Raw genomic sequence first — 461,373 nt, forward strand, 5'->3', positions numbered from 1 at the left:
GCAACTGTTCGGCGGCCTCGGCTATATGCGCGAATCCGAGGTCGAGCGGCAATACCGCGATATCCGCATTCTCGGCATCGGCGGTGGCACAACGGAAATCCTGACCGGACTGGCGGCGAAACGATTGGGGTACCAGTCTTGACGACATTACGCACCACACTCGATACCGCATCGCCGGAGTACGCGGCCGCGGCCGAGGCCATGAGCAACAAACTCGCCGAGGTAGAGGCAGAATTCGCCAAGGCCATCGCGGGCGGTGGCCCGGACAAGCTGGCCCGGCATCGCAAGCGCGGCAAGCTGACCGCGCGCGAGCGCATCGAACTGCTCATCGACGAGGATTCGCCATTCCTGGAACTGTGCCCACTTGCCGCGTGGGGCAGCGACTTCCACGTCGGGGCGAGCGTGGTGTGCGGTATCGGCATTGTCGAGGGCGTCGAATGCATGATCGTCGCGCCGGATCCCACGGTGCGCGGCGGCACCTCGAATCCGTGGACGCTGCGCAAGAACCTGCGCATGAACGACATCGTCATGCAGAACCGTCTGCCGGTGATCGGACTCGTCGAATCCGGCGGCGCGGATCTGCCGACGCAGAAGGAAGTCTTCGTACCCGGCGGACGGATGTTCCGCGACCTCACCAGGGCATCGGCGGCCGGAATCCCCACCATCGCTTTGGTTTTCGGCAATTCGACCGCAGGCGGTGCCTACATCCCCGGCATGTCCGACTACACGGTGATGATCAAGGAGCGCTCCAAGGTATTCCTCGGCGGACCGCCACTGGTCAAGATGGCCACCGGTGAGGAATCCGATGACGAATCGCTCGGCGGCGCGGATATGCACGCGCGCGTCTCGGGTCTGGCCGATTATCTGGCGGTCGACGAGCAGGACGCAATCCGCATCGGCCGCTCGATTATCAAGCGCCTGAACTGGAAGAAGCAGGGGCCGGCACCGCGCGCCGAGGTGATCGAGCCGCGGTACGACCAGGAGGATCTGCTCGGCATCGTCCCGTCCGATCTGAAGATTCCGTTCGATCCGCGCGAGGTGATCGCCCGCGTCGTCGACGGCTCCGATTTCGACGAATTCAAACCGCTCTACGGCAGCAGCCTGGTCACCGGATGGGCGGAGCTGCACGGCTATCCGGTCGGCATTCTGGCCAATGCGCGCGGCGTGCTGTTCTCGGAGGAGTCGCAAAAGGCGACCCAGTTCATCCAGCTGGCCAACCAGTCGAATACGCCACTGCTGTTCCTGCACAACACCACCGGCTACATGGTCGGCAAGGAGTTCGAGCAGAAAGGCATCATCAAGCACGGCGCGATGATGATCAACGCGGTCTCGAATTCGAAGGTGCCGCATATTTCGCTGCTGATGGGCGCGTCCTACGGTGCGGGCCATTACGGCATGTGCGGTCGCGCATACGATCCACGGTTCGTCTTCGCCTGGCCCAGTGCGAAATCCGCCGTCATGGGCGGCGCGCAGTTGGCCGGTGTGATCTCGATCGTGGGCCGGGCGGCCGCCGAGTCCAAGGGCATTCCGTTCGACGAGGAGGCCGATGCCGGGATGCGCGCGATGGTGGAGGCGCAGATCGAGGCCGAATCGCTGCCGATGTTCATGTCGGGGCGGCTGTACGACGACGGTGTGATCGACCCCCGTGATACCCGTACGGTATTGGGAATGGCGTTGTCGGCCATTCACAATGCCCCAGTCAAGGGCGCCGATGGCTTCGGCGTCTTCCGGATGTGAGGGCCATGTCTTTCACGAATGTTCTGGTGGCCAACCGCGGTGAGATCGCCCGCCGGGTGTTCGCCACCTGTCGCCGCATGGGTATCGGCACGGTCGCGGTCTACTCCGATGCGGATGCCGCGGCACCGCATGTCGCCGAAGCCGATGCGGCGGTGCGTCTTCCGGGCAATACCCCGGCCGAGACCTACCTGCGCGGCGAACTGATAATCGAGGCGGCCTTGGCCACCGGTGCCGACGCCATCCATCCCGGTTACGGATTCCTTTCCGAGAATGCGGAATTCGCACAGGCTGTGCTGGCGGCCGGACTGGTGTGGATCGGCCCGCCGGTCGAGGCCATCGAGCAGATGGGCTCGAAGGTCGCTGCCAAGAAGATGATGGACGCGGCCGGCGTCCCGGTACTCGCCGAACTCGATCCCGACGAGGTCACCGCGGCGCAGCTGCCGGTGCTGATCAAGGCCTCCGCCGGTGGTGGCGGACGCGGCATGCGAGTGGTGCGCGAACTCGCCGATCTGGAACCGCAGATCGCCGCCGCGCGCCGGGAAGCCGAATCGGCATTCGGTGATCCGACGGTGTTCTGCGAGCGGTACCTGGAGACCGGCAGACATATCGAGGTCCAGGTCATGGCCGATACCCACGGCACCATCTGGGCCGTCGGCGAACGCGAATGCTCCATTCAGCGCCGCCATCAGAAGGTGGTCGAGGAGGCGCCGTCGCCGCTGGTCGAGCGGATCGACGCCATGCGCGCGTCAGGCTCGGAGGCGGTAGCCGAGCGTGACCACGCAGGGCCCGCGCCCGTGGCCGATGGATCGAGCATGCGCGAGCGACTGTTCGAGGCCGCCAGGCTGGCGGCCGGTGCGATCGGCTACACCGGTGCCGGGACCGTGGAATTCCTCGCCGACGAGGCGGGCGACTTCTTCTTCCTGGAGATGAATACCCGCCTGCAGGTAGAACATCCAGTCACCGAATGCACCACCGGACTGGATCTGGTGCGGACTCAGCTGGAGGTCGCGGCGGGCGGCGAGTTGGCTGCCGCGCCGCCGCCGCTGCGTGGGCACTCGATCGAGGTGCGACTGTATGCCGAGGATCCCGCGCACGAGTGGCAGCCGCAGAGCGGGACGGTGCATCGTCTCGGTATCCCTTCGGTGGCAACCGAATTCGATGTTCTCGATCGACCGGGCGTGCGTCTGGATACCGGTGTGGTGGACGGTTCGGTAGTCGGTGTGCACTACGACCCGATGCTCGCGAAGGTCATCTCCTACGCCGAGACGCGCGGCGATGCGGCACGGTTGCTGGCAACGGCCCTGCAGCGGGCCAAGATTCACGGTCTGGTGACCAACCGCGATCTACTGGTGCGGGTGCTGCGGCATCCGGCATTCCTGGCCGGAGACACCGATACCGCATTCTTCGAAACGCACGGATTGGATTCGCTGTCCGCACCTTTGGCAACCGAAGCCGATGAGGCACTGTCCATCGTCGCCGCCGCGCTCGCGGATGCCGCGGCGAACCGGAAGGCGGCCAGGGTCGGCGGCGGGCTGCCCGCGGGTTGGCGGAATCTGTCGTCGCAGTCACAGCACAAGTCGTACGAAAGCCGCACCAGCGGAACACATGACGTCGGTTACCGCTTCACCCGAACCGGTGTCGCGGTGGACGGTCACGATGGACTCGAATTGGTGCAGGCGGAGCCCGAGCGTGTCGTACTCGCGGTTCCGGGCGAACGCGGCCCGGTGCGTAGACAATTCGACATCGCCCACTACGGCGAACTGGTCTGCGTGGATTCCCCCCTCGGGCCGGTATCGGTACGCAGACTGCCGCGCTTCAGCGACCCAGCCGATCAGGTCGCGCACGGTTCACTGCTCGCACCCATGCCGGGCAGCGTGATTCGCATCGGTGCCGAGGTCGGCAGTGCCGTCGAACAGGGCCAGCCGATTCTGTGGCTGGAGGCCATGAAGATGGAGCACACCATCTCCGCGCCCGCCGCCGGCGTGCTCAGCGCCCTCAATGTCACCGTCGGCCAGCAGGTCGATGTCGGCGCCGTGCTCGCCGTCGTCGATCCCACCGAATCCCAGGAGAACTGATGAGTTTTATCGAAACCGAAGAGCAGAAGGCGCTACGGGCCGCGGTCGCCGGGCTCGCCGCGAAGTACAGCTTCCGCGATTACGTGCTGCCCAAGGCGCGCAAGAACGAACCGCTCACCGAATTATGGGATGAGGCAGGCAAACTCGGGTTCCTCGGCGTGAATCTGCCGGAGGAGTACGGCGGCGGTGGCGCGGGCATGTACGAGCTCGCGCTGGTCATGGAGGAGCTGTCCGCACAGGGCGCGGGCCTGCTGCTCATGGTGGTCTCACCGGCCATCTGCGGCACCATCATCACCAAATACGGCACCGACGAGCAGAAACAGCAGTGGTTGCCCGGACTCGCCGACGGCAGCGCCAAGATGGTCTTCGGCATAACCGAACCCGACGCGGGCTCGAACTCGCACCAGATCACCACCACCGCGCGTCGCGACGGCGACGACTGGATCCTCAACGGCCGCAAGATCTTCATTTCCGGCGTGGACCAAGCCGAGGCCGTGCTCATCGTGTCGCGCACCGAGGACCACAAGACCGGCAAGCTCAAGCCCGCGCTGTTCATCGTGCCCACCGATGCCCCCGGCTTCGTCAAGACGCCGCAGGAAATGGACATCATCGAGCCGGACCACCAGTTCACACTGTTCCTCGATGACGTGCGCCTGCCGTCGGATGCCTTGGTGGGCAAGGAAGATGCCGCGCTCATGCAGCTGTTCGCGGGCCTCAACCCGGAGCGCATCATGGGCGCGGCCATGGCCGTCGGCATGGGCCGGTACGCCATCGATCGTGCCGTCGAATACGCCAAGGAACGCACGGTGTGGAAGACGCCGATCGGTGCGCACCAGGGCATTTCGCATCCGCTCGCCGCGGTGAAGGTCGAGGTGGAGTTGGCTCGGCTGATGATGCAGAAGGCCGCGACGCTCTACGACGCGGGCGATGAGATGGGTGCGGCCGAGGCCGCGAACATGGCGAAATACGCTGCGGCCGAAGCCAGTATCAAGGCGCTCGATCAGGCCATCCAGACGCACGGTGGCGCGGGCCTCACCAAGGAATACGGCCTCGCCGCTATGCTCGCTGCGGCCCGCATCGGCCGCATCGCCCCGGTCAGCCGGGAGATGGTCCTGAATTTCGTCGCCCAATACTCGCTGGGCCTGCCGAAGTCCTACTGACACCCCCTCTTCGTCGCCCGATGCCTGGTCGACGAGGGATCGGGTCCGATGCCGCTACCGGAGGGACGATGACCGAGACATCGACCGCACCATATGTGCGTTACGAGGTCAGCAATGGATTCGCCACGCTGACCCTGGATTCGCCGCACAACCGCAACGCGCTGTCGTCGCGGTTGGTCGCCGAGTTGCTGCAGGGCCTCGACGATGCCGCGGCGGATCCCGCCGTCCGCGGCATCGTGCTCGCGCACACCGGCAATACCTTCTGCGCGGGCGCGGACCTCACCGAGGCCAGCAATGCCGATCCGGCGGTGGCCGCCGATGAGCGCACCCGGGTGATGATCGGCGTACTGCGCAGACTCGTCGAAACGCCGAAGCCGATCGTTGCGCACATCGACGGCAATGTGCGCGCGGGCGGTATGGGCATCGTCGCGGCCTGTGACATCGTCGTCGCCGGTCCCGGCAGCAGTTTCGCACTCACCGAGGTGCGAATCGGGTTGGCGCCGTTCATGATTTCGCTGACCCTGTTGCCCCGGCTCAGCCCGCGCGCCGCCAGTCGCTACTACCTCACCGGCGAGAAGTTCGGCGCGGATATCGCCGAGCAGATCGGGCTGGTCACCATCACCGCCGACGATCCGGCGGCCGCAGTGACTCGGCTGTGCGCGGAGCTGCGCAAGGGGTCCCCGCAGGGGCTCGCCGAGGCCAAACGATTGGTCAACGCGGGCATCCTGGCGGAGTTCGACAGCTCCGCCGAGGAGCTGGCGAGACGTTCCGCGAGCTTCTTCGGCACCCCGGAGGTGCGGGAGGGCATGCTGGCCTTCTTGCAGCGCCGCCCACCGACCTGGGCAGAATAGCGCCGTGACAACGCCGACGACCAGAACCGCAAGCCTGTTCGGAGTGAACAGATGGTGACACCTCACGAACCCAAACAGGACCGCAGCCGGGCCACCCGGCAGCGCCTGCTCGCGGCGACCATCGACTGCCTGGCCGAAATGGGATGGGCGGCGGCAACGGTCTCGGTCGTCGCGGAACGGGCAGGGGTGTCGCGGGGCGCTGCCCAGCATCACTTCCCGACCAGGGAAGACCTGATCACCGCCGCACTCGAGTACATGTTCTACACCCGCACCCAGCAGTCCAAGGACGAGGCGCTGGCAGTGGTCGCGCCGGTCGGCGGGGTCGAGCGCACCGAGGCGGTGGTGGCCGGTTTGGTCGACTCCTACACCAGCCCACTGTTCAAAGCGGCGCTGCAGGTGTGGACGCATGCGGCGGCCGATCCCGCGCTGCGAGAGCGAATTGTGCCGCTGGAAGCCAAATTCGGACGCATATCGCATCATCGGGCGGTAGCGGCGCTTGGTGTGGACGACGGCGATCCGGTCGCCCATCACCTCGTTCAGGCCACGCTCGACATGGCACGCGGACTCGGTCTGGCTGATGTCCTGACCGATGACTCGGCGCGCCGCAAGCAGATCGTCTCGCAATGGGCGGCCACGCTGCACGCCGCACTGCACGCGCCTAGGCCGTGAGCCGCTAGTCCTCATTCGAATCCTTCGCCGGCGACACGTGCCGGAACCAGGCGGCCGTCTCGTTCGCGGTGAGCACCCGCTCCAGCGTCAGGTCGCCGACCATATCGGGGAAGAAGCGGCCCGCGGGCCAGATGCGTGGGTACGGCGGCGGATCCAGGACCAGCAGGCGGGTGCCGTCGACGGCCGGGATATCGGACGGTGTGCCCTCGTTCCAGATCCAGCTGCCGTCCGGCGCGGCGAGGTTGAACGATCCGGTGGTCTCCACCATGCCGGGCATATCGCGGCACATGGCGACCGCCTCCGCCGCCGGGGCTTCACCGGGAATGTGTCCGCCGCCGATCAGGGCGTCGGCGAGCAGCGTGTGCAGTTGGAAATTGTCGCCGATGCCGGTCATGCGCATGGCGTAGCCGGTGCCGGTCTCGCGGTGCAGCACGATGACCGGCTCGTCGTCAAGCACGATCAGCGCGTAGCCGAGGCATTTGTCCCACCGGTCGGAGATTTCGCCGAGTGCGTCGTGCCGCTCCCGGATGATCTCGCGGCCGGAGTGTCCGAACTTCTGTCGAACTTCCCTGTGCTGCAACATGGCCAGACCCGCACGGCTCCAGAGGTCCAGCGTCCACCACGCCAGCGTCTGGTGGAATCCGAAGATTTCGAACAGGTCCGGGTCCAGCTCGAACTGTTCGGGGTCGGGTACGTCGACGCCATCGGCCGCCGCCGTCCACTTTTCGGCGAATTCCTTTGCGCCACCGAGTGTTATCGCGAGATTCGCCAGCACGCCGGGTGCGCAAGCCACGGGATCCGCACCACCCTCGACGCACGCGCCGATGAGGACCGCGATATTCGCTCGCGGTCCCGTCGGCACATCGGGTAGCAGCTCGGCGAGCCGCTTCCCGCCCTGCGCAAGCTCTTCCGGAGTCGCTGATTGGTAGCAGCGATGCAGTTCCGAGTGAGCTTGTTGCTGAGCCTGCGAGTCCTGCGCGTGCACCGCGCTCTCGAAATCGAATACGGCGTCGATGAATCGATCGGTGGTCGAGCTCATACCCGCACGCTAACAGCTTGCCACTAAAGGGAATTCGCTGTCAGCAGAGCCCTGCCTGCTGCATGTGGCCCTCGTCGACCGCGTAGGAGGTGGAACCGATGAGGACGCCGAGGAGCCCACCGATGACCAGTCCCGGAATAGCGCCGACGAAGAAAAGGGGCAGGCCCGCGATGCCGCCGATGGTGGCGCCGACCAGACCGCCGACCAGTGTCCTGACCTCGATGGTGTCGCCGGGTGCCAGGCACTGCCCGATGAGGTCGGCCTGCGGGGTCGGTTCGGCTGCCGCGGCGATCGGCGCGGTCGCGACCGGTGCGGTCGGCTGGGGCGCTTCACCCGGTGCGGCCGATGCGGTCGAGGCGAAGCCGACGGTGAGCGCGATGGCGACGAGTGCGCCGATGACGGTTAGGACGAATCTCGAAATGCTTCTCACGTTTTTCCTGATGGTCGGAGTTGGCGCAACTGGATCATCATTCCCGGAGTTCGCGGCGTGCGAAAGGGTTTCGAATGAATGCCGCATTAAGAGGATTTCGAGGAAGCAGGTAAAGAAATCTCGAGGAACAGTCCGAAACGGCATGTCACACTCGTGCGTCCTGCGTCGTCCTCACTGTGAAAGCGGAACAGCGCAGCGAAAACAGGAGCGGGAAACATGTCGAATACCAAGAAGATCGCGGTTGCCGGAGCGACCGGACGGCTCGGCCGCCATGTCGTGGACGTGCTGAACGAGCAGGGGCACGAGGTCGTCGCATTCTCCCGGGCGAACGGGGTGGATATCGAGACCGGCGTCGGGCTCGTGGAAGCGCTCGACGGTGTGGATGTCGTCATCGATGCGTCCAGCACGCCGTCCGCGGACCAGACCGTCGCGACCGAATTCTTCCGGGCCGCGGCGCGCAACCTGCACGAGGCGGGGCGCAAGGCCGGTGTCGAGCGGTTGGTCGTGGTGTCCATCATCGGCATAGACGGATCGCTCGCCGGATACAACGCCGCGAAGCTGGCGCATGAGGCCGCGCTGCTGGAAGGGCCGCTGCCGGTGCAGATTCTGCGGGCCGCGCAGTTCCACGAGTTGGTCGAGGTGATGATGCAGTGGGGGTCCCAGGGCGAGGTCGCCTACCTGCCGAAGATGCGCACCCAGTTGGTCGCCGCACGTGCGGTGGCCGAGGCGCTGGTGGAATTGGCGGTGCATCCCGCGCCGGAGTCGCTCGACGGGCCGTTCCCCGAGATCGCGGGTCCGCAGCCGGAGACCATGGCGGGTGCGGCCGGCCTGCTCGCGGCGAAGCTCGGTGCGCCCGCACAGGTGATCGAGTCGAGTGATGCGGCGTACCCGGATCGTGAGCAGTTCGAAAACGGTGGGCTGCTGCCGGGTGCGCACGCGAAGTTGGCGGGTCCGACGTTCGCCGAGTGGCTCGAAGCCGCGTACGCCTGACCCACAACGTAATTCGCCCGGTGCACACGCACCGGGCGAATTACGTTGCGTGCCAACCCGCACTGGTTGTCGGGATCCGCACCCGATGCGGGTTCCCCAAGGGGATGCGGATCCCACCAGTGTGGATCAGCGGGCGGCGGTCAGATCGTAGAGGGTGATGCCATCGACTTCGGTCGCGGTGAAGTGCTCTTCCACCCACTTGCTGATCTCACTGCTGGTGCCGGAGCGGCCGAAACCGAAACCGCCGTCCTCGCCGCCGCGATTGCCACTGCCGATGAAGTAGTGGATCTTTCCGTCGGCGACATACTGCTTGAACTGATCCAAGGTCGGCGACGGATCGCTGCCGTTGAAGCCGCCGACCGGCATGACCGGCAGTTCGGTGGCCAGCTGGAATCCGGCGGCACTGTTGGAGCCGGTGGCCGCGGCGACCCAGGTGTAGTCGGAGCCATTGTTTTCCAGCAGTGCGATGACTTTCTCGCTCGGCCTGCTCGCGCCGAGCAGACCGCCGGCGGGGCCGCCCATCATCGGATTGCCCGCGGCCTCGTTGCCGCCTGGCATGTTGGCTTCTCGCCCCGGAGCGCCACTCGTATTGCGGCCGTCAGTGTTTCGTCCATCTGGCATTCCGCCGCCGGGACGGCCCGGGCCACCGAAGCCGCCGGGACCACCGAAGCCACCCGGCCCGCCGAAGCCGCCCTCTTCGCCGGAAAGATGCCCGAACATCCCGAACATCCCGACGTTCGGTCCCGCCGACGGGATCCCGCCCTCGTGTCCGGTCGAAATGGTCTGGGCGGAATACGCGACGGGCCCGGCGAATCCGGTGAATGCGGCGGCCAATGCCGCGACCAGCGCCACCTTCCGCGGTGCGGGCAGCAGTACCGCGATGGTCGCGAGCACACCGACCACCAGCACCGCCCACCGCAACCACGGCACGAAGCTCGAGCTGCGCGACAACAACATCCACGACGTCGCGGTGGTCAGGCCGACCGCGAGCCCCGCGAACAACCGGACCCACAGCCGGTGCCGATCCCGCCACAGCTGAACCGCGCCGATACCGACCAATGCGGCGACCGCCGGAGCCAGCGCCACCGTGTAGTACTGGTGGAAGATGCCCGCCATGAAGCTGAAGGTCAACCCGGTCACCAGCAGCCAACCGCCCCACAGGATCAGCGCCGCGCGCCGTCCATCGGTGCGAGCAGCCTTGCCGCGCAACAGGATTCCCGCTAGCAGCGCGACCAATGCGGCGGGGATGAGCCAGGCGATCTGACCGCCCTGCGCCGGTTCGAACATCCGGGTGATGCCGGTGCTGCCCCACATGCCGCCACCACCACCACCGCCACCGCGCGGCATATCGCCACCGCCGGGGGTGACGCTGCCGTGTTCATTGCCGTTCAAGCGACCGAGACCGTTGTAGCCGAGTGTGAGCTCGACGATCGAATTGTTTTGCGACCCACCGATCCACGGTCGCGAAGATGCGGGCCACAGTTCGACCGTGAGCAGCCACCAGCCGGCCGCGACGATCATCGACAAACCCGCCGCGAGCAGCTGCAGGATCCGCTTGCCGAGTTTGGGCGGACCGGCGAACAGATAGGTCAGCGCCAGTGTCGGCACTACCAGCAGCACTTGCAATTGCTTGGTGAGGAACCCGAATCCGATGCAGACACCGGTGAGTACCAGCCAGCGGGTGCGCCCGTCCTCGACCGCCCTGGTCATCGCCCAGGCCGCCGCGATCATCAGGAATACCAGCAGCGCATCCGGGTTGTTGAACCGGAACATCAGTGCGGCGACGGGGGTCACCGCGAGCGCCAGTCCGGCGATGAGCCCGGCTGCCGAGCCGAAGGGCCTGCGCACCGTCGCCCACACCAGTGCCACCGAGGCGACGCCGAGCAGCACCTCCGGAACCAGAATGGTCCAGGAATTCAGTCCGAATGCCCGCACCGACAGTTCCATGAGCCACAGCGAGGCCGGTGGTTTGTCGACGGTGATCGAGTTGGCCGCATCCGAGGAGCCGAAGAAGAAGGCCTTCCAGGACTCCGAACCCGCCTGTACCGCGGCGGAATAGAAGGAATTCGCCCACCCGCTGGCACTGAGGTTGCACAGGTAGGCGATTCCGGTGCCGAGCAGCAGTACCGCCAATGCCGGGTATTCCCAACCGATCTTGCGCTCGGGGCGCGATTGCGACGGCACCGCGGTCGACGGCGGCGTGAGCGTAGCTGTCACTGTTGTCCGCCCTCGGTGACCAGCGCCGTGCGGGTGGCGGTCGGGTTACGGAAGACCCAGCGCAGGCCGACGAATCGGATCAGCGTGGCAATGAGATTGGCGACCACGAGTACGAACAATTCCAGATGAACGGCGGCGTCGGGTGCCCAACGGTGCAGGGCGAACAACGAACCGCTGGTGACCAATAAGCCGAAGCCGAAGATCAGCAGACCTTGGAATTGGTGTGACACAACGCCATTCGATCCACGCACCCCGAAGGTGAAGGCGCGGTTGGCGGCGGTATTGCCGACCGCGGTGATCAGCAGCGCGACGAAGTTCGCCACCTGCGCACCGGTCATGGGCTGCAACACCAGGTACAGCAGCATATAGGCGAGGGTGGAGATGACCCCGACTATCGCGAACCGCACCACCTGCCCGACCATCCCCAACGGCACACCGGGAACCAGTGGTTCACGGCCGACGGAGCGACGCAGCTCGTCCAATGGCAGCGCACCGGTCGTCAGCCCGCGCAGCAGTCGCCACACGCCGAGCAGGTCTTTGCGCGCGGTATCGATGATGTCGACCCGGCTGTCCGGATCGTCGATCCAGTCGACCGGCACCTCGTGAATGCGCAGCCCGGCCCGCTCGGCGAGCACCAAGAGCTCGGTGTCGAAGAACCATTCACCGTCCTGCACCAGCGGCAGCAGCCGCCGCGCCACATCGGTGCGCATCGCCTTGAACCCGCACTGCGCATCCGAAAAGCGCGCCTGCAGTGAGGCTTTCAGAATCAGGTTGTAGCAGCGCGAGATGATTTCGCGCTTGGGTCCGCGCACAACTCGCGACGCCGCGTCGAGCCGGGTGCCGATGGCCAGATCGGAGTGGCCCGAGATCAGCGGCGCGACCAGGGGCAGCAGCGCATTGAGGTCGGTGGACAGATCCACGTCCATGTAGGCGACCACCTGGGCGTCGGAGTGCTCCCACACCGCGCGCAGCGCGCGGCCACGGCCCTTGGCGTCGAGGTGCACGACGCGCACGTCATCGAGTTCATCGGCGAGCAACTGCGCGACCTGCATGGTGTCGTCGGTGCTCGCATTGTCGGCTACGGTGATCCGCGCCGGGAACGGGAACCCGTCGCGCAAGTAGGCGTGCAGCCGCCGCACGCAGACACCCAGGTCGGCCTCTTCGTTGTAGACGGGGATCACGACGTCCAGCACGGGCGTGATCACCGTTTCGGTCATTTCCGCCCGGTGCGCGGCGGTCGTCGATTCGGTCATGGTGACTACCTTCGCGAACCGCGCTGGACCCTAGCTGGGCTCTACCTGTGAGGTTCCTGGGGACCGCGGCTACCGCACTCGCCGAATCCGCAACACGGTATCGGTACGCAGCCCCACCTGCCCCTCCGGCCACGTGACTTCCCGCTCGACCGCATCCTTGGTCTCCACGTTCCAGTCCGGCCCGAGAGCCAGCCCGTCGAGCACCTCATCCATCGTCGGAAAGTGCACATCATGCCGATCCTCGACAAACGACGGCCATCCCGCATGCCCCGCGATCAACAAGACACCGCCGACGCCCACCGCCTCGGCGGCCCGCCGCAGAACCTTCGTCCGCTCCTGGTCCTGCGCCACCGGCGAATGAAAGAACTGCGCCGAAACCAGATCGAACTCTCCTTCCGGAAACGATTGCGCCAGATCATGTTCCGCGAACGTAATGCGCTCCCCGACGCCTGCCTCGTCAGCATGGGCAGCCGCACGCCGCAGCGCTGTCGGGGACACATCGACCGCGGTCACGCGCCACCCACGCCCCGCGAGCCAAACAGCGTCCGCACCCTCACCGCATCCGAGGTCCAATGCGCTCCCCGGCTCTAGCTCCACGGCCTCGCGCACCAACAGCGGATTGGGATTCCCGGTCCACACCTGATCCCGATCCTGATAGAACCCCTCCCAGAACTCCTGGGTGTTGCCAGAAGCGGTGCTCTCGGTCATGCGTCGTTCTCCCATCGAAGTCGCGTATCTCGGTCCATCGACCCTGTTCGCATGATGTACGCAGGGTCCGCGACAGCGCCAACTTTGTTGCCGTTTCGGCAACCGCGTCTACCTAGGTCGGGTGCAGGTATTGGTACGGTCGGATTTGTGATGCGCAGTGGGCGGGGAGTGGATGCGGGGACGCCCAGGCGGGTAGATGCTCGGACCGAGCGGTGGCGGGAGCATCGGGTGAAGGTTCGGGCGGAATTCGTCGATGCGGCGTTTCGGGCGCTGGACAAGTCCGGACCCGAGGTGAGCATGGGCGATATCGCCAAGGAGGCCGGGGCGGCCAAGCCCAAACTCTATCGGCACTTCGAGGACAAGACCGATCTGTACAACGCGATCGTCGATCGGGTTCGCGACATGCTGTGGGAGCGAATCGTTTCCAGCGCCGATCTGACGAATGATTCCGCGCGGGAGTTGATTCGGCGTGGCGCAGCCGAGTATGTGCTCGTGATTTCCGAGCACCCCAATGTTTTCCGGTTCATGCTGCACAGCCACTTCACGCAGCGGGCCGATGAATCCGAGCGGGCGCTGCAGTCGGCTCGGCAATCGGCCAAGCGGGCCGCGGATCTGTTCACCGGACTGCTCGCCGACAAATCCGTCGAAGTGTCCAGCGTCGAACTCGTCAACTATTCGGTATTCGGTGCGGTGGCCTCGGCCACCGACTGGTGGCTCGGTGCGAACCGGCTACAGGCACACACCATGCCGATCGAAAAGTTCGTCGCCTACCTGGCCGAGATCATCTCCGCACTGGCCGAGGCCAATGCGCGACTGAACGGCATCCGCATGGACGCGGACCAACCGCTGCACCTCGCGTTCTCCAGCGACTGACTTGTACGCACCGACCGCGAGCGCGCCATTAGCGGTCGGCTCCCGCATCCACTTCGAACCCCATCGTTCTCGTCAACCGCATCATCGAGGCCAACGGTGTCTGCGATGCCCACAGTATGACCCCACCCACCGACAAGTTTCCGAACCCACTGGCAGCACCGAAGTCCATGACCGGTGACGGCGGCACACCTGGTGCAGCGGTGCGCCGGGGGTCAGGAGGCGGATAGCCGCCATAACGGGGAAACGGGGCCGTGACCTGCGCCGAGGTCGTAGGAGGCGGCCAGGCAACGGTAGGTCCAGTCCTTGGCGAATTCGACGGCATCGGGGACCGAGTAACCATTGGCGAGTGCGCATGCGATGGCCGCGGCCAAGGTGTCGCCGCCGCCGTGGTCGTTGCCGGTGGTGATCCGCGGCGCGGTGAACTCGAGGAAGCGATCGCCGTCGAAGAGCAGGTCGGTGCTCACCGTCGAGGACCGCAGATGGCCGCCCTTGACGATGGCCCATTGCGCTCCGAGCTTGTGCAGCGCCTCCGCCGCCTTCCGCGCCGAGGCATCGTCGATGACCTCGATCCCGGTGATCAGCCGCACCTCGTCGAGATTCGGCGTCACCACCGTGGCCAGCGGAATCAGCGTGTGCCGCACCGCGTCCAGGGCCTCATCGTGCAACAGCGGATCGCCGTGCATGGATGCCGCGACCGGATCGACCACCAGTGGCGTCCGATCCCGTCCGATCCCGACTTCCTGACATACCGCCGCGACCGACTCGATGATCGCGGTCGAGGCCAGCATTCCGGTCTTGGCCGCTCCGACCCCGATATCCCCGACGACCGCGCGCACCTGATCGGCCACGACCTGCGGCGGAATCTCGTGGAACCCGCTCACCCCGACCGAGTTCTGCACCGTCACCGCGGCCACCGCCACGCATGCGTGCACCCCGCACAGGGCCATGGTCCGGGAATCGGCCTGAATACCCGCGCCGCCGCCGGAATCGGTCCCGGCGATAGTGAGGACGCGAACTGGGGTCTGCCCGTCGGGCACGAGCGGCAGGAATTTCACATCCCAGACCCTACTCAGCGTCGGCCCGACCATTCCGATCTGCCCGATCGCATACCTGTGCAGTGCAGCGACCCCCGCGTTGGATCGTATGAATGTCGCTCACCTTCCACTGGTTTCTGCCGACCAATGGCGACAGCCGCAATGCCGTCGGCGGTGGTCACGGTGCGAACGCAACGAACTGGCGCGCGGCGGTGCGCCGCTGCACGCGAACTCTATTGCCGTTGTTGTCGGTTGCTGTCTTTCTCATCGTCTGGCAACTCGTCGCGGTAGCTGGGATCTGGAACGAAACCTTTGTGCCGCATCCGATTACGGTGTGGCGCGCCGCCATCGATATCTCGACGACCCACGACGGCGTCCGCGGCTATCAGGGATATCTGCTGTGGGAGCACCTGTACATGACGCTGCGCCGGGTACTCGCGGGCGTCGTGGTCGGTGTCATTTTCGGTGTCGCACTTGGCGTGGCCATGGGCACCATCGGCTGGCTGCGCAGCATCCTCGAGCCGTGGCTCACCTTCCTGCGGACCCTGCCGCCACTGGCCTATTTCTTCCTACTGGTGATCTGGCTCGGCATCGACGAGGCACCGAAGGTGACGCTGCTCGCTCTAGCGGCACTGCCTGCGGCGGCGATCGCCACCACGACGGCGGTGGCGGCCGCGCCGATCGGATTGGTCGAGGCCGCGCGAGCGCTGGGAGCCACTCGTGCACAAGTGATTCGAGATGTGGTGTTTCCGGCCGCACTGCCCGAAACCTTCACGGGTGTGCGGCTCGCGGTCGGCATGGCGTATTCGTCGGTCGTCGCCGCGGAACTGTTCAACGGCCTGCCCGGCATCGGGGGCGTGGTGAAGGACGCGAGCAATTACAACAACACCCCCGTCGTGCTGGTCGGCATTGCCGCGATCGGCATTTCGGGATTGGTCATCGATGGCCTGCTGCGCGCGGTGGAACGCCGTGCGGTGCCCTGGAGAGGAAAGATATGAGTTCCCAATCGTTTTCCAGACGCGTCCTGCGCGCGGTGGCCGCGGCCGTCACCGGTGCGGTCGCCTTCGCCGGATGCGCCGTCGACCACTCCGGCGCCGATGACAGCAAGCCGACCATTCGCATTGCCTACCAGAGTTTTCCGAGCGGCGACCTGGTCGTGAAGAACAACCGGTGGCTGGAGAACGAACTGCCCGGGTACAACATCAAGTGGACCAAATTCGACTCCGGCGCCGATGTGAATACCGCCTTCATCGCCAAACAGGTCGACTTCGGCGCACTGGGTTCCAGCCCGGTCGCCCGCGGTCTGTCCGCGCCGCTGAACATTCCGTACCAGGTCGCCTTCGTGCTCGATGTGGCGGGCGATAACGAAGCGCTGGTGGCGCGCAATGGAACCGGCATCGAATCGATCGCCGATCTGAAGGGCAAGCGCATCGGCACGGCCTTCGCCTCAACCGCGCATTACAGCCTGCTGGCCGCGCTGGATCGAAACGGGTTGAGCGCCAACGATGTCAGGCTCGTCGACCTGCAACCGCAGGCATCGCTGGCCGCCTGGGAGCGCGGCGATATCGACGCCGTGTACACCTGGCTACCCACGCTGGACCAGCTGCGCAAGAGCGGCAAAACGCTGATCACCAGCCGAGAACTCGCGACCGCGGGCAAACCGACCCTCGATCTCGGCGTGGTCGCCAAGGAGTTCGCCCAAGCCCATCCCGATGTGGTCGATACCTGGCGCAAGGTGCAGGCGCGGGCACTGGACACGATCAAGAACCGGCCCGATGAGGCGGCGAAGGCGGTATCGGCCGAAATCGGTCTCAGCACCCAGGAGGCCGCGCAACAGTTGGGGCAGGGCGTATTCCTGACCAAGGAACAACTCACCTCCAAGGAGTGGCTGGGCACCGAGGGCGCGGTCGGCGATATCGCGGTGAGTCTGCAGAGCGCGGCCGAATTCCTGTTGGCGCAGAAGCAGATTCCGGCCGCGCCGTCGCTGGCGGCGATTCGCGACGGCATCTATGTCAAGGGATTGCCCAGTGTCCTCGGCAGCTGAAGAACTTGTCGAAGTACTGCCGATTGCTCAGGGCGGCATACGAATTCGCAACCTATCGCACCGCTACGGCGATGGCGCGCAAGCGGTCACCGCGGTCGGACCGATCGATCTCGAAGTGCCGCCGGGCGAATTCCTCGTCCTGGTAGGCGCTTCCGGATGTGGCAAGAGCACCCTGTTGCGCCTGATCGCAGGATTCGAAACCGCGACCGAGGGCATTATCGAGGTCTCCGGCGCGATACCGGTACCCGGCCGATCCGGCGGGATGGTCTTCCAACAGCCGCGCCTGTTTCCATGGAAGACCGTCGGCGGCAATATCGATCTAGCGCTGAAATACGCAGGCGTGCGGCGTGATCAGCGCGCGGAGCACAGGGAAGATCTACTGCATCGCGTCGGCCTGGACGGCACCGCAGGCCGACGGATCTGGGAAATTTCCGGCGGGCAACAGCAGCGCGTCGCCATCGCCCGCGCACTCGCGGCCGAGAACTCGCTGCTGCTGCTCGATGAACCATTCGCCGCACTCGATGCCCTCACCAGGGAACGCCTGCAAGACGACCTGCGCCGCGTCGGCCAGGGGCGCACCGCGGTCTTCGTCACCCACAGCGCCGATGAGGCGGCATTCCTCGGTTCGCGGGTCGTGGTGCTCACCAAACGACCGGGCCGGATCGCCCTCGACCTTCCGGTCGACCTGCCGCGCACCGGTGTCGACGCGGACGAACTGCGCGCTTCCCCGGAGTTCGCCGCACTGCGGCGCGAGATCGGCCTGGCGGTGAAATCCGCAGCCGCCTGAACGCGTTTAAATGAAAACCATTATCGTTAAGGTGTGACTTCATCGACCCCTGACCTGCTGCCCGTCACCGTGCTCTCCGGCTTCCTCGGCGCGGGCAAGACGACCCTGCTCAACCACATCCTGGCCAATCGCGACGGTCGCCGCGTCGCGGTCATCGTCAACGACATGAGCGAGGTCAATATCGATGCCGCGCTCGTCGCCGGGCAGGGACACCTGGACCGCACCGAGGAGAAGCTGGTCGAACTGACCAATGGCTGCATCTGCTGCACGCTGCGCGAGGATCTGATCGAGGCGGTCGGCAGGCTCGCCCGCGCGGGTCGCTTCGATCAGCTTGTCATCGAATCCACCGGCATCTCCGAGCCGATGCCGGTCGCCGCGACCTTCGACTGGGAATTCGAGGACGGCTTCAAACTCGGCGATATCGCCCGCCTGGACACCATGGTCACCGTGGTGGACGCATCTACCTTCCTCGCTGAAATCGCCCGCGGGCAGGGGCTCGCCGAGCGCAATCTCGAAGCGGGAGACGGCGATACGCGCACCATCGCCGACTTGCTTGTCGATCAGGTCGAATTCGCCGATGTCCTGCTGATCAACAAGACCGACCTGGTCAGCGCCAATGCCGCCGGAACCGTGGAAGCCACTGTGCGACGGCTCAATCCACGTGCCCATGTGCTTTGCACCGAGAAGGGCGCGGTGGATCTCGCGGAGGTCCTCGCGACCGGCCGCTACAACCCCGTCGTCGCCGCGGAATCCGATGGCTGGGCCGAGGAACTGGCGGGCGGCCACACCCCGGAAACCGAGGAATACGGCATCCGCAGCCTCACCTACACCGCCGACCGCCCCTTCCACCCCGACCGCCTCGCCGACGCCCTCACGCAACTCCGAGGCATGTTGCGCAGCAAGGGTTTCTGCTGGCTCGCCAGCCGCCCCGACCTCGCCGCAATCTGGTCCCAAGCCGGTCCCAACCTCACCTTCGAACCCGCCGCCTGGTGGTCCGCCCTCGAAGTCCCCGCCGGCCAGGAAATCGTCTTCATCGGCATAAAACTCGACACCACCCACGTCCGCGCCCTCCTCGACGCCGCCCTCCTCACCGACGACGAACTCAGCGCAGGCCCCACCACATGGACCACCTACCCCGACCCCTTCCCCACCTGGGGCACTCTCCACCAGCACTGACCTGGACGACCGATCACCATGCATCCACGCAGGCAAACGTCGAGAGCGCCCCTCCGCCACGGCATTCTCGGTCACTAGTTGGAGATGGCGGGGGCCTGGTGGGTGTAGGTGGGGTCGGTGAGTTGGGTGAGCATGAAGGCGGCTATGTCGGCGCGGGCGATTTTGAGGGAGAGGCCCTTGGCGTCGGCGGGGAAGCCCTGGCGGTAGGCGTCGGTGCGGGGGCCGTCGGTGAAGGCGCTCGGGCGGACGATGGTCCAGTCGAGGTTGCTTGCCCGGACGTATTCTTCCTGCTTGACGTGGTCAGCGTAGGCCTCGCGCAGCAGCATCCCGAACATCACGTACTTCCAGAGGAAGTTCAGGTTGCCGCGGCTGTCGCCGACACCCAGGGTGGTCTGGCAGATCAACCGCTTGACGCCGGTCCGGTCCATCGCCTCGAGCACCGCTCGGGTGCCTTCGGCCCGGATGACTCCCTTGCGGCCCGCACCCAGCGAGATCAGCACCGCATCCTGCCCGGCAACGGCCCGCTCCACCGAATTCGTGTCGAGCACATCGCCCTCCACGATGTGCAACCGCTCGTGCCGCTGCCCGACACCGGCCGCATCGCGCGTGAACGCGGTGACCTCGTGCCCCTGCTCGAGCGCCTGCTCGACGACCAGCCGACCGACGGTGCTGGTGGCTCCGAAAACTGCGATACGCATGATGTTCTCCTGTGTTGAATTGCGGGTGCTCCCGGGCCCTACGTGGTCACGCAGGCTGTCGCCTCCGGGCCTGACGCTCGCACCGCGGGGTTGAAAACTGTTGAGCTGTTGGTGAATCCAGTACATCAGCGGAGAACGAGACGAACCATGGCCGTGCGTCTCGAAGACATACGAGAGGGTCTCGGCCGGGAAAACGCGCAACGGCCCGCGTCCGGAAAACGGATGCGGGCCGTTGCGCTGTGTGCGCTCAGCCGAGCTTGGCGAAGAACTGCCGGATATCGGCGACGATCACCTGCGGTGCCTCATGCGCGGCGTAGTGTCCTGCCGCATCGTTCGGGCCACCTTGGACGGAGCCGACGTCGTACGAATTCCAGCTGACGATGTTGCTGTGATCGCGCTCGGCGAACCGGCGAATCGACTGGAAATCACCCTTGAACATCGCCAATCCGGTCGGCACCGTGGTCGGTCCACTCGGCTGCTGCGCGGTGTGCGCGTTCTCGTAGTAGAACCGCAGCGACGACCCGGCCGTTCCGGTCAGCCAGTAGATGGCCACGTTGCCGATCACGAACTCCTCGTCGAGGCTTTCGCCGAACAGTTGCGCATTCCAGCCGAGCAATCCGACCGGCGAATCGGCCAGCGCGAACGCGAGCGTCTGCGGCTGCTGGCTGTGCAGGGCGTTGAAGGCCATCTTGTTCTCGTGGAACCACTGCAGGTGCTGCAGCGCCGCCATATCCTCCTCGGACAGCCCCTCGAACTCCGATGGATCACCGGACGGGAACGAAAACAGCTGCGTCACATGCACTCCGACGACATGATCGGAATCCAGCCGTCCGATCTCCGGTGAGACCATCGAGCCACCGTCGTTGCCGATGGCGCCGTAGCGGGCGTAGCCCAGTCGGCCCATCAGCTCCGCCCAGGCCGCGGCGGTGCGGAGGGTGCCCCATCCGGTGCTGCGGGTCGGCCCGGAGAATCCGAATCCCGGCAGCGACGGGATGACCAGGTGGAAGGCGGGATCATCGGCCGAGTCCGGCTCGGTCAGCGGCGCGATGACATCGAGGTATTCGAGCACCGAACCCGGCCAGCCGTGGGTCAGGATCACCGGCAGCGCATCCGGCCGGGAGGACCTGATGTGCATGAAGTGGATATCTTCGCCGTCGATCTCGGTGGTGAACTGCGGGTAGGAGTTCAGCTTCGCCTCCAGCGCGCGCCAGTCGAAGCGTTCCAGCCAGTACTCGGCGAGATCCCGCACCCGCTCGTTCGGTACGCCGTAGGCATCGCCGACGCCGGGCAATTCGTTCGGGTAGAGGGCCCGGGACAGCCGGTCGGCCAGGTCGTCGAGCTTTGCCTGCGGGACGTCGATGCGGAAGGGGGTGATGGCGGTCATCTCTACTCCTTTTGAAACGGAATGCTTCGTTCTGTTTCAGACACTATCAGAACGGATCATTCCGTTTCAAGTGCTAATCTGAACCCATGCCGAAGACATCCGATGCCCCAGCTCAGAAGGGTCTGCCCGGCCGCAAGGCACAGGCCGCCCGCAACGACGGGCTCATCCTCGAGGCGGCCCGCGCGGTCTTCCTCGCCGACGCCAACGCCCCCATCGCCGCCGTCGCCGAGCGAGCCGGAGTGGGCATCAGCGCCCTCTACCGCCGCTACCCGAGCAAAGACGTGCTGTTGCGCACCCTCTGCCACGAGGGCTTACGCCGCTACAACGCCGAAGCCGATGCCGCACTGGAGGATTCGGACGGGTGGCGCGGTCTGGTGGGATTTCTGGAACGCGTGGTCGACGCGGATGTGCACTCGTTGACCGTGCATTTGGCGGGCACCTTCACCCCGGACGAGTCGATGCTGCCGGACGTCACGCATTCGGGTGAGGTCACCGAGGAACTGGTCCGGCGCGCGCACGCCTCCGGTCGGCTGCGCGCGGATGCCAATGCCAACGACCTCGGTCTCGTCCTGGAAGCATGTGCGGCCGTTGCCATGCCGGACCAGGTCCGAACCGCTGAACTGCGCAGACGCGTGCTCGCCATGCTGGTCGCGGGGCTCTCGGGAAAAGGTGAACTGCCCGGTCCGCCGCCGGAGGCGGGTGAATTCGCGTGGCGGTGGGAACCGCGCAGTCAGCGATGATTTCGGCCGCGACGCGACGTCTGCACCGTCAGGCATATCCATGTCCACAGCAGCGGAGGGAATCGCCATGTCAGCGATCCGGACGGCAATGGCTGGACGGTGCAGCAGATTTCGACACGCTCCTAGCTCGCTCTGGTGCTCCCGTGATCTCGTGACCGGGTCATCAAACGTGCCTGTTACCGCTGGGCCAGGGTGCACCGGGCCGGGCGAGGGGTTGGATCGCGCGGCCGTCGACCCATGCGGTCCAGCCGTTGTCGCAGGCGATATGCGCCCAGTCCCCGGCGCGGCCGAGGATCTGGAGTTCGACGCCGGGATCGATGCTGGTGATGGGGCCGAGGCTCGGATCGGGCGCGGCCCATGCGTCCATTCCGCCCTCGGGTACCAGGTGGGTCGGGTACCAAAGGGCGGCAAGGGGTTCGATGGCGCGGCCGTCGACCCATGCGGTCCAGCCGTTGTTGCAGGCGATATGCGCCCAGTCACCGGAGCGATCGAGGATCTGGAGTTCGACGCGCGGTTCGATGCGGGCGACGGGCGGCCGGGTCGAGTCGGGAGTGCCCCATGCGGGCATGCCGTTGGCGGGCACCTGGTGGGTCGGATGAAATGCCGGAGTGCGGCCGCGCTCGACCGCGGGCACCGCTTCCGTGGGTGCGCCAGACGCGTCGAATGCCGGTATGCCACCGGCGAACGGCTTGACCACGGCGGGATCCAGCACATCGCGCACCAGCCGGAGCGCGACTTCGGTTGTGGTCTCCAATAATTCGGCACGTGGATTGCGCGCCGCAAGCTGGCGCCAGCATGCGAACCGGGTCGAGAACGTCGAACGGAACACCGTGAAATGGGCGAGCGCGTCCTGTTTCGTTGTCGCACCGTTCATTACGGCAATGCTCCCGGTCGTCAACAGTTGACCGAATGACCGTGCCACCGCTGTCCCGGCATCGGTGAATCGGTAGCTGCCGAGCGCCTCGAGTCGAACAAGGCTCAGCGACGCCAGCCGCGCCAGTCCCTCCGTCATCCGGCCGGCCGCCGCCGCGAGTGAGACCGGTGTGGCGCCCTGGGCGGCGGACAAGGCCCAACGAGTGTCGCCCGCGGCCAGCCCCTTGGCGAGTTGCTCCTCCAGCTCGAGCGCTCGCAGCTCGAGCGGTCCGGCCGCCACGTTTCGCCGCAGGACCCCGGCCAGGCGGGCCTCTTGTGCCGCATCGGCGGCGGCGAGCAGTGCGGCGAATGCGATGAGATCGAGGTCGATCGGGGGTGATGCGAATCCGGGGCCGTAGGCAGTGAGATCGAGCAGTTGGTCGACCAGCATGGTGGCCTGGTCGAGCGTCGGCACGACGGTGAAATCGAAGCCGTCCTCGCCGGTCTCGGCCTGCATGACGAAGGTGCCTTCTTCGTCTCCGCGCAGTAGCAGCGCCGCTGTCCGGTTGTCCTGCCCGACGTGGTTGGCGGTGACGGCGGTGGTGTGGGCGGGATCGGCGGCGATCCGCAGTGCTGCGGTCGCCGGTCCGGTGAGTCGGTCGTCCGCTTCGAGCAGTCCGGTGTCCCGCAGCGCCGCCGCCGGGTCGGACGGCGGGGTCGTCAGCGGCAGCGCGGAGCGTGGTCCCGGCTTCAGCCCGGCGATGGACATGGCCGCGGCGAGTTGGTCCGGGTCCAGTCGGAAACGCATCAACATCGTCGACTCCTTCCCGCATCCGGATCGGCCGCGCGAAGGCGGCTCGGTGGGCGTCTCGGGTCGACCGAATCACTTTTATGTTTTCACATGCGGCGATTGCTCAGCAACAGGCCGAGCGGCGGTCTCGACCTGCGAAGTTCGGACAGATCGCGACATCGAGGCGGTCTGCCGGTTAACCCGATCCGACGGCGTGCACCAAGCGTCCGCGCGGCCTCGATCTTCGACCGCGCAGATTGCAGCCGAGCTAGCGCGGGCCGAGGAACAGGGTTTGGGTGCTGCGGCCGAGCGGGCCCTTCTCGTCGAAGAGCGCGGACTCGGCCAAGCCGATGCCGTGTGGTTGCGGATAGGTGGCGGCGTCCAGGCAGACCCATTCGCCGACCGGCTGTCGGTGCAGCGTGACTGTGAGATCGGTATTGATGAACAGGTATCGGTTCCAATCCAGCACCCGGCTGACGCCGTTGCCCGAATCCGCCGCGGCGAGTGTGCGTTCCAGCGGACTCGGCGTGGTACCGGCGACGATCGGATACTTCAGCCGGATCCAGCAGATCGCCGGGCCGGGATCGGCGAAAGATCCCGACACGAAGCGGTAGTCGATGCCGGTGTGGAAACCGATGGGCTGGGTCGACGGAAAGTGGGACGACACCGCCTGATCCGGTCCGGTCCGGGCGCCGGTCGGCAGGAACTGTTCGGGCAGTTCGAGCTCCGGCTCGGCGAGTTTGAATCGCCAGGCGTTCGCCCGCATGACGGGTCCGCGATCGGTGGACAGTGTCGCTTCGATCAACTCCACACTGCGTCCGGGCCGTGCCACCCGCGTCTGCACCGTAAGCGGCTCCAAGGGAACCGGGCCGAGGATTTCCACCGCGACCCGGCCGACCTGGAATCCGGCCCGCGGCTCACAGCGTTCGATCGCGTGCCCGAGCAGCGCGGATGGTGGTCCGGCGTGCTGGGCGTCGGGTGACCACGGACCGCGAGTCAGTTCGGTCGAGACGAACCGGCTCGGGTTCGCCGGATCTGGGGTGTAGAAGGCGTCGGCCACGTCGTTGTCCCGTTCCGCTGGATTGTTCGTACGGTTAACGATTCTGCTACGACGCTACCCCGCGGCAACGAGCAGCCACCGCTACGCCCGGCCGAAAGCCAGGGCGACATTGTGGCCGCCGAAGCCGAACGAATTGTTGAGCGCGAAGTCGATGCGCTGCTCGCGGGGCGCGCCCGCCACGATATCGAGGTCGATCTCCAGGTCCCGATTGTCGAGATTCAATGTGGGCGGGACGATTTGGTCGCGCAGCGTCAGCATGGTGAGGATGGATTCGAGCGCACCGACCGCGCCGATCGAATGGCCGAGTGCGGATTTGGGCGCGTAGACCGATGCCTCCGGCGTCACCGCGGTGATGGCATTGGCTTCCGACGCATCTCCGATCGATGTCGAGGTGGCGTGCGCGTTGACGTGCTGAATATCCGAAACCTTCAGTCCGGCAGTGCATATCGCCTTGCGCATGGCGCGCGCCGCACCGATGCCCGCCGGCTCGGACGCGACGATGTGATAGGCGTCCGAGGTGATCCCCGCGCCCAAAACCCGGCCGTGAATCCGCGCACCGCGCGCCCGCGCATGCCGCTCGGACTCCAGCACCAGCAGTGCACCCGCTTCGCCGAAGACGAACCCGTCGCGATCCCGGTCGAATGGTCGCGATGCCCGCTCCGGTTCGTCATTGCGCGTGCTCATCGCCCGCATCATGGCGAAACTCGCGATCGGCACCGCATCGATATGCCCCTCGACGCCACCGGCCACCACCACATCCGCCTCGCCGGTGGTGATCAGCCGCCAGGCATGCGCGATCGCCTCCGAACCGGAAGAACAAGCTGAGACGGGCGCGAAAACGCCTGCCTTGGCACCGATTTCGAGACCGACCGTCGCGGCCGGGCCATTCGGCATGACCATCGGCACCGACATCGGCGAAACCTTCCGGTAGCCACCGTCGCGCATCGAATCGACGGCATTGATCAGCGCGTCGCCGCCGCCGAGCCCGGTGCCGATGACGACCGCGAGCCGCTCACCCTCGACCTCGGGTGCGCCCGCATTGCGCCAGACCTTGCGGCCCAGCACCAGGGCCATCTGCTCGACATAGGAGTGGCGGCGCTGTTCGACGCGGGTGAGCTGATCGCCCGGCTGTGACTTCAACTTGCCGCCGATGCGGACCGGCAGATCGTATTCGGCCACGAAATCGTCGGCGAGCATGCCGATACCGCTGTGCCCGGCGAGCAGTCCGGACCAGGTCTCGTCGATGTCATCGGCGATCGATGTGGTCGCGGCGACCGCGGTGACCACGACGGCCGGGCGAGTTTCTGAAGCGATTGTTACAGTCACGATGTCATGAATACCTGTACCAATCGCTACAGTCAACCCATGGCCCGTCCACTCGACCATGCGAAACGCGCCGACCTGCTGGCCGGCGTCGTCGAATACATCGCCGCCCACGGCCTCGGTGACCTGTCGCTGCGCCCGCTCGCCGCCGAACTCGGCACCAGCTCGCGCATGCTGATCCACTACTTCAACACGAAGGAAGAACTGCTGGTGCAGGCGCTGACTACGCAGCGCCCGGATATCGCCGCGGTCTTCGCGGGGGTCTCCGATGCGGCATCGCTGCGCGAGCGGCTCGGTCAATTCTGTGCGGTGAATATCGCGGGGGAGGCCACGACGAGTGTGCGGGTGCTGCTGCAGGTGCTGGGGGCGGCCTGTGCGCCGGGTAGTCCCTACGGCGAATACGCGAATGCCGCGATCGCGACCTTCATCGGGACGCTCGCGGATGCGCTGCGTCGGATCGAATCCATCGACGATCCGGAAGCCGTTGCCACGCTGTTGGTTTCGGGGCTGCGCGGCATCATTCAGGATCGGTTGATAACCGGTGACGTGGAGCGCACCGACCGGGCGGCGCGCAGGTTGATCGACCAAGCCATCCGCTAGGCATATTTCGGTGCAGCCGGCTTTTGAAGACCGTGTTTGATGAAACCCTGGTGCATCGGGCAAGCGAAAACCTGTGTCGGCCGCACCTGCAAGGTGCGGCCGACACAGGTTTCGATGAGACGCGTCAGGCGAGGGCGATCGCGGCGCAGAGCGCGGCGATGGCGATGAACTGCAGGGCCACCCGGCCGTTGATCACGCTGTTCCACTTGTCTTGCAGCGCACGGGCATTCGTCGGAATGACGCCGGAGTGCGCCGCGGCGGTCTGCTGGGTGTTCACCGGCTTCGCGACGCGAACGTAGATGCCGAGCCAGGTCACCAGCGCCACGACGGCGATACCCGCTGCGATCGCCGCTGCCGCGTGGCCGCCGATCGCCGCGAGAGCCGTTGCCGCAACGGCCGTTACCACACCGCTGATCCCGACGATCGGCATCCGGCGGTCGCCGTAGTAGTGCCCCCAGCCCGCCGAGATGGTCACGGTCCGGTCGTCCAGCTTGTCGTACACCGACCGCGTGATCAGTGCGAAGCAGGCATCGGTGCCGTAGACGACGGCGTTCGCGAGGACCGAGACGATGGCGACGACCTGGATGAGTGTGGTGCTCATGAGCTCTTCCGTTCTGTGCTTGTAGCGTTGATAGAGAATCTAGCAACGCTAGAACTCTTAGTCAACCGATACCGGGATTCCGCATGCCGTCGCATCGATCGGCCCGGTTGTCGTCAGCTACCGACCCCAGCCGTTTTCGAGCAGGTCGAACAACTCGTGGAACGCGCTCGCCGGATCTTCCCGAGTACCCGCGACTTTGGCGGCTTCCAGTGCGAAGTGGGCGAGTCCCGCGGCCGCGAGATCACCCGCCGGTGCGCCGGTCGCTTCGCCGATCGCCGCCGCCAATGCGGATTCGTGCCGCAGCAGCATCTGGTGTGCGTACTCACGCAACGCGGGCGTCGAGTCGACGAGGCGATGAAAGGCCACGATTCCGGGATCCGTGCCATCGGCGTGTTCCTGATCGGGTCGGTGCTGGCGGGCGCGTCCTGGTCGATGCCCGCGCTGATCGGATTCCGCGCACTGCAGGGCCTCGGCGCGGGTGGTATCGCGGTCACCGCATTCGCCGTCATCGGCGCGCTGGTCCCGCCGCGCGAACGCGGAAAGTATCAGGGCATGACCGCGACCACGATGGCCGTCGGCACCATCGGCGGACCGCTGCTCAGCGGCGTGATCATGTTCGGATCGGTGCTGTATTTGCCGCTGTTCCAGCAGACGGTGCAGGGCGCCTCGGCCGCGAACTCAGGACTGCTCCTGCTGCCGATGATGTTGCCGCTGCTGGTGGTCTCCCAGATTGTCGGGAAGCGGATGACCGCGACCGGCAAGTACAAGATCTTCTTCATTCTCGGCGGGCTTTTCCTGACCGCGGGCGCAGTCCTGCTCTCTACCATTGACGTCGAAACAGGCCGTCTGACAACGGGTTTCGCCATGGCGCTGCTGGGCGCCGGACTCGGCTTCGCCATGCAGCTGTCCACCGCCGTCGCACAGAACAGCGTGGAAATGGCGAATATCGGCGCGGCCTCCGGTGCGGTAACACTGTTTCGCACACTCGGCTTCCTGATCGCCTGGTTCATCGAAGAAGTTCCGTTGCGCGGCAAGGCTCCCGAGCCGGTTGCCATCGAAAAGCCCGAAAGAGCCGCTGCCTGATGCGGTACGGCGCCTGCTCAGGAGCGCAGGCGCCACGCCGCGACCTCGGTTCGATTCTGAAATCCCAACTTGGCCAGGATGCTACGGACATGCGTCTCCACCGTGCGCTCGGAAAGTACGAGCCGAGTGGCGATTTCGCGGTTGGCCAGGCCATCCGCGACCAGGTCCGCGACCTCGGTTTCGCGGGCGGTCAGCGGGTTCGCGTTGCGGCCCGCCCGGTCGATCTCGGCGAGCAGCGCATCGGCGGCCCGCAGCCGGTGCGTCATATCGAGTCGCCGAAATTCCTGTGCCGCTTCGGTTATAGCCGACCGAGCGGCGCGCAGATCCCGGGGCGTGCCCCGGGTGCGTAGCGCGTCGGCCAGCCCGAGGCGGCTCAGCGCCAGAAAAGGGCGCGCGCCGATCCGGCTGTCCATCGCGATCGCACGCTGATAGTGCTCGATCGCGGCGTCGACCCGTCCGGCGGTGAGCGCGAGGTCCGCGATCGGGCGGGCGATCGAACCGGAGCACAGCACAGCGCCGCCGTCGGCGAGGTAGTAGCCGTCGTCGGGTCCGAACGCCTGGTAGGTGCGTTCGGCGGTTTCCCTGTCGCGTAACAGCACCGCGGTGAAACCGAGGTTGTAGAGCAGCCCGAGCCAATGCGGACCGATCTGGAAGGTGCCTGGCAATTCCCGGAACTCCTGGAACAGCGCGCGTGCCTCGTCCAGATCGCCGGCCAGGGCGCGTGTCATCGGGAGGAAGATCCGGATCAACGGTATCTGCGGCGCGTGGCGCATCGCCGCCGATCGCTCGGCGGCTTCGGTTTCGGACACATATCCCTGCACCATGTTCATCAGCCCGCGGAATGCGTGGTGCAAACCGAGCAGCGACTCGTCGCCCATCCTGGTGGCGAGTTCGAATGCGGCGTTATTGCTTTCGTCGGCCGTGGCAAAGTCTCCGGTCAGTGCTGCGCGGGTTGCATCGAGTCGATGCAGATGCCAGCGGGCGATCGGCAAGCGTCCCCGCTCGGCGACCTGCTCCAGCTCTATGATCGCTCGGTCGACCAGGCCGAGCTCGCCGAGTTGGAATGCGGCCGACGCCTGCCATAGATAGCCCCACAGCCGGGCCAGCGGCTGACGCGCCCGGTCGCCGATTTCGATAGCGCGTTCGACGAGGTCCATCCGCTCGGCGAGGAACTGCGGCGCCGAAAGGGCGAGGTGGCGGGCGTGGATGGCATCGAGCAGCGTGTCGGGGTCGCTGCTGCGTTCGGCGGTCGCCATGGCCGTCGCGGAAAGCTCTCTGGCGCGGTCGCATTCGCCGATCTGCGCGGCCGCCATGGCACGATGCGCGGTGAGACGGGCGATCGACGCGCCGTCGGTGTCGGCCGATAAGCCGCGTAATGCGCTGCGGCACAGTTGATCCACTGTGGCGATTACTCTCGGGGTACCGATACCGTGCACCACCAGCGCGGCCGCCGCCACGAGGTCGGGGCGGGTTGCCTGCTCGGCGATCGCCCCGGCCCGTGCGCAATGGTCGATGCTGTCGTCGATGCGACCGGCCTCGAATTCGCTGCGCGCGAGTTCGATCAACAACTCCGCCCGCAGCGGGCCGGGTGCGCTCGGTCCGATCGCCTCGATCGTCCATTCGTGGAAGCGGATCGCCGCGTCGTAGGCGGTCCTCGCGCGGGCGGATTCGGCGGCAATGCGAGCCCAGTGTGCGCAGTCGGCGTCGGTGCCGTGGCCGCTCGCCCTGCGCAGGTGGGTCGCGATCGGTCCGGCCGCCGAAGGATCGCCGTCGGCGCGGGTGGCGAGCAACTCGGCGGCGCCGCGGTGCAATGACATTCGCTCCGAGGGCGACAATTCGGCGTAGATCGCATCGCGGATCAGCGCGTGCACGAATGCGACTGCGCCGTTGTCGGGGCGCCGGACCACACCGGCGGTCACTGCCGTATCGAGCGCCGTTTCGACATCGGCGCCCGTGAGCTGTTCGAGTAATTCCGGTTCGATCCGCTCGCCGAGCACGCTCGCGGCCCGCAGCACCGTCCGGGTCACCGTGTCGAGTCGATCCACCTGCGCCAATGCCAGCCGTCGAAAACCCGGACGGGACAATGGATCCGGATCGGACTCACCGGACGATTCGACGACGAGTCGAACGTAGAGCGGGTTGCCGCCGGTGCGTTCGTGTAGTCGGTCGGCGGCCGCGGTATCCAGGGTGGGCGCGGCGTGGCGCAACCAGTACCTGACCTCCTCGACCGATAGCCCGGTCAGCGGCATCGTCTGGGTGTGCGGCATCCGTACCAGGTCCGGTAATTGTTCGAGATAGGGCCCGTCGGCGGTGTCGCGTGCGGTGGCGACCAGGAGCAACCGCTGGTGCGGGAGTTCGGCGGCGATGTGCCGCAGCAGCAGTAGTGAGGTCCGGTCGGCCCAGTGCAGATCCTCCAGCACCACCGCGAGTCCGGCCGGGGCCGCCGCCGCTTCGAGCGCGTCGGCGAAGACGGTGAACATCCGAAACCGTTGCGAGGCCGAATCCTCCCACCGCAAGGCGTCGCCACCCGCCAGTGCTTCGGCCAACTCCGGAAGGTCGCGGCTGAGCCGATGCCACGGCCACAGCGGCGGCATCCCTGCATCGTCGACAGCGAAGCCACGGCCGACGCGCAGCCCGCACTCGGCGGCCAGCGCCGCGGTGTGCTCGGCCAGTCGGGTCTTGCCGATTCCGGCCGGTCCGTCGATCAGGACCAACCGCCCCGGTCCCGCGGCGGCCGCGAGCACAGCGGCCCGCAGGCGGGCGAGCTCGCGATGACGACCGATCAGCGGGTCCTGCATAGGCAGCAGTATCCACGCGCTCGGCGGGCCGCGCGCGAGGTTCAGTACCGCGCATACGTGGTGACACTGATTCGCACTGCTGCCGTCGCACCGAAGCTGATTACATCATTTCCGCGGATCAGGAGCATTTCCGATGTATGCACAACTCGTCTATTTCGATGGACCACGCGGCACCGACAAATTGGTCGCGGCGGACTTCGCGTACCGGCACCGCATCGAACCGGCGCTCGCCGGTGTCCCCGGACTGCTCACCACCTACGAGCTGCGCCGCCACGACGGGTCCGGGATGATCGTGGTGTTCGCCGAATCCGAGGATGTGCTGCTCGACGCACAGCGCGCGATCCTCGCCACCGAACTGCTGCCTGGCGAGGATATGGCACTGCTGCCCGGCCCCGACCGGGTGGAGACCTATCCGGTGATCGCCCATCGCGGCTCCGCCGACATCTACGCGGATCGGGGCTAGCCATGACGTGGACACTGCTCGTCGAGCCACAGCTGCGACGTGGCCAACGACACTGGGTGGTCGCCCCGGCGCACAGCCGCGCCGAATTCACCGTCGCCAACTTCGGCCGCACCGTCTACGGCCGGGCGCCGATCCGGGACGGTCGGTTGACTACCGGGCCCGTCGGGACGCCCGAAACCGTCACCGGCACGGTCGATCTGGGTGCGATCGACACCGCGCATGCCCGGCGCGACCGGGATCTGCGTGCGCGCCGCCTGCTCGATCTGGACCGATATCCGCTGATGACCTTCACCGCCGATCGCATCGCGGATCTGGCTGGTGAATGGCGAGTCGCCGGGACGGCGCGGGTGCGCGGACGACCGCTCGAACTCATCTGCACCGTAACCAGATTCGTCCTCGGTCCCAATGACACCGTCCGGCTGCTCGCCCATGCCGTGCTGGACCGACGGGAAATCGGTATCCGGGCACCGGAGTTGATGATCGGGCGGTATATCGCGATCGAACTGAATGTGCTTTTGCGCCCGGAAGCCGAGTCGGACTGACGATCTCCGGCGCGGACCGACGAGGGGTCAGTCCGCGAGCTGATCAAAGGCACCGCGGCGGGCCCCTATGCGAACTGGGATGTCGACGACCAAGCGGTACTCGTGCTCTTCGATCGCGGCGCGATGTCCGAAGTCGTCGGCACCACCGATCTGCCCGTCACCGCCGCACCCGCGCAAGATGCGTGATGTTCGTCTGCCGAGTGCCCGACGTCGACACGGGCCTCGACCTCTGCCTGCGCAACGGTGCGACCCTGGCAGCCGCCGCGACCGAACTGGGGTCCGAACCTGCGCACAGCCCACTTGCGCGACCCAGCGGGTACCCTGATCGAGCTCCAGTCCTACTGACGGGCGATGAATTCCGTCCGCCAGCACCGTCGGCACTAATACAGGCACACCGATCGGGAGGACCACCATGCAGAAAATCGTCACGAACCTCTGGTACGACACCCAGGCCGAGGAGGCCGCCGAGTTCTACTGTTCGTTGTTCGAGGATTCGAAGATCACCAATGTCGTGCCCTACTCCGAGGTGGGTCCGCGCGAAGCCGGGCTGACGATGCTCGTCGATTTCGAACTCAACGGACAGAAGTTCACCGCCATCAACGGCGGCGGCGATTACCACTACACCCACGCCATGTCGCTGCTGGTGAATTGCGACAGCCAGGACGAGGTGGACCGACTCTGGACGGCACTGCTCGCCGACGGCGGCCAGCCGATCGAATGTGGTTGGCTCAACGATAAATACGGTATTCCGTGGCAGGTCTGGCCCGTCGAAGCCGACACCCTGTTGACGAGTACCAACCGCGCGGCCGCGAACCGCGCCATGCAGGCGATGCTCGGTATGCAGAAGATCGACCTGCAAGGCATGCGGGACGCCTACGAGGGCAAGATCAGCTGATCTGCCAGGAGCCGACCTCGCGGTATCCGGAGTTGTAGATCGCGGAGCTGTCACCCTCGGTGATCTGGTAGTGCTTCATATTGCCGCCCCAATAGCGCAGGATCCGACCGAGCTCATCGGCGAGATCGGCCGGCGCCGCCACGCCTTCGGGCAGGACATCCAGATCTACCTCCAGGATGAATTTCACCCTGAGGAATGTACCGGCGCCCGGTCGGGCCTCGGGCGCTTCGCTGTATGTTCCTCCGATCGCCCGGCGGGGCGCGGACGTGGAAAGGTATCGTCGGGCGGGAAAATTTCACACACCAACGGGGGCTCGCACCAGCGGGCTGAGAGGACGGCTAGCCCAATTCGGGCGTTCAGGGCCGTCGACCGTATGAACCTGACCGGGTAATGCCGGCGTAGGGAGGATATTCATGGGTACACCTGTAGATTCCGTGACCACCGGTCCGATCGAAGGCAGCGTCAAGCACTACCAGCAGGTCGATGACCTGCGCATTCCGGTGCGTCGGATCAATCTGACCAATGGCGAGCACTTCGACGTCTACGACACCTCGGGCCCGTACACCGATGAAACGGCGTCCATCGATCTCGAGGCCGGGCTACCCGAGCTGCGCGATAGCTGGACCAAGCCCGAGGTCGACGGTCCGCCGACCCAGCTGGCCTGGGCGCGGCAGGGCATCGTCACCCCCGAGATGCGCTTCATCGCCGCGCGCGAGGGCGTCACGCCGGAACTGGTGCGCGACGAGGTCGCCGCCGGTCGCGCGGTCATCCCGGCCAACCACAGGCATCCGGAGCTGGAGCCGACCATTATCGGCAAGAAGTTCCTGGTGAAGATCAATGCCAATATCGGCAATTCGGCCGTGTCCTCCTCTATCGCGGAGGAGGTGGAGAAGATGGTGTGGGCCACCCGCTGGGGCGCGGACACCATCATGGATCTGTCCACCGGCAAGAACATTCACGAGACGCGCGAATGGATCATGCGCAACTCGCCCGTCCCGGTCGGCACCGTGCCGATCTATCAGGCGCTGGAGAAGGTGAACGGCGATCCGACCGCACTCACCTGGGAGATCTACCGCGACACCGTGATCGAGCAGTGCGAGCAGGGCGTCGACTATATGACCGTGCACGCCGGTGTGCTGCTGCGCTATGTGCCGCTGACCGCCAAGCGGGTCACCGGCATCGTCTCGCGCGGCGGATCCATCATGGCCGCATGGTGTCTGGCGCATCATCAGGAGTCGTTCCTGTACACCAACTTCGCCGAACTCTGCGAGATCCTGGCGCGCTACGACGTGACCTTCTCCCTCGGCGACGGTCTGCGCCCCGGCTCCATCGCCGATGCCAATGACGAGGCCCAGTTCGCCGAGCTGCGCACCCTCGGTGAGCTGACCAAGATCGCGAAATCGCATGGCGTGCAGGTCATGATCGAGGGCCCGGGGCACGTGCCGATGCACAAGATCGTGGAGAACGTGCGGCTGGAGGAGGAGCTGTGCGAGGAGGCGCCGTTCTACACCCTCGGCCCGCTCGCCACCGATATCGCACCCGCCTACGACCACATCACCTCGGCCATCGGCGCGGCCATCATCGCCCAGGCGGGCACCGCGATGCTCTGCTATGTCACTCCCAAGGAGCACCTCGGCCTGCCCAACCGCGACGACGTGAAGGTCGGCGTGATCACCTACAAGATCGCCGCGCATGCCGCTGACCTCGCCAAAGGCCATCCGCACGCCCAGGACCGGGATAACGAGCTGTCCAAGGCGCGGTTCGAATTCCGCTGGCGCGACCAGTTCGCCCTCTCCCTCGATCCGGATACCGCCCGCGAGTACCACGACGAAACCCTCCCCGCCGAACCCGCCAAGACCGCTCACTTCTGCTCCATGTGCGGACCGAAGTTCTGCTCCATGCGCATTTCCGCCGACGTGCGGGAATACGCCGCGCGCCAGGGGCTTTCGGATACCGAAGCGCTGCAAGCCGGTATGGCGGAGAAGTCTGCCGAGTTCGCCGACCACGGGGCACAGGTGTATTTGCCGGTCGTGTCGTAAAAATGGCGATAGCCCCGGACCAACGAGTGGCCCGGGGCTTCTCTCTGGAAGGTACACGAAGAATCCGCCGCTCAGGAGTGGATTCGCACAATTAATGCCGAGAGGTTGCGTCATCGGCGTTCGCGTGGGCCGATCGGGAAACCGAGGGCGCCGAAGGTGGCGCTCGAGTTACCAACAAGAGGTCTTTCTGAAACTGCTCCGACTATGGTCGAGGTATGACCCGGCAGCAAATCCGCCGCGCGGCCCGATCCGACTCCGGCGCGGCGCCGCATCCGTGGTCTCGATGCCGAGCAGCGCAGCGCGCAACGGCGCAGCCAACTGCTCGTCGCGGACTGGCTGCACCATCATGACGACGGCGGCGCGCCCGATATGGTCGATACCCTCATCGAGGATCTGCAGCGGTTCATCGCCGTCGTCGATGCGGGTGTTCGAACTGCCGCGCGTTGAACCTCATTCGCGCGCATGCCAGATGCGCCCGCGGACCTCGCCGAGGCCGACGCGCCGCGAATTCGCACCCCGGGCCGATGCCGTGATGACTACCTCGTCGCCGTCCTCCAGGAAGGTCCGGTGCAGCCCGTTCACTGTGACGGGTTCGGCTCCGCCCCAGGACAATTCGATGAACGAACCGCGCTGGTCCGGTTCCGATCCGGAGATGGTGCCGGATGCGTAGAGGTCGCCGGTGCGCGTGGCAGCGCCGTTCGCGGTGAGATGCGCCAGCATCTGCGCCGGCGACCAGTACATCCGGGAATACGGTGGATGCGAGACGGTTTGGCCGTTCCAGTGCACGGCCAGGTCGATATCGAGGCCCCACCGCTGGCTACCGCGCAGATAGGGCAGTGGTTCGGGTTCTTGCTTCGGCAGTCGAATGCGCGCGCTTTCCAAGGCGGCCAGCGGCGTTATCCACGCCGAGAGCGAGGTCGCGAAGGACTTGCCGAGGAACGGTCCGAGCGGCTGATACTCCCAGGCCTGGATATCGCGCGCGGACCAATCGTTCACCAGCGCGACACCGAAGACGTGCTCGGCGAACTGGTCGATATCGATCGGTGTGCCCAGTTCGGATCCGACTCCGACGACGAATCCGAGCTCCGCTTCTATATCGAGACGTTGCGAAGGCCCGAAATCCGGTGTACCGGAGGTGGTTCGGAGTTGGCCGTGCGGCCGCACGACCTCGGTCCCCGAGACGATGACGGTGCCCGCGCGCCCGTGATATCCGACCGGCAGATGCCGCCAATTGGGCAGCAGCGGTTCGGCATCGGGGCGCAACAGCCTGCCGAGGTTGGTCGCGTGATCGATGCTGGCGTAGAAATCGACATAGTCACCGATCTCTACTGGCAGTTTGGTACGCACATCGTGCAGTAGATGTACTGCCTCCCTCGGGAGTTCGTCAGCGATCAGCTCGTGGATCCGCTCGCGCACCTCGCGCCACCGACGTGGCCCCGCCGCCATGAAGGCATTCAGACTCGGCTCGGCGAACACCGGATCCTCCAGTGCCGCAGCCAGATCGATGACTTGCTCGCCGAGTCGCACACCCACTCGGAAGTCGCGGCCCTGCGGTGCGAAGACGCCGTAGGGAAGATTGTTCGGACCGAAGAGGGTGTTGTCGGGCACCTCGATGCGGGTCTTCATGCTGGTCCACGGCGCTGATTCGCGTGCGGGCGCTGATTCGGTTGCCGGACTGCGTCGGACTGCGGTCCGCGACCGGACCAGGTCCACGCATATCCGGGATCCTCGCACGCCAGCGCGCCTTCGCCGAGTTCGAGCGGTCGGAAAGTATCGACCATGACCGCGAGTTCATCGAAGAAGTCGATGCCGATACTGCGCTCATACGCGCCCGGCTGCGGACCGTGCGCGTAACCGCCGGGATGTACCGATACCGAACCCTGCCCGATGCCGGAACCCCTGCGCGCCTCGTAGTTTCCGCCGCAGTAGAACATGATCTCGTCACTGTCGACATTGGAGTGGTAGTACGGCACCGGAATCGATAGCGGGTGGTAGTCGACCTTGCGCGGTACGAAATTGCACACCACGAAATTGATTCCCTCGAATGCCTGATGGGCGGGCGGCGGCTGGTGCACCCGGCCGGTGAGCGGTTCGAAATCGGCGATATCGAAGGTGAGCGGGTAAAGGCAGCCGTCCCAGCCGACCACATCGAACGGGTGCGTCGCGTAGATCATCCGCGTGCCGACCACCTGACCGCCGGGTCGATGTTTCACCAGCACCTCGATATCGGTTCCGGTGGCGACCAGCGGTTCCCCAGGCCCGTGCAGATCCCGCTCGCAGTACGGCGAATGCTCGAGCAGCTGACCGAATTTCGAGAGATAGCGCTTCGGCGGGGTGATGTGGCTGGATGCTTCGATCACATACGCGCGCAGCGGTTCCGGGCCGCTCGGTAGCCAGCGGTGCGTGGTCGCGCGCGGAATCAGCACCTGGTCGCCCTGCCGGGCCGGGATGGTACCGAAGACCGTTTCGACAACGGCCGCACCGGATTCCACATACACCAGCTCGTCGCCGATCGCATTGCGGTACAGCGGTGAGGCACCCTTGGCCACGACATACGAGATCCGCACATCCGCATTGCCGAGTAGCAGTCGACGGCCGGTAACCGGATCGGCTCCGGCCGGGGTATCGCCGGGGAAGAGTTCGTGCAGGCGCAGATGGCGATGGCGCAGTGGATGATTCGGGGTGAGGGTCTGGTCCGGCAGCTCCCATATCGTCGAATCGACAATGGCGGGCGGCAGGCCGCGGTGATACAGCAGCGAGGAATCGCCGGAGAAGCCCTCTTCGCCCATCAGCTCTTCGTAATAAAGCCGTCCCTGGTCGTCTCGATGCTGGGTGTGCCGCTTCGCCGGCACCGCTCCCACCTGCCGATAGAACGCCATGACCGCACCTCCGGCTGTACCGCTGGATTTACTTCCATCGTAGTGCTGGAACGCCCGGTCCGGTGGACATTTTGTCGGTCCTCTGCCGTCTTCTGCGGCATTTCGCCTAGCGATGGGGTGAAGTGCTGAACAATTGTCAGGCGTGACGCAATGCGCGGTACACGGCCGCCCCGACAAAGGCGCCGAGGCGCTGCGGATCCCATCCGCCCTCGCCCGCAAGCAGCGTGCGCACCGCGCCCTCACCGGCGGACACCCACAGCTCGACCAGCACCGGCAACTTGCGCTCGGCGTCCTCGGTGCCCCACGCGCGCAGCGTCGGTCGCAGCAGTGTGGTGCAGCGCTCGATGGCGAGCTTGCGCCCGCGCCCGAACGAATCCGCAACGGCCGGATCGGGATTGCCGTACAGCAGCCGCCACGCATCCGGTCGTTCGGCCGCCTTCTCCAGCAGTGCGCGGAAACCGTCCACGAAAACGGTCTCGCCCGCGTCGACATCGCGGGGCGGCAGCACCTCGAGCACGCCGCCGACCAGGAAGCTCTCCTCGCGCTGGATGAGCGCCTCGATCAACTCGACGCGATCCGGGAAGCAGGCGTAGACCACCGGTCGGGTCACATTCATCCGATCGGCGATCGCGGCCATGGTGACCGCCGCGATGCCGTGCTCGACGGCGATCGCCAGGGCGGTGTCGAGCACTTGGGGCCGACGCCGCTCCGGGCCCAAATGCTGTGCCCGCTGTCGTGGCCGCACCGCCGTCTCGCTACCGCCGCTACCCATGGGCACCAAGATTTCAGTCGGTGAATTCGGCGATCACCGGGGCGTGGTCGCTGGGGCTCTTGCCTTTTCGTTCCTCGCGGTCGACCATCGCGTCCTTGGTGCGGGCGGCGAGGGCGGGGGAGGCGAGGATGAAATCGATGCGCATGCCTTCTTTTCGGGGGAAGCGCAGTTGGGTGTAGTCCCAGTAGGTGTAGACGCCGGGGCCGGGGGCGTAGGGACGCATGACGTCGGCGAAGCCGGTTTCGACGATGGCGTCGAAGGCGTCGCGTTCGGGTTGGGAGGTGTGGGTTTTGTCGGCGAAGAATTCGACGGACCAGACGTCGTCGTCGGTCGGGGCGATATTCCAGTCGCCGACCAGGGCGATCTGCGCCTCCGGATTCTCGGCGAGCCACTGGGCGCCGTTGGCGCGCAGGGCGGCAAGCCATTCCAGTTTGTAGGTGTAGTGCGGGTCGTGCAGGGTGCGGCCGTTGGGGACGTACAGGCTCCACACTCGCACTCCGCCGCAGCTCGCACCGAGTGCGCGCGATTCTACGATCGGGGCGCTGATCAGCGATTCGGCCGCATCCTTGTCGAAACCGGGCTGGTCCGGGAATGCGGCTTCCACATCGTCGAGGCCGATGCGAGAGGCGATGGCGACACCGTTCCACTGGTTCAACCCGATATGGGCGACCTCATAGCCGAGTTCGTCGAAGCGCTCGAACGGGAACTGGTCGTCGCGGCATTTGGTTTCCTGCATCGCGAGCACATCGATGTCCTGGCGGTCGAGGAAGTCCGCGACCCGGTCGAGGCGGGAGCGGATCGAATTGACGTTCCAGGTCGCGAGACGCACGGATGCCTTCCTTCGCAATGGGCTATAGGTCTGTTGTACCGCAGGACCGCAGGTTCAGCGAGAGCCGTCCGGCACGGCATAGCGGTAGGCGTGGTGCTCGAGGAAGCCCAATTCGTGATACATCGCTATGGCCCCGGTATTTTCGGCCTCGACCTGGAGATAGGCGTGGGTGGCGCCGCGGTCGGCGCCCCAGCGGATCAGCTCCGCGCAGATCAGCGAACCCAATCCGTGCCTGCGGTGTTCGGCCGCCACCGCGACGCAGGTCAGGCCGATCCAGCGGCGGCCGTCCGGTGCGATGGTGAGCGCGCCGCGGCCGATCGCGATGGGCTGCGGCAATCCGAGCGAGGCGAAACCCACTTCGCCGTCGTGCACGGCCTTGAGTACCTGCACCACCGGCGGCGTCGAAACAGACTGTGTCGCAGGATCTTCGCCGCTGTAGCGGTGCATCGACAACCAGGCGTCATCGGGTGCGGGCACGATGCGCACCATCCGCGGCCCCTGCGGCAGTACGAAATTCTCGATATCGATCGCCAGCAGCTGGGTTTCCCGCCAACTGCGCCAGCCCGGTGGCAGCGCAGCCAGCCGATCCGGCAGCGCGAGCTGCACCGGCAGCCCGTGCGCGGTGTACCACTCGCCGATCCGCTGCAGCGTATCCGCGCCCAGCGCCGCCGGACCGTCCGAGCTGCCGAGCGGCACAGCGGAATTGGCGCGGTTGGTATAGCCGTTTCCGGCCCGCAGCAGCCAGCCGTCGATCCAACCCTGTTCGATACCTGGCCAGCCGTAGGCCGCCGCGGCCTCCAGCGCCCGAATCTCCCTGGTGCGAATCGGCCTCGGCCCCAACGCTTTCATCGCGACCACGCGATCCACCGCGACCGCGACGACCTGCCCGTCCGCGGCCCGCACGGTAGGCGGATCCAGCGAAACCAGTTCGCCGATCACATCTGTGAGTGGTTGTGGATAACCCGCAGGCAAGCGGTACCGCAGCACCACGCGCCGACCCAACTGGATATCGGGCAATGGCGAATCACCCGCAGGATCAGTCATCGTGTCCGAACGGGTCGGGCACGGTGCCCGGAATCCAGCTGAGTCCCGGTGTGCCCCAACCGTTGCGCTTGATCGCCTTCTTGGCCGCACGGGCGTTGCGGCCGATCAGCACGTCCACATAGAGGAATCCGTCGAGATGTCCGACCTCGTGCTGCAGCATGCGGGCGAAGAAACCCTTGCCCTCGATCTCGACCGGTTCCCCGTGCTCATCGGTTCCGGTGACGCGGGCCCATTCGGCGCGACCGGTGGGGAACTGCTCGCCGGGCACCGACAGGCAGCCCTCGTCATTGTCATCGGGATCCGGCATGGTCTCCGGAATCTCGGAGGTCTCCAGCACCGGATTGATCACCGCGCCCTTGCGCCGCACGGCCGAGCCGTTGGGACCGACATCGGGGCAGTCGTAGACGAACAGCCGCAGCGGCACGCCGACCTGGTTCGCGGCCAGTCCGACGCCGTTGGCGGCATCGAGCGTCTCGTACATATTCGCGATCAGCTCGGCCAGTTCCTCCGGCGTCTGAGTGACCTGCTCGGTCGGATTGTGCAGAACCGGGTCACCGACGATCACGATGGGGAGGATTGCCATGGGGGCAATTATTGCCGATCGGCTCGCACGGGTCGCAGCCGCCGCGATCGCGGGTGGTCGCGACTCGCTACCGACCGGTAGCGAACACGCCGCGACAGTGCTGGGGCAATCCCGCGGCCCGTGGTTGAATGATCCGCGACGTACAAGCATCATTTTCCTCTGGTGGTCACTCGGCGAGGGAGCAAGATGGACGGCGCAGCGGCTCGGAATCTTTCCGGGATCCAGGACGGCCCTTCCGCGAGCGAAGATGTCACGGCAGCCCAGCAGGTCGATGGTGACGGTGCCGGTCTCAGTCGTCGCGAACACGACATCCTGGCCTTCGAACGGCAATGGTGGAAATACGCCGGGGCTAAAGAAGAGGCCATTCGTGAACTGTTCGGCATGTCGCCGACCAGGTACTACCAGGTACTCAATGCGGTAGTGGATCGGCCGGAGGCGCTTGCGGCCGATCCCATGCTGGTGAAGCGGTTGCGTCGACTGCGAGCGAGCAGGCAGAAGGCGCGGGCCGCTCGGAGGCTCGGCTTCCAGGTATGACGCGCCACCGTAAAAGCGGACCCTGCGCAGAGACCACAGGGGCCGGTTTGCGGATAGGGTCATTAGCGTGAGCGAGCGTCAGCGAGTGAACCGTCAACACAGCGCGCCGTGGCGCACGGCGGAGCCGAGCGCCAGCGAGGCGCAGCCGTGAGCGAGCGTCAGCGAGTGAACCAAAGACGCAGCGCGCCCTGGCGCACGGCGGAGCCGAGCGCCAGCGAGGCGCAGCCGTGAGCGAGCGTCAGCGAGTGAACCAAAGACACAGCGCGCCCTGGCGCACGGCGGAGCCGAGCGCCAGCGAGGCGCAGCCGTGAGCTACCCGAATCCCACCTCCGGCGGGCCGCCGTTGCGCGCGCTGGCGATGGTGTTGATCGCGCTGGCCATCGTTTTCGCGGGGCTCGGCGCGATGTCCTTATCGAGTTCGGATTCCGATACCTCGGGGGCGGGTGATCCCTCGAGCACAACGAGTCGGGCCGCCGCCACCACGGCGGTCGCGACGACCAACGCGCCGGTGCAGACCACGAGTGCGGCACTGACAAGTTCGGCGCCGGCCACCACGAAGCCGTCGACCACGACGACGTCGCCGACGACGACCACGGCGAATCGTGCTGTCCCGGTACATGTTCTGAACAACAGCACCATTGTCGGACTGGCCTCGCGCACCGCGGGCGAGCTCACCGCCAACGGCTGGACGGTCGCCGAAGTCGGCAACTATCCCGGCCCTAATCTCACGAATACGACTGTGTACTACGGCAATAACCCCGGCGAGAAAGAAGCCGCACTGGCCATAGCCGATGAACTGGGCGCGACCGCGGAGCCGCGCTCCGGAGGGTCGGGTTCGGGCGTGACGGTAGTTGTCACGGGCAACTGACCAGTCCGGGGGCTCGCGACACGGCCCGGTCACGGGTGCGACACGGCGGGCGTGGCATCATCTTGTCCGGTAACGAACGTGTCCACCCAGCTTTACTCGTAAACTCGGTACTCGTAAAGGAGTTCCCCCGATGGCCCCGTCCACAACTCGTCGCCCGTCCTGGCGCACTGTGACCCCGGTGCTCGCTGTCGCGGTCTTCGGCCTTGCCGCCTGCTCGAACAGCCAGGAGTCGAGCGACGTCCAGGGAACTACGCCGCCGGTGTGGACCGGTGCGTCCGCCCCGCAGGCCGGCGAATCCGGCACCGAGACCGGCGCCCCGAATGCCAACACCGGGGTGAAGGTCGACCTCAAGGACCCCGCGGGTTCCTCGGTCGCCGTTGCGAACATCACCAAGGACGGCAACCACCTCCAGGTCAGCGTCGAGGCGCACGGCCTGCGTCCCGGTTTCCACGGCCTGCACATCCACCAGGTCGGCAAGTGCGAGCCCAACTCGGTCGCGCCGACCGGCGGACCCGCGGGTGACTTCCTGTCGGCCGGCGGCCACCTGCAGGTCGGCAGCGCCAACGCCCATCCGGCCAGCGGCGACCTGACCTCGCTCGAGGTCCGTGCCGACGGTTCGGCCAAACTGGTCACCACCACCGATGCGGTGACGCTGGACGACATCAAGGGCAAGGCCCTGATGATCCACGCCGATGCCGATAACTTCGGCAATATCCCCAACCGTTATGTCCGCGCCGACGGCGTTGCCGGCCCGGACGACACCACACTGGCGACGGGCGACGCTGGCGGTCGCATCGCCTGCGGTGTAATCCAGTAGCAAGGTCACCGATATGGCCGGGACAGCAATCGCGCGGGTTCCCTTCCCCGGGTCGCCCCGGCCGACCATCGGTATCGAATGGGAGATCGCGCTCGTCGACAAGGTGACCCGCGATCTGTCGAATACCGCTGCGGCCGTATTCGATTCGCTCGGTGACCTGCACGCCTACGACGGAACCCCGCAGGTCACCAAGGAATTACTGCGCAATACGGTCGAGCTCGTCACCGGTGTGCACAACACCGTGGGCGAGGCGGTCGACGATCTACGCGGCACCATGGATACCGTGCGCCGTGCCGCCGATCCGCTCGGCGTCGATCTGTTCTGCGCGGGCACCCATCCGTTCGCCCAGTGGTCGGCCCAACAATTGACGCGCTCAGCGCATTACGACGAGCTGATCGATCGCACCCAGTGGTGGGGCCGCCAGATGATGATCTGGGGCGTCCATGTGCATGTCGGAGTTTCGCACGGCGAGAAGGTTTTTCCGATCCTCAACTCGCTGCTGCTGTCGTATCCGCATCTGCTGTCGCTGTCCGCGTCCTCGCCGATGTGGGCGGGTTCGGACACCGGTTATGCGAGCAACCGGACGTTGATGTTCCAGCAACTGCCCACCGCAGGTCTGCCGTTCCAATTCGAAAACTGGACCCAGTTCGAGCATTTCGTGCACGACGAGATGAAGACCGGGGTCTTCGAACAGCTCGGCGGCATGCACTGGGATATCCGGCCAGCACCGAAATGGGGCACCATCGAGGTGCGCGTCTGCGATGGGATCTCGACCCGCGCGGAGCTGGCGGCCATGGCCGCGCTCATCCACTGCCTGATCGTCGATCTCGACCAGCGCCTCGACAATGGCGAGACGCTGCCGACCATCCCGCCGTGGCATGTCCAGGAGAACAAATGGCGCGCGGCGCGCTACGGCCTCGACGCGATCGTCATCGTGGACGACGACAGCAATGAGCGGTTGGTCACCGATGATCTGATGGATCTGCTGCAGCGGTTGGAGCCGACCGCCAAGCGGCTCGGTTGTGCGGACGAACTCGCACTGGTGGCGGAGATCCCACAGCGCGGCGCGTCGTATCAGCGGCAGCGCAAAGTGGCCGCGAGCACCCAGGGCGATCTGGTCGCGGTGGTCGACGCCCTGGTCAAGGAGTTGGACCAGTAGTTCTGCCTGGTCGAAAGGTCGGCTGACGTTCAGCTGGTCAGGGGGATGGCGTTCATCCGCCGTTTACTATGGTCGACGTGCTTGTCGAAGATCCGAGTCAAAAGGCTGGCAGCCTCACCGAGTGGGTGCGCGTGCCGCGCTCGCGGATCTGGACGGCGGCCGCGATCGCGGCGGTGCCGGTGCTGCTCATCGCCCTACAGGTGGGTTCGATCGGGCACGATTTCGAGGGGCCGCTCGGCAGTCTGTGGCACGACTACGTGGGCACACCCAAGTCCATGTCGGTGCCGTGGGCCGGACTCGTTCTGGCCCTGGTCGGAATCTCCAAGCGCCGCAGGATGATCGCGGTCGGCATCGCGGCGGGTATCGACGTGGTATGGGCGAGTATTCGACTGCTCAGCGGCGAGTCGTTCGCCATCGGCAATGGGCCGACGCTCGTGCTCACCGGTCTGGCGCTGGTCGCCGGATTCCGCTGGAGCGGAGCCGAGCGACGCAATGCGCTGCACGCCGCCGCGCTGGGTGCGTTGCTGGTGCTGGCCACCAAGGTCGGTGATGTGTGGCTGCACATTACGGTCGTCAGCCGGCCGCAGGTCTACGACGTCTATGTGGCGCTGGCCGACCATGCGCTCGGCGATCCGTCCTGGGTGATGGGCCGCGTGGTGGACGCGCTCGGGCCGGTGGTCTACGCGGTGCTGCACTGGGTCTATATCGAACTGCCGGTGGCGGCGATCGTCGTCGCGGTGTGGCAGCTGCGCCGGGTGGTATCGAGTGGGGTGTGGCCGACCCACTACCTGGTGCGAACCTTCCTGGTGCTCGGACTGATCGGTCCGGTCGGCTATGTGATCTTCCCGGTGGTCGGCCCGATGTTCGGCTATGGCGCCGACGGCCACGGCATGCAGGTGGGCAACTTCTGGCCCGATTTCGTCCCGCCGATCGATCGCAATCCGACGCCGCTGTCCTTCGACTCCTTCACGCCACGCAACTGCATGCCCTCCATGCACACCGCTTGGGCGCTGTCGGTCTTCGTGCACACCCGCCGGGATACGGACGGCTCGCAGGCTCCGCTGTGGCTGCGCTGCCTCGGCGCGTTCTGGTTGGCCGCCACACTGACCGCGACGCTGGGCTTCGGCTACCACTACGGCGTCGATCTGGTCGCCGGTGCGGTGCTGTGCCTGACCGTCGAATCGGCGTTGCGCGATCCCGAGCGTGGCTGGGGTTGGTTCCGGGTGCGCCTGGTGCTGTTCGGTGTGGTGATCCTCGGCGCGCTGTTGCTCTCGTTCCGCTATCTGGCGGTTTCGATGGCCGAATATCCGGTGCTGGCCGGGACAGTCGTGCTCGCGTTGCTGGCCGCGATGGCCGCGGCATTCCATGCGACGTGGTTTGCCGGGGCTCCGGTGGTCGAGGCAAAAGAGGTTCCGGTCGGCGCTGCTCGATAGCTCTGAGCGCTATCTCGCTTACAACGTGTCGTCCCGCAGTTCGTTCACCCGCAACAGACCGTCACGGTAGCGCTGCTCGCGATACGCCGTCCGCCCGATCAGATGCGCGATGACCGGCGCGGTGAGCAGCGTGAACAACCCGACCAGCGCCAGCAGCCAGATATTGCCGTGCCCGCGCAACTGGATCGCCACACCTTCCAGAACCAGGATCAGGCCGACGACCTGGGGTTTCGTGGCGGCGTGCATGCGCGAGAGAGTGTCCGGAAAGCGCACGATGGCGATCGATGCGGTCAGCGCCAGTGCCGCGCCGCTCAGGATGAAGACGCCGGCGGCCAAGTGCCACAGATTCATACATCATCCCGAACGCGGAATCGGGATACCGCCGCGGAGCCGAGGAAGCCGACCAGCGCCAGCGCGACGATCGCGGGAACGACCGTGGTGTCGTCGCTGTAGGCGGCCCAGACCGCCAGGCCGGAGGCCGCGATGGCCATCAGCGAATCGATGCCCACAACGCGGTCCAGGGTGCTCGGACCGGCCAGGATGCGGTAACTGACGATCACCGCGGCGGCCATCAGCATGATGCCCGCCACAATCGCGACAACATTCACGACTCCACCTCCGGAGTTGTTCGGGCCGAACGCCATTCGGTGGGGCGTTCGAACGACGAGATGAGCAGCCGCTCCACCCGCCGGGTGATCCGGTAGAACGTATCGACCGCCTTTTCGCTGCTTACGTCCAGGACGTGCACATAGAAGACACAGCGTTGACGGTCGATCTCCAGCACCATGGTGCCCGGAATCAGATTGAGCACATCGGCGCACAGCACCAGCACCAGATCGGATCGCACACTCAGCTTCACCCGCAGCACACCGGAGACCGGCGGCGGCGCCGGACGGATCGCGAACCAGGCCACCTGCAGACTGGATTCCAGTGCGTAATACGAACTGACGACGATCAGTTCGATCAGCGACAGCGGATGTAGGCGTCCGGATACCGGCACGCGCGGCAGCGGCAAGGTCAACATGATCAACGCACCGACAATGAGACCGGCCAGCAGATTGCCCACACTGAGATCGCCCCAGAGCGTCAACCACACCGCCGTCAGCCATAGCAGCACGCCTATGCGCACGATCGTCGATCGATTCGGGACAAGGCGACGGGCGCTACTCACCGGCTCGTTCCCTTCGCCTCGGCATGCGAAGTGCCGAGCACCGCGCCGACATACACCGCCGGATTGCTCAGATCGTCGGCGGCGCGGTCCGCGATGCGCAGAATCGGACCGGCGAATACGGTCAGGCACAGACCGACCACCACCAGTGCCGCCGTCGAGCCGACCATCAGCAGCGGCATGCGTCCCGGATCGGTGCGCTCGTCATAGCGCACATCGGTCGAATCCTCCACCAGCGTCGGCGGTTTCGCCGCGGTGAGATGCCCCTCCGGCGCCTCGACGCGCGGTCGCCAGAACGCCTTGCTCCACACCCGTGCCATGGCATACAGCGTCAGCAGGCTGGTCAGCACCGACCCCGCGACCAGCACCCAGGCCAGTACGCTGCCAGCCGCCGCACCTGCCTGCAGTAATGCCACCTTGCCGATGAATCCCGAGAACGGCGGTATACCACCGAGATTCAAGGCGGGCACCAGGAAGAGGATCGCCAGCAGCGGACTTGCCGCGGCCAGACCGCCCAGTCGTCGCAGCGATACCGATCCCGCCTGCCGCTCGATCAGTCCGACCACCAGGAATAGCGCCGTCTGCACCAGAATGTGGTGCGCCACATAGAACACCGCGCCGGAAAGGCCTGCGGCGGTGGAGAGTCCGATGCCGAATACCATGTAGCCGATGTGACTCACCAGGGTGAACGACAGCAGGCGCCGGATATCGCTCTGCGCGATGGCGCCGAAGATGCCGACCAGCATGGTGAGCAGGCCGCAGACCAGCAGCACATCGTCGAATCCGCCGTTCGGGAACAGCAGAGAGTGCGTCCGGATGATCGCGTACACACCGACCTTCGTCAGCAGGCCCGCGAAAACGGCGGTCACCGGTGCTGGTGCGGTCGGGTAGGAGTCGGGCAGCCAGTTCGAGAGCGGGAAGACCGCCGCCTTGATACCGAAGGAAACCAATAGCACCGCGTAGACGGCCATTCGAATGCCGTTGGGCACCTGGCCCATTCGCACCGCCAGCTGGGCCAGGTTCAGTGTTCCGGTGGCGGCGTAGGCCAGCGCGATGCCGGTCAGGAAGATGAGCGACGACACCATCGAGACCATCACATACGCGATGCCGGCGCGGATCCGGTCCGCGGTCGCGCCGACGGTGAGCAGCACGAACGATGCGGCGAGCAGGATTTCGAAGCCGACGAACAGGTTGAACAGATCACCGGCCAGGAATGCGGCCGAGACACCCGCGGTGAGTACGAGATACGTCGGTCGATAGATCGAGGTCGGCTGTCGCTCGTCACCGTCGCGGATGTTCTGGCCTGCACCGTAGACCGAGACCGCGAGCAGCACGATCGCGGAGACGAGCAGCATGGCCGCGGATAGTCGATCGACCACCAGCGTGATGCCGATCGGCGTGCCCCAGCCGCCGACCTGCAACGCGGTGGTCCCGTCGCGATCGACCAGATACAGCAGCACACCGCAGATGCCCAGCACGACCGACAGCACGAAAATCATGACGAAGCGCTGGATGCGCGGCCGCCGCCCGAACACCAGCGTGCCCGCCGCCCCGAGCAGGGGCACCAGGACCGGGAGCGGCGCGAGCGTGGTCAGCGGACTCAATGCTCAGGATCCTCTGCCTGGCGCCGGGCCGCGACCTCGGCGTCCTCCGGGTCGTTCTGCACGGTGTCGGTGGTGGTGAGGATGTAGGAGCGGTAGGCGAGGGCGAGCACGAAGGCCGCCAGACCCATGGTGATCACGATCGCGGTCAGCACCATGGCCTGGGCCAGCGGATCGGCCATATCCTCGCCCTCACCACGGATCGGTGGCCGACCGTCTCGTCCGCCTGCGGTCAGGATCAGCAGATTCACCGCATTGCCGAACAGGATCATGCCGAGCAGCATTTTCGAGACCGCGCGTTCGAGGATCAGATAGACACCGCACGCGACGAGAATCCCGATCAGGATCAGCAGGGTCAGATTCGCACTCACTGGAAACGTCCTTGCGCAGAGGCGGATTCGTCCTCGTCGGTGGCCAGTTCACTGTCCAGGCGCGCGCCGAGGCTGCGCAACACGTCCAGGACCAGTCCGACCACGATGAGATAGACGCCGAGATCGAAGAACAATGCGGTGACCACCTTGACGTGCCCGATCACCGGCAGCGTCACCTCCACGATCGCCGACGACAGCGGCGGCGCGCCGAGCAACAGTGAGGTGCTCGCGGTTCCCGCGGCCAGCGCAAGCCCGCCGCCGAGTAGATGACCCGCATCGACGGGCAGTGCCTCGCCGAGTTCGTAGCGGCCGCCCGCGAGATAGCGCAGCGTCAGTGCTAGTCCGGCGGTCAGTCCGCCCGCGAAACCGCCGCCCGGCGCGTTGTGGCCGGAGAAGAAGAAATACACCGACAGCACCATGACGGTGGGGAAGACCAGTCGGGTGGTGACCTGCAGGACCATCGATCGTTCGCGACGATCCACCAGCCGCCCCGCGGGCAACCAGCTGATCAGGTCCGGATCGTAGTCCGGGGAGTCCGCCGCGCGCGGCGCGCTGCCGAAACGTCTGCTGCGGAACACCAGCGATGCCACACCGGTCGCGGCCACGACGAGCACCGAGATCTCGCCGAGGGTATCCCAGGCCCGGATATCGACGAGCAGAACATTGACGGCGTTCTTACCGCCGCCGAATGTGTATGCGGCATCGGGGATCAGGCGCCAGATGGGTTCGGTGGAGCGGGCCGCGACCGCGAAGGCGGCCAGCACCGCGACCGACGCACCGACCAGTGCCGACAGGATCGCCCGACGCACTTTGAATGCGGCCGTGCGGCTTTCGTCGATTTCGGCCGGGAAGGCCCGCAGCACCAGTACGAAGATCACCAAAGTCAGCGTCTCGACCAGGAATTGGGTCAGCGCCAGATCGGGCGCACCGTGCAGCGCGAAGATCACACCGCAGCCATAACCGGTGACGCCGACGACGAGCACGGCGGCCAACCGATTGCGCAGCACCGTCGCGGCCAGCGCCATGACGGCCATGATCGCGCCGATGGCGACCTGGAACGGCGAATCCCACAGGCGTAGCCGAACTCCGGTGCGCGTGCCGAGCGCGAGCAGCACCGCCGGCAGCAGGATCAAGGTCACCAGGATCGCCGCCTGACTCAGCGGCAGCGAACCACGCTGCACCGCACCGGTCATCCGCAGCGACAGCCGGTCCATGGCGCGCAGGGTGGCGTCGTAGGCGCGGTCGGCATTGCCGAGCATGGTCGCGGATTCGCCGATGCGACCACGCAGCCGGAACACCACGATGCCCGCGCAGATGATCAGGATTGTCAGTGCCAGTGCAACATTGAAGCCGTGCCAGAGTGTGAGATGCGAATCGAGCACGCCGGGAAGGGTTTTCGCGTAGGGATTCAGCAGTTCGTCCATCCATGGCGCGCAGAGTCCCGCTGCCAGGCTCGCAACCGCGAGCAAGGCGGGCGCAGCTGTGAACTGCGCGCCCGGCGCATGCCAGTGACCAGTTTCCGAATAACCCGGCTCCGCAAGGCGCACGTCCCCGTGCAGATCTCCACTGTCGGGCTCACGGGACGGCAACTCCCTATCCGCAAAAGCTCCCCAAATGAACCGAATGCTGTAGCCGACGGTCAGCATGGATCCCAGCACCACCCCGACCGCCAACGCGACCCTGGCCGGTTCGGCAAACACATCCGCATCCAACACCGCGGCCAGTGCACTTTCCTTGCCCACGAATCCGAGCAGCGGCGCAATCCCGGCCATACTGAGCGCCGCCAACACCGCAACCCCGCACAGCACCGGCGCACGCCGCCCGAGCCCCGACAACTCCCGCAGATCCCGCGTACCGGCCCCGTGATCGATGATCCCGACCACCATGAACAAACACGCCTTGAACAGCGCATGCGCCACGATCAAGGCCGCACCGGCCAGCGCGGCATCCGGCGTCCCCAGCCCGACCAGCATGATCAGGAACCCCAACTGGCTCACCGTCCCGAAGGCGAGCACCAGCTTCAGATCCGGCACCTGCAATGACCGCAACCCCGCGAGCACCATCGACGCCACGCCGAGGGTGAGGATCAGCGGATGCCAGGCCGGGCTTTCCGCGAATGCCGGGGCCAACCGCGCCACCAGATAGACGCCCGCCTTCACCATGGCCGCCGCATGCAGATACGCGCTCACCGGTGTCGGCGCCGCCATCGCACCCGGCAGCCAGAAGTGCAACGGCACGATCGCCGATTTGCTCAATGCCCCGACCAGCAGCAGCACCACCGCGACATCCACCGCGATGCCGGAAGGCGGTCCAGCGAGCAGATCCGACAGCAGATAACTGCCGCTCACTTGACCGAGGATGACGATCCCGACCAGCATCGCCAGCCCGCCCGCCCCGGTCACCAAGAGCGCCTGGATCGCGGCCCGCCTGCTCACCGCCTGTTCGGCATGGTGGCCGACCAACAGGAACGACAACACCGTCGTCATTTCCCAGAAGACGAAGAGCAGCAACATATTATCGCTGCTGACCAGGCCGAACATGGCCCCGGCGAAGGCGACCAACTGGGCCGCGAACACCTGCAACCGCGGTTCGTCGTCCTCGAAATATCGTGCGCAATAGGCCAGAATCACCGCGCCGATGCCGAGCACCAGCGCGGACATGATGGCGGCCAGCGAATCGAAGCGCAGCTCGATATTCATCTCGATGCTCGGCGCCCAACTGATCCGAACCCGCTGTGTCCTATCCCAATTCGCGATTACCCAGCCGAGACAGCCGAACGGTACGAGCGCGAGTACGTAGAAACCGTTGCGCCCCAATGCCCGCACGCACAACGGTGCCGCGAGTGCGGCTGTCACGAGCGCGAGCAGGATTCCGAGCAAACTGCACTCCGTCGGGTAGTTGCGGCGGGGTGATACCGAATGATCCTACTTGGAGCCTGGGGGTTTCGTCGGCCGAGCGAATATGGCGTATGCCATCTCCTGCGGGGTGGGCTATATGTCCGCTAACGTTTCGTCGTCGACGGATCGCCCCGGCCTCGGTCGGCTGCGCGGCCGGAATCGGCGCAGCACGAACAACCCGAGAGCCGAACCGAGGGCGATCGCGAGCGCGGTCCGGCCGGCCAGCGCTTGATGATCGGCGCCTCCGTTCAGCGGCCATTCGGCGCTGTCGCGCGGCAGGGCCGTGATGATCGACGGCAGATACAGCGCGGAAATGGCGAGCACCCCGCTCGGTGCGTAGCGGGGACGCGCGGTGCCACAGCAGTAGCCGGCCGTGAGTGCCAGGACCGCGCTGCCCGCCGCGGTCACATAGCGATGGGCGTCGGCGGATTTCACCAAGGCGAATACCGCGAGTCCGGTGATCAGCAGGATGGCGATGAAGGTCGAGGGCAGGCGGACCCCGATCAGCAGTCCGACGGCGGTGGCCGCGATCAGCGCGGCGACGCTCCACCCGGGTCGCGGATTGCCGCCGATCGCCTCGGCGGCGGCCACCAGACTCACCGCCAGATACACCCCGGCGCCGTCGCGCCCGGGTAGCAGCATGGCCGCGGCGGTGGCGGCGATGATCGTCGCGGCCACCGCCATCCCGATTTCGACCGCATGGCTGACGTTCGGCGCATGTTGATACTGCCGCGCCAGCCATTCGGTAATGGCCAGGATGACCAGTGCCAGCACCATCGAGGCCAGGATCGGCGTGACCGGAAGCTCGACGGCGATCCGCGGCGGCTTCGATCTCTCGGGCTGGGACCGATTGCGCAGCGTACTGATGATCAGCAGGACCACCGCGACGCTGACGAGCCAACGTGGCGGTGTCTCGAGCACCGCGTATGGATTGTTGTCGGTGATCTCCAGCAGTTCCGCGAGATCACCGAAGACGAAGAACCCGGCGGCGCCGATCGCGAAGCCGGCCGCGGGACCCGGTCGGCGCAGCACCGCCGCGCCCAGTGCGCCGAGCAGCACACCGGCCAGAATCGAATCCAGATAGTTCTGGGTGGTCAGCAGGTCGGCCGAGGAAACATGGCGTCCGGCGAAGTGATTGATGTCCATGGCGATGGCGCCGAACAGTGCTGCCGCCCATGCCACCAGCGGCTTGTGAAAGGTGATCACCAGCACCGCGACGGCCACCGCGACGATCACCCCGATCGCGGCGCCGCGCGGGACGCTGTTGTTCAGGCTGGCCAACCGATACGGCGAAGTGTCGGCGCTCCAACTGAAGGTGATCGGCAGGAACATTGCGACGCCCGCGACCGCGGCCCCGAAGAAGGCCGTGATCGTGTCGATCGCATTGCCGATCTTGCGCACCTGCTCGAACTTACCCGCGCTCGACGCGGGAACCGGTGATTGCGCCCATATTGCCCGAATATGTCGGATATGCCTAAAGCGCAGGAAGGCGGCAATTACCAGGAGATTGCGCCGATCGTCTATCGACGGTTGTCCGCGTACCGGCGCAACGACTCGACCTGCTCGGTATCGAGCGACGGACGCACCACCGCCCTGGCCGCCGCGACATCCCCGGCGGTGACATCGGCGGCGTTCACATCCCGGCGCATCGCGGCCAATGCGGCTTCGCGCAGCAGCGCACTGCAATCGGCCGCGGAATAGCCGTCCAGATCGGCGGCGAGTGCGGCCAGGTCGACATCGGCGGCCAGCGGCACCGATTTCCCGGCCCGCAGGATCTCCAGTCGGGCATCGCCATCCGGCGGCGGCACGAAGATCAGCCGTTCCAATCGGCCGGGGCGCAGCAGTGCTGGATCGATCAGTTCCGGTCGGTTCGTCGCGCCGAGCACCACCACATCACGCAGCGGTTCCACACCGTCGAGTTCGGTGAGCAGTGCCGCGACCACGCGGTCACCGACGCCGGAGTCGCTGTTGCGACCGCGCCGCGGCGCGAGTGCGTCCACCTCGTCCAGGAAGATCAGCGATGGCGCGGAATCGCGTGCGCGCTGGAACAATTCGCGCACCGCACGCTCGGAAGCGCCGACCCATTTGTCCATCAACTCGGCGCCCTTGACCGCGTGCACGCTGAGCTGACCGGTCCCCGCCAGTGCACGGATCAGGAAGGTCTTACCGCAGCCCGGCGGGCCGTAGAGCAGTACGCCGCGCGGCGGATGAATACCGAGGCGGGCGAACGAATCCGGGTGGCGCAGTGGCCAGAGCACGGTTTCGGTGAGCGCCTCTTTGGTTTCGACCATGTCCCCGACGTCGTCCAGGCTTAGGCTGCCGATCGCGAGTTCCTCGGTCCCGGAACGTGATAGCGGCCGGATCACCTCGGTCGCGCCGAGCAGGTCGGGTTGGGTCAGCTCCGGTTCCGACTGTTGTTTGCTGGCCCGCGAGGCCGCGCGCAGTGCCGCCTCCCGGCACAGCGCGGCCAGATCGGAGACCACGAATCCGGGTGTGCGCGAGGCGATTTCGTCCAGCTTCAGATCCTTGGTCGGTACCTTGCGCAACAGCTGCTCGAGCAGTGCCTTGCGTACGGCCGCGGTCGGCAGCGCGAGTGCGAGTTCACGATCGCAGAGATCGGGTGCGCGCAGCCGCGGATCGGCACCGGCCGGATGCGCGGTGGTAGCCAGCAGTGCCACGCAGGGCTCGGCGATCGCCGCGCGCAACTGGTCCAGGATCAGCGTGGAGACCGGTTCGGCGGGTGCGGGCAGCAGTGCGTCGATATCGGTGACGAGCAGGATTCCGCCCCGCCCGGAACCGATTTCGGCGACCGCGGCCGCGACCTCGCGCAACCGTGCACCGCTTTCGGCAGCGCCGACCGTCGGACCATCCAGTTCGACAATGCGTCGTGGCGCTGCCACCGCACGCGCCAGCGTGGCCTTGCCGACCCCCGCCGGGCCGGTGATCAATACCCCGAGATGCGGTGTGGCGCCCAGGGCCTTCAGCAGTTCCGGTTCATCGAGCGCGAGGCTGAGCCACTCCTGGAGTTTCGCCGCCTGCCCATGCGCACCGGCCAGGTCCTCGATCGGAATGACCGACTCGCCAACGGTCGCGGTCCAACCCGCACCCGCCCCACTGGTCGCGGCCAGCGCCGCGGCCTCGGTGACCCCACGCGCGGCCTCACCCGCCGGGACCGGCAGCCCGGCCGCCGCCCGATCGGCGGAATCCCGGGCCGCCACCGCACTCGCGCCCCAGACCACCGCGGTATTCGGCTGCACACTCACCGGAGCACGGCCGGGATCGGTCGCGGTGACGGTCAGCAGCTCGGTGGTCCACGCGATGCCGAAGGTGCGCGAAAGTGCTTGGGTGGCAGCCGAAGAACTGATATCCGGACCGAGGTCGCGGGGCAGTAGCGATACCGCGTCGCCGACCGTGACCACCTTGCCGAGTAGCGCCTGCCGCAGCGTCGCCGCCGGAATGGTCCTGGTGGCATGCACCGAACCGCTCACCGAGATCTGCTTGGCCCCGTACACCGTCGCGGGCGAGACAACCACATTCGCGTCCTCACGCAGTCCCGCGTTGGACAGCGTGACGTCGTCGAGCAGCGCGACCCCGGCCGGTGTGCCTGACGGGGCCACCCCGACCACCGCGGCGGTGCGCCGTGCCCCGATCAGCGCGATACCGTCCCATTCCCGCAGGCCGAGCGCGGTCAGCGCCTCCGGATGTAACCGGACCACCCCGCGCCTGGCATCCGCGGCGGAGGGATTCAGTCGAGCGGTGAGCGCGAGTTCTGCCACCGTGTCATTCTGCCCGCGTCCGGCTCCGGTTGGTCGGCGGTCCGTCGGATAGATCCGAGATTATGCGGAAAATCGTCGATGACGAGTGCCCGATCCGCTAATGCGCCCTGAATCCGAAATTGTGAATGTACTCACGGAACCGAAAACGTCCGCGAAACGTCGTCGATATTGCCGATCGGCCGTGCAGTTGCGGTAGTGCGCTCTGACCAGTCATTTCGCCCCGGAGACTGGTACATCTGTCCGGGTTGAGCTCATTGGACTCGGCTAATCACGCCGCTCCACCGCGGATCGACCGGTATCTACGGCTCGCTTGCGATATGACGGGCGACCGTTGCCGAGTTAGCACCTCGGCTCGAGCAAATGTGAAACGTCACTCGCGTTGCCTGACCGCATCTCAAATCGAGTCGCGGAACTGTTGACAGCTAAACTTCGGCAATTGTCACGATTTCATGATTTACGAACCCCGATGTGCGACAACGAATTCCGCGCGCTAACGTTCTGGTCCCGCCCCTTGTTCGGGCGGGACAACAAAGTGGAGGGAATTCAAGAAATGAAGTTCGGAAAGATCACTACCGCTGTCTTCATGGCCGTCACCGCGGTGGGGATTACCGCGGCTACCGCCAATGGGCAGCCCGCCGTGGCGACCGACCAGCCGGCGGCAGTGACGCGGGGGGACGTGACTTCTGGTGTTGTACACGGAATCAACTACCACACGACGGTTTCCCCAACTGATAAGACCATCACCTGGGCGGTTGACAGCGGCCGGTTCGAGCTCGCCTCGGACGGTGCCGCGGTGCTGCTGAAGTCCGACGACGGCGCGACCGTGGACCAGGTGCCGCTGCACTCCGAGGTCGCGGGCCTCCCGATCGCGGTGAGCCAGCAGATCAGCGCGGACGGCCACACCGTCGCGCTGGCTTCGACGATGACCCCGGCGGACACCGCGAAGCTGAACGACATTGCCGGACTGAAGGACATCAGCTCCTACGACCGGCTGATGGAGCAGGTCAACAAGAACCTGCCGGGCATCGTCATCGGTGCCGTCATCGGGGCTTTCATCCCGTTCCTGTGGATCATCAGCATCCCGGCCGGTGCGCTGATCGGCGGATACGTCATGGGCGGCCAGGAGTTCCTCGACGCCGTGATCGCGTTCGCCACCGGTCAGCCCTGATCGTCGCGCCATAAGTAGAACGCGCGTACACAGCGCCTGCCCGCTGTGTACGCGCGTTCTGTCTGGGTGCCGTCGGTGCCGCGACCGAGCCGGCCCTACTTGTCCTTTGCGACGATTCCGGCGGCCACCGCGACCGGGGTATCGGCGTAGGTGGGGGCCAGGCAGACGAGTTTGGCGGTGCCGAGTGCGACGTTCGGGCTGCCCTCGAACTCACTGCCCGGATTCTCCGCGATCGCCTTCTCGATCAACTCCTTCTCCTCGGTGCTGTCCAACTTCTTGAACTCACCGCAGGTGGTGCTCGACGCGGGGCCGAGCGAGGGGTAGCTCGCCGTGGTCTTGGTGGTGGTGGTCGGTGCGGCGGCGGCCGTGGTCGGCGCCGCACCGGTCGCGGACGTGGTGCCAGCGGGCGTACTGGTGCCCGTCGCGCCCTGGCGCAGACCGTTCGCGTCGGAGCTGGAATCGTCCGAACTGCCACATCCGGCCAGCGCGACGGCCACCGCCCCGGTGGCTAGGACGATGGCGGTAACTCGCTTGATCACGTGCGTTCCCCGGTGACTCGCGGCGCCGGAGTCTCCGGCGCGTCCGGAGCAGGGTACCGGGTGGGAGCGTCGTCAGTGGATGCGACTCTGCCAATCGGCGGGCACCCGGCCGCGCGGTCCCGGGGCGGGCTGGTCCACCGGATGATGTGTCGGCGGTGCCAGTTCCGGTCCGCCGCTGTACATCTCGTCGGAGCGGAAGTCGAAGAACCAATCCTCGCCCGGCTCATAGCTCTGGATGAACGGATGTCCGGTGTCCTTGGCGTGTTTGGAGGCGTGCTGCTGCGGCGAGGTGTCACAGCAGCCGATATGGCCGCACTGCGCACAGCGCCGCAGGTGCACCCACCAGCCCTGGGCCGCTTCACATTCCATACAGCCCGGACCGCTCGGCGCGACCGCGGGATCGATACCCTCCAACTCCTGCGTCATCACTGACCTCCTGTATCGGCTTCGGAACTGTCGCCGGAGTCCGGCATTTCTTCGGGACGGTTCAGCGGAAGCCAGACCGTGAATCGGGTATTGCCCGGCTCGGAATCGAGCTGGATATCGCCGTGGTGCTTGTTCACCACGATCCGGAACGAGATGTCCAGGCCGAGACCGGTTCCCTCGCCCACCGGCTTGGTGGTGAAGAACGGTTCGAAGATACGGCTGCGCACGTCGGCCGGAACGCCGGGGCCGGTATCGCCGATCTCGATCACGGCGCAGTCGTTTTCGTGCCTGGTGCCGATGGTGAGCGTGCCCTCGCCGTTCATCGCGTACACCGCGTTATCGATCAGGTTGGTCCACACCTGATTCAATTCCGCCGCGTAGCAGGGCACTTCGGGCAGTGTCCGGTCGTACTCCTTGACCACCTTGACGCCGTCGCCGATCTTGCGACTCAGCATCACCAGCGTGCTGTCGAGCAGTTCGTGGATGTCGACCACCTGGAACGGCGCCCGGTCCATCTGCGAATACTGTTTGGCCGCGCCGATCAGGGTGGAGATGCGCGTGGTCGAATCGGCGATCTCGTTCATCAGCAGTTCGGTCTCGATGGTGTAGTTCAGCCAGCGGATCGCGCCCTGGAAGACCTGTTCGGGGCAGTCCTCCAGGGTGGCCGAAACCCGTTCCAGCCAGTCCACATCGAAGCCGGCCTGCACGAAATTCGGGGCCAGATTCCAGCTGTCCCCGATGCCGTGATCCTCCAGCCATTCGCTGAGGATGTCTTCGCGCTCGGAGGCTTCCAGCGTCGTCAGCTCCGGGGCCTTGGCGACCTGGGCCGCGGCCTCCTCCTGCAGGCGCACCAGCGCCTCCAGGGATGCGGTGTCGAATTTGCCCTGCGCCATCATGGCCAACTTGTGCCGCATGCCCGCGATCCGGTCGCGCAGGCCCGAGGTGGCGCGCACCGCGGCGGCGGCCGGGTTGTTCAGCTCATGGGTCAGTCCCGCCGACAGCGAGCCCAGGGCGAGCAGTCGCTCGCGCTGGTTGATCCGCTCGATGTTGTTGCGATTACCGAAGAACGCGCCCTCGAGCAGGTGTACGGCCATCGGGAACCAGTCGTGCATCATTCGCGCGAAGGTGCCCGCATCCAGGACGAAGAACCGCGACCGACGGGTCACATTCATCGAGCCGGTGTAGGTCTGGTCCACCTTGTCGCCGAGGTAGGCGGTCCATGCCCCCGCGTACGCGCCGCGATAGTCGGTGCGCGACATCTCGATCTCGGTGCCGCCGGAGAGCTTGGTGAGCTGCACCTCGCCCTCGATCATCACGTAGAAGCAGGTGGCGGGATCGCCCTCGCGGAAGACCAACCCCGGTTCGATGATCTCGATGCGGCCATCGGCGCACAGCAGATTCAGCTGTTCGTCGGTGAGCTTCTCGAAGAGAAAGAGGCTGCGCAGCTCCGCCGGATCGCAGACCAGATGACTGCTGCGATCCGCTGTCTCCTTCGAATTCATGGTCCAGCCTCCTATCACGCCAGGTACCGATGCACGAGCATGACCGCCATCGCACCCTCGCCGACCGCCGAGGCGACCCGCTTCGCCGAATCGGCGTGCACGTCACCCGCGACGAAAACGCCGGGGACGCTGGTCTCCAGGTGATGCGGCGGTCTGGGTAGCTCCCAGCCCGCGGGTCTGGTTCCCTCGACGAGCAGATCGGGACCGGCCAGCACATAGCCCGCCTCGTCCCGCTTGACCACGCCGTCGAGCCAGTCGGTCTGTGGTGCGGCACCGATGAACAGGAACAACCGTTCGGCCTCGGCTTTTTCTTCCGCGCCGGTCCGGTTGTTGCGCACCACGATCTGCTGCAGGTGATCGTCGCCGTCGGCGGCGATCACTTCGGTATCGGTATGCACGCGGATATTCGGTATCTGCGCGATCTGCTGGATCAGGTAGTGCGACATGGACTTCTCCAGCGAATCCGCGCGGACCACCAGATGCACCGTGCGCGCGTTGCGGGACAGGAATACCGCCGCCTGCCCCGCCGAATTCGCCCCGCCCACGATGTAGACATCGTGGTCGGCGCATTCGGAGGCCTCGGTCATGGCCGAGCCGTAGTAGACACCGCGCCCGGTGAAATCGTCCACACCCGGTGCGGGATGACGCCGGTAGTCCACACCCGTCGCGATGATCACCGTGTGGGCGCACAGCCGCCCGCCGTCGGCGAACCGCACGGTGCGCGCGGATCCGTTCACCTCGAGTCCGACCACCTCGCGTGTGGTGATCACCTCGGCGCCGAACTTCGCGGCCTGCCGCCGCGCCCGATCGGCCAGCTGCGCACCGGACAGCCCGTCCGGGAAGCCCAAATAGTTCTCGATGCGCGAACTCTGGCCGGCCTGGCCGCCGGTCGCGGTGCGCTCGACGAGCACCGTGCGCAGTCCCTCGGAGGCGCCGTACACCGCCGCGCCGAGTCCGGCGGGTCCGCCGCCGACCACGATGAGGTCGTAGAAGTCACCGGTCGGATTGGTGTTCAGCCCGACACTTTCGGCGAGTTCGCCATCGCTCGGTTGCACCAGCGCCTGCCCACCCGGGGTGATCACCACCGGACAGATATTGGGATCGGCGCCCGCCGCTTCCAGCAGCCGTGCGCCTTCCGGTTCCTCGGCAAGGTACCAGCGGTAGGGCAGTTGGTTGCGGGCCAGGAATTCGCGCACCTCCGACGACCGCGGGGACCAGCGGTTGCCGACGACCTTTGTCTCGGTGACGGGTTTGTGATCGTTGCTGCGCCAGGCCTCGATCAGTCCGTCCAACACCGGATACAGCTTCTCCTCCGGCGGATCCCACGGCTTGAGCAGATAGTGGTCGAGGTCGACGACATTGATCGCGTCGATCGCGGCGCTGGTATCGGCGTAGGCGGTCAGCAGCACGCGACGGGCATATGGGTGCAGGTCCATGGCCTGCTCCAGGAATTCGATGCCGTCCATGCCCGGCATCCGATAATCGGCGATCAGGACCGCGACCGGTTGGCCGCGCAGTTTCATCTCACGCAGTGCGTCGAGTGCGTCCGCGCCCGACTCCGCGCGCAGAATCCGGTACTCGGCCCCATAGCGGCGGCGCAGGTCGCGAACGACCGCGCGGGAGACTCCCGGATCGTCGTCGACGCTGAGGATGGCCGGTTTCGTAGCAGCGGGTGCAGTCACCTATCGAGTATGGAACGGTCGTCAAACGCGATGCTCGCGCACCAAGTCGAGTTCGGTGGGCGTGAGCAGGCGCTCCAGTTGTTCGTCGGGAACTGCCGGGCGTGCGATACGCGGCGCGAAGATGTCTCGAGTGGCAGGCGTCTCGGGTGTGATGGTGGGAAGCAGCGGGACCTGGTCCCCGTGCCGATGATGTAAGAGCGAGCGCAGTTTCACGGCCGATCACCTCACGCTTGACGGAAAAGCTTGTGGCAGTGTCTGATGCTTCGTCTATCCGCCATTGTGCGCGCGCCATTACACGGCCGGGTAAACAAATCGCGAAAAAGTGACACATTTGTCTTCCAACAGCCGCCGACTAGGCTGTTGCCAAATCGTCAGGTCGTGCTAGACGGATGTCCGTCGCACAGTTCTCCGGAGGCAGCGTTGCCGAAAAATATCGAAGCCACGATCGAGATCGCCGCGCCGCCGGAACAGGTCTGGGCCGTCGTCGCCGATCTCAAGCGGATGCCGGAGTTCAGCCCGCAGTGCGTCCGGATGCTCGCGCTCGGCACGCCGAAGGCGGGCACCTGGACGATCAACCTCAATACCGACGGCAAGAAATACTGGCCGACCACCGCGCGCATCGTGCGCTATGAGCCCAACCAGGCCTTCGCATTTCGGATCAACGAGAATCGCAGCATCTGGAGCTACACGCTGGAGCCGACCGCCACCGGCACGCGGCTGATCGAACGCCGCGATGTGCCCAACGGCACCAGCTGGTTCTCCCGCAGGGCCATCGATGCGGCGCTCGGCGGCGAAGCGCCGTTCGAGGAACTGCTCGAGCAAGGGATGAACGAAACGCTCGGCAAGATCAAGTCCGCGGTCGAGGCAACCGCTGGAACCGGGCACCCCCGGTGACCTTCAAGGTGAAGGTCACCGGGCTGGGCTGAGTTACTGCCAGTTGGGCAGCGTCACGACCTGCGCGGCGTAGGAGAGACCGGCGCCGAAGGCGATCAGCAGCGCGGTATCGCCCGGCTTCGACTCACCCTTGCGCAGCAACGCCTCCATGGCGAGCGGAATCGAAGCGGCCGAGGTATTCCCGGTCTCCTCGATATCGTTGGCCAGCGCGCAGTGCTCGGGCAGCTTCAGCACCCGGGCCATGATCTCGATGATCCGGCCGTTGGCCTGGTGCGGGATCATCGCGTCCAGGTCGTCGGTGGATAGGCCCGCACGATCGATGGCGTCGCGGCAGACCTTCTCCAATGAATGTGCGGCCCAGCGGAATACCGCCGTACCCTCCATGGCGAGGTAGGGCCGCACCGCGTCCAGGCCCTTCTCCTCGATTTCGGCGAAGTATTCCATCCAATCCTTGTCCTGGCGGATCGCATGGTGCTGAGTGCCGTCCGAACCCCAGACCGTGGGGCCGATGCCCTGTTCTTCCGACGGACCGACCACCACCGCGCCCGCGCCGTCGGCGAAAAGGAAGGCGGTCGCGCGGTCCTTCGGATTGACGGTGTTGGTCAGTTTCTCCACGCCGATCACCAGCACATGGCTGGCGGTTCCGGCGCGCACCAGATCCGAGGCCAGCGCGAGCGCGTGACAGAAGCCCGCGCATCCGGCCGAAATATCGAACGCCGCCGTGCCGTTCATGCCCAGCTCGGTCGCGATCTGCGGCGCGGCCGCCGGAGTCAGCAAGAGGTGAGTGGAGGTGGCGACGATGACGCAGTCGACCTGCTCGACCTCGATTCCCGCGGATTCGAGCGCGCCGCGAGAGGCCGCGACGCTCATGCTCTGAATCGTCTCCTCCTTCGAGGCGAAGCGCCGCGTTTTGATTCCGGAACGGGTGCGGATCCACTCGTCGCTCGAGTCGATGGGTCCGGCGACCTCTTCGTTGGTGACGATTCGAGCGGGGCGGTAAACGCCGAGCCCGAGGATCGCCGTGTGCTCAGCCCCTGTGGTCTGGGTGATTTGAGCAGCCATAATGCGTCTCCTATGTACCTGCGGCGGCGCCGCCGGGTTGTTACCCCGAAAGCATCGAAATGAGTCCCTCATCGGCCGGCCGCCTACGTCACCGTAGACATGAGGCCCCCTCATATTAGCCCGTGTCGCGCGTGTTGGGCGTGCGTATTCTCACATTTGGCGGGTATACCTCCGAAGCACGCCCTGTGGTGCGGCGCGCTGCCCCAACTAGTGATTCGAGGACACCATGCTCGGACTCGGGATTATCGGGTGGATCATCATCGGCGGTCTCGCCGGCTGGATCGCCAGCAAGATTATGAAGACGGATGCGCAACAAGGCATCCTCCTCAACATCGTGGTCGGCGTGGTCGGCGGCCTGCTAGGCGGATTCCTCCTCAAATTGCTCGGCGTCGATGTCGAAGGCGGCGGACTCTGGTTCAGCTTCTTCACCTGCCTCGGCGGCGCGGTGATTCTGCTGTTCCTGGTGCGGCTGTTCACCGGCCGTAAAGCCATGAGCTGACCCGGGTGCCACAGGCTCCGTTCCCGTAAGGTGTGAACGCTTGCGCCGGACCTATCGTTGAAGGGCGCAAACCGTCTGCATCGAGCACGAAAGAGGAGCCTGTGGCACGCCGTCCCACCCTGCCCGGCACGCCCGAAACGACCGGAGTCGGCCATGTCGTCGATCTGGTCCGGGCCGCGATCCCCCCGCTGCATCCCGCCGGGCTGCCGTTCGTCGCGGCGCCGCTCGCGGTGGCGGTCATCGGGGGTAAGCGCAAGTGGGTGCGCCGCACGGGTCTGCTGGCCGCCGCGGCCTGCGCGACCTTCTTCCGGCATCCGAACCGGGTGCCGCCGAACCGGGCGGGCGTGGTCGTAGCCCCGGCCGACGGCGAGATCGCTCTGGTCGACACCGCGACGCCGCCCGCCGAACTGGGTCTCGGCGATGCGCCGCTGCCGCGCGTGAGCATCTTCCTTTCGGTGCTCGACGTCCATGTGCAGCGCACTCCCATCTCCGGCACCGTGCGCACCGTGCTGCACCAGTCCGGTCAGTTCCGTTCGGCGGATCTGCCCGAGGCCAGTGCGGTGAACGAGCGCAACAGCATGGTCATCGACACCGCCGGTGGCGCGCAGCTCGTGGTCGTGCAGATCGCGGGTCTGCTGGCGCGGCGCATCGTCTGCGACGCGCAGGCCGGTGACAAACTGACCATCGGCGATACCTACGGCCTGATCCGTTTCGGGTCCCGGGTCGACACGTACTTCCCGGCGGGTACCGAATTACTCGTCGAACCCGGACAGCGCACGATCGGGGGCGAGACCGTGCTGGCCGTACTTTCCACCGACTCATGATGGAGCAGGCCCTGCCCACACCGCAGCGAAGGCGCCGGACCATCCGGCTGTTGCCGAGCATCGTGACAATCATGGCGCTGTGCGCCGGACTGTCCGCGGTGAAGTTCGCCCTGGACGACAGGCTCGACATTTCCTTGGCGATGGTCGGCGCCGCGGCTGTACTGGACACCCTCGACGGTCGGCTGGCCCGGATGCTCGATGCCACCACCAAGATGGGCGCCGAACTCGATTCGCTCTCCGATGCCATCTCTTTCGGTGTCGCGCCCGGTCTGGTGATCTACATCGCGCTGCTGGACAGCAACAGCGCGGGCTGGATCATCGCGCTGGTTTTCGCGGTGAGCCTTGTGCTGCGCCTGGCCAGGTTCAACACCCTGCTCGACGACGACACTCGACCGCAGTGGGCGCGCGAGTATTTCGTCGGCGTCCCCGCACCGGCGGCGGCGCTGATCGCGCTGGTGCCGATCGGGCTGTACGTGCAGTTCGGTGACGGCTGGTGGGTCGGCTACTACGAGGTCGCGGCCTGGACCTTGTTCGCGGCGGCGCTGGCGGTGAGCACGATTCCGACGCTGGCCATGAAGTCGGTATCGGTGGCGCCGCAGGCGGCCGCCGGCCTGCTGGTGCTGACTGCGCTCGCGGCGGCACTGCTGGTCACCTATCCGATCGTGCTGCTGCTGGTGCTGGTCGCGCTGTACCTCGGGCATATACCGTTCGCCTGGCATTCGCAGCGCTGGGTGGCCGCGCGTCCGGAAACCTGGCAGCACAAGCCATCCGAACGCCGGGCCCAGCGGCGGGCGCAGCGGCGACGACCCGCACTGCGGCGTCCGGCGATCCGCGGGGCGAGCCGCCTGCGGCTGCGCAGTCCGGGGAAAGAGCGTCGGGCGGACGATCTGCACCGGTGAGCTGTTGGGGCTTGCCTGGTATTCCTTAAGGAATCGCCTAGGTCGCGCGGGAATGCTGCGGCTATGAGCAGCGTTGCGGCACTTGGTGGTTTGGGCTTTTGGGGATTCGATCTTGGTCGGGTTCTCGGTGGTGGCCGGACCATCGGGTCGGCCACCGAACTGTCGAAGGCCGGATGGATCCCGACCGGTACCGTCATCTTCGGCGGCCGAGCACGGAAGAAGGTGGCGGTGGAACGGGATGGATTGCGCGAATTCCAGGCGCATCGCCCGCGCCTGTTCGCGCTCGCCTATCGGATGCTCGGCTCCGCGACCGAGGCCGAGGACGCGGTGCAGGAGACCTATCTGCGCTGGGATGGCACCGACCGCGGCACGATTCGCTCGGCCGAGGCCTGGCTGAGCACCGCGGTCGTGAATCTCTGCCGCACCTGGCTGGTTTCGGCCCGGGCCCGCCGCGAGACCTATGTCGGACCGTGGCTGCCCGAGCCGGTGCCGACCGCGTGCGGCGAACTCGGCCCCTTGGAGACGGTGGAGGAGCGCGAGCTGGTGTCGCTGGCGCTGCTGACGGCATTGGAACGGTTGAGCCCGATCGAGCGGGCGGTTTTCGTGCTGCGCGAGGCATTCGGATACGCCCACCGGGAGATCGCGGACATGCTCGCGGTATCCGAGGCCAATTCGCAGCAGATCTTCCGCCGGGCCGGTATCCGGGTGCGCGAGGGGCGGCCGCGCTTCGATGTTCCAGCCGATCAGGCCCGCGAGCTTATCGAGCGCTTCCTCGAGGCGGCACGGATCGGGGATATCGAGGCATTGGAGCGGATGCTCGCGGCCGATGTCGTCTCGACCGCGGACGGTGGCGGTCAGGTCACCGCGGCTCGTCGCCCGATCGTCGGGGCTGCCGCGGTCGCGCGGTACGTGGCCGGACTGTTCCGGTGGGAGGTGCCGGGGATGGTGATGGCGCTGGAGGAGATCAACGGCGCGCTCGCGGTCGTCGTGTGGTCGGCGGGGGAACCCGCGCTGGTCGTCGGCGTGGACACCCTCGACGATGCGGTGACGGCGCTGCGCTTGATCGTCAATCCGGAGAAGCTGTCCTATATCGGGCGGGAGTGATGCGGGTCATCACGGCCGGGGTGGCACGTCCCTGAATATCGTCAACTAGTGGTTGACGATGCGAGATCGTCAACCTATGGTTGACGCATGACAATCAACGTACGACTCGACGATCTGATCGAGGGCATCAAGAAGGCACGTCCGGACAATGTGCTCGACCAACTCTCCGACGCGGTGGTCACGGCCGGGCATTTCGGCGAAGTGGCCGATCATCTGATCGGGCACTTCGTGGATCAGGCCCGCCGCTCCGGCGCATCGTGGACCGAGATCGGCGCCAGCATGGGTGTCACCAAACAGGCCGCGCAGAAGCGGTTCGTGCCCAAGGGGCCAGGTGATCCGGCGGCCATGGATCCCAATGCGGGCTTCGCGAAGTTCACCCCGCGCGCGCGCAAGATGGTGGTTGCCTCGCAGGAGGCGGCTCGCACCTCCAGCAATCTGGAGATCTCCATCGGACATCTGGTGCTGGCCCTGTTGTCCCAACCGGAAGGCCTCGGCGCCAGGGAGGTCATCGCGCAAGGGGTGCAACTCGACGCGGTCCGGGATGCGGCAAACGACGCCATTGCCCGACAGCCGGCCGATCCGGCGAAGGTGCCTGCGCTCATTCCGTTCGGCGCCGAGGCCAAGAAGGTGCTCGAGCTGACCTTCCGTGAGGCACTCCGCTTGGGACACAACTACATCGGCACCGAACATGTCCTGCTCGCCCTGCTCGAACAGGAGAACGGTTCCGGAATCCTGTCCGATCTCGGCGTCGACAAGGCGAAGGCCGAAGCCGATCTGTCCGAATTGCTGTCGGTGATCGCCGCCGAGAAGTCATGAACGCCCAGGCCGCGTTCATCGCCGGACGACGTCGAATTGCCTGGATAGTCATCGGCATTCGATCTGCGCACGCGGCCAGGGCACGGCAGCGCAGGGCCGTCCGATCGCGGGGTATGTCGGTGCGCTCACGGATCCCGCTCGAATACCGTGAGCCCGTCGCGGCCTGACGGCGGCGGCTCAGTTCTCCGGGACGTTGCGGGCGAGTTCGTCCAACCAGGCGGCGGCGGAGGCGTCGCTCGGCGCACGCCAGTCGCCGCGCGGTGAAAGTGAGCCACCCGAACCGACTTTCGGTGCATTGGGCAGGGTGGAGCGTTTGAACTGGCTGGTCTGGATGAAGCGGCGCAGGAATTCGGCGAGCCAGTGTTTGATGATCGTCATGTCGTAGGTGTTGCGCTGGTCGGCCGGAATGAGGTCCGGCCAGCTGCCGCGGTCGCGCTCGGACCAGGCGTGCCGGGCCAGGTAGGCGACCCGGCTCGGGCGGTAACCGAAGCGCAGCATGTAGTACAGGTGGAAGTCCTGCAGTTCGTAGGGGCCGACGGTGGCCTCGGAGCTCTGGCTCGGCGCGGTGGAATCGTGGCTGGGCACCAACTCCGGCGAGATCTCGGTCTGCAGGATCGATGACAGTACCCGGCCCGCCTCGGGGCCGAACTGATCGGTGTCGACCGCCCAGGCGATCAGATATTTGATCAGTGTTTTGGGGACCGAGGCGTTCACGCTGTAGTGCGCCATATGGTCGCCGACGCCGAAAGTGCACCAGCCCAAGGCGAGTTCGCTCAGATCGCCGGTGCCGACCACGAGTGCGTTGTGCTGGTTGGCAAGTCGGAACAGATGTGAGGTGCGCTCGCCCGCCTGCACATTCTCGTAGGTGATGTCGTACTGCGAAATACCTTCGGCGGCAGGGTGGTTCAGGTCGCGGAGCATCTGGGTGGCGGACGGGCGGATATCGATCTCCTGCGCGGTCACGCCGAGCGCGTCCATCAGCGCGTGCGCGTCGGTGCGGGTTCGGGTGCTGGTCGCGAAGCCGGGCATGGTGTAGGCCAGCACATTCGCGCGCGGCAGTCCGAGCCGGTCCATGGTTTTGGCCGCGACGATCAGTGCCTGGGTGGAGTCCAATCCACCGGATACGCCGATGACCAAGCGCTGACTGCCGGTCGCGCGCAACCGGGTGCTCAGGCCCTCGACCTGGATGTGATGCACCTCTGCGCACCGTTCGTTGCGCGCGGCCGGATCGCTGGGAACGTAAGGGAAGCGCTGGATTTCGCGCTCGAGGGTGATGGCACTCGTCGGCACCGGCAACTCGACCTCGATACGCCGCAGCCGCACCAGCCGGTCGCGGTGATCGTGCACATTGTCGGCGAAACTGGTGGTGCGAATGCGATCCGCGGCCAGCCGCTGCAGATCGAGATCTGCGGTGATCAACTGGGGATGGTCGCAGAACCGCTCGCCCTCGGCGAGTAGATCCCCGTTCTCGCAAACCAGCGCCTGTCCGTCCCAGGCCATATCGGTGGTCGATTCACCGTGTCCCGCAGCCGAATACAGATAGGCGGCCAGATAGCGCGCGGAATGCGAGGTGCACAGCGCGCGCCGGTAGTCGGCCTTGCCGATGACGATATTGCTCGCCGACAGATTGACCAGCACCGTCGCACCGGCCAGCGCGGCATATCCACTGGGCGGCAACGGAACCCAGCCGTCTTCGCAGATTTCCAGGTGGAATACGAAGCCGTCGAGATTGGTCGCGGTGAACAGCAGATCGGATCCGAACGGCACCCGCTGACCCGCGATCGTGATGTGGTCGTCCAGGGTCTCGCGTGCCGCCGCGAACTGGCGCTTCTCATAGAACTCGCGATAGTTCGGCAGATAGCTCTTGGGTGCGGCGCCGAGCACCGTGCCGCGGGAGACCGCGATGCCGCAGTTGAACAGTCGCCCCTGCGTCCGCACCGGGGCTCCGATCACCAGCACCGTATCGATGTCCGCGCTCGCCACGACGACCTGCTCGATTGCCGCGGCCACCGCGTCGTCGAGCGCATCCTGGTGGAAGAGATCGTCGGCGGTGTAGCTGGAGAGTCCGAGTTCGGGAAAGACCGTCAGCACCGCGCCGTCGGCGGCCGCCTGCCGGGCGAGCTCGAGCGTCTGCTCGACATTGAACGCGGGATCGACGACCCGGATCCGCGGCACCGCGACCGCCACCCGCGCGAACCCGTGCCGATAGAGCGAATCGAACGGCAATGCGGGCACGGGCGTCCCCCTTCGGGATCGTTGATCTTCCTCCATGGCGAAATCTACGCCCGCCCGGTCAGGCCCCCGCCCCAGCGCGGCCATTTCGCCTTGGCCTTCGGTTCCTCCATGAGCGGTCCGCGCTCGATATCGGTGACCAACAGTGGCAGCCGCGGCGCGAGTTCGTCGAGCACCGCCAGCGTGTGCCCGCCCTGGGCGGCCCGGTACTCCGGCATGGTCAGGCCGACGATCTGCAGGAACTGCATCCGCCCGTGCGGTGTGTCGATGGCGCCGAGCTCCGGGTCGACGGTGAAGGCGACGGCGTGGATATCCGAATCCGGATGATCCGCGGCGATCGGGCCGTTCGACTTGATGGTGTGGCCCGGTTCGAACCAATTCCCGGATTGGAACACGTAGCGGGCCAGATTCTGCAGGAAGTTCGCGGGCCAGACCGGCGGTTTCTCGTCGGCCGGGGTGCGCAGCAGGCGGAAGGTGAATTCGAATCCCCAGCCCGATTCGTCCGGGTTATCCCATTCCTTCTCGTACAGCTCGGTCATGCCGTAGCTGATGTAGTGCCAGTGTGGGACCGGTTCGGTGCGTGGATAGGCGCTGACGCCGTCCAGCGGATCGGGCCCGCCGAGCGACCAGGGGACCCCCGTCCCCCAATGGCTGGGTGCGGTGTCGTGGTACAGCTGCTCCAATGCGGCGTCGATAGCGTTCCAGCCCGGACTTTCACTCACCTGGACACCATAAGGTCGGCGCCGATCATGCGCCGCGCTGTGCTGGATTGGCGGCGTTCGCGGGGCCCTCCATGGTCACGCTGCGCTACCGCCTCCGGGCCCGTCGCTCACGCCGCGTAAGCGGATCGTAAGCCATTGGCGGACAGCGATTCGCTGCTCACACGACCAGGGTCGGCGCCGCGGCTCCCGGACTGGTCGGCCTGTCGGGAAAGGGCTGATCCAGCGCACCGGTAAGCTATAGCAATGGCGGATGGCATGGATTCCGACCTAGTTGCGGGGGAGCGACGCGCTGATCTCGAGCGTGCGCTGACCTATGTCTCCACCGAATCGCAGCCCGACGGCAGCTACATCATCAACGGCGATCTGCCGCCCGATGTCGCGCCACCGTTCATTCGGGCGATCATGCGGGTGGAGGCGGAGTTGCTGCTGAACGACGCGGAACTCGTAACGGTCGATGAGGGTGAACCACGCACGCCCGAGGAGCGCCGGGCCGATGCTTTCGTCGCATTGATACTCCGGGTGGACGACCGCAGCTCCGCCTGAGTCGACGCTGAGCAGCGCGGCGGACCTTGCACTCGATACCCCTGAGTGCTAAAAAGGGCTTGGCACTCTCGACGTGTGAGTGCCAGGTCGGGACGGTGAGACCGGGTCACATCGACACCCTCGGTCGTCCGTCGCGGGCACCGAACCTGGCCAGCGTAAATGGGGCGATCCAACCTGCGATCGACCTGTGTGTCAGCCATATACATGTGGAGGATCTCAACGCAATGGCCAAGACAATTGCGTACGACGAAGAGGCCCGTCGCGGCCTCGAGCGGGGTCTGAACGCCCTCGCCGACGCGGTCAAGGTGACGCTGGGCCCCAAGGGTCGCAACGTTGTCCTGGAGAAGAAGTGGGGCGCCCCCACGATCACCAACGATGGTGTTTCCATCGCCAAGGAGATCGACCTGGAGGACCCGTACGAGAAGATCGGCGCCGAGCTGGTCAAGGAAGTCGCCAAGAAGACCGACGACGTCGCGGGCGACGGCACCACCACCGCCACCGTGCTCGCCCAGGCGCTCGTACGTGAGGGCCTGCGCAACGTTGCGGCCGGCGCCAACCCGCTGGGTCTGAAGCGCGGCATCGAGAAGGCCGTCGAGGCCGTCACCACCAAGCTCCTCGCGACCGCCAAGGAGGTCGAGACCAAGGAGCAGATCGCCGCCACCGCCGGTATCTCGGCCGGCGACGCGTCCATCGGTGAGCTGATCGCCGAGGCCATGGACAAGGTCGGCAAGGAAGGCGTCATCACTGTCGAGGAGAGCAACACCTTCGGGCTCCAGCTGGAGCTCACCGAGGGTATGCGCTTCGACAAGGGCTACATCTCCGGTTACTTCGTGACCGACCCGGAGCGTCAGGAAGCGGTCCTCGAGGATCCGTACATCCTGCTCGTCGGTTCCAAGGTTTCCACCGTCAAGGACCTGCTGCCGCTGCTGGAGAAGGTCATCCAGGCCGGCAAGCCGCTGCTGATCATCGCCGAGGACGTCGAGGGCGAGGCCCTGTCGACCCTGGTCGTGAACAAGATCCGCGGCACCTTCAAGTCCGTTGCCGTCAAGGCGCCGGGCTTCGGTGACCGTCGCAAGGCGCAGCTCGCCGATATCGCCATCCTGACCGGTGGCGAGGTCATCAGCGAAGAGGTCGGCCTCTCCCTGGAGACCGCGGGCATCGAGCTGCTCGGCCAGGCCCGCAAGGTCGTCATCACCAAGGACGAGACCACCATCGTCGAGGGCGCGGGTGACGCGGAGGCCATCAAGGGCCGCGTCGCGCAGATCCGCACCGAGATCGAGAACTCGGACTCGGACTACGACCGGGAGAAGCTGCAGGAGCGTCTGGCCAAGCTGGCCGGCGGTGTCGCGGTGATCAAGGCCGGCGCCGCGACCGAGGTCGAGCTCAAGGAGCGCAAGCACCGCATCGAGGATGCCGTGCGCAACGCCAAGGCCGCCGTGGAGGAGGGCATCGTCGCCGGTGGTGGCGTGGCCCTGCTGCAGTCGGCTCCGGCGCTGGACGACCTGAAGGTCACCGGTGACGAGGCGACCGGTGCGAACATCGTGCGCGTCGCGCTGTCGGCTCCGCTGAAGCAGATCGCCTTCAACGCGGGCCTCGAGCCCGGCGTTGTCGCCGAGAAGGTCTCGAACCTGCCGGCGGGCCACGGCCTGAACGCCGACTCGGGCGAGTACCAGGACCTCCTGGCCGCCGGTGTCGCCGACCCGGTCAAGGTCACCCGTTCGGCCCTGCAGAACGCGGCCTCCATCGCGGCCCTGTTCCTCACCACCGAGGCCGTCGTCGCCGACAAGCCGGAGAAGGCCGCCGCTCCCGCCGGCGACCCGACCGGTGGCATGGGTGGCATGGACTTCTGAGTCCCGCCTCTCTGCAACACATCTAGACCCGAAGGCCGGTCCACCAATGGTGGACCGGCCTTCGGTCTTTGGTTGGCCGATCAGAACGATGAATGGAATCGCGATAGCCGAACGGATCCAGGCTTATTGGTTCGGTGGAAGCGGTTGGGGCGGGGGTTAATTCGAGGCGGCGCTCAGGTCTGGGGTGGAGCTTTTAGAGGTGCCCTTGGCCGCTGGGGTGGGGCGTTCGATTTGTTGTTCGGCGGCTGTCTCGGGCGCGTTGTCGACTGTCGGATCGGCGTCGATTACCGGCGTGGGTGGCTTGGGTTCGACTACCGGCGTGGGTGGATCGGGTTCGGCGGCCGGTGTGCCGGTCGACAGTTCGGGATCCGCGAGCTCGGTTGCGGCCGATTCGGCGGCGAACTCCGCGGCGGCGGCCAGGCGCAGGCGTTCGGCGAGTTCGTTGAAGATGTAGAAGTTGGGGATCTGGCCTACGGGGGTGAGGGAGACCCAGTTGCCGTCGACCTTCATGCGGACCAATCCGCTTCGGGCGTCGATCAATTGGATCTGCTCCCAGGCGTAGGCCCGGCTGTGGAAATAGAGCGCGGCCAGGTCGAGGGCGATTTCACCGAAATGGACGGTCGCGCCGTCATCGATGGCGGCAACGGCGCGGGGGAGCTGGGCCAGGGTGACGGCCGACTGGATGGCCCTGCCCCACTCACGCGCGTCCCCGAACAGGGTGTCGTCGAATGCGGCCTCGGCGCCGTCGGGGCCCGACATCCGCAGCGAGTACTCGGTGTGAGCGGAATTCTGGAATGGGATGACCTGCTGGCGCACTTCGGCACTGTCCCAGCGGAACCCGGCCACCTGCTCACCGGAGCGGTACACGGTCATGCCGACATCGAAAAGATCCAGCCGCGCGGCGCGGTGCCGCCGATTGCGCCGTCCGCGGAAGAATGCCAGCGATGCGGGCACCAGGCCGAGCAGACCGACCGCGAGCGCACCGGGATAGGCCCCGACCGTCGCACAGATAACTCCCACGGCCGTGAACCCGCCCGCGACGATCCCGCAGCCACGCATGAACGTATCGCTCGCAGGCGCCGGTAGAAAGGTCTGTCGGTGCGTGCCGAGCTTCTGATATTCGGCCATCAAGTGGATCAGCTGCGACAGTGGAACCTTTTGTGGCCCGCCGGTTCCGACATCGCCATGGCTCGGAGTGGTCAATTGTCCCTCCATGAGGCGGTTTTCCTCCGCGGCGAAGCGTATGACACTCGCCCGAAGGTCGCCACCCCAGCCGCGTGCCCGGTCAGTCGGCCGAGCTTACGTCATCGCGGCGGCATACCTGCAATGGATGCGGGCGTTTCGTCGTGATTTAGATCAAGTTGTCATATGGCGAATAGGCCGATGGCCGGTCCGCTGAACGAACCGGCCGTGCGGCGGGATCAGATTCCGTCGACTGTCAGGACAGCGAACGGCATGGTCGGGGTGCCAGGCCCCATCGGCCCGCCCTTGTCGAATTGGGAAGAGACGACCAGCGTTCGACCATTGCTGTGTATCAATGTGGTGGGAATGCGCAGGGAGTCGTCGGTGAGCGTGCGTTCCAGCTCTACGGTCGCGCCGTCATCGCTGATCTTCCAACGGGTAATGGTGTTGCTCGCATTCTGGGCCGCCCACAGCGTGCTGCCGTGCAGTTCAAGTCCGTCACCGTGTTTCAGATCGGGGCCGCGCATGGTCACCTTGCGAATTTCCGGTGAATTCGCCGCGGTCGCAACGCGATACAGCTCGCCGGAGTTCATATCGACGATCAGCAGATAGCGACCGGAATCATCGGACACGATGCCGTTCAAGGTAAACGCGTCCGGCGCATGCGGGCCGATAATGGTGCTCAGGTCGAATTCTGCTGTCAGATCCGCCTTTCCGCCGTGCGCCGCGGTGACCTGCGCCGGGGTGACTCGGTAGACGACCGGTCGCAGGCTGTCGGTCAGATATGCGCTGCCGTCCGGCGTAATGGCCAGATCATTGACCAGGCTCGGTTCGGTACCGGTGATATCGAAGCGGGCGACCAGCGCACGGCTGCCGGTGTCGTACACCGCCACTCCGGCGGTCGAGTCGATTACCCAAAGTCGTCCTGCCGCATCGACTTTCAAGCCATTGGCGGTTTTGCGGCCGTCGGTCCCCTCGGGCAGGAAGATTTCGGCCCGGGCGGCGCCGGGAGTCGCGCGGTAGACGGCGCCATTGGCGTATGAGCCGACATAGGTGTCCCCGGTGCGCGGGTCGACGGCGATGCCCTCCGGGTAGACGTGATCACCGGGCAGTTCGTAGGCGGTGCTGATGTGGGTCGCCGGTTGGCTCACGGCTTCCGTCGCGGTGCCGCACGCCGTGACGGCGGTGCAGGCAATGGCGGTGGCGATGGTCGAGATGGTGCGGAACATGCTCGTGGCTCCTGATAGTCGAACATCTGGATGCATTCACATCTTAGAATGTGCACGAATTTATATTAGAACTCTAATCAACGTCAAGAGTCTAATCAGTAGACGGGCAGTTACCATGCGGATATGACGTCCATGCACTCCTCCGAGCGCCTCGGCTCGTATATCAAGCGCGCCGAACAGGCCCTGAACTCGGCGAAGAGCGGGGCACTCAAACCGGCGGGCCTCACCGTTCCCCAGTACGGGGCCCTGCTGTTCCTCATCGAAAATCCGGGCATCAACGCCGCCGCGCTGGCCCGGCTGTGCGGGGTGACCCCGCCGACCATGAATACGATCTTGACCAATCTCCAGGACCGTGGGCTCATCGAGCGCACCCCGCACGCCTGGCACAAGAACGTCCTGGAGACCCGTCTCACCGAAGCGGGGGCGGCGCTCGCGCAGGCGGCGGACGTGAATGCCGTCCGCGTGGAACGCGCACTTGCCGACGAATTCACCGAGGCCGAACATGCCGCGCTGCGCGAACTGCTCACTCGCTGCGCCGACCTGCTCGACTCCATCCGCCCCGAATCCGCGCCGAAGAAATAGCTCCCGATCGGATCGACCCGGGAGCTATTGGGGTACAGGCGGCCGCGGTAGATGGCCGAGCCATCGAGTCCGAGCGCGACCGCCTGCTGTTCAAACGCCCCAAAAGTATTGGCTTTACCGGCGATCCCGTAACAGGTGCACTTGGGGTGGGCAGAAGCCTTGAACGTCACTCGGGGTGGGGACAATGAATGGATTCATGATTGTGATCGTGATCGGCATCGCGCTGTTGTTCGGCGCGCTCGTGATCATCAATCTCGGGAACCGCGACAGTCGGAGGCGCCGCAACCGTCGCAGTGGAAGTCGATGGGCCGCAGGCGGCGGTGGCGACGCAGGCGGCGGTTGCGGTGGCGGCTCCAGTTGCGGTGGCGGTTCGAGCTGCGGCGGAGGCGGCGGTGGTGGTTGCGGTGGCGGTAGCTGATTCAGTCCGGCAATAGACTCTGAAATGCGCTGTCCACCAACATCCTTCGCTGTGCCTCGGTACTCGGGAGTGTGTCGGGGGAGACGCGGGCCAGTTGGTTGAAGCCGTGGTAAATGCTCACGGCGACAACCGCTCTGGTCCGCGCCTGCTCGGCGTTCAGCCCCAATTCGCGCAGCAATTCCGCGACGTATTCGATGCGCCGGTCCGCGACTCTGCGCAGCGTCGCGGCGACCGACGGCTGGTCCGCCGAGGCCAATAGCGCCAGTTCGATGCGTCCGGTGGCCGCGTAATCGATGACCTGGGCGAAGAGTCGATGCAACCGCTCGGCCGGATCGGTCTCGATGGCGATCTCGGCGATCACATCGTCGGTGCTGCGCTGCTCCCAGCGCGCCAGTGCCGCCTCGACGAGGGCAGCACGGTCCTTGAAATGCCAGTAGAAGCTGCCCTTGGTGGTGCCGAGCCGCTTGGCGATGGGCTCGACGGCGACCGCCGCCAGACCGCCCTCCGCCAGCGCGTCCAGTGCGGCCTGTGCCCAATCGTCGGCGCTGAGCCGCGTCTTCGCGGTCGCATCCCCTTGTGCCATTCCCGTACGCTACCGTATGGTCATCCATACGCTCCCGTACGGGTAATCGGAGGAATACGATGCCTCGTTATCGACGAGTCGAAATTTCCGAACGAGCCACGTTGGCGCGTTCGGTGGAGGCCGATTGGGATTACATCGATTCCTACGCGATAACGTTGCCACCCGGCGCACCTATCGATCCTCGGAAATGGACCCGAAAGATATTCTTCGGCAACCCTTTTCCTGATCGCGAATGCGATGAACACGAGCATGTGACCGCCGATGCGATGGCGGTGCTCGACTTTGTCGTCTCGGTTCTCGTAGACGACGGCACGGTCACCATCACTTCACTGGTAAAGTATCGAAATCACTGGGGCCGAAGATATTTCGCCGTCGTGCGCCCATTCCATCGTCGGCTCGTACCGTGGATGCTCGAGCGCGCCGCCCGCAGTTTCGCCCGCTGACGCGCCGTTTCGAACGGATGCGGGCACGACTCCGGTCCGCGGTCGTAGGCTGAACCCATGTCTGGCGACATACGCGGTGTGCTCTACGACATCGACGGCGTGCTGGTGACCTCCTGGCACGAGATCGACGGTGCGGTCGCCGCCGTGCGCCGCGTGCTCGAAAGTGGTTTGCGCCGAAGGTTTCTCACTAATACCACCTCCCGCACCTGCGATGATATCGCCGAGCGACTGCGCGACGCCGGGTTCGATGTCGATGCCGCGGAGATCGTCACCGCTGCCCGGCTCACCGGCGAATATGTGGGCCGCCGCTACCCGGATGCGGCAGTGTGGGTGCTCAATCACGGCGACATCGCGGCCGACCTCGCCGAGTTGACGCTCGACGACGAAGATCCGGATGTCATCGTAATCGGCGGCGCCGGTGCGGAATTCACACATGATGCGCTGAGCCGGGTGGCCGAGCTGATGCTGGACGGCATTCCGGTCGTCGCGATGCACAGCGGCCTGACCTGGGCCACCGATACCGGGTTCCGCATCGACGCGGGCGCGTATCTGCCGGGTCTGGAGGCGGCGGGCAATGCCGAGATCGCGGTGGTCGGCAAGCCCGCGGCGGCCGGATTCCGCACCTGCGCGGACCTTATGGACCTCGAGCCGGCCGAGGTGTTGATGATCGGTGACGATCTGCACTCCGATGTGCTCGCTGCCCAAGATGCCGGTATGACCGGAGTTCTGGTGCGCACCGGCAAATTCCGGCCCGCCGTTCTGGCGGCGGCTTCGGCCGCACCGGATCACGTCATCGATTCCGTCGCGGAACTGCCCGCGTTGTTGAAAGGTCTGTCGAAAGAATTATTCTAAAAAAGTCCTGCAAAACAATTTCGGCGTGCCGAACCTCTCGGTATCCTCCGTTGCGGCAAACAGTCAGTGACGCTCGCTGTGGCAGCGGTTAGATCGGAGAGCGGCATCCGGTGAGCGCAATAGCAACCGAGCGGCCAACTTTCGGCTAACACCCGTTTCGCCGAAGGTTGAGACGAACGGCCCGATCGATGACGAGGGGATCGGGCCCTTCGGTATTGTCTGCCCCAATGTCACAGGATGCGAATACGGGACGAATGTATGCCGGGCAACCCGTAGAGGACCGGCAACGTCAGCGGCGTGCGCGTTTTCTGGAATCGGGCCTGACGGTCTTTGCGCGCGATGGCTACGCCAATAGTTCGGTCGGCGCTATCTGTAAGGACGCCGGACTCTCCTCGAGGCAGTTCTATGAGGAGTTCACCGGCCGCGAATCCCTGCTACTCGAGCTCTACGAGCAGATCGATAGGGAATCGCGCGATGCGGTGACCGCCGCCCTCGAGAAGAAATCCGATGCGACCGCGCTGGAGATCATCGACGCCTCGGTGCGCGCCTACGTCGAATCCATCGGCTCCGATCCGCGCAAGGCGCGGGTGGCGCTGGTCGAGGTCGTCGGCGCCGGGCCGAAGGTGGAGAAGTTCCGGCTGGAGTTGCGTCGCGTCTGGGGTTCGCTTCTCGCCGGTGCCGCGGAGGATGCCGCCTTGCACGGCGAAATCCCAACGGGCGATTACGAGATGCGGGTGCTGGCCATCATCGGCGCGGTCAACTACGTGGTGGATTCCTGGAGCGGTTCGGACCCGCGCCCGCCACTGGACGACGTGATCCGGGTGCTCAGCCGAGTGATCATGGGTGCGGTCGGCGCGTAGCGCGGCGGCCGTCGGTTAGCGTTCGCTCTATGGAGACGGTTCCCATCCAGATGCCGGACGGCACCACCGTGCCGGTGCGGCTGTTCCCGGCAACCGGTGCGCATCGGCATCCAGTGCGCCCGGATGCGCCGCGTCCGGTGGTGGTGATGGTGCCCGGACTCGGTGTCCCGGCCGGGTACTACGAACTGTTCGCCCAGGAGCTGGCCGCGCGCGGCTTCGATGCCGCGATCGGTGAGTTGCGCGGCACGGGTGACAGTCGCCCGCGCCCGAGCGCCGCGAGCACCTTCGGCTACCACGAACTGGCATCGGTCGATTTCCCGGCGATCTTCTCGGTGGTGCGTGACCGGTTTCCGGACAGCACCCCGTATCTGCTCGGCCACAGCATGGGCGGCCAGCTCGCGGTGCTGTACGCGTCGCGGATCCGCGGCCGGCTGGGTGGGCTGATCCTGATCGCCTCGGGCACCCCGTATCACCGTGGATTCCGGGGTATTTCGGGTCCTGGCATGCTGGCAGGCACCGCAGTCATGTCGCTGACGGCCAATCTGGCCGGCTTCTGGCCCGGTGACCGCATCTCGCTCGGCGGCTTCGGACGGCAGTCGAAGGTGCTCATGTCGGACTGGGCCCGGTTGGCCCGCACCGGCCGCTTCGTGCCCGTCGATGCGGATATCGACTACGAGGAGCGGATCGCCAGACTGAAGTTGCCGGTGCTGTCCATCACCATGACCGGCGACGATCTCACGCCGAGCAGTTCGGCCGCACATCTGCTGGCCAAGATGCCCGAGGCCGAAGTGAGTACCTGGGTACAACCGGAACCGTTGGGGCACAACGGCTGGATCCGTCGGTACGGCAGCACGGTCGATCAAATCGAGAAATGGCTGCGGGACCGTTGATCGGACGGGCGCGTCCCGAGGCCGTCGTCGAGGTGGGGACCGAGTCGTGGCCTGTGGTCGCATCGGTTGCGGAAGGTGATGAGCGGCGATCAGCGTGCGCTGTGGCTCGTTGGATCAAGTGCCGCCCCGGCCGAAGGCGCTAAGTGTGGTCGGCGATTTCGCCGAGGTGCCTGCTGAAGCCGTCGAGCATTGCGGTGAGGCCGATTTCGAAGTGGTCGGTGTCGGCGGTGGCGTCGGCGGCTGCGGCGAGGGTGTTGTAGTCGGGGGTGTTCGGAGCGGGCTTGCGGCTGCGCTGTGCCGCGACGGCGGCCACCGTTCGGCTCAGGATGTGCCCGACCACGTACTCGCGTAGGCAGCGGGCGAACTGTAAGGCCACGGCGGGTGTAAAGCCAACGCCCTGTAGGCGTTCCAGCATCCAGTTTCCAGTCTCTATCGCTGCGGTGTTTCGGACCGGTCGGGTGGCGAAGATCGGCACCGCATTCGGATGTCGCCGCAGGGTGGACCGCAGTCGATGCGCATAAGCGCGCATCAGCTCCGGCCAATCCTGCTGCCACGGCAGGGTTTCCATATCCAGTTCGTCGAACATCGCCTCGGCGATGCCGTCGAACAGGTCCTGCTGGTCGGTGAAATGCCGATAGGCCGCCATCGGGTCCGCGCCGAGTGCGGTACCCAATTTCCGCATGGTGAAGCCGTCGAGGCCCGTCGTATCGATGACGGTCAATGCCGTCGCGGCAATGTAGTCGCGATTCAATGCGATTCGGGTGGGCGGCTTCGGCTTGCTCATGCGCTCATCTTGTCGAACAGCTCGACCAGCCGGGCGACGAACTGCTCCGGCTGCAACTGGTAGGGCACATGTCCGCCAGGGAATTCCACACAGTCGCGGCCCAGTTCGTCGGCCAGTGCGTGTGCGGCGACGTAGTACGGCTTGCCGACGCTCTCGTGTCCGATCGCCAGCTGCCACGGCACATCGACCTTCCGGAGGGCGGCCAGGTCCGGGTGGTAGTCGAAGCAGAAGACGGGCAGTTCCCGGCGCAGCAGCAGGTCGGCATTGTTCAGTTGGCGGGTCATGGTCGACGGCTGAGTTCGGGTGATCCGGCGCAGTGCGGCCCCGATCGCGAGCGATGCGCGACTTGCGCAGGCCATCAGGGCTTGTCCCGCGTTCGATCGAAGGATCCGTGGCACATTCGGCATGGTCATAACACCGAAGGCCGCGAACGCGCGCATCGGACTCTTCGCAGCGGCGAGTGCGCCTATGTCGGCGATCTCTTGCCGCGCAGGGCTTTCGACGGGCAGCAGTTGGACCAGCGGCGGTTCGTGCACGACCGCACCGATGAGCCGATCTGCGTGTGCGGCAAGCAGTTCGAGCGTGATGATGGCGGCACCGCTGCTGCCGAAGACGTGTGTGCGCTCGATCGCATAGGCGTCGAGGACCGCGATGACATCCGCCGCCTGCGTCGCGACATCGATCGCGGCGTGCGAATCCGTGAGCGGGCTGCGCGAATTGCCGCGCCGATCGAAGGTGATGACGCGGAAGCGGTCGGCCAGCAGTGGCACGACAGCCTCGTACATTCCGGCATCACCGCCGCCACCGGAAATGAGGACCAGGGGCGGCCCGGTTCCGGCCGATTCGGTGTGCAGTCGTGCGCCCGAGGTTTCGACGATTCGTATGGCGGCTTCAGCCACGGCAACTCCTTGTCTACAACGTAGACTGAGTCTACATCGTAGACACCTGCCGCAAGAAAACGCCCGGTGCATCCTGGGCAGGGGCACCGGGCCGTTTCGGACGTGCTTACGCTTCCATCAGCATCTGTGTGAAGAACTCATAGATGAGTCCGGCCTGGAATGCCGACTGCTTGTTATCGGCCGCGCCGCCGTGACCACCCTCGATGTTCTCGTGGTACCAGATGGTGTGGCCTTGTTCCTCCAACAGCGCCGCCATCTTGCGGGCATGGCCCGGGTGGACCCGGTCGTCGCGGGTGGAGGTGGTCAGCAGGATCGGCGGGTAGGCCGCGTCGGCGCGGACGTTCTGGTAGGGCGAGTACTTGCTGATGTACTCCCACTCCTCGGGCTTGTCCGGATCGCCGTATTCGGCCACCCACGACGCGCCGGCCAGCAGCAGGTGATACCGCTGCATATCGAGCAACGGGACCTGGCAGACGATGGCGCCGAACAGTTCCGGATAGCGGGTCAGCATGACACCCATGAGCAGGCCGCCGTTGCTGCCGCCGACCGCACCCAGTTGTTCATGCGTGGTGATGCCGCGAGCCACCAGATCCTTGGCGATCGAGGAGAAGTCCTCATAGACCTTGTGCCGGTTGGCCTTCTGCACCGAGGTGTGCCACTGCGGGCCGTACTCGCCGCCGCCGCGGATATTGGTCATCACCCAGGTGCCGCCGCGTTCCAGCCAGCCCATGCCGGAGGCGCCGCTGTAGGCGGGGGTGCGGGATACCTCGAAGCCGCCGTAGCCGGACATCACCGTCGGGCCGGGGGTGTCCTTGCGGTCGCGGTGGCGGATCACGAAGTACGGCACCATGGTTCCGTCATCGGAACGCGCGAAGAACTGCTCGGTCTCGATGCCATCGGCGTCGAAGAAGCCGGGTTCCTGTTTGAGTTGTTCGGTCCGGCCGCCGACCGCGCTGGCGAGCAAGGTGGCAGGAGTGGTGAATCCGCTTGTGGTCAGCATGAATTCGTCGCCGCCTTCGAGCGGGTCGAGATTCATCACGCTGGTGGTCGCCATCGGCGGGGTGTCGGCGAGCGGCTCGCGGTGCCAGCCGTCCGGACCGGGGGTGAGGACGTAGAGCTTGGTCTGCACATCCTCGAGGGTGATCAGCAGCAGATGGTTCTCGGTCCAGCCGTAGCCGTGCAGTGAAGTGTGCTCGTCCGGGGTGAAGATCACCTCGAATTCCCGTGCGCCGGAGAGGAATTTCTCGAAGTCCATGGCCAGCAGTGCACCGGCCGGGTAGGTCTTGCCACCGATTTCCCACGGCGACTTCAGTCGGACCAGGAACCAATCCTTGTACCAGGACTCGCTGGCGTCGGTCGGTACATCGAGATGCCGCAGACTGCCGTCGCTTTCGAGCAGATACACCTCTTCGTTGAAGAAGTCGGTGGCGCGGCCGACGAAATGCCGTTCATAGCCCGGTGTGCGGTCGTAGCCTGCCGAGACCGCGACATCGCCCGCCTCGCCCTCGAATACCGTTTCTGCCTCGGTGAGCGGGGTGCCGCGCCCCCAGCGCTTGGCGATTCGCGGATAGCCGGAATCGGTGAGCGAACCGGGCCCGAAATCGGTGCCGACGTACACCGAGTCGATATCGATCCAGCGGATCTCGGATTTCGCCTCGGGCAGGAAGTAACCGCCGTCGGCCGGATCGATGAATTCCCTTGTTTCGATATCGAATTCGCGCACGACCTTGGCATCCGCGCCGCCACGGGACAGGCTGATGAGCGCGCGCGACTGTTCCGGCCGCAGCACCGCGGCGCCGCCCCACACCCAGTTCTCGCCCTCGTCGGTGCCGAGTGCGTCCAGGTCGATCAGCACGTCCCAGTCCGGCGCTTCCTTGGCGTATTCGGCGAAGGTGGTGCGCCGCCAGAGACCGCGCGGATGTTCGGCATCGCGCCAGAAGTTGTAGAGCCACTGGCCACGCCGGCCCGGGTAGGCGATCTTGGTGTCGGTGTCGAGCATGTCCAGGATGCGGCGCTCGAGCTCGGTGAACCGATCGGAGCTGGCGAAACGCTCGACAACCACCTCGTTGTGTGCGCGGGCGAAGTCGAGGGCCCGCTCATCGGTTACTTCTTCGAGCCACAGGTAGGGATCGGTCACAGTTTGCTCAACGCCCGTCATGTCCACATTGTTGCCGAGAGGCTTTAGAGGTGAGATATCACTCGATGAATCGGGCAATTCGGGCGGCCTGTTACCGGTTGCTCGACATCGGTTCGGGTAGTGACATACGTACCGGTCGGATCAGTAGGATCGCTGCTCCGATACCGAACCGAGGTGGAAGGTGGCCGGTTTGCCACAGTTTCTCTGGGAGCAGCACTGCTGCCTGCCATTACTGCATTCCGCTCGGATCGCCGACCTGGCGCGGTATCCGCTGGGGTCGTATTTATCGGTGAACGTCGGGTATTCACACCAGTCGACCGAGGATTCGCTCGCGCTGCTGCACAAGTTCCGCCGGGATGCGCTGGCCGACGGTCGGTTCCGGCTGGTCGAGCGGCTAGCCGATATCGATGCCGCCGATACCATTTCGCTGGCCTTCGACCTGGAGGATTCGGGGCCGCTCGGCGGTGATCCGGACAACCTCGAGATGTTCTACGAACTGGGCGTTCGCTCAATGCTGCCGACGTACAACCATGCCAACGCGGCGGGTTGTGGCTGCCTTGATACCGATGACACCGGACTCACCGCCTACGGCCGAGATCTGGTCCGCAAACAGAACGAGGTCGGCGTATTCGTCGACGGTTCGCACTGCTCCCGTCGCACCGGACTGGACCTGGCCGAATGCACCGAATTTCCGATGATCTACAGCCATTCCAATTTCGCCGCGCTGTGGGCGCATCCGCGCAATATCACCGATGAACAGGCGCTGGCCTGTGCCCGGACCGGTGGCGTTATCGGTATCAATGGAGTGGGGATCTTCCTGGGCCAGAATGCGATCGATGGCCGGGCCGAGCGGGTCGCGGCAATGGCCGCGCATATCGAATACGGTGCGGAACTCGTCGGGATCGAACATATCGGCATCGGATCCGACTACTCCTTCGATGCCGAGGATTTCAACGACATGCTCACGCAGGATCCGGGGGCGTTTTCCGACGCGTATACCAAGTGGGGGCCGCTGCAGTGGGTACCGCCGGAGGATCTATTGGGGCTCGAGGAGTTGCCCGGGCTGGACGCGGCACTCGCCGATCGCGGATTCGGCTCGGCCGACCGGGCGGCGGTGTTCGGTGGCAACTTCGCCCGGGTCGCACGGCAGGTCTGGCGCGACTAGCGCGGTGCCTTCACCCGATCCCGTACCAGCGCCTCGGTCGTTCGCGGCAGGCTCAGTGCGATCCGGCGCACGTCATCGGAGGTCACCACCGGAGGAGATTATCGTCGGCCGAGCCGAATCGGCCATGGTCGTCGTCTTGTAAATAATGTTCATCCGACCGACGATTCGGCCTGGTGCGCGCACCAATCGATGCCTCTCCAGCTCAAGAGCTGATGACTATTAATGCTGCTCGCGAGCCGAGGGGTTTAGTTCACCGCTGCCTGGTGCCGCAGCTGCCAGTCGAGGTATCGCCGCACTGCACTGCTGCCGGGTCGCAAGAAAGTCGCGGCGTCGTGTGGCGCGCGTCTCATAGTTGCAGGGGGACGGTGGGTGAAGTTTGCTCGACAGAGTTAGGCTCGACGGCGTGACTTCCCATTACGACGTTGTCGTTCTCGGTGCCGGTCCTGGCGGTTATGTCGCCGCCATCCGCGCGGCACAACTTGGCCTCCGTACCGCGATCGTCGAGCAGAAGTATTGGGGTGGTGTCTGCCTCAACGTGGGCTGCATCCCTTCCAAGGCGCTGCTGCGCAACGCGGAACTCGCGCATATCTTCACCAAGGAAGCCAAGACCTTCGGCATCTCCGGCGATGTGAGCTTCGACTTCGGCGTCGCGTTCGACCGCAGCCGTAAGGTCGCCGACGGCCGGGTCAAGGGCGTCCACTTCCTGATGAAGAAGAACAAGATCGACGAGTTCGACGGTAAGGGCACCTTCACCGACGCGAACACCCTCTCGGTCGCCCTGTCCAGCGGCGGCACCGAGACGATCACCTTCTCGAACGCGATCATCGCGACTGGCACCGTCACCAAGCTGCTGCCGGGCACCTCGCTCAGCGCCAATGTGGTGACCTACGAGGAGCAGATCCTCACCCGCGACCTGCCCGGCTCGATCCTCATCGTCGGCGCGGGCGCGATCGGCATGGAGTTCGGCTACGTCCTGAAGAACTACGGCGTCGACGTGCGCATCGTGGAGTTCCTGGACCGTGCGCTGCCGAACGAGGACGCCGACGTCTCCAAGGAGATCACCAAGCAGTACAAGAAGCTCGGCATCACCATCACCACCGGTGCGGCCGTGCAGTCGATCGACGACGACGGCTCCAAGGTCACCGTCTCGATCAAGGACAACAAGACCGGCAACCTGGAGACGGTCACCGTCGACAAGGTGCTGCAGGCCGTGGGCTTCGCGCCCCGGGTCGAGGGCTACGGCCTGGAGAACACCGGTGTCGCGGTCGAGCGCGGCGCCATCGTCATCGACGACAACATGCGCACCAATGTGGCGCACATCTACTCCATCGGTGACGTGACCGGGAAGCTGCAGCTGGCCCACGTCGCGGAGGCCCAGGGCGTCGTCGCCGCGGAGACCATTGCCGGAGCGCCGACGGTCACCCTCGGCGACTACCGGATGATGCCGCGCGCCACCTTCTGCCAGCCGCAGGTCGCCAGCTTCGGCCTCACCGAGCAGCAGGCCCGCGACGAGGGCTACGACGTGAAGGTCGCCACCTTCCCGTTCACCGCCAACGGCAAGGCGCACGGCCTCGGCGATCCGACCGGTTTCGTCAAGCTGGTCGCCGACGCCAAGTACGGTGAACTGCTCGGCGGCCACCTCATCGGTCCGGACGTCTCCGAACTGCTGCCGGAGCTGACCCTGGCCCAGAAGTGGGACCTGACCGTCAACGAGCTGACCCGCAACGTGCACACGCACCCGACGTTGAGCGAAGCCCTGCAGGAAGCGTTCCACGGCCTCGCGGGCCACATGATCAACTTCTGATCCGTGTCGAAGACGGTGGTGGTCGGGACGAAAGGTCCGGGCGCCACCGTTTTTCATTGGAGCTGAACAATGCGACGCAAATGGTTGATCGGTAGTGCGCTGGTGCTCGTGGTGACGTTGGCGCTGGCGGTCGGCGGCTACTACCTGATCAACTCGCGCACCTTCCAACTGGCGGGGCGATTGGTGAACCGGGTCGATACGACCGACAAAGTTGTCGCGTTGACGCTCGACGACGGGCCGACGGACAAAGCACCGGAAGTGCTGAAAGTTCTTGCCGAAGCCGGGATTCCGGCCACCTTCTATCTGATGGGCCGGGATCTGGCCGCGCATCCCGAATACGGCAGAGCCATTGCGCAGGCGGGTCACGAAATCGGCAATCACACCTACAGCCATCGCCGCATGGTCCTCGTCTCCGGCGATACCGTCCGCGACGAGATCGAACGAACCGACGCGGAAATCGCGAAAACCGGTTACCAGGGTCCGGTCACCTTCCGCCCGCCTTACGGCAAGAAGCTCTGGGCGCTGCCGAAGTATCTCTCCGACCACGACCGCACGACGATCACCTGGGATGTGGAACCCGACTCGGGCAAGCAGGCCGATACCGACGCCATCGTCGCCGAAACCGTCTCCAAGGTGCGGCCCGGCTCCATCGTCCTACTGCATGTCATGGGCCAGTGGCACGAATCCCGCGCCGCCATTCCGCGCATAGTCGGCGAACTCCGTTCCGCCGGTTACCAATTCGTCACGGTGTCGGAGCTTCTGAAGCACTGACAATGGTCAGAGCATGCCGTAGGCGTGGGTGGGTGTAAGGCGAACGAGGGCGCGACGGTCGGTGACCATGGCCTTGCGGTATTCGTCCCAGTCGGGGTGCTCGCCCGAGCCGGCTCGGTAGTAGCCGACCAGTTCGTCGACAGTGGCGTCGTTGGGATCGGCGGCGACTGGCGTGAGATCGACCGTGCCCTCGATGACGGCGTAGGCGAAGAAGTCGTCGCGGGTGACGTGGATGGCGGCCCACGGATCGCGCACCAGATTGTGGTACTTGGCCCGGTCGGCGGTGATGGAGATGCGGATGATCCCGTCGTCACCGACCACATGCAGCACGTTGGACAGCTGTGGGCGACCATTGCGCCGGATCGTCGTGAGCACGGACCGCTTCGTGGTCCGCGCGAAATCGACAGCCGAGGAAATTTCCATACCCACACCAACCCACTACAGCGCCCCGACCTTCCCCCTGGTCAGTTGATCACCATGTAATGGTTGCGGGATCGGCCGAGAGACCTCCACCACCGGTACATGGTGATCAACTGACCAGAGTGCCCGTCGACGGGCGCGCATCGGTCGAGCGATGGTGATCTGCGCGGTGGAGGTCAGTCGCGGTGGTAGGCGGCTTGGGCTTCGTGGACGCGGGGCATGTTGGTTTCGAGGATCTGGATGAGGGCTTCCAGGCGTTCGGCGACCAGGGCGCCGAGTTCGGTGAGGGTGTATTCGACTCGCGGGGGGATGGTTTCCTGTACCTCGCGATGGACCATGCCGTCGCGCTCCAGGGCCTGCAGGGTCTGCGAGAGCATGCGCTCGCTGACACCGTCGACGCGGCGGCGCAGGGCGCTGAACCGGTACGGCCCCTCGCGCAGCGCGACCAGGGCGAGGGTGCCCCAGCGGCTGGCCACATTCTGGAGCACCGGTCGTGACGTGCAGTTCCGGGCGAATACGTCGGCTTCCAGCGTCGGATCGTCGGTATCCACCAACGCCTTGCGCTGAGTGGTCATGGAATCGATAGTACCCAACTTGACCAAAGTGTCTGCGGAATGCATAGTGCTTACTAATAGTTAGTACTGGATGAAACGTACAGACCATGGAGGTAAGTCATGACCGTCGCGGTAACCGGAGCCGGTGGGCAGTTGGGCCGTCTCGTCGTCGAGGCGCTGTTGCGCGAGGGGACCACGCCGGTGGTCGCGATCGTGCGTGATCCGCAGAAGGTCGCCGATCTGGCCGAGCGGGGTGTCGATGTCCGGCAGGCCTCCTATGACGACGCCGAAGCGCTCGACCGCGCCTTGGCCAGTGTCGACCGGGTGCTGCTGGTCTCCGGAAACGAATTCGGTGCGCGAGTCGCCCAGCACACCAACGTAATTCGGGCTGCCGAGCGTGCGGGCGTGAAACTGCTCGCCTACACCAGCATTCCGCGCGCCACCGAGAACCCGCTCATCCTTGCCCAGGAGCACCGGGGCACCGAGGAGGTGCTCGCGGAATCGACTGTCCCGCACACGCTTCTGCGCAACGGCTGGTACTGGGAGAACTACTTCGGTGCACTCGGGCACACGGTCGAGTCCGGCGTGCTGCGCGGCGCCGCGGGTGCGGGTCGCGTCGCCGGCGCAGCGCGCGCCGACTACGCCGAGGCGGCCGCCAAGGTGCTGACCACCGACGGTCACGCGGGTCGGATCTACGAACTCGGCGGCGATGAGCGCCTCACCTATGCCGAACTCGCCCAGGTGATTTCGCAGGCATCCGGCAAGCCCGTGCGCTACGAGAACCTGTCCAAGGAGGACTACAGCGCGGCGCTCGAGCAGGCCGGCCTGCCCGGCAACTACGCCGCTGTGCTCGCGGATGCGGACGCCGGAGTCGGTGACGGCATCCTCGATGTGGACTCCGGCGACCTCCAGAAACTGCTCGGCCGCCCCTCCACCCCCGCTGTCGAAGTCTTCCGCGCCGCCCTCGCCTGAGGTATCCAAGGGCGAGTTCACCGGGTTGCACGCCGCCGTCGCAGCATAGCGATGCGCGTGCAAACCCGGTGTGCATCAAATGGATTGGCTGACCAAGACGTCGAGGTCCTACGCCGCAACCTCGACTCCCATCAGACCCACTGCACCAATTGCAGGACAATGCCGTTCGGATCAGCCGTCTGGAAGTAGCGCTCACCCCAGGGTTCGGTCTCGATCGGGGTGACGATCGGCACGCCCTCGCCCTGGAGCCGTTCGTACTCGGCATCGATGTCGTCCACGACAAACGCGACAAGTAGTCCCTCGCCCGCACTCCCCGATTTGTCTTTCGGCTTGAAGCTGTCGAGACCGGTGCGCAGGTAGCACAGGGTGAAACCGGCATCGGGGCGGGCGACCGAGACGAAACCGTCGGCCGACATCTGCTCGGTGAAGCCGAGGTGGTCGATGGCGAACTTTGCCGAGGCCTGCGGATCGGCGACATTGAGCGAGATGGCGGAAGCGGTGATTTTCACAAGGTCCTCCTCGGGAGCCGGACTTAAATACTATACAAAGTACGGTGTACTTTGTATAGAAATTCCCGAGTGGCCGCACTGTTATGTGGGTCACGCCGATACGATCAGCTTTCGCGCGGGGGATCTCGCGAACACGAGGAGGCGGCATGGTCGAGCAGTCACGGGACCGCAGCGGCGCGGGCGATCCCGTGCGCACCTTGGAGCTGCTGTGGCGCGTGCCCGCCGCATCGGTGCGCGGACCGAAGCAGCGCAGCAGTGTGGATGCCGTGGTCGCGGCGGCGATCGAAATCGCGGATGCGGATGGGATCGGCGCGCTCACCATGCGAGCTGTCGCCACCAAGCTGGGCTTGACCCCGATGGCCACCTACACCTACGTGCCGGGCAAGGCGGAACTCGTCGACCTCATGATCGACGCGGTCTATCGGGAGATGTCGCGTGCCGACCTGACCGATCTGCCCTGGCGCGATCGTGTCACGACGATCGCCGCCGAGAATCGAGCCATGCTGGTCCGCCACCCGTGGGTCGCCTATCTGCCGACCACGCGGCCACCGCTCGGCCCGGGCGTCGCCGCCAAATATGAGCACGAACTGCGCGCCTTCGACGGCCTTGGTCTAGGCGACCTCGAGATGGACGCCGCCGTCACTTACGTCCTCGGCTTCGTCACGTCGGTGGCGCGCATCGCCATCGACACCGAACGCGCCGGTGCCGAGAGTGCCATGTCCGACCGGCAATGGTGGGAACGTGCCGCCCCGCTACTGGCTCAATTCTTCGATGCCGAGCGCTATCCGCTGGCCGCCCGCGTCGGCTCGGTCGCGGGGCAGGCGCACGACTCCGCCTACAGTGCCGACCACGCCTACGAATTCGGTCTGGTGCGAGTCCTGGACGGCCTGGCCCAGCTCATCGAAAACCGCTGAGCCGCAGGGCTTACTGATCACCGGTCTCGTTGTGGGGTTTCGGATGCCGCGCGGTGTCCGCACCGCTGGGAAGCAGGAAGCTGGTGATCACGATGGACAGAAGAATGAATCCCGCCACGATCAACACGAGGCTGACAGTCATGACGGCCCCTTTCTCTATCGAGCCGACAGCAAATGGTCAGCTAGCTTGATGGAGGGGTTTCCGATCCTGGTGCCGTCACACTATGGCGTGCGACACACGTCGGTATGTGTCTCGAAAGCTGTGGTTACTACGTGACGACGGGATGAAAATCGTCACTCTGTGCGTGTCGTGTTTCAGTTTAGGGGCTGTCGAGGGTGATCGCTCTGGAATTGCTAAATCGAGAATGGGCGGCATTGGCGAGGGCGAACTGTGCGCCAACGTCGCGGTCGGTCAGACGCCGTCGCGCTGGATCCGCAGCGCGGTGATGGTCGCGGCCAGCCCCTCGTACTGATTGATGAGCAGCACGATTTCGATCAGGCTGCGCTCGTCGTAGTGCTCGGCAAGTGCGGACCAGGTGGTGTCGTCGATATCGCGGGTTTCGACCAACTTGTCGACGGCGGTGACCAGCGCGCGATGTTTGTCCGACCATCCATCGGCAGCGGGGCCGGTGCGAACCCGGTCCAGGATCTCCGGCGTGACGCCCGCTCGCCGGCCCAGTCGAATGTGATGGTCCATTTCGTAGGCGCAGTCGCGCAGCTGTGCGACGCGCAGGATGACCAGCTCGGATTCGTGCCTGGGCAGCCGGCCGCCCGGCATCAATCGCCCGGAGAAGTGCAGCCAGCCGCGAAACAGTCCCTTGGTGCGGCCGAGTGTGCTGAACAGATGTGCGTCGTCCGTCCCCGCCGCGCGGGAAAGTATCTGCCAGACAACCCAATTGATCGGTCCCAGCTCGCGGAGCCGACCGGGTGAAATGCGTGGTTGCAATGCCGAAACCATGCTCATGCCTCCTTGTCCGCCGCCGGTGGCGGGGTCCGTCCCGCGGGACCGAATCCGAGCGTACCGGTGGTCTTCGCGGCGACGGCAGGTCATCATCAGTACCGGCGCGGTAGACGGTGGGACGCCGGGTCGAACCGGATGAGGGCAGGGAATACGCGATGCTGGTGAAGATCGAGACCGGAGCTGATCTCTCCGGGGCCGAACAGGAATTCGTGGAATGCCTGCGGTCGTATCCGACGACCGGTGTCGCATTGGTCGGCTTGGAGGTCGGCGATCACGGATCTCGTCGGGTCGATGCGATCATTCTGACCCCGCGCGGCATTACCGTGACCGATATCAAGGGCTTCCGACGCCGCCAGAGCGGGATCCTGAGCATTCCGGGTGACGGTCCGTGGACGATCAGCGCGGAGCCCGCCGATCTGGACGAGGAGATCTCCGGCAATCCCGTCGATCAGCTGGAACACAGTATGCATGCGGTGAAGACCCGGCTGGAGCGGGCGCTGATCGATCCGGGCCACATCTGCGGCGCCGTCGTGCTCGTGCCGTTCCGCGGGGTCGCGGTGCGGCCTGCTCGAACCAACTTGCGCCCCGGCATGGATATCCTCGTCTCGAATGCTCGCGACGCGACCGAACTCCGTATCTACCTGGAGGGTTTCTCCGCCGGACCGCGCAGTTGGACCGCGGATCGGGTCGCCGCGGCCTGTGCTGCGCTCGGCGTCACCGAAAAGCCTTCCCGCGCCGAGCTGCTCGCGGACGGCTTCGACGAGGTACAGCCCAAAGCGCCGTCGCCGTCGGCGCGCGAGCTGCGCAGGCACGTCATCCCCGCGCCGCTGCCGCCGAGCAGGCGGCAGACGGCGGCGGGGTGGGTTGTCTTCGCGGTTGCCCTGGTCGGAATGGTGATGGTCCTCATCGTGATCGCCAGCTCGCTCGCGCACGATTCGGCAAATCCGGCCCACGACCCGGAGACCTCGACGACGAGCGTGACGCCCTCGCCGCCGCCGTACCGTCCGACCGAGTGCTGGCCCCTCCAGACCGACTGCTGATTCAGAACGCGGCTTCGTCCAGCTCCATGATGTCGTTATCGATCGCGGCGATAATGTTGTTCACCGCGGTCAATTCGGGCAGTGCGTTCTTCGCGAAGAAGCTTGCGACAGCGACCTTTCCGGAATAGAACGCCCTATCCTTCTCCGGAGCTTCGGCGGCCAGTGCGGCGGCCGCGATCTCGGCCTGCACCAGCAGTCGCCAAGCGATGAGCAGATCGCCGACCGCGAGCAGGAAGCGCACCGAGCCGAGCCCGACCTTGTACAGCTCCTTCGGATCCTGTTGGGAGGCCATCAGATAGCCGGTCAGCGTGGCGGCCATCGCCTGCACATCGGCGACCGCGGTGGCCAGCAGCGCCCGCTCGGTCTCGAAGCGACTGGTCTTCGCGTCCAAGAACGCGGCGATCTGCCCGTTGACGTGCGCGAACGCCACACCCTTGTCCCGAATGATCTTGCGGAAGAAGAAGTCCTGCGCCTGGATGGCGGTGGTGCCCTCGTAGAGCGAGTCGATCTTCGCGTCGCGGATGTACTGCTCGATCGGGTAATCCTGCAGATAGCCCGAACCGCCCAGTGTCTGTAGCGATTCGGTCAGGTACTGGTAGGCCCGCTCGGAACCGACACCCTTGACGATCGGCAGCAGCAGATCGTCTACCCGGTGTGCCAACTCGGCGTCCGCCCCCGAAATCAGTTGTGCTACATCGGCATTCTGATGGGCCGCGGTGTAAAGGTATACCGCGCGCAGACCTTCGGCGTAGGCCTTCTGCATCGCCAGCGAACGCCGCACATCCGGGTGGTGGGTAGTGGTGACGCGTGGAGCGGCCTTGTCGGCCATCTGCGTCAGATCCGCGCCCTGCACGCGTTGTTTGGCGTAGTCGAGCGCATTGAGGTAACCGGTCGACAGCGTGCCGGTGGACTTGATGCCGACCACCATGCGAGCGTTCTCGATCACCTGGAACATCTGCGCGATGCCGTTGTGCACCTCGCCGACCAGCCAGCCCTTGGCGGGCACCTCGGTCGCGCCGAAGGTCAGTTCGCAAGTGGGCGAGGACTTCAGGCCCATCTTGTGCTCGACACCGGTCACGTAGACGCCATTGCGGTCGCCCAGCTCCAGCGTCTCGTGGTCGAACAGGAATTTCGGCACGTAGAACAGCGAGAGGCCCTTGGTGCCGGGACCGGCACCCTCCGGACGAGCCAGCACCAGGTGGAAGACGTTCTCGGCGGTCTCACCGACGTCACCGCCGGAGATGAAGCGCTTGACGCCCTCGATATGCCAGGAGCCGTCCTCCTGCCGGATCGCCTTGGTGCGTCCCGCGCCGACATCGGAACCGGCATCGGGCTCGGTCAGCACCATGGTGCCCGCCCAGCCGCGGTCGTAACCCTTTGTGGCCCACTGCTTCTGCTGCTCGGTGCCGACATTGAACAGCACCGAGGACATCACCGGACCCATATTGAAGAAGCTCGCGGCCGGGTTGGCGCAGGTGAGCATCTCGTTGATCGACCAGATGACCGCGGCGGGCGCGGGCGTGCCGCCCATGCCCTCCGGCATGCCGAGCCGACTCCAGTCGGCCTCGTGCACGGCCTGGACGGTCTTGCGCAGCGGTTCGGGCACCGAAATCGAGAAGGTGGCCGGATCGTAGACCACCGGATCGCGGTCGGCCGCGGCGAAGGATTCCGCCACCGGCCCCTCGGCCAGCCGCTTCACCTCGGCCAGGATCTCCCGCACGGTTTCCGAATCAAGATCGCCATAGGCACCCGTATCAAGGAGCTTGTCCAGTTCCAACACCTCGAACAGGTTGAACTCGATATCCCGAACGTTCGCCTTGTAGTGACCCACCGGTCCTCCTCGGACTCACGCCTCCACGACCGGGCAGCCGCGGAATCGGCGTTTTGACGTTGTACAAAAAGAGCCTGCCGTACCGCTGTCTTGCTACGCAACCGTAGGCAGCGGGGGTCCTCACAGCGCTTTGCCGAGCGATTTCCGCAAACGTTCACACGGCCGAAACGTGCGCAACGGACTCGTCACCGAGAGATATTCCGGCGCAACAACTCCTGTCTAACGTTCGCACCACGAATACAGCCGTTGTATACAACTCGGTCTACAGCCGTGACCGGGGCAAAGGCGGGTGTATTCGGCGCGGCGCACGCAGCGCCGCCGAACACCTGATGAGGAGAGAAGGGGCCGCCCCCATGCCAGAATCCCGTGACATCGATCGATCGCGTTCCCGCCGCGTTACCAAGGTGCTGGTCGCGCCGACGGCCGTCGCACTCGCCGGTCTCCTGCTAACCGGCTGCGGCGCCAAGGATGACGCCTCGAGCAGCGGCTCCAACGCCTCGTCCTGCGTCGATACCTCCAAGGACTCGATCAAGATCGGCTCACTGCACTCGCTGTCGGGCACCATGGCGATCTCCGAAGTCACCGTGGCCAATTCGACCAAGCTGGCCGTCGACCAGATCAATGCCGCGGGCGGCGTGCTCGGCAAGAAGCTCGATCTGGTACTCGAGGACGGCGCCTCGGATCCGAAGACCTTCGCGGAAAAGGCCGAGAAGCTGGTCAGCTCCGACTGTGTCGCAGCGGTATTCGGCGGCTGGACCTCGTCGAGCCGCAAGGCCATGAAGCCGAAATTCGAGAGCCTGAATTCGCTGCTCTACTACCCGGTCCAATACGAGGGCCTGGAGGACAGCAAGAACATCTTCTACACCGGTGCGACCACCAACCAGCAGATCCTGCCGGCGCTGGATTATCTGAAGCAGAAGGGCATCAAGTCCCTGTATCTGGTCGGCTCGGACTACGTCTTCCCGCAGACCGCCAACCGGGAAATCAAGGCCTACGCGGCGGCGAACGGCATCGAGATCAAGGGTGAGGACTACACCCCGCTCGGTTCCACCGACTTTTCCACGATTGTGAACAAGGTCCGAAATGCCAAGGCGGGTGCGGTATTCAACACCCTCAATGGCGACTCGAATGTGGCCTTCTTCCGCGAGTACACCAATGCCGGCCTGAAAGCCGCTGATATGCCGGTGGTTTCGGTATCCATCGCCGAGGAAGAGGTCGCCGGTATCGGCGCGCAGAATATCGCCGGACAGTTGACCGCGTGGAATTACTACCAGACGGTCGACACTCCTGTTAACAAGAAGTTTGTCGCGGACTACAAGGCCGCATTCGGTGCCGACAAGCCGACTTCGGACCCGATGGAGGCCGCCTACGCCTCGGTCTTCCTGTGGAAGAACACCGTGGAAAAGGCGAAGTCGTTCAAGGTGGCCGATATTCAGGCCGCGGCCGACGGCGTGACTTTCGAGGCCCCGGAGGGCCTGGTCACCATCGACGGCTCCAACCACCACATCACCAAGACCGCCCGCATCGGCGAAATCCGCCCGGACGGACTGATCTACACGGTGTGGGACTCGGGCAAGCCCGTGACGCCGGACCCGTACCTGACGTCCTACGAGTGGGCCAAGGGCCTCAAGTAGTCGACTAGCGCCGGATGCGGGCTCTGTGAGGGGGAGCCCGCATCCGGCCGACCGTTAGGAATCCAAATATGGACGTGTTGATCGGCCAGCTCTTCACCGGGCTGAGTCTGGGATCCATTCTTCTGCTTGCGGCGCTGGGCCTTTCGCTGACGTTCGGTCAGATGGGCGTGATCAACATGGCGCACGGCGAATTCATCATGGCCGGCTGTTACACGACTTATGTTGTGCAGAAGGTCATCTCGTCGGCCGGGGTGTCACTGGTCGTTTCATTGCTCGTCGGTTTCCTGGTCGGCGGACTGCTCGGTGCGGCCCTGGAAATGGGTCTGATCCGGTGGATGTACGACCGGCCGCTGGACACCCTGCTCGTCACCTTCGGCGTCGGACTCGTGCTGCAACAGGCCGCGCGTGACATCTTCGGCGCTCCCGCCAAGAACGTGCTCGCACCCGATTGGCTCAGCGGCGGTGTCACCATTCTCGATGCGGTGGTGCCGAAGACGCGCATCTTCATCCTCGTGCTCGCGGTCGTCGCGGTGACCGTGCTGGCCCTTGTGCTCAAGACGACTCCGCTCGGTCGGCGCATCCGCGCGGTCGTGCAGAACCGGGGTCTGGCCGAGACCAGCGGCGTCTCCAGCCGCGTCACCGATATCAGCACCTTCTTCATCGGTTCCGGCCTGGCCGGGGTCGCGGGCGTCGCACTGACGCTGATCGGTTCGACCAGCCCCACCATCGGGCAGAGCTATCTGATCGACGCCTTCCTGGTCGTCGTGATCGGCGGGCTCGGGCAGATCAAGGGCACCGTGATCGCGGCCTTCGCGCTGGGCCTGCTGAATTCGTATATCGAGTACTCGACGACGGCCTCGATCGCGAAGGTGATCGTCTTCGTCATCATCGTCATTTTCCTGCAGGTTCGTCCGCAGGGGCTATTCACCGTTCGGACGAGGAGTCTGGCATGACCACACTCGGACAACGTTGGCGCGCACATCCCTCCATGACCGCGTGGGGCGGCTTCGTCGTCGCCGCGATCCTGCTTTTCGCGGTCGCGCCCGCTGTGCTCAGCGACTTCCGGCTCAATCTGCTCGCCAAATTCCTGTGCTTCGCGATCGTGGCGGCGGGCATCGGATTGGCCTGGGGCCGTGGCGGAATGCTCACGCTCGGCCAAGGGGTGTTCTTCGGTATCGGCGCCTACATCATGGCGATGCATCTGCAGATGGCCGATGCGGCCCGGCTGCACAACGACGTACCGGAGTTCATGGAGATCGCCGGAATTCGCGAGTTGCCCTCGTTCTGGCAGCCTTTCGCATCGGGGCCGGTCGCCCTGATCGGAATCCTGGTCCTGCCTGCGCTGATCGCGGCGGCACTCGGTTACGGCGTATTCAAGCGCCGGGTCAAGGGCACGTATTTCGCGATCCTGAGTCAGGCCCTGGCCGCGGCGCTCGCGATTCTGCTGACCGGACAGCAGAAGATCGGCGGATTCACCGGACTATCGGACTTCCGCGCCTTCTTCGGCTTCAAGCTCTCGGATCCGGTGAACCGGCAGATGCTGTTCTTCATCGCCGCGGCCACCCTGCTGCTGGTGGTCGCCGCGGTGCGCCAGCTCATGCACAGCCGCTACGGCGAATTGCTTGTCGCCGTGCGTGATCAGGAAGAACGCGTGCGCTTCCTCGGTTACGATCCGGCCAATATCAAGATCGTGGCCTATGTCGTCGCGGCATTCTTCGCGGGCATCGCGGGTGCGCTGTTCACCCCGATCGTCGGCATCATCTCGCCCGCCGATATCGGTGTCGTGCCGTCCATCGCATTCATCATCGGTGTGGCGATCGGCGGACGGACCACACTGCTGGGGCCGGTACTCGGCGCGATCGGCGTCGCGTGGGCGCAGACGGCGCTCTCGGAGGAGTTCCCGTCCAGCTGGACCTATCTGCAGGGTGTGCTGTTCATTGTGGTCGTCGGGTTCATTCCGGCGGGCCTGGCGGGGGCGTGGCCGATGTTGAAGGGATTGCTGGACAGTAAGTTTCGTAGGGGCGCCGTTGATGCTCCGGTGGTGGTCGATGAACCGCTGCCCGAAGTCGTGACCGAGGAGAAGGTGGAATCCCGATGAACGCGCACGACCCGAAGCTGGGCGGCAATGCGGGCATGTCCAGTGAGTACCTCGAAATCCGCGGACTTTCGGTGAGTTTCGATGGATTCAAGGCCGTCTCCGATGTGGATCTCACTGTGCTGCAAGGTGATCTGAGATTCTTGATCGGGCCGAATGGGGCGGGAAAGACCACACTCATCGATGCGATCACCGGCCTGGTGCCCGCCACCGGATCAGCGCAGAAGTCCGGTGTCGAATTCCTCGGGAAGAAGGTGCACCAGATCGCTCGGCTCGGCATCGGCCGAACCTTCCAGACGGCAAGCGTTTTCGAACAACTCAGCGTGTTGCAAAACCTCGATATCGCGGCGGGTGCGGGTCGTTCGGCGCTGACACTGTTGCGCCGCCGCAAGTCGGTATTGCCGAGTATCGAAGAGGCACTGGAGATCACCGGTCTCGGTGAATTGCGCGATAAGCCCGCCGGAGTGCTGGCGCACGGGCAGAAGCAGTGGCTCGAGATCGGCATGCTGCTGGTGCAGAACGCCTCGGTGCTGCTGCTCGACGAACCGGTCGCGGGTATGAGCGCCGAGGAGCGCGAGGAGACCGGAAATCTGTTGCGGCGCATCGGCGGTGAACGCATTGTCGTGGTGGTCGAGCACGACATGGATTTCATGCGGTCCTTCGCGACCTCGGTGACGGTGCTGGCCGCAGGCAAGGTACTCAGTGAGGGCACCGTCGAACAGGTGCAGGCCGATCCGAAGGTGCAGGAGGTCTACCTCGGCACCGCCGCGGCCATCGGCACCGAACTCGAAGACGCGCAGACCGCGCAGGAGCTGACCGCGAAGGAGTCCGCCGATGCTTGAGCTCATCGACATCCATTCCGGATACGGCCGGACCGAGGTGATCCACGGCGTCTCGATCACCGTTCCCGACGACAGCGTGGTGGCGATCATGGGGCACAACGGCGCGGGCAAGACCACGCTGCTGCGCACGGCCGTCGGCCTGATCGGTACCAAATCCGGACAGATCAACTTCAACGGTGCGGCGATCACCAAGATGTCGCCGTCGCGTCGGGTCAAACGTGGAATCGCGTACGTACCGCAGGGGCAACAGAGCTTCCCACAGCTGAGCACCGCCGAGAATCTGCAGGTCGTCGCCGACGGCCGCAAGCGCGGTAAGGCCTTGATCGACGAATCGCTGGACCTGTTTCCGGCGCTGCGGGAACTATTGAATCGCAAGGCGGGCCTGCTGTCCGGCGGCCAGCGCCAGCAACTGGCGATCGCCAGGGCGCTGATCACCGAGCCGAAGCTGCTCATTCTCGATGAGCCGACGGAGGGCATCCAGCCGTCGGTGGTTGCCGAAATCGAGCGCACCATCATCGATTTGACCGGTCGCGGCGGACTCAGCGTGCTGCTGGTGGAACAGCACATCGGCTTCGCACTGCAAGCGGCGCAACGCTATTACGTGCTGCAGTCCGGACGTGTGACGTCCGCCGGTGAGGGCGGAGCGGGCGCGGAGACCTCGGTTCGCTCGGCGATGGCGATCTGAGCTGGCCGCCATGACGCGCAGGGGGCGGGTTTCGCTCAGCGAGCAGGTTTACGAATCGCTGCGGCGGGACCTGGCCACGGGGACGATCGTGCCTACCGAACGGCTCGGCGAGGAACGCCTGGCCGAGACGTACGGGGTTTCGCGCACCCCCGTGCGGGAAGCGCTTGCCCGGCTGCAGGCCGACGGATTGGTGGAGCGGCATGCTGACGGGCTGTATCCCTATCGACCGCGGTTGGAGGAGCTGGACAATCTGTTCGAATTGCGGATCGTATTGGAGACCAGGGGAATTCAGCGTGTCATCGGCATCGTCGGGGAACCCGCACCGGCACACGAGTTGTCCCTGGTGCGTGCGGAACTCGATATCTGGCGCGGATTTCGCGACGATCCGCCCGAACCGGGCCCCGCGCTGGTCGCCGCGGACGAGCACTTCCACACGACTCTGCTTGCCGCGGCGGGCAATACAGCGCTGGCGGACGCGCTCACCGGTGTGTATGTCCGGGTCCGCCCGGTCCGGACCCTGGACCTGCCGACGCCGGAGCGGATCGCCACCATGACCGCCGAGCACATCGCTATCGCCGAACAACTGCTCGATGGCGATCCCGCTGCCGCGCTGCGCACGCTCACCGCGCATATCGGTAGCTCGCGCACCCACGTACTCGCGCGCGCCCAGCAGGCGATCGAGTTCACGAAACTCTCACGCGCCGTCCGGGATTGACTCGCCAAGAGGTGTTTCACGAGCGCTCACTCGGCGAGTAGCTTCAGCACGACGGGGCGGGACAGGGTGCCCGACACCTGGCGGGCGAGTTGGTTGGCGCTGGTGCCTTCGGTGTGCGCGTCGCGCAGAGCAGTGGCGAGTTCGTCGCGGGCAGCGTCGGCGGCGGCCTGGGCCTCGCGTAGACGTTGCGCGGCGCGGCCTACGGGATCGGTCGGGGCGTCTGCGGCGGTGCCGTCGACCGGGCTGGCCGATTCGGTGGTCAACGCATTGACCGGCTCGCGGTGTGGGATCGATTTACCCGTTCGCAGCGCCGCCCTGGCGAACTCCATCATGAATTCGCGGGTCGCCTGCTGGTTCTCGGCATCCGCGCCGAGCAGCAGGCGAGTGGTCTGCGGGACGGCGAGGCTCCAGTTGGACAGGCCGCACAGGGCGAGCAGCAGTCGGCCCGCGTGGCTGGCGTCGACGTCGAACTGCTCCTTGGCGCGGTCGAATTTCCGCAGATAGTGCTGGGCGCGCCAGCCGTCGATATCGTGCGCGTCGGTGCCGCGATGCAGGCCCTCCCAGAGCAAAAGCCGTAGCAGTTGCGGATTTTCGCGGTGGTAGTCGAACAGCTTGCCCACGTACTCGCCGGGTTCGGTCTCGGCCAGGGGCTGGACCACATCCATGAATTCGCGCATGGTGTCGATCAGGATGACGTCGAAGAGCTTGTCCTTGCTGCCGAACAGGCCGTAGATGCGCTCCTTGTTCACCCCGGCCGCCTCCGCGATCCGGTCGACCCGCGCGCCGGCCAGACCGTATTCGGCGAATTCGTCGCGCGCGGCGCGCAGCAGCGCCTGCTTGGTCGCGTCGCTCCGTTTCATCGTGACCGTCATGACCGCGACTTTACCATCTCATTAAACCAACTATTTGGTTGACAACTGCTCGGCCATGCGCCTAATTTCGTTCACATGGCAACGCCGACTCTTCAGCTTCCGGCCGGTATCCCGGCTCCGGCACGCACTCGCAGCGCGTCACCACGCGCGCACACCGCGCGTACCCTCCCTGTTTTCGTCCTGTCCGCACTGCTGGCCACCGGCCAGATGTACATCCCGATCCCCCTGTTCACGGCCATGAAGGCCGACTGGAATGTGGGCGCGGGCGTGATGACCTGGATCATCAGCGCCTTCGCCTTCGGCTATGCGGGTGGCTTCGTGCTGTTCGGCCCGCTGTCGGATCGCTACGGCCACCGCCGGGTACTGGTCACCGGCATGATCGCCGCTGCGGTGGTCACACTGTTGACCGGTCTATCGTTCAGTGCGCCGATCGCGGTCGGCCTGCGCGTCGCACAGGGACTTGTCGTCGGCTCGATTCCGCCCGCGATCATGGCCTATATCGCCACCCGCATCGCACCGGCGCATCGGGCGGTGGTGACCATGTCGGTCGCCACCTCCTTCCTGGCCGCGACCGTGCTGGCGCAGATCGCCTCGCAGGCCGTCGTCGCCTCGTTCCCGTGGCGCACCATGTTCATCGGCTCGGCCGTGGTCTTCGTGGCGCTCGCATTCGTGCTGCGTGCGGTCATGCTCGACGATGCTCCCACCGGGCGCGACAAGCCCCTTGTGCACAGTTACGCCGCGATCCCCGCGGTGCTGCGCATCAAGGCGCTGCTGCCGATGCTGGCAGCGGGCGCGCTGGCCATGGCGGTGATGGTCGGGGTGTACACCGGCATCGAGATCACCGGTCTGGTCAAGGGTTCCGGTGAACTGCTCGCCCTGCGTGCGGGCGCGTTGCCGGTGATGTTCGCACTGCCGGTGCTGGCAATCCCGCTCTCGCGCCTGACCAAGCCGGGCCAGATGGTGCTGGGCGTGCTGGTCGCCGCGACCGCCATGGTGATCGCCACCTTCGAGGGCACCCACCTAGCGGTGCTGACCATCCTGCTCGCCGTGCTGGTCGGCGGGCTCGGCGTCATCGCGCCCGCGGTTCTGCAGACCGCGGGGGAGTTGGGTGGTGCGGCGCGTGCCGCCGCATCCTCGGTCGCCATGTTCAGCTTCTACGTCGGTGCCACCGCCGGTCCGCTGGTGGCCGCGGCCGCTGCGCCGCACGGTTTTTCGGTACTGGCGTGGACCCTGGCCATCCTGCTGGTCGCGGCGCTCGGCCTGACCCTGTTCGGGGTGCGGATGCAGCGTTCGACGCTACCGGCTCAGGGGATGGCAGCCGGCGGGGTGGGTAAGCACAGCTGAATGAGTTAGGGCCGACATCGGAAAATCGCCGATGTCGGCCCTTGCGCGTCACTTGAGGACGTACGGGGATACCGAGCTTCGATGTTCGCTGATGTCGAGCACCTTGCCCAGTGGCGGAAACGCGCGCTGCGGGCAATTGGCACGTTCACAGACCCGGCAGCCCGCACCGATCGGCGTGGCCTTGGCCACGTCGAGATCGATGCCGTCGGCGTAGACGACGCGCCCCGCATGCCGCAGCTCGCAACCCAGACCGATCGCAAAGGTCTTGCTGGCCTGGCCGTATCGGGTCGCGCGGCGTTCGACGGTGCGGGCCACCCACAGGTATTTGCGACCGTCGGGCATCTGGGCGATCTGCGTCATGATCTTGCCCGGATAGGCGAAGGTTTCGTAGACATTCCACAGCGGGCAGGTGCCGCCGCTGGAGGAGAAGTGGAAACCGGTGGCGGACTGGCGTTTCGACATGTTTCCCGCGCGGTCCACGCGCACGAAGGAGAACGGAACGCCGCGCAGCTTGGGCCGCTGCAGGGTGGAGAGGCGATGGCAGATCGTCTCGTAACTCTGGGTGAAGAAGGCCGAGAGCCGCTCGATGTCGTAGCGGAAATCCTCGGCGACCTCGTGAAAGTGCGTGTAGGGCAAGACGGTTGCCGCGGCGAAGTAGTTCGCCAGTCCGAGCATGGCCAGCTTGCGGGTGTCCTCGGAGGCGAAATTGCCCTCCTCGACCAGCTTTTCGAGCAGGTCGCCACATTCGAAGTAGGCGAGTTCGGCGGCGAGTTTGAAGGTGCGCTGACCACCGGACAGATGCGGCGCGATCTCCAGCCGCTGGGTCTGCGGATCATAGCGGTGCAACACACCTTCGCCGAGATCGATGCGCTCGATAATGTGCACGTCGTGTGCGCGCAGCAGGCGGGCGATCTCGCTGTTCACATCGCCGCCGTGGAAGCGGATGCGGGCGGTGAGTTCCTCTGCGGCGGTATCCAATTCGTGGATGTAGTTCTGCCGCTGATAGAAGAAGTCGCGCACTTCCTCATGCGGTTTGCTGATCGCCGCGCTACCGGATCCGTCGGCGAAGCGGTCCTCGGTGGCGGCGGCCAGCTGCGCGGAGGTGTTGCGGTACCGGTTGTGCATATTGACCAGTGCGCGCGCCATGCTCGGATGCGCGGAGACCATATCCGCTATCTCTTGGGTATCGGCCTCGATACCGAGCTCCTGGTCCATCACGACCTCTTGGAGTTCGGCGATGAGCCGGGTGTCGTCCTGGGAGGAGAAAAACGTCGCGTCGACGCCGAAGACTTCACTGATGCGCAGCAATACCGGTACGGTGAGCGGGCGCACATCGTGTTCGATCTGGTTGAGGTAACTCGCCGAGATCTCCAGCTTCTGGGCGAGTGAGACCTGGCTCAGCCCGCGTTCGGTCCGCAGCTGACGAAGCCGCGCCCCGACGTAAGTCTTGGCCATATGTCCAGTTTATGAGCGGATTCGCAAACCTGCCAATGGGTAATTAGCAACAGAGCTGAGCGATATGTCACAGGGGCGGGTTACCGTCGAGTGATGCTGTTCTCGGATGTCGTGCAGGCCTCGGAGACCGTCCGTGCGACCCGGTCCCGGAAGACGAAGATAGCGACCCTGGCCGCGCTGTTGTCCGAGGCTGCCCCGGATGAGCTGGAGCCGGTGGTCGCCTGGGTCTCCGGTGAACTACGGCAGGGGCGCATCGGCACCGGCTGGCGTACGCTGACGGCACTCGAATGCGAGCCGAGTGAGCTGGCGACGCTGACGGTTTCGTCGGTCGACGGCACGCTGAGCGAATTGGCCACCGCCTCCGGCCCCGGCTCGACCAACCGGCGCAAGGAATTGCTACGCGGATTGTGGACCGCAGCTACCGCCGACCAGCAGGCCTTCCTGATGCGTCTGCTCGGCGGCGAGTTGCGCCAGGGCGCGCTCACCGCGATCGTCGCCGAGGCGGTCGCGGTGGCAGCGGAGGTGCCGATCGAACTGGTCCGGCGGGCGTACATGCTCTCCGGGCAGTTACCGGTCACGGCCGTCGCCGCACTGACCGGTGGGGCCGAGGCGCTGGGCGAGTTCCGGCTCGAGGTCGGCCGCCCGATCCAACCCATGCTCGCCTCGCCCGGTGCCACGCTGGACGAGGCGATGGCCGAATTCGGCGACGAGGTGAGTGTCGAACACAAGCTGGACGGCGCGCGCATCCAGGTGCACCGGCAGGGTTCGCGGGTGTGGGTGTTCACGAGGACACTGCGCGATATCACGGCCGGTGTGCCGGAACTGGTCGATCTGGTCGCCCAGCTCGACTGTAGGAGCGTGGTGCTGGACGGAGAAACGTTGGCGCTCAACGATTCCGGACGGCCGCGTCCGTTCCAGGAGACGATGAGCCGCTTCGCCGAGGTCAGCTCGACCAGGGAATTACTGCTGCACCCGTACTTCTTCGACTGCTTGCACCTCGACGGTGCGGATCTGCTCGACGCGCCGCTGCACGAGCGCCGCGCGGCGCTGACCAAAGTCGCGGCCGCACACAGTATCCCGGCCCTGATCCGACCCGATGCCGAGGCCGCCGCGGAGTACTTCGACGGCGCGCTGGCCGCCGGGCACGAAGGCGTCATGGTCAAGTCGTTGACCGCGCCGTACGCCGCGGGCCGCCGCGGCCGGTCCTGGCAGAAGATCAAGCCGACGCACACACTGGACCTACTGGTGCTCGGCGCGGAATGGGGTTACGGTCGTCGCACCGGTTATCTGTCGAATCTGCACCTCGGCGCGCGCGATTCGGTGACCGGTGATCCAGTGATGGTCGGCAAGACCTTCAAGGGCCTCACCGATGCGCTGTTGCAGTGGCAGACCGCCGAATTCCCGCGGCATGAGCGTGCCCGCGACGAATACACCGTCTACCTCTGGCCCGAACTCGTGGTCGAGATCGCCCTCGACGGCGTTCAGGTGAGTCCGCGCTATCCGGGGGGTGTCGCCCTGCGCTTCGCCCGCGTTGTGCGGTATCGACCCGATAAGTCCGCCGCCGATGCCGACACCATCGAAACGGTCCGCGCGCTGCTGCCGTGATCCGGCGGTCCGTGCTGCCACGCCCGCACCGGGATCCGCGGGCGAGCGTCCGAATCGTTATGCGGGCCGGCGTCCGGGCTATGCGGTGATCGTCGCCGACATCGGGGGTTCGGCCGCCAATTCCTGGATCGATCAACGCTTCGCCGGTGCGCCCGAACCGGTCGGCTGCTCGAAGGTCAGCAGATAGCGCGAAGGTCCACGTTAGCCGATCGAAAATGCGTCCCGACAGGCGGCAACCGCATGGCGATCCCGATCATGAGTGCCGCACACTGGAGGGGTGAGCGCGGAGCTATTGGTACTGCTGATCGTCATCGTCACGGCACTCGCGTTCGATTTCACCAACGGCTTCCACGACACCGCCAATGCCATGGCGACCTCGATCGCCACCGGCGCACTGCGGCCACGGGTCGCGGTCGCGGTATCCGCGGTACTGAATCTGCTCGGCGCCTTCCTGTCGGTCGCGGTCGCCGCGACGGTGGCCAAGGGCATCGTCCGGCTCGACGCCGCGCAGGGCGAGGCGCTGCTCGTCATCGTTTTCGCGGGTCTGGTCGGCGGCATTCTCTGGAATCTGCTCACCTGGCTGTTCGGCCTGCCGTCGAGTTCCTCGCACGCACTGTTCGGCGGGCTGATCGGCGCCACCATCGCCGCACTCGGCTGGGGCGGGGTGATCTGGGCGCAGGGCGCGGACGGCGTGCTGACCAAGATCGTGCTGCCCGCCGTGCTCGCGCCCATCGTGGCCGCACTGGTCTCCGCCATCGGCACCTGGGGCATCTACCGGATCACCGGGAAAGCCGATCCCGACAAGGTGAACGAGGGTTTCCGCTGGGGACAGATCGGTTCGGCATCGCTGGTCTCGCTGGCGCACGGCACCAATGACGCGCAGAAGACCATGGGCGTCATCTTCCTGGCATTGGTCGCGCACGGCACGTTGACCAAGAACGACGAAATGCCGCTGTGGGTGATGGCGGCCTGTGCCGTCGCCATCGCGGCGGGCACCTACCTCGGCGGTTGGCGGATCATCCGCACCCTCGGCAAGGGACTGGTCGAGATCGACTCGCCGCAGGGTCTGGCCGCTGAATCCGCTTCCGCCGCCATCATCCTCACCTCGGCCCATTTCGGGCTACCGCTCTCGACCACGCAGACCGCGACCGGATCCATCCTCGGCACCGGACTCGGCAAGGGCGCGGAGGTGCGCTGGGGTGTGATGGGCCGGATGACGGTCGCCTGGTTGTCGACGCTGCCGCTGGCGGGTCTGGCCGGTGCGATCTGCTGGGCCATCGCGCATGTCATCGGCGGGTTGCCCGGTGTGCTGGTGGTATTCGCACTGCTGATCGCGCTGTCGTTGGTGATGTATCTGCGGTCGCGGCGGGATCCGGTGGACACCAGCAATGTCAACGAGTGGCCCGGCGACACGCCGAACTCCGGTACCGAGGTTGCGAACGACACCACGCCGGTCGTCGAGGACGGAGGACATGATGTGTCCGCCGGATCGCCTGCCACGGAATCCACTAATCGTTCAGCCCAGGTCTGAGGAGACACATCGTGCACACACTCGTCACGAACCTGGACGCGCTGTGGAAGGTGACCGTCGCGGGTCTGCTGCTCGGCGCAGGCCTGCCGATCGTCTTCGCCGTCGGGGTCCGGCTCTGGTCGGTCGCCGATACGGTATCCGCGGAAGGTACTGCCGCCCAACATAATTACCCGGCACTGGCCGGTGCCTGCGCCTGCTTCGCGCTGATCCTCGCCGCGATACTTACCGGAATTCTTTACACCGCTAGGGCATTCCTGGCGGCTGGATTCGGTATCCATCTGTTCGGAGCGTGAGAAGGGTGACCCGTGACTGATCCAGCGAAATCCGCACAGGTCCGGCCGAATCTGCTCGGCCGGGTCATCGGCTGGCTGCGCGCCGGCTATCCACAGGGGATTCCGCGGTCGGACTACGTCGCCCTGTTCGCGGTGCTGCACCGCCACCTGACCGATTACGAGGTGGTGGTGATCGCCGAGGAGTTGGTGGACTCCAATCCGGACAGCGAGATCAGCCACGCCGATATCGAAGGGGCGATCGCGCGGATGGCCAAGGAGCAGCCGGACGCGCACGATATCGCCAGGGTCGCTTCACATCTGGCGGCGGGCGGCTGGCCGCTGGCGACCCCACTGACCGATACCGAATCTTCCGATCCGACAGCTTGTTAGCGCCGACTGATCGGTTCCCAGACGATTCACAGCTGGATTGCCAGCATTCTCGAGGTGATCGGAGCAGGATGATCAATGTCGGCGAACGAAGCGGCTCCTCGTAGCACAGGAGCCTTACCCCACGGCTTCCAACTCGCTCGACCCCGGCGGTTCACTGCTCGGACCGTCTTCCCGCCGACCGGCGGCGCCCACCCCTCGCTCGCGCCGCCGGTCCGCGACTCCCTCGTCGGGCAGCTCCACAGTGTGCAGCCGGAGCGGAATCAGCCAGACGATCGCGGCGACCAGTGCGATGGTGGCGAGCAGGGTGTACGAATCGCCGAGTAGGAATTGCCATACCGTCCAACGGAATTCCCGGCCATCGGTCTGCGGTACCTGCCAGATCAGCCCCTGCGGCAGCAGTGGCAGATCCGGATCCCATGCGCCGACCTGGTCGGACCGCAGTGGCCAGGCGAAGACGAACAGGTAGATGAGCCCGGGTACGGCGATACGGACGGCGAGTGGCCGATGGCGCAGCACGTGGATCAGCCACAGCAGTGCCGGTGTGATCCACACCCAGTAGTGGGTCCAGGAAATCGGCGAGACCAGCAGCATTACCGTGGCCGCGAGCAGCGCGCCCAGCAATTGGTCACCGCGCAGGTGGGCGATGCGCGCGGCCGCCATTCCGGCGAGTCCGAGCAGTCCGGCGCAGACGAACGAGGACGTGGTGTCGCCCCAGGTCGTCCATTCCAGGCGGCCGAACATGCCGTTGATCGACTGATTCTGCACATAGGCGAAGCCGATTCGGTTCTGCGAGGTCGTGGTCGTCGTCCAGAACTGCAGTGCCTGGGTCGGCCGGTACCAGAAGCCGATCGCGACCGTGGCGCCGAAGGTCGCCGCGGCCGTCGCGGCGGCCCGGAATTGGCGGGTGATGAGCAGATAGACGATGAAGACCGCGGGGGTCAGCTTCAGTCCGGTCGCGATGCCGATGAGGATGCCCCGATATCGGCTCTCCTTGGGCATGGCGAGATCGGCCAGGACCATGGCCATCAGGATCGCGCTGAGCTGACCGAACCGGAACGCCTGCTGGACGGGCTCCAACCAGATCGCCGCGCCGGTGACGGCGATGCTCAATGCCAGCAAACCCGTTCCGCGGCGCATTTGCTGGAGTGTGGCCGCGCTCCAGACGCTCACGAACAGCGACGCCATGGTGAGCACCGTGACGCCGGTCCCGATGTAGTTGATCGGGAATCGCGAGAGTTCGGCACAGATCCACGCGGCGAAAACGGGATAGAGGAAGGGCAGGCCCATCGGTCCGCGGCCGTCGTACAGCAGCGCGGGATGAGTCGCCGCGGCCGTACCGCCCCACATATAGACCTGTAGATCGATTTGGTGCCAGTACATCTGCCAGTTGGGCCGCACGAACAGCAGCCAGGCGCCGATGGACAGGGAGGCGAATACTATTGCGGCACTGAGCGTTAACTTGTGCGAGACCTCGAGCTGCGTCTCCGCACCGGCAGCGCGCTGTTCTCCTGTTTGCAGGATGACAGCCATGGAGTTGTTATTCCTTCATCAGGTGATACAGCTCTAGCGGACAGCAAATCCTTAGCTAAACTAAAGGCAATTCATCGTATCATCGCTGCCCAACGACGGCTGCCCATACTTTCCCCGGGGTGGTGAGATCTACCCCGCGAGCACCCGCAGCAGATGTTCGACCTCGGACCGGATCGCATCGCGAGCGGGATTCAGGTACTTGCGCGGGTCGGCAATGGTGGGGCTGTCCGCGAGCACGGCCCGAATCGCTTCGGTGGCAACGACATTCAGTCGAGTGGCGATATTGACTTTGGTCATGCCGTGCTGGACGGCGGCTCGCAGACCGGCATCGGGAACACCGGAGGAGCCGTGCAGTACAAGGGGGACGGGGACTTTCGCGGCCAGCCGAGCAATCAGGTCGTTATCGAGTTCGGCCGTGCGGGTTTGCATGGCGTGCGAGGAGCCGACGGCCACGGCGAGGGCGTCCACACCGGTTGCCGCGACGAATTCGACGGCCTCATCCGGATCGGTGCGGATACCGGGGGCGTGCGCACCGTCCTTACCGCCCACTTCGCCGAGTTCGGCCTCTACGAAGACGTCGCGGTCGTGACACCAGCGAGCGATATCGGCAGTGGCAGTGACGTTCTCGGCGTAGTCGAGCGTCGAGCCGTCGTACATGACCGAGCCGATACCGAGGTCGACCGCGGTGCGAATGAGTTCGAACGAAGTGGCATGGTCCAGGTGCACGGCGATATCGGCGCTACTGTCGGCGGCAATGCTCGAGCATGCCAGCGCGATCGGGGCGAGATTGCCGTGGTAGCGCACCGTATTCTCCGAAAGTTGGAGCAGCACCGGCAGTTTCGCCGCCTCGGCAGCCGCGGCGATGGCCTCGGCGTGTTCGATGGTGATCACATTGAAGGCGCCGAGACCGCCCGGACGGGCGGCCGCGATCAGGTCCGCGACTGGTCTCGAGGTCATGGGGAGGTCTCCTGCGGGGTGGCTAGTCGTTCGACGATCACCGTCGGCGCGATCTGGGTGCGCAGGCGGCGGTCGATTTCACCGGCCACCGGGATGACGACCGCGGCGGCCGAGGTGGCGACGGCGTCTACCAGAATGGCGGGCCAGTCGGGGGTGTCCTTCGCATCCGACAGGGCAGCTATCACCGCTGCTGTCGCGGAATCGCCCGCGCCGGTGGGGTTTCCGGCGAGTGGTTCGGGCAGGGCCGCCGACCACGCGCCCTCGGCGGTGACCACGACCATGCCCTCGGCGCCGCGGGTGGCGATGACGGCGCGCACGCCGCGTTCGATGAGCGGCAGTGCGGCCGTGGCGACTTCGCCTGGGGTCACCGGGACTCGTCCGGTGAGACGTTCCAGCTCTTCGGTATTCGGCATCAGCACGATGCCGGGGATCTGCGCCGCAAGGCGCAGTGACTCGCCGTCGACATCGCAGACGGTCGGGACACCGGCGGCGATGGCGGTGCGCGCGATTTCGGCGGGTAGGCTGTGGGCGATGCCACCCGGCAGTGATCCCGAGATGACCAGGCCGTTGATATCGGGCAGCATGCCCGAAACGCGGACCGAGAGCTGTTCGGCGGCATGTGGATTCGACACCCGTGCACCGGGCTCCCACAGTGCGGTCGCGGTACCGTCGCCCGATTCGCTGATCACCACCGTGCGTCGGACCCAGGGCAGTGCGTGCACGAAGTCGACCGGCATCTCCAGCTCGGCGGCGGCCGCGAAGGCGTGGTCGGAGAATCCCGTCGCCCTGGCATATTTTCCGAGCTGATTGAGCACCCGCGTCACATTGATGCCCTTGCCGCCGATGCGCTGCTCGACCGAACGGACCCGATGGGCCTGGCCGCGCTCGAAATGCTCTACCCGGTAGGTCATGTCGTAGGCGGGATTCATTGTCACAGTGAGGATCACGTCAACAACTGTCCACGTCTGAGCACCCGGCGCAACTGTAGGTTGTCATCGACTATCAGCAGGTCGGCGAAAAAGTCGGCCCTGATGTCGCCCACATCGGCCAGTCCCGCCGTCGCGGCCGGTACCGAAGTGGCGGCGATCACAGCCTCGCGCAACGGCACACCGCAATCCTGGACCGCCCAGTCGAGGCAGCGCAGGAGGTGGGCGGTGCCGCCCGCGATGGATCCATTGGCTATTCGGGCCACGCCATCGGCGACGTGCACGACTTGCGGACCGAGCTGATATTCGCCGTCGGGCATGCCCGCCGCCTGCATCGCGTCGGTGATCAGCGCGACCTGTCCGGGTGCGGTCGCGAAAACTAAAGCGCCGAAACCGGAGTCGACGTGTACCCCGTCGCCGATCAGCTCGACGACAACCCGGCGCTGCGCCGCGGCGACGAGTGCGGCGGCCACCGGACCGGGCGTGCGGTGATGCAGTGGCGGCATGCCATTCGCCAAGTGGGTGACCAGAGCGCCGAATCCATCAGGTCGCAGCGCCCGCCGGAAGCGGGCGAAGTCGGTATCGCTGTGGCCGAGCGACACCACCACATCGTTTTCGGAAAGGCGTTGGGCGACCTTGTCGAATCCCGGCAGCTCCGGCGCGAGCGTCATGACGCGCAGATGTCCGCCAGCGGCGGCGAGCAGGCGTTCGGTCAGCTCGAGATCGGGATCGCGCAGAAATCGGGGATCCTGTGCGCCACAGCGGGCAGCGGCCAGAAACGGTCCCTCGGCATGGATTCCGCCGATGGTGCCGTCCGCTGCCATCGCGCGCAGCGTCGCGACCTGCGCGACCATATCGGTCGCGGCGCCGGTGACAACGCTGGCCAGCACGGTGGTGGAGCCGTGCGTGTGGTGGAATTCGGCGGCCGCCCGCGCCTCGGCACCGTCGACGGTGTCGAACCGGTGGCCGAATCCGCCGTGGTTGTGAATATCGACGAGGCCGGGCAGTACCGTGCCGGAAAATGGCGGCACGGTCGAATCCGGATGTGCGGCAACCCAGTCCGCGAGGGAGCAGATCGCATGGATTCGGTCCGCGCGTACGGAGACGACGCCGTCGTCGAATGTGCATGTCGCCGATACGATCCGTCCGCGAATCTCGAGACTCATGCGGCCACCCTCGCGCGGGATGATCGGACCAGCACTGCCCGCACTCGGATTACACTCGCCGCGACGCGAGTCACGTGAGCGCTCCCTGTCTGGCGAACAGTGCCGCACCCATGAGCCCCGCGCGAACACCGAACTCGCCGAGCACAACCCGCGGTGCGGGCACCACGCGCAGGCGTTCGGCGATGGTGTGGTGCAGGGGTTCGGTCAGCGCGGGTCCGGCCCCGGCCAGGCCGCCGCCGAGAATGATCAGTTCGGGACAGGCCGCATGGATGAGGCCGAGCAGTCCGTCGGCAAGCGCGCTGATCGCTTCGGCGACCACGGCTTTGGCATCGGGATCGGTATCCAGTATCGCGAAAACATCAGCTGCGCTTGCTGTTTCGTGACCCGTTCGCTTCGCGTACGCGCGGGCGATGGCTGCGCCGGACGCCACGGTCTCCACGCAGCCGATATTGCCGCAGGGACAGCGCAATCCGTCGGCGTGCCGCACCGGGATGTGTCCGTATTCGCCGGTCTGCCCGTACCCGCTGCGCATCAGACGGCCACCGACGGAAAGGGTGCCGCTGATGCCGGTGCCCAGGATGACCACGCAGACGTCATCGTGGCCGCGCCCGGCGCCGAAACGCCATTCGGCCCAGCCCGCCACCGCGACATCGTGCTCGATCAGCACCGGCATACCCCAGCGCTCGGTGAATCGATCGCCGATGTGCACATCGCGCCAACCGACATTGCTGCTGAATACCGCGATCGAACGGACCGGATCGACAATGCCCGGCAGCAGTACCGCCGCGCGCGCGACGCGATCGCGCTGGTCATCGGTCAACTCCGCCAGCAACTGATCGCCGAGTGCCCCCATGGTGTCGAAGGCCGCCTCGCCCTGCGGCGTGGCTACCACCCCCGAGGCGAGCACGGTGCCCGCGGCATCGGTGACCTCACCTTTCATCGTGGTGCCGCCGACATCTAGGCCGAGCACCAGCAGATCATCGGTCAACGCCGTGACCGGCTGCTGTCGCGCAACCGGCCCCGGCGCTGCCGCGGCGTCCGGCACCGCCGAGGTCGCCACGTCCGTGCGGTCCGCGAGATCGTCGCGGTGCACGGTGGCCGGGGGCTTTTCCGTTCCCATATCCGCACAGTAGTTCCTGGTAGCGACCGCTCACCGATCCAGAACGACGGAACGGTTGAGGTTGCGCGGATGATCCGGGTCGAGGCCTTGGTCGGCGGCGCGCAGCACACACAGCTGGTGCACCCGCACCAGATCGGCCATCGGATCGATATCGCGATGTTCGAAGTGCGCTCCGGTGACGGCCACGTCCTGCGCGAAATTGGGGACCAGCGGTCCGAACGCCCAGACGGCGCGGCCGGGGGTGGAGATGCTGATCGGTCCGTGCCGGTATTCGGTCTGCAGATACGACTCGGTCCAGGACTGGCAGGATTCGCGCAGCTTGAGCCCCGCCTCCTCGGCGATCGCGGCCGCGAAACCCATCCCGACGAAGCTGATCTGCTCGGCACGACGCACGTCGGCCAGTGCTGTGGCTGGATCCTCGGCGAGTACGGCCCTGGCCTGCTCGATGGCCGTACGCAGATCCTCGCCGAGATGCCAGCGCAGCATCGCCAGCGCGGTGGTGGCGAAACGAGTCTGTACCACCGACTGCTCGTCGACCTCGTCGATCAGGATCGGATCGCCCAGGTCGAGCACCGGGGTGCCCGGACTGCTGCAGATGACGGTGCGCGGAATGCGCGCAGGTATCGCCCGCATGGCATCGACCACCTCGGTGGTGGTGCCGGAGCGGCAGATGACGAGGTAGCGGTCGTAATCGCGATCGCCGCGGACTTCGCTTGCGGGCCAGGCGTCGGTAATGCCCTGCCCCGAACTCTCGCGCAATGACGCGATGGCACGGGACATGAACAGCGAAGTGCCGCAACCGATGACGGCGACGCGCTCGCCCGGTTGGGGCAGGACGGCGCGGTACTCGGCGGCGGTGGTCTCGGCGCGAACCCAGTCGTCCGGCTGGGTGGCGACTTCGGCGGCCAGATGAGTCACGGGGGTGGGGTCAGCGGAGATCGGCACAACAACAGGATCACTCTCGGTGATCGTTCATGTCAAATTTACGAGCAAATCAGTCACATGTGATCACAGTTCGGTCTAGCCTCTATCCGTAGCGACTGCTTGCAGGTCGCTCGAAACGATCTGTACAAGCGATTCGTTCGCTCCATCATCGGCGCTGCAGTAGCGCCCGGAGTGAAAATTTGAAAGGTTCTGCTCGTGAAAAGACCTCTCCACGGCGTCCTCGCGGGGATAGCGATGGTCACCGGCCTCGCACTCGCCGTCTCGTCATGTGGTTTCGGCTCCAAGGATTCGGCCGACTCCGATACGACGATCAACTTCCTGGCTCCCGCCTACAGCGACGGTGCCAATGGCACGAAGGCGCTGTGGGACCGCATCATCGACGACTTCCAGAAGCAGAACCCCGACTACAAGGTCAACCTGCAGATGGAGTCCTGGGAGTCGATCAACGATGTGGTGAAGACCAAACTGCAGTCCAAGTCCACCACCCCGGATCTGCTGAATATCGACGCCTACGCCAGCTTCGCCGGTGACGGCATGCTCTATCCGGTATCCGAGGTCGTCTCCCCGAATGTGCTGTCGGATGTGCAGCCCGGTTTCGCCAAGAACGCGTCGCTGAACGGCACGCAGTACGCGATGCCGCTGTTCGCCTCCACGCGCACCCTGTTCTACAACACCGACCTGTTCGCGAAGGCCGGGGTGAGCACTCCGCCCAAGACCTGGGCCGAGCTGACCGATGCCGCCAAGAAGATCCAGGCGCTCGGCGGCGGTGTTTCCGGCTACGGTCTCCCGCTGGGCAGTGAGGAATCGCAGGCCGAGACGTCGCTGTGGACCTTCGGTGCCGGCGGCAACTGGTCCGATGGCGACAAGATCACCGTGGATACCCCACAGAACCTGGAGGGGGTCAAGGCCATGCGGGAGATCTTCGACGCCGGTGTCACCCAGCCGAATCCGGGTGCGACCAACCGCAAGGACGTCATCAACTCCTTCATCCAGGGCAAGGTCGGGATGATCGAGGGGCTGCCGCCCACCATCGCCCAGATCGCCGATAAGAATCCGGGTCTGAAGTACGCCACCGCGCCCACGCCGACCAAGGACGGTGCGCCCGTCACGCTGGGCGTGGCCGATCACCTGATGGCATTCAAGAAGGACGGCAAGAAGGCCGAGACGATCAAGAAGTTCCTCGACTTCTTCTACTCGGCGAATGTGTACTCGAACTTCGTCAAGAACGAGCACTTCATCCCGATCACGACCAGTGCCACCGCGGTGCTCGCCGACGACCCGGTGACCAAGGCCTTCGCGGCGACCCTGCCGGTGGCCAAGTTCTACCCGAGCAATAACCCGAAATGGGCTGCGGTGCAGGGCGCCATGCATCAGCAGATGGGCACCATCGCCCAGGGTGCGGACCCGGCACAAGTGTTGCAGCGGATTCAGGAAGCAGCGAAATAGCGTGTGGCGCCCAGCGGCCCGAGCGACGGGCCCGAAGGAGGTAGCGAAGCGTGACCACGAAGGGCCCCGGGAGGGCCGCGAATTGAGCAGAGCAACCCGGGTGCTTTCAGGAAAGAACTCGACACTGCGGGCCGTCCCCTGGATCGGGCCGACTCTGGTGCTGATCGCGGCGATTGTCGCGTTCCCGGTTGGCTACATGGTCTGGACCAGCACCCGGGACCTGAGCGCCTACGGACAGGATCGCGGCCCCGCCGGACTGGCCAACTACCGAAACCTGTTCGATATCAGCGAATTGGGATCGGTATTGGCACATACCGTGGTCTGGGTGGTCAGCGTCGTGCTGATCACCCTGGTGCTCTCGGCGGGGCTGGCGCAGTTTCTCAACAAGGATTTCCCGGGACGCACCGCGGTGCGGATGGCGATTCTGGTCCCGTGGGCGGCCTCGGTCGTGATGACGACGACCATCTTCTATTACATGCTCGACCCCGATGTCGGTATCGCCAACCGGTTCCTGGTCGATATCGGACTGCTGGACCGGGGCTACGGCTTCACCAAACAGCCGACGCCCGCCTTCCTGGTGGCGATCGGCGTCGCGGTCTTCGTCTCGATCCCGTTCACCACCTACACGATCCTGGCCGGGCTGCAATCGATTCCGGCCGAGATCGATGAGGCGGGCCGGGTCGACGGCGCCAATGCATGGCAGCGCTATCGGCATCTCACGCTGCCGCAATTGCGTCCGGCGATCGCGGTGGCCACCATCATCAACATCATCAATGTGTTCAACTCGCTGCCCATTCTGCAGGTGATCACCGGCGGTATCGCGGGCTTCGGTGCGGATACGACGACGACGTTGACCTTCAAGCTGATTCGGCAGAACCAGCAGCTCGACACCGCCGCCGCCATGAGCGTGCTCAACTTCGCGCTGATCGTGGTCATCATCGCGATCTATGTGAAGGTCATCAAGCCGACCCAGCAGGTGGACGCATGACGACACAGGCCGACATCCACATCGAGGGTGTGGACATCCCGCCGGACGAAACGGTTGACGAGGCCCCGACCGGCCGAACTCGGCGGCGGCGGTGGGAACTCACCGCGGTCGGGGTGGTGCTTGCTGTCATCTTCCTGACCCCGTTCGTGGTGATGGTGCTCGGCTCGCTGAAGAGTCGCGCCGAAATCCTGCGCATCCCGCCGACGTATCTGCCCGAGACCTGGCATCCGGACAACTACTCCACCATGTGGGACACCCCTGAGACGCCGCTGCCGTACAACCTGGTGAGCACGATAGTCATCTCGGTCTGTGCCACCTTGCTGGTGCTCGTCGTGGCCATCCCGGCCGCGTATTACACGGCACGGCACAAGTTTCCGGGACGCGCGATATTCCTCGCGCTGGTGCTGGTCACCCAGATGTTGCAGCCGACGGTATTGGTGACCGGCCTGATCCGGCAGTTCTTCACTCTCGGCATCAATGACACCTGGCTGGCCATGATCCTGGTGAACGCCGCGTTCAACCTCTCGTTCGCGGTGTGGATCCTGCACAGCTTCTTCGCCGCCATTCCGGTGGAGATCGAGGAGGCCGCGCAGCTCGACGGTCTGAGTCGCTGGCAGATCCTGGTCCGGGTGAGCCTGCCGCTGGTCTGGCCGGGCATCGTCACCGCGACGATTTTCGTGGTGGTGGCCTGCTGGAACGAATTCGCGGCGAGCCTGGTTGTGCTGACCACGCCGGAGAACCAGCCGCTGTCGGTGGCGCTGACCAAATTCGTCGGGCAATACGACACGGCGTGGCAGTACGTCTTCGCGATCTCCACGGTGGGCATCGTTCCGGTGGTCATCCTGTTCGCGTTCATCGAGAAGCGCCTGGTCGCGGGGCTTACCGCGGGCAGCGTGAAGTGATCGTCCGACGGCGGGTGGTCTTGTGCCCCCGCCGTTTTCGACGATGAATGCGCAGGCCGCCGGATGTCGGTGCGCCGGGGTAGGCGCTTGGCGAGGCGGTAGCATCGAATCCGTGGCACGGCAGGATGACGAACGCAAGGAGGGCCGCAATTACGGCGGGTTGTCCAAGGAGCAGCGGGTAGCTCAGCGGCAGGCGCGACTCATCGATGCGGCGCTGGAATTATTCGGCACCCAAGGCTACGCGGCCACCTCGATCGAACGGCTGTGTGCCGTCGCGAATGTTTCCACCCGCAGCTTCTACGAGGATATGGGCAGCCGCGAGGCCTTGCTGATCGCGCTGGTCAATCGGATCACCTCGCATGCGGTCGAACGGTCGCTGGAAAGTATGTCGAAGACCGCGGGCCAACCGCTTTCGACGCGGGTCGTCGACAGTTTTCGTGCCTACCTCGAGGTGACCTGCGCCGATCATCGGTCGGCGCGGGTGTGTTACGTCGAAGTGGTCGGCGTCAGTTCGGCGGTGGAGGATTGGCGCAGGCAACAGCGCCGCCTGCTCTCATCACTGCTGATCAGTGAGGCGGAGCGAGCCGTCGAACGCGGCGAGACCAAGGCGCGCCGGTTCGATCTGTTCGCGCTCGCGGTGATCGGCGCGGTGAATTCGCTGGCCCAGGAGCTGGTGCGAACCACTCATCCCGATACCGAGGTGTCACTCGATGAAATATGCGAGGAGATCGCCTATTTCGTGAATTCCGGGCTTGCGTTGAATTGACGGCGGGATTTGGCTTGTGCTTCAAGCGGCGCACCGGACCCGATCGCGGATGGCCGTGACAGCGGGAAGGACCCGAGTTGCGGTATTACGCAGTGCGATTCCGGTCTTCGTCGCCGGAATGAGCATCGATGCCGCGGTAGCCACCCCATTGAGTTTGGGATCGACCAGCACCCGGTGCCGGGTCTCGTAGCGCTGGAACGCTGCCTCGTGGTCCTCGGGCGTGGCCGCCAGTTCCTCCGCCAACGTGTGCGCACCGGCGATCGCGAGGGTGGAGCCGTCACCGAACAGTGAGACGCAGGATGCGGCGTCGCCGAGCAGGGCGACGCGTCCGTCCGACCAGCGCGGCAGCTCGCCCTTGCTGACCGAGTCGAAGAACAGGTCATCGGTGTCGCGGACGCGGTCCAGCAATTCGGGGACCCGCCAGCCCTGATCGGTGAAGGCCTCGATGACCAGGCGCTTGTGCAGTTCGGTATCGCGGTGGTCGAAACCGGGTACGCCCTTGTGCCGGAACATGAATGCCGCGAGGGCGCGGCCCTTCGTCGGGTGCACCGACAGTGCTCGTCCCGGTGTGTTGTAGATGAGAACTTCGCGGTCGCTGCCGAATGGTGCATCGAGCCGGATGGTGGCGATGTAGATGCCCATATGCCGGACGAATTCGGATTCGTCGCCGAAGGTCAGGCGGCGCACCACCGAATGCAGGCCGTCCGCGCCGATTACGAAGTCGAAGCGGCGGGGTCGGGCGTGTTCGAAGGTGACGTCGACACCGTCGGCTTGCTGGGTCAGGCCGGTAATGGTGTCACCCCAGAGGAATTCGGCATTGTCGCGGCTGGCGTCGAGCAGGATCGCGGCGAGATCGGCTCGCGGGACTTCGACTTCACGGTCGCCGGCCGATCCCTGGAAGGCCTGCAGATCGACCCGGGCGACGCGCCGGCCGCTCGCATTGACGAAATTCATCTGGGACACGGTGGAATTCGCGGCACGCAGTTGCGGCATGATGCCCATGCGTTCGGCCACATCGATGGCGGGTCCCTTTACGTCGACCGGATTTCCGCTGGAGCGTTGGCCCGTCGCCCGCTCGACCACCGTGACCTGGAAGCCACGGTCGGCCAGCCAGTACGCCAGGGTCGAGCCGCCGATGCCCGCGCCCGAGATCAGAACCGTCGTGTTCATGACAACACCTTACGACTAAGTGGACGAATTTCGTCCGGTTAAACGGAGCGTACAGTAAGTGGAAGGATTTCGTCCACTTAAACTGGAGGTGCGGGTGACGACCGGTCTGAAGAGGGCGGATGCCAGGAACAATCGGGATCAGATCATTGCCGCGACGCTGGTGACCTTCCGTGAGCAAGGCGTCGATGTGCCGATGAAGGAGATCGCGGATCGGGCGGGTGTGGGTGTCGGCACGCTGTATCGGCACTTCCCGGATCGGGATGCATTGATCGCCGAGACGGCCCAGTCCTACCTCGCGGATCTGGCCCAGTTGGCGGCGACCGCGTTGGCGCAGGAGGGCGCGGCGTGGCCTGCGCTTTCGCGGTTTCTGCACGAGTGCGCGCAGCGCCGGGTCGGGGCGCTGGCCTCGGCGATCGAGCCGAATCTGCATGCCGAGATTCAGGCCGATCCGCGGTTGCACGAGGTGCGGGGGCGCATTGTCGAGTCGGTCTCGCGGATGACCAGGGAGGCGCAGGCCGCCGGTGCCATGCGCGCCGATATCGAGCCCGGCGAGGTGGCCGGACTGATGACCCTGCAGATCTACACCCGGGCCGGTGAGTCGTATCCGGAGGCGGTTCGCCGGGTGGTCGATCTCGTGCTCGATGGGCTGCGGGCGCGGTGATAAAGGTGTCCGGCTCGGCAATACGGCGGCCGAATCTCTACCGTCGGCACGTGCCTGTGGTCAGATTGTTGGCGTGCATGGAAAAACGGCAGGTCGTCCGGGTGGGCGGGAAGATATGAAATGACCGGACCGACGGACCGGCCGCAGCGATGGAACCGACTGCTGGAACTGCTCGCCGAAACCGGGCGCCTCTCGGTAGAAGAAGCCGCCGAACGCCTCGGAGTTTCCCCGGCGACGGTGCGCCGCGACTTCACCGCACTCGCCGAACAGCAGTTGGCGACCAGGACGCACGGCGGTGTGGTCGCGACTTCGGTCGCCTACGACCTGCCCGCGCGCTACCGGCAGGGTGCCGACGAGGCGAAGCAGCGGATCGCGGAACATGCCGCGGGACTTATCGAACCGAATGCGGTAGTCGGAATGAACGGTGGCACAACCACGACCGCCGTGGCGCGAGCATTGGCCGGGCGGGCAGATTTGGCGAATGCTGCTGGCGACCAACTGACCATCGTCACCAACGCGCTCAATATCGCGGGCGAGATGGTGCTGCGACCGCATATGCGCACGATCGTGCTCGGCGGGGTGGCGCGGCGGGAATCCTATGAGCTGCACGGGCCGCTGGCCGAGCGGGCATTGGCCGAATTGCGTTTGGATGCACTGATTCTCGGCGTGAACGCGATTTCCGCCGAGGGGGGCGCGCAATGTCGGCACATCGACGAAGCGGGGGTGACCACCGAGATGGTGCGGCGGTCCGGGCATGTGATAGCTGTCGCTACAGCGGACAAGTTGGAGCGCTCGGCATTGGCTCGGATCTGCGGGATCGAGCAGGTCGATGTGCTGGTGACGGATTCGGATGCGGATCCGGGTGCGGTGGCGACGATTCGGGCTGCGGGGGTTCGGGTGGACGTGGTCTAGGGCGGTTCGCCAGCAGGTCGAGCTCTCGATGCTGACGGCGCCGCGGTGGCCAAGGCGCCGCCCGCAGGAAGTCAGTGCCAGCACGCCGTGTCCGAACCACCTCGAAAACGGTTCAGAGGGTGGTCGGTAGGCCGAAGCCGGGGAAGAGGGTGGCATCCAGGAAGACCGTGATTCGGTCGATGGCCGCATCGCGGAGGGTGAGTAGGTGGATGGAATGTGCTTGGTAGGTGTCGGTTTCGTCGCGGCGGTAGTAGGCGATCGCGGGTTGGGTGTTGGCGGAGGTCGGGATTGCCCGCCACTCGCCGGGTGTGGAACCGCATTTGTCGGTGAAGAATTCGAGGACGTGGGCGCGCCCGGCGAACCAGAGCAGGGCGGGCGGCATTTCGAGGACGACATCGTCGCGCAGGAGCTTGGCGAATGAAGCCATGTCGGCATTGCCGAAGGTGGTTACGTATCGGTCGATCATCGCGCGTTCGTCCGGGCTCAACGATTCCGATATGCGGTCGAGCATGGGGGCGTCCTTCTCCAATTGGGCGTGGGCACGTTGCAGTGCGCTGTTGACCGCGGCGGTAGTGGTTTCGAGCAGGTCGGCGACTTCGGCCGCGGACCAGGCGAGTACGTCGCGCAGGATCAAGACCGCGCGCTGCCTGGCGGGTAGGAATTGCAGGGCCGCGATGAATGCGAGCCGGATACCGCTGCGGGCCGCGATCACGGTTGCCGGATCGTCGGCGGCGGTGCCGAGCAGGGCATCGGGAATCGGTTCCAGCCAAGGGATTTCGGGATGACGCTCCGGTTTGGTGACCACGGTATCGCTGGGCCCGCCGAGACCGGTGGGCAGCGCCCGCCTGCCGCGCTGTTCGAGCGCGGTCAGGCAGGCGTTGGTGGCGATCCGATACAGCCAGGTGCGTAGCGAGGCCCGCGCTTCGTCATAGCGGTCGGCCGAGCGCCATGCTCGCAGCATCGTCTCCTGCACCAGATCCTCGGCGTCATGGATCGACCCGAGCATCCGATAGCAGTGCGCGAGCAGTTCGGGCCGGTAGGGCGCGGTGCGCGCCGCGAAATCCGTACTGACCGTCATGGGTGCACAACCTACCGAGGAATCTGTGGCGCTGGTCATGCCTGCACCTCGGTGCGGTCCTCGCGAGCTGCCGAATAGGAGGTCATCGCGCCGCTCGGCGTGCCCGCATGGGCGGAGGCCGACCCGTCCCTCGGTGGTCCCGCAGGGGCCGCCGAAACCGGCTCAGTGGTGTTCGGTGCGGGAACGGGCGCACCGGCCGGAATCAGCAGGCCGATCGCGGCGCCGAGGAGCGCGAGCAAAGCGGCGGTGCCGATGGCGGCCGCGAAACCGTCGCTGAAGTCCCGCGTGCCGGTGAAGCCGCCAACCGCCGCGAAAACAGCTGCGGGGACCGCGATTCCGAAGGCGCCACCGAGTTGGCGCAGGGTGTTGTAGGTGCCCGACGCGGCGCCGACGGCGGGCATCGGAACCGCGCGCAGTACCGCACTCTGCGCGGCGGGAATCGCCATCGACACACCGACGCCGGAGATGACGAAGGGCGCGATCATCGCGATGTACGGCAGGTCCGGTCCGGCGGTGCGGGCGATCCACCCGTAGCCGACGGCCTGCATGAGCAAGCCGGTGACAACCAGCGGACGTTCACCGAACCGGTTGACCTGCTTGCCCGCGATCGGCGCCACCAGGAACAGGGTGATCGTCCACGGCGCCAGGCGCAGTCCGGCACCGAGTGGGCCTTGCTGCTGCACGATCTGCAGGAACTGGGCGAAGAAGAACGCACCACTGAAAATCGAGGCGGCCAGCAGGAATCCGACCGCATTGCCCGCGGAGAAGGCGCGCGAGGCGAAGAAGCGCATGGGAATCAGCGGCGCGGTGGTGCGCAGCTCCCAGCGTACGAATCCGATCAGTGCCACCGCGCCTGCCAGGAAAGCGAGCACGACTTCGGCGCCGGCCCAACCGGATTCATTGCCCCGAATCAGACCCCAGACGATGCCGAAGGCGGCGACGCTCACCAACGCGATCCCGAGAAAGTCCAATCTGCGTGCCTCGCCCACACTTTCGGCCAGCCGCGTGCGCACCAGCGGGATCAGTACCGCCCCGATCGGCAGGTTCAACCAGAAGATCCACTGCCAGGCCAGGCCCTGCACTACCGCACCCCCGACGAGCGGTCCGCCGAGGGTGGCCAATCCGGTTGCCGCCGCGAATAATCCGAGCGCCTTGGTCCGCTGTTCCGGCTGGAACGCCGCCGAGAGCAAGGCCACCGCCACGGGCATGATGGCGGCGGCACCGATGCCCTGCGCTGTCCGCGCGGCGATCAACAGACCCAGAGTCGGTGCCAGCGCACATCCGGCGGACGCCGCGCTGAACAGTGCCAGCCCGCCGACGAGCACCCGTCTGCGGCCGTACCGGTCACCGAGCGCCGCGCCCGCCATCAACAGCACCGCGAAACTCAGGTTGTAGGCATTGATCGTCCATTCCAGCTCGCCGATCGATGCGTGCAGATCGAGCTGGATCGCATGCATCGCGGTCGTGACGACCAGTGCGTCGAGCACGATCATCAAACCCGCGAGCGATGTCAGCGCCAGTACCCAGCGCTGTCCCGTGGTCATCTTCATTGCATTCCTCCGATGGGTTTGCGGGTACATACCGGCGGCGCAGCGCCGATTCATCGGAGGTCGCGAAAAAAGTCGCTACGGATGCGAAGGCGCGAGATCGGCGACCACAGGAGCCGATTTGCGCAGGGTGCGCACCCATACGGCGAAGCCCCACGCGACGAACCCCGCATAGATCAGATACAGCGTCGCGGACGGGTAATAGCCCGCCTCGAGCAGCAAAGGCACGCCGACGAGATCGACGGCGATCCAGATCAGCCAGAATTCGGCGAGCCCGCGCGCCATGCCATAGGTCGCCAGCACCGATCCGGTGAAGATCCACGCTTCCGCCCACGGCCCGTAGGAGCCGATCAACGCGAACAATCGGGCGAATGCGGCCGTGCCGACCAACATCGCCGCCACCAGTACCAGCCGTTCGCGCCCGCTGGCCCAGCGCGGCGCGACGCCGCGATGTTCGAGTCCGGTTTCGGCGCGCGCATGCCGATACCAACTCCACCAGCCGTACACGCTGACCGCGATGAACATCAGCTGACGGCCGGCCTGTCCGGCCATATTCAAATGCTGTGGCGTGTTGAAGATTCCGCCGACGAAAACGGTGAACAGCAGCGCATTGCCCGCGATCCCGATCGGCCACGCCCAAACCCGTCGCCGCATACCGCCGACCGCGGAGGCCAGACCGAAACCATTGCCGATGATCTCGCGCCAGAGGATCTCCGAGCCCGCGATATGCAGCTTGGCGTCGAGCAGCGCGAAAAGTGGGTTCACCCCCGCTGTAACCCGGGCGGGGCGATATCTCATCCCAACCTGCGGGTTCGACGCACGCGGATCGAAAGTCGCGTAACGATTGCGCAATCTGGAGTGGCGATTCGCAATATCGGCGCAACGACCTGCTCCTAGTGTTTTGGTCATGATGGCGAGCGGTACCGAGGAGCCCACCGGCGGGACGGGCATCCACATCAGCGGTTTGACGAAGACATTCCGGGTCGGCCGGAAGACGGTGCAGGCGCTCGACGAAGTGGAGCTGCATACCGAACAGGGCGCGTTCCTGTCCCTGCTCGGACCATCCGGCTGCGGCAAATCGACGGTGCTGCGCATCCTGGCCGGACTGGAGACACCGACCGCGGGCAAGACGCTCATCGACGGTGAGACCCCCGCCCAACTGCGCAGCCGCCATGAACTCGGCATCGCCTTCCAGGATTCGGCGCTGCTGCCGTGGCGTTCGGTGGAATCCAATATCAAACTGCCCTTACAGGTCGCGGGCATCTCGCCGGACCCGGGACTGATCGCGGATCTGGTGCGGCTGGTCGGCCTGGAAGGCTTCGAGAAGGCCAAACCGGCGCAGCTGTCCGGCGGGATGCGCCAACGTGTTTCGATCGCGCGCGCACTGGTCGTGAAGCCGACCGTGCTGCTGCTCGACGAGCCGTTCGGTGCTCTCGACGATATGACCAGGCAGCGGCTGAATCTGGAACTGCTGCGGATCTGGACCGAGAAGCCCGCGACCACCCTGATGGTCACGCACGGTATCGCCGAGGCGGTCTTCCTCTCCGATGTCGTCGCGGTGATGAGTCCGCGGCCGGGCCGGGTGCTGGAACTGGTGAAGATCGATCTGCCGCGCCCGCGCACGCCCGAGATGATGCGCACGCCCGAATTCCACAAGTTGCACGATTACCTATCGGAGCTGCTCTTCGGGAAGTCCGGCAAGGGCGGTGTCGCATGAGGGATCACCACGGCACCGGATCGATGTTGTGCAGCCGACACCGTCGAGGGGGCGCGGTATGAAACGGATCGGCGGACTGGTCGGCGTCCTCGGGCTGGTCGCGGTGTGGTGGCTGCTGGCCGCGCTGGAGGTCGCGGGCGGCACGATTCCGAGTCCGTGGACCGTCCTGCACACCATGTACACCGACGGCTGGGATTTGTACGGCCCCAACTTCCGGATCACCGCGCTCGGCGCGCTGAAAGGCTTCATCTGGGGCAATGCGCTGGCCATCGGCCTGGCGATGCTGATCGTGCTGATCCCGTGGATCGAACCGCTGGCCACCCAGCTCGCCATCCTCAGTTACTGCATCCCGCTGCTCGCGCTGGGGCCGATCATCCTGGTTGTTTTCGGCGGCCGCACCCCGACGGTCTTCCTCGCCGCGATGTACTGCTTCTTCACCACCATGGTCGGCACGGTCACCGGACTTCGCTCGGCCGACGTCACCAGCCTCGACCTGATCCGCGCCTACGGCGGCGGTCGCTGGCAGCAGCTCTACCGCGTGCAGGCGATCGCAGCGCTGCCGAATCTGTTCGCGGCGTTGAAGATAGCCGCGCCGTCGGCCGTGCTCGGTGCGATCATCGGCGAGTACCTCGGCGGGGTGGACAGCGGCATCGGTGTCGCACTGACTGCTGCGCAGACCGCATACAACGTGCCACGCACGTGGGGGATGGCGCTGGCGGCAGCCGCACTCGCTGGGCTCGGCTACGCGATTGTCGCGCTGATCGCCCGACTGGTCACCCCATGGACCGCGCAGGAGGCGCGATGACTGACGAACTCGGGCCGGTGGACAACGTGACTGCCCCCGCACCGCCCGCCGTGGAGAGCACACGGCCCCAGCGCGGTGCCGCCGCCGGGACGCTCGCTGTGCTGACCAGGATCGGCCGCTTCCTGTTCCCTCTGGTCACCGCACTCCTGCTGATGCTGGTGATCTGGTACGTCTTCCTGAAGGCCTTCCCCCAGGTCGGCCCGCGAGTAGGCAAAACGCCCAGTGATATCTGGAAGTACCTGTTCAACTCCTCCGGTGCGCACACCGCACGTCAGGCGATCTTCGACGACCTGCAGATCACCCTGCGCGACGCCGCGATCGGCTTCGGCGTCGGCATGCTGGCAGCGCTCGTCGTCGCGGCGCTGTTCGTCTCGTTCGCGGTGGTCGAGCAGACGTTCATGCCGGTGGCCATGCTGTTGCGGTCGGTGCCCCTGGTGGCGCTGACCCCGATCATCGTGCTGGTCTTCGGGCGCGGACTGGCCGGTGTGACGGTGCTCGCGGCGATCGTGGTGTTCTTCCCGGCGCTGGTGATGATCATGGCCGGATTGCGCAATACACCGCGGCAGGCGATGGATCTGGTTGCCGCCTACGGCGGCTCCCGCTGGACCGGACTGCGCATGGTCGCCGTGCCCGCAGCCCTGCCGTCGGTCTTCGCGGCGGCGCGAATCTCGGTGCCCGGCGCGCTGATCGGCGCATTGCTCGGTGAATGGTTGGGTAGCGGAACGGGATTGGGCGCCAGTCTGATTCGCGCCATCCCGACCTTTCAATACAGCAAGCTGTGGGCTTCGATCGTGATCGTGACCATCGTCTCGGTGCTGCTGTACGCGATTGTCGGCGTCATCGAAAATCTGGTGCTGGCCCGCTTCGGCCCCGAGGCGGGGCGCCGCTGACCGGTCAGTTTCTCGTAAAATCAATGCTCGGAACGCCAAAGTAAAGAAATTGAAACGGAATCCCCCTAGATTCGGCCCATGAACCCCGTACAACGCTCTTCGTTCGGGCCGAACCTGAACCGGCGATCCCTGCTTCGTTACTCCGCGCTGGCCGGCGCCGCATTGGGCGGTGCGAGCCTGCTTGCCGCATGTGGCGATGATTCGAAAGACTCTTCGGGCGGGTCGGTGGCGGACGGATCCAAGTACGGTTCCGTCGCGATCCAGCTCTCCTGGCTGAAGAACATCGAATTCGCGGGCGAATATTTCGCCGACGCCAAGGGCTACTACAAAGAGGCCGGATTCGGTTCGGTGAATCTGATCGCCGGTGGCGCGGCCAGCACCTCGGTCGAGGCGGGCCTGGACACCGGCAAGGTCTGGCTCGGCACCTCGGCCCCGCAGACCACCGCGCCCGCGATCCTGGAGGGCCTACCCGCCAAGATCGTCGCGACCACCTATCAGAAGAACCCGTTCTGCATCGTCAGCTCCGCCGCCAAGCCCATCAAGACCCCGCAGGATATGAAGGGTCGCAAGATCGGCGTCCAGGACACCAATCAGCTGATCTTCAACGCGCTGCTGAACGCCAATGGCATGAAGCCGAGCGATGTGACCATCGTGCCCGCGCAATACGATCCGACTCCGCTGGCCAACGGTGAGGTCGACGGTTGGGTCAGCTATGTGACCAATGAGCCGATCACGCTGACCGCCAAGGGATTCCAGAATACGAATTTCCTCTTCGCCGATTACAACCTGCCGCTGGTGGCCGAGACCCTGACGGTCAAGCAGTCCACCATCGATAAGGAACGCGACAAGCTGAAGGCATTTCTGATCGCCGAGATCAAGGGCTGGAAGGACGCGGTCGCGAATCCGGCCGAATCGGCGCGACTCGCGGTGGAGGTATACGGCAAGGATCAGAAACTCGATCTGAACGAACAGACCCAGGAGGCGACCGCGCAGAACGGCCTGGTCGTGTCCGCGGATTCGACCGCCAATGGTTTGCTGACTATGACCGATCAGTTGATCGAGCAGAATATCGCCGCGTTGCGCAATGCCAAGATCGATATCAAGGCCGACCAGCTGTTCGACCTCTCGGTGCTGCGCGAGGTGTACGCGGAGAATCCGGGCCTGAAGTAGCGCTAGAGCGCCACCGGGGCGCTGGCCGGGAATTCCTTGAATTGCGGTTCGGCGTCCCGGTTTTCGGCGATCCGCCGCTCGGTTCCGGTCCGGGCGACAAGCAGTTCGGCGGCGATCGAAACGGCGACTTCGGCGGCGGTGCGTGCCCCGATGTCGAGACCGGCGGGGGAGTGCAGGCGGGCGAGTGTCGCGTTGTCGAAGCCGCCCGCTTGTAGGTCTTCGATGCGTCTCAGGTGTGCGGACCAGGAGCCGTTTGCGGCGAGGTAACCCAGTTCGGGTAGTCGCAGTGCCACGGTGAGCAGCGGGATTTCGAACGTCGGATCGTGTCCGAGGACGACAATCGCCGTGCTGCTATCGATTTCGCCCGCCGCCGACAGGGTGTTCAGGTATCGATGCGGCCAGTCGACGACCACCTCGGCACCCGGGAAGGCATCGGGTGTTGCGAAGGTGTCGCGGGAATCGCAGATTGTGACGCGGTAGCCGAGCAGTTTGGCCTGGACGGCCAGCGCTGCGGCAAAAGCGTTGGCGCCGAAGATGATCAGCCGCGGTGGCGGCGGGAACGAGGCGACGAATACATCGGATTCGGGCAGCGCGACCAGTTCCGTCGCATGACGCTGCGGGGTGATCAGATGCTGTCCGATCAGATCCGGATCCGGATTCCACACCACGGTGAACAGGGTAACCCTGCGGTGTGCGGCGATTTCCGCGGCTATGGAGGGGAATTCCGGGAAGTCCCGGCGCGAGAACGGCTCGACGAAAACATCGACCATGCCGCCGGAGTCCAATCCGGGCTCGCCCGGCGGGACGCCGAAGCGGTGCAGTCCGCGTCGACCGCTGCGCGCGGCGTCGGCGGCCGCCTCGATCACGGTCGTCTCGACGCTCCCGCCGAGGAGCGAACCATAGACCGCGCCATTGGCATCTACCAGGATCGATGTCCCTACCGGCAGCGGTCCGGAACCAACAGTTCGCACGATGGTGGCCAGTCCACCTGTCCGGCCCGAATGCCACACCCGCAATAGGTCGTCGACGATGTCCCGCATCTGTTCAGCTCCGCTCACGCGTGCGGCGTGGCCGGGAAGTCACGATCATCGCCTGTCGCCAAATCGTCGCACGTGACGCACACCATATCGTTATTACCGGCTAAATAGGTGCGCCCGCCGGAATCTCTAACAGCTGCTTGATACACCGAGGTCCAGTGCTTATGAGACATGACAACGGGATGGCCGGGTGTGGCGTGGAACACGGCCCGTGCCAGGCCGGTGGGTGCGGCGATGGCCGCGGCGACCACCCGGGCGACCACATCGGCCCCGACATCGGGGGTATCCACCGGCATGATCGCGACGTACTCCGCGGGGGTGTGCGCGGCGGCTCGCAAACCCGTCCGCAGCGAGGCTCCGAGTCCGGTCGCCCAGTCCGCCGCCCACACATGATCGACACCCTCGGGTAGGTCGACCGCTTCCGGTGCAGGTCCGGTCGCGCCGAGCACCACGATCACCGGATCGCAGCCGCCGTCGCGCAGTGCCGCCACCGCCGACCGCAGCCAGGCGCCGCCCTCGGCCAATGCCTTGGGCATCCCGTAGCGCGTGCCGGCGCCCGCGGCCAAGACGATGCCCGCGCAGACCGGCTCGGGTGATGCAGCCATGAAAAGACGGTAGCCCGGCCGCGTAGCCGATGGGTTAAGGAAAAGTGCTTCGACGTCGACAGTCAGACGCCGACGACACGCCGGAGGTGATCTATCTCGTTCGACTGGCGACCGGGTCGGTCGTATTCGATGCTGGTCCGATGACACCCGACGGGTTGGGCCTCGCGGAATTCAACGCATTGCCCGAAGCGGAGGCGAATGCGGCCTTGCTCGAGTGTTGCGCCGCGCCGGAATGGGCTCGTGCGCTGGTCGCGGGGCGGCCGTACGCGAATATCGATGCCGTATTCGATACGGCCGATGCGGTGCTGGCCGAATTGTCCGAGGCGCAGATCGATCGCGCACTCGACGGACATCCGCGCATCGGCGCACGGCCCGATACCGCGGCATCGGCGCGCGAGCAGGCCGGGGTTGCCTGGGCCGAGGATGCGGTGCGGGCGGGGCTGGCCCAGGGCAATCTGGCCTATGAGGCGAGGTTCGGCCATATCTATCTGGTGTGCGCGACCGGCAAGTCCGGGCACGAGCTGCTGGAATTGCTCAACGCCCGGCTCGGAAATGATCCGGATACCGAAAGGCGCGTTGTGCGAACGGAATTGGCGAAGATCAATCGGATTCGGTTGACACGGCTGTTGGCCGGTGATGCCGGATGAGCGAGCGAACAGTCAGCACAGCCACCTCCGTGGTCATGACGGAGCCGAGCGCCGGCGAGGCACAGTCATGAGCACGCTCAGCACACATGTGCTCGATGCCGTCGCGGGTGCGCCCGCGGCCGGTATCGCGGTGGCGCTCTATCGGGACACCGAGGTGCTCGGATCCGGAGCCACCGATGACGACGGCCGGATCGCCTCGCTCGGTGCCGCATTGCCACCCGGCACATATCGGCTGGTATTCGATACCGGCGCCTACTTCGCCGAGCGCGGGGTCGAATCGTTCTATCCGGAGGTTGCCATCACGTTCGTCGTCATCGAGGAGCGGCACTATCACGTCCCATTGCTGTTGTCGCCCTTCGCCTTTTCCACCTACCGAGGGAGCTGAGCCATTCATGGAGCTGACCGGGCCGATCGTGCTGACCGACAACCGGTACGGAAAGGCGGAGAACCGCATCGTCCGGATCTACCGGGACCAGCCGCGTCACGAAATCCGCGATGTGAACGTATCCACGGTGCTGCGCGGCGATTTCGCCGATGCCTATGTCGCCGGTGACCAGTCCAAGGTGCTGCCCACCGATACCCAGAAGCAGACCGCCTACGCGTATGCGAAAAAGCCTGGGCTGCAACCGATCGAAGACTATGCGCTGACGCTCGCCGCGCATTTCGTAGACGACATCGCGCCGGTGGACAGTGCGCGCGTCGAGGTCGAGGAGTATGCCTGGCAGCGGGTCACCGTCGACGGTAGCGAGCACGATCACACCTGGGTGCGGCAGGGTTCGCAGGTGCGGACCGCGTCGGTCACGGTGTCGGGCAAGGACGACCGGCAGCAGGCCTGGGTCATCGGCGGGGTAAAGGATCTGGTGATCCTCAAGTCGACCGGCTCGGAGTTCGCCGACTTCCTCACCGACGATTTCACCGTCCTCGCACCGACGCACGACCGGATGCTCGCGACCTCCCTCGTCGCGCAGTGGCGTTTCGCCGCCACGACCGGCGTGGACTGGGATGCGGTGTACGCGGGCGTCCGGCAGCGGATGGTCGAGGTCTTCGCGACGCTGCATTCGAAGGCTATGCAGCAGACGCTCTTCGAAATGGGCAAGGCCGCACTCGAGGCCTTTCCGGTGCTCGCCGAAATCCGGCTGGCCGCGCCGAATAAGCATCATTTCGACTACGACCTCGGTCGGTTCGGCATCGAGAACCACGGCGAGGTCTTTCACGCCGACGACCGGCCCTACGGACTCATCCATGCCACTGTGCAGCGGGAAGATGCCCCGGCGGCCGGGCCCGCATGGCTACCGTAGGCATATGACGACAACGACGGTCATCGACGGGTGCGCCGTGGCGACCGTCGATCCGAACGGCACCGAATACCGCCGCGGGTATGTGACGGTGCGGGGCAATCGGATCACCGCGGTCGGTGCGGGTGATGCGCCCGATCTCGGCGCGGACGCGCACCGCATCGATGGCCGTGGCTGCCTGCTCACGCCTGGACTGGTGAACACCCATCACCATCTCTATCAGTGGGTCACCAGGGGGCTGGCCGCGGACAGCACGCTGTTCGAATGGCTCACCACGCTCTACCCGATCTGGGCGGGCATCGATGAAGACGCGGTTCGCGTCGCCGCGACCGGTGCGCTCGCCGCGCTGGCCCGGACCGGTTGCAGCACGTCCACCGACCATCACTACCTATTCCCGCGCGTGGGTGGCGACCTGCTCGGCGCGGAAATCACCGCCGCCGCCGCCGTGGGGTTGCGATTCCATCCGACGCGCGGCTCGATGGATCTCGGGCAGAGTTCGGGTGGGCTGCCGCCTGACGAGGTGGTGGAGTCCCTCGACGCCATTCTCACCGCGAGCGCGGATGCCGTTGCGCGCTGGCATGATCGGTCATTCGACTCGATGCTGCGGATCGCGCTCGCGCCGTGCTCGCCGTTCTCGGTGACCACCGAGTTGCTGCGCGAATCCGCCGTGCTGGCACGCGATCTCGGCGTACGCCTGCATACCCATCTGGCCGAGACGATCGATGAAGCCGAGTTCTGTGCGGATAAATTCGGCTGCACGCCCGCCCAATACATGGAGCGCCTCGGCTGGCTCGGCTCGGATGTCTGGTACGCCCATGGCATCCACCTGGACGACGCTGCCATCGGCACAATGGCGGAAACCGGCACCGGAGTCGCGCATTGCCCAACCTCGAATGCGCGGATCGGGGCGGGTACGGCGCGCACGGCCGATCTGATCGCGGCGGGTGTGCCGGTAGGACTCGGCGTGGACGGTGCCGCAAGCAATGAATCCAGTTCGATGATCGAGGAGCCGCGCAATGCGCTGCTCTACGCAAGGGCCAAGGGTGGGCCGCGCGCGATCAGCACTCGAAAAGCTCTGGAGCTGGCCACTATCGGCGGTGCGCGGGTGCTGGGGCGGGCCGCCGAAATCGGGTCGATCGAACCGGGCAAACTCGCCGATCTCGCTTTGTGGCGGCTCGATACGCCCGCCCACGCGGGCATTGCCGACCCGGTGACCGCATTGATTCTCGGCTCGGCCCCGCCGCTGGCGGCGTTGATCGTCAACGGGCGCACGGTCGTCCGCGATGGCGAGGTGCGCACTGTCGACGAGGAGAAGATCGGCGGCGAGGTCGCGCGGGCACAGGCGGCGCTCGTCGCGAAGGCAGGCTGAGGTCTGCGGTTGGCGCAGCGCTCGAACCTGCAGCAGCGCCCCGAGCGAGGTCGCGGTGTCTCGATCCGCGGCCGCCGTCCTCCCCTCGATGACGGCGGCCGCGGCGGCCGCGGGTCCGGCGCAGAACCCGCAGCGCCAGTTGGCCTTCAGGCAAGGGCGGTGGCGTGTTCGATCTCGTGCTCCGGATCCGATTCCAGCCGCGCTCGCAGCGCGAGCAGGCACATCACCTCGTGCAGCGTGAGACCCAGTTCGGCCGCATGCAATTCGGCGATCGCTTGGTCGAACCGACCGGACGGATCCAACTGATCCATCAGAATCATTTCCGCCACAACCATTCCCGCCAGTGCCTGCGCCCGCGTCAGTCGGCGCTCGCTCGGCAGATACGACAGCAGCCATTTGCCGCGGCCGGCCTCGGGCAGATCGATCCGGAAGGCCGCCTCGTGCGCCACATCGCTGGTGATGAGCCATTCCGTGGTCGTAATCGGCATCGCGCGAACCCCTTTCATCCGCTGCGACTTGTCACATTGTTCAGTTGCTGCCCTCTACGGTGTCAGTTCGCCTCGGCGTGGCGCGATCCCAGTGGCAAAGGTGATTTCTTCACTCCGACCGACGCACTTGACCAGCGGAAATACGGCTGATACCAAGGAATTAATCACAGTCGGCGTTTCGGTTCTCCGGTGGCGCGCAGTACTGTCGGTCGGGCGCATCGGATGCGGGGAGGGTGGGGCGATGGATCGAGCAGGTCGCCAGGCCCGCCGACGTCCCGGAGGCAATGTCAGTGCCGAGGATCGCCGACGCCTGCGCGAGCGCCTCGCCGATCTCGGATTGACCGATCAGCAATTGCTGGAACCCCTTGCCGCCGAACTGCGTCAGCGCGGGTACCGACCGCGCGCCGCCTGGCGCTACGCCAACGAATTGACCCAGGGCGTGGTCGCCGAGCGGTACAACGAGCTCACCGACAGCGCCACCGCGGCCATGAAGGCCAGCCGGATCTCCGAATACGAGGCGTGGCCGTTCAGTCGTGACGGTGTCGCTCTCGATGAGGAACCGGAGCGTCCGTCCGGTTTACGGCCGACGGTCCGCGTCCTGAAGAATCTCGCCACCATCTACGGCACCACCTGGGACCAACTCGTCGATATCGCCGACCTGGCCCATATGCCCGAACACGAACGGCTGGAGTACCACGAAGCGGTGGCCCGGCGTGCAATCGGCCGAGTGCCGGTGCCCGCCGGTGGTGACCTGCCCGCCGAGGTACCGCACTTCACCGGCCGCGACGGCCCGAAGGCCCAATTGCGTGACCGCGTAACCGAACACCTGCGCAGCGGCGCGGTCGCGGTACATGTGATCGTCGGGCTGACCGGCATCGGCAAGACCGCTTTGGCGCGCTACGCCGTCGCTGCCTTCGGCCGGCATTACCCGGACGGCACGATCTGGGTCGACCTGCACGGCTACACCCTCGGCCGCGATCCGCGCGAACCCATCGACGTACTCGAGCAGCTCCTGCTGCAGGTCGGGGTCGCCCGCGAAACCATCGAAATGGACCTGGCCGGGCGGGCGAACCGCTGGCGCACCACCATGAGCGATCGCCGCATGCTCATCGTCTTCGACAATGTCCTGGACACCGCGCAGGTGAAAGACCTACTGCCACAGGCCCCCGGCTGTTTCGTCCTGATCACCAGCCGCAGCAACCTCACCGGCCTGGCCGGTGCCACACCGCTGCGGTTGGAGGTGATGGGGTGGGAGGAGGCCGAGGAACTGCTCGTCAAACTTGGCAATCTGCGCACCGGCTACGACAAGCGCGCGGTACGCCTGATCCTGGAGACGGCGGGCCGACTTCCGTTGGCCATCAGGCTGATCGGCGGCCAGATCGCTCACCACGGTGAAGAGATGCTCGCCGACAGCGCGGCCGATATCGCCAGTTTGACCGCGCGGATCAAGGAGGCGTCGGTGGATCGTCGCGCGACCGACTCGGCGGCCGAACACCTCTTCGATCAATTCGCCGCCGAAGACGAGTCGCTGCGTGCCGCCTTCGAGCTGTCCTACGAGCGCCTGCAAGATCCGAAACATCAACGGGCGGTTCGCCTGCTGGGCTGGTTTCCGGGACCTGAGATCACCGCCGAGGCCATGGCGACGATGGCCTCGGTACCGCTCGGTGACGGAATGATGATGGTGCGCAGGCTATTCGAGGCCGGTTTCCTCGACCCGTCTTCCGGTGGTCGCGGTGGTCACCGCTACCGAATGCACGACCTCACCCGATGGTGTGCCCGTATGCACGCCGAACGCGAGGACTCACCCGCCGAGCACGCCGCCGTCATCGATCGTCTCGTCGGCGAAAGCCTCGCCGTCGCACGTCAGGCCAGCACCCACCAGATCTTCGATCCCGCAGGCAGCGAACACCTCTGGAACCCCTCCGATAACGCGATCCGAGCGCGCGAATGGCTGACTCGCGAACGCGAGATGCTGCAGGGCTGCGTGCAGGCCGCCGAACCGACAAGAGACGCAGCCGAATTGGCCCGGCGCCTGGCCTCGCACCTCTCCGGCACCGGCCACTGGTCCCTGGCCCACCGCCTCTTCGGCCGCGCCCTGGACATCGCGGGCCGAGTCGACGATCGCCGCGCCGAATCCTGGGCCCTGGTCGGCCGCGGTCGCGTCGACCGCCTCATGGGCCACCACGCGGCGGCGGGGGCGGCGTTCGAGCAGGCCAGGGCCATCGCACTGGAATTGGCGGATCAGAATACCGAGGCTGCCATCCTCTGTGAGCTCGGCCAAACCGCAAGGAGCACCGGCGATCATGCGGAGGCACGGGATTACTTCGGACAGGCGCTGAAAATGGCCAGGTCTATCGCCAATCAGCCGACCGAATGCGACGCTCTACAGGGGCTGGCGCATGTGGCCTGGGTGGCTTCGGACTATCGGACCGGTCGCAGCTACTCGGAGGAAGCGCTCGCCATCGCGGGCGATATCGGCGACCCCATCCGGGTGGCTACCGCGCAATGGGGTCTGGCCGAGGTCATCCGGCGACTGGGCGAACAGGCCGAGGCCAAGCACCTCTACAGCGAGGCTCTGCGCATCGCGCAGCAGATGAACCACCGGAGGTTGGCGGGCGACGCGCTACGGGGGCTCGGTCACATCGAAAGGCTGGTCGGGGAGCAGGAAACGGCCCGCGAGTACTTCGACGACGCAATGGCGATCGCCCAGCGCATCCACGACAGGTACGGCGAGGGATGGACGCTGTGGGGTCTCGGCAATATCGCGCGCAAGACCGGCGACTACGAGAAGGCTCGCAGCATGTTCCAGCAGGCATACGACATCGCGGTCGAGATCGACGATCGGTTCAGCCAGGTGGATACGCTGCGCGGACTCGGGCATATCGAGCGGCACTTCGGCGAATACCGTGGCGCACAAAGGTATTACGAGGAATCCCAGCTGATCGCCGAACGGATCGGTGATCCGCTGGGGCGCGCCGATGCGCTGCGCGGCCTGGCCACGGTCGCGGTCAAGACCGGGCAAGCCGAGCTGGCCGAACAACTGCTTTCCCAGGCACTCGAACTCTACGCGAGCACCGGTGTGCGGCACGGTGAACAGATCACCTCCGAAATTCGGATGCGCAGCGACTGATCCGCGTCATGCGCAGCGCCTGATCGCAAGCGCGGCGAGTGTGCGGGCGCAAGCGGACATTTCGCTGATCAGCACGTGATGTTCGGTGTCCGGCGTGGTTCCGCGCGGTCCGAATAGACAGCATTCGATGCCCGCCCGGCTGAGGTGGGTGGTGTCGTTGCCGCAGTACGAATACGGGAGCGCGAGCCCGGTCTCCTCGACGTGGAAATCCGAGACCAGGGGGAGTAATTCGGCGATGTCGCGTACGACGGCGCAGTCGGGGGACATGTCCATCGGCGGCATATCCGTCCCGCTGACCCGGAACTGCGGGTCGACCGGAGGTTCCAGGTGGACCGTGGCCGTCGGAAACCGTGGGCGCAGGCGGTCGAGTGCGGCGTCGATGGCCGCGTGCACGTCCTCGGGCTCATACGGCGGTGGGTAGCGCAGGTCTATGAGGGCGGTCGCCTTGTCGGCGCAGTAGGAGATGCCCGAAAGATCATGTCCCTCACCACGTCCCGCCAGCAGGCTCGCGACCTGCATGCGCGGCAGTGGTGGAAAGTCTTGGTTGCGCAGTCCGATGTCGGCCGTGTCGAGCAGGTCGAGAACCTGCCGCAGCACCGCAATGGCGTCGACACCTTCGTCCGGCCTGCTGGTGTGGGCGCTGCGGCCGCGAACAACCAAGGCGAACTTGTGGACGCCCGCCGTCCTGGTGATGACGCGACGGACCGAATATGGCTCGGGCACCACGGCCGCCGCCGCTGTGAGCCCGGACCGCAATGCGTGCTTCGTGCCGACCCCGCCCTGAAGTTCGCCGACCACGAACTCCAACAGCAAACCCTGCCGGAGCGGGATTCCGCTGCGGTGCACGGCGATTGCCGCGCCGATCATGGCGGCGAGACCGCTTTTCATATTGTGTAGGCCGGCCCCGAACAGTTGGTCGCCGATTCGTCGCGCGGTGAACGGATCGTCCGGGTGATCGCGGCCCAGCGGATCCATATCCAGGTGTCCGTTCAGCATGAGCGCCGATGTTGCATGCAATGGGCCCAGCAGGCCGATCGTCTGGAATCGACCTGGCTGCACCTCCTGTCCGAAGGTATGAATACCGTTGTCGGCGAGGGTTTTCTGGACCCGGACCGCCAACGGCGTCTCCTGTCCGGTGAAGGATGCGACGGCGGTCAGCTCGGAGGCGATGGCCACGAGCTCGTCCTCCGGGAGCAGTCGGTCCAGGGCGCCGATCATCTTCTCGATCGAGTCAGTCACACCTTCTGAATCCGAGCAGCAGGACATTTCGATACGCCCGCACGAAAGGGATCCTGCGCCGGATCTCGTCGGTGAAGTGCTGGACACGCTCATCGTCGAAGACGTAGGAGTCCAGCGGCCGCCTCAGCTGGAATGACGCCAGCTCGACCTCCGGTTCGGCGCCGTCGTAAATGGACGAGATACCAGTGCCCTTCGCCAGGTTTCGGCGCTCGATCAAATGTGCGGATCCGGCGATCAGCCCGTCGCGGTGCTTACCCTCCGGTGCCGGCTCACCCGGTGCGGTGATGGCCATGTAGTGGGCGTCTACTAGCACCTCGGGGGTGTGCCGCGCCGACAGGACACCGGCCGCCACCAGCGAGCGGGCGACGACGGCCGCGATCTTCCTGGTCGGCTCGGTCGCCGGATGCCGCGGCTCGATCTGCTTGAACCTGCGTTCGATGCCGCCGGCCAGCGGATTGACGTCGACCGACTGCATATACGGCGGCGGTTCATCGATGGGGGTGAAATGCATATCGGCTACCGAAAGCCCGTAGCAGCCATAAGCCCGCTGTCGATAGGTCTTGCCGGACGGTAGCCATTTATCCAGTTCGGTCGAATCATGGAACGTGCGCTGCAGCACCGACCGTTCGTCGGCGGACAGCCCGAAATCTGCGGCGGCGAGGCGCCAGAAGGCGGCCCCGTTCGGGGTGCGGGATGCGAAGGAGTCGAGATCGGCGTTGACCTCGGGCACCATGTGCTGGTTAATGGCCGGAACCTTCCGACTGAGGGTGTAGTCAGCAATGCGAAAGATGACACGACCACGGCGACCGAAGCGCTGAGCCGCGCGGCTCGAACTTAGTGCCAAATACCGACATATCAAGCACTGCGGTGATCAATCACACCCGTGTCGTCAGCCCGACACAGGACACGAGCGTCTCGTGGGCACTCACAGGGTCAGCCATTGCTCGATGAGGTCGAGCGACGCTGCCGAGTGCAGCGGTTCGCCGTCCTCGGCGTCCAGCAGGATCCAGGCGTATGGCGGCCAGGGGTCGCGTATCAGTTGGTAGCCTGCCCGTGTGGCACGCTCCGTGAGCAGGTGTACTCGTGCGGATTCTGGATCGTGAGTCACCGAGTACCTTTCGTTGCGGGTTTGTCAGAATTTCTGCCTGTCATCCGGCGTGAGACTTTTCGTCCTTTCAGCCCGCTGTTCGCCGGAATCTATTGGGCGAATGGAGGTCCCGGCTGAATCCACGCCAGGGTGCCGCGGTCGTGGCCGTGTCGAGGTGATCAGAGTTGTCCGCGTACTCGAACGAGGAGAACTCTCGTTGGAGCCGTCATATCGTGCCCTGTGAATGTTCTTGGGTTGTAAAGAATTCCGCCCAATACTCGTGGCGTATCGCATCCCACAGTGGCGACAAGTCCGGGAACTTTTCACGCAGCCGAGCCAGATCCGGCGCGGTGGTGGGCGAGCCGGCCGAAATAAGTGGATTGGGTTCAGATTGGTTGTGTACCAATATGATGCGAATGCAATGGTGGTCGATCAGCCATTCCGATACCCAGCCGTCGACCTCTGTGCGGTGCTTGCTCATCCGCACCCACTAGCGGAGGGGTGGTTGTAGCCGCCCTGGGTGATGTCCGCGCGGGGGATCGGTTGCGCCAGCTCGGAGAGCTTGTCCAAGACCTCGCGCAGTGTCTGTACCGTCGGTCCGCTCCGGGTGAGTGGCTCACTGTCCAACGGCGGGAACGCGATTCCCCGTGCGGCGGCACGTTCCCGCGGCGTCGCCGTCTGCGGAACGAGTCGGCCCGCGTCGATCAGGGTGTAGTACGCCGCTGCCTTCCACACGCAGCGGGCGACTCGGCAGGCGAGGTGCGCGCGCAGTAGTTCGTGCGCCAGCTCGACATCGGCGCACCCGCACACTTGCGGTGGCGTCACGATCATGTCCATACCCCGCGGGCCCTGGCCGCCGCGCCCGTATCGAGTGGTGCCGGTCCGTATACGTGACCGCCCACGAATTCGGTAGCCTTCGGCAGGTCTGGTCCGTGTGTAATGTGTTCTGCCACTTGGTGTTTCATCATAGTTGTGACGTTCGTGGCGTGCGCTTCGGTAGTCCGCGTGCCGGTCGGCGGACACCGAAAAGCCGACCTCGTCGTTGTCGTCCGGGACATGGGTGTGAACCTCACTGGTGTGACGGTCGGTTGAAGCGCGGCACTCGGCGGTGTCAGACCCGCATCGCCCTCGAGCATCGGTTGGCGGGTCTCGCGAACGATGCGGTTTGCTCCCTGCTATCACCGTGTGCCGCGCAGAGACAACGACATCAGCAACTCTGACCAGGCACAACGGAGACTTGGAAATTCATCGGAGGTTTTTCGTTGTGCCAGCGACGTTTCCGCGAACTATGGCAAACTGGTTCCGCTCCCTGCTGTCCGACATTCCGTCCAACGAGGGGTAACCAGAGATGGCCGAGGAAGACAGCACCCTGCCCCGGCGACAGCTGGGGCGCATGTTGCGCCAGCATCGCGAAGCGGTGGGGATGACAATGGCGCAGTCAGCGAGGCTGGTGGAGATCGGGACGACCACCTTGCACCGGCTGGAGAAGGGCACGGCCGACAAGATTCGTGTCCGCATCGTCCAGCATCTGTGCGAGATCTACGAGCGCAGTGCGGAAGAGATCGCTGCGCTGAAACATCTGGCCGAGCAAGCGGCCGTGGAGAATTGGTACGAGGAGTACAGCGATGTGCTGCCTGGCAACTTCGACAACTACGTCGAGTTGGAAGGTGCAGCGCGGCACATGGTTTCGTACCAGGAGCTTATTCCGGGGCTATTGCAAACAGGCCACTATGCACGGACGATGATTCGCAACTTCTTCCGTGATCAGAGCGACAACGACGTCCAACGCGCCGTCGAAGTCCGAATGAAACGACAGGCGATCATCAGGAGGAGGGTCGAACCGGTCACGTTGGATGTCGTACTGCACGAATCCGCGTTGCGACGGGTAGTCGGCAACCCGAAGGTAATGAGTGATCAACTGCGTCATCTGGCCGAAGCCAGCACATGGCCGAACGTGGAGATGCGGATATTGCCCTTCGCCGCCGGGATGCCGATGGGCCTGTTACCCGGCCCGTTCGTGATTATGGATTTCGGAATCGATAGCAAGGGCAGGCCGGTAGAACCGACGGTGGTCTACGTCGAAGGCCTGGTCACCGCGAATGTCTACCTTCAGAAACAGGTTGACGTCGAACGCTATTGTGCGGTGTCGGTGGCTTTGCATGATGCCGCGCTGAACCCCGTGGAAAGCAGGGCGCTGGTGAGGAAGTTAGCAAAGGAGTATCAACAGTGGACATGAAGCTTGCCGGTGCTGCGTGGTTCAAGAGTAGCTACAGTCAGGGTGCCTCGGAATGTGTGGAAGTCGCCTGGCTGAGCGGCGTCGGCGTCGGCGTTCGCGACTCCAAGAACCCGACCGGTCCGGCGCTGGTCTTCGCTCCGGCCGAGTGGGATGCCTTCATGGCAGGCGTGCAAGACGGTGAGTTCGGTCGGCCGACGGTCTAGCGGTTCCTTTATCCGACCACGGGCAACGGCCTCAGTCTGACGCGTATTGAACTGGGGCCGTGTCCCTTTCATAGTTCGATCAAACCATCGCCGAAGCGCTGGCTGAGGAAGAGCAAAGGGGTATCAACGGTGGACGTGAGCCTTACCGGTCCTGCGTGGTTCAAGAGTAGCTACAGCCAGGCCGGCTCGGAATGTGTGGAAGTCGCCTGGCTGAGCGACGGCGGCGTCGGCGTTCGCGACTCGAAGAACCCGACCGGCCCGGCGCTGATCTTCGCTCCGGCCGAGTGGGATGCCTTCATGGCAGGCGTGCAAGACAGTGAGTTCGGTCGGCCGACCGCGTAGCGGCCCCCCGGCGCGACCAGGGGCGACGGCTTCAGTCTGACGTGTATTGGACTGGGGCCGTTTCCCTTTCAGGTTTCACTGGACAACATCGCCGCAGAGCACTGCTGAGGAAGACGGCAAAGGAGTATCAACAGTGGGCAGCAAACGAACCGGTGCTGCGTGATTCAAGAGCAGCTACAGCCAGGCCAGCTCGGAATGCGTGGAAGTCGCCTGGCTGACCAGCGGCGGCGGCGTTCGCGACTCCACGAACTGACCGGTCCAGCGCTGGTCTTCGCTTCGGCCGAGTGGGATGCCTTTATAGCAGGCGTGCAAGACGGTGAGTTCACCCGACGGCGTAGCGGCTCCCCGATGCGACCACGGGCAACGGCTTCAGTCTGACGTGTATTCGACTGGGGCCGTTGCTGTTTCCTAATCGGCTTTCTACATTGGCTTTCTACGCGCTGTGCCGCGGCCACCGTTGATCCAGTAGTTGCCCGCGGCATGCCAACCCTCTCCCATCCGTGCATGATCACGCGATATCCGACGCGCGATGCCGTCTGGACAGCCGCGCGATGCCGTCTGGACAGCGCTGTGCCGTGCGAATCGTTTCACCGGACGACAGCATCCCTAGCACTGCTGAGGCGCACGGGCGCCCCGGCAGGCTGCCGTTGCTATCCGCCGGGGGGTAGACGCGGCGGTGCCGGTGTCCGGCTGGGATCGAGATCGCAACCATTGCCGGTGTTGTTCGCGTTCGCGGCGTCTGCGGGCTTCGCGTTCGCGTTCGTTGCGGGTGTGGATGCGTGTCAGCACGGCGGCGAGCAGTTCGTTGGCGTGATGGCGATGGTTGATCGTCGGGGTGCCGGTGGGGTCGATGTGCTCGGGCGCAATCCAGGCGGTGCGGCCCGGAAACGCCGAATCCCTGCCCTCGGCAACGGTTTTCCAGCCGCCCGGGCCATCGTGCACGAGTGCATGACACGCGTCGCAGGCCAGCACCAGATTATCGATGTCCGTGCGTCCACCCTTGCCGTAGTCCAGGATGTGGTGGACCGCGCAGAGGCTGGCCGGTGCGTCGCAGCCCGGGCGTGAGCAGCCGCGCAGGGCGGCGATCAGCGCCAGCCGTTGCGCCCGCGACCCGAGTCGTTTCATCCGGCCGAGATGCAGTGGCAAGCCCGCATGATCGAATACCGCCAGATACGGTTGCGACCGCTCGGCCAGGGCGAGCGCGTCCCGGATCGGCACCACTCCACCGGTGGCGGTGGTCGCCACACCCGACATCTGCTCCAGGTCGTCGAGTTTCATCGTCAGGATCGTCGTTACCGGCAGGCCACGATGGCTGCCCAGATCCTCGGCGACGAGCCCGGACCGCAGCACGGCGGTGAGCGCATCGTGGTTGCGCTGCGCGGCGCTGCGGTGATCGCGCCGCGCCGCATCGGCCAGCGCGGTGGAATCCACGGCGTCGATGTCTATGGCGGGGCTGTCGGGGTCTTCGGGATTGCATACGCCAGGGCGGGCATATTTGGCCAGCATCGGATCCAGCAATGCTCGCAGCACCGGATCGATCTCCCCGCGGATCGGTGACATCCCGTCCGGCCGTTGCCGGCCGACTGTGATTCCGCGCATGCGAGCTCGATCGTGGTTATCGGTGAGTCGGCCGTCGGGGTCCAGATGGGCCAGGATTCGGTCGCCGATCTTGCCGATATCGTCCGGCGACCCCGACCGGGCGAACTCGGCCAGGATCTGCTCGGCCGCCTCCCGATCTTCGGTGGACGCCCCGCGTGGCACGCGGTTCATCACATGAGCGATACCCCGCACATGGTCGGCGGAAATCTCACCGCGCGCCAAAGCGCCTGCGGTGCAGGGTAACTGCGGCTGCAACTGTTCTCCGCCCATATCGCGGGATGCGCCGACCCACTGTGCCGCATGCACCCGACTTCCGGCATCGGCGCTCGACAACCGCAGTGTCTGCATCAGGAACCGCTTCAGTGTCTTCGACCCGGTGTGCGCGGGGATCGAGCGTTCATCGGCCTCGACCAGCAGCCGGTGCTGCAGTGCGGTGAGCTTGCGTGCGCATCGCTCCACATCCCGCATCAGATCGAGCACATCATTGTCCGCCAACTCGGCCAACGGCCGCTCGAGCAGTTCGGAGACCGCAGCGAGCAGCGGGCCGGCTGCTCGCTCCTCGGTGTCCCCACTGTTCGAAAGCATGTTCGAATTCTATCGCGGAAAGATCGCCAGTAACACCCCTGGAAACCATCTGATCTACACGTCTTCACACTGGACGATCGACTGAATAGTCTAGTGCCGCAATGTAATTCGGTCGATTGACCAGGACTCGGTTGTGATCGGAGCCATAGCCGAGCGCGAGAGCCGGACGGGCCGATCGACCCGTCTTCGAGGCCGCGCACGTCCTGGCTGCTGAGGCCGAGGTCCCTGCTACGCAGCCGCTGTCGGTTGCCGAGTGCTCATTGTGGACGCTCCGGCCCCGGTAGAACTGCTGGCCGACGCGTTGCAGGACAAACCGGCGCGGGTGGAGTGGGCGCTGCACGAAATGGCCGCGGAACTGTCCGCGCGGGCCAGTGGCATCGATCTGCGTTTCGTGGGTGACGGGTTCTCGGCCGCGCGCTGGCGTTCGACGCCGATGTGGACGGAGATCAGCTTGCGTATTCGCTAGGGGCGAGGTTGCGGCAGCAGGCGGCAAGACCCTGGCCGGCAGGTCGAATCGGCGATCGTTCAGCAGCACACGGCGCTGACGGCAGAACCGGCCGACCGCGTTGTGGTGTTGGTCGCCGATCCAGTGCTGCTCGACGATTTCCTGTTCACACGCACAATGGAGATCGCTGTGCACTCCGACGATCTGGCGGTTCGTGTCCACATCCTGACGCTGTCGTTCCCGCCTCAGGTTTTCGAGCCCGTACTCGACCTGTTGTCGCAACTCGCGGTGGTCCGCCATGTCCGATTGACAGTCCTGCGGGCACTGAGCCGCGCTCGACGGTCCGGCAGGTTGTCGCGGATCAAGGCAAATGGCCTGATCAGACGGTATTGCTGAATACTGGAACACAGATGTCTCGGACTGCGCGGTTCAGCGGGCGTGGGTGCTCGATTCGGCGAGTAACGACCGCGCAACCTGGGGCGGTTGCCGCGCAACATCGCGGCAACCCACGGCTTCTACTGTGGCGGCAGCGGTAGTGGAGCGAGGTGTGGCGTGGATCTGGACACGATTCGGGATGTGATTGTGGCGCGGGAGCGGGCTGACCTGGCTGTTGTGGGCGGGAGCTGTGGGGTGCTCGCCGGGGGGACGTTCTTGTTCTCCGAGCCGCAGGAGGAATTGGATCGACTCGTCGATATCAGCGCGCTCGGGTGGCCTGCGTTGACCGAGACGCGCGAGGGGTTGGAGATCGCGGCCACCTGCACGTTGGCGGAGTTGTCGGGGGCCGGGGCAGGGCGGGAGTTGGGGGTGGAGATGATGCGGGCGGACTGGCCGGGGACGGCGTTGTTCGCGCAGTCGTGTCGGGCGTTGCTGGCATCGCACAAGATATGGCGGACGGCGACGGTGGGCGGGAATGTGTGCCTGTCGTTGCCCGCCGGGGCGGTATCGGGGGCGTTGGTGGCGTTGGACGGCGTCGCGCTGGTGTGGTCACCGGATGGTTCCGATCGGCGGATTCCCTTGCGGGAGTTCGTGCTCGGGCCGGGACGTAATGTGCTCGCCTCAGGTGAAGTGTTGCGATCGATCGACGTTCCGGTTCGAAGTCTGCACGCGCGCACTGCGTTTCGGAAGATCGCGCTTGCTCCACTAGGCCGTTCCGGTGCGGTTGTGATGGGCCGCCGCGAGGTGGACGGCCGCTGCGCGCTGACCATAACCGCGGCGACGACTCGGCCGATAGTGCTGGATTTCGATGGGACGCCCGGTGCTGCCGAGGTCCGGGGTGCGGTAGCGGCCATCGACCCGACGCTCTGGTTCGACGATCCGCACGGAGCGCCGGACTGGCGTCGCCATGTCGCCGGGGTGCTCGCCGGTGCGGTTGCGACCGAGCTACGCACCGAAGTCGGTGATGGACAATGAGATTCGAGGTCGACGGGAAGTCGGTACAGGCCGAACCGCGTCCGGGCCAATGCCTGCGTACCTTACTGCGCGAAAACGGCTGTTTCGCGGTGAAGAAAGGTTGCGATGCGGGCGATTGCGGTGCGTGCACCGTGCAACTCGACGGAATCCCCGTGCACTCGTGCATCATTCCCGCCTACCGCGCGGCCGACCGCACCATAACCACCGCCTCGGGCCTCGGCACCCCTGAGGAACCGCACCCGGTCCAGCAACGTTTCGTCGACTCCGCCGCTTTCCAGTGCGGCTTCTGCACCGCGGGCATGGCGGTCACCGCCGCAGGGCTCGGCTGCGGTGGCCCGAACGCCCCGGATCCCGCTGCGCTACCGGAACTCATGAAGGGAAACCTCTGCCGCTGCACCGGATATCGCGCGATCGCCGATGCGCTGGGTACGCCTCCTGACATTGGTGCGACTGTTGGGCCTGACCAGGCGAAGGACCCTGTCCACAGTTCTGAAGGTGGCACAGGGATCAACGCCGCGGCGGAGGTCCGTCCGGGCCATTGCGCCCATGGACACGCCGGCACCGACGTCGGTGCGCCCGCCGGACCACGAATCGTCACCGGCACAGAGCCGTTCACCTTCGATGTCCGTCCGCGGGATGCGGCCACTGATGTGGATGCCGCCACAGCGCCGCCCACGAGCCCACTGCATATCGCCGTCTTACCGAGCCCACACCCGCACGCGCGAATCGTGGCCATCGACACCTCCGCCGCCGAAAACCTGCCGGGCGTACATGCGGTGCTCACGTACGCCGACGCTCCCGATATCGCCTTTTCCACTGCGCGCCACGAACTTCGAGTCGACGACCCAGATGACACCTACGTGCTGGATCGCACGGTGCGATTCGTCGGACAGCGGGTCGCCGCCGTAGTGGCGGAGAGCCTGGATATCGCTCGCGCGGGTTGCCGAGCGATACAGGTCGAGTACGAAATCCTGCCCGCGGTATTCGATCCGGCCGAGGCATCGCTGCCGGAAGCTCCGAAACTGCATGCTGATAAGCCGGATTCGGCTCGCATCGCCGATGCCGAACGCAACCTGATCGCTGAGATCAAGGGCGAGGTAGGCGACGTTCAGGCGGGCCTCGCCGCGGCGGCGCACGTGGTCAGTGGTGTCTGGCATTCGCCCCGCGGCCAGCACGTACATCTGGAAACCCACGGCGGTATCGGCTGGTTGGACGCCGAGGGCAGGCTGGTCGTCCGCTGCAGCACGCAGGTCCCGTTCCTGGTGCGCGACGAACTGTGCCAGATCTTCGGCCTACCGCGTGACCGGGTGCGGGTATTCGCCAAGCGCGTCGGCGGCGGATTCGGCGCCAAACAGGAAATGCTGGCCGAAGATCTGATAGCACTGGCCGTATTGAGAACCGGTCGACCCGTGCAATACGAATTCACCCGCTCCGACGAATTCACCAGCGCCACTTGCCGTCATCCGATGCGAGTCGCGGTCACCGCGGGCGCGAATGCCGACGGCATACTGACCGCACTGTCGATCGACGTGCTCGCAGATGCCGGGGCCTACGGCAATCACAGTGTGGGCGTGCTGTTCCACGGCGTCGGCGAATCCATCGAGGTCTACCGCTGCGCCAATAAGCGCGTCGAGGCCAAGACGGTCTACACCAACAACGTTCCCTCGGGGGCATTCCGCGGCTACGGTCTCGGACAGATCATCTTCGGCGTCGAGTCGGCATTGGATGAACTGGCCCGCGCACTCGATATCGACCCATTCGAACTCCGCCGCCGCAATGTCATCGTCCCCGGCGACGCATTCGTCGGCGCGGAAGTCAGCGACAGCGATCTGGACTTCGGCAGCTACGGCCTCGATCAATGTCTCGACCTTGCCGAACGAGCCTTATTGCGCGGCAACGGGATTCGCCCACCGGGTCCGGACTGGCGGGTGGGCACCGGTATGGCGCTGGCCATGATCGCGACCATCCCGCCGCGCGGCCACCGCTCCGAAGCGACTGTCACCCTGCTGCCCGGCGGTCGCTACGAACTCCGCGTCGGCACAGTCGAATTCGGCAATGGCACCACAACCGTGCACGCTCAACTCGCGGCTACGGCACTGAACACCGACGTGCGCCGCATCGTGATCCGCCAGTCGGACACCGACGTCGTCGGCTACGACACCGGCGCCTTCGGGTCCACCGGCATCACCGTCGCGGGCAAGGCCTCCTACGCCGCGGCAGTGGCACTGCGTGAGCACATCCTGGTCCGGGCCGCCAAGTTGACCGGTCGCGCCGAAGCTGAGTGCGTGCTGGTGGCCGATGGCGTCCGCTGCGGCGATCGGCTGATCGACGCCACCGAACTCCTGGCCGACGGCGAGTTGTCCGGACACGGCGAACACGCGGGCAGCCCGCGCTCGGTGAGCTTCAATGTGCAGGCATTCCGGATCGCCGTGCAGCCCGACACCGGGTTGGTGCGCATCCTGCAATCGGTCCAAGCCGCCGACGCGGGCACGGTGCTCAACCCGGCGCAGTGCCGCGGTCAGGTGGTCGGCGGTGTCGCGCAGGCCATCGGCACCGCGCTCTACGAGGACATGCGCTCCGCGCAAGGCGAGGTAACCACGAGGACGCTGCGGCACTATCACATCCCGCAGTTCGCCGATCTGCCGCACACCGAGGTCTACTTCGCCGAAACCGCCGATGACCTGGGCCCACTGGGCGCCAAGTCGATGAGCGAATCCCCGTACAACCCGGTTGCCCCCGCCCTGGCGAACGCCATCCGCGATGCTGTCGGGGTACGACAGACCGGTTTGCCGATGACGGCGGACCGGATCTGGCGCGCCCTTCAGGAAGGAGACCAGGGGTGAGTTCACGACAGCTACCCGAGAATGTCCGCGCTCGCATCGACGCGATGCTCGACACGGTCGACGCCGAGTTGCGGACCCGGTACCCGGGCCCCGACGGTCGGGTCCAGCCGATCCACACCGCCTACGTCCCGGCCGACCGGGCCACTGCCGCGACCCCCGCCGAGTGGGGTGCGGCCGCGATCGAGCTGCTCGATCGCCAGCACGACCTGCTCACCGGAATCGACGGCACCGACGCGCTGCCCGCCGTGCGCGGCCGACTCGAGCAGCGGCCGATCCAGGATCTGCGTATCGACTTCGAAGACGGTTACGGCTTCCGTGCGGACGCCGAGGAGGACGAGGCCGCCACCAATGCGGGGACGGCACTCGCCGAGTGGACGAAGCAACCTGGTGGCCCGACCAGTCTCGGCATTCGGATGAAGGGTCTGGCGGGCACCGAACGCATTCGCGCCCTGCGCACCCTCGAGTTGGTCTTGGACGCCGCGGGCGGTGTGCCCGCGGGATTCGTCTTCACGGTCCCGAAGATCCGTGCGGCGGAACAGGCTTCAGCGTTGGTCGCCCTGTGTGACGGGCTCGAGCGCGGCTCCGGACTCGCTGCGGGCACCCTGCGGTTCGAACTGCAGATCGAGAGCCCGCAGGCGATTATCGCCGCCGACGGCAGCGCCCCGATCGCCAAGATGCTCAGTATGTCCGAAGGCCGTTGCAGTGCTTTGCATTTCGGCACCTACGACTACACTGCCGCGTGCGGTATCGCCGCGCCCGATCAGGCGCTCGACCATCCGGCGGCGGACTACGCGAAGTCGGTCATGCAGGTGGCCGCCGCCCAAACCGGGGTGTGGATCTGTGACGGCTCCACCCAGATCGTGCCGGACCGCGATCCGGAATCGGCACTGCGCAACCATCATCGGCTCGTCGGCCGGGCGCTGCGCCTCGGCTACTACCAGGGCTGGGATATGCATCCGGGCCACTTGATCACCCGCTGGCTGGCCACCTACGAATTCTTCCGCCGCGCCATCGACGTCGCGGTTCCCCGTCTGGTCGCCTACCTCGGCCGGCGCTCCGGCGGCGTCATGGACGAGCCCGCCACCGCGGAAGCCTTGGCGGCCACCGTTTTACGCGGTGTGAACTGCGGCGCACGCACCGTCGATGAACTGCGTGCGCTCGGGCCGGAACTGACTCCCGAGGTGCTGCGGGCGCTCGTTGCGCGCGAGCCGATTCCACAGGAGACGCTGTGAACGACGACGCAGGAGGCGCGTTGAACGCGGATTTCACGCTGCTGCCCGATCTCGCGGTGCGGCCGCTCGGCGGATCGGTCATCTGGGCCGATGACGAATTCTTCGCGGAGAAGGAGAATTTGATCAACCCGGGTCCGTCGGAATACCGCCCGTCGACCTTCGGACACAAGGGTCAGATCTATGACGGCTGGGAAACCCGCAGGCACCGCGGCCGCCCCGGTGACGACTCGGCCATCGTGCGCTTGGGCGTGCCCGGGGTGATCCGCGGCATCGTGGTGGATACCGCCTGGTTCAAGGGCAACTATCCGCCCGCGGTTTCGGTTTCCGCACTCGAGATCGACGGTTATCCGCCCGCGGAAACCATCGCCGAGCGCGACGATTGGGTGGCGCTGATCGACCGCGCCCCGGTAACCGGCGACAGCCGCAATCCGTTCGCGATCGAGAACGAAAACCGTTGGACCCATGTGAAACTCACCATGCACCCCGACGGGGGCGTCGCCCGGCTGCGCGTACACGGCGAGGGCAGGCCCGATCCGGAGCTGCTCGGTCTCGGCCCGCTGGACCTGGCCGCGCTGGAAAACGGCGCCCTGGTCCTCGACTGCTCCAACCGTTTCTACAGTTCGCCGAACCAGCTGCTCTACCCCGGCCTGGCACGAAAAATGGGCGACGGTTGGGAAACCGCCCGCCGCCGCGACGACAGCAACGACTGGGTGCGCATCCGGCTGGCCGGACCCGGCCTCATCCGCCTCGCCGAGATCGATACCTCGTACTTCCTCGGCAATAGCCCTGGCTCGGCCCGGCTCACCGGCCGCACCACCGACGGCACCGAACTCGAACTGCTCCCGCGCACCGAACTGCTACCCGACACCAGGCATCGCTTCGCGGTCGCGCCGATGGCGGCCTCGGTCGAGGAGGTCCGCCTGGATATCTACCCCGACGGCGGACTCGCGCGACTGCGCCTCTACGGCGAACTCGGGGGTTGAGCGGCATGGGCGAACGAGATTTCGTCGGCTACGGTGCGACGCCGCCGGATCCGCAGTGGCCCGACGGCGCGAAGATCGCGGTCCAGTTCGTCCTCAATTACGAAGAGGGCGCGGAGCACAATGTGCTCGACGGCGATCCGCATTCGGAGACGTTTCTCTCGGAAATGACTCCCGCGCAAGCCTTTCCGAACCGTCACATGAGTATGGAATCGCTTTACGAATACGGCTCCCGCGCCGGACTGTGGCGGGTGCTGCGTGCCTTCGAACGCCGCGCCCTGCCGCTGACCATCTTCGCCGTCGCCCGCGCCATGCAGCGAAATCCGGAGGCGGTGGCCGCCTTTCGGGAACTCGGCCACGAAATCGCCAGCCACGGCTTGCGCTGGCAGTCTTACCAGCTCACCGACCGTGACACCGAGCGCGAACATATGGCAGAGGCTGTGCGCATCCTCACCGAACTCACCGGCGCGGCCCCGCTCGGCTGGTACACCGGCCGCGATTCCCCGCACACCAGGGAACTGGTGGTAGAACACGGCGGATTCGTCTACGACTCCGACTCCTACGCCGACGATCTCCCGTACTGGGTCACCGTGCACGGCCGCAACCATCTGGTCGTCCCGTACACCCTCGACACCAACGACATGCGCTTCGCTTCAGCCGCGGGTTTCCCCAGCGGCGAACAATTCTTCGCCCACCTGCGCGACGCCTTCGACGTGCTCTATCGCGAAGGTGCGGAGGGCAGTCCGAAGATGCTGTCGATCGGCCTGCACTGCCGTCTGGTCGGTCGCCCGGCCCGCCTCGCCGCGCTGGAACGCTTCCTCGACCACGTCCAGTCGCATGCCGACGTGTGGATCGCGCGCCGCATCGATATCGCCGAGCACTGGCGTCGGCTGCATCCGGCGGTCTAGGGGACGGCAGCTGGCGTGGTGGGTGAGTCAGCCGAACAGATTCCGCACGAACGGCAGCGAATCCGGCAGCGACGCATTGACGGTCCCGCTGTGATCCTCCGGATACGTGTGCAGCGTGACCGGCTGCCGATTCGCCTCGAGCACCGCGGCGTACCGCAGTGTCTCCGGCGTCACCACATCGGTGTCGCGCAGCCCCTGCCCCAGGAACAGCGGCCTGTCGTAACCGGATTCGGGCAGGCCGAGGTATGCGGTCAGCAGCCCGTGCAGGTCCGGGATCTCGAGCAGCGGACGTGCGAACAGGTCACCGATCACCACGCCGTCGGCCGCGAGCGCATCGCTGAGCGGGGTGATGCAGGCCTCGCGAGCGCGGGCGAGCCAGTCGCGGCCGGACTCGGTCAGATACGAATCGATATTCAGCGCCGGATAGGTCGTGCGCAGGCCGTTGAGGATGTAGAGCACGTACGCCGACGAGTGCGGCGACAATTTCACCGGCGGCACATGCGGACCGAGCGGCAACAGAATGTCCTGGATATACGCCGGTATGCCGGTGCCGACCGCGCCGCGGTAGTCGAGTTCGGGTCCGCCGAATTCGGAGGCGTAGCGCGCCGTGTAGACGGCAGCACCGGCACCCTGTGACTGACCGACGACCACCCACTTCTTCGCCAGCGACGAGTACTGCCTGGTGGCGGCCCGTACCGCATCGACGACATTGTGGGCGACCACGACGCCATTGAGATACGGATGTTCGCCCGGCGTGCCGAGCCCGGCGTAATCCGCCGTCACGATGGCATAGCCCTGCCGCAGCCACGTCTCCAGATACGCCCAGTCCCGCTCGACCGCGCTCGGCCCGGCGATGCTGTAGGCGCAGTCGTCGCCGAGTCCGACCGTGCCGTGCGCCCACGCGATCACCGGCCAACCATCCTCGGGTGCGTTTCCGGGCGGGAAGTAGACCGCGGCGCCTGCCACCGTCGGCACATCGTTCGCGGTGGTCGTCTCGTACAGGATGCGGCTGGAATTCGCCGAACCGGGCGGTGTCGCCACCGCGGCCAGCGGCGCGACGGATTCCACCGCTCCCGGATCGGCGCTCGCCGCAGGCTGTTGCAGGCCTAGACCACATACAACGGCAACGGCGAACCACAGTTTCCGCATAACGGCTCCTCTCGGACGCGGAACATCTGTCCGCGATGAACGCGGTCTGCCAATCGAACCATCGGCGCCCATTTCGAGGTGTCGGACGCCACACGGACGCTTGTGAAGGTGCTCACAACCCGGAATGCCGGGCGCGTGGGATGGCAGCCCGTCGGTCGATCTCAAACAGTACAAGCGTTACGCTAAAACCGCATGTCAGCGCTACCGGTGGGTAGGTTTCATGCGTGCAATTCGCAGGCAAATTTCGCAAGGTTAGCAAAGACCAGTGGAAACCTAGCTCGGATTCACACTTGCAACAGGTAGACGGCTATTTCCTGGTGTGCCATCGTGTGGAAGTACACCCCATGGGCCTAGCAAGCCTGCAAATTGCCGCCACAGCAGTTCGAGTGATGCTCGACCGTGGGGCACCGAAACGAAGAAGTGGAGTCAGAGATGTCGAACGCCGGCACCCCGAAGACCGCTGCGGAGATCCAGCAGGATTGGGACACCAACCCGCGCTGGAAGGGCGTCACCCGCAACTACACCGCCGAGCAGGTGTCGAAGCTGCAGGGCACCGTCGTCGAAGAGGCCACCCTCGCCCGTCGTGGCTCGGAGATCCTCTGGGATCTCGTCAACAACGAGGACTACATCAACTCCCTCGGTGCTCTCACCGGTAACCAGGCGGTCCAGCAGGTCCGCGCCGGCCTGAAGGCCATCTACCTGTCCGGTTGGCAGGTCGCCGGTGACGCGAACCTGTCCGGCCACACCTACCCGGACCAGTCGCTCTACCCGGCCAACTCGGTTCCGTCCGTGGTCCGCCGCATCAACAACGCGCTGCTGCGCGCCGACGAGATCGCCAAGGTCGAGGGTGACACCTCGGTCCAGAACTGGCTGGCCCCGATCGTCGCCGACGCCGAGGCCGGCTTCGGTGGCGCGCTGAACGCCTACGAACTGCAGAAGGCCATGATCGCCGCCGGCGCCGCCGGTGTGCACTGGGAGGACCAGCTGGCCTCCGAGAAGAAGTGTGGCCACCTGGGCGGCAAGGTGCTGATCCCGACCCAGCAGCACATCCGCACCCTGACCTCCGCGCGTCTGGCCGCCGACGTCGCCGACGTGCCCTCGGTGATCATCGCCCGCACCGACGCCGAGGCCGCCACCCTGATCACCTCGGACGTGGACGAGCGCGACCGTGAGTTCCTGGACGGCTCCCGCACCGCCGAGGGCTTCTTCGGTGTGAAGAACGGCATCGAGCCCTGCATCGCGCGTGCCAAGGCCTACGCCCCCTACGCCGACCTGATCTGGATGGAGACCGGCGTGCCGGACCTCGAGGTCGCGCGCAAGTTCGCCGAGGCCGTCCGCGGTGAGTTCCCGGACCAGCTGCTGGCCTACAACTGCTCGCCGTCCTTCAACTGGAAGGCGCACCTGGACGACGCGACCATCGCGAAGTTCCAGCGTGAGCTCGGCGCAATGGGCTTCAAGTTCCAGTTCATCACCCTGGCCGGCTTCCACTCGCTCAACTACGGCATGTTCGACCTGGCCTACGGCTACGCCCGCGAGGGCATGACCGCCTTCGTCGACCTGCAGGAGCGCGAGTTCAAGGCCGCCGCCGAGCGTGGCTTCACCGCCATCAAGCACCAGCGTGAGGTCGGTGCCGGCTACTTCGACACCATCGCCACCACCGTGGACCCGAACACCTCGACGGCGGCCCTGAAGGGTTCCACCGAAGAGGGGCAATTTCACTGAGATGAAGTGAACGATGGCCATCGCTCGGTCCGAGTCGGTCGAACACCGGGGTGTACCAGCGTTCGACGCTGAACCGACCACCACGGAGCGAGTCTTACGAGCGACGTTCGCGGCCCGTCTCGCGTCCGAGTCGTCGAAGCGCATGCGCCGTAGGCGCGAGTCTCGACGGCTCGGACGCGAGACACCATGGGGCCGCGAACACGCCGCGCGGAGCGCGGCCATCCAACACCGCCCTCCCGGCTGAACAGCCCCAGCCGGGAGGGCATCCCTATACCTTGGACGATCGAGGGAACCGCTCACATCCGAGCGTCCTTCGCCACCAGACACCCGACAGCCAGACAAAACCAGCAGGAGCGGGACGTGAGCAGCGAGAAGATTCAGCGCGTCGGCATCATCGGTGCCGGCCAGATGGGTGCCGGCATCGCGGAGGTGTGTGCGCGGGCGCATATCGACGTGCTCGTCTACGAACAGACCCGGGAGCTAGCCGCCGCAGGTCGCGCCCGCATCCTGCGCTCGCTCGACCGCGGCGTCAGCAGCGGCAAGATCACCGAGCGCGAGCGCGAACAGGCCGCATGGCGGCTGCGGTTCACCTCCGACCTCGGCGACTTCGCCGACCGCCAGCTGGTGGTCGAGGCGGTGCTCGAGGACGAGAAGGTCAAGACCGCCATCTTCGCCGAACTCGACAAGGTGGTCACCGATCCGGACGCCGTGCTGGCCTCCAACACCTCTTCCATCCCGATCATGAAGATCGCCGTCGCCACCGCCAACCCGGAGCGCGTGGTCGGCATGCACTTCTTCAACCCGGTGCCGGTGCTGCCGCTGGTCGAGCTGGTCACCACGCTCAAGACCAGCGAGGCGGTGTCCGCGCGGGCCGAGGCCTTCGCCGGCGATGTGCTCGGCAAGCAGGTCGTGCGCTCGGCCGACCGCTCCGGCTTCGTAGTGAACGCGCTGCTGGTGCCGTACCTGCTCTCGGCCATCCGGATGGTCGAATCCGGCTTCGCCACCAAGGACGACGTCGACAAGGCGATGGTGCTCGGCTGTGCCCACCCGATGGGTCCGCTGGCGCTCACCGACCTGGTCGGCCTCGACACCGTGAAGTCCATCGCCGACTCCATGTACCAGGAGTTCAAGGAGCCGCTGTACTCGGCGCCTCCGCTGCTGATGCGCATGGTCGAGGCCGGTCTGCTCGGCAAGAAGACCGGCGCGGGCTTCTACCAGTACAAGGTCTGATCTGTGTTTGATTTGCCGCGCCTTCGGCACGGTCGCTCGTAAGACTCGCTCCGTGGTGGTTGCTCAGGTGTCAACGGTCACCTGACCGCCGGAGTCTTACCCTGCCGATGCTCTTAGCGGCATAGGCTGCAGAAAGGTCGGGCCGTGATCAGCGGCTCGGCTGCAATACCGGGAGCGCAGCGCTGTTGCGGGGTCTGGGTCGAGGACATCGCGCAGGTGATCGAAAGGGATACCCCGCTCATGGTCAACGTTCAGGACGGTTACGGGTCGAGCATTCTCGGCTACCCGAGGATCGGGCCGCACCGGGAACTCAAGCGGGCCCTCGAGGGCTATTGGCGTGGTGGGGTCTCCCGCGACGAGCTGCTCGCGGTCGGGCGCGATATCCAGGAGCGGCAGTACAACGGGCTGGCCGCCACCGGTCTGACCCAGGTGCCCGGCAATACCTTCTCCTTCTACGACCACATTCTCGACAATGCGCTGCTTTTCGGTGCGGTGCCCGCGCGGTTCAAGCCCTACCAGGATGAGCTGCACCCGCTCGACTTCTACTTCCTGATGGCGCGCGGTCGTCCGGATCTGCCGCCGCTGGAGCTGGTGCGGTTCTTCGGTACGAATTACCACTACCGTCAGCCCGAACTCGACGAGAACACCGAATTCTCGCTGCACCCCGAGGCATTGCTCGACGAATGGGATCGCGCCAAGGCCGGTGATATCGAGCTGCGTCCGGTGGTGGTGGGTCCGGTGTCGCTGCTGCTGCTGTCCAAGGCGGGCCATATCCCCGGTGAGGGAGGCGGTTTCGACACCCTCGGCCTGTTGGACAAGCTGCTGCCGGTGTACGAGGAGTTGTTCGAGATCCTCGCCAAGCGCGGGTCCACCTGTGTGCAGCTCGACGAGCCGTGCTTCACCAGTGAGCGCACTCCGGCAGAGCTGGCCGCGTTCGAGCGTGCCTACCAACGACTTTCGACCTCGGCGCTGCGGCCGCGCCTGCTGGTCACCGGGCAGTACGGCGATTTCGGCGAGGCACTGCGCATTCTGGCCGAAACCAATGTCGAGGCCATCGGATTGGATCTGGCCTCCTACCGGATTCAGCCGGAAGAGCTCGCGGAGATTCCCGGCATTCGGCGTAAGCGTCTGTACGCGGGCGTGATCAGCGGTCTCAATGTGTGGCGCGCGGACCGCTACGTGACGCTGGAATACCTGAACGAGCTGGCCGAGGTGTGTCCCGATCTCGTGGTGTCCACCGGTACGACACTGCTGCACGTGCCCTATGACGTGCTCGCCGAATACGAGATCGAGGGCAATGTCGCCGACCGTCTCGCGTTCGCGCGGCAGAAGGTCGGCGAGGTGGTTTCGCTCGCCAAGGCGCTCACCGAGGGGCCCTCGGACAAGTGGCGCAAGCGGCCGACCGAGGTGCACTTCAAGCAGAAACACGCGGTGCGGCAACGGGTTTACGCGATCACTCCCGATATGCGCTCGCGCGAACCGTACGAGGTGCGCCGCGCAGCCCAGCAGCGCAAGCTGAATCTGCCGCCGGTGCCCGCGACCACGCTGGGTTCCTTCCCACAGACGAACAGGATTCGCCAGGCCCGCTACGACCTCGGCCAGGGCAAACTGTCCTACGACGAATACCGCAAGAAGATCGAGGCCGAGATCGAGGCCACGATCCGCCTGCAGGAGGACATCGGCCTCGATGTGCTCGTGCACGGTGAGCACGAGCGCAACGACATGATCCAGTACTTCGCCGAGCTGCTCGACGGATTCGCGACCACTCACTTCGGCTGGGTCCAGGTGTACGGATCCCGTTGTGTGCGACCGCCGATCATCTACGGTGACGTTTCGCGGCCCGCGCCGATGTCGGTCGAGTGGATCAGCTATGCCCAGTCGCTGACCGATAAGCCGGTCAAGGGCATGGTCACCGGTCCGGTCACCATGATCGCGCGTTCGTTCGTGCGCCAGGATCAACCGCTGTTCGAGACCGCTGATCAGGTCGCGCTGGCCATTCGCGATGAGGTCGTGGATCTGGAACGGGCCGGGATCTCGATCATCCAGGTCGACGAGCCCGCCATTCGCGAGTTGCTACCCATGCGTCCGCAGGGGCGCGCCGAATATCTGCGGTGGGCGGTCGGGGCATTCCGGCTGGCCACCTCCGGCGTCAAGCCGGAGACCCAGATCCACACGCATATCGGCTATTCCGGTCGCACCGAGGTGGTCGACGCGATCGAGGAGCTCGATGCCGATGTCACCGCGATCGTGGCGACCCGCTCGATCGAATGGGTGTTGAAGGCGCTCAAGGAGGACTCCGCATCGGGTCACGGCCTGAGTCACGGCGTCGGTCCCGGTGTCTACGAGAGCCGTTCGGCGCGGATCCCGGATATCGATGAGCTCGACGAATTGCTCACCGCCGCAGCCGAAGCCATCAGTCCCGAACGCCTCTGGGCGAATCCGGACGGTGGACTCAAGACCCGGCACTACTGGCAGCTGGAGCCCTCGCTGCGCAATATGGTCGCGGCCGCGCGCCGCGTTCGTCGGCGGACAACGCCGACGGAGTAATACCGAAGACGAAGGCCGCCGCCATGTCTCGGACGTGGCGGCGGTCTTTTGCGGCTCGGGTGATGGATGCCATATCGAATCAGTACAGTACGTACCGTATCGTTGAGATATGGCTGAGCAGACATGGCCCGAGTCGTTGCCGGTGGCCCAGGTTCGAATTGCCAGGCCCACCGATCGGTTGGTAGAGGTCGTGCGGTTCTACGTCGAGGGGTTGGGACTGCGCGAGCTCTACCGATTCGAAAATCACGCGGGCTACGACGGCGTGATGCTCGGATTGCCGGGAACCGGATATCACCTGGAGTTCACCACCCACGTGGACGGCAGCCCCGGCGCTGCGCCGAGCGCGGAAAACCTGCTGGTGCTCTACTTTTCGACCGAAACCCAGATGTACGACGTGGCACAGCGTCTCGGTGAATTCGGGGTGGAGCCGGTGCAGGCGGAGAATCCGTATTGGGCGGCCAACGGCGGCTTGACCTTTCCGGATCCGGACGGTTGGCGCGTCGTCCTGATGCCGCGTCCGGTGTTCTGATGCCGGGACGCACACGCGAAGACCGCATCGATACCGCTGTGCTCGCCGCGGCGCGAGAGCTGTTGGACGAGAACGGTTATGCCGAGTTGTCCATTGGCCAGGTAGCGGCCAGAGCGGGCGTGCACCGGCCGGCGATCTACCGCCGCTGGGCCGCCAAACGCCACCTCGTTGTCGATGTCGTCGCCGACCTGCTGGGTTTGCAACCAACGCCGAACACCGGCGACCTGCGTGCCGACCTGACCATCGCCATGCGCAATCTTGTTGCCGCACTACGTGATACCTCGCTGAAGCACGTACTACCCGCCCTGGTGGCCGATCTCGCCAACGACCCGGATCTACGCGCCCACTTCCAGGCGACGGTATTCGAACCACGCAGGCGAACCACCGTGAGTGCTCTGGAATCGGCCATCCATCGAGGCGATATCGACCCTGGTATCGATATCGATTTCGTCCTCGACGCGGTCGCCGCCCCGATCTACTACCGCGCCCTGTTCGGTCATCTACCGCTCACCGAATCCTTTGCCGACCAGTCGGTCGATGCCGTCCTGCGCGCAATCTCGCGCTGACCGACCGGCTCCGCGCCGGAATCGTCGGCCGACTCCCGGTGTTGTTCCGATCGACCGGGCACTCGTGCAACAGCCGGGCACCCGGCGTGCAGTGTGCCCGCGAACAGACAGGGCGCCCTGGCGCCACCTCCGTCAGGACACCGGAATCGGAGTCGATGCCATGCCCTCTAGAGAAGTATCCGGCGAGCGTAACGCCCTTCGGCTCGGTATCGCACCGCATCGGTTGTGGCCGGACAGCGCATTCGAACTCGATGATGTAATCGAAACCGCGCGTACCGCAGAGCAATTGGGCTTCGACCACATCATCGCCGGCAGTCATGTGCTTGCTGGTGACCTGGGTGTCACGCATGAACCGCTGATCATGCTGTCGGCCATCGCGGGTGCGACCTCGCGCATCGGTATCGCGACCAGCGTGCTGATCCTGCCGCTGTACAACCCGGTCGTACTTGCCCATCAGACCGCGACGCTCGACCGGCTGTCGCGTGGGCGGTTCACGCTCGGCGTCGGAACAGGCTGGGACCGTGCCGAATTCGATGCGGTCGGGGCGCCGTTCGGGGACCGCGGCAAGCGCGCCGACGAGCATCTGGAAGTGCTGACATCGTTGTGGCGCGGTGAGTCCGAGCTGCGGATCGGTATCGCGCCGCGCACGGCCGGTGGACCACCGGTGTGGGTCGGCGGGCAGAGCGATGCCGCGCTGCGCAGAGCCGTGCGATTCGGCAGCGCATGGCACGGTTCGGTCGCCGATCCCGCCGAACTGCGCCACATCCGCACGCGGCTCACCGAACTCGCCGAAGCATCCGGCATCGAGCGGCAACCGCGACTGACCTCGGTGGCCTTCGTGGTACCACCCGGGTTCACTGCCATCAGCCGCGATCCAGGTCGGCTGCTCGGTGGCGGGCAGCCGACGGCCGCAAGCATTGTCGGCGAACTGGGAGCCCTACACGAAGCCGGGCTTCATGCCTGCTCGATCTGGCTGCCGGTACCTGGTCCCGCATTCGCCGACGCCATGGCCTGGGTGGCCCAAGAGGTGCTGCCGGAGCTTGGTTAGTCGCTGAGCACAGCCACGACGAGCATGAATGTCGCGCCGGTGACGGTGCAGGCGAGGGTCAGGCGGGACGGGTGTTCGGCGTGGGCCTCGGGGAGGATGTCGGCGGTGGCCAGGTAGAGCAGGAAACCGGCGAAGTAGCCGAGGTAGAGGCCGATGGTTCCGGCGGGCACTCGGACGAGGGTGCCGATTACCGCACCGATCACCGGGGCGATGGCATCCAGGGCGAGCAGGGTCAATGCCCGTCTGTGGGCGGAGCCGTACAGCGTGGTGATGGTGAAAGTGTTGAAGCCGTCGGCGAAGTCGTGACAGATGACGGCGATGGCGACGGCGATGCCGACGGTCGCTCCGGCTTGGAAACCCAGTCCGATGCCGAGACCGTCGAGGGTGCTGTGGAAGATCAGCCCGGCCGCCGCGACCAATCCGACGGATTCGAAACCGTGCTTGTGCGAACCGAATTCACCTTCATGGCCGGTGTGGATGGCGACGGCGCGCTCGATGACGTGGATGGTGAGAAAGCCGGCCACGGTTGCGATGAGTGCCGCCGGGACACCGAGCACGCTGTCACCCGACTGTTCCAATGCCTCCGGCAGCAGGTCGAAGAACACCACACCCAACATGACGCCCGCCGCCAGCCCCAGCACCAGATGTTTGCGGTCGCCGATCCGCACCGCCACCAGCCCGCCGATCAGCGTCGAGCACATCGATACCAGCGCAAGCAGAATCGCCATCGATCCAGCATCTGTCACCCGACGCCGCCGCGAAGCGATATCAGCGCAGTAAGTTCGCTGCCTGTTCGCGATGCTGCCGGTCCACGGCACAGGCGGCGGCCGCCATAGCGCGCCGAGCGCGATACGTCATGCGGCAGCGGGGCGGGACCCGCCCGGAAGCACCCCCGTGGCGGCTATGTCCCGCCGTCAGCCGGTAGCAGGGTGGCGAGAGTGCGCAGACCTGCGGTGATGTCGGTGGCGGTCGGGGCGTGTTCCGGATCGACCAGGTGTTGAATCAGCAGCCCGCCGATCATGGTTTGCAGGAGGGCGCCGAGTCGAGCGTCCTGCGCGGCCGGGCCGAAGAAGCCGGATAGTTCGGTGCGCGCCCGTTCCTGGGCGGAGCCCAGTTCGGCACGCAGTTCGGGGGAGTGCAATGCCTGGGCCAGACTTTCGCCATTGGCGGTCCAGAGGGCGTGATCCTCGGTGAACGAGGTGATCAGCTGCTGTAAAAAGTCTTGCAGTCGCGCGGCTGGATCCGCGGCGTCGCGGGCGGGGAGTGAATCCAGAATCTGCTGGACCGCATCCGCGCTCGATTCCATCATCGCCTGGTTGAGCAGCTTGTCGCGGGTGCCGAAGTGGTAGTTGATGGCGGCGAGATTGGTGCCGGAGGCGGCCACGATATCCCGCACGGTTGTGCGTGCGTATCCGCGTTCGGCCAGACACTGCTTGGCCGCGGCGAGCAGATCTTCTCGGGTTCCCACCGTCGCACCCTATCAGCGCGGAATACAACTGTTTGTGACAAGCGTTTCAAACATTAGTTTGTGACAAGCGTTTGAAACATATGTATGTTGAGGGATGTAGCCTGATCCGCCACACGGAAGTACGAGACGACCAATGACCGACCAGCGACCGCTTTCTCCCTTCGAACTCATCTATTTCGGCTCCGAAACCCATCTCGGCAGCGTGCCGACCGGCGGTATGCCGCTGTTCATCGGATCCACCGTGCACGGCCTGCTGGATGTCGAGATCCTGCGTCGGGTACTCGACGAACTGGCGGCCGAGCATCCGCTGCTGCGCAGCAAGCCGGTGGCTGACGCCGACGGCACGCTGTACTTCCGCCGGGACGACGCCTACCGGCCGCGCCTCGAAATCGCCGATGGCGGTGAAGTCGAATACCTGAACCTGGTCAACGGCCCGCGGGATTGGCGTGACGGCCTGTTCCGCGCGCATCTGCTCCGCGACGGTGACCGCGATCAGATCGTCCTGGTCATCCATCACGGAATCGCCGATGGCAGATCCGCTTTCGCACTTCTCGCGCAGATGTGGCAGCGCTACACCGCACATGCGACGGGAACCGCGCTACCACAGTCGGATTCCGCTCGGGAATTGCCGGAGGCCGTCGATATCCGACTCGCCGCGGTCGTCTCGGATGCGGAGATCGCCGGGTGGCTCGACCAGGTCCGCGCCGTGGCCGCAACGATGGGTCCGGATTCGGCTCCGCGCACCTTACCGATCGACGGAATCGGCGACGATCCACTTGGCCGGTTCGCTGTCCACCGCATCGAATTGGATACCAAGGAAACCCAGCAGTTGGTCGACGCCGCTCGCGCGCACGGGCTTTCGCTCAACAGCCTGCTCAGCGGCGCCGCACTCGTCGCATTCCGCTCCCAACTCGAACCCGCGACGGGAATGCTCCCGGTATTCTGCGGTCACGCGGTGGACGTGCGATCCGAGCTGAACCTACCCGCGTACACGATGCTGAATTGCGCTTCCGGCGCAGGCACCTTCGCGCTCGTCGCCGAGAACGCGGGCCCGATCGAGATCGCACACGAGGTGGCCGAGGGCATGGCGGCCGCATCCAAGCAGCGGGAAGCGCCCATATTCCTACTCGCATCGCAGCGCGTCCAGGACGAGGCGACCGCCGCGATCCTCGCGGCATCGCCGACCGTGGCTCTGTCCAATATCGGTCGCCTGCAGCCACATTCGATCCCGGACGGTATCCGCCACATCCGCGACGACATCTACGCCATGGGCCCCGGCATGCCGCCCAAGCTCACCGTCTTCACCATCGGCGGACGCCTGACCATCCAGGTCGAGCACGACACCGCCCTGCACAGCCGCGCCCAGCTCGGCAAGGTCAGCTCGGCACTGATCGATGCACTACAGCGGATCGGATGATCACTCCGGTCGCCGACCACTGCCGCTGAGGCGAATGGTCAACTGACGCGTCCACTTTCGGTGCTTCTTCGGCGGCCGCTCGGGCTTTTCGGTATCGCTGTCCGCCTCGACCTCATAGCGACGGATGTAGGCGCCCGCGAACGCCTGCACCGTCGCGGTCACCGGAATCGCCAGCAGCGCTCCGGTCGGCCCGAGTATCGCCGCACCCGCTATGACCGCGCCGAATGCCACGGCCGGATGCATATCCAGCGTGGTCGCGGTGATTCTCGGTTGCAGGACATAGTTTTCGAACTGCTGGTACACCACGATGAAGCCCAGAACCCACAGCGCGGTGGACGGGCCGTGCACCAGCGCGACGAGCACCGGCAGCGCTCCGGCGAGATAGGTACCGACGGTCGGAATGAACTGCGAGACAACGCCGACCCAGAGCGCGAGGGCGAATGCGGACGGCACATCGAGGATGCGCAGTGCGACATAGTGCGCGATCGTCGAGCACAGTGCGAGCAGTCCGCGCGAATAGATATAGCCGCCGGTCTTGTCGACGGCGATATCCCAGGCGCGCAATACATGTCGCTGCCGGTGCGGCGGCAGCAGCGAGCAGACCGCATTGCGGAAGCGCGGTCCGTCGGCGGCGAAGTAGTAGGTGAACAACAGCACACCGAGGGACTGGAAGATCGCGCCGATCGCGGCGGTGCCGACACCCCAGGCGTTCCCCGCGAGCCCGACCAGATAGCGGTCGATGGTGGAACTCCACTCACCGAGATACTTGCGCAGATCGTTGCCGGACAGATTCGTCTTGAAGGTGCGATTGACCCAGTCGACGGCCTGATCCGCGTTTTCGGGCGCATTCTTGACCAGGGTGGTGACCTGATCGACCAGCAGCGCGCCGAGCGTCCACACGAATGCGACGGTGCCGACGGCCAGCACCAGGAACACCACCCCGGTCGCCAGCCCGCGCCGGACACCGCGCGCGGCAAGCCGATTCACCGCGGGCTCGATGGCGAAGGCCAGGAACAGCGAAACCAGCAGCACCAGCAGGAAACCCTGCAGTTTCTGCAGAACCCAGAAGCCGCATACCAACCCGGCCACCGTCGCCGCCGCGAGCAGGAACGCGCGCAACAGCCATGGCGGCGGCCCCGCTGTCACATCGGCGGTAACCACCGCCGTTTCGGCGGGCGGGGATTGCTCTTCATCCGCAGACACATCGCCAAGCTAGCGAACCGGCGATGAATCGGCGCAGCGACACGGACTAGATCGTTGCGGCGTCGATCACGAACCGGTACCGCACATCACTGGCGACGACCCGGTCGTAGGCGCCATCGATCTCGTCGGCCGAGATCAGCTCGATCTCCGCGCCGATCCCGTGTGCGGCGCAGAAGTTCAGCATCTCCTGGGTCTGTGCGATACCGCCGATATTCGAGCCGGCCAGCGCCCGTCGATATCCGGTCAGGGTGAAAGGCTTGACGCTCAACGGGTTCTCGGGCAGGCCGAGGATCACCAGGGTGCCGTCCAGCTTCAACAGGCGCAGGTAATCGTTGATCGGCAGGTCGGCCGAGACCGTATTGAGGATGAGATCGAAGCGGTTGCGCAGCTCGCGGAAGGTTTGCTTATCGCCGGTCGCGTAATAGTGGTGCGCGCCGAAGCGTTTGCCGTCGTCCTGCTTGCCGAGCGAATGGCTCAGCACGGTGACCTCGGCCCCCATCGCCGCGGCGATCTTCACCCCGACGTGCCCGAGTCCACCCATGCCGATGATCGCGACTTTCTTACCCGGCCCAGCATTCCAGTGCCGCAGCGGGGAGAACAGCGTGATGCCCGCGCACAGCAGCGGCGCCGCCACATCGAGTCCGATGCCCTCCGGAATCGACAGCACGAAGTTCTCGGTCACCACGATTCGGGTCGAATAGCCGCCCATCGTGTACCCACCCGGCTGGATGGACGAGTCCACCTCGGCGTTGTAGGTCATGGTGGCCCGGTTGTCGCAGTACTGCTCCTCATTGGCCAGGCAGGGGCCGCAGACGCCGCAGGAATCGACCATGCAGCCGACGCCGACCCGATCGCCGACCCGATGCTTGGTCACCTCCGGACCGACCGCGGCGACAATGCCCGCGATCTCGTGGCCAGGGACGCACGGGTATTTGGCGCCGCCCCATTCGTCGCGGGCGGTGTGGATATCGGAGTGGCAGATGCCCGCGTATTTGACATCTATCAGCACATCCCGCGGTCCGAGCTCGCGTCGCTCGATCGTGAGCTTCTCGAATTGCCCATCGGGCGCGGACATCGCATACGCAGCAGCAACGCTCATGCCTACATGCCTACCGCCGCGGCGGAGGTTTGCCAAACGCATCGCCGAATAACGATCTCCGGCCACAATGGAATTGGTCAAAGGCCCAGCCGGAGGCGGGAGAGCGGCATGGACGACGAGCGGTACCGCGCGCCCGAGCGGCAGCGAGCCGGTGGCGGGCGTGCGTTGACGCTGTTCGCGACCTTCCTGCTCGCGGTGGCCGCATTCTTCGGTTTCCGCGGTGAACTGCCCGACTGGTCGTCGTCCTCGGGTGCGGACAACTCCCCGCCCGCCCTGCTCGAACCGCTGCCGCCGCTGGACCCGGTGGCGGTCGCACATGCCGTCGAACCGGCGCTGGTGAATATCAGCACGTCCGCGCGGCCGTTCGGAGTCGGCGCGGCCGGAACCGGGATCGTGCTGACCACCGACGGACAGGTGCTGACCAGCCATCACGTGGTCAAGGGGTCCGAAACCGTGACGGTCACCGATGTCGGCAACGGCATCGTCTACGACGCGACGGTGCTCGGTTACGACGCCGGTGCGGATATCGCGCTGCTGGAACTCACCGGTGCCACCGATCTGACGATCGCACGCATCGGCCGCTCCGCGGAGCTGCGCGTGCACGAGGATGTGCTCGCCATCGGCAATGCGGGCGGCGCGGGCGGCACACCGACCTCGATCCAGGGCAATATCACCGATCTGAACAGCACGATCGTCGCGCTCAATGCCTCCGATCTGACCCGCAAATCGCTGACCGGGATGGTGGAGATCGCGGCGCCGGTCACCGCGGGACAGTCCGGCGGTGCGCTCGCCGATCCCGGTGGCACGGTGGTCGGCGTGATCACCGCCGCGTCCGGGGAGACCTCACGCGAGGTCGGGCGCACCCCGAACGGCTATGCGGTGCCGATCGACACCGCGATGCGGGTGGTGGGCCAGATCCGTTCCGGCACGCCCACCGAAACTGTGCACATCGGGCCGACCGCGACGCTCGGCGTATTGATCTCCGACGCGAAACCGAGCGGGGCGAAGATCGATGTGGCGCTGTACGGATTTCCGGCCTACGCCGCCGGGCTCGTCGAGGGCGATGTCATCACCTCGATCGACGGCCGTGACATCACCACCGCGAAGGCGCTGCGGGCCGCGATCAATGTGCACAAGCCGGATGACACCGTTCAGCTGGATGTCCTCGGCGCAGGCGGAGCACAGCGCACGATCACCGTGGTGCTCGCGCTGGGCACACCGAACTAGACCAGCGACAGCCAGTAATCCTGGAACTTCAGGAAGATCAGCAGCAGCACCACGGCGTAGAACACCGCGACGAACGTCCATCGCCACTCGACGACGATCCGCATCGGCCCGCGCGCGCCACCCCACACCTGCTCGGTGGCCACCGCGAGCAGCGGCGTGATGATCGCCCACACCACCATGCAGTACGGGCACAGCGCGCCGATCCGGTACAGGCTCTGGAAGATCAGCCAGCAGATGAAGACCGTGCCGAGCACGGTCCCCGCCCACAGCCCGACCCAGATCCAGCGCGGAAAGCGCACATTGGCGACCGCGAGCACCGCGAGAGTGACGACCACCGAGAAGCCGACGATGCCGATGATCGGATTGGGAAATCCGAATTTGGCGGCCTGTTCGGTGGTCATCACGCTGCCGCAGGACAGAATCGGGTTGATGCTGCACGAGGGCCGGTAGTTCGGATCGGTGAACAGCTTGAACCGCTCGATGGTGAGCGTGACCGAGGCGAGCCACCCGGCCAGCCCGCCGATCAGCAACACCCAGGCGGCCCTGGCAGAGGTGTTGTTCACTTGGCCGCGGCTGCCGCGATGACCGCTGCCATCGCGTCGGGCTTGAACTGACCGTTCGACAAGGCGAGGTCCTGGCTGTTCACCTGGGTGCCATTGACGAAGACCGTCGGTGTGGATTGGACTCCGCTGTTCAGCACATCCTTGGTCTTGGCGCCGATGTATTTGTTGTAGCTGTTGTCCTTGATGCACTGCCCGACCGAATCGGGAAGGCCTGCGCCCTTCGCGATGGTGATCAGCTGGTCATCGGTCAGACCCGCACTGCCCTCGGCGGGCTGCTGCTCGTACATGGTGGCCAACCAGCCGAGATACTTCGACGGATCCGCCTCGGCGACGCAATACGCCGCATTGGCCGCCCGCGAGGAGTACTTCGTGGTCGAGGCCTTGTCCAGGAACGAGATGATGTTGTATTCGACGATGGCTGTGCCATTGTCGACGGCGTCCTTGATGACTTGGGCGTTGGCGGCCTCGAAGGCCTTGCAGGCCGGGCACTGCAGGTCGGCGACGACCCGGACGGTCACCTTCGCATCCGGCTTGCCGATGCGGACCGCACCGTTATCGGTGATGGTCGCGGTGGCGCCATTGGGCAGCTGGCTCACGGCGGCGGCGATGGACGGGGTGGCGCCCAGATCGTTCTTGCTCGCGTTCTTCACCGCGATACCGATGCCGATCGCCGCGATGAGCCCGATCAGCACGACGGCCACACCCACCTGGATCAGGATCTTGCGGTTGCGGTCGGCGCGCTCCGCCGCCGCGAGCGGATTCGTTTTACCACCCGGTTTATTGCTCACCGTGCGTTCACCACGCCTTTCGCTTGCCTGCCGGTTACCTGCCGCCACGATGGTAGATCCGGAACTCCCCCGGGGCGTGGACGGGCACGGCCACATCATCCGTGGTCAACCTGAGAAGAACCTTGGTCAGGCTTCGGCGAGGCGGCGCTGCTGCTCCGCGATACCGAACAAGGCCGGTGGCCAGTCGAGTTCCAGCCCGTCGAGTGCGTCGATCAGCAGCTCGGTGACCGCGAGGCGGGCGAACCACTTGTGGTCGGCCGGGAGCACATGCCATGGGGCGTAGTCGGTCGACGTTCGGTCCAGCATGACCTGGTAGGCCTCTTGATAGGCGGGCCAGTAGCCGCGCTCGTCGATATCGGCGGGATTGAACTTCCAGTATTTATCCGGCCGGTCCAGCCGTTCCCGCAGCCGCTTCTTCTGCACGTCGAGGGAGACGAACATGGCGACCTTCACCAGCGTGGTGCCCTGGTCGACCAGCTCCCGCTCGAAGGCGTTGATCTCGCCGTAGCGCGGTTCCCAGACCTCGGGCGGCACCAGATTGTGCACCCGTACGACCAATACGTCCTCGTAGTGCGAGCGGTCGAAGACGCCGAGTTGGCCGGCGCGCGGCAGCGCCTTGCGGATGCGCCACAGGTAGTGGTGGCTCTTCTCCTCCTCGGTCGGAACACCGAAGGAGGCGTGGTCGACGCCGGACGGATCCACCGAACCGATGACGTGGCGGACGATGCCGCCCTTGCCTGCGGTATCCATCCCCTGCAGCACCAGCAGCACGCTGCGGGTATCGCCGGAACGGCCATTGGCGTAGAGCTTCTCCTGCAGATCCGAGAGCACGCCGGCGCGTTCGATGAGCAGCTTCTGGGCCTGTTTCTTGTCACCTTTGAATCCGGGCGTGCCGGAGGCGTCGAGATCAGCGATGCGCAAACCATCGGCCCGCAGGGCCTCGATGGGCGGCAGAGACCATTTCTTCGCCATCGGTAAATCTTATGGCTGGATCTGTGGCGGCGTGGCCGCGTGGCCGCGACGTGGCGATTGTCAACTGCCCGGCGATGTGTCAGCGGATCTGGGCGAGCCGAAGTAATTGGTCGGCGAAATCCTCGTCGGTGACCGGGGTCAGGGTCAGCTCGTGCGAGGTGGTGAGCAGATAGCGTCCGTCACCGGTGAAATCGAGCCAGCTGCGGTGCCGGGTGGGCGGCGACATCGGGTTTTCCGGTTCCACGGTCACGGTGATGAAGCCGCGCCCGTCCACCGGTTTTCGCAGGATCTGGCGGAACCGGGCGGCGCGGCGATGGCCGTTGGTCGCGCTGTCGCCTTCGTCGGAGTTCAGGACCGCGTCCTGCGGCTCCCGCATGGGCGCGAGCTTGCCCGGCTCGGCCGATCCGATGATCTCCACCAGATGTTTGCCGAGGCTGCGGACGTGGCACATGCGCACCGTCACCTTGTCGATATCGGCGATCAGAATGCCCGCGTGGTTGTGCACCACCGCGGCGAAAACGAGGATCCTTTTGGCGCCCGACTCACCGGAGACGGTGATGGTGGTGGCATCGGAGCGGGCGCACAGCATGAGCGCGGCGGCCAGATCGGCATCGGCCTGGCGGGCGAAGCGCTGGGGTAGTCGCAGTGCGGTGTATTCGGATTCGGTGCGGACCGTGGCGGCCGGTGCCAGATTGACCGGGTAGGGGCGGCGGTCCAGGCTCGTTTCGTTCTCCCAGACATGCGTGAATTCGTCCGGGGTGAATACCCATTTCACCGTGTGCCCCCGCTGCCGGCATTCGGCCGCGCGATCTGTGGGCCGTCGGGCGGCGGCGTGAATCGAGGGACACGGTCGCCGGATGCGGGCATGATCGGGGTATAGACATAGGTCATCGTGTCCTGGACATCGGCCTGCGCCGTAGCAGCGGCCATGTCGTGGTCCATCCTGCGTTGTCCGCCGTGGATCGCTTCGGCGGCCGGATCTTCCAGAGCACGATACTGCGGCGGCGGCGGAATCGCCGCTCGGATGGCCTGTGCCGCATCGGAATTGAGCTCCATCAGGCGCTGCACCGCGCGACAGACATCATGCGCCTCGGTACCGGCGCTGACGAATTCGCGGGTGGCGCGCAGCGCGGCATCGGCGGAACGACCCGACCAGTGCGCGAATTCGCGATTCGTCGCATCGGAGAAGGCCTGGAATGCCTCGGCGACCACGGTGGCATCGGCGCGCCAGGCATCGGCGACCCGGCCGAGAGCCGCGGCATCGATGACCTCGTGCACCAGATCCCAGATCTCCTGGTGCGTATAGGCGCCGAACAGTTCGCGCTCGGGTGCGTACGGGGGATCGATTCCGCCGCTTGCCGATCCGACGGCGGCGGCGACAGCGCGCTGCTGGACCCGGATGGCGTCGGCGGCGGCCCTGGTGACGGAATCGGCCATGGGTCAGTGGCTTCCGTCGCTCTGTTCGCCGCGCGGCGACTCCAGGTAATCGGTGATCAGTTGCAGCGCGGCACGATTCGCGGCCTCGGCATCCTCGAAACGCTTTCCCGCGGCCAGATAGGCGGCCTTGTACAGCAGGGCCGTTTCCTGGAATGCGGTGACGGTGTCGAGGAATTGAGTGCCCTTGTCGCCGAAGCCTTTTGCCAGGCCGTGGCCCGTCGGTAGGTCGGGGAAACCGGATACCTCGGTGACGAGATGTCCGGTGGCCGTTGCCTTTTGTAGATCCTCGACGAGCTTGTCGCATGCGGCGGCGAGGTTTTCGGCGACGTCCTCGGCCAACTCGAAGGGTTCTCCGCCGCTGGTTCCGGTGGCGGCGGCATACAACTGCCTGGCCATCCGCTGACCGGTATCCGGTACCGCCATCTGGGTCGCCCCCTCACGTTCGGTCCACCCACCGCTTGCGGGCACTTTACCGTTCGGTACCGACCGGTGTAACCCGCTTGTGCTCGTCCCTCGACGCCGCACCCATGTGATGTGGCGCACGACAAAGTGGCTCCCTAGAGCGGGCGGGTTGCGCTGATGTATTGCAGGAGGCGGTGGACCTGTTGATCAATATCGATCAGGCCCGCTTCGGCGAAGAGCTTCGGGAAGGTCTCGTCGTCGAAGACGCGCAGTCCGCTCCAGCCGCCGACGATCCGGCTCGCCCGGCCGAACGGGTTGTCGGCGCGGTGACTGGTGGTGATGGCGATGCGGCCGCCGGGGGCGAGGACGCGGATCATTTCGCGGGTCGCCGCGATCGGGTCGGGGATCAGATATAGCGCGCCGAAGCAGCAGACGGCGTCGAAGGTGCCGTCCGCGAAGGGCAGGGTGCGCGCGTCGCCACGGAGGTAACCGACGCGCGGACCCGCGTTATCGGTGACGGCTCGGGCCAGCATCGGCTCGGAGTAGTCCAGACCGATGGCGAAGCCGTCGCCGTCGAGGGCATTGCTCAGATGGCGAGTGAAGTTGCCTGGACCGCAAGCGATATCGAGCACCTTCTTGGACCCGTCGAGACGCAGTGTGGTGACGGCGTCGCGACGGTCGGCGGCTGTGCTGCGGCCGCTGGCCAGATAGAACAGCGCAGGCCGCCAGGCCTTTTCGTAGATCGCGGCGAGGGCGGGTGCGTTCATGGTGCGTCGAGCGAGATTCACCGCACCGCCCTCGGGTCCGCAGGCGGCAATTTCATCCGAGCTCCTCGGTTGGTCTCCGAACTACGTGCGTTCGACCTCGATGGTCATGCCCGCAGCACGCAGGCGATCGGTGAGTGCGTCGCCCATCGCGGCCGCAGGGGTGAGGATGCCGGCCAATTCGGGCTGCTTCGCACCGTCGAATGCCAGGCACAGTCCGGCCTGTCCGAGCATGACGGCGGTGGCCTGGTAGCCGGGATCGCCGGTGCCGGAGAAGGTCGCCACGTATTTCGCGCCCGAGGAGGTGCGCGCGTAGGTCTTCATGGTGAACCAGCCACTGGTGCGCGCCTGTTCGCTCGGCCCGGTGCCGGGCTTGGGCACGATCCGGTCGAGCAGCTTGCGCCCCACCGCGACTCGCGACAGCACCGCACCGGCCGCCATCGTCGCCGCGATGCCGCCCGCCATACCGGCGGCCACCAGCGGCGCCGCGGCCGACTTGCCCGCGTTCATCACCTCGCGGTAGCGGAAGTTCTTGCCGTAGACCCAGCCGAGCAGGCCGTTGGTGCGGCGCACGATCTTGGTGTTGTGCGCGGCCATGACGAAGGTACCGACCCATCCGTCCAGGCTGGGGTCGATGCTGCTGGCCCGCTGCAGTGCCTGATCGGTCTGCCGGCCGACATTCGGTTCCATCGACTTGTCCGGACTGAGCGAATACGGGTGGCTCATCACCGAACCCTTGGCCGGATCGGCCGCGATGGCCTCCATCATGGCCCGGCCCGAGTCGATGGTGCCACCGCTCACCCCGCCCTTCAGCGATGCGATCAGGGTGGTGTCCTCGAGCTCGCCGGTGTTGTCCGCGACGGTGCGCTTGTACAGCTGGTACACGCTCAGATCCGACGGAATCGAGTCGTAGCCGCAGGAATTCACGATCTTCGCGCCGGTCTGCGCCGCCTGCTCATGGTAGCGGTCGATCGCGTCCCGGATGAACAGCGGCTCACCGGTCAGGTCGGCGTAGTGGGTCCCGGCCTTCGCGCACGCGGCCACCAGCGGGATGCCGTAGCGCAGGTAGGGGCCGACGGTGGTCACCACAACCGTGGTCCGCGCCGCGAGTGCGTCGAGTGCGGCCTGGTCGGTCGAATCGGCAACTACCAGACCCCAATTCGCGGCGTCGGGGCCGAGTGCGTCACGGACCGTTGTCAATTTGTCGAGCGAGCGTCCCGCCAGTGCGATGCGCGCCGCGGCGGGCGCCGCGCCGAGCAGATACTCCGCGGTGAGCTTGCCGACGAAACCCGTCGCGCCGAACAGCACTAGGTCGAATTCTCGGTTGTCTGCCATGATCTTCCGTTCGATAGCTGCTGTGGTGAATTACTTGGTACCGGAACCGCGTGTGGTCGGCTTCTTCGCTCGCGCCCGCGGTTTCTTGGTCGGCATCGGCTTGCGCTCGATCAACCACTCCCGATGCGCCTTACCCAAATCGGTGACCGGCGCCTCGTCGTAGAGCCATTCGCGGGAAATCTTGTGCCAGTTCGCGGTGCATTCGAGCTGACCGAGCATGCCGAAGGTGAGGAAGTCGGCACGCCGCGAAAACAGGTGCTCCGGCGGCAGATTCTGCTGTTTCATCCCGGCGAATTCACTGGCGCGCGGATCCACCGCGAGCAGAAACGCACCGCTGGCCAGTTCCGGGGTAATGGTCAGCTCTTCGTCGAGCAGACACCATTCCGAGGCCGCGAGCACGTATTCCAGGCATTCCTCGGCGCCGATCTCATCGGGCGAGTCGATCACGCCGCGCTCGATCATCAACTGCCGCAGGTCTTCTGCCCGATCCTCGGCCGCCGCGCGCAGGCAGATCGTCTCGAACCGCACATGTTCGGGATCCATCCGATTGAACAGGCCGAAATCGAGGAAGCCGATCCGGCCGTCGTTGGCCAGCAACACATTTCCCGGATGTGGGTCACCGCAGAATTCGTTGAAACTGAACAGCGAACCGACATAGAAGCGGTAGATGATCTCGCCGATCCGATTGCGCTCGGCCGCGGGCAACTGCCGGATCTCCTCGAATCCCTTGCCCGCCACATATTCACTGACCAGCACCCGCGTCGTACTGAGTTCGGGCAGTGAACGCGGCACCATGATGAACGGGTGTCCGGCGTAGAGCTCGGCGATCTGGAGCTGGGTAGCGGCCTCGGCGTGATAGTCGAGTTCGCTCTCCATATTCAGCCGCAGCTCGTCGAGTACGGCGGGCGTGACCCAAGGCATCGCCGATTGCAGCACGCGCCGGAACATGGCCAGATTCTTGAGATCCGCGCGCACCGCCGCATCGATGCCCGGGTACTGCACCTTCACCGCGACCTGACGTCCGTCGTGCAACCGCCCGAGATACACCTGCCCGATCGAGGCCGCGGCAATGGGCTCGGGCTGGAATTCGGCGAATACCGCGTCCAGCGGCTGCCCGAAGTCCTCCTCGATCACCTGCCGCATCGACTCGAACGACACCGTCGGCGCGGCATTGCGCAGCACGGCGAGTCGTTTCTGGAAGCGTTCGCGATGGCTCTCGGGCACCAGATCGAGATCGAGCACCGACATCATCTGGCCGAGCTTCATCGCCACGCCCTTCATGGTCCCGAGGACCGTGACCACCTGCTCGGTGGTGCGGATCATGGACTCCTCGGCCATCTTCGCGCGCACGGCTGCCGACCGACCCCGCATGGATAGGCGTGTGCGCTGGGTTCGGATTACCGAACTGGCTGCCACCGCTCCCAGCTTGGTGCCACGAGCAAGCCGAGAAGTCGGCACTTGCTTCGCCATCGAGGTACCTCCATTGGTGCCAGCGGTCGGCGCGACGGGCGCGCAGGCGGTAGCTTGCGTAGCCACGTAGCGCCCAGCGCGGACCGCCATGAGGCAGAGCGCGCGGGGCGGCGACGTGGGACACCCGCGTACCGCTCGGCTTCAGAGTAGCCAACCGTGCGGCAATGTCGAGACCGCCGTCACTATTTCAGCTAGCGCCCCAGCTAGCGGCCTGTTAGCGCGCGAAGTCGGGCGATTGATCAGTTGGCGATCACGAGCTAGCGCTCAGGCGCCGGCTTGCGGCGGGTCCGGCAGGATGTGCGGCTGGGCGTTGAAGATCGCCCGGGAGCCGCCCGCGCGCGCCATGCCCTCGATGGCGCTCCAGGCCATCATGGTCAGGTAGTCGATGACTTCCTCGCGCGACATCGCCTTGTCCGTGGTCCACCAGTGCGTCGCCAGCTGGATGCCGCCGACGAGCACATACGACCACAGTTGTGCGCCCTCGATCTCGAAGCCGTACTCGGCGCTGCGATCGACGATGACCGTGGTGACGACGTCGGCGAACAGCTTCTCGAATTCGGCGAGCGAGGACTGATCGGTCGAGCCGTTGCCCATGATGAACCGGTAGACCTCGGGATCCTCGTCGACCGTGCCGACGTAGGCGGCCAGGGCCGAACGCACCAGGTGGTACTCGTCCGCGTCGAGGCTGATCGCCTCGTACACCCGCGGCATCAGCGTGGTCTCGATGAACCGCTGCATGGTCGCGTGGACCAGGTCGTTCTTATCCGAGAAGTAGCGGTAGAGCACGGTTTTGGAGACGCCGATCTCGGCAGCGATCTCGTCCATGCCCGCATTGCTGCCCCGCGTGCGAATAGCCGCGAGGGTGCCATCGACCAGCTCTTCGCGGCGGTCGATCTTGTGCTGCCGCCATCGGCGCTTGCGTCCGTCCGTCCGGCCGGTGCGCACCGCCGCCGGTCGTTCGGCAAGCTCGCCGACATCGACAAGGTCATCGGTGGACAGCGTCAGCTCCCTCGTTTGTATGGGTTCGTGGACCACCAGCTTAGGTCCAGGCAACGACCGACATGCGCGTTTGGGTGTTGGTTGCGACAGGTTGCACATAATCGGGCCATTCGGCGTCGGTTCCGTGTCGCTTGCGATCGGCCCGGAGGTCGGTCGGCAACACACAGCAGAATGGGTGTCATGGAGAAAGCTCCCGGCAACACGGCGGCGCGAGCGACGGGCCCGGAGGCGGTAGCGGAGCGTAACCACGAAGGGCCCCGCGAACGCCGCCGATCCAATACAGCGGTGCTGGATGCGCCCACGTCCGCACCACCGACCAGTTTCGCGGCCTTCGTCGACGAGGCGGGCAAGCGCCGCGATCTGTTCAAGATGAAGGCCCTGGCCACCGGGTTGTTGGCGTTCGCGACAGCGGTCTATCTGTTCTGCCGCTGGTTGGAATCGCGCGGTGCGGGTGATGATTGGGTCGGTTACCTGCGGGCCGCGTCCGAGGCGGGCATGGTCGGCGCACTCGCCGACTGGTTCGCCGTGACCGCGCTGTTCCGCCATCCGCTCGGCCTGCCGATCCCGCATACCGCGATCATCAGGAAGAAGAAGGATCAGCTCGGCGCCAGTCTCGGCGCCTTCGTCGGATCGAATTTCCTTGCCCCGGACGTGGTCTCGGCGAAAGTGAATTCGGCGCAGGTCTCCTGGCGGGTGGGGCGCTGGATGGCCGATCCCGGACATGCGGGCCGGGTGGCCCAGGAGAGTTCGATCATTCTGCGCGCGGTGGTCGGGGTGCTGCGGGACGAGGATGTCGAGCAGGTCATCGACAACACCATCGTCAAGCGGATCGCCGAACCGCTGTGGGGTCCGCCGATCGGGCGGGTGCTTGCCGAACTGCTCGCCGACAATCGGCAGTTGCCGCTGCTCGACATGCTTGCCGAGCGTGCGCACCAGTGGGCGCTCGGTTCGCAGGAAACGATCGACCGGATCGTTTTGCGGGATGCGCCGCAATGGGCTCCGAAATTCGTAAACATTCTGCTTTCGGAAAGGATCTATCGGGAACTCGTCGAGTTCACCTGGAAGGTGCGGTCGAATCCGGAACACGAGGTGCGGCTCGCGGCGAATCGGTTCCTCGAGGAATTCGCCTATGACCTGCAGCACGACGACGCCATGATCAAAAAGGCCGAGCGGATCAAGGCGCAGATCATGGGTCGCGAGGAGATCACCGGCATGGCCGAGGCGACCTGGCGCGCGGCCAAGCGGCTGATCCTGGAATCGGCCGACGATCCGAACTCCACGCTGCGGCGCAAGGTCGCCGAGAATGTGCAGCAGCTCGGGGAGCGGCTGCGCGACGACGCCGAGATGCGCGCCAAAGTCGACGATTGGATCGATCGCGGCGCGCGGTATCTGGTGGAAAACTATGCGGGGGAGATCACCACTCTGGTCACCGACACGGTTGCCAGGTGGGATGCCGAGGAAGCTAGCAAGAAGATCGAATTGCAGGTTGGGCGTGATCTGCAATTCATTCGCATCAATGGCACGGTCGTAGGATCGCTGGCAGGGCTGGTGATCTACACGATTTCGCATTTGATGTTCGGCGGCTGAGCGCCGCGGCGTGAGCTCGGGCCCGGCGGCGGCAGCCTGCATGGCGGGTCGTGAGTGCCGCGAATCGGACAGAGCGCGCTGCGCCGGAGGGGTGCTTACAGCGTGCTTGCAATAGCTAGCACCCTGCTTTAGAATTGGAAACGTACAACCGCCAGAAGGTGAGTGATGGCAGACCAGCCCGAAGGTTCCGCCGAGTACACCGACGATTCGCAGGAGCGATCCAGCGGCGTCGGCGAAAAGGCGGCGCGTGTGGCCAACGCGGCACACGACATCGGAGGTTTCATCAGGGCACAGCGAGAAGCTGCGCAAGTCTCGTTGCGTCAGCTCGCCACCCTGGCGGGAGTGAGCAATCCGTATCTCAGTCAGATCGAGCGCGGATTGCGTAATCCGTCCGCCGAAGTACTCGCGCAGATCGCCAAAGCACTGCGCGTCTCTTCGGAGGTGTTGTACGTACGGGCTGGCTATCTCGAGCAGCGGCCGCACAGTCCGGTCCGGGATGCCCTGCTTGCCGATACGTCGATCAGCGAACGGCAGAAGCAGGTGCTGCTGGACATTTATGAATCGTTTCGCCGGGAAAACGGAGGAAGCGAACCAGGGGGGAACGAGTGGGACAGCGACGTTCCGAGCACATCACCAACTCCGCCACGCCAGGAGAACGAAGAATGACCGAAAACGCAACCACCAAGCCACTGTTCGCAACCGTCGGTGCCGGTGACGCCGTGTACGCCGCGGTTGTCGATGCGGTCACCCAGGTGCGTGAGCGTGCCGCCTCCACCGATGTAAGCGGTCGCGTGGAAGAGGCCCGCGAGCGCTTCGCCAACGTGCCCGCCGATGTCCGGGCCCAGTTCGAGACGCTGCGCGAGCGGTTGTCCGGCCTGCCCTCGGAGCTGCCGGAGGATCTCGCCGAGCTGCGCGAGAAGTTCACCTCGGAGGAGCTGAAGGCGCTCGCCGAGAAGTACTACACCCAGGTCCTGGACCTGTACGCGGATCTGGCCGTGCGCGGCGAGGAGACCGTCGAGCGGCTGCGCGCCAACCACCTCGTCGAGGATCAGATCGAGCGCGTCGAGACGCTGTACAAGGATGCGGCCAGCCGCGCCGAGGATGCGCTCGCCAAGGTCAACGAGCTGATCGGCCGCCCGGCCAAGGAAGAGGCCGAGGTCGAGCCGGTCGTCGAGGCCGAGGTCCTCGAGGTGACCACCGAGACCGAGCCCGCCGCAGAGGGCGTCGCCCCGAAGAAGGCTCCGGCCAAGAAGGCGCCCGCCGCCAAGAAGGCTCCGGCCAAGAAGGCGGCCCCCAAGAAGGCCTGAGTCCCTTCCCTTCTCCACGCTGACGACCCCGCACACCCACGTGTGCGGGGTCGTTGCTTCTATGATGGGCTGGTGGACACAGCGCACGGATTGGCCAGCTGGATCTTGTACGGGCTGCGGCTCTTGGCGCTCGGCGCGACAATTTTCGCGCTCATCCACGCCATCCGCCAGCGCCCGGACGCCTTCACCGCGGTCGACAAGCTGACCAAACCGATCTGGATCGCCATCCTCGGCGCGGCCCTGCTGTTCCTGTTGCTCTCGCTGAGCGTCACGAGTCTGCTTGCGCTGGTGTCGATTATCGCGACCGGCGTGTACCTCGCCGATGTGCGGCCGAAGGTGGATGAGATTCAGCGCGGGCCGCGCTGGTAGTGACTACTCGCCGGAACGAATGATCTCTTCGATATTGCGCTCGGCCAGCGCACTGATCGTCAACGACGGGTTCACTGTTCCGGTGCTGCCGGGCACAGCCGCCCCGTCCATCACGTACAGGCCTCGATAGCCACGCACCCGACCGTAGGGGTCCGTCGCGCGTCCGATCACTGCGCCGCCCAACGGATGTGAGGTGAACGAGGCATCCGCCTCCAAGGCTGGTTGGGCGTTGGACGGGCAGTTGCAGGTCGCCTTGTTGTTGACTTCCCGCGCGTGCGCCAGGTATCCGGCGGCGCCGTCGGGTGGCCACTGCAGGTGCACGCTCCCGTCGGTCGGGTTGTAGACGAACCGGCCGCGGGTGTCGTCGAGGACTATGCCCAACGACGCGACAATGCCGACGTCGAAGGGCGTGGTCCCGGGGACGAACCAGTTTTCCAGCGATACGGGTGCGCCCGTCTCGTCCAGAATCCGGCTCGCAGACGGCGTGCCCTGGGTCCCTATCTCGACCGAGCTGGCAGGCCGCGCCAATGCGACATCGCCGTTGCCGCCCCAGCCTTCGCCGATGTGCTCGTTCAGATTCGGCAGCGCGCCCGTCGCCCGCGCGCGCACCAGCAGTTCGGAGGTGCCGACCGAGCCCGCGGCAAGGAACAGCTTGTCGCAGGTCAGGGTGCGGATGCGGAGCACCTCGCCGGTAGGCGCGAGTTTGGTCACGGCGACGGTATAGCGACCAGACTCCTCGCCGATGGCGTCGACGCGATGGCCGGGATAGATCTGGGCACGGCCGGTGTCCTCGGCATAACGCAGGTAGTTCTGGTTCAGGTCGAACTTCGCGCCGTTGGAATTGCCGAGGTTCGAACAGCCGACCGTGGCCGACGGCGTCGATCGTCCGGTCAGCTCGTCGCGGATGACATCCCAATTCCAACTGCCGTCGATGCGCTGCGGTGTATAGCCGGCCGCACGGAACTGTTCGTCCCAGCCCCGTGCGTGGGTGAACGCGAAGGAGTCGTAGATGTCGTTCGGTATCGGGCTCAGCCGCAACGTATTTCGGACCCTGGGGTAGAAGACGTCGTGCATCTCGCGGTAGTCGACCACCCCCTGGAAGACGTGGTCGAAGAACCGCTGCTCCGGCTCGATCATCACTCCGGTGAACACCACCGAGCCACCGCCCACACACGCACCGCGCCATACGTCCATGCCCGGGTAGCTGGAAACGTCGAGAACCCCGCCGAACGGATCGATCTGCACGGTGAGCCTGTTCGCGCCGGTAAAGGTCGTGCGATGCCAGAAGCCGCGGCCATCCGGAATCGTGTCGTTGGCGAAGATATTGCGCCACGGATCGTTCGGCCAGCGTGACCCTCGGTCGAGCACCGCGACCTGGGTCCCGGCCTGCGCCAGACGTAGCGCGGTGATCGCCCCCCCGAATCCGGATCCGATGACGACGGCGGGCAGATGATCGGCCGGATCCGGCAGTGGCGCGAAGATCTCCGGCACCAGCGTGCGGTACACCGGTGATTTCGGGCTCGGGCTGTAATCGTCTGCCCACGCCGCAAAAGTGGTTCCACTCGCGAGACCCAGCATCGTCGCCAGGCCAGCGCCCGTGACGAAACTGCGCCTGTCCATGGTGCCTCTCACCTGATCCGAAGGTCGCTCCATCAGCGCCGACAGCGACGCTGCGCCCATAGCGGCTATCTATCATATGGAAAGGGGGAGTGGGAGGTGACGAGATCTTGATACGCGTATGGATCCGGTGGCTGATGATGCATGGCCTGCCACGGTTCTACATGCTCTGGGCGGCGCGTCGGGGCGACCCCCTTGGGCAGATCGCGGTCGGTGCGGATCGTTTGCTCGGCTCGTCGCAGTACGTCGAGGAGATCCGGCGGCGGGGCCGGATACCCAGGATGTCGGGTTTGCGCGTGACCGCGGACTACGAACTGTGCCGACTCATCCTGCGCGACCGTCGCTTCAGCCAGGTCAGGCCCGATCATCCGGCCTTGCCCAAGCCGATCCGCTGGGTGATGACCAAAACGGATCCGGGGCTGCCCAACCTCGCGGAGCCGCCCTCGATGCTGGTGACCGATCCGCCGGACCACACCCGCTACCGTCGCCTGGTCGGGCAGGCATTCACCCCGAGGGCGATCGCCAAACTGCGTGAGCGGGTTGTCGAAGTGACCGATGACCTGCTCGAACGCCTGGAATCGAAGCCGCGGCCGGATCTGATCGTCGACTTTTGCGCCCAGTTGCCGGTCGCGATCATCGCCGAGATTCTCGGGTTGCCCGCGCACATGCATTCGACCCTGCTGAAGTGGGGAGATTCCGGTGCGCCGCTGCTCGAGCGCGGCCTGAGCTGGAGCACTTACCGCCACGCCATCGAAGATCTGGCCGAGGTTCAGCGGTACTTCGACCAACACCTCGACGGGCTCACCGCCGCACCGGCCGACGACGTGCTCAGCATGCTGGTGACAGGTGGCGAGCTCTCCCGTCGCGAGCAGATGGCCAATGCGGCGCTGCTGCTGGACGCTGGATTCTTGACGACGGTGAATATGCTCGGCAACGGAATCGCCCTGCTGACAAGCCATCCGGACCAGCTGGAACTGCTGGCGGCACAGCCGGAGCTGTGGCCACGTGCGGTCGAGGAAGTCTTGCGCTACGACGGTCCGGTGCGGATGACGGGCCGAGTCACGAACTGCGAGGTCGACCTCGCCGATCAGCGCGTCGAAACCGGTTCTCTGGTCCTGCTGTCGTTGGCGGGCGCCAACTACGACCCGGCCGTCTTCCCTGATCCCGAACGATTCGATGTGACCAGGGCCAATGCCGCGGATCACCTCGCGTTCGGCAGCGGGGTGCACGGCTGTCTGGGAGCCACGCTGGCTCGATTGGAAGGCTCCATCGCACTGCGAGCCCTGTTCGAGCGCTACCCGGATCTGTCCTTGGACGGTCCACCGATCCCACATCCCCTGCGCAATCTGCACGCCTACCGCTCCATGCCCGTCAAGCTGCGCGCCTGAGCCGGGCGCGGCTGCGGTTGGGGATGGCGGGGCGTATCGAGTGCTCGCTGCATGCGTGCGCTGGTAGCCATCGACGTGACGGGCCTGCGTGCCTGTTGCTGGATTTTCGGTCGACTTGGTGCGATCCGGTTGGTGACAGGATGTGCGATTCGGCGGCCGTCTGTCAGCATTCACAGCGGTGGTCTGTGCTGTTGACAGCTGGTTTCGACCCTCTGTCGACCGGCTGGTTCGCGCTTGCTTTGGGATCGTTCACAAACGGGGCTGGGGAGAAGTTGGGATAACTTTTGGGCTGCTTGCTCTAGCTAGCACGGCGGTTTGCGATTAGTGTATCGGAGAGTTACACAAAGGAGTGTCCGATGCGTGCAATGCCGCCTGCACTGGTGGACGTCCCCGGTCGGGTCCGGGGGTTGCTTCACACACACCGCGCCAATCTGCGGTCGCGTACCTATGCGACTGCGGCGCTGAATCCGCCGACCGCGCCCCATGCGGTCGTTCCGGTCGTCACCCGTGATGGCGCGCGTTTGCGCGTACACGTCTACGGACCGGCCGCTGCGCAGACGATCGTGCTGGTACACGGCTGGACCTGCGCCATCGAATACTGGAATGCGCAGATCAACGAATTCGCCGATCGGTACCGCGTCGTCGTCTACGACGTGCGGGGTCACGGCGAGAGCGAACTCGGCTCCAGCCATCTGACCACCGATCTGCTCGCCGACGATCTGGACACGGTGCTCGACGCCACACTGCGCCCGGGCGAGCGCGCGGTTGTGGTCGGCCACAGTCTCGGCGGCATGACCCTGCAGGCCTGGGCCGGACGCTATCCGGATCGCGTCGCGAAGCAGGCATGTGCAGTACTGCTGACCAACACCGCGCCGAGTCGACTGATTGCCGAGACGACTCTCCTGCCGTTGTTCAATGCACCACTCCCGTTGCTCAACCGGCGAATTCGGCTGCCGCACAAGATAGGCCGTCTAGGCCTCGGCTCCCCGCTGGTCTTCCCGCCGATCGCCCCGGTCAAGTGGGCCTTCACCCGGCAGATCATGAGCCTGCGCTCCACCGGCGACGTGGTCGACTACAGCCTCGCCGTCGTCCGCTCCTGCCCGGCCCGCGTCCGTGCGAAATTCGGAATCCTGCTCGCCGAACTGGATCTCGGTGAATCGGCCCGAAACCTCGTCGTGCCGACCACAATCCTGGCCGGTGCGTTCGACGATATGACGCCGCCGGTGCACGCCGAGCGGATCGCCGAAATGCTCAGGGAGACCGGCAGTCTGGTCAAATACGAGGTGCTCCCGCAGGGGCATCTGGGAAATACCGAGATGCACGAGCGGTTCAACGAGGAACTGGAGCTGGTCCTCGATTCGGTGCGTCAGCCCGCCGAGGCAGCAGGGTAGGCCTCCTAGGAAAAGACCACGGTGCGGCGGCCGTGGACCAGGACGCGGCCCTCGAGGTGCCAGCGGAGGCCGCGCGCCAGGACCACGCGTTCGATGTCGCGGCCTTGGCGGACCATATCCCGGACCTCGTCGGCGTGGTCGATGCGGATGACGTCCTGTTCGATGATCGGGCCCGCGTCGAGTTCGGCGGTGACGTAGTGGCAGGTCGCGCCGATCAGCTTGACGCCGCGGGCGAAGGCCTGGTGGTAGGGCCGAGCGCCGACGAACGATGGCAGGAAGCTGTGGTGGATATTGATCGCCTTGCCCGCCCAGTGCTCGCAGAGTTCGGCGGGGAGCACCTGCATGAAGCGGGCCAGGACGACGGCGTGCGGGTCGTGGGCATCGACCAGGGCGCGCACCTCCTCGAAGGCCGGCCCGCGTTCGGCCGGATCCTTCGGGAACGGCACGTGGTGGAATTTCACGCCGTGCGCCTCGGTCATCCCGGCGAGGTCCGGGTGGTTGCCGATCACCGCTTCGATGGTGGCGGGCAGTTCACCGCTCGCGGCGCGTCCGAGCAGGTCGTGCAGGCAGTGGCCGTCCTTGCTGACCAGTAGTACGGCCCGGCGACGTTCACCGGAGTCGAGCAGCTGCCACTCGGTCTCCGGGCCGAAGTCGGCCGCGACCCCGGCGAACCGGTCGCGCAGTTCCGCGATACCGAACGGCACCGTCGACGCCTTGATCGCCTGACGGGTGAAGAACCAGCCGATATCCGGGTCGGAGTGGTAGCCCGCCTCCACGATGGACCCCCCGAACTCGGCGATGAAGGAGGTGATCCTGGCAATGATGCCCGGACGGTCCGGGCACCCGAGGGTGAGCACGAAGCGTCGGTCGTCCAGGACAGGTGGAGCGGAATTCATGGGCTAATCCTCCCAGGTCGACTGTGCGCACCTGCGGCACCCCGCTCCGGGCAAGTGTTGAGCGAAGGTCGCGGGAAAGCCGACAATGGAAATGTGACGCGGGTGAAGTTCGTACGACAGCTCGATGGGCTGACGTACGAATTCGTCCGCGACGGCTGGGCCTACGGCTACCCGTCCTACAAGCGCATCGATCACGACCTCTGGTGCCGCCGCCTCCCGGACTTCGGCTGGTCGATCTGCACCGATTCCGGCGAAGTCCTGAGCCGCCCCTTCGACGACCCAGGCCAAGGCCCCCTCCCACCCGAAGGTGCCTGGGTCTCCCGCAAACACGAACGCTCCTACGTCTACCACCTCCACCACCACCCCTGACCCGCCGAGAATGCATTCCTGGAGCGCCACTCTCGATGTTCGTCTCCACCAGTACATGGTGATCTTGAAATCGGCCGCCCTGGCGGCATTGGAAGTGCTATCCGCCCGTGTGGATCCCCGACTTCCGTTCGGCTCCTGGCGGCCTGGAACTTCGATCCCGACTGGATCTACAGGTCGTAAAATGGCTCCGCGTAACGGAATTCGCCGGTGATCTGGGAGTCGTACGCCGACAGTGCCCGCACCTGGAAGTGGGAAACCCAGGCCGGTTCATCGGGTGTGATGCCGAGGCGGGCGGCGGGGGTGAAGCCGAATTGGGGGTAGTAGTCGATGCTTCCGGCCAAGCCGATCAGGGGTTCGTCGAGGGCGTCGGCGGCGCCGATGGCGGCGTGCATCAAGGCCGCGCCGACACCATTGCCCTGATGTTCGGCCAGCACGCCGATCGGGCCGAGAGCGAGCGCCGGGAACGGACCGACACCCGCGCGGGTGAGGCAGACGTGGCCGATGACGGTGTCGTATTCGACGGCGACCATCGAGAGCGTGGGGATCCAGCCGGAGTCGCTGCGCAGCCGGGCGACGAGGTCGACCTCGGGTGGGTCCGCGGCGCTATCGCCGGTGAATTCGGCCGTCTCCCGGTCGTTATCGGTATTCGCGTACTGCGGTCCGAAGGCACTGCGGTGGACGGCCGCGATCGCGGCGGCATCGTCGGCGCGTTCGCGACGGATCAGCACAGTGTCGTCTCCTCCTGAACGAATGGGGCCATCCGCAACTGCGCAACAGTCGGCCGTGCAGCCGCAAAGCGATGTCCGTAGCTCCACCGACAGTATCGAGTGTGCGCGATGTGTCGCCAGGCGCGCAATGGAATTCGCCACCGGTATGCCAGACTCTCACCCTGTGGCAAATTCCGCGTCGCTGACCAGGGCCGAAGTGGCCGCCATGATCGATCACACGCTGCTGGCGCCGGAGGCGACGGCCGCGGAGGTGAACGCTTTGGTCACGGAGGCAGGCGAACTCGGCGTGTACGCGATCTGCGTATCGCCGTCCATGTTGCCGATTCGAGCGTCCGGCGTGGTGGTCGCGGCGGTCGCCGGATTCCCTTCCGGGAAGCACCATTCGCTCGTCAAGGGGGCCGAGGCGCGTCTCGCGGTCGAACAGGGCGCGGCCGAGGTCGATATGGTGATCGATGTCGGAGCCGCGCGCGCAGGCGATTACGGCGCGGTGCTGTCCGACATCGTGACGGTGCGCGAGGCGATGGGGGATCGCGCGGTGCTCAAGGTGATCATCGAATCGGCGGTGCTTTCCGATGCTGCGATCGTCGAGGTCTGCCGCGCCGCCCAACGTGCCGGTGCCGATTTCGTGAAGACCTCCACGGGATTTCACCCCTCCGGTGGTGCCAGCGTGCACGCGGTCCAGCTCATGGCCGAGACCGTCGGCGGGCGGCTCGGTGTGAAGGCCAGCGGCGGCATCCGCACCGCCGAGGCCGCCGCCGAACTGATCGCGGCGGGCGCGACCCGTCTCGGACTCTCGAAATCCCGTGTGGTGCTGGAGGGATTCCCCGCCTGATCCCGAGCCCGACAATCAGGGTTGTGGATTCGACAGCGTTCAGCAGCTGACGCTGCCGCTGCTGTCCTGCGCGGCGGGCAGTTCGGTCCGCCCACCGGCGAGCTTCACCGCGACGCCGTTATCGGTGACCTTGACCTCGGTGGCCTTCAGACCGAGCGGGTAGCTCTGCAGACTCTGCGTGAACACCTCGACGATGCCCGACACCAGATCGGTCGGTATCCCCATCCCGAGCAGCGCCGCCGACTTCGTCTCGACCTGCACGGTGCCGTCCTTGATCTCCGGCTTCACCTGCAACTGCGCGAGGCCGCCCAGCACATCCAGGGTCAGCATCCCGGTCGACGCGGACGACGACACGCCGCTGACCAGGCCGCCGAGCGTTTCCCGGATGCCGTCGTTGCCCCAGGTGACATCGGCCGACGAGCTGCCGACGGTGCTGCCGCTGCCGCTGTTGCTGACCTCGACATCGTTGAATCTGGCGTGCACCACCATGCCGACGGCCGGACCGAATTTGGAATCGTCGCTGTTCACCTTCACCTGATCGACCTTCCCGTCGATCCAGGTGATCAGCATGGGCTTGGCTCCGAAGCTCACATCGATCTTCGAACCCATATCCTTCTCGAATTGGGTGCTGATGCACCGTGAAACCTGGTATCGCGCGTATGCCTCCCCGCCGACCAGCACGGTAGCGAGCAGAATCGCTACCACAACGAGGGTGATCACCAGGGCGCGCCGGTTGACCGTCAGGGTGGATGGGCTCTTCGTACTCATGCGCTCGATTCTTCCCCACGTTTCTGTGCTCGCTCTGAGGGCGCGGTGAGGGGTTCGATTGTGACATGTGACACAGAGTTCGAGCGTAGCCTGGTCGACATGGCTGGCGATGCGGCGGGCCGCGCACTCGATTCCGCCGAGCACGGGTGGCGTGTGCTGCGGCGATTGGCCGGGCGCCATGCCGGGTTCTTTACTACCAGGCAGGTGCTGCGCGCCGGATGTGAGGCCCGCGTTCGCGCCGGTCTCGGCGATGGCTCGGTGACGCGGGCCGGGGTCGGACTATTGCGGCTGGCCGATTGGCCCACCGGCCCGCTCGACGAATACGCCATGTGGGCGGCCTGGTTCGACGGGGCCGCCGCGGTATCGCATCAGAGTGCTGCGGAGTTGCACGGGCTCGGTCGACTACGGCCGCGCTTCCTGCATATGTCGGTCGGTGCGGGACGGCCGCCGGTCACCCCGCGATTGGTGGTGCTGCGCCGCCCGCTGATTCCGGCCGATCTCGAACCCGCGGGCGGATTTCTGGTGACCACGCCCGTGCGCACGGTGCTCGATCTGGCCGAGGCCGCTATCGGGCAATCCGCATTGGACGAGGTGGTCTGCGACGCGGTCGCCATCCACCGCTGCGGTGCCGATGAAATCCGTTCCGCGAGTGTGCGACTGCCCCCGCGCGCGGCGGCTCGCGTGCGCCGGGCCCTCATCGCCGCGTGATCGGCGCGGTGAAGTCGCGAATGATCCCATTCGGCTATCAATTCGATCGATCTCCGGTTTTGCCCGGCGCGCAATCATGGCATGGTGACTGACCATGGGGACGGTAGGTCAGGGCAGTTGGGATCTCGTCTTTCCGTCCGGAGCGCCCGAGCGCATCGGCGATATGTTCGCCACCGCAGTGGTCGCCGACGCGGTCCGCAGATATGACGCCGACCTGGCGCAACAGGTCGAAACCTGCCGGGACTGGCACTGCGACTACCGCGGCGTCTTCCGCGGCCTGACCGCCCTGGCCGCGAGCTCGCCCGAGGTGTCGGTGGGGATCGCGACCGACGGGTTGCGGGCAGCACGCCAGCTGCTGCGTTTCGTGACCGGGCACACGATCGCGCCGCTGCACAGCGTCGACGTCGATGCGATCACCACACCCGGCGGACTCGAGACCGGCCGGATCGACGGAACCGCGAAACCCGCGCCCCGACTCGAAATTCCGTTCCGCGGAACGCTATTGGCCGAGGAGGCGCTGTGGCAGCAGCTCACCGACTGGCGACGCCGTGGCATTATCGAGCCCGCCTTCGCGGCGGCGGTGGAGCGGGTGATCGATCATCCGGAGTGGTTGTCGCTGCCCGGTTTCCGGGTGATCGTCACCGGGGCGGCGACCGAACTCGCCCCGCTGCGGCCGCTACTGCGATGGGGTGCCGACGTTCTCGCGATAGACCTGCCAGGACCGCAGCGGTGGCGCGAGATTTCGGATATCGCGCAGGCCGGGGCAGGTCGGCTGGGCTATCCCGTCACGGTCGGACCCGGTGCGGATATCACCAGGCAGTTCCCGGCATTGGTGCACTGGATTCGCGCGCAGTTCGACCACGACGCCCGCCCGGTATTCGGCCTGTACGCGAGTGGTCCCGGACCGCAAGGGGTTCGACTGGCCGCCGCGCTGGATGTACTCGTCGAGGATCTGCTCGAGCACCGCGAGGACGCGGCCATCGCATTCCTCGGTTCGCCGACCGACTGCTATGCCGTGCCCGAGGACGTCATCGCGGACGCCCACGCCCGCCTGCGCGAGTGCGGTGTCGGCCCGCACGTGTTGCGCGTGCTCACCGCATCGGCCATGTACCGGCCCAGCTACCGGACCACGAATCCGGACCACCTCGGCGCGACCTGGGGCGTCGCCGATGCACTGCTGCCAGCCCAAGGCCCGAATCACGCACTGGCCCAACGCCTCCTGCGCTGGCGCACCGTTCTCGCGCACACTGCGGGCCGCACGGTGTCATGCGCCGTCGCACCACCCGCGAGGACGCAATCCCTGCGCACCCAACGCTCTCTCGCCGCCTCCTACCGTGGCGCCCGCCGCTTCGGCATCGAGGTCTTCGACCCCGCCACCGCCCGAACCCTCCTGGCGGCCAAGCTCGTCGCCGACCTCTTCGCCCCGACCGAAACACCGGGCGACACCAACCCCGAGGGCATATTCGTCGCAGGCGCGGCCCACGGCGGCCTCTGGCGCCAGCCCTTCGAGCCGACCTCTATCCTCCCGATCGCGGCGCTGACCGGCTACATCCGCGCGCTCCTCGGCCGCCCCTGACAACCCCAGAATCGTGTAGGCGCCTGATCTTGATCTAAGGGGTTGTGTTGGGTGCGACGGTGAGCCAGGGGACCGAGAGGACGCAGTCGCGCATGCGGCGGCGGTAAGTGCGCACCGGAAAACCCTCCTGGCGCAAGTACTCCGCGGCCGTGCGCCAGCGGACTCGAGGGCCGAAGGGGGCGAGCGGGGCGGCACGGGCCCATGCGCGATCGGCGGCCGCCAAGAGCGCGTGGATCGGCTCGCCGGGAATGTTGCGGTGGATCAACACCTTCGGCAGGCGCTCGGCGATATCGGACGGACGCTCGACCGTGAACGGATCCCAGGCCAGGGTGAGTGAGCGCGGACCGGATCGATCCAGCAGCACCCAGGCGCAGCGTCTGCCCAGCTCATCGCAGGTTCCGTCGACGAGTAAACCGTCCGGATCCATCCCGGACAGGATGGTGGCCCACGCATCGGGAACGGCGGTTTCCGGATATTGCCGCAGCACATTGAACGCGCGCACCAGCGCCGGTCGCAGCCCGGCCAATTCGAATCCGCCGCGCGCGAAGATCACGCCGTCGCGGCCGGGCACCACCCGTTCCGGATCGATCTCCAGCCCGACCACCCGCACATCCGCGCGGACCCTGCGCAGCCGGACCGCCAACTCCAGCGTGGTCCACGGACTCGCCCCATAACCGAGATCGACGACCAGCGGATCGGCCGCACTGCGCAGTCGAGCGGTGACCAGTTCGTCGTGGATCAGCCAGCGGTCGCTGCGTCGTAATCGGTTGACACCGGTGGTGCCCCTGGTGATGGTGCCGACCGGTCTCAGCGGGTCGGGTTTTGCTCTTCCAGCCACTTCACTGTCTGCTCGGCCTCGCCGCGGAACAGGTCGACCAGGTTGACCAGCATCAGCTGTTCGAGTCGCGGGCCGACCATCGGGATGAATACCTTGGCCTCGGAGGAGAACCGCATGGTGCAGCCGGTATCGGTGGGGAACAGGCGAATGGTGCCGCCGAGGCTGCCCGGCCCGGCCGGAATCGAGGCCGAGAACTTGCCGACGGACTCGTTCTCGTCGAACGGTCCCCAGCTCTCCTTGCGGGTGATGACCATGTCCTTGCGCATGACCGCCTGCGCGATCTCCGGCAGCATGTCGCGCGGCAGGATGTGATTGAGCACGACATCGATACCGGAATCGCTGACATCGAGGCTGACGACCTCACTGCCCGGCGCTAATTTCGACATCTCCGCGCACCGGTCGTCCCAGTACTCCCGGGTCGACAGCGCCGCGTACAGCTCCTTGGTGGTGTGCAGCGGGAAGCGGGCGGAATAGTCCAGTCGGCGGGCCATGAGGGGTTACGTTACCGGGACCGGCTGCCGCCGCATCGCTCGGCGGTAGGTCTGGGGATTCACACAATCGTCACACCCACGCCACGCGGAATCCGCACATCGTCCGGACAGAACCGCGGTATGAACAGCTCAGCGCTGGGCGAGCCAGTTGTTCGTGAACTCTTCCTCGTTCGCCAACAGTTCGGTCAACCGCTCCGCGATCGCGGCCTCGATCTTCCCGCCGAACAGCGGAATCTTCACCTCGATGGTGCCCTTGGTCTCGGCCACCGCACCGGAGCCGTCGGCGGTGAGCTCGATGGTCCCGTTGACCTCGGCGGGCGCACCCTCGACCCGCGCGGTGAAGGTGGCCGAATCGCCGGTCCAGCTCTCGGTGCGCGGGATGACCAGATCGCCGGGCCGCACCGCGGTGATCGCGGCAGGCAGCAGCTCGGCGCCGATGACCTGCACCATCTCGACCTTCACCTGGTCGCCGTTGACGGTGACCGAATCCAGCCGGGCATTATCGCCACCCACCTCGGCGATACGGTCCTTCCAGTACTGCTCATCGGCGAAGGCCGCGCGTACGGCGGCAACCGGATGCGAGTAGCGAGCCGTGTACGCCAGGGGTGTAGCCATGGTCGAACACGCTACCGTCTGGGGCGTGCGAACTTCACGGGTGGTGTCGGCGGACCAGCTGCGCGAGCTGCTGGTCGATAGCGGCGCGCGGCTGCGCGAATCGGTGCGGCTGGCCGAGCTGACCACATTGCGGGTCGGCGGTCCGGCCACTGTCGCGGAATGTGCGACGACCGAAGCGCTGGTCGCGACAGTCCGGACGCTGGACACCGCCGGCATTCCACTACTGCTGCTCGCAGGTGGATCCAACCTGCTCATCGGCGACGACGGCTTCGACGGTGTCGTGGTCCTGGTGCGCAACGAGACCGTCGAGATCGGCGCGCACGGTGTGGTCGCCGAGGCGGGTGCGAACTGGGACGCGGTGGTCGCGGCCACGATCGAGGCCGGTCTCGGCGGGCTGGAATGCCTTTCGGGCATTCCCGGATCGGCCGGTGCGACGCCGGTACAGAATGTCGGGGCATACGGCGTGGAGGTCGAAAGCCTGCTGCGCGGGGTGCGCCTGCTGGATCGCGCGAGCGGCGAGATCCGCTGGGTCGAACCGGCCGAGCTCGGCTTCGGCTACCGCACCAGTGCACTCAAGCATCGCGATACCGCCGTGGTGCTAGCGGTGGACTTCGCACTCAATTCCGACGGCGCGAGCGCACCACTGCGCTACGGCGAACTCGCGAACGCACTCGGCGCGGGCAACGGCGACTCCCGGCCCGCCGATCAGGTCCGGGCGGCGGTGCTGAAGTTGCGCGCGGGTAAGGGCATGGTGCTCGACACCGCCGATAACGACACCTGGAGTGCTGGCTCGTTTTTCACCAATCCGGTGGTTCCGCTGCACCGCGTCGAGGCGGTGAAGGCTGCGATCATCGCCTATGTGGGCGACGTCACGATCCCGACTTATCCGGCCCCCGACGGCGTCAAATTCTCCGCGGGCTGGCTCATCGAGCGGGCGGGCTTCGCCAAGGGATTTCCGGGCCATGACGCCCCGGCGCGGCTGTCCACGAAACATACGCTGGCCTTGACCAACCGTGGCAGCGCGACCGCCGCCGACCTGGTCGCACTGGCCCGCACCGTCCGCGACGGTGTCGCCGAGCGATTCGGTATCCGGCTGGAGCCGGAGCCAGTACCCATCGGAGTCGCTCTCTAAACGGTGAAACGGACACCACACTCTTCGCAGGCCGGTCGGACGGTTTTCGCCGCGTAAATTCGATGAAGTGAGCCATCGTCCAGTCATCCACAGACCGGCCGCCGCCGTCTCCGCCGTGCTGCTCGTGGTAGTCGCGCTGGTGGCCGGATGCACATCCGACAAAGGCGGAAACAGCAACTCCGCCAAAGACAACACCCCCGTCGCGAAGGTCACGCTGACACCGGGCGCCGACGCCAAGAACGTCAATCCGACCGCACCGATCTCGGTCACCGTCACCGACGGCACCATCGATCAGATCGCGCTGACCAACGCCAACGGCAAGCAGGTCGCCGGCGAACTCGCCGCGGACAGGCACAGCTACCAGACCACCGAACCGCTCGGCTACGACGCCAAATACACCTGGTCCGGCACCGTGGTCGGCACCGACCACAAGCCGGTCCCGATCGACGGCGCCTTCACCACGCTGGCACCGAAGAACACTTTCCCCGCGACGCTCAATATCGCCGATAACCAGGAAGTCGGCATAGCCGCCCCGATCATCTTGCAGTTCAAGGGATCTGTGCAGAACAAGGCCGCGGTGGAGAAGGCGCTCACCATCACCACCAATCCGCCGACCGAGGGCGCGTGGGCCTGGTTCCCGGACGACAACGGCGGCTCGCGCGTGCACTGGCGGCCGAAGGATTACTGGGCGCCCGGCACCACCGTGCACGTCGTGGCCAAGCTCTACGGCCTGGATCTCGGCGGCGGAAACTATGGATATTCCGATCTCACTTCGGATTTCCGCATCGGCCGCAGCCAGATCGTCAAGGCCAGCGCACCGAGCCATCGCATGCAGGTCGTGCGCGACGGACAGGTTGTCGTCGATATCCCGGTCAGCTACGGCGAGGGCAATGAGGCGCGCAATGTCACCCGCTCCGGGGTGCACGTCGTCACCGAGAAGTACGAAGACTTCATGATGTCGAATCCGCCGTTCTACACCAATGTTCGCGAACGCTGGGCCGTACGCATCTCGAACAATGGCGAATTCATCCACGCCAATCCGGAATCCCTTTCGGCACAGGGGTCTTCGAATGTCACCAACGGCTGCATCAACCTGTCGCCGAGTGACGCGCAGGCCTACTTCCCGACCGCGCTCTACGGCGATCCGGTCGAGGTGACCGGCACCTCGATCGCGCTGTCGGCCGCCGACGGCGATCTCTACGACTGGACCATCGACTGGAATACCTGGACCGGGTTGTCGGCATTGCAGGGCGAACCCAAGAATCCGGTGTCTGCGACACCGGTGCCGCCGCTGCCCGCCGGCGGTCGCTGAGCTAGGCAAACCCGGCGCGACATGCGACGATCGGTCAGGTGACCAGCAGACCAGCCACGGAGGAAAACCTGCGCGAGCTCGCGCGCCTGCGTCGGGTCCGCGACCGGATCGACCGGGAGTACGCGCAGCCGCTCGACGTCGAGCGGCTGGCCCGCGACGAGCACATATCGGCCGGTCACCTGAGCCGCCAGTTCAAGCTCGCCTACGGCGAGTCGCCGTACTCCTATCTGATGACGCGGCGCATCGAGCGCGCGATGTCGCTGTTGCGGCGTGGCGATCTCAGCGTGACCGAGGTCTGTTTCGCGGTCGGCTGCCAGTCGCTGGGCACCTTCAGCACACGGTTCACCGAGCTGGTCGGAATACCGCCGAGCGCCTACCGGGAGCAGGCCGAGCACACCACGGTGGATCTGCCGACGCTCGTCGTGAAACGGGTGACGAGACCGATCAGGAATCGAGAAGCGCCGGTCAACTAGGGGCAACTAGCGTGAACGCCATGGACATCATCATTCAAGCGAGCTTCCTCCCACAGGACGACCCGGAGGCCGCTCTGGCCTTCTACCGCGACGCCCTCGGCTTCGAGCTGCGCAAAGACGTCGGATTCAACGGGATGCGCTGGCTCACCGTCGGCCCGGTCGACCAGCCGGGCACATCCATCGTCCTGCACCCGCCGGCCGCCGACCCCGGCATCACCGACGACGAGCGCCGCACCATCGCCGAGATGATGGCCAAGGGCACCTACGCCAGCATCCTGTTGGCTACCAAGGATGTCGACGCCACCTTCGAGAAGGTGCAGGCCACCAATGCCGAGGTCGTCCAGGAGCCCACCGATCAGCCATACGGGGTTCGCGACTGTGCCTTCCGCGATCCCGCCGGAAACATGGTCCGTATCCAGCAGTTGAGCTGAGTCTTCTGACAATCGCCGCGCTCGACGCCGGTGGCAGCCACAAGCCACCGGTATCGACCCCCATGGCGAGCGAATTTGCCACAACAGAAGTACCGAACGCACTGCTCGAAGCTGATTAGATCGAGCCAGTCGACTCCGACGGAGACCGCGTATGCGGCCCGCGCAACCAGATGGAGAACCGATCAGTTATGGCCGAGAAGACGGACACGCAAGCTCACGCTGCCGACAGCCACGATCTGATCCGCGTGCTCGGCGCACGCGTGAACAACCTCAAAGACATCAGCATCGAGATCCCGAAGCGCCGATTGACGGTGTTCACCGGTGTTTCCGGCTCGGGCAAGAGTTCGCTGGTATTCGACACCATCGCCGCGGAGTCGCAGCGGCTGATCAACGAGACCTACAGCACCTTCGTGCAGGGCTTCATGCCCACGCTGGCGCGTCCCGAGGTCGACGTGCTCGACGGGCTGACCACCGCGATCATCGTCGACCAGCAGCGCATGGGCGCCGACCCGCGCTCCACGGTCGGCACCGCCACCGACGCGAGTGCCATGTTGCGCATCCTGTTCAGCCGACTCGGCAAGCCGCATATCGGCTCGCCGCAGGCTTTCTCCTTCAATGTCGCCTCGATCAGCGGCGCGGGTGCGGTCGCGATCGAGCGCGCCGGGAAGACAGTGAAGGAGCGCCGCAGCTTCAGCATCACCGGCGGCATGTGTCCGCGCTGTGAGGGGAGGGGGTCGGTCAACGATATCGATCTGACCCAGCTGTACGACGACACCAAATCGCTGAACGAGGGTGCGCTCACCATCCCCGGCTACAGCATGGACGGTTGGTTCGGCCGCATCTTCACCGGCTGCGGCTTCTTCGATCCGGACAAGCCGATCAAGAAGTACAACAAGCGCGAACTCAACGATCTGCTTTACAAAGAGCCGACCAAGATCAAGGTCGATGGCATCAACCTGACCTACGAGGGCCTGATCCCGCGGATCCGCAAGTCGATGCTTTCCAAGGACGTCGACGCGCTGCAGCCGCATATCCGCGCCTTCGTGGAGCGGGCGGTCACCTTCCAGATCTGCCCCGAATGCGACGGCACCCGGCTCAGCGAACTGGCGCGCTCGTCGAAGATCAAGGGCATCAGCATCGCCGACGCCTGCGCCATGCAGATCAGCGATCTGGCCGAATGGGTCAGCGGGCTGAAGGAGCCGTCGGTGGCGCCGCTGCTGACCTCGCTGCGGCACACCCTCGACTCGTTCGTGGAAATCGGACTCGGCTACCTGTCGCTGGAACGGCCCGCGGGCACGCTGTCGGGTGGTGAGGCGCAGCGCGTCAAGATGATCCGCCACCTCGGCTCCTCGCTCACCGACGTCACCTACGTATTCGACGAGCCCACCGCGGGGCTGCACCCGCATGACATCCAGCGGATGAACGAACTGCTGCTGCGGCTGCGGGACAAGGGCAATACGGTGCTCGTCGTCGAGCACAAGCCGGAGACGATCGTCATCGCCGACCACGTCGTCGACCTGGGTCCCGGCGCGGGTACCGGCGGCGGCACCGTCTGCTTCGAGGGCAGCGTCGATGGGCTGCGCGGCAGTGGCACCATTACCGGCCGCCACTTCGACGACCGCGCGGCGCTGAAGAAGACGGTCCGAAAGTCGAACGGCGCGTTGGAGATTCGCGGTGCATCGACCAACAACCTGCGGGATGTCGATGTAGACATTCCGCTCGGTGTGCTCGCGGTCATCACCGGCGTCGCGGGTTCGGGCAAGAGCTCGCTGGTGCACGGCTCCATTCCGGCCGGTGCGGCTCAGCTCGACGGCCGCTCCGCGGATGTGGTGTCGGTCGATCAGGGCGCGATCCGCGGCTCCCGCCGAAGCAACCCGGCGACCTACACCGGACTGCTCGACCCGATCCGCAAGGCATTCGCGAAGGAAAACGGCGTCAAGCCAGCGCTTTTCAGCGCCAATTCCGAGGGCGCATGCCCCAATTGCAATGGCGCGGGCGTCATCTACACCGACCTGGCGGTCATGGCCGGGGTCGCCACCACCTGTGAGGAATGCGAGGGCAAACGGTTCCAGGCCGCAGTGCTCGAGTACCACCTCGGCGGCCGCGATATCAGCGAGGTACTCGCGATGTCGGTGACCGAGGCGCAGGAGTTCTTCAGCGACGGCGCGGCGCGCACACCGACCGCGGAGAAGATCCTGGACCGGCTCGCCGATGTCGGGCTCGGCTACCTCACCCTCGGTCAGCCGCTCACCACGCTGTCCGGCGGCGAGCGGCAGCGGCTCAAGCTGGCCACCCATATGGCGGACAAGGGCGGCGTCTACGTCCTCGACGAGCCGACGACGGGCCTGCATCTCGCCGATGTCGAACAGCTGCTCGGCCTGCTCGACCGGCTGGTCGACTCGGGTAAGTCGGTCATCGTCATCGAGCATCACCAGGCGGTAATGGCCCATGCCGACTGGATCATCGACCTCGGTCCCGGCGCGGGCCACGACGGCGGCAAGATCGTCTTCGAGGGCACGCCCGCCGACCTGGTCGCCGAGCGCGCCACCCTGACCGGCGAACACCTGGCGGCATACGTCGGCGCCTGAATGAAAACGCCCCCGCTCGGGAGAATCGTGCGGGGGCGAAACATATTCGGCGCGTGGCGATTACCGCGCGTTCTCCTTGACGAGCGAACCGTCCTCACCGAACGATTCGGTGTCGACGACCGCATCCTTGTGCTGCTTGGCGAGCAGATCGCGAATTTCGATGAGCAATTCGATCTCGGACGGCTCGGCCACCTTGGCGGTGCCGAAGCGGTTCTTCAGTGTCTTCATCGGCACCATCAGCACGAAGTACAGCACCGCCGCGATCAGCGCGAAGTCGAGGAGCGCGGTGATGATCGGCCCGATAGCGATGAAGGTGGCCGGCTTACCCGAGACCAGCTGAACGCCGAGTCCCAGCTCATTGGTCTTACCCAATACCGCGAGCAGCGGATTGATGATTCCCTTTGTCACCGCCGTCACCACCGAGGTGAACGCGGTACCCATGACCACCGCGACGGCGAGATCGATGACGTTCCCGCGCATCAGGAAATCTTTGAAACCCTTGAGCATGAGCCGAGCTACTCCAATCTGGTCAAAATGCGTTTCGAACACCCGATGCTATAGCTCGCCCACGCCGGAGCGAACTCGCAGCAATCGGGAAACGCTCGTTCAGATGAGTATCGCCGATTCCGTCAGCCGCGGCGAGCGAAGCGTCCCGGACCGGCCTGGTCACGGGGCTTGACGATGATCTGGTCCAGATTCACATGGGACGGTCGCGACGCCACGAACCCGATGATCTCCGCGATGTCCTGCGCGACCAGCGGATCAATGCCCTCGTACACCTTGGCGGCACGCTCCTCGTCTCCGGCGAATCGCACCAGCGAGAACTCGGTTTCCACTGCGCCGGGCGCGATTTCGGTGAGCCGCACCGGCTGGCCGAGCAGTTCGCCGCGCAATGTGCGGTGCAGTACGGCCTGTGCGTGCTTGGCCGAGGTGTAGCCGGAGCCGTTGTCGTAGGCCTCGAAGGCGGCGACCGAGGTGATGGTGACGATGAGCCCGTCGCCCGAGGCGATCAGCTTCGGCAGCAACGCCTTGGTCACCCGCAGCGTGCCGAGCACATTGGTTTCCCACATCCAGCGCCAGTCGTCCAGATCCGCCTCGGCCACCGGTGCCAGACCCTTCGCGCCGCCCGCATTGTTGACGAGCACATCGGCGTTCGCGATCGCTTCGGTGAACGCGCCAACGGAATCGTCCGAGGTCACATCGAGTTCGAGTGCGGTGCCACCGATTTCGTCGGCGAGGCGCCGCAGCCGTTCGAGCCTGCGCGCACCGACGACCACGTGATAGCCCTGTTTGGCGAGTTCCCGGGCGGTGGCCTCGCCGATTCCCGAGCTGGCTCCGGTGACGACGGCAGTGCGAATGCTCATGATCCCGATCCTAGGATCCCGCACCGGACCGGCCGCCGTTAGCCTCGGTGGCATGGCTATTCGGGAAGCGGTCAGTGCGGACGGGACGAGCATCGTCTATCGGGTCGGCGGCCCGGTCGACGGCAGGCCGCTGGTGCTGGTACACGGTTGGTCGGCCAATTTGCAGTGCTGGGGCGCGGCCGCGGACGAGTTGGCCGAGCGTTTCCGGGTGCTCGCCGTCGACCTGCGCGGCCACGGCTACTCCGGCGCCCCGGAAACCGGCTACGACGATCCGAAGAACTGGGCCGCCGATATCGCCGCGGTGCTCGCCGCCGAGGGCATCCGATCCGATGCGGTGCTGCTCGGCTGGTCCTACGGCGGCATCGTGATCAGCGACTATCTGACCGCCTACGGCACCGGCGCGGTCGCGGGCGTCATCTACTCGGGTTCGATGGCCAATATCGGTCGCGCACCCGGTGCGGAGACCGGTTCGGCCATGCAGGAGGCCATTCCCGGTGTGTTCGAGGAGAGTGCGGGTAGGGCGTTGCGCGCGTTCGGCGCCTTCGGCAATGCCAATACCGGACCCGGTCCGGACAAAGGCGTCGATGCGCAGCGCATCTTCGGTGCGAGCCTCGGCACACCGCCCCGGGTGCGCAAGGCGCTGTTCTACCGGACCGTCGACAACACCGAAACGCTACGTGCCCTGGACATTCCGGTGCTGGTCCTGCACGGAACCAAGGATCCGGTCGTGCCGATCGAGAACGGGCGGTACATCCTCGACGCGGTGCCCGACGGCCGCGGTTCGTTCTGGGAGGACGCGCAGCACGGGCTGTTCATCGAGGATCGGGCCCGCTTCGTCGCCGAGGTGAGTGCGTTCGTCGACGGTCTGAATTAGCCGTCCGAAATTCGCTGGCGCCGCACGCTCGGCTCGAGCAGACTTGTCGTGTCCCGGTGCCGAGATCAGCGGCGGGCAGATATTTGCACCGCGCGTGAGAACCCTCACGAAACTGCTGTGACGACTGTCACTCGGCCCGGTTACGGCGTCTGGGTTGGGCAATTCAACGTGCACTATGGATGGTGTGAGTCAACGCCCGGACCTACGGCCGAATCGGATCGCCGTGTTATCGGTGCACACCTCACCACTTGCTCAACCGGGTACCGGCGATGCAGGCGGCATGAACGTGTATATCCTGCAAACCGCCATTCAGCTGGCCCGACGCGGCACCGAGGTAGAGATTTTCACCCGGGCCACCTCCTCGAACGTCCCGCCGGTCCAGGAGGCCGCCCCGGGGGTTCTGGTGCGCAATGTGGTGGCGGGCCCGTTCGAGGGGCTGGACAAGCACGACCTGCCGACCCAGCTGTGCCCGTTCACGGCCGAGGTGCTGCGCCAAGAGGCCAGACATCAGCCCGGACACTACGACCTCGTCCATTCGCACTACTGGCTGTCCGGTCAGGTCGGCTGGCTGGCGCGCGACCGCTGGCGGGTGCCGCTGGTGCACACCGCGCACACCTTGGCGGCGGTGAAGAACGCGGCGCTGGCCGAGGGCGACTGCCCCGAACCCGCGACCCGCGAGATCGGCGAGAAGCAGGTGATCGCCGAGGCCGATCGCATGGTCGCAAATACCGCGGAGGAGGCGCGCCAGCTCATCGAGCTGTACGGCGCCGATCCCGAGCGCATCGATGTGGTGCCGCCCGGCGCGGATCTGACTCGCTACTGTCCCGGTGAAAAGGCCGCGGCCCGAGCCGCATTGGGCCTGGCCACCGACGAGCGGATGGTCGCGTTCATCGGCCGCATCCAACCGCTCAAGGCCCCGGATGTGCTGGTCCGCGCGGCCGCCGAGCTGCTGCACCGCGACCCGGCGCGCAAGCTGCGGGTGCTCATCGTCGGCGGCCCGTCCGGCACCGGACTGGAGCGTCCCGATTCACTGATCGAACTCGCGGCCGCGCTCGGCATCGCCGAGCACGTCACCTTCCTGCCACCGCAGCCGCCGGATCGCCTGGTCCAGGTGTATCGCGCCGCCGACCTGGTCGCGGTGCCCAGCTACAACGAATCCTTCGGTCTGGTCGCCATCGAGGCGCAGGCCAGTGGCACCCCGGTACTCGCGGCCGATGTCGGCGGACTCGGCACCGCCGTGCGTCACGGTGAGACCGGCCTGCTCGTCCCCGGGCATCGGACTCCGGACTGGGCCGATGCCCTCGGCCATCTGCTCGACGACGGCGAGCGACTACGTCGGATGGGTTTGCGCGCGGTCGAGCACGCCGGGCATTTCTCCTGGGAGCACACCGCGGACGGACTGCTCGCCAGCTATTCGGCGGCGCTGGCCGATTTCCGTGCGGTGCGCGCCGGTCTCGGTGCGGGCCGCCGCAAGGTCTTCGAGGCCGCGCGGGCCGAGCTGCCGGAGGAACGCACTAGCCTCACCGGTGAACGCAGTGCTGTTCTCCTCGGCGAGATCAGTCAGGCCAGATCGCGGGCGCTGTGGCGGCGCCGGACGGGAGCGCACCGATGAGCACGCCAGCTGCGACCGCACAGCTGATCGACGAAACGCTGCGCGAGCGCGAAATCGAGTACACCCATCCCAGCCAGGAGACGTTCGTCGTCATCCTGCCCGGTGAGCGCAAACTCAAGACCACCGTGATGCTCACCGTCGGCAAGCACGGACTGCGGATCGAATCGTTCGTCTGCCGCAAGCCCGACGAGAACTTCGAGGGCGTCTACAAATTCCTGCTGCGTCGCAACCGCCGCCTCTACGGTGTGGCCTACACCCTGGACCGTGTCGGCGATATCTATCTGGTCGGCCGCATGGCCACCCATGCTGTCACCTCCGATGAACTGGATCGGATCTTCGGCCAGATCCTCGAGGCCGTCGACGCCGACTTCAATGTCCTGCTGGAACTCGGCTTCGCCGAATCCATTCGCCGGGAATGGAAGTGGCGGGTATCGCGCGGCGAATCCTTGCAGAACCTGCGTGCCTTCGAGCATCTGGTCGAGGCCGCAGACCAGCCCTGAGCCGGTCCTGAGCCAGAGCACACCTCCGATAGCGGGGCGGACAAGGGGTGTTGGACGAAGGCTGGAGTACGGGCGCTCGAAGTAGGCGACAATCGCGCTGTGGGAATGGGGCCGCGAGGTACAGGAAGGCAGCCCGGCGATGATGGTTCTTGCTCTGGATATCGGTGCGACGAAATTCGCCGCCGGGGTGGTCTACGGGGGCCGGAAGGTTCGCGATGTGCGGCGGGTCGATGTGCCGCGGGAATCGGTGTGGGCGGCGTGCCGCGACCTGCTGCTGGAGGTGGCCGGTGACGCGACGGTCTCGGCGATCGGGATCGGTTCGGCCGGACCGGTCGATGTGCGCACCGGTGTCACCAGTCCGCTGAACATTCCGGAATGGAAGCCAGGCTTTCCGGTCGTGGCCGAGGTGCAGCGGCTGTTTCCTTCCGCCGCAGTGCGATTCGCCATCGATGGTGCCTGCCTTGCCCTGGCCGAACATCACGTCGGCGCGCTGCGTGGCATTCCGAACGGCCTGGCCATGACGGTCTCCTCGGGCATCGGCGGCGGCATCATCGCCGACGGTCGGGTGGTGCTCGGGCGCACCGGCAATGCCGGACACGTCGGCCATATCGTGGTGCCGGGTTGGGATGTCCCGTGTGAATGCGGCGGCGTCGGCTGCGTCGAGGCGATCGCCAGCGGTATGTCATCGGTGCGCTGGGCGCGCGAACAGGGGTGGCGCGGCGAGACCGGCGCCGGGCTGGCGAAGGCCGCGCACACCGGCAACGAGATCGCACTCGCCGCGCTGCATCGGGCCGGAACCGCCCTCGGCACGGCCATTGCCTCCGCGGCCTCGACGCTCGATATCGATCGGGTGGTGATCGGCGGCGGCTTCGCGCAGTCGGGCGAACCCCTGTGGGAACCGCTGCGCGCGGCACTGACCCGGCACGCGGGTTTGGACTTCCTGCACGAGCTGCAGGTGGTGCCGTCGCGAATCACCAATGGCGCCACCCTGGTTGGCGCGGGTGTGCTCGCCGCCGGCCACGATACGGCCGATGCCATCTCCTGAGCAGTGGGAACGGATGCGAGCCCGGTTCGCGCACATGCCAGAATGGCCTGCATGACGTACACCCTCGTGTTGCTGCGCCACGGCGAGAGCGAATGGAATGCCATGAACCTTTTCACCGGTTGGGTGGATGTGCACCTGACCGACAAGGGCATCGCCGAGGGCAAGCGCGCCGGGGAACTGTTGGCCGAACACGGGATTCTGCCCGATATCGTCTACACCTCCGTGCTGCGGCGCGCGATCAGCACCGCGAACATCGCGCTGGACGCCGCCGACCGGCACTGGATCCCGGTCGTGCGCGACTGGCGCCTGAACGAGCGCCATTATGGCGATCTGCAGGGTAAGAACAAGGCGCAGGTCCGCGACCAGTACGGCGACGATCAGTTCATGCTGTGGCGGCGCAGCTACGACACGCCGCCGCCGCCGATCGACCCGTCCAACGAGTACAGCCAGGACAGCGATCCGCGCTACGACGGTATCGACGTCCCCAAGACCGAATGCCTGCTCGACGTGGTGAACCGGATGGTCCCGTACTGGGAGTCGACCATCTCCAAGGATCTGCTCTCGGGCAAGACCGTTCTCGTTGCGGCGCACGGCAATTCGCTGCGCGCGCTGGTCAAGCACCTGGACCGGATCTCCGATGACGATATCGCCGGGCTGAACATCCCCACCGGCATTCCGCTGCGCTATGAGCTGGACGAGAACTTGCGCCCGGTTCGTCCGCGCGAATACCTGGACCCCGAGGCCGCCGCCGCGGGGGCCGCGGCCGTCGCCAGCCAGGGCGGCAAATAAGCACCTACCTCGATACAAACGCGCCGCGACCGGCCTCGATCGCGGCGCGTTGTCGTGTCTCGGCAGGACACACCTGATCCGGTTGCGAGGTCGCGCTGTTCGTCTCGATCGGAATTGGGTCGGTGCGCGGGTCGCGGTCGGTTAGCTGTGATCGTCTGGGTTAGTGTGAATTCTGCAGAATGGCGTGGTCTTCCTCGGCGTCGTGCAGGCATTATGCGAAGTCAGATGCCATATGTGAACTGGCATTCTTTCCACGATCTAAGTAGCCCCAGTTCGAACCTACTCGTCGGTATGTAAACTCTGGTCGTTCGATCAGTCCGAGAGGCGGATCACCCCTGATGCAGACAATGTTGCGTGCCACCGTGGCGGCAGTCGCCACGGCGGTGCTCATTCCATTCGTCACCCAGAGCGCGATCGCTACATCGGCGCCGTCCGGTCCCGACGGTGGCGCGGCCGGCACCGCCTGGGCCGCGACCGAGGACGGACCCCAGCAGTACCCGAATGTGCATATTCAGTGGGATGTGCCGATCACCATGAGCGACGGCACCGTCCTGAAGGGCAATGTGTACCGTCCGGCGGATGCGGCGGGTCGGCCGATCGACACCCCGACGCCCACGGTGGTGAATCTGACGCCGTACACCAAACTGGTCTCGAACATCGCCGACAGCGCCATGTCCATTCCGGGTCTGTCCGATGCGCTGATCGAGCTGTTCCGCCGGATCGACCTCAGCGGCACCCCGCTGTCCGGCGTCACCGATCTGACCAAATCCTTCGGCGGCGGCGAACTACGCAACTTCGCCGTCGACCGCCAGCTCATCAAGAGCGGATACACCCAGGTCGTGGTCGACGTGCGCGGCACCGGTTTCTCCCAGGGCACCTGGGACATGCTGCGTCAGCGTGAACAGCAGGACACCTACGAAGTCATCGACTGGGCCGCGCGTCAGCCGTGGTCCGACGGCCGCATCGGCATGAACGGCCTGTCCTATTCGGGCATCAACCAGATCCAGGTCGCCGCGATGCATCCGCCCGCACTGCAGGCGATCTTCCCGGTAGTGCCCGGCAGTGACCTGGTCAACGACGTGCTCGCACCCGGCGGCGGATTCGGCTTCAACTTCATTCCGCTGTGGCTGACCGCGATCAACGGCCTCAAGCTGGTTCCGGATGTGGCGTCGATACTCAACGGGCAGTTCGATATGAAGTGGCTCGCGGATCGCGCGAAGGATCCGTTCACCTTCATGGATGTGCTGCTCAATGTCTACAGCACCACCCGGATCGAGGATCTGGACCCGCGCGCCAAGGAACTGCTGACCGGTTCGTCGGCGTCGCGCGCGGCCTGGCTCAGCGATCCGGGCCAGATCCAGGTGCCCACCTTCGTCACCGGTGGCTGGCACGATCTGTTCACCTACTCCGAATCCAAGATCTACAACGAGATTCCGCTGCCCGCGGGCCGGAAACAGCTGCTGATGGGCAATACGTACCACATCAGCTCGGGCAACGAATACGGCAAGCCCGGCCTGCCGCCGCGCCTGGATGTGCTGCAACGCGCGTGGTTCGACAAGTGGCTCAAGGGAATCGACAACGGCATCGATCAGTACGGCCCGATCACCTTGCGGCAGCAGGGCGGCGGCTGGATCACCACCGACTCGTTCGCGGATCCGCAGGCCGGTGCCCAGGATGCCGAATATCGCCGAATGTACCTGTCCGCCAACCGAAGTGGCACCGCGAACAGCCTGAACGACGGATCATTGCTCGCCGCCGCGAGCCCGGACTCGGCGCGGCTCACCGTCGCGCCAGGCCTGACTACCCTGTGCTCCAACGACGCAGCGCAGGGTAGTGCGGGTTTCCTCTCGATCATCGATGGCTGCGCCAAGGACTCCCGGATCGCCGAGCTGAACGGGCTCACCTTCACCAGCGACCCGGTCGCCGAACCGACCACCATCTCCGGCCGAATCGCCGTGCACCTCGATACCGTTCAGGATGGGACCGATGGCTACTGGGTGGTCACGGTGAACGATGTCGCGCCGGACGGTCAGTCCACCGTGCTCTCCTCCGGCCAGTTGATGGCGTCGCTGCGTCAGGTCGACGAGGCGAACAGCACCCGTTCCGCCAGTGGCGATTACACCGATCCGCGGCCCTATACATCGTTGGACCAGCGTCAGCCGACCGTGCCGGGGGAGGAGACGACCCTCGATATCACCCTGCCCGCCACCGAGGCGATTCTGCAGCCGGGCCATCGCCTGCGCGTGGATGTCTTCGCGGGCAACTTCCCGAAGGGCCTGCCGGTACTGCCGATGCTGATCGATACGGGTCTGAAACCACAACACGTGCAACTTGATCCGAATCGGCCGAGTTTCGTGAATCTTCCGGTGCGGGGCAACCCGGGCTGGTAAGCCGTATCCGGCCCGAGCGTGCACCTCTCGCGCATTCAAGCTCGAATCCGCGGGGTATGGGCGGTCGTGCACGCTCGGACCGGGTCCGGTCGCTAGTCGGCCACGGCGAATGCCGCTTCCAACGGCGGGAAGACCGCGCGGGCATCCGCGCCGCCGAACCAGAGGCCGACGGTGAAGACCGAGGTGGCCTCGAGATATTTGGCGCGATGTAGTCCGCCCGCCGACATCGGTTGCAGCCCGAGATCTTCCGCCAGCGCGGCGACCTGTTGCACCGCGGCGGCATCGTCACCGCAGATCGGCACCGCCAGCCTGCGGTCCTCGAAGACGCGGGCCGGTGATTCCCACACCTCGGCGGCACATACGTTGAACGCCTTCACCACGTTCGCCTCGGGAACCGTCGCCGCGATGCGAGCGGCGACCGCGTCCTCGGACAGTACGAAAGCCAGAACTCCTTGCGGCGCGGCCTCGTCCGGGAGGAACGCATTGGTGCAGTCGATCACCGTCCGGCCGGCAAGTTCGCCGCGGATTTCACCCAGTACTTCGTCAAGGGCACTTACCGGCAGTGCCAACAGCACGACCGCCCCGAATTCGGCAGCCACGCCGACACTTCCGCCCCGCGCTCCGTGCCCGATGGTTGCTGCCAGCGCATCCGCGGCCGCACGGGACCGAGCGCCGATGACGACCTCGTGCCCGGCCGCGGCCCAGCCGCCGCCGAGTGCCTTCGCCATCGCGCCCGCCCCGATGATTCCGATTCGCATATCAACTCCTGGTTCGGGATGTATTCGGCACCGACGCTAGGGATTTCGATAGGCACCCGAAGGTGCGCAACGACGATGGCAGGCTGGTGTCATGACGGTCGAACACGCCGAACCCGTGGAATTCGCGCCCTATGGCGACTACGAAGCCGACTGTCCGGCCCGCCTCGGCGTCGACCTGTTCGGCAACCGCTGGCTCTCGGTCATCGTCTATATGCTGCGCGACGGCCCGATGCGTCCCGGCGACCTGCGCATGGCCATCGGCGGCATCAGCCAGAAGATGCTCACCCAGACATTGCGCCGCATGCAGACCATGACCCTCATCGAGCGCCACCGCTACGCCGAGGCCCCGCCCCGCGTCGAATACGAACTGACCGAAGCCGGACGCGATCTGCTCATTCCGATCTACGCCCTCGGCGAATGGGTCGACAGCCACGGCGACTCGGTGCGGTCGGCAATGTCGGATTCGCCGGAGTGAAAACGATCCGGACTCTCGCGCGCGAACAACGCGTAAACAAGCGGCTAACGGGCCTGGAAGTGCCCATGACCTGCGCGAAACTTCGCGTACCCCGAGTTGGGTTGTCGGTTGGCGACCGTACGATTCAAGTGTGAGTGTTCCCCAGGCCGTCCTACTGGCAGTCCTCGCGGCTGTCGTCGGCCTGGCAGTCGGTGGGCTACTTATCCCGTTCATGAACGCCAGGCAGGCCGCCCGCAGACAGGCGGATTCCGGTCTCACCATGTCCCAGGTGCTCGACCTGATCGTGCTCGCCTCCGAGAGCGGAATCGCGGTCGTGGACGAATACCGCGATGTGGTGCTGGTCAATCCGCGCGCCGAGGAACTGGGCCTGGTTCGCAACCGGCTGCTCGACGAACGCGCCTGGGCCGCGGTGGAGAAGGTACTCGCCACCGGCGAATCCACCGAATTCGATCTCACCGCGGAGAAGCCGATGCCCGGCCGCAGCCGGATCGCGGTGCGCGGAGTGGCCAGACAGCTATCGCGCGAAGAGACCAGTTTCACGGTGCTGTTCGCCGACGACGATTCCGAGCAGGCCCGCATGGAGGCCACCCGCCGCGACTTCGTCGCCAATGTCAGCCATGAACTCAAGACTCCGGTCGGCGCGATGAGCCTGCTGGCCGAGGCCATGCTGGAATCCGCCGAAGATCCCGACGCGGTCCGGCACTTCGGTCAGCGCGTACTCGGTGAATCCCGGCGCCTGGGCAAGATGGTGACCGAGTTGATCGCGCTCTCGCGACTACAGGGTGCGGAAAAGCTACCCGAGCTCGAGGTGGTCGACGTCGACTCCGTGGTCACGCAGGCGGTCGATCGCTCCCGAACCGCCGCCGAGGCCGCGGGCATCACCGTCAGCACCGATCGCCCGAGCGGACTCGAGGTACTCGGCGACGAAACCCTGCTCGTCACCGCACTGTCCAACCTGGTGGAGAACGCGATCGCGTACTCACTCGCGGGCTCCCACGTTTCGGTGAGCCGCTCACTGCGCGGCGATCACGTCGCGATGGCCGTGACCGATCGCGGCATCGGTATCGCCAAGGAAGACCAGGAGCGGGTCTTCGAACGATTCTTCCGATCCGATAAGGCGCGCTCGCGTGCCACCGGTGGTACCGGGCTCGGCCTGGCTATCGTCAAGCACGTGGCGGCCAACCACAACGGTGAAATCACCCTGTGGAGCAAGCTCGGCACCGGATCGACGTTCACCCTGCGAATACCTGCCCACCATGAAGCCGGCGGCGAAGAGGATGTCGACGGTTCCGCGGTGAGCATGAGAGAAACACACCCGCGCCCCACGGGGCCGGGCAGACCGAATGGTGTGGAGGCACGCAGATGACGAGTGTTCTGATCGTCGAAGATGAGGAGTCGCTGGCCGATCCGCTCGCGTTCCTGCTGCGCAAGGAGGGATTCGAGGTCACCGTGGTCGGTGACGGACCGTCCGCGCTCGCCGAATTCGACCGCTCCGGCGCCGATATCGTGTTGCTCGACCTCATGCTGCCCGGCATGAGCGGCACCGACGTGTGTAAACAGCTGCGCACTCGCAGCGGCGTACCGGTGATCATGGTCACCGCGCGCGACAGCGAGATCGACAAGGTGGTCGGCCTGGAGCTCGGCGCCGACGACTACGTCACCAAGCCGTACTCGGCGCGCGAACTGATCGCCCGCATCCGGGCCGTGCTGCGCCGCGGCGCGGGCGATGAACTCGACGGCGGCAATGAGAGCGGTGTGCTCGAGGCCGGACCGGTCCGGATGGATGTCGACCGCCACACCGTGCACGTCAACGGCAGGCAGGTCACCCTGCCGTTGAAGGAATTCGATCTGCTCGAATATCTGCTGCGCAATTCCGGGCGAGTGCTGACCCGGGGTCAGCTGATCGACCGGGTCTGGGGCGCCGACTACGTCGGCGACACCAAGACCCTCGACGTGCACGTCAAGCGGTTGCGCTCGAAGATCGAGGGCGATCCGGCCAAGCCGGAGCACCTCGTCACCGTCCGCGGCCTCGGCTACAAGCTCGAGGCTTGACCGCCGCCCCCTGAAAGTTCCTACAAAGCGCAGCCGCCGAGGCCCCGACAACCTCGACGTCTGCTGCGTGCGTCCGAATCAGGGCAGGTAGACCCAGGTGGGCCCGAGGCCGGGGACGTCCTGCTTGTGCAGGGTGATCCAGCCGAGATCGTCTTCCTGCATGCATTCGTAGACGTCGGCCGCGCTGGTGCCGCGGCACGCGATGGTGTGGGTGACGCCGTACGGGCTCATGATCAGGTTCTTGCCGTTCGCCTGAGCGTTGATCGCCTCGGGGGTGTTGGCTGGCAGGAAGTCGGCGGTGAAATCGGCGTATTTGGCCGGGTCGCCGTTGGGTTCGGCATGCGCGGCACCGGTCAGTGCGGCGGTGGCGCCGAGCGCGATGGCGGTCAGGGTCAGGGCTTTCTTCAACATGACCGCACATCCAACCGCATATGAGTAAAGCCCGCATGGCGGGCAGGTGAATCGCCCGCAATGCAAGGCTCACGCCGACTGGTCGGCGATGGGTTGGTCGGATTTCATCCGGTCGGCATGCACGGTCGCGGGATGGATCGCGATGAGGCCGAGTCCCTCGCGCCGCTTGCAGTGCCTGGCCAGCTCTTCGTAGGCGGGTACGCCGAGCAATTCCTTCAGCTCGGGAGCGTAGGACTGCCACACCGGGCGGGCGCCGACATGCGCGTCGGGGGAGCCGGAGCAGTACCAGTCCAGGTCTTCGCCGCCGGGACCCCAGCCGCGCCGGTCGTATTCGGTGATGGTGGTCTTCAGGATCTGCATACCGTCTGGGCGCTCCACCCAATCCTGGGTGCGCCGGATCGGCAGCTGCCAGCACACATCCGGCTTCACCTCGAGCGGCTCGATGCCCTTGCGCAGCGCCATGGTGTGCAGCGCGCAGCCGACGCCGCCCTCGAAGCCGGGGCGGTTCAGGAAAATGCAGGCGCCGTCGAAGCGGCGGGTGCGCAGGGCGGGCTCGTCCTCCAGTTCGTCGAGCTCCAGATAGCCCTTCTTGGTGATCTTGCCCTCGGCATCGGTCGCCTCGTCCATCAGCTGCCAGTCGCCCGGTGTGAGCATTTTCACAGCATTGGTCAGACGCTTGCGGTCGTCCTTGTCGGAGAGGAACGCACCGTGCGAGCAGCAGCCGTCATCGGGGCGGTCGCTCAGAATTCCCTGACAGGCCGGAGTTCCGAAGACACACGTCCAGCGCGACAGCAGCCAGGTCAAATCCGCGACGATCACATGCTCGTCGTTTGCTGGATCCACGAACTCGATCCATTCACGGGGAAAGTCGAGATCGACCTCCGGCGCCGGATCGATCTTCCGCGCTGGTGGGGGCCTCTTGGAGCCGCTCACGACTGCGCCTCGCTGGCGCTCGGCTCCGTCGTGCGCGGCGCCGCGCTGTGCCTGCTGGTTCGTTCGCTGCGCTCACTCACTGCTGCGCCTACCGTCACACCTCAGGACGCTAACAGTTCAGTCGCCTGGGCTAAAGGGCCGGTTCACCCAGTACCGTATTCATGTGCGGCTTGGGGTACTCGATGTCGGAAGCAATACCGTCCACCTGCTTGTGGTGGACGCCCATCGCGGTGGTCACCCGATGCCGATGAGCTCGACAAAGGCCACTCTCCGGCTATCGGAGAACATGGACTCCGAGGGCTGCATCACCGTCCAGGGGGCCGAACGTCTGATCGCGACGGTCGCCGAATTCGCCAGCATCGCCGAGACTTCCCGCTGCGTCGAGCTGATGCCGTTCGCGACTTCCGCGCTGCGTGAGGCCGCGAACTCCGATGAGGTACTCGCCAGGGTCCGCGCCGAAACCGGCGTCGAACTGCAGGTGCTCGCCGGTGTCGACGAGGCCCGGCTGACCTTCCTCGCCGTGCGCCGGTGGTACGGCTGGAGCGCGGGCCGGATCCTCAATCTCGACATCGGCGGCGGCTCGCTGGAAATGACCAACGGCGGCGATGAGGAACCCGATCTCGCGGTCTCGCTGCAACTCGGCGCCGGAAGATTGACCAGAGAATGGCTGCGCGAGGATCCACCGGGCAAACGCCGCGTCGCGGTGCTGCGCGATTGGCTCGACGCGGAACTCGTCGCACCCGCGAAACAACTGCTGGACGTGGGGAAACCGGATCTCGCGGTCGGCACATCGAAGACGTTTCGGTCGCTTGCCCGGTTGACCGGAGCGGCACCCTCTTCGGCCGGGCTGCGGGTGCGCCGTACACTCACCAGCTCAGGTCTGCGCCAACTGATTGCCTTCATCTCGAGAATGACGGCGGCCGACCGTGCAGAATTGGAAGGCGTAAGTTCCGATCGGTCACAGCAATTGGTGGCTGGCGCATTGGTCGCGGAGGCGAGTATGCGGGCACTATCGCTGGACACCCTCGAGATTTGTCCGTGGGCACTGCGCGAGGGGCTGATCCTGCGCAAACTGGATACCGATATGAACGGCGGACCGAGGGCTACGGCATTGCCGGGTGCCGTTGTGGAAACGAGCGGTAAGCCGGTGCCCGGCGGCGGTCTATCGGGCCCGATCGAAACGGTGTCGTCATGAGTGAGGATTCCAAGCAGCTATCGGTTGCCGAGCTGCTGGCACGAAACGGCCAGCAGGGCGCGGCATCGCCCGGTGGTGGCGGCCGGCGGCGGCGCAGTGGCCGCGGCATCTCGGTTGCCGAGCTGACCGGTGATCTGCCTGCCATTCCGTCGGGCGGCGGTGGCCATTCGGCGCACGCCGCACCCGAGGACGACGAACCGGCGTACGAACCGCCGTCGTACGAATCCAACGGGTACGACGCCTCGGGTTACCAACCCTCCGGTTTCCAGTCCGGCGGGTACGCGGGGTCCGGTTTCGAAACGCCTGCGCCGGAACCCACTTCGTACGCCGCGCCGGATCCGGCGCCGTACGCCGCACCCGAATCACCCAACTACTCGCCGATGTCGGGGCCGATCACCCGGTACGACCCGCTTTCGGCGTACGCCGCTCCGGAGGCGCCCGCCGATCCGCTGCCCGCGCCGGGATATTCGAGCCGGATCATGCCGGGGCGGGAAATGCCGGGCGCGGATTCATCGCGGCATTCCGCACCCGCGGATCCGCTCTCCGCGCCGATCTCGGATCTGTACGCCCCAGCGCCCGATCCCTACACCCCGGCACCGGATCCGTATGCGCGGGACCCGCTTGCAGACGGCGCGGTCGGCTCCGGACGCACCGGCCGCAGACGTCGGCATGCCGAACCGGAGGAAGAGACCACCGACGTACGGCCGCTGCGCGATCTCGGCCGCGGCATCGGCGCGCCGCCCGAAAGCCCGCCGAACGGATCGAGATCCGGCGGCCGGGCCGCCCGGCGACGTGCGGCGGAGGCCGAGGCCGAGGCCAACAACGCCGGACCCTCGACCGCGCCGTGGTCGCCGTCCACCAGTGGCTTCGCACCGGAATCCGCGCCGCTGCCGATGCCCCCGCGGCCGGACGGTCCGGCGCGCGGCGCCCATCCCGAGCCGCTGGATCAGCGAAGATCCGCACGACTGGACGGTCCGGCCGACGGCGGTCTGCCCGCCTGGTCGGTGCGCAGACATGTGCCGCCCAAGGGCAACGCGCCCGAATCCGAGAGCATCCCCACCGCCGCGTGGTCGCTGGCCAGTCAGGATCAGCAGCTCGTCTCCGGTCAGACCGTGGCGGGCGACCTGCTGCGCGACGAGGTCGAACGTGCCGAGGCCGAGCGGGCGAACGGGCGCGCCGCCGAACGCAACGGGCGTGGGCGACGTGGCCGATCGCAGCCCGCCGAGCCGGATGTGTACGACGGTCTGACCGATGTGTACGAACCGTTCCCGACCGGTGATGTCCTCGACGACGACGAGGATTTCGATGACGACGATGTCGATTCGGATCATTCGTTCGCCTCCCGCCTGTCCCCGAGACGTGCTCGCTCGCGGGTCGCGCGCAAGTCGGAGTACGACGCGAATCGCCGCCAGTGGATGATTCTCGGTGGTCAGAGCACCGGTGCCGCGGTCGCCGGAATGTTGCTCTTCAAGGGCTTCGAGCGCATGTGGGAAATGCTGCCCTGGGTGGCGCTGTGCCTGGCGATGATCGTGATCCTGGGCCTGGTGGCGCTGGTGCGAATACTGCGGCGCACCGATGACATCCTCAGCACGGTGATAGCCGTCGTCGTCGGCATCTTCGTCACCCTGGGACCGCTAGCCTTTCTACTCAGTACGAACTGAGCAGGGAGCAGGCTGTGGGGAACATCGGGCAGGCGGACGACACCAGAACGGCGAGCGTGGCCAGTGGGCGCGCTCCCGATCCCGACATGCGTACCGAATCCGATTCGCCGGTCGAAGCGGCCGGCGGATTCGGCGCTCAGCAGATCCTCGTCGGCCTCTCGACGGCCTCGGTCTATCCGCAGAACACCGAGGCGGCCTTCCGATACGCGGCCGAAATCGGTTACGACGGCATCGAATTGATGGTCTGGGCCGAGCCGGCCAGCCAGAGCATCGCCGCCGTCCAGGCCTACTCGCGCAAATACGGTGTGCCGGTACTGGCGATCCACGCACCGTGCCTGCTGATCTCGCAGCGGGTCTGGGGCTCGGATCCGGTGGCCAAACTCGAGCGCAGTGTGCGCACGGCCGAGGCGCTCGGCGCGGGCACCGTGGTGGTGCATCCGCCGTTCCGCTGGCAGCGCAGGTATGCGCAGGGCTTCGCCGATCAGGTGGCCGAGCTGGAGGAGCACAGCCACGTCATCGTCGCGGTGGAGAATATGTTCCCCATGCGCGCGGACACCCTCTTCGGCCGCAAAACCGGGTCGGCGAAGCGGCTGGAGCGCCGCGGCGGTCCCGGTCCCGGCGTGACCGCCTTCAGCCCGTCCTACGATCCGACCGATACCGGATTCCGGCACTACACCCTCGATATCTCGCATACCGCGACCGCGGGCGCCGATCCGCTGGCGCTGGCCGCGCGGATGGGCACCGGGCTCGCGCACCTGCATCTCGCCGACGGCCGCGGTGCGGCGCACGACGAGCATCTGGTGCCGGGCGAGGGCACCCAGCCGTGTGTCGAGCTCTGCGCGGCACTGCTGCGCTCCGGTTTCGCCGGTCACGCGGTCGCCGAGATCAATACCCAGAATGCTCGTACCACCCAGGGCCGCACGAGCATGCTGAACCGCACGCTGGACTTCGCCAGAGCACACCTCAACGCGCCCGCTCCGGCCCCGACGCACGCCAATCAGGTGTGACGCCGCACCGATCTGTCGGCAGAGGGGAATTCCGACCCCGAATCGCTTCGTTCTACGCTGTACGAACGCTGCGTCCCGCCGACGCGGCCGACCGACGACAGGAGTGACGATGCCGGAGCTGACCGCCGAACTCGCGCAGGCCATCACGACGGACGCACCCTTCAGCCGGGTGTGCACACTGACCGAACTGCTGTCGGCCAATCCAGATACCGGCCGCTACCTGGGCATCATCGACAAAATCTGGACCATCGGGCCGAAGGTGCACGGCGGCACCATGGTCGCGACCAGCGCCGCCGCGGCCACCCGCTGGCTGCGTGCCTCCGATCCGGCCCTGGTGGCCATGGCGCCCATCGCGGCGAGCTCCGATTTCCTCGGTGCACCGGAGCCCGGCGAGGTCGAGTACGAGGTGCACATCCGCAAGGTCGGTCGCCAGATCTGCCTGGTCGATGTGGACCTGATCCAGAGCGGGCGCACGCTGGTGCGCACCGCGTTCACCTTCGGTCATCTCGATGACGCCGACCCGATCTACGCACAGCGGCATGCTGAAATGCCGATCGAACCGCCCGCCGATGCCGTCGGTTACCGGGATTCGTCGATGGGCAAGGTCGTCCATGTGGCGCGCGGCGCCGAACTATTCATCGATCGGGAGTGGGCCCGATTCCTCGACGGTGCGAAAGGTGAACCGCGCCTGCGTCTTTGGATGCGCCCGTTCGAAGGTGACCAGCGGGACCCGGATATCGCCATGTACTTCGCGATCATGTCCGCCGATATGAGCCCGCCGGTTCCGGCGAACCTCGGCCAGACCGGTTGGGCCCCGACCGTTCAGATGACGACCTACCTGCGCCGCCGCCCGGCCCCGGGTTGGTTGCGGATCATCGCGACCAGCCACGAGATCGGCGAGCGCATGTTCGACGAGGACCAGCTGATTCTCGACTCCACCGGTGCGGTCGTCGCGCAGAGCCGTCAGCTCGCGCTGGTGCCACAGCGGCGATAGGACCCTGGCTCTTCCCCAGCGCCGAGCCGATATGGTCGCGCGACTAGCCTTAAGGCCCATGACGAGAGTTGCGGTGATCGGTGGCGGTCGCATTGGGGAGGCGTTGATCGCCGGATTGCTCGAATCCGGACGGGCGGCGAAGGATCTGGTCGTCGTCGAGACGCATACCGATCGGGCCGAACTCATCGGCGACCGTTTCGGCGTACGGATCACCGATTCGATCGCGGACGCGATCGTAGGTGCGGATGTCCTGGTCATCGCGGTCAAGCCGGGGGATGTGGATACGGTCCTGACCCAGCTCGGCAAGGCTGAACTCGATGCCGATCGGGATCAGATCCTGGTGTCGCTGGCGGCGGGTGTGCCGACGGCGCGCCTGGAGAACAAGCTGCCCGCCGGTTTCCCGGTGGTCCGGGTGATGCCGAATACCCCGATGCTGGTCGGCCAGGGTATGAGCGTGCTCGCGCCGGGCCGTTACGCCCGGCCGGAACAGCTGGCCCAGGTGACCGAGCTGCTCGCCGCGGTCGGCAAGGTGGCGACCGTGACCGAGGCGCAGATGGATGCGGTGACCGCGGTTTCGGGTTCCGGACCCGCGTACTTCTTCCTGGTGGTCGAGGCCATGGTCGATGCCGGTGTCGGGCTCGGCCTGACTCACGACGTCGCCACCGAACTCGTGGTGCAGACCATGCTCGGCTCGGCCGCCCTGCTCGAGAGCTCCGGACAGACCGCTGCCGAGCTGCGCGCCGCAGTGACCTCGCCGGCGGGCACGACCGCCGCCGCGGTGCGTGAATTGGAGCGTGGCGGGGTGCGTTCGGCCTTCCTCGAGGCATTGCACGCGGCGAAGCAACGATCCGCCGAACAGGGTGTCAACGACGGTGCGGGCGGCAGCGCTTCCTGAGCTGTCTCGGGTGGGAGTTGATCAAACACCGAACGTCTACGGGGTGACCGGTCGGTTCCGTGCGTGTAAACCTGATTTCTCACACCCGTCGCAGTAATCCCACTGGTCCCGCTAAGCTTCAAGGAGCACGTGCGTGTCTGTTCCGCCGGTGGGGAAGCCGGCGGCGCGGACGTGCCGGAGGTCAGTGGTGCGATGATGTCTAACAAGATGTCTGCAAATAGTTCAGGGACGTCGCCAGGAAGTTCCGGACCATCGGGTGGCCGGGCCAATTCCCGGACCCAAGGCGGTTCGGGAACTCCGACGCAATCGGTGCTCGGCGGAGGTACTCAGTTCCTCACCGTCGCCGAGGTCGCGAATCTCATGCGAGTGTCCAAGATGACGGTCTATCGGCTGGTGCATTCGGGTGAGTTGCCCGCCGTACGGGTCGGTCGTTCGTTCCGGGTGCATGCCAAGGCGGTGCACGACTATTTGGAGACGTCCTACTTCGACGCTGGATGAGGCGGTTTCATCAGCTTGACGGTGTCCCGGTAGGATGAACCCTCGGTTCGTGTGCGCCTGCCGGTGGCACCGCTTTGTGGTGTCCGGTGCCAGCTGGCGGCGCGGACGCTGAAATATGCGTACGTGATTGGCGTGCGCGCCGAGTAGAGAGAACGCGAGGACAACCCTATGGGTTCTGTGATCAAGAAGCGCCGCAAGCGCATGTCGAAGAAGAAGCACCGCAAGCTGCTTCGCCGCACGCGTGTTCAGCGGCGCAAACTCGGCAAGTGAGTTGCTGCGCGTTAGCTGAGAGGCCCGTCACCGATTGGTGGCGGGCCTTTCTTTTTGAAACAGCGAATTTTGAAAGTTGCCCATGTATCGGGTGACTGAAGTCATCGTTAGATCCTGGTTAATACCCTCTGCGCATCGGAGTCGACCGGTTACTCTGGTACCGCAGCAAATGGAATTGGGGGGCTGTCACAGTTGGGATCCGGTGCGGTGGGTTCTGAAATACGGGATGGACATACACCCAAGGTGGTGATGGTGACCGGTGCCAGCCGATTCTTCGGCGGCAACGTGGTCGCGCGTTTGGCCCAGGATCAGACCGTCGAACACATCCTGGCCGTCGACACCATGACCCCGAGTCGTGAACTGCAACGACGCATGGGCCGCGCCGAATTCGTTCGCGCCGATATTCGAAATCCCTTGATTCGCAAGGTGATCGGCGGCAATGAGGTCGATACCGTCGTGCACGCCGCGATGCTCACGCATCCACCGGCCGGTGGTGGCCGGGCGGTGATGAAGGATCTCAACGTGCTCGGCGCCATGCAGCTGCTCGCGGTCTGTCAGAAATCGCCTTCGGTGCGGCGCGTGGTGGTGCGCTCGACCTCCGCGATCTACGGATGCAGTGCGAAGGATCCCGCGAAATTCACCGAAGAAATGAGCGCGCGAACCCCACCGAGTGGTTGGTTTGCTCGCGACATGATCGAAATCGAAGGATTCGTCCGCGGACTCGCGCGGCGGCGTCCGGATATCGCCGCTTCGATTTTGCGTTTGGCGCCCATTGTCGGCCCGCGGTTGGCCCGGCGTGGTGTGCAGTATCTGCGTTCACCCGTCGCTCCGACGGTTCTCGGCCGCGATGCCAGGCTGCAGTTGCTGCACGAGGAGGACGCCATCGCCGCGATGGCGCACGCGGCACGGCAGGCGCCCGGCGGCACCTACAACATCGCGGGAGACGGCGCACTGGTGTTGTCGCAGGCGATCCGGCGTGCGGGCCGGATCGAGCTGCCGATCCCGTGGTCGGTCTTCCGTACCGCGGGCCGCGCGATCATGGGCCCGATCATGCGGGACTTCACCAGTGAGCAGATCGACTATTTCCACTTCGGCTGTGGCCTCGACACCACCCGTATGCGCACCGAACTCGGTTTCGTCCCGCGCTGGACGACGGTGCAGGCATTCGACGACTTCATCGGGGGCGCAGCGTCGCGGCCCGTCATCGATCCAGCGTGGATCGATGCCGCAGAACATAAACTGCTCGGCCTGCTCGGGGCCGCTACGGGAGCACATACATGAATGACGTAGCGAAAGTCATCCAACTCCACGATCTGAATATCGAAACGCGCCAGCGGAACACGCCGCGGCGCTGGCCGGAACCGGTGACCGGCGAGGTCGCGCCGAGCCAGGTGGTGACGTCGCTGACCGAACGTCTCGCGGCCGCCGAACCCCCGACGCCGCATTCGGTGTCGGACATGCTGCGCGGCGCCATCGGCAAGCAGATCCGCACCACCGCGGATTTCCTGCGTCGTCGGGTCACCGGCGACTATCAGGTCGACGAATTCGGCTTCGACGAGCATCTGCTCGAATCGTTGATCCTGCCCGCGCTGCGCCCGCTCTCGGATTATTGGTTCCGAGTGCAGGTCAACGGGATCGAGAACATTCCGGAAGCAGGCGGTGCGCTGATCGTCGCCAACCATGCGGGCACCATTCCGCTCGACGGGCTGATGCTGCAACTGGCGATCCACGATCGGCATCCGAAGGAACGCGCGCTACGCCTGCTAGCCGCCGATCTCCTCTTCGAGACGCCGGTGCTCGGCGTGCTCGCGCGCAAGGCCGGGCACACCCTGGCCTGCCATCCGGATGCCGAAAGGCTTTTGCGTGCAGGCGAATTGACCGGCGTGTTCCCGGAGGGCTTCAAGGGCGTCGGCAAGCAGTTCACCGACCGCTACAAGCTGCAGCGCTTCGGTCGCGGCGGATTCGTCGCGGCGGCGGTGCGCACCGGCACGCCGATCATCCCGTGCTCGATCGTCGGCTCGGAGGAGATCTATCCGAAGCTGGCCGATATCAAGCCGCTCGCCCGGCTGCTCAATGTGCCGTATTTCCCGGTGACGCCGCTGTTCCCGCATCTGGGTCCGCTCGGCGCGCTGCCGCTGCCGTCGAAGTGGTACATCGAATTCGGCGAGCCCATCGCGACCACCGGCTACGAGGCCGAGGACGCCGACGATCCGATGACCATGTTCGAGGTCACCGATCAGGTCCGCGAAACCATTCAGCAGACCCTCTACAAACTGCTCACCAAGCGCCGCAACCCGTTCACCGGCTAGTGCTCGCGGCGCCGGGTGACCGCGGCGGCGACCGCGCCGCCGGCGGCGCCGAGTGCCAGCGCGGTCGGCACGCCGATCTTGGCTGCCTTGCGTCCGGTGCGGAAATCACGGATCTCCCAGCCGCGATTCTTCGCCACCTCGCGTAGGTCCGAATCCGGATTGATCGCCACCGCGGTGCCGACCAGTGACAGCATCGGCACATCGTTGTGGCTGTCGGAGTAGGCCGTACAACGCTTGAGGTTCAAGCCTTCTCGGACCGCCAGCGTGCGCACCGCATGCGCCTTGCCGAGTCCGTGCAGGATGTCGCCGACCAATCGCCCGGTGAACTTTCCGTCGACGCTCTCGGCGACGGTGCCGAGCGCGCCGGTGAGCCCGAGCCGCTTGGCGATCACCTGCGCCAGCTCGACCGGGGTCGCGGTCACCAGCCATACCTGCTGGCCGGCGTCCAAGTGCATCTGCGCCAAAGCCCTTGTGCCGGGCCAGATCTTGTCGGCGATGATCTCGTCGTAGATCTCCTCGCCGAGGGCGGCCAGTTCGGCGGTGGGGCGGCCCGCGATGAATGCCAGCGCCTTCTCCCGGCCTGCGGCCATATCGGTGCTGTTCTCCTTGCCGGTGACCCGGAACTTCACCTGCTTCCAGGCGACGTCCACCAGATCGGAGGTCTTGAAGTATTTGCGCGCGGCCAAGCCGCGGGCGAAATGCACGATCGACGCACCCTGCACCATGGTGTTGTCGACATCGAAGAATGCGGCCGCGGTCAGATCCCGCGGCACCTCGGGCCCGATGGCCTCGATATCGGCTTCGGCGAGTTCGGCATCGTGCAGCGACAGCGCCGCCTCGGCACTGGCCTCACCGGCCAGATTGGCCCGCAGCTCTTCCTCGCTCGGGCCGAAGGGGCTGCGAGAGATGCGCGCGAGCTGGTCCTGCAGACCCTGGCCGAGCCGGCCCTGATTCCACCGCACCGGAAACTCACCGAATCGTCCCGCGATGAAACCTGCCCTTGCCACCTTCGATCGTTCCGGCACCAGTACCTCCGCCCGTCGCGCGAACCACAACCACATTAGCTGGCCGCGGTGACAGTTAAGGCACTACCGCGCGCTCCGATCGGGGCGTGGCGAGGGGATTTAATATCGGCCATGACCAATCCCACACATTCGGTGACGCTGCTGACGAGATCGGGCTGCGGGCTCTGCGTCATCGCGTTGGAGCAACTCCGGGCGATCTGCGCCGATTTCGACATCGAGCCGTCGACCGTCGACGTGGACGAAGCCGCCGGAACCGACCCTGGCCTGCGCGCGGAGTACGGCGACCGGCTTCCCGTCGTGCTTCTGGACGGCCGTGAGCACAGCTATTTCGATGTCGACGAGCCCCGATTGCGGGCCGACTTGACTCGCTGAGCGATTGCTGATCCGGCCCGATTCCGCCGCGCTGCTGGTCGCGGCGGAAAATGAGGCCAAATTCACCGACTTTGTGAAGGGCTGCACAAGCGGTTACGGTGGTGGCACGCGACCCGCTCGCCGAGGCTGCGGATCCACCGCGTAATGAACCCAGCATTCCGAATACTTCGACCATGGCACCGGACCGCCCCGGGCACGAGGTCGAACGACGAACCGGACCTCGCCGGAGGCCGGAACGAGGAGCCGACGACGTGACAGAGCAGCATGAGGCGCCGAGTGGCGTCTCCGGCAGGGCTCTGCAAAAGGACATCCCCCAAGCCACCGTGGCGCGGCTGGCCACATATCTCCGGGTCCTGGCCATGTTGGCCGACGACGGTGTTGCCATCGTATCGAGTGAGGAACTGGCTGTCGCGGCGGGTGTCAATTCGGCCAAGTTGCGCAAGGACCTTTCCTTCCTCGGCCCCAACGGTGTTCGGGGTGTCGGCTATGACGTCGCCAAGTTGCGCACCAGGATCGAGGATGTGCTCGGGCTCTCGCAGGGACATCGGGTGGTACTGGTCGGCGCCGGAAATCTGGGCCGGGCACTGGTCGGCTACGGCGGGTTCCGGCGCCGCGGTTTCACCGTGGTCGGCATGTTCGACAGCCACCCCGAGGTGATCGGCCGGTCGGTCGCCGGTCTGGTGGTGCGCGATGTCGCGGATCTGGCCCCGGCCATCGACGCCTTGAAGCCGACCATCGCGGTGATCACCGTGCCCGACGACGCGGCACAGGACGTTTGCGATCTGCTGGTCGCCTCCGGGCTGCAGTCGATTCTGAGCTTTGCTCCATGTGAGCTGACCGCGCCGGAGACGGTGGAGGTGCGCCGGGTCGATCTGGCGGTCGAGTTGCAGATGCTGTCGTTCGAGACCGCACGCAATGCGCCGCCGCTGCCCGAGGTCGCGCACGCCGTTTCCGGCCGCATCGCCCACCGCGCGCCCGCGCACACTGCTGCCGGACATCCGGCGCTCAAGCACTCGACGTCCTCGCATTCGGCAACGGAGCCATCCAGCAAGGGATCGGTGGTCACACCATGAGTGAGCGCAGCGAACGAATCATGCGCCGGCGCGCAATGCGCATGACGCAGCCGAGCGCTTGCGAGGCGGAGTCATGAGCATTCTTCTGGTCGGGATTTCGCATCGCAGCGCGCCCGTCTCGATTCTGGAGAAGGTCGCGATCACCGACGCGGACCGGCCGAAACTGATCGATCGAATGCTCACCTCCAGCCATGTGTCCGAGGCGATGATCGTCTCCACCTGCAACCGCGTCGAGGTCTACGCGGTGGTGGACGCCTTCCACGGCGGCCTCGCCGAAGTCGGCGATTTGCTGACCAAACATTCCGGCCTCCCGCTGCCGGATCTGACCAAGCACGCCTACGTCCGCTACAGCGAGGCCGCCGCCGAACACCTGTTCGCGGTGGCCAGCGGCCTGGATTCGATGGTGATCGGCGAGCAGCAGGTGCTCAGCCAGATCCGCGGCGCCTACGCTTCCGCCGACGCTCAGCAGGCGGTCGGGCGGACCCTGCACGAACTCGCGCAGCACGCGCTGCGCGTCGGCAAGCGGGTGCATTCGGAGACCGGTATCGATCGGGCCGGCGCGTCGGTGGTTTCGGTGGCGCTGGATCGTGCGCAGCATGTGCTCGGCCCGCTCGCCGGGCAGACCGCCGTGGTGCTCGGGGCCGGGGCGATGGGCGGGCTCGCGGTGGCGCATCTGTCGCGGGCGGGCATCGGCCGCATCCTCGTGGTGAATCGCACGTCGGCCCGGGCCAAGCGGCTCGCCGCGACCGCGCGCAGTCACGGTGTCGAGGCTCATTCGATGGAACTGTCGCGCCTGACCGAGGCGATGGCGGCCGCGGATGTCGTCATCACCTGTACCGGCGCGGTCGGCGCGGTGGTGACGCTGGCCGATACCCACCGCGCACTCGCCGAACGCGAGCGCGCCAGCCAGGTGGAACGGCCGTTGGTGTTCTGCGATCTCGGTCTGCCGCGCGATGTCGAACACGCGGTAGCCGGACTGCCCGGTGTCACCGTCATCGATATCGAGACATTGCAGCGCGATCCGGCGGCCGGTGCGGCCGCCGACGACACCGCCGCCGCCCGCTCGATCGTCGCCGACGAACTCGCGAAATACCTTGCAGGCCAGCGCATGGCGGAGGTCACTCCGACCGTTGCCGCATTGCGGCAGCGCGCGGCCGAGGTGGTCGAGGCCGAATTGCTGCGGCTGGATTCCCGGCTGCCCGGACTGGCCGATCCGGAACGTGACGAGGTGGCGCGCACCGTGCGTCGCGTGGTGGACAAGTTGCTCCACGCGCCGACGGTGCGCGTTAAACAGTTGGCCTCCACCCCGGGTGGCGATACCTACGCCGAGGCGCTGCGGGAACTGTTCGAGCTCAAACCCGGTGCGGCGCAAGCGGTCGCGGCTCCGATGGAACTCAGTTCGATCAGCGACGAGCATACGGCGATTCGCTTCTTCGGCGATGTTGCGGTCGACCCGGAAGCGATCGTCGGCGGCAGCGAGATCGCACTGGCCGACGACTTCACCGCCGGACACCGCGGCGAAGAACAGGGGCAGACGTCATGACAGTTGTGCAGGAAGAGGAAAACGTGACCGCAGGCAGCATTCGCGTGCCGTGGCGGATCGGCACCAGAGGCAGTTTGCTCGCCCTCACGCAGGCGGGCACGATCCGCGACAATCTGATCGCGGCCGGGCACGATGCGGAGCTGGTGGTCGTCAAGACCGCGGGCGATCTGTCCGCGGATCCGGTGCAGCAGATCGGTGTCGGCGTCTTCACCTCGGCACTGCGTGACGAACTCGCCGCCGGCAAAATCGATATCGCGGTGCATTCGTACAAGGACCTGCCGACCGCACAGGATCCGCGTTTCACCATCGCCGCCATCCCGCCCCGCGAGGATCCGCGCGACGCACTGGTGGCGCGCGACGGTCTGGTGCTCGGTGAACTTCCCGCCGGTGCCAAGGTCGGCACCTCCGCGCCGCGCCGCGCGGCGCAGTTGCGTGCCCTCGGACTCGGGCTGGACATCGTGCCGCTGCGTGGCAATCTCGACACCCGGCTGCGCAAGGTCAGCGAGGGGGAGTTGGACGCGGTCGTGGTGGCCAGGGCCGGACTGGCCAGAATCGGCCGGCTCGACGTGGTCACCGAGGCGCTGGAGCCGGTGCAGATGTTGCCCGCGCCCGCACAGGGTGCGTTGGCGGTCGAATGCCGCAGCGATGACAGCGAACTCATCAAGGCGCTGACCGAACTAGACGACGCCGCGACCCGTGCGTCCGTCATTGCCGAACGGTCGCTGCTGGCCGAACTGGAGGCCGGTTGCACCGTGCCGATCGGCGCGATCGCCGAGGTCGTCGAATCGCTCGACGATGACGGCAGAATTGTCGACGAACTCTCGCTGCGCGGTTGCGCGGCGGCCGTCGACGGCTCCGATGTATTGCGAGCCTCCGTGGTCGGCGCTCCCGAGCGCGCTGCGGAGCTCGGCCGCGAGTTGGCCCGGGAACTGCTCGATCTGGGCGCCCGTGAGTTGCTCAGCACGCCGGAAGCAGCGGTTAGTCCGCCCACTGACTTTTACAATTCCAGCCCAATGGAGAACAGCCAATGAGCGAGCGCATCAACAACACAGTGCCCCCGGCGATGTCCGTGCCGAGCGCTAGCGAGGTACGGGCATGAGCCGAGCACACAAGAAGCATCCAGGACGGATCCTGTTTGTCGGGTCGGGGCCCGGCGACGCGGCACTGCTGACAGTGCGTGCGCGCGAGGTGCTGGGGCGGGCGACATTGGCATTCACCGATCCCGATGTCGACAAGGGCGTGCTCGCCCTGATCGGTATCGCGGTCGAGCCGGGCGAGGACGGTGAACGTCCGGTGGACGTGCGGCCCGCGCTCGGCGACGCCGCCGAGGTGGCCAAGACGCTGATCGCCGAGGCCCGCGGTGGCCACGACGTGGTCCGGGTGGTCGCGGGTGATCCGCTGACGACCGATTCGGTGATCGCCGAGGTCAATGCGGTGACGCGTTCGCATATGGTCTTCGAGGTGCTGCCGGGCCTGCCCAATGGTTCCGCGGTGCCGAGTTTCGCCGGTATCGCGCTCGGTTCCGGGCACACCGAGGCCGATGTGCGCGGTGAGGTCGACTGGGCCGCACTGGCCGCCGCGCCCGGCCCGCTGGTGCTGTCGGCGACCTCGGGTCATCTGGCCGAAACCGCGAGTGCGCTGGTCGAACACGGTATGGCGCCGCAGACCCCGGTCGCGGTGACGGTGCGCGGCACCACCCGCCAGCAGCGCACCATCGAGGCCACCCTGGCCACGCTCAACAGTGCGGCCTCCGAACTGGTCGGCCCGCTGGTGGTGACCATCGGCAAGGTGGTCGCGCAGCGGTCGAAGATGTCGTGGTGGGAGTCGCGGGCGCTGTACGGCTGGACCGTGTTGGTCCCGCGCACCAAGGAGCAGGCATCCGAGATGAGCGAGCGGCTGGTCACCCACGGCGCCATTCCGATGGAGGTGCCGACCATCGCGGTCGAGCCGCCGCGCAGTCCGGCGCAGATGGAGCGCGCGGTCAAGGGGCTGGTCGACGGCCGCTATCAGTGGGTGGTATTCACCTCCACCAACGCGGTGCGTGCGGTCTGGGAGAAGTTCGCCGAATTCGGTCTGGACGCTCGGGCCTTCTCCGGTGTGAAGATCGCCTGCGTCGGCGAGGCCACCGCGGATAAGGTGCGCTCGTTCGGGATCAATCCGGAGCTGGTGCCGAGCGGTGAACAGTCGTCCGAGGGCCTGCTCGCCGACTTCCCGCCCTACGACGACGTTTTCGATCCGGTGAACCGAGTCCTGTTGCCGCGCGCGGACATTGCCACTGAAACCCTGGCCGAGGGGCTGCGCGATCGTGGCTGGGAAATCGATGACGTGACCGCCTACCGTACGGTGCGCGCCTCGCCGCCGCCGGCCGAGACCCGCGAGATGATCAAGACCGGCGGCTTCGACGCGGTGCTGTTCACCTCGTCTTCCACGGTCCGCAATCTGGTCGGTATCGCGGGTAAGCCGCACGCGCGCACCATCGTTGCGTGCATCGGCCCGAAGACCGCCGAGACGGCCATCGAATTCGGTCTGCGCGTGGATGTGCAGCCGGAGGTCGCCCAGGTCGGTCCGCTGGTCGAGGCGCTGGCCGAGCATGCGGCCCGCCTGCGCGCCGAGGGCCTGCTGCCCCCACCGCGCAAGAAGAGCCGCCGCAGCCGCTAGATATCCGTTGGCCTACCCGGTTGGGCGGCGAGAGTGCAGGCTGTTTCGAGCGACCTGCAAGCAGTCGCCGACGCCGGCTCTCTCGCCGCGCAACCGGAGCCGCCGCAACCGTCGAGCTCCGTTGATCAGCGGCTGTAGCGCATAAGGGTCCGCACCAAACGGCAGGTGGTGTCGGACGGCGGGCGGATATCGATGAGTTCGGCTGTGCGCCGGATCCTTTCGTTGCTGGCTTGGCTCGGCAGATAGATCCCGGAGTCCAGCAGGGCGATGGTCAGGCGCATCGCCTTGAGTCGTCGATTGTGCGAGATGTACCACTTGCGCGGTCGCCCGGCGGGCAGCGGCCGCTTCTGCAGTGGAACATAGGGCCGAACTGTGTTGTTTCGAGCGAGCTGCAAGCGATCGCTGACCTTCGACTTCGGTGCGGTGTTGGGCACGGTGGCGTCCTCCCGTCGCAATCGGGAACCGGAGCGATTCCCTCGAACACGCCTTCGATTTTACTACTGCCCACCGACAAAAACGCCCGCTCACAAGGGATTTCGCACGCTATGGCGAATCGCTCCCCGGCGCACACCTTCGGTCGGAAGGCCCGGTGTGTCGCGCGGTGGGTCCTTATGCGCGAGGCCCGGAAGGTGTGCGAGAGCTCAGTCGGTCGGCGGTGACCGAGTTCGAGCCGAGGGCTTGGGGTCGCGGTGCGCGGCTGTGGGCCGAGGGCCCGGGTCGGTGGTTTGTGCGCTCAGAGTTCGTGGAGGAGTTCGAGCGCTCGAGGGTGGCCCAGGATCGCGGCGCGCTCGAGCCAGTAGCGGGCGTCCCTGTGCGCCTGGGCTTTTGTCGCGAGATTGTCCGTCCGCACAGGTTGCTCTCGCAGGAATCGCGCGAGCTGGAACATCGAATCGGCATCTCCTGCTTCGGCGCCGCGGCGCAACCACCGCTCGCCCTCGACCCAGTCGCCGTGGTCGAGGAAGATCGCGCCCAGCACGGCCATAGCATCGTGGCGACCGCGCCGGATGGCCTCGGTCAGCAGCGTGACCGCCCTTTCGATTTCACCGTCGCGCGCCAGATATACGCCGAGAGTGCGCATGGCCGTTGGACTTCCGGCGCGCACCGCGCGCTCGTACCAATGCCGCGCCTCATTGTCGACACCGCGTCGACTCGCGACAACACCCATATTGCACAGCGCCGCCGGCAGCCCGTCCTCGGCCGCGGGCAGGAACCACACCTCGGCGGCGTCGAGATTTCCGCGCTCCAAATGCAGCGTGCCCAATTGCTGATCCGCCCCCGGACAACCCGCCGCGATCGCGAACTCCAGCCATCGAATCGCATCCGAGATCCGGCCATCGGCGGCGAGTAATGCGCCGAGGCCGGCCATGGCCGGTCCGCTGCCTCGGGCGGCGGCGCGGCGGAACCACTGCTCGGCCTCCGCCGTCTCACCCGCCTCGAATAACCGCTGCGCCAACTGCACGATCACGCCCGGATCCCCGCCACGCGCCAGTCTCCGCAGACCCGCCCAATCGGTGCGTCGCCGCGGCGGCGTCGCGAATTCGGTCATCGCGTACTCCTGGAACAAGCCCGGCTAGTCCCCACCATCATCCGCCCCTCGCACCGCACTCTTCGAGCGCCGGTAAATCCCCGGCGACCGCCGCGTGGCCCGCAGTGTCGCGCGGCGGGCTTATCGAATCCTCGGGACATCCTTAACGCGGATGACTTGGTGCCCTCCGATCGGCCGAACGGTCGGGCCGACAGGAGGGGCGATCCGTTCGGCGGCGGAAAGATGCAGATGCCGCCGGGCTTCCCGGCGCGCTGATCCATCGGCGCACCCCGCCGCTTGTGACTCGCATTCGGGCCGGGCGTATCGTGCGGTTATGACCGGATTGGACCGCCCGCGGCGGTTGCGCCGTACCCCCGCCCTGCGTCGTCTCGTGGCTGAAACAACTCTCGAGCCACGGCAATTGGTGCTGCCGATGTTCGTCGCCGACGGACTGGACGAGCCGCGCGAGATCAGTTCCATGCCGGGCGTGCTGCAGCATTCGATGGATTCGCTGCGCAAGGCGGCGGTGGAGGCGGTCACCGCGGGCGTGGGCGGGCTCATGCTCTTCGGTGTGCCGCGGCCCGAGGACAAGGACGCCACCGGCAGCAAGGCCAGCGATCCCGATGGCATTCTCAACCGGGGTCTGCGCGCGCTCGCCGACGAGGTCGGCGACTCGACGGTGGTCATGGCCGATACCTGTCTCGACGAATTCACCGATCACGGCCACTGCGGCGTGCTGTCCGCGGACGGTGCCGTCGACAACGACGCCACCCTGCACCGCTATGTGGAGATGGCGCTCGCGCAGGCCGAAGCCGGGGCGGATCTGCTCGGTACCAGCGGCATGATGGACGGTCAGGTCGGCGCGATCCGGCGCGGCCTGGACGCGGTCGGGCGCACCGATACCGGCATCCTCGCCTACGCCGCGAAGTACGCCTCGGCGTTCTACGGTCCGTTCCGCGAGGCGGTCGCCTCCTCGCTGGAAGGGGATCGACGCAGTTACCAGCAGGATCCGGCGAACCGTCGCGAGGCGATCCGGGAACTGCAACTGGATCTGGCCGAGGGCGCGGACATCGTGATGGTCAAGCCGGCGATGTCGTATCTGGACATCCTGCGCGATGTCGCCGACCAATCGACGGTACCGGTGGCCGCATATCAGATCTCGGGCGAATACGCGATGATCACCGCCGCCGCCCAGCGCGGCTGGATCGACCGCCACGCTGCCATCCTGGAATCGCTGATCGGCATCCGCCGGGCCGGCGCGGATATGGTGCTCACCTACTGGGCGACCGAGGCCGCGCACTGGCTGTCGTGACGAATCCGCCCAGACCCGAGGCGCCGGGTTCGGCGTCCGGCAGTCCGAAGTCGGTCGAGTCGGAACCGGTGAGCCCGGAATCGTCCACATCGCAATTATCCGGCTCCGCGGCAAGTGGTCCGAATTCGCCGGAGCGCGAGTCACTCGGTTCGAATCCGCACGAGTCGGATTCTCCGGGACCGGATTCCCCCGCGCCATTTTCGCAGGGAGCGTCGCCTGGGCCGCAGGACGCTCAGTCGCCCGTGGGGGCAGAGGGGCCGGAGGTGTCCGTGAGGATCGATCCGAATCCTGCCGGTCATAGTTTTGCACCTGCGGAACCGCTCGGTTCGAGTACTACAGGCGCGAATCCGTCGGGTGCGGATCCGCACGGGCCGATTCCGCACGGGGTGTATGGGCCGATGCCGTATCCGCCTGAGATGTATCCACCCGGGGCGTATCCGGGTGGGCCCGTTGTCGGGCCGCCGCCGCGGCCGGAACCGCCGGAGGATATTCGGACGGCGCGGCAATTGTGGTGGGGCGTAATCGGATTCGGCATTCTGCAGATGATCGGGTCGGTTGTCGCGGCTTTTCAGCAGCGCAAGGATTTCGCGCAGAAGATGTTCGACCAGGTGCACGTCGGCGATCCGAATTTCACGATGGCCAATGCGGAGTTGATGGTCTCGTTGGCCTTCGTGGTCGCTGTGGTGATCGGGTTGGCGCTGGCCGCATTCGCCTTGCTGTTCGTGCACCAGTTCGTGCGCGGAAAGCTATGGGCACGGACGCTTTTGACCGCCGTCGGCGTCTGGTTGGTGCTGGTCGCGGTCGGCACACTGTTCGCGCTGGAAGCGGTGACCGGAGCGGCCTCGCTGGTGGCCGGTGCGGCGGCGATCGTGCAGGGCGTGCTGGCGGCGGGTGCGGTGTACCTGAGTCACCGTCCGGACTCGACCGCGTACTTCCAGATGAATCGCAGGTGAACGAAGGCTGGAGCCATCCGCGAGTTTGTCAAGAAATCGGCAGCATGTATCGTGAGGGTTGTCACAGAGGACATGGGAACCGGAAGTCATTTGTTACGCGTTGTCTTACGTTTTGTAAGTACGTCGACCAGATGGCTCCGGGAGATCGGAGGCATCGATGCGAGTGGTGATCCAACAGCCCCAGAGCATTCGACGAGATCTGCTTGTACTGAGCCTGCTGATCCTGTTCGCGTTGGTCACCGTCGCGCTGCTGATCCTGCCCGGCGCGGTCGGCTGATCCGGGACCGGGTGTCGATTCCCGTCGCCGTGCTCGACTGGCCCTTTCGCGCGACCTGCAAGCAGTCGCCAGCGGCCGGGAGCATGGTGTGACGGATTCCGCGGATGGCGCGACCATTTTGTTCGCCGAACCGGGCGCGCGCTGGCGTTCGGTGGCCTACGGGCCGTTGCTGTGTCTGATCGTGTTGATTCTGGAATTGGTGACCGCTGATCAGGTCCACTGGTTCGCGCTCATTTTCTGTGCCGCGCTGATCGCGGGTTTCGTTGTGCTGCAGGTGATCGCCGGACAGCGGCATGTGAGCGTCGAGTTGACCACCGACACGCTGCGCGATGGCACCGAGACCTTGCCGCTGGCGTCCATCGCTGCGGTGCTGCCCGAGCACGACGAGGACTCCTGGGATGATGAGGATTGGGAATCGGCGCGCTCGCTCGGCGAATTGGGCGGGGTGCCACGCCGGCGCAAGGGCATCGGGCTGCGGCTCGTCGGTGGTGAACTGGTGCAGGCGTGGGCGAAGGATCACCGCGGACTGCGGGCCGCGCTCACCGAAGCGCTCGGCGGGACCGATGCCGACCTGCCTACGCGGACCGAGGAAACCGAAAACAGCGAGAACGGAGCGGATCGTTGACGCGCTTGATTGCGCTCGGTGACCGGATGCTTGCGGCATTGGTCGAATCAACGCTCGCGCTGGGGTGCGCGGTTCTCGCGGTGGTGAGTTGGCGCAACGGGCTGATCACCACCACCTTCGCGCCGTCAGGGGACGTGCCCGGCTTCGATTCAACCCGCTACAGCGCTCCGTGGTTGGTGCTCGCCGCTTTCCTGGTCATGGTGGCCGGCGTGCTCGCGATCGATGCCTTCGCGCGCACGGTGCGTGCCGCGCGTTCGCGCTGAACCAGGGCAATCACCGGCGATCCGGATCGCCGCACCAGTTTGTTCGCGAATTTCGCGGGAACATCGCAGGCATGACGGCGACAATTCCATCGTTTTCGCTACTGAATCTGCTGCCGGTTCCGTTGGCCTGTCTGCTGACAACCGGTTTCGTCGGGCTCTGCTTGGGTGTCACCTCGTAGCGCCGCACCTCGGGCGCAACGGCGATCCGAGACGTGCCCTGGCGCATCGGCCGCGACTGCACTACCGTGCAAGTGCCGCGCCGCGAGGTGCAACGGTCGGCATTCAGTGAATACTGTTGTGGCCGTTATGCTTTCGGTCGGCATCCGAATTGTGTCGACTGGGAGAAATGCTTGTGATTCGTTTTGCCGGGAAAGTGTGCGCGGCGGTCGTCGCGGCGGCCGCGATCGGTGCGGCGCCCGCATGGGCCGCACCGGGACTGCCGCTGGAGCCCACTGCCCAGACCGACACTCAGACCGAGGTGGCCCAGCCCGCGCCGATCTTCGTGCCCGATTCGGGTTCGGCCGGTGTGTACAACAACTTCATGTGCCAGCTGCACACCATCTCGGCCTCGGCGCCGTGCATGTACACCTGAGTTCGTCAACCCCCGCCGACGGCCGTCCCGCTAGTTCCAACTCTGATAGATGTCGAGCGTGCGGCCGTCCCTGGTGCCCGGCGCGTTGAGGTACACGGTGACGGTGCCGTCCGGATGCCTGGCCGCCTCCATGATGACCTGGCGCAATGAGGCGTGCACTCCGCCGTTCTCGTCGCGGTAGATCTCGGTGTCACTCTTCAGCCCGGCGCCGATCCGATTGAGCGGCACCACCATGGTGACCAATGCGGGCAGTGGTCCGTCGCCGAGGGCCGTGGTCTCCGCGTGATCCAGATGCAGCCCGATCCGATCGGGCTGGCTGACCGGATCCGCGGCGGCTGCGGTCCCGGTGCCGACGGTGACGGCGGCGGCGAGCGCGGCGAAGATCGTGGCGCTGATGACGGCGAACCGCATTGGACCCTCCCGATGGGTTAGATGGTGCGACGACCCACCGAGATTACGCATCGGTAATGGGTCGGCGACCGATATCGGCCGCAACCATGATCGGCGTGTTGCGCCGAAGAGACCGCGGTGCGTGCGGTCTGCGTCACTCGACTACACCCTGTCGTCGACTCGTTCCAATCGGGCTGAGACACTGGACGTCGTGAGTTCTTCTCCGCGCGCGACCAGGGCATCGGTGCCGGTCTCGGCTCAGCTCTTCGACCGGGCCGCTTCGGTGATTCCGGGTGGTGTGAATTCGCCGGTGCGGGCCTTCAAGTCCGTGGGTGGCACACCGCGATTCATCGCATCGGCCAAGGGCTGCACGCTCATCGATGTCGACGGCAATGAGTATGTCGACCTGGTGTGTTCCTGGGGTCCGATGATTCTCGGCCACGCGCATCCCGAGGTGGTCGAGGCGGTGCAGCGCGCGGCCGTCGGCGGACTGTCCTTCGGCGCGCCGACCGAGGCCGAGATCGAACTCGCCGAGCTGATCGCCGAGCGGGTAACGCCGGTGGACCGGGTCCGCCTGGTCAACTCCGGCACCGAGGCCACCATGAGCGCGGTCCGGCTGGCCCGCGGCTACACCGGTCGCACCAAGATCATCAAGTTTTCGGGTTGCTACCACGGCCATGTGGACGCACTCCTTGCCGACGCCGGATCCGGCGTCGCCACCCTCGGGCTGCCGACCTCGCCCGGTGTCACCGGTGCGCAGGCGGGCGACACCATAGTGCTGCCGTACAACGACATCGAGGCCGTTGCCGCCGCGTTCGCCGCGCATCCGGGTGAAATCGCGTGTGTGATCACCGAAGCGGCCGCGGGCAATATGGGTGCGGTCGCACCGCTGCCCGGTTTCAACGAGGGCCTGCGCAAGCTGACCGCCGACGACGGCGCGCTGCTGATCATGGACGAGGTGATGACCGGGTTCCGGGTGAGCCGGTCCGGCTGGTTCGGCCGCGACGGTGTCGCCGGTGACCTCTACACCTTCGGCAAGGTGATGAGCGGTGGGCTGCCTGCCGCCGCGTTCGGCGGTCGCGCCGAGATCATGAATCACCTTGCGCCGCTTGGCCCGGTGTATCAGGCGGGCACCCTTTCCGGGAACCCGGTTGCCGTCGCCGCCGGCCTCGCCTCGCTGCGTGCGGCCGATGACGCGGTGTACGCCGCACTCGATCGCAATGCCGAGCGGCTGGGCGGCTTGTTCACCGAGGCGCTCGGTGCCGCGGGGGTCGAGCATCAGGTCCAGTTCGCGGGCAATATGGTGAGCGTGTTCTTCGCCGACCGTCCGGTCACCGACTACGCCGCCGCCAAAGCCAGCCAGACCTGGCGTTTCCCCGCTTTCTTCCACGCACTGCTCGACGGCGGTGTGTATGCGCCGCCGAGCGCGTTCGAAGCATGGTTCGTCTCCGCGGCGCTCGACGAGGACGCATTCGACCGTATCGCCGCCGCCCTGCCCGCCGCCGCACATGCGGCCGCGGCCGCCACCCCCGAAGGATCCCGCGCGTGAGTTCCGACCAGCCAGATTCAGAAATGCGCGAACTACCAGACACCCCTGTCGACAGCGCGGAAACGGCCGCCCTCGCCGACGAGTCCGATGCCGCTGCGCCGGTCGGCGCGGTCGAGGACGACACCGTCGAGACCATCGTGCATGTGCTGCGGCACGGCGAGGTGCACAACCCGAAGGGCATTCTCTACGGTCGCCTGCCCGGGTTCAGCCTCTCGGTGACCGGTCGGTCACAGGCCGGTGCGGTGGCGCGGTCGTTGGCCGACCACGACATCGCGATGGTGATCGCCTCGCCACTGCAGCGTGCGCAGGAGACCGCCGAGCCGATCGCGCGTCAGCACGGGCTGCTCGTGCGCACCGATGAGAATCTGATCGAGGCCGGTAATACCTTCGAGGGCCTGCGGGTTTCGGTCGGCGACGGTGCGCTGCGCAAGCCGAGGCACTGGTGGAAGCTGCGCGATCCGTTCACCCCGTCCTGGGGCGAGCCGTATCTGCAGATCGCGCACCGCATGCTGGCCGCGGTCAACAAGGCCAGGGTCGAAGCGGCCGGACACGAGGCGGTCCTGGTCTCGCATCAGCTGCCGGTCTGGACGCTGCGGCGGTTCCTGCAGGGCCAGCGGCTCTGGCACGATCCGCGGCACCGGCAGTGCTCGCTCGCCTCGCTGACCTCGCTGGTCTACCAGGGCGACACCCTCGTCGACATCGTCTACTCCGAGCCCGCAGGCGGTTCGGATCCCACGGTGCACGGCGCATGAGAACTTCTTCCCGGCCGTCGGCCCGGCGTTTCACGTCGGTCCTGCTCGCGTGCGTGGCCCTGGTGGCCGCGCTCGCGGGTTGTTCGACCGGGAAGGATGCGGTGGCCTCCGGCGGTACGTTCGAATTCGTCTCGCCCGGCGGCAAAACCGATATTTTCTACGATCCGCCCGCCGCGCGTGGCACCATCGGCAAGCTCGCCGGGCTGGATCTGATGACCTCGGGCAAGACCACCTCGGTCGCCGACTTCCCGGACAAGGTGGTCGTGCTCAATCTGTGGGGGCAGTGGTGCGGGCCGTGCCGTGCCGAGGCGCCCGCGCTCGAAAAGGTCTACGAGGCAACCAAGGACAGGGGCGTCGTCTTTATCGGCATCAATGTCCGTGATTTCCAGCAGGACAAGGCGCAGGACTTCGTCGTCGACAACAAGGTCGGTTATCCGTCCGTCTACGACCCGTCCATGCGCACCCTGCTCGCGCTCGGCGGCAACTTCCCGACCAGTGTCATTCCCACCACGCTGGTGCTGGATCGGCAACATCGGGTCGCCGCTGTCTTCCTCCGCTCGCTCTTGGCGGAAGACCTCCAACCAGTTGTCGAACGCATTGCCGCGGAAGGTTCGCAGTGACCCCGCACAAGCCGTTCGGCCCATGTCGTAATTACGTCCCGCTCGATAGCGAGCGGTAGGAAAGGTGCAATCGTGATTCGCGATCGCCGTACTCGTAGCCCGCGTGCCTGTCGCCCGCGGCAGGCCGCCCGTCTCGTTCGCGGTGTCTGGACGGTCGATGACCGGTGGGTCGGCGTTGCCGCCGTGCCACGCAGCGCCGCAGCCGATTCCATGATGGACTTCGCGCCGGAAGCCGCGCCGGTGCCCGAGCGAGCTGATCGACCCCCGGTGGAGACCGACTGATGGTGCTTGCCGCAGTAGGTGATTCGTTCCAGCAAACGGCGGCGACGGGGCCGCTGTTATTGGCGCTCGGCGCATGCGTACTGGCCGGACTGGTCTCGTTCGCCTCGCCGTGTGTGGTGCCGCTGGTGCCGGGTTACCTGTCTTATCTGGCCGGGCTGGTCGGCGCCGAGGCGCCGCCCGCCACCGCAGCGCAGGCCAAAAGCCTTGGCGGCACAGCGGTTTCGGTCGATCGGGCTGCGGCACGTACGGGTCGGATCCGAGTGGCCGGTGCGGCCGGTTTGTTCGTCGCGGGCTTCACCGTGGTGTTCGTGCTCGCCACCGCAACGGTTTTCGGCGTCATCCAGACCTTGAACGTGAATCGTGAACTGCTGCAACGGGTCGGCGGTGTGGTCACCATCCTGATGGGTCTGGTGTTCATCGGCTTGGTCCCCGCGTTGCAGCGCGATACGCGGATGGAGCCGCGCAGGCTGACCAGTATTCTGGGCGCTCCGCTGCTCGGCGCGGTCTTCGCGCTCGGTTGGACGCCGTGTCTCGGGCCGACGCTGTCCGGGGTGATGGCGGTTTCGGCGGGGACCGGGGGCACGACAGCCGTGCGCGGCGTCGCACTGATCGTCGCCTATTGCCTCGGCCTCGGACTGCCGTTCGTGATCCTGGCCTTCGGGTCGGCGAGTGCGTTGCGCGGGGTCGGTTGGCTGCGGCGCAATTCGCGCACCATTCAGATCATCGGGGGCATATTGCTCGTCGCGGTCGGGATCGCGCTGGTCACGGGGGCGTGGGACCAGTTCGTCGCCTGGGTGCGCGACGGGTTCGTTTCCGAGGTGACGCTGCCGATATGACCGTGATCGACAGACCCGAGGCGCCGGTGACGCAGCCGAAGCAGTCCCCGGTCGGGCGTGCCTGGGCGCTCGTGCGCAATGCCTGGCGTGGGCTCACCAGTATGCGCACCGCGCTGGTATTGCTGTTCCTGCTGGCCCTCGGCGCGATTCCGGGCGCGCTGCTGCCGCAGCGAAATCTCAACGAGGGCAAGGTCGACCAGTACATCGCCGACCGCCCGACGCTCGGACCGTGGATGGACCGGTTCCAGCTGTTCGACGTGTTCTCCAGCTTCTGGTTCACGGCAATCTATGCGCTGCTGTTCATTTCGCTCGTCGGCTGCATTCTGCCGCGCTGCCTGGACCACTATCGCGCGCTGCGCACGCCACCGGTCCGGGTGCCGCGCAACCTGTCTCGGCTGCCGCACCATTACTCCGAGACCATCGATGGCACCCCGGACGCCGCGCTCGAGCACGCTCGAAAAGAGTTGCGCGGCTGGCGGACCGAGGTCCGCGACGGCACTCGTGAAGGTGAGATCACCCTCTCCGCGGAGAAGGGTTACACCCGCGAACTCGGCAATCTCGTCTTCCACCTGGCCCTGGTCGGGCTGCTCGTCGCGATCGCGGTCGGCAAGCTGTTCGGTTACGAGGGCAGCGTGATCGTCATCGCGAACAACGGGCCCGGCTTCTGCACCACCTCGCCCGCGGTCTTCGACTCGTTCAAGGCGGGCAATATCAACGACGGCACCGGCATGGCGCCATTGTGCGTGCGGGTCAAGGACTTCAAGGCCGACTACCTGCAGAACGGTCAGGCCGAGATGTTCACTTCGCATATCGAATATCAGGCAGGCGGCGATCTGCAGAGCGATACCTGGCGTGATGCGCAGGTCCAGGTGAACCATCCGCTGCGGGTCTCAGGGGACCGGTTGTATCTGCAGGGCCACGGTTACGCGCCGACGTTCACGGTGACCTTCCCGAACGGCCAGACCCGAACCGAGACCGTCCAATGGCGGCCCGACAACGCGCAGACCTTCCTGTCCAGCGGTGTGCTGCGGATCGATCCGCCCGGCGGCATGTACGCGACCGATGAAGAGCGCCGCAAGAACCAGATCGCCATCGAGGGACTGTTCGCGCCGACCGCGCTACTGCACGGCAGCCTGCTCACCTCCTCGTTCCCGACCATGAACGATCCGGCCGTCGCGGTGGACATCTATCGCGGCGATACCGGCCTCGATACCGGTAAGCCGCAGTCGCTCTTCGCGCTGGATCCCGAGCAGGTCAAGCAGGGGCGACTGACCAAGGAGGCCAGGGTCAACCTGCGTCCCGGCGAGTCGTCGACGCTGCCCAATGGCACCAAGGTCACCTTCGACGGTGCGCAGGAATTCGTGAATCTGCAGGTATCGCACGATCCGGCGCAGCAGTGGGTGCTGGTGAGCGCGCTGGCCATGATGGCCGGGCTGCTGGTGTCGCTGCTGGTGAAGCGGCGACGCATCTGGATCCGCGTGTACCCGGCCGATGGCGAAGCGGGTACCGTTGGCAAACGACGCACCGTAGTAGAGATGGGCGGGCTCGCCAGAACCGATCAGGCGGGCTGGGGCGGCGAATTCGATCGCCTGCGCAAGCGCCTGCTCGATGACCGATCCGCCACGGGAGAGTGACCATGCCGATCGACAACACCATCGCCCAGTACAGCGATCTCGCCTTCAAATCGGCGATCGTCGTGTACGCGCTGGTGCTGGTGCTGCTGATCGTGCAGTACGCGGCGGCGCGGACGCAGAAGGTCGTCGCGCGTGAACTGGTAACTGCCGGTGGTGGTTCCGATCGTCCCGCCGGACCCGGTCGGGTCGAGATGCCGCAGACCAAGCCGTTCGCCGAACGCGCAGGCAATATGGCGTTCTCGGTGCTGTTCGTCGCCATCGCGCTGCATGTGACCTCGATCGTATTGCGCGGCTTCGCAACCCACCGCTTCCCGCTTGGCAACATGTACGAATTCGTCACCATGGCGACCGCCGCGGCCGCCGTGGTCGGCATGGTGTTCCTGCGCGAACAACGCTACCGCTCGATGTGGGTCTTCCTGCTCGTCCCGATCCTTATCCTGCTGTTCCTGGCCGGCACCGTGCTGTACGCCGACGCGGCACCCGTTGTGCCGGCACTGAAGTCGTTCTGGTTGCCCATCCACGTCACCATCGTCAGCATCGGCAGCGGCGTCTTCCTGGTCTCCGGCATCGCCAGCCTGCTGTTCCTCTACCGCCTGCGTCAGCCCGAAGGCGCCGAATCCGACAACATCCTCGGCACCATCGCCCGCCGCCTCCCCGACGCCCGCACCCTGGACCGCCTCGCCTACAAAACCACGATCATCGGCTTCCCACTCTTCGGCGCCGGCGTAATCCTCGGCGCCATCTGGGCCGAAGCCGCCTGGGGCCGCTTCTGGGGCTGGGACCCGAAGGAAACCTGCTCCTTCATCGCCTGGGTCCTGTACGCCGCCTACCTCCACGCCCGCGCAACCTCGGGTTGGCGCGACACGAAGGCCGCGTACATCAACATCGCCGGGTTCGTGGCGATGCTCTTCAACCTCTTCATCATCAACATCGTGATCAGTGGATTGCACTCGTACGCAGGGCTGAACTAAAGGGCTTTACCAGCGGAAATGGGGCGGGACGCGACACGCCCCTGCAGCCTGAACGTGCCGGGCCGGTGTCCCACTTATGCTTGCCAGTTATTAGCTATGTGGGTCCGTTCATGCGATTTCGCCGCCGCTGATGTACATCCGATTCGAAACGGGATCAGATATGCGCCCTCGATTCGTCGTTATCGCGACCGGTGTGGTCGCGGCCGTCGTGGCTGTGTTCGTGTGGCCCGGCGCCGAGCCGAGCCGAGCCCAACCGCCCGGTGCTGACGTATCCGGTGCCGGGATTCATGTGACGACATCGGTGGAGAACGTCAGAGTGGACCCACCGGGCGACCGGATGCCGAACTTCCTCATGACGTTCGCGCATGCTGCGCAGCTATCCGGCAATTACGCGCTGAACGTGGAGGGCGATGGAATAGTGTCCGGCCAGGCCGTTGCGGGGTTCCTCCTCGGCTGCGCGCTCACGCTGGACAACGGCTTCACCGTCGGAATCGATCCGAATCAAGGGCTTTTGGCGAGTATTTCCCCCGAATTCAGCCAGTCGAACGCTGCCGCCAGACTGCCGAGTACGGCAGCGAAGCCGGTGTCCACACCGCAGCCTGCCAGCACCACCTCCCGGAGTTCCGCGCCCACCTCTCACATTGCCGCGACGACCTCCCCGAGTGCCGTGCCCACCTCTCAGAGTGCCGCGACGACCTCCCAGACTGCCGTGCCTACCTCTCAGAGTGCCGCCACGACCTCCCCGAGTGCCGCGACGACCTCCCAGAGTCCTGCGATGACCTCCCAGACTGCCGTGCCTACCTCTCAGAGTGCCGCCACGACCTCCCCGATCGTCGAGCCCACGACTCCGAGCGTGGAGCCCACGACCCCGAGTGCTCCCAGTGCGAGCCTCGGACCGACCGTCGGCGGGACCTTGGGCTTGACAGAGGTCCTGGAAGCCACCTTGGCGCCGGGCCAGATCACCACCGTCACGACAGTGACGACCAACCTGGACAACAAGACCGTGTTCCCGTACCACTTCATTTTCAACAACGCCGCGTTGAACGTCGGCCAATGTGCCTCACCGGTATCGGCCGTCCCCTTCGTCACGGCCACGGTGAGCACCGCGTTGGAGACGGTGCAGACCTCCGCCTACGGCACCCAGTTCACCTTCTGATCCGACTACGGACCCTCGGCGCTCGATGGCCGAATGGTGCACTTACAAGCGGTGCACGCAGACTACGAATTGGCGTTGCTGGTAGACGATTCCGCGGTCACTGGAGGAGCAGACGTTCACGTTTGTGGTGTTCAGTTTGACGTCCATGACGCGGACGGCGTTGGGGACGCCCTTGGTGTTGCAGTCGAGGCGTTTGGGGCCGTCTTTGTTCGGGTCCATGCAGCCGCCGATCACCCAATCGATGTCCATGCAGAGGGCGGCGCGGTTGACGCCGTGCAGGGTGTCGTTGAGGGAGCGGTCGGCGTCGGTCGGGCAGGCGGCATTCACGGGCGCCTTGTCGATGACCTTGTAGTTGGAGGTCGCGCTGCCGCAGGTGGCCTTGCCGAGGGTGGGATTGTCACCGCTGCCGCCGATTTCGACGCAGTCGCCGACCTCGACCTTCAGGCCGCCCGCGATCTTGTCGAAGGTGCTGCGGATGGCGGAGGTGGTCGGCGGGGCCTCGGGGGTGGTCAGCGGCAGCTCGGGGAACGACGGTTCCGACGCGGTGGTCGGCGCGGTGTCGTTCTGGGCCGCGGGCGATGGACTGCTCGTCGTGGACTTGTCGTTGCTGAGCGACATCGCCGCCACCGCCACGACGGCTGCGGCCAGCGCGGTTACAGCTATGAAGACCGTCAAGGTGAGACCCGCACGGACACGTTGACGCGACACCTGTGACGTCCTCCAGGGCTGTTCGAACTCGCGCGCCGAGATACGAAGTTGAAAGTTGCAATGGTGAGAGATCACGTCATGCCTACACCATCCGGTGTGTGCGCGTCGAGTCACCTATTTTCGAGGATAAAAAGGATAATTGTGTGAAATGATCATAGGTCGGATGATGGAATAACAATCGAATAACGATGGCCGTTTGGGGTTTCCCAAATGCCGTGCGAGGCAACAAGCTACGTGGCGCTAGACGCGTCAACCGGCTACCGGGGCCGGTGCTTGTCAGAAGGAAACCTTGATGAAGTTCGGCACGTTCGCCGTCACTCTCGTGTCCATCGCCGCCGTGGGAATCGCGGCGGGAACCGCGAATGCGAAGCCAGCGGAAGTTGCCAAAGAGGTGTCGGCCTCCGGCGTCGAGCAGGGAATCGGTTACCACACAGTGGCTTCCGAAATCTCGGATGGGCACCGGGATCGCGTTCTGACCACCGAGGTCGACAGCGGCAAGTTCGAACTCGCCGACAACGGCACCAAGGTCTTGCTGAAGTCCGATGCCGGCGCCGTGGTGACGGAAGTCCCCTTGACTTACGAGCTCTCCGGCACGAAGGTCGCGGTCGACCAGACGATCTCCGATAACGGCCGAACCCTCGCTCTCACACCGAAATTGAGCGCCAAGAACATCGGCGAGATGCAGCCGGTCAATTCCATGGCCCGCCTGACCGACGAAATCAACAAGAACATCGTCGGCGTGGTCCTCGGCGGCGTCCTGGGCCTCATCATCGGCGCCATTGTCGGCGTCTTCTTCTTCAGCATCATCACCGGCCCGATCGGCGCGGTAATCGGCGCGATCGCCGGCGGCTACATCATGGGCGGCCAGTCGTTCATGGACGCCCTCATGGCCGTCATCAACGGCGAGCCGTGATCGTTTGAGCTCTCGCATCCCTGGCGACTACTTCGCACAGCTCGACCTAGCGCGAAGTAGTCGCTGAGGTGCGTGAACGCCACTGCTGGTGCGCGAGTGGGGATTCGGCCGACCGGACTGAAGCGCGGGGGCGAACGGTACGTGCAGAGCGTGCCCCCCGGTCTTGGATGACATGGATTTCCGCGACCTCGTGGATCGACGCGAAGGCCGAGACCGATTTCGCTTCGGTATCCGGGGAAGTGCTGAGGCGCGACCGCCGTTGCCCGTGAGCGATGTGATCGCCGAACTCGGTTCGCCGGCCGGCCTGGCATCCGATACGGCGACTTCCTGTTCGGCGCGGCCGGAAGGCACAGCTCGGCGATCGGCCGGGCCGAGGCCTACTCATGGCATGCGCGCCGGTTCGGTGCACGTCCAGGCGCAATTGATCATCGAGGCAGCAAATAAGCCGCGGTCACTGCGGTTGCGCGGTAGAGGTCTCCCGGAAACCTCCTGGTGAACCGACCGAACGCTCAGCGCTCGGCAGACCCATCACCGTCGCGATGCTGACGCGAAAGGCGCCAGAGGAATTCGGGGTCGTCGTCGGGCCCCATGATGCGCTTGCGCTGCGGCGAACGCGTGGGCGGTCCGGCTGTCTTCTCGGGGCCGAACGCCTTCCAGCACAACACCGCGACTGCCACGACTGCGATGAGTGCCAACAGGTACGTCACGTCGCTCACCTCCTGCTAACGAGGGTAGTCGCGTGCGTAGCCTTCGAACACTGCAGACACGAAATTGGTGGGTGCGGGCCCCTAGACAGGAAGATCGAACTCACAGCTACAGGCCCGCGGACCAGGCTCAGCGTGCGGTGGCCTCGGTGGTGAGCGACCGGAGCAGCTGAAGTACTTCGGATTCGCGGAACCGGCGATGCCCGCCCGGTGTGCGCAGTGATCCCAGGCGCCCGGCGTGGGCCCAGCGGGTAACGGTCTTCGGATCGACGTGGAACATGGCGGCGACTTGGCCCGGTGTGAGCAGGGTGTCCTGGCCGCCGACGGTGATCGCAGTCATAGCAAACCTCTCCGTTCTCGACAGTTCCCTCATCAGATGGCGCCATCGTTGCACTGCGACCCCTAGGTACTCGAACCACCTACAGTTGGTAAAGGGGAAGTAATAGACAAAACGGATATGAGCCCTGGTCAGGCGCAGTCGGACGTAGTTCGCCTCTTCGACCGGAGGTATCGCCGAGAGTGGGCCATGGCGTCGCATAGGCTGGACGACGTGAGTGACGCAACGCCACCGAAGGGTGAACCCGCACAGCAAACCGCTGGCGTCGGCGCGCGGCTGGCCCGCAATCTGGCGCTGTACACGCTCGCCAGGCTGGCGCTGGTCGTCGTCATCGCCGCAGCGATCATCGGCATCGCCCGGCTCGTCTCGGTGGATGTCCCGTGGTTGGTCGCCGCGCTGTTCGCGTTGATCATCGCGATGCCGCTGTCGCTGACGCTGTTCAAGAAATTGCGTGCTCGGGTCAACGAGGACATCGCGGTCGTCGATGCGAAGCGTCGCCAGGACAAGGCGCAACTGCGTGCCCGGCTGCGTGGTGACGACGACCCGACCGGTGCTGCCTCGTGAAGTACTGCGATCGCAGTACGCCACGCGGCTGGGTCGACAATGCCGTGCGACTCATCGAGGCCGACACCCAGCGCAGCGCCGACACCCATCTGATCCGGTACCCGCTGCCCGCCGCCTGGCAGGTCCAGCTGTATCTGAAGGACGAGTCGACCCATATCACCGGCAGCCTCAAGCATCGGCTGGCGCGGTCGTTGTTCCTGTACGCGATCTGCAACGGCTGGGTCACCGAGGGCACCACGGTGGTCGAGGCGTCATCCGGTTCGACCGCGGTCAGCGAGGCGTATTTCGCCAAATTGCTCGGCCTGGATTTCGTCGCGGTGATGCCGGCGAGTACCTCGCCGCAGAAGATCGAGCTGATCGAAGCCCAGGGCGGCCGTTGCCATTTCGTGCAGCGTGCACCGGATATGTACACCGAGGCGGCGCGGCTGGCCGCCGAATGCGGCGGCCACTTCATGGATCAGTTCACCCATGCCGAGCGTGCCACCGACTGGCGCGGCAATAACAACATCGCCGAATCCATCTTCCAGCAAATGGAATTGGAGGCGCATCCGGTGCCGGACTGGATCGTGGTCGGCGCGGGTACCGGCGGCACCAGTGCCACCATCGGCCGCTATATCCGCTATCACCGCTACCCGTCGAAACTGGCCGTGGTCGACCCGGAGAACTCCGCGTTCTACGGCGGCTACGAAACCGCCGATGCCGGATATCAGACCGGAATGCCCTCACGCATAGAGGGAATCGGTCGACCGCGGGTCGAGCCGTCGTTCATAGGTCAGGTGGTGGACCGGATGATCGAGGTGCCCGATGTCGCATCGATCGCCACCGCCCGGCTCGCGAGCCGGGTAATCGGCCGCCGCGTGGGCGGCTCCACCGGAACCAATCTGTGGGGTGCGTTCGCGCTCGTCGCCGAAATGATCTCCGCTGGTCGTTCCGGCAGCGTGGTGACGCTGCTCTGTGACGGCGGAGATCGTTACGCCGGAACGTATTTCGATGACTCATGGGTCGAGGGACAGGGCATGAACCTCACCGAACCCGCCGCGATTCTGGAGAAGTTCGCCGCGACCGGAATCTGGTCCGGCTAGTAAGCGATATCGCAACCCCGGCCGCAGCGCCGGGGGTTTCTCTTGCGGCGAATCTCGTCAATTTTCGTTGACAACCGCGGAGTTCGTCAATCAAAATTGACGACATGACTGAAGCAACCACACTGGCGGCCGCCGCAGGTAGTCCGGACCCCAAGGTCGGGCTGCGCGCGGTGCTCGCACTGCGTCGGCTGCTCGAACGGCTGGAGGCGATCCAGGTGACCAATGCCCGCGAACAGGGCTGGTCCTGGCAGGCGATCGCGGAGGCGCTCGAGGTCAGCAAGCAGGCGGTGCACCAGAAATACAACCGGAGAGGCGGGAACCGCTGATGTTCGAACGGTTCAGCAGGTCGGCGCGGACGGCGATCGTCATCGCTCAGGAAGACGCGCGCGAACTGCGCGCACCCAAGATCGGGGTGGAGCATGTCCTGCTCGGTCTGTTGGCACAGGGCGAGCCGGAATTGAAGACACTGCTCGAGGAAGCGGGGCTCACCCACCGAGCGGTGCTCGATTCCCTCGGCCAAGAGGTTAAATGCCAGCCGCTCGGTGCGGAGGACGCCGAGGCGCTGCGCTCGATCGGCATCGATCTGGATGCGGTGCGCGAGAGCCTCGAGGCCACCTTCGGCGAGGATGCGCTGGAACGGGCCGTGCCCGAGGAGCGATCCCGATTCGGCCGGGGCCGCGATCGGAACTGGGGCCACATCCCGTTTACCAGGGAAGCCAAGAAGGTGTTGGAGCTGGGACTGCGCGAAGCACTGGCCCGTAAGGACAGATCCATCGAATCCGGGCACCTGCTGCTCGGCATTCTGCGCGCGCCCAATGCGACCACCACCCGCATCCTCGGCGGTTCGGAAGCGATCGATGCGCTCCGGCCGAAGGTGCACGCGCTGCTCGACCGTGCCGCGTGAGGGGTCGGGCATGTGTGCGCCGCTCGATTCACGTCTTGTGGCAACACATGCCCGCCCGTCGGGCCTAGCATCAAGCCATGCAGCTTCTGATTCGCTTGATCATCAACGCCGTTGCCATCTGGCTGGCGGCAGCATGGGTCGACAAGATCGAGATTTGGAGTCCCGAGGACAAGGGCAATGGCGGCAAAGTCATTGTCATCCTGGCCGTCGCCGTGGTCTTCACCGTGGTGAACGCGCTGGTCAAGCCGATCGTGAAACTTCTATCGTTGCCGCTGGTCATCGTTACCCTCGGCCTGTTTCTGCTGGTGATCAACGCGCTGATGTTGTGGCTCACCGCGAAGATCACCGAGACCACCGACTACGGCCTGCGTATCGACGGCTTCTGGGCAGCGGTGTGGGGCGGCATCATTGTCGCGGTGGTCAACTGGATCCTCGGCGTCCTGGTTCCGGACGGCGACGACTAGCAGTTTCCTGGCGCGCTCACGGCTCGTTCGAAGGCGGAATGGGTCCGAGCGTGCGTTCTTTGCGCGAACGAGGCGGAGATTGCCGAATTCGGCCGGAAAGTGCACGCTCGGATCCGCCGGTGCCGACTGGGTGCCGCGCTTCGCGGTCCCTATCCTGCGATACCCAGCGCCAGTGCGGTAACCGCCGACCATGCCAACAGCGCCAATCCCGAATCGCGGAGCGCCGGAATCAATTCCAGCCCACCCTTGCCGGAGCGCACCGGTGCATTGGCGCGCACCGCCAGTGGCACGGCGACCAGTCCGACCAGTGCCCACGGCGTGCGGACGACCAACAGCAGCGTCGCGATGAACGGCACGGCGAGCAGCGCCAGGTGCAGTGTGCGAGTCCGCGGATCGCCGAGTTTGACCGCGAGGGTGACCTTCCCGGATTCGGTATCGGTCGGGATATCGCGCAGGTTATTGGCGACCAGCACCGCGCTGGAGAACGCTCCGACCCCGATCGCCAGCACCAGGCCCGCCCATTCGATCCGCTCGGCCTGCACGAATTCGGTGCCGAGCACCCCGATCAGACCGAAGAAGACGAAGACCGCGAGCTCACCGAACCCGCTGTAGCCATAGGGTTTGCTGCCGCCGGTGTAGAACCAGGCACCGGCCAGGCAGGCCGCGCCGACCAGCAGCAACCACCACGCCGTCGCGATGACGAGCACCAGCCCGAAGACCGCGCCGATGGCCAGGCTGATGATCGCGGCATTCTTGACCGCGGCGGGCGAGGCGAGCTGCTGCCCGACCAGCCGCAGCGGACCGACCCGCACGTCATCGGTGCCGCGGATGCCGTCGGAGTAGTCGTTGGCGTAATTCACCCCGATGATCAGGGCCAGCGAAACCAGCAGCGCGAGAACCGCTTTCCACCACACCGCGCCATCGATGGAGGCGGCGGCGCCGGTTCCGGCGAGGACAGGGGCGATCGCGTTCGGCAGGGTACGGGGCCGTGCGCCCTCGATCCATTGCGCTGCAGTAGCCATGTTCGCAGCCTAATGCGCGGCCGCGGTTCGGTCCGCTCGGGCGGTTCAGTTGGCCTCGGCGGCCGTCTTCAGTCGGTCCAGGCCCTTTTCGAAGTCCTTGCCGATCATATTGTCGATCGGGAACACCTTCCCGAGCACGCCCATCAGGCCCTTGTGCTCGCCTCTCATCCGCCAGACCACCTCGGTGCGGGGTTCTCCTCCTTCGAGGGCCGAGACCGGGTTCAGCTCGAAGGTCGTCTTATTGGTGGCCTTGAACGGCTTCTCGAAGGCCAGCCGGATACCGATTTCCCGGTCGTCACTGGAGGTGATCTCCATGTTGCCGCGACCGGCCTTGCGGTTGCCGTCCCAGGCGTACTGGGCGCCGACGCCGGCGTCCGGCCCGGAGTACTTCCGCTGCAGTTGCGGATCGACGTCCTCCCATGGCGACCACTTGGTCCACTCGTGGAAGTTATCGATCAACCCATGAATGCGCGCGGGCTCGGCCGTGATGACAGCCTGCCGAACGATTTCGAACTCAGCCATGCGCACAGCGTAGGCGACCTACCGGTCCGAACAGGGGCGAAAAACCATGTCAGCCCGGCAAGCAGGATTCGATTGCGGCACTCCCGGGTCCCTCCGTGGTCACGCTGCGCTACCGTCTCCGGGCCCGTCGCTCGCGCCGGGGCTCGCATACGATAACCACGGAATGTTTCCCGATCAGAGCGGCCCGAACGGCCGAAGTCAAACCCTGACGACGCCCGCAGGCGAATCGGTCGTAGTGGCCCTGCTGGGCGAAATCGCGCTACGCCGAAACGGCACGCTCGCAGCGCTACCCGGGGCACGCTCGCGACTGCTGCTCGCCGCGCTGGCCCTGCGGCCCGGCCGCAGCCGCAGTGCCCAGGCGCTGATCGATGAGGTGTGGGGTGAGCAGCCGCCGCGCGCGCCGATGAACGCGCTGCACACCCAGGTGTCGCGACTGCGCGCGGCGCTGCCGGATGCGGCGCTGGAGATCGGTCCGGCGGGCTACCGTCTCACGCTGACCGCTGATCAGGTCGATTTGACTCTCGCGGACGACCTGGTGCGCGCGGCCCGCGCCAAACAGGGCGACGGCGACCATGCCGGATGTCTAGAGGTGTTGACCCAGGCCAGATCGCTCTGGCGCGGCGAGCCCGGTGCCGACCTACCCGCAGGCGACCTCGCCGACGAATTGCGCGCCGCGGCCGCGCACCGCTGGTCCGAACTGGAGGCGATCGAGGTCGCCGCCCGGGTCGCCGGCGGTGATCTCGACGGTGCGGTGGCGATCACAAGCCGAACCGCGGCCGCCAAACCGCTCGACGAGGCCGCGCACGCCACCTTGATGCGGTTGCTCGCCGCAGCCGGTCGGCCCAACGAAGCACTCGATGTCTTCGCATCTATCCGTGGCCGACTCGTCGAAGAACTCGGCGCGGATCCGGGGCCGGTGCTGGTCGAGCTGAATACCGCGATCCTGCGGGGTGATCCGGTGCCGGGATTCGCATCGCGGACCGATCATGGCAAGCCGACGCCAGCCGTGAATTCGGTCACACCAGCTGATCCGACCGTATCGGCCGCGGTAGCGGATTCGGCCGTACGGGATTCCGCGGCGCGAGACGCGACGGCACTGGATTCGATTGGACGAGTTTCGGATACGGCCGCTGCCGTGCCGCCGAGTGCCCGCTCCGCGATCGGCCTGCGCGCGGCTCCCAATGCCCTGCTCGGACGCGCCGCCGATCTGGACGCGCTCGAGCAACTGCTGCACCGCTCCCGGGTGACGACCGTTCTCGGCCCCGGCGGCACCGGAAAGACCAGGGTGGCCAACGAATTGGGCGCACGGGTCGCGCACAGCGAATCCGTGGTGCTGGTCGAGCTGGCGTCGGTGCGCGCCGATCCGGCCGCCGACGCAGATCCGCGCGCAGATATCGAGGCCGCGATCAGCACCACGCTCGGTCTCGGCGAGATCGTCCGGGAGACGGCGTGGCGGCGCTCCACCGGCTACAGCGATGCCGGTCGCCGACTGCGCGATGCGCTCGCCGCCCGCCCGACGCTATTGATCCTGGACAACTGCGAGCATCTGATCGACGCGGTCGCCGAAGTGGTCGCCGATCTGGTCGGCAGCTGCGACCAGCTCAGCGTGCTCACCACCAGCCGAGCGCCGCTGGCGATCACCGCGGAAACGGTTTATCCGCTGGCGCCCTTGGCGATCGACGCGGCCGGATCGCCCGCCACCGAACTGTTCATGGCCAGAGCGCGAGCGGTGCGGCCGACCGTCCGTCTGGATCCCGAGGTGGTGGCCAGGCTGTGCACCACACTCGACGGGCTGCCGCTGGCCATCGAACTCGCGGCCGCCCGGGTGCGGACCATGAGCGTCGAGGAAATCGAAACCCGCCTGGAACACCGATTCGCCTTGCTGCGCAGCGGAGATCGCTCCTCGCCGGAACGTCATCGCACCTTGCACGCGGTGATCGCATGGAGCTGGAATCTGCTCGAAGAGCCGCAACAGATCGCCTTGCGCAGGCTGTGCCGCTTTCCGGCCGGGTTCACCCTCGATGCCGCCGAAGTGGTGGCGGGCGGCCCGGATGTCGACGATGTGGCCACGGCCGTGGACGGACTGGTCGGCCAGTCCCTGCTGACCGTCCTGGACGACGATGAGGGCCTGATCGGCACCCGCTACCGAATGCTGGAAACCGTTCGCGAATTCGGGGAGGAACAGCTCGCGCTGACCGGATCCGATGCGGCGGCGGGTATTTCGGGAGCGGTCGACGAGCGCCCCGTGGTGATGGATCGGATGTCGCGCTGGGCCCGTGATTATTCGATCGCGACGGTGCACCGTTATCTGTCCGACGAGCAGGTGGCCACCGTGCTCTCGGTCGGCGCGGAGCTCGACAACCTGGTTGCGGTGCTGCGATATGCGTTGGAGCGCAGGGACGCCCGCACGGTGTACCGGGTCTTCCCCGTGGCCGGCACGCTATGGGTGATGCGCGGCGCGCATATGGAGCTGAGCGGTTGGGCGCGCCGGATTCTGACCCTGCCGCCCGAACCCGGTCCGGTGCGCGGTCCGGTCGCCGACCTGCAGATGCTCGCGCACCTGCAGATCGGCATGCACGTCGTGTTCCTCGGCGCCGACCCGCGCGAGGTGGCGACCACGCGGGCCAGGATCCGTCGATTGCTCAGCACCGCAATCGATCTCAATGGTGGAGCGCGCTTTCTCGGCGCGATGGCCTGCGGGAATGCCTCGGGCTCGGACACGCCGAGGCAGTTCGCGGACGGCGCGCGGTCGCCGGACCCCGTGGTGCGCGGCGCGGCGGTGTTCATGCGCGCGAATATCCGGGAGAACGCGGGCGATGTCTACGGCTCCAACCGGGACGCGAAGGCTGCCTTGCAACTGATCGAGGGCCGCGATGTCTGGGGCACGGCGATGGTCACCCAGCACCTCGGGCAGCTCGCCGGACAGACGGCGCACTATGCCGATGCGGTGGGGTACTACCGTCGGGCGGCGGAGCTGTTGCGGGAGTTGCGCGCCCACGAAGAAGCCGTCGAAATGTCCAGTTATCTCGCGGTGTCGTTGATCGGCGCGGGCCGGCTAGACGAGGCGCGGCGGGAGTTGGGCTTCGCGCTCGGCGCCGCGGATGGCGATCCGGCGCACGGTACGCCGATCGATGACCCACACATCCGACGTAACCACCGTCTGGCGCCGGTCGTCGTCGGAATGGCGGAACTCGAACTGGCCGAGGGCGATATCGACACCGGGCTGCGCTATTACCGGCGGGCCCTGGATCTGCACGGCTGGCCCGATGACGCCCCGATGGTCGGCCCGGGCATTCTGGTGACCGCGAGCGGGGCCGTGGACGCGTACGTGCTGCACGGACGGGCGGCGGAGGCCGCCGATATCGCGTGGACGCTGCTGCGCCTCGCGGCCGGTCGGCTCGGGCAGTTCCCCGACCTGCCGCAGATCGGGGCGGTCGGCAACGCCGTCGGAACATTCTGTCTCGCGGTCGGCCGCGATTCGGAGGTCGGCTTGGAGTTGCTCTCGCTGTCTACCAAAGTGCTGGGGCGACAGGATAGTCCGTCGGCCGAATTGCGGCGGCATGCGGCACTGCACCGAACAACGGTGGGGGACGAACGCTTCGACGAAGCACTGACCCGCGCCGCAGGCATGCGTCGGCGGCAAGCGGCGGACAGGATCCTCGAACTCCTGCAGGAACTGTCCTGCGACAACGAAAATCGCGGTGGGTGACGCACCCACCGCGATTTCCGTGCATCATGCCCGGCGCATGTACGCCTTGATGCTCAGCGGCGCGAAGATCGCGATCACGATCACCGAGCCGATCAGCGACCAGGCCAGATCGCTGCCGTAGACATTGCCGTTCATCAGTGCTCGGGCCGCATTCACCATGTAGTACACGGGATTCACGTGATTGAGCCCCTGCATCCAGCCCGGCATGGTGCTCACCTGAGCGAACGCGCCGGACATGAAGGTCAGCGGGAACATCACCATCATCGAAATGCCCTGCACGCCTGCGGCACTCTTACCGGTGACGCCGACCAGCGCCCAGATCCAGCTCACCGCGAACGAGCAGACCACGATGACCAGACCGGCCACCACGACACCGGCCACACCGCCCTCGGGCCGGTAGCCGATGGCCAGGCCGACCACGATGGTCAGCGTCGTCGCCAGTGCGTAGCGCACCATGTCGGCGATCAACGCACCCGCCAGCACCGAAATGCGGGCGATGGGCAGGGATTTGAACCGGTCGAAGACGCCCTTGTCCATATCCTCGCGCAACTGGGTGCCGGTGACGACCGAGGTCAGGATCACGGTCTGCACCAGAATGCCCGGAATCAGGACCGGCAGGTAATTCGACACGCTCCCGCCGATCGCCCCGCCGAAGATGTAGGCGAACAGCGCGGTGAACAGGATCGGCTGAATCGTCACATCGAACAGTTGCTCGGGATTGTGCTTGATTTTCAGGATGCCCCGGTAGGCCATGGTGAGTGAGGTCGACACGGTCTGTTGCAAGCTGATCTTATTGCTGACCTCGGGAATCGAGGTCGGTGCCGCATGCCGCGCTGCGGTGCTTTCGGCGGTGATGGTCGTCATGCCGCGCTCCGTTCCGAATCGTTGTCGTCGGCCGGGTGGCCGGTGATGGTGAGGAAGACCTCGTCGAGGCTGGGTTTGGTGACGGTGATCTCGTCGATCGCGATCTCCCACTCGCGCAGGCGGATCAGCAGATCGGCGGTCATGCCCGCGTCCGCGAGCGGCGCGGTGAGCCGACCGGCCTCCGGCGTGATCTGGGCGTCGACGCCGAGGAAGTCACCGACCACCCGGCGGGCCTCCTCGAGCTGGGCCCGGTCGACCAGGGTCAGATGCAGTGAGGAGCCGCCGACCGAGGCCTTGAGTTCGTCGGCGGTGCCGTCGGCGATCACCTTGCCGTGGTCGATGACGGCGATCCGGTCCGCGAGCTGATCGGCCTCGTCCAGGTACTGCGTGGTGAGCAGTACCGTCGCGCCCTCGCGGACCAGGCGGCGGATGGTCTCCCACATCTGGGCGCGGGTGCGCGGATCGAGGCCGGTCGTCGGCTCGTCCAGGAACAGCAGCGGCGGTGTCGCGATCAGGCTGGCGGCCAGATCGAGACGGCGTCGCATACCGCCGGAGAAGTTCTTCAACGGCTTGTTCGCCGCCTCGGTGAGGTCGAACTCCTCCAGCAGTTCGACCGACTTGCGCCTGGCATCGATCTTGCTGAGGCCGAGCAGGCGGGAGAAGATGATCAGATTTTCGGCGGCCGTCAGGTCCTCGTCGACCGAGGCGTACTGCCCGGTGACGCCGACCAGCGACCGGACCGCCGTCGGTTCCGCGACGACGTCATGGCCGAAGATGCGGGCGCTGCCGCCGTCCGGGCGCAACAGGGTGGCCAACATGCGGATGGTCGTGGTCTTGCCCGCGCCGTTCGGCCCGAGCACGCCGTAGACCGAGCCCTGCGGAACCGCCAGGCTCACACCGTCGACGGCGCGCTGTTCCCCGAACACCTTGACCAGGCTGTCCGCCTCGACGGCGAGCGCTGAAGTGGGTGTGTAAGAAGTCATGCACAAGACTTTGGGGCCCGTGCCTTGCATGGTCCTTGCACCGCGGTGTCGCCGCACTCTTGCACCCACTTGCGAGTCCGGGCGACCGCAGCGATATCAATTGAACTGTGGTGCCACAGAGCCATCTTGGGCGATGCGGTGGGCCATGCGCGCCGGGCGTCGCGGCTGCGCGGGCGTCCCGCGCCCCCTCGCAGCGGTACGGTGCCCGGCTCGCGCCCTTGATAGCAATTGTCGGCAGCAGCTGGGTGCGGCGGATTCTGGCGGGGGACCGGCCGTCAGTGCGTCGACTCCGCGAGTAGGTGTTCGCGGAGTTTGGCGCGGTCCGGCTTGCCGGGGCCGCGCAGCGGAAGCTCGTCCAGCAGCGCCAGCTCGCGCGGTGCGGCGATGGAATCGAGTTCGCGCACGACGTGATCGCGCAGTTCCTCGAGGGTCGGGGTGGCACCGGGGGCGGGGACCACCGCGACCGCGACCCGCTGGCCGAGCCGATCGTCGGGCAGACCGAGCACCACGCATTCGCTGATGGCGGGATGCGTGATGAGCACGGCTTCGACGACCTGCGGGATAACGAGCAGACCGCCGGTCGTGATGGCCTCGTCGAGCCGTCCGCTGATGCTGAGCACGCCGTTCTCATAGGTGCCCGCGTCCTCGGTGCGGAACCAGCCGGGTTCGGCGAACGCGGGATGGTCGGGCTGGCCGCGGTAGCCGATGGCGATCATCGCGCCGCCGAGCAGCACGCGACCGTCCTCGATGCGAATCTCGGTGCCGTCGAGCGGAACTCCGTCGTACACACAGCCACCGCAGGTTTCGCTCATGCCGTAGGTGCGAACGACGTTGATACCGGCCGCTTTCGCGCGTTCGTAGACCGGTGCCGGAGTGGCAGCCCCGCCGACGAGCACGCCGTCCAACTGGGCAAGTGCTGCCGCGGCGGTGGGTGCCTCCAGCGCCTTGATGAGCTGGGTCGGCACCAGCGCGGTATAGCGGCGCTCACCGCGCATACCGGAGATCGCGCCGGCCAGCGCCTCGGGGAGGAAGCCGCCGGAAACGTCGAGCACACTGGGTTCGGTGCCGGCCAGAATGCTGCGCAGCAACACCTGAATGCCCGCGATGTGATGGGTCGGCAGGGCCAGCAGCCAGGTGCCGGGACCACCGAGTCGATCGTGTGTCGCGGTCCCGCTGGCCCGCAGCGCGGCAGAGCTGAGCATGGCGCCCTTCGGCATACCGGTGGTGCCGGAGGTGGTCACGACCAGTGCCGCCTCGTCATCGATCAGTTCGCCGGGCGAGAGTGCATCGCTCAGTCGCCGGGCCTCCCGACGGTCACTGGTCGGAATCGGCAACCACGCGGGGCCGTTGCCCTCCAACACTTCTCGCAAATGCGGCATGACATCGCCGAGCCCGGATCCGCTCGGCATCGGCAGCGTCCGCAGGGTGCGACTCATGATTTCGCCCCCGTCATGCGCGACCGCACCTCGCTGGTGCTCGGCGCCGTCGTGCGCAGGCGCGCTGTGTTCATGGTTCGCTCGCTGCGCTCCCTCACGAGTCTGATCGTGTCATGTCGACACGACCGCGCGCGGCAGGGGTCGGTTTGCTGGGGCGGCGCGCTGGGGGTTCGGCCGCGTCAGGGGAAAAGAAGTCGGGTACGCCGGACATCGAGACTGCGATTCACTCGGAGGACGGTACTCAGCGGTGCTCACCCGGACGTCGGCGGTCGGGCGGTCATCCGTGGTTATCGTCCTCGCCGGGGTCGGCATTGGCAACTCGAGCCGGACCGGCCGCGCCGCCGCTGTCGGCGTGATCAGTCCGGTGACCAGCGCGAATCCCGCCGGATCGGATGCTCGGCGGGAACTTCGACCAGAACGATCGGCACACCGTCGGGATCGCGCACCCACATTTCGATCAGTCCCCACGGCTCGCGCACCGGCTCGCGCTCGATGCGGATCCCCTTCAGCGCAAGCTCCGCCGCCGCGTCCGAAATGTCGCGAACCTGCAGCCAGAGCGCGCCTTCGAAGGTGGTCGATTTGCCCGATCCGCCGTGCGCGGCCACCTCGACCAGCGACTGTCCAGCGAAGAAAACCGTGCCGCCCGGATACTCGCGCGCGATGGCCAAGCCGAGTCCGTCGCGGTAGAACGCGAGGGTTATCTGGTAGTCGGCGGGCCGCAGGATGACCCGGCTGCTGAGGATGTCCATGTCAGAAGTACCAGGGGTAGGGGGTCCAGTCCGGCTTGCGCTTTTCCAGGAAGGCGTCGCGGCCTTCGACCGCCTCATCGGTCATATACGCCATCCGGGTGGCCTCGCCCGCGAAGAGCTGCTGACCGACCAGACCGTCGTCGAGCAGATTGAACGCGTACTTCAACATGCGCTGGGCCTGCGGGGATTTGCCGTTGATATCGGCGGTCCACTCCAGTGCGACATTTTCCAGTTCGGCGTGATCGACGACCTTGTTCACCGCGCCCATCTGATGCATTTCCTCGGCGGTGTAGGGGCGGCCGAGGAAGAAGATTTCCCGCGCGAATTTCTGGCCGACCATTTTCGCGAGATAGGCGCTGCCGTAACCGCCGTCGAAGCTGCCGACATCGGCGTCGGTCTGCTTGAACCTGGCGTGCTCGCGGCTGGCCAGGGTCAGATCGCAGACCACGTGCAGACTGTGCCCGCCGCCCGCGGCCCAGCCGTTGACCAGCGCGATGACCACCTTCGGCATGAACCGGATCAGCCGCTGCACCTCGAGGATGTGCAGGCGGCCCGCGCGCGCCTGGTCGACCGTGTCCGCGGTCTCGCCATCGGCGTACTGGTAGCCGCTGCGGCCGCGAATGCGCTGGTCGCCGCCCGAGCAGAAGGCCCAGCCGCCGTCCTTGGGGCTGGGACCGTTGCCGGTGAGCAGCACCGCGCCGACGTCCGGGGTCATCCTGGCGTGATCGAGCGCGCGATAGAGCTCGTCGACCGTGTGCGGGCGGAACGCATTGCGCACCTCCGGCCGATCGAAGGCCACCCGGACGGTGCCCTGCTCGATATGCCGGTGATAGGTGATGTCGGTCAGGTTCTCGAACCCCGGAACGGGCCGCCACAGCTTCGGATTGAACGTCACCCCAGTGATTATTGCTCCCACCGATGTTTCGGATGCCAGCGACTTCCATGCGAACTTCTACGGTGCGGATTCCATTACTCGACGGTACGACTTGACGGTGTATAACAACGCGATACCGTGCAAGCATGGAGAGAGCATCGCGGAGCGATTCGATGAGGGGCGGCGGTCGGGCGGCGGGTGGGCGTGCGGCAGTGAAACGGGTTCCAGAGCAGGTCGTCGGGCGGTCCGGTCCGCGTATCGACAACAGCGCGGTGGACGAATCCCGGTACGAGAAGCACGGCGGCTTCCCCAAGGTCTCCCGCGCGCGAGTCGGCGCCGACTTCGGCCCGTTCGTCGAGGCCATGCGCACACTGCAGGATCTGGTCGTCTCCGTGGACGCCCCCGACGAGATCTACGGCGCGGCACTCGACCGGACGCGCGAACTCATCGATCTGCTCGAGCCGTATCGCGCACCCGAACTGCAGGGCCCGGCGGGCCGCGCGGTCGAATTGCCCGGGCGCGGCAGCCTTTTGCTGCTGCCGTGGCAGGTGATCGAGGCCGGACCCGACGGCATCGTGATGACCGGTGAATTCCGTCGCTTCCATCTCGGCGGCAACGGCGCGGCACACGGCGGCGTGCTCCCACTGCTCTTCGACGATCTGCTCGGCATGATCGTGCATTACGCCGGAAGGCCGATCAGCCGCACCGCCTATCTCCATGTGAACTACCGCAAAATCACACCGTTGCAGACACCGCTGACCGTGCGGGGGCGCGTCGATCGCATCGAAGGGCGCAAAACGTACATAACCGCGGAACTGGCCGATGAGCAGGGCAATGTCCTCGCCGATTGTGAAGGATTGATGGTCCAATTGCTGCCATGGCAGCCGTAGGCGGGGCTCCGCATCCGCTCGCCAAGCGCAAGAGACTGACGGCGGACTTCGTCCGGCTGCGCCCATTAGCGGACGAGTGCCGTGTGACTCTGCGCACCAGTGCGTATAGTGACGTGCGCTCGTTCATCGACATCGATCCCGGAGGAACCTGAAAGTGGTTGCAGCACTGTCTGAATCCCTGCTCGACGACGCAAAGCGCACGGCCTTCCTTGCCGATGCCAAGGAGGTTCTGGATGCCGAGGTCTCGGACAAGGGTGGTGCGTCGGGCCTGGCCGTCAAGGGTGGCTACGCGGCGGTCAAGAAGATCAGCCCGTCCATCGTGCCGGACGCGCTGGAGTCCTTGGCGCCCAAGCTCGTCTCGCAGCTGGAGCCGTTCTGGCAGGAATACGCGGCGACGGGGTCCGGCCAGTTCGCCGACCTGCTGGTCGCCAAGTCGGACGAGGTCGCCGAGGCATTGCTCGCGGTGACCGACGCGCGTGCCGACGCCTCGACGCGTCCGGCGCTGAAGAAGGTCTACTCGTCGATGCGTTCCTCGGCCAAGAAGAACGTCATCGAGGCCCTGCCGCGGCTGGGCGACCTCGTGCAGCGGCACGCCTGAGGCTGTGTTGGATTTGCCGCGCCTTCGGCGCGGCGTGTTCGCGGCCCCCTGGTGTCTCGCGTCCGAGCCGTCGAGACTCGCGACTTCGTCGCATGCGCTTCGACGGCTCGGACGCGAGACGGGCCGCGAACGGGTCGCTCGTAAGACTCGCTCCGTGGTGGTTGCCTCGGGCAGTGACGTTGCGCGACATATCGATTCGCTGTGCTCACGCGGATCATCGATATGCGGCGCATGCCAGCCGCCCGCGTCCGGTGGTGGACGCGGGCGGCAAAATCCCAGTGTCGAACACGGGTGTGTGTGAGGGAGCGCAGCGAACCAACGGCGCAGCACCTTCTGGGCACAATGGTGCCGAGCGCTAGCTAGGTGCCATTGTGAGCAGGGTGACGAAGACGTCGAAGCAACTGTCTGAGAGGCTGGAGATGTGAATCCGTCTACCGCACAGGCGCAAGTGGTCGTTGACGAGCTCGCGCGCGGGGGTGTGCGGGACGTCGTTCTGTGCCCGGGGTCGAGAAACGCGCCCCTGGCATTCGCACTGCAGGCGGCTGATGCGGCAGGCCGACTCCGCCTGCATATGCGCATCGACGAGCGAACCGCGGGCTTTCTGGCCATCGGACTCGCCATCGCCAGTCGACTGCCGGTGCCGGTCGTGATGACCTCGGGTACCGCGGTAGCAAATCTCGGCCCCGCCGTGCTGGAGGCGAACTACGCCCGCGTACCGCTGGTGGTGCTGAGCGCCAACCGGCCCTACGAGATGCTCGGTTCCGGCGCCAATCAGACCGTCGAGCAGTTCGGGCTGTTCGGTACCCAGGTCCGTGCCTCGATCAGCCTCGGACTCGCCGAGGAAGAGTCGGACACCGATGGCGGCGTGCCGTACGGCCAGCAGAACAGTCAATGGCGTTCGGCCGTCTGCCGGGTACTCGCGGCGGCCCGTGGCACCCGTTCCGGCAATGCCGGGCCGGTGCATTTCGATATTCCGCTGCGCGAGCCGCTGGTGCCGGATCACACGCCGGACGAGTGGGCGCCGCAGGGCCGCCCCGGCGGCGAGGCGTGGACGTGCACCCGGTACGCGACGCTCGATGTGCCGCTCGACCTCGACCTGACGCCCGATACGGTCGTCATCTCCGGCCACGGCGCAGGCTTGCGGCCGGAACTGGCCGAGCTGCCGACAGTGGCCGAGCCCACGGCCCCGATGCACGGTCCGGCCCTGCATCCGCTGGCCCTGCCGCTGCTGAAGCCGCGGCAGGCGATCATCACCGGGCGGCCGACGCTGCATCGCCAGGTCGCGAAGGTGCTCGCGGATCCGGCCGTGACCGTCTATGCGCTCACCACCGGTCCGCGCTGGCCCGATGTCTCCGGCAATGTGGTCGGCACCGGAACCCGGGCGGTGACCACGGGTGCGCCGAGTGCGGACTGGCTCGCGTACTGCCGCGAACTCGATGCGAAGGCCGTGCAGGTCGTTCGCGCCGAACTGGCCAACCACCCGAAGCCGACCGGACTGCACGTCGCCGCGGTGGTGATGGACGCGTTGCGCGAGGGCGATCAGCTGCTGCTCGGGGCGTCCAATCCGGTGCGTGACGCGGCCCTGGTCTCGCCGCCGCGGCCGGGTGTCCGAGTGCTGTCCAATCGTGGCGTGGCCGGTATCGACGGCACCGTTTCCACGGCCGTCGGCGCGGCGCTGCACCACACCGGCCGCACCATCGCGCTGATCGGTGACCTCACCTTCCTACACGACGCCTCCGGCCTGCTCATCGGCCGCGGCGAACCCCGCCCCGCCGATCTGACCATCGTGGTCGCCAACGACGACGGTGGCGGCATCTTCGAACTGCTGGAACAGGGCGATCCGCAGTACGCCGGTGTTTTCGAGCGCGTCTTCGGTACGCCGCACGGAATGGATTTGGCCGCGTTGTGTGCCGCCTACCGGATTCCGCACAAGCAGGTCGATACCGAGCAGTTGGTGGTCGAGTTGGCCGGGCACGCGCACGGGTTGCGGGTGCTCGAAGTCGCGACCGAGCGTTCCAGTCTGCGCGAGTTGCACGCGACGGTGCGGGCCAAGATCGCGCCGTAAGCCGACGGGCCGATCAGTACTCCGGCTCGGAATCGCGATCGTCGTCGAGCGGCACCGGGATCGACTGTTCCACGACATCGGCCGGATTGGCATCGAAGGCATCTCGATCGACCGCTGCCGCGAGCTCGCGGTCGGAGCTTTCGTCGGTGTCATCGACGATCTCAGGGTAGGCGGGGACGTTCTGCTCGACGTAGTCGGCTTCCGAAACCGCGTCGATGGTGCGGGACGTGCTTGGATCGGTCATCGTTCATTCCTCTCCGCGCGTGCTTTTCGGCTGGGTACCCGATACTCTGCCGAGCGAACTCCAGGTGCTGCGGGAATCACAGCGCAGGCGGACAACCAGTCCAACACTGTTGAGAATGCTCCTAGTCCGGCCGCGCGGCAACCCACCTGCTACTCGCCGTCGACCGGACTCGAACCATTCGCCGGGAATTCGACGAGCGCCAATGTGCGCCCCGCCATGAACCGCGCCGTCCGCACCGCGACGCCCGTTCGCGTCACTTCGCTGACCTCGACCACGCCGCGCGCGATGCGCACCTCGACCTTGCGCCCGGCCCGCGTCGCGACCACTTCATAACTGCGAGACCCGTCGCCGAAATCGACGACGATCTCCACCCGATCACCCTTCATCTACCAATTCTCCGCTTTTCCAGCACCTTTCGCCGCTACGACTTGGTTGCGATGAGCGGCGGCGGGAAGCCTCGCAATGCGGCGGACCTAACCGGATGGGGTCGGGATCGCGGCACCGATGAATTCCGATGGAGCGCGCCGTCTGAATCGTTGACGTCCGTTGCCGAGGAGGCCCCGATGCACCCGAATTTCGATCTCGAACCCGCCGCCGCCGCCCTGGAGGCGGTGGTCGGCACCATCACCGACGATCAGCTCAGCGCTCCGACACCCTGCACCGATACCAGCGTGCGCGACCTGCTCGCCCACGTCATCGGACTCACCGAGGCATTCCGGCAGGCCGCGACCAAGGAAGCGGTCGGCCGCTCGGTCGCGCCCGCCGTCGGCCCAGATAGCGCCCTGCCCCCGGACTGGCGTTCCCGCATCCCGGCCCAATTGAAGGCGCTGGTCGAGGCCTGGCGCGATCCGGCGGCGTGGGACGGTGATACCGAAGCGGGCGGCGTATCCGCCCCGGCGCTCGTCATGGCCGCGATCGCGCTGGACGAAATCGTTATCCACAGTTGGGATCTCGCCCGCGCTACCGATCAGCAACTGACAGTCGACCCGGCGCACCTGATCGTCCTGCTCGAATTCCTCAGGGACACACCACCGGAGGGCACCCCGGGCATGTTCGGCCCGGTCGTCCAAGTCCCCGACACCGCCCCGCCCCTGGACCGCATCGTCGGCCTCACCGGCCGCGTCCCCTCCTGGGCCCGCTGATCACCTGCGGCCCAGACCGAGCTTGCGCGCGATACGGGCCATCAGCTGAGACATCTTGTTCATGACTTCGTGAAGATGCCCGCTGTCGCGGCTCGAGTGGCGGCTGCGGCGGCGGTGCGGGCGGCCGCGTCGTCGATCGGGTCGCCGCTGGCGAGGAGGCGGTAGTAGAGGGGGGCCGAGACGGCGGTCAGGACGGCGCGGGCGTCGGTGTCCTCGGGGATCTCGCCGCGCGTGATGGCGGCGTCGATGCAGGGGGTCCATTCGGTGAGGCGGATGTCGTAGAAGCGGCGTAGGGCGGCTGCGGCGGTTTCGTCGCAGGTGGCTGCGGCGATGACGGCCTGGAAGAGCTTGCCTTGGCGGGGGTCGGTGAGGGTTTCGGCGACCAGGCGGGCGTTGGCGGTGAGATCGCCGAGTAGGGAGCCGGTATCCGCGTGTGGCAGCGACTGTTCGGCCATATCGACGAGCAGGTCGGCGACGAGTCCGGTGGAGTTGCGCCAGCGGCGGTAGGCCGTGGTCTTGCCGACCTCGGCGCGCGCAGCGACCTCGGTCAGATCCAGGTGTGCGAAACCGCGCTCGGCGAGTAGATCACCCGCCGCCTGCAGCACGGCCTCGCGAACGCGCGCGGTGCGTCCACCGGGGCGAACCGAGCCGGGGATGGCATCGTCAGACTCCATAACGGAACTCCAGTTTCATTTGTGACCTGATGGGTGTATGGTTCGAATCGTTAACGGAACTATAGACCCTTTAGGAGTCATCATGGAGTACCGGCGGCTCGGCGCCTCAGGTCTGCTCGTCCCGGCGCTGAGTTTCGGCGCGGGCACCTTCGGCGGGCGGGGCGAACTGTTCAGCGCGTGGGGCGATACCGATGCGGAGCAGGCGCGCCGACTGGTCGATATCAGCCTGGATGCGGGCGTCACCATGTTCGATACCGCCGATGTCTATTCCGACGGCGCCTCCGAGGAAGTGCTCGGCGCGGCCATCAAGGGCAGGCGTGACCAACTGCTGCTGTCCACCAAGGCGAGCCTGCCGACCGGTCCCGGCCCATTCGATGCGGGTTCCGGCCGTTGGCGCCTGATCAAGGCGGTCGAGGGTGCGCTGCGCAGACTCGGCACGGACCACATCGACCTGTTCCAACTGCACGCCTTCGACGCGCACACTCCGGTCGAGGAAGTCCTTGCGGCACTGGACGATCTGGTGCGCGCGGGCAAGATCCGCTACCTCGGTGCCTCCAACTTCGCGGGCTGGCAGCTGATGAAATCCCTTGCCGCGGCGGACCGCTACGGCCTGACCCGCTACGTCGCCCACCAGGTCTACTACTCGCTCGTCGGCCGCGACTACGAATGGGAGCTCATGCCGCTCGGCCTGGACCAGGGTGTCGGCGCGGTGGTGTGGAGCCCGCTCGGCTGGGGCCGGTTGACCGGGAAAATCCGCCGCGGCCAACCACTTCCGGAGGGCAGCCGGCTGCATCGCACCGCCGAGGCAGGTCCACCGGTCGATGACGACAAGCTCTACGACGTGGTCGACGTCCTCGACGAGCTCGCCGCGGAGACCGGTAAGACCGTCCCGCAGATCGCCCTCAACTGGCTGCTGCGCCGGCCAACGGTGTCGACCGTCATCGTCGGCGCACGCAATGCGGAGCAGCTGCGCCAGAACCTCGGCGCAGTCGGCTGGGAACTCGATGCCGAGCAGATCGCGCGCCTCGACAAGGCAGGCGCGACTACCCCGGCGTACCCCTACTACCCGTACTACCGGCTGCCGGACTTTGCGCGGCTGAGTGCTCCCGCGGTGTGAGGGGGATCAGCCACGGCGCCCATTCCTCCGCAGAACCCGCGGGATCGGGCGCTGAGGCGACCACCCTCAGTACACGTCGCGAACGTATCGCTTCTCGGCAACCAACTGCTTCCGGAACGCCAGCGCCCCGTCCTCGTCGAGTTTGCCGTGGATCCTGGCAATGGTCAGCAGGGTGTCATCGACATCCTTGGCCATGCGCGCCGCGTCACCGCACACATAGAAGTGTGCGCCGTCGCGCAGCCAGGACCACAGCTCGGCGCCGTGCTCGATCATCCGGTGCTGCACGTAAATCCGCTCGCGCTGGTCGCGAGAGAAGGCCAGGTCGAGTCGGGTGAGGAAGCCCGAGCGGAACATATCCTCCAATTCCGCTCGGTAATAGAAATTCTGGGCGGCATGCTGATCGCCGAAGAACAACCAATTGCGGCCACTGCAGCCGAGGGCACGGCGTTCCTGCAGGAAGCCGCGGAAGGGTGCGATGCCGGTGCCGGGGCCGACCATGATCATCGATGTGGTCGGATCGAGCGGCGGCCGGAAGTGCGGGGCGCGCTGCAGGAAGATCGGCACCGCGGATTCGGCGGCGTCGGCACGGTCGGCGAGGAAGGTCGAGCACACCCCACCGCGCCGCGTGACGGATCCGGTCGCGGCCGGATCGCCGTACCGGACGACGCCAACGGTGAGCTGCACCTCGTCGGGACTGACCAGCGGACTCGACGAAATCGAATACTGGCGCGGCTGCAGCTTTTTCAGCGTGCCGAGCCATTCCACGAGATCGGCGCGCACCGGGAAATCGCGCAGCACATCGACCGCCTGCCGATCCCACAGGTAGTTGTCGAGTTCATTGCGATTATCGCGGCGCAGCAGTTTCGCCAGCCGGTTGTTGGGATTGCGTTCGGCGATGAAGGTGAGCAGATCGTGGCTGACCTTCGTGATGTCGAAGCGGGTCCGCAGCGCCTGGGCCAACGACAATTCCTGGTCGTCGAGTTCGATGATCCGACGGCCGTCCAAACCGGTCGCCCCGAGCCATTCGGCCACCATCGACTCGGCGTTCGTCGGCCGAACCCCGAGTGAATCGCCGACCTCGTAATTCGCTTTCAGGCCGCGCAGGTCGAAGCCGAACTGGCGCACTTCCTTCGGCGATCCGGCATGCGACAGCGGCTCATTGCGCACCAGCGGTGCGGTCACCGGGGCGTTGCGGGTGAACGACGCCGGTGCGGCGGTCTGGGTCCCGACGGCCGGTGCGGTGCGGGTCAGCACCATCGTGCCGCCGGAGGACCGCTCGGGCATCCGGCTTCCGCCGGGACCGGAAGGACTCGTCTCGGGCGCACCGCCGTCCAGCGCGGCGAGCACCTCGTCGAGCCAGCGCGCCGCCGCTTCCTCGTAATCGGGCTCGCTGTCGACGCGTGCGAGCAGACGGGTGGCCCCGCGTTCGGTCAGTTTCGCGTCCAGTTTGCGACCGTGGCCGCAGAAGTCGTCATAGGAGGAGTCGCCGAGTGCGAATACCGCGTACCGCATGCCGGTCAATCGGATCACGCTGTCGTCCAGGCGTTCCCAGAAGTCGGTGCCATTATCCGGCGGTCCACCGTCGCCGAAGGTGCTGCTGATCACCAGCACATCGCCGGTGAGTTCGTGGAGTTCGCACGAGTCCATATCGAGCAGCCGCGGCGCGAAACCGGACTCGGCCAGGCGGGCGGCCGTCGTCGCCGCGAACTCTTCGGCGGTGCCGGTCTGTGAGGCCCACAGCACGGTGACCGGCCGGGTCGGTTCGTCGGGAACATCATCGGTGGACGCGGATTCTGTTGCCGCGCTTCGCGAATACATACCGGCCAGCAGTCCGTCGATCCACAGCCGGCTGTTCTTGGCCAGCGGCGCGGATTCGGGCAGCACCGGCTGACCGGTCACCGGAAGGGATTGCAGCGCCGAGAGATATCCGGCGAGATAGATCCGTTCGGTCTCACTGAGCGTCGGCGCCGTGCCCGCGTCGAGCCCCAGCATGACCGCCAGCGGGTGCAAGCCATGGTTCGCGGCGGTTTCCGGCACTCCCCCCGAAGGGCTTTCGGCCGCTTTCGGCATCACCGCGACCCGCCGCAACGACACCGCGCACGCCTTGAATTCGGGCTGCAACGAGTCCGCATCCACCGCGTCATTGGTCACGGCATTGATCGTCAGATATTCGCCATGCTCGTCGTTCCAATGGAACGGCGCGAAGCAATCACCGGGCCGCACCCGGTCGCTGATCTGCACAGGCAGCACCGCTCGACCGCGTCGGGAGGCGATTTCGAGCTGGTCACCGGCCTCGACTCCGAGCCGCTCGGCATCCTCGGGATGCACCTCGACGAACGGACGGCCGGTCAATTTGGTCAGCTTGTCGATCTTGCCGGTCTTGGTCATGGTGTGCCACTGATGCTGCAGGCGGCCGGTATTGAGCATGAACGGGTAGTCGTCGTCGGGCATTTCCGCCGGCGCCAGCTGCGGGCGCGGCCAGAACATCGCCCGACGGCTCGGCGTCGCGAAGGCCAACCGGGGCTGGTGCCCGGCATCGTCGACGAAAAGTTCCTGGCTGACGCCGTCATTACGGTAGCGGATCGGGTTGCGCGCGCGGTCGGGCTCGGCACACGGCCACTGCATCGGCCCCTCGCGCAACCGCTCATAGCTCATGCCACGCAGGTCGTATCCGGTGGCCGGATTGGCGAACTGCTTGATCTCGTCGAAAACCTCGGCACTGGAGGAGTATTCGAAACCCGCGAAGCCCATCGCGGTGGCGACCTGCGCGATCAGCAGCCAGTCCGGACGGGCGTCGCCGATCGGATCCACCGAGCGCTGCAGCAACGTGACATTGCGCTCCGAATTCACCATCACCGCATCGGCTTCGGCCCACAGCGTGGCGGGCAGCAGTATGTCGGCGTAGGAGTTGGTGGCCGTATCGGTGTAGGCGTCCTGCACGATGACCAGCTCGGCTGCCTCCAGGCCGCCGATCACCGTCTTCCGGTTGGCTACGGTGGCAACGGGATTGGTGCAGATGATCCAGGCCGCCTTGATCTGCCCCGCCGACAGTTCGCGAAACATCTCGATCGTGCCCGGTCCGGCTTCGGTGCGCAGCGTGCCCGGCTCGACGCCCCACGCGGTCTCCACGAAGCTGCGGTCAGTGGGGGAGAGCAGACTGCGCTGCCCGGGCAGACCCGGACCCATATAACCCATTTCGCGCCCGCCCATGGCATTGGGCTGACCGGTCAGCGAGAACGGTCCGCTGCCAGGACGACAAATAGCCCCGGTGGCCAGATGCAGGTTGCAGAGCGCGTTGGTGTTCCAGGTGCCGTGGGTGGACTGGTTGAGGCCCATGGTCCACAGCGACATCCATTCACCGGCTTCGCCGATCCAGCGCGCTGCGGTTCGGATATCGGCCTCGGCCAGCCCGGTGATCGCGGCGACCCGGTCCGGCGGGTAGTCGGCGAGGAATTCGGGCATCGCCGCCCACCCCTCGGTGTGCTCGGCGATGAAGTCCGCGTCGATAGCACCGTTTTCGACGAGCAGGTGCAGTAGCCCGTTCAGCAGGGCGAGATCGGTACCCGGCGCGATCTGCAGGAACAGATCGGCCCGCGCCGCGGTATCGGTGCGCCGCGGATCGACCACGATCAGCTTCGCCCCCGCCTTGACCCGGTCGATCATGCGCAGATAGAGGATCGGATGGCAGTCGGCCATATTCGCGCCGGTCACGAAGAACAGATCGGCGTGTTCGAAGTCGTCGTAGGAGCCGGGCGGCCCGTCCGCGCCGAGCGACTGCTTGTAGCCGGTCCCGGCGCTGGCCATGCACAGTCGGGAATTGGCCTCGATGTGCTTGGTCCGCAGATACCCCTTGGCCAACTTGGTCGCCAGATACTGCGCCTCGAGCGACATCTGCCCGGAGACGTACAGCGCGATGGCGTCCGGTCCGTGTTCGTCCAGGATCGCCCGCAGCCGGGTGGCCACGTCGTGCACCGCCTCGTCGACGGGCACCGGCACCGGCACCTGACCGCGCTCGGGCCTGCGGTACGCGGTCTCCATCCGCCCCGGCGCCGCCATCAATTCCTGGTGGGTCGCGCCCTTCGTGCACAGCCGGCCCGCATTCGTCGGATGCAGTTTGTCACCGCGGACCTTGGCGATGACCGGCGCACCGTCCGCGCCCGCGCGGGTCTCGACGACGATGCCGCAGCCGACGCCGCAGTACGAGCACGCCGTTGTGGCGGTGCTCGCGCGCTCGGTGCCTGCATCGGTCATGCCACCGATCATGCGCACCGCCGATTGCGGCCGATTTACCCAACGTTATCGACAGGTGACAATTAACCTCACCGCAGCAAACTTCCCCTGTGAGGTGTGGCGCACGCCACGAGAATAGGCCGCGACCAGGAGCTCCGTCCGATTTGCCGATCAGCCCAATTTGTAAGCGCGGTGTAGTGCGACGATGCCGCCGGTCAGATTGCGCCATTTCACCGACGACCAGCCCGCATCCGCGATCCGCAGCGCCAACTGCCGCTGATTCGGCCAGGCCCGGATGGATTCGGCGAGGTAGACGTAGGCATCCGGATTGCTGCTCACCGCCACCGCGACCTTCGGCAGCGCCTTCATCAGGTACTCGAGATAGATGGTGCTGAAGATCGGCACGATCGGCGTGGAGAACTCGCAGATCACCATCCGCCCGCCCGGTTTGGTGACCCGCAGCATCTCGCGCAGCGCGGCATCGGTCTCGGAGATATTGCGCAGACCGTAGGAGATGGTCACCGCGTCGAACGAATCGTCGGCGAAGGGCAGTGCGGTCGCATCGGCGGCCACCATCGGCACATTGCGGAATTTGCCCGCGGCGAGCATGCCCTGGGAGAAGTCGGCCGCCAGGCACCAGGCACCGGATTTCGCCAGGTCCAGCGTCGAAATGCCGGTGCCCGCGGCGAGGTCCAGCACGCGCTCACCCGGCCGCGGCGCCACTGCCTTGCGCACCGCCCAGCGCCAATATCGGTCCTGTCCCAAGGAGATGACGGTGTTGGTCAGGTCGTACCGCTTCGCGACCCCGTCGAACATCGACGCGACCTCGTGCGGCTGCTTGTCCAGCGAAGCCCGAACCGGTTCCCGCTGCTCTGTTTTCGCCACGCCCCCGAACCTACCGCGCGTAGCACATACCGGGCGAGACTCCCGCGCCGAACTGGCCCAGACAATTCGCGTCGCTATCGGACGCGCCGGTCTTTTCCATGGTCACACCCCCGTAATCGGCATTCGGAGGTCGCGAAACTCACAAACGAGCTACGCCGTGTGCGGCAACTGAGTCCGAATCCCCGTGACGTCGGCGTAGTGACCCATCAGTTCGGTGCAGATGGCGGGCCAGGTCCGATGCAGCACCGACTTGCGAGCAGCCGCGCCGAATCGCGCCCGCAGTACCGGATCACGAAGCGCCGCAACCGCACTGGGCAGGAGTTCGGTGAAGCGATCCACCGGCAGTAGGTAGCCGTTGCGGCAGTGCGCGATCAGATCGCGCGGTCCGCCCGCATCCGGCCCGATCACCGGAACCCCGGCGGCCAGCGCCTCCTGCACCCCCTGACAGAAAGTCTCGTGCTCACCCGCGTGCACCATCACATCCAGGCTCGCATACGCCTGCGCCAGCTCGTCGCCGCCGAGCTCACCGGTGAAGACCGCGGTGGGCATCATCCGAGCCAACCGACCCCGCTCCGGTCCGTCCCCGACGATCACCAGCTGGATCGCCGGATCGCTCGCCAGCACCGCCAGCCGCGCCACATGCTTCTCCGGGGCCAGCCGCCCGACGAACCCAACCAGCAGCTTGTCGCGCCCACGCAACCAGGACGCCCGCAGCTCCGGTCGCTTCGCCGACGGTGTGAACCGGGCGATATCGACACCGCGTCCCCAGCGGTGCACCCGGGGGATACCGTGCCGCCCCAGATCCTCGGCCGCCGCGCGCGACGGTGCCAGCGTCCGTGTCGCGCCCTCGTGAATCCGTCGCGTCCAGGCCCAAGCCGCCCGAGTGGCCAGCCCCAGCCCGTAACTCTTCGCGAACCCGGCCACATCGGTCTGATAGATCGCGACCGTCGGCAGATCCAACCGCGTCGCCGCACCGAGACCACCCGCGCCGAGCAGGAAGGGCGAGGCCAGATGCACCACATCGGCGTCGAATTCATCGATCGCGGCGGTGATCCCGGGCTGCGGCAGGCCCACCGGCAGCGAGCTGACCTTCGGCACCATCACCGCTGGTACCAGATGTACCGGGAATCTCTTGTAGACCCGCGGCGCGGCGGGCAGCCCGTGCGGCGTATCCGGCGCGATCACCAGCGCCTCGTGCCCGTGCTGGTCCAGGTGGTCCAGCACCCGGAGCACGGAATTGACGACGCCGTTCATATTCGGCAGGAACGACTCCGAAACGATGGCTACTCGCACCATCCCAGGTTGACCCGTGCAACGCGCCACGCCGTCACGTCGAAATGGCCGATACGCAAAGATCCGGCGAACTGTCGGGGCTGCTCGGCTCAGGCGGTGCCGGCGGCCGCGCGGGGTCCGTCCACTGGGCCAGGCGTACGGCGCTGTGCCCGCAGCAGCAGCCACATCGTGGGCAGCGCGACCGCCCACACCACCAGGATCACCGACAGCGCGGGCTGAATTGCGACCCGCACGTCACGTCCGGCCACCCGAACCAGATCCGGATCCTTGCGGCTGTACTCCACATTGATCCGCTCACCCACGGTGAGGTTGGTCGGGTAGAGCACCCCGACCTTCGGATTGTGCGTCTTCCCGTCCGGTGTGACATAGGTGACCGCCGAACGCAGCCGCCCGGCCGAGAGCACCTCGGCGGAGGTCACACCCTTGTCGGAGCTGATCAGATAGTCGTTGCGCCAAGCGGCCAGCACCAGCAGCACGACGAGGGCGCTGAGGAAGACGGCCGCCGTCAGCACCCCGATCCTGGCCCGCCGCAGGCGGTTCGAACGCCTTTCAGACTGGCTGGTTTCCGACACCACAACAGGCTACTTGCCGCCTCCGATACCGTTTGCGGCCATGTCCCGAAAATTCAGCTTCACCGTGCCCTACGCCGTCCCGGTCGAAGATCTTCACCGGGCACTCACCACCGATGACGTCTGGCAGTCCCGGTTCGCCGGCGCGCAGACCGCCACACTCGATCTCTCGCATCCGCAGGGCACGGGCACCATTCGTATACATATGACCGAAAAGGCAAGCGATGACAAGGTTCCCGGCATCGTGAGCAAGGTACTCAAGAGCGAACTGGTGCTCTCGCGCACCGACAACTGGCAGGCATTGGACGGCGAAATCGCCAAGGGCACCTTCGAGGGCGCCACCGGCGGCATCAGCAGCGAAATGTCGGGCACCTATGAACTGCGACCGACCGTCGAGGGGTCCGAGATCGAGGTCGTGGGCACCGTGCGGGTCAAGGTGCCGCTGGTCGGCGGTGCCATCGAACCGCTGGCCGAACAGCTGCATCATCGGGTGCTCGAGAGCGAGCGCAAACATATCGAGAAGTGGGTCGCCGCGCAGCCGAGCGCCTGACCCGTTCCGAACGCCCCGGCGAAAACCGGGGCGTGCCGGGCGCATCGGCTAGGCTAAGCCCTCCGGGCTGAATTCCTTGGGCTCCACCAGCACCAGCCAGTTGCCGGAGTTGTCCCGGATGATCGCCTCGGTGCCATAGGGCCGTTCGGCGGGCGGCTGGATGAACTCCACGCCCTTGGCGGTCAATTCCTCGAAGGTCTTCTGGCAGTCGTCGGTCTTCAGGCCGAGCGCGCCGTTGGTGCCGTTGGCCAGGGCCCGGCGGATGGCGTCGGCGAGATAGTCATCCAGTGGTGGTCCCGGAATCATCAGGGTGATTTCGAGTTCGGGATGATCGGGATGTGCCACGCTGACCCAGCGGAATCCGTTGTCGCCCATCGTCACATCGCTGGTCTCGACGAACCCCAGCTTTTCGGTGTACCACTGCTTGGCCGCGTCCTGGTCGGTGACGTACACGGTGACCAGCGAGACATTCGTAATAGTCATGCCCAAAGGCTAGGAAGGGCGTCGACCTGGGCGCTTCTCCGAAATTGCTGAGTTGTGCGAACCGCTGAGCACTTCAGCCCCGCGGCTTGCGATCCGACAGCCCGTGCATGAACACATAACAGCCGGGAATCCGTGGCGCGCCGTCCGCGAATTTGGCCTGGTACTCCGACGGCGTCACCCCGACCAATTGCCGGAACTTACTGCTGAACGACCCGAGACTGCTGTACCCGACCAGCATGCAGACCTCGGTCACGGTGAGGTTGGTGGCCCGCAGATAGTCCTGTGCCCGCTCGATTCGTCGCTCCGCCAGATACGCCGCAGGCGTCACGCCGTATACGGCCGCGAACGCGCGCAGGAAGTGATACTTCGAAACCCCTGCGGCGGCGGCCAATTCGTCCAGATGCAACGGCTCGGCATAGTTCCGGTCCGCAAGATCCCGCGCCCGCCGCAAATGCGGAAGTAGGTAGAGCGCCGGTAATCCGGTCATCTCAGGTGAAGGGTGCGAGTTCGTCGAAGCGGTAGGACGCCCGGCCCGCGGCCCGCCAGGCCCTGGCCGTCAGATCCAGATCCTCGTCGGTGACCAGATTGCCCATCACCCGAACCGCGGTGCGCTGCAGATACTTCGACCGCATCACCGGCGGGCCGCCCATCGGCACCATCCTGGGGTGGGTCGCCAGACCGGCGATCCGTCGCGCCACGGAGAACGTCCGACCGTAGCGGGTACGCAAGAGCTCCGGCCACACCTTCGTGAGATCCGGTTCGTCCAGCAGTTCGGCGAGCATGTGCCCGCCCTCCAGTCCGTAATCGATGCCTTCGCCGTTGAGCGGATTCACACAGCCCGCGGCATCGCCGATCAATACCCAATTGCGCCCCGCGACATTCGACACCGCCCCACCCATCGGCAGCAGCGCGGACGCGACCGCCCGCAGCGAACCCTCGAACTGCCACTCCTCGCGCCGCAGCGAGGTGTAGTGCTCCAGCAGCGGTTTCAGCGCGATATGCGAGGGCCGCTGCTCGGTGGCCAGCGAGCCGACGCCGATATTCACCTCGCCATTGCCCAGCGGGAACACCCAGCCGTAGCCGGGCACCAAGTCGCCGTCGGCGTTGCGCAGTTCCAGATGCGAAGTGATCCACTGGTCGTCGCTGCGCGCGGACTTGATGTAGGCGCGGGCCGCGGTGCCATAGGCGTACTGCCGATGCCAGGTTCGCCCGAGCAGTTTGCCGATCGGGGAGCGGACACCGTCGGCGACGACGAGCGTCCTGCATCCGATCGAACGGGTGCCCTCCGCCGTCTTCACCGTCACACCCGTGACTCGAACACCCTCCCGGATGACATCGATCACCTTCGTGCCGTCCAGCATCCTGGCCCCGGACTTCACAGCTGTCTCACGCAGCTTGTCGTCGAGTTCGGTTCGGGGAACGGCACTTCCATACGTTGGGAAGGAACCGCCCGGCCACGGCAGCAGCGCCTCGCGGCCGAAACCCGTCAGCCGCAGGCCGTGGTTCACGGTGTGCGCGCGCAGCCAGTCGCCGAGCCCGAGGTGCTCCAATTCGGCGGTCGCGCGCGGGGTGAGTCCATCGCCGCAGGTCTTGTCACGTGGGAAGACGGCGGAATCGATGAGCAGGACATCGCGACCGGCCCGCGCGGCCCAGGCGGCGGCGGCCGATCCGGCCGGCCCGGCACCGACCACGAGCACTTCGGTCTGTGTGGGAATCGCGCTCTGCGTCTCCCCGTCCCCGCCGGCGGGGGTGACATCCGGTGAACCCATGCGCTCAATACTCGCAGGAGCATTCGGTTCGTGTCGATGGAGCCCGCCCGTGGCGCAGACCATGCGATCGATGAGGTCGGTAAACGATGTGGAAAAGTGTCTGATACACCGCATAGTGACGGTGTTCATGGGCCGCGCGGCGGGGACACGCTAGGTTCTCTACCGTGGGGTCGGACGCATCGCTGGGAGAAGAGATGAGCACATCGGCCATGAGTGAGCGGAGCGAGCGAATCAATGACGCAGCGTCTGTCACGAACAGCGGAGCCGAGCGTCAGCGAGGCGCAGCTGCTCGTGATGAGAGCACGGTGGTGGCCGGAGTCGATCTCGGTGATACCGAACTCGCGGAGACCGTGCGCAATGGCCTCATCGATGTCGAACAACTCCTGATCGATGAGCTGTCCGACGGCGAACTGTTCCTACAGGAGGCGGCGCTGCATCTGGCCAAGGCCGGGGGCAAGCGATTCCGCCCGCTGTTCACCATCCTCACCGGCCAGCTCGGTCCGCGCCCCACCGATCCGGCGCTGATCACTGCGGGCACCGTGGTCGAGCTGGTGCACCTGGCGACGCTGTACCACGACGACGTCATGGACGAGGCCCCGATGCGCCGCGGCGCCCCCAGCGTGAATTCACGCTGGGGCAACAGCATCGCCATCCTCGCCGGCGACTATCTCTTCGCGCACGCGTCACGGCTGACCTCGACCCTCGGTCCCGATGCCGTGCGGATCATCGCCGAAACCTTCGCCGAACTGGTCACCGGCCAGATGCGGGAAACCATGGGCGCCCGCGAATCCCAGGATCCGGTCGAGCATTACCTGCGCGTGGTCTGGGAGAAGACCGGCTCGCTGATCGCCGCCGCCGGACGCTTCGGCGGCACCTTCTCCGGCGCCGATGCCGAACACGTCGAGCGGCTGGCTCGGCTCGGCGATGCGGTCGGCACCGCCTTCCAGATCTCCGACGACATCATCGACATCTCCTCGGCCGCCGAACAATCCGGTAAAACGCCGGGCACCGACCTGCGCGAGGGCGTGCACACCCTGCCGGTGCTGTACGCGCTGCGCGACGAGGGCGCCGAGGGCGACCGCCTGCGCAAACTGTTGGCCCACCCGCTGCAGACCGACGACGAGGTCGAGGAGGCGCTGTCCCTGCTCGCCCACTCGCGCGGCATGGTGCTGGCCAAGGAGAAGCTGCAGAGCTACGCCGATATCGCGCACGCCGAACTCTCCGCGCTGCCGTCGGGCCCGGCCAACGACGCCCTCGAGCATCTGGTCCGCTACACCATCGAACGCGTCGGCTAGGTGGCACGGAGCTCACATTTCGATCAGGAACCTTCGCTCGGCCCCCGGCGTTGACCTGGTGTAATCCAATCGGTGAGATCGTGGCAACCGCGACGACTGATTTCGTGAGTACATGGGTAACTCGCCGGGTACGCGCAGAACCCACCAGGCACTTGACGCAGGACCGGTGACCAAGTCTCGCGGCACTGACTTGTATGGCCTGAATACGCGGAGAGGCGGATATGCACGGGTATGCGAATGGGCTGAAGACGTTCGGGCTCATGGTCGGCCTCTCGGCCCTGATCGTGTTCGTCGGGGCGTTGTTCCGCAGCCCGATGATTCTCTTGCTGGCGATCCTGCTCGCCGTAGGCATGAATGCCTACGCCTACTTCTACAGCGATAAGATCGCGCTCAAGGCCATGCACGCCCAGCCGGTCAGCGAGCTGGAGGCCCCGGTCATCTATCGCATCGTGCGTGAGCTCGCGACCACGGCGCGTCAGCCGATGCCGCGGCTCTACATCAGCCCGACCAACGCCCCCAACGCCTTCGCGACCGGACGCAATCCGCGCCACGCCGCGGTCTGCTGCACCAGCGGCATCCTGCAGATCCTCGACGAACGCGAACTACGCGCGGTGCTCGGCCATGAGCTATCGCACGTCTACAACCGCGACATCCTGATCTCCTCGATCGCGGGCGCACTGGCCGCCGTCATCTCCGGCCTGGCCAACCTGGCCTTCTACGCCTCGATGTTCGGCGGCAACCGCAATGGCGAGGGCCCCAATATCCTCGGCGTGATCCTGGTGACGCTGCTCGGCCCGATCGCCGCGACCCTGGTCAAATTGGCCGTCTCCCGCTCCCGTGAATATCAAGCCGACCAATCCGGCGCCGAACTCACCGGCGATCCGCTCGCCCTGGCCTCGGCGCTGCGCAAGCTGGAGCGCGGCGTACAGGCGGCCCCGCTGCCCCCTGAGCCGCAGCTGACGGCCCAGTCGCACCTGATGATCGCCAACCCGTTCCGGGCCGGTGAGCGTGCGGCACGCCTGTTCTCCACCCACCCCCCGATGGCCGATCGCATCGCCCGTCTCGAGGAAATGGCGGGCGGGCCCCGCAACTACTGATCGGCGGACCCGACGCGCTCAATCGTGTTCGGTCGCGAGTTCCTGTTCGAAGGCCCGTAGCGTCTCGACGAACATCCGCCGCTGCTCGGCATTCAACGGCTCGAGCACCTTCCGCCACGCCCGCGCACTGCCGCCGAGCCAGGCATTGACCGACTTCTCGTGCGCTGCCGCGATGGCGACGATGGTTCGACGGCGATCCGCCGCATCCGAGCGACGTTCCAGCACCCCCTGACGGCTCAGATCGCCCACCATCAGGCTGACCGTCGTCGGCGCGACTTCCAACCGCGCCGCCAGCTCGTTCACTGTCATCGGCCCCTCGAACACCAGATTCGCCAGCAGTGACAGATGCCGCGGAGCAAGCGAAAACGATTGCAGCTCTTCGGGAACGCGCATCTTCTTGGCCCGCCCCACCACCCGTGGCATGAGCAGCAGCAGACTCCGAATGCCTTCGTCCACCCCGATGCCACGCGCACCCGTCGACATCCCGCACACCTCCGAATAGTCTTTGCTTGCAAAGTATTTTTGCTTGCAAAGCAAAATCTAATCTCTCTGGCAAGGCTAGTACCAGCGATCGGCGGCCCGCCCGGCGATCCGGAAGGACGCGGCAAGCGGCCCCCGAATTGGCTCCGGCGGTCGAGCGGCTGCAGCGTGAGCACGGTGTGGGTCGCCACGCCACTCGCCGAATTGCCACAGTTGCTGAACAGCGCCGACGCGGCAAATGAGAAACCCCCGTCGATCATGATGATCGACGGGGGCTTTCGGTGGCAGGTGTAGGATTCGAACCTACGTAGGCTTTCACCGACAGATTTACAGTCTGCTCCCATTGGCCGCTCGGGCAACCTGCCGTCGCGCTTCTCGGCGCGCAGAGCAGCTTACAACGAACCTGCACCCTGAATGCAAACCGGCTGGCCATCGGCCATGTGGCGGGACTAGGGTCGCGCTCCGGGGTAGAACTGACGGTGACCGGATCATCTGGTCGCCGGCGACTGCTTGCAGGTCGTCGAAAGGGTCAGCTGGGACCCGTTGGACCGCCAGGACAGGAGCGAAGTGTGGCCGATTCGTCTTTCGATGTTGTCAGCAAGGTCGACCGTCAGGAGGTCGACAACGCGCTGCATCAGGCGGAGAAGGAGCTGAACACCCGCTACGACTTCCGTGGCACCGGCGCAAGTATCGAATGGTCCGGTGAGGACAAGATCGTGCTCAGTGCCGAGGCCGAGGAGCGGGTCAAGGCGGCGCTCGACGTATTCAAGGAAAAGCTGATTCGCCGCGATATCTCGCTCAAGGCCTTCGATGCCGGCGAGCCCGCGGCCTCCGGCAAGACCTACAAAATCACCGGCACGCTGGTGCAGGGCATCGACGCCGAGCATGCGAAGAAAATTTCCAAGAAGATCCGCGACGAGGGGCCCAAGGGCGTCAAGGCGCAGATCCAGGGTGAGGAACTACGCGTCTCCAGTAAGAAGCGCGACGATCTGCAGGCGGTGATCGCATTGCTGAAGGGTGAGGACTTCGGCATCGCGCTGCAGTTCGTCAATTACCGGTAGGCGTCGTGGCCGATCTTTTCGAGCGACCTGCGCGCAGTCGCTGGCGGCCCTCCGTATGTGGTCGCAAAAACCGCTCTGACCACCCGGTTTGGAGGTGCGACCGGTGAGTGTGTAACCTCGTTCAAGACTTCGCCGCGCCGGAGTCCTGAACGTTGGTCACGGTGCGGAGCTAGTCATGCCCCCTTAGCTCAGTCGGCAGAGCGTTTCCATGGTAAGGAAAAGGTCAACGGTTCGATTCCGTTAGGGGGCTCGCCGGATTGCCGGTGGTGACCGACTCGGCATCGCTACAACCTCCACTCTGTGGGGCCGGGCGCGGCATCACCAAGCAATGCGACCCCGTGGCGGTGTAGCTCAGTCGGTAGAGCAAACGACTCATAATCGTTGTGTCGCCGGTTCAAGTCCGGCCATCGCTACCAAAAACCGATCAGACCATCTGGTTGACCCGAAAGAAGGAATATCGTGGCCGCGAAGTCCACCGATGTCCGGCCAAAGATCACCTTGGCCTGCGAGCAGTGCAAGCACCGCAACTACATCACCAAGAAGAACCGGCGCAACGACCCGGATCGGCTGGAGCTGAAGAAGTTCTGCCCGAACTGTGGCACCCACCGGGCGCATCGCGAATCCCGCTAGTCCACCACGCGTGCCGCTGCCGCGTTGATTGGCTTCCGGGTCGGTCCCGGATTCTCGGGTCGTGACACTTGCGAGGGCCGGACATATGTCCGGCCCTGACGTGTTTTACCGACTCGAGTGCGGTGGGCGTTGCGAGCGAAGCGAGTAACCGATCGACACAGCCGCCAAGCGGGCACGACGGAGCCGAGCGCTAGCGAGGCGCAGTCGTGAACGCTCCGTCGACTCCGGGGCTCGGGGTCAGATAGGTACAGTCCTCCCGTGACAATCAACACCGGTACAGACGAAGCGGTCGCAGCGGACGAAGAACTCGATCCTGCGGCGCACGCCGCGGCGATGGTCGGTCATCATTACCGCGTCGACGACTACTACGAGGTCGGCCGCGAGAAGGTGCGTGAATACGCGCGCGCTGTGCAGGATTACCACCCGGTGCACTGGGATGAAGACGCCGCGCAGGAGTACGGCTACGACAGCCTGCTCGCCCCGGTCACCTTCATCTCCCTGGTCGGAATTCTGGCCCAGCGCAAACTCTTCGAGCAGATCGTCACGGGCTACGACCTGAGCCAGATCATGCAGACCGATCAGATCCTGGAATTCCACCGGCCGATCAAGGTCGGCGATCAGCTGGTCTGCGATGTCTACCTGCACTCGTTCCGGCAGGCCTTCGGCGGCGACATCATCGTCACCAAGAACATCGTCACCGCACAGGACGAGGTGGTGCTCACCACCTACACCACGCTGATCGGGCGCAGCGGCGGCGATATCGATCCGAACCTGCAGGGCGCGGTCCGCAATGTGCTCATGCACGGCATCGGCGAGGACGCGCCGAGCCACCATCCGCGCACCGGTGCCGCCACCGATGCGCTCGCGGCGCCCGCGCCCGTGGTGCCTGCGATCGTGCCGAGTAAGCACGCGATCGACTTCGAGGACATCGCCGTCGGCGACGAGCTGCCTCCGCGTACCGTCCGGCTGACCCGCGGCGATCTGGTGAACTACGCGGGCGTCTCCGGCGACGCGAATCCGATCCACTGGAGTGACGAGGTCGTCAAGCTGGTCGGCCTGGACAACGTGGTCGCGCACGGCATGCTCACCATGGGCCTCGGCGGCGGTTTCGTCACCTCGTGGCTCGGCGATCCCGGCGCGATCAAGGAGTACAACGTCCGCTTCACCAGCCCGGTCTACGTGGGCTCCGAGGAGCCTGCGGAGGTCGAGTTCACGGGTAAGGTGAAGTCGGTGGATCCGGAGACTCGGACCGCGGTCGTCGCCATCGTGGCGAAGTCGGCGGGCAAGAAGATCTTCGGACGCGCCACCGCGACGGTCCAACTGGCCTGACCTGGTCGAGCGACCCTGATTGGCATATGCCGCAGGCGGTAACGTACACTCAGATTTCTGGGGTCACCAGCCGCTGCGCGCTGCTCTGCAAGGGCTGGTTCCAGGTGAGTCCGCAAGGATTCGCCGACGGGGCCGGCAACTGCCGGAGTGGCGCGCGTGTTGTGTGACACCAGATGGAAGAACGACAACTGCACACAGAACAGTGGTTGGACAGCTGGATCGTCCAACCGAAGGGGCGTAGCTCAACTGGCAGAGCAGCGGTCTCCAAAACCGCAGGTTGCAGGTTCAAGTCCTGTCGCCCCTGCCCTGGATGCCAGCGACGAAAGGATCGACGTGAGCGAGCGTAGCGAGCGAGCCATTGGCACAGCGCGCATCGCGCACGGCGGCGCCGAGCGTAGTGAGGTGGCGGCGTGAGCGACGAGCGGGACAATCGCCACGGCGCGCATGCCGAGGACGACGACACCGCCGCGGTGGCTCGGCCGAGCGGTAAGAGGTCCGCGCGGCGCAGTCGCAATGCCGATTCGGGCTCGGTCGCCACGATCGATCGGCCCACGTCGGGCAAGGCAGCCAAGAAGACCGATCGGGCCGAACGCAAGAAGACGGGTAACCCGTTCAAGCGTTTGATCAAGTTCCTGCGCGAAGTAGTCGCGGAACTGCGCAAGGTGATCTGGCCCAACCGGAAGCAGATGGTCACCTATACGAGCGTTGTTCTGGTGTTCGTGATCTTCATGGTCGCGTTCATCAGCGGGTTGGATCTGGCGTTCATCAAGGGTGTCAACTGGCTGTTCGGCTAGCTGATCGCCGCCGACGCCGGTAGCCGACCCCGAGCCGGCGCGTTACAGCGCGCCAGGCCCGGTACGCAAAGGATGTACGTGACGACACAGGAAGCGAGTGCCCCAGTGAGCACCCCGGAGAACGACACAACCGACGAGTTCCCGGTCGACGAAGCGGTGCAGACCGTCGAGGAGTCCGCAGCCGTCGAGGAAGCTGTTGTCGACGAATCCGACGCCGCTGACGCCGAAATTGTCGAGGCCGCTCCTGTCGATGCCGAACCCGCCGACCCGGTTGCCGAGATGAAGGCCGCGCTGCGGCGCGCCCCCGGTGATTGGTACGTAATTCACTCGTACGCCGGTTACGAGAACAAAGTGAAGGCCAACCTCGAGACCCGCGTGCAGAACCTGGACCTCGAGGATTACATCTTCCAGGTCGAGGTGCCGACCGAAGAGGTCACCGAGATCAAGAACGGTCAGCGCAAGCACGTCAACCGCAAGGTGCTGCCCGGTTACATCCTGGTCCGGATGGAACTCAACGACGAGTCGTGGGGCGCGGTGCGCAACACCCCCGGTGTGACCGGTTTCGTCGGTGCCACCTCGCGGCCGTCGCCGCTTTCCATCGACGACGTGGTGAAGTTCCTGGTCCCGGCCGCGCAGCAGCAGAAGAAGCCCGCTGCCGAAGCCGCCGCCGCGGCTTCGACCGCCACCGATATCGCACCCAAGCCGGTCATCGAGGTCGACTTCGAGGTCGGCGAGTCGGTGACCGTGATGGACGGCCCGTTCGCGACGCTGCCCGCCAGCATCTCCGAGGTCAATGCCGAGCAGCAGAAGCTGAAGGTGCTCGTGTCGATCTTCGGTCGCGAGACTCCGGTCGAGCTGGCGTTCACCCAGGTCGCGAAGATCTAGGACCCCCGAATCTTGCAAAGAGCAAGGACACAAAAACCCTAGGAAAGAAAGATGCCCCCCAAGAAGAAGAAGCTCGCCGGGATCATCAAGCTTCAGATCCAGGCCGGCCAGGCGAACCCGGCCCCTCCGGTCGGCCCCGCGCTCGGTCAGCACGGCGTCAACATCATGGAGTTCTGCAAGGCGTACAACGCCGCGACCGAGTCGCAGCGTGGCAACGTCATTCCGGTCGAGATCTCGGTATACGAGGACCGGAGCTTCGACTTCAAGCTGAAGACCCCGCCCGCCGCCAAGCTGCTGCTCAAGGCCGCCGGTGTGCAGAAGGGCTCGGCCGAGCCGCACAAGACCAAGGTCGCGAAGGTCACCATGGACCAGGTCCGGGAGATCGCCAAGACCAAGCAGGAAGATCTGAACGCCAAGGACATCGACCAGGCGGCCAAGATCATCGCGGGTACCGCGCGTTCGATGGGTATCACCGTCGAGGCGTGAGTTCGCACTCGCAATCCCGGTGGGAGGGTCGGCCAGACCCGATAACCACTTCTGAACCACATTAAGGACAGAAAATCATGGCAAAACGAAGCAAGGCGTATCTCGCCGCGGCCGAGAAGGTCGATCGCACTCAGCTCTACTCCCCGCTGGCCGCCGCGCGGCTGGCGAAGGAGACCGCAACCGCCAAGACCGACGCGACCGTCGAGGTCGCCGTTCGTCTCGGTGTGGATCCCCGTAAGGCCGACCAGATGGTCCGCGGCACGGTCAACCTGCCGCACGGCACCGGCAAGACCGCCCGCGTCATCGTGTTCGCGGCCGGTGAGAAGGCCGCCGAGGCCGAGGCCGCCGGTGCGGACGCCGTCGGCGCCGAGGATCTGATCGAGCGGATCCAGGGCGGCTGGCTGGACTTCGACGCCGCGATCGCCACCCCGGACCAGATGGCCAAGGTCGGCCGGATCGCGCGTGTCCTCGGCCCGCGCGGCCTCATGCCGAACCCGAAGACGGGCACGGTCACCAACGATGTGACCAAGGCCGTCAACGACATCAAGGGCGGCAAGATCAACTTCCGCGTCGACAAGCAGGCCAACCTGCACTTCGTCATCGGCAAGGCGTCCTTCGACGATGCCAAGCTGGTGGAGAACTACGGCGCGGCGCTGGACGAGATCCTGCGTGCCAAGCCGTCGACCGCCAAGGGCCGCTACGTCAAGAAGGTTACGGTCTCGACGAACACCGGACCGGGCATCCCGGTGGACCCGAACCGCACCCGCAACCTCCTCGACGAGGATGCGTAAGTAGCACCCCGGCTCTTCGGTAGCCCAGCTCTTCGGAAGCTGAGCGTTATCGCAGGAAGCTGAGTTTTACCGCAAGGGCGGGAACGCGAATCGCGTTCCCGCCCTTTGCGTATTTCGGCAGATTTCCTGGGGCGGCATATGGGCGCTCGCGGTGCTGCGGACATATCGCGCACCGGACTAATTCCCGCGCGGCGACGGTTGGCCATGAGGTGACCGCCGTACTGCTCATCTCCGGAAGCACACGTAGTGCTTCGACCAATACCGCCGCACTGCGCACAGTCGCGGCGATCGCGCCGGAGGGTGTCGAGACCTTCTGGTACGAAGGTCTCGCCGAACTGCCCGCCTTCAGTCCGGATGACGACGGTACCGGTCATCCGTCGGTTGTCGCACTGCACGAACATATTTCGCGCGCCGATGCGGTCCTGCTCTGCACTCCCGAATACGCGGGCACCCTCCCCGGCAGCTTCAAGAACCTGCTGGACTGGACCGTCGGCACCGCCGATCTCTACGAAAAGCCGACTGCCTTCCTCAATGTCGCCGCCCAAGGCCGCGGCGAAGGCGCGGCCACCACCTTGACCACGGTGCTGGGCTACGTCGGTGCCATCGTCGATCCGGGCACTTGTGCCCGACTCCCGGTAGCCCGCGATGCCGTCGACACCAACGGCCTGGTCACCGCCCCCGAATTCCGCACCGGCGCACTGAAAGCCCTCACCCGCCTGGTCCACCAGACCACTCTCGTCTGACCACCCGTCCAAGGGAGTCGAATGGTGGCTCGATCCGGGACCGAGCCACCATTCGACTTGCCTCGATGGTCAGTTTTCCTTGGGCTCTGCGGATTTGCGCCAACCGAGTAGCACCGATTCGCCGTCCTGCACATCCCACGGTAGGAAGATGGCGACGATCAGCGCGCACACCACGACCGCGCCGGCGGCGACCAGCGATGCGGCGTGGGAACCCTGCAGTGCTGCCGTCTTCATTGCGGTGATCAGATTTTCGCGCTGGACCTCGAAGAATGGTGCGAGTTCTCGTTTGCGGACCTCCAGCACGCTGAGCGGACTGGCCTTCACCAGACTGCGCTGGTCGGAGTTCATCATCCCGGCGGGCACCCGGTCGATCAGCGGCGAGACGCGAGTTGTGTAGTAGGAGGCCACGATCGAGCCGAGGACCGCGACGCCTAGGGTGCCGCCGATCTCACGGGTGGTGTCGTTGACCGCGGATCCCGCGCCAGCTTCGTTCAGCGGTAGCGAACCCATGATCGATTCGGTCGCCGGGCCCTGCACGATGGCCAGGCCCAACGCCATCGAAACCATGGACGGCAGCACACCGATGACATAACTGCTGTCCACCGTCACCTGCCCGCCGAGATACAGCCCGACACCGGTGAGCAACAACCCGAATACGATCACCGGCGTGGTGCCGATGCGGGTCGCCATGAGCGTCGCGATCGGTGCGCCGACCGCCACCGAGAACGCGAACGGCAGTGAGGCGATACCGAATTCGAGCGGCGTGTACTCCCGCACCCCTTGGAAGTACTGAGTAATAAGGAACAGGAACCCGAACATCGAGAAGTAGCCGACCGCAATCGCCAAGGCGGGCATGGAGAATCGGCGATTGCGGAATAGTCGCATATCGAGAATCGGTGCGCTGGTACGCAATTCCCACGTGATGAACGCCGCGAGCAGTGCGACGCCGAGTGCGCCGGCGCCGAGTGTGGTCGTGGAAAGCCAGCCGTAACGCGGCGCTTCGATAATGGCCCACACCAGTGCGGTGATGCCGGTGACCGACAATCCGATGCCCGGCAGATCGAGCCGCCCCACTTGGGCGGATCGCGATTCGGGCACCCAGATCAGGGTGGCGGCCGAGGCGATCAGCGCTACCGGCACATTGATCCAGAAGACCGAATGCCACGAAAAGTGTTCCAGTAGCCAGCCGCCGGAGATCGGGCCGATCGCGATGGCGAAGCCGGCCATGGCCGTCCACGCGGCGATGGCCAGTGCGCGCTCGCGCTTATCGGTGAAGATATTGATGATCAGCGCCAGCGTCGCGGGGAAGACGGCCGCGGCGAAAACTCCCATCGCAGCGCGGGCGGCGATGACACTGCCCATGGATTCCGACAGGGCACCGCCGATGGACATGACGGCCACGCCGACCAGGCCGATCGTCATGACGCGGCGGCGTCCGTAGCGATCGCCGAGATTGCCGAAGGCCAGCAACAATCCGGCGAAGGTCAGGGTGTACGCGTCGACGACCCATTGCAGGCCGCTGACGCCGGTGGCCAATTCCACTCCGATGGAGGGCAGGGCCACATTCACGATGGTGTTGTCGAGGACGACCAGCAGCTCCGCCAGACAGATGACGGCAGGAGCGATGAAGCGTCTGGTGCGTCGTTCCAACAGCACCGGTGGATCAACTATGGAGGTTGCCATAGTTAGGTAGTGAAACAGTAACTGTGACTCTTGGTAACGCTTTACTGCGGCGACGTCCGACACATATTGGGCTGAATTGTGAGCTGCGCCATAACGATTCGGGCGCGGAAGGGTTCCGTTCGTAGCCGTTTTGGCAGATGGGGGCGGATTCGGCTACTCTGGACCGAAGTAATCGACGAGTTCGATGACTACCCAATCCGTTCTACCGAAGACCGTTGGTCGCTGCGCCCGTTCGGGCGTGGTCGAAGGTCCGGCATCGAGCCGGCGGCCCACGCAGGGAGGACCGAGGCTGGGATTCGATCTGGGCCATGCCCGGGTCGATCACCCTAATTGCGCCCCGGAACGCTCTGCGTTCGGGGCGTTCGCTTTTCGCTGGCCCCTGGTACTCGGCAGTTCGAATACGAACCGACATCCAGAGAGGAGGCGAAGTATGGCAAAACCCGAGAAGGTCACCGCGGTCGAGGAGATCACGGAGCAGTTCAAGAGCTCGTCGGCCACAGTCATCACGGAATACCGTGGTCTGTCGGTCGGTAAGCTCACCGATCTGCGTCGCGCGCTCGGCGAAGGCGCTACCTACTCCGTCGCCAAGAACACCCTGGTCAAGCGGGCGGCTGCGGAAGCGGGCGTCGTTGGCCTGGACGACTTGTTCGTCGGACCGACCGCCATCGCCTTCATCAAGGGCGAGCCGGTCGACGCGGCGAAGGCCATCAAGACCTTCGCCAAGGAGAACAAGGCGCTCATCATCAAGGGCGGGTACATGGACGGCGCCGCGCTGTCCGTTGCCGAGGTCGAGAAGATCGCCGACCTGGAGTCCCGCGAGGTGCTGCTGGCCAAGCTGGCCGGCGCGATGAAGGGCAACCTGGCGAAGGCTGCCGGTCTGTTCAACGCTCCCGCTTCGCAGGTGGCCCGCCTGGCCGCCGCGCTGCAGGAGAAGAAGCAGGCCGAAGAAGGCGGAGCTGCCGCCGAGTAACACCCCCCGGGTGGATCGCGTGCGGCTCGCCCACATAGACAACCAACTACCGAAAGGAAACAACAATGGCCAACGTTGACGAACTGCTCGAGACCTTCGGCAACATGACCCTGCTCGAGCTGTCGGACTTCGTCAAGAAGTTCGAGGAGAAGTTCGAGGTCACCGCGGCTGCTCCGGTCGCCGTCGCCGCCGTCGGTGGCGCTGCCGCTCCGGCCGAGGCCGCCGAGGAGCAGGACGAGTTCGACGTCGTCCTCGAGGGTGCCGGCGACAAGAAGATCCAGGTCATCAAGGTGGTCCGTGAGATCGTCTCGGGCCTGGGCCTGAAGGAAGCCAAGGACCTCGTCGAGAGCGCCCCGAAGCCGATCCTGGAGAAGGTCGCCAAGGACGCCGCCGAGGCTGCCAAGGCGAAGCTGGAAGAGGCCGGCGCCAAGGTTTCCGTGAAGTAATTCGCGAGTAACTCGCCGAACGGGCGGTTCCCATTGGGGGCCGCCCGTTTGCGTTGTCATGACGCATGCGACGGTAATGCGAATATTGCGAGTGATTCGGGGTTACTCTTCGGTCAGGTAAGGGTGTGCCGCGTCATGCTCATGGGATACAGTGACCGCACCCACTGTGATGCGACACACCGTGATACCGAATAGCGCGGTTCGCCGGTGGGTGGCTCGCTGAGAATTTGTGGAGGTTGGCGTGGGCGTCGAGGTCAGGACCGAGGGTGTTACCAAATCCTTCGGTTCACAGCGAATTTGGCAGGACGTCTCACTGACGCTGCCCTCGGGTGAGGTCAGCGCGCTGCTCGGCCCCTCGGGTACCGGTAAGTCCGTCTTTTTGAAGTCGCTGATCGGTTTGCTGCGTCCGGAGCGCGGTTCGATCTTCATCGACGGCACCGATATCACCACCTGCTCCAATAAGGAGCTCTACGAAATCCGCAAGCTGTTCGGTGTGCTGTTCCAGGACGGCGCGTTGTTCGGGTCGATGAACCTGTTCGACAACGTCGCGTTCCCGTTGCGTGAGCACACGAAGAAGTCCGAATCGGACATCAAGAAGATCGTGATGGAGAAGCTCGAGCTGACCGGTCTGCTCGGCGCGGAGGGCAAGCTGCCCGGTGAGATCTCCGGTGGTATGCGCAAGCGTGCCGGTCTGGCCCGCGCGCTGGTGCTGGACCCGCAGATCATCCTGGTCGACGAGCCCGACTCCGGTCTGGACCCGGTACGTACCTCGTATCTGTCGCAGCTGTTGATCGATATCAACGCGCAGATCGACGCGACGATCCTGATCGTCACCCACAACATCAACCTGGCGCGCACGGTGCCTGACAACATCGGGATGTTGTTCCGGCGCTCGCTGGTGATGTTCGGTCCGCGTGAGGTGTTGCTGACCTCGGAGGAGCCGGTGGTAAAGCAGTTCCTCAACGGTCGGATGATCGGTCCGATCGGTATGTCGGAGGAGAAGGACGAGGCGCAGATGGCGCGCGAGCAGGCCCTCGTCGATGCCGGGCACCATCACGGTGGCGCCGAGGAGGTCGAGGGCATCATTCCGCAGATGCGGGCCACCCCGGGTATGCCGGTGCGTCAGGCGGTGCTTCGCCGTCAGGCGCGTGTCCGCGAGATCATGCACACCCTCCCGCATGCGGCCCAGGCGGCTATCCGTGAGTCACTCGAGCAGAGCGACGATACGCAGGTGATGGCGTACCAGAATGGGGAGCTGGGCGGATACCAGGGTGGGTCATTCGACACTACCGTGCGCCACAACACAACTAACGGGTAACATCTGCGATCGTGAATTCCACCCTGGCGCGATTGCGGACTCCAATGGAGTCGGGGTTTGGCCAGGCCGGCAACATCTTTGCGCTGTTCATCGACGTTATGCGCAAGACGTTCAAACGGCCTTTCCAGTTGCGCGAATTCATCGAGCAGTCGTGGTTCATCGCGAGTGTCTCGATCTTGCCGAGCGCATTGGTTGCCATCCCGTTCGGTGCGGTTGTCGCGCTGCAGACCGGCTCTCTGATCAAACAACTAGGCGCCGAATCGTTTACCGGCGCAACCAGCGTCCTGGCTACCGTCCAGCAGGCCGCCCCCGTTGTCACCGCGTTGATCATCGCGGGCGCGGCCGGATCGGCGGTAGCCGCCGATCTCGGCTCGCGCACCATCCGTGAGGAGATCGACGCACTCGAGGTGCTCGGCGTCGATCCGGTGCAGAAGCTCGTGGTGCCGCGCGTACTCGGCATGATGCTGGTCGCGCTGCTGCTCAACGGTCTGGTATCGGTGGTCGGCATCGCCGGCGGCTATTTCTTCAATGTCGGGCTGCAGGGCGGTACGCCCGGCGCCTACCTCGCTTCGTTCTCCGCGCTGGCCCAATTGCCGGACCTGTGGATCGGCGAGATCAAGGCCTTGGTATTCGGTCTGATCGCAGGCGTGATCGCCGCGTACAAGGGGTTGCATCCCAAAGGGGGCCCGAAAGGAGTCGGAGACGCGGTGAACCAATCCGTGGTTATCACCTTCATGGTTCTGTTCTTCGTGAACTTGATCCTGACACTGGTGTATTTGCAGGTCGTCCCCGCCAAGGGCGCCTGACCCGTGGCCACCTCGTACCGTCCCCCGGTCCTGGCGAAATCCGCCCGCCGGGTCCGTGAGATCGCGCGCATGCCGGTGAATGTCGTCGATCGCGCCGGCGATCAGATGTCGTTCTATTCCAAGGCCATCGCCTGGATACCGCGCACCGCGGTGCACTACCGCAAGGAGGTCATGCGGCTGCTCGCCGAGGTGACCTTCGGCAGTGGTGCGCTGGCCGTCATCGGCGGCACCATCGGCGTCATCGTGTTCATGTCCGGCTCGGTCGGCGTCGTCGTCGGCCTGCAGGGCTTCAAGGCGTTGGATTCGCTCGGCAGCTCGGTGCTGACCGGCTTCCTCACCGCGTACATCAACACCCGCGAGATCGCGCCGCTGGTCGCGGCGCTCGCGCTATCGGCAACGGTGGGTTGTGGTTTCACCGCCCAGCTCGGCGCGATGCGTATCTCCGAGGAAATCGATGCGCTCGAGGTGATGGCGGTGCCGGGTGTGCCGTTCCTGGTCACCACCCGGGTCATCGCAGGCTTCCTCGCGGTCATCCCGCTCTACATCGTGGGCCTGCTGGGCACATTCCTGGCGTCGCGAATGATCAGCATCTGGTTCAACGGACAATCCAGTGGTTCCTATGACCACTATTTCAGTCTGTTCCTGCCACCAGAAGACGTCTTGTATTCATTCGTCAAAGTATTGGTCTTCGCATTCGTAATCATCATGGTGCATTGCTATTACGGCTTCAACGCCACCGGCGGACCGGCCGGTGTCGGCGTTGCGGTGGGTCGCGCGGTGCGCGCGGCGATCGTGCTCGTGAATGTGCTCGATTTCTTCCTGAGCCTCGCAATCTGGGGAACTACTACGACAGTGCGGGTTGCTGGATGAGCGCGCGGATCATCGAATTGGGAGCGGCCGTGAGGTGCCGTCATGAGTAATCGCGTGCAGATGTGGCGCGCGACGGAGAAATTGCGCGTCCGGCTGCTCGGAATCGCATTCTTCGTGGTCTGCGCATTATTCCTGGTCACCACGGTCGCGATCTACAACAAGGCGTTCGTCGATACCGTCCGGGTCGAACTGATCACCGACAGCGTGGGAAATGCGTTGACCCGCAATGCCGATGTGAAGGTGCGCGGCGTCAATGTCGGCGAGGTCAGGTCGAGCCGGTCCGAGGGCGGCAAGGTTACCCTCGACCTCGCGATCGATCCCGGTAAGGCCCAGCAGATTCCGGTCAATGCGACGGCCCGGTTGCTGCCGAAGACGCTGTTCGGCGAACGGTATGTGGATCTGGTCATCCCGGACGAGCCGAGTAAGCAGCACCTGACCGAGGGCGTGACCCTGCATCAGGACACCAGCGGCAATGCCATCGAGATCAGCAAGCTGCTCGATGATGTGCTGCCACTGCTGCAGGCGATACCGCCGCAGGATCTCGCCTCGACGCTCGGCGCACTGTCCCAAGCGCTTTCGGGTCAGGGGCTGGCGCTCGGTGAGACGGTGGAGAAGTTGGATCACATCTTCCGTGAGGTCAACGGGGTCATGCCCGATCTCAAGCAGGATCTGGTGAGTTTCGCCGATGTGGCCGCCACCTATTCCGATGCGCTGCCGCAACTGGTCGACGCATTCGACAACCTGCGCACCACCAACGCGACAATCGTGCAGCGCCGCCCGCAGATCGATACCCTGCTGGCCACGCTGAATCCGACCGCCGCCACCACCGCGGACTTCCTGATCGCCAACCGCGACAACATCATCGATGTGGCCGCCGACTCGCGGCCCGCGCTGGAACAGCTGGCGACCTACTCGCCGACCTACACCTGCGCAATAGCGAACTTCGCCAAGATGAAGCCGCGCATCGACCAGCTCATGGGCATGGGCACCAAGCGGCCCGGCTCGCGAGTCACCATCGAGCTGACCAACACCCGCGGCAAGTACCTGCCCAACCAGGACGAGCCGCGCTGGCTGGACACCCGCGGGCCTTGGTGCCTGCCGGAATATCCGGTCTTCACCGATCCGGGTCAGTACACCGGCGGACCGCTCAACGATGGTTCCTACCAGGTGCCGAGCCGCAATCCGGGCGACCAGGTCAGCGGCACGCTACCAGTGCCGCAGTTCGGCATGTATCCGGCCGCGAATGTGCCGACAACGGCCGGTTCGCCCGCCGAACAGCAGACCCTCGGCACGATCTACGGTGCGGCGAACGGTGTTTCGCCCGACCAGGTGCCCAGCTGGGTCACCAGGATCGGTGCACCCGCATTCCGTGGCAGCGAGGTGAGCATGCGATGAAGGAAACGATGCGCGGCCTCGGTGGGCCGCTGACCAAACTCATCATCTTCGTCGTCGTCACGCTGTTGGCGACGACGATCCTCGGGCTCTCGATCGCCAACTACACCGGCGGCGGCACCGCGTTCAAGGCGCGCTTCTCCGATGTCACCTCGCTCAATAAAGGTGACGAGGTGCGCATCGCCGGAGTCCGGGTCGGCAAGGTCACCAGCGTCAAGATCGTGGACAAGCGCCAGGCCGAGGTCGGATTCGAACTGACCGACCGTGATTGGCTGCCCGCGTCGACGACGGCGACCATCAAGTACCGCAACCTGGTCGGCCAGCGCTATATCGCGCTCGAGCAGGGCACCGGCGAGCAGGGCCGCAAACTCAACAAGGGTGCGACCATCGGGCTCGAGCACACCAGGCCCGCACTGAACCTGACCACACTGTTCAACGGCTTCCGCCCGCTGTTCCAGACGCTGACCGCCGATGACGTGAACAAGCTGTCCTACGAGATCATCCAGGTCTTCCAGGGCGAGCAGGGCACCATCCACGATCTGGTGGCGACCACCGCGAACCTGACGAACAAGATCGCCGACAAGGACGCGGTCATCGGTGATCTGGTGCGCAACCTCACGGCCGTACTCAATGCGGTCAACGAACGCGAGGGGCAGTTCGATCAGCTGATCGTCAATACCGAGGCACTGGTCAGCGGGCTGGCCGCCGAACGCGACACCATCGGCAGCTCGGTCACCTCGCTCGCCAACCTGGCCTCGGCCACCGCGGATCTGCTGGTTCCGACCCGCCCGACGCTGCAGGGCTCGATCGCCGGGCTCAGCCAGCTCACCGGCACCCTCGACGAGCGCAAGGACGAAGTGAATACGGCGCTGACGAATCTGCCGATCAAGATGGAGAAGCTCGGCCGCGCCGGCAGTTACGGCTCCTGGTTCCAGTTCTATCTGTGCGGTATCGACATCGTGGTCGGACCGGGCGCGGTAGACGCGCCGCAGCTCAACCTCCCCGCCGGTTTGCCGACGGTCAACCAGCCGCTCTACACCAATGCCGCGCCGCGCTGCCAGGGGAAGGGTGGTCACTGATGGACGACCGGATCCTGCTCGGTAAGCGCAGCCCAGCGTTCCTGGGTGTGCTCGGCCTGGCCATGGTGCTGCTCGTGACGATCTCCGCGTTCTTCCTGGACAGGTTGCCGATCATCGGCGCGGGCACCAAATACACCGCGCAGTTCTCCGAGGCCGCGGGCCTCAAGAAGGGCAATGAGGTTCGCATCGCCGGTGTGAAGGTCGGTGCGGTGTCGGATGTTCGGCTCGACGGCAACAAGGTGCTCGTCGACTTCCGCACCCAGGACGCGTGGGTCGGCAACGAGACCACCGCCTCCATCCAGATCAAGACCGTGCTCGGCCAGAAGTACCTGGCACTGGATCCGAAGGGCTCCGAGCCCGCCGATCCGAGCAAAGTGATTCCGCTGTCGCGGACGGTATCTCCGTACGACGTGGTGGACGCGTTCAGCGATGCGGCCAAGAACATCGACCAGATCGACACCGCGCAGCTGGCCACCAGCATGCGGGTGCTCTCGGAGGCGTTCGAGACCACCCCGCCGGAGATACGCAACTCCATCGACGGCGTGGCCCGGCTCTCGGAAACCCTCGGCAAGCGCGATGAGGAGCTCAAGAAGCTGTTCGCGGCGACCAGGCAGACCACCGGTGTGCTCGCCGACCGCAATCAGCAGTTCGAGCGGCTGCTCGCCAACGGTGGACAGTTGCTGGCCGAGTTGAACATTCGCCAGCAGTCCATCGCGCAGCTGCTCACCGGCGCCAAGACGGTGTCGGCCGAACTGAGCGCGTTGGTCGCCGATAACGAGAAGCAGATGGGGCCGGCATTGACCAACCTCGCGGCCTCCATCGACCTGCTGAACAAGAATCAGCAGAACATTTCCAAGACGCTGGAACTCGCGGCGCCGTTCTACGGCCTCTACGCGAATGTGCTCGGTACCGGGCGCTGGTTCGACGCGGTGATCGTGAACCTGCTCCCGCCCGGTCTGCCGGAGATTCCGGGCGATCGGCCGCCGGTGCGCACCATGGGAGGTAACTGACATGGGGGTGAACTGGCCTCGTAAGGAGCCGCTCACCGCGCTGCGGACCTCGCGTCGCGGCACCAAGGCGACCATCGCGATCGGCGTGATCGCGGCGCTGGTCCTGGCCGGCGCCCTCTGGTGGGTCTTCGACCGGATGACCACGACCAAGATCACCGCGTACTTCGACCGCTCCGTGGGCATCTACGAGGGTTCGGATGTGCGCATCCTCGGTGTGCCGGTGGGCAAGGTGGATTCCGTCGAGCCGCAAGGCGAGCAGGTCAAGGTGGTGATGAGCGTCGACCGCAGCATCGATGTGCCCGCCGATGCCAAGGCCGCGCAGATCACGCCGTCGATCGTGTCCGACCGCTACATCCAGCTGACCCCGGCCTACACCGGCGGACCGAAAATGGCGCGCAACGCGACCATTCCGCGCGATCGCACGGTCACCCCGGTCGAGGTCGATCAGCTGTACAAGAGCATCACCGAACTCTCGGATGCGTTAGGCCCCAACGGCGCCAACGCCCAGGGCGCGGTGAACCAACTGGTGCGCACCTCGGCCGCGAATCTGGCGGGCAACGGAGAGGCGTTGGCCAACAGCATCACTCAGCTCTCGCGCGCGGCGCGATACCTCGGCGATGCTCGCGGCGACATCTTCGACACCGTCAAGAATCTGCAGACCTTCGTCACCATGCTGGCCCAGAACGACCAGCAGGTGCGGCAATTCAATGTCCAGCTCGCGGATCTGTCGACCTTCCTCGCGGGGGAACGCCAGGATCTCGGCGCGGCGCTGAACCTGCTGTCGGTCGCACTCGGCGATGTCGCCCGATTCATCGACGAGAACCGGGATCTGATCCAGCAGAATGCCCAGGGCCTGACCACGCTCACCGCGACGCTCGCCAAGCAGCGCGACGATCTGGCCGCGACACTGCCGGTGCTGCCGCTGGCGCTGAGCAATCTGATCAATATCCACAATGCCGAATCCGGCACCCTCGATATGCGCGCCAACTTCACCGATCTGCAGGATCCGTTCGGTGCGGTGTGCAAGATGCTGGATCTGAGCAAGTTGATGCCGGGGGATCCGAAGTTCGAGGCGCTCGGCAAGCAGATGCGCCCGATCCTGGATCACTGCAAGGAGATCACCGATCAGATCACCGCCGGTGTGAAGACGCCGACGCTGATCCTGCCGTTCGGCATCCTCAGCAATGACAATCAGCAGCGCGACCCGGTGCCCGGCACGGTTCCTGGCACCCCGTCCGATCAACTTCCGCCCTCGCAGGGAGGTGGCCAGCGATGAACAAGCGAATCCGTTCCGTGGCCAGCGCGGTGCTGGTGGTGGGTATGAGCACGGTCCTGGTGACCTCGTGCTCGTCCGAGGGTATCTACGCGGTGCCGCTGCCCGGCGGCGCCGATGTCGGCGACCATCCGATGGCCATCGATATCCGGTTCGACGATGTGCTCGATCTGGTGCCGCAGTCTGCGATCAAGGTCGAGGGCGTGGCGGTCGGCCGCGTCGAGAAAATCGCCCTTGCTCCGGACGGCTGGACCGCCAGCGTGCGCGCGCTGGTGAACTCCTCGGTCGACCTGCCCGCCAATGCGCGGGCCGAGGTGCGGCAGTCGAATCTGCTCGGCGAGAAGTTCATCGAACTGTCCAAGCCGGCCGAGGAACCCGACAGCAAGAAGCTCGCCAATGGTTCGGTCATCCCGGCCGACCACACCCGGCACGCGACCGAGATCGAGCAAGTGCTCGGTGCGCTGTCGTTGCTGCTCAACGGTGGCGGCGTCGCGCAGCTGCAGCCCATCGTCACGGAGCTGAACAAGACGCTCGGCGGCCGCGAGGAGCGGGTGCGATCGCTGCTGGATCAGGCCAATACCCTGATCGGCGGGCTGAACGAGCAGGTCGACGACATCACAAGGGCCATCGACGGACTCGCCACGCTGAGCAGTCGGGTGAGCACCCAGACCGATCAGATCAGCAAGATCATCGATGAGCTGCCGCGGGGCATCAAGATCCTGGACGAGCAGCGGCCACAACTGATTTCGCTGTTGGCGCAGTTGGACCGGGTGGGTCAGGCCGGTTTCGACGTGTTGAACCACTCGAAGGACGATCTGATCAAGGATCTGACCTCACTGCGTCCGACGCTGCAGGAACTCGGCAAGGCCGCACCGGATCTGGTCACCGCGCTGCCGCTGATACCGACCTATCCATTCCCGGACTCGACGCTGGAGGGCACCTTCGGCGGCCAGGTGAACACCTGGCTCTCGGTGGACCAGCAGATCGGTGTCACGCTCAGCAATCTCGGTGTCGGCAAGGGTGACCCGGTCTATATCCCACCGCCTTACGGCCCCGAGGTGCCGGTGAATCCGACCAACCCGTACTACGGCGGCAATGGTCCGCGCCCGGGTTGGCCGACGGTATCGCTGCTGCCGCTGCCGCCCAATATTCCGCGCTACCCCGCCGGCCTGCCGCAGCTGCCTGCCGATCCGCTCGGGGCGATTCTCGACCAGATCGGAGGTGGTCAGCGATGACCCGTCTGGTGCGCTACCAGCTGGTCGCGTTCGCCCTGATCGCGGTGCTCGGCGTGGTTTTCGTCGGCGCCAAATACGTTCGGCTCGATCACATGCTCGGCATCGGCGAGTACAACGTGGAGGTCGACGCGAAGCAGACCGGCGGCATCTACAAGGGCGCCGAGGTGACCTACCGCGGTGTCCCGGTCGGCCGGGTCGGCAATCTGGAACTCACCGACAAGGGTGTGGCTATCGGCCTGGTGCTCGATTCGAGTGCGCCGAAGATTCCGGAGTCGGCCAAGGCGGTTATCGCCAACCGTTCGGCTATCGGTGAGCAGTACGTCGATCTGCAGCCCGATTCCGATAAGGGCCCGTATCTGCGCGATGGTTCGGTCATCACCTCGGCGACGACCCCGATTTCCGTCGAGCAGCTGGTCCAGAGCGTGGATACCTTCACTCGCTCGGTCGATCTCACCGCGCTGAACACCACCGTCACCGAACTCGGCAAGGCCTTCGACGGCAAGGGCGACGACCTCAAGGTCTTCGTCGATTCGCTGAACAAGTTCACCGCCACGTTCAACGACAGCCTGCCGCAGACGATCCAGTTGATCCGCGACGGCCGGATCGCACTGGGCACCCAGGCCGAGCAGTCGGGCTACATCCGGCAGTTCAGCCAGGGCCTCGACCAACTCACCGCTCAACTGCGTTCGAGCGATCCGGATATCCGGCGGCTCATCGGCACCGGCACCGATGCCGGCCAGCAGATCACCGCGCTGCTGAACGAGAGCGGCGGCGCGCTCACCGAGGATCTGACCAACCTGCGTCAGCTGCTGCTGACCATCTCGCCGAAGTTCTACGCGCTGCGTCCGCTGCTGCAGATGCTGCCGGGCCTGTCCATCGGCGCGTCGTCCACCGCGCCCGGCGACGGCACCAGCCACTTCGGCCTGGTGCTCGAGGCGAACAACCCGCCCGCGTGCACCCAGGGTTACGAGGGCACCAAGGCGATCCTCGACCAGATGAAGCGGGAGAATCCGGACTTCGACGACACTCGCGACGACTTCCCGTTCAACAAGGACGCGAAATGCACTGTGCCGTTCGGTAATCCGACCGCGGTGCGCGGTGGAATGCGCGCAGATCTGGCGGATCCGAGCATTGTGCAGCCCTGGGATTCCACCCCCAAGACCGATCCCGAGAAGCTGAATCTGAACCCGATCGCCGTACAGATGGCCACCCTGTTGGGGGTCACGCCCAAGCGGTGAACAGGACCTACGCGGCTACGCCGCAGTAACGATAGTTAGGGTGTCTGGCTGTGAGCATCGACATGTCCAAGGAAAAGCTGGCGGTAACCGGCTCCGATTCCACGGAAGCTGATGCCGCAGCGCATGACGCGACGGCATCGGATCCCGTGCGCCCGGCGGTCGCGTCTGCGGACGCATCCCGCGGCCGACTCGCGGTCACCATGGTCGCGGCCGCCGCACTGGTCGTCGCGCTGATCGCCGCGGTCTGGTTCGGCACCGGCTGGGTGCGCGCGGCCTTCTTCACCGACGGTCCGCGCGTCGAGGCGCGCGATACCGCGCTCGCCGATGCCAGGCAGGCCGCGATCAACCTGATGTCGCTGGATCCCAATAATGTCGACGGTTCGATAAAGCTGATCCAGTCGTCGATGACCGGATCGCTGCTCGACGATGCCACCAAGACCCAGGAGCAGTTCCGCGAGCAGGCCACGCAGGCCAAGACCAGGCTGGAGTCCAAGGTCGTCGGGTCCTCGCTGACCGCGCTGAACTCCGAGCGCGACCACGCCTCCGCGCTCATCGTGCTGCAGACCACCAGGACCGTCCCGGATGTCGCGCCGTACTCCTACCGTCAGACCTGGGCCCTTGATCTGGTCAAGCAGGGGGAGGTCTGGAAGGCCGAGAAGGCGAGTCCGTTGAGTCAGCCGATCCCCTTGAATCAGCCGACTGCCGCACAGCCCGGTGCCACGCCCGCGCCCAAGCCCGGATCGTAGGAGAACCCGTCATGGCATCTCGTCGACCAGTCAATCGGGTCACTCCCCGCAACCGTCCCACCGTCGGCCGCACGGTGGCGAACACCGGTTCCGTCACCGCACGCCGCAGCACCCGCGCGGCCGACGAAACGACCACGAAGCGCCGGACGAAGGTCGCCGGTAGCGCGGAACCGGTCCGACCGGCTCCGCAGTCCGCCGAGTCGTCGCGGCCGTGGTCGCAGCGGTTACGTCCGGGCGCGGGGTGGGGCGTGGTCGCGGCCCTTCTCCTCGTCGCTGTGCTGCTCGGTGGCTTCGCCGCGGTTGCGGCGTTGCGTCCCGGCATCGACGATTCCAATGAGGCCTACGTGGACACCAAGGCCACCGAGGAGGTGACCGCGGCCGCCTCGCACGCGTTGAAGACCATCTACGCCTATGACGTGAACAAGCTCGACGGCTATAAGGATGCGGTGCACGGTGTCGTCACCGGGCAGATGCTCGCCGATTTCGACAAGTACGCCGATACCAATCTCGCCGCCCTGAAACAGGCGCAGACCAGCGCCGATGCCCTCGCTGACCCGATCGGGGTGACCTTGCTCACCCAGGATAGGGCCGAGCTGCTGGTGAATTTCGTGGTCAGCGCGAACAAGAACGGCGTCGCCCAGCAGAGCGCCTCCGGCCCGATCGTGCTGAAAATGCAGAAGGTGGACGGCAAGTGGCTGGCCGCGGCCATCGTCGACCAGTGATTTCGGCGGCATAAGCCCAGCGGGGCAGGGGATCTGGCTGATCACCGGGTCGGGCCCGCCACTTGACGAGTTTCGCCGGACACGTCACGCTATTCACAACAGCGGCAGCTGTCACAGTGGCTCCTCGCGCCCCGTGGCTCCCGACGCAGCCAGCGATTCGGACCCGGAATGCGGCCATAACGGTCACGGCGTGCCGCCACACGGAGGCTTGTTCGGGTGGTACTTTGACACCACCTTGCGTATGGGTGTACGGTTGGACGTTGCGCTGGCTGCCTCCTGTCCATACCTCGATTTGCACACGTAAGTTCCACCTTCCGGTGTTACTTCCGTTGTTGCCTGTTCGGGTTTCGTTCGGGTTGTATCCAGCGGAATTCGTAGCAGACAAGCGACGGTCGCGGACCACCACGCGACGCGCGTGAGGTGCTGGAAGGACGCATCTTGGCAGTCTCCACCCAGACCAAGGCAGTTGCCGGAATCCCCGGAGCCCCGTTGCGGGTGTCTTTCGCGAAGATCCGTGAACCCTTGGAGGTGCCCGGACTTCTCGATCTACAGACCGACTCATTTGCATGGTTGATCGGCTCGCCCTCGTGGCGGGAGAAAGCCGCGGCTCGCGGCGACGGCGGACTAACGGGCGGTCTGGAGGAGGTGCTCGAGGAGCTCTCGCCGATCGAGGACTTCTCCGGGTCGATGTCCCTTTCTTTCTCTGATCCTCGTTTCGAGGAGGTCAAGGCCTCCATCGACGAGTGCAAAGACAAGGACATGACCTACGCGGCGCCGTTGTTCGTGACCGCCGAGTTCATCAACAACAACACCGGTGAGATCAAGAGCCAGACGGTCTTCATGGGTGATTTCCCGATGATGACCGGTAAGGGCACGTTCATCATCAACGGCACCGAGCGCGTCGTCGTCTCGCAGCTGGTGCGTTCGCCGGGTGTGTACTTCGATCACAGCGTCGACAAGGGCACCGAGAAGGATCTGCACAGTGTGCGGGTCATTCCGTCGCGTGGCGCTTGGCTGGAGTTCGATGTCGACAAGCGCGACACCGTCGGTGTGCGCATCGACCGCAAGCGTCGTCAGCCGGTCACCGTGCTGCTGAAGGCGCTGGGTTGGACCACCGAGGAGATCGTCGAGCGCTTCGGCTTCTCCGAGATCATGATGTCGACCCTGGAGAAGGACAACACCGCCGGTCAGGACGAGGCGCTGCTGGACATCTACCGCAAGCTGCGTCCGGGCGAGCCGCCGACCAAGGAGTCCGCGCAGACCCTGCTGGAGAACCTGTTCTTCAAGGAGAAGCGCTACGACCTGGCGCGCGTCGGTCGCTACAAGATCAACAAAAAGCTCGGCATCCACCTCGGCGAGCCGATTACCGCATCGGTGCTCACCAAGGAAGACATCGTCACCACGATCGAGTACCTGGTGCGGCTGCACTCCGGTGATCGGGCGATGACCGCGCCGGGCGGCGAAGAGGTGCCGGTCGAGGTCGACGACATCGACCACTTCGGCAACCGCCGCCTGCGCACCGTCGGCGAGCTGATCCAGAACCAGATCCGGGTCGGCCTCTCCCGTATGGAGCGCGTGGTCCGCGAGCGGATGACCACCCAGGACGTCGAGGCCATCACGCCGCAGACCCTGATCAACATCCGTCCCGTCGTGGCCGCGATCAAGGAGTTCTTCGGAACTTCGCAGCTGTCGCAGTTCATGGACCAGAACAACCCGCTGTCGGGTCTGACCCACAAGCGTCGCCTCTCGGCGCTCGGCCCGGGTGGTCTGTCCCGTGAGCGCGCCGGTCTGGAAGTCCGCGACGTGCACACCTCGCACTACGGCCGCATGTGCCCGATCGAGACCCCGGAAGGCCCGAACATCGGCCTGATCGGTTCGCTGTCGGTGTACGCGCGGGTGAACCCGTTCGGCTTCATCGAGACGCCGTACCGCAAGGTGGTCGACGGCAAGGTCACCGATGAGGTCAAGTACCTCACCGCCGACGAAGAGGACCGCCACGTCCGTGCGCAGGCCAACTCGCCGGTCGACGCCGACGGCCGCTTCCTCGAGGAGCGCGTGCTCTGCCGCCGGGGCAACGACGAGAACGAACTCGTCCCCGCCTCCGAGGTCGACTACATGGATGTTTCGCCGCGCCAGATGGTTTCGGTCGCGACCGCGATGATTCCGTTCCTCGAGCACGACGACGCCAACCGTGCCCTCATGGGTGCGAACATGCAGCGCCAGGCCGTGCCGCTGATCCGTTCCGAATCCCCGATCGTGGGTACCGGTATGGAGCTGCGCGCCGCGGTCGACGCCGGTGACGTCGTGGTGAACGAGAAGTCCGGTGTGGTGGAAGAGGTTTCGGCCGATTACGTCACTGTGATGGCCGACGACGGCACCCGCAAGAGCTACCGGATGCGCAAGTTCGCCCGCTCGAACCAGGGCACCTGCGCGAACCAGCGGCCGATCGTGGACGAGGGTCAGCGGGTCGAGTCCGGTCAGGTGCTCGCCGATGGTCCCTGCACCGAGAACGGTGAGATGGCCCTCGGCAAGAACCTGCTGGTGGCGATCATGCCGTGGGAGGGCCACAACTACGAGGACGCGATCATCCTGTCGCAGCGCCTCGTGGAAGAGGACGTGCTCACCTCGATCCACATCGAAGAGCACGAAATCGATGCCCGCGACACCAAGCTCGGCGCCGAGGAGATCACCCGGGATATCCCGAACGTCTCCGACGAGGTTCTCGCGGACCTGGACGAGCGCGGCATCGTGCGCATCGGCGCCGAAGTTCGCGACGGCGACATCCTGGTCGGCAAGGTCACCCCGAAGGGTGAGACCGAGCTGACCCCGGAGGAGCGGCTGCTGCGCGCGATCTTCGGTGAGAAGGCGCGCGAAGTGCGCGACACCTCGCTGAAGGTGCCGCACGGTGAGTCCGGCAAGGTCATCGGCATCCGCGTGTTCTCGCGCGAGGACGACGACGATCTGCCTCCCGGCGTCAACGAGCTGGTCCGGGTGTACGTGGCGCAGAAGCGCAAGATCCAGGACGGCGACAAGCTGGCCGGCCGCCACGGCAACAAGGGTGTCATCGGCAAGATCCTCCCCACCGAGGACATGCCGTTCATGCCCGATGGCACCCCGGTGGACATCATCCTGAACACCCACGGTGTGCCGCGTCGTATGAACATCGGCCAGATCTTGGAGACCCACCTCGGGTGGATCGGCAAGGCGGGCTGGGATGTCGGCGCCGGTGCGGACGGTAATTCCCGTCCGGACTGGGCCAGGGCACTGCCGGAGGAGATGCTGGCGGCTCCGGCCGAGTCCAACATCGCGACACCGGTGTTCGACGGCGCTCGTGAAGAGGAGCTGACCGGTCTGCTCGCCTCGACCCTGCCGAACCGCGACGGTGAGCGCATGGTCGACGACAACGGCAAGGCGACGCTGTTCGACGGACGTTCCGGTGAGCCCTTCCCGTACCCGGTGGCCGTCGGCTACATGTACATCCTGAAGCTGCACCACCTGGTCGACGACAAGATCCACGCCCGTTCGACCGGTCCGTACTCGATGATCACCCAGCAGCCGCTCGGTGGTAAGGCGCAGTTCGGTGGTCAGCGCTTCGGTGAGATGGAGTGCTGGGCCATGCAGGCCTACGGCGCCGCTTACACGCTGCAGGAGCTGCTCACCATCAAGTCCGACGACGTGGTCGGTCGCGTGAAGGTGTACGAGGCGATCGTCAAGGGCGAGAACATTCCGGAGCCGGGCATTCCGGAGTCGTTCAAGGTGCTCCTGAAGGAACTCCAGTCGCTGTGCCTCAATGTCGAGGTGCTGTCTTCGGACGGCGCGGCGATCGAGATGCGCGACGGCGATGATGAGGATCTGGAGCGCGCGGCCGCGAACCTGGGCATCAACCTGTCCAGGAACGAAGCCGCGACCGTCGACGATCTGGCGAACTAGGCGGTAGGGCCGGATGGCGTGCACGCCGACGACATCCGGCCTCCGCGCTCGACCAACTAGTGAACTTTTTGCTCGAATTCGACCCGAATAGGGGAAAGGAAGTTACGTGCTAGACGTCAACTTCTTCGATGAACTCCGGATCGGTCTGGCCACCGCCGAAGACATCCGCCAGTGGTCCTACGGCGAGGTGAAGAAGCCGGAGACCATCAACTACCGCACGCTCAAGCCGGAGAAGGACGGCCTGTTCTGCGAGAAGATCTTCGGTCCGACCCGGGACTGGGAGTGCTACTGCGGTAAGTACAAGCGCGTCCGCTTCAAGGGCATCATCTGTGAGCGCTGTGGCGTCGAGGTGACTCGTGCCAAGGTGCGCCGTGAGCGGATGGGGCACATCGAGCTGGCCGCTCCGGTTACCCACATCTGGTACTTCAAGGGCGTGCCTTCGCGCCTCGGGTACCTGCTCGACCTGGCGCCGAAGGATCTGGAAAAGATCATCTACTTCGCCGCCTACGTCATCGTCGGCGTCGACGAGGAGCTGCGTCACAACGAGCTCTCCACGCTCGAGGCCGAAATGGAGGTCGAGAAGAAGGCGGTCGCCGATCAGCGCGACGCCGATCTCGAGGCCCGCGCCCAGAAGCTCGAGGCCGATCTGGCCGAGCTCGAGGCCGAGGGTGCCAAGTCCGATGTCCGCCGCAAGGTCAAGGACGGCGGCGAGCGCGAGATGCGTCAGCTGCGCGACCGCGCCCAGCGCGAGCTGGACCGGCTCGACGAGATCTGGAGCACCTTCACCAAGCTGTCGGTCAAGCAGCTCATCGTCGATGAGGTGCTCTACCGCGAGCTGATCGACCGCTACGGCGAGTACTTCACCGGCGCCATGGGTGCGGAGTCCATCCAGAAGCTGATGGAGAACTTCGACATCGACGCCGAGGCCGAATCGCTGCGCGAGACCATCCGCAGCGGTAAGGGCCAGAAGAAGCTGCGCGCGCTCAAGCGGCTCAAGGTCGTCGCGGCCTTCCAGGCCAACGGCAACTCGCCCATGGGCATGGTGCTCGACGCCGTTCCGGTGATCCCGCCGGAGCTGCGCCCGATGGTTCAGCTCGACGGTGGCCGCTTCGCCACCTCCGACCTGAACGACCTGTACCGCCGCGTGATCAACCGCAACAACCGCCTCAAGCGACTGATCGATCTGGGCGCGCCCGAGATCATCGTCAACAATGAGAAGCGGATGCTGCAGGAGTCCGTGGACGCACTCTTCGACAACGGTCGTCGCGGCCGCCCGGTCACCGGACCGGGTAACCGCCCGCTGAAGTCGCTGAGCGATCTGCTCAAGGGTAAGCAGGGTCGTTTCCGTCAGAACCTGCTCGGTAAGCGCGTCGACTACTCGGGCCGTTCGGTCATCGTCGTCGGTCCGCAGCTGAAGCTGCACCAGTGCGGTCTGCCCAAGCTGATGGCGCTGGAGCTGTTCAAGCCGTTCGTGATGAAGCGTCTGGTTGATCTGAACCACGCGCAGAACATCAAGTCCGCCAAGCGGATGGTCGAGCGGCAGCGTCCCCAGGTGTGGGATGTCCTCGAAGAGGTCATCGCCGAGCACCCGGTGCTGCTGAACCGTGCGCCCACCCTGCACCGCCTCGGCATCCAGGCCTTCGAGCCGCAGCTGGTGGAGGGCAAGGCCATCCAGCTGCACCCGCTGGTCTGTGAGGCGTTCAACGCCGACTTCGACGGTGACCAGATGGCCGTGCACCTGCCGCTGTCCGCGGAGGCGCAGGCCGAGGCCCGCATCTTGATGCTGTCCTCGAACAACATCCTGTCGCCTGCCTCGGGTCGTCCGCTGGCCATGCCGCGTCTGGACATGGTGACCGGACTGTACTACCTGACCCGCCTGGAAGAGGGCGCGAAGGGCGAGTACCAGGCGGCCACCAAGGACGCACCGGAGCAGGGCGTGTACTCCTCGCCCGCCGAGGCGCAGATGGCGGTGGACCGCGCTGAGCTCACCGTGCGCTCGCTGATCAAGGTGCGTCTCACCGACCAGCGCCCGCCGAAGGCAATCGAGGCGGAGCTGTTCCCGGACGGCTGGAACCGCGGCGACGCGTGGATCGCCGAGACCACCCTCGGTCGCGTGCTGTTCAACGAGCTGCTCCCGGCGGACTACGCGTTCATCAACGAGCAGATGCCGAAGAAGCGTCAGGCCACGATCATCAACGATCTGGCCGAGCGCTACCCGATGATCGTGGTCGCGCAGACCGTCGACAAGCTGAAGGACGCGGGCTTCTACTGGGCCACCCGTTCCGGCGTGACGGTCTCGATGTCGGACGTGCTCGTTCCGCCGGAGAAGACCGAGATCATGGAGCGCTACGAGGCGCAGTCCGATCAGATCGAGAAGAAGTACCAGCGTGGTGCGCTCGATCACCAGGAGCGCAACAACGCCCTGGTCAAGATCTGGCAGGAAGCGACCGAAGAGGTCGGTAAGGCGCTGCGTTCGCACTACCCGGCCGACAACCCGATCATCACGATCGTGGACTCGGGCGCGACCGGTAACTTCACCCAGACTCGTACCCTCGCCGGTATGAAGGGCCTGGTTACCAACCCGAAGGGTGAGTTCATCCCGCGGCCGATCAAGTCTTCCTTCCGTGAGGGCCTGACGGTGCTGGAGTACTTCATCAACACCCACGGTGCTCGTAAGGGTCTGGCCGACACCGCGCTTCGTACCGCCGACTCGGGTTACCTGACCCGTCGTCTGGTGGACGTCTCGCAGGACGTCATCGTGCGCGAGCACGACTGTGCCACCGAGCGCGGCATCGTCGTGCCGATCGCGGAGAAGCAGCTGGACGGCTCGCTGATCCGGGATGCGCATGTCGAGACCAGCGCGTACGCGCGTACGCTCGCGTCGGACGCAGTGGACGCCAAGGGCAATGTCGTCGTTGCGAAGGGCGCCGACCTCGGCGACCCGGCCATCGAGGCGCTGCTCGACGCGGGTATCACCGATGTGAAGGTCCGCTCCGTGCTGACCTGCACCACCGGCACCGGCGTCTGCGCGACCTGCTACGGCCGCTCCATGGCGACCGGCAAGCTGGTCGACATCGGTGAGGCCGTCGGTATCGTCGCCGCGCAGTCCATCGGTGAGCCCGGTACCCAGCTGACCATGCGTACCTTCCACCAGGGTGGTGTCGCGGGTGACGACATCACCGGCGGTCTGCCCCGTGTGCAGGAGCTTTTCGAGGCTCGTGTGCCCAAGGGCAAGGCGCCGATCGCGGAGGTCTCGGGTCGGGTGCGGCTCGAGGACGACGATCGCTTCTACAAGATCACCATCATCCCGGATGACGGTGGCGAAGAGGTTGTCTACGACAAGCTCTCGAAGCGTCAGCGTCTGCGTGTGTTCAAGCACGACGACGGCACCGAGCGTCTGCTCTCCGACGGTGACCACGTCGAGGTCGGCCAGCAGTTGCTGGAAGGCGCCGCGGATCCGCACGAGGTGCTGCGTGTGATGGGCCCCCGTCAGGTGCAGATCCACCTGGTCCACGAGGTCCAGGAGGTCTACCGCTCGCAGGGTGTGTCGATCCACGACAAGCATATCGAGGTCATTGTGCGCCAGATGCTGCGTCGCGTGACGATCATCGATTCGGGTGCCACGGAGTTCCTGCCCGGTTCGCTCACCGAGCGTTCCGAGTTCGAGGCCTCCAACCGTCGCGTCGTCGCCGAGGGCAATGAGCCCGCGGCGGGTCGCCCGGTGCTGATGGGTATCACGAAGGCGTCGCTGGCGACCGATTCGTGGCTGTCGGCGGCATCGTTCCAGGAGACCACCCGAGTCCTGACCGATGCGGCCATCAACTGCCGCTCGGACAAGCTCATCGGCCTCAAGGAAAACGTGATCATCGGCAAGCTGATCCCGGCCGGTACCGGTATCAACCGCTACCGCAACATCCAGGTCCAGCCGACCGAAGAGGCTCGTGCCGCGGCGTACGCGGTGCCGTCCTACGACGACACCTACTACAGCCCGGACAGCTTCGGCACCACCACCGGTGCCGCGGTCCCGCTCGACGATTACGGTTTCAGCGACTACCGCTGACTCCGGTAGCGCCGTAACAGCATTCGGCCCCCGCTCCCTTCCAGGAGCGGGGGCCGTTCGCATTGTGCGTGCGTTCAGGTGTGACCAGCGTCGTCGGAAGGTGGCTGAGCGAGTATCAGCAGCCGAGGGTGTATCACCGATGACGTACTCGCGGACAGGTTTTGCCTGCGATGTGGCACTTTTCCTCGAACCCCGCCGGTAGCCAGTTACCTGAGCGCAAGAGCGGATGGCTCGGGAACTGCGTGTGTGCCGCCAGTGCGAAAATCAGTACAGCCCATGGGCTTTGGATTTGGAGGAGATGTGGATTGCCGTTTCGGTCCGGATAACGGCAGATCAGTCGATCGGGGCCGGGCATATCCACCATTTCCAGACCCGACCAATGCACCGAGAACGAATGATCGGCGTTGTAGCAGTACATGCGCCGGTCCGAAACCATTACCGAGCCGGGACGTTCGGCCACCCAGCGCGGGCGCAGTCCGGCCTCGGCTTGGCGGCGTCGCGAGCGGTTCGCCATGGCATTGCCGAGATGGGCCGCCGCCACGAAGGACAGCGTGCCGACTGCGGTCACGCTATTGCGATTCCAGGTTCCGTCGCCGACCGCCCGCCACTGAAACCAGACGGCAGGGCCCTCGGCCAGGCATATTTCGTCGGATTCGGTTCGGACCATGGTGGCTCGGGTCGGCAGTTCGGCAAGCCGGTCGTGCAGTAGGAAGTCGATGACACCGCAGGTGTACAGCAGGTGGTCGTCGGCCGTGGACCAACCCACCTGCTGCGCGATGATCCGATCGATATCGGAGGTCGGGTCGTACATCGGCCCTACCGCCCGATCGGCCGCAGACACATCGGCTTTTCCTCTGCTTTCCGCGCCAACGCCGTCATGCAATATCCAATCGCGATAGACATGCCACCGTTGTCAATTGTGCCCAAGCCGAGCCGATCGCGCGATCATCGGCCATGGTTGCAAGGTTGTGTTCGTAGGCTGGTACCGCCCGAAATGCCGGGCCCGGCCGCCGACTTCGAGACGGGATCCCCACCCATGACATATGGACAACAGCCCGGCTATGGCTACCCGCCGGCCCAGCCGCAGTTCGAACCACCGGCACATCTGGGCTTCGCGGTCGTCGCCACGATTATCGGCACGCTGACCTGCCTGGTGGGGACGGCGGTCGGGCTGGTTGCGATCGTCTTCGGTACCCAGGTGCATTCGAAGTGGATCGCGGGCGACGTCGCGGGCGCGGTCGACGCGTCGAAGAAGGCGCGAGGCTGGGCGATCGGGGCCATGGTGGCGAATGTGCTGTGCGTGGTACTCGGACTCGGCTACCTGGTGGTCACGCTCACCCGATCTGCTTCCTGACGCGGTGGACAACCGCTGTCCCGCCGGAGTATGAAATTAGAACACGTTTCAGTTCGGTGGGAGATGCGATGGATGACGCGGCCATGGGCGATCTGGTGATGGCCGGATTTCAGAAGCTGGGATTTATCCAGTTCGCCGGTATCGAAGGAGTGGAGTTCAGCGCCGGCCGCAATGTCGTGACGATCGCGCCGAAGCCCGAACATCTCAACCACAACGGCGATCTGCATGCCGCGGTGCTGTTCGGCCTGGCCGAGACGGCGGCGATGGGCGCGTCGATCTCGGGCATCGTCGATCTCATGGGTGAGACGTTCATCGTCGCCCGCGACGGCCGGATCGAATATCTGGCGCGGGCCAGGGGCGAGGCGGGTCCGTTCCGCGCGACTTCCGAGTTGACCGCCGACATCCTCGAGAAGGTCCGCGCCGATATTGCGGCGCGGGTCGATGTCGAGCTGGAGGTCCCGGTGGATATAACCGATAGCACCGGAAAGTCCGTTGCCGCATCGGCATTCACGGCGGTCATTCGGCCACGCCGGAAGTGATCGATCGACCCGCTCGGGAGGGCGGCCTGAGCGCGCCCTCCCGTAAGCCACGTCAGCGCTCGCTGTCCAGCAGCGCCATCTGCGCTGCCGCATAACGCTCGCCCGCGATCTGATCCGCGGGCACCGCGGCCTCGATGGTCGCCAGTTCGTCGGCGCTGAGCTGGATATCTACGGCCCCAAGGGATTCCGACCAGCGCTGGCGAGTGCGCGCGCCGAGGATCGGCACGATATCCGTGCCCCGGGTCAGTACCCAGGCAATGGCCAGTTGTGCGACGGAAACATCCTTCTCCGCAGCGATATTCGCGAGAGCATCGACCAATTTCAGGTTCTGGTCGAGATTTTCACCCTGGAAGCGCGGGCTGTGGGCGCGGAAGTCGGTCGGTGCGAAGGTCGCACCCGGGCGGACCGAATCGCTGAGCAGACCGCGCGACAGCACACCGTAGGCCGTGATGCCGATGCCGAGTTCCCTTACCGCGGGCAGGATTTCGGCTTCGAGCCCACGGGAGATCAGCGAATATTCGATCTGCAGATCGGCGATGGGGTGCACGGCGGCGGCCCGGCGAATGGTGTCGACGCCGACCTCGGACAGGCCGATGTGCCGGATATAGCCCGCCTCGACGAGTTCGGCCATGGCGCCGATGGTCTCCTCGATCGGAACATTCGGGTCCAAGCGTGCGGGACGGTAGATGTCGATGTAATCCACGCCGAGGCGCTGCAGGCTGTAGGTGAGGAAGTTGCGCAACGCGACCGGTCGATTGTCGCTGCCGCCCCAGGTGCCGCCCGGCCCGCGCAGTGCACCGAACTTCACGCTGAGCACCACGTCCTCGCGGGTACGCTCGGCAATGGCCTTGCCGATCAGCATCTCGTTGTGACCGGCGCCGTAGAAATCGCCGGTATCGATGAGGTTGGCACCGGAGTCCAGCGCGGCGTGGATGGTGGCAATCGATTCGGCGTCGTCGGTGGTGCCGTACATGCCGGACATGCCCATGGCGCCGAGTCCGATGCGGCCGACCGTCGGGCCGGTGTCGCCGAGCTCGGTGGTGATCTTCGATGTCGTCATGGGATAAGCCTGACCCCTGCTGAAGGGTTGCGGGAGAGATCGCTTATCGGGGGAGCGGCGATCCCTGGCTGGGCGGAGGGTATTGCGGGACAGTGGTGACATGGACCGATCCGAACTGGCCGATTTCCTGCGTAGGCGTCGCGAACAGTTGACGCCCGCGGACGTCGGGCTGCCACCGGGAGTGCGTCGCCGCACGCCCGGCCTGCGCCGGGACGAGGTGGCGATGCTGGCGGGGATGTCCACCGACTACTACACGCGCCTCGAACAATCCCGGGGCCCGCGGCCCTCCACCCAGGTGCTGGCCGCGTTGGCGCGGGCGCTGCGCTTCAGCAATGACGAGCGCGACCATCTCTATCACCTGTGCGATCACGCGCCGCCCGGGCGCGAGGTGGCCGATAGGCATGTCGCTCCGGGGATCATGCACGTGCTGGCCAAACTGGACGACACCGCGGCCACCGTCATCACCGACCTCGGCGAGGTCCTGGTGCAGAACCGGATGCACACCCTGCTGGTCGGCGACCACACGAATCGGCGTGGCTGGGACCGGTTCTACGCCTGGCGCTGGTTCACCGACCCACAGGGGCGATCGCTGTTCCCAGAGGACGACTGGGATCGGTTGGGCCGCAACCACGTCGCGGATCTGCGCGCCACCGCCGCGCGCCGATCCGGCGACGCCGACGTCACCGAATTCGTGAGCCGATTGCGTACCGCCAGTACCGAATTCGAGCAGCTGTGGCACGAACACGAAGTGGCGGTGCGGACTTCGGATATCAAGCGGATCCTGCACCCCGAGGTGGGCGCGATCGATACGGTCTGCGAAACCCTGCTGACCCCGAACGCGGCACAGCGGCTACTGGTCTATATGCCGCGTCCGGGCACCGATGCCGCGGAGAAGCTGGATCTATTGCGCGTCATCGGGACCCAGCGCCTGCTGCCGCACGACGATATCGGCTCGCTCAGGGATTGAGATCGAAGTAATCCATCGCCGCCTGAACGGCCGGTTCACCACCACCGGCGGACAGACCGGCGAACGCACCGATGGCCCCGCCGACCACGGTCATGACCGGGACGGTGACGAAGTCGAAGACGAAGAGACCGAGCGGGAAACCGAGGACGAATCCGATGGCCGCACCGATCGCGGCACCGGTCAGCACCTGCGGCATGGACTTCTCGACCTGATCGAAGAAGCGCTGCTCGGTGCTCACCTCCCGCACCGGATCGTCGGTCGTGCTGATCGGGGTGAGTGAGAGCCGGGAGCCCGCCGCATCGATGGCAGGCACCAGATCGATCCGATGTCCGGCGATCTTCACCGCGGTCGGCAGCGCGGCGACCACCTGTCCGTTGGCATCGGTCAGCGAGATGACCTTGTTGTCGCGGACCAGATCCCAGCGTCCCTCGGAAATCGTCGTCACCACGGCGTGGCGGTTCTCGGTCGCCGCGACGTGGTAGCCGATGTGCTGGAAGAAACCCTGCAGATCGAGTGGTACGTCGGCGGTCGAATTCGGTGCGGGCGGTGCGGGTTCCGCGTGTACGATGCCGGTGCCGATCGTGGTGGCCGCGAGTGCAAGCAGTGCCGTCGCGGTGATTCTGGAGATCCTCATCCTGCTCTTTCATCCGACCACCGGCGCGGAATGTCCGGTTTGTTCCGGACGAAGATACCGTTTCGTGATCGGATGTTGAAGGGTTTTCGTCCCGAATTCCAACCCATCAGAGAAAGTCCCGATTGTTTTGTGGTGCTTCGGATTCAGCTCCTGGCCGAACCCATGCGACGTCTACGGGGCTTCAGATGCAGACCGGGCAGGGGCGGAGCAGGAATGCGCTGTTCCGGTGTGTGGCCCGCGATATCGGCGAAACGCTCGACAACGTGTTTCTCCCAATCGTTTCGGGCTTCGACGATGTCCTCATGGCTGCGGCCGACGAAGTTCCACCACATCACCAATTCCTCGCCGAACGGCTCGCCGCCGATGAGCGCGAAATGCGCGCCCTCGGCGCTGCTGAGCCGCAACTCCTCGCGTCCGGTGCCCAGGTAGAGCAGGGGGCCGGCGGCGATTTCGGTGCCATCGGCTGTGACACTGCCCTCGATCACCATCAGTGCGTGCTCGAAATCGGGATCCAGGGCAATGGCGGTGTCGGTGCCCGGTTCGATTCGCACATCCGCCCCGACGATCGGCGTGTACGCCTTGGCGGGCGAGGTGAGTCCGGCGAACGTGCCGATCAGCACGATCGCTCGCACCCCGGGTGCCTGGTAGACCGGCAGTTCGCGATGCTGTTCGAAATGCGGATCGATCCCGAGGCTGTTGCCGGGCAACGCGATCCACAGTTGCAGCCCGTGCCCGGCGTGTGCCCCCGCGACGCCGTACTCGGAATGCGCGATGCCGCGACCGGAGGTCATCAGATTCAGCTGTCCCGGCTCGATCTCCACATCGGAGCCGATCGAATCGCGGTGGCGGATGCGTCCGTCGAACGGCCAGGTCACCGTCTGCAATCCGATATGCGGATGCGGATCGATATCCGGTGACGCACCCGTCTTGGTAACCGTGGGCGAGCCGAAATGATCGAGGAAGCACCAGGCGCCGACGGTCGGCAGATCACGTTGCGGCAGTACGCGTTCCACATAAACGCCGCGCACCCCGCCGAGCGGGACCTCACGCGCCGGATAGAGCTCCGCGACCGGACCGGGACCCGGTGTGGCCTCGCACACCGCTTCCTCTGGATGCGGATCCAAATCGCTCATGCCTGCGCCTCGCTAGCGCTCGGCTCCGGCATGACCGACTTTATTGTTGATGTTCGCTCGCTGCGCTCGCTCATCGGGTGATGCCCTTGCCGACCACATGCTCGTCGTATTGCGGATGCTTCTCCAGGTAGGCCTTGATGAACGGGCACAGCGGCCGGATCACCCGGCCGCGGGCGATCGCATCCTCGATCGCATTCTTGGCCAGGACGGTGCCGAGGCCCTTACCGGAAAACGCGCCATCGATCTCGGTATGGATGAACACCGTCTCGTCGTCGCGCTCCTCGTAGTCGGCGAATCCGGCGAGTTCGCCGCCGTAGAACACCTCGTAGCGCTTCTTCTCGTCGTTGCGGGCGACCTTGCTCTCGGGCGTCGATTCGGTCATGGTCGACTTCTCCTTCGTCGGGCGGACCGGGTGCTTGCTCAGGATCGACACGCGGTTGAACGCGCCGATCGTGGTGGCGACCCACAGGATCGCCGAGACCTGCTCATCGGATAAATGCTCGCGTGCCAGAGCGTACTCACGGTCCAGCGTGTCCTCGTCCGGCAGCGTGGTGGTGAGTTCGGCGAGTGCCAGCGCGGCCCGCTCCAGCGGCGTGTACAGCTCGGTCCGCTGCCACGCGGACAGCACGGCGAGTTCGCGCTCGGTGGCACCGGCCGCGACGGCGGCGCGATGGTGTACGTCCAGGCAGTAGGCGCAGCCGTTGATCTGCGAGACGCGCACGTTGATCAGTTCGATGAGCCTGCGGTCGAGTCCGGCCGCGGCACCGGCCGCGCGGACCGCACTTGCCACGGTGTTCAGCGCTCGGAACGCCTCGGGTGTCTGTTTATCGATGAACACGCGTCTACCGGAGGACTCCATGGTCCGGATAGTAGAGCAGCACGGTGCCCGGACTGCGGTCCGGTTCACCGTGCTGCATTGGGGATCAGGCGACCTCGTGGAACCGGCGGAGTTGGAACGGCTCGATCAGGATCTCGTTCAATACGACCGCCGCCTCCTGCAGATGCGGGGTTTCGAAATGCGTCGCGAGCGCCGCTTCGTCGACCCACTCCTCGAGCAGCACCACCCGGCTCGGATCGCTCGGGTGCAGATACAGCTCGTAGGCGATGCAGCCCGCCTCGGCGAGCGTCGGCGCGACCAAATCCTCGAGCGTCTCGCGCAGTTCGGTCTCGTGACCGGGCTTGGCGGTGAACCGGACATTGAGCGTCAGTGTGGACACCGATGCCTCCTGATCTGCTGTGTGGTCCGTCATTCCCGGCCGACGGAGGTGAAAGACATATCCGCGTACCGGTCGCCGGCCACCTTGTCGGCGATCGGGTCCAGCGTGGCCAATTCGTCGGCGGTGAGCGAAATGGTCGCGGCGGCGACGTTATCGGCGAGCCGGGTGCGGCTGCGAGTGCCCGGAATCGGGACCACGGTCAGTCCGTGCACACCCGCCTGGGCATGCACCCACGCCAATGCCACTTGCGCGAGCGAGATTCCGCGCTCGTCCGCGATGGCGCGCAGCGGGGCGAGCAGTTCGGCATTGTGCGCCGCGTTGTCGCCCGAGAAGCGCGGCTGCCGGTGCCGGAAGTCCGCACCATCGGCCAATTCGCCTGCCGCGGCGAAGGATCCGGTGAGGAATCCGCGACCGAGCGGCGAGTACGGCACGAATGTCACGCCGAGTTCGGCGGCGGCGGGTACCGCGCTGCGCTCGACATCTCTGGAGAACAGCGACCATTCGGACTGCACGGCCGCGATCGGATGCACCGCATGGGCCGCGCGCAGTTCCTTACCGGTCACCTCGGACAGGCCGAGCGTCCGAACCTTGCCCTGTGCGACGAGTTCGGCCATCGCGCCGACCGATTCTTCGATCGGGACCGCGGGATCGCGGCGGTGCATGTAGTACAGGTCGATGGTGTCGATGCCGAGGCGGCGCAGGCTGGCATCGACCGCATTGCGGATGTATTCGGGCGAGTTGTCGATACCGCGGTAGGTGGGATCGTCGGCCTTGCGGACGATGCCGAACTTGGTGGCGAGGACCACCTCGTCGCGGTTGGTGCGCACGAAGTCGCTGAGGAATTCCTCGTTGTGACCCGAGCCGTACATATCGGCCGTATCGAACAGGGTCACGCCGAGTTCCAGTGCGCGATCGAGGGTTGCCCGTGATTCGGTGAGATCCGACGGACCGTAGGCATCGCTGATTCCCATACAGCCCAGGCCTTGTGCACCCACCTGGATGCCGCTGGCGCCCAATGCCGCAATCGGAAGTGAGGTCATATTTTGATCCCTTCGCATGGTTGCGTGAGTGCGGCCGGTTTGACGGCGGCGGTCTTGCCCTCGTACAGGTCGATCTTGTAGTCGAGTACGGCCAACGTCTGACGGAGTTCGTCGATCTTGGCGAGCACCTCCGAGCGGGTATTGCGGAACATCTGCAGCCGCTCGGGCACAGTGGATTCCCCCTCCCGCACCAATTCGGCGTAGCGGACCATGTCCGCCACCGACATCCCGGTGGTGCGCAACCTGCCGATCAACGCCAACCACTCCAGATCGCGATTGCTGAAGCGCCGCTTCCCGGCGTGATCGCGCCCGATGTAGTTCATCAGTCCGATCCGCTCGTACCAGCGCAGCGTGTCGCGACTCAGTCCCGACCGATCGGCGGCCTCGCCGATCGAATACTGCGGCTTCTCCCGATCCGCATCGACGACTTGCTGATCACCGACAACCTGACCTACGGCTCCACCCACTGCACTCGCCCTTCTCGATGAACTCAACCGACGTTAGCCACCTGGAGCGCACTCCAAGCAAGCCCCATTCTGCCGAATCACGGAATTGCTTGCCGCTGGCTGTGTGCGTTGCGTGGGACACTGGAGCCGACCAGGGTGGGGCGAGCTGAGGAGCGAGGGTGACGGCACTTCCTGAGCCATGGCGGCTGCTGACTATCGCCGAGTACGAGGCACTCGGTGAGGATGATCAGACGCGTTGGGAACTGCAGGAGGGGATTCTGATGATGTCGCCGTCGCCGAAGCCACGTCACATGAGGCTGGGGGCCCGACTTTTCAGCCAGGTGGACGAACAGTTGCCGGACGAACTTGTCGCCGTCCCGGACGTCGATGTTGATTTACAACTGGTCCCTGCGGAGGGACCGGCCACAGTCCGTCGGCCTGATCTGGTCATTGTCGACAGTTCGGAGTACCAGCGGGTCGAGGCTGAGGGGGGAGTGTTGCGCGCGTCGGCTGTTCACGTTGTGGTCGAGATCGTCTCTCCTGGTTCTCGGCGCACGGACTATGTCACCAAGCGCAGCGAGTACGCAGAGGCCGGAATCTCGCACTACTGGATCCTCGATCTGACCACGCCATTGAGTCTGGTCGCCTTCGTGCTCACCGATGAACTCGGATATGCCGACAACGGTGAGGTGACGGGCGAGTTCACGACCAACTCGCCGTGCGCGCTGACGATTCGGCTCGATCAGCTGGGATAGTGACCGGACGCTGTCATCGCCGCGCATCCGATGCGCGACGATGACCAACGTGCCGCCGCGGACTCAGTCGCGCTTGGGCAGCTCCTGCACGGCCCATTTGTTGCCATCGGGGTCGGTGAAGAAGGTGAACAGGCCCCAGCCCATATCCACCACCGGCGACGCGTCCACACCGGCCGTGACCAGCTGCTGGTACGCGTCCTCGGCGCTCGCGACGACCATCTGCATGCCTTGGACGCTGCCGGGTGCGGCGTCGGTGATGCCCTCACCGATGCAGATGGAACAGCCGGAGCCGGGTGGGGTCAGTTGGACGAAGCGCAGGGTTTCGTCGACGCGGTGGTCGTGGTCGGCGTTGAAGCCGATCTTGGTGTAGAAGTCCTTGGCGCGGTCCACGTCGGTCACCGGAATCGCGACCAGTTCGATTTTCCAATCCATCCGCTGATTATTTCGAGTGACCTGCAAGCAGTCACTAGCGGAGGCATCCCGTCAGCTCGACGGCGAGAACGGGTTTTCGCACCTACCCTGGTGACATGCCAGGTAAGGACATCGACCGGATCAGGGCCCGCTCGGCCTGGGCCACGGTCAAGGAAAGCCCCGTGATCACCGCCATCGCGGTGGCGCCGTTCGTGCTGGCGCTCGGCGTCGTGTGGTGGCTGCTCGGCGGATTCGCCGCGTTCGTGCTGCTCGTCGTCCTCGGCGTCGTCGTGGTCGTCGGCGGCAAATTATTGCACTGACGTCCGCGATCAGCGCGGAATGTGGAAGCGCACCAGATCGCCGGTGCCCTCGTCCACCTGCGCCCACGGCCGGTCGAATTCGAGCACCGCCAGCGCCGACGTGGGGAATTTTCGGCTGAGCTCGATCGCCGGATCGGAGTCGCGATTGCTCGCCAACTCCCAAGCCGTCCACGGCATTCCGGGCGCATGTCCGATGACCAGCAGGGTCGTGACATCGTCATCGCTGAGCTGGACCAATTCGATGAGCGTGCGCGGCGACGCCTCGTAGATGCCCGCCTCGTAGACCACCGGCGCGGTAACTCCGGTCGCGGCCAGCGTTTCCCGCGTGCGGGTGGCGGTCGAGCACCGTACCGCATCGATCGGCGGCTGGGTCTCGCGTAACCACTGACCGGCAAGTCCGGCCTCGCGCTGACCACGCGGAGCGAGCGGGCGTTCGTGATCGGAGATACCGTCGGGATAGGACGACTTACCGTGCCGCATGAGGATCAGAGTCCGCACCATGGAGATACCGTAAGCCCTCCGGAGGAGAGGCCTCGAACACACTCGAGGCAAACTGAAAGCGGCATCACAATCACGGCGCCTCATGGGGCACCCCCGCCGGCACCGTGACGATGACGCTCCCGACCACTCCCGACCCCCTTGGGTGGCTATAGCCCAGGTACATTTTCGAGGATCTGCACAATATGGCCTACGTAATCACGCAGCGTTGTTGCAACGACGCCAGCTGCGTCACTGAGTGCCCGGTCGATTGCATCCGTCCTACCCCGGACCAGCCGGAATTCGCGACGACCGAGATGCTCTACATCGACCCCGACACCTGTATCGACTGCGGTGCCTGCGTCGACGCGTGCCCGGTGGAGGCCATCTTCTCCGAGGATGATCTGACCGCGTCGCTGGCCAGGTTCCGTGACATCAACGCCGCCTACTTCCAGCGGCATCCACTCGAATCGAACTTCGACCCGATCGTCACGCCCGCGCGTCCGCCCAAGGAACTCGGCACGCTGCGCGTCGCGATCGTCGGCGCGGGCCCCGCGGCCTGTTACGCGGCCGACGAGCTACTGCGCCGCTGCGATGTCGAGGTCGAGATGTTCGATCGGCTGCCCACACCGTGGGGTCTGGTGCGCGCGGGCGTCGCCCCCGACCACCCGGGCACCAAGACGGTCTCCGGGCTGTTCGAGTCGGCCTTCCGGCGCGAGGCGCTGCAGTACTACCTCAATGTGGAGGTCGGCTCGCACATCACCCATGCGGAACTGCTGGCCCACCACCACGCGGTCATCTACGCCGTCGGCGCGTCCTCCGACCGCCGTTTGGGCGTGCCGGGCGAGGATCTGCCGGGCAGCCATTCCGCGACCGAATTCGTCGCCTGGTACAACGGCCATCCGGACTACGCGGATCGCAAGTTCGACCTGTCCGGTGAGCGCGCGGTGATCGTCGGCAACGGCAATGTCGCCCTCGATGTCGCCCGCGTGCTGACGGTGGACCCGGACGAACTCGCCAAGACCGATATCGCCGACCATGCCCTGGATGCGCTGCGCGGCAGCAATATCCGCGAGGTCGTCGTGCTCGGTCGGCGCGGTCCGCTGCAGGCGGCATACACCTCGCCGGAGTTCCTGGCGCTGACGCATCTGAAGGGCGTCGATGTCATCGTCGAGGAGGCCGACCTGACGCTCGACCCGGGCAGTCAGGCGCTGTTGGACGATCCCGAGGTCGAGCCGTCGCTGGAGCTGAAGTACACCCTCGCCAAGGAATACGCGGCGGGGCGGCGCGATCCGGCCAATAAGCGGATCGTCTTCCGCTACCTGGTCTCGCCGACGGCACTGCACGGTGCCGATCACGTCGAGTCGGTGGAGTTCGCGCACAACGAATTGGTCAGCGAGAACGGCCAATTGGTAGCGCGCACGACCGATCGCAGCGAAACCCTGGACGCCGGACTGGTTTTGCGTTCCATCGGCTACAAGGGCGAAGCGATCAAGGATCTGCCGTTCGACGAGCGCCGCGCGGTCGTTCCCAACGAGCACGGCCGCGTCATCGGCGAGGACGGTGTTCCGGTGCCCGGTGTGTACGTGAGCGGCTGGATCAAGCGTGGTCCGCGCGGTGTCATCGGCTCCAACCGCATCGACTCCGAGGAGACCGTCGAGCACCTGCTCGCCGACTTCACCGCGGGCAAACTCGGTGTGCCACAGGCCGATCGGGCCGCGCTGAAGGCGCTGATCGGACAGCGTCAGGCCGATCTGGTCGACCGTGAGGGCTGGAAGGCGATCGATACGGCGGAGAAATCCGCGGGTAAGGCGTCGGGCCGACCGCGGGTCAAGCTCACTACCCGTGAGGATCTGCTCGAGGCCGCGCGCGGCTGAACAGCGACCGGCTCCGTTCCCAGTGAACGGAGCCGGTTTTCTTTACAGCGGCATGATGCGCACGACGGTGGTGGTGGTTCCGCCGACTACGAACCACAACCGCAGCACCGGCCGTCCGGAGCGGTCGCCCGGTTCGTAGCGGCTGCGCACGGTGACATGCTGACGAGCCAGCACCGGCGCGACATACTCGATCACCGCGCGATGCGGCCCCGCGACCAGCTTCGGGTATTCGACCAGGAACTGTTCCACCGCCTGCCAGTAACAGGCATTGTTGACGTGGTTGTACTGGTCGATATCGGTGGCCCGCACCGGGAACGGCATATCGGTATCCGATTCCGGCGGGGTGGCTTCGGTGAGATAGGGCCGCCAGCGCAGGCGGTGCTCATTGGTGGTCTGCGCCAGGTAGGACAGGCCCTCGTCGCTGATCCTGGCGGGCATATTGTTGGACTCGCTGATGTTGATCCAGAAGCCCTCGGTCTCGATCAATCCGCCGTTCGCGCTGGTGATGCGCACCCGCATATTCGTCCACCGGGTGGACATGCTCGAACACCACCGCAGCAGCCGCACCTGGTCGGGCCACAGGATCGGCCGGATGACGTCGATGACCGTGCGACGCACGATCCAGCTCGGGTCGGTCGTATGCAGATTCGTCTGTTGCAGTTGTTCCCAGGCGATGTCCTGCAGATAACGTGCGACGGCGTCGAACCGCAAGCGGTTGTACGGATCGACATCGCCAGCCCGGATGGGCCACGCCGAAGCAAACCCCATGCCCTCCTGGGGAAGCGGGGCGAGTGGCTGATCGAGTGACACTGGTGCTCCTCGCGCTGCACGGTGTGCCGCGTTCTCTTACGCTGCTGTTCTGAGACGACTTTACGGGGCGTACGTCACACACTCGCGTCGAGCCGCCTCTACTCACAGTTGTCGGTCCCGCGGGGCAGTATGGGGCCATGCCCGACTCAGACCTCCCCGTCAAACTCGGCAAACCGGCCGAACGTGCCCTGGCCGCCGCCGGAATCCATCGCCTGGCCGACCTGACCGCATGGACCGAACGTGATCTCGCCGCACTGCACGGCGTCGGTCCCACCGCCATCGCCAAACTCCGCGCCGCCCTCGCCGAACGCGACCAGAGCTTCGCCTGATCCCTGCGCCCGGCACGCACCCGCACCCGCGCCGGTACTATCCCCAGCAAGCACTGAGGGGGGAGGGGACGAGTGCAACCATTGGGGCCACACGATCCGCGATCAGCGGGACGACACCGCCTTATTGCACTGATCGGCCAGGGCGCAATGGGGCGAGTGCTGCTCGGCCGGTCGCCGGACGGACGGTTGGTCGCGGTGAAGATGATTCACCGCCATCTGGCGCAGAATCCGGAGTTCCGTGCCCGCTTCCGCCTCGAGGTCCTGGCATCACAGCGCGTCACCGGCGCATATACAGCCGCGGTCATGGATGCCGATCCCGACGCCGCCGAGCCATGGCTGGCCTCGGTGTTCGTCCCGGGCCCATCGCTACGCGCCGCTGTCGACCAATTCGGCCCGATGCCATTGGGCGGACTCCGTTTGCTCACAGCGGGTCTGGCCTCAGCACTCATGGAGATCCACCGCGCGGGCATGGTGCACCGCGACCTCAAACCGACCAATGTGCTGCTCGCCGAGGACGGTCCGCGGGTCATCGACTTCGGTATCGCCCGGGCACTGGAAGGCGACATTCAGCTCACCAGCACCGGATCGCTGATCGGGTCCCCCGCCTTCATGTCGCCTGAGCAGGCCGAAGGGCGTCAGCTCACCGCTGCCAGCGACGTGTTCTCCGTGGGTGCCATGCTGTTGCTCGCCGCGACCGGACAGAGTCCGTTTCTCGGGTCATCGACGCCGCAGACGCTGTACAACGTGGTGCACAACCGGGCCGACACGAGCCGGGTGCCGACGAAACTGCGTCCGGTGCTGGATGCGTGCCTCGATAAGCGCCCTTCCTATCGCCCTACGCCCGCTCAGCTGCTCGAATCGGTCGACGCTGTGACCGCTCAGGCCAGCTGGCCGGGCGGGGTGCGGCGGCAGCTCGCGCAGGCGCGAGCCGACGCCGAACGGTGGGTGATACTGGACGGGCGGACTCCCGATCCCGAGAAGCGGCCTCCGGCTCGATGGGCGATCATCGCGGCCGCAGTGATCCTGCTGGTGGCGGGTGGGACCACAGCGGTGTTGCTCACGCGCACCGAAACCGCGCCGGATCCGCTGACGAACAAGACTCTCGATTTATCCGATGATCAACTGCGGCTGGTGGATTCGTGCAAACTGCTCGGCACCGATGTAGTCGGTACGCTCGGTCAACCGATCAAACCCAAGCTGACGAATTCCTCGGTTTGTAGTACGCAATTCGCGACGGCTGACGGCAAGAAGCCCGAGATGACGGTTAACGTCGGGACCGTACTCGCGGGATCGCGCAACGAAACCGGGCACTCGGTCGCAGGCAAATCGGTCCTCGATACAACAACCGAAACGCAGTCGTGCGCCCGCGGGATCGCGCTGCGCGCCAAACCATTCGTCGGTGTCGAGCTGAAAATTAGCCTGGCTGACGGGGATGTCTGTGGGTTGGCGGCGCAGGCGCTGAAAGCCGTTGCCACGCGATTGGTGATCGATCCGCCGCGCGTCAGTCCGCCGAAGCAATCAGTTGTGCCGCTGGATCCCTGCACGTCGGTCGATCCAACGGTCATCGAATCAACGATGGGGTCGACAGGCGAGACTTCGCTGGAAAATGTACACACCTGTACCTGGAAGGGCTCCCAATTCGGTCTGATAACTGTCCGGACGGATGAAGAGATACGGGTCGACAGCATTTCGAGGTACGCCAATCTTGTGGTGGACGGGGGCAAGCTGGGCGGTCTCTCCTCGACGCGCATCACCACGAGCAGCGGCGTCTGCACAACGGTTCACTTGGTCCGCCCGACCATCGAAGATCGAGGGGAACTGATCACCGTGATGGTCGTACCCGCGGATCGGACGGCCATCGAGTCAGCCTGCGCCGCAACGGAATCGATACTCCGTGGGGTTGTCGACAGATTGAGGAAGTCCTGATGGTGACGCGGCTTCAGCCCGGTGAGCCCACCCGCATCGGCAGATACCGACTACTGGGTCAGCTCGGTGCTGGTGGCATGGGACGAGTGCTACTCGGCGTCGGACCCGATGGCCGCCTGGTCGCGATCAAACAGGTGCACGCGCACCTGATCAGCGAAGAGGACTTCCTGCCGCGGTTCCGACGCGAGGTGCAAACCTCCGCGCGCGTATCGGGCGCTTTCACCGCGGCCGTGATCGACTTCGATGTAGAATCCGAAACACCTTGGCTTGCTTCGGCTTTTGTGCCAGGTGTGCCCTTGGACAAGGCGGTGCACGACCACGGGCCGTTGCTATCCGAGCAAGTACGGACCTTGGCGGTCGGCCTCGCCTCCGCTTTGCATTCGATTCACGGTGTCGGGTTGATCCATCGAGATCTCAAGCCGGCCAACGTTATCCTTGCCGACGATGGTCCGCGGGTAATCGACTTCGGTATCGCTCGCGCCGTCGAAGGTCGCTCCGAACTGACCCACACCGGCTCGATCATCGGCTCACCCGCCTTCATGTCGCCCGAACAGGCACAATCCGAGCCGCTGTCGCCCGCCAGCGACATCTTCTCGCTCGGTGCCGTACTCGCCATGGCGGCGGGCGGCAAAAGTCCCTTCGCCGGATCTTCCCTGCCGCACACGCTCTACAACATCGTGCACACCCAGCCTGACCTCGGCGGCCTTCCGCCGGAGGTGCGCCACCTCGTCGAGCCGTGTCTGCGCAAGGATCCGAAAACCCGTCCCACTACCACCGAGATCCTCGACTTCCTGGGACCTCTTCCGCACCAGGCCCACTCATGGTCCGTTGCGGTCCACGAGGCGATCCGCGCACAGGGTGCGGAACTGTCCGTGCTGCTTACCGATCCGGAAGCGACGCAGATCGTCGGCGTCGACGACACCACCACCCCCGGGGCCGGTCCGAGCTTCGATGAGAAACTCCGGCAGCTCGAGGCACGGGCACAGGACCAATCGAATCGACGCAAACGCAAGCGGTTCTTGATCGGTGCGCTCACGGGAGTGGTGGTTGTGCTCGGCGCGGCCGTGGCCGGCACGGTCGCGCTCAGCGGCGGCGCGATGAACCCCGACAGACCGAACCCGCTCGCCGGGTTCAACATGACCAAGCTGCGGTCGATCGACGTGTGCGCGGCCATGAACGATCCGTTGGTCGAGTCCTTGGGGGAGTGGGAGCGGAAACCGGCCTTCGGCGAGTGGGGATCCTGCAATGCGACGGTGGGTGGGTTTTCGTTCACCGTGGCCGTTGAGCGGATCGATGGATTTCGAGACAGCGGCAGGAAAGTCAGCGGAGTTCCGGTGCTCGAAAACCCTGCGGCCGCGGTCGATCAGTGTGATCGGGCGCTGTTGCCCGCTGCCGCCGACCCGCAGTTCGGAATCGTCGTTCGGGTGGCGGCCGCGCACCAGGCATCGGCCGACGAACTTTGCCGAATCTCGGACGAAGCCGCGGCGCAGTTGGCTCGTAATCTCATTGTCGAAGTGCCGCAGCTGCAGAACTTTCGTGGTTCGCTGGCACGCCACGACCCCTGTGCGGTGGTCGACACCATCACGTTGAAACTATCGATCGGCGAACTCGTTCATGGGACCCCGGACTTGCTGCATACCTGTAAGTGGATGTCCGCTAACACTGTCACGGTGTACCTCTGGACGCACACTCCGCCCAACGAGCAAAGGCCGATTCATTTCGACTTCGGTGGCGGGAATGTGGTCGATGTCGACGAGGCCGAGATGAAGTCGACCTCATGCACTCGGCACGGGATATACCGCCCTGTCACCGATGGGCGTCCCGTCGAGGTGGTGACGGTCTCGGTCGAGGGTTCCTCGGTCGGTGAACACCCTGAGATGCGGTGCCTCGGCGCGCAGCAGATCATGCAGAACATTCTGGACAATCTGCCCAAGGCGAGCCGATGATGCGCGGCCGGATGTTTTCATTGGTGCGCACGGTCGTCGTGCTTGCCGCCGTTGTCGTCGTATCCGGATGCGGTGCGACCGTGCATGGCACGAGTGTCGCCGCCGAAATCGATGTGCGCACACTCGATGTCGGCACATCGCCGACGTCGCCCCCCAAATTATCGTCGCGTCTGAGCGACCTCGGATACCGGCGCCTCGAGGCCGCCCGGATGTCGGATGCGGTGCTGAGCCCGCATGAGGTGGACGGTAAGTACACCGGTGGTGCCGCGGCGCTCGCACACACCGAGGCGAAGTCGGTGACCTTCTACTTGGCCGATGCCGTCGTACCGGTACTGCAGAAATACGACTTCGTCGTGGGGTTCTCGACTGGATCCGCCGACGACTCCCGCCCGCTGACCAAAGCCACGCATGGTAGTCACGAGCGGGAGGGCCTGGTGATAACGGTGCTACGGTTTCCGGATGCGACGGCCGCTCAGGCCGCGGCCAAGGAACTCGATACCGTGGATTTCGGGCTCGATCCCGAGAATGTCACGGTCACGCTGCCCAAATATCCGACATCCAGCGCGCACTGGCGACCGTCGGTTCCTACGCTCGGCAGTACGACCGCACACGGGGTCTACGTGGTGAGTGTTCTTGCCGACGCCCGGACAACGGATCTCACTCGGTTGACCGAGATGACGCAGAAATACCTCGACGCCGAACTTCCGGAACTGGACAAATTCGTACCGACTCCGATCGGCAAATTCAATACCCTCCGGCAGGATCCGGACAGGATCCTCATTCGTGCCTTGCATGCTGGTGGAGTCGTTCCGGAACCCGATGGTCAAGGCGAGGTCGTCTACACCGCGCGTGGTTATCTGAACTACATCCTCGATCAGGGCGGACGATTCCCGGTGTTGCAGCGCGCCGGTGTGGATCGGGTCGCGATGACGCCGAGCGTCCTGGTATTCCGAACCCGAGACGACGCGGCCGCAACCGAATTCGTCGCTGAATCAGTGGAATTGGGTGCGGCGGTTGATCGCCGGGCAGTCGATCCACCTGAGGACGTTCCGAATACGTCCTGTGTTCAGGACTATTCGGCGCAAACCTCCGACGCGCAGTTCCGATGTTTTGTCGCCTACCGGCGCTACGCCGCATTGCTCCTGGGCCGTCGATTGTGGGAGACCCAGCAGAGGGCAGCGGCACAGTACGCCTTGTTCGCCAACAGTCGATGACGCTTTGTTCACTTGCGGTCAGTAACCGCGGTATGCGCCACCGGAATTGACCGCCGCGACGCCTGGCACATTGCCGAGTGATCCGTATGTGTCGATCGAATACCGAACCCCGGCGATGATGTTGTCGACCGGATTCCAGATATCGTCGTGGCCGGGCGCTTTGTAGGCATTGAAAGTGCTGTCGATGGTCTGCATGAGTCCTTTGGAAGGATGCCCGGCCACCCAGTTACTGTCCCAGCGGTTTTCGGCGTACGGGTCGCCGGCCGACTCGTGCTGGATGATCAATGCGATCGCGTTCTCATCGATATCTTTCGGGTCGTAACCCATCGCGATGAGCGCCTTCTTCGCGTCCTCGATCCACTTGGCCACATCGCCGCTCGGCTTCGCCCCGGTCGGTGCGCTCGAGCCGACACTGCCGGAATACAGGGAGCTCGAGGGGGACCCGGAGCCGCTGCCGTTGTGGTTGCTCGACACATAGCTGGGCTTGCTCGTGTTGGAGGTGGGCGTAGTCGAGGTCGGTGTCGTGCTGGTGTTCTGTGTCTGCGACACACCGAGATTCGGGTCGCCGAGATCGTTGAAGGCCGCCTGCAATTTCGCGACAGCAGCACGGATCCGGTCGCGGGCGGTGTTCGCGGCTGTCTCCGCAGCCTGCAATGCGAGGACGATTTCCCACTGTCGACGTGCGGCTTCGAGTTGTTCGGACACGATCGCGGTTTCCGAGTTGCCCGGGCCGTCCGCCTCGGCTCGGCGGATTTCAGCGATGCGTGGACCGGCGCTGACGGTGCCATCGGCGGACACCTCGAAGGGCGGATTCTGGTTTATGGCGTCGTTGCGCAGGCGCAGCACAGTGTCTTTTGCGCTCTGCAGAATCTGTACCGGTTCGTTGAACGCGGTTTGGAGCGCGTGCAATTCGGTGCTCACCTTGCTGGCTCGGGATTTCTCGGTCTCCATCCGAGTGTTCGCGGCCTGGCCGGCGGCCCCGGACCAAACCTTGGTGTCCTCGAGCCCCTTGGTATCGGTAACGCCCTTGCCGACGACGCCATCGAGGCCGTCCGCGACCTTCTTGGCTTGCTCGCCCGCGTCACCAAGCTTTTCCGGATGCCAGTTGCTGACATCGTCAATGGTGAGTGTCATGGCAGCTGCAGCCCGATCGTCTTCAGCTTGTTCGCGAACTCGTCCTCGGCCAACTCGTACTTGCCCGCCGCGTTCTTCGTATTGTCGGCAAGCGTGGTCAGCCGGTCGCCGATGCGCTGCATGCAGCGATTCACCGTGTCGGTGACTTCCGGTATGACGGATCCGAAGTCGGTACCGGGCAATGCCGCAGCCGCCACCGCGAAGCCTTCACCGGCATTGAGCTTGCCGATATCGCCCGCCTCGGTGCGCAGGTTGTCCGCGAATTTCTGTAGCGCGCCCGCATCGACCCGCAACGTGCCCGGGTCCATCTGGTCTACCACGAAAGAATCCCCCTTCGTCCCCACCTCAGGTCGCGGCCAGCATAGCAAAACCGGGTGGTGTGGACAGGGGCCGAGCGGGGGCGGTTAGGTTGGTCGGGGCGTCGGTGATGATGTGAGTGTCGCCGAATGGACAGAGAGGTCGGCATATGCGCGCAGCCCAGGTCAGCAAGCTGGAGGGGCCGGAGGCGATCGAGGTCGTCGAGATTCCGGAGCCCACGGCGTATCCCGGGGGTGTTGTCATCGACGTGCATGCGGCCGGGGTGGCGTTTCCCGATGTGCTGATGACGCGGGGTCTGTACCAGATGAAGCCGGAGCTGCCGTTCGTCGTCGGTGGCGAGGTTGCCGGGATCGTGCGCGAGGCTCCGGAGGATGCGCACATAAAGGCGGGGGATCGGGTGGTCGCGCTGACGCTGCTCGGCAATGCCCTCGCCGAGGTTGCCGTGGTGCCGTCGCAGATGGTTTTCCGGTTGCCGGACAATGTATCTCTGCAGGCCGGGGCCGGAATCCTGTTCAACGATCTGACCGTGCACTTCTGCCTGCGCAACCGCGGCAGGTTGGCGGCGGGGGAGACCGTGCTGGTGCACGGCGCCGCGGGCGGCGTCGGCACCTCGACGCTGCGGATGGCGGTCGCGCTGGGTGCGAGCCGGGTCATCGCGGTGGTGAGCACCGAGGAGAAGGCGGCGGTCGCGCGTGCCAACGGCGCCACCGATGTGGTTTTGACCGACGGCTGGCTCGCGGCCGTCAAGGAGCTGACCGGTGGCCGCGGTGTGGATATCGTGCTCGATCCGGTCGGCGGCGACCGGTTCACCGACAGCATCCGCAGCCTCGCTCCGGCGGGCCGTCTGCTGGTGGTCGGCTTCACCGCCGGTGAGATCCCGACGGTCAAGGTGAATCGACTGCTGCTCAAGAACGTCGAGGTGATCGGCGCGGCCTGGGGCGAATGGGTGATGACCCATCCGGGCTACCTGACCGAGCAGTGGGAAGAGGTCGAGCCGCTGCTCGCCGCGGGCAAGATCGCGCCGCCCGAACCGGTGCTCTACCCGCTGGACCGCGCCGCCGAGGCGGTGGCATCCCTCGACAACCGCACCGCCGCAGGCAAGGTCGTCGTCACCCTGCGCTGACCGTGAGCCGCCACGTGCGAATTCTCCGTCTGCCCGATGTCCGGCGCGGTGCACCGTGCGCGCCGGTACGGTGATCTGATCATGGAGCTATCCAATCGGGTACTGAATCGGACTTTGCTGGCACGCCAGCATCTGCTGGAGCGCTCGGTGTTGACCGTGCCGCAGATGTGTGACCATCTGGTGGGTTTGCAGGCCCAGGATTCGCCGCCGCCGTTCGTCGGATTGTGGAGCCGCATAGCGGATTTCGATCCCGCGACGGTGTCGGCGGGTCTGGAGGATCGCTCGCTGGTGCGAATCACCTTGATGCGCGGCACGATTCATATGGTCACGCCGCCGGATGCGTTGCGCATCGCACCGCATATCCAGCCCGAGCTCGAAAAAGTACCCTTCCGAAAAGGTTTCAACTACGGCGCGATGGTCGGGTTGGATCCGGACGAGGTGCGCGCGCACGGCGAGGCCGCACTCGGTGACGAGCCGATGTCGGCGGCGGACCTGCGCGCCAAGGCAGCGGCGATCTACCCGGATCGCGATGCCGGTGCGGTACTGCAGACCTGGCTGTACCAACTGCCCGTATTGCAGACTCCGCCGCGCGGCAGGTGGAAGGACAACAGCAGGCCGGTCTGGTCCCGCGTCGAACCCTGGCTCGGGGCCCCGCTCGAACCTGGTTATCCGTTGGCGGAGCTGGTCTTTCGTTACCTGCGTGCCTTCGGTCCGGCCAGCACCATGGATATGCAGACCTGGTCGAAGCTGACCGGTATGAAGGCCGCCGTCGAACAACTCGGTGACCGCCTGCGCACCTACACCGACGAACGCGGCCGTACCCTCTACGACATCGCCGAGGGCGAACTCGCAGATCCCGACCTGCCCGCGCCGGTCCGCCTGCTCGGCTGGTACGACAATGCGATCCTCTCGCACCAGGACCGAACCAGGATCGTCCCCGACGGCACGGCCCCACCCCTGCGCGCATTCGCCACCGCGGTATCCCCGGTCCTGGTCGACGGCTTTCTCGCGGGCTTCTACAAGATCTTTCTGGAAAAGGGTGTCGCTCGGCTGCGCATCACCCCGACCCGGAAGTGGTCGAGCACGGAATACGCGGCGGTGGACGCCGAAGCCAACGCGCTGGTCGCATTCCTGGAGGCCGACAAGCGGCCGAGCGTCGAAATCCTCGACGTGAACGGGGATCTGCGTCCTTGACCCGGCGGCGTTATCGCGAACGGCGGCGTCCGACGCGCACCGCGGGCAGTGGCCGACCGGGTGCGGCCACCAGTTGCTCGACGATATTCGCGGTTACCAGGACGGCCGCGGTCAGCGCCACCACGACGATGGCGGGCAGCAGCGACGCGGTCAGCGCGATGGCGATCAATGCGATGGCCGGTACAACGCGTGTGGTCGCCACATTGCCGAGCATGCGCCACCGATTGACCACCAGTGCCACCATGAACAGCGCGGCGCCACCCGGCGCCAGCGCTGCGGCCACGCCGTGCGCGGTATGGCCGGGGTCGGCGACCGAATGTCCGAGCCCGACGGCAACCGCCACCAGACCGGTGACCAGCGCGAAATGCCCGTAGCTCAACACATCTCGCACGATCAGACCGGGTGAGGGCATGGTGGACAGTGCATGTTCGATCAGCCGCGCGGATCGATGGAAGTAGATCCACCACAGTCCGAGGCCGACCATGAAGGCGAGCACCAGCGTGGTCACCACCGCCGGATCGAGGCCGGTCGCGGACGCCTGCGCGCCCGCATCCACCACGGATTCGCCCAGCGCGATGATGATGAACAGGCCGAACCGCTCGGCGAGATGGGAAACCCCGATCGTCCGGTTGCGCACGGCCCTGCTGTACAGCAGCGGCGCGCCCAGCTGCACCACGAGCGCCCCGGTCCAGACCCAGATGCGCGAATGCTCCGGCAGCGGCGCGCTCGCGAAAATCGCTATGCCGGTGACCAATCCGATGCTGAAGGGGTTGATGGTGGTCGCGAACCCGTTCGTCCGGGTGACGGCGACGAACAAGACGATCCGCAGCAAAAAATGCGCACCCGCGAAAACCATTGCGGCACCGCGTGGTTGGTCCAGCGCGGCCGGCGCGGCCACCGCCATCAGGAAGATGCACAGCCCGGACCCGAACAGCACCAGGCGCTGAGCGTCGTTCTCCTCCACGGTATTCACCAGGATGGTGACCCCCACCCACCCCCACCACAGCGGCGCCAACAGCACCAGCGCGTGGCCGAGCGTGCCGATCGAGGTGTGGTGGCCGAGCACATGCGCGGTCTGGGTGACCGCGAAGACGAGGACCAGGTCGAAGAACAGTTCCGCCCAGGTGGCGCGGGCATGGGGTGTTGCGGTGGTGGATTCGGCAGGCTCGCTCATCGAAATCTCGTACTCGGTGACACAGGAAGTACGAGCCTAGATGGCATCAGCGCTCCGGGTTGTCCCGGTACGCGGGCGCTTTCGTCGTTCCGGTCGGTGTGAGTGTGCGCAACAGCGGCAGCGTCCGGTGCGCGACCACCGTCGACAGCACGATCACACTGTGCGAGCGCACCACCGAACTCGTCCGATCGATGCTCAACAGCACCGCCTGCAACCCGGCATGTGAATCCGCGCCGATCCGGCACAGCACATCGCCGGAGCCGGTGGTCGCATATGCCTCCAGCACACCGGGAATCGCGTCGAGTTCGGCCGCCACCGCATCCAGCGCGCCCTGGGCGATCTCCAAGGTGACGAAGGCCTGCACATCGAAACCCGCTGCGGTGACATCGATCTGCGGGTCATAGGAGGAGATGACGCCCGACTCCTCCATCCGCGCGATGCGCGACTGGACGGTGGCCCTGGCGACCCGGGTGCGCCGGGACAGCTCGAGAATGCCCGCCTTCTGGTACTCGTGCATCGCGGTGAGGATGGCGAGATCGAGTTCATCCAGTTTCGCGGGCGTGCGCGACATGACGGGCCTCCGTTCGGGGCGCGACCGGCGTGGTGCGGGTCACTTGCGGTGCTATTCAAATTGTCCAGCATCAGGGGTGACTTGCTAGCCGATTTCGCCATAGTGTCTAACCGAAATCGGTGATGTTGCCTATCCGTTGGGGTGGCGATTTCCTTGGATCATGACCATCGAGCATCTGCGGAATGCCCAGCGACCGAGCGGCCCGCTGCCCACCGACGGTGAGTTGCGCCGCCTGGTCGGGCTGGTCGATCACGACGACAGCATCGATCCGTTCCCGGTCATCGGCTGGGACGCGCTGGTCTGGGTGGTCGGCAACGCGACCCAGACCGCGCACTTCCTGGAATCCGCCTTCGGTATGCGGCTGGAGGCCTACTCGGGGCCGGAGACCGGCACCCGCGATCACAAGGCCTATGTGCTGCGCAGCGGTGCGGCCAGATTCGTCGTCACCGGCGCGGTCGCCCCGGACAGCCCGCTGGTCGCGCACCACGATCGGCACGGCGACGGCATTGTCGATATCGCGCTCGAGGTCCCGGATGTGGACCGCTGCATCGAATGGGCACGGACGCACGGCGCGACGGTCCTGGTCGAACCACATGACGACACAGACGAATTCGGCACGGTCCGCTCGGCCGCCCTGGCCACCTACGGCGAGACCAGGCATACGCTGATCGACCGCTCCGAATACTACGGGCCGTATCTGCCCGGATATGTCGCCCGCCGCTCCGGATATCAGCCGCGCGTCGGCACTCCGACCAGGCTGTTCCAGGCCATCGACCATGTCGTCGGCAATGTCGAGCTCGGCATGATGGACGAGTGGGTCGAGTTCTACCGCCGCGTCATGGGATTCACGAATATGGCCGAATTCGTCGGCGACGATATCGCCACCGAATACTCGGCGCTGATGAGCAAGGTGGTGGCCAATGGCAATCACCGGGTGAAGTTCCCGCTCAACGAACCCGCGATGGGCAAGAAGCGCTCTCAGATCGACGAATACCTGGAGTTCTACGGCGGTCCAGGCGTGCAGCACATCGCGCTGGCCACCAGCGACATCCTCGAATGCGTCGATGTATTGCGCCGCGAGGGCGTCGAATTCCTCGAAACCCCGGACACCTATTACTCCGATCCGGACCTGCGCGCCCGCATCGGGCACGTCCGCGTCCCGGTGCGGGAACTGCAACGCCGCGGCATCCTGGTCGACCGCGACGAGGACGGCTACCTGCTGCAGATCTTCACCAAACCGCTCACCGACCGCCCGACCGTCTTCTTCGAACTCATCGAGCGCCACGGTTCGCTCGGTTTCGGCAAGGGCAACTTCAAGGCCCTGTTCCAAGCGATAGAGCGCGAACAAGCGGCGCGCGGCAATCTGTAGGGCTCGAGGCACTGTTTCAAGCTATGGCTGCGTTCGGCACTGCTCGTGCCGAACGCGGCCACGCAAGCGAGGGGATCAGGGCTCTCCGGGCATGAGGAGTGCGTACCTGCCGTCAGAAAGTTGCTGGCAGAAGAAGCGGTCACCACCGGAATCGGTGAACCCCTTTGCCCTGCCTTGACTCACGCAGGTGGCGTAGTCATTGTAGATGCCGGCAACTCCACCGACCGCCGCCGCCGTTCCGGTAGCCCCGGCGGCGACAGTGCCTGTTACGCCTAGTGCGAGCATTGAGTATGCGATGAACTTCATGTGAGATCCTCCCCAATTGATACTTGTCGTGCTAGATCGCGCCGGTGGACAACCGGCATTTTCCCCAACCCCGGCCCGGTGGATTTCAGTCGAAGCGACGCCTTCGGCGTCGACAGCGGACAGCTTTGCGACCGGCCCGTCTCGATGGATGGGCAACGCGAATAAGATGCACGAAAGCCTTGATGTGCAAGCTGCTAATTTGCGTAAAGGTTGTAAACCTCTACGCCATTGATCACCGTTGGCTCGCAATGGGCATGTGGATTCCCATTCCGTTGCTGTTGGTTCGCGGCATCGAGGCAGTCGTTCAGCCAGTAGTAGCGGCCGAGAAAGTTCCCTCCGGCGGAAGCTGTTCCGGCGAGGGCGCCCGACAATCCCGCGACGATCAAGACGGCGACAGCCAACCTCTTCAACATGGTTCCCTCCCAATGACCAACGTAGTCAAGCAGTTTCAGCGTAGCGGGTCCGGGCGTGCGGTGAAACCTCAGCGAGGTCGGAGCCCGTGCCTGGCAGACGTGTCGAGTCTTGGTGGGTAGAGTTCACGGCATGCGGATCCCGTCGGCAATCGTCATCGGCACCTCCCTGGCGTTGGTGTTGTCGGCATGCGGTTCGGGCGGCGACTCCGATTCATCGGGTCCGTCGCTGCGTCCCCCGCCGAAGGTCGCGTCGCTAGGTCCGTTCGCTGGCGAGTGTGGCCATGTCACCGATGACGAGGTCCGCACCATTGCGGGACTGCCGCAGATATCGCGGGCATTCAAGAACTCGGTCGGATGTAATTGGCAATCGGCTGGTCAAGGTTCGTCCAGCGTCACCTTCGCTTCTTATCGGGGGAGCCCCATCGACCGCGAGCGTGCGTGGGTGACCACCCAGGGGCGTGGCCCCGAGAAGATCGAAGTCGGTGGCCGCACTGGATTCCAGGCACTCGAGCCCAGCGGTCAAGTGTGCGATCTCGCTGTGCAACTCGATGACGACTTCTTCGAATGGTCTATGTCGTTCGGGTTCTTCGCCGCAGCTGGAAATCCGTGTGATCGAATGCGCAAGCTGGCTGAGTTGACCGTGCAGCGGCTGCAATGAGGGACGACAGCATGAGTTCACGATCAGGCATTCGGGCCGCCGCCATTGCTCTCACCGTGCTCGCGATAGCCGTACCCACCGCGGGTTGTGGGAAGACGGTCAAGGGTACGGCGCACCCAGCTGGGGGAAGCGGAAGCACGACGGTCAACACGAATTTCGACAAGCTGCTGCGAGAATGCGATGCGGTGGCGGTGGATCAGATCGGTGCGGCCGTAGGTGAGGGTGCCTTCCCCGAAGCGTCGTTCTACGGGGCCGTCTGTATGTGGGATGTGGACGGTGCGCCCGGCGGAAACGCCATGGTGACCCTCAATTGGTACGAGGAAGGCTCGCTGAACAACGAGAAGTCCAATAACGACAAGCTCGGCTACAAAACCGAGAACATCACCGTGCAGGGGCGGCGCGGTCTGAAGACGACGCGTCCGAACGATCCCGACTCGTGCGGGGTGAGTGCGGGCGCCGCCGACACCGGCATCATCGGCTGGTGGATCAACTACCACCCCGGCGGCCATCCCGATCCGTGCGCGGGTGCGCAGAAATTGGTCGAGTTGACGCTGAATCTGGCGCGGTAGCCTGGCAGGTGGTATTCGCCCGTAGGGCGTGATGACCGACCCCACTTTGACCCTGTGTCGCGGTCACGAGTATCGTGGATCGCTGTGCCCGGAAGCATGCGGGCAAGTTCGTGCGCAAACGTAAGCCAGCGAGAGCGGCTGACCTTTCCGGCGTGCCCGGAATTCGGGATATGTCTTGCGTGCGACACGCCCGACCTCGGGACGCGAGAAACGCGGCCGGACGTGCGAGTGAAAGCTCGATGACAAAGACATGAAGTTCCAGACACCGCGTTAACTAATTAAGGAAAGCCGGTCTATGCCAACCATCAACCAGCTGGTCCGTAAGGGTCGTCGTGACAAGGTCGCCAAGACCAAGACCGCGGCCCTCAAGGGGAGCCCGCAGCGTCGTGGCGTGTGCACCCGCGTGTACACCACCACCCCGAAGAAGCCGAACTCCGCGCTGCGCAAGGTCGCGCGTGTTCGCCTGACCAGCGCGGTCGAGGTCACGGCCTACATCCCGGGTGAGGGCCACAACCTGCAGGAGCACTCGATGGTGCTCGTTCGCGGCGGTCGTGTGAAGGACCTTCCGGGTGTCCGCTACAAGATCATCCGTGGCTCGCTCGACACCCAGGGTGTGAAGAACCGCAAGCAGGCCCGCAGCCGTTACGGCGCCAAGAAGGAGAAGAGCTGATATGCCACGCAAGGGCCCCGCACCCAAGCGTCCGCTGATCAACGACCCGGTCTACGGTTCGCCGCTGGTTACTCAGCTGGTCAACAAGATCCTGCTGGACGGCAAGAAGTCCACCGCAGAGCGCATCGTTTACGGCGCGCTGGAGCAGGCGCGCGAGAAGACCGGTACCGACCCGGTCGTCACCCTCAAGCGTGCGCTCGACAACGTCAAGCCGTCCCTCGAGGTGAAGCCTCGCCGCGTCGGTGGTGCCACCTACCAGGTGCCGGTCGAGGTTCGTCCCGGCCGCGCCAACACCCTGGCGTTGCGCTGGCTGGTGAACTTCTCGCGCGCCCGTCGGGAGAAGACCATGGTCGAGCGCCTCGCCAACGAGCTGCTCGACGCCAGCAACGGCCTCGGCGCTTCGGTGAAGCGTCGTGAGGACACCCACAAGATGGCCGAGTCCAACCGGGCCTTCGCGCACTACCGCTGGTGACGTCTGCCCGGCCCGTCGTTTTCTGGGTCGGGAGGCACAGTCGGAAAGCGGCACTTACCTGCCGCTTCCGGCGTTGACATAGAGACGACCACAGGGTCGTCCCCGAAAATCCCAACTAGCTACGAGCGGGGAAGATTTCCGTGGCACAGGACGTGCTCACCGACCTGAACAAGGTCCGCAACATCGGCATCATGGCCCACATTGATGCGGGCAAGACGACCACAACTGAACGCATCCTCTTCTACACCGGCATCACCTACAAGATCGGTGAAGTCCACGATGGCGCCGCCACCATGGACTGGATGGAGCAGGAGCAGGAGCGTGGTATCACCATCACCTCCGCGGCCACCACGTGCTTCTGGAACGACAACCAGATCAACATCATCGACACCCCCGGGCACGTCGACTTCACCGTCGAGGTGGAGCGGTCGCTGCGCGTGCTCGACGGCGCCGTTGCGGTGTTCGACGGCAAGGAAGGCGTCGAGCCGCAGTCCGAGCAGGTGTGGCGTCAGGCCGATAAGTACGGCGTGCCTCGGATCTGCTTCGTCAACAAGATGGACAAGCTCGGTGCGGACTTCTACTTCACCGTGCAGACCATCAAGGACCGTCTCGGCGCCAAGCCGTTGGTCATCCAGCTCCCGATCGGCGCCGAGGACACCTTCGAGGGCATCGTCGACCTGGTCGAGATGCACGCCAAGGTCTGGAAGGGCGAGACCAAGCTCGGCGAGAAGTACGAGATCGAAGAGATCCCGGCCGATCTGAAGGAGAAGGCCGAGCAGTACCGCCAGGAGCTGCTCGAGACCGTCGCCGAATCGGATGAGGCGCTGCTGGAGAAGTTCTTCGGTGGCGAGGAGCTCTCGATCGAGGAGATCAAGGGCGCCATCCGCAAGATGACGGTCAACTCCGAGCTCTACCCGATCCTGTGCGGTTCGGCGTTCAAGAACAAGGGCGTGCAGCCCATGCTCGACGCCGTGATCGACTACCTGCCGACCCCGCTGGACGACGGTGGCACCGACGGCCACGTCCCGGGCAAGGAAGAGGAGATCATCCACCGCGACGCGAACACCAGCGAGCCGTTCTCGGCACTGGCGTTCAAGATCGCCGTGCACCCCTTCTTCGGCAAGCTGACCTACGTCCGCGTGTACTCGGGCAAGGTCGACTCCGGCGCCCAGGTCATCAACTCGACCAAGGGCAAGAAGGAGCGTCTGGGCAAGCTGTTCCAGATGCACTCCAACAAGGAGAACCCGGTCACCGAGGCCGTCGCGGGTCACATCTACGCGGTCATCGGCCTGAAGGACACCACCACCGGTGACACCCTGTGCGATCCGCAGAACCAGATCGTGCTCGAGTCCATGACCTTCCCGGACCCGGTCATCGAGGTCTCCATCGAGCCCAAGACCAAGTCCGACCAGGAGAAGCTGGGCACCGCGATCCAGCGTCTGTCCGAAGAGGACCCGACCTTCTCGGTCAAGCTCGACCAGGAGACCGGCCAGACCGTCATCGGCGGCATGGGCGAGTTGCACCTCGACATCCTCGTGGACCGCATGCGGCGCGAGTTCAAGGTCGAGGCGAACGTCGGCAAGCCGCAGGTGGCCTACCGCGAGACGATCACCAAGCCGGTCGAGAAGCTCGAGTTCACCCACAAGAAGCAGACGGGTGGCTCCGGCCAGTTCGCGAAGGTCATCATCGCCCTCGAGCCGTTCGTCGGCGAGGACGGCGCGACCTACGAGTTCGAGAACAAGGTCACCGGTGGCCGCGTGCCCCGCGAGTACATCCCTTCGGTGGACGCGGGTGCGCAGGATGCCATGCAGTACGGTGTGCTCGCGGGCTACCCGCTGGTGAACCTGAAGGTCACGCTGCTCGACGGCGCTTACCACGACGTCGACTCGTCGGAAATGGCCTTCAAGATCGCCGGCTCGCAGGCCCTGAAAGAAGCGGCCCGTAAGGCCGGTCCGGTGATCCTCGAACCGCTGATGGCGGTCGAGGTCATCACGCCCGAGGATTACATGGGCGATGTGATCGGCGACCTGAATTCCCGCCGTGGCCAGATCCAGGCCATGGAGGAACGCAGTGGTGCCCGTGTCGTCAAGGCGCTGGTTCCGCTCTCGGAGATGTTCGGTTACATCGGTGACCTGCGGTCGAAGACCCAGGGCCGGGCGAACTACTCCATGGTGTTCGATTCGTACGCGGAGGTTCCGGCCAACGTGTCGAAGGAGATCATCGCCAAGGCGACCGGCGAATAAGTCGATGGGGGCAGGTGCAAGACTTGCCCCTATCAGCCGGGAGTCATGCACGACCCCCAATATGTAAACCGCACTGCTGCAACTGCACGCACCAACAAGTCCAGGAGGACACCAAGTGGCGAAGGCGAAGTTCGAGCGGACGAAGCCGCACGTCAACATCGGCACCATCGGTCACGTCGACCACGGCAAGACCACGCTGACCGCAGCGATCACCAAGGTGCTGGCTGACAAGTACCCGGATCTGAACGAGAGCTTTGCCTTCGATCAGATCGACAAGGCGCCGGAGGAGAAGGCTCGTGGTATCACGATCAACATCTCCCACGTCGAGTACCAGACGGAGAAGCGCCACTACGCACACGTCGACGCGCCGGGTCACGCCGACTACATCAAGAACATGATCACCGGTGCGGCGCAGATGGACGGTGCCATCCTCGTGGTCGCCGCGACCGACGGCCCGATGCCGCAGACCCGTGAGCACGTGCTGCTCGCCCGTCAGGTCGGCGTGCCCTATATCCTGGTCGCGCTGAACAAGGCCGACATGGTCGACGACGACGAGATCCTCGAACTCGTCGAGATGGAGGTCCGCGAGCTGCTGGCCTCGCAGGAGTTCGACGAGGAAGCGCCGGTCGTGCGCGTTTCCGGTCTGAAGGCGCTCGAGGGCGACCCGAAGTGGACCGAGTCGGTGCTCGAGCTCATGGCCGCGGTCGACGAGTCCATCCCGGACCCGGTTCGTGAGACCGACAAGCCGTTCCTGATGCCGGTCGAGGACGTCTTCACGATCACCGGTCGTGGCACCGTCGTCACCGGTCGTGTCGAGCGCGGTGTGATCAACGTGAACGAGGAAGTCGAGATCGTCGGCATCCGCGAGAAGAGCACCAAGACCACCGTCACCGGTATCGAGATGTTCCGCAAGCTGCTCGACCAGGGCCAGGCCGGTGACAACGTCGGTCTGCTGGTTCGTGGTATCAAGCGCGAAGATGTCGAGCGTGGCCAGGTCGTCGTGAAGCCGGGCACCACCACCCCGCACACCGAGTTCGAGGGTCAGGCCTACATCCTGTCCAAGGACGAGGGTGGCCGCCACACCCCGTTCTTCAACAACTACCGTCCGCAGTTCTACTTCCGTACCACGGACGTGACGGGCGTTGTGACCCTGCCCGAGGGCACCGAGATGGTCATGCCCGGTGACAACACCGAGATGTCCGTCAAGCTGATCCAGCCGGTCGCCATGGACGAGGGTCTGCGCTTCGCGATCCGCGAGGGTGGCCGCACCGTCGGCGCCGGTCGCGTCACGAAGATCATCAAGTAAGACTCGCTTTTACTGAAAGGGCCGTTCCCCTTTGGGGAACGGCCCTTTCTGTTTGCAGCCATTGATCGATCGTCGCTGGGTCGTGTAGATCAGAAACCATACGGGCGGTTTATCCGCGGATAGAGAAGATTCACCCGCGGGGGATTGATAGCGCGCTGACAGCTAGCCGCGGCTTGCGGATTTGCTATCCGCGGCTGTACTCTTCTGGAGTTCTCTGTATCAGTACGGAGCGTTGAGCTCCCCGCACTTAGGAGCGGAGTTGTCTGAAGCGGTCAGCGGCACCTTTGCGACGCATGTACAGGTTGGTAAGGGGCAGCCGATTCGGGTCATGCCGGTAAGGGACCATTTGTCGTTCGCCACAATCAGTTGGGCGCACCTGTCTCGGATTGTTCCCGATCCGCGTCGGGCGGAGGATCCTAAGGCCTTGCCGTACTTGTCAGTGGCCGAACGGGAACAAGCAGAGATCCGAAACGAGATCCAGCGGATGATCCAGGGGACCAAGAAGCGTGAAAACGCAAAGGACTACGCACGCTACATCGCGGATGGACTCAGGGGCGTGCGCGGTGAAGCTTGGGCGACTCCACCGTTTGCGTTGTGGATTCCAGATGAATTGGAGCATTTCTCGGCCGATGGGCCATTTGGTACGGACCACATCGCGTATCTGCCGTTCGATGCCAGCGGTGTGCTGATGGACGCCGAGACGCAGCATCTCGCACACATTCACCTGGCGGAGAGTCCCGCAAACTATGGCATAATACGCGATCAGGTCAATTCGCGAGTGGTCTGCGTTGAGATCTATCACGGGATCTCGTTGGCGTCCGCTCGGCAGATCTTCCATGACCGAAACCTGCTCGGTGTCATTCCGAACAAGAACGTCGCTCTCAACTCTGACTCGAATGATGCTGCAACGAGCATCACGTTCGGACTGATGGGACGCGTGACGGTGCCCAATGCGCTGACTGGTGATGCTGTTCCGCTCAAGTCGTTGGTTTCGACGAATAAGAGGCAGTTGAAGGTCAGCGATCCTGAGTGGTTGACGTTGTCGACACTTCGATCCTTCACGGTCACGACGCTCTTCGGGCGACCCGGATTTGAGAAGACCAGCGGCGCGGTTACCGTAGATGATCTTCCGAACGGTTATGGCAAGGAAGAGGTTGAGTCCGCAATTGCGAGGGTTGCCGAGGTGCTGTTCCGGCACTTCGCAGAGGCGTTCTACAACCGAACTGAGACGGTCATCGCAGCGCCCGCGGTGCTCGCCGCTCTAGGGGCGGTTGCCCATCGGTGCATGCCGTGGAGTGATGAACCCCGCCGGTCGATCGAGGACCTGCAATTTCTTCTCGCGGATGTGGTTTGGGCACGCAGGCCCGCCATTTGGGATGGTATCGCTGGCAAGACCACGGCGACGGGAGCGCTGTCGCTCGCTGGCGGTGTCAAAGACAACGGTTCGAAGACGGCAACTGCACTTGAAGATACGGCGTCGCAGTCGTTCGACCGAATTCGTGGTCGCCTGGGCGTTCAGGCGCCGACCATCGACTGAAGACACTGAGCTGTTGGCCGCGCCGAGGCGCCCGCGGCCTTTCCTCAAACCTTGCGGAAGAGAATCAGCGTGCTTTCACTGTCAACATTTGGCGGATCCCTTCACACATCGGTCACTCGAGCGTGGTGCGCATGAGCATGAAGGCCTCGATAAGACGAACCGCGGTTGGTGTCGGGACCGCCACCAGTATGGTTGGGATTGCCAACGTCGGGTTGATGGTTGCTCAACGAAGCGCGGGGAATGGTCAATCGCTTGGGCTACTCGTCGTGTTGGTTGCGCTGATTCTCATTACCGCTGCGCTTACATCGCTTGCTCTTGTCTTGAGCTATCTGGAAGGTCGGCCCTATCGAGAGCTCCTGATGGAAGCAACACGACGACCTGAGCATTCGAATGCGTTAGCTCAGATTATCGATGCAGATTCGCGTCATGAAGCTATCAAGAGCGGCCATGGTCTGATCGACAAGGATCAGGGTCTTCTCTACCGGCCTGATGTGGCATGGCCGAGTAGGCGAGTCCGCGCGCCGCAAAACAATTTTCGTCGAGACCGTGTGAATCGATAGCCATGGTCGCTGACGATTGAGGCGAAAGTCGTTCACAGCACTGATGATCTGGATCCGTCCAACCCCTCACCTCCTGCCGAGAGTGCTGATTCGCCAACCAAGTGCTCCTCAGCGGCAGACCGAGCAGCACCGGGCTCGGGTGCCCTTCATTGGAACTGGCCAGGTGCATTTGGCATGTCCGCCTGCGATGGGAATGTGGCGGCTGAGGTTCGGGTGCTCAGGGCAGCAGCTTGAACGCACTTGTATGGCGGGGCGTGATCGCGTGAAAGTGGCGGTGATCGAGCGTGGCGACCTCGGTCAGGCCGAGACGTTCGGATACTGCGATTACCGACGCATCGGTGACACCGAGTGGGAATCCTTGGTATTGGGCCATTAACTCGGCCATCCGGGTCAAGTCGGCAGCCGTTATATCGATTTGGGTAAGGTCACCGGCGACAAGGGCTTCGATGATGTTCGTCTCCGCGGTCGGGCCCACATACTTGCAGATCAGATAGCACGCCTCGGTTACTACGTACGGTGTGACCAGAAGTTCGTCTGTCCGATTACCTAGCAGTTCGGCGCATCGAGCATGGTCGGTGTCGCGGCGGTTCAGGTAAGCGACGAGTGGACCAGTGTCAACGATCAGCATCAGTTCGACCGATCTCGTCACGCAGAACGTCTTTGGCGCGCGCGCCGAGGTCAGTCGCAGGACCATCGAACGTTCGGAGGACTGAGAATCGGTCAGATTTCGGTCGGACCAGCCGCAGCACATGCTGCCGCACCTCATCGGCCTGCTGGGGCTCAAGTTGGTCGATGAGTGTGTGAAGCTCGGAGTAGTCGCGCGCAGCGGTCACAGGCACATTCTACGATAGACAGCCTTTCCCTGGTTTGAGGTCCAGGCGAGCCGGCGGCAGGCAGCCAACGCTGCGAGAGGGAACCGGGATGCGGCGTTCGCCTTCGATCAGATCGACAAGGCGCCGGAGGAGAAGGCTCGTGGTATCACGATCAACATCTCCCACGTCGAGTACCAGACGGAGAAGCGCCACTACGCACACGTCGACGCGCCGGGTCACGCCGACTACATCAAGAACATGATCACCGGTGCGGCGCAGATGGACGGTGCCATCCTCGTGGTCGCCGCGACCGACGGCCCGATGCCGCAGACCCGTGAGCACGTGCTGCTCGCCCGTCAGGTCGGCGTGCCCTATATCCTGGTCGCGCTGAACAAGGCCGACATGGTCGACGACGACGAGATCCTCGAACTCGTCGAGATGGAGGTCCGCGAGCTGCTGGCCTCGCAGGAGTTCGACGAGGAAGCGCCGGTCGTGCGCGTTTCCGGTCTGAAGGCGCTCGAGGGCGACCCGAAGTGGACCGAGTCGGTGCTCGAGCTCATGGCCGCGGTCGACGAGTCCATCCCGGACCCGGTTCGTGAGACCGACAAGCCGTTCCTGATGCCGGTCGAGGACGTCTTCACGATCACCGGTCGTGGCACCGTCGTCACCGGTCGTGTCGAGCGCGGTGTGATCAACGTGAACGAGGAAGTCGAGATCGTCGGCATCCGCGAGAAGAGCACCAAGACCACCGTCACCGGTATCGAGATGTTCCGCAAGCTGCTCGACCAGGGCCAGGCCGGTGACAACGTCGGTCTGCTGGTTCGTGGTATCAAGCGCGAAGATGTCGAGCGTGGCCAGGTCGTCGTGAAGCCGGGCACCACCACCCCGCACACCGAGTTCGAGGGTCAGGCCTACATCCTGTCCAAGGACGAGGGTGGCCGCCACACCCCGTTCTTCAACAACTACCGTCCGCAGTTCTACTTCCGTACCACGGACGTGACGGGCGTTGTGACCCTGCCCGAGGGCACCGAGATGGTCATGCCCGGTGACAACACCGAGATGTCCGTCAAGCTGATCCAGCCGGTCGCCATGGACGAGGGTCTGCGCTTCGCGATCCGCGAGGGTGGCCGCACCGTCGGCGCCGGTCGCGTCACGAAGATCATCAAGTGATTCCCTGAATCGCTTTCGAACGGCGTCGCTCCGAAAGGGGCGGCGCCGTTCGGCATTTCGAGGGTCAGGCCGCCATCGCCACTTTGGTTAACGTCGGGCAAAAGGGGGTAAAGACCGGTTGATCGGAGGATGCCATGAGGAGTTCGGCGCTGGCCAGCGCGCTCGACGTCACCGAGGGCACGTTGGTGCACGGCATGCCGTATCTCGCGCTCGGAGCCGGGCGGCCGCTGGTATTCCTGCGCTGGTTCACCCCGGATCATGCCAATCCGACCGGGTGGATGCGGCAGTCCGAAATCAAGACGCTGGCACCGCTCGCGGCGCATTTTCGGGTGTATGCGGTGAACCGCGCGCCCGGTATGGCCGAGGGGACGACGATGGCCGATATCGCCGCCGAGCACGCGGACGCACTGCGGGCCGAATTCGGTACGCCTGTCGATGTTCTCGGTGTCTCCTCGGGTGGATCGCTTGCGCTGCAACTCGCGGCGGATCGACCTGCCGCGGTGCGCAGGCTGATCATCGCCTCATCTGGCTACACCCTGGAAAATGCCACCCGCGCGGCGCAACTGGCCTACGGCGAGGCGGCCTATGCGGGTAGGCGCGCACTGCACCATATGGCCGCCGTCGGCTCGACCTCGCCGATCGCGCAGCGCATTGCCGCGGCGGGTATGTGGTTGGTCGATCCCTTTGCGCGCCCGAAGAATCCGGCGGACACACTGGCTTTCATCCGTGCCGAGGATGCTTTCGACCTCGCCGGTCGGCTCGGCGATATCACCGCGCCGACGCTCGTCCTCGGCAGCGACCGCGACGGCGCCTACAGCACCGAGACCTTCCGTCGTACCGCGGACGGAATCCCGGACTCGCACTTGATCATCTACCCGGAAACAACCCATATCGGGGTCGTGAAGCGGTTCGTTCCCGACGTCGTCGCCTTTCTCGCCGACTAGCAGTTGCTCGGCGGCGGTTCGCCGCGGAAGCGCGCGGCAAGCCAGGACAGCACCGAGGGGATGCCGAGGATGGCGGCACTCAGGTGTTCGGGGGCGTAGGTGAGTTCGGCCTGCAGCGGCACTCCGGCCGCACAGTAGCGGCGGTCGACATTCAGGATCGAATCGGTCGGGATGAGCGGATCACTGGGCGAATGCCATTCGAATATCGGTATTTTCGGGATTCCGTCGAACAGTTCCAGACTGTTCTCCTCGACCACGGCTCTGGCGTTGCGGTCACCGATCATCGTCATACTGCTCGCGTAATCCCGGACGCTGTGTCCCGCGCCGGTGGTGAGGATTTCATTGGTGCAGCCGTTGGCGATGGCCTTGCGTGCCGCCACACCGCGTGTGTTCAGATAATTGCTGATCGGAAAACGGTCCGGATATTCCCGTTCCAGTCCGATAGCGGCCGCCATCAGCAGTCCGAATGCCGGATGCGGATTCAAGTCGACCGCCTCCAGCATTTTCACCAGATTCATCGGGACGCCACCGGTCGCGGCGCCGGCGATCTCGAGTTCCGGTGCGTACTTCGGCGCCATCGCGGCGGCGAACGCGGTGGCCATACCGCCGCCGGAATATCCGGCCATCGTGATCCGGCTGCGCGCGGCTGCGAGTTCGGGGACCCGACGCACGGCGCGAATTCCGTCCAGGGTGATCTGGCCGCCGAGCCGGGCCGCACCGTAGGCGAAGGTCGGTCCCAGGTGATCGGGCAGCGCGATGCTCCACCCGCTCAGCAGCAGGGCGTTGAGCAATATCGCCTCGCGGACCTGCAGATTCGGATCGGAGGTGTACAGCACGCGGGAAACCGCGCACTTCGCCCCGAGGCCGTTGATGATGTGCTGATAGGACAGCACCGGCCCATCGGGTTGATGTGAGCGCGGTGTCAGCACCGTGGTCGTCGCCGCGATCGGTTGGCCGGTGGAATTCGTCGAACGGAATTCGATCAGCGTGACGGTGGTATCGGGAAAGATCAATAACGGCGGCAACTGCCGCGTCGCGAGGACGTCTCCCGGGTTCTTGTTCGCCAGATCGGGTGGCGCCGCATAGAAAGGGTCTGGATCCGGATCCGGATAAATCGGTGCGGCCTGGGCCTCGATTCCGCCCAGGACTGTCGTCGAAGCGCCGACCAGCAGGCCGACAAGCACTGCGCGCGTCGCGAGACCGGTGAGATCTCGAATGATTCGATTGATCTCCACAATTGGAACTTGTATCACGCAGCGTGGACTCGTATTGAGAACACGAGTATTTCAGATTTCGGTGCTCAGCCGAGCTGGGTCATACCCGCCGCGACAACCTGGGCGACATTGCAGATTTCATCCGCCGTCGGCAGCGGCAGTCCGTCGAGCGCATGCAGCCGATCGCTGCTGGCAATGGCGAACATCGCCGAAACCCAGGCTGCGGCACACGCGCGCAACGTGCCGGGCTGGACCGGGCCGGGCGCGCTGGCCTGCAGCACCCGGGCGGTGAGGTCGAGCAGTTGATCGCGCAGGCGGCGTAATTGCCGGCGCACGTCGGGATGGGTATCGGCCTCGCGCCACATGATCACGCGCAGCACCGACGAATGGTGATCGCGCAGATTGAGCGCGGCATCGAGATTGATCAGACTGGCCGCCGGATCGCCCGGTGTGACCACGGTGCCGATATCGGCGATCGGCTGGGCGGGCACCCGCTCGGCCATCAGTGCGGACAGGATCGAATCCTTGGTGGGGAAGTAATAGAAGACCAGACCCTTGGGGACACCGGCGCCCTCGGCAATGGCCGCTGTCGCGGTCGCGTCGAATCCCTGTGCCGCGAAGAGTCGTTCCGCGGCATCGAGAATGAGCTGACGGGCGTCGCCGTCGACTTTCGCGCTACGACGACGCCCGCCTCGCCGGGCTTTAGGCATCTGCATCAGTGATGCGGCGCCATGTCGTGCAACCGGCCCGACACCGTCGGCAGCGCCGCCACCGCGACCACTACCGTCACTACGCCCACTACCCATGCGGTCCAGGATGCGCCCCGGTAGTCGGTGTAGTCCATCGCCCACGGGGAGATGAACAGCAACGCGCCGAACAGGCCCATCGCGTAGTCGGCGGCCGTCAGGCTCGCTCGGTACATCTGCGCCAGGCCGGTGAGGGCGATGAGTACGCCGAGCACGATCAGCGTCCACATGGCGTTGTCGTTGTGGGTCACCCACAGGGGTGACAGCGCGGTAAAGACGCCCAGCACAACGGCCAGGAAGTCCTGCGCGCGACTTTCGGTGAACATGGGGTGCCTCCTCAGGCTCTGAATTGTTCTCCCTACTCAGATCTAACTCTGATTGACCGCCCGATCAATAGAGGTGTGGACACGATTGCGCACCGATAGGTCGGGTCGTGCGGAGTGACGGCCCTCACGGCGATTCGCGCCCAAGCAAAGGTTAGGGTTAGCTGCGTCACCTCGGTGACGGATGCCAACTCGACCCGGCGCCTGCCAGGCACTACGAAGGGAAGGCCGCGTGAGGGAGCGCAGCGAGCGAACCATGAACAGAGCCGGGTGGCCCGGTCATGCCGGAGCCGAGCGCAGCGAGGTAAATGCATGAACGCGCCGATTGTGATCATCGGAGCCGGTCTTGCCGGTTTGCGCACGGCGGAGGAATTGCGCCGGGCCGGGTACGAGGGTGAGTTGCTCCTCGTCGGCGAGGAGTCGCGGCTGCCCTACGATCGCCCGCCGCTGTCCAAGCAGTTCGTGCGCGGCGAAACCGACGACACCACCCTGCGCCCCGCCGAATTCTTCGACGAGAAGCAGATCGACCTGCGGCTGAATACCGAGGCGGTCGCCGTCGACACCGCCGCGCGCCAGGTGCGCCTGGCCGACGGCGGCACGCTCGACTACGACCAGCTGATCATCGCGACCGGTCTGCGGCCGCGCCGCCTGCCCGGGCTGCCCGATCTGAAGGGCGTGCATGTCCTGCGCGGCTATGCCGACGCCGCCGCACTGCGCGACGAATTGTCCGGTGCGGGTACCGCCCTGGTGGTCGGGGCCGGATTCATCGGTTGTGAACTCGCGGCGAGCTTCCGGGCCAGTGGCGTCGAGGTCGTATTGGTCGAACCGCAGCCGACGCCGCTGGCCTCGGTGCTCGGCGTGGAGATCGGTGCGCTGGTCGCGCGCATGCATCGTGACGAGGGCGTGGATCTGCGCTGCGATATCGGCCTGGACACCTTCCTCTCCGTTGACGATCGAGTGCGCGGCGCCCGGCTCTCCGACGGTAGCGAGGTGACCGCTGATCTGGTGGTCATCGGTGTGGGTTCACGGCCGGTCACCGAATGGCTCGCCGACTCCGGTATCGCACTCGCCGAACCATCGGCCGGTGGTGGTGTCCTCGCGGACGAGATGGGACGCACCTCGGTCGAGGGTGTGTGGGCGGTCGGCGATGTGTCGGCCTGGCTGCACGAGACCGGGCAGCGCAAGCGCGTCGAGCACTGGACCAATGCCGGAGAGCAGGCGCGGCTGCTGGCGTGTGCGCTGCTGGGCGCGGAACTGCCGACCGCGGCACGGGTGCCGTACTTCTGGAGCGATCAGTACGACGTGAAGATCCAGGCGCTCGGCACCCCGAGCGCTGATGACGAGATCCACATCGTCTCCGACGACGGCCGCAAATTCCTCGCCTACTACTCGCAGCACGGCAATCTGACCGGTGTGGTCGGCGCCGGAAAGACCGCTCAGGTGATGAAGGTCCGCGCGAAGATCGCCGCCGGTGCGCCGGTCGCGGACCTGCTCGAGGCCGCCCAGCCGTAGCGATTGTGCCGTTGTAATACGGTGGTCGGGTGATCGTCGCGCTCATCGATTCCGGGCTGGGGTTGCTGCCCACGGCCGCCTGGCTGCGCAAGCTGCGGCCCGATGTCGACCTGCTACTCCAGTTGGACCCCGATGGCGCGCCGTGGGGGCCCAAGCCGGAACAGTGGGTGACCGACCGGGTGGTCGACGCCGCGCGGAGCTCGGTGCGGCTCGGCGCGGAAGTGCTCGTGCTGCCGTGCAATACGGCCAGCGTCACCGCCCTGGACGAGGTGCGCGCCGAGGTCGGGCCGGGGATTCCGGTGGTCGGCACGGTCCCCGCGATCAAACCCGCCGCGGCGGTATGCAAATCGGTCGCGGTGTGGGCGACCGCGGCGACCACGGCGAGCCGCTATCAGGCTGATCTGATCGCCCGCTTCGGCGGCGATGCGAAGGTGGTCGGCATCGCCTGCCATGGTCTGGCGGATTCGATCGATCGCGGTGATCTGGTCGCTGCTCGTGATTCGATTGCGCGCGCGGCCGAACAGACGCCCGACGATGTGGAAGGTGTGGTGCTCGGCTGCACCCACTATCCCTTGGTCATCGATGCCATTGTGGCCGCACTGCCGGACGGCGTGCGATTGTTCGACAGTGCGCAAGCCGTTGCGGCGCAGACGATTCGGCGGATGCAGGCACTCGACCGGCCGACGACCGGCAATGGTGAGGTGCGGGTGCTGAACAGCGGTCGGCCGGGTGAATTGCCCACCAGTGCGGCGGCTTTCGAGTCGGGGCGGATTCTGGGTGCCCAGGGGTAGCGCGGCACTGCCGACCGCCGCCGACGTGCATGCGGCGCTCGCCGAGGTCGCCGATCCGGCCGATGCCATTCATCTGCAGCGGTTCTTCAAGACCGGGCGCGGTGAGTACGGCGAGGGCGATGTCTTCCTTGGTGTGCGCGTGCCGGTAACCCGATCGATCGCGAAACGTTTTGCGGCACTTCCGCTCGACGAGATCGATACCCTGTTGGACAGTGCCGTGCACGAGGATCGGCTGGCCGCGCTGGTCATCCTCAATGCCGAATTCGCCAAGGCGGCCGCACCGCGTACGTGCGATATCGATGCACAAGCGGCGATGGTCGATCTCTACCTCGCCGCGGTGCGCCGAGGCCGAGTCAACAACTGGGATCTGGTCGACGTATCCGCCGAAAACATCCTCGGCCCCTGGCTAGTAGACCGACCCCGTGACCTGGTATTCGATCTCGCACGCGCGGACTCGCTCTGGGAACGTCGGGTAGCACTGTTGACGACCTTCGCGTTCATCAAGGCAGGCGATGCCTCGACTACCTTCGAACTCGCCGAACGACTCCTCGACGACCGCCGCGATCTGATCCAGAAGGCGCTCGGCTGGATGCTGCGCGAGGTCGGCAAGCGCATCGATGAGCGACTGCTCACCGGCTTCCTCGACAAGCATGCGGCCCAAATGGGCCGCACCGCACTCGGTTACGCGACCGAACGGCTCGATCCCGCCTTACGCATCCACTATCGCCAGCTGTAAAGGGCTGCGCCCGATCAGAATTGGATGCGCAGGTGATCGGTGACCGGATGCGCCTGGCAGCCGAGGATATAGCCGTTCTCGATATCCTCCGGATCGAGGATTTCCGCATTGTCCATTTCGACCTTGCCATCGAGTACCGTGCACGCACAGGAACCGCATTCGCCCTCCTGGCAGGAGTACGGCACATCCAGACCCTTCGACAGCATGATGTCGACCAGAGTCTGCTTGCGCGGCCACTTCAACTCGTGCACCTCGCCGTCGAGTTCGACCTCGACGGTGGCCGCATCGGCCGCCTCCTCGTCGGTCACCGCGACCGGCGCCTGATCCGCGAACGGATCTCCGGCAAGGGAATTGAACACTTCGGCGTGGGTGCGTGAGCGCGGCACCTCGAGCTGGGCGAGTGCGTCGTGCACCCGATCCATGAACGGCTTGGGCCCGCACATGAACGCGTGGTAGCTCGTGTACGGCTCGACCAGGGCGGCCAAACCGTCGGCGGTCGGGAGTCCCTGCAGGTGCTCGAGCCAGTGGATCACGGTGAGCCGCTGCGGATGCTTCTCGGCCAATTCGCGTAGCTCTCCCGCGAAGATCACCGACTCGTGATCGCGATTGGCGTAGATCAATACGATTCGGCCGCCGCCGCGCGCCAGCGCCGACTTCAAGATCGACATCACCGGCGTGATGCCGCTGCCAGCGCCGAACAGCAGCAGATCGTCATCGAGATCCTTCGGCGTGAAAACGCCGGAGGGCGGCAGCACTTCGATCGTGTCGCCCGCTTTGACGTTGTCGCACACCCAGTTCGACCCGTAGCCGCCCACGGTGCGCTTGACGGTCACCTTGGGTTTGTCGTCGGTGTACGGCGAGCTGGCCAGCGAGTAGCACCGGGCCACCGAACCGGTCAGATCGCTCGGGATGCGCAGGGTGAGGAACTGCCCTGGCTGATAACTGAAACGCGCACGCTGGTCGTCGGGCACATCGAAGACCAGCGAACAGGTGTCCGGCGTCTCGGTGATGACCGCGGCTACCCGCAGCACGACCGAACGCGAACCGTGTGGAACCTCGACGGTGGTCATGACCGCGCCTCGCTGACGCTCGGCTCCGTCATGCCCACCGAAGGTGCTGTGCCTTCGGTTCGCTCGCTACGCTCGCTCACGCCTGCCGTCCTCTCGAACCGAACCAAAACTAGAACGTGTTTCAGTTTCATCGTACGTCGGGATCGCGCTGACGGACAAGCTGGGCCTCGAGACCGGCGATCAGTACCTCCATGCCGAAGTCGTAGGCGTACTTTCCGCGCAGGTCGGGCATGTATTTGGTGGCTCGTGCCACCGATTCGGGCAGTGCGACATCCGCCAGCGGCTGCGGCTCCCGCGGATTCACTCGACGGCGGCCGAACAGGTAGGTGTGGATCGTCGCGTACCCGGCGAGCACATTGCGATCATTGAAACCCGCCTCGAGCAGGATCTCCATGATCGCCGCGATCAGGTCGAGCTGTTTGCCGAGCATCTGTTCGATCAGCACATCGCCGAGTCCGGGATGCTTGCGCAGCTTCTCATCGATCTGGTCGATCAGATCGCGCAGCCGCTGCTGCCACGGTCCGGAATCGGCCGGTGGTTTGCGAACTCCGGTCAGCGCCGCGGTGGCGACGAGATCGAGCAACTCGCGTTTATCCGCGACGTAGTAGTACGGCGCCATCGGGGAAACGCCGAGCTCACGGGAGAGCCGCCGCATCGACAGCTTCTCCACACCGTCCTCACGTACCACCCGCAACGCGGCCTCGACGATCTCGGACTCCGAAAGCGTATTGCCGCCGCCCCCGCTCGTCTGCATTCGTCCGACTCCCATGCCACCTCTACCACCGCGGGTCGAATCGCCCGTCACGTCCTGTTCAGCTGCTTGCTACCCGCAGTCTAGAGCGCGCGGATGTGAGTAGGTCGGTGTGCGTCCGTGCGGGCGTTGAGCGGGAGCTGCGCATTCCCTGTTCCATTTTGTCAGCGCGTGACGTTATTGTGTGATGACGGCTACAGCAGTGGCCGCGGCACCCGGTCACATCTCGGAGGTAGGCATGCCGGAGTACGGATCCATCGGACACACCGATACCGACAACACCGGACGGATCGGGGCGGCCGAGTCCCGTTCGATCGAGGAAGCGCCGCTGGTCGAGGAGACCCTCATCGAAGAGGTCTCCATCGACGGTATGTGCGGCGTCTACTGACGGGGGCTGCGACCATGCTCGATCTCGATACCCGATGGGAGCTGCATCCGCGGGTGGCGCTGCGGCCGGAGTCCTTCGGCGCGCTGCTCTACCACTTCGGCACCCGCAAGCTCTCGTTTCTGAAGAGTCCCCGGATACTCGAGATCGTGCGGTCGCTGCCCGCGCATGTCTCGGCACGCGCGGCCCTGCATGCGGCGGGCGTCACGGATGACCAAGCCGGACAGTATGTCCGGGCATTGGATCAGCTGGCCGACTCCGACATGATCAGGCAGGCCGCGCCGGGTAGTGCGCCGATCCCCGCGGTCGCGCCGCTGCCGCTCGCCGGGCAGCCGTCGGCCGTCACCGGTGGGCGACTGATCGATAAGTTCGAAAACGGTTTGGCCGCACCGATCTGCCTGACGTGGGAGTTGACCTACGCCTGCAATCTGTCCTGCGTGCACTGCCTGTCGTCCTCGGGCCGCCGCGATCCGCGCGAGCTGAGCACCGAGCAGTGCAAGGCGCTTATCGACGAGTTCGAGCGCATGCAGATCTTCTATGTGAATATCGGCGGCGGGGAACCGACTGTGCGCCCGGACTTCTGGGAGCTCGTCGACTACGCGACCGCGCACCATGTCGGAGTGAAGTTCTCCACCAACGGAGTTCGGATCACGCCCGAGGTCGCCGCGCGCTTGGCCGCCAGTGACTATGTGGACGTACAGATTTCGTTGGACGGCGCGGACGCCGAGGTCAACGATGCCGTGCGCGGACCGGGTTCCTACGCCATGGCGATCAGGGCGCTGGAGAATCTGGCGGCCGCGGGATTCGCGGACGCGAAACTCTCCGTGGTCGCGACCCGGCACAACATCGCCCAGCTCGACGAGTTCAAGGCGATCGCCGACAAGTACGGCGCCACACTGCGTTTGACTCGCCTGCGGCCTTCGGGACGCGGCGCCGATGTTTGGGACGAACTGCATCCACTGCCGGAACAGCAACGAGTGCTTTACGACTGGCTGGTGCGCAACGGCGAGGGCGTGCTCACCGGCGACTCGTTCTTCCATCTCTCCGCCTTCGGTTCGGCGCTGCCCGGATTGAATATGTGCGGCGCGGGCCGGGTGGTCTGTCTGGTGGATCCACTCGGCGATGTCTATGCCTGTCCCTTCGCCATCCACGACAAGTTCCTCGCCGGAAATGTGGTGGCGGACGGCGGTTTCCGCACCGTCTGGCAGGAATCGGACCTGTTCGCCGAACTGCGCGAGCCGAGCGGCGGCGGTGCGTGCTCCGGCTGCGCGCACTACGACTCCTGCCGCGGTGGCTGCATGGCGGCGAAGTTCTTCACCGGCCTGCCCGCCGACGGACCGGATCCGGAATGCGTCCAGGGCTACGGCGAGGCGGCGCTGGCCGATGCCGGGCGGATGATTCCACGTTCGTCGGTGGACCACTCCCGGCGCGTTGCGCCGAGCCGACCCGGCTCGCGTAAGTCGGGACCGATTCCGCTGACACTGTCGGTATCTCGGCCCGCGTCCGATCGCCTTTCGCCGGAGCGGCGGCCCGCGCGGGCCTGCGATGAAAGTCCGCTGAACTGATGTCGGCCCGATAGCTAGTCATGCGCTATCCCGTTGATCGACGATGGCTATCGAGTGGCAAATCGATGATTGCCCTCGCGTTGCCAGCTGCCTTCGGCGAGTCGCTTGCGACCCGCCGAAGACACGATTCGACGGGAGTTCTTGCGCCACACGGGCGGATTCGTGCAAAATTCCGTCCTTTTTTCCGGACTGATGGTGCCAATGCGCGAATCACCGCCTAACATGCCAGGAATGCGCCACGATCGCCTACCCGACGGATTCGGGGTGCGGATCGATCCACGGGTACGCGCATACTCCGGGGGACGCATCCTGATCGGGGGTTCACCCGCCCGGTTGCTGCGACTTGCCCCGGAGGCCGCCGAGATGATCGGCGACGGGTACCTCGAGGTCACCGGCCCGAAGTCCGCCGTTGTTGCCAGACGGCTGCTCGACTCCGGCGTCGGTAATCCGCGCCCCCGCTTGCTGCCGTCCCTCGACGATGTGACCGTGATCGTGCCACTGCACAACAATGCCGACGGCCTCGCCCGATTGCTCGCGGCATTGCGCGGACACAATGTGATCGTCGTCGACGACGGTTCGGATCAGCCTGTCGAGATCCCGCGCAACCGCGGCACCCGCTGCCGGGTGACCGTGCTGCGCCACGACCGCAGACAGGGCCCGGCCGCCGCGCGCAATGCCGGGTTGCGGGCCGCGACAACCGACTTCGTCGCCTTCCTGGACTCCGATGTGGTCCCGCGCAGCGGCTGGCTCGAGGTGATGCTCGGACACTTCAGCGATCCGGAGGTCGCGCTGGTCGCGCCGCGGATCGTCGCGCTTGATCCGGAGTCGAACGCGCTCGCGCGCTATGAGCACACCCGATCCTCGCTCGATCTCGGACGGCGCGAATCGGCCGTGCAGTCGCGCGGGCTGGTCTCGTATGTGCCGAGCGCGGCCATGCTGGTGCGCCGCCGGGCGCTGCTCGCGCAGGACGGATTCGACGAGACGATGCAGGTGGCCGAGGACGTCGATCTGTGCTGGCGGCTGGAGCAGGCGGGTTGGCGGCTGCGCTATGAGCCTGCGGCGCACGTCGCGCACGATCATCGAATCTCGTTCCGCGCCTGGTTCGGTCGCAAGCTGTTCTACGGCACCGGCGCCGCGCCGCTGGGCGAGCGGCATGCGGGCATGGTCACGCCGCTGTCGGTGCCGTTCTGGACGGTGGTCGCGACCATGCTGTTCGCCACGCTGACGAAGTGGGGACTGCTCGGCGGGCTCATCACCCTGGTGACCGCGCTGGCCCGACTACGCCGGGTCTTCACCGGACTGGACAACCCGACCCGGATCGCGGCGATCTATCTGGCGCGCGGCTATTTCGCGGGTATCTGGCGACTGGCCTCGGCGATGTGCCGGCACTATTGGCCGGTCACCATGTTGGCGATGATTCTTTCCCGGCGAGTCCGGCGCATCGCGGTCACCATGGCGGTGGCGGACGGTCTGGCCGACTGGTTCACCCATCGTGACGCGGGCGGGCTCGACCCGTTCCGCTACGTGGCCTACAAGCGGATGGACGATATCGCCTACGGAACGGGCTTGTGGCTCGGCGCATTCCGCGCGCGCAGCCTGGAATCGCTCGAGCCGAGTACACCCCGGAGCTGAATCGAACGTGTAATGGCTGTACCACCCGATGAGCTGATGTAGATGATCGACACACTGATCATCGGTGGTGGCTCGGCCGGGTGTGTGCTTGCGGCCCGGCTGAGCGCGGACCCGGAGCATCGGGTGCGGCTGCTGGAGGCGGGGCCGGTCTCGGCCGATCCGGCGGTACTGCTCGATGCGACTCGAATGCCGATCGGGCACGAATCACCGTGGGTGTGGCGATATCCCGTCACGTTGGCAGGCGCGGTCACCGGGAATATCGTGCGCGGCAAGGTGATCGGCGGATCGGGTGCGGTCAACGGCGGCTACTTCGTGCGGGCGACGGCCGCGGATTTCGCCGCGTGGAGTAAGGAACTCCACAGCTGGTCCTTCGATGCGGTGCTGCCCGCCTATCGCCGACTCGAGCGCGACCACGACTTCGGCGACCAGCCGGGACACGGTGCGACAGGCCCGATACCGGTGCGTCGCACCGCTGTTCCCGCGCCCCTGAGCTGCGAATTCGCCTCGGCATGTACGGCACTCGGCCTGCCGCTAATACCTGACCTGAACGCACTGCCCGGCACAGATCCGGCCAATGGTTTCGGGCCGGTGCCGTGGAATATCGAGGACGGTAGGCGCGTCGACACCGGATCGGCATATCTCGCACCCGCACTGGCGCGACCGAATCTCACGGTGACCGGCGCCGCACTGGTGAGCCGCATCCGTTTCCACGGCACGCGCGCCATCGGGGTGGACTATGTGCACGAGGGCAAGCCGGGTGCACTCGACGCGGATCGCATCGTGTTGTGCGCGGGCGCGATCGAATCCGCGGCGCTGCTGCTGCGCTCGGGTATCGGCGATCCGGAACAACTTCGGGCGCTCGATATTCCGGTGGTGCATCCCGCGCCCGTCGGCGCCTCTTTCAGCGATCACCCCGAGATCGGCATCGACTACCGCTCGGATCCGTCGCACTCGACTGTCGTGGGCATCCCGCTGGAATATGTGCTGGAACTCGACGATGTCGAAATCCGTCCGTACGCCGTAACGTTTACCCCGTATACCCAACGTTTGGGTGTGGCGCTCATGCGCCCGCATTCCGAAGGCGTGCTCCGGCTCCGCTCCGCCGATCCGACCGTGCCGCCGCACATCGATTACCGCTACTTATCGGAGTCGGCGGATCGGATTCGATTGCGGGAGGCGGTAACCGCGGCGCGCGAGATATTGCACGCGATACCGATGGCGCGCCCGCCGGAATCGATACCGGATGACGCGTGGCTGCACGCGAATCTGGCTACTTCGCAACATCTGTCGGGCACCTGCCGAATGGGCGGTGCGGACGATGAGCGTGCGGTGGTCGATGAGCAGTGCCGCGTGCACGGCACGACCGGTTTATCGGTGGTGGATCTTTCCGTTGTCCCGGTGCCGCTGGGGCGCGGTCCGCAGGCGACGACGGTACTGATCGCCGAACGCGGCGCCGAATACCTCACCTAGGGGGTCTGGAAGATGGGTAGGTCACATTTGCGCGAGGTCTGAATGTGGTGTGACCTGGCGGACAAACGAAGGCAACCGCCCTTGTCCGAGTTATGCGCGCCGGTACAGTTTGGGGCGGAAAGAAAGGCAAATGGTCAGCAATCTTGCAGGTGGGCGGCCCCCACGGCACGGCGTCGAACCCGGCACTCAGCTCGGCGCACTGGAAGCCTATGCCGCACAAGCACACGGATATCTTAGCGCGGGTGGCGAGCAGCTGTCGCAGCTTGCCGGTCTGCTGCGTCCCGTCGTGCTCGAATCCTGGTTGCGCAGTGTGCGCGGCGGCGTCGACCCGATGGATCCGCTCGACGGGCGCGGTCTGCGCGGTGCGGATCTACAGCGCTACCGCGACGCGCATCCGATTGCCGCATTGATGCCGCTGATCGACAAATTGCTCGTACAGGACACGGCCAGAACGGGTTTGATCGTCGCGGTCGCCGATCAGTTCGGCCGGGTGCTGTGGGTGCACGGCAATCCCGATCAGATCGATGCCGCCGCCGAAATCGGTCTGCGCGCGGGCGACGATCTCAGCGAACGCCGCATCGGCACGAATGCCGTCGGCCTGGTGGTGCGCACCGGACGGGCCGCGTGGATCCATGGGCCCGAACACTTTCTGCACCGGATGCATCAGATCACCGGTGCCGCGGCGCCGGTACACGATCCCGACGGCAGGCTGGTCGGGGTGCTGATGATCGCCGGAGGCGTGCGGGTGGCGAAGCCGGAGATTCTGGCCTTGGTGAAGGCGACCTCGACCGCGGCCGAAATGGATCTGCTGCTGACCGCGATGCGTGCTGGTCAGCGCGGGGCGGTGAGTTCGACCGGTGACATCGCCGCGGCGCGGATGGGTCTGGATGTGCTGGGGCTCGGACAGCCGCTGCTGAGCGTCGCGGGTGATCGAGTTCCGTTGTCGCAGCGGCACGCCGAGATTCTGCTGCTGCTCGCCGAACATCCGGAGGGGCTGGGCGCGGATCATCTCGCACTGCTGCTCGACGACACAGATCTGGATAACGGCACCATTCGCGCCGCCATGTCGCGGTTGCGCGCGGTGGTCGGCCCGAACGTATTCGGTTCGCGCCCTTATCGGTTGCGGGTGCATATCGCAACCGATATCGAGGCGCTGCGGGCCGCGCTCGATTCCGGTGATGTCGATACCGCATTACGCCTGTACGCGGGTCCGGTGCTGCCGCGCTCGACCGCGCCGGGAATTATCGATATCCGCGATGAACTTCGGGTTCGGCTGCGCGCCGCGGTGCTCGGTTCCGCTGATGCCGCGGTGCTGCGTCGGTGGACCGCATGTGCGGAAGGGCGCGACGATGCCGCGGCCTGGGTCGTGTACCGGGCCACCGTAGATCGCGATTCACCGCTGTATGCGCAGATCGAGGCCAAAATTCGGGTACTCGATCGGCGGCTCGGCGCCGATGCAACGCGGATGCAACGTTCGCGCTCATAGTCTGCACATCCGAAAGTGTTGTGGCTCACATCCGCGATCGAATTGTGGTCGCGAACACAGCTTTGCCCAGCTGTGTCGGCCCAGCTGAGCACGCTGGACGGCCGACCAACTTTTTTTAGTGCAAAAAGTTCCTTTTTATTAACGAAGCGCCTAGTGTTCGCAATGCGGATCACATCCGTGTGATGTAGCTGACACCGCCGCGGCGCCCGCACCGCGGCAGCGACGTTGGAGGAGTGCTCGAGAGCTAGGCGCACGCGGGGCGCAATCTGTTTCGATCCCGCGCGGGTGTCGTCATGCCCCGCGCATTCGCCGAATCTTCTTGTGGTGGCGTCGAAGCCATGTGTCAACGCTGAACAGCGTTGCCGCAGCGGCTTATTCGTGCTGCCCGAATGCGTTCGGCGTGCTTTTTTACGCCGAACAAGGAGGCTCTGGTGCACGGTACGGAGTTGGGTGGGGCGCGACCGGACGGGGCTGCGCGCGTGGCGAGTGACTGCTTACCGGACGCTCCGGACAACCCGCCGTTTCCGCTCGCACCGGCGCAGCTGGGGGTCTGGTACGCGCAGTTGCTCGATCCCGACGTGCCGATCAATGTGGCCCAATACGTCGACGTGCCCGGCGTGCTGGATCCCGCGATCCTGCAAGAGGTTTCGGTCATTGCGGCGCGAGAGTACGAGTCGGTGCTGGTGCGCCTCGGCGAATCCGCCGGTGTGCCGAATCAGTGCGTAGATCCGGCGAATTCGGTCGATATCCAGGCAATCGACCTGCGCGAGTATGCCGATCCGGTGGCCGCGGCGCACGAATGGATGCGGGCGGACGCGGGCGCGCCGGTCGACATGCTGACCGATCGGCTGTTCGCGGGCGCCGTGCTGCGGGTCGCGGACCATCGGTGTTTCTGGTACCTGCGGGCGCATCACATCGTGCTCGACGGGTTCGGCGCGCTGACCAATACGCAGCGGGTGGCGCAGTTGTACACCGCCAGGGTGCTCGGCACCGAGCCGCAGGCGGTCCAACCGGGGACGATGGCCGAATTGGTGGAGGATGAGCTCACCTACCGGGATAGTTCGCGATTCGAGACCGACCGGACGCACTGGGCCGAGCGGATCGCGGGGCTCGACGACGCTACCAGTCTGGACGGGCGGACCGCACCGCGTGCGGCAACCAATCTGGTGCTGGGGCGGGTATTGCCGGATGCGCTTGTCGATCGAATGAATACGCTTGCGGCAAACCAGGATTCGACGCTCGCGATGGTATTGCTCGCGGCCTTCGCCGGATATCTCGGGCGGCTCACCGATCGGCGCGAGGCGGTGCTGAGTCTGCCGGTGACGGCGCGCACCACCGCGCTCATGCGGCGGTCGGCCGGAATGCTGTCGAATATCGTGCCGCTGCGGCTCGCGGTCGACGGCACCTGGGGGGATCTGCTGCGGGCGGCGCGCGTCGAGGTGGCGGGCGCGCTGCGGCACCAGCGGTATCGGCACGAGGATATCGGCCGCGATGCCGAGCACGACGGGCGGCCCGCGCGCCGCGCGCTGTTCGGACCGCTGGCCAACATCATGCTGTTCGGTAGCGAGCTGACGCTGGGCGAAACGGTCGGCCGGTACCACGTGTTGTCCACCGGGCCGGTGGAGGATCTGAGCCTCAATGTCTATTACGGCGAGCGCGACAGCGTGCACGTCGATTTCGAGGCGAATCCGAATCTCTATGCCGCCGATGACATCGCGCGCCATCAGCGGCGGTTCGTGCGGTATCTGGAGCGGCTGGTGGCCATCGAGGTCGATACGCCGATGGCGGCGGTGGCGGTGGCGACCGAGCTGGAACTCGAGGTCAGTACGCGGATCTGGAATGCGACCGGATTCGACGTGCCCGCGGCGGTCGCCGGTGCGCCCACGCTGGTTTCGCTGTTCGAGGCGCAGGTCGCGCGGACGCCGGAAGCGGTCGCGGTGCTGTTCGCGGGTGTGCCGGACCTGACCTATCGGGAGCTCTCGGCGCGCAGCAATCGGCTGGCGCGGCATTTGATCGGACTCGGCGTCGGGCCGGAGACGCTGATCGCGCTCAACATCCGCCGGTCACCGGAGCTGGTAATCGCCATGTACGCCGTGCTCGCCGCGGGGGCGGCGTATGTCCCGCTGGATCCGGATCATCCGGCCGAGCGCACCGCGCACATTCTGGCCACCGCGCGACCGGCAGGTGTACTGACAACTGAAGCCACGGAGTTTTCCGGAGTAACGGTGATCCGTCTCGATGAGCGGGATCTCGCGGCATATCCGGATGGTCCGGTCTGGGATCGGGAACGCACCGCCACGCTGCGGCCGGGGCAGCCCGCGTACGTGATCTTCACTTCGGGGTCGACCGGGCTGCCGAAGGGGGTGGCCGTCACCCACGAGGCGATCGTGAATCGGCTGGTGTGGATGCAGCAGCAGTATCGGCTGTCGGCGGATGATGTCGTGCTGCAGAAGACGCCCACCACCTTCGATGTGTCGGTGTGGGAGTTGTTCTGGCCGTTGCAGATCGGCGCGCGGCTGGTGCTCGCCGAGCACGACGGTCATCGTGATCCGGCCTACCTGCGCGCAACGATAGACGAATATGGCGTGACAACAGCACATTTCGTGCCGTCGATGCTGGAAGTCTTTCTGGCACAGTCAGAGTTCGCCGGTGGTACCGCGCTGCGTACCGTCTTCGCGTCCGGTGAAGCGCTGCCCGCGGCGCCGGCGCAGCGGCTGCGGGCGTTGACCGGGGTGCGGCTGCACAACCTGTACGGTCCCACGGAGGCGGCGGTGGACGTCACCTTCCATGAAGTGACCGATACCGATACCCTCTCGGTGCCGATCGGCGCGCCGGTCTTCAACACCCGGCTCTACGTGCTCGATTCGCGGCTGCGGCCGGTACCGGTCGGGGCCGCGGGCGAGCTGTATCTGTCGGGGGTACAGCTCGCCCGTGGTTATGTCGGGCGCCCGGGGCTCACCGCAGATCGGTTCGTCGCGGATCCGTTCGGGGCCGCCACCCGGATGTATCGCACCGGCGACCTGGTGCGCTGGACCACCCACGGTGAGCTGGAATACCTGGGCCGCACCGATTTTCAGGTGAAGTTGCGCGGGCTGCGGATCGAGCTCGGTGAGATCGAAGCCGTGCTCGGGGCCGTCGATTCGGTGGTGCGCGCGGTCGTCGTGGTGCGCGATGACGGAGTGGGCGAGCAGTTGGTCGCCTATGCGGTCGAAGCCGAGTCCGGCGCGGTGTCTCGCGCCGAACTGCGCACCGCGGCGCTGCGCGCGCTGCCGGCGTATATGGTGCCTGCCGCGTTCGTGGTGATGGATGCGCTGCCGGTCAATGCCTCCGGCAAATTGGACCGTGCCGCGCTGCCCGCACCCGAGCGGATCTCGACCGAATACGCCGAGGTCGCGACGCCGGTGGAGGCCACGGTCGCGCGGGTGTTCGGTGCGGTGCTCGGACACGATCGGGTCGGGCGCGACGACGATTTCTTCGCGCTCGGCGGCAATAGTTTGGTGGCCACCCAGGTCGCGGCGCGGTTGGGCGCCGAACTGGGCTGTCGGCTCGGGGTTCGCGAATTGTTCACCGCTACCACGGTGTCCGCACTCGCCGAACTCATCGAGCGGGCGGGTGGATCCAGTGGCGTGCCGGTGCTCGCGCAGCTGCGGGCGCGGCACCGGCCGCCGCTGGTTCCGCTATCTCCGGCGCAGCAGCGGATCTGGTTCCTCAACCGGTTCGAGACTTCCAGCGCCGGTTACAACATGCCGTTCGTGGTGCGGTTGCGCGGTGCGGTCGATATTTCCGCGCTGCGGCTGGCCTTGGCCGATCTGGTCGATCGGCATGAGGTGCTGCGCACGATCTTTCCCGCGGTATCGGCTGGAGTGGCGGCCCAGCAGGTCGTGTTGTCCGCGGACGAGGTTGTCGTCGTGGGCGAGCCGGAGTCGATCGGTGCGGACGAACTGGACGACGAGCTGGCTCGGTTCGCGGTGCTCGGATTCGATCTGGAGCGTGCGGTACCGATTCGGGCACGGATCTTCTTGGTCGATGACGAGAGCTGCGCGCTGGCGCTGGTGCTGCACCACATTGCCGCGGACGGCGTGTCGCTGCGGGTGTTGGCACAAGATGTGATGTCTGCATACCGATCTCGGCACGCGGGCAATGTACCGGAATGGCTGCCGCTTTCGGTGCAGTACGCGGATTACAGCCTCTGGCAGCACGAATTGCTCGGCTCGGCCGAGGATCCCGATGCCGCGTCGGCCCGGCAGCTGGAGTTCTGGACGGCCACGCTCGCCGGTGCGCCCGATCTGATCGAGCTGCCCACCGATCGGTCCCGGCCTGCCGTCGCATCCGGGCGGGGTGCGGTGTTCGGTTTCGAAATTCCGGGCGACGTACACGCCGAGATTGTGAAACATGCACGTGCCCAAGGTGTTTCGAACTTCATGGTGTTGCATGCCGCACTCGCTGTGCTGTTGTCGCGGCTGTCCGGTAGCGATGACATCGTGATCGGCACGCCGGTGGCCGGCCGTGGTGAACGTGCGCTGGACGATCTCATCGGCATGTTCGTCAACACCCTGGTGCTGCGGACCGTGGTCGATGGCGCGGCCCCCTTCTCGTCGCTGCTGGCGCGGGTGCGCGAGACCGATCTCGCCGCCTTCGGCCATGCCGAATTGCCATTCGAGCAGCTGGTCGATGCCATCAACCCGCCGCGCTCGCAGGCGCGGCATCCGCTGTTCCAGGTATTGCTCGCTTTCGACAATGCTGCGGACATCGCCTTCGAACTCCCCGATTTGTCGGTCTGCACCAGTACCCTGGACACCGGAGTGACCAAGTTCGATCTCCAGCTCACGGTCACCGAAGGCTTCGCCGGTGCCGGACTCAGGGAAGGTTCGGCACCGGCGGGGGTCTGTGCGGAATTCACGTACGCCACAGATCTATTCGACGAATCCACCATCGCGGACTACGCGCAGTGGTTGGTTCGGTTGCTGCGCGCGATCGTGGTCGATGCCGAGCTGGCGGTGGGTGATCTGCCGCTGCTGGATGTGGCGGGTCGCCAGCGCGCGATCGAGTGCGGAATCGCGGAGTCGTCGAGCCGTGTCGCGACGCTGCCTGCCGCGTTCGAGACGCAGGTGCGGCGGACGCCCGATGCTGTTGCGCTGGTGGACCGGCATGGCGCGCTGACGTATACGGAGTTCTCGCGGCGGGTGAATCGGCTTGCTCGTCGGCTGATCGCCGCCGACGTCGGGCCCGAGACGCTGGTCGTGCTGGGGATGCGGCGGTCGGTGGAGTTCGTTGTCGCGGCCTATGCCGTATTGACCGCGGGTGGCGGGTATGTGCCGGTGGATCCGGATCAACCCGCGGCGCGGCGTGCGCAGGTCGTTGCCTCGGCTCGGCCGGTGTGTGTGCTGACTCGGACGGGGGAAGGGTGGTCGACCGGCCCCTCGGTCCTGGTGTTCGATGCGCTGGACTGCGCCGGTTATTCGGATGCGCCGGTGCGGGATTCGGATCGGCTGCGTCCGTTGCGGGCGACCAACACCGCGTACGTCATCTTCACCTCCGGCTCTACGGGCTTGCCGAAAGGTGTTGCGGTACAGCATGCCTCGGTGGTCAATCAGATCGACTGGATTGCCGACGAATACGGCATCGGGGCCGACGATGTGGTTCTGTTCAAGACTCCGGCGACCTTCGATGTGTCGGTGTGGGAGCTGTTCGCGCCATTGACGCGCGGCGCGCGCATGGTGGCCGCCGAGCATGACGGGCATCGGGACAGTGCGTATCTGGCCGCGACCATTGCGGCGCACCGGGTGACGATGACCTCGTTCGTGCCGTCGATGCTGACGGTATTCGCCGATGCCACCGGTATTGCCGAGATCGCCTCGTTGCGGACGGTTTTCGTGGCAGGTGAAGCGATGACCGGTGAAGCCGCGGCCCGCTTCGCTGCGGTGTGCCGAGCCGAACTGCACAATCTCTACGGCCCAACGGAATTCACGGTGCACGCCACCTATGCGCCCGTCGATCCGACCGTGCCGGGGGCGGTGCCGATCGGTCGGCCGGTGCGTTCGAGTCAGGTGTTGGTGCTCGACGCGCGGTTGCGGCCGGTGCCGGACCTGGTCGTCGGCGAGCTCTACCTCTCCGGCGTTCAGTCGGCCCGCGGATACCACGGGCGGGCGGAATTGACCGCCGAGCGGTTCGTGGCCAATCCGTACGGTCCGGCCGGAGTCCGGATGTACCGGACCGGTGATCTGGTGCGGCGCAATCGGGCCGGTGATCTGGAGTACCTGGGGCGCAGTGACTTTCAGGTAAAGCTGCGTGGGCAGCGGATCGAGCTCGGTGAGATCGAGGCGGCGCTGGTCGCCGCCGACGATGTGCGTGCCGCGGCTGTTCGGGTATTCGCGCACGCGGCGGGTGAGCTGCTGGTCGCCTACGTGGTCACGCACATGCCAGCGGCGGAGCTGGCCGAGGTGCTGGGGCAGCGGCTGCGCGCCGTGCTGCCTTCGTACATGGTGCCGACGGCCTATGTCGGATTGGCGGAAATGCCGCTGACCAGCTCGGGCAAGTTGGATCGCAAGGGATTGCCCGATCCGGTGCTGACCGCGAAGACGTTTCGTGCACCAGTCACATCTGCCGAGCATGCGGTTGCCGAGGTGTTCGCGGCGGTGCTCGGTGTCGATCGGGTCGGGCTGGCCGACGACTTCTTCGCACTCGGCGGAAACTCCCTGGTGGCTACGCAGATTGCCGCGCGAATCGGCGCGGCCGTCGATGTCGATATTCCGGTCCGGCTGCTGTTCGAGCATTCGTCCGTGGCCGCATTGGCCGCGCATCTGCCCGGTTCGGGGCCTGCGCGACGGGCGTTGGTCGCGCAGGCCCGACCCGATGTCGTGCCGCTCTCCTATGCACAGCAGCGGATGTGGTTCCTCAATCAGTTCGATGCCGCCTCGGTCGCGAATAACCTGACGGCCGCGGTGCGACTCGTCGGCGCGCTCGATCTCGGCGCGCTGACGGATGCGGTCGCCGATGTCATCGGCAGGCATGAGGCGCTGCGCACCAGATATCCAGCCGTCGACGGTGTGCCGCAGCAGGAAGTGTTGCCGGTGGATGCGGTGGCGCCGGTGCCGGAGCCGGAGCCGGTCGAGGCTACGGAGTTGGCCGATCGGGTTCGAGCGCTGGCGGCAATGCCTTTCGCGGTGGATCGGGAGGCGCCGGTTCGACTCACACTGCTGCGCACGGGGACCGAGCACGTACTGGTTGTTTCGATCCATCACATCAGTGCGGACGGTTGGTCCATCGCGCCCCTTACTCGGGATTTGATGGTCGCTTACGCCGCGCGTTGCGTGGGCGCGAAGCCGAACTGGGTGTCGCTGCCGGTGCAATATGCCGACTACACGCTGTGGCAGCGGGAAAGGCTCGGTGCGGAGGACGATCCGGAATCGCTGATCGCCCGGCAGATCCGCTATTGGTCGACCGAATTGGCCGAGCTGCCGGATGTGCTGGCGCTGCCGGGGGATCGGCCGCGTCCGGCGGTCGCGTCGGGTCGTGGTGCGCGCTATGCCTTCACCATCGATGCCGCGACCCATCGCCGGCTGTGTGCTGTGGCGGAGGGCGCGAACGCGTCCCTGTTCATGGTGCTGCACGCGGCATTCGCCACGCTGCTTGCGAAACTCGCCGGGCAGCGCGATGTCGCGATCGGGACCCCCGTCGCCGGTCGCGGCGCCGCCGAGTTGGACGGGCTCGTCGGGATGTTCGTCAACACCCTGGTGCTGCGGGCCGACGTGCGGCCCGAACTGACTTTTGCCGACTTGATCGCGGTGGTCCGCGATGGTGATCTGCGCGCCCTCGCACATGCCGATGTGCCGTTCGAGCGGCTGGTCGAGGTATTGCATCCGGAGCGTTCCGCGGCCCGGCATCCGCTGTTCCAGGTCATGCTCGACTTGCAGAACACCGCGCAGACCAGTCTGGAGTTGGCCGGGCTCGAGGCCTCGATGCTCGATATCGACACGCGGACAGCGAAATTCGATCTGCAATTGACGCTGACCGAGTCGGTCGGCGCAGCCGGTATCGCAGCGATTTTCGAGTACGCCACCGACCTGTTCGACGCGCGGACGGTCGCCTCGTTCGCGACTCGGCTCCAGCGCGTGCTCGATGCGGTCGCCGATCCACACGTGCGGATCGGCGATATCGATGTGCTCGCCGATGACGAGCGGGCACTGATCCTCGACACCTGGAATGCGACAGCGCATCCGGTGGATGCCGAAGCGACGCTGGTATCGCTGTTCGAGGCCCAGGCAGCGCGGACTCCGGATGCCGTTGCGGTCACCTTCGAGGGCGAGTCGCCGGCCCACCCGTCACCCGACCTGACCTATAGGGAATTCGCCGGTCGGGTGAACAGGCTCGCGCGGCTGTTGGTGTCGATCGGGGTTCGTCCGGATACCACGGTGGCCATCGGCATGCGGCGATCGGTGGATCAGGTCGTGGCCATGTACGCCGTGCTCACGGCGGGCGGTGCGTATGTCCCGGTGGATCCTGAGCATCCGGTCGAGCGGATCACCCAGGCGCTGCGGTCGGCGCGCCCGGTGTGCGTGCTGACCCGCTCGGCGGATGGGCTGGACCTCGACACCGACGAGCGCTCGTGCGCGTGGGCGGTGCTCGATGTGGATTTGTTCGACACTTCCGACTATTCGGACGCCCCGGTCACCGATGACGATCGGCTCGGCTCCTTGGTGCCGGGCAATGCCGCGTACGTGATCTTCACCTCCGGCTCGACGGGGCGGCCGAAGGGAGTCGCGGTTTCGCATGCGGCGATCGTCAATCGTCTGGTGTGGATGCAGGACACTTACTCGCTGACCAGCGATGATGTTGTGCTGCATAAGACGCCCGCCACCTTCGATGTGTCGGTGTGGGAGTTCTTCTGGCCGTTGCAGGTCGGGGCGCGTTTAGTGCTGGCGCGGCCGGATGGGCATCGTGATCCGGCGTACTTGGCGCGGGTCATTCGTCGCGAAGGAGTCAGTGTCGCGCACTTCGTGCCGTCGATGTTGGTGGTGTTCGTCGCGGAACCGGCAACGGCTGAATGTGATTCGCTGCGGATGGTATTCGCGTCGGGGGAGGCATTGGCGCCGAAGCCTGCGCATCGGCTGCGTGAGCTGACCGGTGCGGCTGTACACAACCTGTACGGCCCGACCGAGGCGGCGGTGGATGTCACCAGCCATGAGGTCATCGATGCCGATGTGGATACCGTGCCGATCGGTGGGCCGGTATTCAACACCCAGGTCTATGTGCTCGATGCGCGGTTGCGTCCGGTGCCGGTGGGGGTTGCCGGCGAGTTGTATTTGGCTGGTGCGCAATTGGCACGCGGATACATCGGGCGGCCGGATCTGTCGAGTGACCGGTTTGTCGCGAATCCGTTCGGCGATGGTGCGCGGATGTATCGGACCGGGGATCTCGTGACCTGGCGTGCGGATGGGGCGCTCGAGTATTCGGGGCGCACCGATTTCCAGGTGAAGCTGCGTGGTCTGCGGATCGAGCTCGGTGATATCGAAACCGCGATCACCGGCTTGGATTCGATTGCGCAGGCGGTGGTGGTGCTGGGGGACGGGCAGCAACTGGTCGCTTATGTCGTCGCGGAGACCGGGGTCGATACCGATGCCATGAAATCCGCTCTGAGCAGGCAACTGCCCGCGTATATGGTGCCGTCCGCGTTCGTCGTGCTCGATGAATTTCCGCTCAATGCTTCCGGCAAGCTGGATCGGAAGGCCCTGCCGGCACCCGTATTCGAGGCTGCGGTTTTCCGGGCTCCCGTCACGGCGACCCAGGAAATCGTCGCGCGGACCTTTGCCGAGGTGCTGAATGTCGGGCTGGTTGGTCTCGACGATGATTTCTTCGCACTCGGTGGAAACTCACTCAACGCCAGCCAGGTCGTGGCCAGGTTGGGGGCCGCGCTGGATATGCGGCTGCCGGTGCGGATGCTGTTCGAGGCGCCCACGGTTGCGGCATTGGCGGCCGCGACGCAGGCGCATGAGGGACGCGGCTATATCGCGTTGAGCGCGCGCCCGCGCCCGGCGCGGATTCCGCTCTCACCGGCTCAGCAGCGCATGTGGTTCCTCAACCGGTTCCTTGCCGACGATTCCGCCGGTCCGGGCGATGCCGTGGACAACATCACGGTGGCGCTGCGACTCAGCGGCGATCTGGATGTGGCCGCACTGTCCGCCGCGCTGGCGGATGTGGTCGCTCGGCACGAGACGCTGCGGACGGTCTACCCCGACGGAACCGATGGCGCGGAGCAGGTGATCATCACTGTGGCTTTTCCGCCATTGCAACCGGAGCTGATCACCGGAGCCGAACTCGGGACGCACCTTTCCGCATTCGCCGCGACCACCTTCGATCTGACCACAGACCTGCCACTGCGGGCCCGACTGTTCACTGATGGCCACGAACACGTGCTAGCAATTGTGCTGCACCATATTTCGGCCGACGGATTCTCGCTCGGACCGCTCGCGCGCGATCTCATGACCGCCTATGCCGCGCGTCGAGATGGCATCGCGCCCGCGTGGGCGGCATTGCCCGTGCAATATGCCGACTACACGCTCTGGCAGGCCGAAACACAGGGTGACGATGCGGATGCGGAGTCGCAGGCGCACCGGCAACTCGCATTCTGGCGGCGCACGCTGGCGGGTCTGCCCGAACAACTGGAGCTTCCCACCGACCGGCCGCGTCCCGCCGTCTCGTCGTATCGCGGTGACATCCACCGGCTCCGCATCGACTCCGATCTACACAGTGAACTGCGCGAACTGGCCCGCAAGCGGGAAACGACGCTGTTCAGCACGATGCATGCGGCGCTGGCCGTCTTGTTGTCGCGCTTGTCGGTGAGTGAGGACATCGCGATCGGCACGCCGGTCGCGGGTCGCGGTGATGCCGCGCTGGACGAGCTCGTCGGGATGTTCGTCAACACCCTGGTGTTGCGCACCCAGATCGACACCAGGGCGCGCTTCGAGACGGTGCTGGATACCGTGCGCGCACAGGATATCGAGGCGCTGTCGCATGCGGACGTGCCGTTCGAGCGGCTCGTCGAGGTTATCGCGCCGACACGGGTACAGAATCGGAATCCGCTGTTCCAGGTGGCGTTGACTTTTCAGAATTTCACGCTGCCACCGCTCGAACTCGCCGATCTCGTGGTGCGTCCGGTCGAATTCTACGCGGCGGCAGCTAAATTCGATTTGCAGTTCACGGTGGTCGAATCCGATGACGCTGATGGCCGTGCCGATGGCATGGACATCGAGATCACCTATGCGACAGATCTTTTCGATGCGGACACGATCGCGGTGCTCGGTCGCCGGTTCACTCAGGTGTTGGCCGCCATCGCCGCCGATGCGACGGTCGTGGTCGGGGATATTCAATTGCTCAGCGCCGAGGAACAGCATCGCGCGCTGTACGAATGGTCCACTCCGACAAGGACTTGTGTCACCGAAACCGCCACGCTGGCCGACCGGTTCGCGCGGGCCGCCGCGCTCGATCCGACCGCCGTCGCCGTCCGCGCGGGGACGCGATCGCTGTCCTATGCCGAACTCGACGCCTGGTCGAACCGGCTGGCCCGGCGGCTGATCGCCGCAGGGGTCGGACCGGAAGCGCTGGTGGCGGTGGCGCTGCCGCGGTCGGTAGAACTGGTCGTCGCGTTGGTCGCGGTGATCAAGGCGGGCGGTGGCTATCTGCCGATCGATCCGAATTATCCGGCGGATCGGATCGAATACGTACTCGATGACGCCCGGCCGATCTGCGCGATAACCAGCGCCGGAACCGATTTGGCACCCGGCTGGTTCGGCGGGCCGGTGATCGATATCGCTGCTGCGAATCAGTGTTCGACCGCCATCTCCCAGGCGGAGCGACGCAGGCCGCTGAATCCGGCGCATACGGCTTACGTCATCTACACCTCCGGATCTACCGGGAACCCGAAGGGCGTGGTCATCCCGCACCGCAATGTGTTGCGTCTGCTCGACAACACTCGGTGCCACTTCGAGTTCGGGCCCTCGGATGTCTGGACCCTGTTCCACTCCTACGCCTTCGACTTCTCGGTATGGGAGCTCTGGGGTGCGCTGCTGCACGGCGGCACGCTCGTGGTGGTCGACTACTACACCTCGCGATCACCGCGGCAGTTCCTGGAACTGCTTGCCGCGCAACGGGTGACAGTGCTGAACCAGACGCCGTCGGCCTTCTATCAACTGATTGCCGCAGAGCCTGCCGAACTCGCACTGCGCTATGTGATTTTCGGTGGCGAGGCATTGGAACCGCAGCGGCTGGTCGGCTGGTTCGCTCGGCATCCGCGGTCGCCGCGACTGGTGAATATGTACGGCATCACCGAGACCACCGTGCATGTGTCCTACCGGCCGATCGAGGCGGGCACCGGATCGGCGAGTGTGATCGGTGGGGCCATACCCGGATTGGTCGTGCGGGTGCTCGATGCGCGGTTGCGGCCGGTGCCGGTCGGGGTACCCGGCGAGATCTACGTCTCCGGTGGTCAGTTGGCGCGTGGCTATCTCGGACGGCCTGCGCTCACCGCGAGCCGGTTCGTGGCCGATCCGTACGCGGGCGACGGTGCGCCGGCCTATCGGTCCGGTGACCTCGCACGGTGGACGGCCGACGGGGAGTTGGAGTATCTGGGCCGGGCCGACCAGCAGGTGAACCTGCGTGGGTTCCGCATCGAGTTGGGGGAGATCGAGGCGGCGCTGCTGGATGCGAGTGCAGCGGTGCGCGAGGTGGCGGTGGTCGTGCGCAGCGATCTGGTGGATGAGCCGCGCATCGTCGCGTATGTGGTCGGCTTCGACGCGGTCGATCGGGTGCGGCTGCGACAGCAGCTCGCGCGCCGGTTGCCTGAGCACATGGTGCCCGCCGCGATCGTGGTGGTGGATCGAATTCCATTGACCGTCAACGGAAAGCTGGATCGGGCGGCGTTGCCCGCGCCCGAGTTCGAGGCGACGACCTATCGCAAGCCGGGGACTGTCGAAGAGGAGATCGTCGCCGGAGCTTTCGCGGATGTGCTCGGAATGGACGGTCTGATCGGCGCGGATGACGACTTCTTCGCCCTCGGCGGCTCCTCCCTACTGGCCGCGAAAGCCGCCGCTCGCATCGGGGCAGCGCTAGGGCGCACCGTCGGAGTCCGCGCATTGTTCGAATCGCCGCGGGTCGCCGACCTCGCCGCAGCGGTGAGCGCGACCGATATGGCTGCGACCAGGCCGGCGCTGGTGGCCGGCGCCCGTCCGGACCGGATTCCGCTCTCCCCGGCACAGCAGCGCATGTGGTTCCTCAACCGGTTCGACCAGCACTCCATCGCCTACAACATTCCGTTGGCGCTACGGCTCACCGGCGCATTGGATATCGCGGCGCTACGAGCCGCGGTCGCGGATCTGATCGGCCGACATGAATCGCTGCGGACACGGTATCCGGAAGTGGACGGTGCGGCGACCCAGCTGATCATGCCGGTCGTGCAGGCGATCCCATCGCTGTACCCGATCGATATCGCTGAAGCCGAAGTGCCGGAACGGATTCGGGAGCTGGCGGTTACCACGTTCGATGTGACCACCGATATCCCGGTGCGGATGCGGCTGTTCCGGATAGTGGGGCGTGCGGAGTTCGTATTGGCGGCGGTGCTGCATCACATTGCCGCGGACGGATCCTCGCTCGCGCCATTCGTCCGGGATCTGATGCTGGCCTACAGCGCACGCCTGGATGAAAGTGCGCCCGGCTGGACACCGCCCGTCATCCAGTACGCGGATTACGCACTGTGGCAGCGGCAACTGCTCGGCCGCGAGGACGAGCCCGAATCGCTTTCGGCACAACAGATCGCATTCTGGACCAGGACGCTGGACGGACTGCCGGATCAACTGGCGCTGCCGACCGATCACCCGCGGCCCGCGCGGCAGAGTTTGCGCGGCGCGAAAGTGCAGTTCGCGATCGACGCGCGGTTGCACAGCGCGCTCGTCGCGCTCGGACGACGCAGTGGCGCAACGCTGTTCATGGTGGTACACGCCGCGTTCTCCGCACTTCTCGCTCGGCTGTCGGGCAGTTCGGATATCGCGGTCGGTACGCCGATCGCGGGCCGCGGTGATGCGGAACTCGACGATGTCATCGGCATGTTCGTGAATACGCTGGTGTTGCGTACCCGGGTCGATGGCGGTGAAAGCTTCGATGCGCTGCTCGAGCGGGCCAGGGCCGCCGATATCGCGGCGTTCTCGCATGCGGATGTGCCGTTCGAGCGCCTGGTGGAGGTGCTGAATCCGGAGCGATCGACAGCGCGGCATCCGCTGTTCCAGGTCGGGCTTTCGTTCCAGAATCACGAGCGCGGTGAACTACGGCTGCCCGGGCTCGACGTGCGAGAACTCGAATTCGACAGTGGGGTCGCGCAATTCGATCTGCACCTGTTCGCTATCGATCACTACGGTGCGGACGGCGCGCCCGAGGGCATCGATCTCGCGCTCGGATTCGCGACGGACTTGTTCGAGCCCGCTAGTGCGCAGCGGTTCAGTGCGCAGCTGCTGCGAGTGTTCGAATCGGTTGTTGTCCAGTCGGACACGGCTGTCGGTGAGTTGGATCTGCTCGGTGCGGCAGAGCGCGCGCGGTTGCTCGAGGAATGGAACAGGACCGCGCATCCGGTGGCCTCGGCGACCTTGGCGGATCTCGTCGATGCTCAGGTGGCGCTGACGCCCGAGGGTGTCGCCTTGGTCGATGCGAGCTCCGAATCGGCGCTCACCTATGCCGAATTCGATGCCGCCGTCAACAGGTTGGCGCGCAAGTTGATTGCCGATGGGGTCGGCCCGGAGGCGACTGTCGTGCTCGCCATGCGGCGTTCGGTCGAGTTGGTCGTCGCCATGTACGCGGTGGTGCGAGCCGGTGGTGCGTACGTGCCCGTCGACCCCGATCATCCGGTCGACCGCATCGCGTACGTCATCGAGACGGCCGCGCCCGCGCGTGTGCTCACCACGTCACGCGATGGTTTGCCCATCGAAACATCCATTCCCGCAATGGAAGTGGATCGACTCGAGTTGGCCGGCTACGCGGCGACTCCGATTGCGGATGGCGAACGGGTGCGACCCTTGCGGCCAGAGCACCCGGCATATGTGATCTTCACATCCGGTTCGACCGGACTGCCCAAAGGCGTCACCATTTCGCACGCGGCGATCGTCAACCAATTGGCCTGGCTGCGTGACCGATTCGCACTCGGGCCACACGGGAGTGCGCTGCTCAAGACTCCGGCGACGTTCGACCTGTCGGTGTGGGAGTTCTGGTCGGTCCTGACGACGGGCGGTCGACTGGTGGTGACCGAGCCCGGCACCGAACGCGATCCGGATCGGCTGCTTGCCCTGATCGAACGGCATGCGGTGACGGTGCTGCACGCCGTGCCGTCGCTGATCGGCATGCTGCTCGCGGTATCGGATGCGCCGCTGCCGAATTCGCTGCGTCAGGTACTCGCCATCGGTGAGGCGCTGCCGCCCGCCACCGCGATCGAATTCCGTCGTCGAGCCCGACATTCCGGTGCACGCCTGTTCAACCTGTACGGACCGACCGAGGCAGCCGTGTCGATCACGGCCTTCGAAGTCGATGCGGACCCTACCCATATCGTGCCGATCGGCGCGCCCGCCTGGAACAGCCGGGTCTACGTCCTCGATTCGCGGTTGCAGTCGGTCCCGGTGGGTGTGACCGGCGAGTTGTATCTGGCCGGGGCGCAATTGGCGCGCGGCTATCAACGCAGGCCCGCGCTGACGGCCGACCGTTTCGTCGCGGACCCCTTCGCGAGCGCCGTCGGCGCGACGATGTACCGGACCGGCGATATCGTCCGCTGGCGTTCCGATGGCACGCTGGAATATCTGGAGCGCGCCGACTTCCAGGTCAAGATCGGTGGATTCCGGATCGAGCTCGGCGAGGTGGAGGCCGCGCTGCTGCGGCTGCCCGAGGTGCGCGCCGCCGTTGCGGTGGCGCACGCTGGAACTCGGCTCATCGCCTATGTCGCGGTGCCGGACTCGACCGCTGCTGCCGAATCGGCCGCGGCGTTGCGTGCGGCGGTGGCGACAGAGCTGCCCGCCTACATGGTGCCCGCCGCGATCGTTGTGCTGGAGTCGCTGCCGCTCAATGCCAATGGCAAGGTCGATCGGGCCGCACTGCCCGAGCCGGTATTCACCGCGGCCGTTTTCCGCGCGCCGACCAGTGGGCTGGAGCGCTTGGTCGCGGCCACGTTCGTCGAGGTGGTCGCGGCCGAGGAAACGGTCGGGCTGGATACCGACTTCTTCGCGCTCGGGGGCAATTCGCTGTTGGCGACCCGGCTGGCGGCACAGTTGAGCGCGGCACTCGGAGTGCGGGTTCCGGTGGCCGCGGTATTCGACGCACCGACCGTCGGGCTGCTCGCCGCGCGACTGGGCGACCTCGGGGACGCCGATGCCAGGCCCGCGCTCACTCGGCGTTCCGGCGGCGCGCCTGCCCCGCTTTCGCCCGCACAGCAGCGGATGTGGGTGGTCAATCGGCTGGCCCCGGACTCCTCGGCCTACAACATCCCCGCCGCACTGCGTTTGACCGGTGTATTGGATATCGCTGCCCTCGGCGCGGCAATCCTGGATGTGATCGAACGCCACGAAACCCTGCGCACCCGATATCCGGATGCCGAGCCCGAACCGGTGCAGCAAGTCCTCGACGTTGCCGAGGTCGAGCTGGAACCGATCCTGTTGGCACAGACTGATATCGACGCGCGCATCGCTGAATTCGTCGCCGCCGGTTTCGATATCACCTCGGCACCACCGGTCCGCGCGGCATTGTTCCGCACCGACGTCGATGAGCATGTGCTCGTCGTGGTGCTGCACCACATCGGCGCCGACGGCTATTCGGTCGCCCCGATGACGCGGGATCTCATGCGTGCTTACCTCAGCCGGATCGCGGGCAATGCGCCCGGCTGGGAGCCACTGCCGATCCAGTACGTCGACTACAGCATCTGGCAACGCGCGGTGCTCGGCTCCGATCGCGATCCGAACAGCCTGCTGTCCCGGCAACTCGGCTATTGGACGACGGAATTGGCGGGCTTGCCCGAGGTACTTCCCTTGCCGACCGATAGACCGCGCCCGGCGCGCCGGGATATGCGCGGTGCCACAGTCGGTTTCGAAATCGACACGGTATTCACCGCGCGGTTGGAAACGGTTGCCCGTGCGCACGGAACAACACTGTTCACCCTGATCCACAGTGCGTTCGCGGTCCTGCTCGCGAAACTGTCCGGCACCACGAATATCGCCATCGGCGCACCGGTCGCGGGGCGTGGCGAGCGTGAACTCGACGATCTGATCGGCATGTTCGTGAATACCGTCGTACTGCGGACGGAGGTCGACGCACGCACCGGCTTCGCGGATCTGCTTCGCCAGGCCCGAGATCGCGATATCGCGGCGCTGTCCCATGCCGACGTGCCGTTCGAGCGGGTGGTCGACGCCGTCGGCCGGACCAGGTCCAGTGCCTATACGCCGCTGTTCCAGGTGATGTTCACCTTCCAGAACATGGCGTCCAACCGCGTCGCATTGCCCGGGCTCGAGGTCGAGGTGCTCGATCTCGCGCTGGCGGAGGCCAAATACGACCTGCAGCTCACCGGCATCGAGTTGTTCGATGCGGCCGGTGCCCCGGCCGGATTGGGTATGCGATTCGGTTACGCAACAGACATTTTCGATGCCGCGACGGTCCGGCTGTTCGCCGAACGGCTACTCCACATATTCGAGGTAATCGTGGAAGACCCGGCTATCGCGATCCGCGCCATCGACATTCGCGATGCCGCCCAACAGTCGGCAAGCCCTGCGGTCCCCGCCGACCTGCCCGCACTGATCAACGCCGCCGCCGAAATCAATCACCGTGCCGTTGCTTTCACTCATGACAAGCGCGCGGTGACCTTCGGCGAGCTGGCCGCCAAGCTCGCGACGGTCGCCAAGGCCATGGGGACGACCGCGAAACCGGAAGCGCTCATCAATGTCGCCCTGGCCGGGCTGGTGCCCGGCCTCCTGGCCGCACTCGGCGGCAGTGGTCTCGCCACAGTCCTGCGGTCCCTGCACACCGAGGCGCGGGCCGTGCTCGCCAACTCGGATCCGGAAGTCGATTCGGAAGGAATCAACTGATGTCCCAGGCAGAATCGGTCGCATCCAGCAAACTCGGCAATCGTATCGCCGCATACGATCATTCGGCACTGCGCCGGGCGTACGGACTCGACGATCTCCCCATCCTGATCGATAAGGTCGCCGAATCGGATCCGGAGCGGGTCGCCCTGCGCCACGACGGCACCACCATCACCTACGGTGTGCTGGCCACCGAGATCATGGTGCTGGACGAGGCGATGGGTGGCGGTCTCGGTGCCGACGCACTGGTATCGGTCGTGGTCTCCAGCCAATTGCCCGCCCTGCTGGAGTCCGGGGACGGCGCACTCGGCACCGTGCTGGAGGGACTGCTCGATGACGCCCTGACGGCGGCGGCGCACGCGCTGCCGTCGATATTCGCGCCGATCGAGACCCTGGTCAGCGAATTCGAGGCACAGGTGCGCCGGACACCGGACGCGGTAGCCCTGGAGTACGCGGGTGCGACCTTGACGTATGCCGAGTTCGATGACCGGGTGAACGCCCTCGCGCTGCGGTTGATCGACCTGGGTGTCGGCCCGGACAGCCTGGTGGGACTCGCCGTCCGACGTTCGTTCGACCTGCTGGTCGGCATGTACGCGATCTTGAAGGCGGGCGGTGCGTATGTGCCGATCGATCCGGAGCATCCGGCCGAGCGCATCGGTTATGTGCTCGAGGTCGCCGCACCGGTCCTGGTACTCACCACGACCCACGACCAGCGTGAGCTCGGACCGGGTATCCCGGTCCTGCGGATCGACGAATTCGACACCGTCGAAGCCGGGGCGTCGATCGATGACCGCCCGCGGCCGTCGGCGGACAATACCGCCTACGTCATCTTCACCTCCGGATCGACCGGACGCCCGAAAGGTGTTGCGGTATCGCACCGTTCGATTCTGGCCAATCTGCGGTGGCGACAGCGGCTGTATCGACTACGCGGCGACGATGCGGTGCTGCAGAAGACGCCGTTCACCTTCGACGTCTCGGTATGGGAATTCTTCTGGCCGTTGCAGGTCGGTGCGCGTCTGGTGATCGCGGCGCCGGATGGTCATCGCGATCCGGCGTATCTGGCGCGCACGATCGCCGAACGCGGCGTCACCGTCGCGCATTTCGTGCCTTCCATGCTCGCCGTATTCGTAGCCGAATCGCAGATCGAAAGCGCGGCACGGACCCTGCGCCTGGTATTCGCCTCCGGCGAGGCGCTACCGGCCGCCACCGCGGCCGCCTTCCGCGATATCAGCGGCGCGACACTGCACAACCTGTACGGCCCCACCGAGGCCGCCGTCGATGTCACCGCGCACGAGGTCACCGCCGCCGACCGCACGACCGTGCCCATCGGTGCGCCCGCCGATGACACCGAATTGCTGGTGCTCGACGACAATCTGCGGCCGGTGGCCAGTGGCGTGGTCGGTGAGCTCTATCTCGCCGGGGTGCAACTGGCCCGCGGCTACGTGGCCCGTCCGGGACTGACGGCCGACCGGTTCGTGGCCAATCCGGAAGGTGCGCCCGGTGACCGGATGTATCGCACCGGCGACCTGGTCCGCTGGCGCACCGATGGCGGCGGCGGCCCGGACGAACTGGAATATCTGGGCCGCATCGACTTCCAGGTCAAACTGCGCGGACTGCGCATCGAACTAGGCGAGGTCGAGGCGGCGCTGCTGCGCAATGAGCAGGTCGCGCAGGCCGCGGTGCTGCTGCACCGGTATGCGGGCGGCGATCACCTGGTCGGTTACGTGGTGGCCGACGGGGGCGTCACCATCGATCCGGCCGCGGTACTCGAATCGACGCGCCGGGACCTACCGGACTACATGGTGCCGTCGCTGGTGGTTGTCCTCGACGAAATGCCGGTCAATGCCAATGGCAAGCTCGATCGGCGCGCACTGCCGGAACCGGTATTCGGAACGGCCGCATACCGGGAACCGTCGACCGAGGCAGAGGTGGCCGTCGCCGAGATCTTCGGCCGACTGCTGGCGACGGAACGGGTCGGCGCGGACGACGACTTCTTCGCGCTGGGTGGTAACTCGCTCATCGCTACCCGCGCCATTGCCCGAATCGGGGCCGCGCTCGGCATCACCGTCGATGTCCGCGATTTTTTCGACCGCCCGACGGTAGCGGCGCTGGCCGGGCTGACACGCACCGGAGCCGCACGACCAGCGCTCACCGCAGCCGCACGGCCGCAGCACATTCCACTGTCTGCGGCGCAGCGGCGCATGTGGTTTCTCAACCGGTTCGGCACGCACACCGAATCCGCCTACGTCTTCGATACCGCAGCGGTGGACAATATTCCGGTCGCACTGCGGCTGCGCGGTGCACTCGAGGTCACCGCGCTGTCCGCGGCGATCACCGACCTCGTTGCCAGGCACGAGATCCTGCGCACCGTCTATCCGCAGACCGCCGATGGTCCGGCTCAGGTGGTGCGGCCGGTGCACGCCGCGTTCGACCTATCCCCGAGCGATATTCCCGAGGCCGAACTCGCCGCCGCGGTATTGGCCGGCGCGGTACAGGGATTCGATGTCACCGAGGAGATTCCGGTCCGGGTGCGGCTGCTGCGCAGCGGACCCGAGGACCACACATTGGTCCTGGTGGTGCATCACATCGCCGCAGACGGTGTCTCGATGGGACCGCTGATGGGCGATCTCGTCACCGCCTATGCGGCCCGTCGTGCCGGACGCCGACCGGACTGGGCGCCGCTGCCCGTGCAGTACGCGGACTACGCGTTGTGGCAGCAGCAGGTGCTCGGCAGCGAGGACGACCCGGAATCGGTGGCCGCACGCCAGCTCGAATTCTGGGCCGCCGAATTGGCCGACCTGCCCGCACAGCTGGATCTGCCCACCGATCGGCCCCGCCCCGCCGTCGCGTCCTACCGCGGGGCGACCCATGAGTTCGCCATCGACGCGGAGCTACGCCATGCGATCGACCGGATTGCCGCCCGCAGTCGCGCCACCCCCTTCATGGTGGTCCATGCGGCGCTCGCCGTCTTGCTCGCGCGGCTGTCCGGCACCGCCGATATCGCCATCGGCACACCGGTCGCGGGACGCGGCGATCGCGCCCTGGACGACCTGGTCGGCATGTTCGTCAATACCCTCGTGCTGCGTACCGAGGTACGGGGCGAGCTGAGCTTCGCCGACCTCGTCGCCCATGCGCGCGAGCGCGATCTGAATGCCTTCGCGCACAGCGATATTCCCTTCGAGCGTCTGGTCGAGGTGGTGAACCCGGCGCGTTCCCAGGGCAGGCATCCGCTGTTCCAGGTCGCGCTGTTCATGCAGAACATCGGCCCGATCGCATTGACTATGCCCGGCCTGGACGCGGCGCTGGTCGATTTCGATCCGGGCTTCGCCAAATTCGATCTGCAGCTCACCCTTTCCGATACCGAGGCGGGCTACCGCGCCGAATTCACCTATGCCACCGACCTGTTCGATGCCGCGACCGTGCGCGAGTTCGGTATCAAATTTCTCCGGTTGCTGCGCGCGGCGGCCGCCGATCCGGATGTCACGGTCGGCGATATCGAACTTCTCGACGCGGGTGAACTCGATTACGTCACCGCGAGCTGGAATGCCAGCGGGCACAAGGTCGCCGATCAATTTCTGTACGAAGGGTTCGACAGCCAGGTTCGTCGCACGCCGAATGCCGTTGCCCTGGCTTCCGATACCACCGAACTCACGTATACCGAACTGTCCGAGCGGGCCAATCGCCTCGCCCGGCTGCTGATCAGCACCGGCGTCGGCCCGGAATCGCTGGTGGTGCTCGCGATGCCGCGCTCGATCGAGCTGGTCGTCGCGATGTATGCGGTGCTGCGCGCCGGCGGCGCCTATGTTCCGGTGGATCCCGGGCATCCGGCCGAACGCATCTGGCACATCCTCGATACCGCCCGACCGCATTCGGTACTCACCACGCGCGGAACCGGTTTCGCCCTCCCGGCGATCGTGCCGCCGAGCGTGCACCTGCACCATATCGACGAACTGGACCTTTCGGAGTACTCGGCGGCGAACATCGCCGACCGCGAGCGCCGCGCGTTGCTGCGGCCGGAGCACCCCGCCTATGTAATCTTCACCTCCGGCTCGACGGGCCGACCGAAGGGCGTATCGGTCGAGCACCGCGCCATTGCCAACCAACTCGCCTGGATGCACGCCGAATATCGGCCGCGCGTCGGCGATGTCTATCTGCAGAAGACCGCGACCACCTTCGACGTTTCGCTGTGGGGATACTTCCTGCCGCTGCGCGCGGGCGCGACCCTGCTCCTCGCCACGCCCGACGGCCACCGCGATCCGCGCTATCTCGCGGAAACCATTGCCCGCCATGGCGTCACACTGACCGACTTCGTGCCATCGATGCTCGCGGTTTTCGCCGCCCATGCCCAAGCGAACGAACTCGATTCGCTGCGCGATGTTTTCGTCATCGGCGAGGCCTTGCCGCCGGAGACCGTCGCGGCCTTCCACGCGGTGAGTGATGCCGCGCTGCACAATCTGTACGGCCCGACCGAGGCGACCGTATCCATTACCTATCGCGAGGTCACGGTCCACGACGAGCTGGTGCCGATCGGCGAGCCGGAGTGGAATTCCCAGGTGTACGTGCTGGATGCGCGACTGCATCCGGTACCGATCGGGGTACCCGGCGAACTGTATCTGGCCGGTGACCAGCTGGCCCGCGGCTACCACGGCCGGGTCGATCTGACCGGTGAGCGGTTCGTGGCCAACCCTTTCGGGCGAGCGGGTGCGCGAATGTATCGCACCGGGGATCTGGTGCGTTGGAGCCCCGATGGGGAACTCGTCTACCTCGGCCGGATGGACTTCCAGGTGAAGTTCCGCGGTCAGCGCATCGAGCTCGCCGAGATCGAGACGGCCCTACTCGCGGCGCCCGAGGTGAGTCAGGCCGCGGTGCGGCTGATCGATGGCGACTATCTCGCGGGGTATGTGATTCGCACGCCGGGCAGCGTTTTGGATCTCGAGGCTGTCAAGGCCGGGCTGGCCCGGCGTCTTCCTGGATATATGGTGCCGACCGCACTGGTCGAGCTACCCGAATTCCCGCTCAACAGTAGCGGCAAGCTGGACCGCGAGGCGCTGCCGGTGCCGGTGCTGCGGCAACAGAGCTTCCGCGCGCCGACCGATGCGGCGCAGCGTCTGGTCGCCGCGGTATTCGCCGAGGTGCTGCGGGTGGACCGAGTCGGCCTCGATGACGATTTCTTCGCCCTCGGCGGCAGTTCGCTGGATGCCACCCAGGTCACCGCGCGGGCGGGGGAGGCCATCGGCATGCGCATCCCGGTGCGCGTCCTTTTCGACGCCGCGACGGTCGAGGGATTCGCGGCCGCCGTCGACGAGCTCAGCAGGGCGGGTGCGGTCGCGCGTCCGCTGGTGCGCCGCGAGCGCCCGGCGCGCATCCCGCTCTCGCCCGCCCAGCAGCGGGTGTGGTTTCTCAACCGGATCGAAACCGAGGACGGCGCCGCAAGCGTGTACAACCTCCCGGTCGTGCTCCGGCTCACCGGCAGGCTCGATGTCACCGCGCTGGAGCGTGCGGTGCTCGATGTGCTGTCCAGGCACGAATCGCTGCGCACCATCTACCCGGACAGCGAATCCGGTCCGTACCAGTCGATTCTGGCGCCGGCCGATATCGGCCTCACCCTCGATCCGGTAACGGTCGATCGTGCCGATCTGACGGCTGCCATTACCGCGATCACGACGGCCGGATTCGACGTGAGCACCGAACTACCCTCGCGCGTAGCGTTATTGAGCGTTGACCGGGTGGATGATCGGCGCGGCATTTCCGGTGACGAATACGTGTTGGTCTTCGTCGTTCACCACATCGCCGCCGACGCACTGTCGATGACACCGCTGATCACCGATCTGGTGCACGCCTACCTGGCCAGATCAGGTACTGCATCGCGCAGCGATTCGATGAGGGGTGGTGGTCGGGCGACGGGTGGGCCGAGCCGGAAGCCCGATTGGCAAGAGCTGCCGGTGCAGTACGCGGATTACAGCCTCTGGCATCGCGAACTGCTCGGTTCCGAGGACCGACCGGGCGATCCGGCATACCAGCAGTTGCGATTCTGGCGCGCCGCTCTCGACCCCTGCCGACCCAACTCGCGCTGCCGACCGACCGGCCCCGCCCCGCGCTGCCCTCGAATCGCGGTGCCGCAGTACATTTCGAGATAGATCCCGAGTTGGCCGGCGCGCTACGCGTACTGGCGCATCGCAGCGGTGCGACGCTGTTCATGGTGTTGCACGCGGCCTTCGCCGCGACGATTGCCAGATCGAGCGGCACCGATGACGTGGTGATCGGCTCGCCCGTCGGCGGTCGCGGGGAGCGCCGACTCGACGCGCTCATCGGCATGTTCGTGAACACCTTGGTACTGCGGACTCAGGTCGACGCGGCCGCCCCCTTCACCGAACTCCTTGCGGGCGTGCGTGATTGCGACCTCGCTGCCTTCGCCAATGCCGATCTGCCGTTCGAGCGACTGGTCGATGCCATGGCCGTGGACCGCAGAACCGGCGCGCATCCGCTGTTCCAGGTGCTGTTCAGCTTCGGTACGGCACCGCGCGTCGTCGCGGGCAGTCGGGCGCTCGAGGTGCCGTGGCTCACCGTGCAGCCGCTCGAATCGCCGGATACCACAGCGAAATTCGACCTGCACCTGGTGGTCAACGAACGCGCCGGTGAGCACGGGCTCAGCGGAAGTCTGCGCTATGCCACCGACCTGTTCGATGCGGCGACCGTCGCCGCGTTCGTCAGTCGCTTTCGACGGGTGCTCGCCGCTGTGGCCGCTGCGCCGCAGACCCGGATCGGTGCGATCGAGCTGTTGGCTGCCGACGAGCGGTCGATATTGGACCGCTGGAACGACACGACGCACGTTGTCGACGAAACCCAGACGCTCGCTTCATTATTTGCCGAGCAGGTGCTGCGCACTCCGGGGCCACCCGCGCTCACCTTCGAGGGGACAACCCTGTCCTATGCCGAGTTGGCCGCACGGGTGAACCGGCTGGCGCGCTGGCTGATCGAACAGGGTGTCGGTCCGGATTCGCTTGTCGCACTCGGCATGCGGCGCTCGGTCGATCTGGTGGTCGGCATGTATGCCATCACCGTGGCGGGCGGCGGCTATGTACCGCTGGATCCGGATCATCCGGCCGAACGCACCGGCCACATCCTCGATACCGCCGCTCCGCTCTGCGTGCTCACCTCGGGTATGGATCTGGATATCGCTGCCACGCAGGTCCGTATCGATCGTCTCGACCTTCCCAAGTATTCGGCCGCGCCGGTTACCGATGTGGATCGGCGCGCGCCGCTGCGGGCCGCCAATACCGCCTACGTCATCTTCACCTCGGGCTCCACGGGTCGCCCGAAGGGTGTTGCGATGACCCACCGTGGCATCGTGAACCGCCTGCTGTGGATGCAATCGGCGCATGTCGCGCTCGATGGCACCGATGCGCTGCTGCAGAAGACGCCGGTGACCTTCGATGTTTCGGTGCCGGAGTTCTTCTGGCCGCTGCTGGGCGGCGCCCGGCTGGTCTTGGCCCGTCCGGATGGTCATCAGGATCCGGTGTATCTGGCGGATCTCATTCGGCGCGAGTCGATTACGGTCGCGCATTTCGTACCTTCCATGCTTGCTGTCTTCGTCGCGGACGATATTGATGTGCCGCCACTGCGGCACGTGCTCTGCTCGGGCGAAGCGCTGCCCGCCACCATCGCCCAGCGGGCACGGGCGGTTACCGGCGCGCGGGTGCACAACATGTACGGGCCCACCGAGACGGCGGTCGAGGTCAGCGCATATGAGGTGACCGCTGCTGATAGCGGTCGGCTGCCGATGGGCGGGCCGATCTGGAATACCCGTGCGTATGTGCTCGATGCGCGGTTGCGTCGGGTGCCTGTCGGTGTGCCCGGGGAGCTGTATCTGGCCGGAGCTCAGCTGGCCCGCGGCTATCTCGGTCGGGCCGATCTGACCGGTGAGCGGTTCGTGGCCGATCCGTTCGGTCCGGCCGGTGCGCGGATGTATCGCACCGGCGATCTGGTCGTCTGGCGGGCGGCCGAGCAACGGGGTGTGCTGGAATTCCTCGGCCGCACCGACTTCCAGGTGAAGGTCCGCGGCCTGCGGATCGAACTCGGTGAGATCGAGTCGGCATTGCTGTCGGTTGCCGCGATCGCGCAGGCAGTCGTTGTGGTTCGCGACGACCACGGTGACCAACTGGTCGCCTACCTGGTGGCCGACGGTGAACTCGATACCGACAGCGTTCGAGCCGAACTCGCGCGGCATCTGCCCGCCTACATGGTTCCGTCCGCCTTTGTCGTCTTGGCCGAATTCCCGATCACAAGCTCCGGGAAGTTGGATCGAAAAGCATTGCCCGCACCGGCTTTCGTTGCCGCCGAGTTCCGTGCGCCCGGCGACCTCGCGGAAACCCTTGTCGCCGAGACATTCACCGCGCTGCTCGGCGTCGACCTGGTCGGTGCGGATGATGATTTCTTCGCTCTCGGCGGCAATTCGCTCATCGCCACGCAACTCGCGGCCCGGCTCGCCAAGGCGACCGGCGCCGATGTACCCGTCCGCACAATCTTCGATGCCTCGACAGTGCGCGAGCTGGCGCGTCGGATCACGGTCGAGCAGGAGGCCGCGCCGCCGGCCTTGCCGCCGTTGACGGTTCAGGATCGCAATGAGCCGATTCCGCTGTCGATCGCCCAGCAGCGGATGTGGTTCCTGAACCGATTCGACTCCGCGAGTGGCGGATACAACATCCCGTTCGCGCTACGCCTCACCGGTGTGCTGAATGTGCCCGCACTGGAACGTGCGATTGCCGATGTCATCGCCAAGCACGAGACACTGCGCACCATCTATCCCGAACGCGACGGCGCCGCAACGCAGGTGGTGCTGCCCGCCGGGACCAAGTTGGTGGAACTCCTCGCTCGTGCGGTGTCGACATCCGAGTTGCCCGAACTCGTCGCCACCGCGGCCCAGACCGGATTCGATGTCACTGCCGAGGTTCCGTTGCGTGTCCGGCTACTCCTGATCGACGACGGTGACAGCAGGTCCCGCCAACAGGTGTACGTACTGCTGTTCGTCGTGCACCACATCGCCGCCGACGGCTGGTCTTTCGCGCCGCTGACCAGTGATCTGGCGACCGCCTATGTGGCTCGCTGTGCGGATGTCGCACCGTCCTGGAGTCCGCTCGCCGTGCAGTACGCGGACTTCGCGATCTGGCAGCGTGCTGCTCTGGGCCGGGCCGATGACAAGGGTTCGCTGCTGGCCCATCAGCTGCGGTACTGGACCGGTCGGCTCGCGGGCGTTCCCGAGGTATCGTCGCTGCCGACGGACCGGCCGCGCCCTGCGGTCGCCTCGAACCGCGGCGGTGCCATCACCGGCCGCCTCGATCGGGTATTGCACCGGGGCATCCAGGATGTGGCTGCCGCCCATCGGGTCACCCCGTTCATGGTGCTGCACGCCGCGCTCGCGGTACTGCTGAGCCGCCTGAGCGCTGCCGACGACGTCGTTATCGGTACGCCGGTCGCCGGACGCGGTGACGAAGCCCTGGACGACCTCGTCGGCATGTTCGTCAATACGTTGGTGCTGCGTACCGAGGTGCGCGCGGACGTAACGCTCGGTGAGCTCTTGGCGACCGTCCGCACAGCGGATCTGGCGGCCTTCGATCACGCTGTCGTGCCCTTCGAACAGCTCGTCGATGTGGTGAATCCCGTTCGCTCGCAGGCACATGCGCCGCTTTATCAGGTGGCGATGACGTTGCAGAACCAGGCCGAGCCGGACTTCCGGCTGCACCGTTTGAATATCGCCGCGCTCGATATCGGACCCGCGCCGATCCAGCTGGATCTGGACTGGACGCTGACCGACCGCTACGACGCCGACGGCGCACCCGACGGCATTGATGTACATCTGCACTACGCGCTGGACCTCTTCGACAAGGCAACCGTCGACGGGTTCCTGGCAGGTTTCGAGCGGGTAGTACGCGCCATGGTGCGTGACGTGCGAACTCTCGTCGGCCATGTCGAGTTGATGTCGGTGGCCGAACGCGGACTGCTGCTTTCGGATCGCAATGCCACCGCGCGGCTACTGCCTTCCGAAACCCTCGACGATCTGCTGACGGCCCGGGTGGCCGCGACACCCGATGCCGTGGCGGTGATCTTCGAGGACACCGCGGTGACCTATGCGGAACTCGAAGCCCAGGTGAATCGCCTTGCGCACTGGCTCATTTCGGCAGGTGTGGGTCCGGAGACGATCGTCGGACTCGCCGCGCTGCGATCCGTCGACATGCTCGTGGCCATATTCGCGATCGTGCGTGCGGGCGGTGCCTACCTGCCATTGGATCCGGCCCATCCGGCCGAACGGATCGCGCAGGTGATCGACAGTGCCGCACCGGCACTGGTGTTGGCCGTCGGCGGCGCGGAGCTGCCCGACCTCGGTGCCGTCCGTGTCGTCGATATCACCGACCTCAGCGATTCGGACGCCGCGCCGAGCGACAGAGCGCCACTGCGTCGCGACAATACGGCGTACGTGCTGTTCACGTCCGGCTCGACCGGCCAGCCGAAGGGCGTCGCGGTCACCCACCGCGCCATCATGAACCAGCTGCGCTGGCTCGAATTCCGCTACGGCGTCACCGCCGCCGATCGCATTCTGCAGCGTGCCCCGCTCACCTTCGATGTCTCGGTGTGGGAGTGTTTCCTGCCGATCGCGGTCGGTGCACCGCTGGTGATCGCCCGTCCGAGCGGCCACCTCGACCTGGCGTATTTCGCCGGACTGTTACGCGAACACGGCATCACCATCGCGGAGTACGTGCCATCGGTACTCGCGGCGCTGATCGGTGAGGGCATGGGCGATGCGCTGCGCTCCTTTCGCCATCTGCACTGTGGCGGTGAGGCGCTCACCTCGGACCTGCTCGCAGCAATTCGCGAACATGTCGGCGGCGCGGTGCACAACGCGTACGGCCCGACCGAGGCGGCGATCTCGGCGATCTATCACGAATTCACCGACGACGATTCCGGCCACGATGTCGCCATCGGACGTCCGTGCTGGAACACTCGCGCCTACGTCCTGGACGCACGGTTGCGCCCGGTCCCGGTCGGTGTCACGGGCGAGCTGTATCTCGCCGGCGACCAACTGGCCCGCGGTTACCACAGCCGCGCCGGACTGACCGCCGAGCGCTTCGTCGCCGATCCGTTCGGTGTACCCGGCAGGTTGATGTACCGCACCGGCGATCTGGTGCGCTGGAACCGCAGCGGCGACCTGATCTACTTGGGCCGCAATGATTTCCAGATCAAGTTGCGCGGTCAGCGGATCGAACTCGGGGAGATAGAGTCGGCGCTGGCCGCAGTGGCGGGCGTGACTAATGCCGCGGTGGTATCGACGCGCGACACCTCCGGCTACGACTGCCTGGTCGGCTACATCAGTGGGACGGAACTGTCCTCGGATGCGGTACTCGCGCGGGTGCGTGCGCATCTGCCCGCATACATGGTGCCCGCGCACCTGGTTGTGCTCGACGAGATGCCGCTCACCACGGTCGGCAAACTCGACCGCGCGGCGCTTCCCGCAGTCGAAGTCGTCGGTACCGCAACGGAATTCCGTGCACCGCGGGAAGGCACCGAATCGGTACTCGCCGCACTGATAGCCGACCTGATCGGTGGCGTGCGGATCGGCGCGGATGACGATTTCTTCGCGCGCGGTGGCAATTCACTGTTGGCCATGCGCCTCGTGGCTCGAGCGAACGCGGCGTTCGGTAGTGCGCTGACCGTGCGCGAGATCTTCGAAGCACCGACCGTGGCCGAACTGGCTCTGCGGGTGACGCGCGCCGATGTCGCGCGTCCCGCGCTCGTGGCTCGGGGTCGTCCGGAGCGTATTCCGTTGTCGCTGGCCCAAACTCGGATGTGGCTGCTGAATCGGATCGATCCCGAATCGTCGGTTTACAACATTCCGATCACCATCCGCCTGACCGGTGCATTGGACGAAGCAGCGCTGCGTGCCGCGCTGGGCGATGTTGTCGCCCGGCACGAGTCGCTGCGCACTGTGTTCCCCGCGGACCGCATCGGTCCCGCGCAGGTGGTGACCGAATCGACCTTGGAGCTGCCGCGGGTCGATATCGCCGAATCCGACCTGACCGCGGCGGTTGGCGGCGTCACCGGGATCGGGTTCGATCTGCGCACCCGGATACCCTTGCGCGCCGAGCTGTTCCGGGTCGCGTCCGACGATCATCTGCTCGTCGTGGTGGTGCACCACATCGCCGCCGACGGTGTTTCGACGGCCCCGCTGGCGCGAGATCTGATGGTGGCATACAGCGCTCGCACCGAAGGTGTGGCACCGCAGTGGCAACCGCTGCCGGTCCAGTACGCGGACTTCACACTGTGGCAGCACGACGTGCTCGGCTCGGTCGACGATCCCGACTCCGTGCTGGCCCGACAGATCGCGCATTGGCGTACCGAACTCGACGGACTGGCTCCGGTGCTGGAATTGCCGGCCGATCGCGCGCGCCCCGCCGTGGCATCCGGTCGCGGTGCGGCGTTCGAGTTCGCCATCACCTCGGAACTGACCGCCGCGATCGCGGATCTGGCGCGCAAACACGGCGTGTCGTCGTTCATGGTGGTGCACGCCGCTTATGCGGCATTGCTGGCCCGACTGGCCCGCGTGGACGATATCGCCATCGGCACCCCGGTCGCGGGCCGGGCCGAGGCAGCGCTGGACGATCTGGTCGGCATGTTCGTCAACACGCTGGTGTTGCGCACCGAGGTCGCGGCCGGGGCAACCTTCGCCGAACTGCTCGCCGGGGTGCGTGCCACCGATGTCCGGGCATTCGCACATGCCGATCTGCCGTTCGAGCGACTGGTCGACGAGCTGAATCCGGTTCGTTCGCAAGCGCATTCGCCGATCGTGCAGACATTGCTCACCTTCGAGCATCGTGACGATACGGTGTTGCGCCTACCCGAGCTCGAGGTCGCCGCGTATCCCATCGACAATCAGGTCGCCCAGTTCGACCTCGCGCTCGAACTCGCGGAGGGCGACGGTACCGCGCTGCGTGCCGTCATGCGCTACGCGACGGATCTGTTCGACCGGGCGACGGTCGGATCGTTCGCGGCCCGCTTCGTGCGCTTACTCGAGGCGGTGGTAGCCGATTCCGCCGTACGCGTCGGCGATATCGAGCTACTGGACCGCGACGAGCTGTCTCTGCTCGATCGTTGGAACGACACCTCGTTCGCGATAAACCGGTCACAGACTCTGGCTTCGCTGTTCGAGGAACAGGTACTGCGGACACCCGACGCGACCGCGGTGACGTTCGAGGGGCGGAGTCTGCCCTACGCCGAGTTCGCGGGCCGGGTCCATCGCTTGGCGCGATGGCTGGTCGGGCATGGCGTGGGCCCGGATTCGGTTGTCGCGCTCGGCATGCGGCGCTCGCTCGACTTGGTGGTCGGCATATACGCGGTCACAGTCGCCGGTGGCGCGTATCTGCCGCTCGACCCCGACCATCCCGCCGACCGGATCGCATATGTGCTCGAGACAGCGCGTCCGGTGTGGGTGCTGACTTCGGGTACCGATCTGGAAGCTGTTACGGCACGCCAGGTTCGGATCGATCGTCTGGAGCTGACGCGATATTCACCCGCGCCGCTGACCACCAAGGACCGTCTGGGCGGGCTGTTGCCGGACCACCCCGCGTATGTCATCTTCACCTCTGGTTCGACCGGCCGTCCCAAGGGCGTCGCGGTGTCCCATGCCGCGATTGTCAACCGCCTGGTGTGGATGCAGTACGAGTATGGGCTCCACGCCGACGACGCGGTATTGCAGAAGACCCCGGCGACTTTCGATGTCTCGGTCTGGGAGTTCTTCTGGCCGTTGCAGATCGGAGCGCGATTGGTGCTCGCGCGCCCGGACGGTCACCGGGATCCGGCCTATCTGGCGCGATTGATCAGCGACGCAGGAATCTCCGTCGCGCATTTCGTGCCTTCGATGCTCGCGGTGTTCCTAGCGGAACCCGGTGTGCGCGAATGCGTGACGCTGCGAACTCTATTCGCCTCCGGTGAGGCGCTGCCCGCACCGACCGCGCAGCGAGCCCGTGAGCTGACCGGTGCCCGCGTGCACAATCTGTACGGGCCGACCGAGGCCGCGGTCGATGTCACCTTCCACGAGGTGACTGATGCCGACGCGGAGTCGGTGCCGATCGGCAAGCCGGTGTTCAACACCCGATTGCTGGTGCTGGATGCTCGGATGCGGCTGGTGCCGGTGGGTGTGCCCGGTGAGTTGTACCTCGCGGGTGCGCAGTTGGCGCTCGGCTATGTACGTCGGCCGCGGCTGACCGCTGAACGTTTCGTCGCGAATCCCCTCGGCGTGGGGGAGCGGATGTATCGCACCGGTGACCTCGTCCGGTGGACTGCGGACGGTGAGCTGGAGTACCTGGGCCGCACCGACTTCCAGGTGAAGCTGCGCGGGTTGCGCATCGAACTCGGCGAGATCGAATCCGCGCTCACCGCACTGGATGCCATCGACCAGGCCGTCGTCGTGGTGCGTAGCGACGAGCGACTAGGCGATCAGTTGGTCGCCTATCTGGTGGCCGACCGCGCAGTCGATATCGACGACGTGCGCGCGGAACTGGACGCCGCACTGCCCGCGTATATGGTTCCGTCGGCCTGCGTCGTGCTCGATGCTCTCCCGCTCAATACTTCCGGCAAGCTCGATCGCGCCGCGCTGCCGGCTCCCGTATTCGAGACCACCACCTACCGATCTCCCTCGACCGAGACCGAACAGACCGTTGCCGAGATCATGGGCGAACTGCTCGGCATCGAGCGAATCGGCGCCGACGACAACTTCTTCGCACTCGGTGGCAACTCACTGATCGCCACTCAGCTGGCTGCCCGGATCGGTGCCGCGCTGGATGCCGAAGTCCCCGTGCGGATGATTTTCGAGGCACCGACCGTCGCCGGAACAGCCACCCGCGCCGCCCTGCTCACCGGCACCGGCGGTCGTCCGGAGCTCACCGCGCGCCAACGCTCGGACCTGATACCGCTTTCCCCCGCACAGCAACGGATGTGGTTCCTCAACCGCTTCGATCCCGGCGAGACGGTGAACAATATTCCGGTCGCGATCCGGCTCACCGGAGATCTCGACACCGACGCGCTCGCCGCCGCGCTGGCCGATGTCGTCGCCCGCCATGAAACCCTGCGCACCGTATATCCGGACGTCGATGGCACCGGCTACCAACGGATTCTGGACGCGACGCCCGAAATCCGCGAGCTGGATTCGTCGGCACTGGTGGACCTGGTTGCCACTCCTTTCGACGTCACCACCGAAGTACCGCTGCGCATCGGCCTGGCCACCCTGTCGGAACGCGAGCACCTACTCGCCATCGTGGTCCATCACATCGCGGCGGACGGCTTCTCGATGGTCCCGCTGGCGCGCGATATCGCCACCGCATACGCGGCACGGGCCACCGGCACCGCACCGACGTGGACAGACCTGGGTGTGCAGTACGCGGATTACGCTGTCTGGCAGCGCGAGATCCTCGGAGCCGAGGACGATCCGGAATCGGTGGCCGCACAGCAACTGCGCTACTGGAGTCGCGTACTCGCCGGGTTGCCCGCTCAGCTCGATCTGCCCGCTGATCGGCCACGTCCCGCGGTTGCCAGTCACGCCGCCGCGAGCACCACCATCGGGCTCGATGCCACCATCCGCGACGGCATAGCCGCCATCGCCGCCCGATACGACGTCAGCCCGTTCATGGTCGTCCATGCTGCGCTGGCCACGCTGCTCGCGCGACTGTCCGGCATGGACGACATCGCCATCGGCGCACCGATCGCAGGCCGCGGTGCCGCCGCCCTCGATGACCTCGTCGGCATGTTCGTCAACACACTGGTGCTGCGCACCGAGGTGGCGGGCTCGGACTCCTTCGCCGCCGTACTGCGTCGGGTCCGTGACGGTGACCTGGATGCCTTCGCCAATGCCGATGTGCCGTTCGAGCGGCTGGTCGAGGTGTTGGATCCGCCGCGCTCCGAGGCACGGCATCCGCTGTTCCAGGTCGCGCTGTTCTTCCAGAATCTCGCTCCCGTATCGGTGGAGCTGGCGGGCATTACTGTCGCCGAATACGAGATCGAATACGAGACAACACGATTCGATTTGCAACTGACCGTAGCCAACGACGTCCTGCGCTTCACCTACGCCACCGACCTCTTCGACGAGTCGACCATCGCGATCTTCGGCGCACGCTGCATCCGGCTGCTCGGCGCGGTCATCAGCGATCCGGAACAGGTGGTCGGCGATATCGATCTGTTCGAGACCGGTGAGCTGGAACGGGTGGTGACCGCATGGAACGATTCCGCGCACACCGCATTCGTCGCGGAAATGCTGCTCGACGAATTCGAGCAGCAGGCCGCCGCGACACCGGACGATATCGCCTTGGTCTGCGACGGAACCACCATGACCTATGGCGAATTGGACCGCACGACCAACCAGCTGGCTCGACATCTGATCGCGACCGGTGTCGGGCCGGAGTCATTGGTGGCATTGGCGATTCGGCGTTCGATCGATCTCGTGGTCGCCATGTACGCGGTGCTCAAGGCGGGCGGCGCTTATGTACCGATCGACCCCGACCACCCTGCCCAGCGCATCGCGCACATCATCGACACCGCCGCACCTATTGCACTGCTCACCATCGAAGGTGATCGTCAGGACTTCGGATATGCCGGGGCGACAGTGTGTGTCGATACCGTCGCGCTGGGTGACTATGCCGACGACGCGATCGCGGTGAACGAGCGGACCGCGCCGATTCACCCGCAGCACCCGGCCTACGTGATCTTCACCTCCGGTTCGACCGGAAAACCCAAGGGCGTCAGCGTCTCCCACGCCGCGATCGTCAACCAGATGACGTGGATGCAGTCCGAATACCAGCTGATCGCCGAAGACGTGTACCTGCAAAAGACGGCGACCAGCTTCGATGTCTCGCTGTGGGGTTATTTCCTGCCGCTGCGCATCGGCGCGACGCTGGTGCTCGCCACCCCGGACGGTCACCGCGATCCCGGCTACCTCGCCGAAGCGATCGCCGAATACGGCGTGACCGTCACCGATTTCGTGCCATCGATGTTGAGCGAGTTCGCGAGACATGTCGAAACCGCCGCCGTTCTCGACACATTGCGCACGGTATTCGTCATCGGTGAAGCACTGCCGGCCGAGACCGTCCGTGCCTTCGGCGCGTTGAGTTCCGCGCGCCTGCACAATCTGTACGGCCCGACCGAGGCCGCGGTGAGCATCACCTACCGCGACGTCACCGGTGAAATCGAACGCACCGTCATGCCGATCGGCAATCCGGAATGGAACAGTCGCGTGTACGTGTTGGATTCCCGGCTACGACCGACGTTGCCAGGGGTCGCGGGGGAGTTGTATCTCGCAGGCACCCAACTCGCCCGCGGCTATCACGGCAGGCCCGATCTGACGGCGGACCGCTTCGTAGCGAATCCATTCGGACCCGTGGGTGAACGCATGTATCGCACCGGCGACTTGGTCCGCTGGGACACCAGTGGCCTCGCCCCGGAACTCGTGTACCTGAGCCGCACCGACTTCCAAGTGAAGTTCCGCGGCCAGCGCATCGAGCTCGGCGAGATCGAGGCGGTACTCGCGGCGGTGCCCGGTGTTTCGCAGGCCGCGGCAGGCGTGGTCGGCGACCGACTCGTCGGCTATGTGGTGAGTGATGCACAAGATGTGCGCGCGGCAGTTCTGGCGGCCGCGGTGGATGCGCTGCCGTCGTACATGGTCGCATCGGCGATTGTCGTACTGGATGCCTTCCCGCTCAACGCCTCCGGCAAATTGGATCGAAAGGCACTGCCGGAGCCGGTATTCGACAGCGTCGCCTACCGTGCCCCGGTCTCCCCGGCCGAACGGCTGGTGGCCGAGGCATTCGAGGCCGTACTCGCGCGGTCGCCGATCGGTGCCGACGACAACTTCTTCGACCTCGGCGGCAACTCACTCATCGCCACCCGAGTCCTGGCCAGACTCGGCGAGCGCGTCGGCCGGGTGCCCGTGCGGTTGCTGTTCGAGGTGCCCACCGTGCACGCCTTCGCGGCACGCCTGGCCGCGCACGCACACGACAAGGTCATACCGCTGATCGCCGGGCCACGCCCCGAGCGCATTCCGCTCGCGCCGGTACAGCGCGGCATGTGGTTCCTCAACCGACTCGACCCGGACTCGGCCGCCCACAATATTCCGGTCGCGGTGCGCATCGCAGGCGAGTTGGACCAGGCGGCGCTGTGTGCCGCGTTCAAGGATGTGATCACCCGCCACGAGGCACTGCGCACGGTATATCCGGCCGATGCGAACGGCATCGGACACCAGGTCATCCTGCCCGCCGAACCGGCCCCGGCATCCCTTGTGGTCGAGACCCCGGGCTCGGTGGACGAGCGCATCGCCGATTTCCTCGGCACCGGCTTCGATATCACCACCGAGGTGCCGGTGCGCGCGATACTGCTGCCGGAGCACGCGACCAGCCATGTGCTCGTCGCCGTGCTGCACCACATCGCGGCGGACGGCTATTCGATGGGTCCGCTGCTGCGAGACCTGTTGTCTGCCTATCTGTCCCGAGTGGTCGGCGGAACCCCGGTCTGGCCGGAGCTCGCCGCACAGTACGCCGATTACGCACTCTGGCAGACGGCCGAGCTGGATTCGGTTGCGGCCGGACAACTCACGTACTGGACCGAAGCGCTGCGGGATCTGCCGGAAGAACTGGCATTGCCCACTGATCGGCCACGCCCGGCTGTCGCGTCCAAGCGTGGCGGCACGGTGCGCGCGCGCATCGGCGGTGGCGTCGGCGCCCGCATCCACGAACTCGCCGCGCGTCACAACGCGACACCGTTCATGGTGGTGCACGCCGCACTTGCCGTATTGCTGGCCCGGCTGTCGGGCTCCGCCGATATCGCCATCGGCACCCCGGTCGCGGGTCGCGGCGCGGCGGCGTTGGACGACCTGGTCGGCATGTTCGTGAACACCCTGGTGCTGCGCACATACCCGGACCCGGCCCGTTCGTTCACCGATCTACTCGACGAGACCAGAACAAACGATCTGGCCGCGTTCGCCCATGCGACCGTTCCGTTCGAGCGCGTCGTCGATGAACTCGGCATCGAGCGCTCGCAGTCCGAGCATCCGTTGTTCACCGTGGCGCTGAGCTATCTGAATACCGGCGCGGAGGAATTCACGCTGCCAGGCCTGGAGTTGACGGCCGTCGAATTCGATGAACCGGTGGCGCGCTTCGATCTCCAGTTCACCGTCGCGGCAGCACTCGACGCCGAAGGTCACCTGGCAATCGAACTCGACTATGCGACAGACCTTTTCGACGCGACAACCGCTACGGGACTGCTTCGCCGTTTCGGTCGGGTAATGGGCGCGCTCACCGCGAATCCATCCGCGCCGATCGGCGCCATCGATGTGCTCACTCCGGCCGAACGCAGCGAACTGCTCGGCAGGCGCGGCGGTGAACTGGTGCCGCCGCATACTCTCGCCGAGCTGATGGCCGACGCCGTGGCAATGAATCCCGATGCGCTCGCTTTGCTTTCGGACGACCGTGAGCTGACCTACCGCGCACTGGACGAGCACTCGTCCCGCCTGGCCAGAATGCTGATCGGGCACGGCATCGGTGCCGAGGACTTCGTCGCCGTGGCCATCCCGCGTTCCGCGGAATCCGTGCTCGCGGTCTGGGCGGTGGCCAAGACCGGTGCGGCCTCAGTCCCGGTCGATCCGACCTATCCGGCAGATCGCATCGCACATATGCTGTCGGATTCCGGTGCCGCCGTGGGTCTTACGCTCACCGCGTGCCGCCAGGCACTGCCCGGCACCGCCGAATGGCTGGTACTCGACGCACCGGCCACGGCCGCCCGCATGCGGCATTCGAGCGCGGCACCCCTTGCGCCCGATGAGCTGATCCGTCCGGTGCACGTGGCCAATCCCGCGTGGATGATCTACACCTCGGGTTCGACCGGCACCCCGAAGGGCGTAATCGCCACCCACGGCGGCCTTGCGGGAGTGGCGCGCGCACAGCGGGATCGCTACCAGGTCACCGCGACATCCCGCGTCCTGCACGTGGCATCGCCCAGTTTCGACGCCGCCATGCTCGAACTCTTGCTGGCCCTGCCCGCAGGCGCCGCACTGGTGATCGCTTCGGCCGGTGTCTACGGCGGTGCGGAATTGACCGCGCTCATCCGGGAGCGACGGGTGACGCACGCCTTCATCACTCCGGCCGTGCTGCAAACACTGGATCCCGACGAACTCCCCGAACTCACCCACCTGACCGTCGGCGGTGAGTCGTACGGCCCCGATGTGGTGCGACGCTGGGGAACCGGGCGTGCGTTCCACAACACCTACGGTCCGACCGAGACCACGATCATCACCAATATCAGCGCACCGCTGCGGCCCGGCGAATTCGATCTCGGCACCACCATTCACGGCATGTCCGCGGTGGTGCTCGATACTCGATTGCAACCTGTCCCGGATGGGGTGACCGGCGAACTGTACTTGCGCGGGCCGGGTCTGGCTCGCGGATATCACGCGCGGCCGGGACTTACGGCGGATCGTTTTGTCGCCGATCCCTACGGTCCGGCGGGCGGGCGGCTGTACCGGACCGGTGATCTGGTGCGCTGGACCGCATCCGGCGCGGTGCAGTACGTCGGACGTGCCGACCATCAGGTGAAGGTGCGCGGTCTGCGCATCGAACCAGGTGAGATCGACGCGGTGCTCTCGGCCCACGAGAGCGTCGAATTCGCGGTGACGATCGGGCACACCGACGCCGCGGGTTCGGTTTCGCTGGTCGCGTATGTGGTAGCTGACCGAGCGATCGACACCGCCGAGCTCACCGCTTTCGCCGCGCGCTCGCTGGCCGCCTATATGGTGCCCGCCGTCATCATGGTTCTCGACGAGATCCCGCTGACCCCGGTCGGCAAGCTGGACCGCAAGGCACTGCCCGCCCCCGAGTTCCGTACCGCGACCTTCCGCGCACCGGAGACGGCCGCCGAGCGGATCGTGGCCGAAATCTTCGCCGAGGTGCTCGGCCTGGCAGCGGTCGGGCTCGACGACGACTTCTTCGCCGTCGGCGGAAACTCGCTGACCGCAACACAATTGGCCGCGCGTCTGAGCGCTCGATCGGACAGCTCGGTCGGCGTGCGAATTGTCTTCGAGAACTCGACCGTATCGGCCTTGGCCGCCGCTCTCGACACCACTGCGACGCGTGCACGTCCGGCGCTGACCCGGCGCACCGGCACCGATCCGGTACCGCTTTCGCTGGCACAGCAGCGCATGTGGTTCCTCAACCGCCTCGACCGCCAGTCCACCGCCTACAACATCCCACTGGCAGTGCGACTCACCGGCGATCTCGATATCGCGGCACTCGATGCGGCCATCAGCGACGTGGTCGAACGCCACGAGGTGCTGCGCACGGTCTACCCGCAGCGCGAAAGCGGCCCGGTACAGGTTGTTCTGCCGACGGCCGACGCGGGAGTGCCGGTGCTGGCCCCGATTCCGGTGGCCGTCGATGATCTGACATCGGCCGTCGCGGATTTCGTCGGTGGCGGATTCGATGTCACCGACTCGGTTCCATTGCGCGCCAGGCTGTTCCGTCCGGAGGCAGGGTCGACAGCTCTCGGTGAGCACGTGCTGGTCGTGGTCGTACACCACATCGCCGCGGACGGCTCGTCATTGGTACCGCTGGCACGTGACGTGATGACCGCCTATGCCGCGCGTAAGCACGGCATTGCGCCGGAGTGGACCCCGCTGCCGGTGCAATACGCGGATTTCAGCGGCTGGCAACGGGATCTGCTCGGCAGCGAGGACGATCCGAATTCGCTGATCTCCCAGCAACTCGGGTTCTGGACCGCAACCCTCACCGGACTGCCCGCACAACTCACGCTCCCGACCGACCGCCCCCGACCCGCCATCGTCTCCACCCGCGGTCGGCATGTCGATTTCACCATCGACGCCGGCATGCAGGCGAGATTGGCGGACTTGGGCCGGAACACCGGAGCGACACTGTTCATGGTCCTGCACGCCGCCTTCGCGATACTGCTGGCCCGCCTGTCCGGCGGCGCCGATATCGCCGTCGGTACTCCCGTCGCGGGCCGTGGCGCGGCCGAACTCGACAATGTGGTCGGCATGTTCGTCAATACGCTCGTGCTCCGTACCCAGGTGGACGCGGCTACCGGCTTCACCGAACTCCTGGGGCAGGTGCGCGCCGCGGATGTCGCCGCCTTCTCCAATGCCGACGTACCATTCGAGCGGCTGGTCGAGGTGCTGAATCCGGGGCGCTCGACCGCACGGCATCCGCTGTTCCAGGTCGGCTTCTCCTTCCACAACCAGGCCGAGGCGGAATTCGCACTGGACGGATCGACCGTCACCGCAGTCGATTTCGACTCCGAGATATCGCAATTCGACCTGCACCTGGTCGTCACCGACCGCTACGGCCCGGATGGAAATGCGGCAGGCATGGCCGCATCGATCACCTATGCCACCGCACTGTTCGACGAAGCCACGGTCGCCGGTTTCGCCGGACGACTGCAACGTCTGCTGGCCGCCGTCTGCGCTGAACCGCAGCTGCCGGTCGGAGATCTGGCGCTACTGGATACCGCCGAACGCGACCGGATGCTGGTGTCCTGGAATCGGGCCGAACGCGAATTCACTCCCACTACCCTCATCGCGGCCTTCGAGGCGCAGGTCGCCGAGACGCCTGATGCGGTGGCGATTGTCGATGACGCGGTAACGGTCACCTACGGCCAGTTCGCCTCGCGGGTGAACCGACTCTCCCGCGCGCTCATCGGTCGTGGCATCGGCCCGGAATCGCTGGTGGCCCTGGCCATTCCGCGCAGCGTCGACCTGCTGGTCGCGATGTACGCGGTGGTGACCGCGGGCGGCGCGTATGTCCCGCTCGACCCGACCCACCCGCTCGACCGGACCACGAGCGTACTCGCCGCCGCGAACCCGGCACTGGTGCTGACCTCGGCCGAGCGGCCGATGCTGCCCGAGTCGGTGGCGGATCACGATGTGGTGCTGGATATCTCGGTTGCCGCCGGTGTCCTCGACAGCAGTCCGATCCGTGCTGAGGAGCGGCGGTCCACGCTGACTCCCGTACACACCGCCTACGTCATCTTCACCTCGGGATCGACCGGAACTCCGAAGGGCGTCGCCGTCCCGCATGCTGCGGTCGCACACCAATTGGACTGGCTGCAAACGGAATACGCGCTCGAAGCCGACGACGCCACGCTGCTGATGACCTCGGCGGCCTTCGATCTCTCGGTCTGGGAGTACTGGTGGGCCTTGCGCACGGGTGCCCGGGTGGTACTGGCACCACAGGGCGCACAACGTGATCCGGCGAGCTTGCTGGATCTGATCCGACGCGCCTCGGTCACCACGGTGACGCTGGTGCCATCGCTGCTGTCCATGCTGGCCGAGGTCAGCGGCGACCAGCGACTGCCGAGATCGCTGCGACGACTGCTCGTCATCGGCGAGGCACTGCCTGCCGCGACCGTCGACCGGATCGGCGCACTCACCGCCGCCAGGATCGATAACCTATACGGCCCCACCGAGGCAGCGGTCTCGGTGACCCGGTTCCGCACCGGCGCCGGTATCCGCCAGACGGTCGTCCCCATCGGCACACCCGAATCCGGAAACCAGGTCTACGTACTCGACGACCGGCTGCATCCGGTGCCGACGGGTGTAACCGGTGAGCTGTACCTGGGCGGCGCGCAGCTGGCCCGCGGCTATTACGGCAGGCCCCACCTGAGTGCGCAACGGTTCGTGGCCAACCCGTTCGGCGCGCCGGGCACCCGGTTGTATCGAACCGGCGATATGGTCCGCTGGGGTGCGGACGGCAACCTCGAATACGTGGAGCGCCGCGACTTCCAGGTGAAGGTCCGCGGTTATCGCATCGAACTCGCCGAAATCGAGCACGCCCTGCGCTCACGTCCGACGGTCGCCGACGCCGTCGTCATCGCCCATCGCGGTGACCTGCTGGTCGGGTACTTCACCGCGACCGAGCCGATCGATCCGAACGCGCTGAAATCCGCACTGACCGATACCCTGCCGAGCTACCTGGTTCCAACCGTGCTGATCCAACTGAAGGCCTTGCCGCTCAACGCCAACGGAAAAGTCGACCGGACCGCACTCCCGGAACCCGAGTTGGGCACCCGAGAATTCCGCGCTCCGGAGACGGAGTTGGAGCTGCTGGTCTGCACTGTCTTCGCGGCGGCGCTGGAGGTCGAGCGAATCGGCATGGCGGACAACTTCTTCGAACGCGGTGGTAATTCACTGTTGGCCACTCGACTGGCAGCCCAGCTGAGTACCGCACTCGCCGAACAGATCCCGGTGGTATGGCTGTTCGCCGCGCCGACACCGGCGGACCTGATCACGCAACTGGAACTGCACCGCTGCGGCCGCGGCCGCGTCGACGCGCAGGCGGCCTTCGATGTCCTACTACCGTTGCGCCCCGGAGGCTCTCGCGAACCGCTGTTCTGCATCCACCCGGTCGGCGGTGTCGCCTGGTCGTTCGCGGGTCTGGCCGCACATATCGATGCGGAGCGCGGCATCTACGGCATCCAGTCACCGGTGCTGAATTCGGATGCGGCGCTGCCGGATTCCATCGAGAACTGGGCCGAACACTACCTCCGCGAAATCCGTGCCGTACAGCCCGAGGGCCCCTACCACCTGCTCGGCTGGTCGCTCGGCGGTGTACTCGCACACGCTGTCGCGAATCAATTACAGGACCAGGGCCAACATGTCGCATTGCTGGCCATGATGGACAGCCCGCTGCACATCACGGTGGACGAGACGGCGACGGTGCCGCTGGCCGATCTGCTCGGCGGACTACTCGGCGAACAGGCCGAGGACACCGATACCGAACTCGATCGCACCCGGCTCGCCCGGCGCATCGCCGAACTTCCGGAGCCGTTCGCGTCCTTCGGATTCGACCGGCTCGGCCGACTCCTCGACGCGGGCACGCACTCGCTGGAACTCATTGCCCGCTACCGGCCACGGCCCTATAAGGGCAATCTCGTCTACTTCACCGCCGGACTCGACGACCCCACTGGGGCCACCGGCGCGGCCGGCTGGTCCGACGCCGTCGACGGCACCGTGCACAACCACGCCGTCCAGGCCACGCACTGGCGCATGACCTCCGAATCCGCCCTCGCCCGCATCGGCCACGTCCTGACCAATGTCTTGGCGCACCCCGACCGGGCCTGAACTCTCCCACCAGGAAGGCCGACCAGATGACCAACCCGTTCGACGACGATGACGCCCAGTTCTACGTCCTGACCAACGCCGAGGGCCAGCACTCCCTGTGGCCGATCTTCGCCGCCGTCCCCGGCGGCTGGACCATCGCCTACGGTGCGGCCACGCGTCGCTCCTGCCTGAAGTACGTCGAAACCCACTGGCTGGATATGCGTCCCAATTCACTCATCACCGCGATGCAGCCCGAGGCCAACTGAATGGGCGGGGCGCGCCGGCTCGTACATCCCCCTGCCGGCTGGTGCGCCCTGCCCCCCTCAAGCCCGGGTTCGCGGAGTATTGACGATCATCCGAGCCTGCTCGCGCCAATCGGCGACCGCGCGACCCTGGAAACCCGACAGCGCGGTATCGAATTGTTTCGCGCGCTTGGTGACGGTGAGGCCGACGTAGGTGTGGCCATTGGTGATCGCGCGGGTCGCCACCGCGCAGGCCTCGTCCACCTCGCCCGAGGCGAGCAGCGCGGTGGCGTGTTCGAACCGGACCAGTGCCGGTTCCATGGTCTCGCTCGGGTCGTAGAGCCCGATAGCTCGCTCGGATGCCAGGGCGGTCTGCTCGGCGCGGCCCAATCGGGAGTTGCCGATGGCCTGATAGAAGGCGAGCTTCTCCGGGCGGAACGAAAAGATGCCGATCGAGAGTTGTTCCGCGGGAACATTTTCCAGCGCCTGCTCCGACTTCGAGATGCAGCGGGCGAAGCCGTCGGAATTACCGAGGCTGGCGTGCGCGCGGGCCGCCATTCCCCACAACCAGGCCGCCGCCGGACCATAGCCCGGATTTTCTTCGAGGCGCGGGCTGAGCAGGTTCAAAACTTCCTTCGGATTATCGCTATAGGTTGGTAAATACGACAATCCAGCCAGTGCGATGTCCTCGGAAAAGCGATCGCCGATGTCCTGGGCGGCGTGAATTGCGGTGGTGTACCACAATCGGGCCTGACCGAAATGGCCCTCATTGAACAGAATTTCGCCGACGACATTCGCCAGGCGACCAGCCGTACGGACCAGTCGGATTTGATGAGGGGTCGCCTGCCGCTCCGCGAGACAGCCACGGACCGCGCGGAATTGGTCGAGCGTGGCCTGCAGCAACTCGTGCGGCGGAACCTGCACGACGCGGGTGCCAAGGGCCTCGACGGATTGCTCGAGCAGGCCGAGCCGCCGTTCGCTCATCGAGCCCGCGTCCAGGGTGGCGAGCATCTTGTCCGGTTCGCTCGCGACCATATCGGCCGCCTGACCGGCCAGGCCCGCGCCGATGCAGGCCAACAGCAATCGCCTTCTCACGTCGTCATCCTCGACTTCCTTGTCGAGCCCGATGTCCCTACCGAGCTGTATCCGATCGAGCGCCGCGCTCGTGTCTTCGGTATCGCGGGCCGCCGTCGGACCCGCGATCGCGCGCTCGAATCGCGCGACGACGACCGAATCGGCCTCGGAGAGCACTCGATCGAGCAAACGCCTGCTTGCGGCATGCATCCGGGTTGTCCGGCCCTTCTCCCACAAGATCACGGTGCGCGGGGTGACGCCCACCAGGCGTGCGAACTCATAGCGACTTCGCTTCATCGCCACGCGAAGAGCGAGTACGTCTTCGCCGGTCCAGTCGATCTCAACCATAGGTCCCGCTCCCTCGTACCAGGCTGATTCAATCGGAAATTACTCGCATTTATCGCATTCGGCTCTGTTATCCACCGAATCGCAACGTGCACGCTGAAGCGGTACCCGGCACCGGGTTTGTACCCCAAACCCTTTCGGGGGTGCCGGCTCTCCGGAACCCGACGCACGGTCCCGACGTTGTTCCGATCCACAGCGTCGACGGCGGGTTCCGGTGGCGCTGCCGGTGCCGGGTGCACTTATCTCTTCGGCGGAGGTGAACAATGGACGTTTTGCATTCGGATGTCCGGGAATTGTGGCTGGTACAGAGCCGCGACTGCAATCAAGAGCCGGTGGGTCTCAGTGATGACCGGGCTCGTTTCATCCTCTCTGTTCACGCTGGACACGGTGCCCGCTGCCGCCAATATCTGGCTGCCTCCGCGCACTGCTTCCGACGCGCTGCCGAGAGGTAACCCGTGGCCCTGATGGGGGTTCCGGTGCGGCGCTTATCCGCAGAAGTGCCGCACCGGGATGGGGCCGAAAGGCCTCGGGGCAGGCGACATTGCCTCGGCGAATCACAGGGGCGTTACCCGCCGGCTGAGGTGCGTCAGTCGCCCGACCGCTCCGCGAAAACCGCGCGTGCCACTGTGATTCCGTTGAGTGCGGCCGGGAATCCGGCGTAACCCGCCATCTGCGTGATGATTTCGACGACTTCGGTCTGGGTGCCGCCGACATTCAGCAGGCCGTGTATGTGCACGCCCAGTTGCGGCGCCGCCGTGCCGAGCGCGGTGCACATGGCGACGGTGACCATTTCACGGGTCTTCAGGTCGAGGCCGGGACGCGAGTAGATATCGCCGAAGCTGTACTCGATGATGTAGCGCCCCAGATCCGGCGCGATATCGCGCAGCGAGGCGATGACCTGTTCGCCCGCGTGCCCGTCGATCTCGGCGAGCTTGACGCTCCCACGCTCGAACCGGTCACCGGTCGGTGCCGGTGCCGGTTCGGCCGGTGCGGGCAGATCGGTACGGGCGTCGAACACTTCGCGCGCCGCACTCAGTCCGTTCAGCGCGGCAGGGAACCCCGCATACACGCTGACATGGATCAGCGTCTCCACGATTTCCTCCCGCGTGCATCCGACATTGAGCGCCCCGTCGATGTGGAATCGCAACTGCGGCGCGGCATTTCCCATCGCAGCCAGTGCCGACACCGTCGCCAGCTGCCGCTGCCGCAACGTCAACCCCGGCCGCGAGAGAATGTCGCCGTACCCGAATTCGACGGTCAGCCGCCCCAGGTCCGGTGCGATATCCGCGAGACTGTCCAGCACCGCGGGCCGCTCCTGCCCGCCGACCTGCCGAAGCAGCTCCAGTCCGCGCTCGAAACGATCATTGCTGGTAGAGGCCTGTGTGTTGGTCATGCCCGGAACTCTAAAAGTTGGAGTGTGCTCCAACGCAAGCCCTGATTCGCGCGACTGGCCATAAGCCGTGACCTGGGCGCCCCCACCACCCACCACAACCGCCAAATCCTGTCCACCGTACGGGCGTATCTCGGAGTCCAAGGCTGTCGCAGAGCCAGTGACCGCCTCGCAGAACCTGCAAACTATGCGAGGTAAGCATTCGATTTGTGCGACCTCAGTCGAGTGGATCGTCGGTCTCGGTGGGCCAGCCGTCTTCGCCGACCTCGTACAGGGAGCCGTCCGCGAGTTCACACAGCGGGCGGCTCTCCGGCGGAGCCAGTTCGAGCTTGATCCAGGTGTCTTGGTGGAAGGCGACGAGCAGTGCTCTGATGGCAGGCGAGATTTCGTTTCGCGGTGGTCGAGACATATGCGTCACGGCTCCAACGAGTTCGGGAGATCGGTCCGGCTCAGGAGGGCAGCCCAGTAGTCGTCGCGCAGGACATCCCACAGGTCCTCGTGCTGGGGAAGCAGTTCCCGTGCGTCGGCCAGGTCCGGGTCGGTATCGAACACGATCGTGCCGGGTTGGGCGCTGGGCAGCGTCGTGCGCGACGGCAGGCGATAGGCCGTAAACGACTCTCCGGGAAGCTGCAGGCGCAGGATGCGGGTGGAACTTCCGAGCAACTGCCACACGGCGACCTTGCCGCCGTTCTGGGTGGTCGCGAATAATCCTAAATGGCAAGGAAAGGTGCTGTGGTAACGATGACTACCGGTCGCGGTCGTTCTCCGAGTAGCGTTCGTTGTTGGCCTGAAGATCCCGCCGCGTACCGCGCGTTGTCGGACTATTTTGAGCGTCTCCCACCCGACCCTGCCGCCGAGCAGACATCGTCATCCCTTCTCAATGGTCGCGGCCTCGACTTCACGGGTTCGGATCTGTCTGGACTCGATCTTCTCGGGGCGGAACTGAGCGAGTCGATGATGAATCAAGTGCAGCTCATTGGCGCCGATCTGTACACGGGATGGCTTGCTGGGGCTCGGCTGGAAGGAGCTGACCTGAGCGGCGCTGATCTTCGGAAGGTCCAGGGTCGTGGCTGCGACGCGAGGCATGCCAGGCTGCGCCGGGCAGATATACAGCGAGCGGACTTTGCTCACTCGGACTTTCGCGGTGCCGACCTCCGAGGCGCATTGCTGCAACGGGCGACATTCTCCGGATCAGATCTACGTGACGCCGATCTACGAGAGTGCATTTTCGGACGGACGAGACTTTTCGGGCGTGCGGGTGGGAGGCTGCCTTGTCGCTGCTGCCACCGGTCTGGTGATCGGGCCGATTGACGTTGGCATCGATTCACCTGCGCTATTGGACGGACCAGACTTGCAGGCGTGGTTTCTTTCTCATGGTGCTCCTGGAGTCGAGGTACGCCAGTCTGCTTAGACTGTCTCACATCGTCGATACCCAGCGCACCCGGGTATGAGGGGGAGAAAGTTCAACGTAAGCCCCGGATTCGCCTCACCGAAATCAGGTGAATCTCGGGGTCGGACCCTGATGTGTGAGGGTGGGGTGGTTCCTAGCGTCGAGGCATGCGCCTTGTGACGGTAGGTATTGCTGTTGGTGTGGTTGCTCTGCTTTCGGGATGTGCCAAGGATCCCGGTGTGCCGATGGGGGTGTCGGAGAACAGGATTCAGGTGGTCCAGGGTGACATCGATCGGGCGGTCGAGGGTGGGGTCACGGGGATGATCGCGACGTTGACCGAGAACGGGAAGACGGTCACGCTCACGAGTGGAGTGGCCGATATCGGTACGCGTGCGCCGATTCCGGTGGCGCCGCCGCAGCGGGTGCGGATCGGCAGTATCAGCAAGACGTTCACCAGTGCGGTGGTGTTGCAGTTGGTGGCGGAGGGCAGGGTTCGGCTCGATGAGCCGGTGGATACGTATCTGCCGGGGCTGTTGCGGGGCGAGGGGATCGATGGGCGGGCGATAACCGTGCGTCAGATCCTGCGGCACCAAAGCGGTTTGCCGGAGCTCACCGATGATCCGCGCGTCGACGAGTACGAGGCGGCGCTGGCGGGACGGATCATGACACCCGCCGAGCAGATCGCGATAATCCTCAGCAGGCCAGCGGATTTCGCGCCCGGTGCGCGGTTCGAGTACAGCAACTCGAACTACATTGTGGCGGATGTGCTGGTCGAACGGGTCACGGGTGCGGCGTATGTCGACGAGTTGAATCGGCGGATCCTTAAGCCGTTGGGGCTCGAAGACACCTACTTGCCTGCGCCGGGCGAGCTCGATATCCGGGGGCCACATCCCAAGGGGTACGCCGATATCGATGGTGTGGTGACCGATGTGTCGCGCGTTGAACCTTCCGTGCCGTGGGGCGCGGGCGCAATGGTCTCCACCGGCGACGATCTGAATCGCTTTTATCAAGCGCTGCTGGCCGGACAGGTCGTCCCGGCCGTCGAACTGCGGGAGATGCGGACCGGTGTGCCGATGGGGCAGGCGGATATGAACTACGGACTCGGCATCGGCTCCACTCGCCTGCCCTGTGGCGCAGAGTATGTCGGGCACACCGGCGGCATATCCGGATTCCTCACGGTCTCCGGGGCGACACCGGAAGGTCGGGCGGTGACCTACGCCTACACCAAGTCGCCGAAGGCCATGCCCGATCTGACGGCCATACTCTCGCACGCTCTCTGTCCATAGAAGAATCATTGGCAACATCATTTGGTGCGTCGAGTGCCGCCCGTTGGTGAACTTGTAACGATCGTCCACGATTTAGCTCGGCGATGCATCTCGAAAACTGCCTCTTTACCAAAGAATAGGCAGTAACATCTTGCGACACAGCAGGCGCCTGTGCGCGGCTCACATGGACGTGGCAGGCCGGATGGTCGGGAGATTCAGCATGCGGACCAAGCAGTCGCGACGAGCATTCATGAGGAACGCCGCCGTGGCCGGCGGTGTCGCCGCCGCCATGACATCGGCGCCCACCGGCGGTCGGGCGAGCGCCCAGCCGGTCCGGTCCGTGGCGATTTTCGGCGCGGGTCCGGCGGGTCTGACCGCCGCGCACGAACTAGCCGAACGCGGTTTCGCGGTCACGGTGTACGAGAAGCTCGGTGCTTTCGGCGGCAAGACCCGCAGTATCTATGCCGACGACCTACCCGGCGAACACGGATTCCGCAGCTTCTTCGGCTTTTATCACAATCTGCCCGATACGCTGCGCCGAATCCCCTTCCCCGGCAATGCGAACGGTGTGTGGGACAACCTGGTCCGACTCAACGCGGCCATGATCGCGGGCATGGACCGGCGCAATCTCACTGTCCCTCTGCCGTTCCCGCTGCCGTTCTCGCAATTCCCGATGACTCCCAAGGGATTCATCGACTCGGTCGCATCGGTCTTCGAATCGCTGTTCCGACTGCCGCTGCACGAAGCGGTTTTCGCCGCGGAGCGCTTGGCCGTTTACGTCTCCAGCAGCACCGAGCGCAAATTGGGGCAGTGGGAGCGGATGACCTGGACCGATTTCGCGCGCCTGGACAACTCGTCCCCGGAGTACAATCGCTTCCTCGGCGACGGCTTCATCCGCGAGCTCGTCGCCACCAAATCGCGTAACTGCAGCGCACATTCGATCGGACTGGTCGGCGAAGAGTACGTGTGGTCGGTGTTGAACCTGAACAACGACAGCGACGGCAAGGGCAACGACCGCGTGCTCAACGGCCCGACCAGTGCGGTGTGGATCAATCCGTGGATCGACTATCTGCGCTCGATCGGCGTGACTTTCGAACTCGGCCAGCGCCTTTCGGGTTTCGACAGCGATGGCGCGCATCTCACCTCGGCCACCGTGACCGACCAGGGCGGCGCGCGTCATCGGGTGGAGGCCGACTACTACCTCTCCGCAATCCCGCTCGACAAGTTCCCCGACGTACTCACCGACGATATGGCGGCGGCCGATCCGAATCTCGAGCGCATCCGGAACCTGCAGGCCGCCTGGATGGTCGGCATACAATTCTTCCTCCGCAAACGCGTCGACCTGGTCAACGGCCACGTCGGCTACAACGACGCGCCATGGGGCTTGACCTCGATCAGCGAGGCCCAGTTCTGGCGACGGCCGGTGACCACCTACGGCGACGGCAGTGTGCGGGACGTGTTGTCCGCCATCATTTCCGAATGGGAGGAGCCAGGCACCTTCAACCGCAAGACCGCCAAGCAGTGCACCCCCGAGGAGATCGCCCGCGAAACCTGGGCGCAGATCAAGGCGCACGTCAATGACGACGGTGAAATCCAGCTCGCCGACGATATGCTGCACTCCTGGATGATCGATCCGGCCCTCACCGACGCCGGTACACCCGAAATCGCCTACGACGATGCCATTTTCATTCAGAACCCGGGCTCCTGGTCCGACCGCCCCGACGCCGCTACCGCGATCGATAACCTCTTCCTCGCAGGCGACTGGATCAAGACCGGTATAAATGTCGCCTGTATGGAGGGCGCGAACGAAGGCGGCCGCCTCGCCGCCAATGCCATCCTGCACGCCTCCGGTTCGTCAGCCGGACCGGCCACCGTCACCCCGCGCTTCACCATGCCGCTCTGGGAACCGCTCAAACTCGTCGACCGCGAACTCTACCGAGCGGGTCAACCCAATATGTTCGACATCATCGACCGTCGCTACCCGATCCGGTAGCCGATCAGGGTCTTCCATAGGCTCGCGCCATGCGCGTACTTGTCACGGGAGCGGCGGGTTACCTCGGCGCAGCTGTCGTTTCGGCCTTGATGGAGGCCGGGCACGATGCTGTCGCCATGGTGCACTCGCCGCAATCGAACATCGCGCATGTCACCGAGATTCGCGTTGCCGACTTACTCGACCCCGTCGCACTTCGACGTGCGGTCGACGGCGTGGATGCGGTGTGTCATCTGGCCGGGCTGACCCGGGTGCGGGAGTCGATGACCGACCCCCTCCGGTACTTCGGGGTCAACACCGTCGGGACCATCGCCCTGCTCGATGCCATGGCGAGCGCCGAGGTGCCCCGGTTCGTATTCGCCTCGACCGGCGCGATCTACGGCGATGTGAGCGGCCGGGCGATCACCGAGGATTTGCCCGATAACCCGCCGCACCCCCATGGAAGCAGCAAGCTGGCGGCTGAAAAGGCCGTCGAAGCCCACGATGCCGCAGCTGTCGTGCTCCGGCTGTCGAATGTGGCGGGCGGCCGCGATCCGGATCCCACTCGGCTCGTTCCGAGGGTGCTCAGCGCTGCGGCGCGGAACGAACCGTTGGAGGTCAACGGCGACGGCACGACGGTCCGTGACTATGTACATGTTTCCGATGCCGCGAATGCGTTCGTGGCCGGGCTCGAACACCTGCCACCGCCGGGCGTGACCGAGCGGTACGCCATCGGTAGCGGCCGGGGCACGAGCGTCCGCCAGGTGGTTGCCGCTGTGGAAAAGGTATCGGCACGACGCGTGGCGCTCATCCATCGCCCGGCGGTGCCGGAGCCGAGTTCGTCGGTCGCCGATCCGGCCAAGGCGATGGACCAATTGGATTGGGTGCCAATGTATTCCGACATCGAAGCGATCGTCGACCAGATGTGGCACGCCTAGTCGGGCCAGCGCTCGGATCGGGTTCGGCTACTTGCGGATGCGCCAGTGCGGATCGGCCGACTGCCCGTCGCTGTCGCCGTGGTGGGTTGGATTGCCGCGGAAATCCGCGTTGCTCGTCATCGAACGCTCCTGCGTCGAACCGGTCCGAAGTAGGCCGTGGCCCAGTTATGTTACTCAAGATTCTCATTGCTACGAACCGAGTGTAGCTGGCTGTACTGGGTTCTCTATCCAGATTTGCTGAACTAAGTGTTCTAAAGTTCTTCCGCAACCAAAGGAATCATGCGTAACATACGCACCCATACCCGACCGATCGCAGCGTGATCGGCCGCACTTGCGCCGCAGCGATACCTAGCCCCGGCGTGTGTCCGGCTGTGCTGCTCAGGCGGCGGGGGAAAGGACACAGGCGCATGCTCAAGAAGCTGGATCGAATATTCAGCTACGAGATGAAGGTCTCCGAATTCCTCGGCACCTTCATCATTCTCGCCATTCCATACGGGCTCGTCGGCCTCATCTGGACACTGACCCACACCAGCCATCTGCACCGCATGCACGGCATCGACGTGGTCATATCCTTCCTCGGCTCGATCGTGTGCTGGCCGGTGCTCACCTTCTCGAATGTGTGCATGACCTGATGATGATCTTGGTTTGGTTCATCGACATCTTGGTGATCGGCGTCAAGATCCTCGGGGGGCGTATGAAAGTCAATCCGGTGCTGCGGTTCGGGGTCTGGCTCGCCGTGCTCAGCACCGCCGTCGCCGGTATCGCCGTGGTCGGCTATCTCCTCGTCCTGCTGCAGCATCAACTCAGCGAGTCGGCATGAGCACTCGGATCACCGAAAGGCCAGCTGAGCTAACGGATCTGGAGCGCGCCGTCGAGGATCTGAAGGGCCTGTGGCAACGGCATCCGCAGCGCTCGCTGGAGACCTTGGGGCGCCAGGTGCGGCTGATGCGCGATGCCTTCATCGAGATGCTGCGCGCGATGTTCGTGCGCCGCTTCCCATTCCACGAGTTCATCAAGCAGGGCGCGTTCATGGCGAGCGTATCCGCCGCACCGACCGTATTCGTCGCGATCCCGGTGGCCGTTGTCGTGTCGATCCAGGTCGGCGCGCTGGTGAATCAGGTTGGTGCGACGACATTTATCGGCGCGGTCAGCGGTCTCGGCATCATTCGGCAGGGTGCGCCGCTGGTCACTTCGCTGATGATCGCGGGCGCGGTCGGTTCGGCGATCTGCGCCGATCTCGGCTCCCGCACCATTCGCGAGGAGATCGACGCGATGATGGTGATGGGCGTCGATCCGGTGCGCCGGCTGGTCGCGCCGCGACTGCTGGCCGCGATCCTGGTCAGCATCCTGCTGTGCGGATTCGTGGTGTTCGTCGGCTTCGCCACCGGCTATATGTTCAACGTGTACGCCCAGGGCGGCACGGCAGGCTCGTTCATCAGCACTTTCGCCTCCTTCGCGGTGGCGAACGATCTGGTGATCGCACTGGTCAAGGCCGCCATCTTCGGTGCGCTGACCGCAATCATCGCCTGCGATATCGGACTGCACACCAAGGGCGGTCCCGGTGGGGTCGCGAACTCGGTGAACGCGGCGGTGGTCAATTCGGCGCTGATGCTGTTCGCGACGAACATCATCATCACCCAGATCTACAACACGCTCTTCCCGGCGAAGGTGATCTGAGATGGGCACCCGATACACCCCGCCCGCGCTGAAGCCGTTTCGCGCGGTCGGCGCGGTCGCCATCGTGCCGGTCCAGGCCAACCGACGGCTCGGTCACCAGGGGATCACCTTCTGCCAAGCGGTGGCGGCAATTCCGTTCGTGCTCAGGCACTATCGCAAGGAAGTGCTGCGGCTGACCGCCGACGTGGGCTGGGGCAATGGTTCGCTCATTGTCGGCGGCGGCACGGTCGGTGTGGTCATCATCCTGTGCGGATTCGGCGGGATCACCGTCGGCATGGAGTCCTACACCGCGCTGAATCTGCTCACCATGAATCCGCTGACCGGAGCGATCTCCGGTTTCGCGACGACGCGCGAAATCGGCCCGATCCTCGCGACTTTGGCCTTCGCCATCCAAGCGGGCTGCCGATTCACCGCGCAGCTGGGTGCGATGCGGATCGCCGAGGAGATCGATGCGCTGGAATCCATTGCCATCCGGCCACTTCCATATCTGGTGACCACCCGGATGATTGCCGCGACACTGACCATCGTTCCGCTCTACAGCGTCGGTCTCGCCGTTGCGTATCTGATGACCAAGCTGTCCGTGCTGTTCCTCGGCGGCACCTCCGCCGGGACCTACGACCACTACTTCTTCCAGTTCCTCAACGGTATCGATGTCTTGTTCTCGGTCGGCAAAGTCGTGGTGTTCGTACTCATTTCGACCTTCATCCAGTGCTACTACGGCTATATCGCCACCGGTGGTCCGGAAGGCGTCGGCCACGCGGCCGGCCGCGCGATCAAGATGGTGATCGTCGTCATGGTGTTCGTGAATCTGTTTCTGACCCTTGCGATCTGGGGCATCGACCCCGGGTTCCGGATTTCGGGGTAGGTGGCGATGCTGCTCGATCCAAGTGGACGCGGACCCACCGCACGTCAACTCACGCTCGCCGGAATAGCCATGACCACGGCGGCCGCATTGCTGCTGTACCTGCTCGGCCTGCGCTACACCGGCTATTTCCAGGACAAGGTCTCGGTTGTCGCGGTGCTCACCAGTACCGGTGACGGGCTGCCGACCCATGCCGATGTGAAGTTCCGCGGCATGGTCGTCGGTACCGTGGCCGATGTCGATGTCGTCGCCAAGGGTGCACGTCAGGATGCCACCCTGGACCTGAAACCGGCTGTGGCGGGCTTTATTCCGGCGAATGTCACGGCCCGGGTGATACCCGACAATATCTTCGGCGTGACCGCCATCGAACTCGTCGACAACGGGCACGCCACCGAAACCCTGCGTGCGGGGGCCCGGATTCCGGAGGACACCGGCGAAGGCACCGTGCAGTTGCAGACCACGCTCAGTGTGCTGCGCGATGTGCTCGACCATATCCAGCCGGAGAAGCTGGGCCGGGTGCTCGCAACCCTCGCCGACGCACTCGATCCCGCCGCGCGGGTGCCGGGTTCCACCATCGAACGCCTCGATACCTGGCTCACCCAGGTGCACGCGACTCCCGGCATCGGCGATCTGCTCGGCAACCTCGGCCGGGCCGTGACGGCGCTGAGCGTTTCGGCGCCGGAGCTGGTCGGCGTGCTGTCGGATTCGGTGACCACCGCACGCACGCTCACCGAGCGGCGCGACAACCTCGTCGCACTGCTGACCAATGCCGGCGGCGCGGTCGACTCGGTCAATTCGCTGTTCGCGCGGAATCCGGACGCCGGGAAGGACTTGGTCGTCGGACTCGACGGCCTGTTCGGCGGTCTGGCCAGGGATCCGCAGGCCATCCCGGATACCGCCGCCAACTTCAATGCCGCGCTGCAACGGGTGCGCACGACCTTCGGATTCGGACCGAGCCGGCAGATGGTGTGGAAGATGGATGTCAGCTTCACGCCGTTCCAGCAGTACACGGCCAAGGACTGTCCGCACTACGGCACCATGGCCGGTCCGCGCTGCGGCGGTAGTACGGTGCCGGATGTCGCACCGCCGCAGGAGTTTCCGCCGCAGCTGATGCCGCAGCGGTTGGACGCCGCGGGACCCGCGCCCATTGCTCCGACGCAGGGGCTGCCGAGTATTCCCGGACTGCCGAGTATTCCAGGGCTGCCCACGATTCCGGGCATCACCGCGCCCGCCGCTGCGACGGATCAACCCGCCCAGCCGAATGCGAATCTGCGCGGTCTCGATGCTGCCGCCGCCATCGTCGGCGGGCGGCCGACCACCGCGCAGTACCTGCTCTTGGCTCCGGTACTGGCCGGTGGCTCGGTGACCCTGTACGACACAGCACCGGATGAAGGGCGGTGAGTACATGAAATCAGGGAAAGCGCTGGCCGGATTCAGTCTGTTCGCCGTGGTCGCCGTGCTGTTGACGTACACGATCTGGTCGACGCTGCAGCGTTCGGTAGCCGGCGATACCGACTCGTACTCGGCCACTTTCACCGATGTGCTCGGACTGCGCGTCGGCGATGACATCCGGATGGCGGGTGTGCGGGTCGGGCGGGTCGACGCCATCGATTTCGACGGCGACTACAAGGCGCGCGTTGACTTCCGTATCCAGCACGACCAGCGGCTGACCACGACGACGAAAGCCCTTGTGCGCTATCAGAATCTGATCGGCCAACGCTATATCGCGTTGGTTCCGGGCAAGGACGAGGGCGCGGCGCTGACCGCCGGATCCGCGATTCCCGTCGAACGCACCGAACCGTCGTTCGATGTGTCATCGCTGCTGTCGGGTTTCGAACCGCTGTTCAGTGTGCTGCAACCTGATCAGGTCAATTCGCTGTCGGAGACCCTGATCCAGGCCCTGCAAGGCAACAATGTCTCGCTCAGTGCGCTGATTACCCAGGCTGCTGAACTCGCGGGCACCTTCGGTCAGCGTGACAAGATTCTCGGCGATGTCATCGGCAATCTCAGCAGTGTGATCGCGGGCCTGGCCAATCGCAGCGGTGAATTGGAAACCCTGATCACGCAGGCGCGTTCGCTGGTGGAATCGCTCTACGCACAGGGCGAATCGCTGAAGTCGTCGGTCGATACGGTGGCGAAATCCACCGATTCGCTGGCGACGCTGATCGGTCAGGTGAAGCCGAATCTGGCTCGGGCGCAGAACGATGCGACCAGCGGTGTCGCACTGCTGATCCTCAATGGCGCGTCCCTGGATCAGGCGGCGGTCGAGCTGCCGACCGTCCTCAATGGTCTCGCCCGGTTCACCGGCTACGGCGCATACGCCAACGCCTACATCTGCTCGCTGGACGTCTCGCTGTGGGGCGTGCTGCTGCCACCGGGGCTGTTCTCGCAGGTGGGCGGCAATTCTCATTCGGAGGTCTGCCGATGACGGCACTACTGGGTCGGGTGCGCAATCGCTTGTTGTGGCTGGGACTGCTCGCGGCGGGTTCGGTCGTCGTGCTGCTGGTCGGCTCGAGTGCGTTATCGCAGGCGCATCTCGGCGATAAGACGATTCATGCCGAATTCGCGCAGGCGGCGGGGCTGCGGTCGGGAGCATCGGTGGATGTCTCCGGCATCGAGGTCGGCTCGGTGAGTGCCGTGCGACTCGACGGCGCGAAGGTCGTTGTGGATCTGAAGGTGCGCAAAGATCTTCGACTCGGTCCGGACGCCTCGGCCGCCATCAAGATGACGACCATCCTCGGCAAGCTGCACGTCGAGTTGGTGCCCGGTAATGGAAAAGGACTGCCGGACAATCGGATTCCGCTGCAGCAGACCTCGGTGCCCTACAACCTCGGCAAGGTCATCCGGGATCCGAACTACAAATCGTCCTTCGAGCGCATCGAACGCCTGGATCCGGCGAAACTGCGGCAGTCACTGGATGTGCTCAGCCAGCAGATGGGCGACTCTCCGCAGCTGACGGTCGAGGCACTGAACAGCATCGGCGCGCTGGCCAAGGTGATCAATGATCGCCGTGACGAGGTGGACACACTGCTGAAGAGCATGGATCAGGTGGCCGAGCTGGCCTCCGACAACCGCAATAGCGTGCTGGTGCTGCTGACCCGCGGCGAGGCCATCGGCAATGCCGTCGCACTGCGGCAGAACCTGCTGAAACAATTGCTCGACAATGTCGCGAGCCTGTCGCGGCTGCTGCAGGACATGGGCCTGGAGAACCAGAATCAGCTCGGCCCGCTCATCCAGAATCTGAACACCATGTCCGAGGGCCTGGAAAAGAACCGGGACAACCTGGATTCGCTCTACGAGATCATGCCGGTCGCACTGCGGCAGTTCAACAATGCCCTCGGCAACGGCCCGTACGGCGATGTGTGGGCGCCATGGGTGTTCCCGGACAACTGGCTGTGTTTCGCCCAAGCCGTACAGGGGTGCAATTGATGAAGATGGGTACCTTGCTGAAATCGACGGTGCTCGGCCTCGCCGTAACGGTGGCGACCGGTTGTTCGCTGCTACCCGACAGCCTCACCGCACTGCCCGATCAGTATCTCGGGGAACATCTGCAGATCAGTGCCGATTTCGAGAATGTCGCCGGCCTTTATGCGGGCAATGACGTCGCGGTCCTCGGTGTTCCGGTCGGCCGGGTCGATACCGTGACCCCCAAAGGCAGTTACGTCGAAGTCATCATGTCCATCGATAAGGGCGTGCGCATACCGGCCGACGCCATGGCGGCGCTGGTCTCACCACAGCTGATCACCAATCGGCATGTGGAACTCGCCCCGGCCTACGAAGGCGATGGTCCGGTGCTGACCGACGGCCAGCACATCCCGCTCGCCCGGACCCGTACCCCGGTCGAACTCGACCGCATTCTCGAAACCTTCGATCAGCTCGGCGCGGCTCTGAAGGGCGACAACGAAACCGGCCCGATGGCGAGCCGGGTGTTGTTTCCGCTGCTGAACGGCAATGGTGACAAGCTACGCGAAACCTTGGACGATCTGTCCTCCGCATTCGAGGTCACCCTCGCCAATGGCGACCAGATCTCCAATACCATCGTCAAACTCAATGAGATCACCGAGATCATCGCCCAGAACGACCAGACGGTAAGGGATTTCAGCGGGCGGCTCACCGAACTCGTGCAACTGATGGGGCAGCAGGCACCGGGTTTGCAGGCGGTGATCACCCAGCTCAACGACTTCGTCACCAATACCTCGACCGTGGTCGGCCAGAATCGCGAACAACTGCTCGGTGCGCTCACCCGATTCACGACATTGACCGCGCAGATGCGGTCCAATGCCCGCGGACTCACCGAAATCACCGATGTGACACCGCTTTTCTTCGAGAACTTCTCGAATGCCGTGAGCCGTGAGGACCGGGCACTGCGCCTGCACGGTCTGCTGGATAAAGCGGTGCTGGACGGTGAAGCGCTTTCGTTGTTCTGTGAGCGCATCCAGCTACGTCTCGACGGCTGCCGCACCGGGAAGATCCAGGACTTCGGCCCCGATTTCGGGTTGACCGCCGCACTGCTCGGGATCACCAAATGAAAGCGGCGCGTTCGGCTTTCGTCACGGCGATGGTGGTTGTCGCCTCGGCGGGGTGTGCGATTACGGTCGACAATGTGCCACTGCCCAAGCCGGGCATCGGCGGACCGGGTTATGAGCTGCACGCCGTTTTCAAGGACGCACTCAACCTGCCCGCGAATGCACACGTGAAGATCGGTGGAACCGAAATCGGCATGGTCTCCGAGATCAGCACCACGAATTTCCTCGCGGATGTGGAAATGCGGATTCGGCAGGATATTCAGCTGCCCCGCGGCACCACGGCCGAACTGCGTCAGGCCACTCCGCTCGGTGACATGTTCGTCGCCATGTCCCTGCCCGCCGAGCAGGAGAGCACCGAAATGCTGCGTCCCGGCGACACCATCGCCCCCGACCACACCGGCACCGGCGCGTCGGTCGAACAGTTGATGATGTCGATCTCCATGCTGCTCAACGGTGGTGGGCTCAATCAGGTGGCTCGAATAACCACCGAGATGAATTCGATGTTCGCCGGGCGGGCGCCACAGCTGGCACATCTGATCACCGAAATGACCGATGTGCTCGCGGCACTCAACGCACGCACCGCCGACGTCGACAGCGTGCTCTCCGGATTGAATGTGCTCACCGGCGAATTGGCCAGGCGCAAGGCGGAATTGGGTGCTGCCGCGGATACTTTCCCACCGTTGATCGGACTGGTCGCCGAAAACAACAGGAGTATTGCCGACCTCGTCGCCAAGGTCTCGGTCACCATGTCCGCGCTCGGTGATTTCACCGACACCACCGGCCCGGAATTCCTGAGCCTGTTCGACAGCATCCAGCGGCTGATGTCCGGCTTCACCCAGATGGGCGACAATCTGGCGGGCACGCTGGACGGGCTGCACGCCATCTATCCCGATGTCATGGCCAGTTATGACGGACCGGTGCTTGCGGTCGCCGCCACGGTTTCCTATCTCGATATCGGCGCGCTCACCGATCCGAAGGGTAGCCGCTGGCCGGAAATCGGCGATGTACCCGCATTCATCGGCAGTCTGGCCGAGGTGATCCAAAAGGTCATCGGGCGGTTGCAGGGCGGTGGGCGATGAATATTCCGCTGTGGCACTGGCTGGTTCGGCATCGGATCGCGGTGGCGAATATCGGTCTGATCGTCGTCCTGATTCTCGGCATGTCATATATCGGTGCGGCCGTGCTGCGGATCAATCCGCTGCCGAGCACCTACCGGGTGCGGGTCGAGCTGAAGAGTTCCGGCGGACTCGCACCGAACAATGACGTCACCTTCCGCGGCAGCCGGGTCGGCAAGGTAATCGACGTCCGGGTATCCGGTGACGGTGTCGCCGCCATCGCCGAAATCAATGACACCGTAAAGATTCCGGTGGGTGGCACCGTCGCGGTCGGCAGGCTCTCGGCGGCGGGGGAGCAGTACCTGGATTTCCGCCCCGACTCCGACAGCGGTCCGTATCTGTCCGACGGTTCGATCGTCGATCGGTCGGCCACGAGCACACCGGTGACGGTGCAGTCGGTGCTCACCGATATGAGCGGGCTGATCGGCGGGATGAATCCGGCGCGACTCAATGTGATCATCGATGAACTCGACAAGGCGCTGGCCGGTGGTCCGGATCGCTTGCGCAATATGGTCGCCGGAATCAGCCGGGCCATGTCCGGACTGACCGATCTACTTCCGCAAACCCAGCGACTCATCGAGAACCTGCAGGTGATCGCCGAAACCACCACTCACGCCCAACCCGATCTGACCACGCTGACCACCGGTTCGAGCGCACTGTTCCAGCAGCTCACCGCGGCCGATCAGGAAGTGCGCAAATTCCTCGAACTCGGGCCCGGCCAATTGGCCACCCTCGGCGGCATCGTGCACGACACGCAGGACCCGATGACCAATCTGATCACCAACTTCGTCGCCATCACCAAGGCCGCCAAGCTGCGTCAACCGGCCATCGAAGCGCTGTTCCCTGCGCTGCGCGCGGGTTCGGAGGCCATCGGAATTCCGGCACACGACAACGCCTTCAACACCATGGTCGATCCGTGGCCGCGCCCGACCTGTGACTACGACACGATCCCCGTGGTGCCGACCGACAAGACGGTCGATACCCGAGTGCGGCTCTACAACTATTGCATCACCACCAATCCCGCACTACAGGTTCGTGGTTCGGCGAACGCACCACGTCCGAATGTGCCGGACAACGGTTCCGGCCCGCCCCCCGGTGTCACCGGCAATGAACTCTCCAGACCCGCAACCGGCAGATAGGAACGAGAAGCTGTGAACGAGCGAACGATCGATACAGCCGACAACGAGATCGACGATGCGCAGGCCGACGTGGCGGAGGTTACCGTCTCGCTCGGCAAGGATATCGACGCGGATACGGCGTCGAGTGTTGATGTGGGTTCGAAAGTGCCTGCGGCCGAACGATTCGCCTTCCTCCGCACATCCAGCAAACTGACCGCAATCGCCTACCGCGCCGCTGCCGTATTGCTGCTCGTCGTCGCAGTAGCCACCACGGTCTTCTTCTACCTCCAGAACAAGGACAACAAGGCCATAGTCACCGCCCACGAGGACGCCCGTCTCGCCGCCTGTCAATACGCACCCGTACTCGCCGACTACGACGCCAAAAATCTCGACAAATACTTCGCCGGTGTCCTCGACGGCGCCACCGGCGACTGGAAGAAGCAATTCGACAGCACCAGCAAGGAACTGCGCGACGTCCTCACCCAGGGCGAAGTGGTCTCCAAGGTCAACGACGTCCAGTGCGCGATCAAATCCGGCGACACCACCTCCGCCGAAGCAATCGTCGTCATCGGCCAAACCATCACCAGCATGGGCACCCAGGGCAAACCCGCCCCCGGTCAACTATCCATGGTGATGCGCCTGGAAAAGGTGGACGGCCGTTGGCTGGTCAACAAGGTGAACTCCCCCCTTGCTACCCCGCCGCGGTCCTAGTCGACCCCCGACGAGGTCGATCTGCTCCGTTGCACCAAGCAGAAGGAGTGCCATTTTTCGGCATATTGCGATCCCTCCGCGATATGTCGCTGTAAGTTTGCCAACGATCGCGGTCGAATTCAGCCTGGCTAGTCGATGGATGCCCTGCACAACTCGTGGAGGTAGAGATCTTGACTCGTCTGATTCTTCGTTTTCTCCGCAGACATCGCGGTTGGTCCCATGCCCTCGGTGCATTCGGCGGAGTCGCACTCGCGCTGCTGCTGGCCCCGCCGGCAACCGCGGAACCGATGTATCCGTTGCCCGATCCGGACCCGTTCTACGCCGCACCGGCGGATCTGGGCGCGCACAGCCCCGGTGACGTGCTCGACGTGCGGGCATTGCCGCCGGTGCCCCTCTTCGCCGGCGCCACGGCCACACTGGTCAAGTTCCGGTCCACCGACTCGCACGGTGGGCCGATCGCGGCGACCACCACGGTCATTACCCCACTGCTTCATCAGGCCGACGCTCCGTTGCTGTCGTATCAGCATTTCATCAATGCGCTCGGTACGAATTGCGCGGTATCGCACACGCTGTACAGCGGCGATCTGAATCTGGGGACGACAGTGTCGATGTTGAACGCGGTGCTGCAGCGCGGTTGGAGTATCGCGCTGCCGGATCATCTCGGACCGCAGTTCGCCCTCGGAGCAGCGCGTTTGGGTGGTCAGATCGTATTGGACGGCATCCGGGCGGTGAAACGGCTGCCCGACCTCGCCGTACAGCACAGCCCGGTAGCGCTGGCCGGGTACTCCGGTGGCGGATTGGCCACCGCATGGGCGGCTGTGCTGCAGCCGTCGTACGCACCCGAGCTGCAGCTCCAGGGCGCGGCCATGGGCGGCGTCCCGGAGAACCTGGTGACGATGGCGCAGGGGCTGGGCCTCGAGCCGCACCCGGCCTTCGGACTGGCCATGGCGGCGGCGATCGGCCTGGAGCGGGAGTACCCGGACCAGATACAGACCGGCGCCTATCTCAACCCGCGTGGCCTCGCGCTCCGTGGCGCCATGGCCAACAGTTGCACCAACGAAATCCTCTTCATGGGCGCCAACGGCAGCGCTCGCGAATTCGTCACCAGCACTTCGTTCATCGATAGTCGTACCGCGCGCTCGGTAGTGGAGGAGAACAGTCTGGAACTCTATCCCGGGGTGCCGGAAATACCGATGTTCGAATGGCATTCGCCGGCCGACCCGCTGATTCCGATCGACTCCATCGGCAACACCGACCGCCGGTGGTGCGGTGCCGGGGTGCGGTTGCAGACGATGCAGGTGTCCGCGCCCGAGCATTTGTCCGCGGCGGTACAGGGCGCCCCCGAGGTACTGCAGTGGCTCGAGGGCCGGATGCGCGGTGAGCCCGCGCCTGTGGCCTGCTGAGATGGAACCGCGATCAGCGGCCGAAGAGGATGACCCGCATCAGGTGTGCGATGCGCTGTTGTGAGCAGAGCGGGTTATCGGGGCCGAGCCATTGACCGAGGTCGACGACCAAGGCCAGCGCGGCATGCACCAACACCCGTGATTCCGCTGCGGAGAGCTCGGGCCGGACTCCGATGAGTAGTTTGGCCCACTCTTCGACATTGAGCCGCTGGATATTTCGCAGTACGGTGCGATCCTCCGGCGGCACATTACTGATCTCCGCGTAGTACACGAAGGTCAGCTCGCGCTCGGCGAACGAGCCCTGCACATAGAGCTCGATCAGGGTGCTCAGTGCCTGTTCGGGGGTGTCCGATGCGGCGATGGCGGGTCCGATGGCCGCCGAAACCCGGTCCGCCGCACGGCGAAACGCGGCCGCGAGCAGGTCGCCCTTGCTGCGGTAGAAGCGGTACACCGCTGAGGAGGCGGGCAGGCCCGCGGCATTGGCGATATCCTCCACGCTCACATTGGGATAGCCGTGCTCATGAAAAAGCTCGATGGCACGCACCAGCAACAGCTCGTGTTTGAAGGTGAGTGGAACCTCCTTCGCGCCAAGGGATTCGCTGTCGTCGCCGGGCGCGGGCAGATCACACGCGGTCACCGCATGACAGGCCGAGCGCAGCAGTGCCGTCAGCGTGCGCGCCGGCACTGCGACATGGTGATCGGAGATGCTGCCGATCACGCTCATCGCGGCGGCCGAGACCACCGCCCGGTCCCCGTCGGACAGCTCGGGTCGGGTCTCGGCCAGCAGTTTTCGTGCCACCGAATCGGTGGTGATCAGGTGATCGATCAGGATCTGGCGATCCGGGTCCTCCAGATAGCGGTTCTGCCAGCGCAGCAGTGCGGCGCTGCGGCGATTCGCGATGGAGGCTGCGATCAGGGCATCGAGGATGTGGTCGAGGCGTTCGGCGGCGGGCCGGTCACGCAGTTGTTCGGGCAGGCCCACGGCCTCGGTGCTCAGGCCGGCCAGCCGCAGCGCCTCCTCGCGGAACAGGGCGTATTTGCTCGGATAGTGCCGATATAGGGCGGTCGAGCTGATATCGAGGCGCGAGGCGATATCCTCCATGCTCACGCCGTGGTAGCCGAATGCGCCGAACGCCTCCGCGGAGGCGGCGGCAATCTGCGCCCGGCGGTTGCGCGGGCGGCGGCGCACCTCACGCGATGGCGCGGTGCGGCCTGCGGTCGCGTCCTCCGCTGCGCGACGATCCTCGGCATCCATCCCGCGATGTTAGCCCAACCGGACGCTTGCTCGACGTCTCTTCCCAGTGCTGAAACGGCATCGAATGGAAGATCACAAAAATATGCTCTTACGTGGAGCGCCTCCGCTGAACTCGCTCAGAATAATCACTAACATACTAGGCGTAGCGACAGACGGCATACTGAAGCGGAGGAGCGTGGACTACGAGCGGGCCGGGCGTCCGAACAGGACCAGCTGCATGAGCAATTGAACCCGAGCAGGGGAGGCGATCGGTTCGGCACTGAAGTTGCGCCCCAGATCGACCACCAACGCGAAGGCCGCATGGATCAGGAAGCGTGCCTCGGCGGGTGAAAGCTCCGGTCGCACATCACGCAGCAGCCGCGCCCACTCTTCGACGCTGAGCCGCTGGATATTTCGCAGCACGGTGCGCTCATCGCTCGGAACATGCTGGAACTCCGTGTAATACACGAAGGTCAGCGCGCGCTCGGCGAACGAACCCTCGACGTACTGCTCGATCAGTGTGGTCAGGGCCGCTTCGGCGTCGGCGGCCGCCGCCACCGCCGGGCCGATCGCACCGGAAACCCGGTCGGCGGCCCGTCGGAACGCGGCCGCGAGCAGATCGCTTTTGCCGCGATAGAACCGGTACACCGCCGACGCGGCGGAAAGTCCTGCGGCAGTGGCGATTTCCTCGACGCTGACATTCGGATAGCCGCGATCGTGGAACAGTTCGACGGCCTTGCGCAGCAACAGCTCATGTTTGAACGAATCCGGAATCTCGGCTGCCACCGGCAGCTCGGCATCCGCGTCCAGCGCTGGCAGCTCGGCGGGCACTATCGACCAACAGGCCGAACTCAACAGTCGGGCAAGGGATTTCGCGGGCAAGCTGGCATGGTGATCGGCGATGCTGGTGATCGCGCTGAGCAGGGCGGCGCGCAGCACCCGCAACTCGTCTTCGGCGAGTTCCGGTCGCAATGCGGCCAATTGCACACCGATCGCGCCGACGACGGCGAGCTGCTGGTCGGTGAGAACGGTGAGGTCCTCGGGTTCGAGATAGCGGCCCTCCCAGCGCACCAGCGTGACGGTCGGCCGATTCTCGATCGTGACGCCGATCAGTGCGTCGAGTACCTGCCGCAGCCGCCGCTCCGGCGTCCTGAGCTCACCCACCCCGCCGACGCGGTCGGCTGCCATCCCCCTGCCCCCTGCCACCTCCGGTAGTTCGACCGATTCGGTCATGGCGCGACCCACCCGCAGCAATTCCTCTCGGAACAGCGCGTACTTGCTCGGATAGTGCCGATACAGCGCCGCCGAGCTGATCCCGAGCCCGGACGCGATGTCCTCCATGCTCACACCGTGATAGCCCAGCGCGCCGAATGCGGCCGCCGACGCCGCCGCGATCTGGGCCCGCCGATTCTTCGGCCTGCGCCGAATCTCCCGCGGTGCCGAGTCGCCGCTGACCGCCTTGCGCGCCGTACGGCGATTGTCGACACTCATGCCGCCATGGTATCGACAACCGCGACACCCCCAGCTGTCTAGGTCGGTCTGATTTGCCCAGGTGGGCGAGCTCGACCCGATTTCGGGGTCAACGTCTGCGTTCAGGCGTCGCGTCGGGCGCATTGGTGTCGAAGGTGGCCAACCCCAACGATTTCCACGCGTCGAGGAGGCGCTTGTCGCCGGATGCGACGACAAGATCGGTGTCCTCCAACTGTTCGGCGGAAGCGCAGTGGACGGCATCGTACCCGCGCAGCGCGAGGAGGTCGGCGAGTTCGGCCGCGCGCCGGACCGAACCCTCATCCACCTCGACTATCTCGAGCTGCAACCAGAGCTGGTCCAGTAGGCGCCGGCACGACGCGTACTGCAGGTCGTTCAGGCGCGCCATGCGATGCGCCTGCGCGAGTGCGGCCACGGTTTCCGCATACAGCAGTCTGCTCGATACCACGGCGTCGGCGTCATCCCAGAATCGGCGGCATGCCGCACTGCTCGGCTCGCTGACCAGCAGTGGGACGAAGGCCGACGTGTCGAGGTAGCCGATCACCGGCGCTGCTCGTCGATGAGCTCGCTGACTATGCCCTCGCCACGGATCGGCTCGGGCGCAGGCTGCTTCTTTTTACGACCGGGCTGCACGCGCCCTTCGGCGCGAAGTTGCTCCAGCCGCGTCGGTCGCCCGACAGGCACGATGCGGGCGATCGGTCGTCCATGGTCTGTGACTGTCACCGTGTGTCCGGCGCGGACCTCGGTCAGATGGCGACTGAGATTATCGCGCAGTTCCCGAATACCGACGTCCACGCCGACCTCCTGATGTGGCTATTGTTCTGTATCACATTGTAGCCACATTGCCCAGTGCTGGTTCAGTTCGAGGTATTGGGGCGAACGGCGGCGTACCAGTCGAGGAGGTCCGGGTTGTCCACGGCGCTGCGTTCGACGACGCGCGTCGGGTCGGCACCCTGGAAGAGCTTCTTGATGGGGACCTCGAGTTTCTTACCGGTGCGGGTGTGCGGAATGCCAGGTGCGACGATGATTTCGTCGGGGACGTGGCGGGGGGAGACCTCGGTGCGGATGGTGGTGTTGATGCGGGTTTTCAGGTCGTCGGTGAGGTCGGTGCCGGGGGCGAGGGTGACGAACAGCGGCATCCAGTAGCCGCCGTCGGGTTGTTCGGCGCCGATGACGAGGGCCTCGGTGATTTCGGGCAGGCGCTCGACGGATTGGTAGATATCGGCGCTGCCCATGCGGATGCCGTGGCGGTTGAGGGTGGAGTCGGAGCGGCCGTGCACCACGATGCTGTTGCGTTCGGTGATGGTGATCCAGTCGCCGTGCCGCCAGATGCCGGGGAACATGTCGAAATACGCGTCGTGGTAACGGATTCCGTCCGGATCGTGCCAGAAGCGCACCGGCATCGACGGCATCGGCTTGGTGATGACGAGTTCGCCGACCTCGTCGCGGACCGGCTTGCCGTCCGGGTCGAAGGCCTCCAGTGCGACACCCAGATAGGGCGCGGAAAGCTCACCCGGCCAGGTCGGTACGGTTCGCGCGCCGCCGATGAAAGCGGAGACCACGTCGGTGCCGCCGCTGATCGAGGCGACCTGGACGTGGTCACCGACATTCTCGCCCAACCACACCGCGGATGCGGGCGGCAGTGACGAACCGGTGATGCCGACCTGCCGCAGCGCGGTGAGGTCGTGATCGGTGCGCGGCACCGCACCCGCCTTGATACAGGCGAGCACGTAGCCCGGACTGGTGCCGAGCACGGTCGCACCGACTCGAGATGCGGTGTGCCACAGTGCGTCCGGAGTCGGGTAGGTGGGGCTGCCGTCGTAGCAGACGATGGTCGCACCGACCAGCAGTCCGGCGACCTGGAAGTTCCACATCATCCAGCTCGGGCTGGTGTACCAGAAGAAGGTGTCCTCAGGGCCGATATCGGCTTGCAGCGCAACGGCTTTGAGGTGTTCCAACACGACGCCGCCGTGCCCGTGCACGATGCCCTTGGGCAGTCCGGTGGTGCCGGAGGAGAAGACGATCCACAGCGGATGGTCGAAATCGACCGTCTCGGTTTCGATGACAACGGTCTCGCTATTGGCGGCCGCCTCGGACCAGGCCAATGCGTCCGGAACCGGAAGGCCCAGCTGGGAGACCGCGACCGTCGTCTGCACGGTGTCGAGTCCGGCCCGCAGTGCCGCGATATCGTCGCGCTTGTCGTGCGTCTTACCACCGAACCGGTAGCCGTCCGCGGTGACCAGCACGGTGGGCTCGAGCTGGCCCAGCCGGTCCAGCGCCGCCTTCGGCGAATAGTCCTGACCGCAGGCGCTCCACACCGCACCGATGCTCGCGGTGGCCAAGAAGGCGATCACCGCCTCCGGAATATTCGGCAGGTATCCGGCCACCCGATCACCCGGCTGCACACCCAGCGAGCGCAGTGTGCGCGCGAATGCCGCTGTGCTGTCGATCAATTCGCTCCAGGACACCTCGCGTACCGGAGCGTCCTCGGTCACCGCGATGATGGCGGGCCGATCGGTTCGGAACTGCCGCACGACCTGGTCGACGTAGTTCAGCCGGGTGCCCGGAAACCACTGTGCGCCCGGCATGTCGGCGCTTGCCAGCACCTCGCCCGCAATCGGTCCGAGTTCGAAGTAATCCCACAGCGCACCCCAGAAGCCGGGCAGATCGTCGACCGACCACTGCCACAGCGACCGGTAATCCGGCGCGGATCGCCCGGTGCGCGCGGCCACGAACCCGGCGAAGTCGGTGATGCGCGCCTCCGCGATATCTGATTCGGTCGGCACCCATTGTGGTTGCACCGCATTACCTCCTGGGGAGAGTCTTCGGAAATCAGGTGTGGTTCGCGCGCCGCACGATCTGCTCGGCATGCCGCAGCACCGGGGCATCGACCATGCGGCCCTCGAACGCGAAGACGCCCCGATGGTTCGGGACTTCGTCGAGTACCCTTCGAGCCCAATCGATTTCGTCATTCGACGGCGCGTAGGCCGCCCGGATGACCGGCACCTGGCTCGGATGGATCGCCACCTTGGCGTCGAAGCCACTCGCGACCGCATCCACTGCTTCGGCGCGCAGCCCGTCGAGATCGCGGATGTTCAGATACACCGAGTCGAGCGCGAACTTGCCGTACGCCTTGGCCGCGAGCAGTGTGGTCGACCGAACATGGCGTGCCACATCGCGATAGCTGCCATCGGCATGCCGACTGGAGTTGCCGCCGAGCCCGGCGACCAGATCCTCCGCACCCCACATGACCCCGATCGCGTTGCGCGCCAATACCGCTCGCCCGACCGCCATGGCGCCGAGCGGTGATTCGATCAGCGCGATCACCTCGTAGCCGGTGAGGGAGCCGAGCTGTTCCGCGGATTCGGCCTTCGGCAGCATGATCCGCCGATATTCGGTCTGCGCCAGCGCCGCGAGATCGGGCTCGTGCTCATCGGTGCCGACGGCATTGACCCGGACCACGGTGGTCTCGGGATCCAGCGGAGTCTCGATGAGCGCCTTGCGTGCGGCCGCTTTATCGTCGGCCGCGACCCCGTCCTCGAGATCGAGGATCACCACATCGGCCGCCGCGGCGGCCTTTTCGAAGCGTTCGGGGCGGTCGGCCGGGCAGAACAGCCAAGCCGGTCCAGGCATTTGCCAACTCATGCGGGCTCCTTGCGTACCAATGTCTTGCGTACCGCCGTCGCCACGATATCGCCATGCTGGTTGCGAGCGGTGTGCGCGAAGGTGAGGATGCCCTCCCCCGGACGGCTCTTGGATTCGCGCTTATCGGTGACCACCGTCTCGGCATACATGGTGTCGCCGTGGAACAGCGGCTTCGGGAAGGCGACCTCGGAGAAGCCCAGGTTGGCGACGATCGTGCCCTGGGTCAGCTGCGCGACCGAGAGGCCGATCAGCGTGGAGAGAGTGAACATCGAATTCACCAGGCGCTGGTGGAACGGTGGCAGCTGATCGCTGAAGGCCGCGTCCAGGTGCAGCGCCTGGGTGTTCATGGTCAGCGTGGTGAACAGGACGTTATCGGCCTCGGTGATGGTCCGGCCCGGCCGGTGCTCGTACACCACACCGATCTCGAACTCCTCGAACCACAGGCCGCGCTGCACCACCCGGCGGGGAGCGTTCGTCTCCGTCACAGACCCAGCTCCCGTCCGATCAGCATCAACTGCACCTCCGTTGTGCCCTCGCCGATCTCCAGGATCTTGCTGTCGCGATAGTGCCTGGCCACAGCGTATTCGTTCATGAAGCCGTAGCCGCCGAAGATCTGGGTGGCGTCGCGGGAGTTGTCCATGGCCGCCTCGCTGGCCACCAGCTTCGCGATGGAGGCTTCCTTCTTGAAGGGTTTGCCCGCCAGCATGAGTGCGGCGGCGTCGTAGTAGGCGGTGCGGGCGGCATGGGCGCGCGCCTCCATGCGGGCGATCTTGAAGCCGATGGCCTGGTTGCGGCCGATGGCCTGGCCGAAGGCCTCGCGCTCCTTGGCGTAGCGCACGCTCTCGTCGACACAGCCCTGGGCCGCGCCGACCGACAGCGCCGCGATGGCGATGCGGCCCTCGTCGAGAATGCGCAGGAAGTTGGCGTAGCCGCGACCGCGCTCGCCGAGCAGATTCTCCTCGGGCACCCGGACGTCGGTGAAGCTCAGCGGGTGCGTATCCGAGGCATTCCAGCCGACCTTGTTGTAGGCGGGTTCGGCCACGAAACCGGGGGTGTCGGTGGGCACGAGGATGGTCGAGATCTCCTTCTTGCCGCCCGACTGTCCGGTCACCGCGGTCACGGTCACCAGCTTGGTGATATCGGTGCCGGAGTTCGTGATGAACTGCTTGCTGCCATTGATGACCCATTCGCCGCTGTCGGCGACCGCGGTGGTTCTGGTGCCGCCCGCGTCGCTGCCCGCACCGGGTTCGGTGAGGCCGAAGGCGGCGAGATTGCGCCCACTTGTCAACTGCGGCAGCCATTCCTGCTTCTGCTTATCGTTGCCGAAGCGGTAGATGGGCATGGCGCCCAGCGAGACACCGGCCTCCAGCGTGATCGCCACACTCTGATCGACCTTGCCGAGCTCCTCCAGCGCAAGGCAGAGGGCGAAGTAGTCGCCGCCCATCCCGCCGTACTCCTCCGGGAACGGCAGGCCGAACAGACCCATATCGGCCATGCCCGCGACGACCTCGTACGGAAACGTATGGTTCGCATCGTGTTCGGCGGCTACCGGGGCGACCACCGACTTGGCGAAATCGCGCACCGTCAGTGCCAGGTCGCGATAGTCCTCGGGCAGTGTGCCGGTGGACAGAAAATCGGTCATGCGGAAGTTCCTTCTCCCTCGGCGGTTTCGGGTTCGGTGGGAGCCGCGGTGATGCGCACCAGCGGCTGGTCGAGGCGGACCTGGGCGCCCGGTTCGACCAGGACTTCGACGGTGCCCGCGACCGGTGCGGTGAGGGTGTGCTCCATCTTCATGGCCTCGACCACGACGACCGGGGCCCCCGCGGCGACAATGGCACCGTTGGCAACCGGTACCGCGATCACCGAACCCGGCATGGGACTGCGGATTTCGGCGTCACCGACGTGTTCGGCGCCACCGCGGACATTCAGCTCGGCCACTTCACGCAGCACCGCGACACCGGACGGTCCGGCCACCCAGAGCTGTCCTTCGTGCTCCGCGACGCGGAACTCTCGGCGCAGACCGTCCAGTGTCAGTACCAGCCTCCCGTCGGTGAAATCCGCGGTGAGCGAGACTGATTCGCTGGTGTTGAGGTGGACTTCAGCGGCATCGGGTGCGCCGGTGAGGTAGACGTGCTCGGTGCGGTCACCGCCGGCGAGCCTGATGGTGGTCGGCGCGGGTGTACCGATGCGCCACCCGGACGGGATATCCCACGGATCGCTCGGTGCGGCAGGCCAGCGTCGCAGCCAATGATACGCACCGGCGGCGATGAATTCCTCATCCCCGACGGCTGCGGGCTGGAAGTCGCCGACGCGGCGATCCAGCAGTCCGGTATCGAGCTTCCCGGCGGCCACATCCTGGTCTGCCAGCAGGAAACGCAGGAACTCGATATTGCTGGTGACGCCGAGCAGGACGGTATCGCTCAGTGCCCGATCGAGTTTCGCGAGCGCGGTATGGCGATCGGCGGCGTGCACGATGACCTTCGACAACATGGGGTCGTAATCACTGCCGACGACGGTGCCGATGCGCAGTCCCGAATCCACCCGCACGCCTGCGCCTTCGGGCTCGGACAGGTCGAGCACCGTGCCGCCGGTGGGCAGGAAGCCGCGACCGGGATCCTCGGCATAGACGCGGGCCTCGATCGCATGCCCGACGAGTCGCAGCTCGTCCTGCTCCACCGCCAGCTTCTGCCCGGCCGCGACGCGCACCTGGCACTCCACCAGGTCGATCCCGGTGACCAGTTCGGTGACCGGATGTTCCACCTGCAGCCGGGTATTCATCTCCATGAAGAAGAACTCGTCCGGCCGATCGGCGGAGACGATGAATTCGACCGTGCCCGCGCCGACGTAGTCGACGCTGCGTGCGGTATTGCACGCGGCCGCACCGATGCGCGCCCGGGTAGCGGCATCGAGCAGTGGCGACGGCGCTTCCTCGATCACTTTCTGATGCCGGCGCTGCAGGCTGCATTCGCGTTCACCGAGGTGGATCACGTGGCCGAATTGGTCGGCCAGGATCTGCACCTCGATATGGCGTGGCCGGGTGACGAACCGCTCCAGGAACAGGGTGTCGTCACCGAATGCCGCGCCCGCCTCACGCCGGGCACTGGCCAGCGCCGCGGGCAATGCCGACGGTTCCTCGACCAGTCGCATACCTTTACCGCCGCCACCGGCGGAGGGCTTCACGAGTACCGGATAGCCGATATCGGTCGCGGCGTCGATCAATTCGGCGTCGGTGAGCCCCGCGCGGGCAATACCCGGGACGACGGGCACATCGAAAGCGGCGACGGTGTTCTTCGCCGCGATCTTGTCGCCCATGATCTCGATCGCCTTGGCGGGCGGCCCGAGGAAGACAATGCCCGCCTCGGCCAGCGCGGATGCGAAAGCCGCATTCTCGGAGAGGAATCCGTAGCCCGGATGCACGGCCTTTGCGCCGGTGCGCACCGCCGCGGCGACCACCTTTTTGATATCCAGATAGCTTTCCCGGGCCGGAGCCGGACCGAGGCGCACCGCGGTATCGGCCTCGCGCACGTGCCTGGCCTGCGCGTCCGCGTCGCTGTAGACCGCGACCGAGCGAATTCCCATGGCGCGCAAGGTGCGGATGACCCGTACCGCGATCTCGCCGCGGTTGGCGACGAGCACGGTGTCGAAATCGATGGGATGGGATTTGTTCATCATCGCGATCACATCCGGAAGACGCCGTAGGAAACGGGTTCGAGCGGTGCTTGCGCACACACCGAAAGGGCAAGTCCGAGCACGGTTCTGGTATCGGCGGGGTCGATGACGCCGTCGTCCCAGAGCCGCGCGGTCGAGTAGTACGGATTGCCCTGATGTTCGTACTGTTCCCGAATCGGCGCCTTGAATGCCTCCTCGTCCGCGGCCGACCACGGCTGGCCGCTGCTGTCGAGTTGATCCCCGCGCACCGTCGAAAGCACCGAGGCGGCCTGCTCGCCACCCATTACCGAAATTCGCGCATTGGGCCACATCCACAGGAAGCGCGGCGAATACGCGCGCCCGCACATCGAGTAGTTGCCCGCGCCGTACGATCCGCCGATAACCACGGTGAGTTTCGGCACCCGCGCACACGCCACCGCGGTGACCATCTTCGCGCCGTGCTTGGCGATGCCGCCCGCCTCATAATCGCGCCCGACCATGAAACCGGTGATGTTCTGCAGGAACAGCAGGGGAATCTTGCGCTTGTCGCACAGTTCGATGAAATGCGCGCCCTTCATGGCGGATTCGCTGAACAGCACGCCGTTATTGGCGATGATGCCGACCGGATGGCCGTGGATGCGCGCGAATCCGGTGACGAGCGTCTTGCCGTATTCGGCCTTGAATTCGTGGAATCCGTTTTCGCCGTCGACGAGCCGGTGAATGACCTCGCGGACGTCGTAGGGCGTGCGCAGATCGACCGGGACCACGTCGTACAGTTCGGACTCCGGCTTCGCGGTCGCGACGGTCGGGGTCACCTCCCACGGACTCGCCGGGCGCGGGCCGAGCGTGGCCACGATGCGGCGCACGATGCGCAGCGCGTCCTGATCGTCTTCGGCCAGGTGATCGGTGACTCCCGAAGTGCGCGAATGCAATTCGCCGCCACCCAGCTCCTCGGCCGTGACCACTTCGCCGGTCGCGGCCTTCACCAGCGGCGGGCCGCCGAGGAAGATCGTGCCCTGATTGCGCACGATCACCGCCTCGTCGCTCATCGCTGGTACGTACGCACCACCGGCGGTGCACGAACCGAGCACCGCGGCGATCTGTGGAATTCCCTTGGCGCTCATGGTCGCCTGGTTGAAGAAGATGCGCCCGAAATGCTCCCGGTCCGGGAAGACCTCGTCCTGGCGCGGCAGGAACGCTCCGCCGGAGTCGACGAGATACACACAGGGCAACTGGTTCTGCAATGCGACCTCTTGGGCGCGCAGATGCTTCTTGACCGTCATCGGGTAGTAGGTGCCGCCCTTGACCGTGGCGTCATTGGCCACGATCACGCATTCGCGCCCGGAGATCCGGCCGATGCCGGTGATGATCCCGGCGCCGGGACATTCGTCGTCGTACATGCCCGTCGCGGCCAGCGGCGAGAGCTCGAGGAACGGGCTGCCCGGATCGAGCAGCTGATCCACCCGCTGCCGGGGCAGCAGCTTGCCGCGGGCCACATGCCGCTCGCGCGCCTTCGCGGGCCCGCCGAGCGCCGCGGCGGCCAGCCGGGCGCGCAGGTCCTCCAGTAGCGCCCCGTGTGCCGCGCGGTTGTCGACCCCGACCTGTTCGGTCACCGTCATCACGCTGTCCTGCCATCCAGTTAGTCGCCGATAACTGGAATTCAGGTTAATGTTGATTAACCGAGATGTCCAGGTGTGCTGAAAGGAGTGCGTGTGACCAGCACCGACCCCGTTGCGCCCACCCGCAGGGAACAACTGAAGCTGCAGCGAAGAGCGCAGCTGCTGGATGCGGGTGCCCGGCTTATCGCCGATCGCGGATTCTTCGGCATGCGCCTGGACGACCTCGGTGCGGCCGTCGGGATCAGCGGTCCGGCGGTCTACCGGCACTTCCCGAATAAGGAGGCGCTGCTGGTCGAACTGCTGGTCGGGGTCAGTCAGCGGTTGCTCGCCGGTGGGAAGGCGGTAGTCGCGCGGACCGTATCGGCGCGGGAGGCGCTGGACGGGCTGGTCGACTTCCATCTGGACTTCGCGCTCGGCGAGCCCGAACTCATCCGGATCCAGGACCGCGACCTCGAGAACGTGCCGGCCGGACCCAGACGCGAACTGCGGCGCACCCAGCGTCAGTACGTCGAGATCTGGGTGGCGGTGCTGCGGGAGTTGCACCCGGAACTGCCGGAGGAGACCGCGCGGGTGCAGGCCCACGCGGGCTTCGGCTTGATGAACTCCACGCCGCACAGCGCCACCAATGCCACCGCTACCCGGGCCCGGCCGATACTGCGTCGCATGGCGTTGTCCGCACTGGGTCAGGCTGCACTGGGTTGATCGCCCGCCGCTTTTCAAGCCTCTGCCAGCCCCAACGGAGCGAGTCTTACGAGCGACCGTTCGCGGCCCGTCTCGCGTCCGAGTCGTCGAAGCGCATGCGCCGCAGGCACGGCACTTGACCATTTGTCGTGTGTGCATCGGTGGCCGAAGGATCCACCATCAGCACCCACCACGGAGCGAGTCTTACGAGCGACCCGTTCGCGGCCCGTCTCGCGTCCGAGCCGTCGAAGCGCATGCGACGAAGTCGCGAGTCTCGACGGCTCGGACGCGAGACACCAGGGGGCCGCGAACCCGCCGCGCCGAAGGCGCGGCCAAAAATCCAGCATCACCTTGCGGTCCAGCCGCCGTCCATGGTGTAGGAGGCGCCGGTGACCATGCCCGCGTTCGGCGAGGCGAGCCAACCCACCAGTGACGCAACCTCTTCCGGCTCCACCAGGCGCTTGATCGCGCTCTCGGTGAGCAGCACCCGCTCCAGCACCTCCTGCTCGTCGATGCCGTGCGCCTTGGCCTGATCGGCAATCTGCTTGTCCACCAAGGGCGTTCGGACATAGCCGGGATTTACGCAATTGCTGGTGACACCGTGGCGACCGCCCTCGAGCGCGGTCACCTTGGACAGGCCCTCGAGTGCGTGCTTGGCCGTCACATACGCGACCTTGTATTCGGACGCGCGCAACCCGTGCACCGAGGACAGATTGATGATCCGGCCGAAGCCCCGCCGATACATCTGCGGCAGTGCCGCGCGGATGAGCAGGAACGGCGCTTCGACCATGAGGGTCATCAGGTTCCGGAATCGCTCCGGTGGGAAGTCTTCGATCGGGTTGATGCTCTGTACACCGGCGTTGTTCACCAGGATGTCCACGTCCAGGGTGAGTTGTTCCAGGGCGGTGACGTCGAGGAGATCTACGGCCCAGGCTTTTCCGTCGATCTCACCGGCGAGTGCCTTCGCGGTCACGTCATCGATATCGGCGATGGTGACGGTTGCGCCGCGGGCCGCGAGTTCTCTGGCACAGGCGGCGCCGATACCGCTGGCGCCGCCGGTGATCAGGGCGGAACGTCCGTCCAAGTCACTCATGTGAGCTCCGCTCGTAGGGTTTCGACCCGCGCTGCCGGGGTCTGCGCGGCAAGGGATTCCGCGTCGGCACTATCGATGCTTTCCAGCGTGATGCCCTTCGTTTCGCGGGCGAACAGGACGGCGATCGCGGTAATCGCCGCGGCCGCAGCCAAATACAGGGCGATCGGTACCGCGGAACCGTAGGTATTGAGCAAGCGCACGGCGATGATCGGGGCGAGTGATCCGGCCACGATCGAGGTGACCTGATAACCGAGGGAAACACCGGAATACCGCATCCGGGTCGGGAACATCTCGGCCATGATCGCGGGCTGTCCCGCATACATGAAGGCGTGGAATACCAGGCCGATAATGATCGCGAACATGATGATCGCGTTGTGGCCGCTGTCCATCATCGGGAAAGCGAAGAAGCCCCAAGTGCCCGCGGTGAGCGCGCCGACCAGATACACCGGTCGCCTGCCGAAGCGATCGGAGAGATTGCCCGCCAACGGAATCATGAAGAAGTGCACGGCATGTGCGGCCAGCAGCCACCAGAGGATGACCTTGGTGTCGACGTGCACATGCACCTTGAGATAAGTGATGGTGAAAGTGACCACCAGGTAGTAGAGGATGTTCTCGCCGAATCGCAGCCCCATGGCGGTGAATACGCCGCGCGGGTAGCGCCGCAGCACCTCGACGACACTGAGCGAATTGGCCTTGATTTGTTCGATTTCCTGCTGCGCCGCAACGAAAATGGGTGCGTCGGTGACCTTGGTGCGGATGTAGTAGCCGACCAGCACGACCACCGCGGACAACCAGAATGCGACGCGCCAGCCCCAGCTCAGGAATGCGGCATCGGACAGCGTCGAGGTCAATGCCAGCAAAGCGACCGTCGCCAACATATTGCCCACCGGCACCCCGGCCTGTGGCCAGCTCGCCCAGAATCCGCGCCTGGAGTTCGGGCTGTGTTCGGCCACGAGCAGTACCGCGCCACCCCATTCGCCGCCGACCGCGAAGCCCTGGATGAATCGCAGCACCACCAGCAATGTCGGTGCCCAATAACCGATTTGGGCGAAGGTCGGCAGACAGCCCATCAGGAAGGTCGCGGCACCGACGAGCACCAGGCTGAATTGCAGCAGCTTCTTGCGGCCGTATTTGTCACCGAAATGGCCGAAGACGACGCCGCCCAACGGACGTGCGGCGAAGCCGACGGCGTAGGTGATGAAGGCGGCGAGGATCGCGTCGAGATCGCTGGTGCCCTTGGCGAAGAACACCTTGCTGAAGACGAGCGTCGCGGCCGTGCCGTAGAGGAAGAACTCGTACCACTCGACCACGGTGCCTGCCATGGACGCGGCCACCACCCGCCTCAGCCCGGCCGGTATCCCGCCGGGATCGTTTCCCGTCGGCCGCATTGCATCGCGCACGCTCATCGAACATCTCCTTCATGACCGGGGCCACATCACGCAATAAGATGTGACGGCCCCCACATTTCGTGGTCAGAACGAGTATTCGTGCACATATCTTCGGCCGCAATGGCCAGTTGTGCAGTGCGTATCTGCAAGAATGCAGAAATGAGTCCGCCTGCCTCGGGTACCAGCCGCCCCAGCGCGGATGATCTGCTGGTTCTGCTCGCCGTCGGGCGCTCCGGGCGCTTCGTGTCGGCCGCCGAGGAACTCGGCATCAACCACACCACCATCTCGCGCCGCATTGCCGCACTGGAACAGACGCTGGGCGGGCGGGTGCTCACCCGGGTGACCGGTGGATGGGAGCTGACCGATCTCGGGCGGGAGGCGTTGGCGGCGGCGGAGGCGGTGGAGTCCGCGGTCAAGTCGCTGGCCACCGATGCCGATGGCATGCGGGTCTTGGAGGGGGTGGTTCGGATTTCGGCGACCGACGGATTCAGTGCCTATATGGCCGCACCGGCCGCCGCCGAGGTGCAGCGGCGGCATCCGAAGATCGCCGTCGAGATCGTCGCGGCGACCCGGCGCGCATCCCAGCAGCGTTCGGGTCTGGATATCGAAGTGGTGGTCGGTGAGCCGCAAGTGCACCGCGCCAGGGCGATTCGGTTGGCCGATTACTGTCTCGGGCTCTACGGTTCACGTGACTATCTCCGCGAACACGGAACACCAACGGCCATTGGGGATCTCGCGCGCCACTCGCTCGTGTACTTCATCGATTCGATGCTGCAAGTGGACGATTTGGACCTGTCCTCCAGTTTCGCGCCCGCCATGCGCGAATCCGTCACTTCCACAAATGTTTTCGTGCACGTCGAAGCGACCCGTGCGGCCGCGGGCCTCGGCTTGCTGCCCTGCTTTATGGCCGATCGCCACGACGACCTGATCCGAGTGCTTCGGAAGGAAGTCTCCGTTCGGCTCACCTATTGGCTCGTCACCCGCACCGAGACATTGCGCAGGCCCGAGGTGGCGGCGGTGGTCGACGCGATTCGGGTCCGGGTGCGGGAGCAGCGGAATGTGCTGCTCGGTTTATCGGCGTAATCGTTCGATAGCCGATGCGATTTCAATGTACTTACCGGCCGATGGTGTGGTCGAGGGTGAGGGTGCCGTCGATCATGCGGTAGACGGTGTTCATGTGATGGAGGTGGGTGTGGTCGTGGGTTACCAGGAGGGTGGCGGCTTGGTGGGTGCGGGCCATGGCGAGGATCAGTTCGATTATGGCGGTGCCGCGTTCGGTGTCGAGGGCGCTGGTTGGTTCGTCGATGACCAGGAGGGACGGGTCGTTCATCAGGGCGCGGGCTATGTTGACGCGTTGGCGTTGGCCGCCGGACAGTTGGGCGGGCCGTTTGGCGTGGTGGTCGGCGAGGCCGACGGCGCCGAGTAATTCCATTGCCTTGGAGCGTGTTTCGCGGCGTCGGGTGGCGGAGCTGAAGAGGCGCTGGCCGAGGTGGGACATGGCCTCTAGTTGTTCGACGGCGGTCAAGGCGGGGATCAGGTTCGGCTGCTGGAAGACGATGCCGATGGACGAGCGGCGCAGCGCGGCGGCTTCGCGACGGGTGAGTGTAGCGAGATCGGCTGTGCCGTAGGGGGTTTCGAGGGTTATGCCGCCGGAGTCGGGGCGGATCAGTGTGGAGACCACGGCGAGTAGGCTGGATTTTCCGGAGCCGGAGGGGCCGGTGATTGCGGCGATTGTGCCGCCGGTGACGTGTAGGTTCACCTGGTTCAGTGCGGTGAGGCGGCCTGCGCCGTCCGGGTAGGTGAGGGTTGTTTCGCGCACGGTGAGAGCGGTTTTCGTCATGGTTGCGGTGGTCATGCGGATCTCCGAACGGTCAGCGGGCCGCACCGAGTGCGGTCAGCGGGTCGGTGGTGAACAGGAAGCGCAGGGCGAAGGCCGCGCCGAGTAGGCCGAGGAGGATCAGGGCCGCCGCGGGAAACAGGGTTGTCGAAACGCTGAGTACGAAAGGCAGCGCATCGCCCATGAATGTGGCTGCGGCTACGGTTATTCCGAGTCCGACCACGACACCCGCGGTCAGCACGATCGCCGCTTGGGCGAGAGCGTCGCGGACCAGTGCGCCGGATGTCGCGCCGAGCGCCTTCAAGGTCGCGATATCGGGCATGCGCTGCACCGTCCACACGGTGAAGAATGCGCCGATCACCAGGGCCGAAATGGCGAACAGCAGCACCGTCATCAAGGTCAGTGAACCGTTTTCGGCTTGGTAGGAACTCAATGCCGACAGCGATCCGGAGACGCTGGTCGAGGTCGTATGCGCTGATGCGTTGACCGAGGCCATATTCGGGACACCGGATACTGCGAGCACCGTGGCGGCGCCGCCGCGCGGGCTCACCGATTGCCAGTCGGCGGGCGTCATCCAGACGACGGGGGTGTGGCTGTACCAGTCGTCGCCCTGGATCGCGGCCACCCGGAAGGTCCCCGCGCCGAGTGTGACGGTGTCACCGGTGATGGCATCGAGGGCCTTGGCCGCGCCGGTGCTGAGGACGACGGTGCCGGAATCGGTTGCGACGTGATTGCCGAAAGCGGGTCCGTTAGTGCCGAACAGTGCGACCTGGGCGGGTTTCGTCGCACCCTGACCCGACACCGAGCCCTCCGCCCGACTGATGCCGATCGGGTCAACGGAGCCCGCGGCCGCCTGCCAGGTCTCGATCTGCTGCTCGGTGAGTGCGGAGGCGTCGAAGGAGGGATCCGCGCCGATATCGGCGAAGACGATGGCATCGGCGTGGATCGCCGCGATGGCCGAGATGTTCTGGTGCGCGAGTCCGGCGGTGAGACCGCTGAGGAAACTCACCAACAGCGCCACCAGGGTGACGACCAGCGTGATGAGCAGAAAACGGCCGCGTGCGGCCCGCAGATCCCGGAGTGCGACGAACATGCCATCACCCTGCCGCGCGCCGGCTTCCGTGCCATCGCGCACGCGGAGGAATGCGTGCCGATCGAAGGTTGGTCGGTGTTTTACGCCTTTCGATGGATGCCGCCCGGGTAGCCGCACATAAGCTGGCAAACGTGCATTCGTCGCCGTTCACGCCTGTCTTCACCGCGCTGCGGTTGGGGCTGCATGTCCTGGTGACGACGCTGGCCGTGGTGGTCGCGGTGCGGGCACTGCTGCCGGGCGCCGGACATCCGCTCGGCGTCCTCACGCTGACCGTGGCATTCCTTGTCGTGTACTTCGCCGGTGCGCTGGTCGGTCGCCGCCCGGCGGGGATCCGCATCTGGCTGGCGGCGCTGACGGTGCTGTGGCTCGGCCTCGTGGTGCTCGCCCCCGATGCCGGATACCTCGCATTCGGCGTGTTCTTCCTCTACCTGCACCTGCTGCCACGGCCGTGGAGTCTGCTCGCGGTCGGCGCGGCCACGGTGGTGGCCGTGATCGGTTTCGGGGTGCATCGTGGCTGGTCGGTGGCGGGTGCGATCGGACCGATTATCGGCGCGGCCGTCGCGGTGGGGATCGGGCTCGGCTACGAGGCGCTGTTCCGCGAATCAGCCGAACGTCAGCGCCTGATCGACGAATTGCTCAGTACCCGAGCAACTCTCGCCGAACAGGAACACACCGCCGGCAAATTGGCCGAGCGTGAACGGCTGGCGCAGGAGATCCACGACACCGTCGCGCAGGGGTTGAGCAGCATCCAACTGCTGCTGCACGCCGCGGCGCAGTCGGCTCCGGATCATCCTGCGCTGCAACAGATTCGGCTGGCCCGCGAGACTGCTGCGGAGAATCTTGCCGAAACCCGAAGGCTGATAGCGGAATTGACCCCCGCCGCCCTGGAGGGGCAGAGCCTCGCGCAGGCACTCGAGCGCATCTGTCGACGCGCTGAGGCTCCGGGACTGCTCACCCAGCTGGTCGTCGAAGGCACCCCGGAGCGTCTGCCGATGCCCGTCGAGGCGGCACTTGTTCGGATCGCGCAGGGGGCGGTCTCGAACGTGGTGCGCCACGCGGGCGCGAGCCGGATGCGATTGACCCTGACCTACGCCGATACCGATGTGTACCTCGACGTGGTCGACGACGGCATGGGCATCGATCCCGCTGTGCTCGACCGCGCCCCGACCGGCACCTTCGGGTTGGCCGCTATGCGCAGTCGCGTCGAACAGCAGGGCGGCACAATGGCGGTCGAATCCGAGCCCGGCCACACCGCTGTCACCGTCTCGTTTCCGCTGGAGCCCGGTTCCGACGCAGTCGATTCCGGCCTACGCGCAGCGGAATCGAACCAGGAGGGCGGTCGATGATCGGCCTACTCCTGGCCGACGATCACGCCATCGTGCGCGCGGGCCTGCGGGCACTACTGGAAAGCAATGACGACATCACCGTCCTCGGCGACGCACCGACCGCCGAGGCCGCCATCGCCTTCTGCACCACCACCCCGGTCGATTTGGTGCTGATGGATCTCAGTTTCGGTCCGGGCCGCTCCGGCGTCGACGCGACGGCCGAATTGCGTTCGCTCGCGCAGCCGCCCAATGTCCTGGTCGTCACCAACTACGACACCGATGCCGATATCCTCAGCGCCATCGAGGCCGGGGCCTGCGGCTACATCCTCAAAGACACCCCGCCGGTGGAACTGCTCGCGGCGGTGCGATCGGCGGCGGCCGGGGAGAGCGTGCTGTCGCCCGCGGTGGCCTCCAAACTGATGATCCGCGTTCGCCGCGCCGACACGACTTTGAGCCCGCGCGAAATCGAGGTGCTGCGGCTGGTGGCCGACGGCAGTTCGAACCGGGAGATCGCCAAGGAACTGTTCCTCAGCGAAACCACCGTCAAATCCCACCTCGTGCACATCTACGCCAAACTCGGCGTCCGCTCGCGCACCTCCGCCGTCGCACGCGCCCGCGAACAAGGCGCCATCTGACGGGCAGCTGGCTCTAGGGTTGGGGCATGGCCTCACTTTCGGATCCCAAAGTGCGCGACTTCCTGACCCACGCCAAGCGAACCGGAAAGGTGGCGTTCGTGGCCGCCGACGGTCGACCGGTGGTCAGCCCGGTGTGGTTCGTCCTCGAGGGCGACGAACTGGTCTTCAATACCGGCAAGGCCACGGCCAAGGGCAAGGCCTTCGTCCGCGATCCACGCATCGCGGTGGTGGTCGACCTCGAGGAAGCGCCGTATTCGTCCATTCAGATCCAGGGCACCGTGACCCTGTCTGAGGATCCCGACGAACTCCTGCGCACCGCCACCGAGATCGGCGGCCGCTATATGGGCGCGGACCGGGCCGAGGAATTCGGCAAGCGCAACGGCGTCCCGGGCGAACTGGTGGTCCGGGTGCACCCGTCCAAGGTGATCGCCCACTTCGACGCGACGGCCTAGCCCTACACTCACCGGCATGACCGTGCATTTCATCGGGGCCGGGCCGGGCGCCGCGGACCTGCTGACCGTCCGCGCGGTCGAGTTGCTGCGCACTGCCCCGGTCTGCCTCTACGCGGGCACCTACCTCGACCCCGAGGTACTCGCGCACTGCGCTCCCGATACCGAGCTGATCGACACTCAGCACCTGGACATCGACCAGATCACCGAGCACCTGGTGCGCGCGCACCGCTCCGGTAAGGATGTCGCGCGCCTCTGCTCGGGCGATCCCTCCATATATTCGGCCCTCACCGAACAAACCCGCCGCCTCGACGCAGCGGACGTGCCGTGGGACATCACCCCCGGCGTCCCCGCCTACGCCGCCGCGGCCGCCCTGCTCGGTACCGAGTTGACCGTTCCCGAAGTGGTCCAGTCGGTGGTCCTCACCCGCACCCAGGCCCGTTCGACTGCCATGCCCGAGTCCGAGGCTCTCGCGAACTTCGCCGGGACACAGGCCACGCTGGTGCTGCACCTGGCCATTACCCGAATCCGCACACTGGCCGCCGAGCTGATCCCGGCCTACGGCGCCGACTGCCCGACCGCCGTGGTCTACCGAGCCAGCCAACCCGACCAACTGGTCCTGCGCGGCACCCTGACCGACATCGCCGACCAGGTCGAATCCGCAGGTCTGCGCCAAGCCGCTGTCATTCTCGTCGGCCGGGCCCTCACCCCGAATCTGTCCTGTGCCCAGTCGCATCTCTACGACCCGGCCCGCGCCCGACACCGACCTTCGCAAGCAGTGTGAGATCGGTGACAGCCATCCAGCAAACTTGCGATGATCCCGCTGCCAGGGCTGATGTTTCCCGGCTATGAGAGCTGATTGGTCGGCTGGCGAGGGCGACGGTAGATTGTTTCGGTGATCTGCATTGAACTTCCCGGCGGAGCCGGTCGGTGGGTGGCGGGCATGGTCGCGCCCATGTAACAAGCTCGGCCTGACGGGCAGATAGTGCCAATGAATATTTTTGCTTGATTGATGAGAACTGAACGCGGGAACACAGGCGCCACGCTGGTTTAGGTGCGCGTCAACGTCCCGGTGTTCATCGGGGAGCGCTCGTGTGGTGTTCCGGAAGCGAGGTTACGGTTGGACCGGCTGGATTTCGGCGGAAACGGCGAAACTGGTGGCGAACGGGCGCACGCTGCCTCGAGGGAGTCGAGCGAGCCGTTCCCGTTGTCCCCGGCGCAGTTGGGTATCTGGTATGCCCAGCACGTCGACCCGCAGGTGCCGATCAACATCGCGCAGTACGTCGACCTGCACGGCGACCTCGACCTCGAGGTCCTGCGCGAGGCGCTGATCAGCTCCGGGCAGGAGCGCGGCTCCGGCATGCTCTGCATCACCGAGATCGACGGCCAGCCGTATCAGTGGATCGACTACACGATTCCGGACCGGGACAAGGTCTACTACGTCGACTTCCGCGGTGAGGCCGATCCCCAGGCCGCCGCCATGGCGTGGATGCGCGCCGAGTACAGCGCCCCGCTGAACCTGCTCGAGGATCGGCTGCTGCGCTTCGCAGGTCTGCAGGTGGGCGATCACCACTGGTACCTGTACCTGCGCGCGCACCACATCGTGCTGGACGGCTTCGGCGCGGTGACCAACCTCTCCAGGGTCGCCGACTGGTACACCGCCCTGTTGAACGGCACCGAGCCCGCACCGGCCAATGCCGCGCACCTGCGCACGCTCTACGAGCAGGAGATGGCCTACCGCGACAGTTCCCGGTTCCAGTCGGACAAGACGTACTGGGCCGAGCGGGTCGCCGGTGTGGAGGACGGCACCAGCCTGGCGGGCCGGTCCGCGGGACCGGCGCCGATCAACACCCTCAGCAGTGTGCTGCTCTCGGACGAGCAGAACGCGGTGCTGGAAGCGGCTGTGGCGCGCCATGATTCGTCGCCGGCCGGGTTGCTGCTCGCCGCGTTCGCCGGATATCTGGCGCAGTGGACCAGCTCCGAGGACGTGATCCTCAGCCTGCCGGTGACCGCGCGGACCACCGCCGTGATGCGCCGCTCCGGCGGCGTCTCGTCGAATATCGTGCCGTTGCGGCTGCGGATCGGGCACGAGACCACCGTGGCCGATGTGCTCAAACAGGTCCAGGTCGAGGTGACCGGCGCGCTGCGCCACCAGCGCTACCGACACGAGGACATCCGCCGCGACGCGGCCGGTGCCGGCGTGGTGACCAGGGAGTTCTTCGGCCCCTGGATCAACATCATGCTGTTCCAGGACAAGATCAGCATGGGCTCGATGGTCGGCACCATGGTGGTGCTGTCCACCGGCAGCATCGAGGATCTCGGCGTCAATTTCTATCAGTCCGAGGGCGGTTCGCGCGCGCGCATCGACTTCGAGGCGAACCCGAACCTCTACTCCGAGGCGGAGACGCGGCGTCAGCACGAACGCTTCCTCGAATTCTTCGAGCGCTTCCTGCGGGCCGAGGCGGATGCGCCGGTCTGGGGCCTCGAGCTGACCACCGCGGCGGAGCGGGAGCTGACCGTCGCGGAGTGGAACGACTCCGAGCAGGACGTCCCGCAAACCACCCTGGCGGCGCTGCTGGATGCGCAGATCCAGCTGACTCCGGACAACGTCGCGCTGGATTTCGAGGGCGCACAGCTGACCTATGCGGAGTTCGCCGCAAAGGTCAATCGCCTGGCCCGGTTCCTGATCGCCGATGGTGTCGGACCGGAATCGCTTGTCGCGCTTGGCATGCGACGTTCGCTCGAGCTCGTCGTCGGTATGCACGCGGTGCTCAAGGCCGGTGGCGCGTATGTGCCGATCGATCCGGATCATCCGGCCGATCGCACCGCCTACATCCTCGAGTCCGCGGCACCGGTCTGTGTGCTGACGGTCTCCGGTGACGAACTCGAGCTGCCGGAATCGGTGCGCCGGGTGGAAATCGACACTCTCGACGTATCCGCGTACGACGATGCGCCGGTGGCGGATTCGGAGCGCCGCGCACCGCTGCGTCCGGACAACACCGCCTACGTTATCTACACCTCGGGTTCGACCGGACGCCCGAAAGGTGTTGCGGTAACCCATCATGCGATCGTCAACCAGCAGCTGTGGATGCTCGACGAGTACCGCCTCACCGCCGACGACGTGTACCTGCAGAAGACCGCGACCACCTTCGACGTATCGCTGTGGGGTTACTTCCTGCCGCTGATGGTCGGCGCGAAACTTGTTGTCGCGACGCCGGACGGGCACCGCGATCCGCTGTACGTCGCCGAGATGATCGAGCGGCACGGGGTCACCGTCACCGACTTCGTGCCGTCCATGCTGACGGTCTTCGTCGCCCACGCCACCGCCGCCCAATGTGCCACGCTGCGTGCGGTTTTCGTCATCGGTGAGGCGCTGCCGCCGGAGACCGCCGCGGGTTTCCGCGCGATCACCTCGGCCGGTCTGCACAACCTGTACGGCCCCACCGAGGCCGCGGTCTCGGTCACCTACTGGGAGGCCACCGCCGCCGATACCGTCACGGTGCCGATCGGTATCCCGGAGTGGAATGTCCAGGTCTACGTGCTGGATTCGCGGCTGCGCCCGGCGGCCGTCGGCGCACCGGGTGAGCTGTATCTGAGTGGGCGTCAGCTGGCGCGCGGTTACCGCGGTCGCCCGGATCTGACCTCGGATCGGTTCGTCGCCAACCCGTTCGGTAGTAATGGCGAGCGTATGTACCGCACCGGTGACCTGGTGCGCTGGAATGTCGCGGGGACCCTGGAATACATCGGCCGCACCGACTTCCAGGTGAAGTTCCGCGGTCAGCGCATCGAGCTCGGTGAGATCGAAACAGATCTGCTCGCCCATCCTGCGGTCAGCCAGGCCGCGGTGCTGGTGGTGGATACCGCGACCGGTCAGCAGTTGGTCGCCTATGTCGTGCCCGCGCCCGGCCAGTCGATCGAACCGCTCGAACTCACCCGGTTCGTCGCCGAAAAGCTGCCGAGCTACATGGTGCCCGCGGCGATCATGGTGCTGGCCGCGTTCCCGCTCAACACCTCCGGCAAGCTGGACCGAAAGGCTTTGCCGGAGCCGGTGTTCAGCGTGGACGCGACCGCATTCCGTGCCCCGCGTACCCCGGCCGAGCAGATCGTGGCGGCGATCTTCGCCGATGTGCTCAGCCAGGAACGCGTCGGCATCGATGACAACTTCTTCGATCTGGGCGGCAACTCGCTGGTCGCCACCCAGGTGGTGGCGCGGATCGGCGCGGCATTCGGCACCCGGATCGGCGTGCGTGCGCTGTTCGAGACCCCGACCGTGGCCGGTCTGGCCGCCCGCGCCGAATCGGCGCCGCCCACCGATCGGCCACGACCGGCCCTGGTGGCCCAGGAACTGCCCGAGCGGGTGCCGCTGTCGCTGGCACAGCAGCGGATGTGGTTCATCAACCAGTTCGACTCCACGGTGCCGACGTACAACCTGCCATTCGTGGTGCGGTTGGGCGGTCGCGTCGATTTCGACGCGATGCGGGCCGCGCTCACCGATGTGCTGACTCGCCAGGAATCGCTGCGCACCATCTTCCCGAACTCGGGCGACGGCGCCTATCAGCAGGTGCTGCCGATCGAGGAGGTCGACCTCGGGGTCGACGTGCAGCCGCTCGAGGCGTCCGAATTGGTCGACGTGCTCACCGAATTCGCCTCCGCCGGCTTCGACGTCTCGACCGAGCTGCCCATTCGGGTGCGCCTGTATCAGATCACCGGTGCGTCCTCGGATGACACGCCCGAGTACGCACTCGCCTTCGTCGTGCACCACATCGCGGCGGACGGCTTCTCGTTCGGGCCGCTCGCGCGCGACGTCACGACCGCCTATCTGGCCCGCGCGGCCGGGGAGGCGCCCGCCTGGGCGCCCCTGCCGGTGCAGTACCGCGACTACACCCTGTGGCAGCGCGAATTGCTCGGCGCCGAAAGCGATTCCGAGTCCATGGCCGCCCGGGAGATCGCCTACTGGCGCGACGCGCTGGCCGGTCTGCCGGATCAGCTGGATCTGCCCACCGATCGGCAGCGTCCGCCGGTGCAGAGCTTCCGCGGCGCGCAGTTCGCTTTCGATATCGATGCCGAACTGCACAGCCGGCTGAGCGCACTGGCCCGCGCCGAGGGCGCCACCCCGTTCATGGTGCTGCACGCCGCGCTCGCACTGCTGCTGGCCCGGCTGTCCGGCACCACCGATATCGCCATCGGCACTCCGGTCGCCGGACGCGGCGAACAGGCCCTCGACGACCTGATCGGCATGTTCGTCAACACGCTCGTGCTGCGCTCGGAGGTCGATCCGGGTCGGTCCTTCACCGAATTCCTCGGGCGCACCAGGGAAGTCGACCTCGCGGCGTTCGCATACAGCGATGTTCCGTTCGAACGTCTCGTCGAGGTGGTCAACCCGACTCGCTCGCAGGCGCGGCATCCGCTGTTCCAGGTGATGCTGTCGTTCCAGGAGATGTCGCACGGCACATTGGAGCTGCCCGGACTGTCGGTGTCGGCCGCCGAACTCGAAGTCCACATCGCCAAATTCGATCTGCTCTGGACGCTGACCGAACAGCGCGGCAACCAGGGGGAGCCCGCGGGCGTTTCGGTGGTCGTCTCCTACGCCACCGACCTGTTCGACGAGGCGACCGTCTCGTCGTTCGCCGATCGACTGGTACGGATTCTGCGCGGTGTGACCGCGGATCCGGCGGCGATCGTCGGAGATATCGATCTGCTCGACGAGCGTGAGGTCGAGCTGGCACGCGACGGCTGGCACGGCGCGCCGCGTGCGCTCGAGGCGGCCGGGACGGTGAGCGATCTGTTCGCCCGCCAGGTGGCCGCGACGCCGGACGCCATCGCCGTGGTCGACCGTTCCGTCGACGGCTTCACCCCGGCCGTCGGCGGCACGCAGGCCCACCCGTCACCCGACCACCACCCCTCATCGAGTCGCTCCGCGACGCTGGCCCACCCGTCACCCGACCACCACCCCTCATCGAGTCGCTCCGCGACGCTGACCTATGCGGATTTCGGCTCTCGGGTGCATGCGCTCGCGCGCTGGCTGATCCAGGCGGGCGTCGGTCCGGATGTCCCGGTCGCGCTCGGTATGCGACGCTCGCTCGACCTGGTGACCGCGATCCACGCGGTGCTCGAGGCCGGTGGCACCTATGTGCCGCTCGATCTCGATCAGCCTGCCGAACGCATCGCCCATGTGCTCGATACTGCGGCGCCCGCCTATGTGCTGACCACGTCGCGGGACCGGTTCGCGCCGGAGGGCCTGGAGTCGGTCGTTGTCGACGAGCTCGATCTGTCCGGGATCTCCGATGCCCCGGTGACCGATGCCGAGCGCGTATCGCCTTTGCGCCCAGAACATTTGGCGTATGCGATCTTCACCTCGGGCTCCACCGGTCGCCCGAAGGGCGTCGGGGTATCGCATGCCGCGCTGGTGCACCAGATGCGCTGGCTCATCAGCGAATTCGGGCTCGGCGCCGACGATGTCGCGCTGTACAAGACCCCGGCCACCTTCGACGCGTCGGTGTGGGAGCCGTTGGCACCCTTGCTCACCGGCGGCCGGACCGTGATCGGCACCCACGACGGCTACCGCGACACCCAATATCTGACCGAGGTCATCGCCGCCGAGCAGGTCACCGTGACCTCGTTCGTGCCGTCGCTGCTGACCGTATTCGCCGGCACCGTCGATCCGACGGCACTGAGCTCGGTGCGCATGCTGCTGGTCGGTGGTGAGGCGTTCACCGGTGAGGCGGTTGAGGCGTTCCGCAAGCTCGGCCGCCCCGATATCACGCTGATAAACCTTTACGGCCCAACCGAATTCACCGTCAACGCCACCCACGCGGTCGTCGGCGAGGTGGTGCGCGGCGCGGTGCCGATCGGTGCGCCGGTCTGGAACACCCAGGCCTATGTGCTCGACGCGCGACTGCATCCGGTGCCCCCGGGTGTCGCGGGTGAGCTGTATCTGTCGGGCGACCAGCTGGCGCGCGGTTATCTCACCCGGCCGGATATGACGGCCGACCGTTTCGTGGCGAATCCGTTCGGCCCCAGCGGTTCTCGCATGTACCGCACCGGTGACCTGGTGACCCGCGATGCCGCGGGACAGATCGTCTACAGCGGTCGCACCGACTTCCAAGTGAAACTGCGCGGTGTCCGGATCGAGCTCGGCGAGATCGAAGCCGCCCTGCGCGCCCATCCCGCGGTGGCGCAGGCGGTCGCGCTGGTCCGTTCCGACAGCCGGCTCGGCGACCAGTTGGTCGCCTATGTGGTGCCGACCGAGGCCGAGCCGGAGGCGGGATTCGATACCGCGCTGCGCACGCATCTGGCAGGCATGGTGCCCACCTACATGGTGCCCGCGGCGTTCGTGACGCTCGAGGCCATGCCGCTCAATGCGAACGGCAAGCTCGATCGGCGCGCCCTGCCCAAGCCGGTTTTCGAGGTGCACACCTTCCGTGCGCCGAGCACACCTATCGAGGAGATCGTCGCCCAGATCTTCGGTGAGGTGCTCGACCTGCCGCGCGTCGGCGTGGACGACGATTTCTTCGAACTCGGCGGCAACTCGCTGATCGCCACCCAGGTGGCCTCGCGCATCGGCACCGCACTCGATACCCGGGTGCCGGTGCGGATGGTGTTCGAGGCGTCCACGGTGGCCGCGCTGGCGGCCAGGGTGGAATCGCACGCCGGTGCCGGCGCCCGCAGCGCGCTGGTCGCCCGGGAGCGCCCGGAGGAGGTGCCGCTGTCGCTCGCACAGCAGCGCATGTGGTTCCTCAACCGCTTCGATACCGCCTCGGCGGTCAACAACATTCCGGTCGCCATCCGGCTCTCCGGTGATCTCGATGTCGCCGCACTGCAGGTCGCGGTCATCGACGTGATCGACCGGCACGAATCGCTGCGCACCGTCTTCCCGGAGACCAAGAGCGGTCCGGTTCAGGTGGTGCTCGACGCGGCGCAGATCGTGCCCGACCTGACCCCGTACCGGGTCACCGAGGAGACCCTGGTCGAGCATCTGATCGACCTGGCCTCCATGGCCTTCGACGTCACCGACGAAGTACCTTTGCACGCAAGGCTTTTCGAGATCAGCGAGTCCGAGTTCGTACTCGGCATGGTGGTGCACCACATTTCGGCCGACGGTTGGTCGATGGGGCCGCTGGCGCGTGACGTCATGGTGGCGTACGCGGCGCGCACCTCGTGGGAGTCGCCCGCCTGGTCCGCGCTGCCGGTGCAGTACGCGGACTACGCACTGTGGCAGCGCGAGGTGCTCGGCTCCGAGGGCGATCCGGATTCGCTGATCTCCAGCCAGATCCGGTACTGGACCGAACAACTCGCCGATCTGCCCGACGAATTGGTGCTGCCTTCGGACCGCCCGCGTCCGGCGATCGCCTCCTACCGCGGCGGCACCTACGCGTTCGTGATCTCCGCCGAGACCCAGCGTGCGCTCATCGATCTGGGGCGCAAGCACAATTCGTCGCTGTTCATGGTCATGCACAGCGCGCTCGCCGTGCTGCTGGCGCGGGCCAGCGGTACCAGCGATATCGCCATCGGTACCCCGGCCGCCGGTCGTGGTGAGGCCGCGCTGGACGACCTGATCGGCATGTTCGTCAATACCCTCGTATTGCGCACCGATGTCGCGGGTTCGGCGAGCTTCGCCGACCTGCTCGCCCTGGCAAGGGAAACCGACCTGCAGGCGTTCGCGCACGCGGATCTGCCGTTCGAGCGCCTGGTCGAAATTCTCAACCCGGCCCGCTCGCAGGCCCGCAATCCGCTGTTCCAGGTGATGCTGGCGTTCCAGAACGTCAAGCAGGCCAACCTGGAACTGCCCGGACTGTCGGTCAACGGCATCGATTACGACGCGCGACTGGCCAAATTCGATCTGCAGCTGACCCTGCAGGAGACCCAGGAATCGGGCGAGGCCGCCGGTATGTCGGCCGAAATCTCCTATGCCCTCGATCTTTTCGACGAGGACACGGTGGCGGCCTTCGCGCGGCGCCTCGATCGGATCCTGGCGGCCATCATCGCCGATCCGACCGTGCCGATCGGCGATATTCAGCTGCTCGACGATCAGGAAACCGCACTCGCGGTGGTCGGCTGGAACGACACCGAGCACGATTTGCTGCCGCGTCGTCAGCCCGGTCGCACCCCGCGTCGTTCGGGTGTTCGCAAGGGTGGCGGGCTCACGTTGGTCGGCGAGTTCGCCGCGCAGGCCGCGGCCACGCCGGATGCGGTCGCGATCGTGGATCCGACCACCGGCACCTCGCTGACGTATGCCGAATTCGGTGCGCGCGTGCACCGCTTGGCGCGTCGGTTGATCGAGGCCGGTGTGGGTCCGGAAAAGCTGGTCGCCCTCGGTCTGCGGCGTTCGGTCGATTTCGTGGTCGCGGCGTACGCGGTACAGGAGGCCGGCGGCGGCTATGTGCCGCTGGACCTGGATCAGCCTACCGAGCGGATCAGCTATGTGCTCGAGTCGGCGGCACCGGCCTGTGTGCTGACGACCTCGCGGGACAACTTCGAAAGCGGCGGGCTGCCAACGTTTTCCATCGATGAGATCGAGTTGTCCGAGTACTCGGACGCGCCGGTCACCGATGCGGAGCGGATCGCACCGCTGCGGGCGGAGAACACCGCGTATGTGATCTTCACGTCCGGTTCGACCGGTCGGCCGAAGGGGGTGGCGCTGCCGCATGCGGCAGTGGTGAACCAGATCCGTTGGATCACCGGTGAATACGGCATCGGTGCCGATGACGTCGTGCTGTTCAAGACCCCGGCCACGTTCGACGTGTCGGTGTGGGAGTTGTTCGGCCCGTTGTCCACCGGTGGCCGGATTGTCGTCGCGAGCCCGGATGGGCATCGTGACCCGCAGTACCTGGCGGAGGTCATTGCGGCCGAGCGGGTCACCATGACCTCGTTCGTGCCCTCGATGCTGACCGTCTTCGCGGGCAGTGTCGATGCCGCCGGTGGCGCGGCGCTCGAGTCGTTGCGCGCATTGCTGGTCGCCGGTGAGGCCTTCACCGGTGACACCGTCGCCGCCATTCGCAAGGTCAGCTCCGCCGAGCTCTACAACCTCTACGGCCCGACCGAGTTCGCGGTGCACGCGACGCACGGTCCGGTGGCACAGGGCCTGGTCGGCGCGGTGCCGATCGGTCTGCCGGTCTGGAATGCCCAGGCGTATGTGCTCGATGCCCGCCTGCATCCGGTCGCGCCGGGTGTCGCGGGTGAGTTGTATCTGGCCGGTGCGCAGTTGGCGCGCGGCTACTTCGGGCGCACGGATCTGACCGCGGATCGCTTCGTGGCCAACCCGTTCGGCGTTTCCGGATCCCGGATGTACCGCACCGGCGACCTGGTGACCCGCAATGCCGATGGTGCCATCGTCTACCTCGGCCGTACCGACTTCCAGGTGAAGCTGCGCGGTCTGCGCATCGAGCTCGGTGAGATCGAAACCGCCCTCACCGCACACGATTCGGTGGCACAGGCCGTGGCGCTGGTGCGTGCGGATGCGCGGACCGGCGATCAGCTGGTCGCCTACGTGGTGCCCGCCAATGGCGGCACGGTCGACCTCGACGAGCTGCGTGCGCATCTGACCGAACAGCTGCCGTCGTACATGGTCCCCGCCGCCATCGTGGTGCTCGACGCCATGCCGCTCAACCCCAACGGCAAGCTCGATCGGCGCGCGCTGCCCGAACCCGTCTTCGAGGCCAAGGAATTCCGCGCTCCGTCGACCCCGATCGAAGAGATCGTCGTCGACATTTTCAGCGATGTGCTGAGTCACGAGCGCATCGGCATCGATGACAACTTCTTCGATCTCGGCGGTAACTCGCTGGTCGCCACCCAGGTGGTCGCTCGCCTGGGCGCGGCACTGGACACCCAGGTTCCGGTGCGGCTGCTGTTCGAGGCGCCGACCGTCGCCGCGCTCGCCGCGCGCATGGAGGCCAGCGCCGGGGCCGGTGCCCGCCAGGCGCTGACAGTGCGCCCGCGGCCGGAGTACCCGCCGCTGTCGCTCGCACAGCAGCGGATGTGGTTCCTCAACCGCTTCGACGCCGATTCGGCCGCCGACAATATTCCGGCGGCGGTGCGGCTGCACGGGCATCTCGATCTGCCCGCGCTGCGCGGAGCGATCGCCGATGTGATCACCCGGCACGAATCGCTGCGCACGATCTACCCGTCGCATGAGGGCGTGGCCTACCAGCAGGTGCTTGCGGCCGCGCGGGCGATTCCGGAACTGGAGATCGTCCCGGTCGCCGAAAGCGAATTGGGCAGTGCGCTCTACGAATTCATCGGTCGCGGCTTCGATATCACCACCGAGTCCCCGGTGCGGATTCGGCTCTACCAGGTCGAGCGTGCGCCGCTGAGCAGCAAGAAGTGGCGCGACAACACCCAGAACCACGTGCTCTCGGTCGTGGTGCACCACATCGCGGCGGACGGCTTCTCGATGCGTCCGCTGGTCCGCGATCTGATGTCGGCCTACATCGCGCGGAGTTCGGAATCCGCCCCGGTCTGGCCGCCGCTGGCGGTGCAGTACGTGGATTACGCACTGTGGCAGCGTGAAACGCTCGGCTCCGAGGACGATCCGACCTCGCTGATCTCCGAACAGCTCGGCTACTGGCGCGAAACCCTGGCCGGACTGCCCGAGGAACTGCGTCTGTCGTCCAAGCCGCGGCCGGTCGTCGCGTCGTATGCGGCACGCACGCACCGATTCCAGCTGCCCGGCGCGCTCGTGGAGGCGCTCAATCGCGTCGCGCACGAGCACAACACCACGCTGTTCATGGTGGTGCACAGCGCCTTCGCGACCCTGCTCGCGCGGCTGAGCGGTTCGGATGACATCGCCATCGGCATCCCGGTGGCCGGTCGTGGCGAGCAGGTCCTCGACGACCTGGTCGGCATGTTCGTCAACACCCTGGTGCTGCGCACCCAGGTCGATCCGACCGAAGCGTTCACCGATCTGCTCGCCCAGGTGCGCGAGCGCGATCTGCAGGCCTTCGCCCACGCCGACGTACCTTTCGAGCGTTTGGTCGAGGTGCTCAACCCGGCTCGCTCGCAGGCGCGGCATCCGCTGTTCCAGGTGATGCTGTCGTTCCAGAACCTCGGCCGCACCTCGCTGGAGCTGCCCGGACTCGCGGTTTCCGAACTCGGCATCGATCCGCCGACCGCCAAGGTCGACCTGCAGCTCACGCTGAGCGAGGGTGCGGAATCGGAGATGGCCGCCGAACTCGTCTATGCCACCGACCTTTTCGACGATCGGTTCGCGGAGGCGTTCGCCGAGCGGTTCGTCCGGGTGCTGCGCGGTATCACCGCCGCACCGGCGATCGTGGTGGGCGATATCGACCTGCTCGACGACACCGAGCGGGCCCAGGTGCTCGACCGGTGGAACGAGACCGAATTCCCGGTCGACGCGGCACTGACCTCGCCGGTCGGTGATGCGGCCGCGACGCTGGTCTCGCTGTTCGAGGCGCAGGTGCTGCGCACGCCGGACGCCTACGCGGTCAGCTACGAGGGGACAAGTCTGTCCTATGCCGAGTTCGCTTCCCGGGTGCACCGTTTGGCGCGCTGGCTGAAGCGCAACGGCGTCGGCCCGGAATCGTATGTGGCTCTCGGCATGCGGCGCTCGATTGATCTGGTCGTCGGCATGTACGCGATCAATGCCGCCGGTGGTGCGTACGTGCCGCTGGATCCGGATCATCCGGTCGAGCGCATCGACTACATCCTGGAGACCGCGCGACCGGTCTGCGTGCTGACCGCGGGCACCGATCTGGAGACCACGGTGTCGCGCCAGGTCCGCATCGATGAACTCGATCTCGCCGAGTTCTCCGATGAACCGCTGACCGACGCGGATCGGCATCGCCCGCTGCGTCCGGGCAATACCGCGTACGTGATCTTCACCTCGGGTTCGACCGGTCGTCCCAAGGGCGTCGCGGTCTCGCACGCCGCGATCGTCAACCGCCTGGTGTGGATGCACGCCGAATACGGCTTGTCCGCCGAAGACGTTGTGCTGCAGAAGACTCCGGCGACTTTCGACGTGTCGGTGTGGGAGTTCTTCTGGCCCTTGCAGGTCGGCGCGCGCCTGGTCGTCGCCAAGCCGGACGGTCACCGCGATCCGGCCTATATGGCGCGCCTGATCGTCGACGAGCAGGTCACCACGGTGCACTTCGTGCCGTCCATGCTCTCGGTATTCGTCGCCGAGGACCGCGCGGCCGAATGCACCAGTCTGCGTAACGTTTTCGCCTCCGGTGAGGCGCTGCCGGCCGTGGCCGCGCAGCGCCTGCGCCAGCTGACCGGCGCGCGACTGCACAACTTGTACGGCCCCACCGAGGCCGCGGTCGACGTCACCTTCCACGAGGTCACCGACGCCGATATCAGCTCGGTGCCGATCGGTGCCCCGGTGTTCAACACCCAGGTATACGTGCTGGATTCGCGGTTGCGTCCGGTGCCCGCGGGCGTCCCGGGTGAACTGTATCTGGCGGGCGCGCAGTTGGCGCACGGCTATGTCGGCCGCCCGGACCTGACCACCGAACGTTTCGTCGCGAACCCGTTCGGCGCCGCCGAGCGCATGTACCGCACCGGTGACCTCGTCCTGTGGACGCCGCGCGGTGAACTGGAGTACCTGGGCCGCACCGACTTCCAGGTGAAGCTGCGCGGTCTGCGCATCGAACTCGGTGAGATCGAGTCGGCGCTCACCGCGCAGGCCGCGGTCGCACAGGCGGTCGTGCTCGTGCATTCGGATGACCGGACCGGCGATCAGCTGGTCGCCTACCTGGTCGCGAATCCCGACCGGGCCATCGAAATCGAGACCGTCAAGAACACGCTCGGCGACCAGTTGCCCGCGTACATGGTGCCCGCGGCCTACCTGGTGCTCGACGAGTTCCCGCTCAATGCCTCCGGCAAGCTGGATCGCAAGGCGCTGCCCGCACCGACGTTCGCGGCCAAGGTATTCCGCGCGCCGACCACCCCGGTGGAGGAGATCGTCGCGGGCACCTTCGCCGAGGTGCTGGGTCTGCAGGGCGTCGGCCTGGACGACGATTTCTTCGAACTCGGCGGCAACTCGCTGATCGCCACCCAGGTCGCCGCGCGACTCGGCGCGGCGCTGGACACCCAGATCCCGGTGCGCGCGCTGTTCGAGGCTTCGAACGTTGCCGCACTCGCAGCTCTTGTGGAATCGGCAGCGGGCCAGGGCGGTCGGGCTCCGCTGACCCCGCAACCGCGCCCCGAGCTGATCCCGCTGTCGCTGGCCCAGCAGCGGATGTGGTTCCTGAACCGCTTCGACAACCGCACCGCGGTCAACAACATTCCGGTGGCCGTCCGGCTCACCGGCGATGTCGATATCGCCGCGCTGAACGCCGCGGTCGGCGACGTGCTGGCCAGGCACGAGGCGCTGCGCACCATCTACCCGGAGGTCGAAGGCACCGGTTACCAGCACGTGCTGCACACCGACGAGGTGCGCTTCGAGCTGGCGACCGAGGCGATCGCTCCCGGCGCGGTGCCCGCGCGCATCGTCGAGCTGGCGAGCGTGCACTTCGATGTGACCAGCGAGGTGCCGTTCCGGGCCAACCTGCTCAGCATCGATGCGCAGAACCATGTCGCGGTGCTCGTCATGCACCACATCAGTGGTGACGGTTTCTCGCTGCGTCCGCTGCTGCGTGACGTGGTGCTGGCCTACACCGAGCGCAGTCGCGGTGAGGTGCCCGCCTGGGCGCCGCTGGATGTCCAGTACGCCGACTACGCGCTGTGGCAGCGCGACGTGCTCGGCAGCGAGGACGATCCCGAATCGGTCGCGGCACAGCAGCTCGCCTACTGGACCGAGCAGCTGGCCGATCTGCCCGATCAGATCGAACTGCCCGCCGACCGCTCGCGGCCCGAGGTCGCGTCCAATGCCGGTGGCACGCACGGCTTCTCGATCGACGCCGAATTGCACGGCGCACTGGCCGAACTCGCGCGCGCCCGCGGGGTGACGCTGTTCATGGTCATGCACGCGGCACTGGCGGCCTGGGCGGCCCGGCTGTCCAACAGCACCGATATCGCCATCGGCACCCCGATCGCCGGACGCGGTGAACGCGCGCTCGACGATCTGGTCGGCATGTTCGTCAATACGCTGGTGCTGCGCAACGAGGTAGAGCCGAGCGCCAAGTTCGGCGATCTGCTCGCGCAGGTGCGCCGCACCGATCTGGCGGCTTTCGCCAATGCCGATGTGCCGTTCGAGCGGCTCGTCGACGTAATCAGCCCGGCGCGATCGCAGGCGCATCACCCGCTGTTCCAGGTGGCATTGACCTTCGAGGCCGCCTCGGCCGCGGAAATGGGCACCGTCGCGCTGCCGGGCGTCGAGCTGTCGGTGGTCGAATTCGATCCCGGCACAGCGAAATTCGATGTGCAGCTGACCGTCGGCGAGACCGCCGACGGTGCGCTCGGCCTGTCGTGGAACTACGCCACCGAGCTGTTCGATCCCGAGACGGTGGCATCGTTCGCCGATCGTCTGGTGCGGATTCTGCAGAGTGTGGTCGAGGATCCCGAGATCGTCATCGGCGATATCGATCTGCTCGGTGAGGCCGAGCGGCTCAATGTGTCGCAGCGCTGGGTGTCGTCCGGATTCGACAGCCTGGCGCGAGCGACGGGCCCGGAGGAGGCAGCGCGCGTAAGCACGCAGGGCACCGGGAGCGCCGCAATCCGATACGGCACACCCCGATTCAATGCACCCGGTACCACGTTGGTCGATCTGTTCGAGCAGGCGGTGGCCGCGCATCCGGACAACACGGCGGCCAAATTCGGCATCGAATCGCTGACCTACGCGGAGCTGGATCGGCGTGCGAATGTGTTGGCGCGCAGGCTGATCGCCGACGGCGCGGGTCCCGAGTCGCTGGTCGCGGTGATCCTGCCGCGCTCGCTCGATCTCGTGGTCGCGCTGCTCGCGGTGGTGAAGACCGGTGCGGGCTATGTGCCCGTCGACCCGACCTACCCGGCCGACCGCATCGCCTACGTGCTCGCGGATTCGCGTCCGACCAGTGTGATCCTCGATTCGACGGTTCAGGTGAGGGTGCCCGACGAGCTGCCGACCGTGGTGCTCGACGGATTCGCGGTGGAGACCGGCAATGTCGAGGACGCCGACGATGCGCCGATCACCGATGCCGACCGTCTCGCGGCGCTCACCCCGGACAATGTCGCGTACGTGATCTACACCTCCGGCTCGACCGGCCGCCCGAAGGGTGTCGCGGTCGCGCACCGGAATGTGGTGCGGCTGTTCGCCAATACCGATCGTGACTTCAGCTTCGGCCCCCGCGATGTGTGGACGTTGTTCCACTCCTACGCCTTCGACTTCTCGGTGTGGGAGCTGTGGGGTCCGCTGCTGTTCGGCGGCACCCTCGTGGTCGTCGACTACTACACCTCGCGCTCGCCCGAACAGTTCCTGGAACTGCTGCGGGTGGAGCAGGTCACGGTGCTCAACCAGACGCCGTCCGCGTTCTACCAACTCGCCGAGGCGGATCGCAATGCCGCACCGGATGCCGAACCGCTGGCCTTGCGCTACGTGGTGTTCGGCGGTGAAGCCCTCGAATTGCGCAGGCTTTCGGATTGGGTTGCCCGACACGGTGACGGCACCGACCGGCGCTCGGCACACGTCGCTCCGCTGCTGGTCAATATGTACGGCATCACCGAGACCACGGTGCACGTGTCCTACCGTGCGCTGGACGCCGCGACCATCGCCGCCGCCTCCGGCAGCGTGGTCGGCCGTGCCATCGCGGGTCTGCGCGTGTACGTCCTCGACAACCGGCTGCGGCCGGTGCCGGTCGGCGTCGCGGGCGAAATGTATGTCGCGGGACCGCAGTTGGCTCGCGGCTACCTCGGCCGCTCGGACCTGACCACCACCCGCTTCGTCGCGAACCCCCTCGCCGACGCGGAGGCCGCGGGCACACGCCTGTACCGCTCCGGCGACCTCGCGCGCTGGAACCGCTTCGGCGAACTCGAATACCTGGGCCGCGCCGACGATCAGGTCAAGGTGCGCGGCTTCCGCATCGAACTCGGTGAAATCGAATCCGCCATACTGGCCCAGCCGGGCATCGCCCAGGCCGCGGTCATCGTGCGCGAGGACCAGCCGGGCGATCAGCGGATCGTGGCCTACGTGGTCGCCGAACCCGATGTGATCCCGGACCTCGACGTGGTGCGCAGCGGTGCGGCGCAACGCCTTCCGTCCTACATGGTGCCCGCGGCGCTGGTGCGGCTCGAGTGGATTCCGTTGACCGTCAACGGCAAGCTGGACCGTCGCGCGCTGCCCGCGCCCGCGGTGCAGGCCAAGGCTTTCCGCGCCCCGGTGACGCCGGTGCAGGAGACCGTGGCCGCGGTCTTCGCCGATGTGCTCGACCTGCCCAGGGTCGGTGTCGACGACGACTTCTTCGACCTCGGCGGCAACTCGCTCATCGCGACCAGGGTGGTCGCCCGGATCGGCGCGGCGCTCGGCACCACCGTCCCGGTGCGCGCGCTGTTCGAGGCCTCCACCGTGGAAGCGCTCGCGGCCCGGGTGGAATCGCATGCCGACGGCGCCGCGCGCGCCCGGCTCGTGGCCCGCCCGCGCAAGGCCGACGAACTCGTGCCGCTGTCGTTCGCGCAGCAGCGCATGTGGTTCCTGAACAAGTACGACACCACATCCGCGGCCTACAACCTTCCGGTCGCCATTCGCCTGACCGGTGCGCTCGATATCGAGGCGCTGCGGCTGGCGGTGGCGGATGTGGTGCGCAGGCACGAATCGCTGCGCACCCGCTACCCGGAGCACGGCGGCACCCCGGTGCAGGTGATCGTGCCCGCCGACGCGATCGCGCTCGACCTGCAGCCGGTTTCGGTCGATCCGGCCGAGCTGACCGCGGTGGTGACCGAATTCGTGACCACCGGATTCGATGTGTCCGAACAGGCTCCGCTGCGGACCAGGCTCTTCTCCGCAGGCGCCGACGAGCATGTGTTGGTCGTCGTGGTGCACCACATCGCGGCCGACGGGTTCTCCATCGGCCCGCTGACCCGCGATGTGATGCTCGCCTACACCGCGCGCGCCCAGGACTCGGCGCCCGGCTGGGCGCCGCTGCCGGTGCAGTACGCCGACTTCGCCATCTGGCAGCGCGAAGTCCTCGGCGCCGAGGACGATCCGACTTCGCTGATGGCGCGTCAGGTGGCGCATTGGAAGCTCGCTCTCGACGGCGTCCCCGACGAACTGCCGCTGCCCACCGATCGGCCACGTCCCGCGATCGCCTCGCATCGCGGCGCGACCGTGCAGACCGAACTGCCCGCCGAACTCATCGCGGCGCTGGAAGGTATTGCGCGCCAACGCGGTGCGTCGCTGTTCATGGTGATGCACAGCGCGCTCACGGTGCTGCTGGCCCGCTTGTCGGGCACCGACGATATCGCCGTCGGCTCGCCGATCGCGGGACGCGGTGAGCAGGCGCTCGACGATCTCGTCGGCATGTTCGTCAACACCCTCGTGCTGCGCACCGGGATCGATCAGTCCGAATCGTTCACGGCGCTGCTGGACCGGGTGCGTTCGACGGACCTGGATGCCTTCGGTAATGCCGACGTGCCGTTCGAACGGCTCGTGGAACTGCTCGCGCCGGAACGCTCGCAGGCGCGCAACCCGCTGTTCCAGGTGATGCTCGCATTCCAGAACCTGGAGCGCACCGCACTCGAATTGCCGGGTCTGTCGGTGTCCGCACTGGACCTCGACGAGAATGTGGCCCGCTTCGACCTGCAGTTCACGCTGTCGGAAACCGGTTCCGCCGGAATGACTTTGGCGCTCACCTACGCCACCGAGCTGTTCGACGAGTCGACCGCCGAGCTGATCACGCAGCGTTGGCGGCGGGTGCTGGAGGCCATTGCCGCCGACCCGACGGTCGCGGTGGGTGCCATCGATGTGCTCGACGCGCAGGAGCGGGCCGAGCTCATCGCCCGCACCGGTGCACCGGCGGTGCCCGCGCGCACGCTGCCCGAGCTGCTGGCCGAGGCCGCCGCGATGGATCCGAAGGCGACCGCCGTGGTGTTCCAGGGGACACGTGTGTCCTACGGCGACCTCGACGAGCGCTCGAACCGGTTGGCGCGCTTGCTCATTGCCGAGGGTATCGGCACCGAGGATCTGGTCGCCGTCGGCGTGCCGCGGTCCGCGGATTCGGTTTTCGCCGCCTGGGCGGTATCGAAGACGGGTGCGGCATTCGTGCCCGTCGACCCGAACTATCCGGCCGAGCGCATCGCGCACATGGTCACCGATTCCGGTTCCCCCGTCGGTCTCACCGTCGCGGCGGTTCGCGACGGCCTGCCGGATTCGGTGCGCTGGCTGGTGCTCGACGAGCTCGACCTGGACGGATTCGACGGCGGGCCGATCGCCGACGCCGACCGGGTCCGCCCGCTGCGTCCGGCGCATCCGGCCTACGTCATCTACACCTCGGGCTCCACCGGTGTGCCCAAGGGTGTCGTGGTCACCCATGCCGGACTCGCGAACTTCAGCGTCGAGCAGATCGTGCGCTACGACCTCGATTCCGGTTCGCGCGCACTGCATTTCGCCTCGCCCAGCTTCGACGCCTCGGTCCTGGAACTGCTGCTCGCGGTCGGCGCGGGCGGTGCGCTCGTGGTGACGCCGCCCGGCGTGTACGGCGGGGAGGAACTGTCCGAGCTGATCCGCACCGAGCGGGTCACGCACGCGTTCATCACACCCGCCGCGTTGGCCACCTTCGATCCGACCGGCCTCGACTCGCTGCGAGTACTGGTCGCCGGTGGCGAGGCGGTGCCGGCGGATCTGGTCGCCAAGTGGGCGGTGCCGCTGGAGAACGGTTCCGTCCGCAACTTCCACAACGGTTACGGTCCGACCGAGACCACCATCATGACCAATATCAGCGAGCCGCTGGTGGCCGGCGACACGGTGGTGATCGGTGCGCCGATCCGCGGCATGCAGTCGCTGATCCTGGACGCCCAGCTCCGGCCGGTGCCGGTGGGTGTCGCGGGTGAGCTGTATCTGTCGGGCATCCAGCTGGCGCGCGGTTATCACGCCCGCGCCGGGCTGAGCGCCGAACGCTTCGTGGCCAACCCGTATGTCGCGGGTGCGCGCATGTACCGCACCGGTGACGTGGTGCGCTGGACCCGCACCGGTGCGGTCGAATATGTGGGCCGCTCCGACTTCCAGGTCAAGGTGCGTGGTTTCCGTATCGAGCTCGGTGAGATCGACGCGGCGCTGGCATCGCACGAGAGCGTCGACTTCGCGGTCACCGTCGGCCACAAGGGCGCGGCGGGCGCGACCTCGCTGGTGTCGTATGTGGTTGCGGTACCTGGTCATTCGATCGATGTCGCCGAGCTGACCGCGCATGTCGAGGAACGCCTGCCCACGTACATGGTGCCGTCCTCGGTGATGGTGATCGACCATATTCCGCTGACCCCGGTCGGCAAGCTGGACCGCAAGGCCCTGCCGGAGCCGGTATTCGCGACCGAGGTGGTGTTCCGCGCACCGCGCACGCCGATCGAGCACACCATTGCCGAGGTCTTCGCCGAGGTGCTCGGCGTCGAGCGCGTCGGTGTCGACGATTCGTTCTTCGCCCTCGGCGGCGACAGCATCGTGTCCATCCAGCTGGTTTCGCGGGCCAAGGCGCGCGGTGTGGTCTTCACCCCGCGCAATGTCTTCGAGCAGCGCACCGTGGCCGGACTCGCCGCGGTCGCCGAGACCGCCGACAGCACCGATACCGCCGTCGAGGCGCTGGCCGAGCTGCCCGGTGGCGGCATCGGCGCCATGCCGCTGACCCCGGTGGTCCGGTTCATGGCGCAGCGGCAGGGTTCGTTCGGCCGGTTCAACCAGACCATGGCGCTCGAATTGCCGGTCGGTATCGACCGCGCGGGCATCGTGAAAACCGTTGCCGCGGTGCTCGATCGCCACGACATGCTGCGGGCGCGGCTGTACCGCGAGGATGCGGACTGGACCCTCGAGACCGTCGAGCCGGGCACCATCGACGTGGACGCGCTGATCGATCGCACCGAATTCGATGCCGGTATCGACGACGCCGGACTGTTCGAAATCGCCTCCGCCGCATTGGATTCCACGCTGGATCGACTCGACCCGGCTGCGGGTGTAGTGATTCGGTTCGTCTGGCTGGAACCGTCGGACGGCAGCCGCGGCGGTCGCCTCATCGTGGCCGCGCATCACCTCGTGGTGGACGGTGTGTCCTGGCGCATCCTGGTGCCGGACTTCGTCGCCGCCTGGGGCCAGCTCACCGCCGGCCAGCAACCGCAGCTCGTCGCGCCCGCGACCTCGATGCGGGCCTGGGCCGACGCACTGCGGCGCGAGGCCGAAAGCGCCGCGCGGGTCGCGGAACTCGACTACTGGCGTTCGGTGGTAGGCACGGCCGATCCGCTGCTGACCGAGCGTGCGCTGGATCCGGCCGTGGATACCTCGGCCGCCATCGAGAAGCTGCAGGTCGAGGTTTCCGCCGAGGTCACCAAGGCGCTGCTGACCACCGTGCCCGCGCTGTTCCACGGCGGCGTCAACGACGGTCTGCTCACCGCGCTCGCCCTGGCGACCGCGAAGTGGCGCGCGAGCCGCACCACCGCGCGCGCCGACGATGCGCTGCTGATCCGCCTGGAGGGCCACGGCCGCGAAGAGGGCATCGTGCCCGGCGCGGATCTCTCGCGCACCGTCGGCTGGTTCACCGCGATCTTCCCGGTCCGCTTCGACCTGTCCGGCATCGATATCGATGCCGCGCTGACCGGCGGCCCCGCGCTCGGCAAGGCCGTCAAGGCGGTCAAGGAGCAGCTGCTCGCGGTGCCGGACAAGGGCATCGGCTACGGCCTGCTGCGCTACATGAACGAAGCAACCGCGACGGAACTGCCCGTCGAACAGCCGGGCCAGGTGAGCTTCAACTACCTGGGCCGCGTCTCCGAGGGCGATGTGCCCGAGGCGCTGCGCGGCTTCGGCTGGATCCCCGCCGCCGAACTCGGTGCGCTCGGCGGCGCCTACGACGCGGATATGCCCGCGATGGCTCCGCTGGATATCAATGCCATCGTGGTCGGCGACAAGCTGACCGCCAATATCGGCTACCCGAGCACGCTGCTCGATGCCGCGCAGGTCCGCGAATTCGGCGAACTGTGGACCACCGCACTGGAAGCGGTTGCCCGGCACGCCAATTCGAACGGCGCGGGCGGACACACACCGTCCGACTTCGCCCTGGTGCGCTCGAACCAGCGCGATATCGACAACTGGGAGCAGCGCTTCCCGGCACTGGCCGATATCTGGCCGCTGTCCGCGCTGCAGGCTGGTCTGCTGTTCCACGCGCGCCTGGCCGCCACGTCGGTGGACGTCTACACCGCGCAGGCCGTACTGACGCTCACCGGCCGGGTGGACCCGACCCGATTGCGTTCGGCCGCACAGGCTCTGGTGGATCGCTACGAGAACCTGCGCACCGCGTTCGTCACCGATAACGACGGCAACCCGGTGCAGGTCGTCCTCGACAGCGCCCGGGTCGCCTGGGCCGAGCACGACCGGATCGAATCCGGCGAGGCCGCCGATCTCATCGCCGCCGACCGCACCCAGCGCTTCGATCTGACCGCGCCGCCGCTGATCCGCTTCACGCTGATCCAAATCGACACAGACCGTTGGCAGTTCGTGGTCTCCAACCACCACATCCTGCTCGACGGCTGGTCCATGCCGCTGCTCATGCGGGATCTGCTGGTGCTCTACGCGGCGCACGCCGATGCCAATGTGCTGCCTGCGGTGCGCTCCTACCGGCACTTCCTGGAATGGACCAGGCAGCAGGATCATGCGGCCTCGGTGACCGCGTGGACCGACGCACTGCGCGGTGTCAGCGAACCGACGCTGCTGTCCCGCCCGGATGCGAGCCGC

At 65.8% G+C, this 461,373-nt stretch carries 399 protein-coding genes, 4 tRNA genes, 2 pseudogenes and 1 riboswitch (2 of these 406 only partly in view); of the genes and pseudogenes, 238 read left to right on the forward strand and 167 right to left on the reverse strand.

Features of this window, described 5'->3' with window-relative positions; all coding sequences use genetic code 11:
• The 6 genes from ACQPYR_RS03510 to ACQPYR_RS03535 all read left to right on the forward strand — a co-directional run.
• A protein-coding gene (locus ACQPYR_RS03510; RefSeq protein WP_397050069.1) for an acyl-CoA dehydrogenase family protein crosses the window boundary here: on the forward strand, positions 1 to 142 show its 3' portion. 1,007 nt of this gene lie to the left of the window's left edge; only the last 142 of its 1,149 coding nucleotides appear in the window; its start codon lies off the left edge, out of view; its stop codon occupies positions 140 to 142.
• Positions 139 to 1,737: an acyl-CoA carboxylase subunit beta gene (locus tag ACQPYR_RS03515; RefSeq protein WP_433627532.1), complete on the forward strand. Its 1,599-nt coding sequence runs from the start codon at positions 139 to 141 to the stop codon at positions 1,735 to 1,737. Before ACQPYR_RS03510 ends, ACQPYR_RS03515 begins: the two co-directional genes overlap by 4 nt.
• Before the next feature lie 5 nt (positions 1,738 to 1,742).
• Positions 1,743 to 3,812 carry an acetyl/propionyl/methylcrotonyl-CoA carboxylase subunit alpha gene (locus ACQPYR_RS03520; protein WP_433627534.1) on the forward strand — a complete coding sequence of 690 codons (2,070 nt, stop codon included), beginning with the start codon at positions 1,743 to 1,745 and terminating at the stop codon, positions 3,810 to 3,812.
• Positions 3,812 to 4,972 (forward strand): acyl-CoA dehydrogenase family protein, encoded by a 1,161-nt coding sequence (locus tag ACQPYR_RS03525; RefSeq protein ID WP_433627536.1) that lies wholly within the window; start codon positions 3,812 to 3,814, stop codon positions 4,970 to 4,972. The genes ACQPYR_RS03520 and ACQPYR_RS03525 overlap by 1 nt, the downstream gene beginning before the upstream one ends.
• A 68-nt stretch (positions 4,973 to 5,040) precedes the next feature.
• Complete coding sequence (locus ACQPYR_RS03530; RefSeq protein ID WP_433627538.1) at positions 5,041 to 5,823, forward strand: enoyl-CoA hydratase family protein; 783 nt, start codon at positions 5,041 to 5,043, stop codon at positions 5,821 to 5,823.
• 51 nt (positions 5,824 to 5,874) lie between these two features.
• On the forward strand, positions 5,875 to 6,492 hold the full coding sequence (locus ACQPYR_RS03535) for a TetR/AcrR family transcriptional regulator (RefSeq protein WP_433627540.1): 618 nt from the start codon (positions 5,875 to 5,877) through the stop codon (positions 6,490 to 6,492).
• 4 nt (positions 6,493 to 6,496) lie between these two features.
• Here ACQPYR_RS03535 and ACQPYR_RS03540 read toward each other — a convergent pair whose 3' ends face one another.
• Both ACQPYR_RS03540 and ACQPYR_RS03545 read right to left on the reverse strand, forming a co-directional pair.
• A complete protein-coding gene (locus tag ACQPYR_RS03540; protein ID WP_433627542.1) occupies positions 6,497 to 7,531 on the reverse strand; it encodes a hypothetical protein in 1,035 nt (344 codons plus the stop codon).
• A 40-nt stretch (positions 7,532 to 7,571) separates the two neighbouring features.
• Positions 7,572 to 7,961, reverse strand: a complete 390-nt coding sequence (locus tag ACQPYR_RS03545; protein ID WP_387294584.1) for a hypothetical protein — start codon at positions 7,959 to 7,961, stop codon at positions 7,572 to 7,574.
• Positions 7,962 to 8,177: 216 nt separating this feature from the next.
• On the opposite strand from ACQPYR_RS03545, the gene ACQPYR_RS03550 reads away from it, so the two are divergent.
• Positions 8,178 to 8,951 carry an SDR family oxidoreductase gene (locus tag ACQPYR_RS03550; RefSeq protein ID WP_433627545.1) on the forward strand — a complete coding sequence of 258 codons (774 nt, stop codon included), beginning with the start codon at positions 8,178 to 8,180 and terminating at the stop codon, positions 8,949 to 8,951.
• 126 nt (positions 8,952 to 9,077) lie between these two features.
• On the opposite strand, the gene ACQPYR_RS03555 is transcribed toward ACQPYR_RS03550, so the two are convergent.
• The 3 genes from ACQPYR_RS03555 to ACQPYR_RS03565 all read right to left on the reverse strand — a co-directional run bounded on the left by ACQPYR_RS03555 (position 9,078) and on the right by ACQPYR_RS03565 (position 13,129).
• Complete coding sequence (locus ACQPYR_RS03555) at positions 9,078 to 11,168, reverse strand: ArnT family glycosyltransferase (protein WP_433627547.1); 2,091 nt, start codon at positions 11,166 to 11,168, stop codon at positions 9,078 to 9,080.
• Positions 11,165 to 12,421 (reverse strand): bifunctional glycosyltransferase family 2/GtrA family protein, encoded by a 1,257-nt coding sequence (locus ACQPYR_RS03560; protein WP_357476666.1) that lies wholly within the window; start codon positions 12,419 to 12,421, stop codon positions 11,165 to 11,167. Before ACQPYR_RS03560 ends, ACQPYR_RS03555 begins: the two co-directional genes overlap by 4 nt.
• Before the next feature lie 69 nt (positions 12,422 to 12,490).
• A complete protein-coding gene (locus ACQPYR_RS03565) occupies positions 12,491 to 13,129 on the reverse strand; it encodes an SAM-dependent methyltransferase (protein WP_433627551.1) in 639 nt (212 codons plus the stop codon).
• Between the two features lie 228 nt (positions 13,130 to 13,357).
• Between ACQPYR_RS03565 and ACQPYR_RS03570 the strand changes: the two genes are divergently transcribed.
• Positions 13,358 to 14,002 (forward strand): TetR family transcriptional regulator, encoded by a 645-nt coding sequence (locus tag ACQPYR_RS03570; RefSeq protein ID WP_433627553.1) that lies wholly within the window; start codon positions 13,358 to 13,360, stop codon positions 14,000 to 14,002.
• Between the two features lie 212 nt (positions 14,003 to 14,214).
• On the opposite strand, the gene thiD is transcribed toward ACQPYR_RS03570, so the two are convergent.
• Positions 14,215 to 15,057, reverse strand: a complete 843-nt coding sequence (thiD, locus tag ACQPYR_RS03575; protein WP_433627555.1) for a bifunctional hydroxymethylpyrimidine kinase/phosphomethylpyrimidine kinase — start codon at positions 15,055 to 15,057, stop codon at positions 14,215 to 14,217.
• A gap of 92 nt (positions 15,058 to 15,149) precedes the next feature.
• On the opposite strand from thiD, the gene ACQPYR_RS03580 reads away from it, so the two are divergent.
• The 4 genes from ACQPYR_RS03580 to ACQPYR_RS03595 are packed head-to-tail and all read left to right on the forward strand — an operon-like array spanning position 15,150 to position 19,043.
• Positions 15,150 to 16,034, forward strand: a complete 885-nt coding sequence (locus ACQPYR_RS03580; RefSeq protein WP_433627558.1) for an ABC transporter permease — start codon at positions 15,150 to 15,152, stop codon at positions 16,032 to 16,034.
• A complete protein-coding gene (locus tag ACQPYR_RS03585; protein ID WP_433627561.1) occupies positions 16,031 to 17,080 on the forward strand; it encodes a taurine ABC transporter substrate-binding protein in 1,050 nt (349 codons plus the stop codon). The genes ACQPYR_RS03580 and ACQPYR_RS03585 overlap by 4 nt, the downstream gene beginning before the upstream one ends.
• On the forward strand, positions 17,046 to 17,867 hold the full coding sequence (locus ACQPYR_RS03590; RefSeq protein WP_433627564.1) for an ABC transporter ATP-binding protein: 822 nt from the start codon (positions 17,046 to 17,048) through the stop codon (positions 17,865 to 17,867). Before ACQPYR_RS03585 ends, ACQPYR_RS03590 begins: the two co-directional genes overlap by 35 nt.
• Before the next feature lie 33 nt (positions 17,868 to 17,900).
• Positions 17,901 to 19,043 carry a GTP-binding protein gene (locus tag ACQPYR_RS03595; RefSeq protein WP_433627566.1) on the forward strand — a complete coding sequence of 381 codons (1,143 nt, stop codon included), beginning with the start codon at positions 17,901 to 17,903 and terminating at the stop codon, positions 19,041 to 19,043.
• A 74-nt stretch (positions 19,044 to 19,117) separates the two neighbouring features.
• Here the strand turns inward: ACQPYR_RS03595 and ACQPYR_RS03600 are convergent, their stop codons facing one another.
• Together ACQPYR_RS03600 and ACQPYR_RS03605 are read right to left on the reverse strand one after the other, a co-directional pair.
• Positions 19,118 to 19,741, reverse strand: a complete 624-nt coding sequence (locus ACQPYR_RS03600) for an NAD(P)-dependent oxidoreductase (RefSeq protein ID WP_433627569.1) — start codon at positions 19,739 to 19,741, stop codon at positions 19,118 to 19,120.
• 247 nt (positions 19,742 to 19,988) lie between these two features.
• The gene (locus ACQPYR_RS03605) at positions 19,989 to 21,125 is read right to left on the reverse strand and encodes an epoxide hydrolase family protein (RefSeq protein ID WP_433627572.1); all 1,137 of its coding nucleotides are present in this window, start codon (positions 21,123 to 21,125) and stop codon (positions 19,989 to 19,991) included.
• 86 nt (positions 21,126 to 21,211) lie between these two features.
• On the opposite strand from ACQPYR_RS03605, the gene ACQPYR_RS03610 reads away from it, so the two are divergent.
• The gene (locus ACQPYR_RS03610) at positions 21,212 to 21,865 is read left to right on the forward strand and encodes a TetR/AcrR family transcriptional regulator (protein WP_433627574.1); all 654 of its coding nucleotides are present in this window, start codon (positions 21,212 to 21,214) and stop codon (positions 21,863 to 21,865) included.
• A gap of 163 nt (positions 21,866 to 22,028) precedes the next feature.
• Here the strand turns inward: ACQPYR_RS03610 and ACQPYR_RS03615 are convergent, their stop codons facing one another.
• The 3 genes from ACQPYR_RS03615 to ACQPYR_RS03625 form a co-directional block, all read right to left on the reverse strand.
• Positions 22,029 to 23,531, reverse strand: a complete 1,503-nt coding sequence (locus tag ACQPYR_RS03615) for an SH3 domain-containing protein (protein WP_433627577.1) — start codon at positions 23,529 to 23,531, stop codon at positions 22,029 to 22,031.
• Positions 23,532 to 23,775: 244 nt separating this feature from the next.
• The gene (locus tag ACQPYR_RS03620) at positions 23,776 to 24,567 is read right to left on the reverse strand and encodes a thioesterase family protein (protein WP_433627579.1); all 792 of its coding nucleotides are present in this window, start codon (positions 24,565 to 24,567) and stop codon (positions 23,776 to 23,778) included.
• 81 nt (positions 24,568 to 24,648) lie between these two features.
• On the reverse strand, positions 24,649 to 25,893 hold the full coding sequence (locus ACQPYR_RS03625; RefSeq protein WP_433627581.1) for a KasA/KasB family beta-ketoacyl-ACP synthase: 1,245 nt from the start codon (positions 25,891 to 25,893) through the stop codon (positions 24,649 to 24,651).
• Between the two features lie 39 nt (positions 25,894 to 25,932).
• Between ACQPYR_RS03625 and ACQPYR_RS03630 the strand changes: the two genes are divergently transcribed.
• Positions 25,933 to 26,490, forward strand: a complete 558-nt coding sequence (locus ACQPYR_RS03630; protein WP_433627583.1) for a TetR/AcrR family transcriptional regulator — start codon at positions 25,933 to 25,935, stop codon at positions 26,488 to 26,490.
• Between the two features lie 124 nt (positions 26,491 to 26,614).
• Here the strand turns inward: ACQPYR_RS03630 and ACQPYR_RS03635 are convergent, their stop codons facing one another.
• Entirely contained in the window at positions 26,615 to 27,091 is a 477-nt protein-coding gene (locus ACQPYR_RS03635; RefSeq protein ID WP_433627585.1) for a DUF1772 domain-containing protein, read from the reverse strand.
• A gap of 117 nt (positions 27,092 to 27,208) precedes the next feature.
• The gene (locus tag ACQPYR_RS03640; RefSeq protein ID WP_433627587.1) at positions 27,209 to 27,457 is read right to left on the reverse strand and encodes a hypothetical protein; all 249 of its coding nucleotides are present in this window, start codon (positions 27,455 to 27,457) and stop codon (positions 27,209 to 27,211) included.
• On the opposite strand from ACQPYR_RS03640, the gene ACQPYR_RS03645 reads away from it, so the two are divergent.
• Positions 27,446 to 28,174, forward strand: a complete 729-nt coding sequence (locus tag ACQPYR_RS03645) for an MFS transporter (RefSeq protein WP_433627588.1) — start codon at positions 27,446 to 27,448, stop codon at positions 28,172 to 28,174. The two genes, ACQPYR_RS03640 and ACQPYR_RS03645, sit on opposite strands and share 12 nt — an antisense overlap.
• A 17-nt stretch (positions 28,175 to 28,191) precedes the next feature.
• On the opposite strand, the gene ACQPYR_RS03650 is transcribed toward ACQPYR_RS03645, so the two are convergent.
• Positions 28,192 to 30,972, reverse strand: coding sequence for an ATP-binding protein (locus ACQPYR_RS03650; RefSeq protein ID WP_433627590.1), 2,781 nt, complete (start codon positions 30,970 to 30,972; stop codon positions 28,192 to 28,194).
• A gap of 133 nt (positions 30,973 to 31,105) precedes the next feature.
• Between ACQPYR_RS03650 and ACQPYR_RS03655 the strand changes: the two genes are divergently transcribed.
• The 3 genes from ACQPYR_RS03655 (at position 31,106) to ACQPYR_RS03665 (ending at position 32,872) form a co-directional block, all read left to right on the forward strand.
• On the forward strand, positions 31,106 to 31,435 hold the full coding sequence (locus ACQPYR_RS03655) for a hypothetical protein (RefSeq protein ID WP_433627592.1): 330 nt from the start codon (positions 31,106 to 31,108) through the stop codon (positions 31,433 to 31,435).
• A 2-nt stretch (positions 31,436 to 31,437) separates the two neighbouring features.
• Positions 31,438 to 31,977, forward strand: coding sequence for a YceI family protein (locus tag ACQPYR_RS03660; protein ID WP_433627594.1), 540 nt, complete (start codon positions 31,438 to 31,440; stop codon positions 31,975 to 31,977).
• 412 nt (positions 31,978 to 32,389) lie between these two features.
• The gene (locus tag ACQPYR_RS03665) at positions 32,390 to 32,872 is read left to right on the forward strand and encodes a VOC family protein (protein WP_433627597.1); all 483 of its coding nucleotides are present in this window, start codon (positions 32,390 to 32,392) and stop codon (positions 32,870 to 32,872) included.
• Here the strand turns inward: ACQPYR_RS03665 and ACQPYR_RS03670 are convergent.
• Positions 32,865 to 33,059, reverse strand: coding sequence for a hypothetical protein (locus tag ACQPYR_RS03670; protein WP_364353751.1), 195 nt, complete (start codon positions 33,057 to 33,059; stop codon positions 32,865 to 32,867). The two genes, ACQPYR_RS03665 and ACQPYR_RS03670, sit on opposite strands and share 8 nt — an antisense overlap.
• A 108-nt stretch (positions 33,060 to 33,167) precedes the next feature.
• A riboswitch (TPP riboswitch) is annotated at positions 33,168 to 33,294 on the forward strand.
• On the opposite strand from ACQPYR_RS03670, the gene thiC reads away from it, so the two are divergent.
• Positions 33,286 to 34,911, forward strand: coding sequence for a phosphomethylpyrimidine synthase ThiC (thiC, locus tag ACQPYR_RS03675; protein ID WP_433627599.1), 1,626 nt, complete (start codon positions 33,286 to 33,288; stop codon positions 34,909 to 34,911). Its footprint overlaps the riboswitch before it by 9 nt.
• Positions 34,912 to 35,361: 450 nt before the next feature.
• Here the strand turns inward: thiC and fahA are convergent, their stop codons facing one another.
• From fahA to ACQPYR_RS03705, 6 genes are all read right to left on the reverse strand, one after another.
• On the reverse strand, positions 35,362 to 36,537 hold the full coding sequence (fahA, locus tag ACQPYR_RS03680) for a fumarylacetoacetase (protein ID WP_433627602.1): 1,176 nt from the start codon (positions 36,535 to 36,537) through the stop codon (positions 35,362 to 35,364).
• Complete coding sequence (locus tag ACQPYR_RS03685) at positions 36,534 to 37,790, reverse strand: homogentisate 1,2-dioxygenase (RefSeq protein WP_433627604.1); 1,257 nt, start codon at positions 37,788 to 37,790, stop codon at positions 36,534 to 36,536. Before ACQPYR_RS03685 ends, fahA begins: the two co-directional genes overlap by 4 nt.
• A 136-nt stretch (positions 37,791 to 37,926) precedes the next feature.
• Entirely contained in the window at positions 37,927 to 38,562 is a 636-nt protein-coding gene (locus ACQPYR_RS03690; RefSeq protein ID WP_433627607.1) for a TetR/AcrR family transcriptional regulator, read from the reverse strand.
• Between the two features lie 13 nt (positions 38,563 to 38,575).
• Positions 38,576 to 39,391, reverse strand: coding sequence for an exodeoxyribonuclease III (locus tag ACQPYR_RS03695; protein WP_433627609.1), 816 nt, complete (start codon positions 39,389 to 39,391; stop codon positions 38,576 to 38,578).
• 54 nt (positions 39,392 to 39,445) lie between these two features.
• Positions 39,446 to 40,435 (reverse strand): N-acetylglutamate synthase, CG3035 family, encoded by a 990-nt coding sequence (locus ACQPYR_RS03700; RefSeq protein ID WP_433627612.1) that lies wholly within the window; start codon positions 40,433 to 40,435, stop codon positions 39,446 to 39,448.
• The gene (locus ACQPYR_RS03705) at positions 40,428 to 41,018 is read right to left on the reverse strand and encodes a peptide deformylase (protein ID WP_433627615.1); all 591 of its coding nucleotides are present in this window, start codon (positions 41,016 to 41,018) and stop codon (positions 40,428 to 40,430) included. The genes ACQPYR_RS03700 and ACQPYR_RS03705 overlap by 8 nt, the downstream gene beginning before the upstream one ends.
• A 186-nt stretch (positions 41,019 to 41,204) precedes the next feature.
• Between ACQPYR_RS03705 and ACQPYR_RS03710 the strand changes: the two genes are divergently transcribed.
• The 5 genes from ACQPYR_RS03710 (at position 41,205) to ACQPYR_RS03730 (ending at position 45,829) form a co-directional block, all read left to right on the forward strand.
• Positions 41,205 to 41,552, forward strand: a complete 348-nt coding sequence (locus ACQPYR_RS03710) for a DUF3263 domain-containing protein (RefSeq protein ID WP_433627618.1) — start codon at positions 41,205 to 41,207, stop codon at positions 41,550 to 41,552.
• 307 nt (positions 41,553 to 41,859) lie between these two features.
• Positions 41,860 to 42,420: a LytR C-terminal domain-containing protein gene (locus ACQPYR_RS03715; protein ID WP_433627621.1), complete on the forward strand. Its 561-nt coding sequence runs from the start codon at positions 41,860 to 41,862 to the stop codon at positions 42,418 to 42,420.
• 130 nt (positions 42,421 to 42,550) lie between these two features.
• Positions 42,551 to 43,237 (forward strand): superoxide dismutase[Cu-Zn], encoded by a 687-nt coding sequence (gene sodC, locus ACQPYR_RS03720; protein WP_433627624.1) that lies wholly within the window; start codon positions 42,551 to 42,553, stop codon positions 43,235 to 43,237.
• A gap of 13 nt (positions 43,238 to 43,250) precedes the next feature.
• Positions 43,251 to 44,396: a glutamate--cysteine ligase gene (locus ACQPYR_RS03725; RefSeq protein WP_433627627.1), complete on the forward strand. Its 1,146-nt coding sequence runs from the start codon at positions 43,251 to 43,253 to the stop codon at positions 44,394 to 44,396.
• A gap of 146 nt (positions 44,397 to 44,542) precedes the next feature.
• Complete coding sequence (locus ACQPYR_RS03730; RefSeq protein WP_433635000.1) at positions 44,543 to 45,829, forward strand: DUF5933 domain-containing protein; 1,287 nt, start codon at positions 44,543 to 44,545, stop codon at positions 45,827 to 45,829.
• Between the two features lie 18 nt (positions 45,830 to 45,847).
• Here ACQPYR_RS03730 and mnhG read toward each other — a convergent pair whose 3' ends face one another.
• The 8 genes from mnhG to ACQPYR_RS03770 form a co-directional block, all read right to left on the reverse strand.
• Entirely contained in the window at positions 45,848 to 46,180 is a 333-nt protein-coding gene (gene mnhG / locus ACQPYR_RS03735; protein WP_433627629.1) for a monovalent cation/H(+) antiporter subunit G, read from the reverse strand.
• Positions 46,177 to 46,437, reverse strand: coding sequence for a monovalent cation/H+ antiporter complex subunit F (locus ACQPYR_RS03740; protein WP_062990242.1), 261 nt, complete (start codon positions 46,435 to 46,437; stop codon positions 46,177 to 46,179). The genes mnhG and ACQPYR_RS03740 overlap by 4 nt, the downstream gene beginning before the upstream one ends.
• Positions 46,434 to 47,000 carry a Na+/H+ antiporter subunit E gene (locus ACQPYR_RS03745; protein ID WP_433627632.1) on the reverse strand — a complete coding sequence of 189 codons (567 nt, stop codon included), beginning with the start codon at positions 46,998 to 47,000 and terminating at the stop codon, positions 46,434 to 46,436. The genes ACQPYR_RS03740 and ACQPYR_RS03745 overlap by 4 nt, the downstream gene beginning before the upstream one ends.
• A complete protein-coding gene (locus ACQPYR_RS03750) occupies positions 46,997 to 48,601 on the reverse strand; it encodes a Na+/H+ antiporter subunit D (RefSeq protein ID WP_433627635.1) in 1,605 nt (534 codons plus the stop codon). The genes ACQPYR_RS03745 and ACQPYR_RS03750 overlap by 4 nt, the downstream gene beginning before the upstream one ends.
• Positions 48,598 to 48,969, reverse strand: a complete 372-nt coding sequence (locus ACQPYR_RS03755) for a Na(+)/H(+) antiporter subunit C (protein ID WP_433627637.1) — start codon at positions 48,967 to 48,969, stop codon at positions 48,598 to 48,600. The genes ACQPYR_RS03750 and ACQPYR_RS03755 overlap by 4 nt, the downstream gene beginning before the upstream one ends.
• Entirely contained in the window at positions 48,966 to 51,848 is a 2,883-nt protein-coding gene (locus ACQPYR_RS03760; RefSeq protein ID WP_433627640.1) for a Na+/H+ antiporter subunit A, read from the reverse strand. The genes ACQPYR_RS03755 and ACQPYR_RS03760 overlap by 4 nt, the downstream gene beginning before the upstream one ends.
• Positions 51,849 to 51,959: 111 nt before the next feature.
• A complete protein-coding gene (locus tag ACQPYR_RS03765) occupies positions 51,960 to 53,267 on the reverse strand; it encodes a hypothetical protein (RefSeq protein ID WP_433627643.1) in 1,308 nt (435 codons plus the stop codon).
• A gap of 119 nt (positions 53,268 to 53,386) precedes the next feature.
• Positions 53,387 to 55,642: an AAA family ATPase gene (locus tag ACQPYR_RS03770; protein WP_433627646.1), complete on the reverse strand. Its 2,256-nt coding sequence runs from the start codon at positions 55,640 to 55,642 to the stop codon at positions 53,387 to 53,389.
• A gap of 379 nt (positions 55,643 to 56,021) precedes the next feature.
• Here ACQPYR_RS03770 and ACQPYR_RS03775 point away from each other — a divergent pair, with 379 nt between their 5' ends.
• Positions 56,022 to 56,810 carry a hypothetical protein gene (locus ACQPYR_RS03775; protein ID WP_433627649.1) on the forward strand — a complete coding sequence of 263 codons (789 nt, stop codon included), beginning with the start codon at positions 56,022 to 56,024 and terminating at the stop codon, positions 56,808 to 56,810.
• Between the two features lie 95 nt (positions 56,811 to 56,905).
• On the opposite strand, the gene ACQPYR_RS03780 is transcribed toward ACQPYR_RS03775, so the two are convergent.
• The 5 genes from ACQPYR_RS03780 to ACQPYR_RS03800 all read right to left on the reverse strand — a co-directional run bounded on the left by ACQPYR_RS03780 (position 56,906) and on the right by ACQPYR_RS03800 (position 61,172).
• The gene (locus ACQPYR_RS03780) at positions 56,906 to 57,349 is read right to left on the reverse strand and encodes a hypothetical protein (protein WP_433627652.1); all 444 of its coding nucleotides are present in this window, start codon (positions 57,347 to 57,349) and stop codon (positions 56,906 to 56,908) included.
• Positions 57,350 to 57,421: 72 nt separating this feature from the next.
• Positions 57,422 to 57,775, reverse strand: coding sequence for a UBP-type zinc finger domain-containing protein (locus tag ACQPYR_RS03785; protein ID WP_433627655.1), 354 nt, complete (start codon positions 57,773 to 57,775; stop codon positions 57,422 to 57,424).
• The gene (locus ACQPYR_RS03790; protein ID WP_433627657.1) at positions 57,775 to 59,277 is read right to left on the reverse strand and encodes an ATP-binding protein; all 1,503 of its coding nucleotides are present in this window, start codon (positions 59,275 to 59,277) and stop codon (positions 57,775 to 57,777) included. The genes ACQPYR_RS03785 and ACQPYR_RS03790 overlap by 1 nt, the downstream gene beginning before the upstream one ends.
• A 14-nt stretch (positions 59,278 to 59,291) precedes the next feature.
• A complete protein-coding gene (locus ACQPYR_RS03795; RefSeq protein WP_433627660.1) occupies positions 59,292 to 60,959 on the reverse strand; it encodes an FAD-dependent oxidoreductase in 1,668 nt (555 codons plus the stop codon).
• Between the two features lie 21 nt (positions 60,960 to 60,980).
• A complete protein-coding gene (locus tag ACQPYR_RS03800) occupies positions 60,981 to 61,172 on the reverse strand; it encodes a hypothetical protein (RefSeq protein WP_433627663.1) in 192 nt (63 codons plus the stop codon).
• A 207-nt stretch (positions 61,173 to 61,379) separates the two neighbouring features.
• On the opposite strand from ACQPYR_RS03800, the gene ACQPYR_RS03805 reads away from it, so the two are divergent.
• Positions 61,380 to 61,853, forward strand: coding sequence for an SRPBCC family protein (locus tag ACQPYR_RS03805; protein ID WP_433627666.1), 474 nt, complete (start codon positions 61,380 to 61,382; stop codon positions 61,851 to 61,853).
• Between the two features lie 33 nt (positions 61,854 to 61,886).
• Here ACQPYR_RS03805 and ACQPYR_RS03810 read toward each other — a convergent pair whose 3' ends face one another.
• Complete coding sequence (locus ACQPYR_RS03810; RefSeq protein ID WP_387294634.1) at positions 61,887 to 62,915, reverse strand: beta-ketoacyl-ACP synthase III; 1,029 nt, start codon at positions 62,913 to 62,915, stop codon at positions 61,887 to 61,889.
• A 226-nt stretch (positions 62,916 to 63,141) separates the two neighbouring features.
• On the opposite strand from ACQPYR_RS03810, the gene ACQPYR_RS03815 reads away from it, so the two are divergent.
• From ACQPYR_RS03815 to ACQPYR_RS03835, 5 genes are all read left to right on the forward strand, one after another.
• Positions 63,142 to 63,414: a GlsB/YeaQ/YmgE family stress response membrane protein gene (locus tag ACQPYR_RS03815; RefSeq protein ID WP_063044923.1), complete on the forward strand. Its 273-nt coding sequence runs from the start codon at positions 63,142 to 63,144 to the stop codon at positions 63,412 to 63,414.
• A 101-nt stretch (positions 63,415 to 63,515) separates the two neighbouring features.
• Positions 63,516 to 64,238, forward strand: a complete 723-nt coding sequence (locus tag ACQPYR_RS03820) for a phosphatidylserine decarboxylase (RefSeq protein ID WP_433627669.1) — start codon at positions 63,516 to 63,518, stop codon at positions 64,236 to 64,238.
• Complete coding sequence (locus tag ACQPYR_RS03825) at positions 64,238 to 65,137, forward strand: CDP-alcohol phosphatidyltransferase family protein (protein WP_433635001.1); 900 nt, start codon at positions 64,238 to 64,240, stop codon at positions 65,135 to 65,137. Before ACQPYR_RS03820 ends, ACQPYR_RS03825 begins: the two co-directional genes overlap by 1 nt.
• A 63-nt stretch (positions 65,138 to 65,200) precedes the next feature.
• Positions 65,201 to 66,241 (forward strand): RNA polymerase sigma-70 factor, encoded by a 1,041-nt coding sequence (locus ACQPYR_RS03830; protein WP_433627672.1) that lies wholly within the window; start codon positions 65,201 to 65,203, stop codon positions 66,239 to 66,241.
• 87 nt (positions 66,242 to 66,328) lie between these two features.
• Positions 66,329 to 67,057 carry a Clp protease N-terminal domain-containing protein gene (locus ACQPYR_RS03835; protein WP_433627675.1) on the forward strand — a complete coding sequence of 243 codons (729 nt, stop codon included), beginning with the start codon at positions 66,329 to 66,331 and terminating at the stop codon, positions 67,055 to 67,057.
• A gap of 177 nt (positions 67,058 to 67,234) precedes the next feature.
• Here ACQPYR_RS03835 and ACQPYR_RS03840 read toward each other — a convergent pair whose 3' ends face one another.
• Positions 67,235 to 69,292, reverse strand: coding sequence for an NAD(+) synthase (locus ACQPYR_RS03840; RefSeq protein WP_433627678.1), 2,058 nt, complete (start codon positions 69,290 to 69,292; stop codon positions 67,235 to 67,237).
• Positions 69,293 to 69,336: 44 nt separating this feature from the next.
• Positions 69,337 to 70,011, reverse strand: a complete 675-nt coding sequence (locus tag ACQPYR_RS03845) for a suppressor of fused domain protein (protein WP_433627680.1) — start codon at positions 70,009 to 70,011, stop codon at positions 69,337 to 69,339.
• 255 nt (positions 70,012 to 70,266) lie between these two features.
• On the opposite strand from ACQPYR_RS03845, the gene ACQPYR_RS03850 reads away from it, so the two are divergent.
• Both ACQPYR_RS03850 and groL read left to right on the forward strand, forming a co-directional pair.
• Entirely contained in the window at positions 70,267 to 70,554 is a 288-nt protein-coding gene (locus tag ACQPYR_RS03850) for a hypothetical protein (protein WP_245721169.1), read from the forward strand.
• A gap of 224 nt (positions 70,555 to 70,778) precedes the next feature.
• Positions 70,779 to 72,404, forward strand: coding sequence for a chaperonin GroEL (gene groL / locus ACQPYR_RS03855; protein WP_433524479.1), 1,626 nt, complete (start codon positions 70,779 to 70,781; stop codon positions 72,402 to 72,404).
• 156 nt (positions 72,405 to 72,560) lie between these two features.
• Here groL and ACQPYR_RS03860 read toward each other — a convergent pair whose 3' ends face one another.
• Entirely contained in the window at positions 72,561 to 73,607 is a 1,047-nt protein-coding gene (locus tag ACQPYR_RS03860) for a DUF6585 family protein (RefSeq protein WP_433627684.1), read from the reverse strand.
• Positions 73,608 to 73,825: 218 nt separating this feature from the next.
• Positions 73,826 to 74,815, reverse strand: a complete 990-nt coding sequence (locus ACQPYR_RS03865; RefSeq protein ID WP_433627687.1) for an SMP-30/gluconolactonase/LRE family protein — start codon at positions 74,813 to 74,815, stop codon at positions 73,826 to 73,828.
• 123 nt (positions 74,816 to 74,938) lie between these two features.
• On the opposite strand from ACQPYR_RS03865, the gene ACQPYR_RS03870 reads away from it, so the two are divergent.
• Entirely contained in the window at positions 74,939 to 75,397 is a 459-nt protein-coding gene (locus ACQPYR_RS03870; RefSeq protein ID WP_433627690.1) for a MarR family winged helix-turn-helix transcriptional regulator, read from the forward strand.
• 419 nt (positions 75,398 to 75,816) lie between these two features.
• Here ACQPYR_RS03870 and ACQPYR_RS03875 read toward each other — a convergent pair whose 3' ends face one another.
• Complete coding sequence (locus tag ACQPYR_RS03875) at positions 75,817 to 76,398, reverse strand: TetR/AcrR family transcriptional regulator (RefSeq protein ID WP_433627692.1); 582 nt, start codon at positions 76,396 to 76,398, stop codon at positions 75,817 to 75,819.
• A 101-nt stretch (positions 76,399 to 76,499) separates the two neighbouring features.
• Between ACQPYR_RS03875 and ACQPYR_RS03880 the strand changes: the two genes are divergently transcribed.
• The 4 genes from ACQPYR_RS03880 (at position 76,500) to ACQPYR_RS03895 (ending at position 79,443) form a co-directional block, all read left to right on the forward strand.
• Positions 76,500 to 76,841, forward strand: a complete 342-nt coding sequence (locus ACQPYR_RS03880) for a DUF2867 domain-containing protein (RefSeq protein ID WP_433627694.1) — start codon at positions 76,500 to 76,502, stop codon at positions 76,839 to 76,841.
• Positions 76,842 to 76,898: 57 nt separating this feature from the next.
• Entirely contained in the window at positions 76,899 to 77,693 is a 795-nt protein-coding gene (locus ACQPYR_RS03885) for an HAD-IIA family hydrolase (RefSeq protein WP_433627697.1), read from the forward strand.
• A gap of 227 nt (positions 77,694 to 77,920) precedes the next feature.
• Positions 77,921 to 78,553 carry a TetR/AcrR family transcriptional regulator gene (locus tag ACQPYR_RS03890; protein WP_040696569.1) on the forward strand — a complete coding sequence of 211 codons (633 nt, stop codon included), beginning with the start codon at positions 77,921 to 77,923 and terminating at the stop codon, positions 78,551 to 78,553.
• Positions 78,554 to 78,582: 29 nt separating this feature from the next.
• The gene (locus tag ACQPYR_RS03895; RefSeq protein WP_433627700.1) at positions 78,583 to 79,443 is read left to right on the forward strand and encodes an alpha/beta hydrolase family protein; all 861 of its coding nucleotides are present in this window, start codon (positions 78,583 to 78,585) and stop codon (positions 79,441 to 79,443) included.
• 139 nt (positions 79,444 to 79,582) lie between these two features.
• Here the strand turns inward: ACQPYR_RS03895 and ACQPYR_RS03900 are convergent, their stop codons facing one another.
• The 3 genes from ACQPYR_RS03900 to ACQPYR_RS03910 form a co-directional block, all read right to left on the reverse strand.
• Positions 79,583 to 80,227, reverse strand: a complete 645-nt coding sequence (locus tag ACQPYR_RS03900) for a TetR/AcrR family transcriptional regulator C-terminal domain-containing protein (RefSeq protein ID WP_433627703.1) — start codon at positions 80,225 to 80,227, stop codon at positions 79,583 to 79,585.
• A complete protein-coding gene (locus ACQPYR_RS03905; RefSeq protein ID WP_433627706.1) occupies positions 80,224 to 81,126 on the reverse strand; it encodes an alpha/beta fold hydrolase in 903 nt (300 codons plus the stop codon). The genes ACQPYR_RS03900 and ACQPYR_RS03905 overlap by 4 nt, the downstream gene beginning before the upstream one ends.
• A 106-nt stretch (positions 81,127 to 81,232) precedes the next feature.
• Complete coding sequence (locus ACQPYR_RS03910; protein ID WP_433627708.1) at positions 81,233 to 83,284, reverse strand: prolyl oligopeptidase family serine peptidase; 2,052 nt, start codon at positions 83,282 to 83,284, stop codon at positions 81,233 to 81,235.
• 169 nt (positions 83,285 to 83,453) lie between these two features.
• Between ACQPYR_RS03910 and ACQPYR_RS03915 the strand changes: the two genes are divergently transcribed.
• The 3 genes from ACQPYR_RS03915 (at position 83,454) to ACQPYR_RS03925 (ending at position 87,003) form a co-directional block, all read left to right on the forward strand.
• Positions 83,454 to 84,428, forward strand: coding sequence for a dipeptidase (locus ACQPYR_RS03915; protein WP_433627711.1), 975 nt, complete (start codon positions 83,454 to 83,456; stop codon positions 84,426 to 84,428).
• A gap of 403 nt (positions 84,429 to 84,831) precedes the next feature.
• Entirely contained in the window at positions 84,832 to 86,232 is a 1,401-nt protein-coding gene (gene lpdA / locus ACQPYR_RS03920) for a dihydrolipoyl dehydrogenase (RefSeq protein ID WP_433627713.1), read from the forward strand.
• A gap of 69 nt (positions 86,233 to 86,301) precedes the next feature.
• Positions 86,302 to 87,003: a polysaccharide deacetylase family protein gene (locus ACQPYR_RS03925; protein WP_433627716.1), complete on the forward strand. Its 702-nt coding sequence runs from the start codon at positions 86,302 to 86,304 to the stop codon at positions 87,001 to 87,003.
• A 6-nt stretch (positions 87,004 to 87,009) separates the two neighbouring features.
• Here the strand turns inward: ACQPYR_RS03925 and ACQPYR_RS03930 are convergent, their stop codons facing one another.
• Positions 87,010 to 87,426, reverse strand: a complete 417-nt coding sequence (locus tag ACQPYR_RS03930) for a PPOX class F420-dependent oxidoreductase (protein WP_433627718.1) — start codon at positions 87,424 to 87,426, stop codon at positions 87,010 to 87,012.
• Positions 87,427 to 87,599: 173 nt separating this feature from the next.
• Positions 87,600 to 87,998 carry a winged helix-turn-helix transcriptional regulator gene (locus ACQPYR_RS03935; RefSeq protein WP_433627721.1) on the reverse strand — a complete coding sequence of 133 codons (399 nt, stop codon included), beginning with the start codon at positions 87,996 to 87,998 and terminating at the stop codon, positions 87,600 to 87,602.
• A gap of 99 nt (positions 87,999 to 88,097) precedes the next feature.
• Here ACQPYR_RS03935 and ACQPYR_RS03940 point away from each other — a divergent pair, with 99 nt between their 5' ends.
• Positions 88,098 to 88,949: an SDR family oxidoreductase gene (locus ACQPYR_RS03940; RefSeq protein ID WP_433627724.1), complete on the forward strand. Its 852-nt coding sequence runs from the start codon at positions 88,098 to 88,100 to the stop codon at positions 88,947 to 88,949.
• 131 nt (positions 88,950 to 89,080) lie between these two features.
• Here ACQPYR_RS03940 and ACQPYR_RS03945 read toward each other — a convergent pair whose 3' ends face one another.
• The gene (locus ACQPYR_RS03945) at positions 89,081 to 89,458 is read right to left on the reverse strand and encodes a VOC family protein (protein ID WP_433627727.1); all 378 of its coding nucleotides are present in this window, start codon (positions 89,456 to 89,458) and stop codon (positions 89,081 to 89,083) included.
• 146 nt (positions 89,459 to 89,604) lie between these two features.
• Here ACQPYR_RS03945 and ACQPYR_RS03950 point away from each other — a divergent pair, with 146 nt between their 5' ends.
• Positions 89,605 to 90,372 carry a TetR/AcrR family transcriptional regulator gene (locus ACQPYR_RS03950; RefSeq protein ID WP_433627729.1) on the forward strand — a complete coding sequence of 256 codons (768 nt, stop codon included), beginning with the start codon at positions 89,605 to 89,607 and terminating at the stop codon, positions 90,370 to 90,372.
• 10 nt (positions 90,373 to 90,382) lie between these two features.
• Here ACQPYR_RS03950 and ACQPYR_RS03955 read toward each other — a convergent pair whose 3' ends face one another.
• Entirely contained in the window at positions 90,383 to 90,514 is a 132-nt protein-coding gene (locus tag ACQPYR_RS03955; RefSeq protein ID WP_281197609.1) for a hypothetical protein, read from the reverse strand.
• A gap of 270 nt (positions 90,515 to 90,784) precedes the next feature.
• Positions 90,785 to 91,318, reverse strand: a complete 534-nt coding sequence (locus ACQPYR_RS03960; RefSeq protein ID WP_433635002.1) for a carboxymuconolactone decarboxylase family protein — start codon at positions 91,316 to 91,318, stop codon at positions 90,785 to 90,787.
• Positions 91,319 to 91,488: 170 nt separating this feature from the next.
• On the opposite strand from ACQPYR_RS03960, the gene ACQPYR_RS03965 reads away from it, so the two are divergent.
• Complete coding sequence (locus tag ACQPYR_RS03965) at positions 91,489 to 92,373, forward strand: nuclease-related domain-containing protein (RefSeq protein WP_433627732.1); 885 nt, start codon at positions 91,489 to 91,491, stop codon at positions 92,371 to 92,373.
• 1 nt (position 92,374) lies between these two features.
• Here the strand turns inward: ACQPYR_RS03965 and ACQPYR_RS03970 are convergent, their stop codons facing one another.
• Positions 92,375 to 94,204 carry an acyl-CoA dehydrogenase gene (locus tag ACQPYR_RS03970; protein ID WP_433627734.1) on the reverse strand — a complete coding sequence of 610 codons (1,830 nt, stop codon included), beginning with the start codon at positions 94,202 to 94,204 and terminating at the stop codon, positions 92,375 to 92,377.
• 353 nt (positions 94,205 to 94,557) lie between these two features.
• Here ACQPYR_RS03970 and urtA point away from each other — a divergent pair, with 353 nt between their 5' ends.
• The 6 genes from urtA (at position 94,558) to ACQPYR_RS04000 (ending at position 100,175) form a co-directional block, all read left to right on the forward strand.
• Positions 94,558 to 95,838, forward strand: coding sequence for an urea ABC transporter substrate-binding protein (urtA, locus tag ACQPYR_RS03975; protein ID WP_433627736.1), 1,281 nt, complete (start codon positions 94,558 to 94,560; stop codon positions 95,836 to 95,838).
• 68 nt (positions 95,839 to 95,906) lie between these two features.
• A complete protein-coding gene (urtB, locus tag ACQPYR_RS03980) occupies positions 95,907 to 96,791 on the forward strand; it encodes an urea ABC transporter permease subunit UrtB (RefSeq protein ID WP_433627739.1) in 885 nt (294 codons plus the stop codon).
• Positions 96,788 to 97,936: an urea ABC transporter permease subunit UrtC gene (gene urtC / locus ACQPYR_RS03985; RefSeq protein WP_433627741.1), complete on the forward strand. Its 1,149-nt coding sequence runs from the start codon at positions 96,788 to 96,790 to the stop codon at positions 97,934 to 97,936. The genes urtB and urtC overlap by 4 nt, the downstream gene beginning before the upstream one ends.
• A complete protein-coding gene (gene urtD, locus ACQPYR_RS03990) occupies positions 97,933 to 98,775 on the forward strand; it encodes an urea ABC transporter ATP-binding protein UrtD (protein ID WP_433524508.1) in 843 nt (280 codons plus the stop codon). Before urtC ends, urtD begins: the two co-directional genes overlap by 4 nt.
• Positions 98,768 to 99,460, forward strand: a complete 693-nt coding sequence (gene urtE / locus ACQPYR_RS03995) for an urea ABC transporter ATP-binding subunit UrtE (protein WP_433601040.1) — start codon at positions 98,768 to 98,770, stop codon at positions 99,458 to 99,460. The genes urtD and urtE overlap by 8 nt, the downstream gene beginning before the upstream one ends.
• 10 nt (positions 99,461 to 99,470) lie before the next feature.
• Positions 99,471 to 100,175, forward strand: coding sequence for a GntR family transcriptional regulator (locus ACQPYR_RS04000; protein WP_433627744.1), 705 nt, complete (start codon positions 99,471 to 99,473; stop codon positions 100,173 to 100,175).
• 26 nt (positions 100,176 to 100,201) lie between these two features.
• Here the strand turns inward: ACQPYR_RS04000 and ACQPYR_RS04005 are convergent, their stop codons facing one another.
• Entirely contained in the window at positions 100,202 to 101,047 is an 846-nt protein-coding gene (locus ACQPYR_RS04005; protein ID WP_433627747.1) for a TetR/AcrR family transcriptional regulator, read from the reverse strand.
• A 75-nt stretch (positions 101,048 to 101,122) separates the two neighbouring features.
• On the opposite strand from ACQPYR_RS04005, the gene ACQPYR_RS04010 reads away from it, so the two are divergent.
• A complete protein-coding gene (locus tag ACQPYR_RS04010; protein ID WP_433627750.1) occupies positions 101,123 to 102,391 on the forward strand; it encodes an MFS transporter in 1,269 nt (422 codons plus the stop codon).
• A 48-nt stretch (positions 102,392 to 102,439) separates the two neighbouring features.
• Here ACQPYR_RS04010 and ramB read toward each other — a convergent pair whose 3' ends face one another.
• Positions 102,440 to 103,846: an acetate metabolism transcriptional regulator RamB gene (gene ramB / locus ACQPYR_RS04015; RefSeq protein WP_433627751.1), complete on the reverse strand. Its 1,407-nt coding sequence runs from the start codon at positions 103,844 to 103,846 to the stop codon at positions 102,440 to 102,442.
• 93 nt (positions 103,847 to 103,939) lie between these two features.
• On the opposite strand from ramB, the gene ACQPYR_RS04020 reads away from it, so the two are divergent.
• The 4 genes from ACQPYR_RS04020 to ACQPYR_RS04035 all read left to right on the forward strand — a co-directional run bounded on the left by ACQPYR_RS04020 (position 103,940) and on the right by ACQPYR_RS04035 (position 107,644).
• Positions 103,940 to 105,451 carry an ATP-dependent DNA ligase gene (locus ACQPYR_RS04020; RefSeq protein WP_433627754.1) on the forward strand — a complete coding sequence of 504 codons (1,512 nt, stop codon included), beginning with the start codon at positions 103,940 to 103,942 and terminating at the stop codon, positions 105,449 to 105,451.
• Positions 105,452 to 105,728: 277 nt separating this feature from the next.
• Positions 105,729 to 106,982 carry an anion permease gene (locus ACQPYR_RS04025; RefSeq protein WP_433627757.1) on the forward strand — a complete coding sequence of 418 codons (1,254 nt, stop codon included), beginning with the start codon at positions 105,729 to 105,731 and terminating at the stop codon, positions 106,980 to 106,982.
• Positions 106,983 to 106,993: 11 nt separating this feature from the next.
• Complete coding sequence (locus ACQPYR_RS04030) at positions 106,994 to 107,275, forward strand: hypothetical protein (protein ID WP_433627760.1); 282 nt, start codon at positions 106,994 to 106,996, stop codon at positions 107,273 to 107,275.
• A 12-nt stretch (positions 107,276 to 107,287) separates the two neighbouring features.
• A complete protein-coding gene (locus ACQPYR_RS04035; protein ID WP_433627762.1) occupies positions 107,288 to 107,644 on the forward strand; it encodes a DUF3349 domain-containing protein in 357 nt (118 codons plus the stop codon).
• A gap of 114 nt (positions 107,645 to 107,758) precedes the next feature.
• Here the strand turns inward: ACQPYR_RS04035 and ACQPYR_RS04040 are convergent, their stop codons facing one another.
• The 6 genes from ACQPYR_RS04040 to ACQPYR_RS04065 all read right to left on the reverse strand — a co-directional run bounded on the left by ACQPYR_RS04040 (position 107,759) and on the right by ACQPYR_RS04065 (position 114,288).
• Complete coding sequence (locus tag ACQPYR_RS04040) at positions 107,759 to 109,174, reverse strand: glycosyltransferase 87 family protein (RefSeq protein WP_433627765.1); 1,416 nt, start codon at positions 109,172 to 109,174, stop codon at positions 107,759 to 107,761.
• Between the two features lie 129 nt (positions 109,175 to 109,303).
• A complete protein-coding gene (locus tag ACQPYR_RS04045; protein ID WP_433627768.1) occupies positions 109,304 to 110,131 on the reverse strand; it encodes a class II fructose-bisphosphate aldolase in 828 nt (275 codons plus the stop codon).
• Complete coding sequence (locus ACQPYR_RS04050) at positions 110,128 to 111,078, reverse strand: hexose kinase (protein WP_433627771.1); 951 nt, start codon at positions 111,076 to 111,078, stop codon at positions 110,128 to 110,130. Before ACQPYR_RS04050 ends, ACQPYR_RS04045 begins: the two co-directional genes overlap by 4 nt.
• Positions 111,075 to 112,223: an N-acetylglucosamine-6-phosphate deacetylase gene (locus ACQPYR_RS04055; protein WP_433627774.1), complete on the reverse strand. Its 1,149-nt coding sequence runs from the start codon at positions 112,221 to 112,223 to the stop codon at positions 111,075 to 111,077. Before ACQPYR_RS04055 ends, ACQPYR_RS04050 begins: the two co-directional genes overlap by 4 nt.
• 70 nt (positions 112,224 to 112,293) lie before the next feature.
• Positions 112,294 to 113,343 carry an ROK family protein gene (locus tag ACQPYR_RS04060; RefSeq protein ID WP_433627777.1) on the reverse strand — a complete coding sequence of 350 codons (1,050 nt, stop codon included), beginning with the start codon at positions 113,341 to 113,343 and terminating at the stop codon, positions 112,294 to 112,296.
• Positions 113,344 to 113,373: 30 nt separating this feature from the next.
• A complete protein-coding gene (locus ACQPYR_RS04065; protein ID WP_433627779.1) occupies positions 113,374 to 114,288 on the reverse strand; it encodes an SIS domain-containing protein in 915 nt (304 codons plus the stop codon).
• Between the two features lie 195 nt (positions 114,289 to 114,483).
• On the opposite strand from ACQPYR_RS04065, the gene ACQPYR_RS04070 reads away from it, so the two are divergent.
• The 4 genes from ACQPYR_RS04070 to ACQPYR_RS04085 all read left to right on the forward strand — a co-directional run bounded on the left by ACQPYR_RS04070 (position 114,484) and on the right by ACQPYR_RS04085 (position 118,390).
• Positions 114,484 to 115,734: an extracellular solute-binding protein gene (locus ACQPYR_RS04070; protein WP_387294690.1), complete on the forward strand. Its 1,251-nt coding sequence runs from the start codon at positions 114,484 to 114,486 to the stop codon at positions 115,732 to 115,734.
• 82 nt (positions 115,735 to 115,816) lie between these two features.
• Positions 115,817 to 116,722 carry a carbohydrate ABC transporter permease gene (locus ACQPYR_RS04075; protein WP_433601053.1) on the forward strand — a complete coding sequence of 302 codons (906 nt, stop codon included), beginning with the start codon at positions 115,817 to 115,819 and terminating at the stop codon, positions 116,720 to 116,722.
• Entirely contained in the window at positions 116,719 to 117,624 is a 906-nt protein-coding gene (locus ACQPYR_RS04080; RefSeq protein ID WP_433627782.1) for a carbohydrate ABC transporter permease, read from the forward strand. Before ACQPYR_RS04075 ends, ACQPYR_RS04080 begins: the two co-directional genes overlap by 4 nt.
• 112 nt (positions 117,625 to 117,736) lie before the next feature.
• On the forward strand, positions 117,737 to 118,390 hold the full coding sequence (locus ACQPYR_RS04085; protein ID WP_433601055.1) for a TetR/AcrR family transcriptional regulator: 654 nt from the start codon (positions 117,737 to 117,739) through the stop codon (positions 118,388 to 118,390).
• A gap of 21 nt (positions 118,391 to 118,411) precedes the next feature.
• On the opposite strand, the gene ACQPYR_RS04090 is transcribed toward ACQPYR_RS04085, so the two are convergent.
• On the reverse strand, positions 118,412 to 119,560 hold the full coding sequence (locus ACQPYR_RS04090) for an FAD-dependent monooxygenase (RefSeq protein WP_433627784.1): 1,149 nt from the start codon (positions 119,558 to 119,560) through the stop codon (positions 118,412 to 118,414).
• A gap of 94 nt (positions 119,561 to 119,654) precedes the next feature.
• Here ACQPYR_RS04090 and ACQPYR_RS04095 point away from each other — a divergent pair, with 94 nt between their 5' ends.
• Both ACQPYR_RS04095 and ACQPYR_RS04100 read left to right on the forward strand, forming a co-directional pair.
• On the forward strand, positions 119,655 to 120,221 hold the full coding sequence (locus ACQPYR_RS04095; protein WP_433627787.1) for a TetR/AcrR family transcriptional regulator: 567 nt from the start codon (positions 119,655 to 119,657) through the stop codon (positions 120,219 to 120,221).
• A gap of 120 nt (positions 120,222 to 120,341) precedes the next feature.
• Positions 120,342 to 121,133 (forward strand): DeoR/GlpR family DNA-binding transcription regulator, encoded by a 792-nt coding sequence (locus ACQPYR_RS04100; protein WP_433627789.1) that lies wholly within the window; start codon positions 120,342 to 120,344, stop codon positions 121,131 to 121,133.
• 112 nt (positions 121,134 to 121,245) lie between these two features.
• Here ACQPYR_RS04100 and ACQPYR_RS04105 read toward each other — a convergent pair whose 3' ends face one another.
• From ACQPYR_RS04105 to pnuC, 3 genes are all read right to left on the reverse strand, one after another.
• On the reverse strand, positions 121,246 to 122,211 hold the full coding sequence (locus tag ACQPYR_RS04105) for a sigma-70 family RNA polymerase sigma factor (RefSeq protein ID WP_433627792.1): 966 nt from the start codon (positions 122,209 to 122,211) through the stop codon (positions 121,246 to 121,248).
• Positions 122,212 to 122,246: 35 nt separating this feature from the next.
• Positions 122,247 to 123,761, reverse strand: a complete 1,515-nt coding sequence (locus ACQPYR_RS04110) for a DHA2 family efflux MFS transporter permease subunit (protein WP_433627794.1) — start codon at positions 123,759 to 123,761, stop codon at positions 122,247 to 122,249.
• Positions 123,762 to 123,836: 75 nt separating this feature from the next.
• Complete coding sequence (gene pnuC, locus ACQPYR_RS04115; RefSeq protein ID WP_433627797.1) at positions 123,837 to 124,523, reverse strand: nicotinamide riboside transporter PnuC; 687 nt, start codon at positions 124,521 to 124,523, stop codon at positions 123,837 to 123,839.
• A gap of 142 nt (positions 124,524 to 124,665) precedes the next feature.
• Here pnuC and ACQPYR_RS04120 point away from each other — a divergent pair, with 142 nt between their 5' ends.
• The 4 genes from ACQPYR_RS04120 (at position 124,666) to ACQPYR_RS04135 (ending at position 128,340) form a co-directional block, all read left to right on the forward strand.
• On the forward strand, positions 124,666 to 125,475 hold the full coding sequence (locus tag ACQPYR_RS04120) for an ABC transporter ATP-binding protein (RefSeq protein ID WP_327094124.1): 810 nt from the start codon (positions 124,666 to 124,668) through the stop codon (positions 125,473 to 125,475).
• A 58-nt stretch (positions 125,476 to 125,533) separates the two neighbouring features.
• Positions 125,534 to 126,280 (forward strand): ABC transporter permease, encoded by a 747-nt coding sequence (locus tag ACQPYR_RS04125; protein ID WP_433627799.1) that lies wholly within the window; start codon positions 125,534 to 125,536, stop codon positions 126,278 to 126,280.
• A gap of 152 nt (positions 126,281 to 126,432) precedes the next feature.
• Positions 126,433 to 127,170: an ABC transporter permease gene (locus tag ACQPYR_RS04130; RefSeq protein WP_433635003.1), complete on the forward strand. Its 738-nt coding sequence runs from the start codon at positions 126,433 to 126,435 to the stop codon at positions 127,168 to 127,170.
• Positions 127,171 to 127,248: 78 nt separating this feature from the next.
• Positions 127,249 to 128,340 carry an ABC transporter substrate-binding protein gene (locus tag ACQPYR_RS04135; RefSeq protein ID WP_433627802.1) on the forward strand — a complete coding sequence of 364 codons (1,092 nt, stop codon included), beginning with the start codon at positions 127,249 to 127,251 and terminating at the stop codon, positions 128,338 to 128,340.
• 2 nt (positions 128,341 to 128,342) lie between these two features.
• Here ACQPYR_RS04135 and ACQPYR_RS04140 read toward each other — a convergent pair whose 3' ends face one another.
• Positions 128,343 to 129,380, reverse strand: coding sequence for an XdhC family protein (locus ACQPYR_RS04140; RefSeq protein ID WP_433627805.1), 1,038 nt, complete (start codon positions 129,378 to 129,380; stop codon positions 128,343 to 128,345).
• Positions 129,381 to 129,394: 14 nt separating this feature from the next.
• Complete coding sequence (locus tag ACQPYR_RS04145; RefSeq protein WP_433627808.1) at positions 129,395 to 129,982, reverse strand: nucleotidyltransferase family protein; 588 nt, start codon at positions 129,980 to 129,982, stop codon at positions 129,395 to 129,397.
• Between the two features lie 140 nt (positions 129,983 to 130,122).
• On the opposite strand from ACQPYR_RS04145, the gene uraD reads away from it, so the two are divergent.
• The 4 genes from uraD to ACQPYR_RS04165 all read left to right on the forward strand — a co-directional run bounded on the left by uraD (position 130,123) and on the right by ACQPYR_RS04165 (position 133,293).
• Positions 130,123 to 130,629, forward strand: coding sequence for a 2-oxo-4-hydroxy-4-carboxy-5-ureidoimidazoline decarboxylase (gene uraD / locus ACQPYR_RS04150; RefSeq protein ID WP_433627811.1), 507 nt, complete (start codon positions 130,123 to 130,125; stop codon positions 130,627 to 130,629).
• A 67-nt stretch (positions 130,630 to 130,696) separates the two neighbouring features.
• The gene (gene uraH, locus ACQPYR_RS04155) at positions 130,697 to 131,014 is read left to right on the forward strand and encodes a hydroxyisourate hydrolase (RefSeq protein ID WP_433627814.1); all 318 of its coding nucleotides are present in this window, start codon (positions 130,697 to 130,699) and stop codon (positions 131,012 to 131,014) included.
• 7 nt (positions 131,015 to 131,021) lie between these two features.
• On the forward strand, positions 131,022 to 131,927 hold the full coding sequence (gene pucL / locus ACQPYR_RS04160) for a factor-independent urate hydroxylase (protein ID WP_433627817.1): 906 nt from the start codon (positions 131,022 to 131,024) through the stop codon (positions 131,925 to 131,927).
• 4 nt (positions 131,928 to 131,931) lie between these two features.
• Positions 131,932 to 133,293: an 8-oxoguanine deaminase gene (locus ACQPYR_RS04165; protein ID WP_433627820.1), complete on the forward strand. Its 1,362-nt coding sequence runs from the start codon at positions 131,932 to 131,934 to the stop codon at positions 133,291 to 133,293.
• A gap of 146 nt (positions 133,294 to 133,439) precedes the next feature.
• On the opposite strand, the gene ACQPYR_RS04170 is transcribed toward ACQPYR_RS04165, so the two are convergent.
• Entirely contained in the window at positions 133,440 to 133,781 is a 342-nt protein-coding gene (locus ACQPYR_RS04170; protein ID WP_433627822.1) for a hypothetical protein, read from the reverse strand.
• Positions 133,782 to 134,022: 241 nt separating this feature from the next.
• Between ACQPYR_RS04170 and ACQPYR_RS04175 the strand changes: the two genes are divergently transcribed.
• A complete protein-coding gene (locus ACQPYR_RS04175; protein ID WP_433627824.1) occupies positions 134,023 to 136,911 on the forward strand; it encodes a tetratricopeptide repeat protein in 2,889 nt (962 codons plus the stop codon).
• Between the two features lie 6 nt (positions 136,912 to 136,917).
• On the opposite strand, the gene ACQPYR_RS04180 is transcribed toward ACQPYR_RS04175, so the two are convergent.
• The 5 genes from ACQPYR_RS04180 to ACQPYR_RS04200 all read right to left on the reverse strand — a co-directional run bounded on the left by ACQPYR_RS04180 (position 136,918) and on the right by ACQPYR_RS04200 (position 140,062).
• A complete protein-coding gene (locus ACQPYR_RS04180) occupies positions 136,918 to 138,150 on the reverse strand; it encodes a M20 family metallopeptidase (protein WP_433627827.1) in 1,233 nt (410 codons plus the stop codon).
• Positions 138,143 to 138,883, reverse strand: coding sequence for a 2OG-Fe dioxygenase family protein (locus ACQPYR_RS04185; RefSeq protein WP_433627829.1), 741 nt, complete (start codon positions 138,881 to 138,883; stop codon positions 138,143 to 138,145). Before ACQPYR_RS04185 ends, ACQPYR_RS04180 begins: the two co-directional genes overlap by 8 nt.
• 192 nt (positions 138,884 to 139,075) lie before the next feature.
• Positions 139,076 to 139,258: a hypothetical protein gene (locus ACQPYR_RS04190; RefSeq protein ID WP_433627832.1), complete on the reverse strand. Its 183-nt coding sequence runs from the start codon at positions 139,256 to 139,258 to the stop codon at positions 139,076 to 139,078.
• Positions 139,259 to 139,463: 205 nt separating this feature from the next.
• The gene (locus tag ACQPYR_RS04195; RefSeq protein WP_433627834.1) at positions 139,464 to 139,718 is read right to left on the reverse strand and encodes a hypothetical protein; all 255 of its coding nucleotides are present in this window, start codon (positions 139,716 to 139,718) and stop codon (positions 139,464 to 139,466) included.
• Positions 139,715 to 140,062, reverse strand: coding sequence for a hypothetical protein (locus ACQPYR_RS04200; RefSeq protein WP_433627836.1), 348 nt, complete (start codon positions 140,060 to 140,062; stop codon positions 139,715 to 139,717). The genes ACQPYR_RS04195 and ACQPYR_RS04200 overlap by 4 nt, the downstream gene beginning before the upstream one ends.
• Before the next feature lie 523 nt (positions 140,063 to 140,585).
• Here ACQPYR_RS04200 and ACQPYR_RS04205 point away from each other — a divergent pair.
• From ACQPYR_RS04205 to ACQPYR_RS04220, 4 genes are all read left to right on the forward strand, one after another.
• Positions 140,586 to 141,473, forward strand: a complete 888-nt coding sequence (locus tag ACQPYR_RS04205) for a helix-turn-helix domain-containing protein (RefSeq protein ID WP_433627838.1) — start codon at positions 140,586 to 140,588, stop codon at positions 141,471 to 141,473.
• Complete coding sequence (locus ACQPYR_RS04210; RefSeq protein ID WP_433635004.1) at positions 141,470 to 141,676, forward strand: DUF397 domain-containing protein; 207 nt, start codon at positions 141,470 to 141,472, stop codon at positions 141,674 to 141,676. Before ACQPYR_RS04205 ends, ACQPYR_RS04210 begins: the two co-directional genes overlap by 4 nt.
• 129 nt (positions 141,677 to 141,805) lie before the next feature.
• A complete protein-coding gene (locus tag ACQPYR_RS04215; RefSeq protein ID WP_433627841.1) occupies positions 141,806 to 142,018 on the forward strand; it encodes a DUF397 domain-containing protein in 213 nt (70 codons plus the stop codon).
• Between the two features lie 159 nt (positions 142,019 to 142,177).
• Positions 142,178 to 142,396 (forward strand): DUF397 domain-containing protein, encoded by a 219-nt coding sequence (locus ACQPYR_RS04220; RefSeq protein ID WP_433627843.1) that lies wholly within the window; start codon positions 142,178 to 142,180, stop codon positions 142,394 to 142,396.
• Positions 142,397 to 142,624: 228 nt separating this feature from the next.
• On the opposite strand, the gene ACQPYR_RS04225 is transcribed toward ACQPYR_RS04220, so the two are convergent.
• Entirely contained in the window at positions 142,625 to 144,202 is a 1,578-nt protein-coding gene (locus ACQPYR_RS04225) for a DUF222 domain-containing protein (RefSeq protein WP_433627846.1), read from the reverse strand.
• 253 nt (positions 144,203 to 144,455) lie between these two features.
• Between ACQPYR_RS04225 and ACQPYR_RS04230 the strand changes: the two genes are divergently transcribed.
• From ACQPYR_RS04230 to puuE, 7 genes are all read left to right on the forward strand, one after another.
• A complete protein-coding gene (locus ACQPYR_RS04230; protein WP_433627849.1) occupies positions 144,456 to 144,668 on the forward strand; it encodes a hypothetical protein in 213 nt (70 codons plus the stop codon).
• A gap of 108 nt (positions 144,669 to 144,776) precedes the next feature.
• Positions 144,777 to 145,043, forward strand: coding sequence for a hypothetical protein (locus tag ACQPYR_RS04235; RefSeq protein WP_433627852.1), 267 nt, complete (start codon positions 144,777 to 144,779; stop codon positions 145,041 to 145,043).
• Positions 145,044 to 145,199: 156 nt separating this feature from the next.
• Entirely contained in the window at positions 145,200 to 146,057 is an 858-nt protein-coding gene (locus ACQPYR_RS04240; protein ID WP_433627854.1) for an FAD binding domain-containing protein, read from the forward strand.
• Positions 146,054 to 148,900 carry a molybdopterin-dependent oxidoreductase gene (locus ACQPYR_RS04245; RefSeq protein ID WP_433627857.1) on the forward strand — a complete coding sequence of 949 codons (2,847 nt, stop codon included), beginning with the start codon at positions 146,054 to 146,056 and terminating at the stop codon, positions 148,898 to 148,900. Before ACQPYR_RS04240 ends, ACQPYR_RS04245 begins: the two co-directional genes overlap by 4 nt.
• Before the next feature lie 44 nt (positions 148,901 to 148,944).
• On the forward strand, positions 148,945 to 150,132 hold the full coding sequence (locus ACQPYR_RS04250; RefSeq protein WP_433635005.1) for a DUF6986 family protein: 1,188 nt from the start codon (positions 148,945 to 148,947) through the stop codon (positions 150,130 to 150,132).
• Complete coding sequence (gene alc, locus ACQPYR_RS04255; protein ID WP_433627860.1) at positions 150,129 to 151,115, forward strand: allantoicase; 987 nt, start codon at positions 150,129 to 150,131, stop codon at positions 151,113 to 151,115. The genes ACQPYR_RS04250 and alc overlap by 4 nt, the downstream gene beginning before the upstream one ends.
• A gap of 5 nt (positions 151,116 to 151,120) precedes the next feature.
• Complete coding sequence (puuE, locus tag ACQPYR_RS04260) at positions 151,121 to 152,020, forward strand: allantoinase PuuE (RefSeq protein WP_433627862.1); 900 nt, start codon at positions 151,121 to 151,123, stop codon at positions 152,018 to 152,020.
• A 27-nt stretch (positions 152,021 to 152,047) separates the two neighbouring features.
• Here puuE and ACQPYR_RS04265 read toward each other — a convergent pair whose 3' ends face one another.
• Positions 152,048 to 153,169: an alpha/beta hydrolase gene (locus ACQPYR_RS04265; RefSeq protein WP_433627865.1), complete on the reverse strand. Its 1,122-nt coding sequence runs from the start codon at positions 153,167 to 153,169 to the stop codon at positions 152,048 to 152,050.
• 432 nt (positions 153,170 to 153,601) lie between these two features.
• Here ACQPYR_RS04265 and aceA point away from each other — a divergent pair, with 432 nt between their 5' ends.
• The 6 genes from aceA (at position 153,602) to ACQPYR_RS04295 (ending at position 160,811) form a co-directional block, all read left to right on the forward strand.
• Positions 153,602 to 154,891: an isocitrate lyase gene (gene aceA / locus ACQPYR_RS04270; protein WP_433601084.1), complete on the forward strand. Its 1,290-nt coding sequence runs from the start codon at positions 153,602 to 153,604 to the stop codon at positions 154,889 to 154,891.
• A gap of 360 nt (positions 154,892 to 155,251) precedes the next feature.
• On the forward strand, positions 155,252 to 156,121 hold the full coding sequence (locus ACQPYR_RS04275; RefSeq protein WP_063046024.1) for a 3-hydroxybutyryl-CoA dehydrogenase: 870 nt from the start codon (positions 155,252 to 155,254) through the stop codon (positions 156,119 to 156,121).
• A gap of 240 nt (positions 156,122 to 156,361) precedes the next feature.
• On the forward strand, positions 156,362 to 158,668 hold the full coding sequence (gene metE / locus ACQPYR_RS04280; RefSeq protein ID WP_433635006.1) for a 5-methyltetrahydropteroyltriglutamate--homocysteine S-methyltransferase: 2,307 nt from the start codon (positions 156,362 to 156,364) through the stop codon (positions 158,666 to 158,668).
• Between the two features lie 109 nt (positions 158,669 to 158,777).
• Positions 158,778 to 159,197, forward strand: a complete 420-nt coding sequence (locus ACQPYR_RS04285) for a VOC family protein (RefSeq protein ID WP_433627868.1) — start codon at positions 158,778 to 158,780, stop codon at positions 159,195 to 159,197.
• A complete protein-coding gene (locus ACQPYR_RS04290; RefSeq protein ID WP_433627870.1) occupies positions 159,197 to 159,763 on the forward strand; it encodes a TetR/AcrR family transcriptional regulator in 567 nt (188 codons plus the stop codon). The genes ACQPYR_RS04285 and ACQPYR_RS04290 overlap by 1 nt, the downstream gene beginning before the upstream one ends.
• Positions 159,764 to 159,923: 160 nt before the next feature.
• Entirely contained in the window at positions 159,924 to 160,811 is an 888-nt protein-coding gene (locus ACQPYR_RS04295; protein ID WP_433627873.1) for a TIGR03619 family F420-dependent LLM class oxidoreductase, read from the forward strand.
• Here ACQPYR_RS04295 and ACQPYR_RS04300 read toward each other — a convergent pair.
• Positions 160,808 to 161,539, reverse strand: a complete 732-nt coding sequence (locus ACQPYR_RS04300) for a ZIP family metal transporter (protein ID WP_433627875.1) — start codon at positions 161,537 to 161,539, stop codon at positions 160,808 to 160,810. The two genes, ACQPYR_RS04295 and ACQPYR_RS04300, sit on opposite strands and share 4 nt — an antisense overlap.
• Positions 161,540 to 161,712: 173 nt before the next feature.
• Complete coding sequence (locus ACQPYR_RS04305) at positions 161,713 to 162,279, reverse strand: TetR/AcrR family transcriptional regulator (RefSeq protein ID WP_433627878.1); 567 nt, start codon at positions 162,277 to 162,279, stop codon at positions 161,713 to 161,715.
• A gap of 133 nt (positions 162,280 to 162,412) precedes the next feature.
• Between ACQPYR_RS04305 and ACQPYR_RS04310 the strand changes: the two genes are divergently transcribed.
• On the forward strand, positions 162,413 to 163,696 hold the full coding sequence (locus tag ACQPYR_RS04310; RefSeq protein ID WP_433627879.1) for a phthiocerol/phthiodiolone dimycocerosyl transferase family protein: 1,284 nt from the start codon (positions 162,413 to 162,415) through the stop codon (positions 163,694 to 163,696).
• Here ACQPYR_RS04310 and ACQPYR_RS04315 read toward each other — a convergent pair whose 3' ends face one another.
• Together ACQPYR_RS04315 and ACQPYR_RS04320 are read right to left on the reverse strand one after the other, a co-directional pair.
• The gene (locus ACQPYR_RS04315) at positions 163,697 to 164,899 is read right to left on the reverse strand and encodes an AI-2E family transporter (RefSeq protein WP_433627881.1); all 1,203 of its coding nucleotides are present in this window, start codon (positions 164,897 to 164,899) and stop codon (positions 163,697 to 163,699) included.
• A gap of 46 nt (positions 164,900 to 164,945) precedes the next feature.
• Positions 164,946 to 165,998: an NAD(P)-dependent alcohol dehydrogenase gene (locus tag ACQPYR_RS04320; RefSeq protein WP_433627884.1), complete on the reverse strand. Its 1,053-nt coding sequence runs from the start codon at positions 165,996 to 165,998 to the stop codon at positions 164,946 to 164,948.
• Between the two features lie 108 nt (positions 165,999 to 166,106).
• On the opposite strand from ACQPYR_RS04320, the gene ACQPYR_RS04325 reads away from it, so the two are divergent.
• Complete coding sequence (locus ACQPYR_RS04325) at positions 166,107 to 167,225, forward strand: S1C family serine protease (protein WP_433627886.1); 1,119 nt, start codon at positions 166,107 to 166,109, stop codon at positions 167,223 to 167,225.
• Here the strand turns inward: ACQPYR_RS04325 and ACQPYR_RS04330 are convergent.
• The 10 genes from ACQPYR_RS04330 to ACQPYR_RS04375 all read right to left on the reverse strand — a co-directional run bounded on the left by ACQPYR_RS04330 (position 167,222) and on the right by ACQPYR_RS04375 (position 175,901).
• The gene (locus tag ACQPYR_RS04330; protein WP_433627889.1) at positions 167,222 to 167,788 is read right to left on the reverse strand and encodes a vitamin K epoxide reductase family protein; all 567 of its coding nucleotides are present in this window, start codon (positions 167,786 to 167,788) and stop codon (positions 167,222 to 167,224) included. The two genes, ACQPYR_RS04325 and ACQPYR_RS04330, sit on opposite strands and share 4 nt — an antisense overlap.
• Positions 167,785 to 168,576, reverse strand: coding sequence for a DsbA family protein (locus ACQPYR_RS04335; protein ID WP_433627892.1), 792 nt, complete (start codon positions 168,574 to 168,576; stop codon positions 167,785 to 167,787). Before ACQPYR_RS04335 ends, ACQPYR_RS04330 begins: the two co-directional genes overlap by 4 nt.
• 126 nt (positions 168,577 to 168,702) lie before the next feature.
• Positions 168,703 to 169,548 carry a polyphosphate kinase 2 family protein gene (locus tag ACQPYR_RS04340; protein WP_433627895.1) on the reverse strand — a complete coding sequence of 282 codons (846 nt, stop codon included), beginning with the start codon at positions 169,546 to 169,548 and terminating at the stop codon, positions 168,703 to 168,705.
• A 79-nt stretch (positions 169,549 to 169,627) separates the two neighbouring features.
• The gene (locus tag ACQPYR_RS04345; protein ID WP_433524566.1) at positions 169,628 to 170,323 is read right to left on the reverse strand and encodes an ESX secretion-associated protein EspG; all 696 of its coding nucleotides are present in this window, start codon (positions 170,321 to 170,323) and stop codon (positions 169,628 to 169,630) included.
• The gene (locus ACQPYR_RS04350; RefSeq protein ID WP_433627897.1) at positions 170,320 to 170,985 is read right to left on the reverse strand and encodes a hypothetical protein; all 666 of its coding nucleotides are present in this window, start codon (positions 170,983 to 170,985) and stop codon (positions 170,320 to 170,322) included. Before ACQPYR_RS04350 ends, ACQPYR_RS04345 begins: the two co-directional genes overlap by 4 nt.
• A gap of 3 nt (positions 170,986 to 170,988) precedes the next feature.
• A complete protein-coding gene (locus ACQPYR_RS04355; RefSeq protein ID WP_433627900.1) occupies positions 170,989 to 171,408 on the reverse strand; it encodes a hypothetical protein in 420 nt (139 codons plus the stop codon).
• 134 nt (positions 171,409 to 171,542) lie between these two features.
• Positions 171,543 to 172,175, reverse strand: coding sequence for a class I SAM-dependent methyltransferase (locus ACQPYR_RS04360; protein WP_433627903.1), 633 nt, complete (start codon positions 172,173 to 172,175; stop codon positions 171,543 to 171,545).
• 60 nt (positions 172,176 to 172,235) lie between these two features.
• Positions 172,236 to 173,489 (reverse strand): saccharopine dehydrogenase family protein, encoded by a 1,254-nt coding sequence (locus ACQPYR_RS04365; RefSeq protein ID WP_433635007.1) that lies wholly within the window; start codon positions 173,487 to 173,489, stop codon positions 172,236 to 172,238.
• Positions 173,490 to 173,516: 27 nt separating this feature from the next.
• On the reverse strand, positions 173,517 to 174,956 hold the full coding sequence (locus ACQPYR_RS04370; RefSeq protein ID WP_433627905.1) for an ABC1 kinase family protein: 1,440 nt from the start codon (positions 174,954 to 174,956) through the stop codon (positions 173,517 to 173,519).
• Positions 174,957 to 175,220: 264 nt separating this feature from the next.
• Positions 175,221 to 175,901: a TetR/AcrR family transcriptional regulator gene (locus ACQPYR_RS04375; protein WP_433635008.1), complete on the reverse strand. Its 681-nt coding sequence runs from the start codon at positions 175,899 to 175,901 to the stop codon at positions 175,221 to 175,223.
• A gap of 234 nt (positions 175,902 to 176,135) precedes the next feature.
• Here ACQPYR_RS04375 and ACQPYR_RS04380 point away from each other — a divergent pair, with 234 nt between their 5' ends.
• The 4 genes from ACQPYR_RS04380 (at position 176,136) to ACQPYR_RS04395 (ending at position 179,218) form a co-directional block, all read left to right on the forward strand.
• Positions 176,136 to 177,542: a DUF445 domain-containing protein gene (locus tag ACQPYR_RS04380; protein WP_433627908.1), complete on the forward strand. Its 1,407-nt coding sequence runs from the start codon at positions 176,136 to 176,138 to the stop codon at positions 177,540 to 177,542.
• A gap of 165 nt (positions 177,543 to 177,707) precedes the next feature.
• On the forward strand, positions 177,708 to 178,208 hold the full coding sequence (locus ACQPYR_RS04385; protein WP_364472316.1) for a helix-turn-helix domain-containing protein: 501 nt from the start codon (positions 177,708 to 177,710) through the stop codon (positions 178,206 to 178,208).
• Positions 178,205 to 178,849, forward strand: a complete 645-nt coding sequence (locus tag ACQPYR_RS04390) for a heparin-binding hemagglutinin (RefSeq protein WP_433627911.1) — start codon at positions 178,205 to 178,207, stop codon at positions 178,847 to 178,849. The genes ACQPYR_RS04385 and ACQPYR_RS04390 overlap by 4 nt, the downstream gene beginning before the upstream one ends.
• A gap of 72 nt (positions 178,850 to 178,921) precedes the next feature.
• The gene (locus ACQPYR_RS04395; RefSeq protein ID WP_040696344.1) at positions 178,922 to 179,218 is read left to right on the forward strand and encodes a DUF2516 family protein; all 297 of its coding nucleotides are present in this window, start codon (positions 178,922 to 178,924) and stop codon (positions 179,216 to 179,218) included.
• Between the two features lie 3 nt (positions 179,219 to 179,221).
• Here ACQPYR_RS04395 and ACQPYR_RS04400 read toward each other — a convergent pair whose 3' ends face one another.
• Positions 179,222 to 180,838 (reverse strand): GMC oxidoreductase, encoded by a 1,617-nt coding sequence (locus ACQPYR_RS04400; RefSeq protein WP_433627914.1) that lies wholly within the window; start codon positions 180,836 to 180,838, stop codon positions 179,222 to 179,224.
• Between the two features lie 134 nt (positions 180,839 to 180,972).
• Here ACQPYR_RS04400 and ACQPYR_RS04405 point away from each other — a divergent pair, with 134 nt between their 5' ends.
• The gene (locus tag ACQPYR_RS04405) at positions 180,973 to 182,223 is read left to right on the forward strand and encodes a cytochrome P450 (protein ID WP_433627916.1); all 1,251 of its coding nucleotides are present in this window, start codon (positions 180,973 to 180,975) and stop codon (positions 182,221 to 182,223) included.
• Positions 182,224 to 182,579: 356 nt separating this feature from the next.
• Entirely contained in the window at positions 182,580 to 183,614 is a 1,035-nt protein-coding gene (locus tag ACQPYR_RS04410) for an alpha/beta fold hydrolase (RefSeq protein WP_433627921.1), read from the forward strand.
• 5 nt (positions 183,615 to 183,619) lie between these two features.
• Here ACQPYR_RS04410 and purU read toward each other — a convergent pair whose 3' ends face one another.
• A complete protein-coding gene (gene purU / locus ACQPYR_RS04415) occupies positions 183,620 to 184,510 on the reverse strand; it encodes a formyltetrahydrofolate deformylase (protein WP_433627923.1) in 891 nt (296 codons plus the stop codon).
• Positions 184,511 to 184,603: 93 nt separating this feature from the next.
• Between purU and ACQPYR_RS04420 the strand changes: the two genes are divergently transcribed.
• Positions 184,604 to 184,879, forward strand: a complete 276-nt coding sequence (locus ACQPYR_RS04420; protein WP_433627926.1) for a hypothetical protein — start codon at positions 184,604 to 184,606, stop codon at positions 184,877 to 184,879.
• A 167-nt stretch (positions 184,880 to 185,046) separates the two neighbouring features.
• Here ACQPYR_RS04420 and ACQPYR_RS04425 read toward each other — a convergent pair whose 3' ends face one another.
• Positions 185,047 to 185,607, reverse strand: a complete 561-nt coding sequence (locus ACQPYR_RS04425) for a GNAT family N-acetyltransferase (RefSeq protein WP_433627929.1) — start codon at positions 185,605 to 185,607, stop codon at positions 185,047 to 185,049.
• Between the two features lie 145 nt (positions 185,608 to 185,752).
• On the opposite strand from ACQPYR_RS04425, the gene deoC reads away from it, so the two are divergent.
• Positions 185,753 to 186,439 carry a deoxyribose-phosphate aldolase gene (gene deoC, locus ACQPYR_RS04430; protein WP_433627931.1) on the forward strand — a complete coding sequence of 229 codons (687 nt, stop codon included), beginning with the start codon at positions 185,753 to 185,755 and terminating at the stop codon, positions 186,437 to 186,439.
• 39 nt (positions 186,440 to 186,478) lie between these two features.
• Here the strand turns inward: deoC and ACQPYR_RS04435 are convergent, their stop codons facing one another.
• Positions 186,479 to 187,207, reverse strand: coding sequence for an LmeA family phospholipid-binding protein (locus tag ACQPYR_RS04435; protein WP_433627934.1), 729 nt, complete (start codon positions 187,205 to 187,207; stop codon positions 186,479 to 186,481).
• A 99-nt stretch (positions 187,208 to 187,306) separates the two neighbouring features.
• Here ACQPYR_RS04435 and ACQPYR_RS04440 point away from each other — a divergent pair, with 99 nt between their 5' ends.
• Together ACQPYR_RS04440 and ACQPYR_RS04445 are read left to right on the forward strand one after the other, a co-directional pair.
• Complete coding sequence (locus ACQPYR_RS04440) at positions 187,307 to 187,915, forward strand: hypothetical protein (RefSeq protein WP_433627936.1); 609 nt, start codon at positions 187,307 to 187,309, stop codon at positions 187,913 to 187,915.
• A gap of 94 nt (positions 187,916 to 188,009) precedes the next feature.
• Entirely contained in the window at positions 188,010 to 189,491 is a 1,482-nt protein-coding gene (locus ACQPYR_RS04445) for a hypothetical protein (protein ID WP_433627939.1), read from the forward strand.
• A 34-nt stretch (positions 189,492 to 189,525) separates the two neighbouring features.
• On the opposite strand, the gene ACQPYR_RS04450 is transcribed toward ACQPYR_RS04445, so the two are convergent.
• The 3 genes from ACQPYR_RS04450 to ACQPYR_RS04460 all read right to left on the reverse strand — a co-directional run bounded on the left by ACQPYR_RS04450 (position 189,526) and on the right by ACQPYR_RS04460 (position 191,435).
• Positions 189,526 to 190,329 (reverse strand): class I SAM-dependent methyltransferase, encoded by an 804-nt coding sequence (locus tag ACQPYR_RS04450; protein WP_433627942.1) that lies wholly within the window; start codon positions 190,327 to 190,329, stop codon positions 189,526 to 189,528.
• The gene (locus ACQPYR_RS04455) at positions 190,299 to 190,820 is read right to left on the reverse strand and encodes a DUF2505 domain-containing protein (RefSeq protein ID WP_387294316.1); all 522 of its coding nucleotides are present in this window, start codon (positions 190,818 to 190,820) and stop codon (positions 190,299 to 190,301) included. The genes ACQPYR_RS04450 and ACQPYR_RS04455 overlap by 31 nt, the downstream gene beginning before the upstream one ends.
• 129 nt (positions 190,821 to 190,949) lie before the next feature.
• Positions 190,950 to 191,435, reverse strand: coding sequence for a DUF2505 domain-containing protein (locus tag ACQPYR_RS04460; RefSeq protein WP_433627944.1), 486 nt, complete (start codon positions 191,433 to 191,435; stop codon positions 190,950 to 190,952).
• Here ACQPYR_RS04460 and ACQPYR_RS04465 point away from each other — a divergent pair.
• From ACQPYR_RS04465 to ACQPYR_RS04485, 5 genes are all read left to right on the forward strand, one after another.
• Positions 191,434 to 192,567, forward strand: a complete 1,134-nt coding sequence (locus ACQPYR_RS04465; RefSeq protein ID WP_433627947.1) for a UDP-N-acetylmuramate dehydrogenase — start codon at positions 191,434 to 191,436, stop codon at positions 192,565 to 192,567. The genes ACQPYR_RS04460 and ACQPYR_RS04465 overlap by 2 nt on opposite strands.
• Before the next feature lie 67 nt (positions 192,568 to 192,634).
• A complete protein-coding gene (locus ACQPYR_RS04470) occupies positions 192,635 to 193,879 on the forward strand; it encodes a L,D-transpeptidase (RefSeq protein ID WP_433627950.1) in 1,245 nt (414 codons plus the stop codon).
• A 38-nt stretch (positions 193,880 to 193,917) separates the two neighbouring features.
• The gene (locus ACQPYR_RS04475) at positions 193,918 to 194,352 is read left to right on the forward strand and encodes a helix-turn-helix transcriptional regulator (RefSeq protein ID WP_433627953.1); all 435 of its coding nucleotides are present in this window, start codon (positions 193,918 to 193,920) and stop codon (positions 194,350 to 194,352) included.
• 20 nt (positions 194,353 to 194,372) lie between these two features.
• Positions 194,373 to 194,783, forward strand: a complete 411-nt coding sequence (locus ACQPYR_RS04480) for a VOC family protein (protein WP_364472274.1) — start codon at positions 194,373 to 194,375, stop codon at positions 194,781 to 194,783.
• 188 nt (positions 194,784 to 194,971) lie between these two features.
• Positions 194,972 to 197,371, forward strand: coding sequence for an ATP-binding cassette domain-containing protein (locus ACQPYR_RS04485; RefSeq protein WP_433627957.1), 2,400 nt, complete (start codon positions 194,972 to 194,974; stop codon positions 197,369 to 197,371).
• Between the two features lie 60 nt (positions 197,372 to 197,431).
• Here the strand turns inward: ACQPYR_RS04485 and mscL are convergent, their stop codons facing one another.
• Together mscL and ACQPYR_RS04495 are read right to left on the reverse strand one after the other, a co-directional pair.
• Entirely contained in the window at positions 197,432 to 197,878 is a 447-nt protein-coding gene (gene mscL, locus ACQPYR_RS04490; protein WP_433627960.1) for a large conductance mechanosensitive channel protein MscL, read from the reverse strand.
• Positions 197,879 to 198,000: 122 nt separating this feature from the next.
• Positions 198,001 to 198,735, reverse strand: coding sequence for an SDR family NAD(P)-dependent oxidoreductase (locus ACQPYR_RS04495; RefSeq protein ID WP_433627963.1), 735 nt, complete (start codon positions 198,733 to 198,735; stop codon positions 198,001 to 198,003).
• A gap of 52 nt (positions 198,736 to 198,787) precedes the next feature.
• Here ACQPYR_RS04495 and ACQPYR_RS04500 point away from each other — a divergent pair, with 52 nt between their 5' ends.
• The 6 genes from ACQPYR_RS04500 to ACQPYR_RS04525 all read left to right on the forward strand — a co-directional run bounded on the left by ACQPYR_RS04500 (position 198,788) and on the right by ACQPYR_RS04525 (position 205,945).
• Positions 198,788 to 199,609 carry an alpha/beta fold hydrolase gene (locus ACQPYR_RS04500; protein WP_433627965.1) on the forward strand — a complete coding sequence of 274 codons (822 nt, stop codon included), beginning with the start codon at positions 198,788 to 198,790 and terminating at the stop codon, positions 199,607 to 199,609.
• 175 nt (positions 199,610 to 199,784) lie between these two features.
• Positions 199,785 to 201,221 carry a D-inositol-3-phosphate glycosyltransferase gene (gene mshA, locus ACQPYR_RS04505; protein WP_433627968.1) on the forward strand — a complete coding sequence of 479 codons (1,437 nt, stop codon included), beginning with the start codon at positions 199,785 to 199,787 and terminating at the stop codon, positions 201,219 to 201,221.
• Positions 201,218 to 201,721: a YbjN domain-containing protein gene (locus tag ACQPYR_RS04510; RefSeq protein WP_433627971.1), complete on the forward strand. Its 504-nt coding sequence runs from the start codon at positions 201,218 to 201,220 to the stop codon at positions 201,719 to 201,721. The genes mshA and ACQPYR_RS04510 overlap by 4 nt, the downstream gene beginning before the upstream one ends.
• 139 nt (positions 201,722 to 201,860) lie before the next feature.
• Positions 201,861 to 202,766: an ROK family protein gene (locus ACQPYR_RS04515; RefSeq protein WP_433627974.1), complete on the forward strand. Its 906-nt coding sequence runs from the start codon at positions 201,861 to 201,863 to the stop codon at positions 202,764 to 202,766.
• A 51-nt stretch (positions 202,767 to 202,817) separates the two neighbouring features.
• On the forward strand, positions 202,818 to 203,555 hold the full coding sequence (locus ACQPYR_RS04520; protein WP_433627976.1) for a phosphoglyceromutase: 738 nt from the start codon (positions 202,818 to 202,820) through the stop codon (positions 203,553 to 203,555).
• A 338-nt stretch (positions 203,556 to 203,893) separates the two neighbouring features.
• Complete coding sequence (locus ACQPYR_RS04525) at positions 203,894 to 205,945, forward strand: CocE/NonD family hydrolase (RefSeq protein WP_433627978.1); 2,052 nt, start codon at positions 203,894 to 203,896, stop codon at positions 205,943 to 205,945.
• Between the two features lie 92 nt (positions 205,946 to 206,037).
• On the opposite strand, the gene ACQPYR_RS04530 is transcribed toward ACQPYR_RS04525, so the two are convergent.
• Positions 206,038 to 206,703: an NADPH-dependent F420 reductase gene (locus ACQPYR_RS04530; RefSeq protein ID WP_433627981.1), complete on the reverse strand. Its 666-nt coding sequence runs from the start codon at positions 206,701 to 206,703 to the stop codon at positions 206,038 to 206,040.
• Between the two features lie 91 nt (positions 206,704 to 206,794).
• Between ACQPYR_RS04530 and ACQPYR_RS04535 the strand changes: the two genes are divergently transcribed.
• The 3 genes from ACQPYR_RS04535 (at position 206,795) to ACQPYR_RS04545 (ending at position 209,230) form a co-directional block, all read left to right on the forward strand.
• Entirely contained in the window at positions 206,795 to 207,178 is a 384-nt protein-coding gene (locus ACQPYR_RS04535) for a winged helix-turn-helix transcriptional regulator (RefSeq protein ID WP_433627983.1), read from the forward strand.
• 130 nt (positions 207,179 to 207,308) lie between these two features.
• Positions 207,309 to 208,544, forward strand: coding sequence for a sensor histidine kinase (locus tag ACQPYR_RS04540; RefSeq protein ID WP_433627986.1), 1,236 nt, complete (start codon positions 207,309 to 207,311; stop codon positions 208,542 to 208,544).
• A complete protein-coding gene (locus ACQPYR_RS04545; protein WP_040696229.1) occupies positions 208,541 to 209,230 on the forward strand; it encodes a response regulator transcription factor in 690 nt (229 codons plus the stop codon). Before ACQPYR_RS04540 ends, ACQPYR_RS04545 begins: the two co-directional genes overlap by 4 nt.
• A 78-nt stretch (positions 209,231 to 209,308) precedes the next feature.
• Here the strand turns inward: ACQPYR_RS04545 and ACQPYR_RS04550 are convergent, their stop codons facing one another.
• Entirely contained in the window at positions 209,309 to 209,641 is a 333-nt protein-coding gene (locus ACQPYR_RS04550; protein ID WP_387294332.1) for a hypothetical protein, read from the reverse strand.
• Between the two features lie 69 nt (positions 209,642 to 209,710).
• Positions 209,711 to 210,574 carry a hypothetical protein gene (locus tag ACQPYR_RS04555; protein WP_433627990.1) on the reverse strand — a complete coding sequence of 288 codons (864 nt, stop codon included), beginning with the start codon at positions 210,572 to 210,574 and terminating at the stop codon, positions 209,711 to 209,713.
• A gap of 163 nt (positions 210,575 to 210,737) precedes the next feature.
• Between ACQPYR_RS04555 and ACQPYR_RS04560 the strand changes: the two genes are divergently transcribed.
• From ACQPYR_RS04560 to ACQPYR_RS04600, 9 genes are all read left to right on the forward strand, one after another.
• A complete protein-coding gene (locus tag ACQPYR_RS04560) occupies positions 210,738 to 211,769 on the forward strand; it encodes a hypothetical protein (RefSeq protein ID WP_433627992.1) in 1,032 nt (343 codons plus the stop codon).
• Complete coding sequence (locus ACQPYR_RS04565; RefSeq protein WP_433627994.1) at positions 211,766 to 213,430, forward strand: hypothetical protein; 1,665 nt, start codon at positions 211,766 to 211,768, stop codon at positions 213,428 to 213,430. Before ACQPYR_RS04560 ends, ACQPYR_RS04565 begins: the two co-directional genes overlap by 4 nt.
• An 86-nt stretch (positions 213,431 to 213,516) precedes the next feature.
• Positions 213,517 to 214,437 carry a sugar phosphate isomerase/epimerase family protein gene (locus tag ACQPYR_RS04570; protein ID WP_433635009.1) on the forward strand — a complete coding sequence of 307 codons (921 nt, stop codon included), beginning with the start codon at positions 213,517 to 213,519 and terminating at the stop codon, positions 214,435 to 214,437.
• Positions 214,438 to 214,546: 109 nt separating this feature from the next.
• Positions 214,547 to 215,431, forward strand: a complete 885-nt coding sequence (locus tag ACQPYR_RS04575) for a thioesterase family protein (RefSeq protein ID WP_433627997.1) — start codon at positions 214,547 to 214,549, stop codon at positions 215,429 to 215,431.
• A gap of 58 nt (positions 215,432 to 215,489) precedes the next feature.
• On the forward strand, positions 215,490 to 216,326 hold the full coding sequence (proC, locus tag ACQPYR_RS04580) for a pyrroline-5-carboxylate reductase (RefSeq protein WP_433627999.1): 837 nt from the start codon (positions 215,490 to 215,492) through the stop codon (positions 216,324 to 216,326).
• Between the two features lie 207 nt (positions 216,327 to 216,533).
• Positions 216,534 to 216,824, forward strand: a complete 291-nt coding sequence (locus ACQPYR_RS04585) for a helix-turn-helix domain-containing protein (RefSeq protein WP_245721189.1) — start codon at positions 216,534 to 216,536, stop codon at positions 216,822 to 216,824.
• A gap of 168 nt (positions 216,825 to 216,992) precedes the next feature.
• Entirely contained in the window at positions 216,993 to 217,094 is a 102-nt protein-coding gene (locus ACQPYR_RS04590) for a 30S ribosomal protein bS22 (RefSeq protein ID WP_003402602.1), read from the forward strand.
• 249 nt (positions 217,095 to 217,343) lie between these two features.
• Complete coding sequence (locus ACQPYR_RS04595) at positions 217,344 to 218,375, forward strand: NAD-dependent epimerase/dehydratase family protein (RefSeq protein ID WP_433635010.1); 1,032 nt, start codon at positions 217,344 to 217,346, stop codon at positions 218,373 to 218,375.
• A complete protein-coding gene (locus ACQPYR_RS04600) occupies positions 218,372 to 219,403 on the forward strand; it encodes a lysophospholipid acyltransferase family protein (protein ID WP_433628002.1) in 1,032 nt (343 codons plus the stop codon). Before ACQPYR_RS04595 ends, ACQPYR_RS04600 begins: the two co-directional genes overlap by 4 nt.
• On the opposite strand, the gene ACQPYR_RS04605 is transcribed toward ACQPYR_RS04600, so the two are convergent.
• A complete protein-coding gene (locus tag ACQPYR_RS04605; RefSeq protein WP_157124690.1) occupies positions 219,400 to 220,410 on the reverse strand; it encodes an HAD family hydrolase in 1,011 nt (336 codons plus the stop codon). The genes ACQPYR_RS04600 and ACQPYR_RS04605 overlap by 4 nt on opposite strands.
• 129 nt (positions 220,411 to 220,539) lie before the next feature.
• On the opposite strand from ACQPYR_RS04605, the gene ACQPYR_RS04610 reads away from it, so the two are divergent.
• The 5 genes from ACQPYR_RS04610 to ACQPYR_RS04630 all read left to right on the forward strand — a co-directional run bounded on the left by ACQPYR_RS04610 (position 220,540) and on the right by ACQPYR_RS04630 (position 226,074).
• On the forward strand, positions 220,540 to 220,800 hold the full coding sequence (locus ACQPYR_RS04610) for a glutaredoxin family protein (protein WP_433628005.1): 261 nt from the start codon (positions 220,540 to 220,542) through the stop codon (positions 220,798 to 220,800).
• 251 nt (positions 220,801 to 221,051) lie between these two features.
• Positions 221,052 to 221,873 carry a redox-sensing transcriptional repressor Rex gene (locus ACQPYR_RS04615; protein WP_063045358.1) on the forward strand — a complete coding sequence of 274 codons (822 nt, stop codon included), beginning with the start codon at positions 221,052 to 221,054 and terminating at the stop codon, positions 221,871 to 221,873.
• Positions 221,874 to 221,946: 73 nt separating this feature from the next.
• Positions 221,947 to 223,416 (forward strand): glutamyl-tRNA reductase, encoded by a 1,470-nt coding sequence (locus ACQPYR_RS04620; protein WP_433628008.1) that lies wholly within the window; start codon positions 221,947 to 221,949, stop codon positions 223,414 to 223,416.
• Positions 223,413 to 224,447, forward strand: a complete 1,035-nt coding sequence (hemC, locus tag ACQPYR_RS04625; protein ID WP_433628010.1) for a hydroxymethylbilane synthase — start codon at positions 223,413 to 223,415, stop codon at positions 224,445 to 224,447. Before ACQPYR_RS04620 ends, hemC begins: the two co-directional genes overlap by 4 nt.
• 64 nt (positions 224,448 to 224,511) lie before the next feature.
• Complete coding sequence (locus ACQPYR_RS04630) at positions 224,512 to 226,074, forward strand: uroporphyrinogen-III synthase (RefSeq protein ID WP_433628012.1); 1,563 nt, start codon at positions 224,512 to 224,514, stop codon at positions 226,072 to 226,074.
• Positions 226,075 to 226,199: 125 nt separating this feature from the next.
• Here ACQPYR_RS04630 and ACQPYR_RS04635 read toward each other — a convergent pair whose 3' ends face one another.
• Entirely contained in the window at positions 226,200 to 226,508 is a 309-nt protein-coding gene (locus tag ACQPYR_RS04635; protein ID WP_433628014.1) for a hypothetical protein, read from the reverse strand.
• Positions 226,509 to 226,807: 299 nt separating this feature from the next.
• Positions 226,808 to 227,620 carry a tetratricopeptide repeat protein gene (locus ACQPYR_RS04640; RefSeq protein WP_433628016.1) on the reverse strand — a complete coding sequence of 271 codons (813 nt, stop codon included), beginning with the start codon at positions 227,618 to 227,620 and terminating at the stop codon, positions 226,808 to 226,810.
• Positions 227,621 to 227,933: 313 nt separating this feature from the next.
• Between ACQPYR_RS04640 and hemB the strand changes: the two genes are divergently transcribed.
• The 5 genes from hemB (at position 227,934) to ACQPYR_RS04665 (ending at position 231,621) form a co-directional block, all read left to right on the forward strand.
• Positions 227,934 to 228,911 carry a porphobilinogen synthase gene (hemB, locus tag ACQPYR_RS04645; protein WP_433628017.1) on the forward strand — a complete coding sequence of 326 codons (978 nt, stop codon included), beginning with the start codon at positions 227,934 to 227,936 and terminating at the stop codon, positions 228,909 to 228,911.
• A 416-nt stretch (positions 228,912 to 229,327) separates the two neighbouring features.
• The gene (locus tag ACQPYR_RS04650; protein WP_433628019.1) at positions 229,328 to 229,864 is read left to right on the forward strand and encodes a hypothetical protein; all 537 of its coding nucleotides are present in this window, start codon (positions 229,328 to 229,330) and stop codon (positions 229,862 to 229,864) included.
• 365 nt (positions 229,865 to 230,229) lie between these two features.
• The gene (locus ACQPYR_RS04655) at positions 230,230 to 230,766 is read left to right on the forward strand and encodes a hypothetical protein (RefSeq protein ID WP_433628022.1); all 537 of its coding nucleotides are present in this window, start codon (positions 230,230 to 230,232) and stop codon (positions 230,764 to 230,766) included.
• Positions 230,763 to 231,029, forward strand: coding sequence for a hypothetical protein (locus ACQPYR_RS04660; protein WP_433601143.1), 267 nt, complete (start codon positions 230,763 to 230,765; stop codon positions 231,027 to 231,029). Before ACQPYR_RS04655 ends, ACQPYR_RS04660 begins: the two co-directional genes overlap by 4 nt.
• 346 nt (positions 231,030 to 231,375) lie before the next feature.
• On the forward strand, positions 231,376 to 231,621 hold the full coding sequence (locus tag ACQPYR_RS04665; protein ID WP_433628024.1) for a hypothetical protein: 246 nt from the start codon (positions 231,376 to 231,378) through the stop codon (positions 231,619 to 231,621).
• A gap of 30 nt (positions 231,622 to 231,651) precedes the next feature.
• Here the strand turns inward: ACQPYR_RS04665 and ACQPYR_RS04670 are convergent, their stop codons facing one another.
• Positions 231,652 to 232,032, reverse strand: coding sequence for a hypothetical protein (locus tag ACQPYR_RS04670; protein ID WP_433628026.1), 381 nt, complete (start codon positions 232,030 to 232,032; stop codon positions 231,652 to 231,654).
• Positions 232,033 to 232,222: 190 nt separating this feature from the next.
• On the opposite strand from ACQPYR_RS04670, the gene hemL reads away from it, so the two are divergent.
• The 7 genes from hemL (at position 232,223) to ACQPYR_RS04705 (ending at position 239,811) form a co-directional block, all read left to right on the forward strand.
• Entirely contained in the window at positions 232,223 to 233,560 is a 1,338-nt protein-coding gene (hemL, locus tag ACQPYR_RS04675) for a glutamate-1-semialdehyde 2,1-aminomutase (protein WP_433628028.1), read from the forward strand.
• Positions 233,557 to 234,312, forward strand: a complete 756-nt coding sequence (locus ACQPYR_RS04680; protein WP_433628030.1) for a histidine phosphatase family protein — start codon at positions 233,557 to 233,559, stop codon at positions 234,310 to 234,312. The genes hemL and ACQPYR_RS04680 overlap by 4 nt, the downstream gene beginning before the upstream one ends.
• Positions 234,309 to 234,932, forward strand: coding sequence for a TlpA disulfide reductase family protein (locus ACQPYR_RS04685; RefSeq protein ID WP_433628031.1), 624 nt, complete (start codon positions 234,309 to 234,311; stop codon positions 234,930 to 234,932). The genes ACQPYR_RS04680 and ACQPYR_RS04685 overlap by 4 nt, the downstream gene beginning before the upstream one ends.
• Before the next feature lie 281 nt (positions 234,933 to 235,213).
• Positions 235,214 to 236,050, forward strand: coding sequence for a cytochrome c biogenesis CcdA family protein (locus tag ACQPYR_RS04690; protein WP_433628034.1), 837 nt, complete (start codon positions 235,214 to 235,216; stop codon positions 236,048 to 236,050).
• Entirely contained in the window at positions 236,047 to 237,684 is a 1,638-nt protein-coding gene (gene resB, locus ACQPYR_RS04695; protein WP_433628036.1) for a cytochrome c biogenesis protein ResB, read from the forward strand. Before ACQPYR_RS04690 ends, resB begins: the two co-directional genes overlap by 4 nt.
• A 2-nt stretch (positions 237,685 to 237,686) precedes the next feature.
• Positions 237,687 to 238,655, forward strand: coding sequence for a c-type cytochrome biogenesis protein CcsB (gene ccsB / locus ACQPYR_RS04700; RefSeq protein ID WP_433628038.1), 969 nt, complete (start codon positions 237,687 to 237,689; stop codon positions 238,653 to 238,655).
• A 160-nt stretch (positions 238,656 to 238,815) separates the two neighbouring features.
• Entirely contained in the window at positions 238,816 to 239,811 is a 996-nt protein-coding gene (locus ACQPYR_RS04705; RefSeq protein ID WP_433628041.1) for an MspA family porin, read from the forward strand.
• Between the two features lie 42 nt (positions 239,812 to 239,853).
• Here ACQPYR_RS04705 and lppU read toward each other — a convergent pair whose 3' ends face one another.
• Entirely contained in the window at positions 239,854 to 240,519 is a 666-nt protein-coding gene (gene lppU / locus ACQPYR_RS04710) for an LppU family putative lipoprotein (RefSeq protein WP_433628044.1), read from the reverse strand.
• A 292-nt stretch (positions 240,520 to 240,811) separates the two neighbouring features.
• Here lppU and ACQPYR_RS04715 point away from each other — a divergent pair, with 292 nt between their 5' ends.
• Positions 240,812 to 241,432, forward strand: a complete 621-nt coding sequence (locus tag ACQPYR_RS04715; protein ID WP_063045382.1) for a hypothetical protein — start codon at positions 240,812 to 240,814, stop codon at positions 241,430 to 241,432.
• A gap of 509 nt (positions 241,433 to 241,941) precedes the next feature.
• Here the strand turns inward: ACQPYR_RS04715 and ACQPYR_RS04720 are convergent.
• Together ACQPYR_RS04720 and ACQPYR_RS04725 are read right to left on the reverse strand one after the other, a co-directional pair.
• Entirely contained in the window at positions 241,942 to 242,139 is a 198-nt protein-coding gene (locus ACQPYR_RS04720) for a hypothetical protein (protein ID WP_433628047.1), read from the reverse strand.
• 127 nt (positions 242,140 to 242,266) lie between these two features.
• The gene (locus ACQPYR_RS04725; RefSeq protein WP_330250627.1) at positions 242,267 to 242,476 is read right to left on the reverse strand and encodes a BldC family transcriptional regulator; all 210 of its coding nucleotides are present in this window, start codon (positions 242,474 to 242,476) and stop codon (positions 242,267 to 242,269) included.
• Between the two features lie 210 nt (positions 242,477 to 242,686).
• On the opposite strand from ACQPYR_RS04725, the gene ACQPYR_RS04730 reads away from it, so the two are divergent.
• From ACQPYR_RS04730 to ACQPYR_RS04750, 5 genes are all read left to right on the forward strand, one after another.
• A complete protein-coding gene (locus ACQPYR_RS04730; protein WP_433628050.1) occupies positions 242,687 to 243,037 on the forward strand; it encodes a DUF4229 domain-containing protein in 351 nt (116 codons plus the stop codon).
• Positions 243,034 to 244,119 carry a PLP-dependent cysteine synthase family protein gene (locus tag ACQPYR_RS04735; protein WP_433628052.1) on the forward strand — a complete coding sequence of 362 codons (1,086 nt, stop codon included), beginning with the start codon at positions 243,034 to 243,036 and terminating at the stop codon, positions 244,117 to 244,119. The genes ACQPYR_RS04730 and ACQPYR_RS04735 overlap by 4 nt, the downstream gene beginning before the upstream one ends.
• Positions 244,120 to 244,223: 104 nt before the next feature.
• Positions 244,224 to 244,445 (forward strand): hypothetical protein, encoded by a 222-nt coding sequence (locus ACQPYR_RS04740; RefSeq protein ID WP_040696163.1) that lies wholly within the window; start codon positions 244,224 to 244,226, stop codon positions 244,443 to 244,445.
• The gene (locus ACQPYR_RS04745; RefSeq protein WP_433628055.1) at positions 244,445 to 245,023 is read left to right on the forward strand and encodes a Clp protease N-terminal domain-containing protein; all 579 of its coding nucleotides are present in this window, start codon (positions 244,445 to 244,447) and stop codon (positions 245,021 to 245,023) included. Before ACQPYR_RS04740 ends, ACQPYR_RS04745 begins: the two co-directional genes overlap by 1 nt.
• A 77-nt stretch (positions 245,024 to 245,100) precedes the next feature.
• Positions 245,101 to 245,487: a phage holin family protein gene (locus ACQPYR_RS04750; protein ID WP_040696159.1), complete on the forward strand. Its 387-nt coding sequence runs from the start codon at positions 245,101 to 245,103 to the stop codon at positions 245,485 to 245,487.
• 149 nt (positions 245,488 to 245,636) lie between these two features.
• Here ACQPYR_RS04750 and ACQPYR_RS04755 read toward each other — a convergent pair whose 3' ends face one another.
• Positions 245,637 to 246,509 (reverse strand): 1,4-dihydroxy-2-naphthoate polyprenyltransferase, encoded by an 873-nt coding sequence (locus tag ACQPYR_RS04755; protein WP_433628058.1) that lies wholly within the window; start codon positions 246,507 to 246,509, stop codon positions 245,637 to 245,639.
• A 45-nt stretch (positions 246,510 to 246,554) separates the two neighbouring features.
• Positions 246,555 to 247,031: an SRPBCC family protein gene (locus tag ACQPYR_RS04760; RefSeq protein ID WP_433628061.1), complete on the reverse strand. Its 477-nt coding sequence runs from the start codon at positions 247,029 to 247,031 to the stop codon at positions 246,555 to 246,557.
• A 163-nt stretch (positions 247,032 to 247,194) separates the two neighbouring features.
• Here ACQPYR_RS04760 and ACQPYR_RS04765 point away from each other — a divergent pair, with 163 nt between their 5' ends.
• A complete protein-coding gene (locus ACQPYR_RS04765) occupies positions 247,195 to 250,740 on the forward strand; it encodes an AfsR/SARP family transcriptional regulator (RefSeq protein ID WP_433628064.1) in 3,546 nt (1,181 codons plus the stop codon).
• Between the two features lie 24 nt (positions 250,741 to 250,764).
• On the opposite strand, the gene ACQPYR_RS04770 is transcribed toward ACQPYR_RS04765, so the two are convergent.
• The 5 genes from ACQPYR_RS04770 to ACQPYR_RS04790 all read right to left on the reverse strand — a co-directional run bounded on the left by ACQPYR_RS04770 (position 250,765) and on the right by ACQPYR_RS04790 (position 255,667).
• Entirely contained in the window at positions 250,765 to 251,604 is an 840-nt protein-coding gene (locus tag ACQPYR_RS04770) for an ABC transporter permease (protein WP_084509259.1), read from the reverse strand.
• On the reverse strand, positions 251,601 to 252,587 hold the full coding sequence (locus ACQPYR_RS04775) for an ATP-binding cassette domain-containing protein (RefSeq protein ID WP_433628067.1): 987 nt from the start codon (positions 252,585 to 252,587) through the stop codon (positions 251,601 to 251,603). Before ACQPYR_RS04775 ends, ACQPYR_RS04770 begins: the two co-directional genes overlap by 4 nt.
• 275 nt (positions 252,588 to 252,862) lie before the next feature.
• Positions 252,863 to 254,023 (reverse strand): o-succinylbenzoate--CoA ligase, encoded by a 1,161-nt coding sequence (gene menE / locus ACQPYR_RS04780; RefSeq protein ID WP_433628070.1) that lies wholly within the window; start codon positions 254,021 to 254,023, stop codon positions 252,863 to 252,865.
• 356 nt (positions 254,024 to 254,379) lie between these two features.
• Positions 254,380 to 254,772 carry a VOC family protein gene (locus tag ACQPYR_RS04785; RefSeq protein ID WP_433628073.1) on the reverse strand — a complete coding sequence of 131 codons (393 nt, stop codon included), beginning with the start codon at positions 254,770 to 254,772 and terminating at the stop codon, positions 254,380 to 254,382.
• Between the two features lies 1 nt (position 254,773).
• Positions 254,774 to 255,667 (reverse strand): 1,4-dihydroxy-2-naphthoyl-CoA synthase, encoded by an 894-nt coding sequence (locus ACQPYR_RS04790; protein ID WP_364472051.1) that lies wholly within the window; start codon positions 255,665 to 255,667, stop codon positions 254,774 to 254,776.
• 125 nt (positions 255,668 to 255,792) lie between these two features.
• On the opposite strand from ACQPYR_RS04790, the gene ACQPYR_RS04795 reads away from it, so the two are divergent.
• The 3 genes from ACQPYR_RS04795 to menD all read left to right on the forward strand — a co-directional run bounded on the left by ACQPYR_RS04795 (position 255,793) and on the right by menD (position 259,199).
• On the forward strand, positions 255,793 to 256,536 hold the full coding sequence (locus tag ACQPYR_RS04795) for a PaaI family thioesterase (RefSeq protein WP_433628076.1): 744 nt from the start codon (positions 255,793 to 255,795) through the stop codon (positions 256,534 to 256,536).
• Between the two features lie 154 nt (positions 256,537 to 256,690).
• Positions 256,691 to 257,134 carry a DUF6918 family protein gene (locus tag ACQPYR_RS04800; RefSeq protein ID WP_433628078.1) on the forward strand — a complete coding sequence of 148 codons (444 nt, stop codon included), beginning with the start codon at positions 256,691 to 256,693 and terminating at the stop codon, positions 257,132 to 257,134.
• Positions 257,135 to 257,555: 421 nt separating this feature from the next.
• Positions 257,556 to 259,199, forward strand: coding sequence for a 2-succinyl-5-enolpyruvyl-6-hydroxy-3-cyclohexene-1-carboxylic-acid synthase (menD, locus tag ACQPYR_RS04805; RefSeq protein ID WP_433628081.1), 1,644 nt, complete (start codon positions 257,556 to 257,558; stop codon positions 259,197 to 259,199).
• A gap of 13 nt (positions 259,200 to 259,212) precedes the next feature.
• Here menD and ACQPYR_RS04810 read toward each other — a convergent pair whose 3' ends face one another.
• Together ACQPYR_RS04810 and ACQPYR_RS04815 are read right to left on the reverse strand one after the other, a co-directional pair.
• Positions 259,213 to 259,443 carry a hypothetical protein gene (locus tag ACQPYR_RS04810; protein WP_433628083.1) on the reverse strand — a complete coding sequence of 77 codons (231 nt, stop codon included), beginning with the start codon at positions 259,441 to 259,443 and terminating at the stop codon, positions 259,213 to 259,215.
• Between the two features lie 149 nt (positions 259,444 to 259,592).
• Complete coding sequence (locus ACQPYR_RS04815) at positions 259,593 to 259,829, reverse strand: hypothetical protein (RefSeq protein WP_433628085.1); 237 nt, start codon at positions 259,827 to 259,829, stop codon at positions 259,593 to 259,595.
• 177 nt (positions 259,830 to 260,006) lie between these two features.
• Between ACQPYR_RS04815 and ACQPYR_RS04820 the strand changes: the two genes are divergently transcribed.
• A complete protein-coding gene (locus ACQPYR_RS04820; RefSeq protein WP_433628088.1) occupies positions 260,007 to 260,585 on the forward strand; it encodes a TIGR03086 family metal-binding protein in 579 nt (192 codons plus the stop codon).
• A gap of 59 nt (positions 260,586 to 260,644) precedes the next feature.
• On the opposite strand, the gene ACQPYR_RS04825 is transcribed toward ACQPYR_RS04820, so the two are convergent.
• A complete protein-coding gene (locus ACQPYR_RS04825; RefSeq protein ID WP_433628090.1) occupies positions 260,645 to 261,259 on the reverse strand; it encodes a TetR/AcrR family transcriptional regulator C-terminal ligand-binding domain-containing protein in 615 nt (204 codons plus the stop codon).
• Positions 261,260 to 261,341: 82 nt separating this feature from the next.
• Here ACQPYR_RS04825 and ACQPYR_RS04830 point away from each other — a divergent pair, with 82 nt between their 5' ends.
• Positions 261,342 to 262,376 (forward strand): aldo/keto reductase, encoded by a 1,035-nt coding sequence (locus ACQPYR_RS04830; RefSeq protein WP_433628093.1) that lies wholly within the window; start codon positions 261,342 to 261,344, stop codon positions 262,374 to 262,376.
• Between the two features lie 66 nt (positions 262,377 to 262,442).
• Here the strand turns inward: ACQPYR_RS04830 and ACQPYR_RS04835 are convergent, their stop codons facing one another.
• The 4 genes from ACQPYR_RS04835 to ACQPYR_RS04850 form a co-directional block, all read right to left on the reverse strand.
• On the reverse strand, positions 262,443 to 266,627 hold the full coding sequence (locus tag ACQPYR_RS04835) for a molybdopterin-dependent oxidoreductase (RefSeq protein ID WP_433628095.1): 4,185 nt from the start codon (positions 266,625 to 266,627) through the stop codon (positions 262,443 to 262,445).
• A gap of 150 nt (positions 266,628 to 266,777) precedes the next feature.
• Positions 266,778 to 267,491, reverse strand: a complete 714-nt coding sequence (locus ACQPYR_RS04840; RefSeq protein ID WP_387294381.1) for a demethylmenaquinone methyltransferase — start codon at positions 267,489 to 267,491, stop codon at positions 266,778 to 266,780.
• 150 nt (positions 267,492 to 267,641) lie between these two features.
• Positions 267,642 to 268,784, reverse strand: coding sequence for a glycosyltransferase family 4 protein (locus ACQPYR_RS04845; RefSeq protein WP_433635011.1), 1,143 nt, complete (start codon positions 268,782 to 268,784; stop codon positions 267,642 to 267,644).
• Positions 268,785 to 268,873: 89 nt separating this feature from the next.
• The gene (locus tag ACQPYR_RS04850; protein ID WP_433628098.1) at positions 268,874 to 269,356 is read right to left on the reverse strand and encodes a DUF3592 domain-containing protein; all 483 of its coding nucleotides are present in this window, start codon (positions 269,354 to 269,356) and stop codon (positions 268,874 to 268,876) included.
• 40 nt (positions 269,357 to 269,396) lie between these two features.
• Between ACQPYR_RS04850 and ACQPYR_RS04855 the strand changes: the two genes are divergently transcribed.
• Positions 269,397 to 269,903 carry a DUF2505 domain-containing protein gene (locus ACQPYR_RS04855; RefSeq protein WP_433628100.1) on the forward strand — a complete coding sequence of 169 codons (507 nt, stop codon included), beginning with the start codon at positions 269,397 to 269,399 and terminating at the stop codon, positions 269,901 to 269,903.
• Between the two features lie 48 nt (positions 269,904 to 269,951).
• Here the strand turns inward: ACQPYR_RS04855 and ACQPYR_RS04860 are convergent, their stop codons facing one another.
• From ACQPYR_RS04860 to ACQPYR_RS04870, 3 genes are all read right to left on the reverse strand, one after another.
• Positions 269,952 to 270,386 (reverse strand): VOC family protein, encoded by a 435-nt coding sequence (locus ACQPYR_RS04860; protein WP_433628102.1) that lies wholly within the window; start codon positions 270,384 to 270,386, stop codon positions 269,952 to 269,954.
• Between the two features lie 73 nt (positions 270,387 to 270,459).
• Entirely contained in the window at positions 270,460 to 270,873 is a 414-nt protein-coding gene (locus ACQPYR_RS04865) for a helix-turn-helix transcriptional regulator (RefSeq protein ID WP_433628105.1), read from the reverse strand.
• Position 270,874: 1 nt separating this feature from the next.
• Positions 270,875 to 272,155, reverse strand: coding sequence for a geranylgeranyl reductase family protein (locus ACQPYR_RS04870; protein ID WP_433628106.1), 1,281 nt, complete (start codon positions 272,153 to 272,155; stop codon positions 270,875 to 270,877).
• Positions 272,156 to 272,364: 209 nt separating this feature from the next.
• Between ACQPYR_RS04870 and ACQPYR_RS04875 the strand changes: the two genes are divergently transcribed.
• Together ACQPYR_RS04875 and htpX are read left to right on the forward strand one after the other, a co-directional pair.
• Entirely contained in the window at positions 272,365 to 273,450 is a 1,086-nt protein-coding gene (locus ACQPYR_RS04875; protein WP_433628109.1) for a polyprenyl synthetase family protein, read from the forward strand.
• A 221-nt stretch (positions 273,451 to 273,671) separates the two neighbouring features.
• Positions 273,672 to 274,547 carry a zinc metalloprotease HtpX gene (htpX, locus tag ACQPYR_RS04880; RefSeq protein ID WP_433628112.1) on the forward strand — a complete coding sequence of 292 codons (876 nt, stop codon included), beginning with the start codon at positions 273,672 to 273,674 and terminating at the stop codon, positions 274,545 to 274,547.
• An 18-nt stretch (positions 274,548 to 274,565) separates the two neighbouring features.
• Here htpX and ACQPYR_RS04885 read toward each other — a convergent pair whose 3' ends face one another.
• Both ACQPYR_RS04885 and ACQPYR_RS04890 read right to left on the reverse strand, forming a co-directional pair.
• Positions 274,566 to 275,030, reverse strand: a complete 465-nt coding sequence (locus ACQPYR_RS04885) for a MarR family transcriptional regulator (protein WP_433628115.1) — start codon at positions 275,028 to 275,030, stop codon at positions 274,566 to 274,568.
• A 279-nt stretch (positions 275,031 to 275,309) separates the two neighbouring features.
• A tRNA-Tyr gene (locus tag ACQPYR_RS04890) sits at positions 275,310 to 275,392 on the reverse strand.
• Between the two features lie 204 nt (positions 275,393 to 275,596).
• Between ACQPYR_RS04890 and ACQPYR_RS04895 the strand changes: the two genes are divergently transcribed.
• From ACQPYR_RS04895 to ACQPYR_RS04945, 11 genes are all read left to right on the forward strand, one after another.
• Positions 275,597 to 276,088 (forward strand): YajQ family cyclic di-GMP-binding protein, encoded by a 492-nt coding sequence (locus ACQPYR_RS04895; protein WP_433628118.1) that lies wholly within the window; start codon positions 275,597 to 275,599, stop codon positions 276,086 to 276,088.
• A gap of 177 nt (positions 276,089 to 276,265) precedes the next feature.
• Positions 276,266 to 276,338, forward strand: a tRNA-Thr gene (locus ACQPYR_RS04900).
• 90 nt (positions 276,339 to 276,428) lie between these two features.
• Positions 276,429 to 276,504: transfer RNA gene (locus ACQPYR_RS04905), tRNA-Met, on the forward strand.
• A 43-nt stretch (positions 276,505 to 276,547) separates the two neighbouring features.
• Complete coding sequence (rpmG, locus tag ACQPYR_RS04910; RefSeq protein WP_011211653.1) at positions 276,548 to 276,718, forward strand: 50S ribosomal protein L33; 171 nt, start codon at positions 276,548 to 276,550, stop codon at positions 276,716 to 276,718.
• Positions 276,719 to 276,982: 264 nt separating this feature from the next.
• Positions 276,983 to 278,047, forward strand: coding sequence for a fused (3R)-hydroxyacyl-ACP dehydratase subunits HadA/HadB (locus ACQPYR_RS04915; protein ID WP_433635012.1), 1,065 nt, complete (start codon positions 276,983 to 276,985; stop codon positions 278,045 to 278,047).
• Between the two features lie 231 nt (positions 278,048 to 278,278).
• A tRNA-Trp gene (locus tag ACQPYR_RS04920) sits at positions 278,279 to 278,351 on the forward strand.
• A 106-nt stretch (positions 278,352 to 278,457) separates the two neighbouring features.
• On the forward strand, positions 278,458 to 278,841 hold the full coding sequence (gene secE, locus ACQPYR_RS04925) for a preprotein translocase subunit SecE (protein ID WP_040696019.1): 384 nt from the start codon (positions 278,458 to 278,460) through the stop codon (positions 278,839 to 278,841).
• A 105-nt stretch (positions 278,842 to 278,946) separates the two neighbouring features.
• Positions 278,947 to 279,726, forward strand: a complete 780-nt coding sequence (nusG, locus tag ACQPYR_RS04930) for a transcription termination/antitermination protein NusG (protein ID WP_433635013.1) — start codon at positions 278,947 to 278,949, stop codon at positions 279,724 to 279,726.
• Positions 279,727 to 279,777: 51 nt separating this feature from the next.
• Entirely contained in the window at positions 279,778 to 280,212 is a 435-nt protein-coding gene (gene rplK, locus ACQPYR_RS04935) for a 50S ribosomal protein L11 (protein ID WP_062983809.1), read from the forward strand.
• A gap of 77 nt (positions 280,213 to 280,289) precedes the next feature.
• On the forward strand, positions 280,290 to 281,003 hold the full coding sequence (gene rplA, locus ACQPYR_RS04940; RefSeq protein WP_433628123.1) for a 50S ribosomal protein L1: 714 nt from the start codon (positions 280,290 to 280,292) through the stop codon (positions 281,001 to 281,003).
• 209 nt (positions 281,004 to 281,212) lie between these two features.
• Positions 281,213 to 281,746 carry an NADPH-dependent FMN reductase gene (locus ACQPYR_RS04945; protein WP_433628126.1) on the forward strand — a complete coding sequence of 178 codons (534 nt, stop codon included), beginning with the start codon at positions 281,213 to 281,215 and terminating at the stop codon, positions 281,744 to 281,746.
• 69 nt (positions 281,747 to 281,815) lie between these two features.
• Here the strand turns inward: ACQPYR_RS04945 and ACQPYR_RS04950 are convergent, their stop codons facing one another.
• Positions 281,816 to 283,429: an MFS transporter gene (locus tag ACQPYR_RS04950; RefSeq protein ID WP_433628129.1), complete on the reverse strand. Its 1,614-nt coding sequence runs from the start codon at positions 283,427 to 283,429 to the stop codon at positions 281,816 to 281,818.
• 430 nt (positions 283,430 to 283,859) lie between these two features.
• On the opposite strand from ACQPYR_RS04950, the gene rplJ reads away from it, so the two are divergent.
• From rplJ to ACQPYR_RS05025, 15 genes are all read left to right on the forward strand, one after another.
• Complete coding sequence (rplJ, locus tag ACQPYR_RS04955) at positions 283,860 to 284,399, forward strand: 50S ribosomal protein L10 (protein WP_040696007.1); 540 nt, start codon at positions 283,860 to 283,862, stop codon at positions 284,397 to 284,399.
• Between the two features lie 65 nt (positions 284,400 to 284,464).
• The gene (gene rplL / locus ACQPYR_RS04960; RefSeq protein ID WP_043698929.1) at positions 284,465 to 284,845 is read left to right on the forward strand and encodes a 50S ribosomal protein L7/L12; all 381 of its coding nucleotides are present in this window, start codon (positions 284,465 to 284,467) and stop codon (positions 284,843 to 284,845) included.
• A 241-nt stretch (positions 284,846 to 285,086) separates the two neighbouring features.
• The gene (locus tag ACQPYR_RS04965; protein WP_387294393.1) at positions 285,087 to 286,163 is read left to right on the forward strand and encodes an ABC transporter ATP-binding protein; all 1,077 of its coding nucleotides are present in this window, start codon (positions 285,087 to 285,089) and stop codon (positions 286,161 to 286,163) included.
• Positions 286,164 to 286,207: 44 nt separating this feature from the next.
• The gene (locus ACQPYR_RS04970) at positions 286,208 to 286,969 is read left to right on the forward strand and encodes an MlaE family ABC transporter permease (RefSeq protein WP_063045457.1); all 762 of its coding nucleotides are present in this window, start codon (positions 286,208 to 286,210) and stop codon (positions 286,967 to 286,969) included.
• Between the two features lie 69 nt (positions 286,970 to 287,038).
• The gene (locus ACQPYR_RS04975) at positions 287,039 to 287,839 is read left to right on the forward strand and encodes an MlaE family ABC transporter permease (protein ID WP_063045471.1); all 801 of its coding nucleotides are present in this window, start codon (positions 287,039 to 287,041) and stop codon (positions 287,837 to 287,839) included.
• A 42-nt stretch (positions 287,840 to 287,881) separates the two neighbouring features.
• Positions 287,882 to 289,234, forward strand: a complete 1,353-nt coding sequence (locus tag ACQPYR_RS04980; protein ID WP_433628133.1) for an MCE family protein — start codon at positions 287,882 to 287,884, stop codon at positions 289,232 to 289,234.
• A gap of 8 nt (positions 289,235 to 289,242) precedes the next feature.
• Positions 289,243 to 290,310 (forward strand): MCE family protein, encoded by a 1,068-nt coding sequence (locus ACQPYR_RS04985; protein ID WP_433635014.1) that lies wholly within the window; start codon positions 289,243 to 289,245, stop codon positions 290,308 to 290,310.
• On the forward strand, positions 290,310 to 291,320 hold the full coding sequence (locus ACQPYR_RS04990; protein WP_387294395.1) for an MCE family protein: 1,011 nt from the start codon (positions 290,310 to 290,312) through the stop codon (positions 291,318 to 291,320). The genes ACQPYR_RS04985 and ACQPYR_RS04990 overlap by 1 nt, the downstream gene beginning before the upstream one ends.
• Position 291,321: 1 nt before the next feature.
• Complete coding sequence (locus tag ACQPYR_RS04995; RefSeq protein WP_433628136.1) at positions 291,322 to 292,596, forward strand: MCE family protein; 1,275 nt, start codon at positions 291,322 to 291,324, stop codon at positions 292,594 to 292,596.
• Entirely contained in the window at positions 292,593 to 293,828 is a 1,236-nt protein-coding gene (locus ACQPYR_RS05000) for an MCE family protein (RefSeq protein WP_433628138.1), read from the forward strand. The genes ACQPYR_RS04995 and ACQPYR_RS05000 overlap by 4 nt, the downstream gene beginning before the upstream one ends.
• Positions 293,825 to 295,066: an MCE family protein gene (locus ACQPYR_RS05005; RefSeq protein WP_433628141.1), complete on the forward strand. Its 1,242-nt coding sequence runs from the start codon at positions 293,825 to 293,827 to the stop codon at positions 295,064 to 295,066. Before ACQPYR_RS05000 ends, ACQPYR_RS05005 begins: the two co-directional genes overlap by 4 nt.
• Before the next feature lie 50 nt (positions 295,067 to 295,116).
• Positions 295,117 to 295,812, forward strand: coding sequence for a hypothetical protein (locus ACQPYR_RS05010; RefSeq protein ID WP_433628143.1), 696 nt, complete (start codon positions 295,117 to 295,119; stop codon positions 295,810 to 295,812).
• 11 nt (positions 295,813 to 295,823) lie between these two features.
• Entirely contained in the window at positions 295,824 to 296,534 is a 711-nt protein-coding gene (locus ACQPYR_RS05015) for a hypothetical protein (protein WP_433628146.1), read from the forward strand.
• Between the two features lie 420 nt (positions 296,535 to 296,954).
• Positions 296,955 to 300,464, forward strand: coding sequence for a DNA-directed RNA polymerase subunit beta (locus ACQPYR_RS05020; protein ID WP_433628149.1), 3,510 nt, complete (start codon positions 296,955 to 296,957; stop codon positions 300,462 to 300,464).
• Positions 300,465 to 300,570: 106 nt separating this feature from the next.
• Positions 300,571 to 304,524, forward strand: a complete 3,954-nt coding sequence (locus tag ACQPYR_RS05025) for a DNA-directed RNA polymerase subunit beta' (protein ID WP_433628152.1) — start codon at positions 300,571 to 300,573, stop codon at positions 304,522 to 304,524.
• A gap of 133 nt (positions 304,525 to 304,657) precedes the next feature.
• On the opposite strand, the gene ACQPYR_RS05030 is transcribed toward ACQPYR_RS05025, so the two are convergent.
• On the reverse strand, positions 304,658 to 305,365 hold the full coding sequence (locus tag ACQPYR_RS05030) for a hypothetical protein (protein ID WP_433628153.1): 708 nt from the start codon (positions 305,363 to 305,365) through the stop codon (positions 304,658 to 304,660).
• A 195-nt stretch (positions 305,366 to 305,560) separates the two neighbouring features.
• On the opposite strand from ACQPYR_RS05030, the gene ACQPYR_RS05035 reads away from it, so the two are divergent.
• Both ACQPYR_RS05035 and ACQPYR_RS05040 read left to right on the forward strand, forming a co-directional pair.
• Positions 305,561 to 305,878: a CD225/dispanin family protein gene (locus ACQPYR_RS05035; RefSeq protein WP_433628155.1), complete on the forward strand. Its 318-nt coding sequence runs from the start codon at positions 305,561 to 305,563 to the stop codon at positions 305,876 to 305,878.
• A gap of 68 nt (positions 305,879 to 305,946) precedes the next feature.
• Complete coding sequence (locus ACQPYR_RS05040) at positions 305,947 to 306,417, forward strand: PaaI family thioesterase (RefSeq protein ID WP_433628157.1); 471 nt, start codon at positions 305,947 to 305,949, stop codon at positions 306,415 to 306,417.
• Positions 306,418 to 306,469: 52 nt separating this feature from the next.
• Here the strand turns inward: ACQPYR_RS05040 and ACQPYR_RS05045 are convergent, their stop codons facing one another.
• A complete protein-coding gene (locus tag ACQPYR_RS05045) occupies positions 306,470 to 307,477 on the reverse strand; it encodes an aldo/keto reductase (RefSeq protein ID WP_433628160.1) in 1,008 nt (335 codons plus the stop codon).
• 100 nt (positions 307,478 to 307,577) lie between these two features.
• On the opposite strand from ACQPYR_RS05045, the gene ACQPYR_RS05050 reads away from it, so the two are divergent.
• A complete protein-coding gene (locus ACQPYR_RS05050) occupies positions 307,578 to 308,444 on the forward strand; it encodes a helix-turn-helix transcriptional regulator (protein WP_433628163.1) in 867 nt (288 codons plus the stop codon).
• Here the strand turns inward: ACQPYR_RS05050 and ACQPYR_RS05055 are convergent.
• From ACQPYR_RS05055 to ACQPYR_RS05085, 7 genes and pseudogenes are all read right to left on the reverse strand, one after another.
• Positions 308,434 to 309,078, reverse strand: coding sequence for a hypothetical protein (locus ACQPYR_RS05055; RefSeq protein WP_433628165.1), 645 nt, complete (start codon positions 309,076 to 309,078; stop codon positions 308,434 to 308,436). The two genes, ACQPYR_RS05050 and ACQPYR_RS05055, sit on opposite strands and share 11 nt — an antisense overlap.
• Before the next feature lie 143 nt (positions 309,079 to 309,221).
• A complete protein-coding gene (locus ACQPYR_RS05060; protein ID WP_433628167.1) occupies positions 309,222 to 310,211 on the reverse strand; it encodes a pirin family protein in 990 nt (329 codons plus the stop codon).
• A gap of 70 nt (positions 310,212 to 310,281) precedes the next feature.
• Positions 310,282 to 310,593, reverse strand: a complete 312-nt coding sequence (locus ACQPYR_RS05065) for a GNAT family N-acetyltransferase (RefSeq protein WP_433635015.1) — start codon at positions 310,591 to 310,593, stop codon at positions 310,282 to 310,284.
• An 18-nt stretch (positions 310,594 to 310,611) separates the two neighbouring features.
• Positions 310,612 to 311,070 (reverse strand): annotated as a pseudogene (locus tag ACQPYR_RS05070) (carboxymuconolactone decarboxylase family protein); the annotation flags it as partial.
• Positions 311,071 to 311,134: 64 nt separating this feature from the next.
• The gene (locus ACQPYR_RS05075) at positions 311,135 to 311,428 is read right to left on the reverse strand and encodes a putative quinol monooxygenase (RefSeq protein ID WP_433628169.1); all 294 of its coding nucleotides are present in this window, start codon (positions 311,426 to 311,428) and stop codon (positions 311,135 to 311,137) included.
• Positions 311,429 to 311,457: 29 nt separating this feature from the next.
• Positions 311,458 to 312,468 carry an aldo/keto reductase gene (locus tag ACQPYR_RS05080; protein WP_433628172.1) on the reverse strand — a complete coding sequence of 337 codons (1,011 nt, stop codon included), beginning with the start codon at positions 312,466 to 312,468 and terminating at the stop codon, positions 311,458 to 311,460.
• On the reverse strand, positions 312,465 to 312,935 hold the full coding sequence (locus ACQPYR_RS05085) for a MerR family transcriptional regulator (protein WP_433628174.1): 471 nt from the start codon (positions 312,933 to 312,935) through the stop codon (positions 312,465 to 312,467). Before ACQPYR_RS05085 ends, ACQPYR_RS05080 begins: the two co-directional genes overlap by 4 nt.
• Positions 312,936 to 313,093: 158 nt before the next feature.
• Between ACQPYR_RS05085 and ACQPYR_RS05090 the strand changes: the two genes are divergently transcribed.
• Positions 313,094 to 313,669, forward strand: coding sequence for a Uma2 family endonuclease (locus ACQPYR_RS05090; protein ID WP_433628176.1), 576 nt, complete (start codon positions 313,094 to 313,096; stop codon positions 313,667 to 313,669).
• Positions 313,670 to 313,732: 63 nt separating this feature from the next.
• Here ACQPYR_RS05090 and ACQPYR_RS05095 read toward each other — a convergent pair whose 3' ends face one another.
• On the reverse strand, positions 313,733 to 314,101 hold the full coding sequence (locus tag ACQPYR_RS05095; RefSeq protein WP_433628179.1) for a glyoxalase superfamily protein: 369 nt from the start codon (positions 314,099 to 314,101) through the stop codon (positions 313,733 to 313,735).
• 95 nt (positions 314,102 to 314,196) lie between these two features.
• Here ACQPYR_RS05095 and ACQPYR_RS05100 point away from each other — a divergent pair, with 95 nt between their 5' ends.
• Positions 314,197 to 314,400: a hypothetical protein gene (locus tag ACQPYR_RS05100; RefSeq protein ID WP_062983850.1), complete on the forward strand. Its 204-nt coding sequence runs from the start codon at positions 314,197 to 314,199 to the stop codon at positions 314,398 to 314,400.
• 9 nt (positions 314,401 to 314,409) lie between these two features.
• Here the strand turns inward: ACQPYR_RS05100 and ACQPYR_RS05105 are convergent, their stop codons facing one another.
• A complete protein-coding gene (locus ACQPYR_RS05105; protein WP_063047403.1) occupies positions 314,410 to 314,901 on the reverse strand; it encodes a SixA phosphatase family protein in 492 nt (163 codons plus the stop codon).
• Positions 314,902 to 315,083: 182 nt separating this feature from the next.
• Between ACQPYR_RS05105 and ACQPYR_RS05110 the strand changes: the two genes are divergently transcribed.
• Positions 315,084 to 316,754 (forward strand): FAD-dependent oxidoreductase, encoded by a 1,671-nt coding sequence (locus ACQPYR_RS05110; RefSeq protein WP_433628181.1) that lies wholly within the window; start codon positions 315,084 to 315,086, stop codon positions 316,752 to 316,754.
• A 42-nt stretch (positions 316,755 to 316,796) separates the two neighbouring features.
• On the opposite strand, the gene ACQPYR_RS05115 is transcribed toward ACQPYR_RS05110, so the two are convergent.
• Positions 316,797 to 317,564, reverse strand: a complete 768-nt coding sequence (locus tag ACQPYR_RS05115; protein WP_433601208.1) for an acyl-[acyl-carrier-protein] thioesterase — start codon at positions 317,562 to 317,564, stop codon at positions 316,797 to 316,799.
• A gap of 137 nt (positions 317,565 to 317,701) precedes the next feature.
• On the opposite strand from ACQPYR_RS05115, the gene ACQPYR_RS05120 reads away from it, so the two are divergent.
• The 4 genes from ACQPYR_RS05120 to ACQPYR_RS05135 all read left to right on the forward strand — a co-directional run bounded on the left by ACQPYR_RS05120 (position 317,702) and on the right by ACQPYR_RS05135 (position 322,979).
• Positions 317,702 to 317,893, forward strand: coding sequence for a DNA-binding protein (locus tag ACQPYR_RS05120; protein WP_433628184.1), 192 nt, complete (start codon positions 317,702 to 317,704; stop codon positions 317,891 to 317,893).
• 72 nt (positions 317,894 to 317,965) lie between these two features.
• A complete protein-coding gene (locus ACQPYR_RS05125; RefSeq protein WP_433628187.1) occupies positions 317,966 to 319,819 on the forward strand; it encodes a serine/threonine-protein kinase in 1,854 nt (617 codons plus the stop codon).
• Positions 319,819 to 321,765, forward strand: coding sequence for a serine/threonine-protein kinase (locus ACQPYR_RS05130; protein WP_433628190.1), 1,947 nt, complete (start codon positions 319,819 to 319,821; stop codon positions 321,763 to 321,765). The genes ACQPYR_RS05125 and ACQPYR_RS05130 overlap by 1 nt, the downstream gene beginning before the upstream one ends.
• Entirely contained in the window at positions 321,762 to 322,979 is a 1,218-nt protein-coding gene (locus ACQPYR_RS05135) for a DUF7373 family lipoprotein (RefSeq protein ID WP_433628193.1), read from the forward strand. The genes ACQPYR_RS05130 and ACQPYR_RS05135 overlap by 4 nt, the downstream gene beginning before the upstream one ends.
• Before the next feature lie 18 nt (positions 322,980 to 322,997).
• Here ACQPYR_RS05135 and ACQPYR_RS05140 read toward each other — a convergent pair whose 3' ends face one another.
• Together ACQPYR_RS05140 and ACQPYR_RS05145 are read right to left on the reverse strand one after the other, a co-directional pair.
• Positions 322,998 to 324,113 (reverse strand): transglycosylase SLT domain-containing protein, encoded by a 1,116-nt coding sequence (locus ACQPYR_RS05140; protein ID WP_433628196.1) that lies wholly within the window; start codon positions 324,111 to 324,113, stop codon positions 322,998 to 323,000.
• Positions 324,110 to 324,433, reverse strand: coding sequence for a type VII secretion target (locus tag ACQPYR_RS05145; RefSeq protein ID WP_433601214.1), 324 nt, complete (start codon positions 324,431 to 324,433; stop codon positions 324,110 to 324,112). The genes ACQPYR_RS05140 and ACQPYR_RS05145 overlap by 4 nt, the downstream gene beginning before the upstream one ends.
• A 146-nt stretch (positions 324,434 to 324,579) precedes the next feature.
• Here ACQPYR_RS05145 and ACQPYR_RS05150 point away from each other — a divergent pair, with 146 nt between their 5' ends.
• Positions 324,580 to 325,554: an NADPH:quinone oxidoreductase family protein gene (locus tag ACQPYR_RS05150; RefSeq protein WP_433628199.1), complete on the forward strand. Its 975-nt coding sequence runs from the start codon at positions 324,580 to 324,582 to the stop codon at positions 325,552 to 325,554.
• A gap of 81 nt (positions 325,555 to 325,635) precedes the next feature.
• The gene (locus tag ACQPYR_RS05155; RefSeq protein ID WP_433628202.1) at positions 325,636 to 326,748 is read left to right on the forward strand and encodes a winged helix DNA-binding domain-containing protein; all 1,113 of its coding nucleotides are present in this window, start codon (positions 325,636 to 325,638) and stop codon (positions 326,746 to 326,748) included.
• 10 nt (positions 326,749 to 326,758) lie between these two features.
• Here the strand turns inward: ACQPYR_RS05155 and ACQPYR_RS05160 are convergent, their stop codons facing one another.
• Both ACQPYR_RS05160 and ACQPYR_RS05165 read right to left on the reverse strand, forming a co-directional pair.
• On the reverse strand, positions 326,759 to 327,922 hold the full coding sequence (locus tag ACQPYR_RS05160; RefSeq protein ID WP_433628205.1) for a low temperature requirement protein A: 1,164 nt from the start codon (positions 327,920 to 327,922) through the stop codon (positions 326,759 to 326,761).
• Positions 327,923 to 327,968: 46 nt separating this feature from the next.
• A complete protein-coding gene (locus ACQPYR_RS05165) occupies positions 327,969 to 328,493 on the reverse strand; it encodes an Lrp/AsnC family transcriptional regulator (protein WP_063047414.1) in 525 nt (174 codons plus the stop codon).
• 160 nt (positions 328,494 to 328,653) lie between these two features.
• Between ACQPYR_RS05165 and hppD the strand changes: the two genes are divergently transcribed.
• On the forward strand, positions 328,654 to 329,862 hold the full coding sequence (gene hppD / locus ACQPYR_RS05170; RefSeq protein ID WP_433628208.1) for a 4-hydroxyphenylpyruvate dioxygenase: 1,209 nt from the start codon (positions 328,654 to 328,656) through the stop codon (positions 329,860 to 329,862).
• 75 nt (positions 329,863 to 329,937) lie between these two features.
• Here hppD and ACQPYR_RS05175 read toward each other — a convergent pair whose 3' ends face one another.
• Both ACQPYR_RS05175 and ACQPYR_RS05180 read right to left on the reverse strand, forming a co-directional pair.
• The gene (locus tag ACQPYR_RS05175; protein WP_433628211.1) at positions 329,938 to 330,168 is read right to left on the reverse strand and encodes a hypothetical protein; all 231 of its coding nucleotides are present in this window, start codon (positions 330,166 to 330,168) and stop codon (positions 329,938 to 329,940) included.
• 194 nt (positions 330,169 to 330,362) lie between these two features.
• Entirely contained in the window at positions 330,363 to 330,581 is a 219-nt protein-coding gene (locus tag ACQPYR_RS05180; RefSeq protein ID WP_433628214.1) for a hypothetical protein, read from the reverse strand.
• A gap of 130 nt (positions 330,582 to 330,711) precedes the next feature.
• Here ACQPYR_RS05180 and ACQPYR_RS05185 point away from each other — a divergent pair, with 130 nt between their 5' ends.
• The 8 genes from ACQPYR_RS05185 (at position 330,712) to ACQPYR_RS05220 (ending at position 338,596) form a co-directional block, all read left to right on the forward strand.
• Positions 330,712 to 331,239, forward strand: coding sequence for a DUF3558 domain-containing protein (locus ACQPYR_RS05185; protein ID WP_433628217.1), 528 nt, complete (start codon positions 330,712 to 330,714; stop codon positions 331,237 to 331,239).
• 11 nt (positions 331,240 to 331,250) lie between these two features.
• Complete coding sequence (locus tag ACQPYR_RS05190; protein ID WP_433628220.1) at positions 331,251 to 331,808, forward strand: DUF3558 domain-containing protein; 558 nt, start codon at positions 331,251 to 331,253, stop codon at positions 331,806 to 331,808.
• Between the two features lie 295 nt (positions 331,809 to 332,103).
• Positions 332,104 to 332,478 (forward strand): 30S ribosomal protein S12, encoded by a 375-nt coding sequence (gene rpsL / locus ACQPYR_RS05195; RefSeq protein WP_014353064.1) that lies wholly within the window; start codon positions 332,104 to 332,106, stop codon positions 332,476 to 332,478.
• Position 332,479: 1 nt separating this feature from the next.
• On the forward strand, positions 332,480 to 332,950 hold the full coding sequence (gene rpsG, locus ACQPYR_RS05200; protein WP_014353063.1) for a 30S ribosomal protein S7: 471 nt from the start codon (positions 332,480 to 332,482) through the stop codon (positions 332,948 to 332,950).
• A gap of 140 nt (positions 332,951 to 333,090) precedes the next feature.
• A complete protein-coding gene (gene fusA, locus ACQPYR_RS05205) occupies positions 333,091 to 335,193 on the forward strand; it encodes an elongation factor G (RefSeq protein WP_387294426.1) in 2,103 nt (700 codons plus the stop codon).
• A gap of 115 nt (positions 335,194 to 335,308) precedes the next feature.
• Positions 335,309 to 336,499 (forward strand): elongation factor Tu, encoded by a 1,191-nt coding sequence (gene tuf, locus ACQPYR_RS05210; RefSeq protein ID WP_062983881.1) that lies wholly within the window; start codon positions 335,309 to 335,311, stop codon positions 336,497 to 336,499.
• Between the two features lie 259 nt (positions 336,500 to 336,758).
• Positions 336,759 to 338,036, forward strand: coding sequence for a DNA sulfur modification protein DndB (locus ACQPYR_RS05215; RefSeq protein WP_433628222.1), 1,278 nt, complete (start codon positions 336,759 to 336,761; stop codon positions 338,034 to 338,036).
• Positions 338,037 to 338,167: 131 nt separating this feature from the next.
• Positions 338,168 to 338,596, forward strand: coding sequence for a hypothetical protein (locus ACQPYR_RS05220; RefSeq protein ID WP_433628225.1), 429 nt, complete (start codon positions 338,168 to 338,170; stop codon positions 338,594 to 338,596).
• A 217-nt stretch (positions 338,597 to 338,813) separates the two neighbouring features.
• Here the strand turns inward: ACQPYR_RS05220 and ACQPYR_RS05225 are convergent, their stop codons facing one another.
• Positions 338,814 to 339,224 carry a type II toxin-antitoxin system VapC family toxin gene (locus ACQPYR_RS05225; RefSeq protein ID WP_433628228.1) on the reverse strand — a complete coding sequence of 137 codons (411 nt, stop codon included), beginning with the start codon at positions 339,222 to 339,224 and terminating at the stop codon, positions 338,814 to 338,816.
• Complete coding sequence (locus ACQPYR_RS05230) at positions 339,211 to 339,429, reverse strand: hypothetical protein (protein WP_433628230.1); 219 nt, start codon at positions 339,427 to 339,429, stop codon at positions 339,211 to 339,213. Before ACQPYR_RS05230 ends, ACQPYR_RS05225 begins: the two co-directional genes overlap by 14 nt.
• A gap of 90 nt (positions 339,430 to 339,519) precedes the next feature.
• Here ACQPYR_RS05230 and tuf (ACQPYR_RS05235) point away from each other — a divergent pair.
• Both tuf (ACQPYR_RS05235) and ACQPYR_RS05240 read left to right on the forward strand, forming a co-directional pair.
• Positions 339,520 to 340,578, forward strand: a pseudogene (gene tuf / locus ACQPYR_RS05235) (elongation factor Tu); the annotation flags it as partial.
• A gap of 134 nt (positions 340,579 to 340,712) precedes the next feature.
• On the forward strand, positions 340,713 to 341,522 hold the full coding sequence (locus ACQPYR_RS05240) for an alpha/beta fold hydrolase (protein ID WP_433628232.1): 810 nt from the start codon (positions 340,713 to 340,715) through the stop codon (positions 341,520 to 341,522).
• Here the strand turns inward: ACQPYR_RS05240 and ACQPYR_RS05245 are convergent.
• The 3 genes from ACQPYR_RS05245 to ACQPYR_RS05255 form a co-directional block, all read right to left on the reverse strand.
• The gene (locus tag ACQPYR_RS05245; protein WP_433635016.1) at positions 341,519 to 342,751 is read right to left on the reverse strand and encodes a lipase family protein; all 1,233 of its coding nucleotides are present in this window, start codon (positions 342,749 to 342,751) and stop codon (positions 341,519 to 341,521) included. The genes ACQPYR_RS05240 and ACQPYR_RS05245 overlap by 4 nt on opposite strands.
• Positions 342,752 to 342,822: 71 nt before the next feature.
• Entirely contained in the window at positions 342,823 to 343,446 is a 624-nt protein-coding gene (locus ACQPYR_RS05250) for a TetR/AcrR family transcriptional regulator (RefSeq protein ID WP_433628234.1), read from the reverse strand.
• Between the two features lie 5 nt (positions 343,447 to 343,451).
• Positions 343,452 to 343,808: an SPW repeat domain-containing protein gene (locus tag ACQPYR_RS05255; protein ID WP_063037083.1), complete on the reverse strand. Its 357-nt coding sequence runs from the start codon at positions 343,806 to 343,808 to the stop codon at positions 343,452 to 343,454.
• A 309-nt stretch (positions 343,809 to 344,117) separates the two neighbouring features.
• On the opposite strand from ACQPYR_RS05255, the gene ACQPYR_RS05260 reads away from it, so the two are divergent.
• From ACQPYR_RS05260 to ACQPYR_RS05270, 3 genes are read left to right on the forward strand one after another with little or no spacing between them, the layout of a single operon-like run.
• Entirely contained in the window at positions 344,118 to 345,317 is a 1,200-nt protein-coding gene (locus ACQPYR_RS05260) for an NAD(P)/FAD-dependent oxidoreductase (RefSeq protein ID WP_433628237.1), read from the forward strand.
• A 29-nt stretch (positions 345,318 to 345,346) separates the two neighbouring features.
• Entirely contained in the window at positions 345,347 to 346,108 is a 762-nt protein-coding gene (locus tag ACQPYR_RS05265; protein ID WP_433628239.1) for a glutamate racemase, read from the forward strand.
• The gene (locus tag ACQPYR_RS05270) at positions 346,095 to 346,844 is read left to right on the forward strand and encodes a DNA alkylation repair protein (RefSeq protein ID WP_433628242.1); all 750 of its coding nucleotides are present in this window, start codon (positions 346,095 to 346,097) and stop codon (positions 346,842 to 346,844) included. The genes ACQPYR_RS05265 and ACQPYR_RS05270 overlap by 14 nt, the downstream gene beginning before the upstream one ends.
• Before the next feature lie 14 nt (positions 346,845 to 346,858).
• On the opposite strand, the gene ACQPYR_RS05275 is transcribed toward ACQPYR_RS05270, so the two are convergent.
• Both ACQPYR_RS05275 and mftR2 read right to left on the reverse strand, forming a co-directional pair.
• Entirely contained in the window at positions 346,859 to 347,914 is a 1,056-nt protein-coding gene (locus tag ACQPYR_RS05275; protein WP_433628245.1) for a 2Fe-2S iron-sulfur cluster-binding protein, read from the reverse strand.
• A 127-nt stretch (positions 347,915 to 348,041) separates the two neighbouring features.
• Positions 348,042 to 348,668 carry a mycofactocin system transcriptional regulator MftR2 gene (gene mftR2 / locus ACQPYR_RS05280; RefSeq protein WP_433628248.1) on the reverse strand — a complete coding sequence of 209 codons (627 nt, stop codon included), beginning with the start codon at positions 348,666 to 348,668 and terminating at the stop codon, positions 348,042 to 348,044.
• A 310-nt stretch (positions 348,669 to 348,978) separates the two neighbouring features.
• On the opposite strand from mftR2, the gene mftA reads away from it, so the two are divergent.
• From mftA to ACQPYR_RS05325, 9 genes are all read left to right on the forward strand, one after another.
• The gene (mftA, locus tag ACQPYR_RS05285; RefSeq protein ID WP_245720762.1) at positions 348,979 to 349,053 is read left to right on the forward strand and encodes a mycofactocin precursor MftA; all 75 of its coding nucleotides are present in this window, start codon (positions 348,979 to 348,981) and stop codon (positions 349,051 to 349,053) included.
• A gap of 14 nt (positions 349,054 to 349,067) precedes the next feature.
• The gene (gene mftC, locus ACQPYR_RS05290) at positions 349,068 to 350,615 is read left to right on the forward strand and encodes a mycofactocin radical SAM maturase (protein ID WP_433628251.1); all 1,548 of its coding nucleotides are present in this window, start codon (positions 349,068 to 349,070) and stop codon (positions 350,613 to 350,615) included.
• A 231-nt stretch (positions 350,616 to 350,846) separates the two neighbouring features.
• Complete coding sequence (gene mftF / locus ACQPYR_RS05295; protein ID WP_433628254.1) at positions 350,847 to 352,247, forward strand: mycofactocin biosynthesis glycosyltransferase MftF; 1,401 nt, start codon at positions 350,847 to 350,849, stop codon at positions 352,245 to 352,247.
• A gap of 42 nt (positions 352,248 to 352,289) precedes the next feature.
• On the forward strand, positions 352,290 to 353,717 hold the full coding sequence (gene mftG / locus ACQPYR_RS05300) for a mycofactocin dehydrogenase MftG (RefSeq protein ID WP_433628257.1): 1,428 nt from the start codon (positions 352,290 to 352,292) through the stop codon (positions 353,715 to 353,717).
• Positions 353,718 to 353,847: 130 nt separating this feature from the next.
• Positions 353,848 to 355,203, forward strand: a complete 1,356-nt coding sequence (locus ACQPYR_RS05305; protein WP_433628260.1) for a GAF domain-containing protein — start codon at positions 353,848 to 353,850, stop codon at positions 355,201 to 355,203.
• A gap of 431 nt (positions 355,204 to 355,634) precedes the next feature.
• Positions 355,635 to 373,295 carry a non-ribosomal peptide synthase/polyketide synthase gene (locus tag ACQPYR_RS05310; RefSeq protein WP_433628263.1) on the forward strand — a complete coding sequence of 5,887 codons (17,661 nt, stop codon included), beginning with the start codon at positions 355,635 to 355,637 and terminating at the stop codon, positions 373,293 to 373,295.
• A complete protein-coding gene (locus ACQPYR_RS05315; protein ID WP_433628265.1) occupies positions 373,295 to 379,429 on the forward strand; it encodes an amino acid adenylation domain-containing protein in 6,135 nt (2,044 codons plus the stop codon). The genes ACQPYR_RS05310 and ACQPYR_RS05315 overlap by 1 nt, the downstream gene beginning before the upstream one ends.
• On the forward strand, positions 379,390 to 398,445 hold the full coding sequence (locus tag ACQPYR_RS05320) for a non-ribosomal peptide synthase/polyketide synthase (protein ID WP_433635017.1): 19,056 nt from the start codon (positions 379,390 to 379,392) through the stop codon (positions 398,443 to 398,445). The genes ACQPYR_RS05315 and ACQPYR_RS05320 overlap by 40 nt, the downstream gene beginning before the upstream one ends.
• Positions 398,446 to 398,471: 26 nt before the next feature.
• Positions 398,472 to 398,690: an MbtH family protein gene (locus ACQPYR_RS05325; protein ID WP_433628267.1), complete on the forward strand. Its 219-nt coding sequence runs from the start codon at positions 398,472 to 398,474 to the stop codon at positions 398,688 to 398,690.
• A 57-nt stretch (positions 398,691 to 398,747) separates the two neighbouring features.
• On the opposite strand, the gene ACQPYR_RS05330 is transcribed toward ACQPYR_RS05325, so the two are convergent.
• From ACQPYR_RS05330 to ACQPYR_RS05345, 4 genes are all read right to left on the reverse strand, one after another.
• Positions 398,748 to 400,088: a helix-turn-helix domain-containing protein gene (locus ACQPYR_RS05330; protein ID WP_433628270.1), complete on the reverse strand. Its 1,341-nt coding sequence runs from the start codon at positions 400,086 to 400,088 to the stop codon at positions 398,748 to 398,750.
• A gap of 583 nt (positions 400,089 to 400,671) precedes the next feature.
• Positions 400,672 to 401,478: a carboxymuconolactone decarboxylase family protein gene (locus ACQPYR_RS05335; RefSeq protein ID WP_433628273.1), complete on the reverse strand. Its 807-nt coding sequence runs from the start codon at positions 401,476 to 401,478 to the stop codon at positions 400,672 to 400,674.
• A gap of 214 nt (positions 401,479 to 401,692) precedes the next feature.
• Complete coding sequence (locus tag ACQPYR_RS05340; RefSeq protein WP_433628276.1) at positions 401,693 to 401,884, reverse strand: hypothetical protein; 192 nt, start codon at positions 401,882 to 401,884, stop codon at positions 401,693 to 401,695.
• Positions 401,885 to 401,889: 5 nt separating this feature from the next.
• Positions 401,890 to 402,138, reverse strand: coding sequence for a hypothetical protein (locus ACQPYR_RS05345; RefSeq protein WP_433628278.1), 249 nt, complete (start codon positions 402,136 to 402,138; stop codon positions 401,890 to 401,892).
• A 78-nt stretch (positions 402,139 to 402,216) separates the two neighbouring features.
• On the opposite strand from ACQPYR_RS05345, the gene ACQPYR_RS05350 reads away from it, so the two are divergent.
• The 16 genes from ACQPYR_RS05350 to ACQPYR_RS05425 all read left to right on the forward strand — a co-directional run bounded on the left by ACQPYR_RS05350 (position 402,217) and on the right by ACQPYR_RS05425 (position 418,449).
• On the forward strand, positions 402,217 to 402,786 hold the full coding sequence (locus tag ACQPYR_RS05350; protein WP_433628281.1) for a pentapeptide repeat-containing protein: 570 nt from the start codon (positions 402,217 to 402,219) through the stop codon (positions 402,784 to 402,786).
• A gap of 246 nt (positions 402,787 to 403,032) precedes the next feature.
• Positions 403,033 to 404,151: a serine hydrolase domain-containing protein gene (locus ACQPYR_RS05355; RefSeq protein ID WP_433628284.1), complete on the forward strand. Its 1,119-nt coding sequence runs from the start codon at positions 403,033 to 403,035 to the stop codon at positions 404,149 to 404,151.
• A gap of 229 nt (positions 404,152 to 404,380) precedes the next feature.
• Entirely contained in the window at positions 404,381 to 406,123 is a 1,743-nt protein-coding gene (locus ACQPYR_RS05360; protein ID WP_433628287.1) for a hydroxysqualene dehydroxylase, read from the forward strand.
• A gap of 29 nt (positions 406,124 to 406,152) precedes the next feature.
• Entirely contained in the window at positions 406,153 to 407,037 is an 885-nt protein-coding gene (locus ACQPYR_RS05365; protein WP_433628289.1) for an NAD-dependent epimerase/dehydratase family protein, read from the forward strand.
• 407 nt (positions 407,038 to 407,444) lie between these two features.
• Positions 407,445 to 407,669 (forward strand): hypothetical protein, encoded by a 225-nt coding sequence (locus tag ACQPYR_RS05370; RefSeq protein ID WP_433628292.1) that lies wholly within the window; start codon positions 407,445 to 407,447, stop codon positions 407,667 to 407,669.
• Positions 407,669 to 407,857 (forward strand): hypothetical protein, encoded by a 189-nt coding sequence (locus ACQPYR_RS05375; RefSeq protein WP_433628295.1) that lies wholly within the window; start codon positions 407,669 to 407,671, stop codon positions 407,855 to 407,857. The genes ACQPYR_RS05370 and ACQPYR_RS05375 overlap by 1 nt, the downstream gene beginning before the upstream one ends.
• Complete coding sequence (locus ACQPYR_RS05380) at positions 407,854 to 408,714, forward strand: MlaE family ABC transporter permease (RefSeq protein WP_433628297.1); 861 nt, start codon at positions 407,854 to 407,856, stop codon at positions 408,712 to 408,714. The genes ACQPYR_RS05375 and ACQPYR_RS05380 overlap by 4 nt, the downstream gene beginning before the upstream one ends.
• 1 nt (position 408,715) lies before the next feature.
• Positions 408,716 to 409,579, forward strand: coding sequence for an ABC transporter permease (locus ACQPYR_RS05385; RefSeq protein WP_433628300.1), 864 nt, complete (start codon positions 408,716 to 408,718; stop codon positions 409,577 to 409,579).
• Positions 409,580 to 409,585: 6 nt separating this feature from the next.
• Positions 409,586 to 410,977 carry an MCE family protein gene (locus ACQPYR_RS05390; RefSeq protein ID WP_433628303.1) on the forward strand — a complete coding sequence of 464 codons (1,392 nt, stop codon included), beginning with the start codon at positions 409,586 to 409,588 and terminating at the stop codon, positions 410,975 to 410,977.
• 4 nt (positions 410,978 to 410,981) lie between these two features.
• On the forward strand, positions 410,982 to 412,004 hold the full coding sequence (locus ACQPYR_RS05395; protein WP_433628306.1) for an MCE family protein: 1,023 nt from the start codon (positions 410,982 to 410,984) through the stop codon (positions 412,002 to 412,004).
• On the forward strand, positions 412,001 to 413,005 hold the full coding sequence (locus ACQPYR_RS05400; RefSeq protein ID WP_433628309.1) for an MCE family protein: 1,005 nt from the start codon (positions 412,001 to 412,003) through the stop codon (positions 413,003 to 413,005). The genes ACQPYR_RS05395 and ACQPYR_RS05400 overlap by 4 nt, the downstream gene beginning before the upstream one ends.
• Positions 413,005 to 414,105, forward strand: coding sequence for an MCE family protein (locus ACQPYR_RS05405; protein ID WP_433628312.1), 1,101 nt, complete (start codon positions 413,005 to 413,007; stop codon positions 414,103 to 414,105). The genes ACQPYR_RS05400 and ACQPYR_RS05405 overlap by 1 nt, the downstream gene beginning before the upstream one ends.
• Positions 414,102 to 415,181 (forward strand): MCE family protein, encoded by a 1,080-nt coding sequence (locus tag ACQPYR_RS05410; protein WP_433628314.1) that lies wholly within the window; start codon positions 414,102 to 414,104, stop codon positions 415,179 to 415,181. The genes ACQPYR_RS05405 and ACQPYR_RS05410 overlap by 4 nt, the downstream gene beginning before the upstream one ends.
• On the forward strand, positions 415,178 to 416,356 hold the full coding sequence (locus tag ACQPYR_RS05415) for an MCE family protein (protein ID WP_433628316.1): 1,179 nt from the start codon (positions 415,178 to 415,180) through the stop codon (positions 416,354 to 416,356). Before ACQPYR_RS05410 ends, ACQPYR_RS05415 begins: the two co-directional genes overlap by 4 nt.
• Before the next feature lie 12 nt (positions 416,357 to 416,368).
• Positions 416,369 to 417,046 (forward strand): hypothetical protein, encoded by a 678-nt coding sequence (locus tag ACQPYR_RS05420; RefSeq protein ID WP_433628318.1) that lies wholly within the window; start codon positions 416,369 to 416,371, stop codon positions 417,044 to 417,046.
• Between the two features lie 182 nt (positions 417,047 to 417,228).
• Positions 417,229 to 418,449, forward strand: a complete 1,221-nt coding sequence (locus tag ACQPYR_RS05425; protein ID WP_433635018.1) for a lipase family protein — start codon at positions 417,229 to 417,231, stop codon at positions 418,447 to 418,449.
• 13 nt (positions 418,450 to 418,462) lie between these two features.
• Here the strand turns inward: ACQPYR_RS05425 and ACQPYR_RS05430 are convergent, their stop codons facing one another.
• The 10 genes from ACQPYR_RS05430 to ACQPYR_RS05475 form a co-directional block, all read right to left on the reverse strand.
• Positions 418,463 to 419,704 carry a TetR/AcrR family transcriptional regulator gene (locus ACQPYR_RS05430; RefSeq protein ID WP_433628320.1) on the reverse strand — a complete coding sequence of 414 codons (1,242 nt, stop codon included), beginning with the start codon at positions 419,702 to 419,704 and terminating at the stop codon, positions 418,463 to 418,465.
• Positions 419,705 to 419,884: 180 nt separating this feature from the next.
• Positions 419,885 to 421,174, reverse strand: a complete 1,290-nt coding sequence (locus ACQPYR_RS05435) for a TetR/AcrR family transcriptional regulator (RefSeq protein ID WP_433628322.1) — start codon at positions 421,172 to 421,174, stop codon at positions 419,885 to 419,887.
• 88 nt (positions 421,175 to 421,262) lie between these two features.
• Positions 421,263 to 421,715 (reverse strand): type II toxin-antitoxin system VapC family toxin, encoded by a 453-nt coding sequence (locus ACQPYR_RS05440; RefSeq protein WP_433628325.1) that lies wholly within the window; start codon positions 421,713 to 421,715, stop codon positions 421,263 to 421,265.
• The gene (locus ACQPYR_RS05445; protein WP_433601248.1) at positions 421,712 to 421,966 is read right to left on the reverse strand and encodes a type II toxin-antitoxin system Phd/YefM family antitoxin; all 255 of its coding nucleotides are present in this window, start codon (positions 421,964 to 421,966) and stop codon (positions 421,712 to 421,714) included. The genes ACQPYR_RS05440 and ACQPYR_RS05445 overlap by 4 nt, the downstream gene beginning before the upstream one ends.
• Before the next feature lie 62 nt (positions 421,967 to 422,028).
• Positions 422,029 to 423,972 carry an acetoacetate--CoA ligase gene (locus ACQPYR_RS05450; protein ID WP_433628327.1) on the reverse strand — a complete coding sequence of 648 codons (1,944 nt, stop codon included), beginning with the start codon at positions 423,970 to 423,972 and terminating at the stop codon, positions 422,029 to 422,031.
• Positions 423,973 to 424,003: 31 nt separating this feature from the next.
• Positions 424,004 to 424,816 carry an HpcH/HpaI aldolase/citrate lyase family protein gene (locus ACQPYR_RS05455; protein ID WP_433628330.1) on the reverse strand — a complete coding sequence of 271 codons (813 nt, stop codon included), beginning with the start codon at positions 424,814 to 424,816 and terminating at the stop codon, positions 424,004 to 424,006.
• The gene (locus ACQPYR_RS05460) at positions 424,813 to 425,301 is read right to left on the reverse strand and encodes a MaoC family dehydratase (protein WP_387294459.1); all 489 of its coding nucleotides are present in this window, start codon (positions 425,299 to 425,301) and stop codon (positions 424,813 to 424,815) included. The genes ACQPYR_RS05455 and ACQPYR_RS05460 overlap by 4 nt, the downstream gene beginning before the upstream one ends.
• Entirely contained in the window at positions 425,298 to 426,458 is a 1,161-nt protein-coding gene (locus tag ACQPYR_RS05465) for an acyl-CoA dehydrogenase family protein (protein WP_433628333.1), read from the reverse strand. Before ACQPYR_RS05465 ends, ACQPYR_RS05460 begins: the two co-directional genes overlap by 4 nt.
• Entirely contained in the window at positions 426,455 to 428,488 is a 2,034-nt protein-coding gene (locus tag ACQPYR_RS05470) for an acetyl/propionyl/methylcrotonyl-CoA carboxylase subunit alpha (RefSeq protein ID WP_433628336.1), read from the reverse strand. The genes ACQPYR_RS05465 and ACQPYR_RS05470 overlap by 4 nt, the downstream gene beginning before the upstream one ends.
• Positions 428,489 to 428,493: 5 nt before the next feature.
• On the reverse strand, positions 428,494 to 430,083 hold the full coding sequence (locus ACQPYR_RS05475) for a carboxyl transferase domain-containing protein (protein WP_433628338.1): 1,590 nt from the start codon (positions 430,081 to 430,083) through the stop codon (positions 428,494 to 428,496).
• A gap of 93 nt (positions 430,084 to 430,176) precedes the next feature.
• Between ACQPYR_RS05475 and ACQPYR_RS05480 the strand changes: the two genes are divergently transcribed.
• Positions 430,177 to 430,785 carry an SACE_7040 family transcriptional regulator gene (locus tag ACQPYR_RS05480; protein WP_433628341.1) on the forward strand — a complete coding sequence of 203 codons (609 nt, stop codon included), beginning with the start codon at positions 430,177 to 430,179 and terminating at the stop codon, positions 430,783 to 430,785.
• A gap of 325 nt (positions 430,786 to 431,110) precedes the next feature.
• Here ACQPYR_RS05480 and ACQPYR_RS05485 read toward each other — a convergent pair whose 3' ends face one another.
• Both ACQPYR_RS05485 and ACQPYR_RS05490 read right to left on the reverse strand, forming a co-directional pair.
• Positions 431,111 to 431,857, reverse strand: coding sequence for a 3-hydroxybutyrate dehydrogenase (locus ACQPYR_RS05485; protein ID WP_433628344.1), 747 nt, complete (start codon positions 431,855 to 431,857; stop codon positions 431,111 to 431,113).
• A complete protein-coding gene (locus tag ACQPYR_RS05490) occupies positions 431,854 to 433,263 on the reverse strand; it encodes an MFS transporter (protein WP_433628347.1) in 1,410 nt (469 codons plus the stop codon). Before ACQPYR_RS05490 ends, ACQPYR_RS05485 begins: the two co-directional genes overlap by 4 nt.
• A gap of 141 nt (positions 433,264 to 433,404) precedes the next feature.
• Between ACQPYR_RS05490 and ACQPYR_RS05495 the strand changes: the two genes are divergently transcribed.
• Complete coding sequence (locus tag ACQPYR_RS05495; protein WP_433628350.1) at positions 433,405 to 434,328, forward strand: LysR family transcriptional regulator; 924 nt, start codon at positions 433,405 to 433,407, stop codon at positions 434,326 to 434,328.
• Between the two features lie 31 nt (positions 434,329 to 434,359).
• Here the strand turns inward: ACQPYR_RS05495 and ACQPYR_RS05500 are convergent, their stop codons facing one another.
• Positions 434,360 to 435,085: an ABC transporter ATP-binding protein gene (locus ACQPYR_RS05500; RefSeq protein ID WP_433635019.1), complete on the reverse strand. Its 726-nt coding sequence runs from the start codon at positions 435,083 to 435,085 to the stop codon at positions 434,360 to 434,362.
• Positions 435,086 to 435,116: 31 nt separating this feature from the next.
• On the reverse strand, positions 435,117 to 436,175 hold the full coding sequence (locus ACQPYR_RS05505) for an ABC transporter permease (RefSeq protein WP_433628353.1): 1,059 nt from the start codon (positions 436,173 to 436,175) through the stop codon (positions 435,117 to 435,119).
• Between the two features lie 131 nt (positions 436,176 to 436,306).
• Here ACQPYR_RS05505 and ACQPYR_RS05510 point away from each other — a divergent pair, with 131 nt between their 5' ends.
• The 5 genes from ACQPYR_RS05510 to ACQPYR_RS05530 form a co-directional block, all read left to right on the forward strand.
• A complete protein-coding gene (locus tag ACQPYR_RS05510; RefSeq protein WP_433628356.1) occupies positions 436,307 to 437,521 on the forward strand; it encodes a sensor histidine kinase in 1,215 nt (404 codons plus the stop codon).
• Positions 437,518 to 438,135 (forward strand): LuxR C-terminal-related transcriptional regulator, encoded by a 618-nt coding sequence (locus ACQPYR_RS05515; RefSeq protein WP_433628359.1) that lies wholly within the window; start codon positions 437,518 to 437,520, stop codon positions 438,133 to 438,135. The genes ACQPYR_RS05510 and ACQPYR_RS05515 overlap by 4 nt, the downstream gene beginning before the upstream one ends.
• Before the next feature lie 26 nt (positions 438,136 to 438,161).
• On the forward strand, positions 438,162 to 438,587 hold the full coding sequence (locus tag ACQPYR_RS05520) for a PPOX class F420-dependent oxidoreductase (protein ID WP_433628362.1): 426 nt from the start codon (positions 438,162 to 438,164) through the stop codon (positions 438,585 to 438,587).
• A gap of 16 nt (positions 438,588 to 438,603) precedes the next feature.
• Positions 438,604 to 439,368 carry a precorrin-4 C(11)-methyltransferase gene (cobM, locus tag ACQPYR_RS05525; RefSeq protein ID WP_433628365.1) on the forward strand — a complete coding sequence of 255 codons (765 nt, stop codon included), beginning with the start codon at positions 438,604 to 438,606 and terminating at the stop codon, positions 439,366 to 439,368.
• A 336-nt stretch (positions 439,369 to 439,704) separates the two neighbouring features.
• Positions 439,705 to 461,373: the 5' portion of a non-ribosomal peptide synthase/polyketide synthase gene (locus tag ACQPYR_RS05530; RefSeq protein WP_433635020.1), read on the forward strand. It continues 22,101 nt past the right edge of the window; 21,669 of the gene's 43,770 nt are visible here — the first part of the coding sequence; it begins with the start codon at positions 439,705 to 439,707; the stop codon falls past the right edge of the window.

The organism is Nocardia sp. CA-120079, from assembly GCF_050955745.1.
Classification (GTDB): Bacteria; Actinomycetota; Actinomycetes; order Mycobacteriales; family Mycobacteriaceae; genus Nocardia.

Bases quoted from the DNA above. Each gene is read 5' to 3' on its own strand.
- ACQPYR_RS05155 (WP_433628202.1), top strand. From the start codon at position 325,636: ATGGAGCTATCCAATCGGGTACTGAATCGGACTTTGCTGGCACGCCAG.
- ACQPYR_RS04410 (WP_433627921.1), top strand. From the start codon at position 182,580: ATGCGTGCAATGCCGCCTGCACTGGTGGACGTCCCCGGTCGGGTCCGG.
- ACQPYR_RS04650 (WP_433628019.1), top strand. From the start codon at position 229,328: ATGTATCCACCCGGGGCGTATCCGGGTGGGCCCGTTGTCGGGCCGCCG.
- ACQPYR_RS04080 (WP_433627782.1), top strand. From the start codon at position 116,719: ATGACGACACAGGCCGACATCCACATCGAGGGTGTGGACATCCCGCCG.
- ACQPYR_RS05515 (WP_433628359.1), top strand. From the start codon at position 437,518: ATGATCGGCCTACTCCTGGCCGACGATCACGCCATCGTGCGCGCGGGC.
- thiC (WP_433627599.1), top strand. From the start codon at position 33,286: ATGGGTACACCTGTAGATTCCGTGACCACCGGTCCGATCGAAGGCAGC.
- mftR2 (WP_433628248.1), bottom strand. From the start codon at position 348,668: ATGCAGACGAGCGGGGGCGGCGGCAATACGCTTTCGGAGTCCGAGATC.
- ACQPYR_RS03530 (WP_433627538.1), top strand. From the start codon at position 5,041: ATGACCGAGACATCGACCGCACCATATGTGCGTTACGAGGTCAGCAAT.
- mftF (WP_433628254.1), top strand. From the start codon at position 350,847: ATGCGCCACGATCGCCTACCCGACGGATTCGGGGTGCGGATCGATCCA.
- ACQPYR_RS04265 (WP_433627865.1), bottom strand. From the start codon at position 153,169: ATGCGGAAACTGTGGTTCGCCGTTGCCGTTGTATGTGGTCTAGGCCTG.
- ACQPYR_RS04620 (WP_433628008.1), top strand. From the start codon at position 221,947: ATGAGCATTCTTCTGGTCGGGATTTCGCATCGCAGCGCGCCCGTCTCG.
- ACQPYR_RS05390 (WP_433628303.1), top strand. From the start codon at position 409,586: ATGCTGCTCGATCCAAGTGGACGCGGACCCACCGCACGTCAACTCACG.
- ACQPYR_RS04105 (WP_433627792.1), bottom strand. From the start codon at position 122,211: ATGACGGTCAGTACGGATTTCGCGGCGCGCACCGCGCCCTACCGGCCC.
- ACQPYR_RS04725 (WP_330250627.1), bottom strand. From the start codon at position 242,476: ATGACTGCGATCACCGTCGGCGGCCAGGACACCCTGCTCACACCGGGC.
- ACQPYR_RS04380 (WP_433627908.1), top strand. From the start codon at position 176,136: ATGGAGAAAGCTCCCGGCAACACGGCGGCGCGAGCGACGGGCCCGGAG.
- ACQPYR_RS03725 (WP_433627627.1), top strand. From the start codon at position 43,251: ATGGCCGGGACAGCAATCGCGCGGGTTCCCTTCCCCGGGTCGCCCCGG.
- ACQPYR_RS05015 (WP_433628146.1), top strand. From the start codon at position 295,824: ATGGCATCTCGTCGACCAGTCAATCGGGTCACTCCCCGCAACCGTCCC.
- ACQPYR_RS03895 (WP_433627700.1), top strand. From the start codon at position 78,583: ATGGAGACGGTTCCCATCCAGATGCCGGACGGCACCACCGTGCCGGTG.
- ACQPYR_RS04975 (WP_063045471.1), top strand. From the start codon at position 287,039: ATGCCGGTGAATGTCGTCGATCGCGCCGGCGATCAGATGTCGTTCTAT.
- ACQPYR_RS03790 (WP_433627657.1), bottom strand. From the start codon at position 59,277: ATGAATTCGAAGGAGACAGCGGATCGCAGCAGTCATCTGGTCTGCGAT.
- ACQPYR_RS04140 (WP_433627805.1), bottom strand. From the start codon at position 129,380: ATGCGGGACATCGTCGACGACCTATTGCGGGTGTGGCATTCGGGCCGG.
- ACQPYR_RS04100 (WP_433627789.1), top strand. From the start codon at position 120,342: ATGACCGGACCGACGGACCGGCCGCAGCGATGGAACCGACTGCTGGAA.
- ACQPYR_RS05375 (WP_433628295.1), top strand. From the start codon at position 407,669: ATGATGATCTTGGTTTGGTTCATCGACATCTTGGTGATCGGCGTCAAG.
- ACQPYR_RS05340 (WP_433628276.1), bottom strand. From the start codon at position 401,884: ATGTCTCGACCACCGCGAAACGAAATCTCGCCTGCCATCAGAGCACTG.
- ACQPYR_RS03835 (WP_433627675.1), top strand. From the start codon at position 66,329: ATGACAATCAACGTACGACTCGACGATCTGATCGAGGGCATCAAGAAG.
- ACQPYR_RS04285 (WP_433627868.1), top strand. From the start codon at position 158,778: ATGGCTGAGCAGACATGGCCCGAGTCGTTGCCGGTGGCCCAGGTTCGA.
- ACQPYR_RS04715 (WP_063045382.1), top strand. From the start codon at position 240,812: ATGAAGTTCGGCACGTTCGCCGTCACTCTCGTGTCCATCGCCGCCGTG.
- ACQPYR_RS05380 (WP_433628297.1), top strand. From the start codon at position 407,854: ATGAGCACTCGGATCACCGAAAGGCCAGCTGAGCTAACGGATCTGGAG.
- ACQPYR_RS05135 (WP_433628193.1), top strand. From the start codon at position 321,762: ATGATGCGCGGCCGGATGTTTTCATTGGTGCGCACGGTCGTCGTGCTT.
- ACQPYR_RS04460 (WP_433627944.1), bottom strand. From the start codon at position 191,435: ATGGCTACACCCCTGGCGTACACGGCTCGCTACTCGCATCCGGTTGCC.
- mftG (WP_433628257.1), top strand. From the start codon at position 352,290: ATGATCGACACACTGATCATCGGTGGTGGCTCGGCCGGGTGTGTGCTT.
- ACQPYR_RS03810 (WP_387294634.1), bottom strand. From the start codon at position 62,915: ATGGCTGCTCAAATCACCCAGACCACAGGGGCTGAGCACACGGCGATC.
- ACQPYR_RS03955 (WP_281197609.1), bottom strand. From the start codon at position 90,514: ATGACTGTCAGCCTCGTGTTGATCGTGGCGGGATTCATTCTTCTGTCC.
- ACQPYR_RS03850 (WP_245721169.1), top strand. From the start codon at position 70,267: ATGGATTCCGACCTAGTTGCGGGGGAGCGACGCGCTGATCTCGAGCGT.
- ACQPYR_RS03565 (WP_433627551.1), bottom strand. From the start codon at position 13,129: ATGACCGAGAGCACCGCTTCTGGCAACACCCAGGAGTTCTGGGAGGGG.
- ACQPYR_RS05130 (WP_433628190.1), top strand. From the start codon at position 319,819: ATGGTGACGCGGCTTCAGCCCGGTGAGCCCACCCGCATCGGCAGATAC.
- ACQPYR_RS04130 (WP_433635003.1), top strand. From the start codon at position 126,433: ATGCTGGTGATCTGGTACGTCTTCCTGAAGGCCTTCCCCCAGGTCGGC.
- ACQPYR_RS04640 (WP_433628016.1), bottom strand. From the start codon at position 227,620: ATGACCGAATTCGCGACGCCGCCGCGGCGACGCACCGATTGGGCGGGT.
- ACQPYR_RS04325 (WP_433627886.1), top strand. From the start codon at position 166,107: ATGGACGACGAGCGGTACCGCGCGCCCGAGCGGCAGCGAGCCGGTGGC.
- ACQPYR_RS03610 (WP_433627574.1), top strand. From the start codon at position 21,212: ATGCCGAAGACATCCGATGCCCCAGCTCAGAAGGGTCTGCCCGGCCGC.
- ACQPYR_RS05105 (WP_063047403.1), bottom strand. From the start codon at position 314,901: ATGGTGCGGACTCTGATCCTCATGCGGCACGGTAAGTCGTCCTATCCC.
- ACQPYR_RS03660 (WP_433627594.1), top strand. From the start codon at position 31,438: ATGACGTGGACACTGCTCGTCGAGCCACAGCTGCGACGTGGCCAACGA.
- ACQPYR_RS03870 (WP_433627690.1), top strand. From the start codon at position 74,939: ATGACGTCCATGCACTCCTCCGAGCGCCTCGGCTCGTATATCAAGCGC.
- ACQPYR_RS04210 (WP_433635004.1), top strand. From the start codon at position 141,470: ATGAAGCTTGCCGGTGCTGCGTGGTTCAAGAGTAGCTACAGTCAGGGT.
- ACQPYR_RS03830 (WP_433627672.1), top strand. From the start codon at position 65,201: ATGAGCAGCGTTGCGGCACTTGGTGGTTTGGGCTTTTGGGGATTCGAT.
- ACQPYR_RS04755 (WP_433628058.1), bottom strand. From the start codon at position 246,509: ATGGCTACTGCAGCGCAATGGATCGAGGGCGCACGGCCCCGTACCCTG.
- ACQPYR_RS05335 (WP_433628273.1), bottom strand. From the start codon at position 401,478: ATGACCAACACACAGGCCTCTACCAGCAATGATCGTTTCGAGCGCGGA.
- ACQPYR_RS04550 (WP_387294332.1), bottom strand. From the start codon at position 209,641: ATGTTGAAGAAAGCCCTGACCCTGACCGCCATCGCGCTCGGCGCCACC.
- ACQPYR_RS04225 (WP_433627846.1), bottom strand. From the start codon at position 144,202: ATGCTTTCGAACAGTGGGGACACCGAGGAGCGAGCAGCCGGCCCGCTG.
- ACQPYR_RS04495 (WP_433627963.1), bottom strand. From the start codon at position 198,735: ATGAGCATTCGCACTGCCGTCGTCACCGGAGCCAGCTCGGGAATCGGC.
- ACQPYR_RS04185 (WP_433627829.1), bottom strand. From the start codon at position 138,883: ATGGTGCCCGAGGTCAACGCCGATCTCGACTCCTTCGCATCCCGCACC.
- ACQPYR_RS03935 (WP_433627721.1), bottom strand. From the start codon at position 87,998: ATGACCACTCAGCGCAAGGCGTTGGTGGATACCGACGATCCGACGCTG.
- ACQPYR_RS04985 (WP_433635014.1), top strand. From the start codon at position 289,243: ATGCGCGGCCTCGGTGGGCCGCTGACCAAACTCATCATCTTCGTCGTC.
- ACQPYR_RS04745 (WP_433628055.1), top strand. From the start codon at position 244,445: ATGTTCGAACGGTTCAGCAGGTCGGCGCGGACGGCGATCGTCATCGCT.
- cobM (WP_433628365.1), top strand. From the start codon at position 438,604: ATGACCGTGCATTTCATCGGGGCCGGGCCGGGCGCCGCGGACCTGCTG.
- ACQPYR_RS03580 (WP_433627558.1), top strand. From the start codon at position 15,150: ATGTCGCTCACCTTCCACTGGTTTCTGCCGACCAATGGCGACAGCCGC.
- ACQPYR_RS04040 (WP_433627765.1), bottom strand. From the start codon at position 109,174: ATGGCTGTCATCCTGCAAACAGGAGAACAGCGCGCTGCCGGTGCGGAG.
- ACQPYR_RS05220 (WP_433628225.1), top strand. From the start codon at position 338,168: ATGAGCATGAAGGCCTCGATAAGACGAACCGCGGTTGGTGTCGGGACC.
- ACQPYR_RS03690 (WP_433627607.1), bottom strand. From the start codon at position 38,562: ATGGGTAGCGGCGGTAGCGAGACGGCGGTGCGGCCACGACAGCGGGCA.
- ACQPYR_RS04630 (WP_433628012.1), top strand. From the start codon at position 224,512: ATGAGCCGAGCACACAAGAAGCATCCAGGACGGATCCTGTTTGTCGGG.
- ACQPYR_RS04830 (WP_433628093.1), top strand. From the start codon at position 261,342: ATGGAGTACCGGCGGCTCGGCGCCTCAGGTCTGCTCGTCCCGGCGCTG.
- ACQPYR_RS04400 (WP_433627914.1), bottom strand. From the start codon at position 180,838: ATGGACAGGCGCAGTTTCGTCACGGGCGCTGGCCTGGCGACGATGCTG.
- ACQPYR_RS03630 (WP_433627583.1), top strand. From the start codon at position 25,933: ATGGCCCGTCCACTCGACCATGCGAAACGCGCCGACCTGCTGGCCGGC.
- rplA (WP_433628123.1), top strand. From the start codon at position 280,290: ATGGCAAAACGAAGCAAGGCGTATCTCGCCGCGGCCGAGAAGGTCGAT.
- ACQPYR_RS05405 (WP_433628312.1), top strand. From the start codon at position 413,005: ATGAAGATGGGTACCTTGCTGAAATCGACGGTGCTCGGCCTCGCCGTA.
- ACQPYR_RS04970 (WP_063045457.1), top strand. From the start codon at position 286,208: ATGGAGTCGGGGTTTGGCCAGGCCGGCAACATCTTTGCGCTGTTCATC.
- ACQPYR_RS04355 (WP_433627900.1), bottom strand. From the start codon at position 171,408: ATGGCGGTACCGGATACCGGTCAGCGGATGGCCAGGCAGTTGTATGCC.
- mshA (WP_433627968.1), top strand. From the start codon at position 199,785: ATGGATGGTGTGAGTCAACGCCCGGACCTACGGCCGAATCGGATCGCC.
- rpsL (WP_014353064.1), top strand. From the start codon at position 332,104: ATGCCAACCATCAACCAGCTGGTCCGTAAGGGTCGTCGTGACAAGGTC.
- ACQPYR_RS04510 (WP_433627971.1), top strand. From the start codon at position 201,218: ATGAGCACGCCAGCTGCGACCGCACAGCTGATCGACGAAACGCTGCGC.
- ACQPYR_RS05045 (WP_433628160.1), bottom strand. From the start codon at position 307,477: ATGACGACATCGAAGATCACCACCGAGCTCGGCGACACCGGCCCGACG.
- ACQPYR_RS04825 (WP_433628090.1), bottom strand. From the start codon at position 261,259: ATGGAGTCTGACGATGCCATCCCCGGCTCGGTTCGCCCCGGTGGACGC.
- ACQPYR_RS04390 (WP_433627911.1), top strand. From the start codon at position 178,205: ATGACCGAAAACGCAACCACCAAGCCACTGTTCGCAACCGTCGGTGCC.
- ACQPYR_RS04530 (WP_433627981.1), bottom strand. From the start codon at position 206,703: ATGCGAATCGGAATCATCGGGGCGGGCGCGATGGCGAAGGCACTCGGC.
- ACQPYR_RS05190 (WP_433628220.1), top strand. From the start codon at position 331,251: ATGAGTTCACGATCAGGCATTCGGGCCGCCGCCATTGCTCTCACCGTG.
- ACQPYR_RS05275 (WP_433628245.1), bottom strand. From the start codon at position 347,914: ATGACCACCGTCGAGGTTCCACACGGTTCGCGTTCGGTCGTGCTGCGG.
- ACQPYR_RS05040 (WP_433628157.1), top strand. From the start codon at position 305,947: ATGGATGACGCGGCCATGGGCGATCTGGTGATGGCCGGATTTCAGAAG.
- ACQPYR_RS04020 (WP_433627754.1), top strand. From the start codon at position 103,940: ATGCTGTTCTCGGATGTCGTGCAGGCCTCGGAGACCGTCCGTGCGACC.
- ACQPYR_RS03705 (WP_433627615.1), bottom strand. From the start codon at position 41,018: ATGGCAATCCTCCCCATCGTGATCGTCGGTGACCCGGTTCTGCACAAT.
- ACQPYR_RS05370 (WP_433628292.1), top strand. From the start codon at position 407,445: ATGCTCAAGAAGCTGGATCGAATATTCAGCTACGAGATGAAGGTCTCC.
- ACQPYR_RS03615 (WP_433627577.1), bottom strand. From the start codon at position 23,531: ATGTTGATGCGTTTCCGACTGGACCCGGACCAACTCGCCGCGGCCATG.
- ACQPYR_RS04575 (WP_433627997.1), top strand. From the start codon at position 214,547: ATGCCGGAGCTGACCGCCGAACTCGCGCAGGCCATCACGACGGACGCA.
- ACQPYR_RS05485 (WP_433628344.1), bottom strand. From the start codon at position 431,857: ATGAGTGACTTGGACGGACGTTCCGCCCTGATCACCGGCGGCGCCAGC.
- proC (WP_433627999.1), top strand. From the start codon at position 215,490: ATGACGAGAGTTGCGGTGATCGGTGGCGGTCGCATTGGGGAGGCGTTG.
- ACQPYR_RS04750 (WP_040696159.1), top strand. From the start codon at position 245,101: ATGCAGCTTCTGATTCGCTTGATCATCAACGCCGTTGCCATCTGGCTG.
- hemB (WP_433628017.1), top strand. From the start codon at position 227,934: ATGACCGGATTGGACCGCCCGCGGCGGTTGCGCCGTACCCCCGCCCTG.
- ACQPYR_RS05400 (WP_433628309.1), top strand. From the start codon at position 412,001: ATGACGGCACTACTGGGTCGGGTGCGCAATCGCTTGTTGTGGCTGGGA.
- ACQPYR_RS04465 (WP_433627947.1), top strand. From the start codon at position 191,434: ATGGTCGAACACGCTACCGTCTGGGGCGTGCGAACTTCACGGGTGGTG.
- ACQPYR_RS05395 (WP_433628306.1), top strand. From the start codon at position 410,982: ATGAAATCAGGGAAAGCGCTGGCCGGATTCAGTCTGTTCGCCGTGGTC.
- ccsB (WP_433628038.1), top strand. From the start codon at position 237,687: ATGCCGATCGACAACACCATCGCCCAGTACAGCGATCTCGCCTTCAAA.
- ACQPYR_RS04855 (WP_433628100.1), top strand. From the start codon at position 269,397: ATGTCCCGAAAATTCAGCTTCACCGTGCCCTACGCCGTCCCGGTCGAA.
- ACQPYR_RS04195 (WP_433627834.1), bottom strand. From the start codon at position 139,718: ATGAGCAAGCACCGCACAGAGGTCGACGGCTGGGTATCGGAATGGCTG.
- ACQPYR_RS03875 (WP_433627692.1), bottom strand. From the start codon at position 76,398: ATGGCACAAGGGGATGCGACCGCGAAGACGCGGCTCAGCGCCGACGAT.
- ACQPYR_RS04295 (WP_433627873.1), top strand. From the start codon at position 159,924: ATGCCCTCTAGAGAAGTATCCGGCGAGCGTAACGCCCTTCGGCTCGGT.
- ACQPYR_RS03635 (WP_433627585.1), bottom strand. From the start codon at position 27,091: ATGAGCACCACACTCATCCAGGTCGTCGCCATCGTCTCGGTCCTCGCG.
- aceA (WP_433601084.1), top strand. From the start codon at position 153,602: ATGTCGAACGCCGGCACCCCGAAGACCGCTGCGGAGATCCAGCAGGAT.
- ACQPYR_RS05500 (WP_433635019.1), bottom strand. From the start codon at position 435,085: ATGACGAAAACCGCTCTCACCGTGCGCGAAACAACCCTCACCTACCCG.
- ACQPYR_RS04590 (WP_003402602.1), top strand. From the start codon at position 216,993: ATGGGTTCTGTGATCAAGAAGCGCCGCAAGCGCATGTCGAAGAAGAAG.
- ACQPYR_RS04760 (WP_433628061.1), bottom strand. From the start codon at position 247,031: ATGGCTGAGTTCGAAATCGTTCGGCAGGCTGTCATCACGGCCGAGCCC.
- ACQPYR_RS05095 (WP_433628179.1), bottom strand. From the start codon at position 314,101: ATGGATTGGAAAATCGAACTGGTCGCGATTCCGGTGACCGACGTGGAC.
- ACQPYR_RS04120 (WP_327094124.1), top strand. From the start codon at position 124,666: ATGATGGCGAGCGGTACCGAGGAGCCCACCGGCGGGACGGGCATCCAC.
- ACQPYR_RS04135 (WP_433627802.1), top strand. From the start codon at position 127,249: ATGAACCCCGTACAACGCTCTTCGTTCGGGCCGAACCTGAACCGGCGA.
- htpX (WP_433628112.1), top strand. From the start codon at position 273,672: ATGCACGGGTATGCGAATGGGCTGAAGACGTTCGGGCTCATGGTCGGC.
- puuE (WP_433627862.1), top strand. From the start codon at position 151,121: ATGGGCGAACGAGATTTCGTCGGCTACGGTGCGACGCCGCCGGATCCG.
- ACQPYR_RS05055 (WP_433628165.1), bottom strand. From the start codon at position 309,078: ATGAGGATCTCCAGAATCACCGCGACGGCACTGCTTGCACTCGCGGCC.
- ACQPYR_RS04405 (WP_433627916.1), top strand. From the start codon at position 180,973: ATGATGCATGGCCTGCCACGGTTCTACATGCTCTGGGCGGCGCGTCGG.
- ACQPYR_RS05355 (WP_433628284.1), top strand. From the start codon at position 403,033: ATGCGCCTTGTGACGGTAGGTATTGCTGTTGGTGTGGTTGCTCTGCTT.
- ACQPYR_RS04810 (WP_433628083.1), bottom strand. From the start codon at position 259,443: ATGACCGATCCAAGCACGTCCCGCACCATCGACGCGGTTTCGGAAGCC.
- ACQPYR_RS05150 (WP_433628199.1), top strand. From the start codon at position 324,580: ATGCGCGCAGCCCAGGTCAGCAAGCTGGAGGGGCCGGAGGCGATCGAG.
- ACQPYR_RS04245 (WP_433627857.1), top strand. From the start codon at position 146,054: ATGAGATTCGAGGTCGACGGGAAGTCGGTACAGGCCGAACCGCGTCCG.
- ACQPYR_RS05250 (WP_433628234.1), bottom strand. From the start codon at position 343,446: ATGCCTAAAGCCCGGCGAGGCGGGCGTCGTCGTAGCGCGAAAGTCGAC.
- ACQPYR_RS04300 (WP_433627875.1), bottom strand. From the start codon at position 161,539: ATGGCGATTCTGCTTGCGCTGGTATCGATGTGCTCGACGCTGATCGGC.
- ACQPYR_RS03925 (WP_433627716.1), top strand. From the start codon at position 86,302: ATGCGACGCAAATGGTTGATCGGTAGTGCGCTGGTGCTCGTGGTGACG.
- ACQPYR_RS03650 (WP_433627590.1), bottom strand. From the start codon at position 30,972: ATGCAGGACCCGCTGATCGGTCGTCATCGCGAGCTCGCCCGCCTGCGG.
- ACQPYR_RS05430 (WP_433628320.1), bottom strand. From the start codon at position 419,704: ATGGATGCCGAGGATCGTCGCGCAGCGGAGGACGCGACCGCAGGCCGC.
- ACQPYR_RS03655 (WP_433627592.1), top strand. From the start codon at position 31,106: ATGTATGCACAACTCGTCTATTTCGATGGACCACGCGGCACCGACAAA.
- ACQPYR_RS04870 (WP_433628106.1), bottom strand. From the start codon at position 272,155: ATGGGTTCACCGGATGTCACCCCCGCCGGCGGGGACGGGGAGACGCAG.
- ACQPYR_RS05100 (WP_062983850.1), top strand. From the start codon at position 314,197: ATGCCAGGTAAGGACATCGACCGGATCAGGGCCCGCTCGGCCTGGGCC.
- ACQPYR_RS05065 (WP_433635015.1), bottom strand. From the start codon at position 310,593: ATGACCGAATCGACGCCCGAGAGCAAGGTCGCCCGCAACGACGAGAAG.
- ACQPYR_RS05035 (WP_433628155.1), top strand. From the start codon at position 305,561: ATGACATATGGACAACAGCCCGGCTATGGCTACCCGCCGGCCCAGCCG.
- ACQPYR_RS04990 (WP_387294395.1), top strand. From the start codon at position 290,310: ATGGACGACCGGATCCTGCTCGGTAAGCGCAGCCCAGCGTTCCTGGGT.
- ACQPYR_RS05410 (WP_433628314.1), top strand. From the start codon at position 414,102: ATGAAAGCGGCGCGTTCGGCTTTCGTCACGGCGATGGTGGTTGTCGCC.
- ACQPYR_RS03825 (WP_433635001.1), top strand. From the start codon at position 64,238: ATGGAGCAGGCCCTGCCCACACCGCAGCGAAGGCGCCGGACCATCCGG.
- ACQPYR_RS05000 (WP_433628138.1), top strand. From the start codon at position 292,593: ATGAACAAGCGAATCCGTTCCGTGGCCAGCGCGGTGCTGGTGGTGGGT.
- ACQPYR_RS05260 (WP_433628237.1), top strand. From the start codon at position 344,118: ATGAACGCGCCGATTGTGATCATCGGAGCCGGTCTTGCCGGTTTGCGC.
- ACQPYR_RS04740 (WP_040696163.1), top strand. From the start codon at position 244,224: ATGACTGAAGCAACCACACTGGCGGCCGCCGCAGGTAGTCCGGACCCC.
- ACQPYR_RS04045 (WP_433627768.1), bottom strand. From the start codon at position 110,131: ATGACCTCGAGACCAGTCGCGGACCTGATCGCGGCCGCCCGTCCGGGC.
- ACQPYR_RS04685 (WP_433628031.1), top strand. From the start codon at position 234,309: ATGAGAACTTCTTCCCGGCCGTCGGCCCGGCGTTTCACGTCGGTCCTG.
- urtA (WP_433627736.1), top strand. From the start codon at position 94,558: ATGCCAGAATCCCGTGACATCGATCGATCGCGTTCCCGCCGCGTTACC.
- ACQPYR_RS05325 (WP_433628267.1), top strand. From the start codon at position 398,472: ATGACCAACCCGTTCGACGACGATGACGCCCAGTTCTACGTCCTGACC.
- ACQPYR_RS04145 (WP_433627808.1), bottom strand. From the start codon at position 129,982: ATGGCTGCATCACCCGAGCCGGTCTGCGCGGGCATCGTCTTGGCCGCG.
- ACQPYR_RS04110 (WP_433627794.1), bottom strand. From the start codon at position 123,761: ATGAAGATGACCACGGGACAGCGCTGGGTACTGGCGCTGACATCGCTC.
- ACQPYR_RS04770 (WP_084509259.1), bottom strand. From the start codon at position 251,604: ATGACGACCATCACCGCCGAAAGCACCGCAGCGCGGCATGCGGCACCG.
- rplK (WP_062983809.1), top strand. From the start codon at position 279,778: ATGCCCCCCAAGAAGAAGAAGCTCGCCGGGATCATCAAGCTTCAGATC.
- ACQPYR_RS05180 (WP_433628214.1), bottom strand. From the start codon at position 330,581: ATGTTGAAGAGGTTGGCTGTCGCCGTCTTGATCGTCGCGGGATTGTCG.
- urtD (WP_433524508.1), top strand. From the start codon at position 97,933: ATGAACGCGCACGACCCGAAGCTGGGCGGCAATGCGGGCATGTCCAGT.
- ACQPYR_RS04690 (WP_433628034.1), top strand. From the start codon at position 235,214: ATGGTGCTTGCCGCAGTAGGTGATTCGTTCCAGCAAACGGCGGCGACG.
- ACQPYR_RS03930 (WP_433627718.1), bottom strand. From the start codon at position 87,426: ATGGAAATTTCCTCGGCTGTCGATTTCGCGCGGACCACGAAGCGGTCC.
- ACQPYR_RS04455 (WP_387294316.1), bottom strand. From the start codon at position 190,820: ATGGCCCGCCGACTGGACTATTCCGCCCGCTTCCCGCTGCACACCACC.
- ACQPYR_RS05490 (WP_433628347.1), bottom strand. From the start codon at position 433,263: ATGAGCGTGCGCGATGCAATGCGGCCGACGGGAAACGATCCCGGCGGG.
- ACQPYR_RS04570 (WP_433635009.1), top strand. From the start codon at position 213,517: ATGCGTACCGAATCCGATTCGCCGGTCGAAGCGGCCGGCGGATTCGGC.
- ACQPYR_RS03605 (WP_433627572.1), bottom strand. From the start codon at position 21,125: ATGACCGCCATCACCCCCTTCCGCATCGACGTCCCGCAGGCAAAGCTC.
- ACQPYR_RS04670 (WP_433628026.1), bottom strand. From the start codon at position 232,032: ATGCGGTTCGCCGTCATCAGCGCCACGATCTTCGCCGCGCTCGCCGCC.
- urtB (WP_433627739.1), top strand. From the start codon at position 95,907: ATGGACGTGTTGATCGGCCAGCTCTTCACCGGGCTGAGTCTGGGATCC.
- ACQPYR_RS04090 (WP_433627784.1), bottom strand. From the start codon at position 119,560: ATGAACACGACGGTTCTGATCTCGGGCGCGGGCATCGGCGGCTCGACC.
- ACQPYR_RS04595 (WP_433635010.1), top strand. From the start codon at position 217,344: ATGGTGACCGGTGCCAGCCGATTCTTCGGCGGCAACGTGGTCGCGCGT.
- ACQPYR_RS05455 (WP_433628330.1), bottom strand. From the start codon at position 424,816: ATGAGTTGGCAAATGCCTGGACCGGCTTGGCTGTTCTGCCCGGCCGAC.
- ACQPYR_RS04125 (WP_433627799.1), top strand. From the start codon at position 125,534: ATGAAACGGATCGGCGGACTGGTCGGCGTCCTCGGGCTGGTCGCGGTG.
- ACQPYR_RS04165 (WP_433627820.1), top strand. From the start codon at position 131,932: ATGACGACAACGACGGTCATCGACGGGTGCGCCGTGGCGACCGTCGAT.
- ACQPYR_RS04980 (WP_433628133.1), top strand. From the start codon at position 287,882: ATGAGTAATCGCGTGCAGATGTGGCGCGCGACGGAGAAATTGCGCGTC.
- ACQPYR_RS03710 (WP_433627618.1), top strand. From the start codon at position 41,205: ATGGACGGCGCAGCGGCTCGGAATCTTTCCGGGATCCAGGACGGCCCT.
- ACQPYR_RS05160 (WP_433628205.1), bottom strand. From the start codon at position 327,922: ATGAGCGAGCCTGCCGAATCCACCACCGCAACACCCCATGCCCGCGCC.
- ACQPYR_RS05350 (WP_433628281.1), top strand. From the start codon at position 402,217: ATGACTACCGGTCGCGGTCGTTCTCCGAGTAGCGTTCGTTGTTGGCCT.
- uraD (WP_433627811.1), top strand. From the start codon at position 130,123: ATGACACCCGACGGGTTGGGCCTCGCGGAATTCAACGCATTGCCCGAA.
- ACQPYR_RS03865 (WP_433627687.1), bottom strand. From the start codon at position 74,815: ATGTTCCGCACCATCTCGACCATCGCCACCGCCATTGCCTGCACCGCC.
- ACQPYR_RS03560 (WP_357476666.1), bottom strand. From the start codon at position 12,421: ATGACCGAATCGACGACCGCCGCGCACCGGGCGGAAATGACCGAAACG.
- ACQPYR_RS03950 (WP_433627729.1), top strand. From the start codon at position 89,605: ATGGTCGAGCAGTCACGGGACCGCAGCGGCGCGGGCGATCCCGTGCGC.
- ACQPYR_RS03940 (WP_433627724.1), top strand. From the start codon at position 88,098: ATGACCGTCGCGGTAACCGGAGCCGGTGGGCAGTTGGGCCGTCTCGTC.
- ACQPYR_RS04795 (WP_433628076.1), top strand. From the start codon at position 255,793: ATGGAGAGAGCATCGCGGAGCGATTCGATGAGGGGCGGCGGTCGGGCG.
- ACQPYR_RS03890 (WP_040696569.1), top strand. From the start codon at position 77,921: ATGTCACAGGATGCGAATACGGGACGAATGTATGCCGGGCAACCCGTA.
- ACQPYR_RS05110 (WP_433628181.1), top strand. From the start codon at position 315,084: ATGGCCTACGTAATCACGCAGCGTTGTTGCAACGACGCCAGCTGCGTC.
- ACQPYR_RS03785 (WP_433627655.1), bottom strand. From the start codon at position 57,775: ATGACGCAGGAGTTGGAGGGTATCGATCCCGCGGTCGCGCCGAGCGGT.
- ACQPYR_RS05140 (WP_433628196.1), bottom strand. From the start codon at position 324,113: ATGACACTCACCATTGACGATGTCAGCAACTGGCATCCGGAAAAGCTT.
- ACQPYR_RS04170 (WP_433627822.1), bottom strand. From the start codon at position 133,781: ATGCCGATTACGACCACGGAATGGCTCATCACCAGCGATGTGGCGCAC.
- ACQPYR_RS04500 (WP_433627965.1), top strand. From the start codon at position 198,788: ATGGCTATTCGGGAAGCGGTCAGTGCGGACGGGACGAGCATCGTCTAT.
- uraH (WP_433627814.1), top strand. From the start codon at position 130,697: ATGAGCACGCTCAGCACACATGTGCTCGATGCCGTCGCGGGTGCGCCC.
- ACQPYR_RS04545 (WP_040696229.1), top strand. From the start codon at position 208,541: ATGACGAGTGTTCTGATCGTCGAAGATGAGGAGTCGCTGGCCGATCCG.
- ACQPYR_RS05050 (WP_433628163.1), top strand. From the start codon at position 307,578: ATGGACCGATCCGAACTGGCCGATTTCCTGCGTAGGCGTCGCGAACAG.
- ACQPYR_RS04585 (WP_245721189.1), top strand. From the start codon at position 216,534: ATGTCTGCAAATAGTTCAGGGACGTCGCCAGGAAGTTCCGGACCATCG.
- ACQPYR_RS03540 (WP_433627542.1), bottom strand. From the start codon at position 7,531: ATGAGCTCGACCACCGATCGATTCATCGACGCCGTATTCGATTTCGAG.
- ACQPYR_RS04480 (WP_364472274.1), top strand. From the start codon at position 194,373: ATGGACATCATCATTCAAGCGAGCTTCCTCCCACAGGACGACCCGGAG.
- ACQPYR_RS03665 (WP_433627597.1), top strand. From the start codon at position 32,390: ATGCAGAAAATCGTCACGAACCTCTGGTACGACACCCAGGCCGAGGAG.
- ACQPYR_RS04775 (WP_433628067.1), bottom strand. From the start codon at position 252,587: ATGACTTCTTACACACCCACTTCAGCGCTCGCCGTCGAGGCGGACAGC.
- ACQPYR_RS03525 (WP_433627536.1), top strand. From the start codon at position 3,812: ATGAGTTTTATCGAAACCGAAGAGCAGAAGGCGCTACGGGCCGCGGTC.
- ACQPYR_RS05175 (WP_433628211.1), bottom strand. From the start codon at position 330,168: ATGAAGTTCATCGCATACTCAATGCTCGCACTAGGCGTAACAGGCACT.
- ACQPYR_RS04055 (WP_433627774.1), bottom strand. From the start codon at position 112,223: ATGAGTCTCGAGATTCGCGGACGGATCGTATCGGCGACATGCACATTC.
- ACQPYR_RS05185 (WP_433628217.1), top strand. From the start codon at position 330,712: ATGCGGATCCCGTCGGCAATCGTCATCGGCACCTCCCTGGCGTTGGTG.
- hemC (WP_433628010.1), top strand. From the start codon at position 223,413: ATGACAGTTGTGCAGGAAGAGGAAAACGTGACCGCAGGCAGCATTCGC.
- ACQPYR_RS04290 (WP_433627870.1), top strand. From the start codon at position 159,197: ATGCCGGGACGCACACGCGAAGACCGCATCGATACCGCTGTGCTCGCC.
- ACQPYR_RS04610 (WP_433628005.1), top strand. From the start codon at position 220,540: ATGACCAATCCCACACATTCGGTGACGCTGCTGACGAGATCGGGCTGC.
- ACQPYR_RS04440 (WP_433627936.1), top strand. From the start codon at position 187,307: ATGGCTGGCGATGCGGCGGGCCGCGCACTCGATTCCGCCGAGCACGGG.
- ramB (WP_433627751.1), bottom strand. From the start codon at position 103,846: ATGGCCAAGACTTACGTCGGGGCGCGGCTTCGTCAGCTGCGGACCGAA.
- sodC (WP_433627624.1), top strand. From the start codon at position 42,551: ATGGCCCCGTCCACAACTCGTCGCCCGTCCTGGCGCACTGTGACCCCG.
- ACQPYR_RS04340 (WP_433627895.1), bottom strand. From the start codon at position 169,548: ATGGCGAAGAAATGGTCTCTGCCGCCCATCGAGGCCCTGCGGGCCGAT.
- ACQPYR_RS05470 (WP_433628336.1), bottom strand. From the start codon at position 428,488: ATGATGAACAAATCCCATCCCATCGATTTCGACACCGTGCTCGTCGCC.
- ACQPYR_RS05505 (WP_433628353.1), bottom strand. From the start codon at position 436,175: ATGTTCGTCGCACTCCGGGATCTGCGGGCCGCACGCGGCCGTTTTCTG.
- ACQPYR_RS03585 (WP_433627561.1), top strand. From the start codon at position 16,031: ATGAGTTCCCAATCGTTTTCCAGACGCGTCCTGCGCGCGGTGGCCGCG.
- ACQPYR_RS04445 (WP_433627939.1), top strand. From the start codon at position 188,010: ATGGGGACGGTAGGTCAGGGCAGTTGGGATCTCGTCTTTCCGTCCGGA.
- ACQPYR_RS05315 (WP_433628265.1), top strand. From the start codon at position 373,295: ATGTCCCAGGCAGAATCGGTCGCATCCAGCAAACTCGGCAATCGTATC.
- ACQPYR_RS04385 (WP_364472316.1), top strand. From the start codon at position 177,708: ATGGCAGACCAGCCCGAAGGTTCCGCCGAGTACACCGACGATTCGCAG.
- ACQPYR_RS04320 (WP_433627884.1), bottom strand. From the start codon at position 165,998: ATGAGCGTTGCTGCTGCGTATGCGATGTCCGCGCCCGATGGGCAATTC.
- ACQPYR_RS04785 (WP_433628073.1), bottom strand. From the start codon at position 254,772: ATGGACATCCTCAGCAGCCGGGTCATCCTGCGGCCCGCCGACTACCAG.
- ACQPYR_RS05415 (WP_433628316.1), top strand. From the start codon at position 415,178: ATGAATATTCCGCTGTGGCACTGGCTGGTTCGGCATCGGATCGCGGTG.
- ACQPYR_RS04865 (WP_433628105.1), bottom strand. From the start codon at position 270,873: ATGACCGGATTACCGGCGCTCTACCTACTTCCGCATTTGCGGCGGGCG.
- hppD (WP_433628208.1), top strand. From the start codon at position 328,654: ATGACCATCGAGCATCTGCGGAATGCCCAGCGACCGAGCGGCCCGCTG.
- ACQPYR_RS03815 (WP_063044923.1), top strand. From the start codon at position 63,142: ATGCTCGGACTCGGGATTATCGGGTGGATCATCATCGGCGGTCTCGCC.
- ACQPYR_RS03965 (WP_433627732.1), top strand. From the start codon at position 91,489: ATGCTGGTGAAGATCGAGACCGGAGCTGATCTCTCCGGGGCCGAACAG.
- pucL (WP_433627817.1), top strand. From the start codon at position 131,022: ATGGAGCTGACCGGGCCGATCGTGCTGACCGACAACCGGTACGGAAAG.
- ACQPYR_RS04010 (WP_433627750.1), top strand. From the start codon at position 101,123: ATGGCAACGCCGACTCTTCAGCTTCCGGCCGGTATCCCGGCTCCGGCA.
- menE (WP_433628070.1), bottom strand. From the start codon at position 254,023: ATGAGTCGCACCCTGCGGACGCTGCCGATGCCGAGCGGATCCGGGCTC.
- urtC (WP_433627741.1), top strand. From the start codon at position 96,788: ATGACCACACTCGGACAACGTTGGCGCGCACATCCCTCCATGACCGCG.
- ACQPYR_RS05360 (WP_433628287.1), top strand. From the start codon at position 404,381: ATGAGGAACGCCGCCGTGGCCGGCGGTGTCGCCGCCGCCATGACATCG.
- ACQPYR_RS04820 (WP_433628088.1), top strand. From the start codon at position 260,007: ATGCACCCGAATTTCGATCTCGAACCCGCCGCCGCCGCCCTGGAGGCG.
- purU (WP_433627923.1), bottom strand. From the start codon at position 184,510: ATGAATTCCGCTCCACCTGTCCTGGACGACCGACGCTTCGTGCTCACC.
- ACQPYR_RS05305 (WP_433628260.1), top strand. From the start codon at position 353,848: ATGGTCAGCAATCTTGCAGGTGGGCGGCCCCCACGGCACGGCGTCGAA.
- ACQPYR_RS04520 (WP_433627976.1), top strand. From the start codon at position 202,818: ATGACGTACACCCTCGTGTTGCTGCGCCACGGCGAGAGCGAATGGAAT.
- ACQPYR_RS03645 (WP_433627588.1), top strand. From the start codon at position 27,446: ATGAAAGGCCACGATTCCGGGATCCGTGCCATCGGCGTGTTCCTGATC.
- ACQPYR_RS04600 (WP_433628002.1), top strand. From the start codon at position 218,372: ATGAATGACGTAGCGAAAGTCATCCAACTCCACGATCTGAATATCGAA.
- metE (WP_433635006.1), top strand. From the start codon at position 156,362: ATGGTCAACGTTCAGGACGGTTACGGGTCGAGCATTCTCGGCTACCCG.
- ACQPYR_RS05495 (WP_433628350.1), top strand. From the start codon at position 433,405: ATGAGTCCGCCTGCCTCGGGTACCAGCCGCCCCAGCGCGGATGATCTG.
- deoC (WP_433627931.1), top strand. From the start codon at position 185,753: ATGCCAGACTCTCACCCTGTGGCAAATTCCGCGTCGCTGACCAGGGCC.
- ACQPYR_RS05080 (WP_433628172.1), bottom strand. From the start codon at position 312,468: ATGACCTCACTTCCGATTGCGGCATTGGGCGCCAGCGGCATCCAGGTG.
- ACQPYR_RS04060 (WP_433627777.1), bottom strand. From the start codon at position 113,343: ATGGGAACGGAAAAGCCCCCGGCCACCGTGCACCGCGACGATCTCGCG.
- ACQPYR_RS05520 (WP_433628362.1), top strand. From the start codon at position 438,162: ATGGCCTCACTTTCGGATCCCAAAGTGCGCGACTTCCTGACCCACGCC.
- ACQPYR_RS03600 (WP_433627569.1), bottom strand. From the start codon at position 19,741: ATGCGTATCGCAGTTTTCGGAGCCACCAGCACCGTCGGTCGGCTGGTC.
- ACQPYR_RS03885 (WP_433627697.1), top strand. From the start codon at position 76,899: ATGTCTGGCGACATACGCGGTGTGCTCTACGACATCGACGGCGTGCTG.
- ACQPYR_RS04885 (WP_433628115.1), bottom strand. From the start codon at position 275,030: ATGTCGACGGGTGCGCGTGGCATCGGGGTGGACGAAGGCATTCGGAGT.
- groL (WP_433524479.1), top strand. From the start codon at position 70,779: ATGGCCAAGACAATTGCGTACGACGAAGAGGCCCGTCGCGGCCTCGAG.
- ACQPYR_RS04205 (WP_433627838.1), top strand. From the start codon at position 140,586: ATGGCCGAGGAAGACAGCACCCTGCCCCGGCGACAGCTGGGGCGCATG.
- ACQPYR_RS04765 (WP_433628064.1), top strand. From the start codon at position 247,195: ATGTTTCCCGATCAGAGCGGCCCGAACGGCCGAAGTCAAACCCTGACG.
- ACQPYR_RS04705 (WP_433628041.1), top strand. From the start codon at position 238,816: ATGCGCCCTCGATTCGTCGTTATCGCGACCGGTGTGGTCGCGGCCGTC.
- ACQPYR_RS04815 (WP_433628085.1), bottom strand. From the start codon at position 259,829: ATGAAGGGTGATCGGGTGGAGATCGTCGTCGATTTCGGCGACGGGTCT.
- mscL (WP_433627960.1), bottom strand. From the start codon at position 197,878: ATGCTCAAGGGTTTCAAAGATTTCCTGATGCGCGGGAACGTCATCGAT.
- ACQPYR_RS05060 (WP_433628167.1), bottom strand. From the start codon at position 310,211: ATGAGCGATTTGGATCCGCATCCAGAGGAAGCGGTGTGCGAGGCCACA.
- ACQPYR_RS04515 (WP_433627974.1), top strand. From the start codon at position 201,861: ATGATGGTTCTTGCTCTGGATATCGGTGCGACGAAATTCGCCGCCGGG.
- ACQPYR_RS05465 (WP_433628333.1), bottom strand. From the start codon at position 426,458: ATGACCGATTTTCTGTCCACCGGCACACTGCCCGAGGACTATCGCGAC.
- ACQPYR_RS04665 (WP_433628024.1), top strand. From the start codon at position 231,376: ATGCTTGTGATTCGTTTTGCCGGGAAAGTGTGCGCGGCGGTCGTCGCG.
- ACQPYR_RS04995 (WP_433628136.1), top strand. From the start codon at position 291,322: ATGGGGGTGAACTGGCCTCGTAAGGAGCCGCTCACCGCGCTGCGGACC.
- ACQPYR_RS05435 (WP_433628322.1), bottom strand. From the start codon at position 421,174: ATGAGTGTCGACAATCGCCGTACGGCGCGCAAGGCGGTCAGCGGCGAC.
- ACQPYR_RS05475 (WP_433628338.1), bottom strand. From the start codon at position 430,083: ATGACGGTGACCGAACAGGTCGGGGTCGACAACCGCGCGGCACACGGG.
- urtE (WP_433601040.1), top strand. From the start codon at position 98,768: ATGCTTGAGCTCATCGACATCCATTCCGGATACGGCCGGACCGAGGTG.
- ACQPYR_RS04350 (WP_433627897.1), bottom strand. From the start codon at position 170,985: ATGGCCGATTCCGTCACCAGGGCCGCCGCCGACGCCATCCGGGTCCAG.
- ACQPYR_RS05165 (WP_063047414.1), bottom strand. From the start codon at position 328,493: ATGTCGCGCACGCCCGCGAAACTGGATGAACTCGATCTCGCCATCCTC.
- ACQPYR_RS03685 (WP_433627604.1), bottom strand. From the start codon at position 37,790: ATGGCGTTCTATCGGCAGGTGGGAGCGGTGCCGGCGAAGCGGCACACC.
- ACQPYR_RS04535 (WP_433627983.1), top strand. From the start codon at position 206,795: ATGACGGTCGAACACGCCGAACCCGTGGAATTCGCGCCCTATGGCGAC.
- ACQPYR_RS04250 (WP_433635005.1), top strand. From the start codon at position 148,945: ATGCTCGACACGGTCGACGCCGAGTTGCGGACCCGGTACCCGGGCCCC.
- ACQPYR_RS03535 (WP_433627540.1), top strand. From the start codon at position 5,875: ATGGTGACACCTCACGAACCCAAACAGGACCGCAGCCGGGCCACCCGG.
- resB (WP_433628036.1), top strand. From the start codon at position 236,047: ATGACCGTGATCGACAGACCCGAGGCGCCGGTGACGCAGCCGAAGCAG.
- ACQPYR_RS03700 (WP_433627612.1), bottom strand. From the start codon at position 40,435: ATGACTGATCCTGCGGGTGATTCGCCATTGCCCGATATCCAGTTGGGT.
- ACQPYR_RS04565 (WP_433627994.1), top strand. From the start codon at position 211,766: ATGAGTGAGGATTCCAAGCAGCTATCGGTTGCCGAGCTGCTGGCACGA.
- ACQPYR_RS04875 (WP_433628109.1), top strand. From the start codon at position 272,365: ATGAGTGAGCGGAGCGAGCGAATCAATGACGCAGCGTCTGTCACGAAC.
- ACQPYR_RS04485 (WP_433627957.1), top strand. From the start codon at position 194,972: ATGGCCGAGAAGACGGACACGCAAGCTCACGCTGCCGACAGCCACGAT.
- ACQPYR_RS05225 (WP_433628228.1), bottom strand. From the start codon at position 339,224: ATGCTGATCGTTGACACTGGTCCACTCGTCGCTTACCTGAACCGCCGC.
- ACQPYR_RS05255 (WP_063037083.1), bottom strand. From the start codon at position 343,808: ATGTTCACCGAAAGTCGCGCGCAGGACTTCCTGGCCGTTGTGCTGGGC.
- ACQPYR_RS04835 (WP_433628095.1), bottom strand. From the start codon at position 266,627: ATGACCGATGCAGGCACCGAGCGCGCGAGCACCGCCACAACGGCGTGC.
- ACQPYR_RS05120 (WP_433628184.1), top strand. From the start codon at position 317,702: ATGCCCGACTCAGACCTCCCCGTCAAACTCGGCAAACCGGCCGAACGT.
- ACQPYR_RS03520 (WP_433627534.1), top strand. From the start codon at position 1,743: ATGTCTTTCACGAATGTTCTGGTGGCCAACCGCGGTGAGATCGCCCGC.
- ACQPYR_RS03910 (WP_433627708.1), bottom strand. From the start codon at position 83,284: ATGACGGGCGTTGAGCAAACTGTGACCGATCCCTACCTGTGGCTCGAA.
- ACQPYR_RS04175 (WP_433627824.1), top strand. From the start codon at position 134,023: ATGGATCGAGCAGGTCGCCAGGCCCGCCGACGTCCCGGAGGCAATGTC.
- ACQPYR_RS04370 (WP_433627905.1), bottom strand. From the start codon at position 174,956: ATGGCGAAGCAAGTGCCGACTTCTCGGCTTGCTCGTGGCACCAAGCTG.
- fahA (WP_433627602.1), bottom strand. From the start codon at position 36,537: ATGAAGACCCGCATCGAGGTGCCCGACAACACCCTCTTCGGTCCGAAC.
- rplJ (WP_040696007.1), top strand. From the start codon at position 283,860: ATGGCAAAACCCGAGAAGGTCACCGCGGTCGAGGAGATCACGGAGCAG.
- ACQPYR_RS05385 (WP_433628300.1), top strand. From the start codon at position 408,716: ATGGGCACCCGATACACCCCGCCCGCGCTGAAGCCGTTTCGCGCGGTC.
- rplL (WP_043698929.1), top strand. From the start codon at position 284,465: ATGGCCAACGTTGACGAACTGCTCGAGACCTTCGGCAACATGACCCTG.
- ACQPYR_RS05240 (WP_433628232.1), top strand. From the start codon at position 340,713: ATGAGGAGTTCGGCGCTGGCCAGCGCGCTCGACGTCACCGAGGGCACG.
- ACQPYR_RS03900 (WP_433627703.1), bottom strand. From the start codon at position 80,227: ATGAGCAAGCCGAAGCCGCCCACCCGAATCGCATTGAATCGCGACTAC.
- ACQPYR_RS04525 (WP_433627978.1), top strand. From the start codon at position 203,894: ATGCAGACAATGTTGCGTGCCACCGTGGCGGCAGTCGCCACGGCGGTG.
- ACQPYR_RS05005 (WP_433628141.1), top strand. From the start codon at position 293,825: ATGACCCGTCTGGTGCGCTACCAGCTGGTCGCGTTCGCCCTGATCGCG.
- ACQPYR_RS04310 (WP_433627879.1), top strand. From the start codon at position 162,413: ATGACCGACCAGCGACCGCTTTCTCCCTTCGAACTCATCTATTTCGGC.
- ACQPYR_RS05365 (WP_433628289.1), top strand. From the start codon at position 406,153: ATGCGCGTACTTGTCACGGGAGCGGCGGGTTACCTCGGCGCAGCTGTC.
- mnhG (WP_433627629.1), bottom strand. From the start codon at position 46,180: ATGAATCTGTGGCACTTGGCCGCCGGCGTCTTCATCCTGAGCGGCGCG.
- ACQPYR_RS05330 (WP_433628270.1), bottom strand. From the start codon at position 400,088: ATGGTTGAGATCGACTGGACCGGCGAAGACGTACTCGCTCTTCGCGTG.
- ACQPYR_RS04435 (WP_433627934.1), bottom strand. From the start codon at position 187,207: ATGAGTACGAAGAGCCCATCCACCCTGACGGTCAACCGGCGCGCCCTG.
- mftC (WP_433628251.1), top strand. From the start codon at position 349,068: ATGCTCGATCTCGATACCCGATGGGAGCTGCATCCGCGGGTGGCGCTG.
- rpsG (WP_014353063.1), top strand. From the start codon at position 332,480: ATGCCACGCAAGGGCCCCGCACCCAAGCGTCCGCTGATCAACGACCCG.
- ACQPYR_RS04000 (WP_433627744.1), top strand. From the start codon at position 99,471: ATGACGCGCAGGGGGCGGGTTTCGCTCAGCGAGCAGGTTTACGAATCG.
- ACQPYR_RS03550 (WP_433627545.1), top strand. From the start codon at position 8,178: ATGTCGAATACCAAGAAGATCGCGGTTGCCGGAGCGACCGGACGGCTC.
- ACQPYR_RS04950 (WP_433628129.1), bottom strand. From the start codon at position 283,429: ATGGCAACCTCCATAGTTGATCCACCGGTGCTGTTGGAACGACGCACC.
- ACQPYR_RS03590 (WP_433627564.1), top strand. From the start codon at position 17,046: ATGTCAAGGGATTGCCCAGTGTCCTCGGCAGCTGAAGAACTTGTCGAA.
- ACQPYR_RS04860 (WP_433628102.1), bottom strand. From the start codon at position 270,386: ATGACTATTACGAATGTCTCGCTGGTCACCGTGTACGTCACCGACCAG.
- ACQPYR_RS04005 (WP_433627747.1), bottom strand. From the start codon at position 101,047: ATGACGGTCACGATGAAACGGAGCGACGCGACCAAGCAGGCGCTGCTG.